The sequence below is a fragment of the Paenibacillus sp. CF095 genome (assembly GCF_900101225.1).
Taxonomy (GTDB): Bacteria; Bacillota; Bacilli; order Paenibacillales; family Paenibacillaceae; genus Paenibacillus.
This window is the reverse complement of the sequence record NZ_FMZN01000001.1, coordinates 115,343-576,715: the sequence shown is the minus strand read 5'-3', so window position 1 is coordinate 576,715 and position 461,373 is coordinate 115,343. Positions and strand designations below refer to the sequence as shown.

The 461,373-nt window shown below is 45.7% G+C and carries 392 protein-coding genes, 2 pseudogenes and 1 other annotated feature (2 of these 395 only partly in view); of the genes and pseudogenes, 107 read left to right on the top strand and 287 right to left on the bottom strand.

Features of this window, described 5'->3' with window-relative positions; all coding sequences use genetic code 11:
- From dnaG to BLS69_RS02400, 20 genes are all read right to left on the bottom strand, one after another.
- Positions 1-601: the start of a DNA primase gene (dnaG, locus tag BLS69_RS02495; RefSeq protein ID WP_091028421.1), read on the bottom strand. 1,220 nt of this gene lie to the left of the window's left edge; 601 of the gene's 1,821 nt are visible here — the first part of the coding sequence; it begins with the start codon at positions 599-601; its stop codon lies beyond the left edge, outside the window.
- Between the two features lie 47 nt (positions 602-648).
- A complete protein-coding gene (locus BLS69_RS02490; RefSeq protein ID WP_047843776.1) occupies positions 649-1,137 on the bottom strand; it encodes a YaiI/YqxD family protein in 489 nt (162 codons plus the stop codon).
- Between the two features lie 208 nt (positions 1,138-1,345).
- The gene (glyS, locus tag BLS69_RS02485) at positions 1,346-3,421 is read right to left on the bottom strand and encodes a glycine--tRNA ligase subunit beta (protein ID WP_091028419.1); all 2,076 of its coding nucleotides are present in this window, start codon (positions 3,419-3,421) and stop codon (positions 1,346-1,348) included.
- On the bottom strand, positions 3,414-4,301 hold the full coding sequence (glyQ, locus tag BLS69_RS02480; RefSeq protein WP_017687252.1) for a glycine--tRNA ligase subunit alpha: 888 nt from the start codon (positions 4,299-4,301) through the stop codon (positions 3,414-3,416). The genes glyS and glyQ overlap by 8 nt, the downstream gene beginning before the upstream one ends.
- Positions 4,302-4,710: 409 nt before the next feature.
- Positions 4,711-5,463, bottom strand: a complete 753-nt coding sequence (gene recO / locus BLS69_RS02475; protein ID WP_091028417.1) for a DNA repair protein RecO — start codon at positions 5,461-5,463, stop codon at positions 4,711-4,713.
- A 33-nt stretch (positions 5,464-5,496) separates the two neighbouring features.
- Entirely contained in the window at positions 5,497-5,637 is a 141-nt protein-coding gene (locus BLS69_RS02470; protein ID WP_074095877.1) for a YqzL family protein, read from the bottom strand.
- A gap of 104 nt (positions 5,638-5,741) precedes the next feature.
- Positions 5,742-6,641 (bottom strand): GTPase Era, encoded by a 900-nt coding sequence (gene era, locus BLS69_RS02465; RefSeq protein WP_062835494.1) that lies wholly within the window; start codon positions 6,639-6,641, stop codon positions 5,742-5,744.
- A 37-nt stretch (positions 6,642-6,678) separates the two neighbouring features.
- A complete protein-coding gene (locus BLS69_RS02460; protein ID WP_076211616.1) occupies positions 6,679-7,092 on the bottom strand; it encodes a cytidine deaminase in 414 nt (137 codons plus the stop codon).
- Between the two features lie 302 nt (positions 7,093-7,394).
- The gene (locus BLS69_RS02455) at positions 7,395-7,766 is read right to left on the bottom strand and encodes a diacylglycerol kinase family protein (protein WP_017687246.1); all 372 of its coding nucleotides are present in this window, start codon (positions 7,764-7,766) and stop codon (positions 7,395-7,397) included.
- Entirely contained in the window at positions 7,766-8,263 is a 498-nt protein-coding gene (ybeY, locus tag BLS69_RS02450) for an rRNA maturation RNase YbeY (protein WP_036674804.1), read from the bottom strand. Before ybeY ends, BLS69_RS02455 begins: the two co-directional genes overlap by 1 nt.
- A gap of 113 nt (positions 8,264-8,376) precedes the next feature.
- Positions 8,377-10,626 carry an HD family phosphohydrolase gene (locus BLS69_RS02445; RefSeq protein ID WP_036674803.1) on the bottom strand — a complete coding sequence of 750 codons (2,250 nt, stop codon included), beginning with the start codon at positions 10,624-10,626 and terminating at the stop codon, positions 8,377-8,379.
- Positions 10,627-10,642: 16 nt separating this feature from the next.
- Positions 10,643-11,614: a PhoH family protein gene (locus tag BLS69_RS02440; RefSeq protein ID WP_017687243.1), complete on the bottom strand. Its 972-nt coding sequence runs from the start codon at positions 11,612-11,614 to the stop codon at positions 10,643-10,645.
- Positions 11,615-11,620: 6 nt separating this feature from the next.
- Positions 11,621-12,814 carry a sporulation protein YqfD gene (yqfD, locus tag BLS69_RS02435; protein ID WP_091028416.1) on the bottom strand — a complete coding sequence of 398 codons (1,194 nt, stop codon included), beginning with the start codon at positions 12,812-12,814 and terminating at the stop codon, positions 11,621-11,623.
- Positions 12,811-13,104, bottom strand: a complete 294-nt coding sequence (gene yqfC / locus BLS69_RS02430) for a sporulation protein YqfC (protein WP_017687241.1) — start codon at positions 13,102-13,104, stop codon at positions 12,811-12,813. Before yqfC ends, yqfD begins: the two co-directional genes overlap by 4 nt.
- A 180-nt stretch (positions 13,105-13,284) precedes the next feature.
- On the bottom strand, positions 13,285-13,887 hold the full coding sequence (locus BLS69_RS02425; RefSeq protein WP_091028413.1) for a hypothetical protein: 603 nt from the start codon (positions 13,885-13,887) through the stop codon (positions 13,285-13,287).
- A 13-nt stretch (positions 13,888-13,900) separates the two neighbouring features.
- On the bottom strand, positions 13,901-14,911 hold the full coding sequence (floA, locus tag BLS69_RS02420; protein ID WP_076332307.1) for a flotillin-like protein FloA: 1,011 nt from the start codon (positions 14,909-14,911) through the stop codon (positions 13,901-13,903).
- A 158-nt stretch (positions 14,912-15,069) separates the two neighbouring features.
- Positions 15,070-16,392, bottom strand: a complete 1,323-nt coding sequence (locus tag BLS69_RS02415; protein ID WP_091034798.1) for an NfeD family protein — start codon at positions 16,390-16,392, stop codon at positions 15,070-15,072.
- Positions 16,393-16,674: 282 nt separating this feature from the next.
- Positions 16,675-17,118, bottom strand: a complete 444-nt coding sequence (locus BLS69_RS02410) for a GatB/YqeY domain-containing protein (RefSeq protein ID WP_017687237.1) — start codon at positions 17,116-17,118, stop codon at positions 16,675-16,677.
- Positions 17,119-17,133: 15 nt separating this feature from the next.
- A complete protein-coding gene (gene rpsU / locus BLS69_RS02405; protein WP_005547957.1) occupies positions 17,134-17,307 on the bottom strand; it encodes a 30S ribosomal protein S21 in 174 nt (57 codons plus the stop codon).
- Between the two features lie 232 nt (positions 17,308-17,539).
- On the bottom strand, positions 17,540-17,899 hold the full coding sequence (locus tag BLS69_RS02400) for a histidine triad nucleotide-binding protein (RefSeq protein ID WP_024628477.1): 360 nt from the start codon (positions 17,897-17,899) through the stop codon (positions 17,540-17,542).
- A gap of 248 nt (positions 17,900-18,147) precedes the next feature.
- Between BLS69_RS02400 and BLS69_RS02395 the strand changes: the two genes are divergently transcribed.
- Positions 18,148-19,071: a PLP-dependent cysteine synthase family protein gene (locus tag BLS69_RS02395; RefSeq protein ID WP_091028410.1), complete on the top strand. Its 924-nt coding sequence runs from the start codon at positions 18,148-18,150 to the stop codon at positions 19,069-19,071.
- 1 nt (position 19,072) lies between these two features.
- The gene (locus tag BLS69_RS02390) at positions 19,073-20,206 is read left to right on the top strand and encodes a bifunctional cystathionine gamma-lyase/homocysteine desulfhydrase (RefSeq protein ID WP_091028409.1); all 1,134 of its coding nucleotides are present in this window, start codon (positions 19,073-19,075) and stop codon (positions 20,204-20,206) included.
- Between the two features lie 762 nt (positions 20,207-20,968).
- Here the strand turns inward: BLS69_RS02390 and BLS69_RS02385 are convergent.
- The 6 genes from BLS69_RS02385 to BLS69_RS02360 form a co-directional block, all read right to left on the bottom strand.
- A complete protein-coding gene (locus BLS69_RS02385; RefSeq protein ID WP_211175679.1) occupies positions 20,969-21,274 on the bottom strand; it encodes a hypothetical protein in 306 nt (101 codons plus the stop codon).
- 627 nt (positions 21,275-21,901) lie between these two features.
- A complete protein-coding gene (locus tag BLS69_RS02380) occupies positions 21,902-25,321 on the bottom strand; it encodes an SbcC/MukB-like Walker B domain-containing protein (RefSeq protein ID WP_091028402.1) in 3,420 nt (1,139 codons plus the stop codon).
- Positions 25,318-26,502 carry an exonuclease SbcCD subunit D gene (locus BLS69_RS02375; RefSeq protein ID WP_036615059.1) on the bottom strand — a complete coding sequence of 395 codons (1,185 nt, stop codon included), beginning with the start codon at positions 26,500-26,502 and terminating at the stop codon, positions 25,318-25,320. Before BLS69_RS02375 ends, BLS69_RS02380 begins: the two co-directional genes overlap by 4 nt.
- Before the next feature lie 58 nt (positions 26,503-26,560).
- A complete protein-coding gene (gene addA, locus BLS69_RS02370; RefSeq protein ID WP_091028399.1) occupies positions 26,561-30,988 on the bottom strand; it encodes a helicase-exonuclease AddAB subunit AddA in 4,428 nt (1,475 codons plus the stop codon).
- Positions 30,985-34,488 (bottom strand): helicase-exonuclease AddAB subunit AddB, encoded by a 3,504-nt coding sequence (gene addB, locus BLS69_RS02365; RefSeq protein ID WP_091028396.1) that lies wholly within the window; start codon positions 34,486-34,488, stop codon positions 30,985-30,987. The genes addA and addB overlap by 4 nt, the downstream gene beginning before the upstream one ends.
- A gap of 199 nt (positions 34,489-34,687) precedes the next feature.
- The gene (locus BLS69_RS02360) at positions 34,688-36,064 is read right to left on the bottom strand and encodes a class I SAM-dependent rRNA methyltransferase (RefSeq protein ID WP_091028395.1); all 1,377 of its coding nucleotides are present in this window, start codon (positions 36,062-36,064) and stop codon (positions 34,688-34,690) included.
- A 552-nt stretch (positions 36,065-36,616) separates the two neighbouring features.
- On the opposite strand from BLS69_RS02360, the gene BLS69_RS02355 reads away from it, so the two are divergent.
- Positions 36,617-37,618, top strand: a complete 1,002-nt coding sequence (locus tag BLS69_RS02355; protein ID WP_091028393.1) for a Na/Pi cotransporter family protein — start codon at positions 36,617-36,619, stop codon at positions 37,616-37,618.
- A 57-nt stretch (positions 37,619-37,675) separates the two neighbouring features.
- Here the strand turns inward: BLS69_RS02355 and BLS69_RS02350 are convergent, their stop codons facing one another.
- The 18 genes from BLS69_RS02350 to gpr form a co-directional block, all read right to left on the bottom strand.
- The gene (locus BLS69_RS02350; protein WP_091028391.1) at positions 37,676-38,110 is read right to left on the bottom strand and encodes an NUDIX hydrolase; all 435 of its coding nucleotides are present in this window, start codon (positions 38,108-38,110) and stop codon (positions 37,676-37,678) included.
- 113 nt (positions 38,111-38,223) lie between these two features.
- Positions 38,224-39,570: a tRNA (N(6)-L-threonylcarbamoyladenosine(37)-C(2))-methylthiotransferase MtaB gene (gene mtaB, locus BLS69_RS02345; RefSeq protein WP_091028389.1), complete on the bottom strand. Its 1,347-nt coding sequence runs from the start codon at positions 39,568-39,570 to the stop codon at positions 38,224-38,226.
- A gap of 2 nt (positions 39,571-39,572) precedes the next feature.
- Positions 39,573-40,337 (bottom strand): 16S rRNA (uracil(1498)-N(3))-methyltransferase, encoded by a 765-nt coding sequence (locus BLS69_RS02340; RefSeq protein ID WP_091028386.1) that lies wholly within the window; start codon positions 40,335-40,337, stop codon positions 39,573-39,575.
- Positions 40,338-40,475: 138 nt separating this feature from the next.
- Positions 40,476-41,156, bottom strand: coding sequence for a site-2 protease family protein (locus BLS69_RS02335; RefSeq protein WP_074095894.1), 681 nt, complete (start codon positions 41,154-41,156; stop codon positions 40,476-40,478).
- A 3-nt stretch (positions 41,157-41,159) separates the two neighbouring features.
- Entirely contained in the window at positions 41,160-42,125 is a 966-nt protein-coding gene (gene prmA / locus BLS69_RS02330) for a 50S ribosomal protein L11 methyltransferase (protein WP_091028380.1), read from the bottom strand.
- Positions 42,126-42,312: 187 nt separating this feature from the next.
- Positions 42,313-42,705, bottom strand: a complete 393-nt coding sequence (locus tag BLS69_RS02325; protein ID WP_091028377.1) for a hypothetical protein — start codon at positions 42,703-42,705, stop codon at positions 42,313-42,315.
- The gene (locus BLS69_RS02320) at positions 42,698-42,877 is read right to left on the bottom strand and encodes a YfhD family protein (protein ID WP_017687220.1); all 180 of its coding nucleotides are present in this window, start codon (positions 42,875-42,877) and stop codon (positions 42,698-42,700) included. Before BLS69_RS02320 ends, BLS69_RS02325 begins: the two co-directional genes overlap by 8 nt.
- A gap of 255 nt (positions 42,878-43,132) precedes the next feature.
- Positions 43,133-43,501, bottom strand: a complete 369-nt coding sequence (locus tag BLS69_RS02315; protein WP_017687219.1) for a hypothetical protein — start codon at positions 43,499-43,501, stop codon at positions 43,133-43,135.
- Positions 43,502-43,741: 240 nt separating this feature from the next.
- Positions 43,742-44,851: a molecular chaperone DnaJ gene (dnaJ, locus tag BLS69_RS02310; protein WP_091028374.1), complete on the bottom strand. Its 1,110-nt coding sequence runs from the start codon at positions 44,849-44,851 to the stop codon at positions 43,742-43,744.
- A gap of 129 nt (positions 44,852-44,980) precedes the next feature.
- Complete coding sequence (gene dnaK, locus BLS69_RS02305; protein ID WP_091028373.1) at positions 44,981-46,825, bottom strand: molecular chaperone DnaK; 1,845 nt, start codon at positions 46,823-46,825, stop codon at positions 44,981-44,983.
- A 161-nt stretch (positions 46,826-46,986) separates the two neighbouring features.
- Positions 46,987-47,559 (bottom strand): nucleotide exchange factor GrpE, encoded by a 573-nt coding sequence (grpE, locus tag BLS69_RS02300; RefSeq protein WP_133385571.1) that lies wholly within the window; start codon positions 47,557-47,559, stop codon positions 46,987-46,989.
- 35 nt (positions 47,560-47,594) lie between these two features.
- Positions 47,595-48,626 carry a heat-inducible transcriptional repressor HrcA gene (gene hrcA, locus BLS69_RS02295; RefSeq protein ID WP_076211670.1) on the bottom strand — a complete coding sequence of 344 codons (1,032 nt, stop codon included), beginning with the start codon at positions 48,624-48,626 and terminating at the stop codon, positions 47,595-47,597.
- A gap of 255 nt (positions 48,627-48,881) precedes the next feature.
- Positions 48,882-49,352, bottom strand: coding sequence for an N-acetyltransferase (locus BLS69_RS02290; protein WP_091028370.1), 471 nt, complete (start codon positions 49,350-49,352; stop codon positions 48,882-48,884).
- Positions 49,353-49,470: 118 nt separating this feature from the next.
- Positions 49,471-50,655: a radical SAM family heme chaperone HemW gene (gene hemW, locus BLS69_RS02285; RefSeq protein ID WP_036668565.1), complete on the bottom strand. Its 1,185-nt coding sequence runs from the start codon at positions 50,653-50,655 to the stop codon at positions 49,471-49,473.
- 207 nt (positions 50,656-50,862) lie between these two features.
- Positions 50,863-52,677 carry a translation elongation factor 4 gene (lepA, locus tag BLS69_RS02280; RefSeq protein WP_091028369.1) on the bottom strand — a complete coding sequence of 605 codons (1,815 nt, stop codon included), beginning with the start codon at positions 52,675-52,677 and terminating at the stop codon, positions 50,863-50,865.
- Between the two features lie 145 nt (positions 52,678-52,822).
- Positions 52,823-53,182 carry a hypothetical protein gene (locus tag BLS69_RS02275; protein WP_091028368.1) on the bottom strand — a complete coding sequence of 120 codons (360 nt, stop codon included), beginning with the start codon at positions 53,180-53,182 and terminating at the stop codon, positions 52,823-52,825.
- A gap of 53 nt (positions 53,183-53,235) precedes the next feature.
- Positions 53,236-54,531: a stage II sporulation protein P gene (locus BLS69_RS02270; RefSeq protein WP_091028365.1), complete on the bottom strand. Its 1,296-nt coding sequence runs from the start codon at positions 54,529-54,531 to the stop codon at positions 53,236-53,238.
- Positions 54,532-54,677: 146 nt separating this feature from the next.
- Positions 54,678-55,679, bottom strand: coding sequence for a GPR endopeptidase (gene gpr, locus BLS69_RS02265; RefSeq protein WP_091013937.1), 1,002 nt, complete (start codon positions 55,677-55,679; stop codon positions 54,678-54,680).
- A gap of 175 nt (positions 55,680-55,854) precedes the next feature.
- On the opposite strand from gpr, the gene rpsT reads away from it, so the two are divergent.
- On the top strand, positions 55,855-56,127 hold the full coding sequence (rpsT, locus tag BLS69_RS02260; RefSeq protein ID WP_024628504.1) for a 30S ribosomal protein S20: 273 nt from the start codon (positions 55,855-55,857) through the stop codon (positions 56,125-56,127).
- 189 nt (positions 56,128-56,316) lie between these two features.
- On the opposite strand, the gene holA is transcribed toward rpsT, so the two are convergent.
- The 3 genes from holA to BLS69_RS02245 all read right to left on the bottom strand — a co-directional run bounded on the left by holA (position 56,317) and on the right by BLS69_RS02245 (position 59,418).
- Positions 56,317-57,333 carry a DNA polymerase III subunit delta gene (holA, locus tag BLS69_RS02255; protein WP_091028363.1) on the bottom strand — a complete coding sequence of 339 codons (1,017 nt, stop codon included), beginning with the start codon at positions 57,331-57,333 and terminating at the stop codon, positions 56,317-56,319.
- Between the two features lie 256 nt (positions 57,334-57,589).
- On the bottom strand, positions 57,590-58,873 hold the full coding sequence (locus BLS69_RS02250) for a zf-HC2 domain-containing protein (protein ID WP_091028361.1): 1,284 nt from the start codon (positions 58,871-58,873) through the stop codon (positions 57,590-57,592).
- Positions 58,870-59,418 (bottom strand): RNA polymerase sigma factor, encoded by a 549-nt coding sequence (locus BLS69_RS02245; RefSeq protein WP_017687205.1) that lies wholly within the window; start codon positions 59,416-59,418, stop codon positions 58,870-58,872. Before BLS69_RS02245 ends, BLS69_RS02250 begins: the two co-directional genes overlap by 4 nt.
- A gap of 351 nt (positions 59,419-59,769) precedes the next feature.
- On the opposite strand from BLS69_RS02245, the gene BLS69_RS02240 reads away from it, so the two are divergent.
- Positions 59,770-60,072: a hypothetical protein gene (locus BLS69_RS02240; RefSeq protein WP_062835531.1), complete on the top strand. Its 303-nt coding sequence runs from the start codon at positions 59,770-59,772 to the stop codon at positions 60,070-60,072.
- 259 nt (positions 60,073-60,331) lie between these two features.
- Entirely contained in the window at positions 60,332-60,787 is a 456-nt protein-coding gene (locus BLS69_RS02235; protein WP_091028359.1) for a hypothetical protein, read from the top strand.
- Positions 60,788-60,856: 69 nt separating this feature from the next.
- Here BLS69_RS02235 and BLS69_RS02230 read toward each other — a convergent pair whose 3' ends face one another.
- The 3 genes from BLS69_RS02230 to BLS69_RS02220 all read right to left on the bottom strand — a co-directional run bounded on the left by BLS69_RS02230 (position 60,857) and on the right by BLS69_RS02220 (position 65,029).
- Positions 60,857-63,730 (bottom strand): ComEC/Rec2 family competence protein, encoded by a 2,874-nt coding sequence (locus BLS69_RS02230; RefSeq protein ID WP_091028357.1) that lies wholly within the window; start codon positions 63,728-63,730, stop codon positions 60,857-60,859.
- Positions 63,731-63,832: 102 nt separating this feature from the next.
- Positions 63,833-64,354: a deoxycytidylate deaminase gene (locus BLS69_RS02225; protein ID WP_091028354.1), complete on the bottom strand. Its 522-nt coding sequence runs from the start codon at positions 64,352-64,354 to the stop codon at positions 63,833-63,835.
- Between the two features lie 39 nt (positions 64,355-64,393).
- The gene (locus BLS69_RS02220; protein ID WP_256332213.1) at positions 64,394-65,029 is read right to left on the bottom strand and encodes a ComEA family DNA-binding protein; all 636 of its coding nucleotides are present in this window, start codon (positions 65,027-65,029) and stop codon (positions 64,394-64,396) included.
- A 185-nt stretch (positions 65,030-65,214) separates the two neighbouring features.
- Between BLS69_RS02220 and comER the strand changes: the two genes are divergently transcribed.
- On the top strand, positions 65,215-66,060 hold the full coding sequence (comER, locus tag BLS69_RS02215) for a late competence protein ComER (protein WP_036615122.1): 846 nt from the start codon (positions 65,215-65,217) through the stop codon (positions 66,058-66,060).
- Here the strand turns inward: comER and leuS are convergent.
- The 17 genes from leuS to spoVAC all read right to left on the bottom strand — a co-directional run bounded on the left by leuS (position 66,041) and on the right by spoVAC (position 83,190).
- Positions 66,041-68,485 (bottom strand): leucine--tRNA ligase, encoded by a 2,445-nt coding sequence (gene leuS, locus BLS69_RS02210; protein WP_091028353.1) that lies wholly within the window; start codon positions 68,483-68,485, stop codon positions 66,041-66,043. The genes comER and leuS overlap by 20 nt on opposite strands.
- 78 nt (positions 68,486-68,563) lie before the next feature.
- Positions 68,564-68,833, bottom strand: a binding site (T-box leader).
- 111 nt (positions 68,834-68,944) lie between these two features.
- Positions 68,945-69,901, bottom strand: a complete 957-nt coding sequence (locus tag BLS69_RS02205; RefSeq protein ID WP_091028350.1) for a phosphotransferase family protein — start codon at positions 69,899-69,901, stop codon at positions 68,945-68,947.
- 226 nt (positions 69,902-70,127) lie between these two features.
- The gene (locus BLS69_RS02200; RefSeq protein ID WP_091028347.1) at positions 70,128-70,898 is read right to left on the bottom strand and encodes a class I SAM-dependent DNA methyltransferase; all 771 of its coding nucleotides are present in this window, start codon (positions 70,896-70,898) and stop codon (positions 70,128-70,130) included.
- Positions 70,899-71,216: 318 nt separating this feature from the next.
- Positions 71,217-72,122, bottom strand: a complete 906-nt coding sequence (locus BLS69_RS02195; protein WP_036668546.1) for a CvfB family protein — start codon at positions 72,120-72,122, stop codon at positions 71,217-71,219.
- A complete protein-coding gene (gene rsfS / locus BLS69_RS02190) occupies positions 72,119-72,466 on the bottom strand; it encodes a ribosome silencing factor (protein ID WP_036615136.1) in 348 nt (115 codons plus the stop codon). The genes BLS69_RS02195 and rsfS overlap by 4 nt, the downstream gene beginning before the upstream one ends.
- Before the next feature lie 17 nt (positions 72,467-72,483).
- On the bottom strand, positions 72,484-73,050 hold the full coding sequence (gene yqeK, locus BLS69_RS02185; RefSeq protein ID WP_091028345.1) for a bis(5'-nucleosyl)-tetraphosphatase (symmetrical) YqeK: 567 nt from the start codon (positions 73,048-73,050) through the stop codon (positions 72,484-72,486).
- Positions 73,034-73,624 carry a nicotinate-nucleotide adenylyltransferase gene (locus BLS69_RS02180; RefSeq protein WP_074095918.1) on the bottom strand — a complete coding sequence of 197 codons (591 nt, stop codon included), beginning with the start codon at positions 73,622-73,624 and terminating at the stop codon, positions 73,034-73,036. Before BLS69_RS02180 ends, yqeK begins: the two co-directional genes overlap by 17 nt.
- Positions 73,625-73,639: 15 nt before the next feature.
- Positions 73,640-73,933, bottom strand: a complete 294-nt coding sequence (yhbY, locus tag BLS69_RS02175; RefSeq protein ID WP_017687186.1) for a ribosome assembly RNA-binding protein YhbY — start codon at positions 73,931-73,933, stop codon at positions 73,640-73,642.
- Between the two features lie 82 nt (positions 73,934-74,015).
- Positions 74,016-74,885 carry a shikimate dehydrogenase gene (gene aroE, locus BLS69_RS02170; RefSeq protein ID WP_091028343.1) on the bottom strand — a complete coding sequence of 290 codons (870 nt, stop codon included), beginning with the start codon at positions 74,883-74,885 and terminating at the stop codon, positions 74,016-74,018.
- A gap of 44 nt (positions 74,886-74,929) precedes the next feature.
- Entirely contained in the window at positions 74,930-76,057 is a 1,128-nt protein-coding gene (yqeH, locus tag BLS69_RS02165; protein WP_091028341.1) for a ribosome biogenesis GTPase YqeH, read from the bottom strand.
- Positions 76,054-76,581, bottom strand: a complete 528-nt coding sequence (locus BLS69_RS02160) for a YqeG family HAD IIIA-type phosphatase (protein WP_036615148.1) — start codon at positions 76,579-76,581, stop codon at positions 76,054-76,056. Before BLS69_RS02160 ends, yqeH begins: the two co-directional genes overlap by 4 nt.
- A gap of 110 nt (positions 76,582-76,691) precedes the next feature.
- Complete coding sequence (locus BLS69_RS02155) at positions 76,692-78,905, bottom strand: DUF4129 domain-containing transglutaminase family protein (protein WP_091028338.1); 2,214 nt, start codon at positions 78,903-78,905, stop codon at positions 76,692-76,694.
- Entirely contained in the window at positions 78,902-80,149 is a 1,248-nt protein-coding gene (locus BLS69_RS02150) for a DUF58 domain-containing protein (RefSeq protein ID WP_176872547.1), read from the bottom strand. Before BLS69_RS02150 ends, BLS69_RS02155 begins: the two co-directional genes overlap by 4 nt.
- A 3-nt stretch (positions 80,150-80,152) precedes the next feature.
- A complete protein-coding gene (locus BLS69_RS02145; RefSeq protein ID WP_036615157.1) occupies positions 80,153-81,109 on the bottom strand; it encodes an AAA family ATPase in 957 nt (318 codons plus the stop codon).
- A gap of 208 nt (positions 81,110-81,317) precedes the next feature.
- On the bottom strand, positions 81,318-81,668 hold the full coding sequence (spoVAE, locus tag BLS69_RS02140; RefSeq protein ID WP_091028336.1) for a stage V sporulation protein AE: 351 nt from the start codon (positions 81,666-81,668) through the stop codon (positions 81,318-81,320).
- Between the two features lie 5 nt (positions 81,669-81,673).
- Entirely contained in the window at positions 81,674-82,690 is a 1,017-nt protein-coding gene (gene spoVAD / locus BLS69_RS02135) for a stage V sporulation protein AD (RefSeq protein WP_076214289.1), read from the bottom strand.
- Complete coding sequence (gene spoVAC / locus BLS69_RS02130) at positions 82,687-83,190, bottom strand: stage V sporulation protein AC (protein WP_036615164.1); 504 nt, start codon at positions 83,188-83,190, stop codon at positions 82,687-82,689. Before spoVAC ends, spoVAD begins: the two co-directional genes overlap by 4 nt.
- A gap of 650 nt (positions 83,191-83,840) precedes the next feature.
- Here spoVAC and BLS69_RS02125 point away from each other — a divergent pair.
- Together BLS69_RS02125 and BLS69_RS02120 are read left to right on the top strand one after the other, a co-directional pair.
- Positions 83,841-84,914 carry a M42 family metallopeptidase gene (locus BLS69_RS02125; RefSeq protein WP_074095923.1) on the top strand — a complete coding sequence of 358 codons (1,074 nt, stop codon included), beginning with the start codon at positions 83,841-83,843 and terminating at the stop codon, positions 84,912-84,914.
- A gap of 160 nt (positions 84,915-85,074) precedes the next feature.
- On the top strand, positions 85,075-85,398 hold the full coding sequence (locus tag BLS69_RS02120; RefSeq protein ID WP_074095924.1) for a hypothetical protein: 324 nt from the start codon (positions 85,075-85,077) through the stop codon (positions 85,396-85,398).
- 226 nt (positions 85,399-85,624) lie between these two features.
- Here the strand turns inward: BLS69_RS02120 and BLS69_RS02115 are convergent, their stop codons facing one another.
- On the bottom strand, positions 85,625-86,332 hold the full coding sequence (locus BLS69_RS02115) for a metal-dependent hydrolase (protein ID WP_036615169.1): 708 nt from the start codon (positions 86,330-86,332) through the stop codon (positions 85,625-85,627).
- A 275-nt stretch (positions 86,333-86,607) separates the two neighbouring features.
- Between BLS69_RS02115 and nirB the strand changes: the two genes are divergently transcribed.
- The 4 genes from nirB (at position 86,608) to BLS69_RS02095 (ending at position 91,168) form a co-directional block, all read left to right on the top strand.
- Positions 86,608-89,037 carry a nitrite reductase large subunit NirB gene (nirB, locus tag BLS69_RS02110; RefSeq protein WP_091028334.1) on the top strand — a complete coding sequence of 810 codons (2,430 nt, stop codon included), beginning with the start codon at positions 86,608-86,610 and terminating at the stop codon, positions 89,035-89,037.
- Positions 89,038-89,095: 58 nt separating this feature from the next.
- Positions 89,096-89,422 (top strand): nitrite reductase small subunit NirD, encoded by a 327-nt coding sequence (nirD, locus tag BLS69_RS02105; protein ID WP_091028331.1) that lies wholly within the window; start codon positions 89,096-89,098, stop codon positions 89,420-89,422.
- 49 nt (positions 89,423-89,471) lie between these two features.
- A complete protein-coding gene (locus BLS69_RS02100) occupies positions 89,472-90,254 on the top strand; it encodes a formate/nitrite transporter family protein (RefSeq protein WP_091028330.1) in 783 nt (260 codons plus the stop codon).
- A gap of 284 nt (positions 90,255-90,538) precedes the next feature.
- Positions 90,539-91,168: a YfbR-like 5'-deoxynucleotidase gene (locus BLS69_RS02095; RefSeq protein WP_091028327.1), complete on the top strand. Its 630-nt coding sequence runs from the start codon at positions 90,539-90,541 to the stop codon at positions 91,166-91,168.
- On the opposite strand, the gene BLS69_RS02090 is transcribed toward BLS69_RS02095, so the two are convergent.
- Both BLS69_RS02090 and BLS69_RS02085 read right to left on the bottom strand, forming a co-directional pair.
- Entirely contained in the window at positions 91,169-91,978 is an 810-nt protein-coding gene (locus BLS69_RS02090) for a response regulator transcription factor (protein ID WP_091028324.1), read from the bottom strand.
- A gap of 4 nt (positions 91,979-91,982) precedes the next feature.
- The gene (locus BLS69_RS02085) at positions 91,983-93,869 is read right to left on the bottom strand and encodes a sensor histidine kinase (protein ID WP_256332211.1); all 1,887 of its coding nucleotides are present in this window, start codon (positions 93,867-93,869) and stop codon (positions 91,983-91,985) included.
- A 168-nt stretch (positions 93,870-94,037) separates the two neighbouring features.
- Between BLS69_RS02085 and BLS69_RS02080 the strand changes: the two genes are divergently transcribed.
- The 3 genes from BLS69_RS02080 to BLS69_RS02070 all read left to right on the top strand — a co-directional run bounded on the left by BLS69_RS02080 (position 94,038) and on the right by BLS69_RS02070 (position 97,141).
- On the top strand, positions 94,038-95,342 hold the full coding sequence (locus BLS69_RS02080) for an ABC transporter substrate-binding protein (protein WP_256332210.1): 1,305 nt from the start codon (positions 94,038-94,040) through the stop codon (positions 95,340-95,342).
- 100 nt (positions 95,343-95,442) lie between these two features.
- Complete coding sequence (locus tag BLS69_RS02075; protein WP_091028318.1) at positions 95,443-96,315, top strand: carbohydrate ABC transporter permease; 873 nt, start codon at positions 95,443-95,445, stop codon at positions 96,313-96,315.
- Position 96,316: 1 nt separating this feature from the next.
- Complete coding sequence (locus BLS69_RS02070) at positions 96,317-97,141, top strand: carbohydrate ABC transporter permease (RefSeq protein ID WP_036668529.1); 825 nt, start codon at positions 96,317-96,319, stop codon at positions 97,139-97,141.
- A gap of 161 nt (positions 97,142-97,302) precedes the next feature.
- Here the strand turns inward: BLS69_RS02070 and BLS69_RS02065 are convergent, their stop codons facing one another.
- The 16 genes from BLS69_RS02065 to BLS69_RS01990 all read right to left on the bottom strand — a co-directional run bounded on the left by BLS69_RS02065 (position 97,303) and on the right by BLS69_RS01990 (position 131,574).
- Complete coding sequence (locus tag BLS69_RS02065; protein ID WP_091028315.1) at positions 97,303-98,631, bottom strand: MFS transporter; 1,329 nt, start codon at positions 98,629-98,631, stop codon at positions 97,303-97,305.
- A 20-nt stretch (positions 98,632-98,651) separates the two neighbouring features.
- Positions 98,652-99,287, bottom strand: coding sequence for a TetR/AcrR family transcriptional regulator (locus tag BLS69_RS02060; RefSeq protein ID WP_091028312.1), 636 nt, complete (start codon positions 99,285-99,287; stop codon positions 98,652-98,654).
- A gap of 60 nt (positions 99,288-99,347) precedes the next feature.
- The gene (locus tag BLS69_RS02055; RefSeq protein ID WP_091028310.1) at positions 99,348-100,115 is read right to left on the bottom strand and encodes an ABC transporter ATP-binding protein; all 768 of its coding nucleotides are present in this window, start codon (positions 100,113-100,115) and stop codon (positions 99,348-99,350) included.
- Between the two features lie 12 nt (positions 100,116-100,127).
- A complete protein-coding gene (locus tag BLS69_RS02050; RefSeq protein WP_091028307.1) occupies positions 100,128-102,461 on the bottom strand; it encodes an ABC transporter permease in 2,334 nt (777 codons plus the stop codon).
- A gap of 35 nt (positions 102,462-102,496) precedes the next feature.
- The gene (locus tag BLS69_RS02045; RefSeq protein ID WP_091028304.1) at positions 102,497-103,237 is read right to left on the bottom strand and encodes a thioesterase II family protein; all 741 of its coding nucleotides are present in this window, start codon (positions 103,235-103,237) and stop codon (positions 102,497-102,499) included.
- 25 nt (positions 103,238-103,262) lie between these two features.
- Positions 103,263-104,147, bottom strand: coding sequence for a hypothetical protein (locus BLS69_RS32040; RefSeq protein WP_176872545.1), 885 nt, complete (start codon positions 104,145-104,147; stop codon positions 103,263-103,265).
- Positions 104,144-104,407 carry an acyl carrier protein gene (locus BLS69_RS02035; protein ID WP_091028302.1) on the bottom strand — a complete coding sequence of 88 codons (264 nt, stop codon included), beginning with the start codon at positions 104,405-104,407 and terminating at the stop codon, positions 104,144-104,146. Before BLS69_RS02035 ends, BLS69_RS32040 begins: the two co-directional genes overlap by 4 nt.
- 15 nt (positions 104,408-104,422) lie before the next feature.
- Positions 104,423-105,472 (bottom strand): HAD-IIIC family phosphatase, encoded by a 1,050-nt coding sequence (locus BLS69_RS02030; RefSeq protein ID WP_091034793.1) that lies wholly within the window; start codon positions 105,470-105,472, stop codon positions 104,423-104,425.
- 19 nt (positions 105,473-105,491) lie between these two features.
- Entirely contained in the window at positions 105,492-106,343 is an 852-nt protein-coding gene (locus tag BLS69_RS02025; RefSeq protein ID WP_091013879.1) for a 3-hydroxyacyl-CoA dehydrogenase family protein, read from the bottom strand.
- Positions 106,344-106,371: 28 nt separating this feature from the next.
- The gene (locus BLS69_RS02020; protein ID WP_091028300.1) at positions 106,372-107,691 is read right to left on the bottom strand and encodes an aspartate aminotransferase family protein; all 1,320 of its coding nucleotides are present in this window, start codon (positions 107,689-107,691) and stop codon (positions 106,372-106,374) included.
- The gene (locus tag BLS69_RS02015) at positions 107,688-108,668 is read right to left on the bottom strand and encodes an ACP S-malonyltransferase (RefSeq protein ID WP_091028297.1); all 981 of its coding nucleotides are present in this window, start codon (positions 108,666-108,668) and stop codon (positions 107,688-107,690) included. The genes BLS69_RS02020 and BLS69_RS02015 overlap by 4 nt, the downstream gene beginning before the upstream one ends.
- The gene (locus BLS69_RS02010; protein ID WP_091028294.1) at positions 108,665-109,816 is read right to left on the bottom strand and encodes an acyl-CoA dehydrogenase family protein; all 1,152 of its coding nucleotides are present in this window, start codon (positions 109,814-109,816) and stop codon (positions 108,665-108,667) included. Before BLS69_RS02010 ends, BLS69_RS02015 begins: the two co-directional genes overlap by 4 nt.
- Complete coding sequence (locus BLS69_RS02005) at positions 109,813-110,070, bottom strand: acyl carrier protein (protein ID WP_036668520.1); 258 nt, start codon at positions 110,068-110,070, stop codon at positions 109,813-109,815. Before BLS69_RS02005 ends, BLS69_RS02010 begins: the two co-directional genes overlap by 4 nt.
- Positions 110,067-114,266, bottom strand: a complete 4,200-nt coding sequence (locus BLS69_RS02000; protein WP_176872543.1) for a beta-ketoacyl synthase N-terminal-like domain-containing protein — start codon at positions 114,264-114,266, stop codon at positions 110,067-110,069. The genes BLS69_RS02005 and BLS69_RS02000 overlap by 4 nt, the downstream gene beginning before the upstream one ends.
- Positions 114,256-131,034 (bottom strand): hybrid non-ribosomal peptide synthetase/type I polyketide synthase, encoded by a 16,779-nt coding sequence (locus BLS69_RS01995; protein WP_091028290.1) that lies wholly within the window; start codon positions 131,032-131,034, stop codon positions 114,256-114,258. Before BLS69_RS01995 ends, BLS69_RS02000 begins: the two co-directional genes overlap by 11 nt.
- A 63-nt stretch (positions 131,035-131,097) precedes the next feature.
- Positions 131,098-131,574 carry a DUF6790 family protein gene (locus BLS69_RS01990; RefSeq protein ID WP_026080959.1) on the bottom strand — a complete coding sequence of 159 codons (477 nt, stop codon included), beginning with the start codon at positions 131,572-131,574 and terminating at the stop codon, positions 131,098-131,100.
- Positions 131,575-131,997: 423 nt separating this feature from the next.
- On the opposite strand from BLS69_RS01990, the gene BLS69_RS01985 reads away from it, so the two are divergent.
- Both BLS69_RS01985 and BLS69_RS01980 read left to right on the top strand, forming a co-directional pair.
- Positions 131,998-132,423 (top strand): Rrf2 family transcriptional regulator, encoded by a 426-nt coding sequence (locus BLS69_RS01985; RefSeq protein ID WP_036668516.1) that lies wholly within the window; start codon positions 131,998-132,000, stop codon positions 132,421-132,423.
- A 111-nt stretch (positions 132,424-132,534) separates the two neighbouring features.
- Positions 132,535-133,392, top strand: a complete 858-nt coding sequence (locus BLS69_RS01980) for an SDR family oxidoreductase (RefSeq protein ID WP_091028288.1) — start codon at positions 132,535-132,537, stop codon at positions 133,390-133,392.
- A gap of 216 nt (positions 133,393-133,608) precedes the next feature.
- Here BLS69_RS01980 and BLS69_RS01975 read toward each other — a convergent pair whose 3' ends face one another.
- The 7 genes from BLS69_RS01975 to rnhA all read right to left on the bottom strand — a co-directional run bounded on the left by BLS69_RS01975 (position 133,609) and on the right by rnhA (position 145,584).
- A complete protein-coding gene (locus BLS69_RS01975) occupies positions 133,609-134,148 on the bottom strand; it encodes an RNA 2'-phosphotransferase (RefSeq protein ID WP_091028285.1) in 540 nt (179 codons plus the stop codon).
- Between the two features lie 31 nt (positions 134,149-134,179).
- The gene (gene imm48, locus BLS69_RS01970; RefSeq protein ID WP_091028283.1) at positions 134,180-134,620 is read right to left on the bottom strand and encodes an Imm48 family immunity protein; all 441 of its coding nucleotides are present in this window, start codon (positions 134,618-134,620) and stop codon (positions 134,180-134,182) included.
- Between the two features lie 132 nt (positions 134,621-134,752).
- The gene (locus BLS69_RS01965; protein WP_091028279.1) at positions 134,753-135,994 is read right to left on the bottom strand and encodes a helix-turn-helix domain-containing protein; all 1,242 of its coding nucleotides are present in this window, start codon (positions 135,992-135,994) and stop codon (positions 134,753-134,755) included.
- Between the two features lie 182 nt (positions 135,995-136,176).
- A complete protein-coding gene (locus tag BLS69_RS32835; protein ID WP_091028277.1) occupies positions 136,177-141,885 on the bottom strand; it encodes a S8 family serine peptidase in 5,709 nt (1,902 codons plus the stop codon).
- 553 nt (positions 141,886-142,438) lie between these two features.
- Complete coding sequence (locus tag BLS69_RS01955) at positions 142,439-143,428, bottom strand: serine/threonine protein kinase (RefSeq protein WP_091028275.1); 990 nt, start codon at positions 143,426-143,428, stop codon at positions 142,439-142,441.
- Positions 143,429-143,728: 300 nt separating this feature from the next.
- The gene (locus BLS69_RS01950; RefSeq protein ID WP_091028272.1) at positions 143,729-144,598 is read right to left on the bottom strand and encodes an alpha/beta fold hydrolase; all 870 of its coding nucleotides are present in this window, start codon (positions 144,596-144,598) and stop codon (positions 143,729-143,731) included.
- A 332-nt stretch (positions 144,599-144,930) separates the two neighbouring features.
- Positions 144,931-145,584: a ribonuclease H gene (gene rnhA / locus BLS69_RS01945; protein WP_091028269.1), complete on the bottom strand. Its 654-nt coding sequence runs from the start codon at positions 145,582-145,584 to the stop codon at positions 144,931-144,933.
- Between the two features lie 131 nt (positions 145,585-145,715).
- Between rnhA and BLS69_RS01940 the strand changes: the two genes are divergently transcribed.
- Entirely contained in the window at positions 145,716-146,282 is a 567-nt protein-coding gene (locus BLS69_RS01940; protein ID WP_091028266.1) for a DUF421 domain-containing protein, read from the top strand.
- A gap of 91 nt (positions 146,283-146,373) precedes the next feature.
- Here BLS69_RS01940 and BLS69_RS01935 read toward each other — a convergent pair whose 3' ends face one another.
- The 4 genes from BLS69_RS01935 to BLS69_RS01920 all read right to left on the bottom strand — a co-directional run bounded on the left by BLS69_RS01935 (position 146,374) and on the right by BLS69_RS01920 (position 151,560).
- The gene (locus BLS69_RS01935; protein WP_091028262.1) at positions 146,374-147,579 is read right to left on the bottom strand and encodes an acyl-CoA dehydrogenase family protein; all 1,206 of its coding nucleotides are present in this window, start codon (positions 147,577-147,579) and stop codon (positions 146,374-146,376) included.
- 98 nt (positions 147,580-147,677) lie between these two features.
- Positions 147,678-148,754, bottom strand: a complete 1,077-nt coding sequence (gene sfnG / locus BLS69_RS01930) for a dimethylsulfone monooxygenase SfnG (protein ID WP_091028260.1) — start codon at positions 148,752-148,754, stop codon at positions 147,678-147,680.
- A gap of 175 nt (positions 148,755-148,929) precedes the next feature.
- Positions 148,930-150,087: an FMNH2-dependent alkanesulfonate monooxygenase gene (gene ssuD, locus BLS69_RS01925; RefSeq protein WP_091028258.1), complete on the bottom strand. Its 1,158-nt coding sequence runs from the start codon at positions 150,085-150,087 to the stop codon at positions 148,930-148,932.
- An 18-nt stretch (positions 150,088-150,105) separates the two neighbouring features.
- Positions 150,106-151,560 carry a 4-hydroxyphenylacetate 3-hydroxylase family protein gene (locus tag BLS69_RS01920; RefSeq protein ID WP_091028256.1) on the bottom strand — a complete coding sequence of 485 codons (1,455 nt, stop codon included), beginning with the start codon at positions 151,558-151,560 and terminating at the stop codon, positions 150,106-150,108.
- Between the two features lie 285 nt (positions 151,561-151,845).
- Between BLS69_RS01920 and BLS69_RS01915 the strand changes: the two genes are divergently transcribed.
- Positions 151,846-152,475 (top strand): TetR/AcrR family transcriptional regulator, encoded by a 630-nt coding sequence (locus tag BLS69_RS01915; RefSeq protein WP_091028253.1) that lies wholly within the window; start codon positions 151,846-151,848, stop codon positions 152,473-152,475.
- A gap of 126 nt (positions 152,476-152,601) precedes the next feature.
- On the opposite strand, the gene BLS69_RS01910 is transcribed toward BLS69_RS01915, so the two are convergent.
- Positions 152,602-153,369 carry an ABC transporter ATP-binding protein gene (locus BLS69_RS01910; RefSeq protein WP_091028250.1) on the bottom strand — a complete coding sequence of 256 codons (768 nt, stop codon included), beginning with the start codon at positions 153,367-153,369 and terminating at the stop codon, positions 152,602-152,604.
- Between the two features lie 2 nt (positions 153,370-153,371).
- Positions 153,372-154,481: a FecCD family ABC transporter permease gene (locus BLS69_RS01905; RefSeq protein WP_091028247.1), complete on the bottom strand. Its 1,110-nt coding sequence runs from the start codon at positions 154,479-154,481 to the stop codon at positions 153,372-153,374.
- 133 nt (positions 154,482-154,614) lie between these two features.
- Here BLS69_RS01905 and BLS69_RS01900 point away from each other — a divergent pair, with 133 nt between their 5' ends.
- From BLS69_RS01900 to BLS69_RS01885, 4 genes are all read left to right on the top strand, one after another.
- On the top strand, positions 154,615-155,679 hold the full coding sequence (locus BLS69_RS01900; RefSeq protein WP_091028245.1) for an ABC transporter substrate-binding protein: 1,065 nt from the start codon (positions 154,615-154,617) through the stop codon (positions 155,677-155,679).
- 139 nt (positions 155,680-155,818) lie between these two features.
- Positions 155,819-156,265: a MarR family winged helix-turn-helix transcriptional regulator gene (locus tag BLS69_RS01895; protein WP_256332209.1), complete on the top strand. Its 447-nt coding sequence runs from the start codon at positions 155,819-155,821 to the stop codon at positions 156,263-156,265.
- Between the two features lie 56 nt (positions 156,266-156,321).
- Positions 156,322-157,161: an alpha/beta hydrolase gene (locus BLS69_RS01890; protein WP_091028243.1), complete on the top strand. Its 840-nt coding sequence runs from the start codon at positions 156,322-156,324 to the stop codon at positions 157,159-157,161.
- Positions 157,162-157,306: 145 nt separating this feature from the next.
- A complete protein-coding gene (locus tag BLS69_RS01885; RefSeq protein WP_091028240.1) occupies positions 157,307-158,512 on the top strand; it encodes an MFS transporter in 1,206 nt (401 codons plus the stop codon).
- Between the two features lie 102 nt (positions 158,513-158,614).
- Here BLS69_RS01885 and BLS69_RS01880 read toward each other — a convergent pair whose 3' ends face one another.
- Positions 158,615-159,067 (bottom strand): Lrp/AsnC family transcriptional regulator, encoded by a 453-nt coding sequence (locus tag BLS69_RS01880; protein ID WP_091028237.1) that lies wholly within the window; start codon positions 159,065-159,067, stop codon positions 158,615-158,617.
- 170 nt (positions 159,068-159,237) lie between these two features.
- Between BLS69_RS01880 and BLS69_RS01875 the strand changes: the two genes are divergently transcribed.
- The gene (locus tag BLS69_RS01875) at positions 159,238-160,422 is read left to right on the top strand and encodes a serine hydrolase domain-containing protein (RefSeq protein WP_091028235.1); all 1,185 of its coding nucleotides are present in this window, start codon (positions 159,238-159,240) and stop codon (positions 160,420-160,422) included.
- Positions 160,423-160,481: 59 nt separating this feature from the next.
- Here the strand turns inward: BLS69_RS01875 and BLS69_RS01870 are convergent, their stop codons facing one another.
- The 6 genes from BLS69_RS01870 to BLS69_RS01840 all read right to left on the bottom strand — a co-directional run bounded on the left by BLS69_RS01870 (position 160,482) and on the right by BLS69_RS01840 (position 167,485).
- Positions 160,482-161,843 (bottom strand): amino acid permease, encoded by a 1,362-nt coding sequence (locus BLS69_RS01870; protein ID WP_091034789.1) that lies wholly within the window; start codon positions 161,841-161,843, stop codon positions 160,482-160,484.
- Positions 161,844-162,704: 861 nt separating this feature from the next.
- The gene (sigK, locus tag BLS69_RS01860) at positions 162,705-163,403 is read right to left on the bottom strand and encodes an RNA polymerase sporulation sigma factor SigK (protein ID WP_090915017.1); all 699 of its coding nucleotides are present in this window, start codon (positions 163,401-163,403) and stop codon (positions 162,705-162,707) included.
- 130 nt (positions 163,404-163,533) lie between these two features.
- The gene (locus tag BLS69_RS01855; RefSeq protein WP_249912092.1) at positions 163,534-163,716 is read right to left on the bottom strand and encodes a hypothetical protein; all 183 of its coding nucleotides are present in this window, start codon (positions 163,714-163,716) and stop codon (positions 163,534-163,536) included.
- A gap of 216 nt (positions 163,717-163,932) precedes the next feature.
- Complete coding sequence (locus tag BLS69_RS01850; protein WP_091028229.1) at positions 163,933-164,880, bottom strand: alpha/beta hydrolase; 948 nt, start codon at positions 164,878-164,880, stop codon at positions 163,933-163,935.
- 404 nt (positions 164,881-165,284) lie between these two features.
- Entirely contained in the window at positions 165,285-166,532 is a 1,248-nt protein-coding gene (locus tag BLS69_RS01845; RefSeq protein ID WP_091028227.1) for an MFS transporter, read from the bottom strand.
- Between the two features lie 26 nt (positions 166,533-166,558).
- The gene (locus tag BLS69_RS01840) at positions 166,559-167,485 is read right to left on the bottom strand and encodes an ADP-ribosylglycohydrolase family protein (protein ID WP_091028225.1); all 927 of its coding nucleotides are present in this window, start codon (positions 167,483-167,485) and stop codon (positions 166,559-166,561) included.
- A gap of 502 nt (positions 167,486-167,987) precedes the next feature.
- On the opposite strand from BLS69_RS01840, the gene BLS69_RS01835 reads away from it, so the two are divergent.
- Positions 167,988-168,656 (top strand): HAD family hydrolase, encoded by a 669-nt coding sequence (locus BLS69_RS01835; RefSeq protein WP_091028223.1) that lies wholly within the window; start codon positions 167,988-167,990, stop codon positions 168,654-168,656.
- 47 nt (positions 168,657-168,703) lie between these two features.
- Positions 168,704-169,876 (top strand): mannitol-1-phosphate 5-dehydrogenase, encoded by a 1,173-nt coding sequence (locus BLS69_RS01830; protein WP_091028221.1) that lies wholly within the window; start codon positions 168,704-168,706, stop codon positions 169,874-169,876.
- Between the two features lie 266 nt (positions 169,877-170,142).
- Here the strand turns inward: BLS69_RS01830 and BLS69_RS01825 are convergent, their stop codons facing one another.
- The 3 genes from BLS69_RS01825 to BLS69_RS01815 all read right to left on the bottom strand — a co-directional run bounded on the left by BLS69_RS01825 (position 170,143) and on the right by BLS69_RS01815 (position 172,775).
- The gene (locus tag BLS69_RS01825; protein WP_091028219.1) at positions 170,143-171,033 is read right to left on the bottom strand and encodes a hypothetical protein; all 891 of its coding nucleotides are present in this window, start codon (positions 171,031-171,033) and stop codon (positions 170,143-170,145) included.
- Between the two features lie 142 nt (positions 171,034-171,175).
- Positions 171,176-171,829, bottom strand: a complete 654-nt coding sequence (locus BLS69_RS01820) for a YkyA family protein (RefSeq protein ID WP_091028217.1) — start codon at positions 171,827-171,829, stop codon at positions 171,176-171,178.
- A 37-nt stretch (positions 171,830-171,866) separates the two neighbouring features.
- Positions 171,867-172,775, bottom strand: coding sequence for a polysaccharide deacetylase family protein (locus BLS69_RS01815; RefSeq protein WP_256332208.1), 909 nt, complete (start codon positions 172,773-172,775; stop codon positions 171,867-171,869).
- A gap of 221 nt (positions 172,776-172,996) precedes the next feature.
- Here BLS69_RS01815 and BLS69_RS01810 point away from each other — a divergent pair, with 221 nt between their 5' ends.
- Both BLS69_RS01810 and BLS69_RS01805 read left to right on the top strand, forming a co-directional pair.
- The gene (locus BLS69_RS01810) at positions 172,997-173,941 is read left to right on the top strand and encodes a DMT family transporter (RefSeq protein WP_091028213.1); all 945 of its coding nucleotides are present in this window, start codon (positions 172,997-172,999) and stop codon (positions 173,939-173,941) included.
- Positions 173,942-174,004: 63 nt separating this feature from the next.
- Entirely contained in the window at positions 174,005-174,859 is an 855-nt protein-coding gene (locus BLS69_RS01805; RefSeq protein ID WP_091028211.1) for a sulfurtransferase, read from the top strand.
- Positions 174,860-175,641: 782 nt separating this feature from the next.
- Here the strand turns inward: BLS69_RS01805 and BLS69_RS01795 are convergent.
- On the bottom strand, positions 175,642-176,181 hold the full coding sequence (locus BLS69_RS01795) for a DJ-1/PfpI family protein (RefSeq protein ID WP_256332206.1): 540 nt from the start codon (positions 176,179-176,181) through the stop codon (positions 175,642-175,644).
- 466 nt (positions 176,182-176,647) lie between these two features.
- Complete coding sequence (locus BLS69_RS01785) at positions 176,648-176,968, bottom strand: hypothetical protein (RefSeq protein WP_091028206.1); 321 nt, start codon at positions 176,966-176,968, stop codon at positions 176,648-176,650.
- Positions 176,969-177,665: 697 nt separating this feature from the next.
- Here BLS69_RS01785 and BLS69_RS01780 point away from each other — a divergent pair.
- Complete coding sequence (locus BLS69_RS01780; RefSeq protein ID WP_091028204.1) at positions 177,666-182,639, top strand: discoidin domain-containing protein; 4,974 nt, start codon at positions 177,666-177,668, stop codon at positions 182,637-182,639.
- Positions 182,640-183,020: 381 nt separating this feature from the next.
- Complete coding sequence (locus tag BLS69_RS01775; protein ID WP_091028202.1) at positions 183,021-183,467, top strand: OsmC family protein; 447 nt, start codon at positions 183,021-183,023, stop codon at positions 183,465-183,467.
- Positions 183,468-183,890: 423 nt separating this feature from the next.
- Here the strand turns inward: BLS69_RS01775 and BLS69_RS01765 are convergent, their stop codons facing one another.
- Positions 183,891-185,450: an acetamidase/formamidase family protein gene (locus tag BLS69_RS01765; RefSeq protein WP_091028196.1), complete on the bottom strand. Its 1,560-nt coding sequence runs from the start codon at positions 185,448-185,450 to the stop codon at positions 183,891-183,893.
- 296 nt (positions 185,451-185,746) lie between these two features.
- On the opposite strand from BLS69_RS01765, the pseudogene BLS69_RS01760 reads away from it, so the two are divergent.
- Positions 185,747-185,887 (top strand): annotated as a pseudogene (locus BLS69_RS01760) (sulfurtransferase); the annotation flags it as partial.
- 159 nt (positions 185,888-186,046) lie between these two features.
- Here the strand turns inward: BLS69_RS01760 and BLS69_RS01755 are convergent.
- On the bottom strand, positions 186,047-186,949 hold the full coding sequence (locus BLS69_RS01755) for a CPBP family intramembrane glutamic endopeptidase (RefSeq protein WP_249912080.1): 903 nt from the start codon (positions 186,947-186,949) through the stop codon (positions 186,047-186,049).
- Between the two features lie 139 nt (positions 186,950-187,088).
- Between BLS69_RS01755 and BLS69_RS01750 the strand changes: the two genes are divergently transcribed.
- On the top strand, positions 187,089-187,667 hold the full coding sequence (locus BLS69_RS01750; protein ID WP_091028194.1) for a TetR/AcrR family transcriptional regulator: 579 nt from the start codon (positions 187,089-187,091) through the stop codon (positions 187,665-187,667).
- A gap of 155 nt (positions 187,668-187,822) precedes the next feature.
- Here BLS69_RS01750 and BLS69_RS01745 read toward each other — a convergent pair whose 3' ends face one another.
- The 3 genes from BLS69_RS01745 to BLS69_RS32450 form a co-directional block, all read right to left on the bottom strand.
- Complete coding sequence (locus BLS69_RS01745; protein WP_091028191.1) at positions 187,823-188,410, bottom strand: imm11 family protein; 588 nt, start codon at positions 188,408-188,410, stop codon at positions 187,823-187,825.
- A gap of 67 nt (positions 188,411-188,477) precedes the next feature.
- Positions 188,478-189,473, bottom strand: coding sequence for an ABC transporter substrate-binding protein (locus BLS69_RS32455; RefSeq protein WP_256332205.1), 996 nt, complete (start codon positions 189,471-189,473; stop codon positions 188,478-188,480).
- A gap of 117 nt (positions 189,474-189,590) precedes the next feature.
- Entirely contained in the window at positions 189,591-190,157 is a 567-nt protein-coding gene (locus BLS69_RS32450) for a helix-turn-helix domain-containing protein (protein ID WP_256332204.1), read from the bottom strand.
- Between the two features lie 506 nt (positions 190,158-190,663).
- Here BLS69_RS32450 and BLS69_RS01735 point away from each other — a divergent pair.
- Both BLS69_RS01735 and BLS69_RS01730 read left to right on the top strand, forming a co-directional pair.
- On the top strand, positions 190,664-191,635 hold the full coding sequence (locus tag BLS69_RS01735; protein ID WP_091028188.1) for a phosphotransferase: 972 nt from the start codon (positions 190,664-190,666) through the stop codon (positions 191,633-191,635).
- 83 nt (positions 191,636-191,718) lie between these two features.
- Positions 191,719-192,468 carry an ankyrin repeat domain-containing protein gene (locus tag BLS69_RS01730; RefSeq protein ID WP_256332203.1) on the top strand — a complete coding sequence of 250 codons (750 nt, stop codon included), beginning with the start codon at positions 191,719-191,721 and terminating at the stop codon, positions 192,466-192,468.
- 162 nt (positions 192,469-192,630) lie between these two features.
- Here the strand turns inward: BLS69_RS01730 and BLS69_RS01725 are convergent, their stop codons facing one another.
- A complete protein-coding gene (locus BLS69_RS01725; RefSeq protein ID WP_091028184.1) occupies positions 192,631-193,668 on the bottom strand; it encodes an NAD(P)/FAD-dependent oxidoreductase in 1,038 nt (345 codons plus the stop codon).
- Between the two features lie 51 nt (positions 193,669-193,719).
- A complete protein-coding gene (locus BLS69_RS01720) occupies positions 193,720-194,076 on the bottom strand; it encodes a winged helix-turn-helix transcriptional regulator (protein WP_091028181.1) in 357 nt (118 codons plus the stop codon).
- Between the two features lie 140 nt (positions 194,077-194,216).
- Here BLS69_RS01720 and BLS69_RS01715 point away from each other — a divergent pair, with 140 nt between their 5' ends.
- Entirely contained in the window at positions 194,217-194,570 is a 354-nt protein-coding gene (locus tag BLS69_RS01715; RefSeq protein WP_091028178.1) for a DoxX family protein, read from the top strand.
- 330 nt (positions 194,571-194,900) lie between these two features.
- On the top strand, positions 194,901-196,862 hold the full coding sequence (locus tag BLS69_RS01710; protein WP_091028175.1) for an AraC family transcriptional regulator: 1,962 nt from the start codon (positions 194,901-194,903) through the stop codon (positions 196,860-196,862).
- Between the two features lie 179 nt (positions 196,863-197,041).
- Here BLS69_RS01710 and BLS69_RS01705 read toward each other — a convergent pair whose 3' ends face one another.
- On the bottom strand, positions 197,042-198,673 hold the full coding sequence (locus BLS69_RS01705; protein ID WP_091028173.1) for an exosporium glycoprotein BclB-related protein: 1,632 nt from the start codon (positions 198,671-198,673) through the stop codon (positions 197,042-197,044).
- A 33-nt stretch (positions 198,674-198,706) separates the two neighbouring features.
- Entirely contained in the window at positions 198,707-199,066 is a 360-nt protein-coding gene (locus tag BLS69_RS01700) for a hypothetical protein (RefSeq protein WP_091028171.1), read from the bottom strand.
- A gap of 903 nt (positions 199,067-199,969) precedes the next feature.
- Between BLS69_RS01700 and BLS69_RS01695 the strand changes: the two genes are divergently transcribed.
- Together BLS69_RS01695 and BLS69_RS01690 are read left to right on the top strand one after the other, a co-directional pair.
- Positions 199,970-201,910, top strand: coding sequence for a carbohydrate-binding protein (locus BLS69_RS01695; RefSeq protein ID WP_091028169.1), 1,941 nt, complete (start codon positions 199,970-199,972; stop codon positions 201,908-201,910).
- Between the two features lie 33 nt (positions 201,911-201,943).
- The gene (locus tag BLS69_RS01690; protein WP_091028167.1) at positions 201,944-204,007 is read left to right on the top strand and encodes a beta-xylosidase family glycoside hydrolase; all 2,064 of its coding nucleotides are present in this window, start codon (positions 201,944-201,946) and stop codon (positions 204,005-204,007) included.
- Between the two features lie 117 nt (positions 204,008-204,124).
- Here the strand turns inward: BLS69_RS01690 and BLS69_RS01685 are convergent, their stop codons facing one another.
- A complete protein-coding gene (locus tag BLS69_RS01685) occupies positions 204,125-204,661 on the bottom strand; it encodes an NAD(P)H-dependent oxidoreductase (RefSeq protein ID WP_091034784.1) in 537 nt (178 codons plus the stop codon).
- Between the two features lie 204 nt (positions 204,662-204,865).
- On the opposite strand from BLS69_RS01685, the gene BLS69_RS01680 reads away from it, so the two are divergent.
- Positions 204,866-205,228, top strand: coding sequence for a winged helix-turn-helix transcriptional regulator (locus BLS69_RS01680; protein ID WP_091028164.1), 363 nt, complete (start codon positions 204,866-204,868; stop codon positions 205,226-205,228).
- 110 nt (positions 205,229-205,338) lie between these two features.
- A complete protein-coding gene (locus BLS69_RS01675) occupies positions 205,339-206,058 on the top strand; it encodes an SDR family oxidoreductase (RefSeq protein ID WP_091028163.1) in 720 nt (239 codons plus the stop codon).
- A 79-nt stretch (positions 206,059-206,137) separates the two neighbouring features.
- Here the strand turns inward: BLS69_RS01675 and BLS69_RS01670 are convergent, their stop codons facing one another.
- Entirely contained in the window at positions 206,138-207,166 is a 1,029-nt protein-coding gene (locus tag BLS69_RS01670) for a leucine-rich repeat domain-containing protein (RefSeq protein ID WP_091028160.1), read from the bottom strand.
- Between the two features lie 257 nt (positions 207,167-207,423).
- On the opposite strand from BLS69_RS01670, the gene BLS69_RS01665 reads away from it, so the two are divergent.
- Complete coding sequence (locus BLS69_RS01665) at positions 207,424-209,499, top strand: methyl-accepting chemotaxis protein (protein ID WP_176872539.1); 2,076 nt, start codon at positions 207,424-207,426, stop codon at positions 209,497-209,499.
- A gap of 94 nt (positions 209,500-209,593) precedes the next feature.
- Positions 209,594-210,766 (top strand): aminotransferase class I/II-fold pyridoxal phosphate-dependent enzyme, encoded by a 1,173-nt coding sequence (locus tag BLS69_RS01660; protein ID WP_091028159.1) that lies wholly within the window; start codon positions 209,594-209,596, stop codon positions 210,764-210,766.
- A 222-nt stretch (positions 210,767-210,988) separates the two neighbouring features.
- On the opposite strand, the gene BLS69_RS01655 is transcribed toward BLS69_RS01660, so the two are convergent.
- The 3 genes from BLS69_RS01655 to BLS69_RS01645 form a co-directional block, all read right to left on the bottom strand.
- The gene (locus BLS69_RS01655; RefSeq protein WP_091028157.1) at positions 210,989-213,037 is read right to left on the bottom strand and encodes an iron ABC transporter permease; all 2,049 of its coding nucleotides are present in this window, start codon (positions 213,035-213,037) and stop codon (positions 210,989-210,991) included.
- Positions 213,034-214,035: an ABC transporter substrate-binding protein gene (locus tag BLS69_RS01650; RefSeq protein WP_091028155.1), complete on the bottom strand. Its 1,002-nt coding sequence runs from the start codon at positions 214,033-214,035 to the stop codon at positions 213,034-213,036. The genes BLS69_RS01655 and BLS69_RS01650 overlap by 4 nt, the downstream gene beginning before the upstream one ends.
- A gap of 182 nt (positions 214,036-214,217) precedes the next feature.
- The gene (locus BLS69_RS01645; protein WP_091028152.1) at positions 214,218-214,760 is read right to left on the bottom strand and encodes a CueP family metal-binding protein; all 543 of its coding nucleotides are present in this window, start codon (positions 214,758-214,760) and stop codon (positions 214,218-214,220) included.
- 164 nt (positions 214,761-214,924) lie between these two features.
- Between BLS69_RS01645 and BLS69_RS01640 the strand changes: the two genes are divergently transcribed.
- Positions 214,925-215,557: a TetR/AcrR family transcriptional regulator gene (locus BLS69_RS01640; RefSeq protein ID WP_091028151.1), complete on the top strand. Its 633-nt coding sequence runs from the start codon at positions 214,925-214,927 to the stop codon at positions 215,555-215,557.
- A 106-nt stretch (positions 215,558-215,663) separates the two neighbouring features.
- Here BLS69_RS01640 and BLS69_RS01635 read toward each other — a convergent pair whose 3' ends face one another.
- From BLS69_RS01635 to hcp, 8 genes are all read right to left on the bottom strand, one after another.
- Positions 215,664-216,434: an SDR family NAD(P)-dependent oxidoreductase gene (locus BLS69_RS01635; RefSeq protein ID WP_091028148.1), complete on the bottom strand. Its 771-nt coding sequence runs from the start codon at positions 216,432-216,434 to the stop codon at positions 215,664-215,666.
- Positions 216,435-216,616: 182 nt separating this feature from the next.
- Entirely contained in the window at positions 216,617-216,823 is a 207-nt protein-coding gene (locus tag BLS69_RS01630) for a hypothetical protein (RefSeq protein WP_143023550.1), read from the bottom strand.
- A gap of 279 nt (positions 216,824-217,102) precedes the next feature.
- Positions 217,103-217,900 (bottom strand): collagen-like domain-containing protein, encoded by a 798-nt coding sequence (locus BLS69_RS01625; protein WP_371129029.1) that lies wholly within the window; start codon positions 217,898-217,900, stop codon positions 217,103-217,105.
- 252 nt (positions 217,901-218,152) lie between these two features.
- Positions 218,153-219,178: an NAD(P)/FAD-dependent oxidoreductase gene (locus BLS69_RS01620; protein WP_091028141.1), complete on the bottom strand. Its 1,026-nt coding sequence runs from the start codon at positions 219,176-219,178 to the stop codon at positions 218,153-218,155.
- Positions 219,179-220,195: an ABC transporter substrate-binding protein gene (locus BLS69_RS01615; RefSeq protein ID WP_091028140.1), complete on the bottom strand. Its 1,017-nt coding sequence runs from the start codon at positions 220,193-220,195 to the stop codon at positions 219,179-219,181.
- A 102-nt stretch (positions 220,196-220,297) separates the two neighbouring features.
- The gene (locus BLS69_RS01610) at positions 220,298-221,923 is read right to left on the bottom strand and encodes a helix-turn-helix domain-containing protein (RefSeq protein ID WP_091028139.1); all 1,626 of its coding nucleotides are present in this window, start codon (positions 221,921-221,923) and stop codon (positions 220,298-220,300) included.
- Positions 221,924-222,149: 226 nt separating this feature from the next.
- On the bottom strand, positions 222,150-223,559 hold the full coding sequence (locus BLS69_RS01605; protein WP_165980241.1) for a PTS transporter subunit EIIC: 1,410 nt from the start codon (positions 223,557-223,559) through the stop codon (positions 222,150-222,152).
- A 298-nt stretch (positions 223,560-223,857) separates the two neighbouring features.
- Positions 223,858-225,150 (bottom strand): hydroxylamine reductase, encoded by a 1,293-nt coding sequence (gene hcp / locus BLS69_RS01600; protein WP_091028135.1) that lies wholly within the window; start codon positions 225,148-225,150, stop codon positions 223,858-223,860.
- A gap of 307 nt (positions 225,151-225,457) precedes the next feature.
- On the opposite strand from hcp, the gene BLS69_RS01595 reads away from it, so the two are divergent.
- Complete coding sequence (locus BLS69_RS01595) at positions 225,458-228,109, top strand: cation-translocating P-type ATPase (RefSeq protein WP_091028133.1); 2,652 nt, start codon at positions 225,458-225,460, stop codon at positions 228,107-228,109.
- Between the two features lie 63 nt (positions 228,110-228,172).
- Here BLS69_RS01595 and BLS69_RS01590 read toward each other — a convergent pair whose 3' ends face one another.
- A complete protein-coding gene (locus BLS69_RS01590; protein ID WP_091028131.1) occupies positions 228,173-228,556 on the bottom strand; it encodes a VOC family protein in 384 nt (127 codons plus the stop codon).
- Between the two features lie 247 nt (positions 228,557-228,803).
- On the opposite strand from BLS69_RS01590, the gene BLS69_RS01585 reads away from it, so the two are divergent.
- Positions 228,804-230,144, top strand: a complete 1,341-nt coding sequence (locus BLS69_RS01585) for an MFS transporter (RefSeq protein WP_091028129.1) — start codon at positions 228,804-228,806, stop codon at positions 230,142-230,144.
- A 149-nt stretch (positions 230,145-230,293) separates the two neighbouring features.
- Here the strand turns inward: BLS69_RS01585 and BLS69_RS01580 are convergent, their stop codons facing one another.
- Positions 230,294-230,950, bottom strand: a complete 657-nt coding sequence (locus BLS69_RS01580; RefSeq protein ID WP_091028126.1) for a DUF2625 family protein — start codon at positions 230,948-230,950, stop codon at positions 230,294-230,296.
- Between the two features lie 104 nt (positions 230,951-231,054).
- On the opposite strand from BLS69_RS01580, the gene BLS69_RS01575 reads away from it, so the two are divergent.
- The gene (locus tag BLS69_RS01575; RefSeq protein ID WP_091028124.1) at positions 231,055-232,542 is read left to right on the top strand and encodes a right-handed parallel beta-helix repeat-containing protein; all 1,488 of its coding nucleotides are present in this window, start codon (positions 231,055-231,057) and stop codon (positions 232,540-232,542) included.
- Between the two features lie 134 nt (positions 232,543-232,676).
- Here the strand turns inward: BLS69_RS01575 and BLS69_RS01570 are convergent, their stop codons facing one another.
- The gene (locus tag BLS69_RS01570) at positions 232,677-233,660 is read right to left on the bottom strand and encodes a sensor domain-containing diguanylate cyclase (RefSeq protein WP_091028122.1); all 984 of its coding nucleotides are present in this window, start codon (positions 233,658-233,660) and stop codon (positions 232,677-232,679) included.
- Between the two features lie 25 nt (positions 233,661-233,685).
- The gene (locus BLS69_RS01565; RefSeq protein ID WP_091028120.1) at positions 233,686-234,492 is read right to left on the bottom strand and encodes an alpha/beta fold hydrolase; all 807 of its coding nucleotides are present in this window, start codon (positions 234,490-234,492) and stop codon (positions 233,686-233,688) included.
- A 219-nt stretch (positions 234,493-234,711) separates the two neighbouring features.
- On the opposite strand from BLS69_RS01565, the gene BLS69_RS01560 reads away from it, so the two are divergent.
- On the top strand, positions 234,712-235,926 hold the full coding sequence (locus BLS69_RS01560) for an MFS transporter (protein WP_091028119.1): 1,215 nt from the start codon (positions 234,712-234,714) through the stop codon (positions 235,924-235,926).
- Positions 235,919-236,482: a TetR/AcrR family transcriptional regulator gene (locus BLS69_RS01555; RefSeq protein WP_047843882.1), complete on the top strand. Its 564-nt coding sequence runs from the start codon at positions 235,919-235,921 to the stop codon at positions 236,480-236,482. Before BLS69_RS01560 ends, BLS69_RS01555 begins: the two co-directional genes overlap by 8 nt.
- An 85-nt stretch (positions 236,483-236,567) precedes the next feature.
- Here BLS69_RS01555 and BLS69_RS01550 read toward each other — a convergent pair whose 3' ends face one another.
- On the bottom strand, positions 236,568-238,202 hold the full coding sequence (locus BLS69_RS01550) for a DUF1593 domain-containing protein (protein WP_091028117.1): 1,635 nt from the start codon (positions 238,200-238,202) through the stop codon (positions 236,568-236,570).
- A 332-nt stretch (positions 238,203-238,534) separates the two neighbouring features.
- On the opposite strand from BLS69_RS01550, the gene BLS69_RS01545 reads away from it, so the two are divergent.
- A complete protein-coding gene (locus tag BLS69_RS01545; RefSeq protein WP_091028114.1) occupies positions 238,535-239,185 on the top strand; it encodes a hypothetical protein in 651 nt (216 codons plus the stop codon).
- A gap of 34 nt (positions 239,186-239,219) precedes the next feature.
- Positions 239,220-239,777, top strand: a complete 558-nt coding sequence (locus BLS69_RS01540; protein WP_091028112.1) for a DUF1697 domain-containing protein — start codon at positions 239,220-239,222, stop codon at positions 239,775-239,777.
- A gap of 139 nt (positions 239,778-239,916) precedes the next feature.
- On the opposite strand, the gene BLS69_RS01535 is transcribed toward BLS69_RS01540, so the two are convergent.
- The 4 genes from BLS69_RS01535 to BLS69_RS01520 form a co-directional block, all read right to left on the bottom strand.
- On the bottom strand, positions 239,917-240,360 hold the full coding sequence (locus BLS69_RS01535) for an Hsp20/alpha crystallin family protein (RefSeq protein ID WP_091028110.1): 444 nt from the start codon (positions 240,358-240,360) through the stop codon (positions 239,917-239,919).
- 191 nt (positions 240,361-240,551) lie between these two features.
- Entirely contained in the window at positions 240,552-241,754 is a 1,203-nt protein-coding gene (locus BLS69_RS01530; protein WP_091028108.1) for an MFS transporter, read from the bottom strand.
- A 315-nt stretch (positions 241,755-242,069) separates the two neighbouring features.
- Complete coding sequence (locus BLS69_RS01525; protein WP_091028105.1) at positions 242,070-243,029, bottom strand: helix-turn-helix transcriptional regulator; 960 nt, start codon at positions 243,027-243,029, stop codon at positions 242,070-242,072.
- 126 nt (positions 243,030-243,155) lie between these two features.
- Positions 243,156-244,049, bottom strand: a complete 894-nt coding sequence (locus BLS69_RS01520) for a LysR family transcriptional regulator (RefSeq protein ID WP_091028101.1) — start codon at positions 244,047-244,049, stop codon at positions 243,156-243,158.
- Between the two features lie 148 nt (positions 244,050-244,197).
- On the opposite strand from BLS69_RS01520, the gene BLS69_RS01515 reads away from it, so the two are divergent.
- Positions 244,198-244,980 carry an SDR family NAD(P)-dependent oxidoreductase gene (locus BLS69_RS01515; RefSeq protein ID WP_091028098.1) on the top strand — a complete coding sequence of 261 codons (783 nt, stop codon included), beginning with the start codon at positions 244,198-244,200 and terminating at the stop codon, positions 244,978-244,980.
- A 229-nt stretch (positions 244,981-245,209) separates the two neighbouring features.
- Entirely contained in the window at positions 245,210-246,796 is a 1,587-nt protein-coding gene (locus BLS69_RS01510; RefSeq protein ID WP_091028096.1) for a choice-of-anchor I domain-containing protein, read from the top strand.
- 134 nt (positions 246,797-246,930) lie between these two features.
- On the opposite strand, the gene BLS69_RS01505 is transcribed toward BLS69_RS01510, so the two are convergent.
- On the bottom strand, positions 246,931-247,143 hold the full coding sequence (locus BLS69_RS01505; protein WP_091028094.1) for a hypothetical protein: 213 nt from the start codon (positions 247,141-247,143) through the stop codon (positions 246,931-246,933).
- 145 nt (positions 247,144-247,288) lie between these two features.
- Entirely contained in the window at positions 247,289-249,532 is a 2,244-nt protein-coding gene (locus tag BLS69_RS01500) for a carboxylesterase/lipase family protein (RefSeq protein ID WP_091028091.1), read from the bottom strand.
- A gap of 725 nt (positions 249,533-250,257) precedes the next feature.
- Between BLS69_RS01500 and BLS69_RS01495 the strand changes: the two genes are divergently transcribed.
- A complete protein-coding gene (locus tag BLS69_RS01495) occupies positions 250,258-251,910 on the top strand; it encodes an alkaline phosphatase (RefSeq protein WP_256332202.1) in 1,653 nt (550 codons plus the stop codon).
- A gap of 164 nt (positions 251,911-252,074) precedes the next feature.
- Positions 252,075-252,440: a VOC family protein gene (locus tag BLS69_RS01490; protein ID WP_091028088.1), complete on the top strand. Its 366-nt coding sequence runs from the start codon at positions 252,075-252,077 to the stop codon at positions 252,438-252,440.
- 126 nt (positions 252,441-252,566) lie between these two features.
- Here BLS69_RS01490 and BLS69_RS01485 read toward each other — a convergent pair whose 3' ends face one another.
- The 4 genes from BLS69_RS01485 to BLS69_RS01470 form a co-directional block, all read right to left on the bottom strand.
- A complete protein-coding gene (locus BLS69_RS01485; RefSeq protein WP_091028086.1) occupies positions 252,567-253,790 on the bottom strand; it encodes a GNAT family N-acetyltransferase in 1,224 nt (407 codons plus the stop codon).
- A gap of 182 nt (positions 253,791-253,972) precedes the next feature.
- Positions 253,973-255,451, bottom strand: coding sequence for a methyl-accepting chemotaxis protein (locus BLS69_RS01480; RefSeq protein ID WP_176872537.1), 1,479 nt, complete (start codon positions 255,449-255,451; stop codon positions 253,973-253,975).
- Positions 255,452-255,757: 306 nt separating this feature from the next.
- On the bottom strand, positions 255,758-256,801 hold the full coding sequence (locus BLS69_RS01475) for a pectate lyase family protein (protein WP_036617386.1): 1,044 nt from the start codon (positions 256,799-256,801) through the stop codon (positions 255,758-255,760).
- A 289-nt stretch (positions 256,802-257,090) separates the two neighbouring features.
- Positions 257,091-257,933, bottom strand: coding sequence for an AraC family transcriptional regulator (locus tag BLS69_RS01470; RefSeq protein WP_091028081.1), 843 nt, complete (start codon positions 257,931-257,933; stop codon positions 257,091-257,093).
- 114 nt (positions 257,934-258,047) lie between these two features.
- On the opposite strand from BLS69_RS01470, the gene BLS69_RS01465 reads away from it, so the two are divergent.
- On the top strand, positions 258,048-260,033 hold the full coding sequence (locus BLS69_RS01465; RefSeq protein WP_091028079.1) for a beta-galactosidase: 1,986 nt from the start codon (positions 258,048-258,050) through the stop codon (positions 260,031-260,033).
- Positions 260,034-260,156: 123 nt separating this feature from the next.
- On the opposite strand, the gene BLS69_RS01460 is transcribed toward BLS69_RS01465, so the two are convergent.
- The 6 genes from BLS69_RS01460 to BLS69_RS01435 all read right to left on the bottom strand — a co-directional run bounded on the left by BLS69_RS01460 (position 260,157) and on the right by BLS69_RS01435 (position 264,498).
- Positions 260,157-261,299, bottom strand: a complete 1,143-nt coding sequence (locus BLS69_RS01460; RefSeq protein WP_091028076.1) for a DUF4179 domain-containing protein — start codon at positions 261,297-261,299, stop codon at positions 260,157-260,159.
- Positions 261,289-261,837 carry a sigma-70 family RNA polymerase sigma factor gene (locus tag BLS69_RS01455; protein ID WP_249912037.1) on the bottom strand — a complete coding sequence of 183 codons (549 nt, stop codon included), beginning with the start codon at positions 261,835-261,837 and terminating at the stop codon, positions 261,289-261,291. Before BLS69_RS01455 ends, BLS69_RS01460 begins: the two co-directional genes overlap by 11 nt.
- A gap of 173 nt (positions 261,838-262,010) precedes the next feature.
- Positions 262,011-262,196 carry a hypothetical protein gene (locus BLS69_RS01450; protein ID WP_091028075.1) on the bottom strand — a complete coding sequence of 62 codons (186 nt, stop codon included), beginning with the start codon at positions 262,194-262,196 and terminating at the stop codon, positions 262,011-262,013.
- A gap of 448 nt (positions 262,197-262,644) precedes the next feature.
- Positions 262,645-263,292, bottom strand: a complete 648-nt coding sequence (locus BLS69_RS01445) for an SMI1/KNR4 family protein (RefSeq protein WP_091028073.1) — start codon at positions 263,290-263,292, stop codon at positions 262,645-262,647.
- Positions 263,293-263,321: 29 nt separating this feature from the next.
- A complete protein-coding gene (locus BLS69_RS01440; protein ID WP_091028071.1) occupies positions 263,322-264,002 on the bottom strand; it encodes a hypothetical protein in 681 nt (226 codons plus the stop codon).
- A gap of 28 nt (positions 264,003-264,030) precedes the next feature.
- Positions 264,031-264,498, bottom strand: a complete 468-nt coding sequence (locus BLS69_RS01435) for a DUF6386 family protein (protein ID WP_176872535.1) — start codon at positions 264,496-264,498, stop codon at positions 264,031-264,033.
- Positions 264,499-264,686: 188 nt separating this feature from the next.
- Between BLS69_RS01435 and BLS69_RS01430 the strand changes: the two genes are divergently transcribed.
- Positions 264,687-265,064, top strand: coding sequence for a PilZ domain-containing protein (locus BLS69_RS01430; protein WP_091013573.1), 378 nt, complete (start codon positions 264,687-264,689; stop codon positions 265,062-265,064).
- 68 nt (positions 265,065-265,132) lie between these two features.
- Here BLS69_RS01430 and BLS69_RS01425 read toward each other — a convergent pair whose 3' ends face one another.
- Both BLS69_RS01425 and BLS69_RS01420 read right to left on the bottom strand, forming a co-directional pair.
- Positions 265,133-266,476: a uracil/xanthine transporter gene (locus BLS69_RS01425; RefSeq protein ID WP_240768073.1), complete on the bottom strand. Its 1,344-nt coding sequence runs from the start codon at positions 266,474-266,476 to the stop codon at positions 265,133-265,135.
- A gap of 50 nt (positions 266,477-266,526) precedes the next feature.
- Positions 266,527-267,114, bottom strand: a complete 588-nt coding sequence (locus BLS69_RS01420; RefSeq protein WP_091028065.1) for an ankyrin repeat domain-containing protein — start codon at positions 267,112-267,114, stop codon at positions 266,527-266,529.
- 184 nt (positions 267,115-267,298) lie between these two features.
- Here BLS69_RS01420 and BLS69_RS01415 point away from each other — a divergent pair, with 184 nt between their 5' ends.
- A complete protein-coding gene (locus BLS69_RS01415) occupies positions 267,299-268,204 on the top strand; it encodes a LysR family transcriptional regulator (protein ID WP_091028062.1) in 906 nt (301 codons plus the stop codon).
- A 70-nt stretch (positions 268,205-268,274) separates the two neighbouring features.
- Here BLS69_RS01415 and BLS69_RS01410 read toward each other — a convergent pair whose 3' ends face one another.
- The 5 genes from BLS69_RS01410 to BLS69_RS01390 form a co-directional block, all read right to left on the bottom strand.
- Entirely contained in the window at positions 268,275-270,182 is a 1,908-nt protein-coding gene (locus tag BLS69_RS01410; RefSeq protein ID WP_091028060.1) for a beta-glucoside-specific PTS transporter subunit IIABC, read from the bottom strand.
- 128 nt (positions 270,183-270,310) lie between these two features.
- Positions 270,311-271,162 (bottom strand): BglG family transcription antiterminator LicT, encoded by an 852-nt coding sequence (gene licT, locus BLS69_RS01405; RefSeq protein WP_036668684.1) that lies wholly within the window; start codon positions 271,160-271,162, stop codon positions 270,311-270,313.
- A 233-nt stretch (positions 271,163-271,395) separates the two neighbouring features.
- Entirely contained in the window at positions 271,396-272,820 is a 1,425-nt protein-coding gene (locus tag BLS69_RS01400) for a glycoside hydrolase family 1 protein (RefSeq protein ID WP_091028057.1), read from the bottom strand.
- Between the two features lie 192 nt (positions 272,821-273,012).
- Complete coding sequence (locus BLS69_RS01395; protein ID WP_074096040.1) at positions 273,013-274,470, bottom strand: glycoside hydrolase family 1 protein; 1,458 nt, start codon at positions 274,468-274,470, stop codon at positions 273,013-273,015.
- A gap of 291 nt (positions 274,471-274,761) precedes the next feature.
- Complete coding sequence (locus BLS69_RS01390) at positions 274,762-275,055, bottom strand: antitoxin Xre/MbcA/ParS toxin-binding domain-containing protein (RefSeq protein WP_091028056.1); 294 nt, start codon at positions 275,053-275,055, stop codon at positions 274,762-274,764.
- 147 nt (positions 275,056-275,202) lie between these two features.
- Here BLS69_RS01390 and BLS69_RS01385 point away from each other — a divergent pair, with 147 nt between their 5' ends.
- From BLS69_RS01385 to BLS69_RS01375, 3 genes are all read left to right on the top strand, one after another.
- Positions 275,203-276,267: a suppressor of fused domain protein gene (locus BLS69_RS01385; protein ID WP_091028053.1), complete on the top strand. Its 1,065-nt coding sequence runs from the start codon at positions 275,203-275,205 to the stop codon at positions 276,265-276,267.
- A 67-nt stretch (positions 276,268-276,334) separates the two neighbouring features.
- Positions 276,335-277,096 carry a LuxR C-terminal-related transcriptional regulator gene (locus BLS69_RS01380; RefSeq protein ID WP_091028050.1) on the top strand — a complete coding sequence of 254 codons (762 nt, stop codon included), beginning with the start codon at positions 276,335-276,337 and terminating at the stop codon, positions 277,094-277,096.
- 114 nt (positions 277,097-277,210) lie between these two features.
- Positions 277,211-277,990, top strand: coding sequence for a hypothetical protein (locus tag BLS69_RS01375; protein WP_091028047.1), 780 nt, complete (start codon positions 277,211-277,213; stop codon positions 277,988-277,990).
- A 111-nt stretch (positions 277,991-278,101) separates the two neighbouring features.
- Here the strand turns inward: BLS69_RS01375 and BLS69_RS01370 are convergent, their stop codons facing one another.
- The gene (locus BLS69_RS01370; RefSeq protein ID WP_091034776.1) at positions 278,102-279,853 is read right to left on the bottom strand and encodes an ABC transporter ATP-binding protein; all 1,752 of its coding nucleotides are present in this window, start codon (positions 279,851-279,853) and stop codon (positions 278,102-278,104) included.
- A gap of 150 nt (positions 279,854-280,003) precedes the next feature.
- On the opposite strand from BLS69_RS01370, the gene BLS69_RS01365 reads away from it, so the two are divergent.
- From BLS69_RS01365 to BLS69_RS01355, 3 genes are all read left to right on the top strand, one after another.
- Positions 280,004-281,446: an ABC transporter permease gene (locus BLS69_RS01365; protein ID WP_256332201.1), complete on the top strand. Its 1,443-nt coding sequence runs from the start codon at positions 280,004-280,006 to the stop codon at positions 281,444-281,446.
- Between the two features lie 36 nt (positions 281,447-281,482).
- A complete protein-coding gene (locus BLS69_RS01360; protein WP_091028042.1) occupies positions 281,483-282,994 on the top strand; it encodes an ABC transporter permease in 1,512 nt (503 codons plus the stop codon).
- 75 nt (positions 282,995-283,069) lie between these two features.
- Entirely contained in the window at positions 283,070-284,890 is a 1,821-nt protein-coding gene (locus BLS69_RS01355; protein ID WP_091028040.1) for an ABC transporter substrate-binding protein, read from the top strand.
- Between the two features lie 60 nt (positions 284,891-284,950).
- On the opposite strand, the gene BLS69_RS01350 is transcribed toward BLS69_RS01355, so the two are convergent.
- From BLS69_RS01350 to BLS69_RS01340, 3 genes are all read right to left on the bottom strand, one after another.
- Positions 284,951-285,595 carry a sugar O-acetyltransferase gene (locus tag BLS69_RS01350; RefSeq protein WP_256332200.1) on the bottom strand — a complete coding sequence of 215 codons (645 nt, stop codon included), beginning with the start codon at positions 285,593-285,595 and terminating at the stop codon, positions 284,951-284,953.
- Positions 285,596-285,654: 59 nt separating this feature from the next.
- Positions 285,655-286,662, bottom strand: coding sequence for an ROK family protein (locus BLS69_RS01345; RefSeq protein WP_091028035.1), 1,008 nt, complete (start codon positions 286,660-286,662; stop codon positions 285,655-285,657).
- 549 nt (positions 286,663-287,211) lie between these two features.
- Positions 287,212-287,667, bottom strand: coding sequence for a hypothetical protein (locus BLS69_RS01340; protein ID WP_091028032.1), 456 nt, complete (start codon positions 287,665-287,667; stop codon positions 287,212-287,214).
- Positions 287,668-287,883: 216 nt separating this feature from the next.
- Between BLS69_RS01340 and BLS69_RS01335 the strand changes: the two genes are divergently transcribed.
- On the top strand, positions 287,884-288,084 hold the full coding sequence (locus tag BLS69_RS01335) for a hypothetical protein (protein WP_091034774.1): 201 nt from the start codon (positions 287,884-287,886) through the stop codon (positions 288,082-288,084).
- 278 nt (positions 288,085-288,362) lie between these two features.
- Positions 288,363-288,815: an AAA family ATPase gene (locus BLS69_RS01330; RefSeq protein ID WP_218133561.1), complete on the top strand. Its 453-nt coding sequence runs from the start codon at positions 288,363-288,365 to the stop codon at positions 288,813-288,815.
- Positions 288,816-289,272: 457 nt separating this feature from the next.
- On the opposite strand, the gene BLS69_RS32890 is transcribed toward BLS69_RS01330, so the two are convergent.
- The 4 genes from BLS69_RS32890 to BLS69_RS01310 form a co-directional block, all read right to left on the bottom strand.
- Positions 289,273-289,398, bottom strand: coding sequence for an NUDIX hydrolase (locus BLS69_RS32890; RefSeq protein ID WP_339310297.1), 126 nt, complete (start codon positions 289,396-289,398; stop codon positions 289,273-289,275).
- Between the two features lie 317 nt (positions 289,399-289,715).
- Positions 289,716-290,147, bottom strand: a complete 432-nt coding sequence (locus BLS69_RS01320; protein WP_091028025.1) for a ComEC/Rec2 family competence protein — start codon at positions 290,145-290,147, stop codon at positions 289,716-289,718.
- A 105-nt stretch (positions 290,148-290,252) separates the two neighbouring features.
- Positions 290,253-290,927, bottom strand: coding sequence for a nitroreductase (locus BLS69_RS01315; RefSeq protein ID WP_091028023.1), 675 nt, complete (start codon positions 290,925-290,927; stop codon positions 290,253-290,255).
- Positions 290,928-291,183: 256 nt separating this feature from the next.
- Positions 291,184-292,617 carry a DHA2 family efflux MFS transporter permease subunit gene (locus BLS69_RS01310; protein ID WP_094030641.1) on the bottom strand — a complete coding sequence of 478 codons (1,434 nt, stop codon included), beginning with the start codon at positions 292,615-292,617 and terminating at the stop codon, positions 291,184-291,186.
- Between the two features lie 191 nt (positions 292,618-292,808).
- Between BLS69_RS01310 and BLS69_RS01305 the strand changes: the two genes are divergently transcribed.
- Positions 292,809-293,129, top strand: coding sequence for a winged helix-turn-helix transcriptional regulator (locus tag BLS69_RS01305; protein WP_091028020.1), 321 nt, complete (start codon positions 292,809-292,811; stop codon positions 293,127-293,129).
- 218 nt (positions 293,130-293,347) lie between these two features.
- Here the strand turns inward: BLS69_RS01305 and BLS69_RS01300 are convergent, their stop codons facing one another.
- Positions 293,348-294,085 carry a cyclase family protein gene (locus BLS69_RS01300; protein ID WP_091028019.1) on the bottom strand — a complete coding sequence of 246 codons (738 nt, stop codon included), beginning with the start codon at positions 294,083-294,085 and terminating at the stop codon, positions 293,348-293,350.
- A 187-nt stretch (positions 294,086-294,272) separates the two neighbouring features.
- On the opposite strand from BLS69_RS01300, the gene BLS69_RS01295 reads away from it, so the two are divergent.
- Entirely contained in the window at positions 294,273-294,908 is a 636-nt protein-coding gene (locus tag BLS69_RS01295; protein ID WP_091028018.1) for a type 1 glutamine amidotransferase family protein, read from the top strand.
- Here BLS69_RS01295 and BLS69_RS01290 read toward each other — a convergent pair.
- Positions 294,892-295,818, bottom strand: a complete 927-nt coding sequence (locus tag BLS69_RS01290; protein WP_091034773.1) for an NADP-dependent oxidoreductase — start codon at positions 295,816-295,818, stop codon at positions 294,892-294,894. The two genes, BLS69_RS01295 and BLS69_RS01290, sit on opposite strands and share 17 nt — an antisense overlap.
- A 194-nt stretch (positions 295,819-296,012) precedes the next feature.
- Here BLS69_RS01290 and BLS69_RS01285 point away from each other — a divergent pair, with 194 nt between their 5' ends.
- Positions 296,013-296,891 carry a PhzF family phenazine biosynthesis protein gene (locus BLS69_RS01285; protein WP_091028016.1) on the top strand — a complete coding sequence of 293 codons (879 nt, stop codon included), beginning with the start codon at positions 296,013-296,015 and terminating at the stop codon, positions 296,889-296,891.
- A gap of 72 nt (positions 296,892-296,963) precedes the next feature.
- Here the strand turns inward: BLS69_RS01285 and BLS69_RS01280 are convergent, their stop codons facing one another.
- The 5 genes from BLS69_RS01280 to BLS69_RS01260 form a co-directional block, all read right to left on the bottom strand.
- The gene (locus tag BLS69_RS01280; RefSeq protein ID WP_091028015.1) at positions 296,964-297,911 is read right to left on the bottom strand and encodes an alpha/beta hydrolase; all 948 of its coding nucleotides are present in this window, start codon (positions 297,909-297,911) and stop codon (positions 296,964-296,966) included.
- A gap of 110 nt (positions 297,912-298,021) precedes the next feature.
- Positions 298,022-298,738: an expansin ExlX gene (locus tag BLS69_RS01275; protein WP_091028013.1), complete on the bottom strand. Its 717-nt coding sequence runs from the start codon at positions 298,736-298,738 to the stop codon at positions 298,022-298,024.
- Positions 298,739-299,075: 337 nt separating this feature from the next.
- Complete coding sequence (locus BLS69_RS01270; protein WP_091028012.1) at positions 299,076-300,281, bottom strand: cation:proton antiporter; 1,206 nt, start codon at positions 300,279-300,281, stop codon at positions 299,076-299,078.
- Positions 300,282-300,284: 3 nt separating this feature from the next.
- Positions 300,285-300,791, bottom strand: a complete 507-nt coding sequence (locus tag BLS69_RS01265) for a cation:proton antiporter regulatory subunit (RefSeq protein ID WP_036617317.1) — start codon at positions 300,789-300,791, stop codon at positions 300,285-300,287.
- The gene (locus BLS69_RS01260; RefSeq protein ID WP_091028010.1) at positions 300,781-301,254 is read right to left on the bottom strand and encodes a GreA/GreB family elongation factor; all 474 of its coding nucleotides are present in this window, start codon (positions 301,252-301,254) and stop codon (positions 300,781-300,783) included. The genes BLS69_RS01265 and BLS69_RS01260 overlap by 11 nt, the downstream gene beginning before the upstream one ends.
- A gap of 388 nt (positions 301,255-301,642) precedes the next feature.
- Between BLS69_RS01260 and gdhA the strand changes: the two genes are divergently transcribed.
- Positions 301,643-303,028, top strand: a complete 1,386-nt coding sequence (gene gdhA / locus BLS69_RS01255) for an NADP-specific glutamate dehydrogenase (protein WP_176872533.1) — start codon at positions 301,643-301,645, stop codon at positions 303,026-303,028.
- Between the two features lie 124 nt (positions 303,029-303,152).
- Here the strand turns inward: gdhA and BLS69_RS01250 are convergent, their stop codons facing one another.
- From BLS69_RS01250 to BLS69_RS01235, 4 genes are all read right to left on the bottom strand, one after another.
- Positions 303,153-305,093 carry a beta-glucoside-specific PTS transporter subunit IIABC gene (locus BLS69_RS01250; RefSeq protein WP_091028008.1) on the bottom strand — a complete coding sequence of 647 codons (1,941 nt, stop codon included), beginning with the start codon at positions 305,091-305,093 and terminating at the stop codon, positions 303,153-303,155.
- A gap of 89 nt (positions 305,094-305,182) precedes the next feature.
- A complete protein-coding gene (gene eutH, locus BLS69_RS01245) occupies positions 305,183-306,271 on the bottom strand; it encodes an ethanolamine utilization protein EutH (RefSeq protein WP_091028006.1) in 1,089 nt (362 codons plus the stop codon).
- A 2-nt stretch (positions 306,272-306,273) separates the two neighbouring features.
- A complete protein-coding gene (locus BLS69_RS01240; RefSeq protein ID WP_091028004.1) occupies positions 306,274-307,317 on the bottom strand; it encodes a Gfo/Idh/MocA family protein in 1,044 nt (347 codons plus the stop codon).
- Between the two features lie 66 nt (positions 307,318-307,383).
- A complete protein-coding gene (locus BLS69_RS01235; protein ID WP_091034769.1) occupies positions 307,384-308,658 on the bottom strand; it encodes a glycoside hydrolase family 140 protein in 1,275 nt (424 codons plus the stop codon).
- Positions 308,659-308,903: 245 nt separating this feature from the next.
- On the opposite strand from BLS69_RS01235, the gene BLS69_RS01230 reads away from it, so the two are divergent.
- Positions 308,904-309,947, top strand: coding sequence for a LacI family DNA-binding transcriptional regulator (locus tag BLS69_RS01230; protein WP_091028002.1), 1,044 nt, complete (start codon positions 308,904-308,906; stop codon positions 309,945-309,947).
- 94 nt (positions 309,948-310,041) lie between these two features.
- Positions 310,042-310,896, top strand: coding sequence for a pentapeptide repeat-containing protein (locus BLS69_RS01225; protein ID WP_091028000.1), 855 nt, complete (start codon positions 310,042-310,044; stop codon positions 310,894-310,896).
- Positions 310,897-311,057: 161 nt separating this feature from the next.
- Here BLS69_RS01225 and BLS69_RS01220 read toward each other — a convergent pair whose 3' ends face one another.
- The 6 genes from BLS69_RS01220 to BLS69_RS01200 form a co-directional block, all read right to left on the bottom strand.
- Positions 311,058-312,035: a diaminopimelate dehydrogenase gene (locus BLS69_RS01220; protein WP_371129028.1), complete on the bottom strand. Its 978-nt coding sequence runs from the start codon at positions 312,033-312,035 to the stop codon at positions 311,058-311,060.
- Between the two features lie 205 nt (positions 312,036-312,240).
- Positions 312,241-312,825, bottom strand: a complete 585-nt coding sequence (locus BLS69_RS01215) for a hypothetical protein (protein WP_091027996.1) — start codon at positions 312,823-312,825, stop codon at positions 312,241-312,243.
- A gap of 32 nt (positions 312,826-312,857) precedes the next feature.
- Positions 312,858-313,004, bottom strand: coding sequence for a hypothetical protein (locus BLS69_RS32035; RefSeq protein WP_165980244.1), 147 nt, complete (start codon positions 313,002-313,004; stop codon positions 312,858-312,860).
- A gap of 50 nt (positions 313,005-313,054) precedes the next feature.
- Positions 313,055-314,038: an alpha/beta hydrolase gene (locus BLS69_RS01210; RefSeq protein WP_091027994.1), complete on the bottom strand. Its 984-nt coding sequence runs from the start codon at positions 314,036-314,038 to the stop codon at positions 313,055-313,057.
- Between the two features lie 232 nt (positions 314,039-314,270).
- Positions 314,271-315,026, bottom strand: coding sequence for an exodeoxyribonuclease III (locus tag BLS69_RS01205; RefSeq protein WP_036617303.1), 756 nt, complete (start codon positions 315,024-315,026; stop codon positions 314,271-314,273).
- A 110-nt stretch (positions 315,027-315,136) separates the two neighbouring features.
- Positions 315,137-315,694 (bottom strand): GNAT family N-acetyltransferase, encoded by a 558-nt coding sequence (locus tag BLS69_RS01200; RefSeq protein WP_091027992.1) that lies wholly within the window; start codon positions 315,692-315,694, stop codon positions 315,137-315,139.
- A gap of 173 nt (positions 315,695-315,867) precedes the next feature.
- Between BLS69_RS01200 and solA the strand changes: the two genes are divergently transcribed.
- Positions 315,868-316,959 (top strand): N-methyl-L-tryptophan oxidase, encoded by a 1,092-nt coding sequence (gene solA, locus BLS69_RS01195; RefSeq protein ID WP_371129027.1) that lies wholly within the window; start codon positions 315,868-315,870, stop codon positions 316,957-316,959.
- Between the two features lie 130 nt (positions 316,960-317,089).
- Here the strand turns inward: solA and BLS69_RS01190 are convergent, their stop codons facing one another.
- The 9 genes from BLS69_RS01190 to BLS69_RS01155 all read right to left on the bottom strand — a co-directional run bounded on the left by BLS69_RS01190 (position 317,090) and on the right by BLS69_RS01155 (position 330,254).
- Positions 317,090-318,934, bottom strand: coding sequence for an RICIN domain-containing protein (locus BLS69_RS01190; RefSeq protein ID WP_091027990.1), 1,845 nt, complete (start codon positions 318,932-318,934; stop codon positions 317,090-317,092).
- 245 nt (positions 318,935-319,179) lie between these two features.
- The gene (locus BLS69_RS01185; protein WP_256332199.1) at positions 319,180-320,055 is read right to left on the bottom strand and encodes an AbfB domain-containing protein; all 876 of its coding nucleotides are present in this window, start codon (positions 320,053-320,055) and stop codon (positions 319,180-319,182) included.
- Positions 320,056-320,299: 244 nt separating this feature from the next.
- Positions 320,300-320,524, bottom strand: a complete 225-nt coding sequence (locus BLS69_RS32445) for a hypothetical protein (protein ID WP_256332198.1) — start codon at positions 320,522-320,524, stop codon at positions 320,300-320,302.
- 443 nt (positions 320,525-320,967) lie between these two features.
- Positions 320,968-324,003, bottom strand: a complete 3,036-nt coding sequence (locus BLS69_RS01180) for a beta-galactosidase (protein ID WP_091027988.1) — start codon at positions 324,001-324,003, stop codon at positions 320,968-320,970.
- 356 nt (positions 324,004-324,359) lie between these two features.
- A complete protein-coding gene (locus tag BLS69_RS01175) occupies positions 324,360-325,856 on the bottom strand; it encodes a glycoside hydrolase family 30 protein (protein WP_091027986.1) in 1,497 nt (498 codons plus the stop codon).
- A 90-nt stretch (positions 325,857-325,946) separates the two neighbouring features.
- The gene (locus BLS69_RS01170) at positions 325,947-326,792 is read right to left on the bottom strand and encodes a carbohydrate ABC transporter permease (RefSeq protein WP_017687022.1); all 846 of its coding nucleotides are present in this window, start codon (positions 326,790-326,792) and stop codon (positions 325,947-325,949) included.
- The gene (locus BLS69_RS01165) at positions 326,785-327,672 is read right to left on the bottom strand and encodes a carbohydrate ABC transporter permease (RefSeq protein ID WP_036668619.1); all 888 of its coding nucleotides are present in this window, start codon (positions 327,670-327,672) and stop codon (positions 326,785-326,787) included. Before BLS69_RS01165 ends, BLS69_RS01170 begins: the two co-directional genes overlap by 8 nt.
- A 101-nt stretch (positions 327,673-327,773) precedes the next feature.
- Positions 327,774-329,045 carry an ABC transporter substrate-binding protein gene (locus BLS69_RS01160; RefSeq protein ID WP_091027983.1) on the bottom strand — a complete coding sequence of 424 codons (1,272 nt, stop codon included), beginning with the start codon at positions 329,043-329,045 and terminating at the stop codon, positions 327,774-327,776.
- Between the two features lie 180 nt (positions 329,046-329,225).
- Positions 329,226-330,254, bottom strand: coding sequence for a LacI family DNA-binding transcriptional regulator (locus BLS69_RS01155; protein WP_091027982.1), 1,029 nt, complete (start codon positions 330,252-330,254; stop codon positions 329,226-329,228).
- A 263-nt stretch (positions 330,255-330,517) separates the two neighbouring features.
- Between BLS69_RS01155 and BLS69_RS01150 the strand changes: the two genes are divergently transcribed.
- Positions 330,518-330,880 (top strand): iron-sulfur cluster biosynthesis family protein, encoded by a 363-nt coding sequence (locus tag BLS69_RS01150; RefSeq protein WP_017687018.1) that lies wholly within the window; start codon positions 330,518-330,520, stop codon positions 330,878-330,880.
- Positions 330,881-331,253: 373 nt separating this feature from the next.
- On the top strand, positions 331,254-331,679 hold the full coding sequence (locus BLS69_RS01145) for a hypothetical protein (protein ID WP_091027980.1): 426 nt from the start codon (positions 331,254-331,256) through the stop codon (positions 331,677-331,679).
- 77 nt (positions 331,680-331,756) lie between these two features.
- Here the strand turns inward: BLS69_RS01145 and BLS69_RS01140 are convergent, their stop codons facing one another.
- From BLS69_RS01140 to BLS69_RS01110, 7 genes are all read right to left on the bottom strand, one after another.
- Entirely contained in the window at positions 331,757-332,182 is a 426-nt protein-coding gene (locus BLS69_RS01140; protein WP_143023548.1) for a hypothetical protein, read from the bottom strand.
- A gap of 113 nt (positions 332,183-332,295) precedes the next feature.
- Positions 332,296-332,766 carry an NUDIX domain-containing protein gene (locus tag BLS69_RS01135; RefSeq protein WP_091027975.1) on the bottom strand — a complete coding sequence of 157 codons (471 nt, stop codon included), beginning with the start codon at positions 332,764-332,766 and terminating at the stop codon, positions 332,296-332,298.
- A gap of 430 nt (positions 332,767-333,196) precedes the next feature.
- On the bottom strand, positions 333,197-334,102 hold the full coding sequence (locus tag BLS69_RS01130; protein ID WP_091027972.1) for an AraC family transcriptional regulator: 906 nt from the start codon (positions 334,100-334,102) through the stop codon (positions 333,197-333,199).
- A gap of 199 nt (positions 334,103-334,301) precedes the next feature.
- Positions 334,302-334,814 carry a hypothetical protein gene (locus tag BLS69_RS01125; RefSeq protein WP_091027969.1) on the bottom strand — a complete coding sequence of 171 codons (513 nt, stop codon included), beginning with the start codon at positions 334,812-334,814 and terminating at the stop codon, positions 334,302-334,304.
- Positions 334,815-335,011: 197 nt separating this feature from the next.
- Positions 335,012-335,407: a hypothetical protein gene (locus tag BLS69_RS01120; protein WP_256332197.1), complete on the bottom strand. Its 396-nt coding sequence runs from the start codon at positions 335,405-335,407 to the stop codon at positions 335,012-335,014.
- Between the two features lie 118 nt (positions 335,408-335,525).
- Positions 335,526-335,864: a hypothetical protein gene (locus BLS69_RS01115; protein ID WP_091027967.1), complete on the bottom strand. Its 339-nt coding sequence runs from the start codon at positions 335,862-335,864 to the stop codon at positions 335,526-335,528.
- Between the two features lie 88 nt (positions 335,865-335,952).
- Entirely contained in the window at positions 335,953-336,429 is a 477-nt protein-coding gene (locus tag BLS69_RS01110) for a hypothetical protein (RefSeq protein ID WP_091027965.1), read from the bottom strand.
- Positions 336,430-336,647: 218 nt separating this feature from the next.
- On the opposite strand from BLS69_RS01110, the gene BLS69_RS01105 reads away from it, so the two are divergent.
- From BLS69_RS01105 to BLS69_RS01080, 6 genes are all read left to right on the top strand, one after another.
- The gene (locus tag BLS69_RS01105; protein ID WP_176872531.1) at positions 336,648-338,327 is read left to right on the top strand and encodes a PucR family transcriptional regulator; all 1,680 of its coding nucleotides are present in this window, start codon (positions 336,648-336,650) and stop codon (positions 338,325-338,327) included.
- 241 nt (positions 338,328-338,568) lie between these two features.
- Positions 338,569-339,345: an ABC transporter ATP-binding protein gene (locus BLS69_RS01100; RefSeq protein WP_091027961.1), complete on the top strand. Its 777-nt coding sequence runs from the start codon at positions 338,569-338,571 to the stop codon at positions 339,343-339,345.
- Positions 339,345-340,211, top strand: coding sequence for an ABC transporter permease (locus tag BLS69_RS01095; RefSeq protein WP_091027958.1), 867 nt, complete (start codon positions 339,345-339,347; stop codon positions 340,209-340,211). Before BLS69_RS01100 ends, BLS69_RS01095 begins: the two co-directional genes overlap by 1 nt.
- Positions 340,212-340,245: 34 nt before the next feature.
- Complete coding sequence (locus BLS69_RS01090; protein ID WP_091027955.1) at positions 340,246-341,274, top strand: ABC transporter substrate-binding protein; 1,029 nt, start codon at positions 340,246-340,248, stop codon at positions 341,272-341,274.
- 193 nt (positions 341,275-341,467) lie between these two features.
- Positions 341,468-342,844, top strand: a complete 1,377-nt coding sequence (locus BLS69_RS01085; protein ID WP_091027952.1) for an amidase — start codon at positions 341,468-341,470, stop codon at positions 342,842-342,844.
- A gap of 19 nt (positions 342,845-342,863) precedes the next feature.
- A complete protein-coding gene (locus BLS69_RS01080) occupies positions 342,864-343,250 on the top strand; it encodes a RidA family protein (RefSeq protein ID WP_091027950.1) in 387 nt (128 codons plus the stop codon).
- A 99-nt stretch (positions 343,251-343,349) separates the two neighbouring features.
- Here the strand turns inward: BLS69_RS01080 and BLS69_RS01075 are convergent, their stop codons facing one another.
- Positions 343,350-345,407: a methyl-accepting chemotaxis protein gene (locus BLS69_RS01075; RefSeq protein WP_165980248.1), complete on the bottom strand. Its 2,058-nt coding sequence runs from the start codon at positions 345,405-345,407 to the stop codon at positions 343,350-343,352.
- Between the two features lie 227 nt (positions 345,408-345,634).
- Here BLS69_RS01075 and BLS69_RS01070 point away from each other — a divergent pair, with 227 nt between their 5' ends.
- On the top strand, positions 345,635-346,051 hold the full coding sequence (locus BLS69_RS01070) for a hypothetical protein (protein ID WP_091027944.1): 417 nt from the start codon (positions 345,635-345,637) through the stop codon (positions 346,049-346,051).
- 25 nt (positions 346,052-346,076) lie between these two features.
- Positions 346,077-346,502 carry a hypothetical protein gene (locus tag BLS69_RS01065; RefSeq protein WP_091027942.1) on the top strand — a complete coding sequence of 142 codons (426 nt, stop codon included), beginning with the start codon at positions 346,077-346,079 and terminating at the stop codon, positions 346,500-346,502.
- Positions 346,503-346,656: 154 nt separating this feature from the next.
- Here BLS69_RS01065 and BLS69_RS01060 read toward each other — a convergent pair whose 3' ends face one another.
- Positions 346,657-347,820 carry an iron-containing alcohol dehydrogenase gene (locus BLS69_RS01060; RefSeq protein ID WP_091027941.1) on the bottom strand — a complete coding sequence of 388 codons (1,164 nt, stop codon included), beginning with the start codon at positions 347,818-347,820 and terminating at the stop codon, positions 346,657-346,659.
- A 97-nt stretch (positions 347,821-347,917) separates the two neighbouring features.
- Between BLS69_RS01060 and BLS69_RS01055 the strand changes: the two genes are divergently transcribed.
- Positions 347,918-348,874 carry a phosphotransferase family protein gene (locus tag BLS69_RS01055; protein ID WP_091027939.1) on the top strand — a complete coding sequence of 319 codons (957 nt, stop codon included), beginning with the start codon at positions 347,918-347,920 and terminating at the stop codon, positions 348,872-348,874.
- Positions 348,875-349,044: 170 nt separating this feature from the next.
- Here BLS69_RS01055 and BLS69_RS01050 read toward each other — a convergent pair whose 3' ends face one another.
- From BLS69_RS01050 to BLS69_RS01035, 4 genes are all read right to left on the bottom strand, one after another.
- Positions 349,045-349,923, bottom strand: a complete 879-nt coding sequence (locus tag BLS69_RS01050; protein WP_091027937.1) for an amidohydrolase family protein — start codon at positions 349,921-349,923, stop codon at positions 349,045-349,047.
- Complete coding sequence (locus tag BLS69_RS01045; RefSeq protein ID WP_091027934.1) at positions 349,910-353,074, bottom strand: GNAT family N-acetyltransferase; 3,165 nt, start codon at positions 353,072-353,074, stop codon at positions 349,910-349,912. Before BLS69_RS01045 ends, BLS69_RS01050 begins: the two co-directional genes overlap by 14 nt.
- 237 nt (positions 353,075-353,311) lie before the next feature.
- Positions 353,312-353,647, bottom strand: a complete 336-nt coding sequence (locus tag BLS69_RS01040) for a type II toxin-antitoxin system PemK/MazF family toxin (RefSeq protein ID WP_091027932.1) — start codon at positions 353,645-353,647, stop codon at positions 353,312-353,314.
- On the bottom strand, positions 353,644-353,946 hold the full coding sequence (locus BLS69_RS01035) for an AbrB/MazE/SpoVT family DNA-binding domain-containing protein (RefSeq protein ID WP_091027929.1): 303 nt from the start codon (positions 353,944-353,946) through the stop codon (positions 353,644-353,646). Before BLS69_RS01035 ends, BLS69_RS01040 begins: the two co-directional genes overlap by 4 nt.
- Before the next feature lie 403 nt (positions 353,947-354,349).
- Between BLS69_RS01035 and BLS69_RS01030 the strand changes: the two genes are divergently transcribed.
- Positions 354,350-354,955, top strand: a complete 606-nt coding sequence (locus BLS69_RS01030; RefSeq protein WP_091027926.1) for a DedA family protein — start codon at positions 354,350-354,352, stop codon at positions 354,953-354,955.
- A 338-nt stretch (positions 354,956-355,293) separates the two neighbouring features.
- Here BLS69_RS01030 and BLS69_RS01025 read toward each other — a convergent pair whose 3' ends face one another.
- The 5 genes from BLS69_RS01025 to BLS69_RS32885 form a co-directional block, all read right to left on the bottom strand.
- Positions 355,294-356,631, bottom strand: a complete 1,338-nt coding sequence (locus BLS69_RS01025) for an McrC family protein (RefSeq protein ID WP_091027924.1) — start codon at positions 356,629-356,631, stop codon at positions 355,294-355,296.
- Between the two features lie 9 nt (positions 356,632-356,640).
- Positions 356,641-358,575 carry an AAA family ATPase gene (locus BLS69_RS01020; protein ID WP_256332196.1) on the bottom strand — a complete coding sequence of 645 codons (1,935 nt, stop codon included), beginning with the start codon at positions 358,573-358,575 and terminating at the stop codon, positions 356,641-356,643.
- A 498-nt stretch (positions 358,576-359,073) separates the two neighbouring features.
- Positions 359,074-360,273 (bottom strand): MFS transporter, encoded by a 1,200-nt coding sequence (locus tag BLS69_RS01015; RefSeq protein ID WP_091034761.1) that lies wholly within the window; start codon positions 360,271-360,273, stop codon positions 359,074-359,076.
- Positions 360,274-360,580: 307 nt separating this feature from the next.
- Positions 360,581-361,618, bottom strand: a complete 1,038-nt coding sequence (locus BLS69_RS01010; protein WP_091027922.1) for an ROK family protein — start codon at positions 361,616-361,618, stop codon at positions 360,581-360,583.
- A gap of 199 nt (positions 361,619-361,817) precedes the next feature.
- Positions 361,818-362,039 (bottom strand): hypothetical protein, encoded by a 222-nt coding sequence (locus BLS69_RS32885; protein WP_371129056.1) that lies wholly within the window; start codon positions 362,037-362,039, stop codon positions 361,818-361,820.
- 156 nt (positions 362,040-362,195) lie between these two features.
- On the opposite strand from BLS69_RS32885, the gene BLS69_RS01000 reads away from it, so the two are divergent.
- From BLS69_RS01000 to BLS69_RS00980, 5 genes are all read left to right on the top strand, one after another.
- Positions 362,196-362,411 (top strand): helix-turn-helix domain-containing protein, encoded by a 216-nt coding sequence (locus BLS69_RS01000; protein ID WP_091027919.1) that lies wholly within the window; start codon positions 362,196-362,198, stop codon positions 362,409-362,411.
- A gap of 180 nt (positions 362,412-362,591) precedes the next feature.
- Positions 362,592-364,079 carry an AAA family ATPase gene (locus tag BLS69_RS00995; protein ID WP_176872529.1) on the top strand — a complete coding sequence of 496 codons (1,488 nt, stop codon included), beginning with the start codon at positions 362,592-362,594 and terminating at the stop codon, positions 364,077-364,079.
- Complete coding sequence (locus BLS69_RS00990; RefSeq protein WP_256332328.1) at positions 364,057-364,908, top strand: DUF4435 domain-containing protein; 852 nt, start codon at positions 364,057-364,059, stop codon at positions 364,906-364,908. The genes BLS69_RS00995 and BLS69_RS00990 overlap by 23 nt, the downstream gene beginning before the upstream one ends.
- 259 nt (positions 364,909-365,167) lie before the next feature.
- Positions 365,168-365,779 (top strand): TetR/AcrR family transcriptional regulator, encoded by a 612-nt coding sequence (locus BLS69_RS00985; RefSeq protein ID WP_091027912.1) that lies wholly within the window; start codon positions 365,168-365,170, stop codon positions 365,777-365,779.
- 384 nt (positions 365,780-366,163) lie between these two features.
- The gene (locus BLS69_RS00980; protein ID WP_091027909.1) at positions 366,164-367,486 is read left to right on the top strand and encodes an amidohydrolase family protein; all 1,323 of its coding nucleotides are present in this window, start codon (positions 366,164-366,166) and stop codon (positions 367,484-367,486) included.
- Positions 367,487-367,711: 225 nt separating this feature from the next.
- On the opposite strand, the gene BLS69_RS00975 is transcribed toward BLS69_RS00980, so the two are convergent.
- The 8 genes from BLS69_RS00975 to BLS69_RS00940 all read right to left on the bottom strand — a co-directional run bounded on the left by BLS69_RS00975 (position 367,712) and on the right by BLS69_RS00940 (position 376,257).
- Complete coding sequence (locus BLS69_RS00975; RefSeq protein ID WP_091027907.1) at positions 367,712-369,169, bottom strand: glycoside hydrolase family 1 protein; 1,458 nt, start codon at positions 369,167-369,169, stop codon at positions 367,712-367,714.
- Between the two features lie 13 nt (positions 369,170-369,182).
- Entirely contained in the window at positions 369,183-371,051 is a 1,869-nt protein-coding gene (locus BLS69_RS00970) for a beta-glucoside-specific PTS transporter subunit IIABC (RefSeq protein WP_091027905.1), read from the bottom strand.
- 146 nt (positions 371,052-371,197) lie between these two features.
- Positions 371,198-372,037, bottom strand: a complete 840-nt coding sequence (licT, locus tag BLS69_RS00965; protein ID WP_091027904.1) for a BglG family transcription antiterminator LicT — start codon at positions 372,035-372,037, stop codon at positions 371,198-371,200.
- A gap of 216 nt (positions 372,038-372,253) precedes the next feature.
- Positions 372,254-372,847, bottom strand: coding sequence for a YdeI/OmpD-associated family protein (locus tag BLS69_RS00960; protein WP_091027901.1), 594 nt, complete (start codon positions 372,845-372,847; stop codon positions 372,254-372,256).
- Between the two features lie 400 nt (positions 372,848-373,247).
- Positions 373,248-373,988 (bottom strand): hypothetical protein, encoded by a 741-nt coding sequence (locus tag BLS69_RS00955; protein WP_091027900.1) that lies wholly within the window; start codon positions 373,986-373,988, stop codon positions 373,248-373,250.
- A 44-nt stretch (positions 373,989-374,032) separates the two neighbouring features.
- On the bottom strand, positions 374,033-374,380 hold the full coding sequence (locus BLS69_RS00950; RefSeq protein WP_091027898.1) for a hypothetical protein: 348 nt from the start codon (positions 374,378-374,380) through the stop codon (positions 374,033-374,035).
- Between the two features lie 358 nt (positions 374,381-374,738).
- Positions 374,739-375,242 (bottom strand): EVE domain-containing protein, encoded by a 504-nt coding sequence (locus BLS69_RS00945; RefSeq protein ID WP_240768078.1) that lies wholly within the window; start codon positions 375,240-375,242, stop codon positions 374,739-374,741.
- A 67-nt stretch (positions 375,243-375,309) separates the two neighbouring features.
- Positions 375,310-376,257, bottom strand: coding sequence for a helix-turn-helix transcriptional regulator (locus BLS69_RS00940; protein ID WP_091027895.1), 948 nt, complete (start codon positions 376,255-376,257; stop codon positions 375,310-375,312).
- 262 nt (positions 376,258-376,519) lie between these two features.
- Here BLS69_RS00940 and BLS69_RS00935 point away from each other — a divergent pair, with 262 nt between their 5' ends.
- Positions 376,520-377,479, top strand: coding sequence for an MORN repeat-containing protein (locus BLS69_RS00935; protein ID WP_091027893.1), 960 nt, complete (start codon positions 376,520-376,522; stop codon positions 377,477-377,479).
- A 488-nt stretch (positions 377,480-377,967) separates the two neighbouring features.
- Here BLS69_RS00935 and BLS69_RS00925 read toward each other — a convergent pair whose 3' ends face one another.
- The gene (locus tag BLS69_RS00925; protein WP_091027889.1) at positions 377,968-378,429 is read right to left on the bottom strand and encodes a MarR family winged helix-turn-helix transcriptional regulator; all 462 of its coding nucleotides are present in this window, start codon (positions 378,427-378,429) and stop codon (positions 377,968-377,970) included.
- Between the two features lie 136 nt (positions 378,430-378,565).
- Between BLS69_RS00925 and BLS69_RS00920 the strand changes: the two genes are divergently transcribed.
- Positions 378,566-379,444 carry an SDR family NAD(P)-dependent oxidoreductase gene (locus BLS69_RS00920; RefSeq protein ID WP_091027886.1) on the top strand — a complete coding sequence of 293 codons (879 nt, stop codon included), beginning with the start codon at positions 378,566-378,568 and terminating at the stop codon, positions 379,442-379,444.
- A gap of 68 nt (positions 379,445-379,512) precedes the next feature.
- Here BLS69_RS00920 and BLS69_RS00915 read toward each other — a convergent pair whose 3' ends face one another.
- The 3 genes from BLS69_RS00915 to BLS69_RS00905 all read right to left on the bottom strand — a co-directional run bounded on the left by BLS69_RS00915 (position 379,513) and on the right by BLS69_RS00905 (position 383,114).
- Positions 379,513-380,340 (bottom strand): sugar phosphate isomerase/epimerase family protein, encoded by an 828-nt coding sequence (locus BLS69_RS00915; protein ID WP_091027885.1) that lies wholly within the window; start codon positions 380,338-380,340, stop codon positions 379,513-379,515.
- Between the two features lie 147 nt (positions 380,341-380,487).
- Entirely contained in the window at positions 380,488-381,810 is a 1,323-nt protein-coding gene (locus BLS69_RS00910; RefSeq protein WP_091027882.1) for an LLM class flavin-dependent oxidoreductase, read from the bottom strand.
- A 71-nt stretch (positions 381,811-381,881) separates the two neighbouring features.
- Entirely contained in the window at positions 381,882-383,114 is a 1,233-nt protein-coding gene (locus BLS69_RS00905; RefSeq protein ID WP_091034755.1) for an MFS transporter, read from the bottom strand.
- Positions 383,115-383,553: 439 nt separating this feature from the next.
- On the opposite strand from BLS69_RS00905, the gene BLS69_RS00900 reads away from it, so the two are divergent.
- Both BLS69_RS00900 and BLS69_RS00895 read left to right on the top strand, forming a co-directional pair.
- Positions 383,554-384,393: an ArsR/SmtB family transcription factor gene (locus tag BLS69_RS00900; protein ID WP_176872525.1), complete on the top strand. Its 840-nt coding sequence runs from the start codon at positions 383,554-383,556 to the stop codon at positions 384,391-384,393.
- A gap of 56 nt (positions 384,394-384,449) precedes the next feature.
- The gene (locus BLS69_RS00895; RefSeq protein ID WP_091027879.1) at positions 384,450-385,700 is read left to right on the top strand and encodes an MFS transporter; all 1,251 of its coding nucleotides are present in this window, start codon (positions 384,450-384,452) and stop codon (positions 385,698-385,700) included.
- 245 nt (positions 385,701-385,945) lie between these two features.
- On the opposite strand, the gene BLS69_RS00890 is transcribed toward BLS69_RS00895, so the two are convergent.
- The 6 genes from BLS69_RS00890 to BLS69_RS00865 form a co-directional block, all read right to left on the bottom strand.
- Entirely contained in the window at positions 385,946-386,389 is a 444-nt protein-coding gene (locus tag BLS69_RS00890) for a GNAT family N-acetyltransferase (RefSeq protein WP_091027877.1), read from the bottom strand.
- Between the two features lie 242 nt (positions 386,390-386,631).
- Positions 386,632-387,534 carry an ROK family protein gene (locus BLS69_RS00885; RefSeq protein ID WP_091027875.1) on the bottom strand — a complete coding sequence of 301 codons (903 nt, stop codon included), beginning with the start codon at positions 387,532-387,534 and terminating at the stop codon, positions 386,632-386,634.
- A 28-nt stretch (positions 387,535-387,562) separates the two neighbouring features.
- Positions 387,563-389,035, bottom strand: coding sequence for a glycoside hydrolase family 32 protein (locus tag BLS69_RS00880; protein WP_091027872.1), 1,473 nt, complete (start codon positions 389,033-389,035; stop codon positions 387,563-387,565).
- A gap of 25 nt (positions 389,036-389,060) precedes the next feature.
- Complete coding sequence (locus BLS69_RS00875) at positions 389,061-390,668, bottom strand: ABC transporter substrate-binding protein (protein WP_017686933.1); 1,608 nt, start codon at positions 390,666-390,668, stop codon at positions 389,061-389,063.
- A 55-nt stretch (positions 390,669-390,723) separates the two neighbouring features.
- Entirely contained in the window at positions 390,724-391,605 is an 882-nt protein-coding gene (locus BLS69_RS00870; protein ID WP_091027870.1) for a carbohydrate ABC transporter permease, read from the bottom strand.
- A 16-nt stretch (positions 391,606-391,621) separates the two neighbouring features.
- On the bottom strand, positions 391,622-392,482 hold the full coding sequence (locus BLS69_RS00865; protein WP_223200008.1) for an ABC transporter permease: 861 nt from the start codon (positions 392,480-392,482) through the stop codon (positions 391,622-391,624).
- Positions 392,483-393,022: 540 nt separating this feature from the next.
- Here BLS69_RS00865 and BLS69_RS00860 point away from each other — a divergent pair.
- A complete protein-coding gene (locus BLS69_RS00860) occupies positions 393,023-394,099 on the top strand; it encodes a LacI family DNA-binding transcriptional regulator (protein ID WP_091027865.1) in 1,077 nt (358 codons plus the stop codon).
- A gap of 117 nt (positions 394,100-394,216) precedes the next feature.
- Here the strand turns inward: BLS69_RS00860 and BLS69_RS00855 are convergent, their stop codons facing one another.
- The 14 genes from BLS69_RS00855 to BLS69_RS00795 all read right to left on the bottom strand — a co-directional run bounded on the left by BLS69_RS00855 (position 394,217) and on the right by BLS69_RS00795 (position 403,738).
- Positions 394,217-395,035, bottom strand: coding sequence for a purine-nucleoside phosphorylase (locus BLS69_RS00855; protein WP_036617166.1), 819 nt, complete (start codon positions 395,033-395,035; stop codon positions 394,217-394,219).
- Between the two features lie 165 nt (positions 395,036-395,200).
- On the bottom strand, positions 395,201-395,371 hold the full coding sequence (locus BLS69_RS32030; protein ID WP_165980249.1) for a hypothetical protein: 171 nt from the start codon (positions 395,369-395,371) through the stop codon (positions 395,201-395,203).
- Between the two features lie 198 nt (positions 395,372-395,569).
- On the bottom strand, positions 395,570-396,571 hold the full coding sequence (locus tag BLS69_RS00850; RefSeq protein WP_091027863.1) for an endo-1,4-beta-xylanase: 1,002 nt from the start codon (positions 396,569-396,571) through the stop codon (positions 395,570-395,572).
- 240 nt (positions 396,572-396,811) lie between these two features.
- Entirely contained in the window at positions 396,812-397,159 is a 348-nt protein-coding gene (locus BLS69_RS00845; protein ID WP_081746078.1) for a hypothetical protein, read from the bottom strand.
- A gap of 135 nt (positions 397,160-397,294) precedes the next feature.
- Complete coding sequence (locus BLS69_RS00840) at positions 397,295-398,167, bottom strand: aminoglycoside phosphotransferase family protein (protein WP_091027860.1); 873 nt, start codon at positions 398,165-398,167, stop codon at positions 397,295-397,297.
- 37 nt (positions 398,168-398,204) lie between these two features.
- Positions 398,205-398,684, bottom strand: a complete 480-nt coding sequence (locus BLS69_RS00835) for a DinB family protein (RefSeq protein ID WP_091027858.1) — start codon at positions 398,682-398,684, stop codon at positions 398,205-398,207.
- Between the two features lie 27 nt (positions 398,685-398,711).
- Positions 398,712-399,248: a GNAT family N-acetyltransferase gene (locus BLS69_RS00830; RefSeq protein ID WP_091027855.1), complete on the bottom strand. Its 537-nt coding sequence runs from the start codon at positions 399,246-399,248 to the stop codon at positions 398,712-398,714.
- A 16-nt stretch (positions 399,249-399,264) separates the two neighbouring features.
- A complete protein-coding gene (locus tag BLS69_RS00825) occupies positions 399,265-399,546 on the bottom strand; it encodes a hypothetical protein (RefSeq protein WP_091027853.1) in 282 nt (93 codons plus the stop codon).
- 12 nt (positions 399,547-399,558) lie between these two features.
- A complete protein-coding gene (locus BLS69_RS00820) occupies positions 399,559-399,993 on the bottom strand; it encodes a hypothetical protein (RefSeq protein ID WP_143023547.1) in 435 nt (144 codons plus the stop codon).
- A 47-nt stretch (positions 399,994-400,040) separates the two neighbouring features.
- Positions 400,041-400,562, bottom strand: coding sequence for a cysteine hydrolase family protein (locus tag BLS69_RS00815; RefSeq protein WP_091027850.1), 522 nt, complete (start codon positions 400,560-400,562; stop codon positions 400,041-400,043).
- Positions 400,563-400,592: 30 nt separating this feature from the next.
- The gene (locus tag BLS69_RS00810; RefSeq protein ID WP_091027847.1) at positions 400,593-401,015 is read right to left on the bottom strand and encodes a hypothetical protein; all 423 of its coding nucleotides are present in this window, start codon (positions 401,013-401,015) and stop codon (positions 400,593-400,595) included.
- A gap of 37 nt (positions 401,016-401,052) precedes the next feature.
- Complete coding sequence (locus BLS69_RS00805) at positions 401,053-401,598, bottom strand: GrpB family protein (protein WP_091027846.1); 546 nt, start codon at positions 401,596-401,598, stop codon at positions 401,053-401,055.
- A 99-nt stretch (positions 401,599-401,697) separates the two neighbouring features.
- Positions 401,698-402,291, bottom strand: coding sequence for a hypothetical protein (locus tag BLS69_RS00800; RefSeq protein WP_143023546.1), 594 nt, complete (start codon positions 402,289-402,291; stop codon positions 401,698-401,700).
- The gene (locus BLS69_RS00795; protein WP_091027841.1) at positions 402,248-403,738 is read right to left on the bottom strand and encodes a glycoside hydrolase family 43 protein; all 1,491 of its coding nucleotides are present in this window, start codon (positions 403,736-403,738) and stop codon (positions 402,248-402,250) included. The genes BLS69_RS00800 and BLS69_RS00795 overlap by 44 nt, the downstream gene beginning before the upstream one ends.
- A 177-nt stretch (positions 403,739-403,915) precedes the next feature.
- On the opposite strand from BLS69_RS00795, the gene BLS69_RS00790 reads away from it, so the two are divergent.
- On the top strand, positions 403,916-404,818 hold the full coding sequence (locus BLS69_RS00790; protein WP_091027839.1) for an ArsR/SmtB family transcription factor: 903 nt from the start codon (positions 403,916-403,918) through the stop codon (positions 404,816-404,818).
- 9 nt (positions 404,819-404,827) lie between these two features.
- Here BLS69_RS00790 and BLS69_RS00785 read toward each other — a convergent pair whose 3' ends face one another.
- The 14 genes and pseudogenes from BLS69_RS00785 to BLS69_RS00725 form a co-directional block, all read right to left on the bottom strand.
- The gene (locus BLS69_RS00785; RefSeq protein WP_256332194.1) at positions 404,828-405,247 is read right to left on the bottom strand and encodes an NUDIX hydrolase; all 420 of its coding nucleotides are present in this window, start codon (positions 405,245-405,247) and stop codon (positions 404,828-404,830) included.
- Between the two features lie 28 nt (positions 405,248-405,275).
- Positions 405,276-405,803 (bottom strand): DinB family protein, encoded by a 528-nt coding sequence (locus BLS69_RS00780; protein ID WP_091027836.1) that lies wholly within the window; start codon positions 405,801-405,803, stop codon positions 405,276-405,278.
- 28 nt (positions 405,804-405,831) lie between these two features.
- Positions 405,832-406,304, bottom strand: a pseudogene (locus tag BLS69_RS00775) (NUDIX pyrophosphatase).
- Between the two features lie 17 nt (positions 406,305-406,321).
- The gene (locus BLS69_RS32025; protein ID WP_165980251.1) at positions 406,322-406,471 is read right to left on the bottom strand and encodes a hypothetical protein; all 150 of its coding nucleotides are present in this window, start codon (positions 406,469-406,471) and stop codon (positions 406,322-406,324) included.
- A gap of 34 nt (positions 406,472-406,505) precedes the next feature.
- Complete coding sequence (locus tag BLS69_RS00770; RefSeq protein ID WP_091027834.1) at positions 406,506-407,255, bottom strand: metallophosphoesterase family protein; 750 nt, start codon at positions 407,253-407,255, stop codon at positions 406,506-406,508.
- Complete coding sequence (locus tag BLS69_RS00765; RefSeq protein WP_091027832.1) at positions 407,252-408,196, bottom strand: GNAT family N-acetyltransferase; 945 nt, start codon at positions 408,194-408,196, stop codon at positions 407,252-407,254. Before BLS69_RS00765 ends, BLS69_RS00770 begins: the two co-directional genes overlap by 4 nt.
- Positions 408,197-408,234: 38 nt before the next feature.
- The gene (locus BLS69_RS00760) at positions 408,235-408,699 is read right to left on the bottom strand and encodes a DUF6896 domain-containing protein (protein ID WP_256332193.1); all 465 of its coding nucleotides are present in this window, start codon (positions 408,697-408,699) and stop codon (positions 408,235-408,237) included.
- A 29-nt stretch (positions 408,700-408,728) separates the two neighbouring features.
- Positions 408,729-409,292 (bottom strand): DUF1361 domain-containing protein, encoded by a 564-nt coding sequence (locus tag BLS69_RS00755; RefSeq protein WP_256332327.1) that lies wholly within the window; start codon positions 409,290-409,292, stop codon positions 408,729-408,731.
- Positions 409,293-409,462: 170 nt separating this feature from the next.
- Entirely contained in the window at positions 409,463-409,891 is a 429-nt protein-coding gene (locus tag BLS69_RS00750; protein ID WP_176872523.1) for a GNAT family N-acetyltransferase, read from the bottom strand.
- 17 nt (positions 409,892-409,908) lie between these two features.
- A complete protein-coding gene (locus tag BLS69_RS00745; protein WP_256332326.1) occupies positions 409,909-410,358 on the bottom strand; it encodes a GNAT family N-acetyltransferase in 450 nt (149 codons plus the stop codon).
- A 33-nt stretch (positions 410,359-410,391) separates the two neighbouring features.
- Positions 410,392-410,802, bottom strand: coding sequence for a GNAT family N-acetyltransferase (locus BLS69_RS00740; protein WP_091027820.1), 411 nt, complete (start codon positions 410,800-410,802; stop codon positions 410,392-410,394).
- A gap of 127 nt (positions 410,803-410,929) precedes the next feature.
- Positions 410,930-412,156, bottom strand: coding sequence for an amidohydrolase (locus BLS69_RS00735; RefSeq protein WP_091027819.1), 1,227 nt, complete (start codon positions 412,154-412,156; stop codon positions 410,930-410,932).
- Positions 412,157-412,378: 222 nt separating this feature from the next.
- On the bottom strand, positions 412,379-412,933 hold the full coding sequence (locus BLS69_RS00730) for a methylated-DNA--[protein]-cysteine S-methyltransferase (protein WP_091027817.1): 555 nt from the start codon (positions 412,931-412,933) through the stop codon (positions 412,379-412,381).
- Between the two features lie 42 nt (positions 412,934-412,975).
- Entirely contained in the window at positions 412,976-413,680 is a 705-nt protein-coding gene (locus BLS69_RS00725; protein ID WP_091027815.1) for a DNA alkylation repair protein, read from the bottom strand.
- A gap of 190 nt (positions 413,681-413,870) precedes the next feature.
- Between BLS69_RS00725 and mgtE the strand changes: the two genes are divergently transcribed.
- Positions 413,871-415,241: a magnesium transporter gene (mgtE, locus tag BLS69_RS00720; RefSeq protein WP_091027814.1), complete on the top strand. Its 1,371-nt coding sequence runs from the start codon at positions 413,871-413,873 to the stop codon at positions 415,239-415,241.
- A 76-nt stretch (positions 415,242-415,317) separates the two neighbouring features.
- On the opposite strand, the gene mmsB is transcribed toward mgtE, so the two are convergent.
- The 6 genes from mmsB to BLS69_RS00690 form a co-directional block, all read right to left on the bottom strand.
- Positions 415,318-416,481, bottom strand: coding sequence for a multiple monosaccharide ABC transporter permease (gene mmsB / locus BLS69_RS00715; protein WP_091027812.1), 1,164 nt, complete (start codon positions 416,479-416,481; stop codon positions 415,318-415,320).
- Positions 416,450-418,015, bottom strand: a complete 1,566-nt coding sequence (gene mmsA, locus BLS69_RS00710) for a multiple monosaccharide ABC transporter ATP-binding protein (protein ID WP_091027810.1) — start codon at positions 418,013-418,015, stop codon at positions 416,450-416,452. Before mmsA ends, mmsB begins: the two co-directional genes overlap by 32 nt.
- A gap of 21 nt (positions 418,016-418,036) precedes the next feature.
- Positions 418,037-419,122, bottom strand: coding sequence for a multiple monosaccharide ABC transporter substrate-binding protein (chvE, locus tag BLS69_RS00705; protein ID WP_091027808.1), 1,086 nt, complete (start codon positions 419,120-419,122; stop codon positions 418,037-418,039).
- A 361-nt stretch (positions 419,123-419,483) separates the two neighbouring features.
- The gene (locus BLS69_RS00700; protein ID WP_371129055.1) at positions 419,484-420,788 is read right to left on the bottom strand and encodes a response regulator; all 1,305 of its coding nucleotides are present in this window, start codon (positions 420,786-420,788) and stop codon (positions 419,484-419,486) included.
- Positions 420,789-420,796: 8 nt separating this feature from the next.
- Positions 420,797-422,665, bottom strand: coding sequence for a cache domain-containing sensor histidine kinase (locus BLS69_RS00695; RefSeq protein ID WP_091027804.1), 1,869 nt, complete (start codon positions 422,663-422,665; stop codon positions 420,797-420,799).
- A 91-nt stretch (positions 422,666-422,756) separates the two neighbouring features.
- A complete protein-coding gene (locus BLS69_RS00690; protein ID WP_091027802.1) occupies positions 422,757-423,764 on the bottom strand; it encodes a substrate-binding domain-containing protein in 1,008 nt (335 codons plus the stop codon).
- Between the two features lie 206 nt (positions 423,765-423,970).
- On the opposite strand from BLS69_RS00690, the gene BLS69_RS00685 reads away from it, so the two are divergent.
- Together BLS69_RS00685 and BLS69_RS00680 are read left to right on the top strand one after the other, a co-directional pair.
- Complete coding sequence (locus BLS69_RS00685) at positions 423,971-424,552, top strand: LysE family translocator (protein ID WP_091027798.1); 582 nt, start codon at positions 423,971-423,973, stop codon at positions 424,550-424,552.
- 19 nt (positions 424,553-424,571) lie between these two features.
- Positions 424,572-425,348 carry an AraC family transcriptional regulator gene (locus BLS69_RS00680; RefSeq protein ID WP_091027796.1) on the top strand — a complete coding sequence of 259 codons (777 nt, stop codon included), beginning with the start codon at positions 424,572-424,574 and terminating at the stop codon, positions 425,346-425,348.
- Between the two features lie 349 nt (positions 425,349-425,697).
- Here the strand turns inward: BLS69_RS00680 and BLS69_RS00675 are convergent, their stop codons facing one another.
- Positions 425,698-425,997, bottom strand: a complete 300-nt coding sequence (locus BLS69_RS00675; RefSeq protein ID WP_091027794.1) for a hypothetical protein — start codon at positions 425,995-425,997, stop codon at positions 425,698-425,700.
- A 172-nt stretch (positions 425,998-426,169) separates the two neighbouring features.
- Here BLS69_RS00675 and BLS69_RS00670 point away from each other — a divergent pair, with 172 nt between their 5' ends.
- Positions 426,170-426,835: a phosphatase PAP2 family protein gene (locus tag BLS69_RS00670; protein WP_091027792.1), complete on the top strand. Its 666-nt coding sequence runs from the start codon at positions 426,170-426,172 to the stop codon at positions 426,833-426,835.
- A gap of 162 nt (positions 426,836-426,997) precedes the next feature.
- Here BLS69_RS00670 and BLS69_RS00665 read toward each other — a convergent pair whose 3' ends face one another.
- A complete protein-coding gene (locus BLS69_RS00665) occupies positions 426,998-428,431 on the bottom strand; it encodes a glycoside hydrolase family 1 protein (RefSeq protein ID WP_036617092.1) in 1,434 nt (477 codons plus the stop codon).
- A gap of 88 nt (positions 428,432-428,519) precedes the next feature.
- On the opposite strand from BLS69_RS00665, the gene BLS69_RS00660 reads away from it, so the two are divergent.
- Together BLS69_RS00660 and BLS69_RS00655 are read left to right on the top strand one after the other, a co-directional pair.
- Positions 428,520-429,461, top strand: coding sequence for a helix-turn-helix transcriptional regulator (locus BLS69_RS00660; protein WP_256332192.1), 942 nt, complete (start codon positions 428,520-428,522; stop codon positions 429,459-429,461).
- A gap of 73 nt (positions 429,462-429,534) precedes the next feature.
- Positions 429,535-430,350: a class I SAM-dependent methyltransferase gene (locus BLS69_RS00655; RefSeq protein WP_091027787.1), complete on the top strand. Its 816-nt coding sequence runs from the start codon at positions 429,535-429,537 to the stop codon at positions 430,348-430,350.
- A 99-nt stretch (positions 430,351-430,449) separates the two neighbouring features.
- On the opposite strand, the gene BLS69_RS00650 is transcribed toward BLS69_RS00655, so the two are convergent.
- From BLS69_RS00650 to BLS69_RS00640, 3 genes are all read right to left on the bottom strand, one after another.
- Entirely contained in the window at positions 430,450-431,244 is a 795-nt protein-coding gene (locus BLS69_RS00650; RefSeq protein WP_091027784.1) for a hypothetical protein, read from the bottom strand.
- Between the two features lie 122 nt (positions 431,245-431,366).
- Positions 431,367-431,783, bottom strand: coding sequence for a hypothetical protein (locus BLS69_RS00645; protein WP_074096159.1), 417 nt, complete (start codon positions 431,781-431,783; stop codon positions 431,367-431,369).
- A 287-nt stretch (positions 431,784-432,070) separates the two neighbouring features.
- Positions 432,071-433,351 (bottom strand): transcriptional regulator, encoded by a 1,281-nt coding sequence (locus BLS69_RS00640; RefSeq protein WP_091027782.1) that lies wholly within the window; start codon positions 433,349-433,351, stop codon positions 432,071-432,073.
- Positions 433,352-433,554: 203 nt separating this feature from the next.
- Between BLS69_RS00640 and fabV the strand changes: the two genes are divergently transcribed.
- A complete protein-coding gene (gene fabV, locus BLS69_RS00635) occupies positions 433,555-434,748 on the top strand; it encodes an enoyl-ACP reductase FabV (RefSeq protein ID WP_091027779.1) in 1,194 nt (397 codons plus the stop codon).
- A 183-nt stretch (positions 434,749-434,931) separates the two neighbouring features.
- Here the strand turns inward: fabV and BLS69_RS00630 are convergent, their stop codons facing one another.
- The 3 genes from BLS69_RS00630 to BLS69_RS00620 all read right to left on the bottom strand — a co-directional run bounded on the left by BLS69_RS00630 (position 434,932) and on the right by BLS69_RS00620 (position 437,807).
- Positions 434,932-436,176, bottom strand: a complete 1,245-nt coding sequence (locus BLS69_RS00630) for a DNA glycosylase AlkZ-like family protein (protein WP_256332191.1) — start codon at positions 436,174-436,176, stop codon at positions 434,932-434,934.
- A gap of 121 nt (positions 436,177-436,297) precedes the next feature.
- Entirely contained in the window at positions 436,298-436,525 is a 228-nt protein-coding gene (locus BLS69_RS00625; RefSeq protein WP_091027777.1) for a hypothetical protein, read from the bottom strand.
- 163 nt (positions 436,526-436,688) lie between these two features.
- Complete coding sequence (locus tag BLS69_RS00620; RefSeq protein ID WP_091027773.1) at positions 436,689-437,807, bottom strand: NADH-dependent flavin oxidoreductase; 1,119 nt, start codon at positions 437,805-437,807, stop codon at positions 436,689-436,691.
- Between the two features lie 224 nt (positions 437,808-438,031).
- Here BLS69_RS00620 and BLS69_RS00615 point away from each other — a divergent pair, with 224 nt between their 5' ends.
- Positions 438,032-438,466, top strand: coding sequence for a MerR family transcriptional regulator (locus BLS69_RS00615; protein ID WP_091027770.1), 435 nt, complete (start codon positions 438,032-438,034; stop codon positions 438,464-438,466).
- A 243-nt stretch (positions 438,467-438,709) separates the two neighbouring features.
- On the opposite strand, the gene BLS69_RS00610 is transcribed toward BLS69_RS00615, so the two are convergent.
- Positions 438,710-439,306, bottom strand: a complete 597-nt coding sequence (locus tag BLS69_RS00610) for a restriction endonuclease (protein WP_091027768.1) — start codon at positions 439,304-439,306, stop codon at positions 438,710-438,712.
- A 261-nt stretch (positions 439,307-439,567) separates the two neighbouring features.
- Here BLS69_RS00610 and BLS69_RS00605 point away from each other — a divergent pair, with 261 nt between their 5' ends.
- Together BLS69_RS00605 and BLS69_RS00600 are read left to right on the top strand one after the other, a co-directional pair.
- Positions 439,568-440,836 (top strand): PQQ-binding-like beta-propeller repeat protein, encoded by a 1,269-nt coding sequence (locus BLS69_RS00605; protein ID WP_091027766.1) that lies wholly within the window; start codon positions 439,568-439,570, stop codon positions 440,834-440,836.
- A gap of 284 nt (positions 440,837-441,120) precedes the next feature.
- Entirely contained in the window at positions 441,121-442,002 is an 882-nt protein-coding gene (locus tag BLS69_RS00600; RefSeq protein ID WP_091027763.1) for a putative RNA methyltransferase, read from the top strand.
- Positions 442,003-442,095: 93 nt separating this feature from the next.
- On the opposite strand, the gene msrA is transcribed toward BLS69_RS00600, so the two are convergent.
- The 6 genes from msrA to BLS69_RS00570 all read right to left on the bottom strand — a co-directional run bounded on the left by msrA (position 442,096) and on the right by BLS69_RS00570 (position 448,231).
- The gene (gene msrA, locus BLS69_RS00595) at positions 442,096-442,611 is read right to left on the bottom strand and encodes a peptide-methionine (S)-S-oxide reductase MsrA (protein ID WP_091027761.1); all 516 of its coding nucleotides are present in this window, start codon (positions 442,609-442,611) and stop codon (positions 442,096-442,098) included.
- Between the two features lie 376 nt (positions 442,612-442,987).
- Entirely contained in the window at positions 442,988-443,245 is a 258-nt protein-coding gene (locus tag BLS69_RS00590; protein WP_062835823.1) for a GlsB/YeaQ/YmgE family stress response membrane protein, read from the bottom strand.
- 308 nt (positions 443,246-443,553) lie between these two features.
- A complete protein-coding gene (locus BLS69_RS00585; RefSeq protein WP_091027759.1) occupies positions 443,554-444,858 on the bottom strand; it encodes an ATP-binding protein in 1,305 nt (434 codons plus the stop codon).
- The gene (locus BLS69_RS00580) at positions 444,858-446,321 is read right to left on the bottom strand and encodes an RtcB family protein (RefSeq protein WP_249911918.1); all 1,464 of its coding nucleotides are present in this window, start codon (positions 446,319-446,321) and stop codon (positions 444,858-444,860) included. The genes BLS69_RS00585 and BLS69_RS00580 overlap by 1 nt, the downstream gene beginning before the upstream one ends.
- Positions 446,322-446,823: 502 nt before the next feature.
- Positions 446,824-447,645: a TerC family protein gene (locus BLS69_RS00575; protein WP_083657153.1), complete on the bottom strand. Its 822-nt coding sequence runs from the start codon at positions 447,643-447,645 to the stop codon at positions 446,824-446,826.
- A gap of 274 nt (positions 447,646-447,919) precedes the next feature.
- Positions 447,920-448,231 carry a DUF3817 domain-containing protein gene (locus tag BLS69_RS00570; protein ID WP_176872519.1) on the bottom strand — a complete coding sequence of 104 codons (312 nt, stop codon included), beginning with the start codon at positions 448,229-448,231 and terminating at the stop codon, positions 447,920-447,922.
- A gap of 215 nt (positions 448,232-448,446) precedes the next feature.
- Between BLS69_RS00570 and BLS69_RS00565 the strand changes: the two genes are divergently transcribed.
- Positions 448,447-449,550 (top strand): glycosyltransferase family 4 protein, encoded by a 1,104-nt coding sequence (locus BLS69_RS00565; RefSeq protein WP_091027752.1) that lies wholly within the window; start codon positions 448,447-448,449, stop codon positions 449,548-449,550.
- Between the two features lie 21 nt (positions 449,551-449,571).
- Here BLS69_RS00565 and BLS69_RS00560 read toward each other — a convergent pair whose 3' ends face one another.
- The 7 genes from BLS69_RS00560 to BLS69_RS00530 form a co-directional block, all read right to left on the bottom strand.
- Positions 449,572-449,934: an HIRAN domain-containing protein gene (locus tag BLS69_RS00560; RefSeq protein ID WP_091027751.1), complete on the bottom strand. Its 363-nt coding sequence runs from the start codon at positions 449,932-449,934 to the stop codon at positions 449,572-449,574.
- Positions 449,935-449,967: 33 nt separating this feature from the next.
- Positions 449,968-450,945, bottom strand: a complete 978-nt coding sequence (locus tag BLS69_RS00555; RefSeq protein WP_091027748.1) for a helix-turn-helix transcriptional regulator — start codon at positions 450,943-450,945, stop codon at positions 449,968-449,970.
- 272 nt (positions 450,946-451,217) lie between these two features.
- The gene (locus BLS69_RS00550; RefSeq protein WP_091027747.1) at positions 451,218-451,739 is read right to left on the bottom strand and encodes a hypothetical protein; all 522 of its coding nucleotides are present in this window, start codon (positions 451,737-451,739) and stop codon (positions 451,218-451,220) included.
- 158 nt (positions 451,740-451,897) lie between these two features.
- Positions 451,898-452,527: a 50S ribosomal protein L25 gene (locus BLS69_RS00545; protein ID WP_076212356.1), complete on the bottom strand. Its 630-nt coding sequence runs from the start codon at positions 452,525-452,527 to the stop codon at positions 451,898-451,900.
- 280 nt (positions 452,528-452,807) lie between these two features.
- The gene (gene pulA / locus BLS69_RS00540; RefSeq protein ID WP_091027744.1) at positions 452,808-455,684 is read right to left on the bottom strand and encodes a type I pullulanase; all 2,877 of its coding nucleotides are present in this window, start codon (positions 455,682-455,684) and stop codon (positions 452,808-452,810) included.
- A 499-nt stretch (positions 455,685-456,183) separates the two neighbouring features.
- Positions 456,184-458,232 (bottom strand): type I pullulanase, encoded by a 2,049-nt coding sequence (pulA, locus tag BLS69_RS00535; RefSeq protein WP_091027742.1) that lies wholly within the window; start codon positions 458,230-458,232, stop codon positions 456,184-456,186.
- A 171-nt stretch (positions 458,233-458,403) separates the two neighbouring features.
- Positions 458,404-461,373, bottom strand: the 3' portion of a protein-coding gene (locus BLS69_RS00530) for a DUF5704 domain-containing protein (protein ID WP_256332190.1). The gene runs 324 nt beyond the window's last position; 2,970 of the gene's 3,294 nt are visible here — the last part of the coding sequence; its start codon lies beyond the right edge, outside the window — the gene reads right to left on this strand; its stop codon occupies positions 458,404-458,406.

The following is a 461,373-nucleotide window of genomic DNA, read 5'->3' as shown; positions in this document are numbered from 1 at the left end:
CATATCCCTGACCTTCATTTCGCGGTGACAGAAGTCCACCCTTTTCCATCTCTTCAAGCGGATAGTTACGTTTCTCGAGAAATTGTACCAGTGTGTCCCAACGATTTGGTGCGAAACCAATCTGAAACTGGTCGATCAACTTGTCGCCAAAACCTCTTGAGCGTAAATACTCCATGGCTGACTTGCCGTGCTCTGTATTTTTCAACAAAAAATGATACAGCTTCGCGGTAAGCTCATAAGCCTCCAATAGACGTTCCGTCTCCGGATTCACATGAGCAGATTCACGCCCTTGCCAGTCCCCCATAGAGATGTGACTTTCTTCCGCCATCGTCTTGACAGCCTCGGGAAAGGATAACCCTTCGATTTCCATCCTGAATTTGATGGCATTTCCACCCGTGCCGCAACCGTAGCAGTAGAAAATTTGTTTCTCAGGTGTAACGGTGAACGAAGGCGTCTTCTCGGAATGAAAAGGACAGAGGCCCTTCATATACTTCCCCTGTTTGGTCAGATGCACAAATCGGCTCACCGTATCGACAATATCATTCTGCTGTAACACCGATTCAATAATACTTTCGGGTATACCGCCTTGTCCGGTACTCATCTCTGGCCACCTTCATCTCTTCAACACGTAAATATAATTCGATAAACTTACACATTCTCCTGCAAATCTTTTAAAAGTTTTGTCAGTTTATGTTGAAACATTTCTCGATCCTGCTCTGTGAAAGGCTTTGGGCCTTTCCCGTAATGGCCTCTTTTTCGTGCTTTGGCCGCAGTATGACGAGAATCCAACATGAAATCAATGTCACGATCGTTGAACTCACGACCACGAAAGGATAAAACATAACAACGTTTGCCGAGCGCAAGTGCCGCAAGTCCATAGTCCTGAGTGATAACCACATCATATGGCTTAATATGATTAGCAATATACAGGTCTGCGCTCTGATCACTGCGATCCACTTGCACGGTTCGTACCCCTTCTCCTCCTTGAAGCAAATGATCAAATGAAGAGACTAACAATACGGGGATGTTGAAAAGGCGAGCGGTTTGCGCAATCTCGGTTTTGACCGGGCAAGCATCACCATCCACAACAATGTGACGTATATTTAACTCACTCAAACCCAGACCACCCGGTTTCATAAAATAGCTGCATATTGTTATATACGACCCCGGCCAGGCAAAATCCTTCTGCCACAACAAGGGAAATCAAAGGCTAAAATACGGAGCGGTTGTAAAAAATACATTTCACAACCCGTTCCGTATATTTATACCCTCATATATCCTTCTTTAATACTGAATTTTAGCTTTGCGCAAAGTCTGTGGAAAAGGACTCATGAAATACGTCCAATTACCAAACCAACTTGGAAAAATCAGCAAATCCTTTCAAGTCACGATCAATAGCCGCGAGCAAGGCAAGTCGATTCGCTCGAACAGCTTCATCTTCAGCCATAACCATAACCGAATCGAAGAATGAGGTAATACCATCCTTCCAGGCAGATGCAATAGCCAGTGCTTCAGCAGCATGATGCTGAGTCAACGCCTGACGATATTCTGCATTCGTTTTGCTCCATGCCTCATGTAGCTGACGTTCTCCATCTTCTGTGAACAGTTCTGGATGTACGGAAGCATTGGATGCTTTGGCAGCCAGATTACCCACACGGTTGAACGATTCAACCGTTGTTTTGAATGCGTCTCCTGTGAGAACAGCCGCCATCAACGCTTCACCTTTTGGAACCACAGCGCTGATATCATCGAATCCGGAAGAAATTACGGCATCCACTACGTCGTAGCGAACGGTTTCGGATAACAATTTTTTCACACGAAGACCAAAGAAGTCTTGCAGATCTTTACGAACCTCTTCATCTGCACGTTTCAACAGGTTCATCTGGGCATGTACTTGAAGTGCTACTCCGAACACGTCTGACAATGTCAGCGGAAGCTTGTGATCCAGCAAAATCTGTACAATACCTGCAGCCTGACGGCGCAGCGCGTAAGGATCCTGAGAACCTGTTGGAATAATGTTGATGGAGAAACAACCCACGATTGTATCCATTTTGTCCGCAGCACTCACAATGGCACCAACAAGAGAAGCCGGGGATTGATCTCCAGCGAAACGTGGCTGATAGTGTTCAAATACCGCTTTAGCTACCTCTTCTTTTTCGCCGGCTTTACGAGCGTAATCCTCACCCATCACACCTTGCAGTTCCGGGAATTCACCCACCATCAGTGTCACCAGGTCGAATTTGCAGATATCTGCTGAGCGGCTAACAGATTCAGCAACATCACCGGATACTTGCAGTTTGGCAGCAAGTCCATCGGCAATCTTGCGAATGCGGCGCACTTTATCTCCAACCGTTCCGAGCTCTTCCTGGAAGACGATACTTTCCAGCTTCGACAATGCATCCTTAATCTGTAGCTTCTGATCTTCCTCATAGAAGAACTTGGCATCAGACAGACGTGCACGCAGAACTTTTTCATTCCCTCTGGCAATAACGTCCAGTGAATCACTTCCACCGTTACGTACCGTCACGAAGAATGGCAACAATTGTCCTTCATTGTCCAGTACAGGGAAATAACGCTGATGCTCACGCATGGAAGTAATCAATACTTCTTGTGGAATATTCAAGAATGAGGAGTCAAATGTCCCGAACAATACGGTAGGTGTTTCCACCAGGAACAGGACTTCCTCCAGCAAGTCTTCCTTAATCGCGATATCCCATTTCTTCTCAGCAGCCAGTGCCTGAATCTGGGATACAATCATCTGTTCACGTTCCTGGATATCAGCAATGACATGTTCTGCACGCAACACTTCCACGTATGAAGACGGAGTGGAGATCACGGCCTCCTTACCCAGGAAACGATGTCCGCGAGTTACATTACCCGATTTAACACCTGTCACTTCCAGATCGATAACATCACTGCCGAGCATAGCCACAATCCAGCGGATTGGACGTACAAATTTGAAATCATAGGAAGCCCAACGCATGAATTTCGGGAACGTCATGGCATGTAATACAGAAAGTAATCCTTCCCCAACCACAGAAGCCGTTTCCACACCTTTGCTGCTCTTCGTTGCATAGATATATTCGACACCGTTCAGTTCCTTGAACGTAAACTGGTCCGGTTCAACACCTTGACTGCGGGCGAATCCGAGTGCAGCCTTGCTCCAATTGCCACTGTCATCCAGGGCAATTTTGCGTGAAGGACCTTTCACTTCTTCCTCGATATCTTCCTGTTTTTCAGCCACATTTTGAATCAAAACAGCCAGACGGCGCGGTGTAGCATATGCATTCACTTCACCATAAGCAATGCGGGATGCGTCAAGCCATTTCACGACACGCTCTTGCAGCTGTGCGATTGCTGCGCGCATAAAGCGTGCAGGTACTTCTTCCAGCCCGATTTCAAACAACAGATCCTTAGACATGCTCGGCTCCCCCTTTCTTGATCAGCGGGAAGCCTAGCTTCTCACGCTCTTCCATATATGTTGCAGCGACTTGGCGAGCCAGATTACGGACACGTGTGATGTAACCCGTACGTTCCGTTACACTGATAGCTCCACGTGCATCCAACAGGTTGAACGTGTGGGAACATTTCAGCACATAGTCATATGCCGGGAATACCAGATGCTGCGCCATGGCCTTGTTTGCTTCTTCTTCATGCATGTTGAAGAGTGTAAACAGCATTTTGACATCAGATACTTCAAACGTATATTTAGAGTGTTCGAATTCTGGCTGACGGAATACATCACCATAAGTGATACCTTCCACCCATTCCAGATCAAACACATTCTCTTTATCTTGAATGTAAGAAGCCAAACGCTCCATACCATACGTAATTTCAACAGCTACCGGATTTGTCTCGATTCCACCAACCTGTTGGAAATACGTAAATTGTGTAATTTCCATTCCATCCAACCATACTTCCCAACCAAGACCTGCACAACCGAGGGAAGGATTCTCCCAGTTATCTTCAACAAACCGAATATCATGTTTGAGCGGATCAATGCCCAGACGCTTTAGACTTTCCAGGTAAATTTCCTGAATATTGTCCGGTGAAGGCTTGATGATTACCTGGAACTGATGATGCTGGTACAGCCGGTTAGGGTTCTCACCATAACGTCCGTCCGAAGGACGACGGGAAGGCTCCACATAGGCCACTTTCCAAGGTTCGGGTCCAAGCGAGCGCAAAAAGGTCATCGGGTTCATCGTACCTGCCCCTTTTTCCGTATCGTATGGCTGGACAATAATACAGTTATGCTCGGCCCAGAATTGTTGCAGCGTTAGAATCATCTGCTGAAAATTCATAATCATGCTCCTTTTCAATGGTTTGTTAGCAAGCTTAGGACGGTGAAGACAACAATAAATAGCCCCCGTCCTACGCCTGTTGTACAGACGTAGGGACGAGAGCTATTCCCGCGGTTCCACCCTACTTGGCTTAGATCAAACAGGATGATCCTGTTCGTTCCAGCCCACTTTTCCGTGTCCATTCATGCTCCCGAGTGCCGTTTCAAAGACCGATTCAGCCAGGCTCCCACCATCCCCGGCTCGCTCATTCATGATTACCAAGTGTTATACACGACTTGTGTCCATGAAAGCAATAAATCCAGTCTTTTACTTTCTCGTTCAATGCATGTCTCATAAAGAGAAATTATATTTCATAATATATAAAATCTAGTATGAAGTCAAGATATAGTTTCGCTTCCACCAAAACGCCTCAAATCCCGTACTTCTCCATCTGATCGAGGAAAGAACGGGATTTAAGATTCAGACCGAGCTGATGATCCATAAAGGCACGCATCAACTTTTTGATCTCATCACGGGTAGACTCACTCACTGATATATTCCCCAAGCGCTGCAGATCCAACTGCGCGAACAAACGCAACAACTTCAGAGCCTTTGGACTTACTGACATGGCTGGAGGATCGAAATGTTTGCATGCTCGACACAAGACGCCACCAAGTCTGGGACTCATAAACAACTGCTCATCTGGTCGCTCCTGGTTGCAGGAGATGCACTCATCAAACTGTGGACCATATCCAGATGCCTGTAATATTTTCATTTCGTACAGACTTGTAATAACAACCGGATCTTTCTCTTCCTTCAACGCCTGCAAACACGCCTTTAACTGTTTGAACCAAAATGTCCCCGTCTCTTCATCCTGAAGCACACGATCCAATAGTTCACACGCATAAGAGGCATAAGAGGCCTTGACCAAATCTTCACGCAACTCATGATAAGATTCAACAATTTCTCCAGCGTTCAGTGTGCCTAGACCTGTATTTCGAAAATATACATATTGACCATACGTAAACGGCTGCACCAGTGCAGCATGTCGGCTCTTGGGCTTTTTGGCACCGCGGACGAGTACTCCTACTTTCCCGCCGCTTTCGGTGCAAAGCGTAATGATTTTGTTCCCTTCGCCGTAGTCCATGCTGCGGATGACAATCCCTTCCACCCTGTATAGCATGCCTCGTCACCTAACCATTCCCGAATCAGCCAATTATCCTTCGGCTTCTTCATCTTCAATCACTTCCCTTGCGTTATCCGACTCCTGTCCTAACGAGTTACATGCCTCGGTATATAACAAATAGGACTCTACATCCCCCGTCATCGCAAAAACCTTCCACGAAAAATCTCGCATCGGAATTTCATCCTCTCTTCGGAAATGACGTCTGCATCTACCAAATAGGATGGAGTCTTGCAAGGTAAACTATGTGTTGCAATTACTGGATACAATTCCGACGATCAGTCGCGGCCAAAGCCAAGGTCACGCAGAACTCTATCCTGATTTCTCCAGTCTTTTTTCACTTTAACCCACAGGTCCATGAAAATTTTGGAGCCGAGCAAGTTCTGAATGTCGTGTCGAGCTCGCTTACCCACTTCTTTCAGAAGGGCTCCCTGCTTCCCGATAATGATCCCTTTTTGCGAATCCCGTTCCACAAAAATGACAGCTGAGATATATACGACACCGTTATCTTGCACTTTCATATCCTCAATCGTTACGGCAATGGAGTGTGGCACTTCTTCACGAGTCATCTGCAAAATTTTCTCACGGATCAACTCTGCACATACAAACTGCTCCGGATGGTCAGTAACCTGGTCATCAGGATAGTACTGTGGACCTTCTGGCAAATACTTGCCGAGCTGTTCCAATAGTGTGCTTACATTACTGCCGAGCATGGCAGATACAGGCACGATTTCAGCGAAATCATGCAGTTTGCGATACTCCTCAATAAGGGGCAGCAGCGCTTCCGGCTCAATTTTGTCAATTTTATTCATGACAAGAATGACAGGCGTACGAATATTTTTCAACTGTTCTGCAATATAACGGTCACCGCCACCCATGCCTTCCGAAGCGTCAATCAGGAACAGCGCTGCTTCTACTTCTCCAAGTGTGTTCAGAGCAGTCTGGTTCATGTAATCGCCAAGTTTGGATTGACGTTTGTGAATACCCGGTGTGTCCAAGAATACGATTTGCTGATGTTCGGATGTATATACACCATGAATTTTATTACGTGTGGTTTGTGGTTTGTCCGACATGATCGCAATTTTCTGTCCGATCACCTGGTTCATCAGTGTGGATTTACCTACGTTTGGACGTCCAATAATAGCTACAAAACCGGATTTAAATGCTTGTTTTTTCATATGTTCCTCCTCAGGCGCCTAGGCCTGGAATATTGGTTTATTTTTTGGCAGAATTCAGATCAGAAGGCCCAAAAGCCCAAGGTAACAGTTCAGCAACGGTGGTCTCTTGCAGATCACCTTTCATGTTCCCCAAGATAACTTTCATATCCGGTTCACACAGTTCGTACATGACCTGACGACATACGCCACATGGAGCAATCGGACCATCCGTGTCTCCCACAATGGCAATCGCTTTGAAGCTGCGAGGCTTCTGCCCACCTGCAATGGCACTGAACATCGCTGTACGCTCAGCACAGTTACCTGGGGTATAAGCAGCATTCTCAATATTACAACCATGATGCACATGACCTTCACTGTCAAGCAAAGCCGCGCCTACACCAAAATGGGAGTAAGGCGTATACGCCTTCGTACGTGCCTTAATTGCTTCTTGCATTAACAAACCGTTATCCATCATTATTCTCTCCCTTAGGGTGCAATATAAAGTTAGTACCTACGAATTAAGTTCAACCAAAGCCAATTTTACACTAGCCACTCCGAGTCCAGAATAACCCTTCGATCGCTGTTATCCCCAGATTTTTTGATTCACTTTTTCAAAGTAAAAATCCGGGGATAAAGGCGAACGCTTCGCTTCTACAGGTTTATTTCTGTCCTCTTCGTTATCGTGTAACGTCTATAAGTTCAACTTAAAAAAGGTCTAACTTTACAAAGTTGTGTAGTATTAAAATCACAAAACGAATCAAAATCAAAACAAAATCAGTACAAACCCAGCCAGCTCATCACCGGCTTAATGAAAACGATACAACCGATGATGACGGCGAATACCGCTGCCAGCAGAACTGCCCCGGCCGCGGTATCCTTTGCCGCTTTTGCCAGCGGATGGATATGGGGGTGTGCCAAGTCAACCGCTGCCTCTACAGCCGTGTTCATCAATTCAGTCACCAGCACCAAAAAGACAGCGGTCAGCACAAACATCCAATCCGTTCTTGAGATTCTGAAAAAAAAGCCGGCTACACACATCAAAATAGCCACTCCCGTGTGAACTCTCACATTACGCTGAGTCCGCAACCCATATGCGATTCCTTCCGCAGCATTGCGGAATACCAGACCCCAGGAGCGCCTTTTCATTATCGTGTCAACCCGGCCTGGGCCAATACCGCTTCTTGTTTACCCATCATTTCAGCCTCACTTGCTTCATCCTGATGGTCATATCCGAGCAGGTGTAAAAAACCATGGACAAACAGAAAACCAAGTTCACGTTCAAATGAGTGTCCATACTCCTCACTTTGCAGGATGGTCCGTGGTACGGAAATGATGATGTCACCAAGAACATCCGGCATCTCTTCCATTTCTTCATCTTCGTCCAGCTCATAGATAATATCAAGCTCTTCATCAACCGTTTCGTTCATCGCAAAAGACAGTACATCCGTAGGACGGTCAATGCCGCGATAATCACGGTTCAACTCATGGATCTGCTCATCGTTTACAAAAGTCAGAGCCACTTCCCCGTCTGCAACACCTTCCGCTTCTCCTGCAAGGTTCAGCAACTGTTCCAGCATTGCAATCATCGGTTCTGTAATTTCTTTATCCTGTTGTTCATTATTCCATGCCAGATTAAGACTCATTCCTTCATAACTCCTATCTACTAATATTAGAGGTTGTTCAAAAAGACTTTCTAACTTCATCCCATCTTCTCGGTACTGAAAACCAACCTTTTTGAACACGAACTATTATTAAATTAGCCTGCTTCGGGTGAAGTCGGCTTTGGTTTCTTAATCTCCTCCGGATATTCGATCCTGGAGTGGAAGATACCCATCACCGTTTCCTTTAATGTTCTGGCGACGATATCCAGTTCACGCATCGTAAGGTCACAATCATTGAATTGATGATCGTCCAATCGTCCTTTAATAATCTTCTCAATCATGGACTCCACTTGCTCCACTGTCGGTTTGCGCAAAGATCTCACAGCAGCCTCCACACTATCGGCAATGCCAACAATAGCCGATTCCTTGGACTGAGCCTTTGGCCCAGGGTAACGGAAATCTTCTTCCGTGAAATCAGGCTCAACGCCTGCTTCTTCCGCCTGGCGCAGTGCTTTGTGATAGAAATAGTGGAGAAATGTCGTGCCGTGGTGCTGTTCCGCAATATCCCGAATAGGTCTGGGCAGCTTGTAATCCTTCTGCATTTCCACCCCATCGCGCGCATGGGCTACGATAATGGATTTGCTCAGTTTCGGATCAATTGAATCATGCGGATTCTCCATATTGTTCTGATTTTCAATAAAATAGATGGGGCGCTTCGTCTTGCCAATATCATGATAATACGAACCCACTCGGCAGAGCAATCCGTTAGCTCCTATGGCTTCTGCTGCTGCTTCAGACAGATTGCCTACCATAACGCTGTGATGATAGGTACCCGGTGTCTCCGTCAGCAACTTACGTAGAAGCGGATGGTTCGGATTAGACAGTTCTACCAGTTTGAGCGCTGACAAAATGCCAAATGAAGTTTCGAAAAATGGCATCAGCCCAATGACCAGTATGGCAGTTAATACGCCACCCGCAAATGCAAACCCAACGCCATACAGTGTCGTGGTTCGATTCCAATCGCCCGAGTCAATCAAAGCCAAGGTGAAGACGGCTATGGACCCGAACAGACAGACCATAATGGCTCCTTTCAGGATCGTTGATCGCTGGCTAGCCTTATGAGTTGCAAAGATCGCAACAAATGAAACCAATACAGCGAAGAAACCTAATTCGAAGTCAAAAAGCTGACCCTGATGGGTATTCAAAATGATGCTGGACAACATACCGATCAATATCGAACATACAAAGGCAAGCGAGGTATCCAGTAACAAGGCAATTAACATCGCTCCTACCGCAACAGGTGCAAGGAAGCCAACATAGGACCTCTCATTAGTCTGGATAATCGCCGTCACATGCATAACTACAATCGTAATAATAAAAATGAGAACAAGCATCAACAGCTGCGCATTATTATATTTGAAATGCGTTCCGCTGCCTTGCTGAATATACATCAGAATGGCTGCCGACAACAGGCAGGAAAACATAAGAAGTCCAAGCTGCGGCCAGTAGTTCACTTCATTTTTCAGCAAATCATTTTCATCCAGCAAAGTATACATCTCCGGGGTGATCATCTCACCCTTGGCAACTAATGTGTCCCCTTGCTTGATAAAGACAGTTTGCGTGTTCTCACGCGCCTGCACTTTCGCTTCCTTCGTTCCCTCTTCATCGTAGAAGCGGTTAGCGGTCACCACGAGGCGAGCAAGCTCTTGCACGACCTCACGTTGCGTACGCTTACCAAGAGAGCTGACACTCACCATCTCAGCTACTTTGGCACGGGCAGTAGTTGCATCGCTGATCTGATCCGTCATTAACCGAGCAACAATATCCCTCGCAACCGGTTTCATCTCCTGGATATCATCCGATGTCAGACGCGAGATTTTGATGTAAGTTTCTTCAGGAATACGGTAGCTTTGCTCCTGTACCACATTTCTGATCTCTTCCAAAAGAGTCTCGGAGTATGTACCGGCTTTCCGATTATTATTGATATAGTTGGTCACAAAATCTTTCTGACGCTGCGGAATTTCATCACGATAAATATCAATCTTGTCCTGACTTGAAATCTGATCATCCTGATTTAATCGATCTACACGATCAAGCAGGGTAGTCATCAAATTTTCGTTTCGTAACTGGACAATCTGAAATATCGGCTGTACCCGTTCCGCAGCTTCTTCCTGTGCTTTGAGTGTGGCCTTGTTATTCGGAATCTGCATGGGCGCAGCAATATCCACTTCACTCCGTGTACCTTCCTGAATATCATACCGCTCAGGGAGCAGCTTGGAAGCCAGACTGACGTAGAAAAGAATCACCAGAAACAAAAACAGAAGATAGCGTGCCCACACGCTATACTTCCATCCTGTAGCCTTATTCTGAAAAGATTTGCCTTTTGACGGTTCCTTCGAGGTCACTTTAGACAATCCCTTTCTATGCTTGATTTTCTGCGGCGTGGTTGTAAGCCACGATAATTTTCTGGACAAGGGAATGCCGTACAACATCTTGCTCGGCAAAATAGACAAATCCAATCTCGTTAACTTCATTCAAGATCGTATTCGCTTCCACAAGCCCGGATTTCTTACCACGCGGTAAATCAATCTGTGTCACGTCTCCGGTGATGACCATTTTGGAGCCAAAACCAAGACGAGTCAGAAACATCTTCATCTGTTCCGGCGTTGTGTTCTGTGCTTCATCGAGAATGATGAAGGAGTCATCCAGCGTACGCCCCCGCATGTAGGCGAGTGGCGCGATTTCGATTAACCCTCGCTCCAGTGCCTTAGCGGTCTGTTCTTGTCCCATAACGTCATACAGGGCATCGTACAGCGGTCTCAGATACGGGTCTACCTTTTCTTGAAGATCACCTGGCAAAAAACCAAGACTCTCTCCCGCTTCAACAGCAGGCCGTGTGAGCACAATGCGTTTGACGCTGCCTTCTTTAATTGCGGCAACAGCCAGTACAACAGCAAGGTAGGTTTTACCCGTACCGGCAGGACCAATGCCAAATACAATATCACGTTTTTTAATTGTAGTTACATAGTGCTTCTGCCCAATGGTTTTAACACGGATTGGTTTACCTCGGTATGTCGTTGTAATCTCACCCTTGAACAGATCCAATAGCTGGTCTGCCCGCATATCCTTGGCAAGTTCAATCGCATACTTCACATCTCTCTCGGTTAACACATATCCATTGCGTATCAATTGCAGTAACACGTCAAATAATTGTTCAAGCGATTCCACCTGCTGTGCGTTGCCAAATATCACAATCTCCGCTTCACGGGATGCAATCTGGGCGGGAATCTCGGATTCAATCAGTTTAAGAAAAGTATCTTGGGGTCCAAAAAGAGATTGGCCCTCTCCCGCACTCTGGAGGGAGATTTGTATGCTGCGTGTTTGCTCTGACAAATATCCTCATTCTCCTTGACTATGGACTAGCGGAAGTTCTTCCGCAATGCTTTCTTCTACTTCAAATAAGACTTTCATATAAACTTTACCATTCTCTTTCTTCTCATGCAAAATTTTTTCACTTATAATTTTTGTTCCTTTGCCGTTTTTGGCGATAATATCGTTCCTTGCTCCTTCCAATCCTTTCGTTCTGGCCCATTCTATCGTCTGTTGTTGCTCATGCTCTCGGGTCTCCAGATCTTTCTCTGTCAGCCAACCCATGGGAAGTGTAAAGGATCGCCACGTCAATGGTTTATGATTACTCTCGGTATCAAATGAACTGAACGGTGTACTTCCGTACCCCCACAGTTGGATCGCCCATTTTCCCAGCACCATATAAAAACGTTCTTTGCTCTCACCTGTCATTGTGTTATGTTTTTGCACCAGCGGAACCTCTACCTGATACTCACGCCATACCAGACCACGAACTTCGCCTTTGGCAACGATGGTTTTAGTGTTCTCCTCATCCCCGAGAATCCCCGAGATCAATACCTGACCCTTTTTGACACGCATGTCCTTTTGAACAACAGGGCGTCCCTGCTCCGCATAGATTTGAGTGACCACAGCATCTGACTTGCTGATCAAATGTCTGGGATTCAGCAATGGTTCGCGCTTGGGTTGCGCCGATTCTACGACCTGAATGGTAATGGTTGTCCCCTCTTTGCTCACGCCAATCCATGTTACATCCGGCAGAGCGAGTGCAAGCTGTCTGGAGAGCTTGTCTTGGCTTTGCAGACGGAACCCCCATTGCAAAGGATATATACCCTCTTTCTTCGCTGCTGCAAGCACCTCGTCGGTGGGAATGGTGACGTTACCCTTGACCTCCACACTCCATACCATGGACGACAACGCAAACAAAGCTGCTACAAAAAACAGCATACCCCCAAGAAAGAACTTCCTCCGCAATAAACGGGCAGCAAAAAAGGGGAAACCGCTGCGATGGGTTACTTTCACCCTGCAGCCTGTCCGTTTCAACACAGGACGCAACCTGAAAAAATGCGGCAGCAGAATGTTCATCTCTGCCACGCGTCCATCGTAAGCACGCAGGTTCCACACTTCCAGCCCCTGCTCTGCCACCGTGTTGATCAATGTTTCAATGTCTCCCCCAGTGACCGTGATTCGGACTGCTCCCCGCAGTTTGTACAGACTGGGCTGCTTCATCCGTTCCCCTCCACTCCATTCATATGAATATCCAGAATCGTTCCTTCAACAGCTACTTCATCCGGCAAAATGTTACGTATCACCAAGGCAGTTCCTTTGATCTCCAACTGGCCTTGGGAAAGAGCCAGCACGATGCGATCCGGGGTGAAATGGATGACACCGCGATGATTCTCTATATACAGTTGCTTACTGCCGATCAGGGTTAACCGTGGCATATCATAAAGCACATCCTGCGGCAGATCCAACACTTCACTGGTCCATCTGCGCAGCTTGCGGCTGATCCGGGTCATTCGAAGGTCTTCCCCCTTCCTCTACAGTTCAACTTATGCGCAGATTCATGAATTTATGAAAATTCCGGGGCGTGTTAGGGACGAATGTTGAGAAAAAAGGATAGAACACAGAAAAAGCCGTCTCCGGCGGCTTTATGCTCACCAGAGACGGCTTTATTTCCGTCCAGCAACTTAACTTATTTACAGTTTCCCTCTTGTACCAAACGGCTGTTTGGAACGAGGAGAACCCAGTACTTCTGCCCACAGGACACCTGTGCGAATATCAGCAGGACGAAGCGGAGACGCTCCCGATTCATCAATGCTGGTCTCATCCCAACTGGAATCAGACACAACTGGCCGATTCGCAGAAGAGATGCGATTCAAACGTTCTTCAATCAAGCGCTGCTGTTCTTCCATGCCTCTCATCTGTTCCTCAAGTGAATTTTCCATGGCACTCATCGTGCCCTCACTTCTGTAGTCAGTTGCGGGGCGAGAAGATGCAGCAGGCTCCGAGTACGGCTGATCATACTGATTCTCATATTGCACGTCATCATACCGATCGTCATACTGTTCATCATAACGTGGGTCTGCAGGTCCGGAAGACTGCTGCTGCGGAGATGAGTTGTCTCTTGAGCGTTCATCCCGGCCTGAATCACCGCTGCCTCCAAACGTAGGCATCCCGTTGGCAGGACGCTTTTTGTTCGGATCAGCCGATTTGGCAGCTTTCCCCAAGAAAGAGAAGAGCGCAAAACCGATGACGGCCACAATATACAGATTATCAAAAATCCATTCAAATAGGCCCATATGCACTCACCGCCTATCTTCCGTTTTTGGAATCACCCTGATCGTTGGAATTCGAACCTTCACCAGGTTTTCCCAAGGTATTACGCATTTGAGTATCCGCTTCAATATTCTTCAGGTTCATATAGTCCATAACACCAATCTTACCACTACGCAGAGCTTCAGACATTGCCAAAGGTACTTGGGATTCGGATTCTACAACGCGTGCTCTCATTTCCACTACGCGTGCTTTCATCTCTTGCTCTTGGGCTACGGCCATTGCGCGACGCTCTTCCGCTTTCGCTTGTGCGATACGTTTGTCAGCTTCTGCTTGCTCTGTTTGCAAGAAGGCACCAATGTTTTTACCTACATCAACGTCCGCAATATCAATGGACAGGATTTCAAAAGCAGTACCTGCATCCAGACCTTTGGACAATACGGTACGGGAGATCAGGTCCGGGTTTTCCAGGACGTCTTTGTGAGAATTGGAGGAACCGTTTGTACTTACGATACCTTCACCAACACGGGCGATGATCGTTTCTTCACCAGCACCACCGACGAGACGGTCAATATTGGCACGAACCGTAACCCGCGCTCTAACTTTAACTTCAATACCATCTTTGGCTACCGCAGAGACAATCGGTGTTTCGATAACACGTGGGTTAACGCTCATTTGTACGGCTTGTAATACGTCACGACCTGCGAGGTCAATAGCAGCAGCACGTTCAAATTCGAGTGGAATGTTGGCACGTTGTGCAGCAATCAGAGCGTTTACAACACGGTCAACATTACCACCGGCCAAGAAGTGACTTTCCAGTTGGTTCATTGAGAGTTTAAGACCGGCTTTAGTTGCTTTAATCATTGGATTAACGATACGGCTAGGCGTTACACGTCTCAGTCTCATCGCTACCAGAGTAATAATACTTACACGTACGCCGGATGCAATCGCTGAAACCCAGAGCATAACCGGGAAAAAGCTGAAGAATACGCTCAATACGATAATACCTACTACCGCAATGAGCAAAATCGTAATCATAGATGTGTCCATTGTTTAATTTCCTCCATTTGCAATTAGAATTTGATAAAAATATTTGAGAAGGCATTCATAAGTCCGCTGCTAAAATTAAAGAATGCACCACGCTGGCAGCTTCAGCTAATGGTTATGTACATTGCCGAAGCGTTAATCCGCTTCGACAACAGAGCGAGTTACACCGGCAAAGCTTGCTGAACCACAATCCGGGTACCTTCCGCTTTAATCACAATAATCGGAGTATCGATGGGAATAAAATCTCCGTCCGTCACAACGTCAATTCGTTCCCCTTCAAACATCGCTGTTCCAGAAGGACGAAGTGGTGTCAGACTGATTCCTTGCAGACCAACCAGCTCTTTGCGTTCTGTGGCTGATGAATAACCCCGATCCGCAGACATGCTGTCACTCAATATGAACCGATTCCATATCCCTCGATCCTTAAAGATAATTGAGATGATCGCAATGACTACCAGTGCTGCTCCAAAAGCGATACCCAGAGATACAAATGCATCACTCGTATCATAAGCAGCCCTTACAACACCGGCCACAAGCGCAATTGATCCCAAAATCCCCAGAATACCAAAGCTCGGAATAAACATCTCCAGAATCATCATGATGAGTCCGACGGTAAATAGCACCCATGTCTCTGCTCCGGCAAATCCCGCAATGTAATTACCCGAGAAATACAACACGAAACACACGATACCTACAATACCAGGAACTCCAAAACCAGGAACAATCAATTCAATGATTACACCCGCGATTCCGAGGAATAATAACACAGTCATCACAACCGGATTGGTAAGAAAAGAGGAGATATTCTCCGCTGTCGTTCGTTCTACCTTAAATAGGTCATCCTGACTGTAACCTGCCCAAGCTGCCGCTTCTTCCGGTGTGTTGCTGATGTGGTCGGCATAACCAACTTTCAGCGCTTCTTCAGCCGAGAGAGCAATAATTTCACCTTTTTGCTTGGTTTTATTGATCTCTGGCATTTCAACAACGATGTTAACATCCGTCATTCCAGCTGCAATCTTGCCATCACGACCACTGATTTCAGCCGCTCCCTGCATTTTGCTTTTCCAGAATGCAACAAGCTTTGGATCATCAACATGTTTACCTGTACTGTCGACCATTGCTGCCGCACCAATCATACTGCCTGGTGACATTACGATCTTATCTGCATTCAGAGCCAGAAAACTCCCGGCTGAAGCAGCATCTCCACGAACAAATGCAACAGTCTCAATCGGACTGTCCTTGATCAGGGTACCCAATGCTTCTGCAGTGTCGACACGGCCTCCCGGCGTATTGATATCAAGAACGATCAGGCCAGCATTCATCTCTTCTGCTTGCTTGAACCCGCGTTCCATGAACTTGCCAAGTCCCTGCTCGATTGGTTTATCAACCGGAATAATATATACGGCACCACTCTTCTCAGCTGCATGCGCTGACGGTGATCCAATCCAGACAGGAAGCAACAGCGTCAGCAGCATTAAGAGCATCAATGGCCCCGTAAGCTTCTTCCGGCGCTTTCCCTTCACAATAGTCCCCCCTTTTCCATTAATGTTATACTGTCCAGCTTATGGTATTTATTACGTGCAATGCAACATTTCGTTTCAAAATCTTAAAATTATATTTGAAAACTCGATCAATTGCAAGAATAAAAATCCATAATAATATATATTAACCATTAAAAAGAAATTTCGTCATCCCAAGGACATCATACTTTCTGATAAATGGAAAAAACACCTCCTGACAAGTCAGAAGGTGTTTATTGATTTGCTTTATTGCAGAAATTGTTGAACTGCTTGATTTACCAGTTTGCCGTCCGCTTTGCCTTTAACTTTCGGCATAAGGGCCGCCATGACTTTCCCCATCTCGGCTTTCGAAGAAGCACCGGTTTCCTGGATGGTCTGCTGTACAATAACTTTAATTTCTTCTTCGGTAAGCTGTGTGGGAAGGTACTGGATGAGTACTTCAATTTCCGCTTTTGCATTTGCCGCGAGATCTTCACGGCCCGCTTTGTCAAATTCTTGGAGGGCATCTTTGCGCTGTTTGATTTCACGACTCAGGATATCAAGCACTTCGTTGTCATCCAAATCTCTTTTCAAATCTATTTCAAGATTCTTGATCGTCGAACGAATCAACCGAATGTTGGAGAGTCTGAACTTGTCCTTACTCTTCATCGCTTGCTTCATATCTTCGTTCAATCGTTCGCTAAGATTCATGTAGTTAAAATCCTCCTAAAACTTTCTCTTACGAGCAGCCTCGGACTTTTTCTTGCGCTTTACGCTTGGCTTCTCATAATGCTTACGTTTCTTCACCTCAGCCAATACGCCATCTTTAGCGATGGAGCGTTTAAAACGACGAAGTGCAGCATCAATAGTCTCGTTTTTGCGAACTTTAGTTTCAGACACCAGTTTTCCCTCCCTCCGACCAGACCGTCCAAGAGCAATAACACGGTTCATCATCTTTCATTATAGGCGAAAGGTAATAAAGGTGTCAACCTCAATGTAATGATCACTTAATTGAATCCATTTTATAACTCAAAGGTATTATGAAATGAATTCATTATATAAGCATTTGGTCACACATTCGTGGATTTAATGCATATGACTAAATCCTCAATATTAGTACCCATCAGCTCGTTTATTTGTGAGAATCGGACAGACTTGTCAACACGCCAAGTCTGGTACCACCCAACAAATGGTAATGCAGATGATGAACGGTTTGTTCTCCATCTTTACCACAATTGTTGATTAAGCGATATCCTGTCTCCTCCACGCCAAGACGCTTCGCCGCTTCTTGAGCAGCCAGATGAATCTCGCCGATCAATGGCAGATCTTCTGCAGTAACTTCATTCATGGAAGCAATATGTTTCTTCGGAATGACAAGAACATGCGTCGGTGCAGCGGGCTGGATGTCATGAAAAACGATAACATGGTCATTCTCAAGCACTTTATTGGAGGGAATGCTGCCCTCTACAATTTTGCAAAATAAGCAATCCATAGTTCATACCCTCCTTTGTATTCCAGTGTATGTATTCCCTTCTATCATACTAGAAGTAAAAACCCACGTCCAATCTCTAGACACACAACCAGGTTAATCTAGGTTAACTCTCCATCTATCATCGAGCCGAACACTATACAACATTGGATGTATACCAAGCCATTTTATCGAAATATGGTTTTATCACGCACTTTTCCCAATTAAACAAATATGTATGGTTAATGACACACAAAAGGAGATTGGTTAATTTGACCGTTTATCAGCATGTACAGGAACTTATAGGTAATACGCCTCTGCTTGAATTAACTCGTTATCCATTACCGGAAGGAATCCGCCTGTTCGCCAAACTGGAATTCATGAATCCTGGAGGAAGTGTGAAAGACCGGATCGGCAAGTTTTTATTGGAGAAGGCCTTGGCACGAGGAGATGTTAAGCCAGGTGGAACGGTGATAGAAGCTACCGCAGGCAACACAGGAATTGGTCTTGCAATGGCGGCTGTAGGCCTGAATTTAAAGGTCATTTTCACCGTACCTCAGAAGTTCAGCGTTGAGAAGCAGCAGTTGATGAAAGCCCTTGGTGCTACGGTCGTCAACACACCCACATCCGAAGGAATCACTGGTGCCATACGCAAGGCGGAATCGCTGGCGAAAGAAATATCGGACTCGTATATTCCAGGTCAGTTCTCCAATGCGGATAACCCACTCGCACATTATGAACATCTGGGCCCTGAGATTTGGCGTGATCTGAACGGGCAGGTGGATGTATATATCGCCGGAGCCGGGTCTGGCGGAACTTTCATGGGAGTGTCTCGCTATTTGAAGGAGCAAAACCCGTTAATTAAAACATGTATCGTAGAACCCGAAGGTTCGATTCTCGGAGGAGGTCCATCGGGACCACATCGTACAGAAGGAATAGGGGTCGAAACGTTATCTTCTTTTATGGATGTGAGTTACTTTGATGCCATTCATACGATCTCAGATGAAGATGCCTTTGAGCGGGTCAAGGATCTGGCCTTGTTGGAAGGCATACTGGTAGGAAGTTCCTCAGGTGCAGCTATGCAAGCCGCATTAAACGAAGCCGTTCATGCACCTCCGGGAAGTAACATCGTCGTTATTTTTCCGGATAGCAGCGAACGGTATTTAAGCCAAAATATCTATAATGGAGGTCAATGAAATGAGACCAAAAACCAAGCTGATTCATGCAGGTATTGTTGGTGATCCACACACTGGAGCAGTGAGTGTACCGATCTATCAAGTAAGCACGTATGAGCAAGAATCGGTTGGCGTACACAAAGGATACGAGTATTCACGTACAGGCAACCCTACCCGTCATGCGTTGGAAGAAGTTATTAAAGAGCTGGAGGATGGCGTTCGAGGTTTTGCTTTTAGTTCGGGAATGGCTGCAATTCACGCTGTAATGTCTCTGTTGAAAACTGGAGATCACGTCATTCTAACGGATGACGTATACGGCGGGACCTATCGCATTTTCACCAAGGTGCTGAATCGTCTGGGGATCGAGTCTACCTTTGTAGATACCACCTCACTACAAGCACTAGAGCAAGCTTTGCAGTCCAATACGAAGGCCATCTATGTAGAAACACCTACCAATCCGTTACTCAAGGTCACCGATATTGCTTCTGTAGCGAAATGGTCGAAACAACATGAATTGTTGTTCATCGTGGATAACACGTTTAGTACGCCTTATTGGCAGACACCGCTGGCTCTGGGGGCAGATATTGTACTGCATTCTGCAACGAAATATATCGGTGGTCATAGTGATGTCGTGGCAGGACTTGCGGTTGTTAACAGCGAGCAACTTGGAGAAGATCTGCATTTTATCCAAAATGCAATCGGCGCAGTCCTGGGACCCATGGATTCCTGGTTGTTAATGCGAGGTCTTAAAACATTGGGATTGCGGATGGAAGCGCAAGAAAGCAATACAGAGCAGCTTGTGACATTTCTGAATCAGCATCCAACGGTGAGCAAAGTTTATTATCCCGGGTTGCCCGACCATCCACAGCATAAGCTCGCTTCCACGCAAGCGAGAGGATATGGCGGTATGGTTTCCTTTGATGTAGGCAGTGCTGAAAAAGTAGATGACGTGTTAAGCAAAGTCCATTACTTCACATTGGCTGAAAGCCTGGGCGCGGTGGAAAGTTTAATCTCTGTACCTGCCCGAATGACGCATGCCTCCATTCCTTATGAGCGTCGGCAAGAATTGGGGATCACGGATGGTTTGATTCGGATCTCCGTTGGGATCGAGGATGTTGAGGATTTACTTGAGGATTTGAAATCTGCATTAGGTTAAGGGCATTTTGAAGTCCGTGCTGGCTGATACTCGTGAATGGGTAGTCGAAGATTTTCTAAGGAACACAGGAAGTCTTATTTGATGTTCAGGCCCTCATTGGAAATTATAAGGAACATCAGGCACGTTATTTCCCAAAATAACCTCAAAAAATGCTGAAAACGGCTCTTTATACGGTTATAACGTGTCTCAGATTCCTTAAAATTTTGGCGGGCGCTTCAAAACCTTGAATAAGATGCCTCAGATTCGTCAGCGCTCGCACACCATGCTCCGCTCCTCCAACCGTGGGCAAGAGAACAGCAGCGATTCCACCCCGAAGCGAAGATTTTTATCGAATAGAGAATTAAAATTTTTGCGGTGTCTTGATCATTTGCTCACACATGGGAACGTTCTCGCATATTCAGGATGCGGTACGCCTCTGCTACGGACACGTGAAGGCCCGCTTCTGATTTAAGCAGGTTTAAATACACGCTATGTGCCATCAGTTCATCATCTACCTTACACTAATTAGGTTCAAAAAAAGGTCATGCCTTACAGAAGTTCGCTTCTGCACAGGCATGACCTTTTTTGGATATTCGATATGTTGCCAGTTGTATTGCAATGACTGTCGCGATACATCGGGCTGAGACTCTGTATGTGATAAGACCTCTCTATTCCATGCTGTACGGTACCATGAATGAAACATCCATCCTCAGCTTGTTATTTTCGAGGATTTTCATAAGAAGCATGAGAATGAATCACTGTAGTTATGCCTTTTTTTTAATTTCAATAGTACGGTAAAAGGGTTAACGCTGTAAGCGCAAATAACGGGAGCACCAGTCGGTTAAAACGTCTACGGCCATAACCATAATACGGATAAGGCGTAGGGTAGCCGTAACCTGGATAAAATCCGCGAGTATGACCTATCGGATAGTTCGCTCCCGGCATTGCATTTGGAGCCCAGTTCGCATGATTCACCATGGCTTCTGGTCCAACGGGAACAGCCAAGTAGATCATTTCGTCATCCACATTTTCCATAATGCCATCGTAGTGCATACCGTCATTCATCTGTACACATACATAACGGTGCATGTGTTCCTTGCATAATTTCTTCGCTTCCACCTTTTCCACTTGCCAACGCCTCCCTGATTCTGCTCTTGATCACCTTTTCATGGTATTCAGAACTGGGCGAATTGACACTACTGACGAAAAAACACAAAAAAGAAGCACCCCGTGAGCGGCTTCCTTGGAAGTCTGCTGCGCGGACATCTATTCAGGAAACGTCCTGATCAGATGTCCGCCGGGGTACTTAAATAAAGTTTGTCGGCTTAACTGTAGTATAACAGCGGGATGAACCTGTATCTGTGATGTAACTCACTCCGCTATGTTATAAAAGCAAGAAGAGAAATATTTTTACAAAAATAATATTCCGTAATAGTGCGTGTTTAAAAAGGGCGGTTTTCAGTACCAAAAAGACGGGATAAAGCTAGAAATGGAGTAGCGGAGCATAGATAGAGCTACGTGAGCAACCGCAATGTTTCCGAAGGAAACAACCTTCGTAAGCCCCTACTTATTTCGGCTGAATTCCATATTCGATGTTGATGATGCCGCTAGGCACCATTCGAAATCAAAAGCAGACTTTTTGAACAACCTCTATTATTCATTTTGCTTGGACTATTAGAGGCTCTTCTATGATCTATATTGCTTACACATTGCCCTCTACAGGGTCTCCAAGACCACCCGTGAGCCGTTTCCGGCCTCACCTGCCGGAATCACTACAAGTTTGCGCGGCAAGCGTGCACGCAGTTCAGGCACATGACTGATTACACCAACAGCCAATCGGTCGTCATGCAATTTTTCCAGAGACGTAATGACGGTATCCAACAGCTCAGGGTCAAGTGTACCGAAGCCTTCATCCAAGAAGAAGAATTGAAGTGGGTACTGACCTCGCAGTTGAATCTGGGCCGACAGTGCCAAAGCCAGTGACAGAGAGGTCAAAAATGTCTCGCCACCTGACAACGTTGATACCGGTCGTTTGACTCCCCCGTTGGCATCATCACAAATCACAAAACCACCACCGGAATCCACCTCCAGTGAATAACGCTGTTTGGTCAGGAAGCGCAGACGCTGAGATGCCGCATGACTAACCTGCATCAGTTGTTCTTCGGCAATATACTCGACAAAAGCATTGCCTCTGAACGCGGATTGCAGCTTGCTGAGCAGTTCGCCTTGACGGCTTACCTCCACCCGCTTGTTCTCCAGTTCGGTCCAGCGAACATGTCGCTGCTCCACATCCTCCAGATCACGTTCTGCACGTGCTTTAGCACGAAGGGCAGCCTCGTCCTCAATTCGGACCTGCTGCAAACGTTCGGTGCAGGCTAACCACTGTTCCTCTGATACGACAGCACCACCCAGCTTTTGTTCCAATTCACGCAACTGGGATGCCAGTTCACGCTCACGTTCACGGTGTTGCTGGATCTCTCCTGCCAGTCGCTCGGCTTCGTGGGAAGGAATCGCCGCGGATACAACAGCATCATCCGAGTCAAACGGGGATTGTTCCAGCAATTGCTTCCACCGTTCCTGTGCCTGCTGCAGATGTTCTGTGGCCGAGGCGGCTGCCTGCTGAGCCATAACGTCTTTCTTGGCTGATTCCTGCTTCAGCGTGTCCGCTTCTTTGAAGCGTTGTGCCAAGTCTGTAGCTGCTTTCCGCAGTCCATCCAGACGAGCCTGAGCCGCAGCAATCAGATCCTCTACCCGCTGCTCCCCTACCCACTGGCGTAAACGTTCTTCCTTCTCGGCCAGCTGTTTGCTATTGCCCTGCCACTCCGTTTGCCACTGAATCAGTTGTTTATCCAATTCAACCAGCTTCTGCTGGAGAGATTGAATGATTTGGTCTTTTTCCTCAAGGAACGTCACGCTTTTGTTCAGACGTTCCTTGATGTCTTCGGCGCGCGCATCGCGCTCCTGCATCGCCTGATAGAGGGCCTTGGCCTCCTCCTGAGCGATGCTGGGCAGTTCCGCGGCCCAGCGGCCCTGCAAGGCAGCCGCTGCAGCCTCGCTCTCGGCCAGCTTGCGCTCCGCCTGGGCGAGCCCGGCACGGCCGGCCTCCTGCGCAGCTGCCGCTTCCATGCGGCGCTGCTGCGCGCCTACAGCCGCCTGCTGCAACGCGGCGGCTTCGGCCTGGAGCGGCGCTGCTGCGGCAGCCAACGCCTGCGCGGCATCGCGCAGCGCAGCGGCACGCGATGCCCAGCCTGCCGGGGAGCGCCCGTGTTCGGGCGACCCGGCGGGCTCGGGCTCCGCTGCCGCAGGCGCGGCCTCGGCTGCGGCCGGAGCTTCGCCGGCCGCAGCGCCAAGCTGCGTCAGCAGGCTGCGACGTTCGTGCAGCTGCTGGCGCAGCCCAAAGCGCAGCTCCTGCAGCTCCGCGTGCAGGCTGCGCAGCAGTTCCAGGTCCGCATCGCCTGCGTGCGGACCTTCTCCCGGCGGCGCAGCCGGGAGTGGGTGATGCGGCGAGCCGCACACCGGGCATGGCTCGCCGTCACGCAGCTCGGCGCGCAAGGCGGAGGACAGCCGGTGCAGCTCCTGCTCGCGCATCGTGCCACGCAGCTGTTCCTCTGCAAGGGCCAGCAGGCTTTGTTCGCGGCTAATATCCTGCTCACAGGCAAGCAAGGCCTCAAGACCTGCTGACGCCTGTTCTACCAGATGCTGACGCTGATCACTCAGGCGTTTTTCTTCCTCAGCCGCCGCCTTCAGCTTGTCGGCTCCCTGTTCTGCCGACTTTTTATAGGCTTGCATGTCGGCCTTGTTTTGCTGCAACTGCTCCGCGGCAGTATCCACACGATGTTTCAGTTCAAGCGCAGCTTGAAGTTGCCTGCGTTCCTCTGACTTCACTTCATTTGGCTTGAGGCTCTCCTGTAGTTCCTCACGCCGTTTGCGTCCGCGCTGTTGCAGCTCCTTTTCTTTCTCAAGCTGCTGTCCCAGCGCAGTCTGTTCGCCCTGCCCCTGTTCCAGCTGCTGCGCGAGGCGCGAGCAATCGGCCTGAAGCCCGTCCCGTTCCCGTTGCAGCTCTTTCGCTTGTTCGAGTTGCTCCAAGCGCAGCAAAAGTTTCGGTTCTTCCTCAGTCATTTGCTTACGTGCCGTCTCAGCCTTATCCGCTTCCTGAACAGCCAGACGCTCATGTTCCAGTGCTTGCTGATGAGCTGTTTCGGCGGCATCCTCCCGCTGCTTCTGTGTAGTCGTGGCATCTCGAACCGTCTGCAACGCAGGCAGTATTGCATCTGCCGCAACGGATTGTTTCAGCCGTTGTTCGCCTGCCTCTATCTGTGGTTCCAGTGCTTTCAGCTTCTGCTGTTCATCCGTCCGGGCCTGCCGTTCGTTACTTAACTCACGGATTTTACCCAGTTGTTCAGCTTCCTTTGCAGCTTCATCCAGCGCTTTGCGGGACAATTCAGACTGCTGAACAGCGGTTTGAAGAAGACGTTTCGTTTCTTCCAGCGTCTCCTTGCTGGCATTGCCAAGTCCCTGTTGCTCTGCAGCGAGAGATTGGTGAACCATATCATTATCCTTGACCCGCCGACTTAATTTGATGGCCAACTGGTCCCCATACTTTTCCAGATGGAATAATCGTTGCAGCATCTGGCGACGTTCACTGCCTTTGAGTGACAAAAACTCGGCAAACTTCCCTTGCGGAAGCACCACTGCCCGTGTAAAATCATCCATCTTCAAACCGATCACATCTTCAACACAGCGATTAACATCTGCCAATTTGTCGGCAAGTACCTGTTCTTCGCCATTGACCGTCTCTATGAATTTGCTGATCGTGTTACTCACCGACACTTCATTATTTCGTTTGAAACGTCGCTCTACCCGGAACCTCCGAGCGCCTTCCGCCGACATCAGTTCAAATGTAAAAGCAACCGACAACGAATCCTCTGCATGATTCATAATGCCTTGCGTCCCGTTCACCGCGCGTTCCACTTTTCCGTACATGGCGAGTGTGATGGCATCGAGCAAGGAAGATTTACCACTACCCGTTGGACCGAAAATACCGAATAGCCCCGTCTCTGTCAGCACGGTAAAATCAATCTCTTGCATCTCCCGATAACTTTGCAGTCCGGCAACTTTTAATAAAATGGGCTTCATCTTTCCTCGACCTCCTCACGCACACCCGGCTCGTCTTCATCCACAAGTTCCAGGAAAAGCTGTACCAGGCTGTCTTCCGGCTGTGCACCACCCGTCTGACGCTGATAAAATTTACGGAACAGTTCGTGGACCGGCAGCTCGGATCGTTGTTCCAAAAGTCCTGCTGCTGCCATCTCGGGATACACCGGGCGAATATGAATGATACCTTCATGTGATTTTCGCAGCTGCTGAATCTCCTTCAGGGACATCGCCTCGTCCAGCCACACTTCCATGTCGATAAAAGCCTGTGGATCACGCCCCTCATCCAGCCAGCGATATACTTCTGCCAGACCACCACGGGCCTGCCAACGCACAAGCGGACGCCCGGACGTTAACAAAACTTCCTCCACCTGTGCAGCTCCGCCCGGTGCCAGATCAACCATCGTAACAGACTTGCTCTGCCCCGCTTCCGAGAAGCTGTAGGCGAGAGGAGAACCGCTATATCGAATCACACCGTCTCCTTTGACAGCCTGTGCACGATGAAGATGGCCAAGTGCCGTGTATTGCGCACCAGTCGATAAAGATGAAGGGTCCACCGTGTAGGCCCCACCGATCTGAATCGGACGTTCCGAATCACTCTCAAGTCCGCCGAGCACATAGATATGACTCATGGCCAAGTTCACGGTATCCGGGCGAAAAGAAGCTGCCAGACGCTGCATTAACATGCCCACACGGTGACTGTATGCCTGACGAAGCACATTTTCGTCCCCATCTGTTGTCAGCAGTTCATTCAATCTGGCTTCAGAAGGATAAGGTAATGCGGCAATCTGTGCAATTTCTCCGGTTCGCTTTGCATGGATGGTCACCGCTTCTGAAGTAGGCATCCCTACGAGTGTAATGCCCTGTCTGTTCACAAGTGGAGTTACAGAAGCTACACGTTCTGGCTGATCATGATTTCCTGCAATCACCACAAGAGGTCTTCCATGCTCCGTCAGACGCGCTGCCGCTTCATAAAAAAGCTGTTCCGCCGCTGCGGGAGGATTCACCGAATCATACACATCTCCGGCCATCAATATGGCATCCGCCTGCTGCTCATCAGCCACCCTGACGAGTTCATCAACAAAATCTTCCTGTTCACGCAGTCGGCTTCGTCCTTCCAACGTTTTTCCCAAATGCCAGTCCCCTGTATGCAAAATACGCATCGTCCGTTCCACCCCTCTCCCATATGAAATCCATAATTTTAAATTCCGATCCAGTTCTTTACAATTTCACTGCATGTCCACCATCAAAAAAGTACAGCCATTTCCGGTCAACTTTCCGTCCCAATATATCTTCAATGGCCCGTCCATACAGATCCAGCTGGAAGCGATATTTTTTGGTGAGTTCATCCAAACCACCACGATGCTCCAACACCCGATCCGTCTTGTAATCAAGCAAGACAAGCTCGCCGTCCACCTCATACAGACAATCGATAATCCCTTGTACAAGCACGGTTTCATTTTCAATCGTTGCCTGCATTTTGCTATCTTCATTTAGCATCTGCATATCTGAGTTCGCCGCCTGTTCATGTAGCCATTCCACTGGAGACTGATGTGCCGGAAGTCCATACACAAACGGAATTTCCCGTTTCACCCACGCTGCACGCAATAATTCTTTTCCTGGTTCTGTATTGAAAAATCCGGCCAGTTCTTCAGGTTCGATTGCCGCAGCATGATGGGGCAGCAAAATCTGAAGCTTAATCAACCGCTCAATCGTCTGTTCAATAAGCTGTGAATCAACGGATGAGCCATCTATAGGAAGATGCTGCATCAACGTATGATACACGTTCCCCCGTTCTGCCCCTGTCAGCTGCGTTGCCTCCATGAATTTGGGACGACGCAGGTGGAGTTTGAAAGACGTACCCGCAGATCCCGCATCCGGAACGTTCACCGTACCGTTTGAATCTAACCTTGATCCAGTCTCATGCTCGTTCAATTCACTGGATATGCCACGTAGTACATGGCCTGCTTCATCTTTAGTGTGATTGATTCCTGGCGTGCTGTAATCCAATAATGCCTCGGACTGCTCTCCCAATTCCTCCATGACCTCTACGGACTGGATATCCTGCATCGCAAGTAACGTTTTCAACTCCGTGACAGATGTACTGGCTGCCACTTGAGTTGCAGCTTCATAGGGATATGTCCACGAAAGCCGTTGATCAACTTCGCGAATCAGGCGTGTCTCTTCTTCATGAAGAGCTACTGTGTGTGTACCTGCATCTTCAATGTTTTGGTTAGCCGTATTTTGTGCACTCTTCGTCAGCTCTTCTACAGTTGAGGATGGAACCAACTTCACAGGCTGAACCGCTTGTAGTGCAGCAATTCGTTCTTTCCGCACCTCAGTCATCCCGTCTTCTTCTCCGAGTGTCTGATCTACCACATGATCACGGGATACCTGATCGGCGGAAATAATAGAAATCGACCAACGTGATTGATCATCTGCAAGACAGGCTGAGAACGAATCATTGCTTCCAGCAAGTTCACGCAGCACAGCCGCATCTGGATGTCTCATCAGGGATGGCCCAATCCAGTCCAGGTAGCTCCGCCCTGCAGCAAGCAGATAGTCTGGCAATGCCAGTTCAGGGCTGTCCTTGACCTGAGACCACGCGAGCGCTTTTTTCGCGGCATCTTTTACGGTACCCAGCAGAATCATTTTCTCTTTGGGACGGGTCAGCGCAACATACAACACACGCATCTCTTCAGCAAGCAGTTCAAATTGCGCACGACGACGAATCGCCAGATTGGCTAATGTAGGATAGGCAACCCGGTTCTCACGATCCACAAACCTCGGGCCAAATCCCAGTTCCTTATGCATTAGAAACGGTGCGTTCAAGTCCTGTTGATTAAACATCTTGGATATGCCACCGACAAAAACAATTGGAAACTCCAAACCTTTACTCCGGTGAATCGTCATGATACGTACGGCGTTGTCCTGCTCACCAGAACTACTTGCTACAGTCCCGAGGTCTCCCCCGTTTTCCCGCAGTCTGGAAACATAGGTCAGGAAACGGAACAAGCCGCGATTCGCAGTTGATTCCTCGTATTGTCGTGCGCGATCGTACAATGCCTTAAGATTACTTTGACGTTGCAGTCCTCCTGGAAGACCACCAACCCAGTCCAAATAGCCGGTTTCCCGATACATACGCCAGATCAGTTCACTTAAACTGCCTTGTCTTGCCTCAAGTCTCCACTGCTGCAATTGACGCATAAAGCGAATTAACTTTTGCTGTAACTCCGAGCCTGAGATCTCCGTTATGCCCAAATCCTCACTTGCATGTCCCGCAACACCAGCATCTTGCATTCCATCTGTATGCAATGTAGGCACATCGGATTCATAGACATCATCCAGGATCTCTGCCTCGACTGAAGCTGCTGTCTCCCGCTGTCCCAGTTCCATCTCTGACCAGGCTTCCGGCCACTGTAACTGGACGATATTGGTATCAGGATGATTATCCTGCCGGGATTGTTGTACAGCATTAGTGGAGGAATCGCTCCACTCTCCAGCAGCCGATATAACCGCATCATAGAATGACTGTCTTTTTTCACCAAGCCGAATCTGTGCCAGTTCCTCTTCATCCAGTCCGACAATCGGGGAACGAAGCACGGAAGCGAGCGGAATATCCTGCCTTGGATTATCAACAAGCTGAAGCAGAGACATCATGATTTCCACTTCTGTAGCCTGAAAATAGCCCTTGCTCTGTTCTCCTCCAGCAGGAATTCCCTGCTGTCTGAATTCCTCAATCATGAGCGGAGCCCACATCAAGGTCGAACGCAGCAAGATGACCATGTCACCGTAACGTGCCGGGCGCATCGTTTGCAGGGCTTTGTCATATACATGGAGGGCAGGTTTGTCCGTATCCCCAACCATCTCACGAATACGCCTTGCGATCGCCCTTGCTTCCAACTGGGCTGTTTCAAGTTCGGCACTCTCCAGTTCTGCGGAGACCGATACATCCCCATTCTCATCCGTGCTCTCTGTCAGATCAGGACCACCACCCTGACGATCGATCAGCATGAGTTCAGGTGTATACGCCTCATCACCAAGTGTTTCTGACGGGAACGTAGCCCCATATGCCAGCTGAGCTCGTTCATCGTAAGCAATCTCTGCTACACCTTCGTTCATGAGTTGCCGGAATATCATATTGACCGAATGCACGACTTCCGCACGACTGCGGAAATTCCGCGCAAGATCAATACGTTGACCTGTACGACTCAGATGATCTCCCACCATTCCGTCCTCACGTGTGCTCGCTCCATATTGGCGATACTTGTTCATAAACAGACCTGGCTCGGCCAACCGGAAACGATAGATACTCTGTTTGACATCCCCTACCATGAATCGGTTACCCGGGTTTTCTCTGGAGATCAGTTTCACGATATCTTCTTGAACCGTATTGGTGTCCTGATATTCATCAAGCAACACTTCATCGAATCGCGAACGGTACTCCATAGCCGCATCGGAAGGCATCGACAATTCAGGCGTTGAATCCTCATGTCGTAAAATGTGAAGACAGTAATGCTCCAGATCACTGAAGTCAACTTGCCCACGTTCCTGTTTGGCCTGTCGATAACGTTCTCCAAATGTACTAACCAACCTTGACAACTCCTGCATGAGTGGTGCCGCCTGCTCCAGCTCCTGCCAGAACGAAAACGCAGTTCTTCCGAACAGTGAACCTTTCAGGTCGGTAACTGCCTTTTTCGCAGCCTCACGGAGTTCCTTCACCTGATCCTGTAAAGCCGGGTCCGTTTGATCCTTTTTGCAGGGTTTCAGTTTGCCAAATGCAGCGGGTTGAAACACTTCAGGCAACCTCTCCCATGGCATAACCTGGACCGCAGACAATAGCTCTTCCACCATCACCAGGTCTTCTTTTAACGTATCTGCATAAGGTGCCGGACCTTCAAGCTGCATGGAAATATGGATACCTTGACGGAGCAGTCCTGCTGCACCACTTAAAGCAAGAGCCGCATCACGCAAAATACTCTGAACCCATGCTGAATGTCCAAGTGCCTCCACACTTTCCACCTGAAAAGCAGATGCCATCTCTGAGAGCCAATGATCCGGCCAGGAATGACTGCGGGAGAAATCATACAATCGTTGCACCAGTCGATGCATCGCATCATCATTTCGTTCTCCACTGAACCAGTCCACCAATTCGCGGAATGTACTCCCTTCATCTTCTTCGCCATACTTTTCCTCAAATAGCTCTTCAAGCAGTTCCTGCCGCATGATTTCCGCTTCATTTTCATTTAGGATACGGAAAGCTGGGTTCAACGGAATTTGCTGATAATAACGGCGAATGACTTCCATACAGAATGAATGCAGCGTTGTAATAGATGCCCGTCCAAGCAGCGACAGCTGCTTACGCAGATGCTCTTCTCCAGGCTGTTCTTCAAGCGCACGTTCCAGCGCTTCCCGAATCCGTTGTTTCATCTCGGCGGCGGCCGCTTTGGTAAACGTAGCTACAAGCAAGCGATCCACACTGAATCCTTGGGAGGGATCTGCGATCTTACGAATAATTCGTTCAACCAATACAGCTGTTTTGCCTGATCCCGCCGCTGCGGCAACAAGGATGTCTTCTCCGCTTTCCGAGATGGCACTCCACTGGTCATCACTCCAGAAGCTTCCTTCCGGTTTTGGCATATTCGTCATGATGTTTCCCCTCCCTTGGTGTGAGATAACATATCCCAGATTTGCTGTTTGCCCGGTTTGGACAACAGGTTGTATTCATTTCCTTCTATATTCTCATCAAACTGACAAACAGGCTTATACGGACAGAACGTACACGCCACTTCCTGCTGAATACGATAAGGCTCAATGGCCACATCCCCATCTGTAATCCGGGTACCAATCTCGCGGATATTACTGCGAACCGAAGCAAGCAGCGTATCCCATTGCTCTGGCGTAGCTACAGCGGCGCTGCTATAAAAGCTTCCGTCCGCCTTAAGGGCAACTGGAATAATAGCTGAATATCCCTTATCCAGGGTGTTGTCCATTTGAGCAATTGCGTCCCGATCCGCCAGCAGCAAACCTTTCATTTTGAACCGTTTCAGCAGTTCTTGTCCTGCCTGCTCTGATGTCATGCCGTTTGCGGATTGCAACAGCGGGTTATGCACATGGAAATACAACGTTCCTCCCGGCATCGCCGTTTCCCCAAGCCATTCTTCGGCAGCACTAAGTAGCACCTCCAGATAGGTGAGCATCTGCAATGACAGACCATAGTACACTTCATGTAACTTGAGGTCCGTCTGGCTTGATTTATAGTCAATGACACGCAAGAGCAGACCATTCTCGCCTTCTGCCACATCCACACGGTCAATCCGACCCACGATCTCCATCACACATCCGTTCTCCAGTTCAAAACGTAGTGGCGGCAGTGTTTTATCCGGTCCAAAATCAAGCTCCAGCCCAATCGGTTCAAAACTTCCACGTCTGGACTGTTCACCGAGAATAACGGATGCCCGACTAACAATGTCCTTTAATTTGCGGAAAATATAACCGTATCGCTTGGTGCTCAGCAAAATCTCCCCTTGCAGCTGTGGTGCAATCTGCTCCACAGTTTGCTCGGCTTCCTGACGGCATTGGTCTGGAGTCAAACTGCCCCAACTACGATTTTCTTCGCGCAACCGCATAGCCAGCTGGCTTAGCGCAGCATGAAACAGCTGTCCAATATCAGGAGCCTGAAGGCGGTACAATTGCCGTTCTTTGAGGCGTAGCCCATGCGAAGCAAAATGCGAGAACGGACAAGCTACGAAACGCTCCATTCGCGAGACACTCGTCCTCACCTCTGTGCCATACAGTCTGCGACTGGTAGCTGTACGTAGTGGTAATGCTCTATTACGATAAAAGATCGATCCCAACAACCGCTCCAGCTGAGGTCTGCTTGTCTCCCGAGATACATGCCAATTGTAGACCGCCCACCACATTTCAGGGATGTCTTCTCCGCGACGCCATTTGCGCAATTGTCCAATGAGCGTTGACAGACTCTGACCTGGATGGGTGACATAGGACCAATGCGCTTCTTCCGAGTTCACAACCGGTGGTTGAGCGAGCAATGGCTGTTCTTGTAGACCAAACATTTTCCGTACATGGCGGACAATCTCGGAAGGAAGCAGTGCTTTTCCCTCATCATCAGCAACCGGGTAACTCAGCCACAACTGGCTGCTTGCCGCTGTAAGTGCCGTATAGATTAGAAAACGTTCATCCAGCATCTGCCTGGTTGCACCTGGTCCAAGCGCCATGCCTCGTTCCGTCAGTAACGCTCTCTCCAGTTCCGTTAATACACCATCATCCTGAGGTACGGCGGGCAACTCACCATCAACTGCACCAAGGATAAATACATATTTGATGTCCTGAAGGCGTGTACGGTCCATAGAACCCATCAAAACCTGATCAAGTGCTGGTGGTACCAGACCCAGCTTCAGTTCCGTCAATCCGGTCTCAATCATCCCGGCAAACAGAGTGATATCCAGCCGTTCATTCCCCATCATATCGACCATCTGATCCAATAAATCCAGCACAGCTCCCCACATCTGCCGATGTTCTCTCGACCGTTCGGGGTCACCTTGAGCTTTAGCTTCAGCAGACATATGTTCCAACTTCCATGGAATTTCGGCATCTTCCAGCAGTCTGTATAGTGCCTCGCATTGGGCTTTGGCTGTCTTTGCCTTTTTCATTCGTTTCTCAAAAACACCCAAGGAATCTGTAATGACCGTTCGGCAGCTCTCCATTAAAGAAAGCATCTGGTCCCGTCCTCGACTACGGCCATCCTGACCGTTGTCTTCCAGCGACAGGCTTGGCACATACTTCCACGGTTTGCCGTCAGTCCAGCGATATCCATGAATACCACAGGCCAGTACATAATTCTCAAGCTGGTCCATATCTTCACGAGTGATGGAACCATCACGCGGAAGCAGCAGATCCGTTTTGACACAACGAAATACATCCTCGTAACGCCAGTGGCGCCGAACAATATCCAGTGCGGAACGGATAAACTCAGATAATGGATGATGAAGTTCATTTCTTCTGCGGTCCAGAAAGACGGGTACGTCATAATCCCTGAATAGAGGTTCAGCTATATCAGCGTAGGTATCCAACTGACGAACAAGTACCGCCATATCCCGATAACGCGCACCTTCGTTTTGCGCCAGACGCCGCATCTCACGCAGTGCTCCCTCCATCTCAGCTCGTCGGTTCTCCGCTGCAACCAGTCGGATTCCGGAATCAAGGCCATCACTTTTCCACCGAATTCGGCGGTCGAAACCAGCCTCCAGATGAGCAAGTCCCGGACGATCCTTGTATCTCGGTGGAATCTCCGAATCTAGCACGGTTATATCGCTCGGTACACCCAGTTCATCAGCCATCCCTTTGAGACGCGCGTAGGCACTCGCCGTGGGATAAAACAGTTCCAGTTCTCCAGGCAGTGCGCCGTGATCATAAGGACGATCCAATGTCAGTGCAATCGTCACGGAAGACGACTGCAACATTAGCCGACCGATCACACTCATCTCCTGTGGCGTGAATCCCTGAAAACCATCAATCCAGATCTGGGCATCCTGCAGCAATGCACTTTCCGACAAACGATCTGTCAGCTCGGTCAATGTGTCTTCATCATCAATATATAAATTGGTCAGTTCCTGTTCATAGTCACGATATATCAGATTCAAGTCATGCAACTTGTCCTCCAGAATTGGCGAAGTAGATGAGGTATTCCCTCCAGACAGCCCTTCTTCCAGCAATGATGGATCAACTTCATAACGTTTAAATTCACTATATAAGTCATTTAACTCGCCTATAAAACCCAGCTGGCTGCCGGATGCACCAAACAGCTTCAATTCTTCCTTACGGCGCTGGATGACTTTGTAAAGCAGCATTTTTTTTCCTTCGGCTCCGATCGGAATACGAGCAGAACCACCTGCTTCTTGCATTACACGATAGGCTAAACGGCGAAAGCCGAGCACTTCTGCACGCATGGTACCTTTAATTGCTCCAGAAGACACCAATGCCTGCTCTGTTCGAAAAGAACTCTGTTCGGGAACGAGTAAAATTAAAGGTTTACCTTGCGGCTCCTTTTGAAGCAGGGATGTAATTTCCCGGGTAATCAGCGAGCTTTTACCGCTGCCTGCCCGGCCAATAACAAAACGAACGGACATGTCTAATCCTCCAAACCACACGTACAAGATTTTAATTCCCAGTATAACATATCTGACTTGGTTCGGAACATACGTTTGCCACTATTCGGTAAAACCGGAGATCATCTCCGTTAACACAGCAAAACAGCAAAAAGCCCGCAGCTATCACACTGTGGACTTTTGACTTGATCTATACTTGATTGGAACGGAAATCATACAATTAATTCTTTTTACTGCGCACTTCGAAAATAGCAAATTTCAAGTAATGTCCTTCATCCACTCCCAAAATTTGCGGGTGATCCTTACCGGCTGCTTTCCAGTCGATCAGACGAAGCACTTTGCCTGCATCTTCTGCTGCATCCGCAATCGTGTCCAAGAAAAGGTCAGGACGCATGTGATACGAACAGCTCGCTGTTACCAAATATCCGCCCTCATTAACCAGTTTCATTCCTTGCAGATTGATATCCTTATATCCACGGCATGCACCTTTGACTGCTGATTTCGTTTTGGCAAATGCAGGAGGATCGAGGATGACCACATCAAATGTTTTACCGCCAGCTGCCAGCGCTTTGGATGTATCCACTTTCTGTTCGCCTGCACGTGCACGTGTGGTACGTTCATCCAGCCCCTTCACTTGTTCACGCAAGTACTGGAATGCATCAGCAACTACAAATTCGACCCGGTCGGTAAAACCGTTCAGCTCCACATTTGTTCGTGCACTCTCAATGGCATGCTCCGAAATATCAAGACAAGTCACTTTTTTGGCTCCATACTTGCAAGCATTCAACGTAAAGCTGCCCGTGTGTGAGAAACACTCCAGTACAGTAGCACCGTCCCAATAAGGGAATGTAACTACCTTACCGCTTTTATTCACAGGTAAGAGTTGCTCTGTGCCATCCTGCTCGGTCGTTTGAAGTGTAATTCCACTCTTGTAGCCCCAACCCTTCATGAGCGGTTCGATGGCTGCACGATTCTCGCGTTGGTCGAAGAAGTAACCTGTCTTCTGTCCTTCCACGATATCCACTTTAATGAGTAGTCCATTCTCTGTAACGGTGACCTGTCGTGGGCACTCTCCGTACAGCGGACCTTTGGTCTGCTCCAAACCTTCGAGTTCACGAATTGAGACATCACTGCGCTCATATATGCCTTCCGGCTGCATTACTTCAATGAGCGCCTGTACAATCGCTTCACGGCAACGATCCATGCCAAGTGTAAGCAACTGTACAACGAGGATGCTGCCGAATCGATCAACGATCAATCCTGGCAGAAAATCAGCTTCTCCGTAAACGAGACGGTATGCCTCTCCATCCTGGATAAAACGTTCCCGATGACGCAAGCAATCACGGAAACGTGCTGCAAAAAACGCGGTGTCCATCTGTTCGGACTCCAGCGGTTGATAAGCTACAACTCTTACTGTGATTTGAGATGCAGGATTGTAATAACCTGTCGCCAGATAGCGACCTTGATGATTCAATACATTGACCAGATCTCCCGGTTCCGGGTTTCCGTCAACAGAGGCAATTTCATTGTTAAATATCCATGGATGGGCATGTTCAAGTCGCTTTTTGCGACTGCGTTCGAGTGTAACTGATGGCAAGGTAGATCCACTTCTTTCATAGTTAGTTGAAAAGATAGGTTTGGTGCGGCGCGTAGGTGGCGTTTCGGTTACGAATCGATCTTCCGATCGCTGTTGTCTCCAGATTTTTTTGATTCCCTTTTTTAAAGGGAAAATCCGGAGACAAAGGCGCACGCTTCGCTTCTTCAGATTCGATTTCGTCCCCTCCACTACGTTTGCACGAATCACCGTATCTTTCGAATTGGGGTGCGACAGTTAAGATGCTTCAGTGACGAATTGTTACTACGGTCGCTTTATTTAAATGACGTTACGGTTACGGATTGGTTTTGAGCGTTTTTATTCTTTTTTTGGACTTCCCTACTAAAAAAGTCTGAAATAACCGCAACACATGTGCGGCTTGCTTCCGCAGATTAGATTCGTCCCTCCACTACGTTTGCACGAACCACTGTATCTTTCGAATTAGGGTGGGGTAATTTAGGTCGCTTCCCTCTGAATTCCTTTAGGCTTGTCATGGTTGTCTTTTCTTACTCATAGGATGAGTTAAGGAACCCGGACGGAAGGAATGATATTTTTATGTTTAGAGATGTGATATTGCCCCTACTCTATGGGCTTATTATCTTTTTTGGTGGCATGAAGCTGATGGAAACTGCCTTACAACGTATGGCAGGGCCCATGTTGGCAGGTTGGCTCAATCGCGCCACCTCTGCTCCATGGAAAGGCATGGCCTTCAGTGCGGGCGCAACGGCCCTGTTACAGAGCAGTACTGCGGTCACCGTACTCACCATTGGACTGGCTAATGCCAGATTAATTACCTATGGACGCACACTCGGCATCATCCTCGGTACCAACATCGGGACATGTCTGACGACGGAGCTGGTGGGATTACAGATCGGACGTGCTTCCCTGCCGCTGCTTGTCCTGTCGCTTACGGGCTGGGCCATGTTTGTTGTCCTTGGTGAACGCAACCTGGCCGCTCCTCAACGCACGCGCCGGACACTGTTTAACATCCAGTACAGCTTCCTCGCAGCTGCGGGATTTGCACTTGTTATGACAGGCATTCAGGTAATGCAATCCATTGCCTTACCCTTGCGGAGCATGGGCGTATTTCAATGGTTTCTCGACCGCTCGGCAGACAGCTTGTGGTGGGGCTTCCTGGCAGGTGCCTGTCTGACAGCGCTCATTCACAGCAGCGCAGCTGTCATTAGCATGGCGATTACGCTCGCAGCCACAGGGGTATTACCTGTGGAGATCGGCATCGCCATTGTGATTGGGTCCAACGTCGGGACCTGCATCACCGCTGTGATCGCTGCCGCGGGCGGAGCATCCGCAGGCAAATTTGTCGCAGCCTCCCATGTTGTATTAAACATTGCGGGAGCGCTGCTGTTTATGCCGCTGATCGGCCAGCTGCATGCAGCTTCGGCCTGGCTGTCAGCGGATAACGGGGCACAGATTGCGCATGCCCAGACCCTTTTTAACATCACCAGTTCACTGCTTGCTTTGCCATTCTGTTACTTGCCAATCTGGCACAAAAAACCACCGGTCCACGCCCCAGCGGCGAAGTCACCCGTGGCTTGATGATCTGCCTATCCTGACACACAGAACGCGCGGGTAACTGACTCGAACAATAATGCGTTATACGTTAATGCCTAACTTGTTCAGGGCTACACGCAAGATATCATCGTTATTATCATATCCGCTCTGCTGCTGTAAGGACCATGCTTCTTCCGGAGCATACCAATCCACACCTTTGATTTCTTCAATCTGAGGCTGTAGATCACCACTCTCGGCTTCAACGAGATAATAATGAACTTCCTTGTCCACCGGGCCAAAATCTGCATGTTGGTACGTATAAGCAATAATATCAACCGGCTCTACAATGCGACCCACCATACCTGTCTCTTCCAAAATCTCGCGCAGTGCCGTTTGTTCGATTGTTTCTCCCTCTTCCATTTTGCCCTTGGCGAGAGTTGTTTTACCATAACGATCTACGATAAGCTGAATTTGAAGACGTCCGTCTTCCCCTGTTCTATAAACAACTCCGCCTGCTGAAATTTCTTTTTTGTTCATCGTGCTCTCCCCCATCAACTTCGATATCTTTATCTTATTTATTGCAAAAGAAGGACCTCATTCCCCCGGGTAAGCTCCCCAAGGAAATGAAATCCTTGTTTCTGACGCCTCGATCACATCGCGGCGGACTTAAGATTCTCTTCCAACACACGTACCAGCGTAGCCTGACTCTCGTTGACGCCGGCTTCAACCACTTTGACCCGGCACACTTTACCGACCATATCCATGGTTCCGTCAAAGACCAGTTGAATGTAGTTGTCGCTATAACCGTGCAGCTTGCCACTTCCCTCGCGGCCTTTGGCTTCACCTTCGGGAATAACATCCAGTACCTGTCCGACAAACTGCTCAGCGTACTCCAGCTGCATCTGCTCGGACAACTCAATCAGTTCATGCACACGTGCATTTTTGACTTCTTCGTCCACCTGATCTTCCATTCGTGCTGCTGGCGTACCTGTACGCTTGGAATAAGGGAATACGTGCATTTCGGAAAAACCGATCTTCCGCATCAACTCATAGCCATTACGGTACATCTCATCCGTCTCACCTGGAAATCCAACAATGATGTCTGTTGTAATCGCTACATCCGGCATTGCTTCCCGAATGCGAAGCATTTTGTTGTAAAACTCTTCTGTCGTATACTTACGGCGCATACGTTTCAACACCGTATCATCACCCGCTTGCAGCGGAATATGGAAGTGACGAACAAGTTTGTCCGAACGTTTGATCACGTCGAGCATGCGGTCATCGATCTGACTGGCTTCAATCGAGCTGATTCGAATACGCTCCAAACCCTCTACCTTATCCAAATCCCACAGCAGGTCGGTCAGATCATAGTTCTCCATGTCATCGCCATACCCACCTGTATGAATACCGGTCAGAACAATCTCCTTGTATCCGGCGTGTACGAGTTGATGCGCCTGTTGAATAATGCTGTTCGCCTCACGGCTACGTGAGAGACCACGAGACCATGGAATAATGCAGAATGTACAGAAGTTATTGCATCCATCCTGGATTTTCAGAAATGCGCGGGTACGGTCAGCAAAATCCGGTACGTCCATTTCTTCAAACACACGGGTTTTCATAATATTACGCACCGCATTAACCGGTTGACGCGACTCCTGAATTTCATTAACATATGGCAAAATCTTGTCACGGTCTTGTGTACCGATAACCAGATCCACCCCTGGGATGTCCAAAATCTCTGCCGGAGAAGTCTGCGCGTAGCAGCCTGTAACGGCCACAATCGCCTCCGGGTTGCGCCGAATGGCACGACGAATAATTTGACGGCTCTTTTTGTCGCCGGTATTGGTTACTGTACAAGTATTAATCAAGTATACATCCGCTGTCTGTTCATCAAAGTCCACTTGATCGTAACCTTCGTTTTTGAACAATTGCCAAATCGCCTCTGTATCATAGAAATTAACTTTGCAGCCTAAGGTGTAAAACGCCACGGATGGCATAATTACATTCCTCCCATTTCTCCGGATTCATATAGCACGCAAGTTAGTGCTGCCATTCCAGCTGTCTCAGCACGCAAAATGCGTTTGCCCAGTCCAACAGATACAGCACCTGCCTGATCAGCCTCTGCCGTCTCCTTCTCAGAAAATCCACCTTCCGGTCCAACCACGATCAAAACTTCTGCACTTGCATCAGGTGCAAGCTGCTCTACAAACGGCTTCAGTACATCTCTCAGCTGTTTACCGTTTTCTTTCTCATAACAATAACATACCAGGCTATAGCCCTCAAAAGAAGATAACAGCCCTTTCCAGGAAAGCGGCTGCTCAACAGTTGGAATGCGATTCCGGTGACTCTGTTCGGCAGCTTCCTTGGCAATTTTCCGCCACCGCTCCAACCGTTTGCCTTCTTTCTTGGCATCATATTGCACAATCGTACGTTCTGACAGGAAGGGTACAAATGATACCGCCCCAATCTCAGTACATCTCTGGATGACTGTTTCCATCTTGTCGCCCTTGGGCAAACTCTGTGCCACGGTTACACGAATCCGTGCTTCATGGTCCATCTCGAGAGGTTCGACAATATTTGCAGTAACTTGGCCAACTTCAATAGTTTCAATTTCCACGAGTGCTTCTTTGGAGTTTCCGTCACTGACAATCAGTTTATCTCCAGGTTTACCACGCATGACCTTGCCGATATGGCGTGCATCATCACCTGTGATGATCACAGCGTGTTCATTAAACTGTTCTGCAGATACAAAATATCGCTGCATTAGTCAATCCACCCATTCTGTCCTGTTATGACTGGAATTCACCCCGCCTGATGACAGGCGTGAATCCAATCGCCACAGATGATCATACAACTTTTACGTGTTTCTGACCAGTATATCAGCCCAAAACACGATACGCTTTTAGCGATATAATTCAATAACCAGCTTTGCCAGATCCACATACATCGTTTGCGCAAACTCATACAAAGGTTGAATCGTCACATTTTGCAACGGAGGTATAACAAGAATCAATAAGAAGATAAAAATGGACCATTGCTCCACCCCTTGCAGCTTGCGGCTGATTGAAGGTGGCACTACATCTTCCAGAATCCGATAACCATCAAGCGGGGGCAACGGAATCAAGTTAAACAGGAACAGGAAAAAGTTGGTTAAGTTAAAGATAGCGAAAAACGTTGTGATTGCTGTCAGCAACCGCTCATTATCAATGCCGCCGAGTGCTCCCGAACCAACCAGTGAAGCATAGATGATTGTACCGATGATCGCGAGCAACAGATTGCTCAGAGGCCCTGCTGCGGATACGATGATGCCCATCAATCTAGGTTTGTCGAAGTTAGCACGATTAACCGGAACTGGACGTGCCCAACCAAAGCCGGCAATAATGAGCAACAGCACACCAAACAAGTCAAAGTGTACAACCGGATTCAGCGTGACCCGACCCAACAGCTTGGCTGTCGGATCACCGAATTTGTTGGCAAAATACGCATGCGAGAATTCATGCACCGTAAATGCGATCAGGATGGTCAGCAGGAAAAACGGAAGCTGATCGATCGGATAACGAAAGAACGAATTCCAAAAGTCCATGGGTTACCCCTTTCTGGCTACAAACGCCAGCCAATCCTCATCACGGTGGATCGCACTCACTTCAAACCCGGAGGCTACCAGTGCATCATGTACAACCTGCTCTTTGTTTTTCCAAATTCCGGATACAATATAGGTCCCACCGGACTCAAGCGCATTATAGACATCGTCTACGAACAACAAAATGATCTCAGCCAGAATGTTCGCCACGACAACCTTAACTGGCAGTTGCACACCAAGCGCAGGGTCCTGACTCCCGAGGACGGACAACAGATCGCTCTCTTTAACCGTAATTTGTTGCTCCAGCCCGTTCAGTTCCACATTCTCCCTGGCACTGATTACCGCAACTGGATCAAGATCAAGCGCCAGTACATGTTTTGCCCCAAGTTTTATCGCTCCAATAGCCAAAATACCAGAGCCTGTACCTACGTCAATAACTTCCTCGCCGCCCTGAATAACCGTTTCCAGTGTGCTCAAGCAGAGGGAGGTCGTTGGATGTGTTCCTGTACCAAAGGCCATGCCTGGATCAAGCTCAATAATTTTCTCATCTGGACTTTCAGGCGTATACTCTTCCCACGTTGGTTTAATCGTCAGACGTTCCGATACGCGTACCGGCTTGAAATATTGTTTCCAGGCTGTTGCCCAGTCATTTTCATCCACTGTACGCGTCTCATAACGAACCTCACCTGTATCAATTCCAAATTCAGAGAGTTCCTCAATTCTCGGATTAACTTCGGACTGTAGTGCAACCATATCCGTACCTTCGGAGAAGTACCCTTTGATGACCGCAAAGCCTTCAGGAATATCATTCAAAGGAACGTCGTATAACTCACCATACGTTGTGTCCCGTTTTTTATTTAAAGTACCGGACTCTTCAATCGAAACCCCTCCAGCACCCGCTTCATGTAAAAAATTAGAAATCATCTCCACGGCTTCTTCTGTGGTATGTATTGTTAGTTCATGCCATAACATACTTGGTTTTTCCTCCTCATTTTTAAAACATCCCAACTATTGTACTACACAAGCTAGCCAGAGCACAAAGCCGCACCAGTAAAAGAAAAACAAAACAGGATATCCGCAGCCTGACTGCTCGAATATCCTGTCATCTATTCATACATATCTGTTTCATTTACTACATTTTGCATATTTCGAATCTCACTTAGCAAAAACGTCCACCGTTCTGTGTGATCATCTCTGCGGCTTGCGGGAGCGAATCGTTGGATACGGACACGGTCAGCAAAATTTCTTGTTTTAGCCTGTTTGCCGAATCCTCTTTGGGTGCATCATACACCTGACCATTGGACAACATTTCCGTTTCATCACTGATCAAGGCAAGTACATTCAGTTCGCCACTAAATCCTCCAACGACGGCTGTAGGGGAATTATCGAAGCCCTTAACATCGTTTGAATCCAATGCAGACGCTTCATTGCCAAGGCTCTCTATACTCAATTGGTTTGGGTGCAACAATTCCAGGGCTCTGCGTGCAGACTCCGCCTCAGTCCAGCTTGTAAAAACAGCTTCGAGGGTCACCGCCGAGCGATCTTCAGTCATGAAGCTCCCGTCCCTGACGTCGATCAGCCGCTTCACTGCGGCGTAGTGCTTCGATATCTTCATGATCCGCAGCTTCAGCGCTGAATTCCACGTCCTCATTTTTCGCGGATTGCATACGTTTCATCTTTTCCGTTTTGGTTAGAATCTTGCCTGGACGTTCATGCTCTGCCATTGTAATGCTCCTCCTTCAAATTAAAATGAACTAACGGTTACACTGTAACACTCCGATTGTAGTCCCATCCTCCGATCGCTGTTATCCCCAGATTTCTTCAACTCCCTTCTTAAAGGGAGAAATCCGGGGATAGCGTATACTTCCGAAGTAGCTTTCTTGCGAAAGCTTTTAGGCGAACGCTTCGCTTCTTCAGATTGGTTCTACACTCTCCGTTAAAGTGTAATTCTCTGTTCATCTTATATAGATTTACTGAAACTAGATCATTCCACCGGCTTGTTCGATTATAGACATCGCGCGGTGATGTACCGATTCATCTACGATGACGGTTAGTAATACATCCCTTCCTGTAGGTCCACCCTGTCCACCATCACTCATGCCGCTTGCAGAAGGGTCCGCCGCAGCCATGATTCCAGCACTGGCATTCGTTTGCATCGAATCGGGCACCCATGATGAAAAACTACCGGAAACGCCCGGCTTGTAGGAAGCCCCGCTTGGTCCTACACCCGCATATCGGCTGAATCGATTAATTGACAGGTCCTCCACTCGCAATGCCTCCAGTTTTTTGGCTGCCCCTTGAGCCTGTTCCGGGCTGTGAAAGTACGCCAAAATATTTTTCTCGGTCATCCGCTTCACCTGCTTCCCTAATTTCTCGCATATCAGCTATGCATATCATTCTCGCCATGCTATCTTTCCGCAAGTTCGCTCAGAATATACCGAAATGCTCCCACAAATTGCTGTCGTTCTTCGTAGCATAAATCCATGGATTTCACAAAAACCACTGAACCACAAAAAAAGGCGCACAAAAAAGGACACCCCGCGGTAAAAACCGCTATGGTGTCCTGTTGGGCTTGCTTTATTTTATTCTTAGTCGCCGCGGAAGGCGCGTTTCACTCTATCAAAGAAAGATTGTTCATGCTCATGTGTTTGCTCTCCATCCAGCGCAGCAATTTGGCGAAGCAGATCCTTCTGCTCGTCATTCAGCTTACTAGGTGTAACCACAACCACTTTCACATGTTGATCCCCTTGCCCCATACCGCGCAAGCGTGGTACACCTTTGCCTTTGAGTCGGAAATACGTTCCCGTTTGTGTACCAGCTGGTACTTTCAACTTCACTTTCTCGGTCAGCGTTGGGATTTCAACTTCATCTCCCAGAGCTGCCTGAGCAAAGGTAAGTGGGATTTCGCAATAAATATCGTCACCTTCACGCTCGAAGAAATCATGTGATTTCACGCGAATGACAATATACAGATCTCCCGCTGGTCCGCCACGCAGGCCTCCCTCGCCCTCACCTGTCATACGCAGTTGCGCGCCATCATCTACACCCGCTGGAATGCGGACATGGATTTTGCGTTGCTTGCGAACTTTACCGCTACCACTGCACGTTGTACATTTTTCTTTGATAATTTGGCCCGAACCACTACAGTTCGAACATGCACGACGATTAACCATTCGACCAAACGGTGTATTTTGCACGACTTCCTGCTGACCGCTACCTTGGCAGACCGAGCAGGTTTCCGGTTTCGTTCCAGGTTTGGCACCTGAACCATGACAGGTATCACAGCCTTCGGTACGCGGAATCGTAATATCGGTTTCTTTACCGAACACAGCTTCCTTGAACTCAATCGTCATCGTGTACTGCAGATCATTCCCCCGTTGCGGAGCATTGGGATCACGTCGTCCACCGCCACCGCCGCCAAAGAACATGTCGAAGATGTCGCCAAATCCACCGCCACCACCGAATCCACCTTGATTCGGATCGACATGACCATATTGATCATATTGTGCACGCTTCTGACCGTCACTCACTACGTCGTAAGCTTCTTTAACTTCTTTAAATTTAGCTTCCGCATCAGCAGCCTTGTTTACGTCAGGGTGATACTGACGGGCAAGCTTACGGTAAGCCTTTTTAATCTCATCGTCGTTAGCCGTTTTACTAACGCCAAGCACCTCATAATAATCACGCTTTTCAGCCACTCTTCCACCCCCATATCATTCACCATATCGCACATCGTGACAAAAGGAAAGCCAAAGCGCGGGAGCCCCGGCTATGACTTTCCCTCTAATTCGAACGTCACCGATGTTTAATTCGCGTAGAACTACGAATTAGTTTTGTTTTTTATCTTCATCCACAACTTCGTAATCAGCGTCTACGACGTTATCACGTTTAGCGGAACCTTGTTGCTCTTCAGCACCTTGTGCTTCTTGCTCTTGCGCCTGAGCTTGCTCATACAGTTTCACGGACAGTTGTTGAACGATCTCTGTCAGTTCTTCTGTAGCAGCTTTGATATCTTCCAGGTTGTCGGAAGCCAGAACGCCTTGCAGTTTTTCTTTGGCAGCATTTGCTTTTTCAACTTCGCCAGCATCTGCTTTTTCGCCAAGATCTTTGATCGTTTTGTCAACAGAGTAGATCAATTGATCTGCACTGTTTTTCGCTTCAACGAGTTCTCTGCGTTTTTTATCTTCTTCAGCGTGCAACTCAGCATCTTTCATCATTTGCTCAACTTCAGCATCGCTCAAACCGCTGGAAGAAGTGATTGTGATTTTTTGAGTTTTATTAGTACCTTTATCTGTTGCAGATACGTTAACGATACCGTTGGCATCAATATCGAAGCTAACTTCGATCTGTGGAACGCCACGTGGAGCTGGTGGAATATCACCCAACATGAAACGTCCAAGCGATTTGTTACCTGCTGCCATCTCACGCTCACCTTGCAGAACATGAATCTCAACGCTTGGTTGATTGTCTGCATAAGTGGAGAATACTTGAGATTTGCTTGTAGGGATCGTTGTGTTACGCTCGATCATTTTGGTGAATACGCCACCTGCTGTTTCGATACCCAGGGACAGTGGAGTTACGTCAAGCAATACAACGTCTTTCACGTCACCTGTCAGCACGCCCGCTTGTACAGCAGCACCCAAAGCTACAACTTCATCCGGGTTAACGCCTTTATGAGGCTCTTTACCCGTCAGTTTTTTGATTGCTTCTTGTACTGCAGGGATACGTGTGGAACCACCAACCAATACGATCTTGTCGATATCGTTAGCTGTCATACCCGCATCACTCAATGCACGACGAGTTGGTTCTAGCGTACGCTCAACCAGACCTGCAGAGATTTCTTCAAATTTCGCACGGCTCAGGTTCAACTCCAAATGCTGTGGAACGCCATCAGCAACCGTAATGAACGGCAAGGAGATCGTTGTAGTCAATACACCGGAAAGTTCTTTTTTCGCTTTTTCCGCTGCATCTTTCAAACGTTGAACCGCTGCTTTATCTTTGCTCAAGTCAATGCCTTGATCTTTTTTGAATTCACTTACGAGATAATCAATGATTACTTGGTCGAAGTCATCCCCGCCCAGTTGGTTGTCCCCGCTCGTTGCTTTAACTTCGAAGAAGCCGTCACCCAGTTCAAGAATGGATACGTCGAACGTACCGCCACCCAGGTCATATACGAGAATCGTTTGGTCTTCGGATTTCTCCATACCGTATGCCAAAGCTGCTGCTGTAGGCTCGTTGACGATACGCAGAACTTCCAAACCTGCAATTTTACCCGCATCTTTAGTCGCTTGACGCTGACTGTCATTGAAGTAAGCAGGTACAGTGATAACTGCTTGAGTTACCGTTTGACCCAGATAAGCTTCAGCATCAGTTTTCAATTTTTGCAGGATGATTGCAGAGATCTCTTGTGCAGAGTAGTCTTTGCCATCAATTGTTTCCTTGTGGGAAGTACCCATGTGACGTTTGATCGACATGATGGTACGATCCGGATTGGTGATCGCTTGACGTTTTGCAGTTTCACCAACAACGCGCTCTCCATCTTTTTTGAAACCAACTACGGATGGAGTTGTACGTGCGCCCTCCGGATTTGGAATTACGACAGCCTCGCCGCCTTCCATTACTGCTACGCATGAGTTTGTTGTTCCTAAGTCAATACCAATTACTTTGCTCATCCGAAAATTTCCTCCCTCAACAATTTAAAATGAATGGGTCTGATCTGACCCTTATTTAGATGTTCATGTTGCTAATCGTGCTCTATGTGTACAAACCTTTATATTAAACTTCGCCCACATTGTTCAACTATGGAGCCGACCCATTCCTTCCTATAAGGAAATTATGAGCTGACTTTAACCATAGCTGGACGAAGCACTTTATCTTTCAGCATGTAGCCTTTTTGGACTTCCTCAACAACGATACCTTCTTCGTACTCGTCGCTCTCCACTTGCATAATAGCTTGGTGGAATTCAGGATTGAACGGTTGTCCTACCGATTCCATTGCCGTCAGACCTTCGTTATTCATCACGGTTTCCAATTGACGGAAAATCATTTGGATGCCCTTGGAGAAAGATTCGACCTCTGCTCCTTCCGGTACAGTAGCCATGGCACGCTCGAAGTTATCAATAACCGGTACCAGTTCGGTGACCAGCTTCATCGAAGCGTATTTAGCCAATTCTTCTTTTTCCTTCTGAGTACGACGACGGAAGTTATCAAAATCAGCCTGTGCACGGACATAACGTTGCTGTTGCTCCTCAGCTTCTGCCTTCAGACGTGCAAGCTCATCCTGCTCCTGACCAGCCATCTCTTCAGCTTGTGCTTCTGCAGCGCCAGCTTCATTAATAGGCTCCTGCTCAGCTGCTGTTACCTCTTGTTCTTCTGTAAATGATTGCTCCTCTTTCAAGATGTTCACCTCCTTATACGAATGAAATGGTTCATTCCCGAATCTTATTTGAAACGATGTGTCAGCATCGCCGTCAAGTCACGGGATAGTGTATTTAGAATATGAATGACACGTGCATAATCCATCCGCGTGGGTCCTAGAATACCGATCGAACCCAATGCCTCACCGTCCAATGAATAGGAGGCTGTAATCAGACTGCAGTTGGCAAAGGCTTCATGATCATTCTCAGTGCCGATTCGCACTTGAATACCAGATCCACCCGGCACGGGCATCATCAATTTCATGAGTGTTGGTGTCTCTTCCAGCAGGTCAAGAATATCTTTTACCTTTTCGATATCTTTAAACTCCGGTTGAGTCAACATATTGGTGGCACCACTGAGGAACAGACGATTATCATGTTCGTTGTCAAAGGCACTGTTCAGCACCTGCATAACTTCCTCGTAACGTGTAATATGCCGTTCCATCTCTTGCCCGAGTTCAGTATAGAGACGGGATTTCAATTTGTAAATTGGCACACCAACCAGCTTGGTGTTCAACAGTCGAACCACTTTCTCCATCTCGGCTACCGAGATTTCTGGAGGAATCTGGACCGTCTTGTTCTCCACCTGACCGGTATTGGTCACAATGATTGCCACAGCTTCACTTTCGTTCAGCGGAAGCAATTGGAAGTGACGTAGGGACGTATGGAATACTTCCGGTCCAAGCAGGATCGAAGTATAATTCGTCATATGTGACAAAATATTGGATGCATGCTGAATAACTTGCTCCATGACGTTCAACTTTTCAGCGAAGAACGACTTCAGATCATCCAACTCCTGAGGCTCCACCTGATTCCAGGGAACCAAATGATCGACATAATATCGATAGCCTTTATGGGATGGAATGCGTCCAGCCGATGTATGCGGCTGTTCCAGAAAGCCCATATCTTCGAGGTCCGCCATTTCATTACGGATCGTCGCCGGACTGTATCCAACATCTCCCCTTTTGGAAATGCTCCGGGACCCTACGGGCTCAGCTGAACGGATATAGTCATCCACTATAGCGTTCAGAATCATTCGTTGACGCTCTGTTAACATGGTGAGTATTCCCTCCTTCTGACTGTACTGTCCCATGTCGTTAGCACTCCAGTTAGATGAGTGCTAAGCGGTAATACAAAAATACCAAACTGACGTGAACATTGTCAAGTGAGTTTGATGAGTGGGCTCATCTATTTATAGTATAGACCAATGTCGACGAGTCCTAACAACTTTATTGAACATACCTTGAAGTAAAAAAGGACTGCATGTAGGGCAGAGGCTGACTCGGCTCAATCCATGCAGTCCATTCAGTTGTTAGGCTGAAACGTTAAGCTCTTTTAATACCGCGATCTCATCACAACAATCCTGCTTGCTGCAATGAACACAGTCGGTCCATACTTTCTCGGGGAAAATCTCTTTTTCCACCACGGCAAAGCCGTTTTTGAGGAAGAAGGATACTTCATATGTCAACGCCATAATCTTAGGAATCTGTTGTTTCTCCGCTTCTTCTACCAGTCGGTCCAGCAATCGGGAGCCAATTCCGAGCCCTTTGTGTCCTTCCGAGATACCGAGTGATCTGACTTCCACCAGATCATTTCCCAGACGACAAAGCGATCCGCAACCCACCACTTCACCATCAACTTCGGCTACAACAAAGTGCTCCAGCTGTCGGTGCAGTATTTCCCGTGATCGCGGAAGCATGATCCCACGCTCTGCATAGCCCTTAATCATTTCATACAGTGGTTCAACATCTTCCGGCACGGCTTTTCTGCATATTACCGACATCCTGCTCTCCTCCTATTACCAAGCTTTCCAGAGGAAAGCTGACTTCGTAGTTGTTAAATTAACACGCTCTGTAAAATCAATATGAATAAATATACAACAGAGCGTATAGAATTTCAAGCTATGAATTCAGCGATATGGACCCGATAAACTCCGCAAAAACGTCATTTCCGAACAGGATACCCTGCTCGCTCAGTCGGAAGCCGTCTGCCGTCCGCTCAAGCAGCCCTGCGTTCAACATTTTGCCCAAAGGCTTTGCAAACACTTCTTCCATGGACTCTCCGAACTGTTCGCTAAAACGTGAGGCCGAAGCCCCCTCCAACATTCTTAGTCCAACCATCAGATAATCTTCCATGGCCTCAGGGCGAGCAATCTCAAAATGATCCAGACGAGGCAGTCCTGCACGCGAAGCTTCAACATAAGGATTTATACCTTTAATATTCATATGCCGTTCGCGGCCTACATATCCATGTGCACCTGCACCCAGACCGTAGTAGTCCTCATTACGCCAGTAGGTAATATTGTGACGACTCTCAAAGCCCGGCTTGGCAAAGTTACTGATCTCGTATTGTCCATAGCCTGCTTCTTTCATACGTCTCATTAATAGAAGATACATCTCCAGCTCGTCATCTTCATGAGGAAGAGGTAACTGGTTCTTCTGATACAGTGTATGGAAAAGTGTATTCTCTTCGACTTTCAGGCTGTAAATGGAGTAATGCGGCAGATCCAGTTCCAGCGCTTTGTCGATGCTCTCATTCAACATCTCTACGGTCTGGTTTGGCAACCCAAACATCAAGTCAATGGACAGGTTATTCAAGCCTGCTTTACGAGCATTCTCCAAACTGCGATATACATCATCCGTATTATGAATACGGCCAATGCCTGTCAGCAGATCATTCTGAAACGCCTGCACGCCAAAGCTGACACGGTTGACGCCGCCCTCTTTCATTGCAGCGAGCTTCTCCGCATCCGTGGTTCCCGGGTTAGCTTCCATCGAAAATTCAATATCGTCCGCCCAATTTGGGAAATACGTTTTCACGGAACGAAGAAATACTGCCATCTCATCCGGTTTCAGAGCTGTTGGCGTACCACCACCTACAAATATGGTCTTGATCTCACCCGGTGGATTGGCCTTAACTGTATGTTCCATCTCCCGTTCCAGCGCTTCGAGATATTGCATCACGGGCTGATCTTTCAGAACGTAGGAGTTAAAGTCGCAATAAAAACATTTATTCGTGCAAAAGGGAATGTGAAGATACACCGCTTGGGGCGCACCTGTCTTCCGGCTGTGTGCTGCCAATGTCATGGCAAGTCCCCCTCTATTTGAAAAAAGGAAAGCCATCCGGCTTCCCTTTCAGCTTAGTTATTTAATATTCTGTGTTGTAACCATGTTTGCAAGCAAACGTCCTACAATTCAATTTCGATACACACAATCTGTGTTGTACCCGAAAATGAATTATCTTTAATCTAATTTGAATACACATATTCTGTGCTGTACCTCAAATTAGATTGTTTAATCATCAATTTTCAGTACCGCCATGAATGCCTCTTGTGGCACCTCAACGTTACCAACTTGCTTCATCCGCTTCTTACCTTCCTTCTGCTTCTCAAGCAGTTTCCGTTTCCGCGAGATGTCACCACCATAACACTTGGCAAGTACGTTTTTACGCATTGCTTTTACCGTCTCACGAGCAACAACCTTGGTACCTACAGATGCCTGAATTGGCACCTCGAACATTTGCCGTGGAATCAGCTCGCGCAGTTTCTCACAGACAATGCGTCCGCGGTTATAGGCACGGTCACGGTGAACGATGAAGGACAGAGCATCCACCTGTTCGCCATTGAGTACAATATCCATTTTCGCCAGATTGGACTGACGGTAACCGGACAGCTCATAATCCAGGGATGCATATCCTTTGGTACCGGATTTCAACTGGTCGAAAAAGTCATATACAATCTCGGACAACGGTATCTCATAGGTAATGGTAACCCGAGTTGTGTCCAGATATTCCATATTCACATATTCACCGCGTTTATTCTGACACAGCTCCATAATGGTACCTACATAATCATTTGGTACGATAATATCTGCCTTGACGTATGGTTCCTCGACGTAATCAATCCGTCCCACCTCAGGATAGTTGGATGGGTTGTCAATTTTCATCACTTCACCATTGGTTAAGGTGACGTGATAGATTACACTTGGTGCCGTTGTGATCAACGGAATGTTAAACTCCCGCTCGATCCGCTCCTGGATAACGTCCATGTGTAGCAGTCCAAGGAATCCGCAACGGAATCCAAAACCGAGTGCACTGGATGTTTCCGGTTCAAAGCTCAGAGACGCATCGTTCAACTGCAATTTCTCCAACGCTTCACGCAGATCAACATAGTCCGATGTTTCGATCGAATAGAGACCACAATACACCATCGGGTTAATTTTGCGATAACCCGGCAGAGGTTCCGGTGTTGGATTTTTGGCATCTGTTACCGTATCCCCGACTTGTGTATCGCCTACATGCCGAATACCGGCAACAATAAATCCAACATCACCCACGTTCAGCTCGTCCACGATGGTCATGCGAGGTTTGAACGCTCCAACTTCAATGACTTCAAATGATTTACCTGTTGCCATCATTTTGATTTTGGAACCGGATTTGATTTTGCCATCAACAACACGTACATATACGATTACACCTTTGTACGGGTCATAGTGCGAGTCAAAAATCAGCGCTTTCAAAGGCTGGTCAGGATCACCAGTCGGTGCCGGAACACTTTGCACCACTTGCTCCAAAATTTCTTTGATTCCGATTCCTGATTTGGCCGAAGCCAAAACCGCATTACTTGTGTCCAAACCAATAACATCTTCCACTTCCTGCTTGACCCGTTCAGGATCAGCACTTGGAAGGTCAATTTTGTTGATAACTGGTAAAATTTCAAGGTTGTTATCCAATGCAAGATACACGTTGGCAAGTGTTTGGGCTTCAATTCCCTGAGCCGCATCCACAACCAGCAGAGCACCTTCACATGCAGCAAGACTTCGTGATACTTCATACGTGAAGTCTACGTGTCCTGGTGTATCAATCAGATTCAATAAATACTCTTCACCGTCGTCCGCTTTGTAAGTCAAGGCTACTGCTTGTAGCTTGATCGTTATTCCACGTTCGCGTTCAAGGTCCATTTTATCCAGAACTTGTTCCTGCATTTCACGTGAAGTGAGCGCACCTGTGTGCTCCAAGATCCGGTCCGCAAGTGTTGATTTGCCGTGATCTATATGTGCAATAATAGAAAAGTTACGAATTTTACGTTGTCTTGCCCGAATGTCAGTCATTCCTTACCCCCAGAAACAGCCTAGTGTCAATCACTTCATTATAACAGTTGAAGCACAGTGCATCAATCCCGTGATGTCTCAACTTTAGAATAAAGTGTTATAATACACTCCCAGAGGTTATATTGTACCTTAAAATCAGGGTATTTTATTCAGCAACGCCGCTAAAAAGAGAGACCACCCACTTGATCCCACTGTGTGAGAGATTTTGCAATAATCCAGCCGTTTTGTCTGCCAACACATCAACCGGAGCCTTATTTTGATCTGCCCCAAGCACTTGGCTTGGTGACTGAACAGGTACAAATTGTGGTTCTTTGATTTCCTTTTGGACAGGTGCAGTCGGAACAGATTCGGTAACCGATGAAGTTGGCTCAGTTGTCACAACGGTTGACGTGCCTCCCGATGGATTGCCCATATGAAAGTTGCTGCCAGCCAGCTGCATTCCAAACAGAACACCCAGCAACATTAATACAACGATGGATAACAGTCTTTTACCGAATCTGGACATGTGCATTGCCTCCTGTCACTCTCTACTATTTTTCCTTCTTACATATATGGTTCCTATCCACCCTGCGACGAGGTTTTGGCACTGGCTTTGTCCACCTTCTGATCTTCCCAATACACTTGGGCAATCATGTCTGCTAGAATCTTCGATGTCCGTTGGAGCTCAGCACCTGTGTTGTCGATACCACCAATCTCAATCAAAATGCTGTTGGGTGAGAGGGTTTGGTTATACTCTCCATTGTTGGCCCCTCCGCCGTCCTTGCCCCAGACACCACGGGATACCCCAGGATACTTGGCTTCCAGTTTCTTGTGAATTTTCGCTGCAAAGGCTTCATTCTGTCGCCAATTTGGATTTTCATGTCCAATAATGAAATACACTTTGGCGTAGCCCAAGTCATTAATAGTGGTTGTTGTTTTGCCATGACGCTGTGAATCGCGATGAATGTCTATGAGATACGTCAGATCATCATTTTGAGCAAGTGCCGCTTTTACCGTTTGACGCGAGTATTTATAGGAATAGTTCCAGTTATAATCCTTTACTTTAGTGGGGTAATCATCCTTGGCATGCTCTACGCCGATTCCCAGCTTCTCCAGACTGTCTGAGAGGTAGGTCCCCACTTGAAATACATTGCCTGTTGATTTGCCTGATGATGGATTATCACTTTTCGTACCTAGCAGTGGATTGTAACCTTCCCGTGGATGGGAATGATAGATAAGAATTGATTTTTTGCCTGTTGTCGGTGAGCCTGAATTGTCTTTCTCACCATTCTTCGCTGGGGGATCCTCTTTACCTTCTCCATCTCCAGGCTCACTCGACTCAGGCGGATCCGTATTGTCCTGGCCTGGTGGAACATGCAGTTCACTACCGGGTTTCCCTCCACCTGCGGAAGCCGTATCCGTAAGACCGGGACCGGGTTGATAATCTTCAGGAGCCTCGGCTTTTTCGTTACCAGATCCAGGACGGAGCAGAACAGGTTGGTTGGAACCCATGCCCGGCATTTCTCTCGCAATCAGGCTCTTGGGGTCTTGAGGATTTACATTCGTTAGTAATTGGAAAACAAATGAGGTGAGATTCTCACCGGATATGGCAGAGGTCTGTTCCTTCTGGGTGAGATGAGGCATCTCCATACCGAGCATATCAACAAAAAAGCGGCTTGATACGGCACTCGCAAATCCTTTCATGGAAGAAACGGGTGAATTATTCAAGCGTTTCTCTGCCATGCCCCCCAGACCCAGTACGACAAAAAACAAGGCAGATATGATCATAAGCAACAACAACGTACGGCCCATGGCCAGCACGTGCAGACATCTTTTTTTCCACTTCCCAATATTCCAGGCCAATATCTTGTTCATTCTGATGTCTCCTTCCCTGCTGGACAACTCTTATACTTCAACTCTATGAGCCGGCCCAATTTGATAGAACAGGAAAATGAAAGATTCCAGAAACAAAAAAAAGAAAGTCCGATAGATTCGGACCTTCTTCTCAGCAGTTTTAAGTTTTAATGTGTATAGGCGGCTACGTTATCTGGATTCACTGCATCGTGGAGTGCAGCGTTAAGTCCTGTAGCGATAACATTGGCAATTCCCTCAATAAACTCATCGATTTCCTTTGGGGTAACTATGAGGTCATGACCCAGTGGCTCAAGTACCTCTTTCACCAGACTCAAGCGATCTTGCTCACCGATGTCGTCCAGCATACCCATGATCTGTTTGGTCTGATCCGTTTCCTGGCGAAAGTGTGAACGCATCATCTCAATCACATTGTTCACAATAGTGGACGCATAACATACGGTTGGTACTCCGATGGCGATGCAAGGCACACCTAATATTTCACGAGTCAGGCCACGCCGTTTGTTTCCAATACCGGATCCCGGATGAATACCAATGTCCGCTACCTGAATCGTTGTATTTACACGTTCCAAGGAACGGGAGGCCAGCGCATCAATCGCAATAATGGCATCCGGCTTGGTCCGATCTACAATCCCCTGTACGATGTCACTGGATTCAATGCCCGTTGTACCTAACACGCCGGGAGCAATCGCGCTGACTTCCCGATACCCTGGCGCTACCTGATCTGGCACCAATTCGAAATACTGACGGGTTACCATCAGATTTTCCACAACAAGTGGACCGAGTGAATCCGGGGTGACATTCAAGTTGCCCAGGCCAACAATCAAGACCTTGGATGTTTTGTTGATTCCAGCTTTAACCATAAAATCTTCCATTTCACGTGTGAACTCGGCAGCAACTCGCTCTTGTAACTCGGTATCACCATTCCGTAGTGAAGGTACTTCCAAGGTGACATAGTGACCTTTCACCCGACCAATAGCCGTTGCTGCTTCTTCAGTCAGGACATCAATGCGTGTAATCGTAATGCCCTCTTTTTTCTCCACATCTTCCCGCAGTCCGGGGATCGTCTGTTTCTGTCCACCTTGCGCCATTTCCTTGGAGTCGATCGCCAAATCGGTACGAACTGTATAGTTTTGCAAATCCAGTGTCATTCTGTCCCTGCCTCCCTTACCGCATTTGAGCATATTGTGTGGGAAAAAGGGTTTCTTTATACAGCATGTCGAACATCGTAGGAATATCTGTTGCATTTTACATGCTAGCGTGATAGAATATTTTAAGTTGTGAAACGTTTGTATTCATGCAAATGCCTTACAGGAGGTGAATGTAATGCCAAACATCAAATCCGCTGTTAAACGCGTAAAAACGAGCGACAAGCGCCGCGCACTCAACGCTTCCCAGAAGTCTGCACTCCGTACAGCTGTTAAAGCTGCTGATGCTGCTCTGGTAAGTAACGAAGTTGATACTGCAAAAGCTGCGATTCAAGCTGCTTCCAAAAAGCTGGACAAGGCTGTAACTAAAGGTCTGGTTCATAAAAATGCTGCAGCACGCAAAAAGTCTCGCTTGGCGAAAAAACTGAACGCTCTTTCCGCACAAGCGTAAGAAGCGTTACTTATACGATCCAATGGAAAAATCCTGAACAGCATAGGCTTTCAGGATTTTTTAGTATCTGATTCGATAAGTATAAGACACAAACAAAAGCGACCTTTATTCCGATGATTAAACGATCATGGAGCAAAGGTCGCTTTGTTTGTTATTCACACTAGTAATCTATTACGTTTACGTGTCCATTCAGGCACCAAGTCTCAATAAGAACAGCTCCAGACCAAGCACTTTATCCACCGCTCCTGTTTTCATCTGGTAATCCAGTTCGCTGAGGTGACTCAAAATCATTCTCAGACGTTCCGGCTGAAATTTACGAGCTTGTTCACCCGCAATCTTAACAGCATACGGATGCAGACCAAGCTGACTGGCAATCTGCTGCTGGGAGTAACTTTGTTGGCCCAACTCTTTCACCTGGATCATGATCCGAAACTGACGTGCGATTAAAGCCGCAATTTTAATCGGTTCTTCCCGCTGCTTCAGCAACTCATAGAAAAGAGCCAACGCTTTCTCCAGTCGCAAATTAGCGAGTTCTTCTACCAGCGAGAATACATTCTGCTCTGTACTACGGGCAACCAGTGACTCGATATCAGCACGCTTGATTGTCCCCCCATTACCCGCAAACAAACATAACTTGTCTACTTCAGCAGACAGGGTCTGAAGACCTGTTCCTGCATAGCTGATCAACGTTTCCGCCGCTCCCGTCTCCAAGGAAACATCCCGCTGCTTCGCCAGTTTCACTATCCAATTCAATAACTCATCTCCACTGAGTGGAGCAAAAGCAAGAACTACTGCCTGTTTCTTGACAGCCTTCACCAGTTTCTTACGCTCATCCAGCTTATCCCCTTGGGCCAAGAAAACAATCGTACTGTAATCTGCCGGATTTTCCATATATGTAAGCAGACGATCAACCTGATGTTCAATCTTGGATTCTTTACCTGCGGTGAACAGGCTCGCGTCCCTTACAATAATTAATTTGCGAGGAACGAGAAAAGGTACAGTCTCTGCTTCTTCAATAACGACCTCCACAGCCGTTTCAGACAAATCATATGGAATAATCGCAAAATCACGATGTTCTTCTTCAATAACCTGTTCTTTTAACATATCCGTAAATTGCTGTATCTGGTACTTCTCCGTTCCGTACAGCACATAGATCGGTGCCGTTTCTCCATTACGTATTGCCTTTGTTGCACTTTTTACATCCATTCACGGCGCCTCCTTATCCCTCTTATCCTACCAGAAAAAACGCAAGACAACAAAGGGACCTTACATCCAGTTATGGATGAAGGTCCCCTGTCCTACATCTATATAAACGCAGACACCAGCAGTTCTAGAAAAAGCCGGTGCGCGGTCATACGACGTCAGTTGTTTGAACTGAGATAGGACGTTTTGTTACTTCCACTATATGCTTGTCATACTGAAAATGTTCTTTCGTTTAGAGGAGCGCACTCCCCATTTTTAATTATTTCGCAGGAGCTCCACCTGAAACAGCAGGTACATTAAACGAGTTCTTCGCCGTTGTTCCGTCCTTGTCCGTTTCGTAATTAAATAGAGTACCATCCTTGGACCAACTCGCTGACTTCAGTGTCCCCTCTATACTGCGTTGTTCAACCAAATTTAGAACATCCGGTTCATTGGCAGGTTTGGAGTATATGCTGAGTTGATCACCAATAAGCATAACTACATAGGAGCCGTCAGGTGATTTCCATTCTTTTGGTGCTGCCGTTGTAGTCATTCCCTGATCCGGTCCTGCCGCGAATCCTTTGTTTCCTCCAGAAGCGTCTGCACCTGCACTGGAATCAGGTACAGTATTACCTTCAACCGGAACATCTTCAGTCATATTAGGTGTTGTATCCTGAGAAGTGAAGGATTTCGCATCTCCATTTTCCGTTTCTGTTACTCCATTCTCTTCCCCATCTGCAGAAGATTTAGGAGAATCTCCTGATCCCTGAATTCTCTGCTCAGAATCTTGGTTCTGAACCTGATTATTCTGATTATCGGTCGAAGGAGTTTTAGACGAATTATCCTGAGTTCCTTTATTCCGAGCAGGTGTTGATTCGGTAGCCGGTTGTTGAGGTGCCGGATCTGATTGAACTTCAGGCTCCTGTACCTTATCTCCACCATTCTCTTCAGGCAAGGTTTCTACGCCTTGGTTGTCTGGTTCAGTCGGTGAAACATTCGATTGATCCACAAACACATCGTTGCTGCTTGGTTGGGCTGAAGTGGCAGGATCAGAATTTTCAATACTCTTGCTCAATGGATTCTCATCCACATTGCCACTCTCTTGAGAAGCCCCAGAGCTCATCAGCATGGAATCGGCATTCTCAATCTGTTCAGGCTGGTATCCCCAGATGGCAAATCCCAAAACAACTGCTGCTGCCGCTGCACCCATGGACATACGTCCTGCCATTGAGTTAAGCCATTTTTGCTTCGTTTTCCGCTCACTTGAACGTTGTAAATTCTCAAATGCAGCGGGGACAGGATTCATTTCCTGTATGGTGCTACTTTGTTCCTTCCGCGCTTCGTCAATGGCATCAAGCTGTGGCATAATCGCATCAACCAGACTAAATTTCGGGCTTACTTGCGGTAATTCTTCCAGTTCTCTGGAAAGAGCTCTGAGTAAACTAAAATTCTCGGCGCACTCCGGACACTTCGCCACATGCTGTAGCATCTGCGCGGTTTCCGCCTCGCCCAGATCATGATCCAGATAGCGGTGCATCCATTCCACCACCTCTTCGCATTTCATCCTGTCACACCACCTTTCTGATATTCCTGTAGTAGATTCTGTAATTGCTGTCTGGCTCTAAATAAATAAGATTTCACCGTATTCAACGGAAGATCGAGACAATCCGCAATTTCATTGTAGGATAAGTCCTGCAAATATCTTAGAACAATAACGGTACGATGATGCTCGGGAAGCTTGTTGATCGCATCCTGAATGTCTTGGGCCACATATGTAGACATGACCTCGTATTCCACATCCTGATTATCCTGAAAAACCATGTCATGTTCGTCAATGGAGACAGACGGCTTGGTTCTTCTGAATTTATCAATACAGATGTTCGTAACGATGCGTTGTACCCATGTTTTGAATTGGGCCTTTTCTTCGTATGAGTTGATTTTGGTGTAAATTCGGATCAACGCTTCCTGCGCAGCATCCAAAGCGTCCTGTTCATTATTTAGAATGTAATATGCGGTCCGATAGACATGTTGTTCAATCTCCCGCAATAGGGTAATTAGAGCGTCGCGATCGCCCGATTGAGCGGCTCTGATGAGTTCCGGCTCTACCACAAAGGATCCCCCTCTCCCTGCAACCTTACAGACGTAATCATCAATAAAATTGTTGCAAAGTTAAGTATTTTTTTAATTTGCCATAACAAAATAACGGCGTATGTATTAGGGCCGCTGAAATCTTCTCTTAGAATAACAGAAATTGCATAACGAGTCACCAAACGTATCCAAAAGGGATTCCATTACTTACACGACTCAATTCAAATGCAATGGCATACATTATAGATAAGCACTTTTTTGGCTCCTAAAATAAAAAAAGTCGAAATTTGTCCAAATTTAAGCTGATTTTAATGCAATTTTCATGAAAATAGTGTATTGTAAATTTACATTCATAAACACGAGGTGATGAGCATGCCAGCTCTTGCGAAAATTCAAGCTTTAAAAGAACAAATGCCCAAAGAATACCAAAGTATTTCCCACTTTGTGGAACATGCATTGGAGTCCATTGATACTCTGGTCGAGGAACATCGGAAGTACGTAGCTGCACAGGCATTATACGGCGATAAAATCGTTGGATCGGAAGAACGCTTGTACAGAGAAACCGTACTTGATGTCAGAGCACAGCTGTTGATGACTCTTGAGAAAACGGTAGAAGATCTGTTGCACAAAGGCGATAAACACTGGAACAAACACTTTAAGGATGGCGTGGAGTAGTTCTTATATTTCTTCTACCATTTGAAAAAATGGCCCGTTTTCCGATATTCTCCCTCGTGGAGTGTAACGGAAAGCGGGCTTTTTTTGTGCTGTGCTGTAACCTGCAATCAATTGAAGTGATTAAGTGATGAATTGGTATCATCTCAATCAGCATAAAATCGTTTAACTGTTTCTTCAACCTCTGTATGTTAAAATATAGTAACTCCCTTAGTTTATCTCTTGTTGAATATAGTTATTTAAGATGGAGGTCAATATTCGAATGACAAAATCCCATAGAATCAATAGGCCGCGCGGAAAAATAGTTGCAGCTGTATTAACTGCAGTTCTCATTTCACTTGCAATGGGGATATATCACTATGTCCCTATAGATGAAAGATTAGAGAATACTTACTATTATTCATTCGGGTATAAATTTGCGGTTGGATTATTGATTAACCTCGCTATTTTACTTTTCTTAATTACGCCACTTTCTATATTGGCGGATGGATTACTTTTATACAGAAAAAAAGATAATACGTATATGAGATTAATCGTTGCTATTGCAGCATATGTTCTATTAGGCTTCACAGGTGGGATCATCTACTCGATATTTACACGTAACTTCAATACTTTTTCTGCTCAAACTATCCACATTGTTTTATGTTCTCTTGTCTTTTTAACCTTCCAGTTGGTATTAAATCGGCGTTTTTACATTTATCATCACACCGATAAATAGGTTGCGTGCCGTCACATCCGTTTTTATGCACTCTTCAACCTGCTTATTATGCGGGGCTTGTAAAATCCGTTACTCAACTCCAACCAGCTTGTACCGGATATCGATCTTCCCATCTTTCACTCTCATCTGGACCTCACCCATCTGATCCGTCCGATAAATATCTGACCCAATAGCCTCCAAACGTTCCATCACTCCCGGATTGGGATGCCCATATGTATTGTTAACTCCTGCAGATATCACAGCGGTTTTGGCATTCCAGTATTGGAGCCAGGCTTCGGTGGACGACGTTTTACTACCATGATGAGCCACCTTTAATACGTCAATGGAGATAGATGATGATGCTGAAAGATCATTTGAATTGTCCTGCAACTGGCGTGTAAGTACCCTTTGTACAACTCCCTCTGTAACTCCAATATCTGCACCTTTCTGTTCAAACTGAGCAGCCAACGAGCCATCCTGAATCATATAGAGCAGGTCCTGCTCGGCTGCTGCATCCATGTCTCCGGTGAACAACATGGAAGTCCCAGCCATGTCCAGCAAAAAGACAACGGAATCATGATTCTGGTGTTCAGATACAGGCAAACTGCCCGATACATTTACATCCATATGTGCCAGATCTGGAGCTATAAAATGTAAACTTGTCTCTTTATCAACCTTATAGGACATGCCTTGCTGAATGGCGTACAGAGGAATTTTACGTTCCATGGCTGTGTCCAGTAATTTATCAAAGTTATCCTTACCGCTGGTCGTTCCATTAAACATGAAACGTTTAACCGGAATCTGTTCCAGCACAGCCTGTAGTCCTCCGGCATGATCCTGGTCAGCATGCGTTACAATGACAGCGTCCAGTTGATGGATACCTCTTTTTTTCAATAGAGGAACAACCACCTTGGCACCTACCTCATACGGATCACGTCTTGTTTTCCACGATTGTTCGGTGTTCCCAAAACTAACTGTTCCCCCGCCATCCACCAGAATGTGTTTGCCTTCCGGGGTTGTAATCAATGTGCTGTCTCCCTGACCAATATCCAAAAACTGCACAATGCCGGTTCCAGCAGGCTTGGGAGTCTGATATGCCCACCACAATCCAGCAACAAAGCTGATTGCGAGCAAGCCGCACAACCCGCGCTGAACTTTACTCATTCGTTGATGCGCATAATAACCTGCACCTCGTGCAGTAAATACACTTGTATACTCCGGCCAGGCAATACTGGCTCCTAATGTCGTTAATGAAGTTTCTTTTCCATCTACACGGTTCTTACCTTGATCCTGTGCTACGTTAGACATCGAAGAGCGAATGCCCACATTCCCCATGGTAACTGGAGGTTGTCGCCTCACAAGAGGTGCCGTATCCTCCTCAATAAACGCTGTTTCTCGCTGCTCACCATTGCCATGATGCAACAGGTAGAGTAAGGCAAACAACACGGCATAATATGCAGCAATCCATAACAGGGAAGGTGTTGCCCAGATCAATACAAAACCTTGCAGGCTGTTCATCCACTCCACGCTTACAAATGTCAGTTGATTCAGTTGAATCGCAACCCACGCGAGAGGTTTCGCCAAGGGAACCCATAGGAATGACAACAGCATGGCAACCGTCCCTAGAGGTAATACAATGGCACTGATTAAAGAAACCAGCAGAAAGTTGGCCACAAATGAAAGTAATGAGAACTGATTGAAATAGAGAATGGTTACTGGGAATGAAATCAACTGAGCGGTCACCGTAACGGATGCTGTTGCAGCCAGAGATTTCGGCCAGCTGCTGAACAGTCGGTTAATCAATGGCATGTAGATCATCAAACCTGCGGTCACAAGAAAGGATAACTGGAAGCTCACACTTAGCAAAAAGTACGGGTCCCACCACATCATCAGTAATGCTGCTGCACTGATCATCTGAAGACCGTCTCTGGCGAGACCGCGACGTGCCATATACAACCCAATCATGGACATAATCCCTGCTCGAATAACTGAAGGTGATCCACCGGATAACAGTACATAAGCTGGCACCAGGATCAGAACAATCGTAAGTGCCGTCTCTCTGGTAAGCCTTAGCCAGGATAGAATAAGGAGAAGAGAAGCTACATATACAGCTACATGGGTCCCGGAGATTGCCAGGATATGCGTTAGACCCAGTTGTGAAAACTGACCATAGGTGCCTGGATCGATATCAGTAGCCATCCCGATAATAAGACCCTTCATATATCCTGAATGAGGCTCTGGAAATAACTGCTCAACCGCCGAGCCCAACTTATGCCTAGTCCAATCCGTCCACCGTAGTACGTTATATTGTCCAAGTCCCTCAGGAGCAACTGCTGTGACGGAACTGACTCCCTTCACTTTGAACAACCAGTGGATATGCAGGGTTCGCAAATAACTGCGATAATCAAACCCGCCAAAGTTCCTTGCTTCGCCAGGAAGGGCAAAAGAACCATTAAGCGTAATTACATCTCCCCTCTTCCAACCCGCTGCTACCTGTTGTTCTTCTTCCTCCAACAGTCTGACTTGTACCATTAATTGTTCATCTATTTGGAATGCAGATGATGCTGCCAGATCTGTATCTGCTGATGAATCCGATATGGGCAATATTGAAGACATCTGCATCTTAAAATCAGCCCGATCTCCATCAATACGTACATCTGACACAAGCTCACCCTGAATTTCGGCTACCAGACCATCTAATTCTCTAGTAGCGATATGGGTAGTCTCAGGCAGACGGCTATGATTGCGTGCGTCATTCCACTCCCAATGTGTAGCGCCTCCAATAAAGGCAGCGAGTAAAAATAAAACAGACCATCCACGCACATCCATAAAACGAAGTAAAAGTGGCAAACATGCCAGAGCTCCAATTAACCCCCAGATTAACGTCCAGCCTGTTAACGCGCAAGCTATCCCGCTCCCGCACAACCAACAAATCGTAAAACTTAATAATGGTCTGCCTTTCATTTCTACCCCTCCTTCATTTCACCCGTTGAACGCAGAAAAACCCCCGGAAAGCCAATTCAGGCTTGCCGGAGGTTCTCCCTCACGTATTCGATCATATTTACATTAATTGCTCACGGTCATCATCGTTTCCCGCGGGGGCTGGTAATTCTCCAGCCTGCGGAACGTTATGCCCTTCTGTTCCATCATATTTGTAACCTTGCCGGTATCTTTAGGATAAGAACGATGAAACACGATTTCTGTAATCCCGCTATTCGCCAGCATATTGGCACATGTCCAGCACGGTTCGTCGGTCACATACACGGACGAGCCTTCGCGGTCGATTCGATCTGTGAATAAAAGCAAATTTTGCTCCGCATGGATTGTGCGAATGCATCGTTGCTTTTTCACCATTTCTTCTTGCCCATCGGTCACGACCAACTCATACTCTTCCGATATCATGCAACCTGCTTCAGAACAATCCGGGACGCCGGTGGGTGCACCATTATAGGCTGTTCCCAGCAGTTTCTTTCCCTGAACAAGAACGGCACCCACATGACGACGCGAACAGCGGGAACGGGTGGAAACCATATACGCGATGTCCATAAAATACGTATCCCAGTCCTTGCGTACCTCTACTGTACTCATGCTGCTTTCCTCCCGCTCAACACATTTTTTATTCTAATATTACCGGATCTGCACATACGGTGCCATCTTCTCCAGCATCTTCATGCCGATCCCTTTGACCTTTGTCAGATCACTGACTTTTGCAAAAGGACCATGTGCATTCCGATAGTCCACAATAGCCTGAGCTTTCTTCTCCCCAATTCCGGGAAGCTCTATAAGCTTGGAGACAGGAGCGGTATTCACATCAATCTTGCCATTGTCGCCAGCTTCCTCACGAACTACAGGTGGATTACTGTTCGAGCCCGTCTCGGAGGTAACCGAAGGATTCGAATTCGTACCCTGCACAACTGGTTCAGTCGAATTCGAGGTGTCCGGTGGATTATCATTCGTCTTACTTATAGTTTGAGCAACTGAATCACCTTCAACCCCAACGCTCGCAAGCTCTTTAGACTCTCCTGCCTTTGCATCATTTTCAGTCTGCAGCCCACTTACATCCGTTCCCAAAGATGTTCCTGTATTGCCCTGAACCGAAGTAGCCGACTGTACAGCAGGGAGTTCCTGCTCTATCGTCGGCTTCTCGGTGCCGAGCTGCAAGGGTTCCCAGCCACTAGGTGGTTGTTCACTTTTGCCCGACCATAATATGAGTATACTTCCAACCACCGCAGCAGCAATGGTCATCCCTTTATTCCATCTCATTCTTCCACACCTCTCCCTGAATTCAAAATCATTCATTTCGAACACGGGCGGTGCTTCCGAACCGTTGAACTTTCCTGATGAAACAAGTTGTGCATTTTTCATGTCATGTGAAACAGGTCCTCACGCATAGAATAGAGGGAATGAACTGCGCCAGTACCGTAAAGCATGAAAGGAGGCCTGAAACAATGAAGGTTGGATTTATCGGAACCGGCAGCATGGGCAGCCTGCTAATCTATGCCCTGATCCAATCGGGTGCACTGGAGCCCCGGCAGATCGCCGCCAGCAATCGAACCCCGTCCAAAGTACGTCAGTTATCCCTCCGTTACCCCGGTCTGCATGAATCCCAGAGCAATCGGGAAACGGTGATCCGAAGTAATATCATCTTCCTGTGCGTGAAGCCGCTTGAATTCAAACATGTTATTGACGACATCCTGCCTGTCGTGAATCCCAATCATATAATTGTCTCGATCACCAGTCCCGTGCAGCTGCGACATCTGGAATCTTCACTTCCTTGCAAAGTCTCCAAGGTAATTCCCAGCGTCACACACCAAGTCGGCAGTGGAGCATCCCTCTGCATACATGGCGAACGGATGACCAGTGAAGACCGCGCTGTGTTGGAAAGTCTGCTCAGTCATATAGGCAGGCCGTACCAAGTGGATGAAGCCTGTACACGAATTACATCCGACTTCTCCAGTTGCGGACCTGCATTCATTTCGTTCTTTTTGGAACAGTGGATTGAAAGTGCCGTGAAACTGACAGGCATCAAAAGGGCAGATGCCTGCGCTCTGGCTGGCGAAATGCTCCTGGGCACAGGCAAGCTGCTCACCGAAGGAGGATACACCCCTCAAGAGCTTCAGGCTCGTGTCGCTGTACCTGGCGGTATTACCGCTCAGGCACTTGCACTGCTGAAGGTAAGTCTCGACGGTGTTTTCGACAGCCTGATCCACACGACACATGACAAATATGATGAAGATTTGTTAAAGCTGGATGAACTATTCCGAGCCGGTGAGATTAACCGGCAACAATATTAACGAGTTTGCCTGGAACGGCAATGACCTTGCGAATGGTCTTGCCTTCCAGCGCCTGCTTAACAGGTACCAGCTCCATCGTAAAGTCCTGCATACCCTGTGCATCCAGATCCTTCGCGATCGTAGCACGAGTTACGATTTTACCGTTTACCTGAACAACGATTTCTACTTCCGCATCCACTGTCATGGACTCATCATATTCAGGCCAAGCCACGTAAGAGATTCCACCTTCATGACCCAGACGGCTCCACAGTTCCTCTGCCATATGCGGTGCCAGTGGTGACAACAGTTGCACAAAGTTTTCCATCGCTTCGCGAGGCAGTGTATCTGCTTTGTATGCATCGTTGATGAAAATCATCAGCTGGCTGATGGATGTGTTGAAGCGCAGGTGTTCCAGATCTTCCGTAACTTTTTTGATCGTTTTGTGAGCAGTCCGTTTGAACTCATCCGTTCCACCGTCCACCGTAATCTTGTCATTGATAGCTCCTGTGTCTTCGTTAATGAAGAGACGCCATACACGTGACAGGAAGCGGTGCATGCCTTCAACCCCGTTTGCATTCCACGGTTTTGTCGCTTCCAATGGTCCCATGAACATCTCGTACAGACGCAATGTATCTGCGCCGAATTCATTGACGATTTCATCCGGGTTAATGACATTACCACGGGATTTACTCATTTTCTCATTATTGGTACCCAGTATCATACCTTGGTTCACCAACTTGTGGAAAGGTTCTTTGGTCTCCACAACACCCAGATCATACAGCACTTTGTGCCAGAAACGAGCGTACAGCAAGTGAAGCACCGCGTGCTCTGCTCCGCCAATGTACAGATCAACTGGCAGCCACTGCTGCTGTTTCTCCTTGGAGATCAGTTCCTTGTCATTGTGCGGATCGATAAAGCGCAGGTAATACCAGCAGCTACCCGCCCATTGTGGCATGGTGTTGGTCTCACGACGTGCCTTCATTCCCGTTTCCGGATCTACCGTATTCACCCACTCCGTAACATTCGCCAGTGGTGATTCTCCTGTACCCGAAGGTTTGATCTGGTCGATATCAGGCAGCAGCAGTGGAAGTTGATCCTCCGGTACGGTCTTCATCGTTCCGTCTTCCAGATGCAGAATCGGGATTGGCTCACCCCAGTAACGCTGACGGCTGAACAGCCAATCACGCAGACGATAGGTTACTTTCCCTTGTCCTTTACCGTTCTCTTCCAGCCAAGCAATCATCTTGGCAACCGCTTCTTCATTGTTCAGTCCGTTCAGGAAATCGGAATTTACATGCGCGCCATCACCCGAATATGCCTCTTGTGTAACGTCTCCACCTTGAATAACCTCAATGATATCCAGACCGAACTGCTTCGCAAATTCCCAGTCACGTGCATCATGACCCGGAACAGCCATAACCGCGCCTGTACCGTAACCTGCAAGAACGTAATCAGCAATCCAGATCGGCAGTTTTGCACCATTAACGGGATTGATTGCATAAGCGCCAGTGAATACACCTGTTTTGTCTTTGGCCAAATCCGTACGTTCCAGATCACTCTTACGAGAAGCCTGCTCCTGATAAGCCTGAATCGCTTCACGTTGGTCATCGGTTGTAATTGCTTCTACCAATTCATGTTCCGGAGCAAGTACTGCAAAGCTCGCACCAAACAATGTGTCCGCACGGGTAGTGAACACCTTAATGACTTCCTCGCGACCTTCAATGGCAAATACAACTTCTGCACCTGTCGATTTACCGATCCAGTTGCGCTGCATATCTTTGATGCTTTCAGACCAATCCAGCTCTTCCAGGTCCTCCAACAGACGCTCTGCATACTCGGTAATTCTCAGAACCCATTGACGCATCGGTTTGCGTACAACCGGATGTCCACCACGTTCACTCTTGCCATCAATAACCTCTTCATTAGCAAGTACCGTTCCAAGGGCTTCACACCAGTTAACTGCAACTTCATCCACATAAGCCAGGCCCTTATTGTACAGCTGGATAAAGATCCATTGTGTCCATTTATAGTATTCAGGGTCCGTTGTGCTGATCTCACGATCCCAGTCATAAGAGAAACCGAGCGATTTGATCTGGCGACGGAAATTGTCAATATTACGGAATGTAATATCTCGTGGATGTTCACCTGTATCCAGTGCATGCTGCTCAGCAGGCAGACCGAAAGCATCCCAACCCATTGGGTGCAATACGTTGTAACCGCGCATACGTTTGTAACGGGAAACGATATCCGTTGCCGTATATCCTTCCGGGTGACCTACGTGCAGACCTGAACCGGATGGATAAGGGAACATATCCAGTGCATAAAATTTCGGTTTAGCAGGGTCCTCACCCGTTTTAAACGTTTTATTTGCATCCCAGTATTGCTGCCAACTTTTTTCCATGACTTGTGGCTGATAGCCGTGTTTTGGCTGGTTATTCTCACTCATCTATTGTTCCTCCTTCAGGTTATTCGCTTTAGCTTTAATTGCAACAAAAAAACCTCAGCATCCCGTAGCGTTTGCAGCGCTAGGGACGAGAGGTTGAATTCCCGTGGTACCACCCTAGTTAGCGGACGAACGTGCTTCGTCATCCACTCCCTTTGGACCTGTAACGGCGGTTAACCGATGCGGATTTCCATTCCTAAACCCAAGCTTTATACAAGCAGGTTAAACAGAATGGTGTAATCACCGCATTTCTCCAAGGCGAGTTCGCAAATCACTGTCAACCGGCTTGCACCAACCGCCGGCTCTCTGTTATGTACAGGAATTACTACTGATCCTTATCATCGAAATATGTATACAATATCGGGACCATTATATAAAAAAGCAAGACCAAAGTCAATATTACACGTTATAATCGCCATCTTGAAGTCTACGGTTTGTACCCTTCATAACGCTGGTTGCTGTTCAGGATAACCGAAAACGCTCAATGCCTTCCTCCAGATTATGAATGGTCCAATTCACATGTTCCTGATTATCATATTGACGATAAGCGCACTCAATGCGCAGCACCAGATCAAAGTACAAGTCATACAGACTTCTTCTTTTCAGCTCACTTTCAGTTGTAATCGCATGCCCATACCCTTTCACAAAACCGGGAGTATAGTTAAAATGACTGAAATAATGCTCCATCAGAGGATCTGCCCACAGTGAACGTTCAAAATCAATCATCGCTGTGATGCGACCTTTGTCTACTAGAACATTGCCATCCCACAGATCCCAACTGACAAGCACAGGTTCTTTGACATCGTCCAGCACATTGGATTTTTCTTCAATCAAACGTCTCAATTCAGGGTAATCGATCGAAAATGTAATTCCGGCTTCTTCACCATCGGTAAGAATGTCATCCATCAGATTCATAAATGCTTCTTTCCATGTGGAATAACGCTGTTTTTGCTCCGAGAAATATCCAAACTTCTCACCCTTGATTTCATTAATTCGACGATTGTACCGACCTAGCTGGTGTTCAATGGCTTCCTGCTCTTCCGCAGAACATTGATCCTTAACCTGATTATAGGGTGTTCCAGACATATACTCCATGATAAAATAACGCGCTGAAGCCATAGTTAACGAATCATCATAAGCCAGCACTTGGGGTACGGGAACATCCTGTAGCTCCGTGATGAGGCGTAGTGCCTCAACTTCGGCAATCATGAGATCCTGTTCACAGCGCATCAGATTTGTCGAAGCCGACGGTGCAATTTTGAGTACCACCCGCTGTGCGTCACTTAGGGTAATGAGATATGCATGATTGGCCCAGCCATCCACCATTTCCTTATAGTCCAGTATACTTGCAGAGAAATGCTGCTCTATTATGACATTCAGTTGTTCTGACGTAAGTCTTGTTTTATATGTACTTTCCATTTCTACACCTCACATTGACAATTGATTTATTTTCTTAGAAAACGCTTTCTATCCGACTATTATCGCCTCCTTTACTTTAACTGGCAATACTTTTTGTCACGTCGATAAATCTTTTCTTGCATCCCTTTACCCTATTTAAGAATATTGCTATTCATTCTCCATGGAAAATCAAACAAAAAAACTGTCCTTATGCACCATACATAAGGACAGTTCTCATTATACGCTCTTACTTCACAGCAACGTAAAACAAGCGCTGTGCGCTGTCTTCGGCCTCTTTCCATTCAAAATCCGCATATACCTTCACGTCTCTAAAGCCTGCTTTGGACAACTCCAGCTTCATCCAGTCCGGATTATATGCACGCTGTACATGAACTTCTTCAAAGCGCTGGTACATATCCTTGCTACCATCATCCACACGCGAAAAAATACTGAGATGATGCTCAATCTCACAGCGATCCTGATCCAGATCACAAGTCCAAATATACGACACGGAGCGCTCATCCAGTACAAAAGGCTGCTCTTCATCATAACGAATAAGGGTATTGGGATGATGCACATCAAACAGGAACGTTCCACCAGGCTTCAGCATCTCGTATGTCCGCTGGAATGTTCGAATGACATCTTCTTGTTCAAGCAGATAATTGACGCAATCACAGAAAGATATCACCGAATCCACAGGTTCCGGAACTCGCCATTCCCGCATATCCTGCTGCACCCAACGGACACTGCCCTCGCGGTACAAGCGATGACCCTGAGGCGTAGCCTCCATCTTGCTGCGCGCAACCGACAGCATATCTGATGAGAGGTCAATGCCTGTCACTTCGAAACCGGAGTTCACGAGCGGGATTGTAATGGAGCCCGTTCCACAGCCAAGTTCAGCGACACTTTTGGGCATTCCATGCTTTTCCCATGCTGTTCTTGCAAACCTTATCCAGTCTGGATAAGGCATATCTTCCATTAATTCATCATAGACGTAGGCAAATTTCCGGTAAGACATGTCAGGCACCGCACTTTCAATTTCATTTTCGAATTGATCTATATAAATTGAACCAAAGAATATTTACACTGGACACTCCAATGACAGAACAACCTTCCGATCGCTGTTATCCCCAGATTTTTTTGATTCCTTTTATAAAGGATTAAATCCGGGGATAAAGGCGAACGCTAGCTTCTTCAGGTTTTTTCTGTCCTCTCCGTTTCGTGTAAATGTTTAGTTCAATTTATATAACAAAAGAAAAAGCAGGGGCATCCGGTGTTTACCCAGCCTATCCCTGCCTTATCCGAGTTCCATATTACAACTATTTAATCAAAAGAATTACTTGTTTTCACTTTGATCCGCAGGAGCAGATTCGGACAGATACGTCCAGCTTTCCTTTTGGACCACCAATCCGTCCTTCATCAATTTACCCAAGGCACGCTTGAAAGCTGACTTACTGATGCCAAAGCGCTGCTTGATGATATCCGGCGGAGTTGCATCAGAGTAAGGCATGCCGCCCATAGGACGCTCTTTCATAAAGGCGAGCAGCTTGTCTGCATCTTCGTTACGTCCAACTTGTTTGAGTTGAGTCATGGCCAGATTCACACGTCCGTCTTCACGTACCAGTGTCACCCGACATTTAACTTTCTCACCAAGACGCAGCATATGACTACGTTCAGATGAATGAATCATACCAATCGCGCCAAAGCCCAGTACACCGCCTTCTACAAGTACAAAAGTACCCATCTGCAGCGGCTTGTATACAGTCGCTTCAACCCACTCGTTTAACCATGAAGTTGGCGCATGGAAAGACAATGGTGAAAGCTCACGTTCCCCGGCCAATTTGGCACGCAGACGTCCCTGCTTGTCATGTTCCATGATTACAAAGACTTCATCCCCCACTTGAGGACGCAGTTCTTCCAGCTCAGGCAATTCACGAATAGGAAGCAGCAATTGCCGTCCAAGGCCCATTTCCAGGAAACAGCCCAGTCGTGGGTGAACATCAGCCACAACCAGTCGTGCCATTTCGCCAAGCATGAGATAAGGCTTTTTCATCGTTACGGCCAGACGATCTTCCGTATCAAAGAATACAAATACCTCAAGCGTCTCACCAATTTTAATATCCCGTGTTAACTCGGTGTAGTGAAGCAGTACATCTTCCGATCCTGTCGTCAAAAAGAAGCCAAACGGAGACACTTCACGTGACACCGGCAAAGAGACGACTGTTCCAGCAATCAAACTCATACAGTTTCCACCACTTTGGCATCAGACCATAGTCGTTCAATGTTGTAGTATTCACGCTCGTCACGGTGGAAGATATGAACAACAACATCGCCCATGTCCATCAATACCCAACGTGCGGAATCCATACCTTCGATACCTTTGATCGTCGCTCCGGCTGCATGAGCCTGTTTGCGAATTTCAGTAGCAATGGCTTGTACCTGTGTATCGGAATTCCCGTGACAAATAACAAAATAATCTGCCACCAGAGAAACATTAATCAGATCCAACGCTACAATATTGGATGCCTTTTTGTCGTCAGCGGCAGCAACCGCCATATTCATAAGTTCTTTCGATGATACTGTCATGAACCAACCTCCATAATCTATAATTGAGCAATCAAGTCATTGCGCGACAACACGGTTAAAGGATAAATCACACGGCGCTGCGAGATCAGCAAGCTGATCGTCGAGTCGAATCCGGCAATTAATCCTTCCTCCAGACTATGTTCAGCCTGTTCCCGAATGTGATCCACTCCCGGGAAATCTCGCCCCGGTTCAATATAATCGGCAAGACATACCACCTTGTCCAGCAGGCTCATGCCCACCCGACCCGAGGTATGCCACCGGATGGCATTAATCACTTCGGAATCCTCTACACCGTAATCACGCTTGGCTACAAGAGCACCGACTTCCGAATGCCAGAGCTGCTTGTCATGCTGCAGAAGTTCCTGGTTTAATCCGTTATCGCGGATGACCGCTTCCATCTCCGCTACGGGCCAGTACTTCGCCACATCATGCAATATCGCTGCCAGATCTGCTTTCACAGGATCAGCACCGTATTTTTCAGCCAACATCACTGCCGACTCCATCACGCCAAGTGTATGCTTCCAGCGTTTTTCCGGCATTTGCCCGGATACGGCTTGTATTAGTTTCTCACGGCTTAGTCCCATATAAACCGCTCCTTACAATGTATTGGTGCACCTCATCAGGAATCATGAAGCGTACCGAATGACCTTTGGCAAGACGTCTGCGTACGGCTGTTGATGAAATATCCACCAAGGGCATCTCGGCCAGCAAGACCCGATCCTGTAACTCGTCTGGTAGATCATCCAGATGTAACTGGAAACCCGGCCTACCAACCCCGATAAAGGTTAGGCGTTCGGCAAGTTCTTCAATCTGCTCCCATTTGGGAAGATAGTTCACCATATCCGCCCCGATAATGAAATAAAATTCATGTTCAGGATGGCGCCGCCACAGTTCCTTCATCGTATCAATTGTATAAGACACTCCGCCCAATTCCATCTCAATACCCAGCACCTCATATTGCTGCACACCCTTCACAGCCGCTTCCGTCATATCGAGACGTTGTTGTCCCGAAGCTCCGGCTCCGCGTTTGTGAGGTGGAACATGGGAAGGCATGAACCAGATCTCATCCAGTGCATGCGAGTCCCTTGCCGCTTCAGCTGCCAGGAGGTGTCCCATGTGGATCGGATCAAACGTACCACCCATGATGCCGATCTTCACCTGCGTCACGCTCCCTTATCTAGGTAGTTCGATTTGTTTGTTATCGCGAGATTCTTTGTACAGGATGATTGTGTTACCGATGAGTTGTACAAGCTCACTTCCCGTTTCACGGGCAACTTCTTCTGCCATCTCTTTTCTGTCCTCGTCATTGTTGTTCAATACTTGCACTTTCATCAATTCGCGCTTCTCAATCGCATCTTCGATGTGACGGAACAGGTGCTCATTGGTTCCACCTTTACCAATCTGAAATACAGGGGTCAGGTGATGTGCCTGTGACCGCAAAAAGCGCTTTTGTTTACCGTTTAACATGAATACTCCATACTCCTTATGTTGAGCAGGCCCTGATCGACAACGCAAAAACTGTCCGGACCTGACCATTCAATTATTATTTTCACACTTCAAAACTGTTTAGTACTGCTCGTCTCATCGTCTCCACAGGAGCCGGAATGCCAAGCCAATGTTCAAAGGCCACTGCGCCCTGGTATACAAACATCCCCAGACCACCGTGAACCGTACATCCGCGCATCCGTGACTCCCGAAGCAGACGGGTCTCCAGCGGATTGTAGATCAGATCACTCACCGCTGCTCCTTCACGGATCAGTGCAGGATCAACCGGTACGTCATCAACATGTGGGTGCATTCCGGCAGCCGTTGTGTTAATCACGATATCAGCCGTAGCCAGTACCGTTGCAGCGTCTTCCATACCACTGCCCGAGATTTCTCCCAAGCCATGGCCTCGTAAATCAGAAGCAAGTGCAATAGCCCTGTCCGCTGTACGGTTCAGAATGTGGATGCGTTCAGGCTTCTCCAATGCAAGTGCGTATATAACGCCTCTCGCCGCTCCTCCTGCTCCCAGGACAGCAATACGTTTGCCCGCAAGCTCCGGCACAGCCTCTTCCTTCAGCGATCGGACATAACCAATACCATCCGTATTGTACCCTGTCAGTGTTCCACCTTCATTAACGATGGTATTCACCGCACCAATCAGGCGAGCACTTTCATCGATCACATCCAGATACTGCATCACCTGCTCTTTGTGCGGGATGGTGACATTAACACCACGATAGCCCAGTGCCACAATTCCCCGAACTGCCGCCTCCAGTTGATCCGGATGAACATGCAGTGGCATATACATTCCATTCACTTCTGCAGCCTGCAGAGCCGCATTGTGCATTGCCGGAGACTTGGAGTGAGCAATCGGATCACCCATAACACCAAGCAACACGGGAAGTGAAGAGTTGAATTTGTTCTGCTCAGACATAGGTCCGCCTCCGATCCATCTGATGTACAGATTCTGAGAATTTACTAGATCAAGGATGAGCGGATCTGTACACGAATGCCTTTTGGAGCATGAACAGCAACCAGCGCTCCAATATCGCCATTAACCTTAATCCAGCCCAGACCCGAGATGAATACATCCGATTGACTGCCGCGTTTGATGCGGAATTCATGTCTAGTCCATTCAGCCATCTCTGCTGCATCCTCACGGGTTGGCGGAGACAACAATTCTCCCAGATGGTCGCGGTACAGATCATCTGCACGCTCCAGCTTTGTCCGGTGAATATCAAGCGCAGTGCTAATAAAACAAGTGAACGACTGGCGATCACCTTCCACAAAGTCAAATCGAGCCATGCCGCCGAAGAACAGCGTCTGACCGGAATTCAGCTGATACACAGCCGGTTTAAGCGGTTTTTCCGGCATGATGGCAGCGAGATCCTTACGTGAAACAATCTCGCTGAAACGCCATGGATACACGATTCCAGGCGTATCAATAATATATTTTCCATCATCCAGCGGAATGTTCACCATATCCAGCGTTGTTCCCGGATAACGGGATGTGGTCAGTTCCTGCTCCAGATCGCTGTAATCACGGATCAGACGGTTAATCAGTGTGGATTTGCCCACATTGGTACCGCCAACCACGTACACGTCACGATCTTCGCGATACGTTCCTACAAGCTCAAGCAGTCGGTCGAAGCCCTGATTTTGCTTTGCACTGCACAAGACGACATCCACGGTACGCAAACCCTGTTCTTTGGCTTGCTTCTGTACCCAGTTGCGAACCTTGTTCCAGTTGGTTACTTTTGGAAGCAAGTCCGTTTTGTTCACAGCAAGCAATACCGGATTGTTGCCTACAAAACGTTGCAGACCGGAGATAATGCTGCCATCAAAGTCAAACAAATCAACGATATGGATGACAAGTGCATCCTTATCCCCGATTTTGCTAAGCAGCGCCAGGAATTCGTCCTGATCCACCGTAACGGATGATGACTCATTGTAGTTTTTGATGCGGAAACAGCGCTGGCATATAACCGGTTCACGATCCAGTGCCTTCTCGGGGATAAACCCTGGTAATTCCGAATTTTCTGTTTGCAGATGCACGCCGCATCCGCTGCACCTTACGGCAAGATTGCCGTTATGCGGTTCTGTCATTTCTTCTTTTCCTCCTCAAGCCATAAGCCTTTCCTGCGTAAACTCGTTAGAGCAATCCGTTCCACGCGTCGATTGAAGCGGGTCATAAAACCTTCGTCCCCAATGGAGATTGGCAGTACCAGAACGGTATATAACCCCATTCGGTTCCCTCCATAAACGTCCGTAAGCATCTGATCGCCTACTACAATCGTGTTTTCAGGAGATAACTCCATCATTTTCATTGCTCTACGAAACGGTACATTCGATGGTTTGCGTGCACTATGCACAAACTGGATATCCAGCGGGGTCGCAAACAGGGATACACGATTCAAATTGTTATTGGACACAATCATCAGCTTGAAACCTGCCTCTTTCACACGTGCAAACCATTCAATCAGTTCGGGCGTAGCGTCAGGGGCTTTGGCTCCAACGAGTGTGTTATCCAGATCAGTTATAATTCCACGGTAGCCTTGAGCGTACAGCTCTTCCAGATTAATGTCAAAAACCGTGTCTACACGCAGCTTGGGCATTAACATTTTAAACAAAGAAGTCACCTCAGTTTCATACGACACACTATATCACAAATCCGTCTTTCCTGAAAATGCATACAGCGCCTGATGGCATAGGAAAAAAGGAAAAACGGGACGGGCAACAACTATGCCCGTTCCGCTTTCAGTTCCTTCCGCAGCTTCAAGGCGGTCTGATAGACGCCCTTCCAGTCGTCGGCAGTTACGGACGCCGGACTGTAACGAGTCTGTTCAAACTTCGTGAGAAGCTCATGCAACGTCGCTTCTGCAGCAGGTTTTGCCTGGCTCCAGCGGGCTACCGATTCACGAAGTGTCTCGTCTCCGCTCCGGGTCAATCCTTTGCGTTTCACATACTGAATCCAACGCTCGGTCTCTGCCACTACCTTCTGTTCAGGGGTGAGCGGTCCACCTGTCCGTAGACGAAGCAGGAAGAATCGCATGGAGAAACGATTACGCCAGAACATATAGGCTACCCACAATACAATAATGGCTCCTGCAGCCCAGATAACAAAAGTCGGGATGGCAGACGATGTCTGCTCAGGTGCAGGGGTCTGCTCTTCCTCTTGTACCGGCTCCTCTTCTGGCTCTTCTTCTGGCTCATCTACAGGCTGTACATCAGGCTGTTCCGTCAGCAGCGGCATATCAAAGCCCGGCGTTGCTTCAACAGGAATCCATCCATACTCACCAAAGTAAACCTCTGCCCAGGAGTGTGCATCTGCGTTGGTAACGGTGTAGGTCGTCTCAATCTCCGCGCCAGGTTGACGTGGAGCCTGCATGTCCGAATTCAGGGACAATTGTCCAGGCGCATAACCTTTAACCCATCTTGCAGGAATGCCCTCCGAGCGCGCCATCATCACCAGCGCAGTGGAGAAGTAATCACAGTAGCCTTCCATAATATCGAACAGGAAACCTTCCACAAAGTCGCTGCTTACTTTTCGAGATAAATCCGGATTGTTCGTGTATTCAAAATTAGTTTGTAAATAGTTTTGCAGTAATGCCACTTTTTCATACGGAGTATTCGCAGATGCTGTTATCTCGGCTGCCAGATCCGATACCCGGTCAGGGAAACGGGAAGGTAACTGCAAGTACATATCGTCTGCCGGATTACTGTTATACAGATCTTCAAATGACTTCGTACGAAGCTCATCTTCCACAATCACAGGGGCTTCCGATACGATAGTATATGTCTTGGGATACTGTGGTTGCTGACGGTCTGTCACCACATGCAGTTCAGCCTGTTCGGCATTCCACAACATCCGTTCCGTTCGGTCTTCACCATTAATCGAGCTAACTTCCGAGATCGAATAAGCACCAAAGAGAATCGGATAGACATTGTCATTCAGCATCGTTACGTTCTGAGTCACTTGTTTGGTATTCACATTACCGGATTCTTGGTTCTCCAGAGGCTGCCCAGCTTCAACATTCTCTGTTGCACCCCGTCCACGGTCATCCCAGCCTGTGCCTGTATACTCTGCACGTGTCTCACCACGCCAGTAACTGCGCTCATTGGTCGTGACAGACATGACAGGGGTATAGTCGAAGTTAAAACCTCCACCAAGCTGATTGTCTTCCCTGCTGTATCCCGATTCGGTAGCCGCGGGAATATCAAGGTTTCCGTTACCTGCCTGACTTGTGGAAGTTCCGGTATAGTTACGCCATGCCGTATAGGGGTCCGTCAAGGTGGGTGGAATCTCCGGCATATTGACGCTGGCTACAATAATCAAAGAAAAGATAATGGCAATATTGGCCAGGACTTTATAAGGATACCGGATGATTCGTTTCCAACCTTGTGGATACTGTAGCTGATAGTTACGGAAATGCTGACATACGAGCCATCCCATCCCCGCAAACATCACCCACGCGATTTCAATCCAGAGTGGAATCTGGGTGAAAGAATCGAGAATCCCCATCGAAATGATGTTAACACCCAGAAAAACAAGAATACGACGTGTTGTGGTCACGAGTCGAAGCGCAGCTTCAAGCATCACCCATGCACACAGGGAGAACCAGATGTACGGCGTCATGTGTAATATGAATTGCTCCGCTCGGTCCGTTAAAGAGCCATAAGGGATGTACACGGTGTAATCAATCAGCGTTTTATGCAAAATGTAACCAACAACGACCGCCTTGATGATCGCCCGATACATTGTTTTAAAGGGCAGAATGACCTCCAGCACACTGACTGCTGCAAGTGTCCATAACACCAGAGAAGTGGTCTCCGTGTACCACGATTCCTGCGTAAATGAAATCCACTGCATTCCAATCAGGAAAATCCAGAGCAATGACGCTGCATGATACCAGGATCGTTTGCCCGCAATACTTTCATTTCCTTTTGAACTCATACAGAACCTCCCCCCATCACCGTTGGAAGCTCCTGCAAGTGAGAAACAGTGAATGACCTCGTGCCTCTTCCACGCAACATGGCATTCCACTCGGCACTTCGGCGGGATTCACTGGTATCGATCAGAATATGACATGGAGTCATGCCCCGCGTATCGGCCCAGCGCAACAGTTCCATTATTTTTTCATCCTTCTGGGGAGAAATCACGACAAAGTAAGCTCCCTGAGGCAGTTGACGTGCGATCCTTTCCACGCCGGGCAACAGATGGGTATCCTGACCGTTATATTGAATATCCACCAGATGATGCATCATCTTCTGTCGTTCCATCAGACTTTCACTGGGGGCCATGAAGGATGTCTGGTCTGACAATGTCAATAACCCCATCCCCATTCGTTCCCTGACACCATACTCCAGCAGAGAGGCAGCCGTGGAAACGGCAATTTCAAATGCATCCCCATGTTCATAACTTGATGCCAGCGCATCCAATACCAGAATGGTTTTGGGCACAGACTCATGTTCAAACTCCTTGGACTTCCAGTTCCCTGTTTTTGCCGTTGCATTCCAGTGAATGCGGGAAAGTCGATCTCCGTATACGTAGTCACGTACACCATTGATCTGAGTGGTCTCTCTCCGTGAGCGGGTTAACGCCGTCTGAGGACCGGATAACCGTGATTTGCGGTCGTAGAGCTGCCAATATGGAATAAATACCGTTCTTGGCAGTACGCGAAACTCACCTTTGGCCTTAAACTTTCCCCGATGTTCAATCAGTCCAAATATGTCCTCGCTGGCACATTCCGTTTCTGAAAAAACATACTTCCCACGCTCAAGTGGCGGTGTCTGAAAAGACAACTCGCCATTACCTCTCATATTGGGAATCAAACTTTCCTTGAACGACCACGATTCTCCGTTATGCCGATGCAGCATTTCACGCACAACAACATAGGGAAGCGGGAGGAATCCCGGAATAGTCAAACTCAGCTGTACTTGAACCTGGTCACCCGCATGCAGCAATTCTTCGTGGTCTGGACCAGAAGATAACCTACGAACTCCTTGAGCACGTCTTACCCCGCTAAATCCAGCAATGGCAAGGTACACACAGAGCAGGGTCACCATCGACAGCAGCATAAGGGATGTCTTCCCGCCCTGAAACAAAACATAAGCCAGACAGCACATCCACACCATTGCGATGCTCCATACGCGTGGGTGGCGTAACCCTCTATTGACTGTTCTCAAAAGCGGCTTCATGAACTATTGCCCCATGGAGACGGGCACGCGTACTTGCTGGAGTACGGCATTCAAAACGGCCTCGGAACTCATACTGTCCAGTCTCGATTCGGGACGAAGCACAATACGATGAGAGATCACATAAGGGGCCATCGTTTTCACATCATCCGGAAGCACATAATCACGTTCCTGTAAGAAAGCAAAGGCTTTTACGGCCATCATGAACGATATGGCTGCCCGTGGGCTGGCACCCAGCAATACAGATGGGTGGGAGCGGGTTTGGCGAACAACATCAAGCAGATAGTCCATAACCGGATCACCGATAAAGACCTCTTTAATCTCCTGCTGGATTGCCGAGATCTGGTCCATATGAGTCACGGATTCAAGGCGATCTACAGGCTGACCGAGCTGATGCTGTTTCAATAAAATTTTCTCAATTTCCTTATCGGGATAACCTAGACTTATTTTCAACATAAACCGGTCCAGTTGTGCTTCCGGCAACGTATACGTACCTTCAAAATCAATCGGATTCTGAGTTGCACAGAGCATGAATGGATGTGGCAGATCATACGTATCGCCATCAACGGTTACGCTGCGCTCCTCCATCACTTCGAGCAGAGCCGATTGGGTTTTTGTTGTGGCCCGGTTAATCTCATCAGCCAGCAAAATGTTGGTCATCACAGGACCTGGCCGGAAATAAAAACGCTCATCCTTCGGATGGAACACAGATACGCCCGTAATATCACTAGGTAAAATATCAGGATTACATTGAATACGCCGGTACTCACCACGCATGGATTTCGATAATGCCTTGATTAATTGCGTTTTGCCAGTTCCCGGTACGTCTTCAATCAGAACGTGCCCGCCTGCAAGCAAAGCTGTAAGTAAAAGTTGAATTTCAAAGGATTTCCCCATAATACAGGATTCCAGATTTGAACGAACTGCGGATATGATTTGGATCGACTCTTTGCGCACAGGCATGTGGTCTAACCTCCTAAAAAAGCATACAGATTTCCTTTTATTGTACATGATCCAGAGTCACGAGTACACTCGAAGGAACTCACAATTTGTTTCCAGCCCGTCAGATTCACCGCAGTTCACGCATGAATACGACAAAAAGGCCCCGGATAAAAGTTATCCGGAGCCTCTGCTGAATCGCAATATGTTCAAGGAGATTTCTCATTCTATGTTAGCCTTTTGGTCTAACCACCAATGCCGCGAGAAAAGAAAAGATGATCGCTGACGATATTCCCGCTGCTGTCAGATCAAAGATCCCGGTAATAACTCCAATCCATCCCTCTTTCTCAAGTTCAGTCAATGCCCCATGTACCAAGGAGTTGCCAAAACTTGTGATGGGTACAGAAGCACCTGCTCCTGCAAACTTGACCAAAGGATCATAGAGACCGAGTGCATCAGCAACTGCCCCTGCCACAACTAGTGTACTCATGGTATGAGCTGGCGTCAGTTTAACCCCATCCATTAGAAGCTGTCCGACAACACAGATCAAACCGCCAACAATAAATGCCCACAAGAACTGCATTACCTTTATCCCTCCTTTTCAATAGCTACGGCATGTGCAATACAAGGAATACTTTCACCCTGCTGGTACGAAATCGGAGATAACAGCGCCCCCGTAGCAACGACGAGCACCCGTTTAAGATCACCCTTCTGCATCCGGTTCAAAATGTGACCATAGGTGACGGTGGCAGAACATCCGCAGCCACTTCCCCCGGCAACAACATAAGGCTGTTTCTCCCGATCATAGATCATCAGGCCGCAATCATTAAAAACCGTCTGTTCCATGGGAATGCCTTCTTTTTGCAAAAGCTCTTTCGTAATTGGCAGACCGACGGAAGCCAGATCCCCAGTCACAATGAGATCATAATAGCCGGGTTCCAATCCCGTATCCCTGAAATGAGAGATTATAGTGTCGGCTGCTGCTGGCGCCATGGCTGAACCCATATTAAAAGGATCTTTGATGCCCAAATCCATAATGCGTCCAATAGTGGCTTTGGTAACAACGGGACCATCACCAGTGCGGGAGACCACACCACACCCTGATCCTGTGACGGTATATTGCGCATAAGGCGGCTTCTGGGAGCCATACTCCGTCGGATACCGAAATTGTTTTTCAACCGTACAGTTGTGGCTCACCGTTCCTGCAAGGACATAATCTCCAGCTCCAGAGTCAACAATCATGGACGCTAACGCTAACGTTTCCATGGAAGTAGAACAGGCTCCAAAGACACCCAGGTAAGGCACACCCAGTTTTCGCGCTGAAAAGGAACTGCTGATAATCTGGTTCATCAGATCTCCACCAACAAAAAATTGAAGCTCTTCCTTGGTGATATTTGCATTTACCAAAGCCAGCTGAGAGGCCTGTTCGAGCAGTTTGCGTTCTCCCTTTTCCCACGTTTTCTCGCCGATCTCGAGGTTGTCGTAGACATAATCGAAATCAGATGACAGTGGACCCTCGCCTTCTTCTGGTCCTACAACTGCGGCTTTACCGATGATCCGCGGACGATTCTCAAACTGCCATGTCTGGCGACCCAATCGTTTCACAGGTGCCCACCTCCAAATCCCAAAAAGGCGTAAACAATCCCTACGACAAATGCTGCCACGACACCAAACACGATAACGGAACCAGCAAGTTTAAACATGTTGGCCCCTACACCGAGCACCAGTCCTTCAGCACGATGTTCCAGTGCAGCAGAACACATGGAATTGGCAAAGCCGGTAACCGGCACAGCAGTTCCTGCTCCTGCCCATTGAGCCATTTTATCGTAAACGCCGAGACACGTTAGAATAACCGATATGAGAATCATGACCGCCACCGTAGGACTGGAAGCTTCCTTCGATGTCATGTCGAAACCGGCCATAAAAGCCTCTTGAATGGCCTGTCCAATCAAACAGACGGTACCCCCAACCAGAAATGCTTTGAGGCAATTTTTCAGGATTGGACGAGGCGGCTCATGTTTTTTCGCGACTTTTTTGTACTCCTTTTCATCCATGGACAGGGACGATGATTTTTTTTCGCTTCCGGATGCAGATTGAGCTGGCAAGATACAAGACCTCCTCTATGTGAAAATGGTTCAAAGCTACGGCTGAATGCCAATGTGTGTAATCCTATATTCATTGTTTGTTAATAATCGGAAGGTTATGTATCCGGCGACAGACAGTATATGTTTCCAACAAGATCATGTTGTGGAAGCAAGATGGGAATACGCCGGTTCTGAGGACTTTTAGATACGTTCTATAAATAAAGAAGAACAATCACGAGCAAGATAAAAAGAACGATAAACAGTACTTTTTCCGTGCCCTCTTCTGGAGGCTTCATTGGATATATAGCTCCTTCCTATAAACAGACCAACAAATATTGAACAAAAAGAACATCACAAAATGATGACATCTCCTCCATATATTCATATTCATTGAAGTGGCATCAGGACTGCGACTACAGCGGATAGAGTCATGAAACTTGGACACGGTAAGCGCCCAAAACATGCCTTAAATACGTGACATAAACATGGACAATCACTTGCGCAAGGTTCATACTGTAATGTGACCAGTGGTTAAATAACAAGTCCTCAGCATATTAAAGTGCATGTTCAAAAAGATAAAAGACTTTTTGAACTACATCTTAAAAGGACAACAGGCGGGTAGCCGTTCTACTGTGACCTGAAATACATACCAACAGAGGAGTTGTTGACACATGAATGAAAAAACGATGGATATGTTCCGTACGTTGACGGAATTCCCTTCCGCATCCGGTTTTGAACGTGAGCTTCGCGGCTGGATGAAAGATAAGCTTTCCGCTTATACCGATGAGTTCGTCCAGGATCGCCTGGGGAGTCTATTTGGTGTATTACGCGGGGAGGAATCCGGTCCTAAAGTTATGGTAGCCGGACACTTTGACGAAGTTGGTTTCATGACTACAGGCATTACGGAAACGGGTATGGTCAAATTCCGTCCACTGGGTGGATGGTGGAGTCAGGCTGTACTGTCTCAGCGATTGGAAATCATCACACCGGATCGTCGCATTACCGGAGTTGTAGGTTCTACACCTACACACTTGCTGGACGAGTCCCAGCGGAACAAACCTGTTGATCTGAATTCCATGTATCTCGATATTGGGGCAGACAACCGTGCGGAAGCAGAATCCTGGGGCATTCATCCAGGGATGCAGATCGTGCCAATCTGTGAATTCACGCCGATGGCGAACCCGAAAAAAATCATGGCCAAAGCATGGGATAATCGTTACGGCGTAGGACTTGCACTTGAACTGGTTGAAGCGTTGCACAAGGAAAAACTGCCTAACACGCTTTACGCTGGTGCAACGGTTCAGGAAGAACTGGGGCTTCGCGGTGCACGTACGGCGGCCAATCTGATTCAGCCTGATATCTTCTTTGCACTTGACTGTAGCGCGGCGAATGATATGACAGGTGACAAACAGTCATTTGGACATATCGGAGAAGGCGCATTGCTTCGTATTTTTGACCCGGGTATGTTCACCCATCGTGGAATGGTGGAATATGTTCAAGATACGGCTTCATCCAATCAGATCAAAATGCAGTATTTCATCTCACCAGGTGGTACCGATGCAGGTCAAGTACACCTGAGTGGAATTGGTGTACCATCAACAGTTATTGGTATCTGCGCTCGTTATATCCACACCTCGTCTTCCATTATTCATACGGATGACTACGATGCGGCCAAAGAACTGATCGTGAAACTGGTCAAAGGTCTGGATCGGACAACAATGAATACCATTATTAATAACGCGTAACAGTTGACAAGAGACCTCCTAACTATTCGGGAGGTCTCTTTTTTATATCCACAACTATATGAATTGGACACATAGATTAATAGGCCGAACATTATAGGGAATTACACATAAGATACAATAACGGAAGATGAATTAAACACCAACCAGTGGGGGACCTGTTATGGCAGTGGGAAGGAACGGAAAATCAAATAAAGGTTCTAACAAAAAACCAAATGCTGCTAATACCCTCCTTAATGGAAGCCTTAAAGGGAAAAATCTCGAACTGATTGTAGCAGCGCTATTGGTGAGCGGAAAGTTGAGAGTGGATGCTGTCACGTTGTTTCGTGAGGCTACATTGGTTGTAGAATTGGTTGGTCAATATAAAACACTTCAAAAGGTCACACCCTCCAATTCAGACAAACTGGTACAATTCCTGGATGAAACTGGCGGCGATATGACGCTTAATGATGTTATACAGGCATTTCAACAGAGAATTAATTCTTAGTGGCCAAGAAATGAGGTGGATGTCATGTCCGAGTTTGACGGAATCGGATTTGCCGAGCTATTAATTGTGCTTATTCTTGTTGTTTTATTTGCATTTGGCTCTTCTGATCTTGACGGTTTATCAAGCACGCCAACAACGAGTTGACCCCCATAATCCTCTCATGGCTTACAGGTAAAAGAACAAAAAAATGAAATACCAGTCCTTAGACAGGACTGGTATTTGGTCATTACAGAAATAGCGGCGAGAATGCAATCCAGGCCAAAATAAGGGTAAGCACAATGCAGACATTCTCTACAACGGCCCCACGCTTGGTCCCTGTACTCATCAGATTCACCCGTATGCGCCACTTGAGCGGTGGTAACGGACGAATCCCCCGATTGGTTAGTGAATCGGCCAACAGATGCATCGCATATGCCGTGCCTCCCGCTACCCAGATCTCCGGTCCCTGCTGCTGGGTCGTGCTGTAAAGTAAGCCGGCCCATATTGCAGTTCCATATAAGGTATGCGTCAATCCCCTATGAGTTAGCGTGGTGCACAGCATAAGCAGGCTACCTGCAATCAGATTCCACGGGGCAAATGCGTGACCGTAGAACACCAGCCCGAGTCCAATCGCAAACATCAACACTTTGCGAAGCGACCGCGAAGGCAGGAATGACACGAGCGCAATGAGGATCGCAAGCAACAGGTTCCATGGTTTAGCATGAACATAGAAGTACACAAATACAGCTGTGGGCAACAGAATCGTCTGTAACAACCTGATCAGACTGTTAGGCAAGGCTCTGGATACCAGCAGCGAATTTGGCTCATCAATGTCAGGCAATAACGAACCAATCAGTGCAACCGTAACTGCCGGCGCTGTCACTGGCATACCGGCCAACTGCAGAACAGAAAGTGACACGCCTGTCCCGATAATAAGGTGGGATCTTCCCATCATGATGCAAAAACGTCCTTTCGAAGAAATCGGGAACAATACGGCCCAGTTCCGATTTTACAACGAAAACAAAATAAGAACAATAGTTCGCATTTCTTATTTGTATGAAAATAAATATAAATTTCTGTGATGGGGCTCACACTATTATATTTATGACTCTTCTATCTTTATTAGTGAATTAAATCACATAAACTGTCGTCAACTACTTGTATAATTTCAAATATAAACCACTAAAATTGTTGGTAATGTACAGCGTCTATCCAAGGAGGCATACACACATGAACGGAAAAAAAGAGAAACTCGTTATCATAGGTAACGGAATGGCAGGAATCAGTACCGTTGAGCAAATTTTAAAATTAACTACGCGATTTGATATTACTGTTTTTGGCACAGAGCCCTACCCTAACTACAACCGCATTATGTTGTCCTATGTATTGGAAGGAAGCAAAACACTGGATGACATCGTACTGAATGATCTCCACTGGTATCAGGATTATGGTATTACCCTCCATACAGGAACAACCGTAACCCGAATTGATTCGGATACCCATGAAGTTGTGACTGAAGATGGAACTCGCGTTCCTTATGACAAAATCATCATTGCGACTGGCTCCAATTCCTTTATTCTCCCAGTACCTGGACATGACAAAGAAGGTGTTGTCGGTTTCCGTGATATCGCCGATTGCAATGTCATGCTCGATGCCGCTAAACAGTACAAAAGAGCGGCCGTTATCGGGGGCGGACTGCTAGGCCTTGAAGCTGCCAAAGGTTTGGTACAACTTGGCATGGAAGTTACCGTAGTGCACTTGATGCAGGATCTGATGGAGCGTCAGCTTGATCCACAAGCTTCAGCCATGTTGAAAGCAGAACTCGAACGTCAGGGTATCCGGTTCAAGATGGGTGCGCAGACTTCCGAACTGCTGGGCGGCGAACGCGTTGAAGGGATACGTTTTGCAGATGATACGGTTCTGAATGTTGATTTTGTGGTCATGGCTGTAGGCATCAAACCCAATACGGCTGTAGCCCGCGAAAGCGGTATGGAAGTGAACCGGGGTATTGTCGTGAATGACTATATGCAGACTTCACTTGAGAATGTGTACTCGGTCGGGGAATGTACAGAGCACCGCGGGGTATGTTACGGCCTCGTTGCCCCATTGTTCGAGCAAGGTATGATTCTGGCGAAACATATCTGCGGGGTTGAAACGGCTCCGTATGAAGGTTCCGTAGTATCCACGAAATTGAAAATTTCGGGTGTGGACGTGTTTTCAACTGGTGAATTCATCGACAGCCCAGAGCACACCGTCATTTCGCACAAAGATGACTGGAAACGGACTTACAAAAAAATTCTGCTTCGTGATAATAAAATGGTCGGCGCTGTTCTCTTCGGTGACATTACGGATTCTGCCGAATTGCAGAAACTGATTAAAAATCAAACCGAAATGACCGAAGAATTGTATGGCTCACTCATGGGTACAGGCTGCGGCGGTCATAAGAAAGCAACCTCTGTTGAAACGATGCCCGAGGACGAGATCGTCTGTGGATGTAACGGGGTAACCAAAGGAACCATTGTTGATGTCATTACAAACCAGGGCCTTACCACTGTAGATGAAATCAAAGCTTGTACCGGTGCAACCCGCTCTTGTGGTGGGTGTAAACCAGTTGTGGAACAGATTCTGCAATATGTACTTGGTGACAGTTTCAGTACTGGAGCCAAACAGGGCATCTGCGGATGTACTTCCATGGGACGGGATGAGATTGTAGCCGAGATTCGTGCAAAAGGATTACAAACGACCAAAGAGGTCATGAATGTACTGGGTTGGAGTCAACCTGAAGGTTGTTCCAAATGTCGTCCGGCGATCAACTACTACCTTGGCATGATTGCACCAGACACACACGAAGATGAGAAAGAATCCCGTTTTGTTAACGAACGGATGAACGCAAATATTCAAAAGGATGGAACGTATACGGTTGTACCTCGGATGTATGGCGGGGTGACTACACCAGCGGACCTCAAACGTATCGCTGACGTTTCAGTCAAATATGATGTGAAAGCAGTCAAAGTGACTGGCGGTCAGCGTCTCGACTTGATTGGTGTCAAAAAAGAAGATCTGACCAAAGTCTGGGCTGAACTGGATATGCCTTCAGGTTATGCATACGCCAAATCGCTGCGTACGGTCAAAACATGTGTCGGCTCCCAATTCTGCCGATTCGGTACACAGGATTCCATGGCTATGGGCGCTCGCATTGAACGAAAATTCGAACGTCTGGATCTGCCAGCCAAGTTTAAATATGCTGTCAACGGTTGTCCGCGAAACTGTGCAGAGGCATGTACCAAAGATATCGGTATCGTTGGTAACGACGGAGGCTGGGAAATCTTCATCGGTGGTAACGGCGGTATTAAAGCTAGACTGGCTGATTCCTTATGCAAAGTGAAAACGGATGACGAGTTGATTGAACTGTGCGGAGCCATCATGCAATATTATCGCGAGACAGGTAACTATCTGGAACGGACGTCCGAGTGGGTGGAACGCATGGGTCTGGAGCATATTCGTTCGGTTGTCGTGGATAACCTGGAGGAACGCAAATCGTTGATGCAACGAATTGAATTTGCACTTGAGCATGTTGAAGAACCTTGGCAAAAAGCGATTCGCAATAAAGAAGGCCAAAGCAAAATGTTCCATGGTATCGAAGTATCGGCTCGTCCATAAGTAAGCTCGCAAGATTAATGCTGCCGGAATGTTAAATATAGATAAGGAGTGGTTTAAGATGACGACAAAACAATCAGGCACCTACTTCCCTGCCGGAGTAGTTGAAGAATTCCTGCCACGAATCGGAAGAGTAGTTGAAATTAAGGATCATCAGCTTGCTGTCTTTCGTGCATCGGATGGTACCATCTTCGCTGCAGATAATCACAACCCCCACCCTAAAGGTGGACCGCTGGCTGAAGGCATCGTGTCCGGGCATTATCTGTACGATCCGCTGTATGATTGGAAAATCGACCTGACTACCGGTCTTGTGCAAGCACCGGACAACGGTCAAGTACAGATGTATCCGGTGAAGGTAGAGAACGGCCAGGTCTGGATTGAAATATAGCTCCATTGAAACGTTCAAAGATTGATGCAAAATAATGGGGGAAACCGTGATGTATACACCAAGTGTTGAGGGAATTATTGAAGCTGCGGTTAAAAAACGGGATCAAATGAACGCAAGCCTGCCACGTTATATGGTTGCTGCCTTAATGGCTGGTGCCTATGTAGGGCTTGGCATCGTTCTGATCTTCAGTATTGGTGCTCCGCTCCTTGCGGCACAGTCACCACTGCAAACCATGTTGATGGGCATGTCCTTCGGACTTGCCCTCACGCTGGTCATCTTTGCCGGATCGGAATTGTTTACAGGTAACAATATGTTCTTCACCATGAGTACGCTGGCTGGCCGAACCACAGTGAACGAAACGCTGAAGAACTGGGGGCTCGTCTTTGTTGGTAACCTGCTCGGCGCAATTCTATTAAGTCTACTCATTGTCGGTAGCGGTCTGTTCAAAACGGCCACACCGGAACATCTGCTGTTTGTCGTCTCTGCCAAAAAGATGGCGGCGCCCGTGTCTGAGTTGTTCTTCCGAGGCATTCTGTGTAACTGGCTCGTCTGTCTGGCGATCTGGATGGCAGCTCGCTCCAAAGAAGATATCGCCAAACTTGTTCTTATCTGGTGGTGTCTGTACGCATTTATCGCAAGTGGTTATGAGCACAGTGTTGCCAATATGACTTTGCTCTCTTTATCCTGGTTGCTGCCAAACCACCCGGATACAATCACGATGGCAGGTTGGTTCCATAACATGATTCCGGTAACGCTTGGTAATATCATCGGCGGTGCCCTCTTTGTTGGAATGGCGTACTGGTATACTTCTCCGGTACGTAAAAAATCATAATTTTTGATTTAACTGCACTTATGTAGCGCTAGAGCACAACATCTCCACACTGAAGCCACGATGGATGCCGAACTCACGTTCAATCACACATCGTGGCTTTTTATTGTTTGTCGTTAAGCTACTACCCTCTCGTACGTTTCCCTTTCACCCTCTCGTCCTTCTATAGAGAATTAAAACTTCATTTTACTTTTGTCGCTATACGCGTTAATCCACAGTTGACATAACTGGCGTATAGTCGATGGATACTCACACTTATATTCAACCAGCAAAGGATGAACGCTTATATGGGAATCCATACGTACTTCAGGTCACTGAATGATCTTGAACGTATTATTCGCACACCTGGCAAATTCAAATTCGAAGAACACAGCGTATCCGCCCATTCCTGGAAAGTCGTACAGTACGCCAAAACGCTCGCAGATATTGAGGAGCAACATGGAACCACAATCGATTGGAAGAAGTTATACGAAATTACCAGCAGTCATGATTATGGCGAAATCTTCATCGGTGATATCAAAACACCAGTCAAACATTATTCACTGGAGCTGCGTTCGATGCTGCAGAAGGTGGAAGAAGGTATGGTTGAACATTTTATTAATGAAAATATTCCTGAAGAGTTCCAGCCTATTTTCCGCAGACAGCTGCGTGAAGGCAAAGACCAATCGGTCGAAGGACTGATTCTCGAAGTCGCAGACAAGATGGATCAAGTATATGAAGCCTTTGCTGAGCTCCAACGTGGCAATACGGAGAAAGAATTTATCGTTATGTACCGTTATGCGTTGGTCAAAATCAAAAATATCGACCTCCACTGTGTGCAGTATTTCCTGGAACAGATTCTCCCCGACATGATCGATGAAGGTATCCGCTCCCCGTTTGATATTCGCAAAATAACCGAAGAAGCTCTGGCCCAGTAATCAGCTCAAGTCAACATGGTTCTCATCATCCATGGACAGGGCTTTTTTTCGTTCCTGCAATTGCAGTCGGTACTCGCTAGGGTACATGCCCGTTTTGTTTTTGAAAATCCGGCCGAAATAGTGGGAATCACTATACCCTACCGCTCCACCAATGGTCTTGATATCCATATTCTCGTGCGTGACGAGCATACGCTTCGCTTCATTAATCCGCAGACCTGTCATATATTTCAGCGGAGTCTCGCCCGTTACTTTCTTAAAACACTTTCCCAGATAGTCCACACTAAAATGCATCTGTCCTGCCATGTCCTGGAGTGTAATCTCATGCATGTAATTCTGCTTCAAATACAACTTAACGGCCTCTGCGATATCCTCCGGCTTCACCTGTTCATCCAGCACGGCACTGACATGGGCAAGCGAATCCACAGCGCTCCCAAGCTTCAATTCCATCGCATCCAGCAGTGTCCGAAGCTGTTCTTCCGATAATGGTTTGAGCAGATAATCCTCCACCTTGTAACTGATCGCCTGCCGCGCATATTCGAATTCATGATAACCACTCAGAATGACAATTTTCACATGCGGATAGGCAAAATACAGATGTTTGGCGAGTTCCAATCCATTCATTACCGGCATCTGTATATCCGTTACAACCAGATCAGGTACGGAATGTTCAATGAGCTGTAACGCTTCCTGACCGTTCCGCGCTTCACCAATCACCTCAAACCGGGTGTCCAACTCTCTGAATTTGCGTGAGACATTCCGGCGAATCAGGGCTTCATCTTCCACAATAATCGTTCTGTATTTGATTGTCATGGGTTCAGTCATGCTCCTTTCCAATGGAACCACCTATGGTAATCTGGACACCGCCGGAAGGCTTGTTCCTAATCTGCATGCGGGCTGCCGTGCCATACCATAATTTCAATCGGACCCATATATTCTTGAGTCCCATTCCGTTAATTTCAAGGTCAGGCATACGCTCCCACTCCTGTGATTGTTCGATGTAATGCATGATCTTGGCAAGTGCTTCGGGTTCCATGCCAGGCCCGTTGTCTTCCACGTGGATCTGCCAGGTCTGCTGTTCCGCATCCATATCTCCAGTAATATTCAGTTTCCATGGCGGGGTATCACCCAGTCCATATTTCATGGCATTTTCGAGTAGTGGTTGTACCATCAGCATCGGAACCTGGATAAGCTGCATCTCTTCCGGAATATGAAACTCGTAGTGTAGATCATCCTCAAACCTAATCTTCGTACACTCCAGATATCGCTCACAATAATCCAATTCTTGAGACAGTGGAACCCCACTCTTTCCCGGAGTAGAAATATAACGCAGCATAGACGCAATATTGGCGCAGAACGCGACAATCTGCTCATTCATGCTTTCTTCCGCCATGATGCTAATATTTGTGATGTTGTTATAGAGAAAATGCGGGTTCATCTGGGATTGCAGCGCCAGTAATCTCGCTTCTGTCTCCTGAGATTTCATCGCCAGCCTGTCCTGAAACGATTGCACAAGCTGTTGATTCAGCCGGATAAACGTATCATTTAGCTCATCCATCTCCCGGATAGAACCGGGATGCTCCAGCTTGAACAACTGACCGGAATCCTGACCCGATACCAGATCATTCTCACCCGTTTTCTGAATAATGCGCTGCAAGCGATGTAGCGGCAATGTAACCCGTTTGGAGATTAGATACGAGAGAACCAGAATCAGCATGAGAGTAGCTAACGTCGCACCGATAAACATCACAGCCATCCGGTTGAGACTCGCGAAAAGGGACTGTTTGGACTGCATGACAACAACGGTCCATCCTGTCTCCTGTGACGTCATGTACGTCATCATCTGTTTGGAATGATTCAACGGATCGGTGATCTCCTGCATCGTATCCGGTGGAAATGAAAGATTCTGAATCAAGTCCACATCATCGAAGTGGCTAGCTTGAGAAGCATCATCAACCGAAGAAAGTGGATACAACCGTGTATTTTGTTCATCCACTACATAGATCCGAAGATCATCGTTACTCGCCTGCAAATCATTCAAATGCTGGAACAGGGTTCCGGCATCCTGCAAAATCTCAACAACACCCTGGCTGACATAGTTGCCATCTTTGTACACCCGAGTAAGGGAAATGTAGGATTGATCTGATCTCCCCTCACCTGTTGGCATGGGCAAAGCTCCCCCCTCTAACAGTTGAATCACCCGCCAGCCGCTCCGCTCCCAGGTTTCCTTGTACCACGGTCGCTTAGTCAGATCCACAGACAGTTGACCGTTGAATGCACCCGCTCCCAGCATCTTGCCATTTACATCATAGATATTGGCCTGTTTGGCTGTATTGGAGCTGCTAATGATCGCGAGAATGACATCAATTAGTGTGGTTGTATCCTTATACAATGCCGGATCACTCGTCATTGTCTGCTCGCTATCCTCCGCTGGTGCCAAGTAGTGACTGAAGTGTTCTTTGACCAGATTGGAGTACACGATATTCATGGAGAAGTTGTTCATTTTCACCACTTCCTGATCCAGGTTACTGACGATTGACACCCCCAGTTGTCTCTGTTGTTCTTCACTTCGATGACGAATGTCACTTGCGAGAAAAACATACAGAAGCCCCGCCACAATCAGCGAAAAGATAATAAATACCGCAGAGTAATAGGCAAACAGACTTTGCTGAAGCGTTCCAAATCGATATCGCAATTCCCACACACCTCGTCCTATGATGATATCTGTCACACCATTCGAAAATGTCCACCCAACTGAACGCTTTTGTCTATTGAGCACATCCGCTGTTCACAGTAAAGTTATCCACATAAGAATACGCTTACATTAAGCGTTTCGGCAAGTGACAATTTTCTTTATATTCCGGGAGGTTTAATGATGAGAAAACGATTTCTATTTTCGCTTGCAAGTGTGCTCCTGCTCTCCACTCTGCTGCTTGCCGGGTGCAACTCAGGTAAAAGTACGGAAGGTTCGGGTAAGGTGACTCTCACGTTTGGAACAAGCCAATCCGGTATACCGCGTACAGGCATCATGCAAACGATGGCCAAGGAATATGAGCAGGAGACCGGTGTCAAAATTGATTTTCAGGTCGTACCTGACGCACAGTGGCGTGACCTGATCAAGGTAAAGCTGGCCTCTGGCGAAGCACCTGACATTTTCAATGTTGATGTGGACCCACTGAGCATGCCGGCTAACGTAAGACCAGAGGAAAATGCCATTGACCTAACCAATGAGGAATTCACAGGTCGGATGTCTGAAGAGATTTTGCCAACCGTCAGTCACAATGAAAAGGTGTATGGGGTTTCTTTTGCGCCAACGAAAATCTGGTATGTGTACTATAACAAACGTATCTTCCAAGAGCTCGGCATAGAGCCTCCTACATCCTATGCCGAATTCAAGGCGATCAGCCAGAAAATTAAGGATAAAGACATTATTCCGTTCTATCAGGCACCTGCCAGCGGGTGGTATCAGGTTCTGCCTTTGTTCGAAACGGGACCTAACTATGAGCAAACAACAGCGGGAACCTACGAGAAATTAAATAACAATGAGATGAAAGTCGCAGATATGACGCAACTCAAGACGGTCATTGAACAGTTAAAAGAATTTGCGGATCTCGGTTATTTCGGCAAAGACTTCTTGTCCAATACGGTAGAAGCGGGAATTGAAGCGTTTGGTCAGGAAAAAGCTGCTATGTTGCTTCGGGTTCCAGGGACGGAAAAGGAAGTTTCCGAAGCGTATCCGGCAATGAAAGACAATATGGGGTTCTTTGTCATGCCGTGGGGAGATAATCAGACGATTGGTGTGAATCCCGGCGGTTCAGCTGCCATGTTTGGTAACAAAAACAGTAAACATCCTGAAGAAGTGCTGAAATTCTTCCGCTGGATTACAGAGCATGATCATCTGCAACGTGTGTTCGATGAAGGTGAAGGCAATCTGACGATCTGCTGGCCGGAAATCGAACCTAAGCTGACACAGGACTATATTGATTATGAGAAAAATCATGAAAAAGGTACGGTCATGCAGGCCGCTGTGAAATATATTGATCCACAATGGATGGATATTGGCAAGGACTTGTCAGGCATGTTCGCTGGCGCAATGACACCGGATCAGATTTTGCAAAATATTGATAAACGTCGTGCTGAACAAGCCAAAGTGCTGAAAGATGAGAAGTGGCAGTAACAGCGCATATTTCAGATAAATATAAACGCTGAACAGTGTTACATGCAGCGGGCGTTTGCCCGCTCATGTATTTTGGCAGGAAGGAAAGGTGTTACCGGTTATGAATGCAAACAAAATCTATCCCTGGTATTTCTCATCTGGAGCGATTGTATTATATCTGCTGTTCATCGTTGCTCCCGCCCTGCTGGGCATCTATTATTCCTTCACTGACTGGAATAGTTATAGTTCGGAGAAGAACTTTATCGGTCTGGAGCATTTCCGCACTATTCTGGCGGGTGATCCGACCTATCTGCTTTTTATCAAAAACACAGTCCTCTTCACCCTGGTTACATCCATCGCCAAGACGGTTCTCGGCTTGTTTCTGGCCCTGCTGCTGGTCAGCGGTGTAAAGGCCGCGAATCTGCACCGGATGATCATCTTCTCCCCACAGGTGCTGTCGTTCCTGATTGTTGGGCTTGTGTTCAAAAGTCTGCTCGACCCAAACAACGGGTTCGTTAACGTAACCCTGCGTTCATTAGGGCTGGATGTTCTCGCCCAGAACTGGCTGGGCTCCCTAACCTGGGCCATGCCATCCATCATGGCAGTGGACACGTGGAAAGGCATGGGGTACATCATGGTGCTGTTCATCGCCGGACTGCTCGCCATCCCCCGGGATTATTACGAGGCAGCGTCCATTGACGGCGCCGGATTTGGGCAAAAGCTGTTCCGGATCACCATTCCGATGCTGATGCCTACCATTACCATCGCCACGGTACTCAATATTACGTATGGGCTGAGAGTATTCGATGCCGTATACGTGCTAACCAACGGTGGCCCCGGTAACGCAACAGATGTCATTAACACGGCTGTCTATTCCTCTTTTGCCAAAGGGTATTGGGGACTGGGGAGTGCGCTATCTACCATTCTGTTTGTCATCATGGCGATCATCTCCTTTTTCATCATTCGTTTGATGAACCGAAAGGTGGAATACTGACATGCGATTGAGAAAAAGATTGGCTTCGATCGGGTTAAATGCACTCGCTTGGCTGCTTAGCCTGGTGGTCTTGATTCCTTTTGTGGTCATTGTACTGAATTCATTCAAGTCGGACGCCGAGGCCAAAGTGCTGAAGCTGACGCTGCCCGAGAAGTTTATCTTCGAAAATTACAAAATTGTGTATGAACAGGGACATTTGGGCGGTTCTTTTTTCAACAGTCTGCTGCATTCCGGGGCCTCTTCCCTGTTATTAGTGTTTGTTGTGGCCTTCTCGGCCTTCACTTTATCCCGCAACCATTCGAGGCTCAGCAAGTTTCTATACTTCTTCCTGATTCTTGGTATCACCCTACCGCTTAACTACATACCGCTGATGGAAGTCATGAAGTCCATGGGTATGATCAATTCACATGTCGGCATGATTCTGCTCTACACCGCCATGGGGATTCCGATCTCACTGTTCATTACGTATGCGTTTGTGTCTAACATCCCGAAGGAGCTGGATGAAGCCGCGATCATGGACGGATGTAATGGAATCAAGCTGTTCCTGAGAATCATTGTACCTTTGTTAACCTCGGTGCTGGTAACGGTATTTGTTCTTAATTTCCTGAGTGTCTGGAATGAGTTTACTGCCCCACTCTATATGCTGAATACAGTGGAGATGTGGCCGATGACGCTGGCTGTATATAACTTCTTTGGACAATTCAGTGCCCAGTGGAATCTGGTCAGTGCCGATATCGTGCTCACGTCATTGCCTGTGTTGATTGTGTTCCTCATTGGGCAAAAGTATATTGTAGGAGGACTAACTTCAGGGGCGGTTAAAGGGTAAGCTCCACCGACAATCCAAATACACAAACACATCTTGTCTAAGTACATCTGCTGACTCCTCAGCACAAAAAAGCCCTTGTCTGCTCTCGTGTGAATAACTTCTTCGACCAGAAGAAGTATCACACGCTGCTGCGGACAAGGGCTTACGCTGTTGGATTCGAATTAATCGTGCGCCAATCCGCCAACATCGGATGGAGCCGCTATATCTGGGCTCTGCTCCAGAGATTTGATCATTTTCAAACGGGATGTGATTATTGCGATCAGAATAACAAACAGACCCGCGATGATAAACAGAAAGGCAATACCTCTGCCTGGCCCAGTTCCAATAATTTGACCAACAGACGAAGCCAGTGCTCCCCCCTCCATCAGCAACGGATTAAACACATGGTCGGCCAGAAATCCAGCCAAACTGTACGCGATAATAAACCCGAGTTGTGACAGAATACCAATGATTCCCCATACCCTGCCCTGCTTTTCGTTGGCGATATTGTTTCGCACCAGCACATCTGCGCTCATATTGACAAACGGCAGCGATGACAGGAACAGAAAACCTGCGAAGATAATAAAATAAATGTTGGTGGATATCCCCAGAAGCGAGAAGGACAAACCGCACAAAATCAGACCCATCACAAGCACACTTGCGTATCTCTTTGTTATTGTAAATATGCCGATGCATAAGCTGCTAATCAGCATGCCGATGGCGCTAACAGACTGAAACGTTCCAAGTGTCTTTGCATCCGTGAATGACAGAAGCATCGGACCAATGAGTGTCTCCAGGAATCCTAGATAAAAGGTGACAAGTGAAATAATCACCACCAGCAACAGTACTCCCTTGTTGGTTACAACTTCCCTCCAGCCCTCTTGCATATCGGTGATCCAGTTTTTGTCTTCTTGATCCTCTCGCTCCACCTTCATGCTCTTCCGAATAACCAGCACAGCTAGAATGGCAACCAGGAATGTCAGAATATTAATGACCAGAATGACTTCAATGGTTGTTATACTAAGCAGAATGCCCGCAATGATGGGTGAAAACAGAAACTTCGAGGATTCAGCCAGTTGTACAAGACCGCTTCCTTTCGAGAACTGATCCTTATCCAGTAGGTCCGTAGCAGAGGCCTTATATGCCGGGCTCTGCAGCGCGGAAAACACGGAACTAAAGGCCACTCCCACGTAGATATGCCATAATTGGATATCACCTGTGAGCATAATGGACAGAATGAAAATCAAACCGGCTGCCGACCCCAGGTCGCCGATAATCATCATCGTCCGACGGTCGAATCGGTCTGCCAATACACCTCCAATAGGTCGAAGCAGGATATTCGGCAGAAACGTGAATAAGGTAATCAATGCAACACTTGTTGCCGTATTCGTTTTTTCGAAGGCATACACCCCCAGGGAGAAGGCTGTCAGTCCAATCCCAATCATGGAGATGAGCTGACCGAACCATACTACCAGAAACTTTTTAAATGATTTTTGAACGGTATGTTCCATGGATGATACTCCTTTCTCGGCTAACCTTGATTCGGAAAATAAAGACGAGTGACGTAGGCGAAGCTTCCTTTTTCTGCTCCCAGCACACGTTCCATAATATGTGTGAATGCTTCAACCTTTTTTTGGAGTTCTTCCTCCTCCCATTGAAAGATGCCTCGATCCAGCAAAAATTGTGACGATACAAGCAGGAATTCGATGGATTCCTTTGGGTTAGGTGTATGAAATACCCCCTCCTGAATGCCCTGCTCTACCACCTCGGCCAAGATGGGACTTAATCGAATTACCGTCTCTACAAGACTCTTTTGGTGCATCTCCACATTATGAACACTGTGCAATTGCTCGATGAGATCATGTTTTCTGCCGTCTGGCTGATTCTGCGCCATCATGATGCGAAAAATTTTGTCATGGGCATTCAGTTTGGGATCGGACACCAAGTGCCTAGCCGATGCCTCCCCGCTCAGAATAAAACGCATAACGATGGCGTTCATAACCTCTTCCTTGGACTGAAAATAATAATAAAATGTACCCTTGGCAATGTTGCACGCCTGTAGGATATCCATGACCGTAGCTTTGGTATATCCCTTTGTTACAAACAGAATCTCGGCGGCATCCAAAATTTCATTCCTGCGTTCTTCCGGGTTTTTTATCAGTCTCATATCCTGGCCTCCGATACGTTCGACCGACTGTCGGTCTATTGTAGTCATGGAGTTCTTTTTTTAGAACCCCATTTCAGTCAACCATTGCGCCAAATGGCTTTCCCTTGTTTTCAGATCCTGACGCTCTCTTGCATATTTTCCAATATTTTTGTCTGCAACCAGCTTACCGTCCATCATAAACAGCACACGTTCAGATCTGGCAGCGACTTTCACATCATGGGTCACCAGCAGAATGGTTGTACCCGTTGCATTAATATCGCCCAGAATATCCATGATCTCATACGTTGATTTGGAATTCAGCGCCCCCGTTGGTTCATCGCCGAATAAAATATCTGGATTATTAATCAGCGCACGGCAGATGGCAATCCGTTGAAGCTGTCCGCCTGAGGCTTGGGTGATGTTATGCCCGGCCAGCTCATCAATCCCCATTTTTTTCATTAATGACATCGCCCGTGTATTAATCGTTTCTCTGCTGCTATTCTTGGCCAGATACGCGGAAAGTACGATATTGTCTAATAGATTCAGATTTTTGAGCAGATGAATATTTTGAAAGATGAACCCCATCTTGGTCAAACGTAGACTTGCCAGATCCCTCTCCTGAAATGCCGATATTTTTTTGCCATTAAAATAGACACTTCCAGCGCTAATCTGATCCATACCACTTATGTTGTACAGTAAGGTAGACTTACCTGAGCCAGATGGCCCCATGATGGAAACAAATTCTCCCTTTTTTAATTGAAGGTTGATATCTTTTAAGATGTTATGTTCTTCATTCTCGCCGATCGCTACGGATTTATTCACGTCTTTAGCCTCAAGTATAGTTGTCATCGTTGATCCTCCCTATTCGACAATCATTTTGGATATGCTCGTTTCCTTGATCGATTGGATGCTAATCCATGCTGTTAGTACAATCGTGCCTGCAAGTAACAATGGACATAAGATATATGCCTGTAACGGGTTAACAACAAAAACAATATTGGAAGCACCGAACGTCGACATAATGGCACTAACCAGCAACGGACCCAACGTATTCGACAATATCGTTCCAGTAACAACCCCTAAGATTAATATGACAAGTGACATCACGACATACTTGAACTTGATTTTAGACAAGGCAAACCCAAGGCTTCTTAGTACAGCAATGTCGTTGTTGTCCTTGGCTACTAACATCTGAAGGAACAGTGCTGTAATTAAAATAGATATGAAAACACCGATGACCAAGGCCAGCATCGTCACCAATTTCAATTGTTGGATGGTTCCGCCTAACGTCTGATCCAGATAACCTTGAAGATCGGTTACTTTGGCTGGCGAGAAAGCCGCCTCATATTCAGCAATTTTGGTAGCCATGTCCCCGCGATTATTCAGATCCAAACTGACCACGTACCACAACACACTATCCTTGTTGTAAGGTAATAAGGCCTTCGCCGTTTTGCCACCATTTGTAACGTCCTGGTATATTCCGCTGACCGTCATCATCTGGTCCTTGCCATTAACCAGCAAGGTAAGTTGCTCACCAGTCTTCAGGTGCAGCTCGCTACTGTTTGCATCAGATAACGCAATTTCATTCTCGGTTGTTGGCGCATTACCGCTAACATAAGACAATGGGAAAATACTGAAATCCCCAGTTTCTACACTCAGATTATCGTAACTTCCTTCCGCATTTTTAATCTTGAACTGGCTTGTCACCAATGGGGAATACGTTTTGATGTCTTTATCATTTTGGATCTGGGCAACCAGATTGTCATAACGCTGCTCCACATCATCTGTGTGCCTCAAGTCAATGCGAATATCACTTTGTCCAACACCCATATAAGAGATAAAACTTGGCGCCTGCAAAGTGTTCAGGAAATTGACCGGCACAATCATGATAAATGAACTGACTACAAAGACGAACAACAATAATCGGAACATCTTGATTCGCTGTATGACTTCCTTCAGACCAAGAAAGACAGGTACGGAAGACCAGCGATTGCGAGACAAACTGAGCCGGTTTCGAATGATCTGTGTATCTCCAAGGCTCCCGGTACGGAGAGCATCCACCGCGGAGATGGAACGAAAACGCCGCAGTACCGTTCGACAGAACAGAACAACCATGGCAAATATTATTCCAGCAGCTAATAACGGAATCGCGAAATGCAACAGGGTTGCAGGTGCTTTTCCCATATACAACATGATGTTGGAAACAAATAGTCTGTTAACGCCAAGTGATGCAATGTAACCAAGCACGGATGCAAATCCCGCCATAAATACATACTTCATCAGATATAGTCTCTTAATATCCTTCTCTGCGATCCCTATCGCTTTCATGACACTAATCTCACGATAATCCTCTTCGATGGTCGCAAGCATTGTGAATCGGATGCAAAGCATCGCGATCAGAATCAGTACAAGACTGACCAAAATAATAACGGCTGCAATAACTCCGTCGGTCATCGCATTCAGTACCTGGAACAGCCCATAGGTTACGACTGGACCCGCATTGGGAAGTCCGGCATTTTGGTAAGCCTGGGTAAATTCACTCGTCAGTCCGGGATCGGTCAACCGGAATTCAATGAGATACTCCATCTCTCCGATGCTCTGCTTCAATTCCTGCAAATTCCCATCACTCACAATAAAACGTTTGGAGTGCACAACCGATGGATTCATCTGAGCATCACGGACAAAATCAACGATGGTGTAAGAACGCTCAAATTGACCATTATCGATCCGAACCTGGTCGCCCACGCTCAATTTATTTTGCTGCATGTAATATACCGGAATCGCGATCTCGCCATCGTTAACCTGAATAATCTCACTGTCCAGATTCAACAAATAGTCGAAACCCTGATTCTGTGTAACAAAGTCAATGTCCATAACACTGTTCTTTTCGGACTCTGCTCCGAGAAACAGATTAGAGCCGTCAATGTTGACCATTTCCACAATCTGATGCTGCTGGACCATGGCATTTTCTTCAGCCCATGTGTTCACTTTGGCCTGATCGAGTTCTCCGGCATGCATTTGCACAAAGTGTGGTGTTTTGGATTCAGAAAATAGATATTGGATGGAACTCGTCAGTTCCATAATCATTCGTGACCCCGAAGATACCAGCAAGGCGGCCAGCAGCACAAAAATAAATAACGCAGCCGTAATCCCTTTTTTTCTCGTTATATCGTTTCTCAGCATTCGTAGCAGCATAAACGAACATGGCTCCTCTCATCTACAAGTTGTTCCTATTTATCTGGAGTCATAAAGCTTGTCAGACAATGCGCCACCGTTGAAGGTTGATGCATCATGAACATGTGAGCACCCTCTTTGATGGTTTGAAGCTTCATGGGTGTGTTAAAATATCGGCCCCATCTCAACGCTGATTGAAGGGTAACGGTACGATCTCGTTCTCCCCACAGATACAACACCGGCAATGAGAGCGGCTCATACTCAAGCGTTGCTGCAGATTCCAGCATCCTGAAATCCGCCCGGATGACGGGCAGAAAATAATTCAATAATTCTTTTTCGTGTATCAGTTCTTGCGGAAGAGCTTCATAGGAAAACAGATGATCAATCAGATTTCCGTCTGACATCCGATCATAATTCTGCATCCCGCATTCGTCAGGCGTGTTGCAGGCAGATAACACAAGCCGTAGCGTTTTAGCTACATCTGGACGTTCCTGACATAAGCGCTGCGCAACGAAGTAGGCTGTAATTCCTCCCAGACTATGTCCAAATAACAGACTGCCGGGCTGTATAACATCCAGCAGCTTGCTGGTATACAGTTCTACGAGTTGCTGCATATGCTCCAGGGGTCTTTCGGTGTTCAGACCATGACCCGGGGGCGTAAACGCCCAAATTTCCGTGTCAGGAAGGTAAGGCACTAGGGGCTGAAAACTGTTGGAGTTCCCACCGAGATAAGGAAAACAGACTATTTGTCTGTTTCCCTCCCCCTTTTGTAGCTGCTCCAAGTAGATCGGTTCCATCACTTATTCACCACCATAACCAGGCTTACTTTCTTTCCAGAACATATGCAGGGAATGTCTGAAGTGAAGTATCCACATTTTTACGCTTGAAGATGACATGTATGACAATAGCCGATATTACAAAAAAGAAGAATTGCATAATTTGAACTTGCGGATTAAAGTAGTACAAATCAATTTGACTTCCTGTGGCTACAAGCCAGAATGCAAGCAGATAAAACAGAAGTGTACCTTTGGTTGCATTGAAGATATAACTTTGGAACACGATAAATGCCATAAGCTGAACAACGTAGTATATGTAAGTGGTTGAGGTGCCAAAAGAGGAAATCAAGTATCCCGGAAGCACCCATAATCCGAACAACAGGCCGGTAATCAGACCACTTGTTATATTATTTTTTAACTTCCCTTGCAAGAATGGAAGCAAAAATCCGATCCAGCCAAACAGCCCACCAATCAGCCCCGTCTCCTTGATCAGATTCACAATCCCCAACCAGATCATTTCAGGTACACTATATGTCAACTCAGGGACCGGTATGCCGAATAACAAGGAACCAAAGTGCATTGTTGATGCAAAGATGATGGAAATTCCAATAATGAGCGGTATCCAGAACAGGTCCTGTCTGCGCGGAACCAGCTTCATAAACATTCCTTTTAATGCTTCCGTTCCGCCCATCACATAACATGTAATTAATCCGGCAATGGAAGGTGAATACAGAGCAACGATCGCAAGTGGATGCATCAGGGTTAACTCACCTGTTATGGGTACAATAAAATCCGCAAAGAACATGAACAAACTTGCGATTCCATAACATGTGCCAAAGGAAATTCCCAAAAACAAATACATATATTTGTTGGACGGGCTGGTTGCCGGACTTGTGACTGGACGAATGGATGCCTGATTAGCTGTAATCATAGTGCCGCCTCCTTCTCAGTCAACTTTCTCTCAATAAGATCATGCAAACGGTTAATTGTGCAGAAATTCGCCAAATCCAGATCTTCATTTGCTATCTCAATCTGGAATCTACGCTCTACAAAGTCCACCAAACGCATCGCAAAGAGCGAATTGACGAACCGCTGCTCAAAATAATTGTCATTATCATTAATCTGAGCGTCCTCATGATCCATGGTGAGGTTGTTCCCGATAAACTCCCGAATTTCCTGACGATAATCCACTGCCCTTCCCCCTTGTTATTGATGTTGCCCCTCGGGCACTAAAACCTCAATGTAGTCTGGAAACTCTACAGCCTGCTGCAAATCATGATGAAACAGTACTCTTCCTTCCTGATCTGCAGATTGCTGCTTGAAACCGGCAAAGCGATAGCTGATATTCATCATCCGGTTCCTTCCGGTATCCCTGAAGTCCGCAAGCATCTGTTTGCCCTGCTTCTGAGCTTCACGCATGATATACGTTAGCAGTACACTCCCTGCTCCCCTGGACATCACTCTGCAAGACATCAGAAGCATGTTTAGCCGCCATACTTTCTGCTGCATGTGAATAAGTGCAAGCCCAATTTTGCCATACGTCCCGTATTTGTCTTCGAGTTCACACACCAATAACATATGGTCCTGCGAGGTCATCAGTTGATGCAGCTCCTCGTAACTGTAGGTAATTCCGGTTGCATTTAGCTGATTGGTGCGAACGGTAAGTTCCTCTGCACGTTGAAGATCATCCTCAGTAGCCTCGTAGATGGAAAATTTCATGCCCAGCGTAGCCAGAAATTGTTCTGAAGGTCCTTCATACTGTTCCTCAGCCTGTTTACGGAGCGTATCCGCCTGATACATCTGCCTTCTGCACGCAGAGTCGGCTGTAATGAATCGGGGCATCAGCCTTGGGTCATCAAGCATGGTTTCATATTGATCCGCATGAAGTACCTGAATGTCAGCATGTACACTTTGCACTTCTTCCAGTTCAAAAGGTTGATCATCCACAAACAGAATGGCATCCATACCGATATTAATGTTCTGCTGAATCCGCTGAACAGAGACAGACTTCGCATCCCAATGGATTTCGGGATATAGAAAATATTCGGCGATGCCCAGTTCGTTTAGTTTCGTCCAAGCCAGCTCTGCATCATTTTTACTGGCAACAGAATGCAAAATACCTCGCTGGTCCAGTTTTTCAATCACCTCCTTTAAGCCCGGCTTCAGTTGCACATCTGCAGATTCAAGCAAAACTCCATCCCATATGGTGTGGTCCAGATCCCAAACGATGCATTTGATATCCTTGAGCTTTTCCATGGTCATGCCACCCTTCATCTTAGTAGGCATAGAATCCTTGACCCGTCTTCCGCCCCCACTGTCCTGCATCAACCATTTTCTGCAACATCGGACAGCATCGGAATTTGGGGTCCTGATAGCTGTCGTACAATACTTTCAATGAATGCACGACCGTATCCAGACCAATCAGATCCGCCGTCTCCAGCGGCCCCATCTGATAATTGAAGCCCTTCTTCATAATGGCGTCCACCTGCTCGGGTGTAGCGATTCCATCCTGTACAATGTACGCCGCTTCATTCATTAACAAGTGCGAGAGGCGATTAGAGACAAACCCAGGCAGATCCTCTATGACAACTGGACTTTTATCAAGAGTTTCCAAAAACGCTACCATCTCATGTTCCGTACCCTGCGTTGTATGATGTCCTTTGATCACCTCCACCATGGATTTAACGGGAACCGGATTCATCAGATGCACCCCAATGACTCGACCTGGGTCAGGCAAAAATGAAGCGAGCTTTGTCACGGAAATACAGCTTGTATTTAGCGCAAATAAAGCATCCGGACGAGCCGTGTGGTATAGTCGTGCGTAAACTTCCTTTTTCAACTCCAGGTTCTCGGTTACATTTTCAATAATGATACTTGCCTCTTCCACACCTTCATCTTGTGTCTGGAACGAGATTCGTTCCATGATCTGATCCAAGGGCACCTGACCGTACCCTTGCTTCAGGAAACAAGCTGAACGATATTCACGACGTATAACATCAGGGGCGTGTTCGATGACCGACGCCGAAATATCCTGCAAAATTACACGATAACCAGCCCTCGCGACATCCAGTGCCGTGGCGCATCCCATCACCCCTGCGCCAATGATTGCAATGAGTCGATTATGCATACCTAATCACCTCCGTATTGAGCTACCATCAGACCAGCTCGTCGTAGAGCTCTTTCATTTCTGCAAGTGCTGCAGGGACACGCTCACTGAACCAGGCAACATCTTGCATATCAAGCAGGATATTCGGATACATCCGCGAGAGCGTAGATACCAGAATACCGTGCTCAGCAAGCTTGCTATTTAGCAAAATATCAAAAGACATCAATTCAAACGTATAATCAGCCGTATCCGTAAGCGGCTCCGTGCAGCAGTGATAAGAAGCACAGCCGGACGGCCCCTGAACAATTAAAGGCAGACCCACCTTCACTGCTTCCTGGCAGAGTATGTCATGCATCATCTCAGCGTGGCGGTTCATGCTGTGCATCGCCTGTCCTCCATTGCGGCCCAACATTTCCAGCGTAGCTTTTACAGCAGCTGTACCTAATGGATAGCCATTAAACGTACCCGCATGAATTACTTTTTTGTCTACAAGCAACTTCATGATATCCGCTCGGCCAACCAGGGCTGACACCGGAACTCCGCCACCGGCGATTGCCTTCCCGAGTGTAGTCAGATCGGGTGTTACACCGAATAACTGTTGGGCACCACCGAGTCCCATACGGAATCCTGTTATAATCTCATCAAAAATGAGCACGACCTGGTACTGGTCACATAACTGTCTGACTTTTTGCAGATAACCTGGAGCAGGCATGACTCCGCCTCCATTTACACAAACCGGCTCCATGATTACTGCTGCAATGTCGTCTCCATGCTGGCGAAATAGTTCCTCCAGACGGGTTGCGTCATTCCATGGCAGGAGGTAGGATTGAGATTCCATGGCATCCCTTGCCCTCCCCTTTGTACCTTTCATGTCACCAGGATAGTCTGAAGGTACAGGCAAACCTGTACGTGCAGTCTTGCCACCCATAATATTGTCCGCATTGCCATGATAATGGCCTTCAAAACGTACAAAGCGATTTTTACCTGTCCACGCCCGGGCAAGACGAAGTGCATTCTGGACAATCTCCGTTCCTGATAACCCAAAACGAATCATCTCTGCTGAAGGTACATATTGATGGATCAGTTCCAGAGCCTCTGCATCCAGATCGCAATGACTTACGGAAAGAACACGGTCAATGGTATCCTTCAGACACTCGTTATACTCCTCGTTGCCGTGGCCAACAATGAGGGCACCAAAGCGGGCATATAGATCCAAATACTCGTTGCCGTTCATATCCGTCACTCTGCTTCGGGAAGCATGCTTGAAATGGAGCGGCGTCTCTTCCCAAGGAAGGTGAAAATTATAGTGCACACCTCCAGGCAGCCATTGTTTCACCCGCTGATTGTACTGCATCATCTCCGTGATCATCCCTTATCGCCTCCCCCACTTGTCTGGTTTACTGCTTCATATCGCTCCAGTAACCTGGACCGATCTTGCGGATCATCCAGCGAATAGGCTGCAGGCAAGGTCTTATTCTCAGCCAGCATATTTCTTACGCTCTGGCCTGGACCGATATCGATCCATACCGTTGCTCCCAGATTTTGAACGCGTGCCAATGCCTGATTCCAGCGAATGGGTTGCAAAAGCTGGCTGCTCAGCAGCTTAGGAATGTCCTCGGTTCCGCGAATGAACTCACCATGTACTGTAGAGCATATGGGAAACACCGGTGCAGAGAAGGAAATCCCTGCAAGCATCTCTTCAAGCTCAGGCTGAATGAACTGCATCAACTCGCTATGATAAGGTGCATCTGCCTTCATTGGCATCATGCGAAAAGGAATGAATTCCCCACCGTAGCCATCCACCTGATCATCCAGCAATTGAAGCCCCTTCGCAGTACCTGCGACGACAAACTGTCCCGGTGAATTATAACCGGAGATCGTCACATACTCGTTCTGACGAATTTTCTCGACTAATTCTTCAAGCGCTTCTTGGGTTACATCAACAACAATACCCGCTCTTCCTTTTTGCTCCTGAATGGAGCGATGCATCAATGCACCACGTTGAGCTGTAAAACGGATTCCATCAGCAAATTGCAATGCTCCCGCCGCTACTAAAGCCGAAATTTCCCCCAAACTGTGACCTACTGCATAATCTGGAGTCATTCCTGTCCGCCGAACAAATGAGTCAAATAAAACGTAGCTTGCTGTCAGTACAGCAGGCTGAGCATATTCAGAGACCGTCAATTGATCCAGGGTCCCTTCCATAACCAGTGCTTTCAAATCAAATCCGATCACCTCGCTCGCTTCCGCAAAGATCTGATTCGCCTCCGGCTCACTGTCCAACAACTCGCTGCACATTCCGATATACTGGCTTCCCTGGCCGGGAAATAGCGCACAGAACGTCATACGCTACCGCCACGCTTGTAATAGGCTTTTAATCCGTAATGCGAGATCATCTCCTGCTGCATCTGAGAAGAACCTTCAATAATCTCCAGAATTTTGGCTTCCTTATACAACCTGGCAACAGGATATTGGTTACTAATTCCGTTCGCACCATGAACCTGTAGCGCATCGCTTGCAACTTCAACAGCAACTTTGGACGTAAAATATTTGGCGATCGTTGTCTCCATGGCGGCCTGCGGGTCCTTGGCTTCTCTCAGCTCGGCTGCCCGTAAACATAATGCTCGTGCTGCATGGACTTTTGTCACCGCATCTCCAATCATGCCGCGAATCAGCTGAAAATGACTCAGCTTCTGGTCAAATTGCTTCCGCTTCCTTGAGTAAGTCACCATGGCATCCAGCGCTTCCTGCGCGATCGCCAGCCCTGCCCAGGCTATGCTATATCTGCCCTGGTCCAGCGCCCCGGTTACGATGTACTCAAAACCTTCATTCAGACGTCCAATCATGTGATTCTTTGGTACACGCACCTCATGGAGATCAATCTCAGCTATACCTGTCTCTCCCGCAACCATGACACCTTCAATAGGTTTGGTCTGTACCCCCTCAAACTGGCGTTCGACCCAAAAAGCAGTGCTTCGTCCCTGATTCGAGGCAATAATGATAAATACATCTGCCAAATGTCCAAACGTGATCCACTTCTTTTTTCCATTCAAAACATAACAGTCCGATTCTTCTCTCCACTCGGTCTTTACACTTTTGGCATCCGAACCAACTTCCGGTTCAGTCAGGCCAAAGGCAGCAATCCATTCTCCCTTCACCAACTTGGGCAGCCAGGACGATTTTTGCTCAGGCGTTCCGAAACGTACCAAAGTTTCACTTACAAGTGAAGTATGTACCGTTAACAAGCTGCGAACGGCTGGAAGAGCCTTGCCAAATACTTCAGTCAACAGCCCGTACGCCTTGGGACCGAGACCCATTCCGCCATATTCAGCCGGGATCGAGGCAGCCAAGTAACCTTTTTCAGCCATGGCACGGATCAATGTTCTGGGAATGGCTTGCTGCTCTTGAATCTGTTGAGCATAAGGACGAATTTCACGGGCAGCAAACAATTCAGCTTCATGAATGATCTCTTGCTCTACATCCACTTCAATCATTCGGCAACCCCCTCTTGAAGAAGAGATTCATTGAGATAGGCGGCGAACTCGGCAATTGTTTTGTATTCAAACAACGCAACCGGACTGATGTCAACTTGAAGATGCTTACGCGCACGATTAATGATCTTGAGCGCCTGCACAGATGAGACACCAATTTTCAGAAAATTCATCTCTTCATCGATGTCCTCTGGCTCCTGATTCAACGCTGCAGCAATCTCGCTTTTTAGAAAAAGCTCAATTTCTTCTTTTGTCATATCATGACCTCCGTTCCCTGATTCACATCTATCCAATGTACATACGGCTCGAATGGGTGTGCTGGCAGATGTACAATCTGGCCAGAGCCATTCGGATGTAACTGTTCCCAATCCAGCGCAGCACCACGTACATAAAGCTGTCCCAGCAATAAAGCAAGCTGATCCTCCATGGTAAGTGTCGGCTCGGCAGACAGGCGGATGAAGCTCTCCTTGCCACTGTATTCAAGCTGCTGCACTGTCTGATCTGCAGCAATCATAATTACAATGTCGGCGTTTGCCATCTTGCCAGGTGTGTCTTGCAGACTCTCTAACGTCACTCTGTTGTTCACTGGAATGGATTGGCTTGCATGAGCGTTGTGATGTTCCTCGCCATCCAGATGTAAACTGGATACAAGCTCCTCTCCTGAAGCTATTCCTCGAATCTCTTGAATGGAAGGGACTAGACGTACAAGTGTCTCAAGCAAGGTCACCCAGTAGTTCAAGGTAGATACCGTATCTTCATTAGAAACGTCTGGCCTGATTACTTGGCGTGCTTCCGCTTCATCTTCTCCGCGAATTTCATGCCCCCCAACCACAATATTGACACGAGCAGCTCGGTTTCTAGGCTTGAAGCCAAATTCCATCTCTTCGATGTTCCACTCTCCGGTTGAGCTGACAGCTACTGCTGCACGATACCGATAATGTTTTCTATATCTGTTCCGGGTAAAACAAAGATCCTCTAGTGCCAGGTCCGCATGTTTCTTCACATATTGCTCCGTGTTATCAATCAGCTTTTTTAAAGCCTGCTCTGATTTCGCAGAGAACGTTAACAATTGGCCTCGTGCCGGGGCATCTGCACGGACAGGGGCTTTCCATTCTTCCAGCACAATGTGGGCATTCGTACCTCCCAGGCCAAACGAACTGATGCCTGCCTTCCGTGTTTTTCCTTCAGGTACATCCCATGATCTACGCTCGCTAACGATATGGAACGGCGATTGGTCCAGTCGGAGGGCCGGATTCGGATTATCCATATGCAGACTTGGTGCCAGTTCCCCATGCTGCATACTGAGCAGAACCTTGGCAAGACTGGCTCCACTGGAGGCTGCAAATAAATGACCAATATTGGTTTTGACTGAACCTAATCCAATTGAATTGTCGCTTGTATATCCCTTTTCCCGGAACAGTCGGAGCAAGGCATTCACCTCAATTGGATCTCCAATCCTTGTCCCCGATCCATGTGCTTCAATATAAGAAATCTCGCTCGGGTTTAGGTTGGCATCGCGATAAGCGGCACGGAGTACCTCATATTGCCCCTGAGGGTTGGGTGCCATAATGCCCAGGGAATATCCGTCGTTATTCACCGCTGTCCCGCGAATCACACCATAAATATGCTTATTGTTGCGAACTGCCTCTGTTAGCGGCTCCAGATATACAACAACAGCACCTTCCCCCAGGACTGAACCATCTGCTTCCCGGTCAAATACCTTCGTATGTTGAGTGGAAGAACAGATTCCAGCATTGCGTGATAGTTGATGAACATGCGGTGTAGCCAAAATGTTCGCTCCACCTACAACTGCCCCAGAGATACGCTTGTCCTGAATGGCCGCCACAGCTTGTGTCAGTGCTACCAGAAAGGAAGAACATGCCGTATCTATGGACAGTGCCGGTCCTGTGAAATTGTACATGTGTGAAATGGAGGCTGCTGCAATATTGGACATATTGCCTACCATAGCGTGAGAATGAACAGCCTTTCCAAAACTCCGGTTCATATAATCAACAACCAGATCGAAGTATGTGCTAGGGTTAATCCCTACATACACACCCACATCACGCTTATCCTCATGGTCCACGAGCATACCCGCATCCTCCAGCGCCTCATGAGCAACTTCCAGCAGCTTGCGATGCTGCGGATCCATAAATGCAGCTTGTTCAGACGGGATTTCAAAGAACTCATGATCAAACGTATCCGGTTGCTTCAGTTCCCCAATCCAGTCATCCCAATCGGGTTGCTTGGAACGTGTTGCACGCTCTAGGCTAACCCGGTCAACACTATCTAACCCGTTAACCAGATTGCTCCAGAACTGCTCTTGGGTGTCGGCATCAGGCAGACGCAGAGACAGTCCGGTAATAGCAATAGCACGATGTACATTCAGGTGATTATCTGTGGTTTCAGCTTGTTCAAAGTCCTTCGTTTCTGCTGGAAGTTCCTGCAGATATTCCACCATCTCACGTACTGTACTGCAAAAAACAAGTAGTTCTTGTCCTAATTCACGTCCCATATGTGCAGACAGCTTGTCAAGTAATTGATAGGAGAGAATGGAATTGCCTCCAAGTGCGAGAAAAGAAGTATCCATCTCAATCTTTCCTGCGGGCAATTGAAGAATTTCGGCCCAGGCTTTACGTACGGTATACTCCAAAGACGATGCGGAAACCGTCTCGTGTCCTTGCTGTTGTGTGTTTTCGCGAATCAGTTCTTCAATGGCCTCGATGTCCTTGGTAAATGCTCCACGCTCATATTCGTTTCTCAGCATGAACCGCTGAACCTTGCCACTCGTCGTTTTGGGAATAACCTTGATTGGGAGAACATGGGTAATCTCAATACCCAATCCAGCCCTCATACGTTGGATCAGATCCTGTCGTACATCCAGAAACTGTGGAGTGCCCGATTTGTATTTAACAAATACAAGCAGCTCCTCTACTTGTTTGAGGCTGTTAAAGTGCCCGACTACCGTCAGATTCCCTCTCGGAATGCTGCTATTCTGGTACAAAATTTCTTCAAGATCATGCGCATAATGGTTCTGTCCCCGAATAAACACAATGTCCTTGATTCGTCCGCTTACAACCAGGGAGCCGTCAGCCATATAACCCAAGTCTCCAGTGCGAAGCCACCCATCCACATACATTTCACGATTGATCTCCGGAAGACTGTAATATCCGGAGGTTACCGATTCCCCACGGATCTGGATTTCGCCAACAACCCGCTCATCCAGCACTTCACCCTGTTCATCCGCAATCCGGATCTGAATCCCTGTCATGGGATATCCTTCATGGACAAATTCAATCACATCCGAAGTATGGCTATCACTGCTAGGCAGCTGGACTGGCACAGCCAGTCCTTCCTGCACCAGCCGCGAACGCGAAATACGTTCAATTCGTGGCTCTTCCCCCAGTCTGGAGGTACATACACCTACTGTCGCTTCAGCCATGCCATACGCAGGAAACATCATATTGGGACGATAGCCACAAGAGCTGAATTTTTTGACAAATCGCTCGATAACAGACGTTGATATAGGCTCTGCACCATTCAAGGTCATACGCAGTGAAGACAGATCAAGCGTTGAGAGCTTGGAATCCGGGATCTTCTGAACCATCCATTCGAAACCGAAATTGGTACAGCAAAACCATTTTCCCTGATGCTCCGTAATCTTGCGCAAGAACAGATAAGGGGACCGTACGAAAGTATAAGGTGACATCACCATGATGTTGGCTCCACTCAGGACGGGTGTCAGATGCTGTCCAAATATCCCCATATCATGCGTATGCGGCAACCAGGTAAACACATTATCTCCTTCTTCAGCTCCAAGAAAAGTCTTGCATGCAATACTGTTGGCGATAATATTGTGATTTGTTAACTGCACGCCTTTGGGAATTCCCGTGCTTCCTGATGAGAATTGCAGAAACACAATGTCATCAGGAGAGGTTGGGCATAGATCAGCCATCTGTTGGCCTGCCTGAAGCTGGTTCACGCTAATCAACATAAGACCTTTGAATACCGGACTTTCCGCAAGCTGCTTATACTTGGGCATGTAGGCTTCCTCGACGATCACTACCGGACGCCCGAGTACCTCCCACACTTTCGTGAATTTCTCCAGACCGGCTGAGCCTGGTTCCCAGGCAGCCGGAGGACTAACCGGGGCGACAATAATGCCCCCCAGCATACAAGCCCAAAAGGTACGGTAAAATTCCTGTGACTGGTCAATTTCCAAAATAACGACCTGTCCTTGTTGAATGCCTTGCTCCTGAAGAGACTGCAGGTACTTGCGCGCCTGCATCAGTAATTCAGGATAGGATTCAAACTGTTCGTCACCTGAAGAGCTGATATAGGTCATTCCCTTTTCTGGATGAGTATCTGCAATGTAGATTAGCATCTCAGCCACTGTTGAATAATGTTCTGGCACAATCAGCTCGGGTCCTCGCTGTATGGATTTACTGGACATGTTGCACCTCCATTGCCTCATTGTGAACTACCACTTTCACATCGCTACCAAGCTTGTCATCAATCAGCTGTTTCATACGTTTGATGTCCAGACCAGTCTGACAGGCCAGATGTACGTACAGACACTCTTCGTCGTAGCGAATGACCCATTCGAATTGGGCAAGTGCCGAATTCGAATCTTGGTCATCCGACGACTGAGACGACATTGGGATCGCTTCGCTGCTGGAGATGAAGCCTTGATAATTAAACAGAATCATCTGACGCGGCTCCTGTTCTACTTGCCTGTAGGCAGTTCCCAATTGTTCCTGTATGCCATCATATTGTGCCGAGAGGGAAGAATCATGTGTAAGTGCCATAAAGTTAATGCTGTGTTGCTTCGTAAATTCCAGACGTTTCAACAGATCTTCCTGTGTGAATTCACTGTCTACCAGCACTGGAATGAGATCTAGGAATTCTCCCACATAATCATAGTAGGATTTTTCGCCATACTCCCTTCCGTAATGCACCAGGGCTATTGGCAATTGGCTTATGTTCAGATAAGCCGCAATGATGTTGGCAAAAGTTTCAAAGCATGTCCACCAAACATCTGCAGGCTCCTTCCCTGCAAGGGACAACTCGACAGTCATCGCTGAAGGCAGCAATGTTTCTGTTTCCTTCAACTTGTTCATGACGATGGTGTTACATCTATTCCATGCCTGAAGTGAAAATTGTTTCTTCATTTCATCTTCAGATACCCCTATGGGGCCTTGTGACAGAAAACTTACATAATCCTCATAATTTCGTACTTGGTACAGAAGATCACTCTCTGTCCCTACACCTTGCGGTCTATATAATGCCTTCGACTCAAGTTGCTGCTTGATGATCTGGGCACTCATACCATCAAACGCAAGGTGATCAAAACTCCAAATCAGCTTATGCTCTGTGGCTCCTGTACGCAAAATACACAGACGCCATGGTAGTTCCTTCAACGTATACGTTTTGTGTAACAGAGACTGAACCAGTTTGTACTCCAACTGCTCAATCGTATCCGAAGCATAATGACGAATATCAAGATATGGGATAAGCTGTTGCAGCATGTCCGCCGCTAATGACATATCACATGGATGCCAATACAATTGTTCTTCCTCATATATCATGCTGTGCAGCAACTGATGCCGGGATATAACCCCAAGAATCAGGCTTTTTACAGCTTGTTCATTCAATTCGCCTTCCAGCGTTGTTGTAAATCCGCTTGCTCGTGAAGTCGTAGAAGCATGTGCTTGTTGAATTGGAGATAGTGGGAATCGACCCATAGGGGTCATGCCCGCCATAAAAGATGAAACCTGATTGCAGCTGTTTAAAACGTGCAGGACCAGGCTGTCCAGTTGTTTCTCATGAAGTGTTATGTCCTGTGGTATGACTATCGGGGACTGAATATGCAGGCTATCTTCGGACCAAACTGACGCCGGAGGATTAATGTCTACCAATTTGGCAAGTCCTCTAACTGTCGGATATTGGAATAATTCGTTCACATTGATGGCAATTCCTTCTTTTGACAAAATTTGAGTGAATGCAATTGCTTTGAGCGAATGCCCCCCATTTTGAAAGAAGTGATCTTCCACACCAATGCCCGGATTACCCAGAATCTGTCGCATGGCGGCAAGAATGACACGCTCCGTTTTTGTCCGAGGTGAATTCACTTCCAGAGACCTCTGCTGCTCTTCAACCAAATTCTCGAACAATGCTCTTCGGTCCACTTTGCCATTGGCATTAATCGGAAGATGATCCAGTCGAATAATTCGTGCAGGCACCATGTACTCTGGCAGTTGCTGGTGAAGTTCTCTTCGAATATACTCAGCATCTGCTCCAGTATCGGTTGTATAAAAAGCGGCAATGTATAGGCTTCCTGATGATTCTGTAGCTGTCATGACAAAGGCATCACGAACTCCCGAAAGACGCTCCATGCAATTGCCTATCTCTGATAACTCAATGCGAAAACCTCTAATTTTGACCTGGAAATCCGAACGTTCAATAAAAATCAGACTGCCGTCAATCAGACGTTTGACGATGTCACCTGTCCGATACATTCGTTCTCCCGTGCGGAAGGGATCATCAAGAAAGTGTTTTCGGGTAAGATCCTCACGGTTAAGATATCCAATACCTACCGCATCCCCACTGATATACAGTTCACCTGGAACGTTGGGTGGTACAGGCTTCAGCTCATCATCCAGAACATACAAGGCTGTGTTAGACAGGGGGTAACCTATGGGCAGTGAGCCAGTATAAGGCTCTGTTTGCATTAATAAGTGGTAGGAGGCAAAAAAGGTTGCTTCCGTTGGCCCATATCCATTTAACAGCCTGCCCGGCCCTACACATGCAAGCGCTTTGTTGGCATGACTCACCGATGCAGCTTCACCACCAAACATCACTCTACGCACACTCTTCAAGCAATCAGCATCCCAATCCACCAGCAAATTAAACAAGGATGTCGGAATATAAAATACTGAAATCCGTTGCTGTCGGATGACATCCGCCAAACGAGCCATATCCAAAATGGTCTCTTTTGAGATTAATACAAGAGTAGCGCCATTTATTAATGAAGCAAAAATATCAAAAATGGAACCGTCAAACGCATAGTTAGAAATTTGCAGGATACGATCCTCTGGCACAACGGTGACAAAATTGCTATTTTTCATGACTTTGGTCACATTGCGATGACTCATCACAGTCCCTTTTGGGGTTCCTGTTGACCCTGATGTATAAATGATATAAGCCGGGTCAAGAGCAGTCTTGTTCATATGTTCAACGGGCTCCTGCATGTCTCCTGAATCAAATGCTGCCAGTTCATCTGCCGGCACGATACAAGGTACTACAGATTGCCATGTGGAGACATATGCCGTTTCAGTCAATAACACAGCCGCATCGCAATCTTGCAAAACAAATTCAATTCTCGATGGCGGCGAAGCCGGGTCGATCGGAACATAACTGCAACCCACTTGGAGTGTAGCAAGAATACTGATCATCTGGATCGGTCCACGGTCCAGAATGAGAGCAATACTGGAGCCTGATTTTATCCCTTGTCCAAGCAACCTGCACGCCAGCCACTGAACACGTTCATACAGATCCGCATAGCTCCATTCACCGTCTTCCCAGACCAATGCTGTCTTCTGTGCATGCACATGAACTTGTTCCTCGAATAATTGGGAAATGGTCGCATCTCGCGGATACTGGGCTGCATTATCGTTGACTCCGTACAGCAGCCATTCCTCTTCCTCCGGTGTAGTGAGCTTAATCTGACCAATTCGTTCATTATCCCCTGTTGTGATCTGAGACAGGATATACCGGAATTTATCCAGCATCAGTTCCATGGACTCCGCTTTAAACAAATCCGAGCGATAGTCAAGTTCAACCGTGTAACATTGCTTATGCTCGACCAGTGTCCAAGTCAGATCAAATTTGGCATCCACCTTACCTTCGACCCATGGTTCAAGCATCAGTTCCCCGGCTTCAGGGTCATCGGTTCCCATATTAATGTAATTTAACACCACATCAAATAGGGGGTTGCGGCTTAAATCACCGAACAGACCAAGTTGTTGCACCAGTGCTTCATAAGGATAATGCTGATGCTCATAACAAGATAACAGCTTGCCACGCATCTCATTCAAATACGCCTCTGTGGACCATTCTCTGTCCATGCTGGTGCGAATGGCGAGCATGTTCACGAACATACCCATAACGTTATTAAGTTCTGGCTTCTCACGCCCCGCAACCGCTGTACCAACGACCAAGTCTCCCTGACCCGTATACTTCCAGATTAATAGATTCAAAGTTGCCATGAACAACATGTAGGGTGTAAGCCCTTGTTGCGTACAGAAGTCATTGACCTGTGTGCTTAACGACTCACCAAGTTCAATGGAACGTCTGTCTCCGCTGTAGGATGACGCGCCATGTCTTGGGAAGTCTGTAAGCAATTCAACCGGTGCAGGCATGTCCTCGAATTCCCGTATCCAAAACTCGGCGTCTTCAACAGATTGTCCATGTGACGCAGCTTCATCACGCCATTCCGCATAATCCTTATACTGAATGTCAAGAGATTGCAATGTTTCTCCTCTGTACATGCGTGCAAAATCCTGCATCAGGATCGCAATGGAACTCTGATCCGAAATGATATGATGCATGTCGATGAATAAGATGTGTTCCTCTTGAGAAAGGCGAATGAGCTTAACACGAACCAATGGTGCGCTGGTCAGATCAAAAGGCTTGATCCATTCCATGACCTGCTCTAACCCTGCCGTTTCTAATTCCAGCAACTCCACCACGCTTGGAACCTGATCCTCGACAACCTGGAAAAGCTCACCGTCAATCATTTCAAACCTGGTACGGAATGCTTCATGTCTCTCTACCAGTGCATCCATTATTAATGTGAATTGGGTAGGGTCAAGTTTTCCTCTTACCCTATAGGAACTGGCGAGATTGTACGCCGTGCTCTCACCTTTCATCCACTCATGCACCACATACATTCTTCGCTGTGCAGAAGTGGTCTTGTATTTCTCTTTCTTAGGTACAGGCAAGATTGGGTTCACTGAATCAGAGTCACTTGTAGCCTGATGTTCAGCAATCCATTGAACCATGTGTTCAAACACAGAATGATCAAAAACCTCTTCCAACCCCAAATTTAATCCAAACATTTCTTTAATCCTCGACGCCAAGGAAATCGCTTTTAAAGAATGACCTCCAAGCTCAAAGAAATCATCTTCAAGGCCGACTTCTCCATTACCAAGCAACTCCTGCCACAATTGCGATAATACATGCCTTATCTCATCATCAGTCCGTTGAACCCTGACTTTCCCAAATGGAGATTGGTCTAATGCTGCGATAGAACCCGCTGCAACCTGCGACATACCTGCAAGCTGATACAATGCAACATCATGTTGATGAACAATCGGATCAAAGGAATACGTCGGCAGGGAGATTTTTTGCCTACGCCCCGTTCCGTTTAACTGTTCCCAATCCAGCTCCATGCCAGAGCACCAGCAAAAAGCAAGTACTTTCATTAAATTCACGTCTGCCTCAAGCAAGCTCTGACGATCTCCAGTAAGAGCAATGATGTTTGGCACTGAAAATGAATCCGGGGCCATTTGTTCTGTATCCTGCAGCTGATTCGAAACGATCCACAGCGTATGCCCAGCAGATTCAGAAAGCGTCTTGCGATTTAGCAGCGTAAACAGGAAATTTTGAGATAACAGTGGTGCAATACTCGACGCAAGGTCTGTTACAGTTGCATCTGTCATCCTTCCTGTCAAAGCATCTGACAATGCTCCTTCTTCTAGTGACCAATGCTCCATATTGTATAAAAGCCCTACGGCATGTACTGGATCAAGTGCATCACTAATAACCAACCCCACCAGTTCGCCAACGCCTTGTCCACAGACAGCATCTGGCTTGACACCAAGCTGCATCACGGTTTTATAAAGAGCATATTGCACAACAAAGCACTGCATGCGCTCAAGCCTTGAATCGGTTAACGATCGCCCTATGCCTTGGCGAATGGCATACTGTTCCTTGGACTCAAAGAGGTTCAGTATCTCTTCAAAGTGCTGTTTGAATATCTCTGAGACCTGGCTGCGGTACACAGAAGCATATAGTTCCCGAATCTTGCGCGCTTCCCAACTTGCATTTCCGCTGAGATAAAACATGACCTTAGGCTTCCCATTCATCACACTTGCCTGTGTCTCAAACTCTACAGACTGCTCGCTTGGCGGAATATAACCGTCTACAACGATTAGTGCTTTACGATGAACGAATCTGCTTCTTCCCTTCTGTAGCGTCCACGCAGCATTGGGCAACTGCTCCGGCAATGCATGGATTGCCTGTAGAACCGAATCATACGTGCGTTCCAGCGCAGATTCACTCTTGGCCGAGAAGGGCAGCAGAAGCAATGATTCATAATTGGCTTGGCTCTCTTGGACGGGCGGCTGCTCCAGAATGACGTGAGCATTGGTACCCCCGATCCCAAACGAACTGACACCTGCTCGCAGGATACGCTTCGCGTCTTCTAATGGCTGTGGCTCCTTGTTGATATAGAAGGGACTATGCTCCAGCTCCAACATCGGATTCGTCCGATTCATGTGAATCTGTGGCGGAACCACCCTGTGATAAAGCGTCAGTACGGTTTTAATAAAACCGGCGACACCTGCTGCCGCATCAAGATGCCCAATATTGGCTTTCACAGAACCTAGAGCACAATAATTTCTACGATCTGTTCCCCATGACTGCCTGAGAGCTTCAATTTCAATCGGGTCCCCCAGTTTGGTTCCTGTTCCATGCGCCTCCAGATAGGAGATCTCTTTAGGAGACACTCCCGAACGATGCAGGGCTGATTGAATAACCTTGACCTGCCCGGCCACACTCGGTGCCGTATATCCAATTTTGTCCATGCCATCATTATTAATCGCTGAACCTTTAATGACTGCATAGATATGATCTCCATCTCTCTGCGCGTCGCGGAGTGACTTGAGCACAACCATTCCGCATCCATTACCAGACACAGTACCAGATGCCTGCTCATCAAATGGTCTGCAATGACCATCTTTTGAATAAATCATGCCTTCATGCCAGTGATAACCTTCTTTGAGCGGATAGGAGATAGAGACACCTCCCGCAAGTGCCACATCACACTCTCCCCGGATCAGCGATTCAGCAGCTTGGTGGATGGCGACCAAAGAAGTCGAACATGCGGTCTGTACGGCCATACTTGGCCCTCTCAGATTTAATTTGTGAGATACTCGGGTTGTAATATAGTCCTTTTCATTCAAAGTCATGGCTTCAAAAGCCTGTAGCAAATTACCGGAACGACCTAGAAATTGCACCATCCATGGTAAGCTCAGTCCACTTCCGGCAAACAATCCTATAGCTCCCTCATAACTGTAAGGATCACACCCGGCATGCTCAAGCGCCTCCCATGAGCACTGATGCAGCAGCCGTATTTGCGGATCCATCATGTTGGATTCCTGATGCGGATATTCGAAAAATCCGGAGTCAAAATACTCAGTGTCTTGCAGTACACCTTTGGCCCGTACATAATCGGGATGTTTGAAGTCTTCCGGTCGTACACCCGCAGCGGTTAGATCCTCCTCATTCAGACGGGTGATACCATCCTTACCTGCCATTAGGTTATCCCAGAACTCCTCAATATTTCTTGAACCGGGAAAATGCCCTGCCATGCCAATGACTGCGATATCCGTCGAAGAAGAAATTCTGCTACTGTGTTCTGAAGCAAACGGGATACTCTGTTCCGGTCTGCTCTGTTCCACTTTGCTGTGTTCAACTGTGCTCATCACATACTCTTTGGGAGCTGCTGTCGGGCCCGGGTTCGTAACAGGATATCCAACCGAAGCGATATACCCGCTTTCCTCTTGCACCTGTTGTGTAACTGTCGGCAGCATCTGCTCCGCCACCAGATGATTGACCAGTGATGCAATGGAGGAATGCTCAAACAATTGCACCAGCGGAACGCTTTTATCCAGATATGCATTCAGCCGATTGTTGATCAGAATAAGCCCCAGCGAGTTGCCTCCGATGTCAAAAAAGTGATCATGGATATTAACCGTATCCAGATTCAATATTTCCTTCCACGCTGCAATAAGCATCTGCTCCAGATCAACTTTTGCCTGCTCCATTCCTTGAATCGATGAGCCATAAACCAGAGCCGGATTAGCCTTCTCTCCCGTTTCAAAATCAGCCAGACGAAGGGCATTGCGATTCAGTTTGCCATTAGGCAGCACAGGCAGATTTTCCAGACGAATCAAGCGAGAAGGCATCATGTACTGTGGAAGCCGCTGCTTTAACCAGGTCCGAAGCTGTACGTCTTCATCTTCCATAACGGAAGGCCCAAACCCAGGCTTCAGACTGTAGAAAAGGATTAATTGCAATGAATGTGGCTCGGCCCCTTCTACCTTAACGACAGCTTCTCTTACACGTTCATAATTCATCGCTGCCTGCTCAATCTCGTTCAGTTCAATCCGGTAGCCACGAATCTTCACCTGCTGATCCAACCGTCCCATTAACTCAACATCCCCATCCGGCAGTATACGGGCCAGATCGCCAGTTCGGTACAAACGGCCTCCCAAAACATTGGGGTTTGCAATGAATCGGGCATCGGTCTCGGCTGCATTGTGCAGATAACCGCGGGATAATCCTTTTCCTGCAATGCACAGCTCTCCATAACTTCCAGGTGGCAGTATTTCACCTTCATCATTCAGAATATAAATCTCTGTATTGGTAATGGGCTTGCCAATGGTAATCGCGGCTGTGTCATTCAATTCTTTGGTCGTTGACCAGATCGTAGTTTCCGTTGGTCCATACATATTAAAGACTCGAGCAGGCGTAAGCCGCTTCAGATCGGTGAGGAGTCCCACAGGGACATTTTCCCCTCCGGTAAGAACACACCGCAGATTGCCCAGCGCCTGAACAAATTCCGGATTTTCGACAAATGCCTTAATGCGTGAGACAGTGCTAAGAATGTGTGTAACACCATGTTCACGTATTCGACGTGAAGCAAGAGCCGGGTCAAGCTGATCCTCCTCATCGGCCAGATACAGCGAATATCCGGTGCATAATGGTGTCCACACTTCAAATCCAAAAATATCAAAAGATATGGTCGTTACACTGATGATGCGATCTGTCTCATGTGCAAAAATATGTCGGTGCCTGATGTCCTCAACAAAATTGACCATCGCCTCATGAGTAATCATGACCCCTTTGGGACGCCCCGTTGATCCTGAGGTAAAAATCACACAGGACAGGTCCGAAGACAGGAAGCTTATGTCCGGGTTAACGGATGAGCGCACATCCTGGGCAGTTGGATCATACACAAATCTCTCTCCGCTAAAAGTCACTGTATCTTCTTCATCAGGCGTACACAGCAATACGTTCATTCGGCTATCTTCGATCATATTCACGATGCGCTGCGGCGGAAAAGCAGGGTCCAGAGGCACATAAGCCGCCCCAGCTTTCAGCACCGCCAATAGCATAATGATCAACGATTCATCTCGTCTGGATAATATGCCTACAGGTTCATCCCGGCGCACACCTTGATCAATCAGCTTCCAAGCCAGCGTATTAGCTTTTTCATTAAGCTCCCTGTAGGTAAAAGAGGCTCCGGATGATACAAGGAGAGCTTTCTTGTCTGGTGTGTGTTCTGCCTGCAGCTCAAACAGCCGATGCAGACCCCCCGCAGAATTGTAATCCAGACGTGGACCAGCAAGACGATGGACTGGGTGCTCATGAGAACGTTCGTTTCTCTCAAACAGTTCGCTCAGAGACAGATTAGGCTGTTGTACAACCTCTTGGCAGAGTCCGATAAACTCCTGCATCATACCTTCCACTGTGTCCCGGTGGAACAGATCCAGCGAGTATTCGATATATCCTTCAATCACCTGCTTCTCCCTGTTTTCTTGACAAGTCATTAACAGATCATAAGTAGACGTACCCGTCTCCACCGGAAAAGAACTGAATTGCAAACCATGAAGTTCAAGTCCATGCAAATCCATGTTCTGATAATCAAAACAAACATCAAATACCGGATTTCGGTTCAACTCACGTGTCACGCCCAGTTGTGCCACAAGCTCATTAAACGGATACTCCTGATACGCAAAAGCATCCAGAGTATGTTGTTTAAGTTCGCGTAAAAAATCAGTGTACGTACGATCAAACGTTGGAAAATTCCGCATCGCAATCATATTGACAAACATGCCTACCGTCTCTTTCCACTCCTCTTGCATCCTTCCTGCAACAGGCGTTCCTACCACAATGTCCTGCTGACCTGAGCGGTGTGCGAGAACAAGATTCCACACACTTAGCATTACCATATACATGGATGCTTCCGATGAGGAAGCCAGCTCGTGCAAGTGTTGTGTTACCGAACGATTCAACGTGAAATGGAGACGTCCCCCTTGCATGGATCGCTGTGATGGACGCTCCTGGTCAAGTGGAAGCTCCAGCACAGGTAAAGAAGGTCCAAGATGGTCCAGCCAGTATGTTTGATGTGAATTGTATTCCTGTGAAGCGAGACGCTGCTGCTGCCATACCGCGTAATCTTTGTACTGCAATCGGACTGCTTGCTCTTTGCCAAAATATAAATCATTGAAGTCACGAGTGATGATTTCGACAGATGTACCATCTGCGATAATATGGTGAATATCAAAGAATAGCAGATGCTTTCGCTCGCCTATCTTAATCAGTTCAACCCGCATAAGCGGAGCACTCCCCAGATCAAAAGGACGAATCAATGTCTCGATCATCGCAGGCAACTCTTGGTCATCTGCCACATGCTGCTCTGCATAGCCCATACTTAAGCGAACCGAAGGTTGGATGATCTGAACGATCTGACCACCTCGTATCTCAAACGATGTTCTGAGCGCCTCATGATGCTGTATCAACTTCTGCAAAGCAGCCTCTACTCTTATACGGTCCAATTCACCTTCAATAATGGTTGCAGATGGTAGGTTGTATGCCGTATTGCCTGGATCAAGCATCGCTTGTGTGAACATACGCATCTGTGCAGAAGAGATTGGATACGCATCCATAGTGGGTGCTGATTGGATTGTCTGTTGGTCCACTTTTGGTTTCGCCATGACATAGAGATGCTCCGCCAGTTGAATAGGCGTTGAATGATTGAAAATATCCGCTACCTCAGGCTGAATTCCTAAATGAGACCGGATCCATGCAGACAAGCTGACTGCTTTGAGAGAATCTCCTCCAACCGCAAAGAAATTAACCTCTTCATCTAGATCATCGATGCCAAAAATCGTTCGATATGCGTCCAGGACAATCTGTTTCAGTTGGTCGGAATCACCTGTATAAACTGTCCCTTTTACTAGAGTAGAGCTATTTCCCTTACCCTGCTCTGCATGCCCCGTATCATCCCCGGTACCCATTCCTTCCGCTGCTGATGACCCAGAAAGAGAAACACTGACAGGATAGGATTGTTTGTTGAAAACATAAGTAGGCAGAGAGCATTTGCGTCGTACCGTCTGCCCTTTGAGCACCTTCCAGTCCGGTTCAATGCCTTCGCACCATAACTCCGCAAGTCTGCGGTTCACATAGATACTATCCTGCTCCGTTTCCCTTACGTGACGCAGCATATTCAGTACCGCCTGGGAATCTCTTGATTGACTGTGCTGTCTGGCAAAGGAACTTAGCGTTCGTCCTGCACCTACTTCAATTAATACAGCCCGCTCATCCTTCAACACTTCAGCCAGGTTTGATTCAAACAACACCGGCTGTAAAATATGACGGGACCAATAGTCAGGTTGTGTGATTTCATCTCCAAGCGCCCATGTTCCACTGGTGTTGGACAGTAATGGGATCTGTGGCGTATGAAGTGAATGCTCTGCTAGATAACGTCTAAATTCCTCGGCAGCCTGATTCATCATTGGCGTATGGAATGCATGGGAAGTCTTCACACGAATGCATTTCCAGCCCAGTCCTTCAGCCTTGGCTTCCATCCGTGAAATGGCTTCAGCTGTCCCACCAATTACACTGGAACCTGTAGTATTTACCAGGGCAAGCCACATGTCTTCCTCCAGTTGTGACTTCACCTGCTGTGCATCCGCCATAACGGCAAGCATGACCCCGGGTTGTTGTTGCTGCATCAGACGTCCGCGAAGTCGAACTAACTTGACAGCATCTCCGAGTTCGAACACACCCGCTACCGCTGCGGCAGCCAATTCACCAATGCTATGCCCGATCATGCCATCTGGCTTGATGCCCAGATCCAGCAGCGACTTGGCCAGCGCATAACTGGTCATGAACAGTGCGAATTGGCTGTACTCTGTCTGGTTTATTCGCTCAGGCTGCTGATCTCCGTATACAACGGACAGCATTTCTTCTCGTTCTTCTGTGGGCAGAAGGTCCAATATTTCCTGGATATAACTTCTGAAGATTGGAGCCAGGCCTGATTGCTCTGTAGATCTGTATAGTTCTGCACCCATTCCCTGATACTGACTGCCCTGTCCGGGGAACATAAAGTATACGGGACGGGTGCCTTGAGCTGAATGGTATACGCGTGCTTTCCCCAGCTGCTGTATCAGCTTGTCCGGATTATCCTTCCATGTCTTATCCAGAATGAGTGCCTTACGATACGCAAAAACAGATCTACCTGACTGCAAGGTCCACGCTGCGTTCGACACAGATTGATCCGGATGTTGAGTCAGATGTTCCATAATCCGTTCAGCGGTGCGGTTCAGCGAGTACTCTGTTTTGGCGGAAAAAAGCAATATATTTACGTCATCATCCGGACTGCACTTCTCCATCTCGGGAGCCTCCTCCAATACCATGTGAGCATTCGTGCCCCCCACACCAAATGAATTGATTCCTGCGCGCATGACTCCAACATGGCCCTGTTTCCAGTCCACACCTTGTGCATTAACTTTAAAAGGTGTATTCAAAAAATCAATTTTGGGATTAGGCTGCTCATAATTCGCTGTTCCAGGGATATAACCTTGTCCAAGACTGAGCGCTACCTTGATTAAACCAACCACACCTGCGGCTGTATCCATATGTCCCACATTGCCCTTTACCGAACCCAGATAGCAAAATTGCTTTTGGTCGGAAGCAAAGGCCCGAGTTAACGAGTTTACTTCAATTGGATCACCAAGCAACGTTCCCGTACCATGTGCTTCGATATAACTCACCGTTTCCGGGTCTACTCCGGCTACCTTATAAGCATCCTGAATGACTTCAGCCTGTCCGCTTACGCTTGGAGCAAGAAAACTGAGTTTCTCTTGTCCGTCATTGTTAATTGCTGAGCCTTTGATGACCCCGTAGATATGATCTCCGTCCCGCAGAGCATCGGTTACCCGCTTCAGCACCACAATTCCCATACCATTGGAGAAGACGGTTCCACTGGCTGCCGCATCAAATGGACGACAGTGTCCATCTGTGGAGAACATCATGCCATCCTCAAATATGTAACCCCCTTCATTGGGCAACTCCACGGTGATCCCACCAGCCACGGCCACATCACATTCTCCAACGATCAAAGATTGACATGCCAGATGAGGTGTAACCAGTGAAGTAGAACATCCCGTCAGAGCAGTATAGGCCGGCCCTTTTAAGTTAAGCTTATAAGCCATTCGGGTAGCGAGAAAATGATTGGTACTGAGGGTAAATGCTTCGTATTTACTGCTATAGTTAGCATCGTTAAAAAGTACTTGACGGTACCATTCGAAGTCATCGGACCCGCCAAGGAACACACCCACCTTACCCGCTTCATCCGGTCTGCAGCCTGCATCCTCCAGCGCTTCCCATATTCCCTGATACAGAAGTCTGAATTGGGGAGACATCATTTTGGCTTCACCGGGAGTATAGTCAAAGAACCCTGCGTCAAACTCATCGATGCCGTTGGCACGTCCTTTTGCCTTGACATAACGAGGTGAACGCAGCAGTGCTTCCTCCACGCCAAGCTCCCTCAATTCATCATCACTATAAAAGTGAATGCTTTCCCGACGTTCAACAAGGTTACTCCAGAACTCCCTTATATCCTCAGCGCCCGGCACATTCACCGCCATGCCCACAATTGCAATGTCCTCACGCATAATGCCGTCTTTTCGTTGAAACAATTGTTCCCTTTCAGTCGGTATCCGAACTCCCTCATCTTTTGGTCCCAGCGCGGCAAATTGACGCAATGTCGGGCATTCGAAAAAACGAGGAACAGGGAACTCCACATCGGTATAATGTTTTAGTTTATTGTGAGCCTGAATGACAGAAAATGAATTTCCGCCCAATTCAAAGAAATGGTCATCGCGCCCTACTCTCTCAACACCGATCACTTCGGCCCACACTTCGGCTATAACCTTCTCAAGCTCAGAAGACGGGGCGGTATAGAACGTACTGGAAGCGTGAGCATGCGTGATATCTGCCATGAGTGCCTTCCGGTCAATCTTCCCACTGCTATTCAATGGAAATTCGGATTTATGTACAAAAACGGATGGTATCATATATGCCGGTAACAAACGAGACAGGTGCTCTCTCAATTCGACAGAAGGCAGCTCCTGCTCTGACAGATAGTAGGCATATAGCAAGCCGGACCTACCTTCAAATGATTTCATGACTACCACGGTCTGGATGACACCCGGATAGGATGACAGGGTATTCTCAATTTCGCCTGTCTCCAGTCTGGCTCCCTGAATTTTAACCTGGAAATCAATGCGTCCCAGATATTCGATCGTACCGCTTGGGAGTGAACGTACCAGATCCCCTGTGCGGTACATGTACCTGAAATGTTCTGCGTCCTGTCCTTCTTGAAAGAAAGGATTAGGGATAAACTTCTCTCGGGTCATCTGTTCCAGATTCAGATATCCACGTGCAAGCCCAACACCGCTAAGACAAAGCTCCCCTGGAATACCTAACGGCTGAAGCTCATCATGATGTCCGACGACATACCATCTGGACTCATTGAGCGGGTAGCCAATCGGTACATTGCCCAAGCCTTCATAATGGCTTAACGGATAATGAGAAACCCATATGGTGAATTCGGTTGGACCATATACATTTTCCAGACTTGCTCTAATGCCTAACCTGTTAAATTTCTCAATGATGTCTGGCGTGACTGCCTCTCCGCCAACAAACATCCATTTTAGCGTTTCCAATGCTGACAAATCGGAGCGAAGCTCCATCGTTTCCAGAAAAAGACGGAATAACGTTGGAACAAAGTTAATGTGCGTCACCTTATGTGATGCCACCGTAGACACAATACGAGCAGGGTCTTTTTCTGCTCCAGGCTCAAGAATACTTAGTGCGCCTTCACCCATGAACCAGCCGAAAAGTTCCGTGGCGGACACATCAAAGGTATATGCTGTTTTCAGCAAGTAAACATCCTGCGCCTGCATTGGAAAACGACGCTCCAGATCAAGCAGTGTATTGACTACGCTATGATTTTCAACCATGACTCCTTTTGGCTTGCCTGTTGATCCGGATGTGTACATGATATAGGCAAGGCTATGCGGATTCAGCGCCTCTTCAAGATTTGAGGCATCCCCCGTATAGGCCTGATCTCCCTCAACGTAGATGTACTGGACATCCAGAGTCTTGTCATCTTTTTCGGGCTGCATAGCCAGCACTATGGATATGTCTGCATCCGATATAATATAGTCCTTTCTGGACAAAGGATAGGAAGGGTCTACAGGCACAAAAGCACATCCGGCTTTTAATACAGCCAATAGGGCAATGACCATATCCGAGGAACGTGGCATCTGCACGCCAACTGCCGCGTTATCACTCTTCTTACTCGCAACGATCTGCCTAGCCAATTGATTCGCTTTTGCGTTGACCTGCGCATAGGTCTGATGATGCCTCCCTTCCATTAGAGCTACCCGCTCCGGGAAACGTGCTACTTTATCGTGAAATATATCCATAATATGTTGTGGAGTGTAGGGAAAATAAGAAGTTTGATTGAATCGGTACAGTAAGTTTTCTTTCTCATCCTGCATCAGGAGGCTGAACTCACTAATTTTTTGATCAGAATTGGTTACTAGTTGATTCAGCAAGTATAAAAATCGTTGGCCCATTCGCTCCATTGAACCTTCACGGAACAAGCTCGGTTTATATTGCAGCTTCAACTGAGCTCCTTGCGGTAAACGACTCAACACCACCATTAGATCTCCTGGAAACGTAACCTTATCCTGATCCAGAATACGAGTTCCGAGGATATCTTCCTCATAGGAATCATAAACAAAGGAGATATCAAACAACGATGGTGATCCGGGTTGAGCCTGTAACATGCTGTCTCTGACAATGAGGTTATTGGGATATCCGATGTTTCTATACGTATCCATCCAGGTTGTGGCTACTTGTTGCAGCAGAGGTTTTAGAGTTGATTCGAGGTCAATATGGAATCGCATAGGCAACATATGGACAAAACATCCAATCGTTTCTTCCAAGTCCATACCGGGACGATGAGAATATGGGGAGGCAATGGTGATATCGTCTGTACCGACATATTTGCTCATAAGAATGCCAAAGGCACCCATAAAAAACATAAAAACGGTTACTTCATTATCTTTGGACATCTGTGTAATATCAGCCATTAACGATTCCGAAATATCAAATCGCAGTTCATGACCAATTCCTTCTTGTAAAGAACCTGCTGGAAAGTCGTGCTTTAGAGAAAGAGGTTCCGCTCCCTTCATTTTGTTTAACCAGTATTCCCGCTCTTTGGAGTACTTGTTTTCGTGCAGTTTCTTGTTCTCTGCCTCAACATAAGAGATGAATCCTTCATCCAGCTTGACATCCACAGGCTGATCTTCAAGAAGACACGTATATGACTGAATAAGTTTGTTTTTCATCAGTTCAAGCGACATGCCATCACATATTAAATGATGAATACATAAGGTCAGAATATATCGGCTTTTATCCATCTGAACAATCATTATACGGAACAGAGGACCTTTCTCTAGATCAAAAGGTGTCCCGATGCATTCATCCACCAATGCTTCTAACTGTTGTTCCTTGGGATTCTCCTGATTCTCGCTACTTAGGTCCCACAAGACAAGTGAATAATCCATATCTTCATGAACGGATAACACGGGTACATCATTTTGAATCTCAATCCGAGTACGCAGCACCACTTGCTCATACATAAGCAATTCGATGGCCCGGCGAAATATCTCCATTTGAAGATGATCAAATTGCATTGAAGCTGAGATGTTATACGAAGTGGGATCATTCACCTGACAATCAAAATAGATTCCCTTTTGTGTTTCGGAAAGTTCAACGGTTTTTTGTACCATCACGACCACACCTCATCGTTTAATTGAGATTCAAGCTGTGTAAGGCAAAAAATCAATTACAGCTTAGTGCATTACCCAGATTCCACCAGCCAATACGGAGAGAACCGTGATAAACGTTTGATACACCACATCCATAATGAGATTCCCGATACTGTCTCCATCTGCCTTGCGATTTTTAATCATGACATAAGTATGTGACCAAAGACCACTTAATCCGTATATGTACATCGTTACCAATACACCAACCCAAAAGTTCCCCTGGAACCAGATGGCCATAATCCCCATAACTCCAAGCCCTACCTGGGAAAAACCGTATTTAACCTGAAATGGTCCACCAGGCCATCCTAACATTTTGGCTGTCTGATCCGCTCTGGCAATGTTGACAACATAACCAATCACTCCAACCAATCCAAACGTAACCACAAACTGATGAAGCAGCAATACTCTGCTAATCTCGCTCATTTCTCCGGGAAAACCTAACACATATAGGTGTACTCCCCCTGAAATTAGACCTAACAACCATAGAACCAAAAACCACATGCCTGTCCCACTCCCGCCGTTTGTTATTTGGAATCATTTGTAACTAAATGTACAATCTTGTAGTTAAACACATTATATAATCGCTTTTACATTTGTCAATTAATACATAATTTTCTAGTTTGTCGAAGCTTTTGTCATTTTTCTTCTTCTGTACGCAAACAAGAAAACCATATAGTTCCATTTAACTTGAAAATAATAGGAATTTAGCCCTATTATTACATTAAAAGGTTTGAAACCTGCTTCTTTTCTAACGCTTCAAAAGAACCACAACTCATTTATTTGACATCGGTGATAGTTCAATTATCATCTGTTGGATCATCTACGATTCCAGAACAAAAGCAACTATCCATTAAAATATAATATAAAAGAATTGACATCCGATCTCTTTGTAACTATTATAGTTACAACGGTGGTGATTATCCCATGAGACAAATCAGCAGTCGCTTTTCCATTGCGGTTCATACCCTGTCCCTGATCGCTGTTATGCCCAATGAATGCACCGGAGATGTGATCGCGCAGAGTGTGAATACAAATCCCGTGATTATTCGGCGGATTATGTCCAAGCTGAAACAGGCGGGTCTGATTGACGTCAGACCCGGTGTGGGCGGTGCTTCCTTGTTGAAAGATCCAGCCGACATTACCCTTCTTGATGTATATCGAGCGCTTGAGGTCGTGGAGGATGGGGAATTGTTTAACTTTCACAAACATCCGAATCCGAAATGTCCGGTCGGCAACATGATTGAACACACCTTGCGTGCCGAACTCATTGAGGCTCAGACAGCCATGGAACAGCGCTTGAATCGTGTAACCATACAGCAGATGATGGATCAGATTCATGTCTCTGAATAAAAAAGCTCATTATGAGCTTTTTTTAACCCTTTCGTTGTAATCACACCTGTTATAACATTTTTGATTACATCCATATGCAAACAACAACACATATCCTAGGAGGAAAAGAAAATGAAAATTTTGGTTACTGGCGCAACAGGTCATTTGGGTTCACTGGTTGTAGAGGCATTGTTAAAAACGGATTCTGCCAAAGATGTGGCAGTAAGTGTACGTAATCCGGAAAAAGCTGAAGCACTCCGCACTCAAGGCGTTGACGTGCGTCACGGTGATTTCGATCAACCGGGGACGTTGGAGAAAGCTTTTGCCGGTGTAGACCGTCTGTTGCTCATCTCGACTGATGGTGACAATGAAACGCGTATTCGCCAACATCAGGCTGCCATTGACGCTGCCAAGAGCGCAGACGTGGGTTTCATCGCTTATACAAGCGTTGTGAATGCAGAGAAAAATACCCTTTCCCTGGCGGAAGTTCACCGCGCTACAGAAAAAGCTATTCGCGAATCCGGCATTCCGTATTCCTTCCTGCGCAACAACTGGTACCTGGAAAATGAAGCAGGTAGTGTGCAAGCAGCTACACAAGGCGCACCTTGGGTTCATGCCACCAATGACAGCCAAGTAGGCTGGGCTACCCGCAGTGACTATGCCCATGCTGCAGCAGCTGTACTCGCAAGCGAAGGACACGAGAATACCGTATATGAATTGTCCGGCAAACTACGCACGCAAGCTGAACTGGCTGCCATTGTTGGTGAAGTGCTTGGGCAGGACATCAACGTGCAAAACGTGGACGATGCCGCTTACGCTGACATCATGAAAGGTGCAGGTCTACCGGACTTTGTCGTATCGATGCTTGTTGATATGCAAGGTGCCATCCGTGAAGGCGCATTGGCTGTAGAGAGCGATACTTTAGAGAAATTGCTTGGCCGTCCAGCTCAGCCACTTAGCGAAGGTATTAAAGCAATTGTAGGCAAGTAAGTTTTGGATATGAGAAAGGGACACACCAACAAATGTTGGATGTGTCCCTTTTTTGGTGTAGCTAACAATCAATACAACGATATACCTATTGAACGGATGACCGTACACTCACCCGTTGATTGCGACTGCTGCAATTTGAGATAGGCATTTATGTTGTCCACAACAGTTCCTAACTCTTTGCTCACCAGTCACTGCTCACTGCTCACTGCTCACTGCTCACTGCTCAAGAATATAACGTGCGGGAATGTGATCGGCCAGCCAGATATTTCCGTTTCCATGATAAAACAGGATTCCGTCTGTGGCCGCTTGAGCAGCATTGATTTTCAAAATAACAGGCTGATCATCCCGTCTTCGTCCCACTTGATTGGCCGTATCGATATCTGCGGACAGATGTACATATTGCCTTTGCCGCGGCTGTAAGCCATGTTCCATAATAGAATTCACTGCGCGTGCCGGAGTCCCATGGTACAGGGTTTCCGGTGGCTCAGCAGATAACTTCGATATCTTATGGGGTGTCGAATGTCCATACAATGCCCGGATGCGGCCAGAACGGATTTCATGTCTCTTTTTCTCCGAGGCTTGAATCATCTGCTCCAGATCGGCTTGCGTGACTTCCTTCCACTGCGGACTTTCATGTAAAGCCACCAGCAATTGCGAGATTTCCACCCAACCCTCTTCGTCCAGTTCCAGTTCATACTCCCATGGTGCATGTCGCAGAGCATATGAGAGTTCCTTGCTTAATTTCATCAGATCCATTGCAATCATCCCCCACATCTAACAAAACCGTCTATTTTTGCGATTGAACCGCTGTTAAAATCTCCTGAATGTTACGTTCCAATCCTTCATCGTCTTCCTGATTGAATTGGCGGTGTCCATCAATCCCACGTTGGATAATGGTATTCATCACCGGATGAACCTCACGATCGGAAGCCACCCGAATCAGATCATCGGCAAAATCAACCGCCTGCTGTTCACTGTAATTAAAAGGTTTAATCAGCATCCGAATGCTCAAGGCATGGGCCTGCGGCTCCGCTAGCTGATCCCGATGAGTGATGCCATACACCGCGCCAAAACCAAAAGCAGCCATGACCTGACGCTCCAGTTCTGTCATCTGTTCCAAAGGCGTGCCAATCAGCTCACACATTTTGTCCACCATCTGCTCCAGCTCGTTTGCTGCCGCAGCCAGAATTACGTCATTAATATCGTCAGCGTTGATAAATTCAGTCATATTGGTTTTCTCCATTTCTGCACCGTATTTGATCCATTCTCTCAGACTCTATGAGAACATTGTATCGGAGTTGGGGTGTTCGTTTCAAACCACTCATATGTCGTCGACACTTCTCTTAGTCTTATATTACCCTTATATAAGGGAAGTCGCTTGTGATTCAAAGCGATTTTTGGCGAGCCTGAGCGCCTTGTCCTTTTCACCATGATCCATATAGTACTGAAACAATATCTCTTCATAACGTTCAGCGAGATACTGGGAACCAAGTTCACGATAATAAGGAAGAATTCGCTCTTCTATCATTTCGTAATACGCTTGCTCCTGCCCTTGTAAAATGACAGACTGGAGTTCCAATTCCATATAACTTGCGTCTGAAACAAGTTTAGAATTGCGCAAGGCTTCCAGAGACATATCCAACAGTTTGTTTGCAGGAATGAGGTTCCCTAACCTATTCGATTCTATGTAATTATTGAGTACCATCAGGTATAACGGTTGTTTCTCCGGAATGATATCAAGCGCTCGTCTGTACCAGTAAGCAGCATCCTCATATTGCCTCCGCCGGTTATATTCATAACCCAGGTTGTTCAACAGCTTTGCTTTTCGGTCAGGGAGCCCACAATCATCACTAATCCGAATCAGATTCTCATATCTGCGTTTCGTCTCAGGAAAATCATGATACTCGCGGGAATTGAGCTGTACCAGCATAATGGTTTCAGTGTCAATGATTCGCACCATATTGAGCGTTTTCCGAAAATGCTGGATAGCTTTCTCGGCGTAATAGTACGACGTAATATTCGAATATATCGAGTGATATGCCAGAGACAAATGATAGAAGTACTCATGATTCGTATATTTAGACTGATTAATTGAAGTTAACGTCTGGATGGACTTGCGATAATGTCCTGTAAGGAAATAATAAATCCCCATCACATGGTGATAAAAATAATGTTCATATGAATGCTCCGATTCATCAGGAATCTCAACTTCGGCTATAAGTCTCTCGGCTTCAACGATATTATTCATAAACAAGTAAAATCGGATCTGCAGCAAGTCATAGGATAAACGCAGGTCAGGTATGCCTTTTAACGGTTCCACTTCCAACTTGTCTTTGAGACGAATAGCTTCAGCTGTTCTCTGCATAATAATGGCCTCTTGCCATGAATCCAGAAGATCGTTCATTTGATGATATCTCGCTACTTCTCTTGCCATATCAATACATAGTCGATCACAGAGCATGTCCATAATTTCTTGTGAATACTCTGTCATTCCCCGTTCAATTTTGCTCAGATGTGTGACTGAACAGATCCCTTTCACCAGTTCGCCTTGAGTTCGTCTACTTTTCTCCCGGTAAAATTTAATAATCTTCCCTTCAATCATCACTACACCTCGTTTTAATCCATCATTTTATTCCTAATTATAGGGTTCGAATATGGACTCTGCCAGTTATATATTGGAGTCTGACATACTTGGGAAGAGAATTTCAGGAGCTTAACTAAGTAAAATAACAATAAAATAAGAGGCCCCTCTAATGTTAGAGGAACCTCTTATCCTTGTACTTCTTATTTCAGCAGCGTAAGTAAATTGTGAACCGTTTGGGCCGTTTCGGCACGAGTAGCACTATTTTGGGGTTTGAATTTCCCGCCAGTAGAACCTTTCATTACACCAAGCTCGGAAGCTTTCGCCACAGCTTCTTTTGCCCAAGATGCAATGTCTGCTTCATCCGTATAACCGGCAACAGCCGACTGGGTATCGTTTGATTGGGATTGATATTCGTATGCTCTCATCATGAGCACTGCCATTTCTTCACGTGAAATGGATTGGGTCGGAGCAAACTTATCATTCGCTATTCCCTGAACCAAACCTGCTTGATATGCAGCAGCAACGCTGTCTGCATACCAGGCATCCTTACTCACATCACCAAATGGCAATTCGTTACCTTTCACCTCTAAACCAAGAGTTCTCACGATTAAAGCAGCGAATTCGGCACGAGTCGTTTGACCTTGTGGATCAAACGCAGTCTCTGTTTTGCCTGTCAGCACATGTTTCGCCGAAAGAGACTTGATTGCTTTACTTGCCCAATGCGTTGGTACCACGTCTTCGAAGGATTTATCGTAAACGAACGGTGCATACATGCCCATATCAGACAATTGGGAAGTAACGGTACCCTTCTCTTCATCTACGATCCCACCTGCGTAATCCCATTGATCCGCAGATGAATGTTCATGATACATTCCAATCAGATCGCTGTTTAACGTTCTGTCGTAATGGAGTGTCAGTGAAAAATCTTCAGGAAGCGAGGACAGAGATAATTTCTCACTGGAAACCTGGAGATACAGTTCAACTTCATAAGCAGCACCTGCGGTTGTCCACGTAAGACCTTGTTTCGTTTCTGGTGCTTTCACATCTTGTTTCAATATATCCAAAATGATCTTGCCCCCAGCAGCACCAGAACCTCCTTTGGTCTGCAGTTCTTTCAATACGCTAGATGGAATGGTGAGCGATAATACACCTTGCTGAGAAATTGTGAGTGAATTCGCACCCAACAAATCCCCCGCATTAACAGGCAACTCAATTTTCTTACCAACTGTAATATCCACATTTGCGGTACCGTTTGTCACAGCTTTCAATTCTTTTTCTGTAATGACCTGATTTTGGCTTGGATCTGGGTCTGTGGTTGGTGCAGGTGTTGGGACAGGTGCAGGGGTCGTAGAAGATCCGCCGCCACCGCTATTTCCAGAACCACCCCCATTGTTACCAGAACCACCATTATTCATTTCCTGAATTTTATTGAGGAAGTACCCTAAGTCTTTGTCCCCAATTTGCAAAACAGGCTTCTTGGTAGAATAGTTAGCAGTCATTCCAAAGTTATTTGTAATATAATTCACTTCGGCGTCTCCTACAGAGCCATCCTGGTCAATATCGGCGATCTCATCCGAAGTATGATAATGTTTCGTTACAAGCTCCATGTCATAGATATCGATGACTCCATCCCCATTAATATCTCCTGCATACGTAAAGTCGGACGAATTCATTTGATTGATGCCATAATATTCGCCATCAATCGTCTTGCTCAGAACCACTGCCAGCCTGGAAGGTAAATGACCCGGAACTCGTGTGTAGATGGTCGTCATTTCTCCTGTTGCCGGAATCCCATCGATCAGGAACTCACCATAATTTTGCACAGTCCCCTCATATTTCTCACCGGAAGCCGTCTCGGCATAAACTTCAATGCCCATTGCCGAATAGTCATTTTCAAAATCCAGATACTCTCCATCGACCATAAAAGCTTCCGGACGTACAAAACCATATGTTCTTGAGGATTTGGAGATCACTTCATAACTGTCTGTGTTAAACGCGGTTAATGCCAATTTCTCTTCGTTCTCTTTCATGCCAACTGTCGTGTATTTCACTTCAAGAAATGGTACGTCGCTTTTCTTAAAATAGAATTCATCCTTCGGTACATCAAAGACAACATGGAACAAATCAAGATCCCCTGTGATTCCTTCAAAGGACCCACCTGAGATGGATGCCTCAAAGCTGAGTTCTCTTTGGTCCACTACAGGTTCACTGATTTTCACTTCAGCACCTGTGTCATCCAGTAATGCCTGTAGCTCAGGCGTTGGTTCAATCCGGTTAAATTGTTTGTAGTCATACATTGATTCCAGGATAAACGAAATACCGTTTAACTTCTCCACATTGTTCAATTGAATGGTCTGGGTAATGGTATCTCCTTTACGCACTTCGTCTTTGTCATATTTGCTGGTCACATAAGGTTTGCCTTCGGAGATAAACCCATAGCGATGGTCCTTAACGGCATTTGCCGCTGTACCCACATCCAATCCAAAGAGTCGAAGTTCGTAACCATTATCATATTCTTCTTTGGTAATACCAAAAGATATATTTCCTTCTTTGGAAACAGGCAAATCACCGGAATAGAAGGGACTGCCATTCTCGTAGAAAATGACACGATTGGAAGATTGATCATAAGCCGTGATCCCATTATCAACAAAGGTTTGGATGGTTGAATCGATAGCTGTGCCATCATACCAGACGCCCTGTCCACCTTCCCTTTCCGTCAGCATACTATCATTGAGTTCGTGTACACCAGGCTCAATACCCAAATCAATCTCGGGGGCTGTATTATCCACAACTACCAATCTTTCGGATGAATACTGCTTGGCGTCCGAATCTGTCCCGATGAATTCAAGTGTGTAGTTGCCCTCAGGGACAAATCGTGCAACGTTGGAGATTTCCCCGTTTTCAATTGGAAATGCATAACCTCTAAACACATTCAGGATCAGATATTCCACTCCCGGAAGCATGGACTGCGAATTCAAGGTACCTACAAACCCGATTTCCTCGCCAGTTTCGTGATCCTTCAGCAATACATCCACAGAATCGATGGGACTGCCCAATTGAATAGCACTCAGTGTAATACGATTCAGGAACTGGTGGAATGGGGTATCGTTTGTGATGGATGGTGGAATCAATTCCACGGAATTAATACCCTTTTCGCTAATACGGATGGAGAATGGGATCTGAATATGATCCACCGGATTTTCCGTATCCAGATATACATATCCTTCATATCGACCACTTGGCGTGTCCTGTGGTATATCCACTGAAACAGTCATCTCTTCCGTACTTCCGCCACTTACAGTAATGGATTCTGGAAGATGAACATTTAAGTTCATATCGTTTAACAGCTTCATGGAAGTGTTATACGTTTTGGCACCGTCCCCTTTATTCTCGATCTTAACTGTTCGGCTGTCAGATACGATTCCCTGGTCGTTTTCTTCCAAATATGCACTATCAAATACGATGGAACCTGTAATTTCATCAATAAGGATGGATTCGTCATTCGAGAAGTGAATCGTTTTATCCTGAACTTTGGCAAATACAGATGTGTGGACTGCCCGGTACGGATCTACTCGGCCTGCACCTACTTCATATACGGAATAATTCCCGTTCAGATCAACAGCTGTATTCATAAGAGCAGTCTTCACATCAAAAGGTGTATATTCTTCATGTGCCTGAAGCATAAGTGCAGCAATACCTGCCATATGCGGGGTTGCCATGGAAGTACCCGAAATTCGTGCATAGGCAATATTATAATTCTCACCCGTATGATCATTCACAAATACAGGATAGGTTGAAAAAACAGCTACGCCCGGTGCAACGATATCGGGTTTAATATCATCATTCACGGCGGCTGGGCCTCGGGAACTGAAATCGGCCAGTTTATTCCCTTCCGTAACGGTTTGGCCTGCTGCGCCAAAGGTGACCGTCACACCGTTCAACTCTTTTAGTTTTTCTCCAAGCTCTCTCATCATTTGGAATGTAGGAATATACCCGTTCATTTCACCCAGATAATTAGGGATTGTTCCTTCAACATTGTTATAAATGATTGCTGCTGCCGCCCCTGCTTTTCTTGCGTTGACAATCTTGGCATCGAGTGCAATATCTCCCCGAGCGATTAGGGCCACTTTGCCTTGTACATCAATACCTTCAAAATCAAAAGCATTACCAAGCCCTGCATAAACAAGTTCGTAGGTTTTGCCTTCAAGCGTGGTCAGATCGTCAGCAAAATCTTTACCAAACAGTGGTAACACCTCAGTAAACGTTGAAGCAGGTGCTTCTTTTGTTGGCACTTCTTCTCCTGCTACAGGTGTTTCTTCTGTTGCTGGTGGTGCTTCTACTTCTGCATCAGGTTCATCTTCTGCTACTAGTGGAGTTTCTACATCTGCTGCTGGTGTCTCTTCTTCTGTTGCCGATGCTTCTACATCTGCTGCAGATGGTTCTTCTGCTGTTGGTGGAGTTTCTTCATCCACTATAGGTGTTTCTTTTTCCTCTGCCGATGCCTCTTCTTCTACTGCAGATGTTTCCTCACCCCGAATAGGTTCTTCTTCAATTACAGGTGTTTCCTCTGTCTCTCCCGCACCTGGATTGTTATACACATCCAGAGTCACAGTAGCCGTAGGAAGAGTTAACGGAACATCGGAAGCACCAATCGTAATGGCCAGCGCGCTCGCTCCCGGTGTACCTAACGTACCTTCATTTGGTCCATCATTACCTGCCGCAACCATACTCACCACGCCTTGTAGCATCGCATTATTCAGTGCAATTGAAGAAGGATCCAGCGGATCATTCGTGGCGGCCCCTAAGGATAGATTGATAACATCAAGTTCATCTTCAATAGCCTTGTCAATTCCGGCAATAATGCCACTCATCTCACCACTTCCACCAGGGCCAAGTACACGGTACACATATAAGTCTACGTCTGGAGCGACACCTTTTACAGCATGCCCCACATCATTTTTGGCCTGCCCAGCGATGGTTCCCGATACGTGTGTTCCATGGGAAGTATAATAATCTTCTGCTAATACACCTTGCTCCTTATAGCCCGAATTCTCCCAATCTTTATAGGTCGTCTCCATCGGGTCTGCATCGTTATCAACAAAGTCCCATCCTTTAACTGTCGTTGGATCTACTTGCTTTGGATCCTCACCCGCATGAGCGCGATACCCTTTATACGCCCCTGTTAAATCCGGATGATTATAATCAATTCCGGTGTCCAGTACACCCACTTTGATTCCCTTACCAGTGATACCCTCTTCATGAAGTTTGTCGATTCCGAGATATGGCACACTATCAGCCATTCGAGGTTGTATTCCGGATGCAGATGCAAATTCACTTGATGTGTCTGTTTCTGGCAGATCAAGTACCACTTCCTGGTCAGCCCATACTTTTTTCACAACTCCGGATTTCATCAGATCTTCTACGGCTACGCCAGGGACTGTTAACGCAACACCATTTAGTGCGGTTTCATACTCCTGAGTGATTTGGATCGAGGCAGCATCATAAGATAGCCCTCTCTTCTGCTGCAAAGACTTAATGTGCTGCTTGAATTGCTGATGATTTTGTTTTACTCTGCTTGCGGCCGTAAGCTCTGACAACTTCTCATTTTTTAGTCCAGCCCGTTTCAAGGCAACGGCAGCGGGTTCGCTATTGAATTGGATGATCACTTTGACCAAATCTTTACTTTTGGTATTCACCTTGGAGTCGATCACTTCACCATCCATGACTTGAAGCTGATTCAAAGCTTGTCTTTCTTCTGGCGTGAGTGATTGTAGAATGGACTTAGCGCTTTCACTCTGCTGTAGAGGACCATAGGAAGGTGCTGCGTAAGCAGGCAAGGAGAACATGGAAGACAACATGACTCCTGCTGCTACTAAACCGGATAACCATCGGGTTGATTTTCGTTTCATTTCATACCTCCTGCGATTTACGATCAGATTAGGCTTATCGTATTCCGCAGCGTAGGGGATGTAAATTGGGGTAATTGAGTATGTTAATAGATGAATCAGTCTGTTACCCTTCGGAAAAATTTACATATAAATAGACCGAATTATCTAATTTAGTGACTTTATTTAACGAATTCAGGATTCTATTCTTTTATTCACAACTGAATTTGATAAACAAGTTTCTTTAGACCTAAAATCACTTTCGAAAATGAAGAGTTTTTTCAAAAATAAATTACTTTTTTTGTTATTTTTCTATTGGATTCAATTAAATATCTGTTAAAAAACGCGAAAAAAACTTACACTATTGTTCTAAACAGAACGAGACATGTGAGCTTTTTTAACGTATATCTCGAATGGATGGCATTGGTAAACGATGATGTATTCTATAAGCTATAAAAGAAAACAAGCCAGTCCACCCCATATGTGAGGGTAAGAACTGGCTTGTTTATGTTTACACCTATTTAACGGCTATGTTTCATTGAAACGTCTCTACTTTATGAACATAGGTTATGACTGCTTACGCCGTCTCATGTTGCTTTTTCGACTCCACTTCATAGACCTGCGTATGTTCATTCTCGGCCAAAGACCATTCCACTGTACCTGGTTTGCGCACTTTCCATACCCAGGCTTGAACTCGCAGCGAGCTTCTGACCCATGCTAAAGAGGCACAGCGTTTCTCAGACCGAACCGTCAACCCCCAATGAATAACACGAGCAAGCCAAGGATTCACATACTCATTATGTGAGCGAACAGATGGCAATTCATCCTGGAACAACCGCTGTTTCACGTCCATAGGGGGTTGCCCGCATGTCCAATAATGGAGCAGAGCTGCCAAACTATAGATGTCCGACATCGGTCCCTGACTGGATTTCTCCGAATAAAACTCCAGCGGAGAATAACCTGCCGATGTAAATATCACCTGTTTCTCTCCGGATTGCATTGGCCAACGGGTAGCTGAGCCAAAGTCCAGAAGTTTGGGTGTACCATCCTCCATAACCATAATGTTGGAAGGTTTCACATCCCGGTGAAGAATGCCTTGCTTATGTATGTAATCCAATGTATCCACCAGTGGAAGCAGCGTCTCCGTTATGAAGGCAGCATCAAGAGCATGATTATGTTCATTCAAATACTCGGTCAATGTGATTCCCGTGCAGTATTCCATCACCAGATACCCCGTATCATTCGCTTCAAAATGATCCAAATACGAAACAATATGAGGATGATCCAGTTTTGATAACAATTCACCTTCGAGCAGAAATGCAGCCAGTAACTCCTGATATTGCCCACCGTATCCTCGCGAAGAGCAGAACACCCCTCGCTTGTCTGCCTGACGTTCAGCCAGTCTCTGTGGGAAAAATTCCTTAATGGCTACCTTGGCACCTGTGTTACGATCTCGCCCTGCATATACAATAGCCAACTCACTGCTGGCTAATACCTGTCTTATTTGATATGTATCATTTATAATTACATTGCGTTGCAATGCCATTTTGCAATTGTCTTTTCTCATAACCAGACCTCTTTTCAACCTTGTCAATCGGAAGACTTTCCGCGTAAATGCATCATTTGGTTCAACCAGTAAGCAATTCATCGCCAACTATACATATAAACCAAATGATGCAATTTGAAACACCTTCACGCGAAATATTTAAATATAAATGATATCAAGCCTTCTACGATCCACTGCTAATCCCTATCCACACTATTCTATAGAAGAAAAGCATTCTCTTATATAGAGTATCGACAGATGGATGTAATTACTTTATTAAACTGGAGAAAAACATTTTTCATCCTTCATTTGCAGCTTTTATTAATAATTATTCTGTAAAAAACGCCCGATTTCCTCGTTCATCTGAACCAATACGTCCTGTGAAGGGAAATGTCCTGTATCATACTTGATGGCTTTTACATTCGTAATAATCTTTTGAGCTCGCTCAATACACTTATCCGCAGGGAAAAAGACATCCTTCTCCCCTACCAATAACAAGGTCGGTGACGTATAATTCATCAGTTCTTCCCGCTCCGTGAGCTTGGGCAGATCCTGATCTATGCTGACGTATTTAAAAAGTTTGCCGATAATGTTTTTATCCATTTCTTTCATGCAGTTGCACGACATGTTGTCCGTAATTTTTTGCAAAGAAGATGGTGAAGACGTCATACGATACTTGACGAGCGGCAGCGTGATATCCTGAGCTGTTTTAATTTTGGAGTTGACCGCAAGACCAGCAGGAGCAACCAATACGGCACACGAGATGCGTTCCGGAATATAGGTAGCCAATCTGAGAATAATGCCTCCTCCAAACGATGGACCGATAAATGCACTCTTTTCAATATCATAGTGATCCAGCAGATCCGACACCCATAAAGCCAAGCTATCAAACCGTGTGGAGATACTCGCTTCCTCACTATAACCAGGATGACCAATCGTATCAGGAGCAATAATCCGGTATTCTTTAAATAAAGAAGAGAACCATGACAACGTCATCGGATTCACACAATTACCGCCTTGGAGAATAAATAACGGCTTGCCATCTAGAGGACCCGTCAGTAAAACATGCGTCTTTCCAAAACGCGTCTCTACATACTCCCGCGTAAATTCCTCACCCAACTCGTTCAAATAAATCTCATACTCTTCAAGGATGCTGCTCTTGCCTTCTTCACTTCTATAAATGGAACTCATGTCTGCCTCCTGCAATATATACTCAAATAACTCATTCTAGTGAATGGACTTGCTAATCAATGGACCAAAAAGATAAAGAGGGCCTGCAGATGACAGGCTCCTCCATATGTTTAACTAATCATATTCAGATGATTATAGAGCGGAAACTGGAAATTGTAAATAACGATTCTAATAGACCAAAAATAAAGGAGGCATCCTTTGGTTAAATCAATTTTATAACTCACTAAAAATGGATTTTTGTGACTAGATATAGACAAATTAAACCGCTTTGATCTATATCTAGCCTTGAGTGAAGTAGCTACAGGTATTATGAAATTGATACGGATAAATACTTACTTCCGGCCGTAATCCGCCTTAATTTCGCCCCACTGTTTGGTCTGCCATTTTAGCACTTTATTGCTGTACGTATTTGTCTGGAGCCACTGCTCCGCACGATCGATCATCAGCCAGATTTCTTCCGTGGAGTTGTCTCTTGGTAACGTTGTGGCTACTTTTTTCTGCTTTAGCCATTTCATGGCATTGACCGAGTCGGTATACACCGTTTTCGTACTTCCTTCTTTTTTCAGATGTGCAAGGGCATGTACAATGGCCAAAAATTCACCCAGATTGTTCGTTCCTTTGGAGATCGGTCCAACAGAGAAAATAATCTCACCGGTGCGGGTGTCTACCCCTTTGTATTCTACAGGTCCGGGGTTACCGCGTGTCCCCACATCAACAGAGATACTGTCATAATCCACTTCTTCCGACGTTTCCATGCCTGCGCTTCTTCCGCTACCAGCCGACTTGGTCTTCGACGTTCCGCCGGCACTTGAACCCCAGTTCCCTTTCCATCCGGCACGATACGCTTCTTCTGCGGCCGCTTTAGACTCATAAGATTTATATTTAGCTCCGGTATACTGATCCGTCTGCGCTTTGCATTCTGCCCATGTGCTATATACGCCTGGCTTCTTACCTTCCCAGACAACATAGTATTTCTGTTTTACCACTTTGACCCGCTCCTTTGTTTAACTTCATCAATACCCTATTGTAAACGATTGGGAGGGGTGAATGAAAGTTAAGTTGTTCGTCCAAGCTAAGGAATACGACACATGATTTGGTATAGAAAGGAATACAACCAATGGACTGGATATGGAAATCCATCTTGCTTGTACTGATTGGCATGATTCTGCTACGGATTGCTGGACGTAAATCCATCTCGCAAATGAGTGTAGCCACGACAGTCATTATTATCTCGATCGGAACAACGATCGTGCAGCCAATTGCGAATCATGAGTTAGGCAAAGCGATCGGGTCAGCGGCGGTATTTATCCTCATGCTTCTGATCGTTGAACAATTACAGTTGAAGTTTAATTGGTTTGAAACAATGATGAGCGGAAAATCCAAGGTTATCGTGGAAGATGGGAAGTTGAATCTACCGAATTTGAAACATATTCGCTTTTCCGTGGACCAATTGGAGATGCAGTTGCGGGAAAAAGGGATTACAAGTATTACCGATCTGGAAACGGCCACGATGGAACCAAACGGGCAACTCGGTTATGTGCTCAAACGGCACGCGCGCCCAGTAACCATAGGCGATTTGGAAGCACTCCTGAAGCAAGGTACGTGGCCCACAGAATCCAAAAGACTGTTCCAGGAGGTCATCCAGGATGGACACTCTCGTCCGCTGGACTCCACGCTTGAATAGCTACTGCCTGTCCCTCGCCGCAAAAGAAAAAGGAAGCCTGTATATCTTCGGGTGAAGATATACAGGCTTCCTTTTTCAGTTTCTGCGTGAATTAATCCCCTCCCTCGTACCACAGCTCCAGCGGCAGACCGACCAGAGACTTGCCAATCCACTCTCTGGCGATGTTGTTGGAGGGCCCCATGGCAATGCCTGCACGCGCGTCACGGAAGAGACGTTCAAACACGCCTTTTTTATAACCATAACCTCCGGTAACATCCAGTGCTGCTTTGGTCGCTTTATTCGCGACTTCGGCAGCATGAATTTTGAATTCAACCAGCGGCAGGAACAGCTCAACTTGCGGTTTCCCCTGTGCCTGAAGTTCGTCCAGCTGCCGCGCAAGTGATAACTGCCAAGGCTTCAAGCTGGAGATTAGCACCTTCACTTCAGCCAACTGCTGGCGGATGATCTGGTAATCGGCTAAGCGCTTGTTAAAATCCCGATGAACCATGCCCTTCACATATTCGGATGCAGCCTCAAGCGCAGCCTCGGCAACTCCAAGCCAAGTTGAGCCAAGGCCGATTAAATATACGGGGGATACACCACTCTCCAGGATTTCGCGACCCTGCCCCTCGCTTCCAAGCTTATCCTGAGCTGCAATTCGAACGCCTTCATATTTAATGGGTCCGCTATGGTTACCACGAACACCGAGCGCATCCCACACGCCGGACGTAATGCCTTCCAATTGTCCATCGACAAGGAAGAAGCTCACATCTGTCGGGGTTTGTGCTCCTGGCGTGCGAGTCTGGGTCACATAAAAATCAGCCTGTCCCGAGCTTGTCGTGAACGACTTTTCGGCATTCAGAATATAATCCTCGCCGTCTCGGGAAGCCTCGCTGAAATTAAACCACCAGTGACCTCCCGAAGCACGCTCACTTGTGGAATACGTACCAATAGCGCCATTACGTACCGGCTTCAGCCAGCGCTCCTTCTGATCCTCATCTCCGTAGAGAGCTATCGTCTGAACGGCTCCAACATGCATGACATACACCAGTGAAGTCGAAGGGCATCCCTTGGCAATTTCTTCTGCCGCAATCGCAAAGGCAACATGATCCAATCCCCGTCCACCGAAGCGCTCGGGAATCAGCACCCCATTCCATCCAGCCTCAGCAAGGGCGGACAGATTCTCACGCGGGAAACGGCCCTCACGGTCGATCAGCTCAGCACGTGGTTTAATGATTTCGTCGACAATCCCCCGAATTTCAACTCTCAATTGCTCATAGTCTGGCTGGGTGTGAATGGTGTTTGCTTGAATACTCATTGCATCAACTCTCCTCTGATTAGAATAGGGATACATCCCTCAATAACAGTGATACAGATATGCCAATCCATTCCTTCTATTGAAGATCGATCGTTTGATCAGGAAGTTGCTACCCGGTTTAGTGCAGCCTCCTTCTCTCTAACCAGCGGGATTACCTTCTCACCGAAAGCCCGAATATCCTCATCGTAATGAAGAAAGCCAGTAAGAATGAGATTTACTCCAACCTTTTTCAACGCAATGATGCGGTCTGCCACCTGCTCCGGGGTACCAATCAAACCGGTTTTGAACCCGTCATTATATTGCACCAGGTCGTCGAAATTGGAATTCGCCCACATTCCCTCCTGTTCAGGTGAAGCTTTGCCTGCAAATTGAACCTGACTGCGGAAGCCCTCCACGGCCTCGGGGTCAGCATGCAGAATAATCTGGCGCAGTACTTCCAATGCTTCTTCTTCCGTATCCCTCACGATGACAAAAGCATTTACTCCGAATTGCAGCTTGCGGTTGTAGGACGCAGCCCGCCCAGTCACATCCTCAATCTGGGTACGGAAGCCTTCGATGTTATTCCCGTTCATGAAATACCAATCCGAGACTCGTGCAGCCATGTCGCGTGCAGCCGCCGAATTCCCTCCCTGGAACACAGGTGGAAGTGCAACCGGTTTGGGTTTGTGTGGCGCTTCATGAATACGGTAAAAGTCTCCCTGGTGATTGGCTTCTTCTTGCGTCCACAGCTCCTTTATGACACGGATGAACTCTTCCGAGCGACGATAACGCTCGTTATGGTCCAGCCACGGTTCTCCAAATCCATGAAACTCTCCCTTGAACCAGCCGCTGACAATATTTACGGCAGCTCGTCCCTTGCTGATATGATCAATCGTCGTGATCGCTTTCGCTACTGGACCGGGATGCCATAATCCAGGCAATATGGCTGCTATCAGTTTCAAGCGATCTGTAACCACAGCCAGTGCGGAGGCAAGAGCAATGGCTTCCAGTTGATTTTCAGCCCCGTAGCTGGCCATAAATCTGGTTTGTAATAACGCATAATCAAAGCCCACATCTTCTGCGATCTTGGCATACCTCGCGTTATCCTCAAATGACCAGCCTGTTTTTTGCGGGATGCTGGAGATAACCAGACCACCACTTACATTAGGAACCCAATACGCAAATTGCATGGACATGTTGAATCACCTCTTCAATGGAATGATTTATAGGCAAGGGCTAAGGCCCTCTCTACCGGAGTGGAATGCAACAAAAAAGACACCTACAACCTATAAGTTTGAGGTGCCTTTAGTTCGTCTAATCGGCCAGAATGTATGATGTTTTTAATGGAGAGATCGTAAAAAGCAGACCCTATCATTTGGAAGCCGCAGGCGCTTTTACCACATGATCAGGAATGTTATTATTGGCGATGATCTCGCCAAAAGGGCTAATAAACGAGCGCTCGCCATTATCGCCATATTGTGCATAATTGAGCTTAGGAAACAACAGCTCAGCTGTACGGTAGGCTTCTTCCAGATGCGGGTACCCCGACATAATGAAGGTCTCAATTCCTAGTGCCTCGTACTCCCTAATTCTCGCTGCAACCTGGTCAGGATCACCTACAAGCGCTGTACCGGCACCCCCTCTGACCAGTCCAATGCCTGCCCACAGATTTGGGCTGATCTCCAGATTGGAACGATCCCCATTATGCAGTCTGGCCATTCGCTGTTGACCGACGGAATCCATGCGAGCGTAGATCTTCTGGGCAGAAGCAATCGTCTCTTCATCCAGATGAGCGATCAGGTCATTCGCGGCCTGCCAGGCCTCCTCTTCGGTTGGACGAACGATTACATGAAGTCGGATGCCGAAGCGCAGACTTCTTCCCTTTCTGGCAGCAAGCTCTCGCATTCGGTTGATCTTGGCCTCTACCTGGTCAGGTGGCTCACCCCACGTCAGGTATACGTCTACATGCTCGGCAGCCACCTCCATGGCAGCTTCAGAGGAGCCTCCAAAATAAAGTGGAGGATAAGGCTTCTGAATGGTCGGATACAGAACCGATCCACCGTTGACCTTTAAATATTTGCCCTCAAAATCGACTTCTTCGCCCGCCAGCTCCTTGCGCCATATGGTTAGAAATTCATCCGTCAATGCATAACGTTCATCATGATCCAGGAACACCCCGTCTCCCTCAAGCTCGATCGGATCCCCTCCGGCTACAACATTGATCAAAAGTCTTCCTTTGGAGAAGCGATCCAGTGTACTCGCCATTCGTGCCGCCGTGGTCGGAAGCATCAGACCCGGACGTGCAGCGACCAGAAACTTCAGCTTGTCCGTTACCGACACCAGCGAGGAAGCAACGACCCAGGCGTCTTCACATGATTTTCCCGTAGGTAGCAGCGCACCGGCAAACCCAAGCTCATCTGCAGCTTGCGCAACCTGCTTGCAATAATGATAGGTCACTGCCCTGGCACCTTCTCGGGTGCCCAGAAATCTTCCATCCCCATGTGTCGGGATAAACCAAAACAATTCCATTTTTCTCTCTCCTCCTGCTCAAATGGTGGCTACTCTGCCCTTGCTGTTCTCTTGAATCAGCTTCCAGACAGGACCTGTTAACGACAATTTGTCATGTCGAATGTAGTGGGATGCGAGCCCCCGGATCGGATCACCTGCATAAAATTTTTCATATAACAGATGTCTTGCGCCAAGCGGACTGCCGATGAGATCCCAAGCCAGCTTGAATAGCTCCACTTTTTTCTCTGCACTTACCGCAGCGCCTTCAAAATACAAATGCATAAATTCAGAAATCGGACCGTAGAAGTCCTCAATTCCGGAAGGGGTCTGAACAAAGCCACCTGCGCCGACTTGTTGAAGTATCTCAACAGCCCGTGGATAATATTTGGTTCCCAAACTTCGCGCCGTCTCTACATACGTCAGATCAGGAACGAGTACACCTGCCGCATCAGGCACGGCTTTGGCCTCCGCTGCAATAATCAGCGCCTTGATTACATCAATTTGTGTCAGCAGCTCCCCCAGCTTCTCCTGTATATGCAGAAATCCGGTTACGCCAATCGACTCAGCCACCGCAAAGGCCACACCCGTGACAAATTCCAGCTTGGCGACAAAGCGTACGACATTTTGGTGGAAGGCCAATCCATTGGCTGTACGGTTCCCGCGAAGCTTCAGGACCTTGTCAGAATCGCCGTAGAGAAGCACCCTTTCCCAAGGAATCAGGACATCATCGAAAAAAAGGACCGCATCCATCTCATCGTATCGTGCACTGAGCGGATGATTGCGTTCTCTGGCATCAGCAAACGACTCCCTGCACACAATATGCAGTCCTGGTGAATTGGCGGGTACAATCAAGACATGCGCATGTTTCTGATGTCGGGTCTGAAATTGCAGGAACGAAAAGATCAGAAAGTCATGCGTATACGGTGCACCAGTCGCAATCATTTTGGCTCCTCTAACCACAATCCCTTCCGAAGTTTCCTTCACCACATGCAGGAATCGCTCTGCAATCCGCTGGTCATCCAGTCCGCTGGAACGATCAATCTGGGGATCAATAATGGCTGTTGTCAGAAAGAGGTCGCGGTCTCTGGCCTCATGGTAATAGGTGCTGATTTTATCCGCAAATTGCGGGTCCAGGTCGGATAATTCGTGCCGGGCAGCATACCAACCGGTGACCATGGAACGAGCGTAGTCGGATAACCGGCTCATCATGCCATTGGTGCTGGAAGACCAGACTGCAAAGGACTGACTGCGTTTGTTCAATTCTGCTGCTGTGTGCGGTATGAGAAATGAGCTGTGTGCATATCGCTCCTGTCCCTCGGGAACATAGCCCACTTGCTCCCGTTGAAGAGGATCATCCAGCATATTAAACAGCTGCCTGATGGTGGATAGTGTGCCTTTAAAAGCCGCATGTTCGGAAATATTCTTCACCTGCTGCCCTTCCAGCCAGACACGTCGTCCATCCTCTAGACTGGATATGAAAGTATCTCCCCTCAAAATGTCACCCCTAACTTAAATTTTATTTTTCCGATTGATTTGCTATGTTTTATTGTTTATCATAGCTAATATCCATTAAATCGCAACAATCAATAAGTCCAAATTTGACGGTTAACAAACACAAATGCTGGATCTGTCGGGCAACGTCAAAATAAACTACAATCCGGCTTGATTTGAAGGTGCCTGCATCTTAAGCGCATTCCCATGGATGCATGAAATAGGGATCTAGACGATGTTGCTTAACCAACAAAAAATCCTAATCTGTTGTTTTTGAGGTGATATGGAATGAATGAAACTCGAGGTGTTGACCGAAGAATTTACAGAACCCGTGTCATGATCTCTGAAGCTTTTTTGAAAATGATGAAGAAGCAGGATTACGTGGAAATCAGCATCGTGGACATTGCTGAACAAGCGAACATCAACCGTTCAACCTTCTACGCCCACTTTATAGACAAAGAGGATTTACTGGACAAGATGGTCAACGAGAAATTGGAGTTGCTGGAACATGTACTCAGTGAACGTTCTGCTGCCATGGATGTGGCCCTTTCTTTTACCGAGCCTGATCCGATCTTTGCGGTCCTGTTTGAGCACATCTTTGAACATGATGAGTTCTACCGGGTCATGCTACTGATCAATCCTGTCGGCAATTTCAGTACCCGGCTGAACGAGGTGATTAAAGCTTATTTTTTTCAACGGATTACCCAACTCGGGATGGATCAGAAGGTTCAGGTACCGCTGGACATTTTACTCGATCATCTCAGCTTCTCCACCAGCGGAATTATTCATAAATGGCTTGAAAACAACAAAGTATACTCTCCCCATCATATGGCTTTGCAGCTTACCCGTCTTGCCCGACTAGGTGTCTACACGGCCATGGGCGCGCAGGCCCAGGATACACGCTCCCCCCATTCCTGACCTGCCTGTTCTGGAGCCAGAGGCTAACTTGACCAACCTCCTCTGAGAAGAAAGCTAAACACAAAAAAAACTGCCTTCCAAGCTGAAAATCAGCTAGAAAGACAGTTCACTGGAACACTAGACATATCAACGTGTACTCAGATAAGCAATTCCCAAGCCACCCGTAACCGGATTTTCATAGATTTCACAGTCTACATCAAATACCTCACCAATCATTTCACGGGTCAGGATATCAGCCGGTTTGCCGTGGACCACAATCTGTCCCTTTTTCACCACATAGAGATAATCGCAATATTCTGCGGCGAGTTCGAGATCATGCAGCGCTGCCAATATGCCAATGCCGAGTCCACGGACAATATTTAGAATCTGAAGTTGGTATTTGATGTCCAAATGGTTCGTCGGCTCGTCCAGGATCAGGAATTGGGGTTGCTGTGCCAGGACACGCGCCAATACCACACGCTGTTTCTCCCCACCAGACAGAGACACGTAATTGCGGTCTGCATGTCCAGTCAGATGTACTTTTTCCAAAGCCTGCTCCACGATTTCGTGGTCACGTTCATTATCCGTCTCCAGCATTTTTTTGTGTGGAGTACGGCCCATCATGACCATCTCACGTACCGTAAAATCAAAACTCAATTCATTAAACTGGCCGACAACGCCCATATGTCTGGAAACAAGCTTTGGACTGGATTTGAGAATATCGGTATTGTCCAGAAAAACCTTGCCTTGCTGCGGTTTGATCACTTTATAGATGCTCTTGAGCAGCGTTGACTTACCACAACCATTCGGTCCGATCAGTCCGACAAACTGTTTGCCGTTCACCTGTAATGAAATATCCTTGATGATGTCCGTGTTCAGCACAGAGATGGATACATTTTCTACGTTCAGCTTCATGTTTAATTTCCTCCAAAACCGTAGCCTTTTTTGACCAGCATATACATAAACATCGGCGCACCAATCATGGCTGTAATAATACCGATCGGTAACTCCACGCTGGATATGAGGGATCGTGCAATAACATCCGTCCAGATAAGGAAAATGGCACCAAACAGCACGGATACAGGCATCACTTTACGATGGTCGGAACCCACCAGACCTCTGACGATATGCGGAATAATGAGTCCGACAAAACCAATCATGCCACAGCTCGCCACCATGACTCCTGTCACCAAAGCGGTTAACAGCATGTACACCCTGCGGTACACACTCAGATTAATGCCCAGTGTAACGGCTGCTTCATCCCCCAATAACATCGTATTAAGAACTCTGGACTGTAAAAGGAAGAATAGAATCGCAACCAGTACGACGATACCCACGAGTGGAAGCTTGTTCCAGCCGGAAGCCGCCAGGCTGCCCATGGTCCAGAATGTCACCGTTTTGATGCCTTCAGCATTGTTGGCAAAATAAATAATGAAGTTTGAAAAAGCGCTGCATAACGCGTTAATCACCATTCCGGCAAGCACCAGCTTGACCGACGTCATTTTCCCCCGAATCCCTGCCAAAGTCAGGACCAGTAAGGACGCACCCATCGCTCCGGCAAAGGCCCAGAAAGCAACCCCCGTCTGACCAAGCCACCCAATCGCACCAAATCCAATGAGTATTGCAAAGGTTGCTCCAAGTGAAGCGCCTGAGGATATACCCAGTATGTAAGGGTCAGCGAGCGGATTCTGCACAGCAGCCTGCATAACAGCACCGCACAAGGCCAAGCCTGCACCGATAAACATCGCCATCAGCACACGAGGAAAGCGAATCTGCCAGATAATATCGGTAAAGGAGCCTGCTTCAATGGGTGTTGTCCCCCACTGAAATCCCGTTAATTTGTATAAAAGAATACGATATGACTCCGCCAGCGGAATTCGTACCTGTCCAATGGAGACTGCAACACCTACAGAAATAATCGTGATAATGATTAAAGCTGCGATCAGTAAAGCAAACCCGGATTTACTATGAATTAGAGACTCTCTTTTCCCCCTACGTTGTGTCTGAACCTGAACCGTCTGTGCCATCTCTTCCCCCATCAATTCGCGTAAAATGTAGAACAAATTAAATATAGCTATTTACAAAGCTTTTTCTCGGATTATAATTGAGAATGATTATCTTTGTCAATTTAAAACACATAGAAAAGGGGTTCATCATTTAATGAAATTCACATCCAGAACTATTGGCATCGCTGCTCTAAGTCTCCTGTTACTGCTGCTTGCAGCCTGTTCGAATGCTTCAACTTCTTCCCCTGCCGAAGAAACAACTTCAACAACTAATACGACAGAAACTTCAGCTCCTGCTGAGAGTACAAATAAAACGACGTACCCGCTCACCATTGAGAACTTCACAATCTCGGGTGAGGGCGGCGAGTGGAAACCAAAAGTGCAAGTATTTGATAAAGCACCTGAACGTGTGGTTGCGAATACTCAATCTGCGGCTGAGATGCTCATCAAATTAGGTCTGACCGATAAAATGGTCGGTGTTGCTGCTCTATACGGTTCCGTTACACCCGATGTGGCTGATGATTTCGCCAAAATCCCGGTACTGTCCAAGGATTATGTAGGTAAAGAGCTGGTTGTAGGTGCAAGCCCGGATCTGGTACTCGGACGGGGCGACCTGTTCGCTGATGCAGACTGGGGCGTGGGTACCGTCGATGGTTTGAATGAAATGAATATCCGCACGTTCCTGCAAACGACGAATCACAAAGGCACACTCGATAGCCTGTATAGCGATATTGCACAACTTGGGCAGATCTTCGACGTTCAAGAAAATGCCGCAACATTCACAGAAAGTCTGAAGACTCGTGTTGAAGCCATTAAGGCAAGTGTAGCCGATCAGCCTGAGCATACTTTTGCCTACATCGTACCCGCTACAGAAGACACCATTACGGTAAGCAGCATGCAGAACGATACGTATCAGCTTGATGCACTTGGTCTGTTGAAGCTGAAAAATACGTTTGATGGTGTGCAAGGTGAGGTAAGTGTTGAGCAACTGATCACAGCGAATCCAGACTATCTTCTTTTGTCCGCGTATGCCGGTTCACCGGATATCGACAAGCTGATTCAAAATCTGTATGCCAATCCTGCCCTGCAAAGTATGAACGCAATCAAGAACAAACAGATCTATGTCACAGATTTCAGCCAGTTCTGGGGTTATGGATATCAAATTCTGGATGGTATTGAGAAAATGGGACAGGAAATGAAAGCTAATCCGATTAAGTAATCCCAGGCGTTGGTTGGTAATATAATATTGCAGTGAAGTATTACAATGAAATAAAAACAAAGGAGCAGGAGAAGAAGTTCTCACTGCTCTTTTTTATGCCGTGAATGCAAGAAATCACGGATCAAAGCTTGACATTGGTTTGATAACAAACTATATTACACATATGAAAACAAGAGACGCTATTTCACTCATATCCAAAATTAAAGAGAAGGTCAACCGCTTTATCCTAGCCGAGATGGCTGAGCAGGGAATCCAGGATCTCGCTACGTCTCATGGGGATATTATTTATGCCCTGTACAATAATCACAGGATGACTATGGCTGAAATCGCCAAAAAAATTGGCAAGGATAAATCCACGGTGACTGCACTTGTGGACAAATTGGTGCGGACAGGATACGTCCTCAAGGAGCGTGATGCAACAGATTCACGAGTTGTTCATGTGGCTTTGACTGCAAAAGGCAAAGAATTAAAGCCTGTCTTTGAAGAGATATCTCAGCGCATGTTGGACGCGTTCTATGCGGACGTTACGGAAGCGGAGAAAAAAGAACTGCTTCGAATTTTAATGAAAATTCATGGCAACTTCTAATTTTTTTTGGAGAAATAGTTTGATACCAAACTAATAGTTTAGAGGAGGTTTTTGGTATGACGGACTACACTCAATTATTACCGGAACATGAAGTAAAGAAGATCGGAGAACATGATTTACACTTGGAAATATTCCAAGGAACCCCGCCTCATGACGAAGAAACAACGACCAAGAAGCCCCCACTGCTGTTCGTTCACGGTGCATACACAGGCAGCTGGATGTGGAGCAAATATATCCCCCACTTTGTCCAGCACGGTTGGACCTGTTATGTCATGAACCTGAGAAGTCACTACAAGAGTCGGGTCATGGACATGACAAAGATTACGTTTGACGATTATTTGGAGGATATTCGTGAAGTGTTAGCCGAGTTCAACGAACCTCCCGTTCTCATTGGCTTTAGCATGGGTGGGATTCTCAGTCAAAAGATTGCAGAAACCGTTACCCTGGCAGGCCTGGTTGTGATTGACGCCAGTCTGAGCAAGGAAGTCCATGAGCTAATCCCCTACCCGGAAAGCAATCGTATCACACCCGGGATCATCATGCCTGCACCTGTCCGTGATGAACTGACCAGTATAGATGAGACGGCAGAAGACATTGCTTTTCAGCGTAAATATCTGCAAACGGAGTCTGCGAAGGCATTTGCTACCTTTTCAGTTCTGTGTGGAGCCGATGGAGTATCCATTAATGGTGATCTGATCTGTTGCCCCAGCTTGGTGATCAAGGCTGTTTCCTGTGAAGACGAAGATCAGAGAGGCAAATTAACTGCCAAGCAGCTACATGCCGAATACGCCGGACTCTGGGATACAACACATACGGGTTTACTGGTAGGCCAACGGTACATGGAACCTGTCCAACTCATCCTTGGATGGTTGAACAGACAGTATCTTTTGAATTAACGGAGAAACTCACAAAATAAAATAAATACCATGTTAAAACCTCCTTCTTACCTTTAATCCTGTATGCAAAAGTTTGATTTATTTAGATAAGCTTATATGCATAGTTCTGGATAGAATTAAACGATAAGAAAAGAGGTTTTTATTCATGGCCATTAACACATCCCTCCCCAAGCAAAGGGAGCTGCCTTCCATATCTTCAGAACGCCTTCCGTGGGCTGGGCTACTTGCTTTAGCCATGGCTGGATTCATATGCATCCTCACTGAAAGCCTGCCCGCGGGACTGCTGCCGCAAATTGCAAAAGACTTGGGGGTCACTGAAGCCCTCACTGGACAGTTGGTGACTCTTTATGCCATTGGATCACTTATTGCTGCGATTCCCTTGACTGCTGCTACACGTGGATGGAGACGCAGACCTTTACTGCTGGCATGCATTAGCGGCTTTCTTGTCTTTAACACCGTTACCGCCATATCCTCAGATTATATCCTGACACTTGCTGCTCGTTTCATGGCCGGGGTCTCTGCAGGTGTGTTATGGGGGATGACAGCAGGTTATGCTCGTCGGATGGTCCCGGATTCGTTAAAAGGCAAGGCCATGGCTGTGGCTATGGTTGGCACTCCGGTGGCGTTAGCCCTGGGTGTCCCAATCGGTAGTTTTCTTAGTTCTTATATCGGCTGGCGCTTCATCTTCGGGATTGTATCTCTTCTGACCGCAGCTTTAATCGTATGGGTTCTCTGGAAAATGCCGGATTTTGCAGGAGAGCCAGCCGGAGAACGTCTTCCCCTGCATAAAGTGTTTTTAATTCCCGGCGTTAGGCCCATTCTGTTTGTTGTTCTGGCCTGGATGCTTGCCCATAATATCCTTTACACCTATATTTCTCCCTACCTTGCCCAGACGGTATTTGCTAACAGAGTAGACTTGATTTTGCTCATTTTCGGTATCACTTCCATTGTGGGAATTTGGTTAACCGGAATGCTCATTGACCGATTTTTGAGGAGATTAGTAATCATCAGCCTGGCAGCATTCGCCCTGGCGTCTGTCGTGATGGGAATCGGTATTCATCAACCTGTGATTATTATCCTTGGCATTATGATCTGGGGACTTACGTTTGGCGGGGCTGCCACACTACTGCAAACTGCCATTGCTCAAGCCGGAGGCAAAAGTGCAGATGTCGCCCAATCGATGCTGGTTACAGCATGGAATCTGGCGATTGGTGGAGGAGGCATCATCGGGGGCATCCTTCTTGAAGTATTTGGAGCAGGATACCTTGCCGGATCGCTGTTTATCTTGCTGATCCCTGCATTGCTCGTAGCTATGCGGGCTTATGAATATGGATTTCCCAAAGTAAAATAACAGGCAGGCATTTTGCATGAGTTACACGTAGGACAAAAGAGGAGTTCACTTGATGTGAACTCCTCTTTTGCATTTCATTTTATAGTTTTATAGACTGCGGTCTTATTCTGCCTGTGCCAGTAGATTCGGTCCTTCCATGAGATTTTTATGTGCAATCGGAGAAGACATCGTAATTAAGGTCATGTAAGTGCCGTACGGATCACACTTATTCTCGAACTCTTCGAGTCCCTGGATCGTGTCTGTAAGGATTTTCAGTAAGTAATTATACTCCCCGCTTATCCGATAACATTCCACAACTTCAGGTGACGCACGACAGAAATCCAGGAAAGGATAACAATCCCGCGTACGAAAAAGAACATAGGCCGTGCTCTGCTTGCCCAATTTGGATGGGGAGATCACCGTACGATATTCCTCGATAACGCCCTTTTCTTCCATTCGTTTGACTCGTTCAGTAACAGCTGGTTGAGATAGTCCTACTAATTTGCCTAATTCGGTCATGGATAATCTCGCCTGATTCTCCAAGTGATACAGAATATGCTGATCTATTTCGTCCATGTGATTCACTCCTTTAAATACATAAGATATATTCACAAATTACCTTAAGTATATTCGATAATTCACTATAATACCTTTAGTAATCCATGTAATACAAGATTAATCATTTATATAATAAACACAGCCACAATAATGAATTAATCACATCAGTTGATGAGAGGAAGATAAGAATGGAAAAAGAACACATCACCACATTACATACTTATGTGGATCAGGCAATAGACCGCGCTATAAGCGAAAATAGAATCGTGGGAACGGTTGTACAAGTTGCATTAAGAGGAGAAGTGATATACAGCCGGGCTGCTGGTTTTGCAGACAGGGAGCAAAAACGTACCATGGCAGAAAACGCTCTGTTTCGACTTGCTTCCGTTACCAAACCCATTGTGTCAACTGCAGCTCTGGCATTAATCTCACAAGGAAAGTTGAGTCTGAATGATCCGGTGACTCACTGGCTACCTGCATTCCGGCCCAAACTTGCTAATGGTCAGGATGCTTTAATAACAGTACATCAATTGATGACGCACACCGCAGGCTTGACATACCGTTTCTTCCAAGAAGATCAGGGAACCTATGAGCTTGCAGGAGTATCGGACGGAATGGATTGGTCTGAAATTAGTCTGGAGGAGAATCTGCAAAGGCTGGCTTCTGCTCCACTTCTGTATGAGCCAGGCAACATGTGGAGATATTCCATTGCGACAGATGTACTTGGTGCCGTTATCGAAAAGGTAACCGGGATGTCACTACGAGAAGCTGTTCAAACGCTGGTTACTCATCCACTCCACATGACGGACACTGACTTTGTTGCGGTGGATTCGGAACGATTGACAGCCGCATATGCTAATGGTTCTGAAGAACCGCGTCTTCTTCATAAGGAGTTGGAGCAGATTCCTTTTATTGAGGGTACTGCTGGCTTCCGACTGTCACCCAATCGTGCGAATCGTACTTCTGCTTACTTGTCGGGCGGAGCAGGTATGGTTGGAAGTACCGGAGATTTTCTTACTTTACTTGAAGCATTGCGACAAGGAGGACAGCCTCTCCTTACACAAGCCGTTGCGGCTGAGATGTCTACCAATCAAATCGGTGAACTCGTCATGCCGTATTGGCCAGGAAGAGGGTTTGGCCTTGGTTTTACAGTACTTAAAGATCCTGTTGCAGCTGGTACACCGGAATCCCCGGGTACATGGCGGATGGGTGGAACCTACGGCCATTCCTGGTTTGTTGATCCAAAAGAAGAACTTAGTGTTGCAGCATTCACCAATACGGCACTTGAAGGGATGTCTGGCCTGTACACTACCGATATCTGTGATGCCATCTACGCAGGCATTCGTGAGTGCAAAAAGGCTGCAAGAATATAAACAATATAAATACCCGCCCAATCTGATTGGGCGGGTATATTTATGATCAAAGCTAAGTTCTACTGTCTGCTATTGCTCAAGTTTCTCTTTTTGAGAAGGTAGATCCCAGCAACCAGAATAAACCACACCGGCGTGACAAACAGTGCAACACGCGTATCCTCAGCCAAAGCCAATACTACCAGCACAAATGCCAGAAAAGCTAAAATCAAAACGTTCGAGAACGGATATAGTGGCAGTTTGAAGCGGCTGCGACTCGCCAGTTCGGGCTGAGTACGACGATATCTGAGATGACAGATCACCATGATGCCCCAGACAAAGATAAAACACACGGTAGACACGCTCGTGATCAGCGTAAATACGCCTTCTGGCATGATATAATTTAGAACAATTGCGATCAAAATAACAATCGTAGAGAAAAACAGCGCGTTGGAAGGAACCTTCCTGTTATTCAGTCGTGCAAATGACTCGGGTGCGTTGCGATCCTTTGCCATGGAGAACACCATACGGCTTGTACTGAAAATGGCACTGTTACAAGCCGAAGCTGCGGAAGTCAGTACCACGAAGTTCACAATGCCTGCGGCAGCCGCAATACCCACAGCGGCAAACACTTGTACAAACGGACTTTCAGTAGGCACAATGGCGTTCCACGGGTAGATACTCATAATAATCAGCAATGCCCCAACATAGAACAGCAGTACCCGGATCGGAATCTGGTTAATTGCTCTCGGAATAACCTTCTCTGGGTTCTCCGTTTCCCCTGCTGTGAGTCCTACCAGTTCCATGCCTACAAAGGCAAACACCACCATCTGGAACGATATGATAAAGCCATGCAGTCCATTCGGAAACCATCCCCCATGACTCCACAGATTGGTGAAGCTGGCTGGACCCTGATCCGTTGTAAAACCTTTGAAAATCATATATAAACCAACAACAATGAGTGCCAGAATAGCCACGACTTTAATCAGGGCAAACCAGAATTCCATCTCACCAAACAACTTGACCGTTGCCAAGTTCATAATTAGCAAAATGACCAGCGCAATTAACCCTGGCATCCACTGAGGTACATTCGGAAACCAAAACTGCGTATATAAACCAACGGCCGTAATATCAGCCATGGCAATGGAGATCCAGCAGAACCAATAGGTCCAGCCTGTAATAAATGCCGCCATATTTCCCAGGTAATCACGCACAAAATCGACAAAGGAATGATACTGCAAGTTGCTTAACAGCAGCTCCCCCAATGCACGCATGATCAGGAACAACACTACACCCGTAATGATGTAGGCCAGCAAGATGGATGGCCCTGTCAGCTGGATCGTTTTGCCTGCCCCGAGAAACAGACCTGTACCGATCGCACCTCCGATCGCCATCAACTGCACGTGCCTGTTCTTTAATCCCCTTGTTAACGTTTCTTGCTGCATGATCAACCACCACTCTCTTTCTGCAAATGCTCTCTACGATGCAAAATATTATTACTCATCATATAATAATCTGCTCAGAATACATATCCCTCATTTATATATTTTTTTTGCACAGCAAATAGGCCACCTTTGTAAGAGGAGTCCTATTGATACGCTCGTATTTCATGCCCTTTGCTTTTATAATCTTGAGTTGCATTCGATCCATACTATCATCAGCCTATGTACATTCCTTTATTATCCTCATGCCATGTCATGCTGATTATACATATCTATAGAAGTATTTAAAAATATAAGCCAAGCATAGAGCGGCAACGACTAAAAAGGTAATTGCTAATGAACGTTCGTTTTTCCAAATTCGAATAGCATTAGCAACATTAATCATGATTAATGCAAGCAAGTTAGTGGTACCCGAGTTTGATTGAAACGAGTTGAACACGATCATCATAAATCCTACGATCCAGATTAACAAAAACCACAGTGGAGTTTTCTGAAAAAGCTGCTTCATTATGAGTTACTCCTTATATATTAAATTGGTCTGTTTACAAGATATTCTTCAACAGGGAGATAAATTCCTTTATTTAGGTTATAATCCCAAATAATCAATACTATATAGACCAATTTTAATTATCTTCACAGTAAAAAGGGCTCCCGCTAAAGGCGCCCTCTAATCTGTTCAGCTATTCCTTTTGCTTATTCAATCTGTTCTGAGGATATTAATCAGTGTAATTTCATTGCCCTCTTTGTCCGTACCAATTTCAGAGAGCGCGGTGTATCAAATTTTCAATCTTAATGCATCTCGCTACAGATACGATAGGTTCAGAAAACACCATCTTTTTAACGAAAAGCGCTTTTAACTAGCCACTACTTTTGCTTATAAAACTCATGATACAGCTTCATTAACGCTCGTTTCTCAATCCGGGATACATAAGAACGTGAGATGCCCAGTTCCTTCGCAATTTCGCGTTGAGTTCGTTCTTCCCCGCCTGCTTCCAGGCCAAATCGACCGATCACAACTTCCTTCTCCCGGTCATCCAGGATGTCTAGATTGCGATAAATTTTGCTTTTTTCAATCTTGAGCTGTACCCGGTCTACGACATCATCAGCTTCTGTCCCAAGGATATCGATCAATGTAATTTCATTGCCTTCTTTGTCCGTACCGATGGGGTCATGCAAGGATACGTCTTTGCGTGTTTTCTTCAGGGAACGCAGATGCATAAGTATCTCGTTTTCAATACATCTAGCGGCAAATGTGGCAAGCTTTGTACCTTTGCCTTGTTGAAAACTTTCTATGGCTTTAATCAAACCAATGGTTCCGATGGAAATCAAGTCCTCTTGATCTTCACCCGTATTGTCGAACTTTTTGACGATATGCGCGACGAGGCGCAGATTGTGTTCAATGAGCAGATTGCGAGAGTGAGCATTGCCTTCAGCCATAAGGCGCAAATGTTTGGCTTCATCATCCTCAGCCAGTGGCTGGGGGAACGCATTATTTTTGACATACGAGACGAGTAACGTTAACTCTTTAATGAATAGAGCAATTGCGGTAAACAATCCGGGCACAGATGACACCTCCTGCAGTTTTACAACGATCTGGCCTGAGCACATGTGGGAACAGGGTCGATCTATTGTATGTAGGCAGAGGCCCAGAAGTGCACGTACACTTGAAAAAGGGGATGATCTTGCGAAGATTTCACAGACTCACAGAAACAATGGAGCCCACCCGCTGAAGCAGGAGAAATTCTTTTTCCACACTTTCGATAAAATACTTCTTTTCACCAAATAGTACAACATCATTCTGAGCTAATGAAACATCGCTTTTAAAATAGATCACATTGTCCGTTTCACGGAACGCACCTTTGTAATAAAACATCATATCCCTCTCCTTCTTAACACTACCTATGTAATCAATTAAACCATTACTTACACTCTCATTAACCCCATCCCCAAAAATAAAAATACCTCATATGTTCCATTCCGATGACTTGATTCATAACAAAAACCCCAGCTCTGTACAAAACAGAACTGAGGCTGCGGCTCATCCAATATGAATCCCAGTAAATATCTGAGAATCCCTAGGAATACCGGTTAATTACTTGAAGATTCGTTGTGAGAACTGATACAAGCCGCTGTTCCAGACAGATGGTTCATGTCCACCTACATCCAGATACCAGGTATGCGGAATGTTCATGCTGCTCAAGCCGTTTTTGAAATTCTGGCTGACCCATAACAGACCATCACTTGATCCACAGGAGATCCAGAGCAATTTGAGTTGGCTGGCAACTTGTCCCGGGTTGGAAACCAGCTGCGATACAGATTGCGTATTCGGTGCAGCCGAGAAGGCCCCTACCCAGGCGAAGGTATTCAGATTTTTCAATCCAAAGTTAAGCGACTGCCCACCACCCATGGACAGACCGGCCAACGCACGACTATTCTTGTCTTTGTACACCGGATAATTGGCCTCGATATGAGGAATCAAATCCTTCAACAGGTCTTGCTCGAATCGTTCAAACGCAGCCACTTTGTCCGGAGCAAAAATGTCACCAACTGGACGGTCGTCCTTCATGGCACGGCCATTCGGCATGACAACAATCATATCTGACAGCTTACCTTCAGAATACAGGTTGTCCAGAATGTTCTTCGGTTTCATGGCGTTTACCCACTCATGCTCATCTCCGCCGATACCGTGCAAGAGATACAGGACGTTATACTTTTTATTTTGTGAATATCCTGGCGGTGTATACACCGTCGCTTTCCGTGTATTGCCTACCGTTGTGGAATAATAGGAGATCAGATTGGTATTGCCGTGTGGAATATTGTTACGATACGCATCATAACCCGGCGGTGCAGGCACAACCGGAGTGTTAGCCAGCGCATTTTGTCCCGTATTATCCATGGTGCCGGTCGCTCCCTGATCGATCACCGCCTGAATGGGGGTTGTAGCTGGAGTTTCCTGCATATCGGCTGCAGACGCCATCGTTGGTACAAGGAGTGCTGCTGTGATGGAGATACTCAGAATCTTGGACATACGTTTTCTCATCAATATCAATCTCCTTTGGAATATGATTTTCAACCGTGTACAAACCTCATAACAGGTCTTTCAGATACACACAAAACCTCAATTGAAAGCCCTTACATTTTAAAGTAAAGTTCCTCCTTTCCACGCATGAATACGGACCTGCATCCTTTGCCTTTCCCAATATGGAAGTAAAGATCCACGATCCATAATTTACAATTAATTCCAATTACAATTTTATTATATCACCTCCCAAGACTTGTACATCATCAAAAAACTTAAATAACTATATCTTATACTTTAAAAAGTATACTTCTGCACACCACCATACCCTCTATTCGCTTCCCCAACTCCGGATCTCATCATGATATAAAAAAACCTCAACTCTCCGTTTTCAACGGAAGAATTGAGGCGAACCGTTTTCATTTTCAACTTGCCGACGCTGCCTCTGCAACCTCAACAATCTCTGGCCCATGATGTTTACGCTCCATGAACAGACTGAAGAGCAGTCCTAGCAAACCCAATCCGGCAATAACTGCTGCATACAAAGGTACGGATATAAGACCCGTGTGGGTAATTGCATACCCGCCCAGATAGGCACCGCCTGCATTCCCCAGGTTAAATGCGGAGTGACTTGATGTTGTCGCGAGCAGTGGCGCTTCGCGGGTCATATTCATGATTCGAATCTGCAATCCCGGCATAATGCCAAAAGCTGCAACGCCCCACAAGAATATAGTGATTACAGCAAGATAAGGGTTCTCCAGGGTAAGCGTAAGTGCAGCCAGAAGCACCGCCAGTATCCCAAAATTGACGATTAGGGAAGGCATCAGCTTCCAGTCCGCCAGACGGCCGCCAACCATGTTCCCTAAGGTAACGCCGAAGCCAAAGAGCACCAGAATCCAGGTCACATTCTGTTCGGCAAAACCACTAATGTCCACAAGCATCGGCGTGATGTAAGTGAACACGGCGAATAAACTTCCACATCCCATCGCTCCAACAAGCAGAACCAATAATACTTGGGGACGAACCAAATTTCGAAATTGCTGTCCGAGATTTGCTGGTGCTCCTTGCGGGAGCACGGGAATAAAACGAATGATGCCAATCAACGAAATGATGCCCAAGATCGTAATCGCCCCGAAAGATGAACGCCATCCAAGCTGTTGCCCGATAAACGTACCAAACGGAACACCAATAATATTCGCAATTGTAAGCCCTGCAAGAACAACGGATACTGCTCCTGCCCTTCTCTCGGGTGCAACAAGCCGCGTTGCCATGATTGAACCTACACCGAGGAACGTACCATGGGCAAATGCCGTTAATATCCGTGCCGAGATTAACAACCCGTATGTGGGAGCAATGACAGACAATGCGTTACCGATAATGAAAATGCACATAAGCAGCACCAGCAGTTTCTTATGTGGAATCTTGTGTGTAAATACGGTTAATATCGGGGCACCTACCGCTACACCCAGCGCATATCCCGTAATGAGTTGTCCTGCCTGTGGAATGCTTACATTTAAATCTGTTGCTACATTGGGCAGCAGGCCCATAATAATAAATTCAGTCATACCAATCGCAAAAGCTCCAATAGTCAAGCATAACAGGGACAATGGAAACGCCCCTCGTTTACCTGACTGTGAAACCTGTGGTTGTATTGTGTGTCCAGTCGTGCTCATAGATGTTCTCTTCTCCTATCTCTTAATCAACGATGTTCTGTCGCCTTCAACCACAAGGCATCTGTTAGTTGTTCGAACGTTTCACGCATAGCCAGCTTGTCCCGCCAGTGTGCCGGAATACCACTCAGTCCATAATAAGCACCTGCAATCTGCCCATACACCGCACCTGTAGTATCCGCATCATCACCCAGATTCACAGCTAACAATGCGCCTTCTTCAAAACTTGCCGACTTATGGAACGCCCATAGTGCTGCCTCAAGTGAACGAACCACATAGCCACTGCCCTTAATTTCGGGCGGTTCTTTCCTCTGATAGGAGCCCCTAACAACCTCTTCAATAGCGGGTAAAAAAGAAACCTCTTCCCTCCACTGTCTGCATGTCTCCGGCATCAGCATGACGTTTTTGTCCGCTCCGCGCAGACCGGCAACAATTATGGCGGCCAGCACTTCACATGCTTCCACGCTTTCCGTTGCAGCATGTGTTGTCCGAGAGCTCAGCCCAGCATAGTGGACCGCCTCGTTTGGTTGATTAGCGTAAGCCATCGCGATAGGCGCAAGCCTCATAATAGAGCCATTGCCAGCCGTCATCGGGTCAGTTGATCCGCTGTAGGCTTCCCCAGTTACCTCAAACCTCTCCAAGGCACTTCGGGTGGCCCCGCCGATATCAAAGCAATCGCCTGTGCTGCTCATATACCCGACCTTGTACCAATTGACGTATCTGCGCATCTGATCCGCAGGATCAAAGTCTGCCTTGCGTACCAAACTTTCTGCCAGACATAGAGCCATGGATGTATCATCTGTCCACTGCCCTGCCTCCAGCCCAAATACGCCACCTCCCACCATATCCGTTACAGGTTCAAACGTGCCAGGGCTGCTGAATTCCACGGTAGTTCCGAGCGCATCACCCACTGCAAGCCCGATGAAGCAGCCATTGAAACGGTCTTTTTGCAGCATCCTTATCTTCCTCCCTTACTCCATGTACTTTCAGAATCTTTCTTCCATTCTCCCACACGGCTTGATCCGGCGTAAAGCTAATAAAATCCAATCAATTAAGCTCCATTTCTTCTATTATAAAAGTGTCGAAAGCTGTTGAACGGCCTGATTATCAAATTTTCATAAAAAAAGTTTTGTTTTTTTGAGCTGAAAATACAGTTTATTCGGTACACCGCTTACATGCAAAGGGGTTAACGGTTTGCAACGTTCATCATTTTCTGAAAACAAATCATATATGTGAAAATTTTCAATGTAAACAATCATAACGCGCTTGACCCCTCAGTTTGTCCTATGTTACGGTTTTATTAGCTTAAAACGCATATTTTTCCCAAATTAATATTCATTTTCGATTTACTGCGTCAACTAACTTCCCGCAGGTTAATGAATATACGGAAATGAATTTGCAGAAAATTTTCATTCGTTTTTATACCCAAACTAATTCTGAAACAGGAGGAACAAATTTATGATTAAGGCACTGGTGTTTGATTTCGACGGAACAATTATTGATACAGAGACAGCATGGTATATTGCTTTTCGTGATGCTTACAAGGAACACGGCGTGGATCTAACCCTGGAGATGTATTCACAATGCATCGGTACCAGTCTGAAAACATTTAATCCGTATGAGTACCTCATCACAGATTTGAATCTTCCGATCGATCGGGAAGCGTTCAGGGAATCCGTTCAGTTGCAGCACGCTGCATTGATGAACAAAGAGAAGGTTCGTCCTGGTATTCAGGAATATCTCGAACAAGCACGTGAAGCCGGACTGAAACTCGCTGTAGCATCCAGCTCCAAACGGGATTGGGTTGAACAGCATCTGGAACAACTGAAACTGAAAGATTATTTTGAAGTCATTCGTACGGCAGATGATGTTGCAAATGTGAAGCCTGACCCGGAACTCTACACTCAAGCGCTTGAAGCCCTTGGAGTAACTGCAGACGAAGCCGTAGCGATTGAGGATTCACCTAACGGCGCGCGTGCAGCTGCTGCGGCTGGTATGCACTGCGTAGTCATCTCGAATACCATCACAGGAACACTGGAATTCGATATGCCTCACCAACGGCTGTCTTGCTTGACTGACCTCTCATTTAACGATTTGATTTCGAAGCCACTCGTCACTACCGTCTAAGGTCTGCACGAATTTCGCGATTTAATCCTTAAAGGGGGAGTTCACACATGAAAGCTGTACATTTTGGTGCGGGCAATATAGGCCGCGGTTTTATCGGTCATATGTTGTCCGCTTCCGACTACGAAGTCTGCTTTGTCGCACGTAACCCGAAGAAAATCTCCATGCTTCAAGAGAGACAGGAATATCCGATTACACTTGCCAACAGCGAACAGGATACAACGATTGTCAACAACGTGACGGCTATCAACGTAAGTGAGCAGAATCTGGTTGCTGAAGAGATCGCTTCAGCCGATCTGATCACAACCGCCGTCGGTGTATCTGCACTCGGAGATATCGCAGAGCCTATTGCCAAAGGCATTCAACTTCGCATGAAAAACAATAACCAGGCGCCACTGCATATTATCGCTTGCGAGAATGCTATAGGTGGCAGCACCCGGCTGAAGAAACGCATCTATCCATTCCTGGATGAAAAAACCCGTAATAAAGCGGAACGTTATGTTTCTTTCCCCAATGCAGCTGTGGATCGGATTGTTCCGGCCCAAAACCACAAGGACCCGCTGCAGGTCACTGTTGAACCTTTTTACGAATGGGTCGTTCATCGTCCAGCACTTCTGGATGGTTTTAAGAAAATTGATGGTGTCCACTATGTGGACTCCCTTGAACCTTATATTGAGCGTAAAATGTTTACGGTGAATACAGGCCACTGTGTTGCCGCATACTTCGGATATCTCGAAGGATTCAAGACAATCCGGCAAGTTATGAGCAACTCCACCCTGCGGGCCAAGGTACGCCATGTTATGGAAGAGACCGGTGAGATGCTCATGCAGAAGCACGGATTCAACGCACAGAAGCATAATAAATATATCGACACCATACTGGAACGCTTCGCCAATCCCAACCTGACGGATCAGGTCACCCGGGTTGGACGCTCCCCCCTTCGCAAGCTCTCGCCTCATGATCGGCTTGTTCGCCCAGCGATGCAGGCCAGTGAATTCGGAATCGACATACCTCATTTAACTTCTGCTATGGCAGCCGCAATGCTGTTCAATGACAAACGCGACGAGGAAGCCATGAAGCTACAACACATGATTCGCGAAGATGGCGTCTCCGCCTTTATCCGTGAAAGCATGGGAATTCCCAACGAACATCCCGTTCATCAGAATGTAATCGCCAGCTATCAGGAACTCAGAGGGCGTAAGGAATCGACGATACTAACCTGAATATGCCTATCAGTCCTATCAAGTCCTATCAAGGTTATTGGTTCGATCCCGCAAACTGAATAAAACACGGTGAAGAAGCCGGGAGGAACCTATGCATGGCACTGTTCCTTCCGGCTCTTTGTCTTTACATGGCACGGTACACTCTATATGGTAGTGTAGCTAATAAAAAAGCGTATCTCCTCTCTCGAGGAAACACGCTTTTAGGTAATCTTTATAATTTACTTATCCGTTCGGCGTTCGGCGTAACCACGTGACTCATCCCTTTTCTACTCATTCATAATGGAATTGAGGGATGCATAGGCCATTGGCAGGAAACCTTCCGAAGGTTCACCAATCGGTGCTTGGATGTGGAAAACGAAACCATTGCCGTCCAGTTCTTTCACAATAAAGTACTCTGTTTTCTTATCATTCTGGGACATCATGTACAGTTTTGCATCCTTCATTGGCCCATTACTGAGTTGTTCCGCCGTTAATTGTTTCACTTCTCCGGTCTCGGACAACTCTTCCTTGGCATCCATCTTCAGCGCATCCAGATTGTAATTCGCCGGCAGCTTCTCAATCTCTATCTCATAATCCGGATCAATCTTCATTGTTAATTCATGGTCTTCCGCGTCAAAAGCCATCGGTTCAAACACATAAAGTGAATAACCTTTCGCTTGTGCCAATGTCACTGGGCGTTTTTCGGTCATTCCTTCTACCGTCACTTCCAGCTCTGAAGTCTTCGGACGATCGGACGTTACTGTACCGCCTGCATTGGAACCGTTATTCTCATCACTCGATTCCATCTTTGCAATCTCTGTAAGTACCAACTGTTTCGTTGTTGCATCAATCGTTTTCTCTACATATTTGAAGCGAACGGAATCTTCGTCATCAATATCATCCAGAGACTTCTGCAGATCTTCACTCACCTGGAATGACATCGGCTTCTCATTCACTCGAATCTCAACGGTATGCGGATCAGCCCATCCAGTCAGAATACCTTCTGCTTCTATTGCAGCACTTTCATTTGGTTGTTGCTCCGGTGCTGGTGACCGTTCTTCCGTATTATTCACTGGTGGCTGTGCAGCAGGATTACTGTTCCCACAGGCCACAAGCGAGAATCCCATAAGTAAAACCAGGAATGATGCACTGACTTTCATTGTATTTCTTTTTCGCATATGAACACCTCCGTTAGCTTATACGCAATGATGCTTGTCCATGTTGCTTCTCATCCATTGGCTTGGCTGTATACTAGTACTTACACGGGAGACAGGCAGCTCAATCATGCAAAATGTCTGAACGATTATTGTAGTCCTCTACCTAACTGGCTTGATCCATCTGTACCAGTTTGGCATTGGCTCCGTTAAATGCTTTGGTCTGGAGGTTAAATTGCTTTCGGAATTCAGCAAGCTTCGCATATTCGCTATTTCGTACCCGAATGGCTCGCTTAATCTTAACCAGATTAGGTTCTGCACTTTCTCTCATCAGATCATACAACTGTTCATCTGCACTCAGACTCAGCTGATACGAGGCAACAAAATTTTCCAATGCACGTGCTCTTGCTTCATATTGATCCAGCACCTTTTCAGCCTGTGCCAACGTTTCTTCTTTTTCAAATGATAGTTCTTCCAATGAACTGCGCAGGGCCACCGTCTTCTCGTTGGTCTGTTTCATGGCCTCTTCCGCCTGTTTCAACAACGTTCTTCGTTCATGAATATGATCTGCTGCCTGATCCAGCAGTGCTTCGAGATCACTGTTTTTATTCTTGCCTTTGTCTAAAATAGACTTGTATAAGTTCATATCTTCCTGCTCGTGACTACTCAGTTTGTTCAAACTCTGGTCGATCTCCTGACCGCTGAGCACCAATTGGTTTATCTGATTTGCCGCAGGCTCCTGCGGATCTCCACAACCACTTACCAGCAGAATTAGCAATACACTAACTGCCGCAAGCGCCACTTTTTTACTCGTTAGCACCCAAGCCCTTCCTCTCTTGCATCATTTTGTTGTTATATTACAAGCGGGTATCTCCGCTAAAATTCGCTATCCAATGTGCATCCGGATCGTATACTTCGAACTCGTAACCTCGATCTTCGAGCAGCTTCAGAATACGTGGCAAAGCCTGAACCGTCTGCTCTCGCTCATGCATCAGAATCACTTCCTTATCCCGATGTACACTTTTGCTCACGCGGGCCACAATCTTATCCGGCTGACCGGGAAGATTCCAATCCAGTGAATCTGTCGTCCAGTCCCACATTTTGAACCCGGCCGCCGCAATGTCACCTCTGAACTTTTCACCGATCTGTGGACTGCTGCCATAAGGCGCACGAATAAGATGAGGTGTAAAACCAATTAGGTCTTGCACCATCTTCTGCTCTTTCTTGAACTCTTTCACAAAGTTCGCAGAGCTCCCACTCTTATACAGCTTTTTATAGTTATGCGTTATGCTGTGGAGTCCAGGGTAACTGCCTTCTTTCAACAGCCGTTTTACTGCTTCTGGATGCTGGTTTAACTGACGTCCGATCATGAAAAAGGTAGCCTTCGCCTCATGCTGCTTCAAAATATCCAGCAGTTGTTCCGTATATTCAGTTGGGCCATCATCAAACGTTATGTATGCCAATTTGCGAACCTGACCCTGGAACCGTACCGGCTCCTCCTTTGCATCCGGAGTAACTTGTATCATGCCGAGCTTGGCGGGCTGTTCGATTACAGTCATTGGAGGCGGCGCCACAACGCTTTTGATCCAATGCGTCATGCCAAGGAATATATATGTTACACCGGTAACGAACAGTACCAGGAGCATTAGAGCTATGCTAATCCTTCCATACCGGATTTTTCTTCGTTTATGTGTTTTAGCGCGACTTGTGCTGGGCGGAATACTTCCACGTTCTCCCGCTCTCTCTTGTTGGACTCTCACTTTCATGCCACTTCCTTACTTTCATTTTTTCCCGATTATTGGTATATTATCTCGTTTCATGTCTCTATATAGAAGATTAATAGAAAAATGGATCGGGAGAATGACAGAATAGTTACAAGCCCGGTTACAATCTACTTATCTCTTTGTTCTCTTTATCTTTCCTGCGGTTACCTTCTCCTGTATAATGAAGTGATTTACGCCATCAGAATCATGAAGGAGCTACACCCATGACAAGCTTGAACCGTGCCGGCAGATCCATCTATCTGTTATTCTTTGTCGGCATTATTGCCATTTCTTTTTCTTCGATCTTTGTACGCTGGTCTACCGCAGATGTTGCGGTCATTGCCATGTACCGTCTATTTCTGACCAACCTGCTAATGCTGCCTTTTGTCTGGAAATACAGACATGAGATGATGCGGCTGAGCTTCCGGCAGTGGGGCTTGCTGCTTGCATCCGGTGTGATGCTGGCCCTTCATTTCCTGCTCTGGATGGGTTCGCTGCGGCTCACCAGTGTTGCCAGTTCCACAGTTATTCTTGCGCTGGAGCCTATACTGATTCTGGCAGGTTCGGTATGGCTGTTCAAAGCCAAAATTAACCGCATGATGATCATCGGCATGGGCATCGCCCTGTTTGGATCAATCGTTATTGGCGCAGGAGATTTCCAGTTGGCAGGTACTGCCCTGCAAGGTGATATCCTGTCTTTACTTGGCACAATTGCAGTCGCTGTCCATATGCTGCTGGGTCAATTTTTGCGAGCGGGACTTAGTGCATTTTCGTATAACTTCTGGGTATTCTTCGTGGCTGCTTGCACGCTGGCGGTATATAATCTGATCATGGGCCACCCGTTTGGGGGTTACGCTGCGTCAGAGTGGGGAATCTTCCTGCTGCTCGCCATTGTGCCAACGATCTTTGGACATTATCTCTTCAACTGGCTGCTTCAATATATGAATGCCACAACGGTATCCATGGGCGTACTGGGGGAACCCGTATTTTCTTCATTGCTGGCCTGGATGCTGCTCGGCGAATCCCTCAGTGCATTACAGATGTCTGCCGGGGTTGTCATTATATTCGGGGTATGGATCTTCATTCGATATGGTAAAACCAAACCTCAACCCATTCCTGCTGATGCTCCTATCGCTGGCAAAGGGCCTGTTGAACCTACCACGGTATAACGAATTCATTCGTAATGCATAGTTATAAACGACTCTACCACTCTCATAAGGCGGTGTATTTTGATGAAAAATATTGTATCCATGCGTTGGCTGCTCGCCAGAATGTACGAACCGGATGTGGTCATTGCCGATTGCCGATTCTTGCTCGGTCAGCCAGAGGCTGGAAGACAAGCCTATGAAGCTGGACATATTCCAGGCGCTGTCTATCTCGATTTGGAACAAGATCTATCCTCTCCTGTCTCTGCGCACGGAGGACGTCACCCGCTTCCTGATCCGGCTGTGCTCGCAAGTCGTCTATCCAAAGCTGGCATCGGCTCCAATAGTCGGATTGTTGCTTATGACGATCAAGGCGGGATGAATGCATCTCGTCTTTGGTGGCTGCTGCGCTACATGGGACATGAGCAGGTATATATCATGGACGAAGGTTTCTCCGCTTGGAAAAATGCCAAGTTTCCAGTTACAACGGATGTGCCGGTTCAGATCCCGTCTTCCTTTGATGTGAATGTGCAGCCAGCCATGCTGGCAAGTGCCCAGGATGTTCAGCAGGCTTCGGCAAGTGGCAGCTCCGTGCTCATCGATTCTCGCGATGCTCGCCGCTATGCGGGTCTGGAGGAACCCATTGATGCCAAGGCCGGACATATTCCGGGTGCGGTGAATTATTTTTGGAAAGATGTGTTGGATTGGGATGGACGTTGGACAGATACTGGGGTGTTAGAAGAGCGTTTCAGTAAGCTGGACAAGGATGGTGCGATTATCGTGTATTGCGGCTCCGGCGTGTCGGCTTGCCCGAACGTGATTGCACTGGAAGAAGCGGGATATACAAATGTGAAATTGTATTCCGGGAGCTGGAGCGACTGGATTAGTTATGAGGAGAATCCAGTGGCTATAGATAATGCGGAAGCGGACAAAGACGTATAGCAGTATATCGATTTGAATACATCGCCAGGTGGCTTATCTGCCCCGGCGATGTATTTTTCTATGTTCGGAGTCAACGAGGAAACAACGCTGACGCTCTTAAAATAATTACATGAAGCTCTTCATCGAGAGCTTGTTTATATGATCTCAGATACATCCACAACCCCGTCGAACATGAGCTTGAACGAGAACTTAGCAAGTGGTAAAACTGGAAGATCGTTCACGTTTCTCTTTTAACAAACGTGTAACACCACCAGCTAAAAATGTACCAGTATGTAAAAAAGTGTACGATGCTATGAACAATTTAGTGAATAGCAATAGTATATATAAAGACTATAAAGTCCGATACTCAACAACCACTGTTAGTGTGATGAAAATAGAGAGAGGTAGACACACCTCCTTCAATATAGCAGAAAGTTCACAGAAAAATAACAGAGTTAACATGCTACAGCATACAACACTGCACAAATTATGTTTAAGTAATACTTTTGGTGGCTCTCACTATTGTGCGTGTCCTATTTTTTAAACGAGGATCACAACCTCCTAGCACATCTAAATAATTAATGTTAAACAACGGTCTGAATCCAAATTTGTGCGACTTTAAAGGAATCAGCCTACTATACCTTTGTTCACAACTTGATAAGAGTGCTGAAGTAGATTTAATTCTTGATCTTGGTATAGACCCACAGCAATTAAATGTACATGGTGAAACTCCATTAATAACTGAGTTTATAGTTCAGGGTGGTCATTACATAGATAACAACGATTGAACTCATTTCATATAACTAGTTATTCTCAAAATATTTAAAAAATCTGATTGTTTCATTATAATCATCTTCGTCGGAATAAATATTTAACATTTTGCCTAGCTCAATCGCAAAATCTACATATCCGTTGGCTTTTGCAGTTATTATGTTCTGACTAACTGTGTATGTTTCGTCATTGTTTATTCTATTTTCAGTAAATTCCTTTCCTTCTAAAACCCCTGCTTGTTTAACAAGTTCAACTCCTGAGCAAATGGCACCAATATATTTCCCGTTAGTATCCAGTCTCTTGATAAGTGATGTTAGCTGATGATTTCCTTCTATTGCGCCAATATCTCCTCCTGGAATAAGCAGTATTTCTACTTCGTCAAAATCAATTTCTTTTATATCTTTATGGGGTTTAACAATTAAGCCCTCATAAGAATTGACCATTTCGGAATTTAAACCCACTGTTATAATTTCCCCCTGAGTTTTCATTAAATAAGTTGCCAGCATTATTTCAAAATTTACAAACCCGTCGTAGATTAAGACATGAGTATTAATGTTTACACCTGCTTTCATGTATTTTTAGTTCAAGTTGCTTTTTTTAACTCTTTAGAACGGTTGTAAGCAACCACAATCCATAGAGCCAGATTGAAGAAGGCCAAAACTATCACAATTGTCCTTCGAAGAATTTGTAATAGTGATTAAAACATAATAAAGATCAGTTCTGAAGAAAATGAGAAGATGCCATAAAAACTTATATATTTGTATGAGGACTATCAGTCTCATGTATCCTACAATTATTAAATCCTGTTGATAGATGTACTGGAACACGAGCGCAAGCAAAAGAATCACTGAGTCCCATGCCATACCCGCTAGAAATGGCAAATATCTTTTTTCCTTTCAATCGACCACAAAGAGTTCATGTTGGCTTCAATAACCATCCAAAACCATCTTATACTTATTTTAAAATTGACTGGCACCCAGAGTGATACTGCTGCAAAATAATGGGCAGATTCATGCAAAATCGTTAAACTCCATGATATTAAAAATAGAATAAGCAACTTAAACCAACTGACTCATTAAAAATAAAATAATCTTGATAAGACGGAAGAAATTCAGGGTTGTACGTAAAAATAATTAAAGATGCAATAAAAAAAGTTAAATAAATGAGAACTGCCAATTTGTTAAAGAAGAATCTACCAACCTTCTCTCTAATTCTGCCTTCATTGTTACTTGCCTTAAGAGCAACCAAGACTTCATCATTAAATTTATGAATCAGGTTTAACTCTAATAAAGGTTCCACAAAATCAATAATATCTACCTCAACATCGTGATTCTTTTTTTTATAAATTCGATATTTCATCCAGTGTATTTATTCCATCCATTAGTTCTATAGCTAGAACACCCTCGATGGGAATTCGAATATAAATAGTTTTATTCATAAGTTGGCTATTTGGAGACGTCTCTGAAAAAATTAATGAGCTTTCAATGAGATTTTTATTTTTTTTTCGCTGTTCTTCAATATTTAGTTTTGTATCAGACCTTCAAGCATAGTTTCTTCAATCGGAACTCCCATTTGCATTTTACGTTCAAGCTTTTCTTCCGTAGCTTTTTGAATATCCATTTTTTCACACTCCCTCACATCGACATTACATTATTACACATAATTTATAAAGTCATTAGGTCGCGTTTCTCCCCCAAAAATCGAGTGAAGTTCTTCGCAAGTTGATTCCTGTGATGTTTGTTCCTATAACACGAAAAGAAAACATTTTATTGCTATCAGACCGTAATCCCAATTCAGCATTTCATAGTTGCACACCACACTTACCTCATGTAGGACATATGTCTCCTTTTCTACGAAAACGATTAAAAAATCTTTATAATCCACACAAAATGTTCGATATACAACAAATGAACATCCGCATATCCCATGTATGCATCCTGAAATCTACCTCAGAAATGTGGCACGGGAGAACAGAACAATACATATAACAGGTGGTTAAGAAACAGAGAAAGTTCTGTCTGGTTGAAAGGCAGGAACTAACAAAGGAGAAGAAGATATGAAGGGACGAACGAGTCACAAACGAAACACACGCAGCATCTGCGTGAACTTGCTGTTATCCATGCTATTGTTGGTCAGCAGCTTGCCGCTATGGCCTAGCAAGGCAGCAAACGCTGCTGCAGAAGGGTCATATCTCTTATCCCTGAACAGACCGGTGTATAGCTCCTCATCCCTTGGTGGGAATACAGCCGATCATGCCGTGGATGGCAACAAAAATACCCGATGGGAAAGTGTGTGGCAACAGGACCCTCAGTGGATCTATGTTGATCTGGGTGCAGTTGCTTCCATCTCCAACATCTCGATTGAGTGGGAAAATGCCTATGCTTCCGCCTTCGATCTTGAAGTGTCGGATGACGAAGTCAACTGGAAGCAAGTGTACTCCACAACGAAGGGTCAAGGCGGTCTGACAGAAGTGGAGGTTTCCGTCAATGCACGATATGTACGTTTGTTCAGTCATGAACGGGCGCAGCAAGCCTATGGTATTTCTCTGTACGCGTTCGATGTGTATGGAACGGGTGGAGCAAATCCACCTCCAAAACCGACTGCCGCCAACCTTGCTCTTGGTAAATCGGTTATAGCGTCGTCGGAAGAGATTGACGAACCTAGCCGCTCCGCCGAAGACAAGGCCAAGATGGAGAAGCGCGATTATGAAGCGCGCAATGTGACAGATGGTGATCCAGGTACACGCTGGTCTTCCATATACAAGGATCAGGAATGGATCGTTGTGGACCTTGGTCAACGTCAGGCTATCGGAGAAATTTCTCTGCAATGGGAAAATGCGTTTGGACGTGCTTACGACATTCAGGTATCTGACGACGCAAAGCAATGGACTACGCTGTATCGGGAGTTACACAGCAATGGAGGACGGGATGACATTCCTGTATATTCAGAAGCCAGATATGTCAAACTCGCAGGTCTTGGCCGAGGTACAACCAACGGTTATTCACTCTATGCCTTTGATGTATATGAGTATATTCAAGGAGATGAAAAACCGGTCTACACCATTCCGTCTATCCCGGAGATGAGCTCGGTACAAGTCGGCGCTGGCAGTTATGCCATTAATGACATCACGATGCTGCAGCCGAAAAACCCTAAAAATCGCACAGCTGACATCACCGCCCCGATTCCATCCAATGACTGGTGGCAATCGATTCTCGTCTCGGATTTAGGAGATGGAAACAGTCTGGTCACGCTCCCATTCAAAAATCGATACACCAAACAGGGGCTTCATATTTTGAATCCTGGTGCTGGATACGTTTCTGCTGATGGCAACTCGATGGATGCAGACGGTGAAGCAGACCTCATCCTGACAACAAGCGATATGAACCCAGCCAAGGTCAATACCAAGATCGCAGGATACGGGGATTACTCCGCTAACATCATCATGAGTGATGATGACACGGCAAAGGTCAATACAACCTTTGTAAAAGGCTCCCCTTTCCTGTACAACACGTTTGAGAACCCGGACACCATCCTGATTCGTTCACCGAACATTACACGTCTCTTTGATGATCAAAACCGTGAGATTGTGTTGCAGGATGGGGAATCATGGACAGGAGATCATATCGGTGTAGAAGTCACCAATCGGGACAGAGCGCCTTCGCCGCAAACTTTTACAAGAAACTATGGTCTTTATGCACCTGAAGGAACCACATTTATAAAGCTGGGCAATACACTTAAGATTAAGCTGGGATCAAGCGAAAATTATTTGTCGCTCGCTACCCTGCCATCTGCATCAGAATTAGCATACTATTACCAACACGCCTATGCTTTTGTAACGGATACGAAGGTCGATTACGACTATAACGAGAGCACTTCACAAGTTACAACGACCTTTAACTCCGTTACACAAACGAAGCGTGCCAACTTTTCCGCCGACACATTAATGACTTTGTTCCCGCACCAGTGGAAACTTGCAACAACTCCACTCACGGAGCTCGCTTATCCTTCTATTCGTGGAATGATGAAAGTGAGCGAAGGCAACAGCTTTACGACACAGGATCGTTTCTACGGCATTATTCCGCAATTTGTGGAGCCGGATGATCCGACATACTCACGCGCGCAATTAATCAGTTATCTGGATCAGCTTGATGCAGATACGTCAGGCAATTTAATGAGCGAAGATCCCTACTGGCAGGGGAAAAAGCTTCATCCGCTTGCACTAGGTGTGCTCATTAGCGATCAGCTTGGAGATCAGGAACGTCGGGACCACTACCTGTCCCTGTTAAGAAGCATTTTGACCGACTGGTACACCTATTCACCGGATGAACGTCTGCACTCCTATTATTTCTATTACTCGGAGCAATGGGGAACGATCTTCCCTTATGGAAGCGGGTTCGGGGTCAATACCGGACTGACGGATCATCATTTTACGTATGGCTATTACGTCTTTGCATCTGCGGTGCTGGCTATGTATGATCCAGCTTTTGTACAGGATTATGGCGATATGGTTGAACTGCTGATCCGGGATTATGCCAATCCTTCACACACAGACGATCAATTCCCATGGATGCGTAATTTTGATCCTTATTCTGGTCATTCCTGGGCGGGCGGTTATGCCGACAATCGCAGCGGAAACAATCAGGAAGCTGCAGGCGAAGCTCTGTTCAGTTGGGTCGGACAATATATGTGGGGCGAAGTAACGGGGAACAAAGCCTATCGCGATGCAGGCATCTGGGGCTTCGTCACCGAGGAAAAAGCGGCCGAGCAATATTGGTTCAACTACGATGGGGACAACTGGCTGGAAGGATACAAACACGCTACCGTAGGGCATGTATATGGCAGTGCTTACCTGTATGGCACGTACTTCTCCAACGAGGCCGAGCATATTTACGGCATTCACTGGCTGCCGCCCGCAGAGTGGATGACCTATTATGGTCGTGATCCGAAGAATACCGCGGCACTATACAACGGTCTGATCAAGGATCTTGGTGGTCAGCAGGAGCACACATGGCAGCACATCATCTGGCCCTTCCAATCCATCGGGGACCCGGAGACTGCTCTTGCAAAGTGGGATACAAAAGAGATGCAGCAAAACGAAGTCTTTAACGCCTACTGGTTCATGCATAGCATGGCATCCACAGGAACACGTACCATGGATATTTGGGCAGATTCTCCCGCAGCAACCGTATACGAAAAGGACGGTGTCTACACGGCGCAAATCTGGAATCCGTCAGACACTGCCAAAACGGTTCGTTTTTATAATGCCAGCGGAGCTTTGGGTTCAGCTACCGTCTATGCGAAAGCTCAAGTGAAAGTCAATCCATTGGAGCATACAGTAGTCAAGCAGCCAGATGCTTCACAAGGCGTCACCTATCTGGATCGCAGCGAATGGACGATTACCGCCTCTTCCAGTTCGGAAGCAGTCGAACGCATGATTGACGGAGATTTGACTACCCGCTGGTCATCTGGACAAACGCAACAGCCTGGAGACTGGCTCCATATTGATCTGGGCAACGAGCAGATGATGGACACACTTTTCATGAACTCCGGCAACAGCGGAGGTGATTATGCCCACGGGTATGAAGTTTACGTTTCGAAGGACGATGAAAACTGGAGCAAGCCAATTGCACAGGGAATAGGCTCTTCTCCAAGCCTGTCCGTCGATTTGGGAATGCAGACCGCACGTTATATCAAAATTGTATTGACTGCTCCCACAGACAGTTGGTGGTCCATCTCGGAACTCAAGCTCGCCCGATTTGGAAAATTGCCTCAGACCCCTGAGTATCCAAATCCAGCTCCGTTGTCCGATCGGTCAAACTGGATCGTGACCGCTTCCTCCACGCAAGGAACGGATGTCACAGCTCACATGCTGGATGGAAATAAAGACACATTATGGACGAACGGGCGAAAGCAAACGAGCGGACAGTGGATTACGATTGATCTTGGGGAAACGAGTGCTTTTGACGCAGTAGAGCTGGACCCGGGGAACGCGAAGGATGACTATCCGCGGCAATATCGCATTTTCGTTTCCGATGACGGGCAAAACTGGGGAACCTCTATTGCTGGAGGCGAAGGCGTGTCAGGACGTCTCTCCATCACCTTCCCTGAGCAGCAGGCTCGTTATGTGAAGATCATGCAGATGGGTGAATCCGATCAATGGTGGTCGGTCTCCGAGCTATTTGTTAATCACTATGGAACAGGAAAACAAAAACGTCTGCTTTCAGATGCATGGTCCGTCACAGCGTCTTCCGATGAGGAAGCTGCAACGGTGATACTGGATGGCTCGAACCAAACACGCTGGACTTCCGGTCAGGCACAAACAGGCGGTGAGTGGCTTCAGCTGGATCTGGGCAATTCAGAGACAGTGAACCGGATTGTATTGGATAGTGCACACAACAGTGAGGATTATGCTCGCGGTTATGAAGTATACACCTCTCTGGATGGCATGGATTGGGGTAAAGCTGTGGCTACGGGTGAAGGGAAAAATGCCTTGCTCTTCATAGCATTCCCTGCTCATGAGGCCCGCTATATCAAAATAGTTCAGACCGGAACGGATTCTCACTGGTGGTCTGTAGCTGAAATCGCAGTTTATACTGCCGATCAGACACCATGGACACCCGGGGAACAGGATGATCTGCTGCCTACCGAACTGGATCGGACATCTTGGACAGCTACAGCTTCCACGTCTGAAGACGTTGGTGCACTGCTGGATGATGATCTGAACTCACGCTGGACCTCTGCATCCGGACAACAAGCAGACCAGTGGATTCAGATCGATCTGGGAAGCATTCAGAATTTCAGCCGATTAACTATGGACTCAGGCAGCAGTACCAATGACTATGCCCGCAGTTTTACAATCGTCACTTCAACGGATGGCGAGCATTGGAATTCGGTTTCAGAAGCTGTGGGAACAGATTCTTTAATCTCAGTGACATTCACGAACCAGAAGGCACGATATGTCAAAATTGCTTTGACTACGGACAATGCTGAGTGGTGGTGGTCTATTGCTGAATTGAAGCTGTACCATTGATACGCTGAATTCAAAACCATCAATTTTACGCAGTATTAAAAAATCATTAATCTAAGGAATTAAATATCGTTCATCCAGCCACCTCTCTCCCTCAATTTTGCGGGACAGGGGTGGTTTTTTGGTAATCACCCGCTTCTAAATGTAATAAGCAGTTATCTCGAATTAAATACGTATTTTCCAATCACGAATACGAACGGCGGCAAAACACACATATCCGCCTAAGCAACGTTAGAGACCAGCATATGCTTCTTTGCGCTGTTCCCGAGATCAAAATATTGGGAAATTGAGGATTGACAGCGCAAGTTATCCATTCTAATATAATCATAGCGGAAAACTATGAATAAAATCAGTATCAATAAACCCACTAAAGGAGACTACAAAATGGCTGCCCTCCAAACGTTTAAAGCATCTGCTCATCTGCAAAACGGAGTTCAAGTGAAAGTAGCATCTCGAAACTTCGAGTTTATTATCGACGAGCCCAAAAACTTGGGTGGAACCGATACCGGCATGAATCCGGTGGAAGCTTTACTCGCCTCGCTGGGAGCATGTCAGTCGATCGTAGCTAGGGTATATGCACCTAAATTTGGGGTGAATCTCAAGGATTTCTTTGTGGATGTAGAAGGCGATATTGACCTGGATGGCTTTTTCGACAAATCAGAGGTGCGTCCGGGCTATTCCGATATTCGGTATACATTCCGTATCAAAACAGATTCTCCCCAAGAGCAGGTTGAAGCATTTGTACAATTCCTGGAGAGCAAGTGCCCGGTTGGAGATACGTTGGCACATCCGGTTAATCTCAAGTTGGACAGAATTATCATCGAAAACTAAGCAGCCTATTAATACCGTGAAACCGGACTGATATTGAATCGCTAACCGTACAACATATTTAGATATAACAAAAGCCCGCGTTTTTCGCGGGTTTCTGGTCATAACCTAATAAACTCGGCTATAAACTTCGTTTGGCCCTTTGAGAAAATATCCTGTTCGAATTAAAGACACTCTCCATTGAAAGCAACCATAGATACACAAGAACAGCTGTTAGTCTGGCATCGGACAGCGTTAAGCATTATGGATATACGACACATTATTATAGAAGCTGGCGGTCAACACTCTCCTTATTCGTTTCCAGCAAGCGCCTTTCTGTACGATGCAGACATAAAGTGGCAGCTTTTTTTGATTCATGATAACAAAAAAACAAAAAAAAACCGTGATGGACATCTGTCCACCACGGTTGAATAATGAAATCTATTATTATTGCTTTTTACTTAACGTTACACTTGCTGTTAACGTCTTGTCGATCGTCGTCCAGTTTACATAAGCACCTAGTATTTCATTAATAACAGAAACCGGAACTACGGTTTCGCCTTTTAAAAGCTTTGGTACGTTACTATTGAACACTAGTTTATCGTTAATTGAATATACATCTGAACCAATTTGAGCACTTATATTTTTTGTGCCTAATTTGATTTGCGTTGTACGCGTCTTATGATCCCATACTACTGTACCGCCCAATAGCTCGGAAATGGTTCGAATCGGTACGTAGAACTCATCGTTATGAACAACCGGTTTGATTGTCGTACCCCCTACATTCATTGCAACGTCAACATATTCAAGAAAATCGGTCTTTCGAATGAGTCCATGAACCCCTTTCGTTCGATCTACGACCTGAGATACTTCATAATCCGTTGCGGCTGATAGGTACGCATAAGCTACACTTCTATCCATATCAAGCTTATCGGATAAGAATTGAATCGATTCACGTACGGATTCTTTCATGGCTTCATCCAAATCAGGGTCCAGTCCAATTGGAATCCAATAATCCTCTGTTTCAGCAAAGGGTTGCGTGAATTCTCCACTGTGTGGTAGTGATGGATCACCTTTCTTTAACACCGTTAACCGAACTGTCCCCCTTAAGGAAGCTTCCAATGCAGTTAACGCTACTTCTCCATCTCCTTGAGCAAAGTGTGGATCTCCAGTATAGAATAGCCCGCCTTTAACTTGAATCGGATAATAAATAGTTGCACCAACCCCCAACTCATTAATATCCATATTCCCTCCTGTTTCAATAGGTGGGATAGAACTCACAACTTCGCTGGTATTTGGTGCAACCCCCATAACACCTAGAAACGGGTTAATTGGGAAACGTACATTCTTGCCAGCTTTTGTTGGTAATACCCCATACCAATTGCCGTTGATTTCTTCAATAGGCGTAAATATAGATACATTATTATATAATTCCGGTTTTGTTGCGCTAGCTCCCTCTTGTGGACCTGTGTTTTCTGGAAATTCGTTAGGAAGAGCACCTTTACCATGGCGGTTAGAAATGACACCATACGGAACTCGAGTCTGCAACGAAAGGACTTCTACTTTAAGAACATCTCCTGGCTCCGCTCCTTCAATAGCTACCGGCCCAGTGATAATATGAGGTCCGTCTTTTACATAATCATGCTTAATCCCAGAAGCCGCAATTGCCTTCGCATCATCCAACACTCCATCGGGTGAGATACCGAATTTACCGAAGTACTCCACTGGATTTCTCCCTTGATCCTCTATCAATCCCTCATGCGATACCGTATCAAATGTTACAGCACTTCCTGATGGCACAGTTAGAATCGGAGAGCTGTCTCGATTAGGCAGTGATCCCCAGCGAATGTTCTCAATCGCAGACGTTACATAATAATCACCTTCTACCTTATCAAGGGTTGTTGGTTGCAGTGGCATACTAAAGCCCACTGAAGGTAGAGCAAATGTAAACATACTTATAATCCCTACTGAAACCCCAAATTTCCTAATCGTTCGGTTAATAAACATTACGCTCCCCCTCTATACTATGTAATATTTTCTAACACAAACACACAATAACATATAAATACATTTACAACAATATTTTTTTGTCAATAAAAATAACATTATAGAGCTAAATATCAAGAATAAACTTATAAAAATAAACAACATGTCAATATACTTATCATATGAAAGGCGTGTAAAACTAAAATACTTCTAGTAAACTGAGGACCCTCCTTCAGAGATTGGAACAAACGAAATTAAGTTACAGGAAAATTATGTATGTATTTCATGTATCCGATACCGCCACAGGAATACTACTACACTCCGGTTCAGGCATAATCACCTGTCCGCACGTGATTGCACTGGAAGAAGCGGAATTCTCGAATCTGAAGTTGTATCCCGGAGGATGGAGTGACTGGATTAGTTATGAGGAAAATCCGGTGGCTACCGGGGAAGAGTAGGTACGTAGCACCGATCTACAGTGTCTCAAGACAAAAACACCGCCATGCAAGCTGATGCCTGGGGCGGTGCATTTTCAGTGACTGAGCGTCACCCGGGAATACGGGAGAGATAGAGGCATCGTTGCATGGGAAGACTGATCCAACCCAATCCTTTCTCGCTTAATGAAACAGGATCTGCAAAAGAAAATGAGGAGAAGCATTCATGAGTCCATGAATCAAGATGATCACCCATATTTTACGATAGCGGGCCCATAAATAACCAAGAAACAGACCTGTAACCCCATGATTTGCAATTACTGTTGCCACATCAATATCCCACTGACCATTTCCTTGAATGGCGACATGCCAAATGGACCATAGTATTGAAACTAGTAGTATGGCGGGCCATCTTCCAAGCAATGCCTCCAATCGGGTCTGCAGCCATACCCGATAAAAAACTTCCTCCAATACGCTATTGATCATAAAACCAATCAACATCAAGAGAAGTAATTCTGTCATATCGGTTGCTACGATTGCTCCTTCTGGTTGTGCAATTGGGGAATAGAACCTTAGATAACACCAGACCACAATAACGATTAGTGGTACGATGACGTGTCTGCGAGTGCGAGGTTTTACCGAGATAATGTCTTGTTGCCCGCCAGTCATTTTGCGATAAATCAGCAATAAAATCAACGGGATGAACAATAGTGTCGTCAACTTGAACGCCAAATAATATAGCTGGAAATGTAATCCTTGCTGGTTTATCGTTATCAGAGAAACCGTAAATAAAACGCCTGATAGCAATAATACAATCGATTGAACGACCAAGTGCTGTTTCTCCATTTGTTGGAAATACGGATGATATTGACTTTTATAAGGAATCATACGGATTAGAAAAATGCCAAGGAATGCCGGCAACATACTATGCCATATTGGAATCACTTCCTCACGATCAGCCGTGTACCTTATATTCAAGTTTCCGGTCCACACTAACCACAATACAGCAGCAAATATAATGATCATACATAATAAGCCGGTTGCCTTTCCCCATGCTGGAAGCATTACTTTGAATTGCTGATTCATTCCAATTGCACTCCTTTGAGTGGCATATCGCGTTTGCCCCTTCTTTTTTTATTTCAGTTGAGTTAAATAAACTCTAGCACATTCCATCTTAATCGTCTATTTATTTCAGTTGAGTTAAATAATATGATATTCTGTGTGTATGCCAAAAATCGTGGATCATGTGAAAATGAAGAATATTATCGCTGAAGCTACTTGGAAAATCATTAGTGAGAAAGGCATTCATCATGCAACGTCAAGAACGATTGCAAAGGAGGCTGGATTATCACAAGGCGCTTTAAGACATTACTTTTCAAAACAAGAGAGCCTATTAGCGTTTGCAATGGAGTTAGTTAAGGAAAAGGTACTTACTCGACTAAAAAATCTAAATGCAAGAGAACTGGCGCCTCAAGAAAGAATTGTTGAATACTTGCTCGAACTAGTCCCGACTGATGAACAAACATTATTGGAAATGGAGGTTTGGTTTGCATTTGTAAGCTATGGAAAAACGCAAAAAGGGTTCGACGCCAATTATGAGGACCTGCAAAACGCAATCAAGAACTGCATCATGTACTTGAAAAATGAAGGACTTCTGCGCACAACCGATGAAGAGAAGGAACAAGAAAAACTGTATGCCTTTATGAATGGGATGGCTCTCAATTTGTATCTAGAGCCGGATAAGATAAATCGAACACGAAGCAAAGAAATGATACAAGACTATATCCATTGGATTATACGTTAGAGTAGAACCTGACTCATAATCGGGGAGTTAAGTCAGCTGGCACGGTCCAAGCAGAATACACAGGAGAATCTGGTGGCTAACGAGGAAAAATAAAGACTAAAGAGCCCACGTTTTGCGCGGGCTTCTCTGTGTTTTCATTATATTCATGTAGCATTTTAGATGCTTACATTTCCGACCTCTGTAACGTTCAGATTCAGCCTATGTGTTCGGCATACTTCGTAAAAATCTTTTGAAACAATGGGTTTGAAGATATTTATATAATCCAGCATAAAAAATTCATGCTCGTCAATTTGCTCTTCATGAAGGCAGATTTGAGATACAACTTTGACGATCTTACGTGGAGGCTGTTGTACAGATGCAGCAATGACCGCTTTGCGCCCATATTCCGAACGTTCATAATCGAAAACATCCAAACGATCAAGCTGATGTGCTGTCCAATAGGTTTTTTCAACCGCACGACCGTCGTGGTAACACACCGTTGTCGGAATAAACTGTGTGTTTGTATTCGTTTCCTCCAACAGCGTTTTAAAATGATCTGATACATGTCTCGTTCCTGTGATCGTCTCAAAATAATCTACGTTCAGGTTGCGTACCGTAGACAGTAGCTCAACTTCTGCTGTTGTCCCCTCTGGCAACGGATTCTCTATCGCCAAATAATTCATATCTAATTGGGGAGTGAAGGTTGTTCCGCCACTAATAAACCCTCTACGTGGATATTGAGATTCCAGAAAATAATAGTTCAAAGAATGATGTCTCCTTTTCGAATGAAGAGCTTTTCAATCAATTACACGGGTCAAATAGCCCCTCCAATTATTCCGCGGTTTTAAGCAAGTTGTCCACAATAAAATCAAGCTGTTTGTCTAACGAATAAATATCATTGTAGAAGAATAAACCAAAGCTCATATCAATCAGACGTCCTTCTTTGACTGCAGGGATGTTATTCCAAATTGAATTGTCTGACAGATCAACCATTCCTTCAAAGGAAGAACGGAATATATAATCACCCACATATTCAGGTAATACTTCATAAGAAACGTCCTTGCTTGTCGCATCGTTTCTTGCATTTTCAATTTCACGTTGCAAGACTTCAGGTGCTTTCATCCCTAAATACTGATAAATAATCTGCGACCCCCGGCCATAACCCAAGCCTGTCATTACAGCCATGGAACCTTTGTTGCTTTCCATAATTGTGACGGTTTTATCCAAAATACCTGCTTGTTCAAGTTTTTCCTTGCTTTGCTCAACCTTTTTGTGAAGGTTATCTAACATTTCCTGAGCTTGTCCCTCTTTACCCAGAATTTCTCCAAGCATATTCATACGTTCTTCTACTGGCAGGTCATAAGGAATATATACTGTAGGAGCAATCATTTTAAGTCCTTCATATATTTCTTCATTGGTAACAATAATGAGATCGGGATTAAGTGCAGTTACTGCTTCCGGGTCCGGTTTAAATGCTCCTAATGAGGTGGCACCTTCCAGTTCGCTCGCAAAAGCCGCTCCTTCTTCTATAGAAGAAATCCCCACAGGATTTACGCCTAAAGCAAGCAAATCACCCATTAGATACAGGACAACCACTCGTTGTGGATTAACCGGTACTTCAATATCACCTTTTATGGTGGTTACGGTCTTCATTTGAGATTGTGTATCTGTATTGTTAGCGTTGTTAGCCGCTATCTGATTCGTTGGCTTCTGAGAACCTTCATTGGCTGAAGGACTTCCTGTCCCACCAGTTGAACAAGCGCTGAGCAATAGGGTTAAACAAAGTAATAATGTGATAGCCAAGGGTGTCTTTCTACTTCTGTACATCAATAATTCCTCCTCAAATATATGCTGATTATGATAATCATTATCAATATATAAGGAAGTTAGGTCCTGTACAATGCCTAATCGTGCCACATTCGATGGTACATTAGGACTTTCATGCTACTTTCGATAACGAATAGGTGCAATACCCATATATTTTTTAAATATTTTAGCAAGATAATAACCATCTGGATAACCAACAGCCTTGGCAATTTCCTGTAAAGTAGCATCTGTAGCAAGCAGTAGTTCCTTCGCTTTGTTCATCCGGATTTGAATGACAAAATCAATCGGACTATGACCAGTCTGGCGTTTGAATAGCCTTGATAAGTGACGTGGACTACTGTCCATAAGCTCTGCTAACAAGTCCATTGTAATGGGTTCAGCGTAATGTTCCTGCATATAATATTTCATTTGTGCAACCAGGTCTGGCTTTATTGTTGGCACGCGCCCATTGTGGATTTGCCATAATAACTCGTATACAAATTGATAAAATAATGACTTCACATGGAACTGTTCCAGTGCCTCTTGCTCTTCCCAAGCTGTCATCATGTATTGTACTTTGCTTAACAAGGAAACAGGCTGATCAGGTGTAAAGCCATATTGAAGCTTGAAGGGATTACGGTGCTCCATCAAGACCAGGATATCCTGACGCTCAGGTAGCGGGATGATGGCTTTGTAATAAATCATATAATATTCAAGGACCTCTTCAACAGGCAAAATGTTCAGGCAACAGCCCTTCCCACCATGCAAAACATGGAATCGCGAGACCTGATGATCTTCTCCATCCAACTGTATAACAGCATTGCCACGCACCGTGTATAAGAAACAGCTCGCAGGGAATCGATAGGAGTAAAGTCCCTCCTGCCTTTGCATAGTTATATGGCGAATATCCATTATTTTAATAGATGCCTTGTTCCATAGTAAAAGATGTTCATTGAAATGTAAGATGGCTTCCCAGCTCCTTAAAATCATTAGTCATATATAGTCAACAGAGAGTCAACTTGCATGCAAAATAGGGGCCGGATCACCCACTAACGTGAGTACCCGACCCCTTTCTTTAATATACATATGAATATACAGACCTTAATCAACACTTTAACAGATTGAAAAGAAACAGTCTATATTTTTGGGAAAATATTCTATATATTTAGGTTGCTGGCCGGAAAAATACAGTTGAAACGGAGCATAAATCGATGATGTCCAACAACCATCTTACTCGTGAGGAATTACAGGATTATGTGCACAAAGTATTTGGTGCCAGTTACTTCATAACGCAGTGCGCAAGAATTCATGGCGGTGCACAAAAAGTCATTTACAAAATTGACTGCACGAATGGTTTCACTTGTATGCTGTACGTTTGGGATATTTCCAGCAACTATTTTCAGGAAGAGATCTTGAATGAACCCACTTTCCACAGTTCCTATGGCAGCGAACTTTTCTCTTTGAATACTCGCTTTCTCGCTCAACATGGAATCCGAACGCCGACCTTATATGATCTGAATAACGATAAAGACCGGTACTCTTATGATTTTGCTCTTGTTGAGTATGTGGATGCACAGAAAGCCGAAGTCTATTTCCAGCATAAAAATCACAAAGATCGGGATGAGTTGTTTCAACGGATCAGGGATATGTTGTCTAATATGCATGGAATCCAAAGAAACGTTTATGGAAACGCCAACGATAACAGCCAAAAGGCTGGGCCTTGCTACCAAGTTCAGCGGTTGGATGCCGAAACAGCCTTATCCTATGCATCCAAACATATGACAGATATCAGGAAAAATAACGAAAGGCTGCTTGAGAAACTTTACGAATTGGAAGCAGCAATTCAACCCAGAGATCTCTATAGTTTCATTCATGGAGAGCTAGGTCCGGATCATATATGGATAGATCATGCTATGCAACCATGCCTTATTGATATTGAGGGCGCAGGATTCTTCGATCTCGAATATGAGCATAGCTTTCTCCAGTTTCGATTTGGAGACTTTTATCACTACTTAAAAAATAACAATCTCGACCCGGAGCGGATGACATTTTATCGATTTTGCCATCATTTGTCCTTGATATCAGGAGGATTGAAGCTGCTTCACAGACAATTCCCCGATCAGCAATTTGCTAAAGGTCTCGCGGAGTATCATGCCAGATGCGCAGTTCAGATGCTTATGTGATAAGAACCATATACATGAATATGGATATAAGCCTGAAAGGAGGTTTGAGCATGGAATTTATTTACGAAGATGAAAAACTTGCAGTGAGCGTTATTCAAGCCATTCACACAGGAGATATTCCATCGTTACAGCAACTGCTGGAAGAGAATCCGGGATTGGCAAAGATAAGAATATTGGAAAGAAAGCCTGACAACGTAGATTCAGACTCTAGCATCGCTCGAACGCTGCTGCACGTGGTGACGGATTGGCCGGGGCACTTCCCTCATGGAGCGGATACCGTGAGAGTATTAACCAAGTTTGGTGCGGAAGTGAACGCTCCTTTGGTTGGTCCAAACATCGAGACACCTTTGCATTGGGCTGCAAGCTCCAATGATGTACAAGTGCTCGATGCCCTTCTTGATGCTGGCGCAGACATGGAAGCGCCTGGCGCGGTGATTGCCGGTGGCACACCGCTGGACGATGCTATTGCTTTTGCACAATGGGATACAGCACGACGCTTGGTTGAGCGCGGTGCGATCTTTGCCCTTTGGCATGCGGCCGCCCTTGGAAATATTGACGCCATACAAGAACATTTCCAAGGAGCCCAACTCCCGGAACGTTATCCTTGGGGAACAAGCACCTCCCCTTCTCCTCCCGATGCAGTAACCGTTGCCTTCTGGTGCGCTTGCCATGGAGGTCAAAGAGAAACAGCCGAATACCTGCTTGACCACGGCGCCGAACTGAACTGGATAGCCACCTGGGATGGAACAACTCCACTGGACACAGCAAAACGTAATTTTTCAGCCGAGCTGATCCCGTGGCTTGAAAGTCAAGGTGCCAAATCCGCTAGCTAGTTTCACAGGTAGATAAATGGCTAGCATGGAATTGCCAATCGCCAGCGATTAGTTATGAGGAGAATCCGGTGGCTACTGGGGAAGTGTAGAAGACTCCAACAAATATATACAACGAAAAGTACATCGCGACTTGAGCGATGTACTTTTCGTTGTGGAGTGATCCTAAAACCGTGAGAAGCGACAAGGGTCTAATTCATTTCTTGATTTGCCATCAATAATTTCACTTGCAGCCAGATCAGCAATCAGCGGCGCCAGCGTAATTGCAGAATGCATTAGCGTCAGATAAAGTCCATCAATGTGATCATGGAAGCCCACAATCGGATAACCGTCCTCAGGCATGGGTCTCCATCCAACCTTTATGCTCTCCAGTTCCAGTTGATTTCCGTGCTTGAGACTGCGACGCAATGTGTCGTAAGCTCGCTTACCGACCGCCTGTGGTCCGTTTTCCTCCGACTCGTCGATATAATCTTCCGCAGCCAGCAGCGTATAATCTGTCAGTTGACGCGCTTCAAATTGCGCATTGGAGATTAATGTGTGTATCAGTTTATTAGCAGTTTTCATCCGAATCAGAATCGAAGGTGACGAAGTTACCGGCACGTGACAACCTAACGGGTTACAAAGTTCGGGTGTACCTGTTCCTGCCGCCAATACCACAACATCCGACTCCACAAAACCCTTGGACGTATGAACACCAACCAGACGGGAACCCTTTTGCTTCAGCTGTGTAACGTTGGTGTCGAACTGAATCTTTGCTCCGTACTCTTGCGCTTTGCTCAACAACAGCTCCGTTACCGCAATAGGGTCGACCGCACCTTCTTCGCTGACAAACATGGCTTCATCCGGATATTCCTTCAGATTGGGCTCCAATGCCTCAAGCTGCTCCCGGTTTAATTTTTGAAAGTGTTGCTCCCTTAGAGGCGGAGTGTCCCAAGTTAGCGCGCCATGCCAATGAATGTTCAGTTCGGACAACTCTTGCTGAAGTGTGTGATATTCTCCCACAGCTGCATCGTACAAATGCCAGTATTCAGGAGCCACTCTATGCGTCGTATGTATCCAGGCAAATGATTTTTCCGTGACTTCACGCGCCGCGGCTGAATGCCGTTCAATAACGGTTACATTTTGATTTCGTTTGGCTAGATGATAGGCCATACACGCCCCAACAATCCCTGCACCAATGATCACAATTTTTTGTTTATTCAAAACTAACTCTCCCTTGTCACCCTATCCCCCCAAGGAATCGATTTTCCGAGGTTAGGATGGGTGTGCTCCTTTTTCATCTTCTTCGCCGTACAGCTTCTCCATATGCTGCATATGGCCGGCTCCCCAGTTGCTCATTGTCTGGAGCACAGGTTTCATGAGCTGTCCGTACTCCGTAATCGAGTATTCGACCTTTGGCGGAATTTGCGGATACACTTCCCGATGCACAATATCGTGATACTCCAGTTCTTTTAACTGCTGGGTCAGCATCTTTTTCGAAATATCTGGAATGGCTTTTTGTAATTCGCTGAACCGCATTGTACCGTTGCTCAGCAGGCGTAGAAGAATCAAAGATTTCCATTTACCCGTGAGGATATCCAAGGCCGTTCCGAATCTGCAATACACCATCATTCTTTTTCCTCACTTTCTGACCATACCCAGGTTTACTTTTGGTTACCTGGTTAGGTTTAAGTGCCTACTTCCTGATTCGGCTTTCTCACTTTAGTATAGAGGCAGATATTAAAATCGAGCAAGTAAGGGGAAAAGAAAAGATGAATGTAACGTTATGGATCGTACAAATCATATTGGCGGCAGGCTTTGTATATTCGGGATGGATGAAAACCATTCGTATCGAGTCGTCAAAAAAGACCTGGGCCTGGGTTAATGATGTGCCAAAAAGTCTAGTTGTTCTGATCGGTATCGCGGAGCTACTCGGAGCGCTTGGCCTTGTTTTTCCGTGGGCGCTGAACATCACTCCGGTGCTTACGCCGATCGCCGCAATCGCTTTGGCTGTTGTCACAATGCTTGGAATGCTGTTTCATATTCGGCGTAAAGAGTACCGGGAGCTTGGCGTAAATATCTTTTTTATAGTTTTGGCATTGATCATAGCCTTTGGAAGACTATAGAGGAAACGGGACACCGATCCGATGCGCTGTGCAATACGAACCCCATGTTTCGGGTGCCTGGTTTCCGGTGAACGAACCGCTATCGACCTGTGTGCCACATCCCGCCATAATAAAGATCATGCACATGGAGAAATCGGCGATTTTCTTTAGATTATGGAGAGGTCATGACATCAAAAATTTTTCGCCTTTATACTCAAAAGTTATGAGAAGAATCCGGTACTGCCAGGGAACGTTCTGGAAAGTGACAAAAAGCCACTAATATTATTATATAATAACCTCACCACATAAAAGGCTGGCTTCAACAGCTCATGGAAGGAAGACAACTCTCTATTGAAAGCAACCTTGAATGTACAAGAGCACATACTCATCTGGAATTGTTCATCGCTCAAAATCATGGATGTACGACATATTGTCATACAGGCCGACGAGTGCGTACGTCCTTACCTGTTCCCTGCCAGCGCCTTTCTGTACGTAACGAATGGCAATGCGACTGTGATCTTAGACGGAAATGAGCATGCTACCAAACCATTTTATATGCTTCATGGGGGCAAAAACACCCGTCTGGACATCATCCCAACGAACGCATCCTTTCATTATTACCTGATTTTCTACAAAGCCTCCTTACCGCTACCTGGCAAGCAGCATACACTTCAACAACCGGATCAACCATTGCCATTCCACCTCCAGTACGGTTTTATTCCATATCATCCTGCCATCCTCTACGAAATCACTGAGCGAATGCTGGGCGAGTGGAATAAACCGGGACGCTTGGAGCGACTCCATACCAAAACACTATTCTATCAATTTGTATATGAGTTGCTCAGACAAATGGATCAACAGCAGGTAAGCATTGTTAGGCCTAACCTTGCTTCTCAGCTTATTCGCTATATGCAGGAGCACTACGCCAAGCCGCTGACGCGGGAAACCCTCGCTCATACATTCCATTACAGCGTCCCTTATCTGTCCAAGTACTTCCGACGTGAAACTGGCGCAAGTCTAATCGATTACTTAATCGGTATTAGGATGAACAAAGCAGTAATGCTGTTGCAAAGAACCGAGTTATCTCTGCAAGAAGTCGCTGCAAGCGTTGGATATGCTGATGTATCCTATTTTATAAGAATGTTCAAAAAACATACGGGAGTCACACCAAAGCAATTCAAGGATGAGTCTGGACAAGTGACAAAAGGTTCTTATCGTCCTATCCTTAGGCTTCGATCATCCATTGCTCCGCGTAAACTCCGTCGTTATATTGATATCAGAGATGATAATCATTATCAACATAGCGAAAAAGGAGATTTACGGATGTATAGAAGCAAACTACCTGTAGGAATTACCCTACTGTTGTGCCTAACTCTATTAGTTAGCGCATGTTCCAGGCCAGCAAACACGAATGGAAGCACTGGCAGTACGCAAAGTCCAACTGTAGGTGCAGAGAGTAATATAAGTAACACCACAAACGGAAGCTCGGAGATGCAAACCTATTCTGCGGTTAACGGTGAAATACAAATCCCCAAAAAACCTCAAAGGGTCGTAATGGTTGCAGGAGCCTTTACCGGTCATTTGCTAGCTCTTGGCCTTAAGCCTGTTGGAACTGGTGATGAGTCCTTTAACAGTTATACAGAAGGAAAGCTCGATGACGTTGTCAACATCGGTAACGATGTACCCTACGAGAAAATCATGGAGTTGCAGCCGGATTTAATTGTCGTTTGGAATGACCCTGAAACGATCGAAAAGCTGTCCAAAATTGCGCCGACCGTCGCTGTTGAATATGGAATACCTCTACGGGAGCAATTGATGGATTTTGGCAAGATGACTGGTAGAGAAGAGCAAGCGAAGGCCTGGATTGCAGAGTGGGATGCTAAAATCGCTGAATATAAACCACTCGTGGAGCAAGCGGTAGGTGATCGCACGGTTTCGATTTTTGATACGGGAAGTGCCAAAGAATTTTATGCCTACGGGAGCTTTGGTAGAGGTGGAGATATTATTTATGGCGAGTTTGGCCTGAAGGCACCGCCGATCATTCAGAAGGAAGCCATCGATAGCGGCAAAGGTTGGGCCAAGTTATCACTTGAATTGTTACCACAATATGCAGGAGATTATATCTTTATTAGTGGATGGACAGGTGATGAGAGTGGGGATTCCGTTTTTGAAGGTCCTATCTGGGATAACCTCCCTGCTGTCCAGAATAATCACGTTTATCGCGAGGAAAGCCGTGGCTTCGTGTTTAGTGACCCAATTTCGTTGGAAGCCCAACTTAAATTTGTAGTAGACAACCTAACCAAAACGGAGTGAAATTGAGTAGACCACGGTATGTACGAGGTGAGGAGCAATCCTCGCCCTTTTATGTTTTTGTTAGTCCTTATCTTTCATTTGAAGAGAGTTTGAAAACAAAAGCACACACATAAACAGGGACCTCTCACCATGTTGGCAAGGGTCCCTGTCTTTAAACTTGTTATATAGCCCATTTTCCGTTAAGTGATGGTAACGCCGCCGCTTGCATATCCAGCTACGGTTGTAGCCACATCAATTCCGGCTGTTACTGATGCTGAGAACACCATAAGCAGGCGGTCACCGGCAGATACCGGAATACTCAGTCCTGTTGTCACTCCGCTGGATATTGTGCCTAGTGCCAAAATGCCGGTCAGTGGAGGAGCTAAGGTTACCAATGCACCCGGTACAGCTGTAAAGGAGTTATTAGGTGTAGTGGATCTGAATAATTGTGCAGTTAAGGTTACTGTAGATCCAACCAAACTAAGTCCGGCTGTCGTGCTGAAATAAGCGGCCAGTGAAGTAATCGTTCCTGCACGAGATGCCGAGAAAGCAAAGTTAAGCAATGTGCCTGCAGCGCCTGTGAGATCAATAATTCCTCCGTTAACACTTACTCCGGTAGCACTGTTGCCAAAACCAACTAAACTGGAGGTATTCAAAAGTCCACCCAAAACTGTAGTCAAGACAACTGGAAGTCCTGATGCATAAGGAATAATTGTTCCAGAACCAGTCGCACCCGTAGCCCCGGTTGCTCCGGTTGTACCTGCTGTACCTGTTGCTCCGGTTACTCCCGTTGTACCTGCTGTGCCTGTTGCTCCCGTTACTCCGGTTGTACCTGCTGCGCCTGTTGCTCCCGTTACTCCGGTTGTACCTGCTGTGCCTGTTGCTCCGGTTACTCCGGTTGCACCTGCTGTGCCTGTTGCTCCGGTTACTCCCGTTGTACCTGCTGTACCTGTTGCTCCGGTTACTCCCGTTGTACCTGCTGTGCCTGTTGCTCCCGTTACTCCCGTTGTACCTGCTGTGCCTGTTGCTCCGGTTACTCCCGTTGTACCTGCTGTGCCTGTTGCTCCGGTTACTCCCGTTGTACCTGCTGTGCCTGTCGCTCCCGTTACTCCGGTTGTACCTGCCGTGCCTGTTGCTCCGGTTACACCCGTTGTACCTGCCGTGCCTGTCGCTCCCGTTACCCCCGTTGTACCTGCTGTGCCTGTCGCTCCCGTTACTCCGGTTGTACCTGCCGTGCCTGTTGCTCCCGTTACACCCGTTGTACCTGCCGTGCCTGTCGCTCCTGTTGCTCCTGTTGTACCTGGCGTGCCTGTTGCTCCTGTTGCTCCTGTTGTACCTGGCGTGCCTGTTGCTCCTGTTGCTCCTGTTGTTCCCGCTGTACCTTGTGCGCCTGTTGCACCTGTCACTCCAGTTGTCCCTGCTGTACCTGTCGCTCCCGTTACTCCGGTTGCACCTGTGACTCCCGTGACGCTTGGAATTTCACCCAGCAATTCGGAAGAAACCAAACGATGGGCAGTTACCAATGCGCCTGTGCTGCTCTTACCCCATACTGATACTTGAACAGGATCATTAACCGTCGCTGGTGTTGAAAAAGTGAACTCGAAGGCATCAAAATTAGCATAATAGTTGTTGGTTATTACTTGATTGGGTACGATGTCAAAAGACTCACTGACGTACAGTACTCTTATTCCACTTTCCATGTAATACCCTTGTATCTGTACGGTTGAGGCTGTGGCATTACTACGGTTATCAATTCTGACAGTAACGGTCTGAGTCGGTCTTACACCGCTAACAGCATTATTTTCAATCGGCCCTGTTGATAAAAAGCTCATCGCTACATCTCCTCTTTTGGGGATTTTGATCTGCTAGATGTTATTAACTGTTTTTTCGTGCTGTACCACTCGGTGTGCATCAACCAATTGTCCAGAGGCTTGTTTGCCCCACACTGAAATCTCTACTTCCTCCACGCCTTCCACATCTGTTCCAAAAACAAACTCAAAAGCATCTAAATCTGCAAAATAATTTCTGGTCACTGCTTCATTAGGGGCAATAATGATTACTTCACTCACATACAGCGTTCTTGTTGTGCTTAGCACATACCCCTGAATGGATACTGTTACAGAATCCACCTCAGCCCGACTTACCAATCTAATCGTTACCTGTTGGGTCGGTCTAACCCCGGAAACCAGATTGTTTTCAATCGGCCCAGTTGACAAAATAGCCATTTTCCCATCCCACCTTTATGAACCTCTGAGTCTAGCAGTATTTGGCATAAGCTCACTCGATAGTAATATTCAAACACTCAATCAACGGTGTGGACAAAACACAGGGGGCAATCCACCATTATCACTTAACAACCTTTTACGCACAGGGCTTTAGCTATACAAAAACTGGGATATGTACAACAAAGAGAAGAAATTATGCAATGTCAAAGTTGGTCAGCAAGTAAGAGTAGATTTTGTTATGTAACCAGGATCGATTTCAGAAAATAACGAAATGACCGTTCTCCCGGTAGATTCCAGGGAAACGGTCGCAGCTTAAGACGTCTTTTTCTCGTATCTAATTGTTGGCCGGGCAAAGCTATGCTTGAAAGTGTAGTTTTATAGAATACGAGATAGTATTTTTACCATCAAGCCCAATGTTAAACACATAGAATAATAATGTTCTTCTTCATTCTCTACTGAAAATAGAAAAAGATTGTATTATCTTAAAATTGTGATATGATATCGTCAAGTTAATAAACATTTAAAAGAAAATATGAAAAATAATTACATTTAGACGTGACCAAATCTCTTTCTTCGTCAAATTTCAGAGTTCTAACCCATTCTATTGAAAGCGATTACAAAAAGAAACCTGACAGATTATAGCTTTTCTAATCGCACCCACAGATGCAGGCTTACTTCGGGTTATAGCCTCTCCCCTTGCTGCCGTGACCACGTACCCGGTGCACAGGTCGTCTGGCTTAAACCATATATGACAACATGAAGATTTAACCTAACAGCCAACCTAACCATTATTTCAGGAAGGGGGTGACATGAGGAACATCTCTTCATTTTTTGGCATTTCACCATTTCAGCTATTCTGAATTTCAGCTCACCAACTAATCCAATCTTATGGAGGCGAAACGTATGATTCGTAAACCGCTAGTTTTGTTGTTGTCGTGTCTGCTAATCTTTGTCACCCTGCCCGTTGAATCCAGCCATGCAGCCAATGCAGCCGTTGCCAAACTTCCTGGAAATTCCAATCCCCTCATCGATCATAAACTGGGAGCCGATCCTTATGTGCTCGTCCATAATAATCGGGTCTATGTCTATATGACAGGTGATGCATATCTGTACAACAGCGACGGCTCTGTCCGAGAGAACCAGTACAGCACAATCGGGAAAATTAACGTCATCTCTTCAGCTGACATGGTGAACTGGACAGACCATGGTTCCATCCCGGTAGCGGGCGCGAATAATGCGAATAATGGACAAGGGATTGCCAAATGGGCTACCCAGTCCTGGGCTCCTGCCATGGCGAAGAAAACCATTGCTGGCAAAGAAAAGTTTTTCCTGTATTTTGCCAACTCGGGTGGAGGTATTGGCGTGCTCACGGCCGATTCCCCCATTGGACCGTGGTCCGATCCACTTGGTCGTGCCCTCCTGACTCACAGTACACCGGGTATGTCCGGCGTAACCTGGCTCTTTGATCCGGCTGTCCTTGTCGATGATGATGGCTCTGCTTACTTGTATGCTGGAGGCGGCATTCCGAATGATACCAACGCTGCTTCCATTGCTAATCCCAAAACAGCTCGAGTCATTCGTCTCGGTGCCGACATGACCAGTGTGGTGGGCAGTGCTGTGACTATTGATTCTCCTTATATGTTCGAGGATTCCGGCATCCACAAGTATAACGGCAAATATTATTACTCCTACTGCATCAACTTCGCGGGAACACATCCTACTGCATATCCAAAAGGTGAGATCGGATACATGGTCAGCGACAGCCCCATGGGACCTTTCACGTATAAAGGACACTTTCTGAAAAATCCTGGTACGTTCTTCGGTGTAGGCGGCAATAACCACCATGCCGTGTTTCAATTCAACAACGAATGGTATGTCGCGTACCATGCGCAAACGGTGAGTCGAGCATTTCTCGGTGAAGGCAAAGGATACCGTTCCACACATATCAACAAACTGACACATAATGCGGATGGAACAATCCAGGAAGTTCAAGGAAATATGACAGGTGTACCTCAGACCACTAACCTCAACCCGTATGTCCGGGTGGAAGCCGAAACCATTGGCTGGCAAGCAGGAATTAACACTGAACCGAGTCAAGCGAGCGGTGGACCTGTAGCCAATCAGAATGTCACTAACATTCATAATGGGGATTGGATCGCGGTGGGTAATGTTGATTTTGGCTCAGCTGGAGCCTCCAAATTCAAGGCCAATGTCGCTTCTACCGGAAATGGCAACATCGAGGTTCGACTGGACAGTCCGACAGGCCCACTAGTTGGAACACTTAACGTAAGTTCAACTGGCGGTTCGCAAACTTGGCGCGAGATGGAGACCAATGTTACCAACGCTACAGGGGTACATCGTTTGTATCTGGTGTTTACAGGCTCGGGCAATGGAAATCTGTTCAAACTGGACTACTGGCAATTCACATCAGGTTCGGGCGGCAACCCTAACCCAAACCCAAATCCTAATCCCAATCCAAACGTTACCCGTTACGAAGCCGAGAATATGACGCTTGGCGGCCAATACGCTGGCGTAATCAGTTCCCCTTTTAATGGAGTCGCTCTTTACGGGAACAATGATTATGCAGCATACAATCAATATTTTGCATTCCCAACCCATCAATTCTCTGTCCGCGGCGCTTCCAACAACAATAATACAGCCCGTGTTGATCTGGTCATCGGGGGTGTAACCGCTGGTTCTTTCTACTTCACGGGAACGGAGCCGACCGTTCAAACCCTCACCGGCATCACTCACGCTACAGGCAATCAGGAAATCAAGCTGGTCGTAACAACGGATAATGGCACTTGGGATGCTTACATTGATTATCTGGAGTACTCGCTTTAATTCATAGGACATGATCGATTGGGAGGATAGAATATGTGGAAAAAAATCAGTGCTCTTCTACTCGCTCTTCCTTTGCTTATAACATCATTCCCTTTGACAAGTCCCGCTGCTTCAGCCGCAACGTTCAGCAATCCGGTTATTTACGCGGATGTTCCTGACAGTGACGTCATTCGGGTGGGCAGTGCATTTTATATGACAAGCACAACGATGCATATGAATCCGGGAGTCCCGGTCATGAAGTCTTATGATCTGGTCAACTGGAGCATCGTAAACTATGTATACGATACGCTTGGAAACGGGGATATACAGAATCTGAACAATGGACAAAACGAGTATGGGCGTGGTTCCTGGGCGAGCAGTTTGCGGTACAACAACGGTATATATTATGTGGCCTTTGGCTCGCTTTCCACGGGCAAGACGTATATTTACCAAACCAGCAATATTGAAACAGGGCCATGGACACCTTACACATTGAACAGTTATTACCATGACCCCTCCCTTTTGTTTGACGGGAATCGAACCTTTCTTGTTCATGGCAGTGATAACATCAGTATCGTTGAGCTGACACCTGATGCCAAGGCCGTTAAATCCGGCGGGCTCAATCAGGTCCTGATTCCAAACGCAAGCAGTGTTGCCGGCTCCAACATGATTGTAAAGGCAGAAGGAGCACACATTCAGAAGATCAATGGTATGTACTATGTATTCCTGATTGCCTGGCCTTCGGGTGATGGTCGCATTCAGCTTGCCTATCGTGCAAACACATTGACAGGTCCATACACAGGTAAAGTTGTACTCAGAGACTCGGGAATCGCCCAAGGAGGCATCGTGGATACCGCATCCGGCGCTTGGTACGGCTTGCTGTTTCGTGATAGCGGGGCTATTGGACGCATCCCCTATCTCGTTCCAGTGACGTGGTCGGATAACTGGCCTGTGTTTGGGGTGAACGGCAAGGTTCCCCTTAACATGAATATGCCCGTTGAAGGTCAGCCTGCTGCCAAAATCTACGGGTCCGATGAGTTCAATGCAACCACATCAGGCACACCCTCAGTAACGCAACTGTTAGTGAACGGCGGTTTTGAGGAAAGTAGCATTCAGCCGTGGACCAGCAACAATACGGCGAACATCATCGTAACAAATGCCGAAGCATTCATGGGTACAAAAAGCCTGCTCGTCAGCGGCAGACAGCAGACAGCAGGCGGAGCCAAACAGATGGTTACAGGGAAGCTGGTACCGGGAGGAACATACTCTTTTTCGGCAAAGATCAAATACACTACTGGTCCTGCAACCAAAACGTTCAATCTTAGCATCCAGAACGGTGCAAGTTATACCGGAATTACCATTATGGGCAGTGCGACGTTAACCCGCGGACAGTGGGGTACCATTCAAGGTACGTATACCGTTCCGTCGAATGCAGAATTGTCTCAAAGCTTTATTTTTGTGGAAACACCGTATAACTCGAATCCGGACCCGACCAATGATCTGATGGCGTTTTATCTGGATGACGTCTCCCTGACGAGCAATTCATCTTTCGGTACATCCAGTCTCGCTACTTTCTGGCAGTGGAATCATAACCCGGATGCTGCCAACTGGTCCCTGCTCCAGCGGCCGGGTTTCATGCGATTAACTACAGGCAAAATCAGCAAGAACCTGTTAGAAGCCCGCAACACTCTGACACAACGAACCTTTGGTCCAAAAAGCACAGGGGTTACCGCTTTGGATACAGCAGGCATGAAGGATGGTGATTATGCTGGACTCGCTGCTTTTCAGGCCAGATATGGTTTTGTCGGCGTAAAAATGACGGGCAGCACCAAATCCATCGTTATGGCTAATGCCAGTTCCGGCACCATGACCGAAGTAGCAACTATGCCATTAAACCAGAACAGAATCTATCTCCGCGTCATCTGTGATTTTACGAATCAGACAGACAAAGCCTATTTTGCTTATAGTCTGGATGGCAGCAACTGGACCACCATTGGCAATACACTTCAAATGTCTTACACCCTGCCACACTTTATGGGATACCGGTTTGCACTATTCAATTATGCAACGAAGTCTACCGGAGGATATGCAGATTTCGATTATTTCCGCGTAGAATAAATGTGGTTTTACTCGGTTATTAATTTTTCGCTTATTGATCAGGACCTGGAACTCCACCATGTGGGAAGCCAGGTCCTTTTCAGAACATTTCTTATGAAGAGCTTCACCTTTTAACTTTTAAAAATCCCGGAACTGTTTTATATAACGCATGTATTCTTCAGCACTTCGGTTAATCTCTTCATCCGTAGCCTGGAACGAGGCACCATAGACTGCATAATGCGGCAGCGCCTTAACCCCTACATGATTCATGCTTGCTACGAAAGGTGCAACAAGTTCCTCTACGCTGTAACCGATGGAACCTTCTTTCGCATAATTCTCCTGCTTATCCCCTATGGACATTGCAAGTCCCATCCGCTTTCCCTTCAATCGATTTCCTTTCGATCCGTACGCCCATCCATGAGTGAACACGTCATCAAACCATTTTTTCAGTAGCGGTGGGTAACTGTACCAATATAACGGGAACTGCAACATCATATGATCATGCGTCTCCAGCAACTCTTGTTCTCGGCAAACATCAATCTTCCAATCGGGGTAGGCCGAATATAATTCGTGAAGAACAATATCATCTGTATGCTGCAACAACTCCTCCTTCCAGCGACGATTGACTCTTGAACTTTGCATATCGGGATGTGCCAGAATAACAAGTGTTTTCATCATAAGTTCCTTTCTTCCCATCCAGGGTGTTGGTTTCTTTAATTGAATATGGACCATTATCAGTCACATCCAGTCAAAAGAAAATACACACAATGAAGTAAGCTGGTTACCTCAAAGTGTGTATGGACTTCAATGTTAGAACCGTGAGAAAATAAATAGTTACACTCTATAAAACACGTAAAACTTAAACTGAGGTGAATCAGGATGAAACAATACAATCTGGGCATTGAAGCGACGCTTGAAATTATAGGTGGCAAATGGAAAGCCTTAATCATCTGTTTATTGATGTCCGGAGTAAAGAGAACGAGCGTATTAGAGCGCAGCATCCCTGGCATTTCGCAAAAAGTGTTAATTCAACAATTGCGCGAGTTGGAGCGAGACGGCCTTGTCACCAGACATGTCTACCAACAGATGCCTCCCAAAGTGGAATACGGACTTACAGAATATGGCGTTACCGCCAACACCATCGTGGATGTCATGTGTGCTTGGGGGAGGGACAATATTGCTCTCAGGCAACAACGGGGCGAAGATATCGTATTGTTGGAGAACAACCATCCCGAATCTTGACAAGGATGAAGCATACCTCATTCAAACTTCATGTTCCATGTATCACCTCTATAGTAAGATATAGATTAATGTAAAAATTATTAATTTCTAATCGATAAGGAGGGCTTTATTTGAAAAATATAATTATCTTTGGTGCAAGCAAAGGATTAGGCGATGCATTTGTCAGAGGTGTGCCGCAATCCGGTGATAAGGTCTGGGTGGTCTCTCGCAGCAAGCCGGAAAGTCTGTCCGTGGAGGATGGCGTCCAGCGAATATGGATTCAGGCTGATCTTTCCGAGCTTCAGGCCGCGGAGCAAGTTGCCAGCCAACTTCAAGGCGAGACGTTGGATGTGCTTATTTATAACGTGGGAATCTGGGAAAAGGAAGGATTTGAAGAGCACTACACGTTTGATAAGGATGAACCCGCAGATATCAGTCAGCTGATCCATGTGAATGTGACTTCTACGATTGTATGTATACAGGCTTTACTGCCTCAGCTCCGCCAATCTGAAGCAGGGAAGATCATCCTGATCGGTTCAACAGCCGGTTTGAGCAATGCAGGCAGCAGCCAGGTTTCTTTTGTCGCCTCCAAATTTGCCATAAGGGGTATTACGGAAGCTCTAAGAGAGCATACGAGGAATGACCGCATCGCGGTGACATGCATCAACCCGGGAGAACTGGCGGCAGAAATTCCGTATGAAGACGGGATGGAACGTGCACTGGCCGAGTATGATGGGACCCGCATTCCCCTGCAGGATATGGTCGCCATCGTTCGATGTATCATCAGCTTGTCCAAAGCGGCCTGCGTGAAAGAGATCAACATACCCGCCTTAACGGATACGAACACCTAGATAGAAATGACATCTGCCCGCCTCAATCGGTCCGTTCACTGGAGTTCGCTCTGTATACACATGCTGGACAAAAGCCTGTTTACATTAATACATGCGACAAGTGCGCAATACCTATGGAATTCAGGCGTTCATGCTCAGGGATATTCTCATATAACAAATGGGATTTTCCGGCGTTGTCCAGGTGATCACGCATAGCTGCAATCCGTCCTTTGTTAACATCAATAAAACGAAAATCGATTTGGCGCAAATGCTCCAGCCCGGTTAGTCCAGCAAAAGAATCGGCCTTGAGCGCTGTATTAATCTCTTTCAGTTCAATAGACTCCAGAGCACGGGCTGTCCATAGATGTTTGATATCCCGTAACGATTTCATATAGTCCAGTTCGAGCTGTCTGAGAGAGGTCATATGGGAAAAGTCGCATAAATGCTCCAGCTTGGGCAAGGACAGATGCAGATATTCCACCCCACGCATCTGTTCGAGTCCCTGAATACTCGTCAGTTTGCGAACAGAGCTTAGCTTCAACATTGAGATGGTCGACTGTATCAATACATCCAGTCCCCCTTTTAACTCACAGTGATCCAGGGACAGATACTGAAGCACGGGCAGTTCCGCCAACACATCAATACTTTCGACCGCGCAGTTCAGAATGAGCGTATGCAGTTGGAGGCATGCCGCAATGGAAGCAAATCCGTTGAATTTGCCACGCAGTTCAAGAAAGGTCAATCGTGTGTAGTGTTTAATAAAATCGAGCCCAGTCGCCTTTGCAGGTGAATTCAATCTTAGAAACTGCAGTTGATCCATCGCACCCAGAATCGTCAAATCCTGTGCCTGCGAAAGATCAAGCTGCAAGGCAGACACATGTTTCAACTGTGCCAGTCGCCCCAAAAATCCGGATGAATATACCCCTTTAGGGTCCATATGTGATATGTGTAGGATCAGATCCGGCCGGGCAAAGAATACTTTGGCATCGAGCTCGGCAAGGTCCTCGTATGTATCCGCGCCAACGCGAAAATGAACCGTTGCTCTGCGGCGTAACAGATGCACCGCCTGGTGCATCTTTTCGGCATTCCATGGAACCCCCTGTATTGATGCATGCCATAACTCACTCACAGATAATCCCCCTTTTCCACCCATAGTTCCAATTCATTCCATTATAAACAAGATCGCCTGGATGAACCACCACCGATCCCCGTTTTTTCATTCCTTTCCTCTTTTTTCATCCCTCCCATTTACTGTTCTTATACTCATGCCTTTCCTTCCCGTTGCTTTCAGGATTATTCGACAGAAATCTACATAAAACTATAGATCATGCCGACATATAACTAAGGCGTTTTGAGCTTTTTATTAATCATCTGGGGAGATGGAATATGTCGAACATGTTGAACAAGTGGGGGAAAATGGGAGCAAGGACATCCAGTATGGCAAATACGTTGTCCATTGTGCTGCTGGTCATTATCGTAGTTGTCTTTGCCGTGCTGGGAACATTTATGTTTGCAAGCACACGAAACATTCTGGTGAAACAGCAGGAATCCATGCTCCAGACCAAGACACAAGCCATTGTTAGTGAATTTGATGCACTATTCAAGGAGAAGGGCGCACTCGTCAAGCAAATGTCCACCAACACATTATTTCAGCAATACATAGAAACAACAGCATCTGCTGCGGATGCGGCAAGTTCAACCTACGCTGCGGAAACACAGGCGACACTCGCCGCTATCGTTAAGGCAGAGCCTTCGTTTGCCGATGCCTGGGTCGCGGGTCTGGATGGAAAAGGCTTTTGGATTCAAAATGATGGTGTCGTATCTGCACCGGACTTTGATATCCAGTCGCGTCCATACTACAAGCCGGTTACCGCCGCAGACGGACTTTATTTCTCCGATCCGTACATTGATATTGCAGCAGGCGATGTACTCATGGGTATCTTTTATCCGATCAAAGATGACAACAACAACACGATCGGCTTTGCCGCAGCGGATATTGCATTCAAGGATATTCCGGCAATTATGGAGAGTTATTCCCTTGGAAGCACGGGCTATTCCATGTTGCTGTCCAAGAGCGGGGAAATTCTGTACCATCCAGATCAAGAGAAGGTATTGAAGGAGAACATCCTGGACAGTACGGGGGACATGGGGAACATCGGCAAGAAAATGCTTGCCGGTGAAAACGGCGTACAGCTTATGAACGACAATGGGGAACGTCGTTATATCGGCTACGCTACCAGCAAGGATACGGGATGGTCCGTTGGTCTGACCATATCCGAAGAAGAAGTTCTCGCGGAATTAAAAACGTTCACGTGGATCACGCTTGGCGGTTTTGCTGCAGCCACCCTTCTACTTGTGATTATCTGTTACATTACCCTTCGCCGTCTGTTACGCTCCATACCACAGCTGCTGGCTAAGATTAAACAGATTGAACAAGGTGACCTGACTGTCCAACTGGATATCAAATCTAATAATGAAATTGGACAGATCGCTACAGGCTTGAATTCCATGGTGCAGAAAATTCAGGTCATGCTGCAAATGGTCGGCAGCTCGGCCCAAATCCTGAACCAGTCGTCGAATGATCTGCAAGCCATCTCCTCTCGAACAGCTGTGACTATGAATGATACATCAACAGCCATTAACGAAATTGCCAATGCAACGAATTATCAGTCCATCGAAACGGAAAATATTTTACGCAAAACAGGCTCTTTATCCAGCCAAATCGATGAAATTGCTACCGATGCGCAGGCTATGGGAACGGTCGTGCAGACATCTGCTGATCAGAGCAGCCAAGGACTGGCGGTCGTGGAACAATTATCGAAATGGTCCGAGGAAAACCATCAGTCCACCCAAGCAATGTCATCTATTATCCAGGAGATTGACCTGAGTCGGAATGAAATATCCAGTTTTGTGGATACAGTCAAACAGATTGCCTCTCAGACGAACCTGCTCGCACTGAATGCCTCCATTGAAGCTGCACGTGCTGGCGAACATGGAAGAGGATTTGCCGTCGTTGCCGAAGAGGTCCGCAAACTTGCAGAACAGACGGCTCAGGCAACAGAGGAAATCAACAAAAAGGTAAATGTTATTGAAGAGAAAACAACCCTGTCGGTTGAACATACCATGCGCGGTATGAAGATTGCGGAGGAGAATGCCAAATCCGTCGAAGATACCAAACATGTATTCTTTAGTATTAACAAAGACCTGAAAGATCTACAGCAGCGTATGATGCAGATTACCAACAATACCTCCAATGTACACAAGCACAAAGATGAGATATTCCAGGCACTGGAGATTATCTCTTCCACCACAGAGGAGAACTCGGCATCGACGGAAGAAGTAAGCGCCAGCACGCAGGAGCAGCTGGATAGTATCGAACAGGTAGCAGATCTGTCAAAACAGTTGAACCAGCTATCTGGCAAACTGCAAGACGAATTAAGTCAGTTTAAAGTAAAGTCATGATCCGCAAGCTTTCCCCTGCTCTTCTCTTTTAGTCGCTGTCCATTTATTATTAATGAATATGCGTACGAAGAGGATTGGAGGCTGAATCATCATCATGAACTTTGCCAAACGAATGGATCATTTCAACGAAGGAATTTTCACCCGGTTGCTGGAGATCAAGCGCCGCAGACTGGAGAACGGACTGCCGGTTATTGATCTCAGTGTGGGAACGCCGAATATCCCACCTGCGCAGCATATTATAACTGCACTATGCGAGGCCGCAGCTGATCCGGCTAATTATATATATGCTGTGAATGATCAGAGTGAGTTGCTGCAAGCTGCAAGCGATTGGTACAAGCAGCGCTATCAGGTCGAGTTAGACCCGGCTACACAAATCTGTTCCTTGCTCGGTTCACAGGAAGGGCTGGCACATATATCCCTCTCCATTGTCGATGAAGGTGATCTCGTGCTGGTCCCTGACCCCTGTTATCCCGTCTTCGCGGATGGGCCGTTACTGGCAGGTGCAGAACTGTATTATATGCCGCAAAAAGAAGAAAACGGGTATGTTATTCAGCTTCAGGATATACCGGAAGATATCGCTCATCGAGCGAAATTCATGCTGGTCTCCTATCCCAACAATCCAACAACCGCGATGGCACCGGATCAGTTCTATCTTGACCTGATTGCCTTTGCCAAGAAGTATGATATTATCGTGCTCCACGATAATGCGTACAGTGAACTCGTATTTGACGGAAAGTCATGTGGAAGCTTCCTTGCATTCCCTGGCGCCATGGACGTCGGTGTGGAGTTCAATTCCCTGTCAAAAACGTACGGACTGGCCGGAGCGCGAATCGGCTTCTGTGTGGGCAATACAACCATGGTCTCCATGCTGAAAAAGCTGAAATCCAATATGGATTACGGGATGTTTCTACCGATCCAAAAAGCAGCAATTGCAGCCATTACCGGTGATCAATCCGAGGTTGAACGGGTCAGAGCTATTTATGAACAGCGTAGAGACATCCTCTGTGAGGGCTTCAGCAATCTCGGTTGGCCGATTGCCAAACCTGAAGCAACGATGTTCGTCTGGAGCCGGATTCCGGCGCACTACGACAGCTCAGAGCAATTTGCCATGGATCTGGTCACACATGCGGGTGTCATTGCAACCCCAGGCAGTGCCTTTGGTCCTTCAGGTGAAGGGTATGTGCGCTTCGCGCTTGTTCAGGATAATGAAATATTGCAGCAAGCCGTACAATCCGTCGATGACAGCGGGATTCTGAAATCCAGCTAACGGGAGTACGATTCGAATGTGCTCAAGCAAAAATCCCCTCAAGGTCCACAGGGAGTAAGAGTTTCACGTTTAATAACGTGGTCTCTACTTCTTGTAGACGTGAGGGGATTTTTTTCATTTTCAGAGGACTAAACATTCATTGGGTGATTTAAGATCGCAGCTGAATGGTACCACGTGATAGCAAGAAGCCTGCTCGGGGAGCAGGCTTCTTGTTTCAACGATTTATACAGACTTGCGCCAATTAGAACGATACATCAGATACAGGAAGTACGGTGTTCCGATGATCGCAATGAGTATGCCTGATGGAATCTCTGTCGGTGCCATGACGGTTCTACCGATAGTATCGGCGAGCACCAGCATGACTGCACCCGCTAATGCGGATAGGAACATGGATCGTCTTAACTTATTCCCCGTCAGTAGCCGTACCATATGTGGTGCAATCAGCCCGATAAAACCAACGGTTCCTACACAAGCAACCGCACCTGCTGCAAGTAATACACCAACTGTCATGGCCAATAATCGTGTGCGACGTACTCCGAGACCAAGCCCGGATGCACTGTTGTCGTCAAATACCAGCAGTTCGAATCTGCGTGCCAGCCACCAAGCCACCGGTACCAGAATAACTAAAAATAATCCGATAACCCTCACCTGTTCCCAGGTACGAGCATAGGTGCTTCCTGTCAGCCAGATATATCCGCTGCTACCGTATACCGCACCACGGACAATCAGAATCTGAATACCTGCTCCAGCAATGGCAGACATCGCGATCCCCAGCAACACAACCGCCGAAGGGTTCAGTCCTTTCTTCCAGGCGAGGGAGAACACAACCACAGCAGCAATGGCTGCACCGATGATTGCCGCAATTGGCAGCAAGTATATCGGAAGACCCGGCCATAAGATGATGACCATCATTGCTCCAAGCCCTGCACCTGAGGACACACCAACAATTGAAGCATCTGCCAGCGGGTTACGTACCGCCATCTGAATGAGCACACCGCTGATTGCCAGTGCAGCTCCTGCACCTGCGGCAACAAGAGTACGCGGAATCCGAAGCTGAATCAGCGCGGAGAACAGTCCATCCGATTGGAACAGACTTGGTAACCAATCGGCCAGCGGAATTCGCATACCACCAAACATCGTACTGAGCAAGATAAGCACGACCGTTATGACTGAGAATAATACAGCCATCGGGCCAAATGCAAAGCGACGCGCAGCTCCTCCTGTGCTCATTGAAGTTGACATGCCTGATCCGTTTGCAGCCTTCATGCGTGTAAGAACAAGCCAGATGAGCCACGGTGCACCAATGATCGCCATAACGGCACCCGTTGGCAGTTCCATGCTGGAGTTATGCACCATCTTGGCGAGGACATCTGCTCCAACCAGTAGCGCTGCGCCCCATATGAACACACCGGGTAAAAGTAATCGATTGGAACGTACACCACTCAATCGAACCAGATGAGGTGCAACCAGTCCCACGAAGCCAATCGGTCCGATTACACTGACAATCACGGCGGCCAGCAATACAGCGAGAATTAACCCTCCTGCACGAGCCAATGCAACCTTTTGTCCCAAGGAAGAAGCCGTTGATTCATCCAACTCCAGCATATCCCACTGTCTGGACAGGATTAACGCGAGAAGGGTAATACCAACCACCCAAGGCAAAGCATAAAACACACCACTCCAGTCATTCTGGACAAGTGTTCCTGAACCCCAAAGGAACAACCCTTGTGTCTCCATGGAGAAAAAAATATGTAATGCACTCGTAAATGAACCAAGGACCATCGATACAATCATACCGGACAACGCAAGTCGAACCGGGCTTGATGTTCGTCCGCCCCCCATGAAATAAGCCGCAAATGCTGCCAGCAAACCACCTAGGGCTGCGAAAAGAAAAGGCGACTGACTTAATAGACTTGGAAAAGCGATAGCTCCCAACACCACCACAAAGTATGCTCCCGCATTAATGCCCAGCGTATCTGAAGCAGCCAGTGGATTACGAGTAATCGTTTGCAGCAAAGCGCCCGCAACAGCCAGTGCGCCACCCGCAAGAATACCGATCACTGTACGCGGCATGCGCAAGTCCCAGACCATATTGTGCTCTAATGAATCCTGTCTGCCTGTAAGAGCGTCCCAAACGACATGCAAAGGAATGGATGCTTCTCCATAACACAGACTTACAAAAAAAAGCACGATGAGAGCGGTTAGACCGCCCCCATATATGCTTATTGTGCGCCAATTCATAGCTGGCTTAGATCCTTGAACCGAACTCATTTGGTAATCGCCTCGACTACCCCATCAACCAATACTTTGGAGGAGATGGGTCCACCAAATGTCCATGTTGTGCTATCGAGTTGATATGTGCGTTTTTCCTTCACAAAGTTCAGTCCGTTCCAAACCGAGTTATCTTTCATGGCTGTGCCAAAGACGTCATCGTCTGGTTGTGTAATATAAATGAAGTTACTGTCCTTCACATCGGTTAAGGATTCAATGCCTACTGTAGAGAAGCCATAGTTTTCAACTTTGTCCGGCTGCCAATCGTTAACCAGTCCGATTTTGTCCAAAGTACCAATCACAACCGAGTTATCGGTAAACATACGCAGGCTGACTGCATTTTGATATGTGAACGCTTGTGTCAGCGCAAAATTGAAGTTTTCTTTACCCGCAGCAGCCAGTTTTTCTTTGGCTTCAACATAGTGCTGATCGAGATCACTAAGAACTTCTTTTGCTTTGTCTTCTTTGCCCAGAGCCGTTGCAATGTTAGTAAAGATCTCTGTCATTTTGTCATAATCATAACCGTTACCATCGTACGGATCATATTCAATCGTTGGCGCAATCGCGTTAAGCTGATCGTAGACCGCCGTGTTATTATCTGCATTAGCAATGATGAGATCTGGCTTCAATGCAGCAATAGCTTCCAGATTTGGTTCACTGCGTGTTCCGATATCCGTTACACTGTCATCCAGTGCTGCTTCGGATGTTACCCACACTTTATAGTTAGCGTTATCTGCGTTACCTACTGGTTGAACACCCAAGGCAACAACATCTTCAGTATATGTCCATTCAAGCGTAACGACACGTTCTGCTGGCTTGTCCAGCTTAAGCTCTCCACGTTTATGCTTCACGGTAACAGGACCTGCTGTCTCTTCAGCCGGAGCACTACCCGAGCCACTACCTTGACTTGTATCTGTTGTAGTCGTGGTTTTACCACAACCCGCCAAAACCAGCACAAAGGCCAGCATAATCAACAGTCCATTCAACCCTTTTTTCATATCTCTTTTCTCCCCTGTTAATATGTATTTATATGATAACAATTATCATTATCACTATTGGATTATGCCGTAGGAATTGATTTTTGTCAATGCAAAGTACCTTATTCCAATTCTTTTATGAAATAAAAAAGGAAAGGGATAGCTCAAAGGCCATCCTTCCCTTCTACTGTTTGCTGTTTGCATTAACTCAACTGCATCGTAGTGATGCATGTATTATCATTTTCGTATGTAGACAATTGCGTTTCCGCAACCTTTCCATCTCGAACAATACGAATCAGATAGGTTCTGTCTCTAGGCACCCAAAAATCCATAAATCCGTTCGCACCAGACTTCATCACTTCATCTTTCATAAAAGTGTTGCCTTGAGAATCGTGAATGGTAACACTGAATTCCTTATTGCTCATTTCCCCCTGACAACCGGTCAAGCTATGAATTGCACAGGGATGGGTCTGATCCACATAGGGTGCAATGGAAAGGAAAAATTCATTTTCAGGCAAATCGTATGTAGTGGTCTTTTTATCTTGATCGGTTACGATTAACTGTTTGGCATTGATGGAGGCAGATTCGGGTGTCTCTTTTCCTGTGCTGATATCTTCCACCAATTTTCGGATGTTGGGCGTATTGGCTGCACCCGCCTCTTCCTTGCCCGTATTACTTGCAAACAGATAGGTTCCGATTACAATCACAGCTACAATACCTGCAATGATCCATATTTGTTTTTTCATCTGGAGTCCATCTCCTCGTCCGTTTTGGTTTATTATAAGGTAGAACACAGTGATACGGACAGTTTACGACACCAAAGTCACCATATATTCACATTTTTGTATTGTAGTAAGCGTAATCTGCTGCCTGTGCACTGTATCATTGATAAGTAAGGGAGGTTGTGTATATGTTTAAGTCTCCATCTGTATCTGACACCGATCGAAGAGTACACAAATCCAAACATGCTCTGAAGTCAGCCCTTCTGGAATGGATGTCCCGTAAGCCATTGGCCAGTATAACCATCACCGATATTGTCAAATCCGCCGATTTGAACCGCAGCACATTTTACAAGCATTATGTATACAAAGAAGACCTGTTTGATGAATTGTTAAATGACGTGATTGACGATTTAAAATTAGCCTATCGAGCACCCTATCAGCATTTCCGAGATTTCGATATTAAGGACCTTAACGCCTCAGCAATTCAAATTTTCGACCATGTGCTGGCTCATGCCTCCTTCTATACATTGCTGGTTAATTCTAACGTGCTACTGGATTTCAGGGATACACTCTATATAACACTTAAGAACTTGTATCTGGAGGATGTGACCGATCTGTCACCTGATCCACGGTTGGATAAGGAACTTCTCGCCTGTTATCAGGCTAATGCCGTTCTTGGTTTAGTTACGAGTTGGGTGAAAAGCAACTTCAAATACAGCGCCTCCTATATGGCTGAACAACTGTTGGAATTCACACGCATGAACCGTTCCCAAGAGATTTATCGGTCTAATCTCCATTCTGCAACGAGTCCATCAAGATAAAGTTATGCCATGACTCTGTAGTGGGATCTGCTCTTAAAAAGAGGTACTGTCTCCCCTGAAGCTTGAGATACAGTACCTCTTTATCATGTCGAAACATTTATTTTAATTAGTTGCTGATCCAGCCACCATCTACAGGCAACTCAACACCTGTAATGAATTTGGATTCATCAGATGCCAAAAACAGGTAGGCGTAAGCAATATCCATAGATTCACCAGCATGTGGAGGCAGTGGAGCAAGATTTTTGTAATTCTCCCCCATCTCCACCTGGGATTTGATGCCTGCTTTCTCCACCATCCCTGTAAACACAGCACCCGGATGTACGGAGTTCACACGAATATTGTCTTTGGCAAACCACTGTGCCCCGTGTTTGGTCAATGAACGTACAGATCCCTTGGAAGCACTATAAGCTGCGCCCTGGGCATCTGCTATTCCACCAATGATTGCTGCTATGGAAGAGGTATTAACGATGGAACCTTGTCCATTCTTCTGCATATAAGGAATGACTGCCTTCATGCCGAGCCATACACCTGTACCATTAATGGACATAACCTTGTCCCAATCCTCTAGCTCAGCTTCCAAAATGCCTTTGGCCATATGAATTCCGGCATTGTTGACCAGAATATCTATTTTTCCGAATTTCGATACGGTTTCTTCCACAACAGCGTTCCAGGACTCTGGACTGGATACATCCAGCTTCAACGCAATGGCTTCCCCGCCACCAGCTACGATCTGTTTAACCTGTTCCTCCAAAGCTTCGATCGCCACATCGGTAGCCACTACCTTGGCTCCTTCTCTTGCAAATAATTGAATACCTGCCAATCCCATTCCACTGGCGGCACCGGTTATAATTGCAACTTTTCCAGTTAATCTGCCCATTTCATATCATCCTTTCCTATTACGATGAATGCCTCATTATGACACCCAACCTGCTAACACCTTTAGTATACGGATGAAATGAAAGCTCTTTCAATCAGCAAATGGACAGGCTTTTGTGGGATAACCGATAGCTAAGTATGGATCTGTTTATTCCCCAGATGTTAATCAACAACATGGACAACTTATGTTGGTTTTATTTTCAATCTACGAGTACTGCCAAAATCCGGCGATGGGATCTGTCCATCTACATTCACTGAATTGGCAAGCAAGTACAGTGCCCCATAACCAAAGACATACTCTTCAAACATTCCATCCGAATAGCCATCCTCATCAATTTGGATGAAAAAATCGTATCCGTCCTTATGCAGAGCTAAAAAGTAACTATCCACTTGCTTAAGTATCTTGTCCAGCTTGAACATAAAGACGGTCGTAATCTTAGTGCCCCCATACCTTCGGTAGCTACTAGCACCGTGATTCTTTTACCCAGACTTGGGGAGCTTAGCTTCGAAAACGGAGAGAGTAGCGGCGATGCCCTTTAATGTCATCGTCCCGCCACTCTCAAGCCCCCGATAAATCAGACTATCTTTTTGAATAAATAGACTTATTGACTGGATAAAAGACATAAACTTTTATTTTTATGCTGACATAGACTATATTGAGAATCCGAATTAAGGAGTCAGTTTTAGAATGGTCACAGTGGTATTTAGATTGTTATGCAACTGTGCAGGAGTTGCATTCGCATTTACCAGCTGGATCGTCGTCGGAACCGTTGTAACCGTAACAATAACTTCAGCAGATATAGGTCCTCCTCCATTACCTGTGAAAGGCACAGGTGTTATGGGCGTTCCATTTACCGTGAGGTTGAAATCCGCATCGCCCTGATTATGAATGCTAAAAGAGATCAAGTAACTTCCTGTTTCATTGATTGTTATCGTGGAGGACGGCGGCACAAAAGTGAATGCACCTCCAACATTAGCCAAAACCCCGGTTAAAGTTATTGGTGAGTTGCCAGGTACTGTGTCTGTGCCTGTGCCAGGGTCTGCTCGGAAAACACTTAGGAAATCGGATATTCCGGCCCCAACTGGACCGGCCGGACCTGTTGCTCCAACTGCTCCTACTGGACCTACGGGACCTACGGGACCTACCGGACCCACTGCTCCGAGCGCGCCTGCTGGCCCGACTGGCCCTTGTATACCCGGAATCCCTTGCAGTCCTTGTGGTCCCGGTATCCCTTGAGCACCGGTCGCTCCTCTGAGACCTATCGGTCCTTGTGGTCCCGGTATCCCTTGAGCGCCAGTTGCCCCTTTTGGACCTATCGGTCCTATTGGTCCAGAATTTCCTTGAGCGCCTTGCGGTGCATTAACAACAACCTTAGGTCTAACCTTTACCACCTTAACCTTAACACGACAATGCATGCTTTGTTTAAATTTACGTCTACAAATGCGTTTTCCATGACGATTTAACAATGAACTCACCTCCGTGATATTTCTCCCCATACTATGTGTATCCATCACAAGGGGCATAGACTATTAACTATAAATTAGAAAATTTTAGTGCCCATAATGAGAAAATTGGTCTATGAATCCAGTCTATAACATGAATGTATAGACCCATTTTCAATATAAAATGCAGATAAAAAAGCCAGTCGAACACGAGATATTCTCGATGTTTGACTGGCTTTTGCTATGCTTATCCCTTTCGCACAGGTTCTTCTTATTTTACAATAGTGCTTTGTTTTTCTCATAGAACCGGGCATTGTGAGAAGATACACCCGCCATATCGGAAGCAGCAGGTTCCAGATACGTCTTGGCACTGTTGACGGCGAGCACCGCATCGTTAAAAGCACCAGCGATCAGCCTGACTTTGCTTCCATAAGTGATGAAATCACCTGCTCCGAATATACCTGGAATGTTGGTACGCATGCGCTGATCAACGGATACGCCGTAGTCTTCACGCGCTAGCCCCCATTGCACGAGGTTACCAAAATCACGATCATACCCATGGCTTACAACAACTTCATCCACTTCGACATGTGTGATCTCATCGGTTTCTAAATGGGCCAACTCGACACGATCGATTTTATCACCTTTGCCGTATAAGCGAGAGATAGTATATGGCGTCATGACGTTTGCTTGAGCCTTCATCTGAGCAACAGGCGACTCATGTCCGGTAAATTCATGACGTCTGTGTGCTACTGTAACTTCACTTGCGATCTTGCCCATTTCATTCGCCCAGTCGACTGCGGAATCACCACCACCCGAGATCAGAACACGCTTCCCGGCAAATCGGGACAGGTCGGTTATCGTGTAGTGCAGATTTGTCAGTTCATATCGATTGGCACCTTCAATAGCCAGCTTTTGCACCTGCGTCATACCTCTCCCAGCACATAACAAGATTGTGCGTGTGTAGTGACGTTTGCCTGTTTTGGAAATGAGTACAAATACACCATCCTCACGTCGTTCAAGCTCGGCTATTTCCTGCCCAAATACAATTGTTGGATCGAACGTTCTCGCCTGTCTCTCCAGCGATTCAATCAGCTTCTCACAGCGAATCGGGTCAATCCCGCCCACATCCCAGATCAGCTTCTCCGGGTACGTACGCATGAATCCACCCAGTTCCTGCTTGGCTTCGATGATCTTGGTACGCATGGCTCTCATACCACTATAAAATGAGGCATACATGCCAGCAGGCCCACCACCAATGATCGTAATATCGTAGATGTCTAATTGTGTCTCCGTTGTCATTTAAGGCACCAACTTTTCAACAACATAGTCCATCAATTTTACAGATCCAATCGGACCCACACCGGATACGAATTGGCTTGTCTTCAACGGGAAGACATGATCATTCTTCACAGCCTCCAGATTCGACCACACCTGGCTTGCTTTCAGATCTTCCATGGATTTCTTCGTGTCATAACCTACGAGGGTTCTATCTTCCAGAAAAATATAATCCGGATTCATCTCAGGCAAAAACTCCAGTGAGAACTGGCTAAACCAATCTGTAGAGTCTTTGATCGCTTCAGGGCTATTCAGACCCAGGATATCATAGAAGAAAACACTGCTGCTTCCTCCTTTGGGACCCATGAAACGGTAACGATTGTGCTCTACCCGGAGAACCAATACGGTCTTGTCTCCCAGGGCTGCCGCAATTTTCTCTTTCGCTTGTGAGGCTTTCTCATCAAATTCAGCCAATACTTTGGCAGATTCTTCGGTCTTGTCAAATATGGCAGCCAGCTTTGGCATAGCACGTTTCATTTCACTGTTGGCATCCAGTGCCACCGTAGGAGCAATTTTGGACAATTCATCATATACGCCCTGTTCCATACCTTCGCCAGCTGCAAGGATCATATCCGGTGACAACGCAAGCAACTGCTCATAATTATATTGATATTGCTCAACTTCAATGATCTGGACTCCATGTTCTTTCAAATAATCAGGGCGGTATTCCGCTTCAACTTCTGGAGTTAACAAAACGATTTGAGGTGTAACACCCATTTCAATCAGATACTCGGCATAGATCGAATCAAACACAACCAGATTTTGAGGATGAGTTGGAATCGTTACTTCTCCAAACTGATCCTTCACCACCTTAGTCCCACTTTCAGTCGCTGTTTCTTCTGTTGTATTCGCTGCTCCTTCAGTTGGAGTACCTGCTGTTCCAGCTGTAGCGTTCTCTTCAGTAGTTCCACCGGAACATGCCGCCAGCATCATACTGATCACCAACAGCATGATGGCTAACCCTTTAAATCTTCGTGACATGATATACTTCGCCCCTTATGTACATTGATAATGATAATTATTATCAAATAGTATCAAATAAGAAGTGTTGCTTCCATAGCATATCGTGCGTATTCGGTTGGATTATTGTGCTCTCTCATGAAAAGGTTCCGTAAGATGGCGAACGATCTGATTTAGAATCAGAGTGTGACCCGTAATTCCGTGACCGTCTACCCACAGGTGAGTATCTACGTAAAATACCCGATTATTTTTCACAGCCTTCAGCTCGTTCCATTGCGGACTCTCCCATAGTTTCCTCATATTCTCTTCAGCGCTGAAGTGCTGCATGATCCGCTTCTCCACAAACACATAATCGGGATTGGCTTGTGTCAGTAGTTCAAGCGAACAAGGATTAAACCAGGCTGTACCTGAATCCAGTGCTTGCGGCAGTGTTAATCCAAGCTGTTCATATAACAAGTGTGATACCCCGTGTGAATGCCCACCCAGATATCGATAACCAAACGCTTCTACCCTCAGCAACATGACTGTGGCCGCGGATTGGATGATGGGTTGCAACTGTTGCTTAGCTACGCTGACTTCGTGTTTCATCTGCTGATGCAGTCTATAAGCTTCTTCTTCTTTAAGAAACCAGACTGCCAATTGATCGAGCATTGGTTCTACATCTTGATGAAGTCCAGTTAGAATCGGTGCAATTGTGCGCAGCTCCCTTTTGACCTCTTCCGTCAATACGTTTCCTATCAACATCTCCGGTTGAATTTGTCGAACAAGTTCTATCTCCACCTCATACTGTGTTACCTCCAGCATCTCTACTCCATACGCTGTAAATTGTTCATGATGATGTGGGGACAACAGGATCGGGGTGACCACTACGGCATGGGGGATGACACCCAGATGAATCATAATTTCTGCACAGATTGGAGAAAGTGATACGATCTTGCGCTGCGTCATCGTCTGCCTATATATCTTAGGTGATACGCCAGTCAGTTGTTTGAAGCGTCGGCTAAAATAATGAGCATCTTCAAATCCAGTCTTTTTGGCAATATCCTGTGAGGTTGCAGCTGTTAATATCAATTCTTCCTGCGCACGGTAGATCCGGTAGTGTGCCAGATAATCCAGAGGTGGCTTACCATATCGCTCGCTAAATTTGCGGGAGTAATGCCATGGACTGATTCCGGCAATCTGAGCTAACTGTGTACGTGTAATGACCTGATCATAATGCTGCTGCATGTAGTCAATGGAGCGAAGTATACCGTGTTCTGGCTTCAACTCGTTATCCGGCTGTTTCCGATATAGATTACTTAACAACTCATATAACAAATGCTGATGGCCAACCCTTTCTGCACTCTGATCCTGTGTATGTACTTCACTCCAATGCTGAATGATACTTGCCAGACCTCCACCGGACAGTTGCACTTTCTGATACGCCTCTCCTGACGGTAACCGCCATTCAAACTTCTCAGCTTCCCGTCGATCATGCAGCACCGAATATGTATCGAACTGAACATGCCAGCCTGCCAGATCCAGGTTGCCACCTTCAATGACCTCCATTACAGAGTTCTCTTCAAGCGCAATTAATTCTCCATAGGAGACGTGAACTCGGTGTCCATTTATATTCCAGATCGCTTTTCCATCAATGATAAATATCAAGGTGTGACTGGGAAAGTGATGCAGCTCGCCTTTTGTTATCCATGCGTTGCTTAGTGCATTCGTTGACTTCCATTGCGCAATCCATTCCATGTTGTCAGACATAGGTTATCCTTTCAAAGGGATTAGTAATCCAGATTTATAGGTTTCACTATATCAAAATACATGACAACTCCATAACCAACAAGCTATGGCTTGAATAAAATGGTGGACAGCTACTGAGCATTTCATACTTGTATTATTCAGATAAAACTCAAAAGAGCCCGTACCATCAGGTATAGGCTCTTTCTTACAACTTTAACACTACTTTTTCAAAAGTACGTTTTACGTATTACTCAATGCTGGCCTTCGGTGACCCCTGTCCCCGTTTCTGTCCTTTTCTTGCCATCCAATACGTCAGTCCACCTGAGACACCGAAAGCAATAACCACACCAATGCATGTGTGTAACAGATTCAGGCTACCCTCTTCGATGAAGAGAGGGAGGCTGACCAAGCTCGGATTCCCCACCATAGAAAATGCCTTGACAGATAACAGTCCTAAATACAGTCCACCCGCAGCTCCACCCAGCAATGCAGCGTAGAAAGAGGATCTTTTTCTCATGTTGACCGCATACAATGCAGGCTCTACAACTCCAAGGAGGGCTGTTCCCGTTGCCCAGAAAGCAAGTCTTCTGGATGCTGGCTCTTTCGAATGCAAAGCGTTTGCAAGCGCAGCCCCTGCTTGTCCTACAATCGCCACTAACATGGCAGCAATCACCATAGAACCACCATTCATAACCATTTCATTAATGATGATGGCAATTATCCAGTAGTGTAATCCCGTAATTAACATCAGTGAGAAGACCGCTCCCAGTAACATCACCGACACCACTGGAGCATTAGTTACTAGTGTATCCAATGCCTCCGGCAGATGTTCATCAATCCAGGTGCCGACTGGACCAAGAATCATCAATACTAGCGGAACAAGAATCAGTAACGTCAGGAATGGAGCAACCATCCCTTTGGAAAATTTTGGACTACATCGTTCAACAACTCTTTCCAAGAAGGCGGCTACACAGATCGTTAGAATGACCCAGATGGGCGTAGAGTAAAAAGCAGGCTGGGACACCAGTGGCAAACCCAGGAAATGCACCTCTTTTTCCCCTGACATCAGCATCGTCATCTCCGGATAAAACATGAGTCCGCCAATCGATGCAGCAACATAGATGTTGCTCTTCAACCGATACGCTGTGCTGATTGCTACCAATATAGGCAGTACATAAAATACACCGTCTCCAATGATCCTGAAGATCGTAAAGGTCTGGCTGTCCATCAATGCTGAAGAGTCCGCAGAACTGTACGTATCCATTAACGCAATAATGGCGACTATAATTTTAATAACAGCGGCTCCGAGAATTGCAGGCATCAAGGGCCTGAACACATCGGATACAAAATGTAAGATCGAGAATCTGTTCTTCTTCGTGTGTCCCGCTTCCTGCAACGCTGTCCTTGTCGATTCCCAAGCGTCCATACCCAGTAACGTATTGTAGATAAGTGAAGATTCATCTCTTATTGCCAGATGGCACTGCTCACCCGTTATCCGAATATCTGCCACAACATCTGAGGAAGCAAGAATAGACATGTTCAATTGAGTACTGTCCTTTATTACCAGCGTTGTTGTGCCCTTATCATGTTCTACAAGCTTGATGTTCTCCTTGCCACCTGCGAGTTTCAACCAATCTTCAATCTGTGTGTCATGCATTATGTACGATCTCCTCATATTACGGTAAACCCGTGTTTTGTGATGTGTTATGATCTAATATGCCTCTATCTATATACACATTTCCATGAAAAAACTTCAATAGGATAAAAAAACTAATTTCCCTGACATTGCATGTTCATTTATACAAGGTATATTGACCTATGAAGGTCGAAAAAGCAAAAAAAGCCTACTCTTATGTAGGCTCTTATCCATCTTTACTTATGAGTCATACTCTTCATACTCACAACCGGCATTCGCAGTCATCAGATGGTGTTGCACGTAAATATACATCCTCATCCTAAGACAGTGCCAACATCGCGTTCATATCTTCTTCTGCCGTTGTAATTAACTTGAGACCAAACATATCCACGAGTACATCCAAGACACCTTCCGATATGAACTCAGGCGGTTTCGGTCCTATCCGAATGTCCTGAATGCCGAGGCTGAACAGACCGAGCAGGATCGCAACTGCTTTTTGCTCAAACCAGGACAGGACGATGCTGACAGGCAAATCGTTCACGGTACAGCCAAAAGCATCCGCCAAAGCCATAGCAATTTTCACCGTAGAACCGGAATTATTGCATTGACCTAAGTCGATATAACGCGGTATACCCGTGTCTCCAACCGTACCATAATCCACATCGTTGAAGCGGAACTTACCACAGGAAGTCGTCAGAATTACAGTATCATTTGGCAAGGATGTCGCGAGTTCACGATAGTAGTTGCCACCTTTCCCTGGCGCATCACAACCTGCAATAACGAAAAATCGACGAATATGACCGTCTTTTACCGCCTGAATAATCTCGGGCGCAAGTCCAATCACGGTCTCATGATGGTATCCTGTCGTTAAGACTTGCTCGGACTGTACATTAGCCGCAGGCAGTGACAATGCGCGTTCAATTAGAGGTGAGAAGTCATCCTCTGTAATTTTGGCAACACCCTCCAGACCCGCCACTTCGTATGAGAAAAAGCGGTCTGCATATGTGCCTTTGATCGGCATAACACAGTTCGTTGTTGCGAGAATAGCACCCGGGAATTGTTCGAAGAGTCTTCTTTGATCGTACCAGGCTTTGCCGATATTACCCTTGAGATGGGCGTATTTCTTCAGCGCAGGATAACCGTGCGCAGGCAACATTTCCGAGTGGGTATAGATGTTGATTCCTTTCCCTTCAGTTTGACGCAGCAACTCCTCCAATGCATACAGATTATGTCCCGTCACCACAATGCACTGTCCTTCAATCTGGTTCTGGCTAACCGTAATCGGTTGCGGTACACCAAAGCGGTCCGTGTGCGCACGATCCAACACATCCATAATGCGGATTGCTGCATTACCTACCTTCATCGCCATCTCCAGATGTTCCTGTACATTAAAATTCGAGTTCGTTAATGTCATATATAATGCCTCATGTGTAATCCGATCCACCTCAGGATCAGAATATCCCAACTGGCGTGCATGTGTCGCATAAGCAGCAATGCCTTTTAACGCAAAAATCATCGTATCCTGCAAACTTGCGATTGTTTCGTTTTTGCCGCATACCCCTACCACAGTACACCCGCCACTCGGCGTCTGTTCGCATTGATAACAAAACATATGGATTCCCCTCCAAACTTAGATTAAACGCAGTTCGTTATGGAATAGCGTAACAGACCCTGATATGAGCTAGTGTGATGGTGCACACACTTTCTGACCAACATCTAAATATAGTTCTCTAGACCATCATCCAAACTGGAAATAATAACATTCAAAAAAAGGCATATCTCGGATCATTATGAAAAATACTGTGTACAGCTAAAAACGTATAAATCCATAATTTTAAAAAATACGGAAATGAAACGATTCTAGATTTTGCCCGTAAGGGTAATACACAGAGAAATCTAATATTCAAGGAGCTGGTCAATTGCAACATTACAGACACAGTGCGGAGGAAACCCTTCAGGATGTGCAGAGTTCCTCCAAGGGACTCACAACATCCGAAGCTGCCAAGAGACTTGAAACGGAAGGATATAACGAGTTAAAAGGTAAAGATGCAACACCAGTCTGGAAATTGTTCCTCGAAAATTTCAAAGATCCGATGGTCATCGTGCTGCTGATTGCAGCCGCTGTACAGGTTGTACTTGGACACCTGATTGAATCGTTGATCATATTCCTGGTTATTTTGCTCAATGCGGTAATCAGCGTAGTTCAGACCAAAAAAGCCGAGAGCTCGCTCGACGCGCTGAAACAAATGTCTGCTCCTGAAGCCAAGGTCATTCGTGACGGGCAGAAAAAGACCATTCCTGCGAGGGAACTCGTTCCCGGTGATATTGTTATGCTGGATGCAGGTGATTATGTCCCGGCAGACGGGCGTATCCTGGAATCAGGAAGTTTGAAAATCAACGAAGGCATGCTGACCGGAGAATCGGAAGCTGCGGAGAAACACGCCGATACCATCCCGGATGAAGCTCCTATTGGAGATCGTCGCAATATGGCCTTCAGTGGCTCACTCGTCGTATATGGACGGGGCATGCTTGTCATTACAGGCACGGCTCTCAAAACCGAAATTGGTAAAATTGCCGAACTGATTGAAAATGCCGAAGCCAAGAACACGCCACTACAACGCAAGTTGGAATCCTTCAGCAAAAAACTGGGCTTTTTCATCCTCGGCTTGTCGATTCTCATCTTTGGCATTGAAGCCGGTCGTGTATGGTTGACCGAAGGTACGGAGAATATCGGGCCATCCATCGTAAATGCACTGATGTTTGCCGTAGCTGTTGCGGTTGCTGCCATTCCTGAGGCGCTATCCTCCATTGTGACTATCGTATTGTCACTTGGAACAAATAAGATGGCCAAACAACATGCGATCATTCGCAGACTGCCTGCCGTGGAGGCGCTCGGTTCTGCCAGTATCATCTGTACAGATAAAACAGGAACACTAACTCAGAATAAGATGACTGTTGTTGATTATTACATTCCCCATGGCACCAAAGACGAATTCCCCGATGATCCCGATCAGTGGTCGGAAGAGGAACGACGTTTGTTACATATTGCGGTGCTCTGCAATGATTCGAATATTAACCAGGAAGGCAAGGAACTGGGTGATCCAACCGAAGTGGCCCTCATTGCCTTCAGCAACCGGGTGAACAAGGATTACAATGAAATCCGTGACCAGTTCCCGCGTGAAGCTGAGCTTCCTTTTGACTCGGATCGAAAGCTCATGAGTACGGTGCATACCTTCGAGGGACAGACGGCTTTGCTGACCAAAGGTGGACCGGATGTGCTGTTCAGTCGCTGTAGCCATGTGTTTATCAACGGAGAAGTTCAGCCACTCACACCCGAGATTCGCACACAGTTTGAAGAGAAAAATGAGGCATTCTCCAAACGCGCCTTCCGTGTGCTGGCCTATGCGTACAAAAAATTCGATGATAAAAACCAGGTCACCATTGATGACGAGCATGATCTGACACTGGTTGGTCTGACAGCGATGATTGACCCACCGCGTGAAGCGGTATACGGCTCTATTGAAGAGTCCAAAAAAGCGGGCATTCGCACCATCATGATCACCGGAGATCACAAAACGACGGCTCAGGCCATCGGTGTGGATATTGGTCTTGCCGAACCGGATGATCTCGCCATTACCGGAGCCGAACTGGACAAAATGTCCGATGAAGAACTGGATCAACAACTTGAACATATCTCGGTATACGCCAGAGTATCACCTGAGAACAAAATCCGAATCGTGCGTGCATGGCAGCGTAAAGGCAAAGTTGCAGCCATGACCGGAGATGGGGTTAACGACGCGCCTGCGCTGAAACAAGCCGACATCGGTGTAGCGATGGGTAGCGGAACAGATGTCGCCAAGGATGCGGCTGCCATGATTCTGACGGATGATAACTTTGTCTCCATCGTGAATGCAGTTAGTGTTGGGCGGATGGTGTTTGATAACATCAAAAAAGCCATCGCCTACCTGTTCGCCGGTAACCTCGGCGCGATTATCGCCATTTTGTTTGCCTTGATCGTCGGCTGGGTTAATCCATTTACGGCCCTACAGCTGCTGTTCATCAATCTGGTGAACGACTCCCTGCCTGCCATTGCTTTGGGTACAGAGAAACCCGAGCCGGATGTCATGCGACGCAAACCGCGTGATATTAACGAGGGGATCTTCGCAGGCGGAACCCTGCAGGCTGTGATTACGCGTGGTGTCCTGATTGGTGCAGCTGTTATCGTGTCCCAATATATTGGACTTGGCATCTCGGAGGAAATCAGTGTGGCTATGGCCTTCACAACCTTGATTCTGGCACGTAGTCTGCAAACTTTTGCAGCACGTTCCAATACACAAACCATCTTCCAGGTGGGCTTCATGACCAATAAATTCGTGCTTGGCTCCATTCTGGTATGTCTCTGTCTCTATGCAATCACACTGATTCCAGGTGTTCGTGGCATCTTCGCCATCCCGGATACATTCGGCTGGAATGAGTTCTTCATTGCAGGCGGACTCGCTCTTGCAGCCGTCATTCTGATGGATGTCATCAAGTGGGTTCGCAATCGCGGCAAGCAAGTCACTGCAGCATAAGTTCTGCAGATATCGTATGCACAAACAGGCGCCCATTATCGGAGCGCCTGTTTCTGTATCTAATTATCCCTGTTTAATGCCAAAAGCGATCCATCGTCCATCAATATCCTCGATCACAAACTCCTTGTTATTATAGTCTGTGTGATTAAGGACACGTACGATTTTCACATCGGCGTTGATCAATTCCTGTTGAAGCTCTTCCTGGTTCTTGGTAATAAAATAGGCATCATATCCATACCCATATAATTCTCTGTTGGGAATGACCTTCTGTCCATTGCTTTGGGTTAAAATAATCTCGGTAAGATCACGATACAGGCAGATATGGGATTCCGCGGCATCAAGATATTCGACCACCCGGAAGCCCATCTTTTCTTCATAAAACTGCGCGGTTCGCTTCATATCCAGAGTTGGAAATACGCTGTGGGACATTAATAATAAGTGATTCATACTGTAAACTCCTTAAAATATAATCAAATCTAGTTATGTATTCCAACCATCATCTTACCCAATTTCAGGGAAATAGTCTATAAATCCCGACCCTATGTCTCTTAAATTTCGCTTATACTGCGCAATATACAGTATGACATTATTGCCATATAATAAAATGAAGTGTAAAATGATATATTGCTTTTCGTCACATTTTCATCAAAGCTCAATCCGAATTCACATTCATAGATAAGACAGGAATGGTACCGTGAAAGATAAAATTGTCATGCCACTCTGGACGTGCTGTTTGTTCATCGTTGTGATGAATACCACCATGTTCAATGTTTCTTTGCCAGTCATTATTCATGATCTGCAGATTACCTCGGACCTGGGGTCTTGGGTCATCTCAAGTTATTCGATTGGTTACGCCCTGTCGACGGTGATTTACAGTCGATTGTCAGACCGTATCCCGGTACGCAAACTGTTAACGGTCGGGCTTCTGATCCTGGGGTTATCTTCGTTGCTCGGATTGTTCGCGCATAACTTCGCGATCCTGTTACTGACACGTATTCTGCAATCTGCGGGTGCAGGGGTGATGGCCGGTCTGGGCCTCGTCATTGCGAGTCGTTACATTCCGGTGGAACGACGCGGAGCTGCCATCGCACTGATCTCATCAGGTAGCGCCATGGCTTTTGGACTTGGCCCCATTGTAGGCGGACTCATTAGCGAGTACTGGGGCTGGAACGGACTTTTTGCCATAACCGTGCTTGTCCTGCTCGCCCTGCCTGTATTGCTCTATTTTCTCCCACGTGAATCCGTCAAAACGGATCAGCCGTTCGATGTTATTGGTGCCATCCTAACCGTCATTAATGCAACTACACTTCTCGTCGCGATCACCCAGCAGTCCTGGTTATGGTTTGCCATTGGTGTTATTTCACTTGTTGCACACCTCCTGTATATTCGGAAAGCGAGTCTTCCGTTTGTGAATCCACAAGTGTTCCAAACACCAGGGTATACCCGCTTAATCCTTATCGGATTCTGCGTGCTGGTCGTGAATCTGGGCAATCTGTTTTTGATGCCGCTTGTGCTTGCTGATCTATATGGACGCTCTTCGCTCGCCATTGGTTTGCTGATTGCTCCAGGAGCCATTGTTGCAGCATTCTGTACCCGTTTCGTCGGACGCTGGATCGACCGTTATGGCAATATGCGATTTATGATCATCGGACACATCCTGCTCGCAGCGGTACTTGCTTTATTCATGTTCGGACTTGATCAATCCGCCCTGATCATTACCAGTGGTTATCTCTTTTTCTCACCGGCACTCTCAGCCTCCATGGCTTCACTGAATAATGAAGCGTCACGAGTGCTGCCCAAAGCGCAAATAGGTTCCGGTATGGGCATGTTACAACTGATTCAGTTCTTCGGTGGTTCGGTGTCTGTAGCCGTGTGTGGGCTGCTGCTACACAGCATTCCGGGAGTCTCGGTCGAGGAAGCTTATCATGTGGTGTATGCTTGTCTGTTGCTCGTCTGCGTTGTTTCACTCGGGTTGACCGTCTGGCATAGCAGAGCTTCACGCTCAAGCATTGAACCTGTTACATTGGACAATTGATGTTTAAAGTTCAGAACCAAAAAGGCCCGCACCAAGCGCGAGCCTTTTTTTTAGTTTGGAACAGAAATGCCGTTTTTTCAAAGTGGATCACTCAATGAACTTGAACTTACAGGTTACTTTTCTTATTTCCTCCTACAGCAGCATGCCAACTATTTTCCGTCCAGTGCTGACTTCCAGGCCTCCATGATGCTAATTGGGGCTTTGCTGCTGCTCTCGCCGCCACCTTCCTGCGTCCAAAGTGGTGGAAAATACGCGAATACTTGCCCCGTCTGAAGCTGTGCCATATCCTGCTGCCAACCTTTCCAGCGAAACGTCTGATAGAACTGCTCCAAGTCGCCATTTGCCAGCCAGTTGATAAAACCTGAATATGTCAGTTCTGTCGATTCCCATTCCAATGTATCCGGTGCAAAATAATAGACCTGTCCTGTGCGGCCATACTTGCCTGTATCCAGTCCGAAGAAACCACCTGCCGCATCATATGCAACGACCATCATACCTTCCAGTACATCTACCCAAGGTTGCTCACTCACACCATTCCAACTGGTGAGACTCCCATATGTACTGTCACCACCCGCACCAAGCAGCGTGATCCAGCCATGGTCCAGTACAATACCTTCTGTCTCATAAGCAACAGCCCCCAAATAGGATTTGGTGCTTATTTGCAGACGATAGAGGGTATCCTCTCCAGTCTCCTGCTTTGCTGGAACATAAACATATGTATTTTGTCCGCTATTCAGGAGTTCCTTGAGTTCTTCCCATGCGTGATTCTCCCGATCTACTAATTCAGCTATAGTTAATGTATTCATGAGCAGTCTCCTCACTGATTTTATATGAGCATATCATGGCTTATTAACCCGTTCAAATCTGCTATAATCTATCTTCAAAGCTAAATTCAAGGGGGGGAAACGATTTGATTCGCGTAGTTATACTTATGATTCCGATTCTGATGGTGCTTGTATCCGGTTGTCAGAATCATACATCTGCCATGAAGGAACCCGTTTCTGTTCAAAAGTCTGATCCCCAGGTCATCCATTACATATCACCCCAAGGAAACGACTCGAATAAAGGAACGATTCAATCTCCGTGGAAAACGTTGCAGCACGCAGCCGACCATGCTTCGCCAGGAAGCACGATCTATTTGCGTGAAGGTGTGTATCATCAGAAAGTCAAAATCACCAAGAGCGGTAATTCTTCCGCTAATCCAACCCTATTTTCAAGTTATCCTCAGGAGCAGGTTATCATTGATGGTAAAGGTTTATCTGTTCGGGGTATTGAAGGGTTGATTGAAATTGAAAATGCCAGTTATATCACGATCCAGAATCTCGAAATTCGTAACTTCACGACCACACTTGGGGGCCAAGTTCCAACCGGGATCTATGTCCACGGAGCAGGTGAGCATATTCAGCTGTTAGGCAACACCATACACGCGATTGCTAGTTATGCACCTCCTGAAGGTCCCGATTTGCGGGGCAGGGATGCCCACGGTATTGCCATTTATGGCACAGAGCACCCTCAAGCATTACGCAATATCATCATCAAGGATAATGAATTGTATGATCTTACACTTGGTTCAAGCGAATCACTCGCAGTCAACGGTAATGTCGATACGTTTGCCATCCAGGACAATATCATCCATGATACCGACAACATTGGTATTGATCTGATCGGGTACGAAGGTACATCCGAGGACGACACGTACGATCAGGCTCGGAACGGCATTGTACGAGGCAACGAAGTATACGATATTACGTCCAATAACAATCCCTCCTATGGAACAGACCTGCCCAATGATACCAACTCGGCCGGTGGCATCTATGTAGATGGCGGGAAAGATCATATCATCGACCAGAACCGGGTATATCGGAGCGACATCGGAATTGAGATTGCCTCAGAGCATGCCGGACGTTCAACCAGCAACATTACTGTACGTGATAACCTGATTTATTCCAACAGATTGACGGGCATTGCCATGGGAGGGTATGACGAGGAACGAGGAGCTACCGAGGATAGCAAGATTATGTACAATACGCTTGTGGGGAATGATACCCTGAATGCAGGCAATGGACAGTTATTCATGCAGTCACGGACAAAGAACAATACGTTCATGCATAACATTCTCGTATCGGGCAGCTCGGAAGTACTGATATACAACGAATACACTAGCAATACCGGCAATGTGTTTGACCATAATGTCTATTACTCACCAGGTGAGCAGCAAGATGCCCTGTGGGTTTGGAAAAATAAAGCCTACTCCGGCATCGCCGCCTACATCAAGGGATCTGGCAATGATGCACACTCCATATATGTGAACCCGGCATTTATGGATGAACTGAGCGAAGATTTTCGTCCTCAGGCCAACTCTCCGGCTAAGGCGTATGGTTACCTTGCTCCGCGATAAAGTTAATCTGATGTTACTCAAGTGGAATTAGCCCTGCCTATTTTCACACAAATAAAAGGAGCCTGTGCTATGTGGGATCATCTCCCTCACATAGCACAGGCTCCTTTTCGCTTTTTTTTGATGCAATCCAATCTTTAACTTTTTACCATCTGAGCTGCATGTGTCACCCGGTTTCGTCCTCCGGTTTTGGAGGCATACAGGGCGTTGTCCGCTCTTTGGAACAAAGACTTTTCCGTATCTTCCTCTATTACAGTGGCCGCACCGATACTCACAGTAATGTTATATTCACCCCAGTCGGCTAAAGCAACCTGTGAACGATATCGTTCTGCAATACCGATCGCTTGCTCCTCTTCACAATTTGGAAGAATGATCACAAATTCTTCCCCGCCATAACGTGCAACCACATCCGTACTTCGCGACAACGATTGCAGCAGCCCTGCCAGATTGCCGAGTACCAGATCTCCGATCGGATGTCCGTACGTATCATTAATGCTTTTGAAATGATCAATGTCCACAACCAGAAGGGAGAAATTACGTTGTTTCTGCTGGAACAATATCAAGCTTTCAAGCATTTTTTCCTGGAAAAACCTGCGGTTCTTCAATCCTGTCAACAAGTCGGTGGAGGCCAGTGTCTCCAACTGATCATTCACTTTAATGAGTGCCTGCTCTTTGATCTTATATTCCTCGTGTAATCGTTCAAGCTCTTTGTTCGCTTCTTGCGTCGCTTGATATAGCTCCTGTAGTTTCGTTTTGGTATGCAGAATATCCTTCTCATGTTCGATTCGCTTACGCATGACTACAACGACACAATCGACAACGCTTTCCCCGTTACGGGTCTGACGAACACCGTTAAGCAGAACAGGAACAGCCTGCTGATCACGGGTACGGAACGTGAAGTACATCTCGTCCACATGTCCATATAACTGGATGTAGGGATAGAAATACGTATGGAAAAACACCTTGTTGCTCACCGACATGGTGGATTCAATATGTTGCCCTATGAGCTCATCACGTTCATAGCCAAGCATCGTAAGAAAAGTTTGATTAATCGATTGTACGACGCCCAAATCAGAGATAGAGAAGTATCCACAGGGAGCCAGATCTAATTGTATATCCATGGAATAACTGCCTTTCTTCCGCGTTTTATGCGCTCGTTAAATAATCCTTAATCATTCGGATGGTTTCTTCCGGTTGACTTAGATGCGGATAATGTCCTTTAGCCGTCATCTGCTGCAACCTGCTATTCTTCAGATGAGCGTGTAAATAATCCCCTACTTCTACCGGGGCAATGCTGTCATCCGAGCACTGAAGAATTAATGTTGGTACAGTTGCCTGCTCCAGATCAATACGACAGTCCGATAAAAACGTCACTTCGGCAAATTGTCTCGCAATATGCGGATCTCTGGAGCAGAAGCTTTTCTCCAACTCTTCCGTCAACTCTTTCCGTTCCGGATTGTTCATCACAATGGGTGCCAGATAACTCGCCCACCCAATAAAATTCATCTGCATCATCTCAAGCAATTCATCGATATCATTCCGATCAAAACCCCCATAATAATTCGGCAGATCATTCACGTAACGTGGGGAGGGTCCCAACATAATGATTTGTTTGAAATATTTGGGGTTCTGAATTGATGCCAGCATACCAATCATACTGCTGACGGAATGCCCGACAAATATGGTGTCCTTTAGCTCAAGCGCTTCCATAATTTCCAGCACATCCTGGGCGTATCCTTGAAGGTTGCTATATTTGACAGCATCATAATAGTTAATTTGAGATTCGCCAGATCCAACATAATCAAACAACACCACACGGTAGTTCTCCATAAAACCTGGAATAATGTAACGCCACATATCCTGATCGCATCCAAAACCATGAGCAAATACAATCGTTTGGCTACCCGAGCCAAGTACCTTAACATTATTTCTTACAAGTATATCAACCGTCATTGCATATCACCTCTCCGAGGTAGTATTCACTTGAATCATTTTATCTGATTATTATACCGGAAAATGTTGGGATATGGATTAAAAATGTTTAATAACTTCTCTCATCCACCAAAAAGTCATGAACCCCTGCTCTGAAAACACGGTTTACAATCTGACCATCGTCAGGTAAAATCAGTTCAACATGTCGCGCGACAAAGATCAACATTACGGAGGAAAACCATGAGTACTTCAACACATAGCTCTATACCTCAGCAACTCTGGGGAAGATCATTCCTATTTATCATGTTAGCCAACGCATTATTGTTTATGGCATTTGAAATGTTGCTTCCCACCTTGCCTTTGTTTGTCTCAATCCTTGGTGGCGAAGCCTCCCAAATTGGGCTTGTTACCGGCGTATTTATGTTTTCTGCCATCTTGATTCGACCCTTCACTTCTGTTTTGGCAGCTCGAATAGATAAAAAATATCTATTGATTATCGGTATCACCATCTGTGCATTAATGACAGGCGCATACTACCTTTCGTCAGGTATTTGGATGATTCTTGTATTCCGAGTAATCCACGGATTCGGATTTGGTTTGGCAACAACATATTTTGCAACGATTGCCACTGAAAACATACCAAGAGATCGCCGGGGAGAAGGCATGGGATATTTCGGCGTAGGGGAAACGGTCGCCATATCCATCGGTCCATTGATTGGAACAAGCCTGTTGTTTAGGTACGACTACCAGAGCCTGTTTATGGGAGGCATGTGCATTTTGCTGTTAGCTCTCCTGATGACAGTGTTTGTATCCAGAAAGCCGAAAACAGGAGGTAGTAGCGAGTCTATGCAAACTCATGTCCCTCCGGTGAAACTGATTGAAAAGAAGGTACTCTTCCCTTCCCTTCTCATTATGCTCGTTGGTATTGCAGCGGGTTCAATCATGTCCTTTGTGGCTTTATTCGCCGCCGAAAGAGGGTTCGAGAATATAGCCTGGTTTTTCTTCATCGTCGCCATCGCCAGCTTCGCCGTTCGACTGTTCTCGGGGAAAATGTTTGATCGATGGGGACCAGGTTCCGTGTTGTTACCTTCTGCCGTGTTTGCAATCGCGGGGCTACTGGTTCTGATTATCGCCCAGAGTGATGTGCAATTCCTGATCGCCGGCGCGTTATACGGCTTTGGCTTTGGTGCCATATTCCCGGCCATTCAGACCTGGTGTGTGAATCTTGTAGAAGAACATGAGCATGAAAATGCGATGGCTTCCTTCTTTAATTTTTTTGACCTCGGGATTGGCGGTGGCTCGTTGATCCTGGGCGTAGTGGCTTCTGCATTTTCCTATACGGTGGTGTATGCTATCTCTGTAGGCATTTTTGTGGTATATATCTTGTTATATTTGGTATACTCCCAAAAACAGCAGAGGTTTACAGCTCGCCAACTGGAGGTAGACATTGAGTAAAAAACGAATCAAGGAAATTGCCATTCAACATTTTAATCGTCTGGGTTACGAGGGGACCAAGATGGCGCAGATTGCCGAAGAGGCAGGCATTCGCAAGCAATCCCTGGCTTATCACTATTCATCCAAAAAAGCGTTATTGCTGGAGTTATATGAGGAAGTTGTGCAGGAGGAACAACAGTTTGTACGCCAATTTTTCAGCGAGTCTGTTACCCAAACTCTGGATCAGCAGCTATATGCCTTTTTGCATGAACACAAAAATCGCTTTCTGACTCATCCAAACGTTGCTTTTATGTATATCCTGTCCTTTATCACACCGCTGGAGGTGCATGATTTTGTGCTGGCCCAGTATCGAACGTACCTCGGGACACTGAAGGAAGAGCTGGCAGCCGTATTTACCAGACATTCCGATATACGCCTGAGTCCGGAAGAAGCCACCGTAGCTTTTGTCACCGTGATGGATGGATTGGATGTACAGCTCGTTTATGAGACACGGCAATCCTATGAACAAGCTTTGGCGATCACCTGGAATGTCTTCTGGTCAGGCATCCAGCGTTAAAGGATCAATTACGATCAGACTACACAAATAAGAGGGGCGTCCCACCAGCCATGTTGATGACTTTTGGGACTTCCCCTCTATTTCTTTATTTCACGGTTAGGATCACACGTTGATAATGCTTCAACTGATGCTCTCCATCATCCTGTACTTCGGCAACGATATGAAGGGTATCACCCGATTTGGCATCGTCAGGAACGGTAAATGTCACCGCTTCGGTGTCACTGCCCTGCAATTTTATCGTATCCACCTGCTCATCCTTGGCAAGTTCACGATGCAATCCAAGCTGCAGATCACCCGCCATTTCGGGCTGAATTTTGTTCGGTGTTACTTTGGAATCCTCATACGTGTCCGCTTCGAAATATCTCCACCACGTATACGTCAGTTGATCTCCATCCGGGTCTGTGCCTTCCGCATGAAGAGTAACTTCCTCCCCGGGACTAACACTCAGATCCAGCCCTTCCTTAATTGTTAATGACGGATTATGGTTGGCACCTTCGTAAGTGTCTGCAACTGCCCAGTCTGCACGTGCTGCAAAATCATCCTGCACATCGTCAAACCATCTCATCAGAGAGTATTCGGCTTCATATCGTTTGGTGTAGGGATCGTAATCAAGCACATTGTTTCTAAACAGCTTGTCGTTCACAACGCCAAAGCGACCACCCCAACCGCCATAGGAAGGGTCTTCCATACTGCGCAGCCCATTATCGATCAGATAAAAGAAGGAAGGAGAGTCACCCTCAGATATAAAATCGTACTTGTCATATTGCGGATTGTTCTTCAGATATTCAGCACTTCCCCGTTGTTCTTCGGCCAGTTCGCCCTCGATCATTTTGCCATCACCCATCGATGCATACATATCCATCAGCTTGCCATGTCCGTTCAGGATATTCTTGACCATCCAGTCTCCATGAAGTTTACTGTTCACTTCTTCGGCATGCATCTTCCATGCATAGGCAAAATGCCAGAAGTTTGATTGGTCGTTGAGAATGCGGATATCCGGCCAATTCTTCGCAATGTATTCGTTGTAGCTGTCATCCTGATCGAGGATGATGTAGAGGACCAGTTTGTCGCTGACTTTTTTGCGAATCGTATCCCACTCAGCTGTGTCCTTGTACTGTTCCTCAATCGATTTCAGCGCTCTGGCTGTGGTATTGGTGCCACCCCATGTCTGAACAATCAGATCCCGGGAATCATCGTCGAGGAAAAGAGTTTCGAGGAATTCGGAACCTTCGGTTTCCTTCTCCATCTCCCCTTTATCGGAAATATTACCGATCTTGGTCATCGCTCGAAGCTGTTCCGGCTCCGGGTACCCATCAGCATGTTTGGACAAGTTCGGATAAATCTCACCATAGGCATCGATCATGTCGTAGACCCACTGTGTGCCTGTCCAGCGGAACGGTTGGATTCCCGCTTCCTCGTCTCCGGCATAATGATACACGGAACTGGTCAGTACAATTCCGGCAAGGTCCATCTCATTCGAATACAAGAGGAAACGAATAACCGAGTTCATATCATCCACTTCACCGTCGGTTGTAATCACTGTTCTGCCTTTGGCAGCTTGGTTGTTTGCAGGTTCCTGGGTTTCATTCTCTGTCTGTTCTGTCGCCTGATTTGGTGTGTCACTCGCGGTTTGTGGCGCTTTGGATGCGCATCCACTAATCACCAGGATGATACTGAGACAACCTGCGGCAAAACCGTTTAACCATTTTCTCTTGTTCATAATGCTCCCCTTTCTTCTGTACAGCATGATGTTAGTTGGGTTGGAATAAGTACGTCCTCTGTTTTTCTATCCTTAATATGGACCGTAGAATGCAAAAAAACCCGAACAACATTATGAATGGAACAAAGTCCACGCATAGTGATGTTCAGGTTTTGCCTGCCCGAAGCAGTAACAATCCTTATTTGAGTGAAAGTATATCATGTCCTCTCATGAATGTAAACGTATTCAAATGTTTTTTTGAATTTATCTTTGATATAGTATAATGCTTATAGCCAAGAATCAAACGAATCGGCCTGTTATTATATCAATGTTATTAGGAGGACTCAGACATCATGCAACAACTGGATGCGGCCTTGAGCCGTTTTGTGGAACAGCAGGATTTATATAATGAAGCTTATGGACTTTTCAAAAATCATGATCTGCGTCCACGCGAACAACATCACCAGCCGGAAGTGGATACACGAATACCTCTTTCTCCAGAACTTCAGTATCTGTACAGTCATTATGAAATGATGGATGCGGATGCGGAAGGTACACTCAAAATGAAAAATGCCGCCGTCGAAATCGGTGATGCCGCACTTATTTCCTTTGTCGCACCTGAACATCTGCTTCGTCAGCAACTGGGGTTCCGCTGGGTTGGCATGAATGAACCTTATGAGGAGTCCTCCACTTGGCCAAAAAATCACGTCGTCATCGCAAACTTTAACGATGATCCGTTAATTGTAGATGTGGAAGCACCAAACTCTCCCGTATATGCCGCTTTTACAGGTGGAGAACCAAACCGTGTTGCTGATTCGCTGTCAGACTTTTTCAGTGCACTAGCCATCCTGATTGAGGCGGCGCGCACCTATGCCGGAGAAGTAAAAGATGAAGAAACCTATGAAACCAAGCCCGAGTATCTGGAGCATGTGGAACCTTTATTGCAAGATCTGTTGGGAGATGAGTATACTGCACATCTTTTCGAATATCTGTCATTATGTTAAAACGGTAAATTGAAGGAATTGGAGGGGCGCCCATATGATCTATGTGGCTTTGCTACGAGGCATTAATGTAGGCGGGAACAATAAAATCAATATGAAGCAGCTGAAAGAAACGTTTGAACAAGCAGGCATGCTGGATGTTGTTACCTACATCAACTCTGGCAATATTATTTTTGCCGATCATCAGGAACGTGCCAATGCAAATGTGGAGATATCCCATGTGTTAGAGCAGGCCATCGCCGCCGATTTTGGCTTACAGATCAGGGTAATGGTGCGGAATATGGATGAAATCCATAGCGTTATTCAGGCGCTGCCAGAAGAATGGGTTAATGATGACACAGCCAAAAGTGATGTGATGTTCCTCTGGGATGAGGTCAATGAGCCCTCCGCGCTGGACCAACTGCCTATCAAACCGGAAATCGGCACACTAATCTATGTTCCTGGAGCCATTTTGTATTCAGTCAGCAGAGAAGATGCATCCAAAAGTGGCATGAACAAGCTTGTGGGTTCCAAAATCTATGCTTATATGACGGTTAGAAATGTGAATACCACACGTAAGATCTATGCATTAATGCAGGCAGCAGCAGACAAATAAATTGGACCAACAAAATGGATATTCAGTTATGTCTCATCTCGTCCAATTCATATGAAAAATAAAGCATGCAGAAAACATCCTTATGGATATCTCCTGCATGCTTTTTGCCAGCTTAGGGAACAAATCTTTTCTCTGTATATTAGTTAATCTGAATTCGTCTGCGAGATTGATCATCCCCAGGACGTCTCGGAATTTCAAGCTTCAGCACACCATCTTCCAATCTGGCCTTAATGTTCTCCTCATCAATATGATCCACATAGAAACGCCGGATAAATTCACCTGAACGACGCTCCTGCCGAATGATCCGATTGGAGTCATCCTTCTGTTCAACCATGTCATGGCGTTTGGCACGAATGATCAATTCTTTACCTTCAACCTGAATGTCTATATTCTCTTTGGCAATGCCCGGAAGCTCGGCTTCTACCCAGTATTTGTCTTCTTCCTCACGAATGTCAGTGCGAAATGGCTGGGAGCCAGTTCCAAAAGGGGAGAGGAATGAGTTCTCAACCATGTCATTGAAGGATTTCAACATGTGTCCGAACGGGTCTTCATTTCGTTTACGAAACGGAATCAGATCAAACATGAAAATCAGCTCCTTTTGTGTGGTTGGTTTATTGGTGTTGCTTACATTGATTATTATAATACCCTTGCAAATAAGGCTCAAAGTCCGTAAAAGACGAAAAAAACCGATTTTCTTTCATCATGGTTCACTATTTTAAAATAGATCCTTTTTTCTTTTATTTTGACCTTTTTTGACCTTCTGACTTTGTCTGACTATAACGAATGAATAGCGTCCGCTACAGTATTGGATTGATTCTTCCGCATTCCCAGCATCATGATTGCCAACAAGACAACCAGAACAGCTACGAGCATAAATGGGACATGTTTGTCCACTTGATAGAGTGTCGTTGTAAGTAAAGGCGTAATGACGGCGGATATCCCCTGAATCGCTGCTACCAATCCCGCTGCACCCCCCTGCTGTTCTTTGCTAACTGCCAGCGAAGCACCTGCCATGAACCCCGGCATCATCAGACCCGAACCCATACCAAACAGGAAGAATGAGAAATAATACATGGATAACACATGGAAGACCAAAAACAGAATCATGCTTGCGATCAGGAAAAGGGACCCGAGCAAAATCATTGGGCGTGGCTGCCATTTCAACCACTTCATCTGAATGACCTGCATGATCAACATCGCTGCTCCAGAGAACATGAGTCCAAACGAAACCATTCGGGCCGTCGCCGCTGGGGATAGAGCCAGTTGATCCTGAAAATAAAATCCTCCGACAACCTGCAATGTCATGATGCCCATCATCGTAACCAAGCCGGCAGCAAGGTACATTCGTAACCCACGTTTGAACGGGTTGACTTTAGGCGGTTTTGCCTGAATGACCGGTTTGGCTGCCGGGATTAACGACAGGGCGATAATAAAAGCAGCGATCGCTATAAAAATGCCAAAATAAAGCGGCCAGAGCAGACCGATAAGGGTAAAAGCTCCTGCAATCGCAGGTCCAAATACAAGGCCAAGTCCATTCGCAGCGCTGATAATCGCCATCCCGCTTCCCCGCTCTTCCCCTTCTGTCACATCACCCATATAGGCCTGGGCAGAAGAAAGTACAGCCGGAATAAACATACCGATCAGACTGCGCGTCACAATCAGAAGGGTTAACAGGAGCCCCCCTCCGATCCATGCATTTAATCCCCCGTACAATGCCAGTGCAAATAATGCACAGCTCACAGACATGCCTATGAATCCAATCAATATGATTGGTTTTCTTCCTCTTATATCACTCCATCTGCCCCATACCGGAGCCATAACAGCCATCATAATGGACCCAAGCGAGATAATAAGACCGGAATGGCTTTCTTTCATGCCCAACTCGCGAATAAGCGGTGGCATGATGGGTGCAATCAGCATCAGACCCAGCATGGCTGCAAATACGCTAAAAAAAATACTTCCTCTGATTCGGTTCATGCTCATACACTCCTCTATATTTCAGTACAGTATCCACTGTACCTGGAGTATACAAGGCTGAGAGAATCCCCACTGCCTCTATACGGAACAATTCACGGCAAGCCGGATTTATTAATCTTATTTTTAAAAAGATGAACCCTTAAAACTTTACACCAGACCACTACGATTACAGTACCATCTTCCGATCGCTGTTATCACCGACTTTCTGTGATCCCCTTCTATGATGAGAAAAATCCGTTGATAAAGGCGAACGCTCCGCTTCTCCAGACTGGTTCTGCACTCTTCGTTCTCGTGTAATGTTTCTGTTCATCTTATTTAATAAATCTTTTTCATCTCGGAAGGCTTCACGCCGAATTTGCGATAAAATTGCTGCGAAAAGGCACTGACATTGCTGTAACCGACCGCAATGGCGGCCTCGGTGACGTTATTATTCTGATTGCGCAGCAACTTCATGGCGTTGTCGAGACGAACCTGACGCAAATATTCAAAGACCGTGCTTCCGAATAGCGCCTTGAATCCTTTTTTTAATTTAAAATCGTTAAGACCCACTTGTCTGGACAATGCTAGCAAGGATGGAGGATCTACCATACAGGCCTCCATAATCTCCCGTGCCCTATGTAACTTCCGGATGTCCTCTCTGGAGAATCCCGCGGGGATTGGCGCCAGATCAAACAGTTGGAACATAAATTGATTCAAGATTTCCAAGGCTGTCGCTTCCATCATTAAGGAGGATCGATAACTGTTGTTTAATTCTACAATCAGACTGTCAATCATCGTTCGTATCCGGTTATCCAATTGAAATACAATCGGCTTGAACACTTTTCGCCCTAACACCTGATTAAACGCAATCGACTTGAAACCGCCCAGTTGCGCCGCCGCATAATTGAACAGAGAAACAGGAATCCCCAGCGAAAAGGACATATACAACTCCCTTGCCGGAGGATGAAACCACGCTTCGAAATCATGCATAAAAATAAGGGCCCCTTGCCCTATCGATAATGAATAATCCTGACCGGATATATCCACATGTCGCTCTCCTGACAAGGCAAATTGCAATTCCACAATGGGCGTTTCGGATGCAAAATACGTTGGATAAGGCTGATGATATTCAACCTGGGAATATAAAATCTCAATGCCACTGTATGTTGTCACTCTTTTGACCTTACCGCTACCCGCCTTGGGAGAGAGCAGATACGTGTGTTCATCTTGCTGACTGTAAGGTTCCTGGGTCAGGTAATGCTGATATACTACGCCTAATGCATCATCCGTGCGCATGGGTAATCACCTCGCCTATAACTTGATCAGACTCGTCAGTAAAGATAGCCTGAATTAATTGATAATGATTCTCAATTATAATTCTAGCGTATTTTCTCCCGTTCGAACAGACCCATGACAAGATCGTTACCCTTTATACTGAAACCGATCCAGAAAACGTCGAATAATATGGTTGGAGGATTTGCTCTCCCTCATGACCCAGCCAATTGAAATAACACGTTGTATGCCCTCAATCTCAAGGGTAGTAAAGTCATAATGCAGTACACTTCTGTCATGTGTGAAGGAGTATTCATGCCCAATCGTCACAGCATTTAATTGAGCAAGCGCAGCATTGACCACTTCAGAATTGTTGGTTCGAAAAAGTACATCCACTTCTCCCACCCTTTGTGAAAGTTCACCTATGAAATCATCCACCAGCTCATCATTAAATAACACAAGCGTCTCATTCTTCAGCTCGTGCAAGGAGATTGATTTTTGACCCGCCAACCGGTTCGTAAGATTCACGCACGCACGCATGACGCCCTCATCAATCGGTACAAAGTGTAGTCCTGCCAAGTGCTGCTCCATATCGTCTTGGTAGAGGGCAATCAGGCCGAGATCCACCTGTTTGTTACGGACATCTCTGATAATATTGCGTGCAGCACTCTCGGAAAGTTCAAATTTCAAATCAGGATATCGCTTCTTCATACTCGCGATCGTAGGTATAATACCGGGTACACCGCCGGGTATGGCTGACAATCGCAGTTCTCCACGGATGGACTCCCCAATATATTGGGCATCCTCTCTGATCGTTTGTACCATGTCCACGACGGATTTCATTTTATCCAAAATTGGCTTGGCCTGCTCCAGCATAAACGCACCATTACGGGAACGACTGAATAATGGCATGCCAAGCTCATTCTCCAGACGTGTTATAGCCTGACTGATGGTGGATTGTGTTACCGACAGGGCCGAAGCAGCCAGCGTAATCGATTTTGTTTTTTCCACTTCAAGTACATATTGCATTTGCTCCAAATTCATAGACAACCTCTATCCTTCTATCATTAATTTTATTTAAGTTAACTACATTTTTGTTAAATATACATGAATCATAAAATTAAGTATACTTTGAACGGAAGATAAATGTAAGCGAAATCATGTTATCTCATTAGACAAAGGAGTGTTACATATGAATACGTTTGAGAACCGTTTTGCAGGTAAAGTAGCGATTGTTACAGGCGGTGCATCCGGTATCGGTTACGCCATTGCCAGACGACTTGTCCAAGAAGGGGCTTCTGTACTTGCCGCAGACCTGAATACGGAACGTTTGGAAGCCATTCAGGGCGAACTTGGGGAACGTTTTGTCGGAGTTAAAGCCAATGTGACCGTTGAAGCAGATGTGGAGGACATGGTTCAAGCCTCGGTTAAACAGTTCGGAAAGCTGGATCTGGCCTTTAATGTGGCTGGTGCATCCCGGGCAGGCGTAATCACTGAACTCTCCGAGAAGGACTGGGACTTTACCGTGGACCTATGTATGAAGGGGGTCTTCCTGAGCATGAAACACGAAGCGATTGAGATGTCCAAACATGGTGGCGGAGCCATTGTGAACGTAGCTTCTCTCAACTCCCAGGTACCTATGTATGCCGGATCGGCCTATGCTTCTGCCAAAGCTGGCGTCGAAATGCTTACCAAGAACGGAGCGCTTGAAATGGCTCGCAACGGTATTCGCGTGAATGCCATTCTTCCGGGCCTGATCGATACACCTTTAACTGCGGAACTGCTCTCCAATGCAGATATTAAAGAAGCTTATATGGAGCGCATTCCTATGAAACGGGCTGCACAGCCGGAGGAAATGACAGGACCTGCCTTGTTCCTCGCGAGTGAGGATGCGGGTTATGTATCGGGTTCCAGTCTGATCGTGGATGGCGCTTGGGCGACTACCGGTTATCCTGACTTGAGTCGCTGGTTCTAACCCAGCAAAAGGTATAGATCTCCTGGGCTCTGCCCCACACTAACGTAAAGTAAAAGCCTATTGGACAGATATCATTCTGCCAATAGGCTTTTTGTTTGCATTCATATCTGGAAAACATCATATTTTACACAAATTGCAGACTTCTCTTACCTTTCCTTAACATAAGCTCCCTATACTAAAACAATTGCACAACTCATTACACACGAAACGATAAAGGGGATCTGGAACATTGAAAAAGAGAAATCAATGGCTTGCTGTTCTGTCGATGACTGCCATTCTTACCGCAGGAGCAACCAGCTACACATCCATGATTCATGCCGCTGACGTAACTAAACCTGCCAACGATCATATCGTACTGCGTACAGCCATCCAAAATATGCAGGGTACAGTCACATGGAACGGAAGCAGTCGCAGTGTTGATATCCAGATCGCAGATACTAAAGTACAACTTCCAATAGGAACGTCTTCAGCCACCATCAACGGTGTGAAAGCTCCTTTGGACAGTAAAAGCTACATCACCAAAGGTACAACGTATGTATCTTCACAAACACTAAAATTAATTACGGATCAATTGATCCTGAAACAAAATAAAACCGGTTTTGAACAGACCTCATCGTTTCAGTTGCCTGGTGGCAAAGCAGAAATATCAGCTTCTACGCCAGATGGACAGCGCCTGCTCGTAACCGAAGCGGACAATGGCAGCATTTCCGTGCTGGACATTGCTGACTTGAAAAACATCAACGTATTAACGACAGTCAGCTTCCAGGACCTCTCCGCCAAAGCTGAAGTCACAAGCGTAACCGTGTCCAAAGATGGCAAATACGGTCTTGCTGTTATTCGTACAGGGGATACAGACAGTGAAGCAAACAAAGGATTGCTTGCCATTGTGGATCTGACAACCTACAAAACCGTCAAAACGTATGAACTGGGCATTGGTCCTGACTCGATTGCACTGTCACCTGATGGTCTGCATGCGGTGATCGCGATAGAGGATGAGGAGCTGAATAAAGCTGCCGATGAAATTGACTATGCTAACACCAAACGTCCGGGTAGCATTATGGTTGTATCTTTTGCTGGCGGGAACGTACTTGAGGGTGAAATCACCAACTTGCCAGTATCTCTGGACAATGTAGAAGGCGCCATCTATCCGCATGATCCACAACCAGAGTATGTTGCGATTAGTCCAGATAGTAAAACAGCAGCCATCACGCTACAGGAAAACAATGTCGTTGCCATTGTAGATCTGGAGACAAAAAAAATCAGCTCAATCTTCGCTTTGGGTACCACTTCACATCAAGCGGATCTGAAAGATGATGGTATCGTTCAGTTTAAAGAGACATTGACAGCTCGTTATGAACCGGATGGGATTGCTTTCTCGGCAGATGGTAAATACCTGCTGACAGCTAACGAAGGGGATTTGGGCAAGAATGAATTTGAGGATGGTGTAAAAGCAGGCGGACGTAATATTGCTGTCTGGGATCTGCAAGGCCAGCGGATGTACGATAGCCAGAATCTCATTGACGAGGCAACCGCTATGGTCGGCTTGTATCCCGATGATCGCAGTCCCAACAAAGGCAGCGAAGTCGAGAACCTGACCGTTGCTAATGTAGACGGCACTACGTATGCAGCCGTAGCTTCCGAAAGGGCAGATGCCATTTTGTTCTTTGATCTTGCTGATCCGGTCAATCCGGACTACGTGGGTCTGATTCCTACAGCCGGAGAATCACCGGAAGGAATTCACCGGGTAAATGGACGCAGCCTGTTTGTGAGTGCAGATGAAAGCACCGGAACACTTAGTTTTTTTGCCAAGAAATAGATTGAGTGCCCTTGGTATGCACAGGCTGAACTGAACGGTGTCACGTTATATTGAGCAGGAAGGGGCGTAGAGCCCCTGTCCTCTCATACTGTTGTACGCGCTATTCCACGTACCCACATATAATGCTGCAAAGGTTATCGACGCTTCATATTTTCCAATTCCCGCCTGTTCCGCTCTACTTCCTCTTGTAACACTTGTACTTCCATCCTTAATGCGGATACTTCCTCTTTGACGCCAGACCTCTTCATCACAAGATAGAAAACCAGATATAATACAAGACCAATCATAATAAAGAAAATTAATAGCGTTATAATCCCAGCAATACCAAAATTACTAGCTCCATCCATAATGTACGCTTCCCCTTCCCTACATTCTATTAATTTATATTTACAACAATACCATATTTAAGCATAACGAACAGTATAAAAAGCCAAGAGAGCATGCTCCCTTGACTTTCAATTTATCTATATATACCTTCCTATCCGGTGATCCTTATTCCCAGAAAAAACGACCTGCGAACACTTTTTCCGTCAGCAGTTTATACGTTTCTTCAGGCAATTCTTTTTTCATCTTTGTCATAACGGCGTCTTTGCCTTGATTATATTGTGTGGACATGCCAATCTCTGCCGTTGTATTACTTGCATCCAGACGCATGATTGGGGCTTGGGCATCTTTCGTCCAAGGTGTCCATGCCGAGAGATCAGGTGATCCACCCGTACCTGGATTGCCTGTGTACAGGAACTGCTTCAGGTATGCTGCCATCGCGGCGGATAACTGATCACGTCCTGGTTTGTTTGTATCGCTAAAGTACCCCTCAGGGAAGTAGGCAGCAATTCCGTCTGCGTGTCCTGTATAAAAGTCCATATCCGCACCATGTGGTGCGCCCAGTAATGTGAGCAAACGCTCAGAGATGACCCCAGGTTGTGTGCCCCATGCAAAACGATACGCATATACCGGCGGCTGACCTGCTTCACTTGTCAATTGTTCCGCTACCCGCTCTGCATTAAAGCCTGCATAAGCTTCGCTACCGTATTTCAACGCAGCAGCATATTGTTCCGCCTTGGTTTTATCGGTAAACAGAGTCTCATCTGCGATGGATGGAGCGAAGTTCGGATCACCGAAGGCAAAGCCAGAGAACTCCGTTTCCAAGCTGCCGAGCAATACAGGAACTTTCGTATAATTGCCGCTATTGATCGCGTCAAACCCTTCTTTTGGAATCACTGTGCCGTCACGGAACAGATGAGGGAATGGGTCCATACGGATTGCGGTTGCACCAAAAGCTGTGACCAACTTGTCCGCAGGCAGTGCACGCAGGTAGCTCTCCAGCTGTGCCTGAGATTGCTTGCCAATCCATACTTTTGCTTCTTCTGCATTAGCCGCTTTCCCCTCTTGCACGAGTAGCTTCACAAGTACATCCTCGGATTTTTGCTCGCCTTCTTCCGGTGATGCTGTCGTCAAACCTCCGCTGAAAGCAACTGCTTTTTGATACAGTCCTTTGCTAAGTGGAGAGATCAGAGTTGCCAGCACATCACGTGCACCAGCAGATTGTCCGGCTAATGTAACATTGCCTGTATCTCCGCCAAAACCTTCGATATTATCCTGTACCCACTCCAGTGCACGGAATGCGTCAAGCAGACCGTAGTTACCTGAGTCATCCAGGGCATTGCCTGTTTTCAGCGCTGCATTCTCGAAGAATCCGAGAGCTCCCAAACGGTAGTTCACCGAGATAATGATGCTGTTGGTGCTCCGTGCAAGCTGTTCACCCTGAAAATCTTTGCCTGATCCGGTCATATTCCCACCGCCGTGCAGGAACACCATAACCGGAAGTTTCGAGCTGGTTGTGTCGGGACGCCAGATATTGAGATACAAAGAATCCTCGCTACCTACTGTATTTTTACCGGAGATCTGCAAGCTGTTCGCTGCAAATTCCTTAGCCGATCTCGTTCCTGTCCATGATTCCGGTTCTTGCGGGGCTTTCCAGCGCAGTTCCCCTACTGGAGGTGCCGCGTATGGAACACCGAGCCAACCCAGCGTGCCATATTGCTCATAGGTTTTGCCATCAATTGTGCCATACTTGGTCTGTTGCACCGTTTGAGGTTTGAACGCCCCAGCTTCTTTATGTTTTAACCAGTTCTGCTCCAAAGTTCCACTGCCATTCTTGAGTTGTATCTGCAAAGCCTGTGCGGTTGCCTCTGCCATCAGGCGATTGGTAAGTTGACTCGCGCCCTTCCCTTGAAGTGCCTTGATTCCTTTCCCAGCCGCATAGGTGGAAGCCGCTCCCTGCTCATAATCCGAACCCGCTTCATATCCAAGCACCTTCAGCAGCATTTCGGCATAACCTTCCGCTGTAAGTGGTGCATTAGGTTCAAACTTCTCCGTTCCTGTTACGATCTCAGACACATACGGATGCTGCTTCAAGTAACCAACGACCGGTTGTAATACTTTGCCTGCCTGAGCCGCATCGTCATACGTTTCCGATCCCTGATAAGCGAGTGCTTCTTTCTCCAATCCGGACAAACGCAAGTAAAGTACTGCGGCCTGAATACGTGTAGCCTTTTTGTTCAGATAAGCTGCATTAACCCCTTGACCGCTGCCGCGAATAAGCTCGGATTGGATCAGCTTGTCCATCGCTGCTGAAGAAGTAGGTCCTGTATTGCCTGCTGCATATGCCGGTAAACCGGATATACATAACCCCAGAATTGTTGCTACAGCAATCGAACGTTTAATGGTTTTCATGTCATAAATCTCCTCGCTGTCGAATAGTGTGTGATGGGATAAGTTCATTGGAATGTCCATTAGAGATGCGTATCTAAGAATCAGTATTCCAATGTCTGGATGAGTCTATATCTCTATTTAGGAAAAATGGTCTCTTACGCTCGCTCCTTTCTGTTCGAAATATCTGCTACGGCGCTTGCGGTCATGCCATCAGGCATTTTTTTATATAAAAAAACCTGAACCGAAGGCAAACAGACATCGCTTTAGCGTGGTCTACTGCCCTCAATTCAGGTTTTGCCTGCAATCAGTAACAACCCTGAGGAATGAGGTTCATTCCATATGAAAATGTAAACGCAATCAATCGTTTGATGAACAAAGAACCAACGAATGAACTGACACAGGTATTGCCCTAAACACGGTTACAATCCTGTTGTTATGGTGATGTTAGCACATAATGTAAGCGTTCGCAATATCTTTTTCTAATCGTCTTCATAGGACTTCTGACAGGGCAACATAAAAAACTGCATTCTCATGCGGGTTTAAACTCAACATACAACATGATGATCTATAATACTGTCTCTTAATTCGTCGACTCTTCATTTTGTTCAGTTCACCTGAATTCCAGCATCCTTCACTAATCGTAAATTTTACATATAGTTAACCCATTTCATACGGTAGTTTAGCAATTGTTGTATACAATTGGTTTGAGATACCAAACTATACATATATTCTAGGAGGATGCATTCATGTTAAACCGGTTTAATGTCCGTGCAGCCAAAATGATGCTCGCGGTGACAACAATTGTTACGGCTACACTCGGAGGTAGCAGTGCAGCGTGGGCTGTGGAAGACACCACCTCAACGACATCTGCATCACCGATTAAAAATGTGATTATTCTGATTCCTGACGGTATGGCTAACGATGCTACCGCTCTGGCTCGTTGGTATAAGGGCTCGTCCCTGACACTGGACTCCATGGCAAGCGGCATGGTTCGGACTCACTCCGCCGATGCGCCGATTGCCGACTCGGCCCCTGCCGGAACCGCTTTTGCTACAGGTTATAAATCTCATACCGGATTTGTTGGTGTACTGCCGGACAAGGCTACCATGCCTGGACAAAAGGCTATTGCGCCTGGAGACGAAAGAAAACCGATCGCTTCCGTACTGGAAGCTTCCAAACTGGCGGGTAAAGCAACTGGCATTATCGCTACATCCGAGATTATGCACGCCACACCAGCGGACTTCTCCTCTCACTATCCGGACCGCAAAAACTATGATGCACTCAGCAAGCAACAAGTCTACAATGGCATGGATGTTGTGTTGGGTGGAGGTAGCAAATATCTTGAGCCAGCCGGACGTAAAGACGGCGAGAATCTGATTTCGTCCATCAAAGCCCTGGGTTACGATTACGTCACTACACCAGCTGCAATGAAAGCATCCGATTCGAACAAACTGTGGGGTATGTTTGCACCCGCAGGCATGGCTTATAATATGGACCGTGATCCTGCGAAGCAGCCAAGCCTTGCCGAGATGACATCCAAAGCCATTGAAGTTCTGTCCAAAGACAAAGATGGCTTCTTCCTGATGGTTGAAGGCAGTAAAGTGGATTGGGCAGCTCACGCCAATGATCCGATTGGTATTATCAGTGACGTGCTGGCTTTTGATGATGCGGTAAAAGTAGCCATGGATTTTGCCAAAGCAGATGGAGAGACTGCCGTTGTGGCTGTTACGGACCACGGTAATGGTGGACTCACCATTGGTAACAACGCAACTTCCGGCACTTATGACAAAGAGCCGTTGTCCACATTTATCGGACCTTTGAAAAAGGCCAAACTGACAGGCGAGGGCGTTGAAGCGAAGCTGAATGCGAAGCGCACAAACATCAAAGCAGTGATGAAACAATATTATGGTATTACCGATCTGACTTCCGAAGAGATTGCGACCATTAAATCGGCCGAGCCAGGCAGTCTTAACTATGCAATCGGTCCAATGATCAGCAAACGCGCAGGGATTGGCTGGACAACCGGTGGTCATACAGGTGGAGATGTCGTGCTGTACACGTATGCTCCGAACAATGACCGTCCATTCGGTGTAATCGACAACACGGATGTCGCCAAATATATGGCACGAGTACTGGATCTGGATCTCGACAGCGTGAGCAAACAATTGTTTGTACCTGCCAAACAGGCATTTACAGCCAAAGGCGCGACGTACAAACTGGACCTGACTGACGCTAAAAATCCGAAGATCCTCGTAACAAAAGGCACTACCAAGCTGGAACTGCAAATCTACAAAAATATTGCACTAGTGAACGGCAAAAAGACAACTTTGGAGGGTGTCATTGTTTATAACGGTGTCGAAGCATTTGTACCACAAACGGCCATTGATCTGATTCAATAATTCGTTAGAACTACTGGAACTACAGGAGATTACACCATCTGGCTGCCGAATATTTCGGCAGCTATTTTATTGTTTACTGATAAAGAGTAGGCTCCTTCTGACACCTATCGTATAATGAACGTAACAAAAACACATATCATGCAAGAAAAAGGAGAGATTCACCCATGTTGATCAAATTAAACTGGATCACGCTGAGGGTCAGTAATTTGGAAGCTTCACTCGGGTTCTACCACGACATGCTTGGACTTCCAATTCAGCGCAGATTCGAAAGCCGTGGACGGCAGATTGCCATGCTGGGCATGGAGAATGAAACCAAACTGGAACTGATTGAGGGCAGTGAATCCATTCTTAAACCAGAGGCCGGCGTGTCGATCGGTTATGAGGTGAACTCGCTGGATGAAGCCATGGAACGACTGACAGAACTGAATATTCCGATTGTACGTGGCCCCATCCAGCCCAATCCGCATCTGCGCTTTATTTACATTACAGATCCCGATGGCTTCGAGGTACAACTCGCAGAGCATGTCTAATTAGGCGAGTGTAACTAAGCACTAAGTGTACATATCAGGATGACCGGTGGGGTGTGTATGTGTGCAGTCAAACCAGTTGCAAGCTCACACCTGCATCGGGCAGCGCAAAAACGTTATTATGTTTGTTTACAGCTTCATGCGGCGCATCAGCGGCACACCTATCCGATTCAACAATCGATCAAGCAGCAGCCAGCACCAGCGTCTGCCCCATGGAAGGTGGCGCTCATACACAGCCGAATACTCAAAATCCGCCACAGCACCGCGATTGCGCTTAAACTGCGCCGCCCCGGCGCTCTCATGTAACAGATGGCCGTTCTCGCGAGCCTGTGCGATCAGACAAGCGGATAACATGCGGTATAGTCCGACGGATTGGGGCACCGCTGTGTCGTAACCAAACAGCGGCGTTGTCATGATTCCATTTCGGCAGAAATAACCCATCACCGCGTTCAGGCGCCCCTCCTTTTGCAATCCATAGAGTCTGAGTGTTCCTGATGCCATCGCAGCAGCAATGAACCGCTCGGTAAATTGCGGATTGTGATAGGAGTATTTTTCAAGGTATAACAGCTTGTACAGCTCAACGATTCGCGGAATATCTGCATCCGTCATATCTGACTCGGAAACGAATTCGTAGTCGTGCTTGGCCAATAACTCGAAATCCCGCTTCAACAGCCAGCGTGACTTCGAGTTGCCAAAATTCGGATCATGCGCTTGGTACAGGTAGATTTGTCGGCTCGGAATTAGTCTACACCCCACTTCCGTTAGCCTCGTTGTCAGATCGGGATGAAGTCCCGGACACAAGGAGCGAAACACAATGACATGCTCAGGGTATCGCTCTTGTACCGCTGCAAGCAAACATTCTGCCTGTTCACCGGACATGGCTGGATACAGATTGGTGGACAACAACCAGTTGTTCACATGCACAACTTTGTTGATCTGCGATTGCTTCATTCCCCAACCTATTAGACTGAGCAGCACAGAAAGACCTTTTTCCAACACAGGCTTCTGCAACATGCTCAATTCCTGCTTGGCGTAACTCACATAATGCGTATATGGCGAACAAACGTAAGCATTATCATACTCTGTATCATTCACCGTCAGCGGAATAACGAGATCATCAATCCGGGCGAGCAACAATGTCGTTTCCACGTTGGACATAAAGCTTTGGGTCCCGTCCAGCATCATAGGTTCCAGATAAGCTCTGGCATATCTGCCGTCCTCTGTATCGGGCCAGTCCATGTCTTTGAACGAATGCTGATCATAAAAACCTACGCGTGCAGCGCAATTATCATTCCTAACCTCATATGTACGGTCATCACAGTCCAAATTATCTTTCATTCCTTTATTCTTCAACCTTTTACTCCCCCATGAGGTAACATCTTCTTTTAACTACCATGTACAGTTTCAGTTCTACTCTCTTCATACTCTACACACACTGTATAGGAAAAAAATGTCGGCTTCAAGCTGTACTGCAGATGAAAAAAAGCCCGTCCAGCACGATAAATACGTACAGACGAACTTTCAACGATATAGTATTAAAGTTTATTCTCAACGGAAGAAGCCTGGTGATCCGAGACTAAGTCATTTAGGTTCACAATCAGTTGTTCCAGTTCTCCGAAACTTTCCACCATCTTCTGTGTCAGGTTACGTTGTTCTTCCATGCTCGCCAGAATCTCTTCTGTCGCTGCACTGGATTGCTCCGTTACACTCGAAATCTCGGAAACCTCATTCACTACTCTGGTGGAAGATTCCTTCATTGTAGCCGAACTCATCTCAATATCTGTCGCTTGATTCAACACATGCTGAGAGTTGCTGTTAATTGTACGGAACACTTCATCTGCCGTTTGCACACTGTCTCTTCCGTGTTGTAACGATAGACGAATACGTTCGAATCGATCTGTCAGTGCCTGCGTCTGTCCTTTTAATCGAGACAGAATGGTTGAAATATCATTCGCAGATTGACCTGAGCTCTCGGCCAGCTTGCGTACTTCCTCTGATACAACGGCAAACCCGCGTCCATGCTCGCCTGCACGAGCCGCTTCAATGGCTGCATTAAGCGCGAGCAGGTTGGTCTGAGTTGCGATATCCGCTATGCTGTTCAGCATAAGTGTCATGGATTCACTTTCCTCATTGAACTTTCGCATGTCATTTGCAGTTGTATTGATCGTTTCATATAACTCTTGCATCTGAATATTCAGTTGGTCCATATGTTCGCTTCCTGTTTGCGTACTCGTTGCCATACTTGCAGACAACTCTTTCATCTGCTGGGAGTACAACGCAACGTCCTTAATATGCCGATCCGATACAGCTAAGGATTCCGAAATGTCGGCCACACTGGTCGCCTGGAACTCCACACCTTTGGCAACTTCACTGAATCCCAGGGTCACTTCATGGGTAATGGAACCTGTTGAATCCACCTTTTGCTTCAATTGATCCGTATAACGAGATAGTCCGCCAACAGACTCCTTAACCCGTTCAAGCATCGTTTCCACCCGGGTCCGCGACGCTTCGACCTCGCTCCATCTTTTTTCACTTTCATGAAAGAGCTTTTGGTTCAGATAGGACACCATGAACATGATTCCGCCCGTAACGGCGAACAGCCCTACGTTGATTGCATTAGTCACAAACTGATCCTGAGTCGTTGTAGGAATAATCACAAGTTGAAGAATGTTGTTCGCAAGCATAACCGAAAATCCGATGACAAATAATTTTTTATTTGGATAAATAAGCAGGATCGAAGAGATGAGAATGGCAAGCAGCGGTTCAACACTTCCCCATCCGGCGAATACCCCACACAACGAGATCAGCACAGTGTTCACCCAAGGAATTAGATGGATGTGCTTCTTTTTGGCGTTTGCATAAGCGAGCCATATTCCATACAAGATCACAACACCGTTGGAAATAAATAATTTGGGCTCAATTAAAGCTACAGAAAATCCTACAATTAATACAACCCATAGAATGATGCTGATGATCTTGTTCCGTTTCCATATAATTTCGTCAATACGATTCATGCATACCCCGTCCTTTAGATAAAATAACTTGCGATTGTAGGGCATACTCGCACTCACACCGGCCTCTTTATGGTTTTCTACCGTGCATATTTCGACGCAACGCTCAGGCCACCGCCATAGTACAATGTTACTTCACAAACATGAAAGCAGCGCTACATTATGTATATCGGTATTCCGGATATAAATTTAAATATTTACTTTTAATTAATGTGCTTCCATATAAAAAAAACATAAAAAGCCCTTCTTATACGCTGTTACGTACAAGAAAGGCTTCTTGGTTACGCTAATAAACATGAATACATGGTCTTATTTTCCGAATACAAGTGTTGTATTGGAGGAACCTGCATACTTGGTGACGAACTCACGCGCATAGCTGGCACTCTCTACCTGATAACTGTAATTGGAGCTTGGTCTCCAGTTCGTTTTAGGAGAAGTCGGACTATTAAGCGCTGGTGTACTTCCCGTATCCGTAAACTCACCTTTTCCTTTGTCATCTAAGATGCCACCCTTTTCAGCGCCAGCACCAAAGTAGTTGTTTTCAGAATAAATCCGTGCTTTTTCACCAATTGTGATGGCCTGATTAAAGTTGTTTGCATAGTTGTTTTTGAGATGGAAGTAACCATATCTTAAAAGTCCAGGACCACGTACATATAAATTTTCGAAGTAATTATTGGACATCGTCACATGAGGTACTCCATTGTAACTGCTGTTACCATCATTCGGATGACCCAAGATGACGCCATACTTATGGTTCGCAAATTTGGAATTGCTAATCGTAATATAGTCGGCGCGATCGCCAATATACAGAAGTTTGTCCAGATCACTACCGCCAGAGCTGTAGCTGTGACCAGCAAACGTCACATGATCAATCCAGTAATTGGAGCCTGAAGTGATATACATCTGGATATCATCATTGGCATTAATATTGGAAGCGTGTTCAAAAGTCAGATTCTGAAAAATCACATTGCTTGAACTGCTTGTGGATCTGAAATGAATATTCGTTAATGTATGTTTGCCAAAGGAACCTACAAGTGTCTTGTTCGCTCCGAATTCAACCTTTTGTAGCGTGGAGGAAGAAATATTCTGTTCAACGACGACAATCTTGGCTGTAGAGCCTGCCATATGTGTTCTCAAGTCATTAAGATTACTAACGTAAACCACCTGGCCGTTCTTGCCACCTGTCGTAGCTGACTTGGACACACCATTTTCATTCTTGGCACTGCCTGCAAAACCAGTCAACCCATTCGTACCTGTGTTTGGATAACTGGCCGCACCATATGTAGACGGGGCTGTGGAGACAGTTAACAACAATAGAGTTACAGCGAGTAAAAGCATCGAAAATTTCTTCAAAATTTCACCATCCTTTATAATATTATCCTCAAAGACAACTCGATTATATCGTGTAACTTTGGCTGTGACAATACAAAAATTGCAAAAAGACAATTATTATCATTTTTATGCAACAGCAGATCAGATATAGTGAAAAAACGTAAAACCAGGCCATTTTTTCACACAAAATAGAGCCGCTAATTAGCGGCTCTATTAACGAGTACTATGTGATACAACTAGGAACTGATCTGCCCTCGGATCAGTTCCTGAAGCCTCTGACGAAAATCCATCGCTTGCGGATAATAATATGTCACGACTTCTGATAGCTGCGTCGGAAGGCGCCAGGTGTAAGTCGTTCCAGCTTTTTGAAGATGGCTCCATAATAGCTGGTCGATTCGAAACCGACTTGACGAGCAATATCCTCCATCCCGCGCTGCACATTGTCGAGCAGCAGTTCCTTGCTCTTGTTGACTCTTACCTGATTAACATAGCTGATGGGACGAATACCTGTCGTCTTCTTAAACAAATGACAGAAATATTCTGGTGTGACACAGATCAATCCAGCCAGCGTTGGCAAAGTAATCTCTTCAGCATAATGCTGTTCAATATAGTCCAGAACCGGCTTTATTCGCTCATACTGCTGCCCGACGGTATCGCTGCCCTCGACAGATACGCGTTGAATAATCTCTGTCAATAAGGTATAGAGGACAGCGGAGCAGGCGTAATTGCTTAATGTCTGCTCTTGTGGTGTTAAGGCAGCTTGCAGCAGCTCCCGCATTCGGGATAGAAGGTATTCAGGCTGTGCAAGCGTGTATACGCATGTGTCGACAATGCCCACGGTTTCAAACAAGTTTGCTGACCCGTTGCCATCGAAAATGATCCAGTCGACTTCCCAACTGTCGGATAGCGCATAGTATTCGTGCTTCTGTCCAGGGAATAACAGCATGCCCATACCTGGCTTGACGATATGTTCCGTTTCACTTAGCTTGAGCTTACCCACACCGCTGCGGCATTGTATCCACTGATAATCCTCAATGCCTTGGTCTCGGCGGATATGCTCCTGTTCATGATGCAGGCCGATGCCAAGTAAATAAAAAGGGAGCAGCTTGTCTCGGGCAGATAACACCGGGAAATTACGATTGGGATGAGGCATACGACTAACTCTCCTGATCTTAATATTGTTATATCATATTAATTATTTAAGATATTCACTCGAATTAATATAACATATAATCGCAATATATTGATAAATAAAGGAGATCACAGGATGACAATTAAGATAGGAATTGATTATTATCCAGAGCAATGGACCCCGGAGTTATGGGAGAAAGATGCCATACTTATGCAACAGACAGGGGTTGCTGTTGTGCGAATGGCAGAGTTCGCCTGGAGCCGAATGGAACCGACTGAGGGTAATTATCAGTTTGAATGGCTGGATGCGGCTATAGAAGTATTCGCTTCGCGCGGCATGGAAATTGTGTTATGCACCCCCACCAATACCCCGCCAAACTGGATGACAACCCGTTATCCGGATGTGCTGCCCATGGATGAACAACGCCACATCATTCGGCCAGGTGTGCGTGGACATCGTTGCAACAACAGCCCTTCCTTGAGAATGCTGGGCTCCAAATTTGTGGAAGCGATATCACAGCGCTATAGTAAGCATCCCGCCGTCATAGGCTGGCAAATCGATAACGAGATGCACTACCAGGAATGCCATTGTGATACATGTAATCGTTCATTTGTCGCTTGGCTTCAAAAGCGTTATTCCAATCTGGAGGAGTTGAACCGGGAGTGGGGAACGGTCGTCTGGAGTGGTGAGTACAGCAGCTGGGCTGAGGTAACAACACCACTCGGTGCCAGCAAACCGATGAATCCTTCCTATCTTCTGGAGTACAAACGATTTTGTTCTGACAGCGTAGGCTATCTGCTGGGATGGCAGCTTGAGATTTTACGCCGTAACTGTCCAGGCCAATTTGTGACGCATAACATGTGGCAGTATCCGAATAGCCTGGACTATTATGATATGCACAACGAATTGGACTTCGTCTCTGTTGATTATTATCCGAATGAGCTGTATCGCGATTATGGCGATCGGTTTCCGAGGAACGGAGCGCTTACGTTGGACTTGGTTCGCGGTATCAAACGCCGGAATTTCTGGGTAATGGAACAGCTCAGCGGAGCACAGGGCGCCTGGATGCCGATTCAGCGCACCCCGTATCCTGGACTGATCCGAGCTCGCTCCTGGCAGACAATCGCTCGCGGTGCAGATATGGTCGTCCATTTCCGCTGGCGGAGTGCAACCGTCGGAGCCGAACAATTCTGGCATGGGCTGATCGACCACAGCAATGTTCCTGGACGCAGGTTCAGGGAGTTCGCGGAGCTTACTCGCGAGGTGAACCAGTTAGGAGAAATGCTAGCCGACTCGACCATTGTTACCCAAGTTGCGATTCTGCATTCGCATGATCAGCATACGGCGCTTTCCCTTCAGCCGCAGGCGGAAGGGGGAATGCACTATATAGACAACCTGTCCTCAATGCATAATGCATTTCTTAAAATGGGCGTAGGTACAGACGTTATCAATTGGACCGAGGAGCTCGATGGGTACAAGCTGGTCGTTGTCCCTTCCCTCTTCCTGTTAAGTGAAGAAGTAGCACAACGACTGGAGCGATTCGCAGCTAAAGGGGGGACGGTTGTCCTCACCAATCGGACTGGTGTGAAGAACATGAGGAATGTATGTGAGATGCTGCCTCTGCCGGGGCTACTGGCAGAAGCGGCGGGTGTTGTCGTAAGTGAATATGATGCCATCGGCAGCAGTGAGCATCGGATACGGAACGCGGAGGGCAAGACATTCGCTGCGAAGCAATGGTGTGATCTACTGGAACTGCGAGGGGCAGAGCCGATCGCCTGGTATGACAACGACTTTTACGAGGGTGTACCGGCGGTTACTGTCAATAAGTTTGGTGAAGGTGAAGTGTATTATGTCGGCACTTGGCCGGAGCCATCGTATTTCTATCAGCTGTTTGAAGGCATATTGAAGGAAAAGGATTTGGCGCCCAAAATCCAGTTGCCGGAAGGTGTCGAGCTGTCGATTCGAACGAAGGGGGAGCAAAATTTCCTCTTCCTGATCAATTTGATGAATGAGCAACGAGAGATTACGCTGGACGTTCCTTATCGCAGCTTGTTGAACAGCGCGAGGTTGGATCAGAAGTTGACCCTTCCAGCTCTGGGAGTAGATATTTTAACTGTATAAGATCAGCCGTTTTCATATTTAAAAAGGGATGTCTCACAAGGCTTACGACCTTCAGGGACATCCCTTCTCTGCTTTCACTAACATCCACCTAATCTGAATAAGAGTATTTCCAGTTAGTTCATCTTATTTGATTTTGATTTCCAGTTCATCATTCTTGGCTTCCTGCAAATCATCATAGACCTTATCTGGTTTACCACGAAGTTTTAATACCATGGACTCCGGATGGTCCAACAGATTGCTACTGAAAGAATACATCATTTCATCTTCCGATCCGCTCCCGCCTACCATGGATAACTTGGTCTGCTTCCCATTCCTGGAGGTCGAAATGATCTCGATAGGCCGAACGACCTCGCTGATCGACAACTTCGTTTTGTAATCAATCTCTTGATCAGGTGCATGGACAAATTTGACCCGAGTTACTAGCGGAGACATCTCCACCTCCGACAATAAGACCTCATAGCCTCCAAGAGTAAAAGTCCGATTAACGTTAATGACTTCCGTTTTGGGGATAGAAAACTTAGGATCAAGAGGAAAAGAAAGATTCATTTTTTTGGAAAATTTATATTTTCGTTCTTTCTCCCCGTTGTCTGCATAATTCACCACATCTGGTACAACTGAGGACAGCTGGAATTGTAGATTCACTTGCTCAGGCAGCGGTTTATTTCGACTTCGCTCAATTGTATTCCGGCCATAAATGGTATGTTTATCATTCGAGAAATGCACCCCTCCTATATTTCCGTTATCAAGGACATAACCTGTTCTTGCATCCGTCATCTTGGTATTGACTATCGAATACATCTCTTGCGAAGCATCCGTTCTAGCGGTATACAATACCGTTATCCTGTTCTCATCTGCCAGAACCGCATTCACGGTAAACTGATATATGCCCGATGTAACCGTCCGATCCACGAGTTGCACATAACCATTATTGAGCGTTGAAGTAATCGTAGCACGGTCCATATCCGAAGTTAGCAGGCCACGGAAGGGCTCTAGAACTCCCCAATGGGTTACAGGCTCAGTATATGTTGCCGGTTGTTGCCCATAGTTTCCAAGCGGGCCTATAAGAAACCAACCTGCAGCCAGAACCGTGACCAGCACTGCCGTGATCCATTTGACACGAAAGGTCCTACCTGATCGTTTTGTTCTGCCCTTTGCGAGACCACGTTGAATTGCAGCAGTCGTGTCCGCCGGATTCCAGTGCTGCTTCTCTCTTTTCACCTGATATGCATCTGCAAGAAGTGCTTTCTCCTCCGGGTTAGTGGTCATGCCAATCCCTCCTATTCTTCATCAACTTGCGCAACTGCTGGAGTCCCTTGTGCTGCCAGGTCTTGATCGTCCCTTCTGGTTTGCCGAGGATCGAGGCAATATCCGTCAGTGTCATGTCGTTATAATATTTCAGCAATAATACATGGCGATATTTCGGTTTCACCTTTTGCAAAAGAGATTCCATAGCAATTCGGTTATCATCTACACTGATCATCCAAGACGCCGGAATGCTGTCCTCCAGATTCTCCTTCGCCAGAGGTGTCGCCCGCTTGCGGCGCCTCTGTTCATCGATGCAGACATAGATGAGAATCCGAATGATCCACGACTTGAACGCCTTCTCATTATTCAGCGTACGACGTTTGATCCAAGCTCGGCATGTCATCTCCTGCACAGCTTCCAGCGCATCTTGCCGGTTACGCAGGTAGCTGTAGGCAATAGAAATGAGCGTATCTTGATGTTCCATAATGGATTGCACAAATTCCGTCTCATCTTCGGTCTGTACATAGATCCTCTGGTTCATCTCTGCTTTTGTTTCCACCCCGCATCCCTCCTTCTCTCTCTTTCTGTGGTATAAGACGGGTGAGTGAAGCAAACGGTTTTTATTCATCAAAAAAAGCTCCGCCATCATCATGAGGGAGCTTGATTACATAGCACTTCTGCCGCAGGTATACTGAATTACGCACAAGCATGAACAATTCAAGATCAACTAACTTACAAATTGCCGGTGACTTCGATCCCGTCGGCCAATTGCAGATGGTTTCTCACCCAAGCTGTGAACTGATTCAAAAAATTCCGTAATTCAGGCTCTGCAACCACCTGTTGATCCAGCTCTGATAAAATCTCTACCCATACATCCTTCGTAATGGGATTGTCCCAGCAGGGATCAAGTGCCTTCATCTCTTCTCCAGTTCGCGGGTCAGTTAATGGAAATGCGCGATCCAATGCGGAACGAATATAGTCAAAGTCTTCATTATATATGTTTCAGGCAAATCTCTTACCGATCAGAGTTCAAACCAGATTAAACCACCATCAACCTGCCTGGTTTCTCGCTCCATCTGATGCATCCAGCTCCGACCTTTTTCACCCCAGATATGGAACAAACAGTAGATATACAACTCCCCATCCACAATTTCTTCTAACCCAGAGGCCTCTTCTATGCACACTTCAAGAGCTATAGGCCAGGAAGGATCTTCACGTTTCAATACAAAGCCGTTGGCTTAGTGTTCCAAACTATACACTTCGGTAAATTTTAATGAACTTGCCAAACGCTTCACGACGACTTCAGGTAAAATCGCAGGCTCCGTTGTTCTAATCCCATATTCCCAGCCCATATGTAGAACCTCCTTCAGACTTCGTTCGCTCCAGATTGTTGCTTTTGTTCATGCATTTGATGGATTGAACGATCTAACCACAACTCATACCAGTCCAGAAAATGCAATCGATTCGTATTGCCCCAATACTGATCATGATATATTCCATTTCGGTTAGCCCGGTCATCAACCCATATCTCTCCGTAGGAGGCTCCCTTAACAATCAGATTCATGGAGATGCCACAACCAAAATCACTGATGCGCAGCATACCTGCCGACCACTTTGGATCAAAATATTCGTGTTCCAGCGCATCCCATTCCTCTTCTTCCTTGCTGTCTTCGAACCAGTCATAGTTCCAGTTCCATGATTCCGTGAATTGAAAAGGGTCCGAGATTGCATTCAGCTCATCATCATAACCAAGCACAGCGTATACACCGTCATCCGGGTTTTCCAGACCATAATAAGGTCCTGCACCACCCGTTCCCATATGAAGAAGCCATGCCTTATACTCCTCCGGCAACTCAATTCGCCATTTCTGTTCAAATAGCGCGATATCCTTCTGCGTCCACACAGGCTCCATTTCATATTCATGGTTTTCTGCGCCAAACAGGTCCAGATCCGGGTCCAGGCTTCGAAGAGTGATCAACTTTTCACGCATCCGCTCCAGTTGTACAGTGTACATAATCTACCTTTCCTCCCTTCGCTACTCTATTACGTTTGTTCCACGGCGTACCCGCGTTGCTGTAACTCATCCAGTGCTGCTACCACATCTCGCTCAGGACACAACTGCTTAATCAGGCTGGCGGTCACCGGTTTTTCTTCATATATTTCAGCTACGGCTTCCAACGGAAGATCCTGCAAGTCGTAGTACCCTTTTGCCCAATCAACGTAATCTTCCGAGTTCTTCTCTATATATCCAAGTAAAAATTCCGCACCACCTCTGGCGTCCGCTTTGTCTTCCTCGGTCATCGCCAGCTGAATCCAGTTACCAACCTTCCATGACAAGTCGTTCCCTTCCTGCCATAGGCAAAAGGTCACATCTTCCATATCCAATGTTTCCTCCTGATCTCGCAGAACAGCCATCAACGTCTCCGGCACTTCATCATACATGCCCGGGTAGATCTCACCATCCTCACGAGCATGCGGACTTAAAGGTGACTCATGATCAAATCCCTTGATCAACGTGCCCGAATCCGTAAACAATACATGCAGATGATCACCTGCGCCGTTATTGATGCTTCCCCATGCCACACCTGGCTGAAGTTTATCTTCATAATGATGAACGCGTAGCCATTCTTCCTCCGAAAAGATGATATCCAAAGCAGCAAGTATTCTCATCCGTTTACGCAGGGCATCTGCATTCATCATCGTTATCTCGTTCCAATCCTGCATATGAATCCCTCCTGTTTGTATATGTACACTATATCCGGATTAATTCATCCAGCGTGTTATTTCCCTGAATACTTGGTGTCATGACAATGGTGATCCGACTGGCTTCTCTGGAGACGATACACGCATAATTTCCGGGCTTTAACTGAAACAGAACCCCTTCACACGTCTCATCCGGCTCCAATTCACCCCCAGTGACATCATCCGCCGCTCCCAGATAGATGTGCCCAGACGGAACTTGCAGATGATACACCTTTTCCCGTTCCGCTGCGTGATCTGGACCTGAATCCTCCCCTACATCCTCCAGGCTCCATTCCACCTCATACACTCCATCCGCACCCAGATTCAGGAACAGACAATGACCTGCATTCACCTCAGCCAGCTCATCCACTGGAATGGACCACCAGTCCGAAGTATCCTCGGCACGATGTTTTAACGCTGCCAGATCATACAGGCACAATGTTGCCGTATCTGTAACCATTTGAAATGTTCCTCTCATATTCACACGTCCCTTCTATCTGATCCAGGTCTGACCTCAGAAATATATTCAATCATTATATCAAGCCTGATACACGTGTAAAAGGAACCCATGGACCATCTCTGCTTTCGCAACTCTTCATTTCTCGCTCCAAATGGTCGATATAAGCATAACTGACTTTTTTTGAACCTGATGGAGGAAGCCAAGCCATGTCAATGAACAATAGAAAAGAACCCTTTCGCTACACATTGAAGGAACCGATTCACTTTGAGATCTATATTCTCAGCATCAACGGTGTTAACGCACCAGCCAAACCCATTCAGGCCGAACTCTGCGATATCAGTCGATCCGGCTGTCAGCTGTCATTTCCGCTGTCCCTTCCTGTAGAGAATAACGATATTCGGATTGGAATGAATATGCTGCTCTTTGAAGACCCTCTATATATGGAAGGCACTCTCCGCTGGGGTCAAGAAAAAAATACCTCATGGCACTATGGAGTTCAACTGGAAATGCAGGATGGAAACCAGGACCGCCTCTCCAGAGAGATGCGAATGCTTGCAGGACAAGGCAAAATTATCGTGAAATAGCCATATAGCCTGATAACAAAAACAAAAAAACAGCCCAATCAAATTGGACTGTCGCAAGATGAAACTCTTTATGCCGCTTTACTAACTGTCGCTGGTTGTTCCATTTTGGACCAGTTCACGGTTTTTTCAAGAACGAGTGAGACCAATACCCCAATGACGAGACCATTGCTTATGATCGGAATAAGATACATGGGCAAGGTTTGAAAGGCTTCAGCAGGAATATTCATGACAGCAACTCCCGTGAGGACCGGCAACGCTACACGATAGATCGTTTTAGAATTAAACGTTGTACCTTCAAGCGTTCTTAGTGCCGTGCCGAACATCTGAAGATAAGCCACAAACAGAACAGCACTGCCAACGCTTGGTGGTATTTGTGCAAAAAATGCTGTCACAGAAGGTGTAAGACCCATCATACATAACAACCCCGCTCCAATAATAAAGGCAGCACGACGCAGAATGCGAGTACTCTCCAGGAACCCGATTGAAGATGCAAATAAACCAAAGGGCAGCACACCCACACAGGATGACAACATCGTAAACAGACCCGTTAGTGCATAGGATCGCTGATATTGACGGCTTGTTGTCTCTGCCTGATATAGCTTCTCGACTGTGCTTAAGGTGGTGATCGAATTCGTCATATTCACCAGCCCTACGAAAAATGCAGTAATGACAATACCCGGTTCCCATCTGGGTGCTCCCCACGGAAACAGTTCGAGGCCTGCCGGGGCCTGATTAGGCTGTCCGCTATGTTGTCCAGGAAACAATAAACTATAAGCGATCCAGCCTGCCACAATCCCAATCAGGATCGCGTAGTTCCCCAGTTTCCCCCTACCCTTTAATTGAATCCATGCCACCAAAAATGCAATGACAACGGACAATGCGGCAACAGGCAGATCGAAACGACCAAACTCCGTATATCCAATCATACCTTTGAAAAAATTCATGGTTAATTGAATCGTCATTAGAAACAACATGGCACTCTTCACCATAGGTGTGAACAGCTTCTGCAGCACTTGCGCTGCCCCCAGCCAACCCAGAATCATCATGGTTAGTCCCGCTAACAGAAAACCTGCAGCCAGCCCACCGCCGATACGCTCCAGACTCATACCGGCCGATGAAGCAGATACCGTCAAACTTAGCGTTAATCCCCACCATAATCCTGATGGACCATCCATGACCGCATATCGATGGCCGAATACGGCTTGAAGGATACACACTGCTCCGGTAAGTATGAATGCGTGCTGCATCGAGGCAGCGATCGCATCCGGGGACAGATGAAAATTATGTCCAATGGATAGCGGAACAACAACGGTATTGGTAAACAGGAAGAAAAACCATTGTATACCTGCCAAAATCAGGGAAGATACGTCCTTCATATTCTTTTGTAAAAAATGCTCTTGATGTCTGTTCATTCGTTCGGAATATCCTTTCACTGTTCTGTATCATAAATGTATAAGTCTCTTCAGACTTGGGTTAATAGTCGTTCCATCTCGGCATACCGATGCCGGCTCGCATGTGCAAGCGGTATAATCCCGTCCCGATCCGCAATCTTTGGATCTGCACCATATTGCAAAAGCAAGGCAACAATCTGCTGATGACGCGGTCCACCATCTCCCAAAATGACTGCTTCCAGCAAGGCTGTCCAACCCAGGTTGTTGATATGATTCACATCCACATCGCTGCGTGTCAGCAGAAGCTCCACAATGTCCACATGGCCCCGATCCGCTGCTGGAATAAGGGCTGTACCGCCAAAACGATTCGTTAACCTTGTATCTGCACCTGCTTCAACGGCCAGTTCGACCATGTCATACATACCCTCAGCACTCGCGTATAACAGCAGGTTGTCCAATCGTGCATCCCGAAGATTAATGTCGGCTCCGGCGTCCACTAGCATCCTTGCCGTGTCTATCTTGTTACCGTGCACCGCTGCCATCAGAGGTGTTCGCCCCAATGCATCCCGTTCATTCAACCGGCTGCCCTGTTGTGTGATAAATCGAATGACCTCATCAGTATGGCCCGCTAGAGCGGCATCATGTATTGTTCTAACCACGTTGCTTCATCCTCCAATTCAAGGTCTTTCTCGTGCAGCAATATTTATATGGAAACCAAGTCCCGTTAGTCAGGTATGCAAATCTAATGTATGGTAACATAAGATCGTAGTATATTAAAAATACATGTTTTGTTGGCTTTCCATACGAATTACATATACATCGCAGGCGAAGGAGAACAACCACTTGGATATCAAACAATGTCGCTATTTCATTGCCATTGCTGAGGAGAAACAGATTACAGCAGCAGCCCGGAGACTTCACATGGCTCAGCCGCCCTTAAGCCAGCAGCTTAAGTTAATGGAAGAAGAGCTTGGTGTGATTCTATTTGAACGCAAAGGGCGCATGATGGAGCTAACGCAGGCGGGTCGCAGCTTCTATGATTATGCGGTTACCTTGACCAAATATATGGAGGAAGCTGTAATGGAGATGCAAAGTTTCCGTCACGGCATACGGGGCAAACTCTCCATTGGCATCAATACCATATCGGATCGCCTGATCCCACAAGCACTGCAACAGTTTCGCACCACCCATCCACAGGTTACCTATAAAATTCAGCAAAATGAGTCTGCACAATTATGCCGCCTGCTGGAAGATGGCAAAGTTGAACTCGCCTGTGTACGCATGCCCGTCCAGACAGAACGCTATGAGGTGCTGCACCTGCCACAGGAGCCCCTCTTCTATATTTCTTCAACACCGCTGGATAGCCCAACGGAGATGACCCCTGGAGCGGAGATGCGGACTTATTTCAATCAGCTTACAGGTATCCCTCTACTGCTTCCAAGCACAGAAGGACTCGGTATGTTCGAGCTAATTTTGGACAAGTTCCGGGAGCATCAGGTTACCCCCTCCATCATGGGTGAGTGCTCAGACATTAATATGTTGCTAGAACTGGTCCGACTCGGCTTCGCCAGTTCCATCGTGCCTCACACGGTACTACAGCTATATCACGAGCACCCATTCCACGTATATCGCATCCAGGATCAGCATTCCACGGTTGGCTCGGCGCTGGTCTGGCTGCAGAACCGTTATCTGTCCAAGCCTGCACAACACTTTGTGCAACTGGTCCAGGGTATGCTTCCCGTGGTGTAAAAGGCTATAAGCAAAAAACAGCAGCTTTACCGGATTACATTCCGGTGAAGCTGCTGTTTCATTTTTATGGTTAAGCTTTAGCTGTGAACAACAAGTCTTTTTCTTTGATCGTCGTGCGACCAGCAGACTCAATAGACTCATACTGGTGCATGTTTGTAATAATAACTGGTGTAATCGTTGTATAACCGGCTTTTTCGATCTGTTCCCGGTCGAACTCCATCAGTACATCACCTACGGCAACCTTCGCACCTGCTTGAACTTTAGGAGAGAAGAATTGACCTTTCAGCTTCACGGTATCAATCCCGATATGAATCAACATCTCTGCGCCTGTATCACTTACCAGACCAATGGCATGTCCACTCTTCGATAACGAGAACACGGTTCCGTTGATCGGAGATACGACGCGACCTTCAGAGGGTTGAATCGCGAATCCTTTACCCATAATCTCTTCAGAGAATGCAGGGTCCGGCACTTCGCTCAGCGGTTTAACTTCACCTGTGATCGGGCTAAATACTTGCTCATCTTGTGCTTTTGCCTCTTCAGTTACAGCAGCAGAAGTTGTTGCTGGTGTTGCTGGCTCAGCTGCTGGTGCAGCTACTGGCTCTGATGCATTTTCTTCTTGGAAGCCCAAGATATACGTAATGATTGCTGCTGCTACGATGGCAATCAAACCACCAACCAGAGCATAAATCAATGTGCTAATTGCTGGACTGACAAATGCGGCAATACTCGGCAGACCCGCAAGTCCTGTAATAACATACGATTTAACATTGAAGATCCCCATAAATGCACCTGCGATAGCTCCACCGATAAGCGCTGCAATAAATGGTTTTTTGAACTTCATGTTGATACCATACATCGCTGGTTCCGTAATCCCCATAATAGCCGTAAGACCTGTGGAATAGGCAAGGGATTTGGTTTTGCTATTTCTCGATCTGAGACCTACACCAAATGCTGCACCACCTTGTGCCAAGTTAGCTGCAAACATCAGTGGAATAATAAAGTCGTAACCCAGTGTTGTCATTGAACCTACAACGATTGGCAGCAACGCATAGTGCATACCTGTAATGATCAGCAGTGACATCGTACCACCAATCAGAATACTTGCGAAGATGGACATATTGTCGAACAACCATGAAATACCACCAGACAAACCATTACCAAGAACCGTACCCAGTGGTCCAACAGTCATCAACGTCAGTGGAACCATAATTAACAGGGTAACTGTTGGAACAATGAGTAACTTAAGTGAAGCATGTACAACACGATCAACGGCTTTTTCTACATATGAAGCAATCCAAACTGCTAGAACAATTGGAATAACTGTAGAAGAATACGTTGCCGCTATGACTGTAATCCCCATAAAGGATGAGTTGTGACCATCGGCCAGCAATGCTGTAATGGTCGGGTGCATAATACCCGCAGCAAGCGCCGCAGCAATATACATATTACTACCCAGCTTACGTGCAGCACTAATCGCCAGAATGATTGGCAGGAAGTAGAATGCACCGTCACCGATTGCAGACAAAATGATGTAGGTCGAACTGGTATCGGACAACCATCCAACTGCGACAAGGATGGCCACGATCCCTTTGATCATACCTGCACCCGTAATCGCAGGCAGAATTGGTGTAAACATACCTGAGATGAAGTCGAACAGCGCACTTATTGGATTTCTCTTTTTCTTTTCTCCAGTTGAAGCACCGGATGAGGCATTATCTGCGGTTGGTGATTTGGACATGTTGCCAACGAGTGCGTTATACACGATAGGCACATCGTTACCAATGATAACCTGGAACTGTCCACCGTTTTCCATCACGCCCATAACGCCTGGTGTATTTTTCAGCGTCGCTTTGTCCGCTTTTTGGTTGTCATTCAGGTTAAATCTGAGTCTTGTCATACAGTGAGTGACTTGATCGATATTCTCTTCGCCACCAACAAGCTTCAAAATATCCTTGGACAATTGTTGTTTATCCATTGTGTTTTGCTCCTTTTATGTGTAATGAAGGTTAAAAAAAAACCTAAACACTGAATAATGACAAAGCAGAAAAGCTTATCATTATTCAACGTTTAGGTTTTGCCTTTTTAGCAGTAACAATCCCAACTTTATTCAATTGTTTGTTCATTTCTGACAACTCGTTCAATATGAATGGTCAGATACAGTATTTCTTCCTTGGACAACACCCGATTATAGATCTTACGCGTATAATCACTGATCCTTACTGCACATGCATGTGCTTCCGGATACTGCTTGCTCACCAAGTCATGAAGCGGATTATCTTCTTCTTTATCTTCAATCGCCGTTCCTTGCAACACACGTTGGGCAAAGAACTTCAGATGAGTTAAAAATCGATAATAACTCAATGAATCTTCATCAAGTTCAATCACAAAGCTACGTCTTACGATGTTAAGTATGTCCTTAACAATGTTTGTAATACTGATCGTTTCCCTCATCTCACCGTTCATCTGGGCATTAACCAGATGCATTGCAATGAATGCGCATTCGTCTTCGGGTAGCAGGACCCCTAATGTTTCCTCAATAATCTGTAGCGCCTTGAGTCCAATGGCATATTCCTTCCGGTACATGCGCTTGATCTCCCAGAACAATGCGTTACGGATCTGCAATCCTTGACGATGTCGATCAATGGCAAAATGAATATGATCCGTCAGTGAAATGTAGATGCTTTCATGCAGCTTCTCACCTAACACCGTCTCGGCATAACGGATAATCTCATCCGAGCACTCGACATATTCAACCGGGATATCAGACAGAAGTGTTTTAAGTTTCTGTGATACTTCCTTACTTTCAAGCGAGAATATTTTTTCGACGAGACTCTCGTCAATCGATTCACCAGTATGCTTTTTGAAGGCAATTCCACGTCCCATAACGACCAGTTCGTTTCCTCCCGGATCAATTACGGTAACTACGTTGTTGTTCAGCACCTTCTCAATTTTCATTTCTTCACATCACCTTGCACCGTCAAAGTAGTAAAAGGCAAAACCAAAGCAGGTCACGAAATATGCCCCGCCTCTGGTTTTGCCTGATTGAACAGTAACAATCCAGTATTCATTAGCCTTAGGCCCATCTTACCATATAATTATCCATATGACAATGTTTTTGTGAAAGCGGTTAATGTGCGTTAATGTGACATAAGAAGGTGCTTGTACAACTCTGCTTATAGCACTAGTATTTACTCGTTGTTGTTCTTAAGACTTGCGCCATTTGTACTAATAACTTCCTTGTACCAATGGAATGATTTTTTCTTGTAACGATCCAATGTTCCTGAACCGTCATTGTTGCGGTCTACATAGATGAAACCATAACGTTTCTTCATTTCTGCTGTCGAAGCACTTACCAGGTCAATACAGCCCCATGACGTATACCCCATCACTTCTACGCCATCCTCAAGAGCTTCGCCCACCTGTACCAGATGGTCATTCAAGTATTGAATACGGTAATCATCGTTCACCGTTTTATTGCCATTTTCGTCCGTGATTAGCTCATCTACTGCACCCAGACCATTTTCGACAATAAACAATGGTTTTTGATAACGGTCCCAGTATTTGTTCAGGGTTACGCGCAGTCCTTGCGGATCGATCTGCCAGCCCCACTCACTCGCTTTGAGGTACGGGTTTTGTACACCCGCGAACAAGTTTCCTTTTCCTTCGATACGTTTCTCGGGATCACCTGTCTCACAGATACTTACATAATAACTGAACGAGATAAAGTCTACGGTATGCTTCAAAATTTCAGCATCGCCGTCTTCAAACTTGATATTGATATTATTCGCTTTGAAATAACGATTAATGTATTTTGGATAGTAACCACGTGCATGGATATCAGCAAAGATATCATTGCGCTGTTCCGCATGCATCGCTGCAACCACATCATCCGGATTCGGAGTCAACGGGTACGTAGGCATGCTCAGTACCATACAACCGATTTTGGCTTCAGGCATAATTTCATGACCCAGTTTTACAGCCAGGGCACTAGCTACCAATTCATGATGGATCGCTTGGTACAGATCCTGTTTGGACAGTTCTGCTTTTGGCGTATAGATCCCGCCGCTCATGAATGGCTCCTCCAGGATGGAGTTAATCTCATTGAATGTCAGCCAGTATTTAACTTTGCCTTTGAAACGGTTGAAAAGCACTGTTACATAACGCTCGTAGAACTCGATCATTTTACGGTTAACCCAGCCATCATACGTTTTGGACAGATGCAGCGGTGTCTCATAGTGAGAGATCGTTACGAGTGGTTCAATGCCATATTTGTGGCACTCATCGAACAGGTCATCGTAGAATTGCAGACCTTTCTCGTTTGGTTCCAATTCATCACCTTTAGGGAAGATACGGGACCAAGCGATGGATGTACGGAACACTTTGAAGCCCATTTCAGCAAACAGTTTAACATCCTCTTTGTAACGGTTGTAGAAATCGATACCGATCAGTTTCAGGTTATCTTCTGTAGGTGCTTCCGTTCTAGGCGTTGTAATCCCGTGTGGCATTACATCTTGAACAGACAGACCTTTGCCATCTGTATTATAAGCTCCTTCAAGTTGGTTGGCTGCTACAGCGCCGCCCCATAGGAAGTCTTTCGGAAATGGTGTAGTCATATCAATCATTCCTCTCTAAATTAACGATATTTTCATTCTTTGTCTAAATGCAATACTCTATCCTTTGCCGACAGGAAAAAGCGGACAATCTCCAACTGAAAGGGCCATCAGGAAAATTAGATTCCTTCCATGCCAACTTTCGCGTTAGGTTTTGCCCGCTTTTTATGCGGTAACAATCCTGGAAACGAGATTTTACAGCTGCTCACCATTGCTGGAGATTACGTTTTTGTACCAGTCAAATGAATCCTTTTTGGAACGTTTGAGTGTTCCGTTACCTTCGTCATCCAGATCCACGTAGATGAAACCATAACGTTTGGACATTTCGGAAGTGGACATACTCACAAGGTCAATCGGGCCCCATGCTGTAAATCCAATCAGATCCACGCCATCTTTGATGGCTTCTTTCATTTGTTCGATGTGTTTTTTCAGGTAATCCACTCGATAGGAGTCATGGATCGAACCGTCTTCTTCAACACGGTCATATGCGCCCAGACCATTTTCTACGATGAACAATGGTTTCTGGTAACGATCCCAGAAGTTGTTCAGGGTTACACGCAGACCGATCGGATCGATCTCCCAGCCCCAGTCGGATGCTTCCAGATAAGGGTTTTTCACGCCGCCAGTCAGGTTACCCGATGTTTCTTCCTTGTCTGCGGATGCAGATTTGGTTACGGACATGTAGTAACTGAAGGAGATGAAATCAACGGTATTGTTCAGCAAGATCTCATCATCGCCTGCTTCTTTTTGGATCACGATGTCGTTTTCTTCAAAATAACGAGCCATGTAGTTCGGGTACTTACCACGAGCATGCATGTCCGTGAAGAAGAGGTTGATCTGATTCTCGTGTTGAGCCAGACGAACATCTACCGGATTACATGTTGCTGCATAGGTTTCCATACGAGCAAGCATACAACCCACTTGGGAACCAGGGATAATCTCGTGAGCAAGCTTCGTAACCAATGCACTTGCTACAAATTGATGATGCAGCGCTTGATAAGTTGTTTGCAGTTTGTTGTCCACTTTATCGATCAGAATGCCGCCGCCAGTGTACGGGCTGAACAGCATGACGTTAATTTCATTAAACGTCAGCCAGTATTTCACTTTATTTTTATAACGGTTGAATACCGTTTCTGCATATCGAACATAGTGCTGGATTACTTCACGGCCAGCCCAGCCATTATATTTTTGCGTCAAGCCAAGCGGTGTCTCATAGTGAGACAGTGTAACGAGCGGCTCGATGCCATATTTCAACAATTCGTCGAATACTTCATCATAGAATTTCAAGCCAGCTTCATTTGGCTCTTGATCATAACCGTTCGGGAAAATACGTGCCCAGTGAATGGACAAACGGAATACTTTGAAGCCCATTTCAGCGAACAATGCAATATCTTCTCTAAAGTGATGATAGAAATCGATACCAAAACGTTTCGGGAACCGTTCTTCGATTTTGCCGGAGAGGATCTCTTCGATTCGGGAAGAGGAAATTTCCATGGCATGTCCGCCTGTACGCTTCTCTTTCGGAACATGAGCGATCATGTCCGCTGTGGAGAGGCCTTTGCCGTCCTTATCGAATGCACCCTCCAATTGATTGGCAGCTGTAGCGCCGCCCCATAGGAAGTTTTCGGGGAATCCTTTTTTTGCCGTGGTCATGAACAACAACCTCTTTTCGAAATTTATTTTGGTTTTTCCAGGTAAAACATTGTGTAATTTAGAGCAGAAAACAAGAAAAACCTAAACTCAAGGTAAAATAGCACCAAAAAAAGGAGCCTTCATTTCACCATCAGTTTAGGTTTTGCCTGTCTTCACAGTTACAATCCATCAAAAGATGTTATTGCATATTCTGTTGTGTTTGCTCTTGTAATGTAAGCGTAACATATCTATTTTGCAAAATCAACTTCACTGGATCATATGATCGTTCGCACACTCTCAACATCGAAAAAATCAACGCGGCATACGCATAATCGCTGCCCTTAATGCCTGCGCTCCTTCCTCCGTTTCCAGGTAAACAGCGGGACTTTGGTCCCCTAAAGCCGGGATATCTTTCGCCATCCATTCAAAAGCGTACTCCCCCATTTCACACAAAAGCACCCGACTTATATCCGCCGGAATTCCTTGTAATCGCGCACGTTCTACCCACGCGGGGTCCAACTTTTGTCCAAGTTCTTCAAACAGTTCGGAAAATGAGTCCCAGCTTGCCTGATCAAACTCGCTTGAATAAATACCTTTCATACTCATGTAATTTCACTCCCCATATCGCCATTTGTAACCCTGTGGTCCTATTTAACACAATTCATCCTTAAGCCGCTTGAAACCACTTCTGTAACAGGTAGACTTAATTTTAAATGTTTTTCGGGGGAAAGAACAGTCTAGGAGGATTCAATAATGACTCATGAAGATAACACAGCTGGTTGGGATGCGATTGATCAATCCATGCGTGAATTGTATGGGGAACAAGAGCCAAAACACTACGGCACTGCCCTTCCGTATATGCTCGGTGGTCCTGATCCACTCGATGGCATTAGCGTTTATGAAGTGAACACACCTATGCCTCACTGGCATTTTGTCACCTATGGTTTCTCTGAATTATATGAAAAAGAGATGCAGGATGCATCCAAAAGCGGGTATGGATTCGAACTCACATTTCGTCTTACACGCACTGAAGAAGAAACTGAACCGCCAGCCTGGGCGCTGAATCTGTTACAGAATGTAGGACGATACGTCTTCAACAGTGGAAATATCTTTCAGCCAGGAGATTACATGGACGCTAATGGCCCCATCTGCCTGGAGTCCGATACTTTGCTGACTGCGCTCTCCTTTATAGAAGACCCGGATCTACCCGCAATCTCTACGCCTAATGGTTCAGTGCAATTTATTCAGATGGTAGGTATTACAGGTCGGGAACTGGAAATGATTCAAAGCTGGAATGCTCGTGGATTCCTGTCTGCCTCCTCCATGTTCATGCCCAAATATGTGACGGATCTGATGAGAAATTCGTACGCAGATATTCCTTCGGTTATACAAGCGGTTGAGGATGGAATGGAACAGGACGGGTCCAGCACAGCGTTTTTATTCATACAACAACTGGCTTGGGAGTCTCCTCGCAAAAAATTGCTGCAAAAATCGGTTCAGGCCAAACTTCAGCTTGGAGCCAAACAAGCCGTATTAGTTGGCACCATCCTTCGTAGCCGAATTTCGAAAGGTGCCTCTCTATCCTTGATCGGACCTGATACTAATATTCTGTTTGAAGCAGGAGAACAACCAGCCGTATTGGAATCGGACAGACAAGTTACCCTGACGGTGAACAAACAAATTGTTGAGGAGCTGACAAAGAACCTTCGCCCGGTTGAAGGAACATTCGAGATAACTTCATTGGATCATATTATCATTCAGATTGTTAGAACAGAAATCAAGGACCAGGAAGGACACGTCATTCAAACGATTGGATGAGAACATTCTCAAGTTCGATATAAGAACTACCTTTCTATCTAACGACTGTGCAGCAAGGAGGAACAACATGCCTGCCATTAGATTTTCTACAAGACACGAAGAGTCCCCGACTTGTTCGCATGCAGCAGGAACGGCTCCGTTCGACTATTTACCAAAATCCAGTCTGGACAGGCTTCGTAAAAACAATCATTTCCTGATTCATGCATTCCAGAACAGTATCTCGGTTATCCAAGAGAATTTAACGGGCACTTATCTTTTTCTACTCACAGATACGGACGGTGTGTTACTCACCATGGATTACAGTTCAGATCTTGAAGCTGTAGTAGAACATTCCCCCATTCGTCCGGGCATGTTCTTCACTGCAAAGAGCTGTGGAGTTAACGCCATATCAGAAACGATGGATAACAATAAACCTGTACTGCTGCTGCCCGAGCAGCACGAAAGTCCTTATTTTCAAAGCTGGCATTGTTACGCCGCACCTCTGTCCATGGGATCACAACATTTTGGTTATCTGGATGTGTCCACCATTAACGCGGATATGCAGGGTGAACTGATTGCTATTGCCAAGTTGATTCCTGCATATATGCAGAACTGTTATCAGAGTCAACAGACTGCTGAACTGTGCGACAAACCGGCAGTGGAGTTCACCGAGCGTCAGTTAACCATCCTGGAGATGATAGCCGGAGGCCTCACGGTAAAAGCCATTGCTTTGAAATTAAAGATCAAGGAATGCACCGTGAATCATCACAAAAAAGTGATTTTTAACAAATTAGGTGTGCAATCCAGCACAGAAGCTGTTTCAATTGCCAGCCGAATGTCTTATGTATAGAAGACCCCTATAGATTCCTATAGGTAGTATATGAGAACGTTTGTGCTACAATTTAGGAAACAGGTAACATGTAGAGAGAGAAAAACAAACACACACACATTTCAGGAGGGTAATATGACAATTCCAAAAAAAGTTTCTTTATTCGCCATGCTCATTATGATTATGCTGGTTGCCGCCGCTTGCGGTGACAAAGCAGATAACACAGCCGCAACAGAAGAGCCTACCCCGACAGAAACAACGACGGGTACTGATTCTGAACCAGCGAATACAGAAGAAACAGAGAACACAGAACCAGCAAGCGAAGAGTCCAAGGAAACTGATAATTCCCAAGACGTTGAGCTGGGGACTACGGAAAAAGGTTCTTACACCAATGACTATTTCGGCGTATCTCTGAAATTCCCGGAAGCATGGGAGTTCCAGGATGCTGCAGGCATGAATGAGCTGACAAGTGCTTCATCCGAAGCGATTGCTGGTGATGATGAAACGAAGAAAAAACAAATTGAGCTGTCCCAGACCAAAACATTGAATCTGCTTATGGCTTCAAAGTACCCATTGGACGGAGGTCAAGTTGGCCCATCCGCTATGGCCATTGCTGAGAAAGTAAGCTTGTTGCAAGGCATTCGTACAGGTAAAGACTACCTGGAAGCAACCAAAAAATTCATGGTGGATAGCCAGTTCCCTTACGATTATAAAGAAATGACAACGGAAACCATCGGTGGTAAAGAGATGGATCTGATGCAAATCACGATGGATCCAGGTGACGGTTCAACCGTTACTCAAGATTACTATAGTACAATTATTGAAGGATATGCTTTCAACTTCATCTTCACTTACATGGATGATAAGACCAAAGCCGAGATTGATACCATCAAAAAATCGGTTCAATTCAAATAATCGCTTTTGATTACTGCCATTATACGAAGATATAACTCAACCCCGATAACGATCTGTGGAGATCATCGTCGGGGTTCTTTTGTATTTGAAAAAGACTATATCTTGCACTAACTAACTAGATATTGCGACCCAATGTCCATCCGTGACTTCTACCCACTTGGAATGTTCCAGATTATAACGGTCCTCTACTTCAACATTTTCTCTTGTTGTTTCTTTGACAACATGTCTCTTTTTCTTCGCTTCTACCGCTGGGTCAGGCACAGGAATAGCAGACAGCAATGCCTTGGTGTAAGCATGTTGCGGGTTGGAGTAGAGTTCTTCACTCTCAGCCAGCTCCACAATTTTCCCATTATACATGACAGCCACTCGATCACTGATATGTTTAACCATGGACAAGTCATGCGCGATGAAGAGATACGTCAATCCGAGTCGCTGCTGTAACTCTTCAAGCAATTGTACGATCTGAGCCTGTATCGACACATCCAGTGCAGACAACGGCTCATCACATACGATGAATTCAGGTTCCACAGCCAGAGCTCGTGCAATACCGATCCGCTGTCTCTGTCCACCCGAGAATTCATGTGGATAACGCTGCGCATGGGTAGGATCAAGACCCACCATCTCCAGTAGTTCCTCCACCCGCTTCTCCCGCTGAGATGCTGTACCTGCAAGTTGATGAATATCAAGCGCTTCTCCAATGATATCCATAATCCTCATTTTGGGATTCAGAGATGCATAGGGGTCTTGGAAAATAATCTGCATATGTCTGCGCATCGTTTTCATCTCTGAAGCTGACAGACGATTGAGCGGGACTCCTTTAAACAGTACATCTCCACCTGTTGGCTCATGCAACCGCAGAATCGCACGCCCCGTGGTTGATTTTCCGCTGCCGGATTCCCCTACAACGCCGAGTGTCTCTCCTTGACGAATATGGAAACTGATATCATTCACAGCCTTTAAGGTATTGCCTTTCCCCAGATTAAAATGTTGTCTGAGTGATTTCACCTCAAGCAACGGCTGATCATCCTCCAGATCTCTCGGAACCAATGATGCCGGTTTCGGCTTTTTCTTCTGATCCAGACGTGGTAATGCATTCAGAAGTCTAATCGTATACGGATGTTTGGGATTAGCAAAAATCTCTGTCGTAGTCCCGGTTTCCACAATCTGTCCTTCTTTCATAACAACAACCCGATCACACATGCCTGCCACTACGGCCAGATCATGCGTGATCAGAATAATCGATGTACCCAGTTGGTCCTGCATATCTTTCATCAAATTCAGAATCTGAGCTTGAATTGTAACATCCAGTGCGGTTGTCGGCTCATCGGCAATGAGCAATTCAGGACGACAAGCAAGTGCAATACCAATCATGACCCGCTGGCGCATGCCTCCGGAGAATTCGTGCGGATACTGGTTGTAGCGTATTTCGCTGCGAGTTATCCCCACCCGCTCCATCATGGCAATCGCCTGTTTCTTGGCTTCCTTTTTGGACACCTTCTGGTGTTTGATGAGACTCTCGGAGATCTGTTTCCCCACTTTAATGGTCGGATTAAGAGAACTCATCGGGTCTTGAAAGATCATGCCAATATCACGCCCACGGATGCTTTCCATCTCTTTCTGCGTTTTATTGGCCAAGTCGACCCCTTTAAAAAGAATCTCTCCATTTTTCATCTGCGAAGGCGGCGATGCAAGCAGCCTCATAATGGAACGTGCGGTTACACTTTTTCCGCTGCCCGATTCTCCTACAATGCCCAATGTCTCGCCTTTTCGTACTTCAAAACTCACTTCTCGCACTGCCTGAAACTCACTCTCTCCAGAGTGAAACGAGACAGATAGATCATTAACTTTCAGTAAAGGTTCCATGCCATCACCAGCTCTCATCCATTTTTCACATTCACTCATCTCATATGTATACCATTTAATTCCTTGACAATTGTTTAGACCATAAATAATATATACTATATCAATCGGAATAATGCAATTTAAACCTGAATGAAAGGAGGCACGCTTGGTTTGAATCTTGCAGAAGGCAGCAGACTCTCGCGGTTGGTGCACAATTTAAGTTTTATTTATGGCAAAATGCTGCTTCATCCTTCCTACCGATATGTTCTGTTCATTCTTGGATTACCGATCAATCTGGTCGTGTTTCTAATATGGCGTTCGAATCGAAAAAATGACGGCTGGGTAGCTGCCAGGCAGGCAGCTGAGCAAGAACTGCTCGCTTCTTCCTACCGGAACAAGCTGAAGTTGGAAGTGGAAGAACAACTGCGTCGCAAACATCGTTTTTTCCAGCAGCAGGTCAGTGAGGGAGAATTCAAGCGTCAGACCGAGGAATGGTTGGAAGAAAGTGTTCAGGCAGAGTTGAAGGAGCGGACATCCCGCATACTTCAGGAACAAGGAAATCAACGTCTTACAATGGCTGATACGTTCCACTCACTGATTAACAAACCATGGTTTTTCGCGATATCGATTATTCCCGGCTGTCTGATGTATGGCATCCTGTTTTTGTATGGAAATCCTTATCTAAAGTACATATTTGAAAGAATACTGATGACGGTATTTGTCATTCTGGGCGTAGCAACACTCGTATTTACGATTTTGTATCTGTCTCCGTTCAACCCGGCAGCCAACATTCTCGGAGAGACAGCAACGCAGGAACAGATTGCAGCATTCAATCAGGTGTATGGCTTGGATCAGCCTTATCTTACACAGCTCTGGAACAATATTAAGGGAGTTGCTCTCTTCGACCTTGGCAAGTCTTTTGCAGGAAATGAAGACGTAACAGCAACGATTGCAAGGAAGTTTCCGATTACATTGACCCTCGCGGTCATCTCCCTGCTGTTAGCACTTGTCATTGCATTACCCATCGGTATTATCTCAGCGATTAAGCCTAATTCATGGTTCGATTATACATTTATGTTTATCGCTCTGATTGGATTATCGATCCCGAATTTCTGGCAAGGACTTATTTTCATTCTGAACTTTTCGATCAAACTGCAGTGGCTTCCCGCCACCTTCAACCCGCAGAACTGGCTGTCGATCATTATGCCAACCATTGTGCTGGGCACGGGACTTACGGCTGCGGTGGCACGGATGACCCGGTCTTCTACACTGGAAGTCATTCATGAGGATTATGTCATGACTGCCCGCGCCAAGGGGTTAAGCGAACGTCAGGTCATGCTGAAACACGCTGTACGTAATGCATTGATTCCAATTGTAACGGTGGTTGGACTTCAATTCGGAGCCATGCTGGGCGGGGCAGCAGTGACGGAGAAAGTGTTTAATATCAGCGGTCTCGGCAGCTACATTGTGGATAAACAATTTATCCCCGATATTCCGAGTATCATGGGCGGAGTAATCTACACAGCCATTACAATCTCCATTATCAATGTAGCGGTTGATCTGCTGTACGCTTTTATTGATCCAAGAGTGCGCTCCAAGATGAAACAATATTAAAGTGTGTGTTGAACTACCTCTTAAAGCAGGTGTATTATGACAAACTCTTCCTTAACACAAGAAATGCGTTTCCGACTTAAGTCTTCTCGAGAATACAGTCAGGCAAGCTTCGCCTGGATCACGTCCCTTCTCTTGACTGCCTTGTTGCTGTTCAACAGTTATGACTGGAGCGGACAGACGTTCAAACCATTTCTGCTAACGATACTTGGGATCTATGTATTCTTCACACTGGTCCAAAGTGTCATCACCCTTCGGATTCGAAAAGACTTGATCCGTACCGGTACGGTCTCTGTTCTAACTCGCAGGTTAGCTTGGGTTCAGCTACTTGCCATCATTTCAGGCAATATATTTATCGTAACGGCAGCCTTTCACCTGATTCGAAAAGCGAGGAATGTGGAGTATACCTTTGCGGTGTATATGCTGTTAACTCAGCTGTTCGTCATCGGTGTATCTGCGTTAAATGTTTTCAAACCCTATGTGGCTGATAACTTTCTGCCAGCCATGGCGGTGCTCATATTTATTCTGATCATCGACCTGGTCGTACTGATTATCGTATCCCGATATAACGCGACCTCTATCCTCCCTCGCTGGATGATCGGTGTCAGTGTAATACTGATTCTGACCTCGATCACTGGTAATGTATTTGCACTATTGCTCGGCATTTCCATCATTGGACGCATTCGCAGACAGGGGAAACAAAAATCAAACTTCTGGAACGATCTGTGGGAGCGCCTTGCTCCGAATATGACTGCCATGTCCGGTTTGTTTTTTATCATTTTTCTGTTCTCGATATCGATCTGCAGCTTTTTTACCTTTGACTACAGCATGGCTGTGGAAAATAACTACTCGGCTCTGCTTCAACCGCCTTCCCTTGCGTATCCCTTGGGAACGGACGACTTCGGACGATGTTTATTTTCCCGGATTGTATTTGGTGCCCGGATCTCCTTAATCGTAGGTTGCATGTCGACCATCATTCCTGTATTGATCGGCGGAGTCCTCGGAGCATTCTCCGGCTTCTACGGAAGGCATACGGATAACATCATCATGCGGCTGCTGGATATTCTCTATGCCATTCCGGGAATTCTGCTCGCCATTGCCATTATTGCGGCGTTTGGAGCCAATACGGTCAATCTCATTCTGGCGCTGAGTCTGGGTTCAATTCCAACTTACGCCCGTACGATGAGAGCCAGTGTGCTCTATGTATCCACTTTTGAATTTGTGGAAGCTGCACGTGCACTGGGGTACAACAATCGTACGATTATTTTCAAACACATTATTCCCAACTCCCTTGCGCCCATGATTATCAAGTCCACACTCACGATTGGTGGAGCTGTTATCGCTACCAGCAGCTTGAGTTATCTGGGACTCGGCGTGGAGCCGCATATTCCGGAATGGGGTAACATTCTGAAGCTCGGCAGTACATACCTGGAGACCCACTCTTATCTGGCGATTTATCCAGGCTTGGCTATTATTCTGCTGGTCCTTTCGTTTAACTTCCTCGGTGATGGTCTGCGTGATGCGCTTGATCCCAAGCTGGAAAAGGCCTAAATGATTTGTTGAAATGAATGATATAGAAAAAAAAGAATTCACACATCACACATTCAAGATATGGAGGGTAATCCCATGAAAAAACGTACACTGATCTCATTGCTATTAATTCTCGTCATTGTGATTTCCGGCTGCAGTGTAAAAACAAAAACCGAATCCCAGGCGGAGACCGCACCAGCGGATACAACAGAAACTGCACAAAAACCGGCTGACATTGAACTGCTCGCCATGAGTTCTTCTGAAAATGATGTAAACATTGTCCGCGACCAACTGACCAAAAACGGCTTCAATGTGAAGCTGAACCTGCAGCCGGATTACGGCAGCTTCAAATCCCAGCAAGATGCAGGGAATTATGACATTGCCTTGTCCAGCTGGACAACGGTAACGGGAAATCCCGATTATGCGGTACGTTCCCTTTTCAAAACAGGTGGAGATTACAGTATCCTTGCAGATGCGGAACTCGATAAACTCATCGATCAGGCAGCTACTCAAACTCCAGATGAGTACAAAGACACGTACAAACAATTGGAAGATCGCTTGGTAACGGATCAGGCGTATATCGCACCTTTGTACATTTCCCTGAAAAGTCAGGCTGTGAACAAAGACATTCTGAATGTCGACACCGTTCGTCTCTCCAAATCCCGAGCCATGGCTTGGGAACCGATTGAGTTCAAGGACAGCTCCAAAAATGCCACAGACCCGTTGATTCTGACGCAAAGTGCATCCGTACTGACTTCCCTTGATCCCATCAAAGGAAACGACGGCTCCATCAACCAGTTGAACACCAATATGTATGTACGTCTCGTTAACTTGACAGATGACGATCAGCTGACAGCAGAAGGATCACTGTCCCATAATTTCAGTATTGCTGAAGGTAATTCGGACTACTACTTCATTCTCAGAGACGATATCAACTTTGCGAAGATTGATAACAAAAAAGCTGTAGATACAGGAGAACGTGTCGGTGCAGATGATGTGATCTTCTCCCTGGATCGTGCTAAAAATAAAGATTCCGTTCCGGATCACCGGACGTACAGTCTGCATGAACACATCAAAGAAGCTGAGGTTGTAACGGATCTGAGTGCATTACAATCCATTAAACAATCCAGCGGTAACGGCACAATCCTCGAAGCATTGGAACAAGGATTGGGCAGCAAAATTACCGAACTTGTGACTGACAAAACCAAAGCAGATAATAGTGCAGGTAAATATCAGGTCGTTAAACTGACAACAACTGAACCTTTCCCGCAAGTACTGAACTACCTGGCTCACCAATCTGCGGGTATCGTGTCCAAAAAACAGGTGGAGAGCATCAACACATATGATGTAGCTTCCTTTGACGTCAACAAAGATATTCCTTACGGTGATCAGAACACGGTGACTGAAGGCGCAGCATACAATAACACCCTTTATACTAGTGGACCTTATATTTTGTCTTATAAAAATGACTATGAAGGTGTATTCTTAAAAAATCCGGGATACCGCAAAGGCACTGAATATGCACCAAAAATTGCTCAGGTCAATGTCCGGTTCATCGCGGATGCAGACAGCGCCCTCTCTGCTCTTCGCAGCAGTGAAATTCACTTATACTACGGTGTACCTGAAACCAAGTATGATATCATCGAAAATGACAGCAAGCTGAAATTGCAAAGTCTTCCAAGTAACGCTGTCTCCTATCTGTTGTTCAACACGGCCAATCGTGAAGTTGCCAAGAGCAGTGACCTGAGAAAAGCTGTGCTGTACTCCATTAATCAAGATGAGATTTTGAGTTTCTACAAGAACAACAAACTCAAAGCATACTCTACAGTAAGCCCGCTCGTTCAGACTGGGAATGAATTGAAAGCTGATCCTGCAAAAGTAAAAGAATTCTTGAGCAACTATAACGCTTCAAAGTAAACGTATTACAAAAAAAGGTTGTCACCAGGATCATCTATTTGATCCTGATGGCAGCCTTTTTTATTCTTCCAGCACACGGCAATCTGCCAGAACATCGGGGTAATTCCGCATGCTGTCCGCTTCCGTAATTTTGCGAATAACTTTGCACGGTACGCCTGCTGCAAAAGAATGCGGTGGAATATCACGAGTCACCACGCTACCTGCTCCGATCACACAGCCGTCTCCAATCGTTACGCCCCCGCACACTGTGACGTTTGCCGAGATCCATACATCGTTACCAATCGTGACCGGTTTGGCATAACATAGCGACTTCACATCACCGTTCTGGTCCACCATATGTCTCCGCTCGCTGGCAATCATGGGGTGAATGGGGGTAACAATCGTAACATTGGGTCCAAAACTGGTATAGTCCCCGATTGTCACTTGCGCATCGTCTTGTATCGTCAGATTGTAATTACCGAAGAAGTGATCGCCTATCCGGGTATGCACACCATAATGAAAGAAGATGGGGCCTTGCATAAATCCACCTTCACCGATCTGCCCCAGTAGCTGTTGCAATATCTGATTCCTTTCCTCAGTCTGTTCTTCAAAGGTCTGACTGTAACGCTGACTGAGATTATGGGCCCGCCTTTTGATGGTCTTTAATTCCGGATCACTTGGACTAAACAACATGCCCTGCATGATTCTCTCTTCTTCACGCATCATGAATCCTCCTCTACAAGAGTTAGCTTATAAAATAAAAGCCACAGACATGGCCTGTGGGGTTATAACGCTTCTGATAGAATGCCTGACTTCAACGCCTGAAGCACCATTCCTCGTAACCCAGCATCAAAATCATGTTGGAACGAGTCCTGATGTACAATCTCCGGCAACGACGGCATGGGATGATCCTCCCCGTACTTTTGCCACGCCAAATCCAGCTCTTCTCTCTCCACACGTTCCTGATAAATGACAATCTGGTGCGGGGCAACGACGGCATTAATCGTTTGCAGAATATGACATACCTGCACTACAAAATCATCTTTGCTCATGTCGCGTTTCCAATCAGGTGAATATGGAAGATACTTGATCTCACCAAACATCCCGTTTTTCCCGCGGATCATCTGTCCATTCAACATCATGCCCATACCCGGTGGGTATCGGTTCGGAAAATAAATTCCTGCTACACTCTGTTCCTTCATATCCGCATGCAATGTACAGTATCCGCTAATCGCTGCATTAACATCATTCTCCACGAGAACGTTCAGTTGGAACTCGCTCTCGATCTCCCGTATCAGATGTGAATGGATAAGCTCTTCATGACTGCTCACCGTGATATCCCCATCCACGGCTTGCCCCGGAATACCGATGCCGATCATATCAATGGAAGGGTACTCCGCAACGAAACGCGCGATAAGTTGCAGCACATGTTGTTTATCAAAAGCAGGCAAGATGCTCTCTTCCTTCAGCACAACCTTATTCTCCAGATTCATGACCGTTGCCGAAATCAACTCCTGGCCTTTCATCTCTTTGATGTAAAGAACCAAAGCAAGCTTGAAGTTATAATTATATCGATAAGCCTGAGCAGGACGACCACCGTTAGAGGGAACCACTTTATCCTGGAACAACTCTCCGCCATCACATAATTCCTGAATCAGCGCATTAATGGTAACAACACTAAGATTGGTTAGTGAAGCTAATTGCGGTTTGGTCGCCGTCTCAATCTGCTGCATGACTTCACGCACATTATTCATATTGATGTATTTCATCATTGTAGCGTTGGCTTTTTTCATAACCCTCTCGTTTCTACTCTGGTTCAATTGAGCCAAAGCAATGGTATGGATGTCATTTCACCCCATATCATAACATAATGCCTTAATCGAACACATGAGTTCCATCGTGCTGGCACTGGATCGAAATCGGCAGAGCTACTTTGTTCACTCAAACAAATCATCCATTGACTTCACAGGCTTCACTTCAATCGGTTGTTTTGACAAGGCCATACTGGCATAGGTACCTGCCCATATTATAACTGCCATAATAACGTATACCATCCATACTTACCTCCCTGTTTCATGCGGATTTATGATTTTGCGATATTCTTCATATGTGCTTATTTCTCCTGTTAATAAATACACTTTATAAAGTATATTACGTAAGTATGCGAGGATAATAGTTCTTTGTCAATATGATTTAGATTTATCCGAGCCCTTTTCAGTCCAAGGAACATGTGGACAACATGACTACAACAACACGTATCATCTCGATGCCCATAAAAAATAGCTGCCAAAAGAATCATTTAACGAATCTTTCGGCAGCCGTTTGTTCAATATACAAGCAATTTATTTAGAATAGATTCGCTGTACAGCAGGCAATAAGGTCACAACTTGAATACTAACTCCCCATGCAAAATAGACCAAGTGAATAATAGAGACATCCTGAATCCAGTACACCTGCACCATAATCCAGATGATGAGAGCAAAACCCGTGTACAAGGAAAAAGTCCAGGCCCAGTAGCGGTCAGAATAGAGATTCAGTCTCTCACCCAGCCCACAATGAACGTAGCGGAAAAGCGAGATAGCAATCATTATAGGCATCACGCCAAGGACCAGCAATAGGATGATCCCCGGGAACAAAAAACTGGCAAATGGAGAATTCTTCAACAAAGATTCGGGCAAATTCACCATACTTCCGGATGGGTCCATGATTAAAATGACGCCTCCAACAATCGCCCCAAGCCCCAGAATTCCATGCATCAAAATGAGTAACCACGATCTGCCTTCACTCTGCTTCATCATGAATTGCTCCTTCCATCCTCTCGTTTCTCAACCTCATACAGTCATTCATAGGCGGATTATTATCAAACCCTCTAGTACCATTCTCACACATGCCGTGCATTGTTCCTGTGCTTCTTTTCACTATATTGGTCTCGAAAATCATTCGTAATGGAAAAACTTGATAAAAGAACGTACGTTCGGTATAATGGAATTATCCTGAATAAGCGAGAGGCAGATATGGACGACAAATTTATTAAGGAATTACGCGAGATTAGTCGGGATGACAGACGAAGATCGGAATTTATGATTCAAGGTTTGAAGGAAACACTGCAAGAACGCAAAGAAGAAGGTTTACTCAAGCGCTGGATACGGCGTAAGAAAACAGAGAAAAAAATCTCTCAAAGATTTAATCAAGATCCTCACTCGGATCAAAAGTAACAACATAAAAAGGAGGCGGAATACGCCTCCCTTGCTATTTACAAAAGTGAATTATTTAGATTAGTTAGTTGTGAGTTAATCCATAAGTTTGCCAAAGCACACATTTATGCTTCTAATAAATCAAATCCTAGCTAGACTTGGTTCCTGATAAGTTTACTTACCTGTTGCCAGTTTATTGCCTTTATGTGTTAATCTAGTCCAAGGGAATTTCTTATAAAGGGAGTGAAAATATGACAAATACTTCAGGCTCAATATCAAAAAAGAAGGCGATAATTCTGGTGACAGGAATGTCGGGTACAGGTAAATCAACGGTTCTGGGCGAACTTGCTCATAGGGGGCATAGAGTTATCGACACCGATTATGATGGTTGGAGTGAGAATGTGGATGATTCTGGGTGGTTATGGCACGAGAATCGAATTGATGAGCTGCTCACTGAACATAGCGAAGGTGCTTTATTCATTTCGGGTTGTGTATCAAATCAGGGGAAGTTTTACCCGAGGTTTGATGCGGTAGTGTTGTTAAGCGCCCCCCTCGAAGTAATCCTTGAACGTATAACTTCCCGTAAGACGAACGAATATGGAAAAACGGTTGAACAACGTGAAGAAATTATACAATACGTCGCTAGTGTTGAGCCTCTCTTACGTGCTGGAGCTACTGTTGAGATCGATACCAGGAAGCCGCTTGATGAAGTTGTAACCGAGCTTGAGCTCATTGCCAACTCAATTAGCTGATCACTTCTTCACACTGTACAAAAGCGCCCAGTTCAATCTAAGTACCTGGTTAAACTAAACTGCCCGTTAGTTCAATACACGATCCCTCGTACAACTAAACACTTCTTTGAAGCTTGACATTAAATTCTGTCGTTGACGCAGTGACATACTCCATATAATTCACAGAGCCGTTAAAGTTCAAATAAGCTTCATATCGCATGCGGATTCCAGGTGAAGTAATCAAATTCAGAACAATTTCCTTTGGAACCCGCCTGCATTCGCTCGTTTCATTAGAAGTAGCTAACTCTCGACTCACAGCTTTACACACGAAATCAAACATGACCTTCGTAGGGACATCAGTCACACCGTCATACCACTTATGGATTGCTGTATTCGAAATAACACTAATCAATTAACTAACCGTGGCATCTATTCCACTTTCCTCTTTGATTTCACGGATGACACCATCAATCAGGTTTTATCCTACTTCAGTTATCCCACCAGGATACACCCAACCATCGTCATGGGCTTTTACAAAAAGGATATTTCCAGTTCCATCTTCTACAATTCCACCTGCAGATACAATATGTGTCGGGAACACCATTTTACAACCTCCAAATAAGATAAAGTTGTATATTTATTCCACATACTTCTCATACTTTACTGCCTTTGTGAATTTCTAAAAGATACTGTCGACATGATTGAACTAACTTGCCTGTTAGCTTAACGCAAAAGAACCCCTATAGATTAGCTCGCTATATACTCGAATATCAATCTATTTGGGGGCCCACGGCAACTTTATGTTTCCAATTTCGACTCCTGACAAACTTATGCTTCTGTTTGTGTTCCGAAAAGCAAAAAACAACGGAAATTAAAGCAATTTCCGGCACACATATAGGTGAAAATTTATCTTCTTATGGTTTAAGTCACAGCTGATGCATCATTTGAATTAATCTGCAACGGATGTATAAGTACCCTTTGTGCACCCCCCTCATTAACTCCAAGATCTGCACCTTTCTGTTCAAACTGGGCCGCCAATGAGCCATCTTGAATCATATAGAGCAGGTCCTGTTCGGCCGCAGCATCCATATCCCTGGTGAACAACAAGGAAGCCCCGGCCATTTCCAGCAAAAAGACAACGGAATCATGATTCTGGTGTTCAGACACAGGCAAACTGCCTGAAGCTTCTACTTCCATGTGTGCCAGATCTGGAGCTATAAAATGTAAACTCGTCTCCTTATCAGCCTTATAGGACATGCCCTGCTGAATGGCGTATAGAGGAATGTTCCGTTCCATGGCTGTGTCCAGTAATTTATCAAAGTTTTCTTTACCACTGGTTGTGCCATTAAACATTAAACATGAAACGTTTAACCGAAATCTGTTCCAGCACAGCCTGTAGTCCTCCAATTAAGTTTGAAGAAGGGATTGTTGATTATATAACCAATTTATAGATTTTGTTTATCGATGGAATGTCACACTGTCCTCGATTGAGTCACGACCCATCCGCAAACCATTTACTGGTGCTTCTTTGTCTGGGTAACCAAATGATATTCCAAATAATAATTTTAGTTCGCCCGATACTCCAAGAACTTCACGGACAGTATCAGCAGAAAAGCCTAATGCTGTCTGGGGAATACCGCCTATCCCACGTGCCTCAAGCGCTAGTAGAAATGACTGACCATACATTCCAATATCAGATGCGACACGCACATTATCTCCAAATGAAGGCATAAATAAGAAAGCAACATGGGGTGCATTAAAAAAATTATAATTTTGTGCAGCTGCCTGCTTGCGACCTTTGTAATCTTCTCGTGCTATTCCTTGTGATTCATAATAAGCTTTTCCATGCGTATTTTTGCGTTCGCCATATCGGCCGTAAAAGGCGTTCATATCAAATGTAAAATCTGGTGTATGATTCCCTTCCTCATTCGCGCGTAACAAAGCTTCACTCAATTCATCCTTCTTATCACCTGAAACAATATGAACATTCCAAGGCTGCGTATTGCAATTAGACGGTGTATATTGAGCATCTTCGAGAACCTCACGAATCACTTCTTCCTTAACGGGTGTAGAGAGAAATTGACGCACAGATTGTCGAGAGCGTACAACTTCTTGAAAAGATTTAGTAGTCATTAGTGTAACCTCCTCTTGTTTTTCGATGTTTCTTCACATAATGCTTTTGATAAATCCATGCTTATTTGGATATGATTGAATTGTATTGATTGTTTTTGTTACATTCATCTTTTAGAATAAAATCATTGCTCATCTTTTGGAAGAGGGCAATTTAAATTGCCTTAGTACACTTTTTTGTACTTATGGATAAATAAAGTTCCCTACCATTTTGTGTGAACGTTCTTCATAGGCACCGATAAGATTCGCTGACAAAACATTAATGGTGCGAATGCACCTCTTTACGGTTGACTACGCCGCGGCGAATGAAGAACGCTGTGACCAAGCCAATTAGGGCCAGGATAATCATGTACACGAATACGTTGTATGCTCCTGCCGACATCGCGTTTGCCATCTCGACCTGTTTGGCAAGAGCCGAGAAGCCGTGCAGGTATTTATCCATACCGTCCATAAGGATACTGACAGCTACAGCAATTCCAATCGCTCCCGTAACCTGTGGCAATGTGTTTATGACTGCCGTACCGTGCGGGTACAAGTCTGGCGGCAATTGATTTAGCGCGTGCGTTTGAGCAGGCATTAAGATCAAGGCTGTCCCAATAGAGAGCCCTATATGCACAGCCACCATAAAGGCGATTGAAGAAGCAGGAGATAGCGTAGTGAAGAACCATAACATGACTGAAACGATCACGAATCCGGGGATAACGAGCCATTTTGGCCCATGTTTATCGAATAAGTGCCCTATGCGCGGGGAGAGGAGACCGAAAAGCGCACTACCCGGCAAAAGCATGAGTCCCGCAGTGAACGGAGACAATCCGGCGCCCGTCTGCAAAAACATCGGCAGGATAATCAGGGTCGTCATAAAAATCATCGGGCATAACGCTACCAGAATCAGCCCAACAACGTACATGGGATACTTGAACACGCTCAGATTCATCATCGGACTACTCATAACGTTCTGACGCAACACGAACAGCACCAGTGCAATGAGGCCGACAATGATTGAAGTGATCACAACCGGATTCCCCCAGCCTTCAGATCCTTCGCCTACCTGACTAAAGCCAAAAACAACTCCGCCGAATCCAATCGTTGACAACAACACAGACAGTAAATCAATCCGCTGCTTTTTGACATCAGTAACGTTCTCCAAATACTTCAACCCCATCAACAATCCTACGACTAAAAATGGAAGTGAGAACCAGAAAATATACTGCCATGTTAAATATCCAACTACCAGCCCCCCAAAGGTCGGTCCGAACGCTGGGGCGAACATGGTAACAAGCCCGACTAACCCCATCGCCGCTCCCCGTTTATTCTGCGGATAGATGACGAGAATTGTATTGAACAATAGTGGGATCAAGGTGCTCATGCCTACTGCCTGTAAAATTCGACTGAACATCAACATTTCAAAATTTAACGCCAACGCCGCGATTAATGTACCCACGATTAAACTGATGAGCGAAACTGTGAAGAGCTTTCTCGTAGAAAACATCTGCAACAACATTGCGCTTATTGGCGTTAAAATGCCTATCGTCAACATGTAGCCCGTTGTTAACCACTGTACCGTCGCAGCCGAGATTTGGAATACTTCCATCAAATTAGTCATTGCAATATTGATGGCAGTTTCGCTTAGATAGCCGAAAAAACCACATATAAGCAAAGCTGCCATAATCGCACTCGTATTGTATTTTTTCATCTCCAAAGATTTCAACCTTTATTCCTCCATCATATATAAAGTATAATTACCATATTGTTTCGCTCCGTAATCTTATTAAAGTATCTTACTTTAAACAAGTACGATCATTTTTAGAACATACTATAAAAAACAATACTAATGAGTTATTACACGCTTCTAAGAGCCTGTATATTTATTTTGGAGGGGAAAATATGTATCACAACAACAAGTATTCGTCTGATTGTGGACTAAATAAAGTACAAAAAATAGTTGCAGGGAAGTGGAAATTATCGATCTTATGGTATATTGCTGAGGAAACTAGAAGGTTTGGGGAGATAAATCGTGTTTTTCCGGATATTACGCAATCGATGCTAACGAAGCAGCTCAGAGAGTTAGAAAGTGACGGACTCCTACATCGTGAAATTTATAAAGAGGTTCCACCAAGAGTCGAATATTGTTTAACCCCTCTTGGTAAGGGATTTTTACCAATCCTTCAAACTATGTGCAAGTGGGGAGATTACAATTTAGAATAAGAATCGATAACTTTATATAAAAAAAGATTAAAGATTTTTTAACAAATAACCTAATCCCACTCATTTATCAATTTTAGCAGATTTTTTATTCACTCTTGTTCAACTAACCTGCCCGTTAGCTTAACTGAAAAACAGCCGACTATTTAGCCGGCTGTCTACTTAAGTATCATTCTGAGTTCTGTGCCTGATTTATCTTATAGCTTTTGATCTAGCTAGTTTTACGGCAAAATGGCAAAAGACCGGACTGGAAAACCAGAAGCTTTCTCCGCTTTGGGTACAATGTTGAAAATAACAGCGCCTTTAGCCGGCACCTGATCCAGGTTTGTTAACAGCTCGACCTGGTATGTATCCTGAGCAAGTACATAATATTCTGCCAGAAGTGCTCCATTCTTCTGATAATCCACCGCTGAATCCGTGTCAAAGGTTTCATGCCCAATGGCTTGTACTTTTCTCTCCTCAAATAAAAACATGAGCGCACTAACCGACCATCCGGGTGCATGACTGTTGCCCTCCGCATCCTTGTTATCAAATGCTTCATGGTTAGGCCAGCGTTTGCTCCAATCGGTACGTAAGGCTACAAAACTTCCCGCTTCAATCACGCCATGCTCTCTTTCGAATTCAAGAATATGCTCCACATCCAGTGTAAAATCCGGATTATTCTGCACTTCAGCGGACTGGTCAATGACCACAAGCGGTAGCACAAGCTCCTTCAAACCCAACTCATCGAGATACCGGGTATCACGTACGAAATGGATCGGCGCATCGAGATGCGTCCCGTACTGACCCGGGAACTTGAAGCTCTGGGCAAAGAAACCTTGATTGTGATCAAACAACGTATCGAAATGTGCTGCTTCAAAAGCTGAAAAATGTGGGGAGTCCGGTCCAAATGTATGGGTCAGATCCACCCACTTCTTTTCTTTTAACAACTGAATGGCTTGAATGAGTTCGTTGGACATCCTAATCACCTCATGCACAGAATGGAATAAATTTCTCCTATTATATCTTATTCCACCACAATTGGGGAGCAGTCCCTATCTGTTAAATATCAAATTTATAAACTTCACTGACCATAGTTGTCAGTGAAGTTTTTTTATAATACGAGAGTAATCCAATCAATCATAAATAACAAAAGGAGAGTGTATGATGCAAACGAGGAACGTATATCTATATGTATTTGATACGATGTCAGACTGGGAGGTAGGTTATTTAACTGCTGAACTTAACTCGGGAAGGTATTTCAGGAAAGAGATCACGCCTTTGCAGGTCGTAACAGTAGGTGTAGATAAACATCCGGTAACTACCATGGGCGGATTGAACATCCTTCCCCATATTTCTATTGATGAATGTACATTGAAAGGTGATGACGTCATTATTCTTCCAGGAGGAAACACCTGGATGGACACCATCCATGATCCTCTATTAAAAAAAGTTGCTGCCTCTATAGAAGAGGGTACGGTTATTGCGGCGATTTGTGGTGCCACAGTTGCACTTGCAAAAATAGGGATACTGGATTCCAGACACCATACAAGCAATGATTTAGAATACCTGAAGATCATATGCCCAGATTATACTGGAGAAACATATTATGAAACGGAGCCAGCAGTAACCGATGGAAATGTAGTTACTGCATCTGGAATAGCTCCGTTAGAATTTACGATGCATGTGTTAAAGCTGTTGAATGTCTATACACCAGAAACATTACAGGCCTGGTTCAATCTGTATCAGACTCATGAGTCCACATACTTCTACCAGTTAATGAATTCTATTGCACCTGAATAACCAGTTTCCCGCGGGAATGATGGGTTTCACTCTTCTCATGTGCTTCCCGTACTCCCTGTTGAGTTAGCGGGTACGTTCCATCAATAATCGATTTGAGCTTGCCTTCCGCAGCCAGTTCAGCCAGCTGATCCAGTTGATCCCCTTTGGGCTCCATCATGAAGACGTTGGCCGTTACTCCGGCTTCCTTGGCAAGCTTCTCATCCGGTTGTTCCACCAAGGATACCAGATGCCCGCCAGACTTTAACACCTTGAAGCTGTTACGCTGAATATCACCGCCCATGGTGTCTAGCACAACATCATAACCGGAGAGAATCTCCGAGAAATCTTCTTTTTTATAGTTGATAAAATGATCCACACCCAACGAGCGAAGCAATGCTTCGTTTGATTCACTTGCCGTGGAAGCCACTTCAGCACCTAGGGACTTGGCAATCTGAATGGCATACGTTCCCACACCACCTGCACCAGCATGAATGAGTACCTTCTGCCCTTTGCCTAAACGTCCGTGATCCACAAGTGCTTGCCAGGCGGTCATCGCAGCCAAGGGGATCGCTGCCGCTTCCTCAAAGCTCAAGTTCTCCGGTATACGGGCAATAATGTCTGCATCAACAGCAACATATTCTGCATAAGTTCCGAATTGACGCGGACGCGCAAATACCCGATCACCTTCTCTGAACCGCGTGACATTTGAGCCTGCTTCAGCCACAATACCGGCAACATCGCCGCCCAGAATCAACGGAAAATTCTCCGCTGCTTCTTTCATATCACCTTGTCTGATTTTGAAGTCTACCGGATTCACCGACGTGGCATGCGTTCGGATTAACACCTGATTCACTCCACATGTTGGCTTGGCTACTTCCTTTTCTTTCAATTGTTCCGCTCCACCAAATTCCTCAATCACAATTGCTTTCATTAGAGATCCCAGCCTTTCCATTGGATTATCGTTATGCTCTCCTCCATCATTACCCTTTCCCAGCAATCACTTGACCTATTCATTCAAATTCACAACAATTTGGGATTCACAAGCCAGTTCAATAATCATGATATAATATCGATTATCGATTACGTTAAATCTTAATCCAATAACTGAACAAGCGAGGTAACACGATGGAAGTAGAAGTAAGTACATTACATGCATTTTCGGACAAGGCTCATGGCGGAAACCCTGCAGGTGTTGTTTTAAAAGCTGTGCATTTGTCTGAGACCCAGATGCAGGAGATTGCCAGACAAGTCGGTTTTTCAGAGACTGCATTTGTTATGCCCTCGGATCAGGCTGATTTCAAAGTGCGTTATTTCACCCCAAGTGATGAAGTCGATCTATGTGGACATGCCACAATTGCTTTATTTTATCTAATGAAGACACAGCAGCTCGTTAATGTTGGTACATATACACTGGAGACACTGGCCGGAATTCTTAAAGTTGATATCGCAGTCAATGGAGAAGTCTATCTGTCTCAGACGTTGCCGGAGTTTGGGGAGATCGTGGATCGACAGCAGATTGCCGACTCGTTACGTATTTCTATGGAGGATTTGCATTCCGAGCTACCTGTACAGATTGTGTCTACCGGGCTACCCGATATCATGATAGGCGTTAAAGATGTTGATGTTCTGACCAAAATCGATCCTTACTTCCAGCGTATCACTGAAATAAGCAAGGCTCATCATGCCATAGGTTATCACGTGTTTACACTCGAATCAGATGTTATGGACGTTCTGGCAGAATGCCGTAATTTTGCACCGCTTTATGATATACCGGAAGAGAGCGCAACAGGCACATCCAATGGTGCAATGCTCTGTTATTTATACAAGTACAACCAACTCACAGATCCTCATCATCACACGTACACGATCAGACAAGGGTATACCATGAACCGCCCCTCTGAGATCCGAGCCAGATTAACTTTGGACAATTCCAATGAAATCACACAGATTCAGGTTGGAGGTAGCGCAGTTCATATCAAAAACATTAAAATACACCTCCCTTAATGGGAGGTGTTTTCCGTACTTAGGATATGTAAACTATCTTATGCGAAGCAGTAGTAGCCTGGCCTGTGGTCATCATTGAATTTGTTGTAAAAATCGTAGTACCGCTACCTCCATCTGGTTCAGTCCTGGCTGCTCTATAGGAAAATGGCCTGCCCCTTCCAAGATCACACATTCCTTGTCCACCACCAGACGATCAAAAAAAGATTGGCTGAACCTGATCGGTGTCATGGGGTCCAGTTCAGGGTGAACCAACAGGACCGGACACTGGTTGAACTGTTCCGGGCTTACCTCCGGTTTTTTATTAAGGAATGTTCTTAATAATTCCAACGGAATACGTGTAGCTGCCGCTTGTGGATCATCCATAATAAGCCGGGTTAAGTCCTTGTTATTAGTAATCAGTTGCATTCGGGATACCTGTTTGACCGAAATACGTACATGATCCAGCAGACCAGGGAACAGATCCATCATCCGTTTTCCCGCCCGACTCACCAGACGATTCGGCGCAAGCTGATCACGCATTTCCGGGTTACTCGTATCTACAAATGTAGTTGCGATCAGACCCTTAACGCGCTTGCTGCGTGCACTGGTGTGATAGGCAAGCATCCCTCCGATGCTACTTCCCAATACAACGATTGGCTTGCCATCTTTTTTGTGTTCCCGTTCGATGAGTGACACAAGTAGCTCTATCCAAAGTTCGTAGTTAATACGTGTACCAGACATTGCGTAACTTAACCCATACGGCGGAAGATCTGGCGATACCACCTCGTATCCATGTCGCTGCAACATGCGGGCATACGGAGCGAGCAACCTGCCATTGCCCCCCGCACCATGAATGAACAAAATTTTGATTGAAGACTCCGGCGCAGGCAAGCGATCGATATGCAGATGAACCCCATTTGACTCCCACCATTCTTCCTCAGGAGCTGTATGCTTTCCTAACCTCACTTCTTCCGGGAAAAAGGCCTGATACTGTTTCCAATAGGGATGTGTTGTCTGATATGAAGGCAAACTTTTTTTCATACGGTACATTCTCCTCTTTTCGTATACAAAAAAAGCCGTACAGTGTACGACTTTTCGTTAAGAATACGTCTATGACCATACTTCTTTTTATAACACCTTCCGTATATCTGTCAATCGGGAAACTGTACATTGCCCGGTACGATATATGCACCGCCTGACCCATCATTAGGCAGAGCCGGGATCGTGTCATTTAATACCTGACCGCGAATATCGGTAATACGAACGTTTAGTTTTTCTTTGCCCAGTCCGGTTCCGAGGAAATGATTATAGTCTTGCTTTTCAAGATTGAGCCACGTACCATCCTTCTGTTTCACTTCGAACTTCAGCACCGGATATTTGTGATTACGAACCTGAATGGCTGCCCACCACTGACTGCTGCCTTCCTTGATCCGATAGGAGACGTTGCCTTGAATTGGAGCTTTGACCACTTTCCAGCTGATATTGATTTTGCCTGCTTTTGGGTCACCGATCAGATTAAAGGCATTCGGTGAGAGATCCAGCGCTCCGCTGGCGCCCTCTGGATAGAGGTCTGTTACATAGACGGTTGTTTTGCCTTTAGGACCCTGCACCTCGAGATAGGCTCCCGCTAAAGCGGCTTTGACACCGTTATAATTGAGTTGGAACGGATTAAGTGCAGTAATCTTCATGTCCGCCGGGATGGGATCAAGCAACACCGCACCTCCCGAGTAACCTGAGCCCGTATACGTCGCGTAACCCTGATATGTATCATTCCATGCAGCAGATGCAGGTAGAGCAAATAATACGAGACTGAGCAACATCCCTGTACCGACCCATTTTAATCGTTGAAATCTACTTTTCTTGTTCATGAGCTATCCCTCCTCTACGTTCTCGTGTAAAATATCTATTCAACTGCTAGATTTGAATATAACATTATTTTACATAATAACTGTTTATTTTCAATCCCTATCTACCAAATCACATCTATAGTCCTGCCCGTGGACTTGAACATTCATGACCACGCACAAGATATGGATACATACCATAATTTGGTGAAATTGATATAATAACAAGCCTGTATTGGATGGGTTCCCAGTAATAAAAAAACGCCACACCCCGGAGTAATTTCGCTCTCCGAATGGTGTGACGCCTATTAAACACTACGGTCAGAATACCCGGTCTGTCCAAGGACAGTCAGCATTTGACTCAACCCGTTTCCCTTCGTTTCACCCGCTTCCTTAGTCGCTCATACTGTGCGTAGATCCGCGGAGATTCTTTCGTCAGGATAGGCCCCAGCACAGCCAGAATTAACACATACAATACGGCAAACGATTGGATGGATGCCATTAGCCCTCCGGCCTTGCCGATGTTCGCCATGATAATGGAGAATTCGCCCCGTGAGACCAGGGTAAAGCCCACATTCAACGAGGCCTTAGGACTCATTCCAGCCAATCTGCCAGCAATCATGCCTGCACCATAGTTACTGGCGATTGTCAGAATAACGGCAATAATTGTCATGCCAATAGCTCCGCCAAGTGAAGACGGCTCGATGGTCAGACCAAAACTGAAGAAGAAAATTGCACCAAAAAAATCTTTGAAAGGCATGATCTGGTGCTCAATCCGACTCACATGTCTTGATTCGCCCAGCACAAGCCCCATCATCAACGCTCCAATAGCTTCCGCTACATGCAGTGTCTCCGAGAAACCAGCCACCAGGAAGAGCAGTGTCATGACGGTAAGCAGAAACAACTCTGATGACTTGATATTCAGTGCCTTATCAATATATTTGATGCTTTTCCTGCCAATAATCAGGAACAGCACAATAAACAGCAGGGCAGACAGTGATACCAGCAGAACACTTAAGAATGAAGTTGCCCCGCTGAGCACAAGCCCAGTCAGGATGGAGATATGAATCGCGATGAACAAGTCATCGAACATGATCATGCCCATGATAATCTCTGTTTCAGGGTTTGCCGTTCGTTTCAGATCAACCAGCACTTTAGCCACAATGGCTGTAGAAGAGCTGGTCATGATCCCGCAGACAACAAGTGTCTCCTGAAGGGGCAGATCCATGAACCACCCCAACAGCAATCCAGAGACAAAATTCAGGCCTACATAGAACATGCCTCCGGTCAGAATGGCTTTACCAGACTTTAATAAACGGGAGACCGAGAACTCCAGACCCAGATAAAATAGCAAAAACAAAATACCAAGCCTGCCCATAAATTCAATAAAGGTCGAACTTTCGATAAAACGTAAATCCACTATGCCGATCTGTGGTGCATGTGGTCCAACAGCCATACCAATCAGGATATAGAAAGGAATGACCGAAAATCGTAATCGTGAAGATATCAGCCCAGTAAGTGTAATCAGCGCAACGGCAATTCCCACTTCGAATATGAGCATATCCATAGGCTAAGTCCGTCCATCAGTCAACAATTGTTTGAGATGTTTGATCTGATTTCGTTCGCCAGCAACTACAATTGTAGCTCCAGCGGTAAAAGCATAATCCGGACCTGGATTAAAATGCTTCTCCTTATCCTTGGTCACAACAGCGAGAATAACGGCGCCCGTAGCCTGACGGATATCTAGTTCACCAATCGTCATGCCTACACTTGCTGCGTGAGGCTCAATTCGTAGCCATTCGATTAACAGCCCTTCAAGCATCACTTCACGCTCATCCTGAAACTTCGGTTTATAGGTCATACCACCAACGATAGCGGCTACCGCCCGGGCTTCATCATCGTCCAGGGTGACAAGGGATACCATATCACCCACCTCTTCAGGCGTATCCCCTGACTCCATATGGAACAGGTCACGTCGCTCGTCGTTATGAATCACAATGACCAAGTGCTCACCACTACGGGTATGCAGCCAGTATTTACGTCCAATCCCTGGTAAGTCTGTCTCTTTAAAGTGCATGATCTGCACCCCCTAGGGCCGGCTCGTTCAAGGTTTCGCTCCTCAGCTCAATCCCCGTAATGCGGATTCTCATGGAACCTGATGGTGTATGAACAGACCTAACTTCCCCTTTACTGCCAAGCAGTAATTGACTCCCTACTGGAGAGAGGAAGGAAATACGACCCTCATCAGGATTGGTATCTTCTGGCATAACAATCATGAACGAATCTGACGTATGAAAATCGATATATTCAAAATCAATATGACTACCGATCAATACAGCCGAATCGAGATCTTCATCAGGGCCCAGGAGCAGTTTTTCCACATACTCCGTATATGCCGACAATTGTTTTTCTAATTGTATCCGCTCTGGATCGCGCACGTCGAAATAGGCGTCGAGAAATGTTCTTTTCTCTTCACCGAATGTAAATAGCTGGCTCACCAGCTTCTCTCTGCAATTATGGCGGGAAGTCCTATGGTTCATAATAGATTTCACCCCCTATACAAGCCTTGTTCTCCATGTTGATTGGCATGTTTCTCTTCATCATCTTGTTTTCCTCCTTTTTATTATAAAAAGACCCCGGGATACGAGACCTTCTTACCATCTTACCAAAACTAATATTTTAATCCAGTATATTCGTCTAACTTGCTTGTTTATTATCATTTGTGGTCATATCTTCCATTTAATAACTTAATTCTTCACATCATATGGTAGATCCATAGAACATTTTAATTACGGCATAAAAAACATTTTATGGATTTTCATCTCGTATTTTTATTTGCTTTACTGTATATTTAACTACAAACTTTTATGCAATTTATACAAATAAGCATCTACAGACTTTAACACAATAAAGGAGTGCATCGAAAAAGTGTCCACGATAACAAAAGAAACTACAGAGTCCGTTCAAGTTACTGCCGCAGATTATGTTCATTCCGTTTACGAGTCGGTTGTCGCCAGAAATCCGCATGAAGATGAGTTCCATCAGGCTGTCAAAGAAATTCTGGATTCCCTTATTCCTGTTATTGAAGCACACCCCAAGTATAGGAACCATAGTCTGCTGGAACAGCTTGTTGAACCTGAACGTGTAATCACATTCCGTGTCCCATGGGTAGATGATCAGGGCAAAGTTCAGGTTAACCGTGGATTCCGGGTGCAATTTAACAGTGCCATTGGCCCTTACAAAGGCGGACTTCGCTTCCATCCTTCTGTATACTCGGGCATCATCAAGTTCCTTGGCTTCGAACAGATCTTCAAAAATGCTTTGACCGGTCTGCCCATTGGCGGTGGTAAAGGCGGTTCTGACTTCGATCCCAAAGGAAAATCGGATCTGGAAGTCATGCGTTTCACGCAAAGCTTCATGACTGAGCTGTACAAATATATCGGTTCCGATACGGATGTACCGGCAGGTGACATTGGTGTAGGCGCAAGGGAAATCGGTTACATGTTCGGCCAATACAAACGTATTCATGGCGGGCATGAAGCAGGCGTTTTGACAGGTAAAGGACTGCTGTACGGAGGAAGCTTGGCACGTAAGGAAGCGACTGGCTTCGGCTGTGTGTACTTTGTGAAGGAGATGCTGCAATCCAAGGGTCTCAGCTTCCAAGACAGCACAGTCGTTGTTTCTGGCTCTGGTAATGTGTCCATCTATGCCATTCAGAAGGCACAGGAGCTTGGAGCTACAGTCGTGGCGTGTAGTGACTCAGGCGGCTACATACACGATCCACAAGGCATCAACCTGGATACCGTGAAACGTCTGAAAGAGGTTGATCGTCTTCGCATCAGCGAATACATCAAAGAACATCCGCATGCTACATATACCGAAGGCTGTGAAGGCATCTGGTCTATCCCTTGTGATATTGCTCTTCCATGTGCAACGCAAAACGAGATCGATGAAGAAGCTGCGGCCCTGCTGGTTAAAGGTGGCGTGAAGGCCATTGGCGAAGGCGCGAATATGCCTTCCACCCTGGCTGCCATTGACGTCTTCCACGGCGCAGGCGTGCTGTTTGGTCCAGCCAAAGCGGCTAATGCCGGAGGTGTAGCCGTGTCTGCTCTTGAAATGTCACAGAACAGCATGCGGTTGTCCTGGTCATTTGAAGAAGTAGACGCCAAGCTGCATGACATCATGAAGAACATCTACACCAGTTGTGTAGAAGCTGCTGAAGAGTATGGCTGTGAAGGTAACCTCGTAGCCGGAGCGAATATCGCCGGTTTCCTCAAAGTAGCCGATTCCATGATTGCTCAAGGTGTGGTTTAATTCATCTCTCACTAATCTATACGGAATGAATAAGGGCAGTTCCCCGTAAATTCGGAGAACTGCCCTTATTGGTATTGTTACATAATTATATTGAAATGCTATTGCTCTGACATATCATACGTTTTTATTTTACAGTGATCAAAGCTTCACCATGTTCGATGTTACCTTGTTGTTTAGCCTGAATGTCTGTGTAAATAGCTGTATTCGATACGATCACAGAGGTCATTATATCCAGCCCTGCGGCTGTAATGCCCTCCAGATCGAACTCCACCAGCTTGTCTCCTTTGCGAACAGTATCGCCATCAGAGACATATGAAGTGAAATGCTTGCCTTTGAGAGTCACGGTATTGATACCCACATGAATCAAAATCTCCACGCCATCCTCAGACAACAGTCCAATGGCATGTTTCGTCTTGAAAATCGTAACCACTACACCATCGAACGGTGCATACGCCACACCCTTTGTCGGAATGATCGCCGCCCCTTGACCCATGGCTCCACTAGAGAACGCCTCATCCCCGACCTCTGTCAACGGAATCAGTTGGCCCGTCAGCGGGCTGGACACGATCTTCTCCCCATACACTTCCGTAGTTGCCTGAACTGGAGTCGTGGCAGAAACATCACCAGCAGTTTCTTTGTAATCCGATGATATACGTTTTGGTTGCACCTGTTCTGCTTTTTCCTGCTTCATTGAAGCAGAAGACGTGGCTGCATTTTTGTAACCGAACATGTACGTCAGAATAAAGCCCAATACAAAGGCGATCAGGACTGAAAGAATGAAACCAATGAATCCGGTATCAATTCCATTAGGATTAATGAACAACGGAATACCGAACAACCCTGCACCAAAGCCATACGCAGTAGAACCCATGAAACCAGCGACAGATCCTGCGATACCACCTGCAATGGAAGCCATAATAAACGCTTTTTTCGCCGGTAATGTTACACCGTAAATGGCGGGTTCCGTTACACCCATGAGGCCTGAAATTGTCGCAGACATCGCAATCGGCTTCAACTTCTTATCCCGGGTTTTGATCGCAATTGCAAATGCTGCCCCGGTTTGGGCAAACGTAGTAGCATACAACATACCATTGATTGGATCGAATCCGTTTGTTACCAAATTATTTAGCAGTATGGGAATAAATGCCCAGTGTAACCCAAAAATAATAATGGTTTGCCAGAGGCCAGCCAGAAGCAATCCGGCAACAATAGGGCTTAGCCCGTAAGTCCACATTGCTCCTTTGGCCAAATAGTCACTGATTAGCGTTGCTACCGGCCCCACTGCCATAAAAACAACCGGGGTAATTACTGTCAGTGTAACCAGCGGTACGGCAAACATTCTAATGGGAGAAGGAGATATTTTTGTAACCCATCTCTCGAAATTTGCTGCCAGATAAGAAGCAATAATAATTGGAATAACCGATTGTGTATAGTTGATTAAAATGACCGGAATGCCCAGAAAGGACATACCTGTCCCTGCCGTAGCGGCAGCGGTCATCGTTGGATATACGAGTGCAGCACCAATGGTTGCAGAGATAAATGGATTACCTCCAAACTTTTTCCCTGCAGAGAACCCAAGCAGAATCGGGAAGAAGTAGAACAGTGCATCTGCGGTTGCAAACAATATCTTGTATGTGCTCATGTCTTCCGTAAGCCATTTCAACGTACTGAACAGGGCTAGCAACCCTTTGAGAATACCCGCTGCCGCGAGCACACCGATTACCGGCATAAATACGCCAGATATCACGTCAACAAAGCGATTGAACAGACCTTGCTTATCTCCTTGCCCCTTTTGTTCTGAAGTGGCTGACATCGGTTCTTTTCCCATTATTCCTATCAGGGACTCATAGACTTTGGGAACTTCATTGCCGATGACCACCTGGAACTGGCCACCACTCTCCACAACAGTGAGTACTCCGTCGATCTTCTTGATCTCTTCCTTGTCGGGTGCCTTCATATCTTTCAGGTTGAATCGGAGACGAGTCACACAATGAATGACGTTATTGATATTTTCATTGCCACCGACGGCGCTGAGAATTTCCTTTGCTGTTTGGTCGTGATTCATGTCATATACTCCTTTACATGGATGCCGTAATATCTTGCAATAATTTCTTAATCAGACAAATTAGTATTTAAATACCGTTGTTAAATGATTCATATTTGAATATCGTTCTTGATTGGTGTAGCCCATGCTGCTACCATCGCCGCACTGATGCCCCCTGTCAATTTGCCCACAATCATGGCAGTTACCATAGATTTGTCCATCCCTGCTACGAAACCCAGATGACCCCCAAGCACAAAGGAGCCGCTGACTGCAAAAGCGATACTAATAACTTTTCCCCTTGGATTCATATTTTTGACCATTCGAAAGGTCGGAATATTGTGAGCCAGTGAAGCAACAAGTCCGGCGGTTGTTGGCGCATCCAAATTGAGCAAACGGCCCGCTCGCTCAAGCGGGGTTTGGCAGACTTTATTGATTACCGCTACCATGGGAAAAGCACCCGCCAGCACAATCGCAATTGTACCTACCGTTGTAATGCCTTCCGAGAGCGGTGCCATATTGGGAATTAGTGCCCAACCTGTAAGGGTTTTTACAGCTATAGCCACCAGTCCAATCAGGGACAACAAGGTGATACCGCTTCCAAATATTTTAAACAACCTCACGGTCTGATTCGTAAAATAGCGCAAGCCGATCATAATAATTACAGATAACAGAATCGGTATCATCAGATTTCGGTATATCACTGTAAAATTGATGCCCGCTACCAGACCGCCGACTAAACAACCAACTGGAATGGTACTGATGCCGATCAGAACCCCTTTGGCAAAGTACGGATGATCCTTCCGATCCAGAATGCCCAGTGCAACAGGGATGGTAAACACGATAGTTGGCCCAAACATGGTACCCAGGAACACCCAGGAGAACAGGCCAGCCTGTTCACTCTGGGCCATCTGTCCAGCCATAGCGTACCCTCCCATATCTACCGCGAGGATGGTATTGGCGAATGATGCCGGATCGGCACCGATCGCTTCATATAATGGAGATATCAGCGGCATAAGCATATTCGCTAGGAATGGTGCAAGTGATACAATTCCCACCATCACCAGGGCGAGTGTGCCCATCGCCATAATGCCCTCCGTGAATGCTGCTCCAAGGCCCAACCTGTTCCCGAAAGCCTTGTCCAGAGCGCCAAGCACCAGGAAAAATGCAATAAGGATCATGACAACATCATTAATGGGCATGATTACTCCTCTACATACCGCTTCACGTTGTGATGGGTTGCGCTTTCATACGTATCGAATACCAAGCGAAGCGTTTTAACATTATCCGAACCGCTGGTCTGGAATTCCGCACCTGTATTCAAACATTCAATAAAGTGGGATTGCAGTTTTCGATGACTGTCCTCGTAGTTTAACTCTGTACGTTCAGCATATACCGTCTCCACACCAGCATTATCAATGATGGACAACCTTCCGTCTTTATATAGCTTAATGGAAGCCTTATCCCCTTCAATGATGAGTTGCTCCTTATGATCCGGAAGCACCTGGCTCGGCAAAGGTTCACTCAGTTCACGACGGGTCGCCCAGCTCATATCCATGAGACCGACATAATCCCTGTATCCCAGCATGACCATACCGCTGTCTTCCCCCAACGTATATTTACTAATCTTTCTGGTCTCGGCATATAGACGTTCAGGCTCACCAAACAAGAACCGCCAGGTGTCAAACCAATGCACACCCATCTCATAGAACAGCAATTGTGGCATGTCTCTAAAAAAAGGCTGTGGCACCTTCTCTTCCGGTGCGAATCTCGGAGAATAATAATCCGTATGAATATACCGAATCGTATTCAATTGTCCCACAGTACTTTCCTCAAGCAGTTGCTTGATCAACTGAAAAGGTTCTAACCAGCGCCAATTCTCCGTCACCATCAGACGCACACCTGCCTCTTCCGCAATACGCACCATCTCTTCAGCTTCCTCAATAGAACGGGCAAACGGCTTCTGGCACATAATATGCTTCCCCGCTGCTGCAGCCATTTTCACCAGCTCCAGATGAGTTTCCGGTGGCGTGATGATATCGATTACATCGAGATTCGCATTATCTAGCATCACTGTCACATCCGAATAACGAAATGTTGCCGGGATGTTAAATTGTTCTGCTTTTTCATTCAATGTATCTTCGTGCCTGTCGCAAATTCCTGTTATCTCGGCATCAGCAACGAATTGCCAAGCCTTAATGTGTTTTTCTGACCAGTACCCTGTTCCGACAATACCAATTTTCCACATACCTTCACCCCATCTATAATGTAAATCTCTATTTGTGCCAGCTTTGGCACCTCTCTCTGGTAACTCTTATTTACGTGTACCAATCATCACCACGTCATGTTCAAAAGCATGCATGGGAATCACACCATATTCGTTCTCGCGATAAGCTGCTGTCTTGGCAAATCGGCGCTGTACGAGATCAATGGTCGTAAAATCGTATTCTTCAACCGGGAAGTCCAGACGTACCATGGTATTTACCGGAACATACAGCACGAGCGTGTCCTCCGTGCCTGCCGCACGAATCTCCTTCGTTTTGTTTAATACGATATCCATCGGCTTCACACCCACCAACTTGTACTGCTCAAAGAGATACTTGATAAAGGAATAATCCCACGCACCTTCGAACCTTAGAGCTGATCTCCAATCATAAGGGCTATCAAAACCTTCACCCTCCACAATGCCAAAAGACTTGCCTTTCTTGTGCCAGCTCCAGATGCCATGTGCCCCATAAGTGACACCGGCCCCACCTCCGGCAAGCAAACTCTGCCATGCAGCCTTGCGAGCATCGAATGCAGAGTAGCGCCCATAGACGTTGCGGCTATAACTAATCTGTTCATAACAAGGCTCACCGTTGATCACTGGACGTACAGGCGACTGATGATAGAAGTGATCTGCAATCTCATGCGCATAGGCTTGGAATTCCGAGTTATGCCCAGACTGATACATGTAAAAGTCCAGCCCTTCATGGTTTGCAAACACTTCAGGAATCTCTCGTAGTCTGCCTTGGATGTGTAGCGTCGTCAGACTGGATGGGCTGATGCGTTTTACAGTCTCCAGCGCTATCTGATAGTAGGCATTCGCCTCTTCGGAAGGAAAATCGGTATCCCCACTGACCAGATACATCGGATTAAACTCCGAGAATCGATTTACCGCATAGGTCACATAAGGCTCAACAGCTTCAAGTGGCATCTTGCCATCCTTCTGAAACATGGTGGCCCAGGTATCGGGTACATAGTTGCACCAAAGGAGCACAAGTGCGGGTGTGAATCCACGTTCTGTTGCCATACGAACCATGTCTTGTGCACGGTCAAAATAAGCTTCATTAAGTGAAAAATAGTCCGTCGAGCCATCTCCTTGCTGGTTAAAAGGTTCGATATTCAGATCAGAACCACTTGCATCCCATTGGCGCAAAATATTGATCTGTACAACGTTGAATCCCTGCATACTGCGATAATCGAGGTATTCTTCCCATTCTTCCAATGAAGCATTGGTAAATGCACTCCAAACCGTATCCGCCAAATAAAAGAACGGATTGCCTTCTTTCTCAAACGTCCTGCGGTGAGTCGTAACCTCAACAGACATCATTTCACCTATCCTTCCAACTAAATTAATTAATATTATTTTAGTTAAATTAATATAAAAAGTCATTCAAAAGGGATTATAAATGCGTTTTCAATTTGAATGTTAGCACCGTAAACATAAACAGTCAATTACAATTTTAGTTTACACCCCAAATATTTTAGTTAAGTTTAGTTTAGTAATCAGCTAAACTAAACGCTTAATTCATGGTATACTGAACCAATGTACACTATTTAGGAGGTTCCCTATTGAAGATTGATGATATTGCAAGGCTTGCTGGAGTTTCCAAAGCAGCGGTCTCTCTGGCATTCAACAACAAACCTGGTGTCAGCGAACAGACACGTGAACATATACTTAACATCGCACAAGCACATGGCTACAAACCAAGAACAGTCAAAGTTGGAAGAGAAGCACCGAAAAGCAATGCTATTATTCGTTTTGTTGCCTGCAAAAATTCCGACATCGTCACAGAGCATTATGATTCTCTCCCGTTCTTCAATGAATTGATCCACCACATCACGGAACAGGTCAAGCAACATGGCAGTACACTCGTCATCTCTTCCATTGACGTACAGGATTTGCAGCAAGAACTGCAAACGTTAGAAAAGGAACAACCGTCCGCCGGCCTTTTATTGCTCGGGATCAACCTGACTGCGCCCATGATTGAAACCATTCAATCCATTCATGACAATGTCGTCATTCTGGACACGTCATTTGAACATGTGGATGCAAATTTCGTATCCATTAATAATACATTGGGCGGATATCAGGCAGGTCAACATCTGGTTAAGCTGGGGCACAGTCGCATCGGATATGTGAAATCCGGTACACGAATCCCAAACTTCATCAAACGGGAAGATGGATTTCGCACAGCGCTGGCCGAACATCATCTGACCGTTGCTGAGACATTAACCTTCCATCTGCAGCCCATGCTGGTGATGGCGCAGGAACATTTGCAGCAATCGATCCTCCACCTAGAGGAACGGCCTACTGCTATTTTCTGCGAGAACGATTATATGGCAATCAGCACGATCAAATCATTGCAAAATATCGGCATTCGGGTGCCCGAAGATATTTCGGTAATGGGTTTTGACAACATTTTCGAAGCCAATGTAATCAGCCCTGAATTAACCACCGTACATGTCAAAAAAGATATGATGGCCAAAACGGCCGTCAATCTGATTATGACTAACCTGGGGAACAATGAGAAAAACGGTACTCACATCTATGTGAATACAGAAATTGTGGAACGCAGATCCTGTGTACCTGTCGCCACGCCCGCTGTTGAATAATTGTTAACAATACAATTGATCGCATTCCGGTGGGATGGTAAAGTGGTACTGACGTAATTCCATCTATTTGTACTATTATAAGGAAGTGTTTACATTGTCTAACCAACCATATGCCAGCACTGCGAGTCCGCATCTGAGCGCAGACTGTGAGCAATGTTTTGGGCTGTGCTGTGTTGCCTTGCCCTACGGCAAGTCATCTGACTTTGCTTTTGATAAAGCCAGCGGCACACCCTGTCCCAATCTGCGCACGGACAATCGCTGCGGTATCCATACCCAGCTTCGGCAGAAAGGGTTCAAAGGTTGCACGGTATACGACTGTTTCGGAGCTGGACAGAAGCTGTCCCAAGTGACCTACGCGGGCAAAGATTGGCGTGATCATCCAGAGTCTGCAAAGGAGATGTTTGATTGTCTGCCTGCCTTGCGACAACTTCACGAGTTGCTCAGTTATATGAAGGAAATGATGATGAGACCAGAGACGTCATCCCTTCACTCGGCATTTGGTGAGTTATATGAGGAGATTGAGCGCTTGAGCAATCTGGAGCCTGCGGCCCTCCTCAATCTGGACATCGCCGATTATCGGTCCAGTGTGAATCAACTCTTGGTCCAGGCAAGTGAAATGGTACGCGCGCATGTGCCATCTACCTCTCAAGGACAAGGGAAGTCGAAGAAGAGCAAAAAACGTACCGGAAGTGACTTTTTTGGTGCCAACTTAAAAGGGGCTGACCTGCGGGGCGCAAGCTTCCGAGGGGCTTTAATGATCGCAGCCAACCTCCAACATGCAGATATACGAAATGCCGATTGGATTGGCGCGGACTTGCGGGATACGGATCTGGGCGGTGCAGACCTGCGAGGTGGCATCTTCCTCACGCAATCGCAGATTAATGCAGCGAAAGGTAATGTGAATACCAAGTTGCCGAATCATCTCAACATTCCCTCACACTGGGTGTAGGGTGCCATTTCCGCAAGAGCACGAGCAAAAATACAGGCAGGAATGTACCTGCTAATTCATATGAATGTATGAATCGTATACCGCAATAGTAAAAAAACAGCTCGTCCTATGGTATCCAAGGACGAGCTGTTTGTTATCGAAACTACAGGAACGAATCAGAATTATAACAAGTCGCGGCGAAGATCTTCAGCCGATTTCGGAGACAAGTGACCGAGTGGAATATCAAATACCGTTTTCGCTCCCTTATGTCCTTCCACGCTCAAGCGTTGTGCGGCTCTTGCATAAGCCACAAGTACGCTTGCTGTAAATTCAGGATTGCTGTCGAGTTTCAGACCAAATTCAATAATTTGCTTTTGACCGGCACCTGTAACTCCACTCCGAATTACAAATCCACCATGCGGCATGCCTTCATGCTCGGATTTCAATTCTTCTTCGGTAATGAACGTTACCGTTGTATCGTAATCTGCAAAGTAGTTAGGCATCGACACAATCGTCTCACGGATCTCATCCTGATTAGCACCATCTTCTGCTACCACATAACATTGACGCAGATGTTTCTCGCGTGTAGACAGCTCTGGTGTTTCCCCTGCACGAATGCGGTTGATAACCTCTTCAACTGGTACAGTATATTGTACACCCGCCTTAACGCCTGGAACACGACGAATGGCATCCGAGTGGCCTTGGCTCACACCTTTGCCCCAGAACGTGTACTCTTTCCCTTCTGGCAGGATGGACTGTGCAAGCAGACGGTTCATGGAGAACAAGCCTGGGTCCCAACCTGTGGAAATGACACTTACGTGACCGCCTTGCTCTGCCGCAGCATTCACTTCTTTGTAGAATTCAGGAATCTTCGCATGTGTATCGAAGCTATCTACCGTATTGAACAACTTGGCAATGGCTGGTGTCTGCTCTGGAAGATCCGTTGCAGAACCACCACAGAGGATCATAACATCGATCTTGCCTATGTATTGCTCCGCTGCAGAGATATGCTCAAAACGTACTTCTGTACCTTCAGCGACCATCTGCTCCGGGTTACGACGTGTAAACACAGCAATCAGTTCCAGATCCTCGTTCTGGGAAATGGCTTTCTCTACACCTTTACCCAAGTTACCGTAACCAACAATACCCACTCTAATCATGTTCAATCCTCTCCTGTCTTCTTCTATAGTTGTCTATTAATCTATTATAATGATATAACATACCATGTAACCTGTCAGGTTTCCAGTTCGAAATAAAAATACCTTGCAGCGGTGCAGCAATAATGCGGCTCCGTATGCAAGGTATTATGGCGTTCATTCGTTATTTCAGGAAGAAAGAAAGCAGAAAAGAACAATAGCCAATATCTTATGCTTCTACTTCTGTCCAGGTCAACGTCAGTTCAATGACGCCTTCCTGTCCCGCCAATGTTCCTCCAATCAAGGACCAGACATCCTGCGTATCCGGGTCAGTTCCCTGAATAATAATATTTTTGTCATCGATCGTCTGACCCGCATCCGTCAACTTTTTGGCGTTGAAGTAATCTTTATACAGCTGGGATACGGTTTTCATATCTTGTTCAGTGGAGAAAATCACCATGGCCGATTGCTTGCCTTCGTTCTCACCCGAATTGGCTAAACGAATCGTTGCATCTTCCGGCAATGGGAAATCACTTGGCAAGTTCTCCGGCAACTCATTGGTTCCAGCAGCGGCTTCCTCACTACTAACCGAGTCCGAGTCGGTTGGTGCAGTCGTACCCTCCGTTTCGGTCACTGCACTTGTTGTTGCTTCGCTTGCACCTTCATCAGTCGCTTGTTCACCAGTTCCGGAGGAAACCTCAGTGTCCACCTTCTCAGTATCACTCGGTTCGTCTGCCGCGCTGCTGCAAGCACTCAAGGCCACCATCATCGCCAGTGCCGCACAGGCCAATACATATTTCCTTCTCTTCACCATCCGTTACCACTCCTTCTTCTTCATTTCATGTGCTAATCACGTTCAAACGACTGGATTACAGGCACCGCATGAACATTATTCTTAACCCATATCACAGATACAGATAATACACTTAAAGACAATAGACAACTGGCTACGAGAATGGATAGGAAGCGGGTGATCACTCTAAACTTTTTCATCCATCCCTCCTCCTCATCCTGTTCATCATGTGTTTGTGGAATCATGTTACTCATAGATCACTGGACGTTGTGACTAATTTCATGATCTCGGCAGCGACAATATCCGGTTGACTGTTGTGGATACTGTGTGTCGCTTGTGGAACCGTCAGCTGTGTTCCGTGTCTTGACCATGAAGCAAAATTCGCTTGGTCGGCCTGCCATGCATGACTGTCCTCATCCGACTCCTCCGAACCGGCTGTGAGAATCGTCAGGGGGAAGCCAAACTTCGTTTTGTTCTCAAGCACACACGCTGCATTTGTTCTGGAATTCCGAACCTCTTCCATGACATTGTCATTGTACGCATGTCTCAGCGTGGATATCGTGACGGCTTTTTTCATCGGTTCCGTTACCAGATTTGGGTCAATGACCAGAGATGCCATCATGCGATCCGATTGCAGCAATGTTCGTGCGATGCCTGTTTTCACCAGAAAACGGGACCAATCCATCATCCATTCTGGTGTATTCAGGTCCGTACGACTGTAATACTCCGGGCTTCCGCCATCGATCATGACCATGCCAGCCACCTCATCAGGATACCTTTGCGCAAACCGCAGTGTCTCCAGCGCACCCAGGGAGTGACCGACCATGATGTAAGGTGGACGTTGACCGGATGTTCGCAGCAATTGGTGGATCTCTTCCGAGATGGTATCGACATCACGAGGTTCATCCGTATAGTCGCTGTATCCGTACCCGAACCGATCATATACCGCAATTTTTACCTGTGATTTCAACTTGTCATATAGCGGACTGAAATCCACATACGGATTAGGTGTACCCCAGCCTGAGGCAAACACCACGGTTACCTCTCCTTTGCCAGCGGTGTAGAGGTGCATGTTGCGACCACTCACTTCATAATACTTTCCTGGCGGGGGATAGGACTTCATATCCTGCGTGGATTGATACGTTTCATACGCTGTACCTGCCAGCAGCAAAAGTCCTGTGGCAAGCATGATGCCTCCCAGCACTTTTAACCCTCTCCGTAACCCCTTCTTCATCTTCTCTACCCCTTACCCCAAAGGTTCATCTATATATGTATGCTTCAATCGTACCCAAGAAATAGCGGGATTGAAACAATCCCGAGTCCAGTTCTTTCCCCAACCAAAGTCCAGTGTCCCTCCCCTACCTGTGACGCAAAAAAACTGCAAATCTCCCATTCAGGAAACTTGCAGTTCATCTATACTTGTATTCTAAAACTCTTACCTCAATCTATCTCACGATGATCCTTACCTATAGTTGCAAAGTAAGACCCACCGGGCAATGATCACTGCCCATCACGTGGCAGTCGATATGCGCATCTGCCACCTTAGGTGCCAATTGATTGGATACTAGAAAATAATCAATGCGCCAGCCCACATTCCGTTCTCTGACTTTCGGCATATAAGACCACCAGCTGTACACATCCGTACGATCCGGGTAAAGATGGCGGAAGCTGTCCACATAACCAGAAGCAAGCAAATCGGTCATCTTGCCACGCTCTTCAAGGGTAAATCCCGAGTTGCCCAGATTGGGCTTCGGATTCTTCAGATCAATCTCCTGATGAGCCACATTCAGATCACCACAGACGATAACCGGCTTAGTCTGCTCCAATTGCAGAATGTACCCCCGGAATCGATCCTCCCATTCCAGACGGTAAGGCAGCCGGGTCAGATCCCGCTTTGCGTTAGGGGTATAGACGTTCACCAGATAAAACTCATCATACTCAAGTGTAATCATCCGTCCTTCCGGCTCGCTGTCCTCCTCCATCCCGTAACGAACGGATAAAGGCTTGATTCGGCTAAATACAGCCGTACCGGAATAACCTTTTTTGATCGCATAATTCCAATATTGATAAACATCTTCCCCCAGGTCCATCTCAATCTGTCCGGCTTGTAATTTGGTCTCCTGAAGGCAGAAAATATCCGCCTGACTCTCCTGATAATAATCCATGAATCCTTTGGTCACACATGCCCTTAAGCCATTCACATTCCAGGACACCAGCTTCATATCCTCATCTCCTCACATCTCTCCAATATAGCATGGGCCCATTCCGGGGGACAAGCCTTGCGGCTCTGGAATGAGATGGAGTCATTGGAATCCTTAGGGGGCTAGCTTGCCTATATTTCGCTTCGTAACTTGGAGAACACCGCAAGGTCAATATATCTGCCTTTCTCAAACTCATGCTGCCGCAGTACACCTTCCTGTTGAAAACCAAGCTTGTGTAACAGGCGAATTGACGCCTCGTTCTCCGGTTCAACCTTTGCTTCAATCTTGTTGAGCTGCATGCTTGTGAATCCAAAATGTAACACAGCACGGGCCACTTCAGTCATCACACCGCGGCCCCAGAAAGAGGAACGCAAGTCGTATCCAATCTCTGCACGGTTATGTACATCTTCATAGTTCAGGAACCCACAGGTTCCGATCACTTTACGAGTTTCACGGTCTTCAATCATCCAGCGTAAACCCGTGTGTTCCTTGAAAATCTTCGTATACCAGTTCATCTCACCCTGTGCATCCTCCACGGATTCAAAGGGAGTGAATGGCATATATTGCACCACAGCTTCGTCCGAATATAACTCCAACAGATCATGGCTGTCTCCAGCCTCGGCTGACCGGAGGATGAATCGTTCTGTCTGAATTAATGGAAATAGATCAAACCTAAATTGCTCACTCATGCTTGGTCTCCTTTACAACATTTATTGTAGAAGTCCATTTTACTACACTTGCCTTCATCAAGCTTTTACTATTAATATGTTCTATTAAGGCATTACTGTATAAAAGGGTACATAGGAAAGGACGTGCTATTATCACACAATCATATGACGTTATTATCGTTGGAGCCGGCTCCATGGGTATGAGTGCTGGGTATTATCTATCGCGCAGTGGATGCAAAACTTTATTAATTGATGCCTTTGATCCTCCGCATACGGAAGGAAGTCATCATGGGGATACCAGACTGATGCGCCATGTGTACAGTGGAGGGCCTGACTATATTGCCATGGCATTACTTGCACAGAAGTTATGGCATGAGCTGAAGGAAACGACCGGAGACCAACTGTTTGTTCCTTCCGGTGTACTAAATGTGGTTGATCCGGAGATTCATTCCTTCCGCAACCGATTGAGCCATGCAGATGATGCAGGTATTCGGTATGAAACATTGCACGCAGCCGAGGTAATGAAACGCTGGCCAGGTATTACAGTACCTGAACATTACGAGGGCATGTATGAACCTGATGCGGGTTATTTGTATAGTGAACCCTGTATTCGTGCCTACCGCAAGGCAGCCGAGACTCATGGTGCCACCTTGTTAACTCACACTCGGGTAGAGCATATCGAATACGGACCACATTCCGTCGCAGTTCAGACTTCAGGTGGCGAGACATACCACGCGAATCAAATCATCCTGAGCGCTGGCGCCTGGTTTCAGACATTAAAACCTTTCGTGGATCTCCCGATCCAGGCAGTGCGTAAAACGGTTGGATGGTTTGATGCACCAGAAGCCTTGTATGGCGAGGCACACTTCCCCGGTTTTACACTGGCAGGAAAAGAAGGTACATATTATGGATTTCCAAGCATTGGCGGATCAGGTCTGAAGATGGGTCGTCATGATACGGGCCAAATGTGGACACCAGGAAGTACAATGGCTCCTTTTGGTACGGAAGAAACGGACGAGGGGGATCTGCGCAGGCTGCTCGAACTTCATATGCCTCAGGCAGCTGGGGAATTGAAACGTGGTAGTGTGTGCAAGTATGAATTCACTTCGGATGAAGATTTTATTATCGACCGACACCCTGCCCATGAACGTGTGTGGCTCGCAGGCGGTTTCTCCGGTCACGGCTTCAAGTTTGCAAGTGCCATTGGGCAGATTCTATCCGACTTGGTGCAAACGGGGCACACGGATCAGGATATTAGCAGGTTCACCCTATCCCGTTTTCGTTAAGTACCAGCTGGGTGGATGAATATATGTATGTCTAAAATAGCTACTTTCCTTGAGGGTGCAGTGTCGCTTAGAGCACTGCACCTCCAAGAAAGAAGGACACGTAACAACGTTTATTTCATGCGTACTCACACTAATTAACTTTGACTAGGCTCCATTGCTGATTGGCCCCGCCATTGTCGGCCCACTGAATCGTGGAGGCACCTGCGGTTAGAGACCCTTGATTGATGTCAACCGTCAGGCCACTGTTTCGATTCGCAAGTACCACATATCCTCCCACATCAATTGGCAGCCATTGCTGATTGTTGCCCCCGTTATCCTGCCACTGAATCAGAGCGGCTCCGCCTTGTGTAGAACTCGAATTCACGTCTAATAAAAGGCCACTGCCTACATTGCGGATGTTGTAATATCCGTTACCTGCCGACTCCAGCTTCCACTGCTGGTTGGCTGCTCCATTATCATTCCACTGAATGATTGTTGCCCCACCCGTAGAAGAAGCACCGTTAACATCGAGTGCAAGTCCACTATTGCGGTTGATTAATTTGTAGATTGCCCCGGATTCATATCCTGTACCACCATTGTAAGTTGCACCGGAAATGACGTAAGTTGTGACCGAGTTGGCCTTGGCTGTAGCGGTGAAGGTTTTGTTTTGCACCGAAATATTGGTCAGTTGCTGCAACTTCTCTGTTGAAGAGGTTCGATATACTTGAGCAGACGTGCCTGTGTTAGTAAAACGACTGAGATCATAGGTTACCGTTGTATCCGTCGATTCCGAATTGGTTGTAACCAGCACAACTTTGCCGGAAACTGTATCATAGGCTGCAAGGGTATTGGCATCACTCATGCCGATAATCTTGTATCCAGGACGAATAAATTTGCTGTAGTTGCCCATGACATAATATTTTTGGTTCACGGTGTAACTGGTCGTTTGTGTATTGTTCAACACGTTCTTGAAGAATCCCCATCCTTCTGCACTATCCACGGCTTGCCAATACACCCATCCACTTGCGCCCATATTACGAATATCCTTGAGGATGGTCCGTGACATCGTAAGTCCACTTGCATCCCCATCTCCATATTCCGAGGTCCACAGATGTTTGCCCGCAGACGTCGCTGTGTTGCGCAAAGCAGTACGATTGCTTCCGCCATACGTATGGGTGTTGATCTGAGTGATCGCTGATTTAACCGCATTGCTATAGCTGTTGAACGACACATTCGTATCATCGATACTGTATTCTTCCGGTGCGCTCAGCTTTGTGGACAGGCCCTTCGCATTCAATGAAGCTTGTACCTGACTCAGAATGGTGTTCTGATCCGCCCGGTCAAAGTGCATGCCCTCCTGGTCATTGCCCTGCTTCCACCACGTCGAGATCGGTTCATTCAGCGGAGTTACACTATCAAATGTGATCCCCCAGTTATCCCGAAAATGCTTCACAACCTCAGTTAAGTAATCGGCAAAATCATCGTAGTAATCAGGCTTGAGGTTGTTACCTCCATTCGCCGAACCGGACACATTACCACTGATCGTCATCCAGTAAGGTGCGGAATTCGCAAAAGCTTCGATAACATTCACACCTTGCGCTTTGGCAGCTTGCAGCATATATCGTTGGTTTGCATCTGCATTCCAGTCATACACGCCGGGAGAAGGCTGGTAACCAGGAACGGCTTTGCGATATTCGAGGATATTGGACGATGGATTATCCCCGCCTCCAATGTTGTACCGCAGGATGTTCAGACCCAGTCCGGTATTCGCGTTGAACATTTTCCCTACGTACTCATCGCGATTGGAATACTCTCCAACCACTTTGCCCCACCATGCGAGAGATGTTCCCCAGCCTTCCATCGTCTGATATTGCTTTGATGGATCGGCAACAGCCGTGTAAGCTCCTGCAGCAGATACCTCTGTGCCCAGACCCAAACTGCCTGTTAGCAGACTTCCTACCAGCAGCAGCGAACTCATTCGTTTTAACCACTTCATCCGCTTCACTCCTTATGAATTTACACTTGCACTCCGATGTCAGAACAACTTTCTGATCGCTGTTATCCCCAGATTTTTAATTATTCTTAAAAGGGGAAAATCCGGGGATAGCGTATGCTTCCGATGTAGCTTTCTTTCAGAAAGCTTGTAGGCGCACGCTTCGCTTCTTCAAGTTATTTCTGACCTCTCCGTTATCGTGTAAATGTATTGTTTAAATTGTTTGTATTTTAGAAAACAAACACTAATTATTGCGCAACCTCTCGGAAGGTCGCGTCTGACTTATCGAGTGCGGTAACGACAGCTTCCAATTTCAGCACATTATTATAATGTCTCAGATACAGGTTCGGGTTACTAAATGACGCGTACGATGTCCAACTAGCATTAGCAAGTCCATTTACACGTTTGAACGTGGCGTCATTTCGGAACGTAGCGCTGCCGTCATTTTTCACAAGTGTAATGCTGCCATTATTATTGCGCAGGAAATAACCCGGATAATTCATGGACTCAAACGAAATGCCTGTTGCATTTGACAGACCTGAAACGATACGGAATTGTGCATCCTCCGCTGGACTGACATTCGCATCAATCCGTGCCTGATAGTTGTAATGACGAATGAAGCTGCCAGGTACATTGAAGGACTCCAGCTTGCGGATATCACCCGGTTGTCCGGACTCTTTCAATACGGTCATATGCCGGACCAGTCCGGTAAGACCTGCAATCTCTTGCTTGGCACCCCAAGTCTGGAAGTTGTCAGCAGAGTCGCTGTAATAATATTTTTGTGTCGCATAGCCGTCAAAGTAGATTCGCCATGAACCATTATCCAGCTGAACAAGCGCCGGGCCCTCCACCCAAGATCCCCAACCTGCCCAATCCCCTGTGCCTTTAAAGGTATAAGGGCCTGTTAGCGAAGTGGATGTCGCATATTCAATGTATTTGGTGGTCTCGTTTTTGGTAAAAGCATGATAGGTTGAGCCTGACTTCACGATAAAAGTGTCGATATAATTGGGAGCAATGCCTGCCAGTTCAGTAGGTGCAGACCATGAGGTAGAAGTTAGATTGCTACCTGAAGCTGTGAGGACATATGGTTTGAAATTCTGATAGTTGCCTGGTGAGAGGGACACGATAATGTTCAGACTGCCGTTGCTGTCTTTGAACCATTCTGGTGCCCAGGTGTGTGCGATTGTGGTCGGTGTGGATAATGTAATGTTACGGACAAATGTCAGTTTACCTTATCCGGGCTGGAGGCGATGCCGATGGTGTTACCCGACCAGTTCGTGGTATAGACGACGTAATATAGACCATCTGTGTGCTTCATGATGCTGGGATCGCGAATCAAATTGGCCGGAGGTGTATAGGCTGGCCCTTTTAGCAAACCATAGTGGGTCGCATTATACGATTCATAGATATACTATTGGACTCACTTGTGTTCGTAAAGGCTGATATCGTATAAACACTTGTCGCTGCTCTGGCTGTATTGGGGAATAACATCGTTAATAGAAGCAATGTTCCAAGCAGCAGAATCATTCCGGCCTTTAAACCATTGGATTTTCCTGCTCCTATTCCTATCCCCTCTTCCTTCTTCGTCAACATTGGGTCATCTCCTTATCCATATGTGATGAACAGAGGAATACCTTACTGTAGTACCAATGACAAAGCGTACCTGAGACTGCCACTGATGAGCAACACCTCACGACTACCTGTTCGAATTCCAATTACATGAAGCATCACTCCCTTCACAGATCATGGATAAACACTTTAATATATATGTAAACGGTTACAATTAATTAGGTTACAAGTGTTACCTTAGTTCATTGTACAGACCTAGTCACCACAGTTCCCCCATTCCCTTAGCCTAATTCACTCCGTAAGACTGAATCCGAAAGATTCACAAGCTCGGGTTATTTGACTAAGAAAATGAGGTAGTGTGACTGTGGTAAAAGGTGAAATGTTGCGTCCAACTCGAACTATCTCGATCCAGTTATTGTTCCCAACCATAGTTGGATCGGTAAGACAGCTAACGATCAATACATGAACTACTCTACCACAACCCATGGATAACGGGATGGCGCATCTAAAAGAAAACGTACACGTTCTGGTGTTCTGCCTTCTTCATCGAACAAAAGTAATTCATTCTCTTCCTGTAGCCATGCTACTGGAATCTTGTAATCCTCTTGCGGACCAATCTGCCAGTAACGGCCCAGATGATGTCCGTTCAGGTGAATGGTTCCTTTGCTCATCCCGGTCAGGCGAAGCATCAGATTCACTTTATGATGCTCAGAAAGAGTAGGCTTGGTGAAACGCCAGCGGTACCAAACGGGCTGACCATACGATCCTCTGACTGGAGTATGATTGGATACAGGATGAGACTTCTCGCTCAATGTAGCACGATTAACCGATCCATTCGTGGTGTGGGGATCCAAATTGGCAGTACAATTGCCACCTGTGGCGATACCAGACTGTCCTGCACGCTGGATTGATCCCTGTCCAGGATGTAGCGCTTCCTGTTCTACCTCGTATCTCTCCCATTGTTGCGGAAGTAATACATCCGTCCCTGCCATACGCCAATCCTTCAGTTCTCCCTGACTTGGATACGTGATCAGTTCCAGTCGATTCAGCGATGAACGGCTATACGGCATTTCCAGTGTATTCGTCTCTCCGGGCTTGATATACAGAGATATGTCTAACGTCTGGAAGGCAAACCAATCCTGATATCCCTCCATCGGAACTTCGATGCCATTGATACGAAGACCTTTGCTCAAGGCACCAACAAGAATCGCCCGATCCATGCCATCCAGCGTAAAGCTTCTGCTCAGAAGTGGCGCCCCATGTATAGAGTTCACCTCATCGAGATGCACAAGTCCACTCTCCATATGCCAATCCCGACGAATATCCCGAACTTTGCCGCCCAGATACACAGCACCAGCCAGACCTTTGCTCTCACCTAAATACGGGGAGAAGTTCAATCTGCCCATATGCTGCACCAGAATCTGAAGTGTATTCTTCCCTTTGGCCACCTGCAACTGCACTCCAGCGGCACCTACCTGACGCACTAATGCCTGCTGAACACCATTAACAATGATTCTGGCAGTATCCTGGATATCCGGCAAAATGAGGTTAGTGATCCCTTCGGTTGGACTCTCGAAATCACATTCGTACAATAAATAACCAAAATCTTGTCCATACCGGGAAAAGTCTTCCGGTTGTCTACTCGCCGAGCGTTGCTTCGCAGTTAATGCAATACGTGACAGCTCAGGAGAATTAGACAACGTCGGCGCACTCGGTGATGTCCATGGAAGCTGCTGCTGCATACCTGCAATAGGCTTCTCGCTGGCATAGAACTCGTCACCTGTTAACGTCCGTTCTCCATCGGTCCAGTCACCAAGCAGCGTAATTGTGCGATCCGGATCCGTGATCATGCCCTTGACCTGACCAGATGGCAATACATCTGCGTCATCGAAGCCGATCACATACCGTAGTCCCTTCTGATCTGTTGCTTCCAATCGCCATGTTCGATTCATCGTCTCTTGATCCAGAATGACGAAACGGATCGGTGTGCCGTTTGCTTCCAATTGGATCATTCCCGGCTCTTGGAAATGGAACAGATCGAAGCGGTATACGTTCCTTGCTGAATCATGTTCAACCAGCACTTGCACCGTACTGCCCGTAACGTTTAGTGCCCCAGCTTCCAGTTCAACAACTGACCGCTGCCCGGCAGCGGCCACGATGAACAGGGTTAATTCTCCGTTTATCATTTCATTGCCCGTAATCATCGTACCCGCAGTCAGATATACGTGTTCAGCAATCTGTACTCGATCCAGCAACGGAACAATCTGACCCGGATTCACCGATACGGGAAGAGTCCGGCCTTCCTCCAGCGTAATGTGCATGGTCTCGCGTTCATCCTTGTGACTCTCCAGAAACCAAATCTTCTGGTTGCCAGCCTGTCTGCCTCGTACAGATATGCCTTCAGGATGACGTACAACGATCTGTTCTTCTGGAATTTCCTCTGTTTCCATCAGAAGGGCCCCGAAAGCATGGACGAAATAGGACAAATTCTTGGTTATTGCATACTTCGGTGTCCCCCGTCCATATTCGTTCAGGGGTGCATCATAGTCATAGGACGTAATCATGAAAATATCACTGCTACCCATCGTTCTGCCGCCATATCCACCAAAGTTCGTGCCACCATAGAACATGTAGTGACTGATTCCGGTATACCCGGCACGCAGGATTTCCATGATGCGTCTCTCCAGCAAAGGCGCTGTCTTCTGAATGGCTGAAGGTCCTCCCCAATTCTCAAACCATCCGGTCCAGAATTCCGTGACCATCTTCGGGGTGTCCGGCTGTTTGGCTCGGAGTTTCTCATAATGCCCGTCAGCACCTGACCAGAAATTAGCCCCTTCAATTGTGCCTTCCGCCCCGCCAACGCAAGTGATCAGCGTAGCGTCAATGCCACGTTGCAACAATCCATCTCTCAGCGTATTCATATGGTCACTTGCAGCAGCGTCATCCATCAGATACCCGTATTCATTCTCCACCTGAACCAGAATGACCGTGCCTCCAGCGGACAGCTGGCGTTCCCGAATAATCGGCACAAGCCGGTCAAAATACAAATTCACATAGTGCAAATACGTCTCATTATTTTCCCGGAATTTCACGCCATCCTTCGTACCAAGCCAGTATGGAAAACCGCCAAAATCCCATTCTGCACAGATAAACGGACCCGGACGCGCGATGACCCACATGCCCAGTTCTGCGCACAAATCCAGAAATGCTCCGCAATCGTTGTCCCCTTCAAAGGACCACTGTCCTTCTTCCGGTTCATGCACATTCCACGCAAAGTAGGTGTCGATGCAGTTCATGCCTGCCAGCTTCGCCTTCAACAGAACCTCATGCCATTCTTCCTTCGGCATACGGAAATAATGGATCGTCGCACTGTTCAGAAATACACGCTCTCCGTTTAGGAAAAAGCTGCGTGCATCGTATGTTAATTCAGATTGAACACCGTTCTCAGCCCTGGCGATGTACTTCTCCTTTTCCTGCAGTAAAAGGGATGCTTTCTCTGTCAAAGTGATCCCCTCCTTCTCTTTATTTATATAAATTGAACTAAAGATTATTTACACTGCACACTTCGATGACAGAACAATCTTCCGATCGCTGTTATCCCCAGATTTTTTGATTCCCTTTTCTCAAGGGGAAAATCTGGGGATAGCGTATGCTTCCGATGTAGCTTTCTTGCAGAAAGCTTGTAGGCGCACGCTCCGCTTCTTCAGGTCCTTTCTGTCTCTCCGTTTGGTGTAAATGTTTAGTTCAATTTATATAGGTTCATATGTCCTGTAATTAATTTAAGGTGAACCATATCCGTTAAACTAAAAGTGATTTACACGGGTACTACGATTACAGAACAACTTTCCGAGTGCTATCATCAGTTCCCCTGCAACGTCACGCTTTCCAGTACAACCGTTGTGATGGAATTATCTGCGGTAGGTACTTCCAGTCCGTTGGCATACACCGGAATGTCTTCAAGCTGTTCCATGTTCCGGTCCGGTGAAGTCTGATACACCTGCGCAGTGGCTGATTTTCCATACGTGTACCCTTCCAGTTCAAACGCCGTTGTTCCAGCTGACAATTCATTACGAATCACCAGCACCAGTCTCTGACGTTCCGCGTCATAAGCAGCCAGTGTGCGTCCGCCATCCGTTGGAATAATCGTCGCACCGGGACGAATGAACTTTGTAAACTGGGCCATACCATAATACTGTTTGGTCATCTCATACTGCTCTTCTCCGTTAAAGTTGGCGTGAATGAACCCCCAATTGTTATTGGCGCCTTCATCTTCAACAGCCTGCCAGTATACCCAGGCGGATGGCTGCATGATTTTCAGATCAAACATGATTCGCTCCGCCAACTCTTGTACTGAGGTCATATCCTCATGACTGTGCGGCTCGCTGCCACCCGTTCCGTACTCGGACATCCACAGCTTCTTGCCATGGCGTTCTGCCAATGTGCGCAGCTCTTCCATTTTGCTACCGTTATAGGAGTGGGTATTGATCTGCTGGATTACGTCCAGCGTATCCTGATCGTAAAGGTTGAAATTAAACACCGTCTCATCAATGCTGTTATCGTCTGCGGCACTAATGACGGTTCCATCCAGTCCTTTGCTCTTCAACGATGCAGCAACTTTCTTGATAATCTCGGCCTGTTTCTCATTCGTAAAATGACTGCCTTCCTGCATATTGCCCTTCTTCCACCAGTCGGAGGAAGGTTCATTGAGCGGATTCAGTGTGCGGAAGGTGATGCCCCACTCGTCCCGATAATGCTTCACGACTTCAGTCAGATAATCTGCAAACGCATCATACTGATCGTCACGAAGATTATTGCTGCCATCCACGGCTCCGGTCACCGATCCACTGATCGTCATCCAGTAAGGTGGTGAATTGGAGAATGCTTCAGCAATATTCACGCCGCGCTCCATCGAGCCTTGTAGTACAGCCCGCTGACCTGCATCAGCCTCCCAATCCCACTCTCCAGGTTCAGGCTGGAAGCCAGGTACATCCCCGCCGGGACGAAGAGCTTTCATCTCCGGATTTTCCTCACCGCCGATATTGTAACGAACGATGTTCAGACCTAATCCTTTCTCCGGATCAAAGACCAGATCCATCACTTCACTAACCTTCGCCTGATCCTTCCATCCGCCCAGATCGTTGGCCCACCAGGCAAGTGACGTGCCCCAGCCTTCAAAATGGTCATAGGACTGATCCAGCTTCAGACGTACCGGTTCCTCTTGAAATACAAGTGTTTTGGATGATTCATTGGCAAAATGATTGATAACAATTCCTCCTCCTGCCAGAAGGGCAATCAGGGCTACACCCATGAGGATATAGTTCCGTTTGCTCCTGCTGCGTTGTTCTTTATGCGCCATGGGCTATACAATCCCTTCTCCATGTACGGTGATTACTTCGTTGACCTTGAACGTCAGGTTCAGTACATACACACATTACAGACACTTCGGTTACTTGATTCCGCTGCTTCCGCCGCTAATGTTGGCTTCGTACACATAACGTTGTCCGAACAGATATACCAGTACCATCGGAATAGTGAGGAACAGGGAAGCAATCATCACAAGGTTCCATGGTGGCATCTGCCCACCACCTACCGTAGTCAACAGCTGCACTCCGAGTGCCAGCGGCATTTTCTCCGGATCATTGATATAGATGAGCGGCCCCATGAAGTTGCCCCAGTTATAGGAGAATGAAAAGATCGCAATGGCCGCAAGTATGGGATAAGTCAGTGGCATGATGATCTTCCAGTAGATTCCCGGGTGCCCCATACCATCGATCATGGCGGCTTCATCCAGTGATTTGGGAATACTCATGACAAACTGCCGAATCAGGAATACGTTGAATGCTCCGGCGAAGAAGCTTGGTACGATCAGCGGGTAAAATGTATTAATCCAGTCCAGATGACGGAAGATGATGAACTGCGGTACCATCGTCACCTCACCCGGAATCATCATCGTACTGAGCAACACAATAAACAGGAAACGGCTGCCTTTTGCCTTGATTCGGGCAAAGCCGTAGGATACGATCGAAGCTGATAATACCGATCCGACAATCGTAAAGACGGTAATGATGACCGAGTTTTTGAGATATGTTCCAAGATTGTTATTCGTAAAAATCGTATAAAAGTTCGACCATTGGAACTCCATTGGAACGAAGGTAAAAGCTGATTTGACGGTTGTTGCGTCACTTGCCAGTGCAATGGAGATCATGTACAGGAAAGGCGAAGCAAGCAGCACCCCGACCAGAATCAGAAAAATATAGGATATCGTCTTCTCCACAGTCGATGGATTACTCATTGGCTTTTCCCTCCTCGTAGTGCACCCATAGCGCCGATGAACGGAATACAACGAGTGTCAACGCCATGATGATGATGAATAGTACCCAGGCAATCGCCGATGCATATCCCATTTTGTAGAATTGGAACGCATTCTGGAATAAGTAGGGAACAACCATCTGACTTGAATTGTCAGGTCCGCCGGCAGTAACGATGAATACCTGCGCGAAGGTCTGGAGCGCTCCAATCATACCAGTCACGAGATTGAAGAAAATGACGGGAGTCAGCATCGGGAATGTAATATGGAAGAACGATTGTGTACTCTTCGCTCCATCAATGGCAGCGGCCTCGTACAGCTCCTGTGGAATACCTTTCATACCTGCAAGCAGCAATACCACGCCACCACCTACACCCCATAAGGACATGAGAATCAATGCAGGCTTAACCCAGTTCGGATCAAGAAGCCAGGCGGGACCCTGAATACCGAAGATCGCAAGTGCCTGGTTGATCAACCCTTCCGTCGGTGCAAGCAAGTGGATGAAGAGCAATGAACTCGCAACCACCGGAACAACGGAAGGCAGATAGAACAGAATACGGAAGAAGGTGATCCCTTTGATTTTCTTGTTGAGGTAATATGCAATCCAGAGCGAGATCGACATGCCCAGCGGAATGGATATTAGCGCATAGAAGAATGTATTGCCTACGGATTTCCAGAAAATCGGATCATCGGTCAGTAACGTTTTGTAATTGTCGATACCAATGAATTCAGGGGACTGGAACAGATCCCAATTCGTGAAGCTCATATAGATGGAAAACAGGATCGGACCCAGGGTCAGCCCCAGAAACCCGATCAGCCAAGGCGAGATGAAGATGTAGAACCATTTCCCGTCCTTTTTTCTCACGTTAAGCCCTCCCATGACGCAGAGAGCAGATGGAACCCGCATTCACGCCGATTCCACCTGTCCTGCTGTCGCTGCTATTTGTGCATGTTCAGAAAAATCCTCTATTTGTAGAGTCTTTCCAGTCCACTCTGAATTTCGGTTACGGTATCATCAAGCGAGGCTTTGTTGTTGAAGTACACACCCAGCTTATCGTTAATGAGCTTCATCATTTCGTTCCATTGCGGGTTGAACGGTTCTGCATAGATCGTCGATTCACTGAACGCAGCCATGTTGATTTTTTTGCCGCCGTATTCAGCATTGAGGAATTCATCACTGGACAAACCTGCTTTGGTTGCAGGAGCATCCTGACCGGCTTTGACCATCGGCATCTGTGCTTCCGGTGTGGTCAGTGCTTCGATGACTTTGAAAGCTTCTTCCTTGTGTTTGGAAGCGTTGGTAATCGTTAACCCGTTAAAGAATGCGTTCGTTTCGCCCCATACCGGAGAGATATCCCAATTAATGCCTTCCACCTTGGCAAGTGAACCGATGTTCCAGAACCCTGTCGTTTCCATGGCGATCTTGCCTTGAGCGAACAACGGATCGGCTCCGATATTCCCCATGTCGGCAATCTCGGTTGGCGTTGGTCCCGCACCGTGTGTGAAGGTCAGGTCATTCATGAATTGTAATGCTTTACGCACAGGCTCTGTATTGAAGGTTGGTTTGCCACTCTCATCGAACAGTGATCCACCGTTCTGGTAGATGAGCTGCATCCATTGCGGCCACCAGCTACCCGGGTAGTAACCCCATTGAACCGTTTTTCCGTTCTCCTTCACCGTCAACTTCTGAGCTGCCGCCATCAGATCATCCTGAGTCCAATCTTTGGTTGGATATTCCACCCCAGCCTTGTCGAAAAGATCTTTGTTATAAAAGAGGACCATCGCACCTGCCCGATCCGGCAAACCAAATTGTTTGCCATCATACTTCATCAGGTTGGCAATATCATCGGAATAACGCTCGGACATGTTCACATTGTTCGCCTGAATCATGTCATCCAGCGGTATAATCTGATTCTTGGAGGCGTAAGCCTGATAGTTCTCGGCAATCATCATGATGTCCGGTGCCGTTCCTCCGGCGATCATGGTCTGTACCTTCTGGTCATAATCTCCTGCAACCACGTTCAGCTTCACGTTAATATCGGGATACGTCTGCTTCACAATGTCGAGTCGTTCCTGATAAATTTTCTTCTCATCCTCCGAGCCCCAGATCGTCATGCTCAAATCAACCTTGCCACCGGACTCGCCGGAAGAACCGTTTTTACTCCCGCTGCTACAGGCTGTCAGACCCATTACCATGACCAGCATCAATAACGAAATGACCTTTAAACTTCTTCTCATACGTTACGCCCCCTTGATATAATGAATGGATGACTACACTGAAACCCGTTTCATGAAATGGGTTTCATTAAGCTGAAACATAAAACCCGTTCCACTTTATGAAAGGGGTTTCATTCACGCACTCATTATATTTCACCCTTCGAGGAAATGTCAACGCTTTCTTTTCCAATTACAGGCCCTTTATCTTGCAGCAGGTCCTGTACTTTGACGCACAATCAACTCCGGTTGCAGAATGATCTGCTTCTTCGGTTTGCCTTGGTTAATCAGCTCATGCAGCACATCCACAGCCTGTTTGCCAAGCTGATACGTGTTCTGGGATACGGTTGTCAGTTCCGGTATAACGGCACTGGCGAGCGGTGTATCATCATAACCCACAATGGATATATCCTTCGGAATCGAGAGCCCATGCTCAATCGTTGACTTAATGGCACCAATCGCTGTGTTGTCGTTGACACAGATGACTGCGGTTGGCGGATTGTCACGATCCAGTAGTTTGGACATCTCCCGTTTGCCGTCGTCGATGGAGAAGCTGCCGAGCAGTTGCCGTTCTTTTGGTATTTCGAGCCCATGCTCCCGAAGTTTCTTCTGCACAGCTCTGACCTTGACCATGGTGGTGGACAACTCTTTCAGGCCGCCAACAAAGGCGATATCGCGATGCCCCAGTTCAAGCAAATGCTCAGCTGCAAGGGCTGCCCCTGCACCTTCATCCGTGTATACCCGGTGAAACCCGCCTTTGGCAATATTGCCATTGACCAGCACGATTGGCATACGTTTGCCCATATCAATCAATTCCTGAGCCATGTCATCCGGACAGACCTGCATGTTGATTCGCCCGCCGAGAAAGATAATCCCGTCTACCCGCTTCTCTCGCAGGATGGACAAATATTCAGATTCCCTGTTGTAGTCACCTGCGGTATTACACAGAAAGAAGGTATACCCCAATCCTCGAGCCTCATTCTCCGCACCCCAGAACACTTCCGGGAAGAAGGGATTTGTAATGTCCGGCAGGATGATGGCAATGGTGCCCGTCTCTTTCTTGATCAGACTGCGCGCCTGCGCATTGGGCTGAAACTGGTGTTTTTCAATGATGGACATAATCTTCTCTCGGGTGCTTGCACGCACAGGTGCCGTATCATTCAGTACCCGGGAGACCGTCGCTACAGATACATTTGCTTCTTTGGCGATGTCGTATATGGTGATCGGTGTCATAGCGGAACCTTCCTTTTTCTCTAATTTTCCCTATTTTCCCTGCTTATCATACCAGATAAGGAATGGCGATGAAATGGGTTTCAGTGACGGGCTTCTCCCACGATGACATTTTACGTGATTTGTTCAACGCGCTTATCGCCTAACGTTACAATTCTCATGGGACATCCTCCTTTTCCTTTATTTCACCTTCTAATCTGCGTTTATGGTCCATATATTAAATTGTAAGCGAATTCATTGGAGATTAGAGGAGTGTGAACAACGTCATGATCATTCAAGTCAGTCCGCTGGCAGAAGCAAGACTTACTGAAAAGCTGGGAGATCGACCAGGCTATTTCAAATTGTTTTATGATACCGATGGATGCGGTTGTGACGGAATTGCGGTACTTCTGATCTTGAACGAGCCGGATAGCGATGATGTTACCGTAGAAGCGGGGTCGCTTCCCTTTGTAATCAACAAACAGCAGCAGATTTACTTCGAACCCTCTCTGCGTCTGCAATCCGAGCACAGTTTCCCTTCGTTCCGACTGAGTAGCGATTCCATGATCTATGGCAGTAATGTCAAAGTCCATGATTTACGAGATACCGCAGACGTAGCCCCACAGCCCACTGGATGGTTTGTACGATAAACGTTGAATATGCACTATAATCAAAACCTCCCAAGTCCAGATGTTATGTGGGACGGGAGGTTTTTTATCAATTTTAATGAGTTCATTAGGCATTATGTTCGTAAACATTTCATATTCGTGCAGTGCCTCTGTACCTCTGCTGCTCTATTTCCGAATATTTTTCGGGACAAAAGAGGTGAAAATTTGATTAATTAATATAGACTTTAGTTTAATACAAATAATTACAAGTAAACCGTATACTTAGATAACCACATATGAATTTAGGAGATCCACAAAACGGAATACCTAATTAAAGATATAAGTCTAGTTATACCAAAAACACGGTTAGAACATTGTATCCGTTTAGAAGTGTCGAGGAGGAAAATTAAAACTTATGAAGTTACCCATGATCCTGAACGTAGTCCGCATCTTGTTGAGTATTAAAGTTATATACCTTATTATTTCTTTCAGTGTATTTCTCTATATTTTCAGTCAAAATCCTGAAGCCTTTGCCGGTTATCAAGTGAACGGCAATGATTTGATTAATTTCTCTAATGAAATTACTGGGAGAATCATATTTTTGATCATTCCTAGTTTGCTTGCTATCATTTGCATCACCAAACGACAATTCAGATCGACTGTTACGTTCCTGAGTATCGCTTTATTTATCGGACTACTGAATGAAGGACTATTAACTGGACTTATTCAACTATTCGCCTTGTTAGTTGTGCTCTTACATCGACCAAGTAAGATATTTTTAAAGCGCCAGGATTCAAATGACACAGAGACACAATATATCGCCAATAAGAGCCTAACTTAAACGTTTGGCTCTCTTTGTTTTGGTTTCTTTGCATCATTAAGCCTACTTCTAAACCCGCCAATTCATTATCACTCAGATTACTTCACAAGAATTTCAATTGGATTCATGGTTAATGAGATATCCGCGGTCATATCCACAATGAGATTTTGTTTCCCTTTCTTGGTTACCATAAATTCATCTTCAACCTCAACCACTTGACCTGATTTAAATTCAGTTACATATCCCACATCCGTATAATTACGCTCCTCGTCACTACCGGAAAAGAAAAAACGAATGATAGGTTTTCCATGGGTTACTTCAACAGGTTTAATACCTGTATATTTTAATGTTCCTTTTACTTTAATTGTCTCACCCATACTTAAAACTGTTGGTGTTGTTACTTCGAGAATAAAATCAGATGTTACTACACGTTCAGTAACATTATCCTCATTTTTTTCGGTTGATGAACACCCAGCTATTGTCATGGATACCGCTAATACCAACATTAAGATGTTATTACTCATTTTAATAATTTCATCTCACCTCTCTCATACTCTAACGAATGATACATAGAAAGGGTTGCTCAATTTGTTCCTTAATTTCCCTGGATATCATTTACTGTTAGTTCAATCATGTATCACACGAATTCAATTAACTTTCTATCTATTTCTGCGATATCACCAATCTCCGATGTACCATCCCAAAGGATAATTGAAGAAGCTTCATCGTTTTCAACAAAATCATCAAGTTGGCACAATTCACCCATGAACAGAGCTCCATACTCTGTCCGTTCAGGTCCATGAAAACTTGGCTGGAGTCTAAACTTCATTAGCCCTTTGAATTCAGCCGAATCCATATTTTGATTGGTTTCCTCAAACAATTCTCTAATTACACATTGCTCCGCATTCTCTCCAGCTTCAATAATACCACCTGGAAGTTCCCAGTTGTTTCTCCACTTATTATGCATGAATAGATACTTTCCTTGGTACTTCACCACAATTAGAGCATGTGTTAGTGGAGCATCCAGTGTGCTTGTAATGACCTTATCGTACTCGATACGAATAAATTCCAAAAAAATGTTACCTATTGAATCTGTCATGATTGCCATTTTTACTCCTCCATTTCTTTTGTAACCAAAATAAAAAAACGCGCTAGACCTAAGTCCTGCGCGTCATATATCACAGGATGAGAAGCGCGAATAGCGTTAACCCATCCCAATTTTTTTAGGAATGGATTAACGCTTTTCATGATGATGAGATTGTTTTAATCTTAAAATTAACATCGGCTATTCTCCTAATCATCAATATATGGAAATGATACCCACCTTAGTACTTTAGAGTCAAGTATATAATTTTGCTGATTTACCAATAACGTAACCTTGCCGTTAGCTGAACAAAAGCAGCCGGTCACATTGATCAGCTACTTTCTTTGTATTATTGAGCTATCGTTTCTACGTTAGTTTCTGAAATGGACCTTGTGACATATTCGAGTTAAGAAAAAAGCTGTGACCGGGCATGTTACAGCCGCGTAGTTCCATTCTATCCCTCGACCCGATACCATAGTTCACAATATTCGTAGCCATCTACACTTGTACCATACATCTCGAAGTTGCCGCCATCTAAAATCGTAAATGTTGATGTTTGCAGCCATTCCGAAAATATTCGATTCTTCAAAGACCGTAAATCATACTTGCCGTTGCCATTACCATCATTTAATGTCGAAAATACTGCCCACGTAGATGCTGGAACATCAACAACTGTATATCCTTTCACCTTGCTATCAAGCGCTTTGTAACACCCGATCAGATAAGGGAACGTCGTATTGTTTGTGAATGTATAGGATTCGAATGCAAAGACAGCTCCAAGTTCCTTGCTGAAACTACTTTCGTCTCTCCAATCCCCGCTCACCGACTGGGATAATCGGTCCAACTCACCATTATTGCTGATGGTTTGCCAAACCTCAGGGATCGATATCCCCTCCTCATTGGCAATAGTGTCGTAACGGTAGATATCTTCCAGCCCATAAACTTGAAAAGCATCCCTTTTTTCAATCCGATAATTCATTCCAACAACTCCCTTTAATATGATTTGAAAGGAGATGCGAGGGAAGGCTTTTAACTCACTTCCGGCATTTCGCGCTAATGTAGGCGTCATTCCATGCAGATTTTGAAATGCTCGTGAGAATGATTCAGGTGTTTCATATCTGTACTTCAAGGCAATATCCGTCACAGTGTTCTTCCTGTTCTTTAAATCAAATGCAGCAAGCGTCAGTCTTCTGCGCCTGATATATTCGGATAAGGGGACATCAAGTACAAATGAAAACATGCGCTGAAATTGGTAAACTGAACATAAGGCGATTTTTGCAATTTGGTCATAATCAATATCTTGTTCTAAGTTGTCTTCAATATAGCTGACAGCTCGATTCATTCTCTCTAGCCAATCCACGACAATCCCTCCTTTCGTAAGAAGCATATCATCCGGTAGTTTATGTCGCCTGACTTTCCGTGCAGGATAATGTCAGGTGGTAATCATCTGTATACAGAAGCCTTGTTTCCTAAATTAATCCAAGTCTTTATTAGCTTGAAGCATCTATATTAGTAGTATTTTTATACTCAATTGGTATAAAACTAACCTATCCGTTAGTTCAATAAGTTAGATCAACAGTATCGTCCGGGTCTGAACCAGCTGATCCCCATACTTCCCCCTCAACCCGATAACCGCCACCACTCCATTGAAGCAAGTAGTCTCCAGTACTCATCCCCTGTATGAAACCTTCTTTACTATTTATCCAATCTAAAGATTCCCCGGGAGCAATCGTTCTAGCGAAATACACTTTACTAGTATCTAAGTACGTCAAACTAACATTGACTTCATGGCTACTATTGTTTTTCATAAGCAGTTTTATATGTACAAATTCCGGATTTACGGAAAAGGGTTGCTGTACCGTTGCGCCTCCAGAAGCAATAAAGTGGGAGGGTTTGCTCTCTTGTTCGCTTAAAGACTTAGAAAGGGTTGTACTTTCGGGCTTGCTTGATAATACACCAGTTTTTGGATTAAACATATTCTCTTGAGTTTGACTTGTTGAATCACAGGCAGTTACAGTCGCTGTTGTTAAAGCTATTGATATAACAGTAGCAAATAGTCTCTTTTTCTTCATGACTTCATTCCTCGTATTCTTTTATTAGTTATTCTTAAAACCTATAAGAAGCTCCTCATTATTAACAACACTATCAATCTATAAAATTTACATCTGTAATACGCAAGGGCATTGAATTAACCTTGCTATTAGCGAACAAAAGCAGCCGATCAGGTTGATCGGCTACTTTCTGGGTTTTATTGAGCCACCGTATAATTCTACTGTAACAAATGACGACTGATATAATTCGCTACTCCAGTATCATCAAAAACCGAACGCTTTTCAACTTCCAATAACATCTGATCTTTATTGGACTGAGATGTTCTCATGAACCATTTTAATTGATACTGCTCTGCTTGTTGCAGATAATGATTCGATGCTCTAACCACCGTGTTTAATGTTTCGTCCCGTGCACGTTGTGGATCTGATAAACTAGGGAACAAACCCTTCATGCCTCTCAGATGATCCCGATCCAGATACTCCGCTCGAATTAGGTCATCTTCTGCAAACATATAAACAACGCGGTTGGGGTTAACAATCTCCCTTAGATAAGCAGGTTCCATAAAAGTATCTACTACGATTGGCTTTTCTTTCCCCATCTGTAACAAATCCAAAATAATAAACTCCACACTTTCATCAAACACGGAATTTAACCAGTGACTTCTATCGTTCCCACGCCCTAAAAAGAACCATTCCCAATCAATGAAATGTCGATCTTAATTTCTGATAAATTTATTCCTCGGAATCGCTTTTCACAAAGTAATTACCGTGAGAAAAAATCTGTTTGGTATCAGCAGTTAAATGATCTAAGTTATTCACCGTTTCATTTTCGGAAATGAAGGCGTCTTTCTCGGGTACCCTATTAAATGTTCCAAAAGAAGTCGTTATACTACTGACATTTTCTAGAGCTCTATTAATTTCCTCTTCTGATAATTGTACTGCAGGACCAAAATCCGGATAGTTTGGGTTATCCGCTTTAGCATCATCATAATAATTACTCGCATAAATACTTAAAGCAGTCACTGCCGAAACAGTCATTATTAATGCCGTACTGATAAAGAATTTTTTCATTGGAGGTCACTCCTCAGTCGTTTCTATAGTTGCATTCATAAATCCATTGCCCTCTAGTTCAACTGAACCTATGTTTCAGTTAAAACAACTAATGATCTGTATACTGCCAAGCGTGAATCGGTGTACCTTTAGTGACTTCACCTGTCAATGTATTGATTTCTAGTGGCTCTACTAAAACCTTCCATCCATCTTCGCTTTTGAAAATTTTATACGGGAGTGGTGGTGACTGTTCGTAGCCTTGTCCTGCATACTTTTGAACTACATAAAATTGAACTTCATCCGTGTTGATTTGTTTGGTTTCCACAATTTCATACCCTGTAGTTGGATTAGTTTTAAGATCCTTTACATATCCTTCTTCACGACTTTTCTCATCCAAATAATTGGTATCTTTAGAATAAAACATCATTCCCTCTACATCTTTAGCAATGTAAGCCTGAAAATACTCCGTTGCTGCTTCCATCGGAGTTTGGGCTACAACTCTTTCCGCAGTTGTAGTCGATGCTACTAAAATAGAACCAGCAACAACACCAGCAAGTAAAAGCGATACTATTCCTTTTCCTTTCATGGATCGAGAACTCCTTTTTAGTGTTCGAGTTAGTAATAATGATCAAATTTTATATAGACCTACTTAGTATAACGCATTGAATTATTGGAAAGTTTTTATATTTATGAGAAATTTGTTTACATCTATCTTTCAGCCTCTTTATCCAAACTCTTCTTTACGCCCACCTCACTTAATGTTAGATTTTATAACATATCACTATGAAAGCGAGTGGGTTGAAGATGGATCTGCAACAGTTATTAACTATCCCCATTCTCTCCAAAGCAAAGGTTATTGCCGGGCATCGCGGCCTTGATCGCTTGGTGCAATCTATTAATATTATGGATGCCCCAGATATTGTACAATTCCTGAAGACGGGAGATATGCTGCTGACAAACGGTTATATCCTGAAAGATCGCCCCGATGCTCATCTTACATTCATTACAGATATGCACGCGATTGGTTGTGCGGCGCTTGCTGTCAAGACACAGCGTTTCTCTCTTGAATTATCTCCGCAACTGCTTGAGACAGCCGACAGGCTGGGCTTCCCAATCATCGAACTGTCCGAGATAGACAATACTCTCGGTGAAATATTTCAACATTCAATCAGTGCTATCCTTCAGAACAAAACCCATGAGCTACACTACGCCTTGTCTATTCATAAGCAATTTTCCACGATGGTGATGCAGGGAAAAGGCATACCATCTATCGTAGATACGTTGTCTCAGTTGCTATCCTCACCTGTACTTCTGCTTGGTTCAAAGAAGCAGATTACGGCAAGCTCCCATTATGCACAACAGATGGATCATCAGTCTCTCGCCGCGCCCATACTGACAATTATAGATGAGCATCCTTCCTTCCATACCGCAATCTCGATCTGCCTGCTTACTGTTGATAAATATCGACACGCCGAGCTTCATCCCATCTTCACGGATCGGCACGAGGGCTATTTGATCGCACTATACGACAGTTCCGCAAGCTCTAAGCTCTCCACTCTGGCACTGGAACAAGCCGTCAATGTGATCGGTCTGGAGTTAACCAAGAAACAAGCCGTCAAGGAACGCTCCCGCCGTTACAAAAATGAATATTTCTCCGATCTCATTCAAGGCTTCATTCGTTCGGAACAAGAAGCGCTGCACCGCGGCAAGAAATATGGGCTGCAAGCCAAAGGAAGTTCTGTTCTCATCGTTGCCAAAAAGGATGAATCCTTAGCGGGCATACCTAAGCAGAACTCTACTTCCTCCGGGGAAGAGCGGTTCATCTCGGAACGAGACGCTAATTATGAGCTGATTAAGCAGGAGTTCGCCAGATTGGATCTCTCCTTTGTCATGTTCACTAAGAACGACCAGTTCGGCATACTCGTCTTTTTGGCCGAATCGTCTTGGGACGAACATACCGTTGTTCAGCAGCTTGAGCGGATCGCGAGCAATCTGTATACGGAGTCGCAGCTCAGCCTATCCTTCGGAATAGGTAATCCCTACACGAACGTATTGGATATTGGACTCTCCTATAAAGAAGCAGTCAAGGCGCTCCAATCCGGCTATCAGATGCGCAAGACACGCTTCGCTCATTCCTATCAAACCATGGATATAAGCCGTCTGCTGCGCATGATTCCTTACGATGAGATGCTGCAATTTCATCAAGAAACCTTTAAACCCTTCGAAGACCGAGATCCGAACGAGCGCAGTGAACTTATGAAAACCCTGTCCTCTTTCTATGAGAATCATTGCCAGATCGTCGATACAGCGAAAGAGTTGTTCGTACATCGCAATACAGTGATCTACAGATTGGAGAAATGCGAGAAACTAACCGGCAGGAACATTAAGGACCCGATGGAGAGCCTGCGCTTCCGACTTGCCTTCGCACTTGAGTCCCTTCTGAATGTTCATCCAGCCCCTAGCGAAGCTAATCATACGTCTTAAATCGAGAACGTGTCATGTATGATGACACGTTCTTTTGTTTTCTTTTCATATTCAATTCATGTTCAATCTTCATTTGTGCATTTTAACTGATTTAATTCTATTTTTATGTTCAGAGTAACTAATGACAATTATGCAAACAGTCTATATGATTAGGAATATATTCACGAATGTCATGTTAATTAACATCAATTCACATCAAGAAACGAACAACCATCAGGCTGTAGGAAAGGGGCTACCTATCATGGCTATACAGATACAAGGCGTATCCAAATCATTTGTCAGTGCAACCGGAGAAGATATTCAGGTCCTGGCTGAGGTTTCGATGCAAATCAAGAAACAGGAGTTCTTCAGTATCGTGGGACCGAGCGGCTGCGGCAAAAGTACGATTTTTAATATTATCGCAGGTCTGCTTAAGCCAACAAATGGCAAGGTAATCGTCTGTGGCGAAGAGATCGATCAGACCACCGGGCATGTCGGTTATATGATGCAGAAGGACCTGTTACTTCCTTGGAGAAGCATCCTGGACAATGTCACGTTAGGCTTGGAAGTGAAGGGCTTGTCCAAAAAGGATCGCGGCGATATTGCCATGGATTATCTGGATCGTTATGGCCTGGCTTCATTCGCAGGAGCCTACCCCTCCACACTATCAGGCGGTATGCGCCAACGTGTAGCCCTCATACGTACCCTCGTTACCCAGCCCGATATTATATTACTGGATGAACCCTTCTCCGCACTTGATTATCAGACCAGACTCATTCTGGAAGATGAAATCTTGTCCATCCTGAAATCCGAGGGCAAGACAGGCGTCCTTATAACACATGACATCGAGGAAGCGATCGCCATCTCCGACCGTATTGCCGTCATGAGTAAACGACCAACGACCGTGAAGCAGGTGTATGACATTGGGCTCGCTTCGCAATACGGTTCAGCACTGAAAGCCCGCTCCGACCACAAGTTCAAGCAGTATTTTGAATCGATCTGGTCAGAGCTTGATATCCAAATGGGGAGGATCAGCTAATGAAGAGCACATCACCTGAAATTACCCTTGCCGGGAAGCCTGCTGGAGTTGCGAAGAACAAGCGGAGACAATCCACATTCTCCAAAGAATGGCTGATAACGATGCTGTGGCGGTTCATTATTGTAGCGGTCATCCTGGTGATATGGGAATCCGCCGTTCGTTTGAAGCTCGTTAATGGATTCCTCATGGGATCACCAAGCGCCATTCTCGATGCTGCCATCACGATGGCCAGCTCAGGGCAGCTGCTTACAGACGCATTTGCAACGGTGAATGCCACCGTTATCGGCTTCGTAGCCGGTAGCTTAATCGGCTCATTGGCAGGACTGCTCATGTGGTATTCCAAGTCCGTCGCCCGTGTGCTTGATCCATTCATCGTAGCTATGAACGGTATTCCGAAGATCGCACTCGCTCCCATGATTATCATCTGGTTTGGCTCAGGCATCTTCTCCAAGATTGCTCTGGCCTCCGTAGCAACATTTATCGTAGCGCTATTATCCGCCTATCAAGCGACTCATCAAATCGACGAATCCCAGATCAACCTGATGAAATCCTTCGGTGCAAAGAAATCACAAATTTTCCGTAAAATTATCGTTCCTTCCTCTCTGCCATGGATCATCTCAGCCTTCCGGATCAATATCGGTTTGGCACTGGTGTCTGTTGTTGGTGGAGAATTCATCTCTTCAGATAAAGGACTCGGACATATGGTGTTCGTCGAAGGTAACCTGTTCAACCTTCCGGCCGTATGGGTCGGCGTGTTCATGCTTATGCTGGTCGCGATGCTCCTCTACACCTGTGTCGGTTATCTCGAATCCCGTCTCCTTCCATGGAATGACAACAAGACCAGCAGCAAATCCACATTCGTATAGCCGACCTACAACCATTAAAGGAGCCTGATGACTAATGCGTACATTCAAAAAGATAGCTTTTCTAGCAGCGATGACGGTTATTTTGACTACACTGCTTAGTGCGTGCGGTAGCAATGCCACAACACCTGCGAGTGGCACAGGTGCATCTAATAGCGAGGGGCAAGCAAATACACAGGTGGACAGAATTATGGTGTCCGAGGTGTATCACAACCTGCTCTACCTTCCCTTGTATGTAGCGAATAACCAAGGATTCCTAAAGGAGAATCGTATTGAGCTATCTTCCATCCGTGCTGCCGGAAGCGGTCCAACAGCATTGTCTTCGGTGATCTCAGGCGAGTCCGCGTTCTCCTTCCACGGTCCTGAGCATGTCGCATTTGCTAATGCAAAGGGCGGAGATGCTCGCTCACTGGTCCTTCTATCCGGCAGTGCTCCAGTATGGGCAGTTGCGCGAGAAGGAGTAACCGTGAATTCGACAGCGGATTTCAAAGGTAAAACCATCGTTGTGGGCTTGGCACCTACAAGCTCGAACAGCTTACTGAGGAAACTATTTGCTGACAACAACATTGATATCGACAAGGATGTGACGATCACTGAGGTCCAAAATGGCTCCGAGCTTGGTGCTGTATTAGCCGGCAAAGCCGACATTGCTATCGTTTACGAGCCTCAGCTGGATCAAGGCATTGCAGAAGGGCTGCGTATTGTCCATGATTTCACGAAGGACTATCCTGATTTCGCTTTTGCAACGATGAATACAACTGCAAGCTTCATTGAGAAAAATCCTGATCTCACCCAGCGCTTTGTCACCTCTATTGAGCAAGCACTGGACTACATTCAATCGAACCCTGAAGGCGCCAAAGCTGTTGCAGTGAAGGAATTCCCGAATCTGGACCAGAAAGTCGTGGAGCAAGCAGTACAACGCATGATCGACAGCAAGGTATACCCTGCTGATGGGCTCATCAATGAATCAGCATTCGAGACCGCAATTGATATGCAGCGCTTCATCGGCAATCTGAAGGAAGAACTTCCTTACGAGGATATTATCGATCCAAGCTTCACCAAATAGAGAGAGAAAGGTTGATTACTCTGAACCAAGACGACTATCTCACACACCGCTGTACGGAAAGTGCGAAATATGCGAATGGAGTTATTACCAGCGAGGAGCTTGCCCTATTTACAGCCGACTTAAAACTGATTCGTGGCTTCAAGTTGCCAGAAGAAATAGGGCCCAATCCCCCGTATAGGAGCGTGCCTCTGCGATGATTACGAAACCACTGAATGAGCTGACCATTGCTGAAGCCGCAAAATTGATTAAAAACAAGTTGATATCTCCTGTAGAGCTTACAAAATCCTATCTGAATCGCATTGAGAAAGTAGAGCCTGCGGTGCAAGCCTTCGTTACAGTCACCGCCGAACAGGCTTTGCAGGCCGCAAGAGAGTCTGAACAACAACTGATGAATGGCGAATATCTCGGTCCTCTGCATGGCATTCCCTATGGAGCCAAAGACATTATCCATACCGCTGGCATACGCACCTCGGCCGGATCAAATACCTTTCCTGACTTCGTACCCGGAACGAATGCAACTGTGATTAATAAGTTGCAAGCTGCAGGCGCTATCCTGCTCGGCAAGACAACAACGACGGAATACGCCTTTCAGGGAGGAGAACCGCCAACACGCAACCCGTGGAATCTAGAACATACCCCGGGCGGCTCCAGCTCCGGCTCCGCCGCTGCAGTAGCAGCTGGCATGGCCTCCTTCACACTCGGAACACAGACCTTTGGATCTCTGCTTAGACCCGCAGCTTACAATGGATTAACCTGTATGAAACCCACTTACGGCAGGGTTAGCCGTAATGGTGTCATCACAGCCAGTTGGAGCCTGGATCATATTGGCGCCTTCACTCGATCCGCACAAGATAACGCAATCGTTCTGGAAGCGATGGCCGGACAAGATGAGCTGGACTCCTTCACGCTCCCTCACGGCAAGCCAGATTTAACAAATGCTCTTGAGCATCCTATTTCAGGAATGGTGATCGGTCTGCCGAGCAACTTCTTCCAGACTGATGAACCCGCGATCTTGTTAGCGGTGGAGTCGGCAATCGCTGTGCTTGAGAAGCTGGGCATGCAATGGAAGAAAGTTGACCTGCCTTCTTATATGGAAGAAACCATTGCTGCTCATCGTACGGTAATGCGGGCAGAAGCTGCCGCCTTCCATCAGGAACGCTTCGCGGAAGCCTCTGATCGTTACGGCCACACAATGCGGGAACAGCTTGAGCTCGGCTACCAGACGAGTGCCGTTGATTATTTGCAGGCACAACGCATCCGAACGATATTCCGGAGCGAGATGATGATGATGTTCGATGAAGTGGATGTGTTATTGACTCCATCAACACCATATGTAGCTCCACATGGATACAAGACAGGCAGCCCGATTTTCAACGGACCGTTTACCAATACAGGTCTACCGTCCATCACCGTACCCATCGGGTTTGATACCACCTCAGGGAAGCCATTGCCTATCGGCATGCAGCTTGCCGGTCCACACATGAGAGAAGACCGCTTGTTGTCCATCGCTCATCATTATCAGCAGGCTACAGACTGGAATCAGATAACACCGAATATACACACTCATTAGGAAAGGAATGACAGCTACGATGTCTACCATCATACATGCAAGTGCAGCACCCAAATTCCCGCTTCCTTTCTCCCATGCTGTCCGCGCAGGAGATTTGGTCTACGTTGCAGGTCAGGTAGGCGTTGATCCACAGACGCTTGAGCCTATCGGCGGCATTAAGGAGCAGACTGAGCAGTGCATTCGTAATATTGAGGTGATCCTGCAAGAAGCCGGACTTACACTCGATCATATTGTGAAGGTAACCACTCATCTGGCCCGAGTCGAGGATCAGCCCGAATACAACGAAGTGTATGCGCGAATGATTAAGCAGCCCTATCCCGCCCGTATTACCGTATTTAGCGGGTTAGGCCCTTATTTAATTGAAATGGAAGTGCTGGCGTATGCGCCTTCCGTCCGAGGAGAGTAACACATCACCAAAGAGCACCTGTAGCCATAGATGGGTACAGGTGCTCTCTTTGTCTAGAAACCCGGTTCTCTTTTGAGAAATCGGTTTCTTTTCGTATTCCTATTTTGTTTTGAAGCGAGATGATTCCTCGGCAAGTTGTTTGGTCAGTCCATCGATTCTCTGCACCATATCTGTCAAATGTTCCGTCATGCCGGACTGTTCCTGCATTGTTGCTGTGACTTCCTCAACAGAAGCCGACACCTCTTCACCGGAAGCGGACAAGTTCTGTGCAGCTCCAATGACGTCATCCTTATCACGTTCAATGGACTCGATCTCAGTGGCAATAGCCTGAACCTGACTCATCATCTCATTCATATTCTCGGTGACAAAATTGAATGTCTCCTTGGTCTGGCTAACGCTGCTCTTATGCTGTTCCGCAATCGCTTCAATAGCCTGAACACTTCGGTTATTCTGCTCCACGTGATCAATGGTCTGCATCACAATTCGGTTGATATCCTCCGATTGAGCTGTTGTCTGCTCCGCCAGCTTGCGAATCTCGGAAGCAACCACGGCAAAGCCGCGCCCTTGCTCACCTGCTCTTGCGGCCTCAATCGAAGCATTCAACGCAAGTAATTTCGTCTGATTTGCAATTTCGGCAATCGTACCGGTAATCTGGTGAATGCCCGAGGAGCTTTCAGCGAGTTGGACTGTAATTTTGGAGATGTTGCCAACTTCAATCTCGTTTTGCCCGTTCACCGCAATGAGTGCATCAATAACTTCATGATTATTTTTGAATGCATCCGTAATTTCATCTGCCTTGAACTTCACTGCCTGCGACATCCCATTCACGTTGGCAATCTTGTTACCAACATTCATGAATTTATCCACAATGGCTCCCGTATCGTTCGCCTGGGACTCCATGGCTCGTGAAATCTCAAATGCTGTTGTCGTTGTTTCGGCAATCGTGGTCGAAGTTTGCTGAGTGGACTGTTCCAGCTCGGATGTACTTGTTTTCAGGATGCCGATGGAATGGTTCATGCTGGAGATCAACTGTTTATTGCCTGCTGCCATGGTATTGAAGCTGTCCACCAATTGTTTGAATTCTCCGCTATATTTACCTTGAGCCTGCACCGTCAGATCGCCGCCCGCAAGCTGTCTGAACAACACAGTTAGTCTTGTAATTGGTCTGGTTACCAGCAAAGAGATCAGGATACCCGCTACGACGGAAACCGCAATAGCACTAAACAAAACAATATACATCTGTTTTGCCATCGCACGTAAAGGCTTCTGCACATCGCTCATTTTATCTTCTACAACGACAGTCCAGTCGGATCTTGGGATTTTGGAGTAATACGCCACTTTCTCATCTGTGCTAATATCCCCTTGCTGTAGTTCAGCGCCAGGAGCAAGATCTATCAATGATTGGTATTCGCCGGACTCCATCTTCTGGCCTGCCAACTTCTCATCCGCTGAATCGTAGATGACCGTACCTACACGGTCCAGAATGATCACTTTTCCCTCATCATTAATATTGATATTTTGTAGCTGATTAACGAAGAACGAGGTGGATGCCGCAGATACGAGCACTCCCTGTACTTCTTGATTCTCATTGTAGATTGGCATGGCAAAAGCCGTACCAAGTTGTCCTGAGGACTTGGCTACAATCCCTTCACTAATCACGTTTTTACCCTGAATCGCTTCTTGGAAATATGCCCGATCTCCGCGTTCTGCCTTGATAACTGCCGGATCATTCGCTGCAACAATAATGCCATTCCGATCCAACAAAATCAGACTGTTGTTACCTTCCATACCTGCAAGACTGTCCGCGAGAATACCACTTGCCTTATCCAGCAGTTCATTGTTTTCCGAGAAAAAGTTCTCACCTTCCTGCCCATCCGTATTCCGAATCTCTAGCAGATCCCGGAAGGTACGATGTGTTGTAATCAGAAAGGTAGATTGTTCTTCCAAACTTAGTGAAGCATACAAACCTGCCCCCACCCGGTCCGAGGTTGCCTTAATTTCATCTTTGCTTTTGTCGAGTGTAATAACTGCCGCTACGCTGTAACACACTACCGCAGTTACCGCCAGTACGATACACACCAGCAGACTGATCATAAGTGGCAGTTTGACTCTGAACGACATGTTGCGCATGCGTTCTCTTGCCTTGCTAAATACCATGATTACATTCACCATCCATTTTCATTTTCATCATTATGAAGTCCAAATTCTATGTATCTACTTTATATCGGTCGATATCAAATAATCTGTAAGCTGTTTCCCCAGTTATACTAGGTCAAAGGCCACTGCACACGATTGGAAAATGAAGACTTTGGGTTAATACAAAATATGACATCAACATCGTATAATATATGAAATACTTATCGTGCAGGAAGAGGGACAACGCATTGAATCCGAAAATTCCTACTTTATTAAATGTTATCCGTGCCCTGTTAGGCGTACAATCCATCTTCATTGGGATTTCCATGACATTCCTTATTGCAGATCTATTCCGTAATAGTGCGGATTACTCCGCGTTTCCGCTATCTGATCAGATCGCCTATTTTACAAGCATCGGGCTCCGTGTGCTCTTGGTTCTGGTTCCCCCAATTCTGACTATCGTATTTATCTCCAAACGAAGTTATAAGCTAACAATTACATTTATGAGCCTGGCCTTATTTTTTGGCGTTGTTTTCTTTCAGAATTTTCTCGTCTTGCTGCACATCTTTATGTTGCTTACGCTGCTGCTCCACAAGCCCAGCAAGGTGTATCTGAAGCAGGAAAGCTCTCGGGAAGAATACAACCAGAAGAATCTGCGGTTATAGGTTCGAAGAGAATAGGAGAAGTGATATGGTAAAAACAGCATTACCTACGCTATTAAATGTCGTGCGCATTTTATTAAGTGTAAAACTGATCTACGTGATTGTGTCCTTTATCGTGTTCCTCATTGACTTCAACCAGAATATGGAGGCCTATCTGGGTTTCTTACGCAAAGGAGATGATCTGGCTTACGCCTCTGGCGTAATCTCAGCCAGAATGTTGTTTATCATCGGTCCCAGCCTGCTCGCTGTTATATTCATCACCAAAAGAAAGTTCAAGCTCACCGTGACGTTTCTGAGTCTGGCGCTATTCGTTGCCATTCCGAATGAGAGTAACCTGTTTACCCTGATTCATCTCTTCGCCCTGCTTATCGTGCTCTTGCATCGTCCAAGCAAGTTGTATCTGAAACGAAAGGATACCCCTGTCAATGAAGCCGTAGTTGAACCGAAGGATTAATTCGAAAAGGAGATCACATGACATTGAAGTCCAGATAAACGGTGGAGAGTACACGATATGATGTCATAATAAAAAAACAAGGACGTTCCTAAGTAATACAGGAAGGTCCTTGTTTAATATGACTCACTATACAAAGTGATTGTGAGATTTACAATTACAGTGCAGCTTGATAAATTTGTACTACATCTTCACGCTGCAAGTTCTTGAAGAATCCGAACGGACCAAATCGCATCGCTTTATCAGCCATCACATCAATCTGGCTGTCGTCGATGTCATAGTCCGCCAGACGGCTAGGGGCACCAATTGAAGTCCAGAATGTACGCAGCGCTTGAATGCCTTCCTCAGCAACTTGTTTGTCCGACTTTCCAGCAGGGTTGATATCAAATACATTAACGGCCATACGTTTGAATCGATCTACATCCACATCCAGATTATGTTTCATCCAGTGTGGGAAAAGGATCGCAAGGCCTCCCCCATGGGGAATGTCATACACAGCCGACACGGCATGTTCAATATTATGAGAAGCCCAATCTCCGGCAAGACCCATATTCAGGACATCGTTAAGCGCCATTGTTCCACAGTAGAGAATGGTTTCGCGCAGTTCATAGTTTTCTGGATCTTTGATCAGACGAGGGGCCGTATCAATAACGGTACGAAGAATCGTCTCACAGAATCCAAGCTGAACCGGTGTATTGGTATCCAGATGGAAATAATGTTCAAACACATGAGACATCATGTCCACCATGCCGTATACCGTCTGATCCAGTGGTACGGTGTATGTGTACTCCGGATCAAGGATGGAGAACGCCGGGAAAGAATACTCGCTGAACCATGCCCATTTCTCCTGTGTGTCCTGATTCGTAATTACTGAACCGTTGTTCATCTCGGAGCCTGTCGCTGCCATTGTCAGAATTGTACCCAGCGGAAGTCCACCTTCCGGGGTTGCTTCGCGCACAACAACATCCCACATGTCTCCATCGTATTTGGCTCCTACTGCGATGGCTTTCCCGCAGTCAAGTACACTGCCGCCGCCAACCGCAAGAACCAGATCAATGTTATGTGTTCTGCATAGCTCTACGCCCTTATGAACCTTAGACAGACGGGGGTTCGGTTCTACTCCAGCGAGTTCCGTAACCTCTGCTCCGATTTCGTTCAACTGGCTGATTACCTGATCGTACAGCCCGCTGCGTTTGATGCTTCCACCACCATATACAAGCAAAATACGTTTTCCGTATTTTGGAACTTCGGTCTGTAGTGCTTGAAGTTGCCCTTTGCCAAAAATCAGCCGGGTCGGATTATAAAACTGAAAAGATCTCATTACGTATGTTCCTCCAAAAAAGTCTGAAATTTTGTGCATCCACCATTATAGTTCTCTTTATTCGTAAAAACAAATACAGGCAAGAAGGAGATAACCGATGAGTATGGAGTCTGTCACATTACAACATTTAATAAAACAAACCATTAATCAATATGTATCCTCGGATATTCACATTCAAAGTATTAAAAGTAACCCTATCGGTGCGGGATCTCAAGCTGTTGCATTGCTTCGACATCATATTGAATTCCTTATAAATGGTGTGAAAAAGGATATTTCTTTCGTAACAAAGAAGGCCACGTTCATTGAACGCTCTGCCTTGTCCAGATTATTTTTACAGGGTGCCAATGTACCCTTTAGTTTATCAACTGAACCTCATACTCAAGATCGAAGCTTGATCTGCATTCAGGATGTGGACTACCAAACCGATTATAGTCATCTGGATATGGATCTGCTTCAGCATAAAGAATTACGAGCACTGGCTTACATACACGGAACGAACATGGGATTGAAAAAAGAACTGCCCTGGATATCTAATGTGGATCGATCTCATATCATCGAAATGATGGAAAACCGTTGGAGACCTTCGTGGAAAAACGCCATAGAAAGTCCATCATTCATTGAAGAATTTGGATCACCGCTCATTTCGGAAATTGAAGCTGTAGCAAGTAACATCGTAGATGATCTTGAAATACTTATCCAGGACAAACACACACATACGTTAATTCATAATGATCTGAATCCTGGCAATGTATTGGTATACAACAATGAAGATGTATATTTTATCGATTGGGAGGAAGCAAGGTATGGCTCCCTGTTCTTTGATATCCCTCTACGCTGTACACATCTGAAACAAGTTGAGATCTATCGGGAGGCCCTAAGTTCTCACGGATACGATATTCCACAACATCAATTTGAAAAGTACTTCTCCCTGGCATCCCGATATCTCGGCATCCGTTATATGAGTTGGAACCTTGGGGTTTGGGAACAGTACCCACATGCAAAAGACGACTTAAAAAAGTATATGAAAATGGTGACTCAACCTTTGTTCGCCTGATCCCTCATTCCACATTAGTAAGACGAATTCACTGTTTTCCTGGACAAAAAAAGCTCCTGCCAGCAAAGTGGCAGGAGCTTACATCACAGGGATCCAATATAACCATCGCATGCTTCCATAACATACATGGTCTACATCCCCTCAGATATTAAGAATTCGGTACTTAGGTTCTAACCCAGGTCGGCAATCCGCTGTCCAATACGTGGAAACAGCCCAAAGGCATTCTCGTAGAATACCTTATCATGATGCTGCTCCGGTACAAGTCGGCGGACAAATTCGGCATACAGATCGATGGGCGCAAGCGGCCAGTCGGTGCCAAACAGCATTTTCTCGTAATGATCCGAATAGACCAACGCCCGGCGGAAATGATCCATGAATAAAGGCTCGTTCATGAACCGTTCAAAATGAGGCCGATCCCCCACCACAAGACCAGACAAATCCGCATACACGTTAGGATTCTTCGCCACCACTTCGGCTGCATCCATCACCCAAGGATCACCCAGATGACAGATCATAAAGTTCACACCGCGCTGCTGCAAGGCTAATTCATCCACCGTCAACGGATGCGAATACTTGAGCAACCCGTTCATAGAGTATGTGTCTCCTGTATGAATCACCACAGGCAAGTTGTACTTGGCTGCGAGTTCATAGACCGGAGTATAGATTTTGTCATACACATAGTGATGATAGTATCCGGCATAAAGTTTGATTCCGGCTACCTCCGGGGATTGCAGTCTTGCTTCAATCCGGTCAAGCTCGTCCTGAGCATTTTTACCGTCCAGCGCATTGGGATTGATCCCGACACATTCCATGAGGAATGACGGAACCTTCTCTTCCAGGTCCAGTCCCATCGGGTTAGGGGAACTGGAATCCGGGAACGATCCCTTTGTCTGCTCCGTAACCCCCATTCCGATGCCCAGAATGACGTCGTTCTTATCAAACTCCGCTTTAAGACCAGCGGCAGAGTAATCCACTTTGGACAGATCAATCGCTGTTCGGTGAAAGCTGTCTATGTCCGACAGGTGGATATGAATATCAATGATCGGCATGTGGAGCCTCCTTTTCATCGGTAGAAGTTGCAAAATTCAGTTTGAGAAGGTCATGCACATCCGCTGAACTCAGCGGGATTGGTCCCAGAACAAGATATGTCGGCTCCGTCCAGACCGTTTCTCCCTGATGGAGTGTCAGATGATGATTCACGTGCAGACCCGTCACCTGATTATTAGCAAAAGCCCATGCACTCTGATTCGGGTAACGATGGACCGCATGCAGCATGTTCTCACGCGAAACCGATCCGACTCGCAAAAGGTCTTCAAGTGGCAGGCCCACATCCACCTTTCCTAGCGGGAATCGATCTTTACCCGGTTGCTCAATCCAACCTTCCGCAAAGACAGATGAAGGCTGGAGGAAACGTTCCTCCGCAAGCGAGTAATTCGTCAGCGTCAGGCCGCTTTCGTTTGTCACTTCAAGCAGGGTGCAGAGCACAGGAACACCGGGCAGCATCAGATAATGTTGGTGGATCGTGATCCCACGATTCGCTTCGTGCTTCTCAATTCGGGTGGTCAGCTTTATGCCTTTCCAGACGTTACCGTATTGATCCTTCTGCTCTGTCCAGGAAGCGGCTCTCTGTTCCAACTGACGGCTGAAGCCATTCATGCCTGGAACCCCAACACCCAGCCCGCCGTACCACGGATTCCACCACGAGCGTGGAGCCGGTTCAGGGTACGAGCTGTCCAGCCATTCTTCTCCTGCAACTTTCAGAGAGTGTACTACACTCCCGAAGTCAGGGGCAACGGAGATCGACAATACTCCATTGTCTACGGTGTACACTGGTCCAGATGAACCTTCTTCAATTATCTGCTTAACCTCTGTTCCGCTCTGCGGGAACCAAAGGGCCGTTCGCTCTTGAATCCGATCTTCGCCCCGATATAGCCCACGAACTTTCCAACCACTCACGTGCTGGTCTCGGTCCGCTTCGTCTGGTGAAAATGTCAGCTTGGCAGAGTTTAGATTCTGCTCCGGATTGAATTCCTTCACATTGGCCATAACCTCCGGTTTGCCACCCTGCTGTACATACAGCTCTAGCTTGCCCGCAAGCGAAACCAGTTTATGTTCAGTCAACGTTGCTTGCAGCACATCCGGGGCAAACGGATTCCCCTCACTCAGTGTCAGATCCAGATGACTGTCCAGCAACGGAATGATCGGGTTACGCTGCTTCCGTGCAAACGCACGGAAATCCGTCCATTTGGCAAACGTATTCAAAGCATATACAGTTGCCTTGGTCCGCACAACGGCCCCAGCTTCCAAACGTCCAAGCTCATGCTGCAACCCCAGCGTGTATTCCGGACGAAGCAGCTTCAGAGAAGGGTCCCAATAGATGCCGCACGCGCCGTACTCTTCCTTGCAAAACAGCCAGTTTTCCGTAATCTGCGAACTGTCCCAATGACTCGGATCGCCAGCGTAAGAATCTCCCATATCCACAAAACGGCCTTGGTACGGTAGAATTAGCTGGTTTCCGTAGAAACCGAAGTTATTCATTAGGTACAGGTCCCCCCAGGCGGTGTCTCGTGTATTTTCAACCTCGTGGTGGAATTCGGCGATTCCATTCGCAGACAGCTTGACCACGGACTTAATCTGCAAGCCAGGGAAATCCTCCGAGTCATACAGTGCTTCAAGAACCTGACGTTCCCCTTCGGCATAAATATTCACTTCTTTTGCTTGTTTCTTGGATAACTCTTCGGCAAACGGCTTACCCAGCTTCGGATAAGTCCACCAGAACGAATGACGGGAGCCCGGATATTCAATCCACATGTTATTATCTTGTTTGCTCATGTGAATAGAGAATGCACCATTAACAGCCACCCATTGATCCTCAATCTGCCCGCCATATTTCCCTTCGATTCCCTTCATCAGTACAGAAAGTTTACTTGTAAAAGAGATCTCATGGTGCCCCACTGGGACAGCCGTCACTTCTACCTCTTGGGAATAGAGACCATATGAACGCAAGGTGAAGGGCACAGGTACAGACACTTTGCCTTTGGCAGGCACCGTAAAGCGAACTGAACGCTCCGCCCATTCCAGGAATTCATCCTCAGGCAGGTTCAAGCTGAACTCCGTTTCTGCATCCACATTATTTTCCACGTTCAGAACCAATTCCGCCGGGATGCCTGGATAGAGCTCCTTCACGGGCAAGATGGTCTTGATCTTGGCCGGGAATTTCGGGGCAATACCTAACCTGAACTCCGCTTTCTTACCGTTGATTAACCATGTGGTGGCAACAACGGGATGGGTCTTATTGTTATTCTGTTCCTCTGTAATTGGATCAAGGTGAAACTCACCTTCCACGATGATGGTTTCTCCCGGAGCCACTGCTCGTGCAACGTCCAGCGCAAATCGAATGTTTTTGTTATCCTCACCCTTGATCTCAACCGCCAGTTCGGACGCAGAAGTGTTCTTAATGCGATAGCGAACCTTATAGCTGGAACCGAAAACCAGATCATGATCATCAACCTCTGTGAAGATTTCGTAATCCGGTGTTTCGAGGGCAGTCAGCCCGCGACCCGACTTTTCAAATTCAGCCCGCAGGGAGACATCTCCCTTTTTCCACGTGTAGTCAAAGAAATCAAAACCACGCTCCCGTCGGCCATCCGGCTCGATGACGAGTTCACGCGTGCTGTCTGCATACCAATCTAACTCCTCGAAATAAGGAGCAAGTGCTTCGGTCTGCAAGATGGTAGGGATGAAATTCATCAGATGCACATTGTCATCTTTTTTCTCCCAGAAGAATCCACATTTCTTGTACATCGGTACAGCCTTCGTATTCCCTGCCCACGTGAACAGATCCAGGCGAGGCCATCCGGCCTCCACGGTCTTGCGCACAGCATTCAGGATCAGGTTGCGTCCAACCTTGTAACCGTGATAGTCGGGGCGTACGTTAAGCAGCGGTACATATAGTGCTCTCTCGTCATAGCGGTAATGAGCAAAACTGCAGAAGCCAACAACCTCTTTCTCATGAACAGCTAGAAATGCATAAAGATTGGACGAACTCTCCATCTCCCGGCGAACTGTTTCCTCTGTTCTAAGGTTGGTGCCACCTCCCCAGCTTTCATTACTACGGTTCCACATATCCGCGAGTGCGGCAGCATAAGAGGGATCGTATTCAATAATATGGATCTGGTCGATAATCGAAGTTACGGTCATGTTCTGATCTCCTTCTCTTTATGTACAGGATGGTGAAGAAGCTAGTGATAGTCTTATCATACTATAATTGGAAGCATTTTCAGAGAATTAAAAATCTTTCTTTCCAACTTATATGTGCCTTTCGGAAGCTCTTGTTAGAAGCGTCAAGGATGGACGAATCTATTTAGGCATGAAAGAAAAAATCCACGTCTTTAGTTAGACGTGGATTTAGGAATATGATCAGCTACTAATTTTCAATTATGCCAATATAGAACGGACATTGCGTAGAACTGATTTCATAAATTCAGAGGTTGGTTCGGCATGCCCCGCAATTTGGATACGTCGTTGCCGCACATCAAGACTCTTCAACTGATCCGTCAAAACAACACCTGAAAATGGCAGCTCTTCTGGTAGTGTAACTTCAAAAGGATAATCCTTGGCTTGGCTCGTTATGGGACATACAACGGCAAAACCCGTTATTTCATTGAATACAAGTTCCGATAGAACAATAGCCGGTCGTCTCCCGGCTTGCTCGTGACCCGCTTGAGAATCAAAGTCAAGCCATATCAGATCGCCTCGTTTGGGAATAATCAAAGTAACTCTTTCCCTTCGGTACCAAAGTCTATTTCTTCATGTCTTGTATCCTGTTTCACTTTAGAGAGCAAAGTCTTTAGATGGTTACGTAGTTCCTCATTGGACTCTACAGGCTTGGTTTTTGGACGCAACAACAATTCATTATCTTCTGTCACCAAAATCTCGATTTCCGAGCCTTCTTCCAGATTAAGACGCTTAAGCAATTGGTTAGGAATGCGAATTGCACTGCTATTTCCCCATTTGCTAAGTGTGGCTGTAGTCATGGCAATCCCACGCCTCTCGTTTGATTGATGCTCCAATTATACCTCACCTCCCTACAGTTGTATATCTATATGATATACATGAAACAATAAAAGGATACATTGTATTCAACCATAATATGGATCTGGTCGATAATCGAAGTTTCGGTCATGTCGTGATCTCCTTCTCTTTATGTACAGGATGGTGAAGAAGCTAGTGATAGTTTTATCACACTATAATTGGAAGCATTTTCAGAGAATAATATATCATCGCTTCGGTATCCACTTCCGTATGAAGTGTCAATGAATCCATTCAACCCTTATGTATGGGTAAACATATTGCCGCAGTGTGTCCTGAAATGGCCTTTCCTGCGAACTTTGACAAGCTCTATTCGCTATTGTTACTCTTTGTACAGGAGTGTTTCTTTTATATATAAAAAAGATAGATTCATGGAGGGAAAGCATGACAGAATGGATCACGCAATTTATACTCTTTTTTAAAGATTTGTCATACGCAGGTCTGGTCATTGCCTTGTCGTTTGAATTCGTACCCGCTGAACTTGTACTGCCCATGGCGGGGTATTGGGTGTATCTTGGGGATATGAAGCTTTGGCTGGCAATACTCGCTGGTACCGTAGGTGGAACGTTCGGACCTCTGACGTTGTATGCCCTGGGACGATACGGCGGCAGGCCGATGGTCGAAAAATTCGGCAAATATTTCTTGATTCGCCCCCACCATCTGGACGCTTCCGATACGTTCTTTGAGAAATATGGCAGCGGGGTAGCTTTCTATGGACGTTTTGTACCCGGCATTCGGACCGTGATCTCCATCCCTTGTGGTATGGCGAAGATGAATGTGTTTAAATTCAGTCTCTTTACATTCTTGGCCATGCTTCCGATCACCTCATTGTACATTTACTTAGGCTTCAAATTAGGCTCTCAATGGGAGCACGTGGACGAGATTGTTAAGCCTTATATCGTTCCGGCAGCGGTGGTTTTCTTAGGCGCTTTTGGATTGTATGTGCTTTTGAAACGTTGGAAAAGAAGAACGGCTTTGAATAAGTCATAGGTTTTGCTAAGGTAAGGATATAAAATAAGATGGATAGTTTGAGACTACGTTTGTTGATCATATACTTGTGAGCATAGATGTAATGCCCCGCTGATCGTAAAGGATCAGCGGGGCTTTTGTTTAGACTGCAAAAAACCATAGTGGGCCTTTATAAATACAAATACTTCATTTGAACCAAAATCATACAATTAATAGAAATCAAAAAATATAAACAACTGACTCCAACGCAAATGTTGCTTATCAATTGCACCCTTATAAATTGAAATCAATTCAGCAAAGATTCATTATCCTTAAATTTGATTTGGTTAATTATAAATAAACCTATACTATACATAATTTCAATCATTACCAAGAACAATATTTTGTATTTCAATAGCGAGCACATCTACACATGATTTGCCAAGGCTCAAATCCAAAAAGGAAACACTTACTTCTACCCCGTCCCCACTATCATAAATGATAGGTTGTTTTATCATTGAAAGCTGAGGAGTCCAGGGATAAAGCAAATAAACCTTGGTAGCATTATATTTTTTGCTGTAAACATATGCTTGATACATATCTGATTGTGAAATGTCGTAATCCGGGGTTGTAGAAAGCAGCTTCCACTTTGTATCCAATACTACAACTCCAGATGGACCTCGAACAACAATGTCAGGTTTTAGTTGGAATCTCTGCGGACTATCGAACAAACGGTGGGTTCGATCCTGTGTCTTAATCTGCACATAAGGGTGCACAATCATCTTCTTTATAATTTCAGCCACATATCGTTCAAAAACCTTCTCCATTGGAAACAGAAGGGCACAAGCTAAATCTTCCCCTTTAAATGGTGTGAAACTTTGACCTGACAGGAATAAGCGACACCACTCAAGAATCGTCTGATAATCCTTCATGGATCGATCCGTTGAAATACGAGCCCAATCCTGTTCTAGTTGACCTGATATCTCGATGTTATCGAACACTGCCAGTAACGAGTATAAGTCCTTCTGATTTGCTGTACTCCTACTAAACCGCAGCAATAACTCTATCGTCATCTTAATCAGTCGATTCTCAGGTCTATTGATACTATACTCGTCATATGCGATGTAAAAGCGTTCTTTGTGAGAAGCGTTATACTTAATATGCTCGGAAACTTGCAACTTCCCCTTATAGAACGACTCGTTACCCTTACGCTCCTGGTAGTCCAATTTCAATCCGCGTTTAACTAGTGTTCTTGTTTCTTCTATAAACATGCGGATGAAAATATCCAATAAATTGTTTTTCTCCGCTTGAAGGCTTGTAGTGCTGAATTGTTTATAAGGAATACCCTTGATGGACCGAAGCATTTGGATGAACACACTTTTCGTTTGTGCTTCGGAGCTCTCGTCATTCCGAGAATATAACTTCGGTAGTATTTCAATTTGGGTACCATCCTTCATAGCGACTACTCCCACATAATTCTTGGCACTAATAACTTTTCCGATCCCCCTCTTGCTGGATAACGTCATAAACTCTAGGGGTTCCGCCACCCCTTTATCCCCTCTATTTTCCAGAATGAATTGCTCCAATCGATCAAAAGTCGACTCTTCTAGACATTGGTAACCAAGAGAAATCCCCTTGGTATTCTTGCACAAGAAACCATATTCTTTCATCGAAACTTTGGTAATTTTGGCGTTGTTGTTAAGTAGTCTTTTTTTCATCTTCACACCCTATTTAGAGCTATTGTAATCATAGATTTTCCGATAGGTTTCAAATTGACTGAACGCAGCTCGATTGATTGTATAAGTATAAGTATCATCCAAATCAAAATCGCCCATACTACCGAACAACTCATTTAAATTAACCTCACTCATCATAATAAACTGTTCAGATTTTAGCTTATTATTGTCACTCAATACAAGGCGGATTTTTTCATAGTTATCATAAAAATACTCCTGAAGCAGTGGAATGATCGTATGCTCAAATATACGCCCTAACTTCTCTAAGGTTGGTTCTTTGTACAAGTCAAAAAAGTATGCGTGCCCTACAGCATGCTCCCTATCGTATAATACCTCGATTCGCCTATTCATTGAATCCAACATCTTTGGTAGGTCCAACACTTCACCATTAATCTCTATTGGATCAAGACAATCAGGGTTCGGCATCATTTCGGCAAATGAAAACCTTCGGCGCAGCGCTGTGTCCAGTCGAGCTATTGAACGATCTGCCGTATTCATAGTCGCTAGGAGGTATACATTGCTCGGAACACCAAAGTATTCTTGTGAATAAGGTAATTTCACCATAATTTCCTCCGGCATTCCCTTTCGTTTACTAGGCTCTATTAATGTGATAAGTTCGCCAAATATTTTGGAAATGTTTCCGCGATTGATCTCGTCCATGATAAACACATAGTTTTTGTTATTCTTCTGAATCACGGAATCTACATGACTAGACTGTTGACGCTGTAAAATATCAAGAACATCTGAGAGCGTAATTCGGTTCAACCTATAAACTGACCCTAGAGTCATAACTGTGTTATCGTTCAATTCCATGATGTTCTCTCGAATGTCCTTAACTAACCAGTTTACCTCCCTGGAACGCTTATAATCGTGCATTTCTTCAAGCCATTCGTAATCTCCCGTTACCACACCAATAGCATCTATGGTTTCTTCATCGTACAAGACTAAAACAATGTCGCCGTGACGCATCTCATTCATAAAACGGGAAAGAATCATCTTTCCTCCATGCTGGCTAAAGTCCGTATCTTCGGTAAGGATTTCGCCATAAGTATCCCATCCAATACGAATCCTGTTGTTATTGAAACAGTCTCTTTTAACTTGATTCTCTTTGGACCCTCCCAAGGATACTTTCCAGATTGTTGGTTCTTTACGGATTCCATAGTCGTTGCTAGGTTGCACAATTGGTTTTTCAGCTGCCTCACAGAAGCTTTTAAACACTCCTGGTACAATCTCGTAAGCTACTTCTCCAATCTCAGAATCCATTAATTCTTCAGATACTATCCTTGGCTTGATCCCTTCGATGAATTCCTCATAACCATATGATTGATGAAAAGTGGTAAATACCACCTGACCATTCGCCTTGTACGCTTCAAACCGCTCATTGATTCGACTATAACCGTTAGCCTTTTCTTCTTGTAGAATGGCATTTAACGGCTTACCTTCAATAATGGAAATAGCATATAGAACAGTATGATAGGTTTTCCCTGTCCCTGGTGGTCCATATAGGATGGTATTCTTGTCTAGCATCTGATTTTTGGATGAATGCATAATTAAGTCTCCCTTCGCAGTATTCAAATGTTCGTTCTGTTGGCTCGAAGCAGTTTCAAAACCTAGTTGCTCTCTTAGAAAATCCTCATAATAAATAAGACTGTATTGAAAAGCTTTATTACTACTCCTTTCGTTCACTAGGTCAAAATTCTCTGCTTGTTCCATGGCCTTTCTCATGTTCCCATACTGAATTACATCTACAATTTCGAACACATTAGTCGTTTCAAGTTCAATATTCGAGAGCTTTGCAGGTGAAGTAGATAAAGCAGACACATATTGCATGACAGTACCTTTGGAATAAGGTTGTCCGTTTGCTTTCTTCTTTCGTCTTAGCCAGTTGGTATATTCTTTTTTTTGCACTTTGGTCTGATCTGCCATTAACATTCACCTTTCAACAATTAATTTATCCTCTAATATCAATTAATAAATTTTTATAATAATTATGTATTTTTTGATATGAGTAACTCACATTGAGATAACGAATTAGTCAACCTGAAGTTTTCCTGCATTTTAAAAACGTTAGAATGTAAAATAAGAGCAGAATGGCGTTTGTTCATCAATTTCCCATCCCCCTTAACCCTAAATTTCTTTTACAATATTCTCTATGACTTCTTTAAAAGGAACGACATCCCTCCTTATCCTCAACTGATTTCTTCTTTATGTCCAAGATATGACAATTCGACAAGGAGCTCTAATCCCCTTCCATTCTGCGAAACTTAAATTCCATGACAATATTTTGTTACTTTTTTGCTACCGATTTGCACAATAATTTATAATAAAAAGAACTCAACCGAAAAAAACCTCTCATAAGAGAGGCTTTCAAATTCATTTATTTAACTGCTAGTACAATACTAATGGGTGAAATTAACTTCCCAACTAAATCAATTCCTGCCTTCTTCTCAAATACACATACAACACTACACCAGATGCCGCACAGATCACCGCACATAATCCAATGAATCCATATCCCGCCTGAAGTCCGCGCAGCAGTCCCAACTGAGTCGTTGAACCGTACAAATTCTTCACGCCCTCAATCACCCAGCCAATTACATAGTTACCGATGACACTACCAACCCCCATCAAGGTAACCGTGAACGTAATCGCGGTGTCACTGCCGTTTGGATATCTTCGTGCGATAAACGCCATAACGGTTGGATAGATCATCGCTATGCCCGCGCCAGATATCGCAAAGAAAATCGCAAGACGCTCTCCCCCTGCAAGCGCTACGAACGTACATACTCCCGAGAACGCCGAGAACAGAATCAGTGACAATACAAATCCGATCCGGTCCGTTAATGGCCCAAGCAGCAGGCGTCCCAGCGAGAATGTGAGGAAAAACGCAGATAATAACCCGGAAGCTTTGACCGTGTCCCACGAGTAGGCTTTTTCCAGGAAATTAACCAGCCAACCCCCAACCGCCAGTTCCGATACCACGCCAAAAGAAAGAATGAGCACCATCAGCCAAAGGGCAGGATCACGTGTTAACGTCTTCAGTGAAGTCCGATCCTCATGAGGAAGATCATCCCCCGGGAATTTGCTGCGCAGCGCCGCAATGATCGGCAGCAGACAGAGTGACAACATCACCAGATACATACCGCGCCAGTCCAGCTCGTGTCCAAACACCTTCAAGGACATGACACCCGTCGCCAGCAAAGGCGCTACCGTTGAACTCAGTCCATAGAAGAAATGGGACAGGTTCATCATCGTACCTGTGTTTTTCACAAAGATACGCGCACCCAGAATCGCCAAAGCAATCTCCAGCATGCCGTTACCGATGTACATGAAGAAGTACGATGAAGCAAAGAGTGGATAGGTATGAGACACATAAATGAACACACCCGAGAGGATCATCGATGCAAACGATATGATGCTAACCGCCTTGATGCCCCATTTGCGAACCAGAATAGCCGTGAAGGAGCAGGCGATCAGGTACCCCAGTGCATTCAGGGACAATAACGTCCCGAGCTGTTTCTCATCCAGATTGAAGTCGAATTGAATGCGCGGAATGGCCGGCCCCTTAATATTTTCTGATATACCAAATACGATAAATCCGAGAAAGATCGTTGCCAGCTGCATGGCATACAGCTTGTTGAACTTTCGTTTGTTGCCTTGTGTACCTGCTTGCTGATTCAAAATAAGTTCCTCCAGTGTGTTCAGGAAAATGATTGCACGTTATAACTACGATTGCAGTACCATCTTCCGACCGCTGTTATCCCTGTATTTTTTTGAATTGTTCCTAAAGGTGAAAATACAGTGATAAATGCGTTCTTCAGATTGGTTCTGCCCTCTACGTTATCGTGTCAATGATTTGTACATTTGAAATAGGAAACATGGTTAAGCTTTATTCCTAAAAATAGTATACTCGTAAAAGCTCCTTTTTCCTTTACCACTGCTTCTCAACCACCTGAATGCGGTAGGTCAGGCTCTCCAGCGTCACCGCGACTAGCCCAGTCACATATTCGCGCCGAGTGTCTCTTTGTATTATCAACTCAGGCATATGCTCCTGTGGGATCAGGTGATCCAGACAGCCTTGTAACAGGTCATCCCGCATAGCCGGGTCCATTGTATCGCCCGTAACGACAATCGCTGCTGGGTTGATAATCGCAATGATGGAGATCAGCGTCTTTGTGACGAGTTCCCGCAACCCTTCCGTCGTTTTCAACATGCGCAGTTGCTCTTCCCGTGACACGCCAAAAGGTAAAAAGGAAACCTCGCCCCCAAATTGCGTATTCCCGGTTAGCGGACGACCATCAATGATAAATCCTGCACCCGGAAAATGGTTCTCCGGAAAAGTCACCACCGCGAAGTTCTTCTCTCCCTCAAATTGCTGCTGGTTATACAGCCCGTAGACGGTCAGGTTCATGTCGTTGCCAATGACCACTTCCACATCTTCATATTGCTCCTTAAGCCTTGGCCCGAGTGGCTGATACATCAGCTCCGGTACATCGCAAATCCCAATCACGCCGTTGTGTGCCACCCCAGGTATGCCGATACCAATCGCCTGCACATTGTGGTGTTGTTCGATCAGATTTGCAATCAGATCCTCTACCACCGTTACATTGATCTCATCCAAAAAGAGTGTCTTTTCGTCTGCCATTTCCCCGTTCAGATTGGCATATGTATGTGTGATCGAGTGAATGCCACCCTCTGTCCGAATAATCAGGCACAATACACTGGCGTAGTCCGCATTGAATTGATACCGGCTCGCCGGTCTCCCCCCGCTCGATTCATCCGGGCCCAGATCGATAATCTCACCCGTTTGGAGTAATTCGTTAAGGATTGTGCCGCATGTCGCAACGCTGAGTTTCGTCAGGTTAGCAATGGAAGCTTTCGTGCCTACGCCCATGGATCGGAGTGTATTCTTCACCAATTCAACGTTGAATCGTTTTACCTGCTGGGTGTTGTGTGATGTAGGTAACATGGTTAGTTATATGCCTCCTTTCGTTCGTTTCGAACCATTCAATAAAAGTTTTTAAAAGTATTTTAATAATTGAAGTGTAGGGGGATTTCGGAGGAAAGTCAATGCTTAATTGGGAGTGATAAAAGTTTGGACGGGAAGGCAAAAAGACAGTTCAAGATCATCGGTTACGATCCTGCACTGTCCTTTAGTTAAGGTGGTTTTATGTAGACTGGCTCATTTGATTTGCCAAGATGCTCTTCTCCAGTCGAACTTTAAATAACTTTCGGTTTAGATCCTGTTCCATCGAATGAAGGTGATATGCTGCTTGTTTCACGGTATCCATGTGCAACACACCTGCCCGCCTCGCGATAATGTCCATGGCGTCTAGGATAAGTTTGTTGCAGGTAACCAGTTGGTCGACGTAATCATTTTCTTGATCGATGAGCTATGTGTACTTCAAAGCGAGGTCTTCGCTGTTGGTACTTGTCATGTCACCACCCCTAAAATTGGTACGCATAAGAGTACCAGATATACAAAAAGTATATGGTACGCTCATGCGTAACGTCAAGACCATATGGAAATTTTAGGAGTGATACTTGTGGCTAAAAAAGTTGTCGTCAATATTCATAAACTCACGGAAAAACATAATATTTCACTGCGCGAACTTGCACGATTGTCCGATATCCGACACGCTGCTTTGAGTGAGTTACAATCCGGGAAGCGAGAGAATATCAACTTTGCTCATATTGAGCGAATTGCTGAGGCGTTGGATATTGATGATATTAGGGAAATTATTGATATCAAGAATTTGTAGAAACTTTATGGGGAGGCCCCCCTCCAAGAATAATATTTCCATCACTTTTAAATCAAAATTTTAAAAATGATCTCAGAGCTATTACCTAGATCGAGCAATGAGGATTCATAATTTTATTTTTATGGATAAGAAACATCTATTATGGTAAATTCAAGATATATCACTGATGGAGGGAATTGTATGTTAAAAAAAATACGCATCACCGAACTATTTGGTATTAAAGATAACGTAGTTAACCTTAATTTTAATGAGAAGCTCAGTATAATTGTTGGAAAGAACGGATCAGGGAAAACAACTGTATTAGATATTGTTAATTACATACTTACAAAAGAGTTTGATAAACTGTTAGAATATTCTTTTAAAAAAATTGAGCTTGAGAGTACGTCAGGTATTATTTGGATTACAAAAATTGAAACATCAATTCATATAAAAAGAATTGATGTAAGTAAAGCCGCGGATGAATATTCGAAAAAAAACAAATTAGCTATTAATGAAGAGGCTTTAAATAAAATAAGTCAAGTCATACTCCAAGATGAACCTTCAATTTATACTCTTTTTGATGACCTTGAACTCCAATTAGAATTTGACGATTTCGTTTCTAGTATTTATATAGTTTTAAACTCAAAAGACCCTGAACTTAATGAGTCGAAAAAGATAATGAAAAGCTTTATTTTCACTCCATCTTCACTTTATTTCCCCACATATAGAAGAATTGAGACTGAACTGGTTGATATTATCATAGAGCCACTTCTCTCTCTCTCTCGCCAGTTTCCGAAACATTTTATTGATGAGAGAGTAAGACTGTATAATAACACCCATAGCAGAACAATAATTGGACTCTCAAATAAAGATATTAGTAACATAGTCAATAAAAAATGGAATGAGACAGTTGAGTTTGAGAAAAAACAACTAAATAGCTTACTTGAAAGGTTTTTTATTTCACTACTTGAACCTCCATCTACAGAGGTGTATTCTGCAAGTCTTTCTTCGTTTAATGATAATTCAGTTCGGTATGCCTTAGATGAAGTTTATAGGAAAACTGGTCTACTTGGTAAACAAGGAGAGCATGCAACGGCGGAAATTGATCGCTATGTAGGATCTGTTATGGAAGCTAAAAAACTTATGGAATCCACAAAAGATCTTCAAGAAGATACTTTTCAAAAATATCAAATGGCACTGAAAATTAGTATAATTCATGAGAAAGTTAACAGATTACTCGATTTTTATAAAGAAACTAACTTAATAATTGAGAAGAAAAAGGAACCCTTTATAAATTTATCAAAAATATTAAATACCTTTCTCGATAAAAAAGTAATAATTAAGGAAGGCAACATCGTATTCAAAAAAGATGCTAAAGAACTTTTGTTTGAAGACTTGTCTGCTGGAGAAAAACAGTTAATCGCAATGTTTGTCTATACTAGATTATCTGTGAATGAAAATTCAGTTGTTATAATTGATGAACCTGAATTATCCCTACATATTGGTTGGCAGCGAAAATTAATAAATGCTCTAACATCAGGTAAACAGAATGTTCAATATATCATATCTACTCACTCCCCTTTTGTTATGTCTAATTATGATGAGGAGATAGAAGTACTCGGACCATTAGGTGACGAAGAAAACGATGAGGAGAACGAAATTGAAGATGATGAATTCGAGGGAATCTGATTATTATTTGTCAATTCAAGAAAAGAATCAGGCCACTAGACTAGAAGGAAACAAAGTCCCTTCACTTATAATAGAAGGAAAGACTGATTTAAAAATGTATAGATTTCTTCTTAAACAGAGTCTTTTGGACTGGAATGATATTGATATAGTAGTAGGTACAAGTAAAAGCAATATTTTAGCGCATCATGACAGCGGTACTCTCAGATTCAATTATGTTATATTACTGGATTCTGATTACGAACGTTATCAGAAAAAATTAAGGGAAGATAAAGCTATTATTTATACTCATTTTTATAATATTGAAAATTACCTTACAACGGATAGAGTGTTAGAAGCAACGATTCAAGACTTTACCACTACTCAATGTAGTACTATAACTTCTGATGATATTCTCAATGACTTATTAGAAAATCTAACAATTTACATGACAGCTTGTCTTGCTAAGCTTAAAGAAGGATGGACAATTAAATTAGAAGATTGTAGTTTAGAAAGATGGTGGGATCAATCATCTCATAAATTTGATTCCGAACAATTTATCACATACTTAGTTAACGAGCTTGCGGAAAAGGGTAATGATGTAACAATCGAAAATTTAAAAATATTAATAGACACTTTTTCTCCAGAAATAAAAAAAAGTAGCTTAGACTTAATTTTAAATGGTAAAAGAAAAGTTGAGTTTATTTATTTTTATTTTAGTCGATATAGAACCTTAATGGAAGGAAGAAATAAGAGATTATTTATGATAGATTTACTGAAAAACGTAGATAAATCCCCTCAAGCTGTTCATTTAGTAAAAATGCTTGACCAAGCTTTTTTACGTTTAATTTAAAATTTTTAAAGAAAATTCAAAATTCATTAAACAAAATTTTGCATAATGAAATGCCATTCCCCTCTTATAGATAGTAAGAAAGGATTCATGTAAAATGATGAATCACGCCGAAATCTAGAGGGGATTTTTCATATCTGAAAAAGTAGCTGTCTTACAATATTTCAAAAAAATCCTCATAATCAAGTTCTTATTGACACCCCCTCCAAAAAGGTCTATCTTAATAACGAACCATCCATTCACTATTAAGGAGTCGTTCCCTATGGTGCAAGCCAAGAAAGACGAAGTCAGGAAAGAGATTGAATACGCGGCGCTCAAGGTCTTTTTTGAAAAGGGCTATGTGGATGCCAAGATGAGCGATATCGCGGATGAGATTAATATTTCCGTGGGCAATATCTATACTTATTTTAAGAACAAGAAAGAACTCTTCTACGCCGTTGTCCCGCCGGATCTGGTGGATTATCTGAAAAATGTGCTGGTGGAGACGATTCACTTTGATAACCAGACCTTATTCGAGGAAACCGATAGCGAGCGAAAATCGGCACTGTTGCAGGAACAAGTGGATGTATTACGTAAATACCGGAATCAGATTGTGATCATCTTCGAAAAGAATAAAGGAACGATCTACACCAACGCTAAGAATGAGCTTGTTGAGCTGATGATCGAAACCAAGAAGGCGTATCTTAAGAATCAATATAAACGATATGAGATTGGCACCGAGGAGAACTTGATCTTACTGAACATCCTCGCACACAACGTGATCGACATGAACCTGGATCTATTGAAGCGGGATATGAGTGAGGACAGCCGGAAGCAAATTTTCGAAGCGTTGTATGTATACAGACTATACGGCATGAAGATCCTCAACGAATAACGCTCCATCTCATTATTTATACCGGATAGCCAAAGCGTGCAGATCAGATCATCTTCACTTGGTTTGCACGCAAAAAATATCAAACATTAAGTCACTTTATTTTTTTGACCCAAAAATGAATTATTTATTCATTTTTAAGTTGAATGTTACCATTTACCAAACTATTTAAGTTGAACCTACATTTACACGATAACGGAGAGGACAGAAATAACCAGAGGAAGCGAAGCGTTCGTATTTATCACCGGATTTCCCCTAATAAGAGAGTATCAAAAAAATCTGGGGATAACAGCGATCCGAAGGTTGTTCTGTCATCGGAGTGATAAGTGTACATACCCATTATTCAACTTATATAGCCTCACCCACCATTCTAAGGAGGAACACAACATGAACACCGCTTACGCATTGAAAAACGTCCATCTGATCCACGGCGACTCAAGCCGCAATCTGCAAAATAACATGACCATTCTCATCAATGAGCAAGGTCTCATTCAGGATATCGGCCGAGATCATGATTTGCATATCCCTAGTCACTACACAACAATCGACCTCTCAGGGAAATACGTAATGCCAGGACTGATCAACGCCCACGTACACCTCTTTGCAGATGGTAAACCGTTCAGTCTCTCGGTCAGTGAAGGTTTGTTGCAGTTTGCCTATGATCGAATCCTGAACGCGAAATTCGGCAGACACATATTGAAAAAACGCATGAAACGCAACGCGCTGACCGCACTCCATGCGGGTGTGACAACGATGCGCAGTGTGGGCGAATTCTTTTATACGGACGTCCAGCTGCGGGATGAGATTAACAACGGTGACTTTGTCGGTCCCAATTTGCTAGTATCCGGATTTTTCCTGAGTGTCACGGGCGGACATGGTGCTCCATTCCTGGCTCTGGTGGGCGACTCTCCGTGGCAAGCCAGAAAGAATGTGCGCATCAATGTGAAACACGGCGTGGATCTGATCAAAATCTGTGTGACGGGTGGCGTGACGGATGCGAAAATGGTGGGCGAAGCTGGACGTTTACAGATGACTGTGGAGGAAGTTGCGGCGATCTGCGATGAAGCGCATAAGATTGGCCTGCGGGTGGCAGCTCATGTGGAAAGCACGGAAGGCGTAAGAATAGCTTTACAAGGTGGCGTCGATACCATCGAGCACGGTTCGGAGATGGACGACGAAATCATTCGTTTGTACAAAAATAATCCCAATACCCTAAATGGCTACACTGCACTCATCCCCACCCTGCAAGCCGCCTATCCATCCGCTTCACTGGATACCAGCGTAACAAAGGTAAGTGCAACGGTAAAAGAGAATTCCAAACTGGTCTACGATTCCATGCTCAAAGGTGTAAAACAAGCGATCGAAAACGACATCACCATCGGGATCGGTACCGATGCCGCCATGCCTTACGTGACTCACTATAATATGTGGAGAGAAATGGATCACTACATGAGACAGGCCAACCTGAACAACAAACAGGTCATCGACATGGTGACTCGAACTAATGCGAAGATCCTCGGTGTTGACGATGTTACAGGGACGGTGGATATCGGAAAACATGCCGATCTGATTATCATGGAGCAAAATCCGCTGGAACATATCGAGGCCTTGTCAGACATCGCAATGGTCATGGTCAAAGGAAATCTAATTCAAACACCATCTGTCACAAGAATCAGAGAAGTCGACGATGTTCTAAACTCAGTTTGGTGAGTCCGAGATCGAGATCCAAATTAGTTGTGAATTCATGCTAGGCATAATACTTAACCTTTTTGGTTGAACTACTTTGAACTCCTTCGCCCTATCCAATAAATAAAGGCAGTCGATGATACCTCGACTGCCTCCTAAGTTTATGAAATTATCTTTTTATCTTTTTATCTTAACCGTTGGCTTATCCATTCAATGGTAAGCTTCTGATAAATTCTACTTTTTCTTAACTTACAACTCCAAACTTGCCCCGTTGGATGCGATCACCTTTTTATACCAGTGGAAACTTTTCTTTTTGCTTCTTTTCAGGGTACCTTTACCCTCGTTATCCTTATCTACATAGATAAATCCGTAGCGTTTTCCCATCTCACCAGTGGATGCACTAACGATGTCGATGCAACCCCAAGCTGTATAACCGATCAGGTTAACGCCATCACGGACAGCTTCTCTCATTTGTTCAATGTGAGCGCGCAAAAACTCAATTCGGTACGTATCGTTAATGGTGCCATCCTCTTCAACGACATCCACTGCACCCAGACCATTCTCTACAACCATCATCGGGATGCGATAACGATCGTATACGTGGTTCAGCACGTACCGAAGTCCAACCGGATCAATCTGCCATCCCCAGTCCGTAGCTTTCAGATATGGATTTTTGTATCCACCAAAGACGTTCCCTTGGGTCTCATCACCCTCTGGACGGGTACCCACCACGTGAGATTTATAGTAGCTAAAGCTATAGAAATCAACACAGCCCTGCTTTAACACCGCTTCGTCTTCTGCTGCCATCTCAATCTGAATATTGTTCTCTTCAAAATATCTCTTCGCAAAGTCAGGGTATTCCCCTCTAACTTGTACGTCACTGCTCATCATATTGTTGATCTGATCCATTCTCAGAGCCTTTAACATATCTTCCGGTTTACATGTGCTTCCATAACCATGACTATAATTAATCATACAACCAAGTTTGAAGTCTGGATTAATCTCATGTGCAAGCTTGACAGCTTTGGCACTCGCGACGAATTGATGGTGCAACGCTTGAAATCTCATCTGCGTGCTATCCACTGCTGTATTGTTAAATACGCCGCCTTTTTTATCAACCAGAAGTCCTCCTGCCAGGTAAGCACCTGCCGGAACAATCAGGCTATTAATCTCGTTAAAGGTGATCCAGTACTTCACCACGTCTTTGTAACGATTAAAGATTGTGTCGCAATATTTCACATAACAATCGATCATTTCTCTGGAAGCCCAAGCATTGAATTTCTTAGTTAAAGCAAACGGTGCTTCATAATGGGAAATTGTAACGATGGGTTCGATATTATACTTTTTCAATTCATTGAACACATTGTCGTAAAATTGAAGTCCTGCTTCATTCGGCGCTGCATCGTCTCCGTTAGGGAAAATTCTGGACCATGCAATGGACATTCTGTAACAACGGAAACCCATCTCTGCAAACAAACGAATGTCTTCCTTGTAATGATGATAAAAATCTACTGCTTCATGAGAAGGGTAATGAACCCCCTCTTCAGTCGTTATCGTAATCCGACGGGGAACCGTATGGGTTCCGCCCGTCATCATATCGGCTGTACTCGCTTTTTTACCATCAAGGTTCCAGGCACCTTCGTATTGATTCGCCGCTGTTGCACCGCCCCACATGAAAGATTCGGGGAAACCATTTTTGTTAGACATAAACAAGTCCTCCTTAAATAATCTTGATGAGATTTTCACCGATTGTAATGGATGCTTTGTCCGTTGTGATGACATCTACAAAATCATCCGAATTCGTAACAATGATCGGTGTAGTCAGATCATAACCTTTAGCCGCTATGGCATCTGTATCAAACTCAATGAGCAGATCTCCAGCTTTTACAGTATCGCCTTCTTTGACGTGAACCTTAAAATGCTCGCCTTTCAACTTCACCGTATTCATCCCGATGTGAATGAGAATCTCCGCACCATCATTTGAACTAATACCGATGGCATGGGACGTAGGGAAAACCGCGGATACCACACCATCTGCTGGTGCTACAAGTTTTCCAACCGTAGGTTCAATAGCGATCCCTTTTCCCATAGCGCCCGTTGCAAAAGCTTCGTCCTTAATCGTGGATAACTCCAGAACTTTACCAGTCAACGGAGCAGTGAGGACATGTTCAGAAACACCGGCAACTGGCGTACGACCGTTCGTAGCAGATGATTTTTCTTGTGTTGCTTGATTCTTTCCATCCTCAGGTACATCTTCAAATCCCAAGATCAGAGTCATGATGAATGTAACTACAAATGCAATCACACAACCAATTGCCGCATGAACCAGGTTCCATGGATGATCCGTGATAAATGCCGGCAGGGTAGCTATACCTGCAATACCTAGAGCCGATCGAGCTACACCGAACAATCCAACATATATACCCGCTACAGCGCCACCAACGATTACAGCGATCAGCGGTCTTTTCAAGCGTAGATTTACACCAAACAAAGCGGGTTCGGTAATTCCGAGCAGGGCAGTTACACTTGTAGAATATGCAACTTGTTTAAATGCTTTATTTTTAGTTCGGAGAGCGACCGCAAGCGCAGCTGCACCTTGAGAAATATTGTGTACAAGCATACCTGGACCAACAATACTATCGGTTTTCGTCTGAGCATAAGCAGTGAGCACAACAGGTCCCAAACTATAATGCATACCTGTCATAATCAAGAACGGGAATGCCCCGCCGATAATACCAGATACTAACCAACCTGCATGTGTATTAACAAAAGAAACGCCTGACGCCAGGTAGTTACCCGCGATGGCACCGATTGGACCCAGTACAATCAGCGTTAGTGGAGCCATAATAAGAATCACGATCAATGGTTTAAGAATGGATTTGATAACCGATGGAGAATACTTCTCGGCAAAGCGTTCAACATACGACAAGACCCATACCGCTAAAATAATTGGAATAACTGACGAAGTGTACGTCGCCGGAGTGACAGGCAGTCCTAAAAACGCAACAGGCTCACCTACAGACATCAACGCCCCTAATGAAGGATGCAACAGAACACCAGCAATGGTTAATGCAAAACCCACATTAGCTTTAAGCTTAACAGCCGCACTCCAGGCAAGCAGCATCGGCAAGAAGTAATACGCTGCATCACCGATAAAGGTCATAATTGTATTGAATTGCCCATCCAGATCAACGAGATCAAATGTTTTCAATATAAGAAGAACAGCTTTGATCATCGCACAACCAATCATGGCTGGCAGAATCGGTGTGAATATTCCGGAGATCGTGTCCAGAAGCGTAGTCAGTTTTCCCTTTTTCACAGTAGGAGCATCGTCATTGGTTGTAAAGTTCCCCAGCTTCGTCAAAGCTTTATACACATTGTTTACCTCATTACCGATAATGACCTGATATTGCCCACCACTGCTGGCAACACCCACCACACCTTGTACATTTTTTAATGCTTCATTGTTCGCAACCTTCTCATCTTTCAGATTAAATCTCAATCTTGTAGCACAGTGTGTTACACTATCTACATTTTTCTCTCCACCGACCAGTTTTAAAATCTCGGCGGCTGTGCTTTCATGTTTCATGTACTGCTCCCCCTCAAACGTTTTTAGGTATAAAAAAAGACCTAGAATTCTATCGAATATAGATAAGCTCTATACACGATGGAACTCTAGGTCTTGCCTGCCTCACCAGTAACAATCCTAGTTTACTCATTATAGTGGCTGATGAATCAGTCCTTCTCTTCATCAATGACCCTTTTGATATGAACCGTTAAATACACCAATTCATCTTCCGTTAATTCTTTTCCATAATCGACTCGAATCAGCTGTGCAATCCGGAGACTGCATTGATATTCATTCGCATACTTTTCTTTAATGATATGGAGAAAGTCGCTGTCACCGCTTTTCACAACCGTATGATTAAACAAGCGATAGGCGAAAAACTTCAAATGTGTGACTAGTCTGGAATAATGGAGTGAGCTTTCATTAAAATGTATATTAAACTGATATCGAATAATATTCAAGACTTTATGAATCAACTGTGTAATCTTCATGGTTTCTTCCATTTCAGATCCAAGTTCTGCATTGACAATATGAAGGGCAATAAAGCCTGCCTCATCTTCAGGCAGTGTAATATTAAATTCCTCATTAATCATATCCCGGGCTTTCATAGCCACGCGAAATTCATTGGAATAAAACGCTTTAATTTCAGACAACAAAGCATTATTGAAATTCATACCCTGCTTGTAACGTGCCACAGCAAAATTTATATGGTCCGTTAACGTTAGATATATATTTTCATTGAGTTCCTTGTTTAAGGACTGCTTGGCATGTTGAATAATGCTGTCGGACACCCGAATATACTCCATGGGAATCTGGGCGAGCAAGGCATATAATTTACCTGTTACATTTTTGGATTTCAGGAAAAATTCCTTCTCAATCTTACTTGTCTCCACGAGGTCTCCCTTTTTCTTCTGAAAGCCAATGCCACTTCCCAGAAGCATCATCTCCTGTTGTCGTTCATTGACCGCAGAGACGACATTATTATTAATAATTCGCGTGATTTTCATACGAATCTCCTTTTATAATGAAACGTTAACAAGATTTAGCAACAAAAAAAAGACCATTAATAATGCCCACATCGTATATAGCCTATACATGTTTGCATATCAATCGGTCTTGCCTGCTGATCAGTAACAATCCTGATTATATTCATTATTTACTTGTACGATTATCTTAGTGGAAGACGTTATATTTGTCAATTGGAGAAACCTTTATAACTAGAATTAATCATTCAACCCTTTCCCCTCCAGGATCGGCTGCATGTACTTCTCGATTCGTGACACTTTTGTCTTGGATTGCTTCGGTTGTGAGAAATAATAGAGATATGCTCGCTGCCGTCCGGGTGTCAGTGCTTCAAATGCAACTCGGAAAGCAAGATTCTCATCGAATTGCTGTTGAAGTTCCTCAGGAACGCTATATTCGGCAGTTTTTTTCATTTCCACCTGCAATCCCGCCTGTTCCACTTCAATCGCTTGCTGGATATAGGCTTTGATCATAGCCTCCTGCTCTACAATCTGCTTCAGACTGGTGAAGCGAAGCTGGCGTTCTGCCTGTACATTCTCCGTTTGCTGGACCAAAATGCCGTGTGTATCCTTCAGCAGAGCACCTTTGAAGAACAGGATCGCCACGTACTCTTTGAATCCATGGATTAGCACAATGTTCTTCCCATCGAGCATATAACAAGGGTGCATCCATTTCATATCCTCTGGCAGGTCAAAATCCCGAATAATCTCTCTCAGCTTCGTGGACTCTTCCTGCCACGTTTTGAGTTTCTTAAGATAGCCGTCAACTTTGCGATTCCCACTTGTATCGGTCATGGAGAAATACCTCTCTTTATCTCATGTTCTTATAGGTTCAATTGTACTGGTTTTCGGTGGATTGTACAGCGTTGCTTACAGAGCCTTTATTGACTTTTCCACTTGAATTTAAACCTTAATGGTATCAAAACACTTCAGAAAGTTAGACGCAATCTTCCTTAATATTGAAAGTTGTAAGGCAACTTTGTTTTTCTGGGGAGAAGGCTTATCAGAAGACTGATCCAATGCCCAAACGTCATTAGAGATACAGCGGCTGAGATGAGCTGAACAGCCCCTCATTGAAATCGATGCATAGGAGATGGAGAAGGAAAAAAGTGATTTAAGAAGACGTACCCGCAACTTTCTGATGAAAACCAGTCCAATTAATTTCGGCTATGTACAATTAAATAGACTGAAAGTCTTATGAACCTTCAAGCACCTTATCTTCAATTACAGGCGCCGGTATTTCTTTAATCTCAACGGATTCTTCCGGAGCAAAGCTCTGGATCTTCATCGGCATGGAATCCAGGTACTTGTACTCTTCTGTCTTGGTTGAGCTAGTTACAATTTCACCGTTTTTGTCTTTCTGATAAATCACACGTTTCGTCGGTAAACCCGTATTTACATCAATGGTTACAACTTCCTTGTGGAGGTTATCCTCCGAGACAGCTTTTTGCTCGTTACTCTCAGTAGCAGAACGGGATTTTGTGCCCGCAGTTTCCAGTACTGTCCAATCCTGACTCTGTAATTCTTCTTTAGCATTCTCCAACAACGAGATCTGGAGCAACTTCTCATTTTCAGCAGCTATGTTGTCCGGCATGGTCCAGGTATTCCCAACCAATTTCCCTTTCTCGAAATCTCGACCATACGAAGTGATTTTCTTACCGCCATCTTCAATAATCAATTTATTATGAAGCTGGTTATCACGGTATTCCTCAGTGATTTCTGTCAAATTTACACGGTCCCGGTAGCGAACGATATATGATCCGTCTTCAAACGATTCTTTAATGTAATCAATCTTACCCTGGGTCGCCTTAAGTGCTGCGCTTTCAACATCGCTTTGAGCACTAACTATAGACGGTTCATTCAAGTACATGTAGCCACTCACAGATGCAGCTACCAGTGGTATGGTGAGTAGTGAAACCAATGTTTTTTTCTTCACAGGTTGGCCCTCCTCTAATTTAGTCAGTATATATTCTTAACGCTTTATTCTGCTTTTAAGTTCCAGCCATTTACATATCCACTATCAAAATATCCTGTTGAGTTAGATCCTGCTTGGTGATCCTGCAACCTCCACGCATTTGGATTATATGTAGAAGCCATCAATTCAGCATCAAAAAATTGCATATAATAGTCAGACTGAAGCCCTTTCATTACACCAGACAAATTATTACAAGAGCTAGAATACATTGGAGTCGCTCTACTTGTTTTGGCAACCGAAGTGTGATAATAATTGAAAGTCGTAAGCCCACCCGTAGTATTGTACCAGGCAGCCCAACCTAACGCTGCATTAGCATAATATCCAATACTGGAACTAGGATAATAATTCCGCATCCATTCAAATCCCCCAGCGGTTGCAGTGCCGCATTGTTACATTTTGTAATAATATATAAATAATATGTTTTTATGCAGATAATTACCACAAAAATCTGACTATGGTTTTAGGATCACCTTCAGAGTTATGGTTCTTCAATTGAAAATCAAAAAAATGCCGCATAATTAGCGGCTCGTCATGCATTCTTAAGTTATCCTACGCTCACTATTGGTCTGTTGATGTCAAACCGACTATCCATAACATGTACACAACGGTTACTCATGGATGTCTCACACATCCGTAATGATCGTCAGAGCTTTTTATGATTATCCATAAAGCAAAAAGGCCCATAGACAATCTATGGGCCTTTTGGTTTGGTTAACATTTATGGCTTAAGCTAATATCCAGTAGTGACTGTGCCTCATTTTCCAACATGGAGGAAGCTATCATCCTGAAGTCTTCAGCCCCAATTTCAAAGTGACCATTACGAAACGGAAACCCCCAATTGCGATTTCCCCGTGTAAAACTGAGCTGATCTAACAACGTTGCGATCTTTACTTCTCGACACAGAAGATAACGGAGATCTCGGCGAAAGGGTACAAATGATTCCGACATCTGATATTGGTAGACCCTGTCGTCGATAATCTGACCAATAGCGGTAAAAGCCTGAAGTGGCTTGCCAGTTGATATGTCTGTACGTGGAGAGTAGTATATCATCCAATCACCCGCGGACATCTGTCGCAACATTGCCGACTTGCCATGGCATAGCTGCGCAAACCCTCCCTCTACGGCTACATTTACATGAGAAGCAGACACAACGCCAATCCAATATCTTCTGTCTGTCATTTCCAATGATTTCAATACTTCCGTTGTACTTCTCATCCTTCAACCCACTCCTCTTAATCTGTGATATATCAAAATATAAAAAAACACTACTGACAGGTGTATGTCAGTAGTGTTTTAAGATGTTTTTGGCTACTTCCTGCATTCGAAAGCGTAAAGACTCCGGCTCCAAGACCTCGATATCTCCACCCCAACCAAGTAAATAATGCAAGATTTCCTCCGGGTAGCGGACACGAAAATGAAAAATCACACCTTCCTCTTGATCCTCAAATGCATCCATATAAAAATGAAGGGCCTCCATAATTTTGTCAGCGATTTCAGGTTTAGCCCTGATTAATATGTGTTCGTTACGGTCGTCAGGAGGTCGATAACTGTTTAGATCAAAATCCGGCGGCAAAAGGAATTGATCCTCCAGCACGGAAAGTTCAGTCATGCGTGACAAACGAAAATGACGGATGTCTTGTCGCATATCACAACGTGCAATTAACATCCAATTCTCCTGAACCAGTGAGAGGCCATAGGGTGAAACCTCACGCATGTTATACCGATTCCCATCCGTTCCTGGCATTTTTTTCAGATACATAAAGCTGATTTTACGTTGATCCAGAATGGCATTACGTATCTGGTTAAGGTATGTTTTCACCCGTGCTCGGGTTAAAGGTTCAACCGTATGAAGCAGTCGCATCGTTTCCCGAACACGTGTTGATTCATTACGAACGGATTCTGGTAAGATCGCTTCAATTTTTCGTTGAGCCGACTTAGCCTCCATCGCGTATTCTGTATCCATTCTCTGTTCGATAAAATCAGCTCCCATTAGCAGGGATACGGCTTCTTCTGCGGTGAAGCTTACCGGGGGCAGAAAATATCCTTCCATGAGGGAATACCCCTGACCCGGAGCACCCATAATCGGAACACCAGCCTCACTTAATGCCTGAATATCTCGATATATCGTACGTACACTCGTCTCCAATTGAGCAGCTAAATCTTCTGCTCTTAACATCTTTCTTCGCTGCAATTCAAGCGTAATCGCAAGCTGTCGCTCAGTTTTGTTCATTTTCTAAGCCCCCACCGTTTCATCATCCCAACCTAAATCATTCTATCACAGTAACGTGTCTTTTCGTTTCGTGAATTAAAGCTATGGAACGTCTTACATGCCACCCGAAGAAAATCTTTTGTGGACTGGGTAGTGTGTTGTTTGTAAGATCCGACCTATCTCCACTTTATATTTAAACTGGAAAAATACGATACATATACCGATAATGTTGAAGATGTCTAACAACGCAAAGATCCATATACATTGAAGGAGTTGCACACTTTTGAAAAGATTCTATCTAGGCTTTGGATTAACGATCACCATTATCATTGGACTGTTATCAAGCGCTACTCCAACAGAAGCAGCATCGAAGAAAGTAAACTTAAAATTGTCAGAGGGAGCGACGTACTATGGTGAAGTTTTAAACGGGAAACCTCATGGTAAAGGAACCGCAAGATGGGGAGAAACCGAAGTTTACTCTGGAGATTGGATGAGTGGTAAGCGGCAAGGAAAAGGCAAGTATACATATACATTAGTTAAAGGTGGAGGTGTCCCCTTTGAGGATTACGATGAATCTAATATGGGCCATGGAACAGGTGAATTCACTACAAAAACCTACACCGGATCATGGATTAATGATACATATCATGGTAAAGGAAAAGAAATTACGCAATGGTTAGAAGTACAGTATCTTACTTCTGATGGTAAGGTTTACCCTATACTTGACAGATACATCAACACCATTAACAATGGAACATTCAATCAGGGCAAGATGACTCAAGGATATTACGCAATTCACTCTTCAGATACTGTCTCACTAGGATATACTGATCACACAACTACGATTGCTCTCAAAAATGATTATTTCAACGAAAAGTTAACCGGGGACAAGGACTTTTTTGACACGATTATCGATTATAAAAAGAAACACGGTTCTTCTGAAAAATATATTGGGATTAAACCATCCGAATTCTCCAAAGGTACATTAACTAATGGCAAATTCACGGGGGTTACGCATCTAATCGATTATAGCAATACTGTTAGTTATTCTAAACAAGTCATAATGAACGATAACGTATTAAAGGAGAATCACATAACATCTGGCGTATTTCATAAAGATCGTAAGAAGACCATTAATGAATTCCTGCAAGCTATTAAGCCCTACTCAGTCAAAATCAATACCATCTCTGACGAGATTATGTCATTAAAAGACATTAACTATGAGGGAATGATCCCTAGGTAGTGGAGGTCACAAAATGAGCAAAAAGCGATGGATTGTGAGCATAGTCATTTTGATTATCATACTTTTCATGAGCGAATTGATAATGTTGTCCTCAGGAAAGGTTGGAGTTCTCAACATAACGCAGAGAATCATTTCAGGTGCACCTCATGTTATCGTTCAAGGGCAGACACTGTCTTACCAAGGTAAGGTTCATTGGGAGGATATCCAAAGTAGTATCGAAGAATATTCCGCAAGCGATGAAGGAACGGTCTTGTATAAAGCACTAGGCACCCCTGTCCCACCACCTTGGATATATGTGAGAAAAGGAAACCATCAGGGTTTCCGATATAAAATCCCGCAGCTTCCCTGGAAACTATAAAATGATCTGGGAACTTCACGAGCGGACATCACCAGATGTTCGCTTTTGCAATGAATTTGTAGTCTACCTCGCTCAATGGTGACATGTCCTATGGTTCAGGTATCAAATACAATCCACACTATTGTTCATCTCACTTTTCTTCCAATCCATTAAACTGCCTGAGCATGGCGGTGAAAAGTTCTAGTTCCTTATCATCCCATCTGGATATACCGTCATAAAAAGCTGACTCCTTCTCCTTGAGCGCACCAACCGTCGATTGTTGACCAAGTTCCGTAAGAGACAGTAACACCCCGCGCCGATCCTTGGGGTCTTGCTCTTTGCTAACATATCCCGACTTTTCGAGTTGTTTGATTAATCGGCTGACCGAGCTGCGGTCCATTGCATTCGCTTCTGCCAAAGCCGCGGCGCTTGTTGGGCCATGGGAGTAGAGCCACCGTACCAGTTGAAAAGCGGCAGGTTGCAGATTCGCATCAAAACGCTCGGCAGATCGAACGTTAAGCGCATGCGAAGCACTGATCAGTGCATGAATCTGCTCACCCAGCGCTAGCTCCAGGGTTGCTCTATCTTTGGTTTTGACTGGATTTTCACTCATTATTGTTAACTCCCTCTCCCAGATACATGAAAGTAGACTTCTCGAAATATAGTTGACAAATATCAATTAATATTTATAGTTGATTTATGTCCATTATATAATTCCGAATCTATTCGTGTCAAAAGGAGATCTTCTCATGAAAACTAAACATCCCATTATTGTAATTACCGGAGCAACAAGCGGTTTAGGGCAGCTTGCAGCCATGGAACTCGCCAAACGCGGGGCACATCTTATACTCACAGCCCGAAGCAAGGAACGTGCCGAGGCTACCAGGTACAAAATCAAGGAAATCATGCCTTCTGCCAAAATTGAATTTTTCTATGGAGACTTGTCCTTACTGAGTGATGTAAAACGTGTTGGGCTTGAGATTGCAGCCGCTTATCCACGTATAGACGTACTTCTGAACAATGCCGGACTTCATGCTTTTGAACAGAGAGTCACGTCCGAAGGATTTGCCGAGATGATTGCCGTGAATTATTTGGCACCTTGGCTGTTAACGCACACATTGCAATCTTCCCTGTTTCAGGCGGGCCATGCCCGAGTCGTCAATGTTGCATCTGAAGCTTCGCGGAATCATGGCACACTGGTATTGTCAGATGACTTAACGGATATCACTCCTTTTACTGCACGCGGTTCCTCTCCAATCTATGGCAAAACCAAACTGCTCAATATTATGTTTACTGGTGAACTAGCCAGACAATGGCGTGGAACCGGAATTCGCGTAAATGCCTTGAATCCTGGCTTTAATGTTACGGGTCTTGGACGAGAGCTATGGTTTGCAAGTGTGCTTGAACGCATTTTAACCTTTTTGCACATTGGCGACCCGCGCCGGGGTGCGGATATCATAACTCGGTTGGCTGTGGATTCGAAGTATGGCGAGGTATCAGGAGGATATTTCAATGTGGGAACTGGAGCATCTATTGTTCCTATACATCCTGGCGGAGATGAGGCCATGCAAAACAGACTGTGGGTGGTTACGACACAATTACTGAAAGAACGTGGTTTGTTGGATTAATAGAAAGCAGAAAAGGGCTGTTCCATAGCCCTTAACATGGCTGGAACAGTCCTCCTTTTTTCAGTAGCTTATATTGTCGCAAACACCTTATCGAATCCAGCTTTTGACTTGGCGAACAACTCACTTGAACCAAGATTCGATGCCGGGGCCAGTACTTCCTGAGCCACCACACCATTGTAGCCAATCGCCTGCAGATTTCTCAGAAATCCGCCCAGATCAATGACCCCTTCGCCGGGGTACAAACGCTCATAATCCAGTAATTCCTCGATCGGCAAATCATAAGCATCGTTGATATGCACATGAACAATCTGCTCTTTCTTCAACTTCAACAGATCTTCCATCGGTAAACCATTCGTATGCCAGTGATAGGAATCTACGAGCAAACCTACGTTAGACGCATGGATCGTCTCGATCCAGTCCAGCGTATCTTCCACACGCCAGATAAACGGATTCTTCCATTGCGTCCGCAAATGATTGCAGCCAACAAACTCCAGCCCTAACTTAATCCCGTAAGCGTCCAAGATATCTGCGCAGAGTCTCAAGCGTTTCGTAGCCGCTGCCATAAATTGTGCTGCGGGTTGATCCGTTGAAGGTAAAATATACGTGCAGCAGCTGTAACAGTCCAACGAAGCAGAAGCTTCTGCCATAGCAACCAACGATTGCAACCCCTCACGAAACTGCTCATCTGTCGTCCGCCACTCTACCGTCAGGCCCGATGAACCGATGATCACCTGATTGCTTTCCAGCAGATGTTGTGCCTGTTCTTTGCCATACGTTTCAATCAATGAGAGCGGATTCAAATCTACAGATCCGAATCCGTGCTTGGCCGCATCTGTGATACATTGTTCATCAGACTCGATGTTGCCCAGTCCCGCATTCGTTAACCCTCTAATCATCCCAATCTCCTCCTGTGACTCGTCTGGAATTGCAGCTTGTATATCATTTTCTTTTATCATTTTATAATAGCAGTACTCTCCGAAAAAGAAACCATTAAAAAAGAGCCGCAACAACGTTATATTAACGTCATTACCGCTCTATCTTTTCTATCTTACACTCTCTAACGTATACCGGTTACGCGGAATTTCAAGACCCAGATTCTCCCTTAGCGTCTCATGTTCATACTCCGTACGGAACAGCCCTCGTTCTTGCAGAACCGGAACAACCAGCTCCACGAAATCTTCCAATCCATTGGGCACCACGGTACGAACATTGAATCCGTCTGCCGCTTCGCCTTCAAACCATTCCTGAATCTGATCTGCGATCTGATCCGGTGTACCAATGAACGATGTACGTGGAGTGGATGCCAGCAACGCGACTTGGCGCAGGGTCAGCCCCTGTTCCCGTGCCTGCTGCTTAATCTTGTCTGTTGTACTGCGGAAGCTGTTGCTGCCGATCTCCCCAATCTCAGGGAAAGGTTCGTCCAGCGGGAACTGGGAGAAGTCGTAATGATCGAAGTAACGTCCCAGATAATTCAACGCCTGATCAATACTCACCAGTTCGGCAATTTCCTGATATTTCTGCTCAGCCTCTTCCGCTGTTCTACCCACAATGGGGCCGATGCCCGGGAAGATCAGGATATCCTCTGCCTTGCGTCCATAAGCCACCGCTCTTGCTTTCACATCGCGGTAGAACTCCTTTGCTTCCTCCAACGTCTCATGTCCCGTGTAGACGGCATCTGCCGATCGGGCGGCCAGATCTTTACCAGATTCAGATGAGCCCGCCTGAAAAATCACCGGATGCCCCTGCTTCGAACGCCCCACATTAAGCGGACCCTGTACCGAGAAGTGCGCTCCCTTGTGATTTAGCGTATGTAGCTTAGCAGGATCGAAAAATACGCCCTGTTCCTTGTCTCCGATAAAGGCATCGTCCTCCCAGGAATCCCAAAGTCCTTTGACCACATTCAGATGTTCTTCCGCAATCTCGTAGCGCAGCGCATGGTTCGGATGTTCGCCTTTGCCAAAATTAAGTGCCGATCCTTCCAGAGGTGAAGTAACCACATTCCATCCGGCTCTCCCACCGCTTAATTGATCTAACGAGGCAAATTGCCGCGCAACCGTGAAGGGCTCACTATAGGAAGTAGACAATGTAGCAACCAGCCCGATATGGGAAGTTGCCCCAGCGAGTGCGGACAGAAGCGTGAGAGGTTCGAAGCGATTGAGAAAATGTGGATTGGACTTCTCGTTAATGAAGAGGCCATCTGCAATAAAGAGCAGATCAAACTTCCCTTTTTCCGCGATACGCACCTGCTTCTTGTAGAATTCCAGACTAACGCTCGCGTTAATTGGAATATCCGGGTGACGCCAAAAGGAAATGCTGTTACCCACTCCGTTCAGATTGGCTCCCAACTTCAATTGTCGTTGCGACATATATATTCCTCCCTATGTTGTGGTGATGACCATTCAGTTCGAGTATCCTTTTATCTCTGAGAGTCGTTTCATCATTTCTTTATGCTGTTTCCGCTAACTTCTGCTGTTGCCATGCCTAATCCCGGTTTATCCGCCTGTTTCACATCACTTACCCGGACTGCCCAAGCCGCTCCAAGCAATACAATCCCTGTAAATAGAAAAATAAACGGAATGCCGATCCATCCACCGAGAAAACCACCAATTAACGGTCCAAGCACAATACCGAACTGACTCGCCGTCTGACTCAGACTGACAGCCCTCCCACGAAAATCGTGATCAGCATATTTGATGATCAGGGCATTAAGCGCCGGATAGACTGCCGCAAAGAACAAACCATAAACAAATCGCAGGCTGCCAAAATAAATCAGATTCGTTGCTGTCATTTGCAGCAGACTGCCAATCCCACCGCCGATCAGACCGATAAACAGGGTTTTCTCGTATCCGATCCTTCCACCAATCTTCCCCCATCGCGGCCCCATAATGACGGTTGCCACACCAATCGCCGAGAAGACAATTCCTGCACTGAGTGTTGCACTGCCAATATCTCCGCCAATCTGGACCACATAGAGCGTCAGCACCGGTTCGATGATGAGCACGGAGGTCGAGACTAAGAGAATCAAACCGTAGATTCGCATCAAACCCGGCGTGGAAGCCGCTCTTTTCAAATCCCCTATGATCTTCGTTGGAACGATCGTACGAGTTTGTCGTGACTCCTTAACACCGAGGACCATCAGAGCCGCGAGCAATGTAATTACAGCGGATGCAATGAAACATCCCCGCAGTCCGATCCAGTGACTCAATACACCACCGGCAAGAGGACCAAGAATTCCGCCCGCAGCGCTGGCCGTAGAGATCACGCCAAGTGCATAACCCACCTGTTTCTCCGGAGTATTGGTGCCGATCAGTGTAATCGAGGCGGGATGAAAACCAGCCATGAGTCCCTGAAAGACCCTCACCGCGATAAACGTATACGGATCATACACAAAGAAGTTAGCCAGATGTGCAATGCCTAGCCCCACTCCGGAACGGACCAGCATCAGTTTGCTGCCATATTTATCAGCCAGTGATCCCCAGAAGGGTGCGCATAATCCGCTGATCAGAAAGCTGATGGAAATGGAGATACCCGACCAAGCTTCCAAGCCACTCTGGATACCGAGATCATTTTGCAGGAATATAGGAAAGAACGGAACGGATAGCGAGTACGCCATATGATTGAAAAACAGGCCGAACCACAGAATATACAGATTTCTCTTCCATTGTGGCATCTTGGCATTCTCCATACTATATAATTCCTATATAAAAAGTAGGTTATTATCCATATTAGGGTAACGTCATCGGAAAGTATAATAGAAAAGTTCAATAGACCCATTCAAGAATTAAATGAATGGGTCTATACCTTTATTTCGTATGGGTTTTCGTTTACACTCACGCATTTTCACATCATCGGTGTAGACAAAAATCCTCTTGTATAAGTGGTACGTTTTTCGCTTTCCTTCTGGTGAAACATTTTTTGTGGAATCAGGATGTTTGGTACGAACATGGAAAATTTATGTTGAAACAACAAATAAGTTCGTATAATATAAAATTAATTACTTGTTCTATAAATATAGAACTAATCCAGAAAGGAACTAAACTCTTATGAACTACACAGTAGAAGTTGATTTTGCGCCAATTTATGAATGTGTAAGCACCCTGAGCGCTTTTATGAGTAAACAAAATCATACTAACCTGGATGCCGGGAAACGATGGGTTCGTGATGTACAGGATCGATTCTCACCAGCCAAACTTCAACAAATGCGAGATACGATGAAAGCCACAGACAATTTCAGCCTTGCGCCATATATATGGAGCTGTTCAGGGGAACGTTCGGTGAATGGCTTTTTGAATTGGCTTGAAGAGTTGTCCTCAGGACAATTGTATGACATCGCCGCTCGCTTTAAGTTATCTGTCCCCTCCAATCTGCCCGAATTGCGCAATCGGACATCCGAAGTGCTACGAGAATGGGATACTCAGTATTTTGGGCACATCGATCCGGCAATTATTGAGGGACTCTTTTTGGAAGCTGAATCGAGACGTTCCAGTCTGAACGGGACGAATGACCAAGAAGTCTATGAACAAGCTACACAGGGCATGAGGATATATCCCAACCATACGCTAAAAAAAATAATCCTCATCCCTCAATATCATGCACGTCCATTTGTCACCTCAGTGATCTTTGACGAGATGATCTTCACTAATTATTCTTGCGATATTCTTCCAACAGAACCGGGACGACCAGACCCTGGGTTACTGCGTCTAACCCGGGCACTGTCCGATGAAACCAGACTGTTCATCTTAAGACTACTGGCTGGTAAACAGATGACCTTCACTGAAATTGTCCGTGAGGTTGGACTGTCCAAGAGCACGGTGCATTACCATCTAATAGCCTTGCGAGCAGCCGGGCTGATTATCGTGCATTATGATTACAAAAACACCGAATATAGCCTGCGCTTGGAAGCTCTAAACAACCTTCCACGGCAGATTGGAGCTTACATTGAAGGTTGAGTTCAAGCATCTCCATCTCCACAAATTGCACTATTCTATCATACGGAGGAACCTTAATGCTGAAGCGAAGTTATTACGGTTTATTGGCTACTGTTACTCTTAGCTCTCTCGGTGATGTGTTTGGTCTTTTGGCCATGGAATGGCTTGTTTATGAATTAACTGCCTCTAAGTTAGCCATGGGTGCTATGGCACTAAGTTTCAGCATTCCCGAGGTAGCCTTCCGGCTACTTGGATCACCGCTGTCCGACCGACTGCATCGTGGACGGTTCATGGCCGGACTGGCTACAGTACGACTGTTGGCTCTTTTGTTGCCGCTAAGTATGGGTATCGCGGGCCAATTACAACTTTGGCACCTATTTCTCGCCGCAGCACTCAGCGGGGCCTGCTCCGCCCTCTTCATGCCAACGGCCATGGCTGTTGTACCGGGCGTAGCTGGCAAACACAAACTGCTGCGGGCATTCGCAGTGATTGATGGTTGTCGAAATGCCGCTGCTTTGCTGGGACCAGCCTTTGCCGGAGCTCTAACGGCTGCAGCTGGAGCGTTACCAACATTAGGCATCAACGCTATTTGCTACATTGCAGCCATCACGGCACTGCTCTATCTGCCCACAATGCAGAAACCAGTAGCACAAACATCTTTTTCTCTTAAAGCTTATATCCAAGATATTGGAGAGGGCTTCACTTTTTATCGGCGATTCCCAGCCATGCTATCGATTATGGTAATGGTTTCGATCAGCAATATGTCCTCTGTAGCCATCTGGACCATGATGATTCCTTTTGTCCGCGAAGTGCTGCACCGGGATGCCGCCGCCATGGGCACTCTGACCACGGCTTCGGCATTTGGCACACTAGCAGGACTAACTATTATCTCGTGGATGGGTGAAATCAAGAGAAGACGCACGGTCATGCTGTGCAGCTTAGCTGTGATTGGGCTTTTCAACGCTTTATTGGGACTATTTCCGAGTTACCCATTTGCACTTATTGCCTTATGTGCTGCAGGAGCAGCCGGACCTTTCTTCGGTTCTCTAAGCTCTTCGTTACATGGTACGCTTGTGCCCAGTTGTCTACAAGGCCGGGTTAATTCGATCCGATTCCTGATTGGTGGAGGATTACAGCCCGTAGGTGCTTTTGCAGGTGCAGCGGTTGCAGAAGTCTATGGCCTTCCCTTCCTATTTCTGTCTTTAGGTCTTCTTCCTTTCATCTGTTCGATAGCTGCTTTATTTCTCCCGAACCTGAAAAATTTGAATGGCGATCTCGATACTCTACTACATAAGCCATCCAATAAAGTTCGTATTACAAGCAGTTAACAACACTAAAAGCGCCGTCCCTTTTTATTGGAACGACGCTTTTGACGTGTGACAACGATAGCAGTTTACCTCAAACATGCCATGATACCACATCTGTCCCCCACTTCCCAAACATGCGGGACTGGTATCCCGACATAGGTGGTAATTGTGAGATAAAAGCCAACTCTTCGCTTCTTAAGATTTTTTTCTATACTCTCCATTATCGTGTAAATATGAAGTGAACTTGATTACATATCGCGATCATACTATTCCTTCAATTGGACCGACATAAATACATCGACCTCATCTTCACTGTCCAATATAAATCCAAATCGTTCATACAATCGCCGAGCAGGACTTCCCTGCAAAACATTTAAAATAACCCTTTTCCCCTGAACTTCATCCTGTTCCAGCAGCATGTTCAATATCTGAGTTCCTATTCTCTGGCCCTGATAATCGGGATGTATGTAGAAATGTTCCAATAGATATGCCTCAGACTTGGGCTTCAACGCTACACAACCTACCATTGAACCCTCCACTTCAATAATCTGTGTCTGGACAGGGTCGAATGTATTGCGGAAACGTTCACGTACCTTCACATCATCGTACCTTCCCAGCCTGGTTAGATCATCGTATAGTACCAAGGCTCGCAAATCGGCCAGTTGCTCTTGGTCTGCCTGTACAGCTTGACGTATTGTTATTGGGTTCATTGGTTGAATTCCTTTCCAGTGGAGACACGTTAATTTTTGAATATCTTATCGCACTATAGAACACTAAAAATCATACCTTTGGCAGCTCACTTGAGCAACATCGGATTTTAGAACGCACTTTTTTTTCAAACCTATTGAACTCCTCAAAAAATAAAAAAGCCCAAAAAGGACGGTGCAGTCTTGCTTATACAAATAAGCGAACCCGCAGCCATCCCTTCTGGGATGTAGATTATTTTAGAAAACTATGAAACACGTGAAGCTTGTGCTGCATGCTGCTGCAATGCTTCCAGACCCAATGCGAGCGCACCACACAAGCCTGCATGCTGGCCCAATCCGGGCTGCACAATATATTGGTCGATATGTTGCGTGATTGGGGCTGCATTCACATAACCATTAAGATTCCGCACTACCTGTTCCCGGATCATAGGAAACAGATGATCTTGCTGCATCACACCACCGCCCAAGATGATTTTCTGCGGCGAATGAAGCAAGATGGCCGTTGTAATCGACTCCGCAATGTAAAAGGATTCGATCTCCCACGCCGGATGATCTGCCGGCAGTTCACTGCCAGGGATCTGCCAACGGGCTTCAATGGCTGGTCCTGCAGCCATACCCTCCAGACAATCGCCATGATACGGGCATAATCCGGCAAAGTGATCGTCTGGATGGCGTCTTGTGCGAATATGTCCACCCTCGGGATGTAACAATCCATGGACTCGTTGGCCCCCTGCCACAAGTCCAACACCGACGCCTGTACCAATCGTGTAATATACACAGTTGTCCAGCCCTTGCGCCGCTCCCCACGTCACTTCACCGAGCGCGGCAGCATTCACATCCGTATCCCATCCAAAAGGAACCGGAAATTCATGCTTCAAGGTTCCAATCACATTACAGTTTCCCCACCCAGGCTTAGGTGTGGTCGTAATATAACCATAGGTGGGACTATCCGGTTGCAGATCAATCGGACCAAAGGAGCCGACCCCCATTGCTTCCACATCTTTATCCCTGAAATAGTCGATCACCTTGGCAAGAGTGGTCTCCGGATGTTCTGTTGGAAAGCTGATCCGATCTTCTATCTGTCCATGCTCATTACCTACACCACATACAAACTTTGTTCCGCCCGCTTCTATGGCTCCAATACGCATCGTTCTGGACTCCTTTCCTTCATTACAATTAACCTTTAGCCTTGGTTGGTGATATCTCATAGATATGAAGTGAAGAGAAGACCAGATCAGTATTTTCGGCATGAGCAGAGATGCCCTTGGAATCCACATCCGGATAGATCAGATCCGTAATAACCGCCTGACCATCATTTGCAAATACCTCCACAGATGAATGATCTACAAAGATACGCAAACTTTGATTCGCACTCGGTGCCTTTAACTCAGCTGTATGACGGCTCAGGAAATGTTCATGAAAATCGCCGATACCCGATCCACTACGATCGATATACACTTCCCCTCGGTTGGCGTCTACGCCAACGAGAGTTTCGTTGTCAGCTCCGCTTCTTAAGGCAAAATGGAACGACTGATTTGGAGTCCACTCTGCATGGATCTCATAGTTCACTAGTTGCAAAGCGTTCAACTGCTCACTCACTTGCTGAATCGAAGCATCCTGTAGGGACAATAATGGCGTACGGGCTTGCTTAAGTTCACGTGCAGGACGTTGAATCAGTATTACTTCTCCGGCTCTTGTCTCCAGAGACAGCTCCCGTGCAATGGTCATTGCTCCACGATAATCATTGGTTGGCGTCTGATTGGCATACATCCAGTTGCTCATCCACCCCATAAACAGGCGTCTGCCATCTTCAGCCGGAATGTCAGACCAACTAACTCCCGCATAGTTATCCCGGCCATGATCAATCCAGCGAATCGTATGGGATGCCTCATCTGGGACAAATGTTCTTCCATCAAAATCTCCGGTAAAATATTGTGTTCTGGATCCTTCTTTAAAAGCAGGATCTGCACCGATGCTAACGAGCATCACCCATTTCACCTGCCCTGAATCTCCATCCACTGCAAGCGGGAACAAGTCCGGGCATTCCCACACGCCATCGTGTGAACCGATCCCTTCGCCAAATTCACTTCCTAGCGTCCAATCCTTCAGATTGGGAGATCGGTACAGACATACCGTTTGACCACAAGCGATAATCATAACCCATTCCTTGGTCTGCTCATGCCAGAACACCTTGGGATCACGGAAATCTACAAAGGACTCATGCTTTAATACCGGATTACCCTCGTATTTAGCCCAGGTTCTGCCGTTGTCTTTGCTATACGCCAGACTCTGACGCTGAACAGGATGCTCATTTGGTACTTCCAGATGATGTGTAAAAATGGCTACCAACCCCGGCTCATCTTCGAAAAATCCGGAAGTATTGTTCCAGTCCACCACCGCACTGCCGGAGAAAATCATGCCATGTTCATCCGGTGCCAGAGCTACAGGAAGTTCATCCCAAGTGACGAGATCTCGGGTTACCGCGTGACCCCAATGCATCGGTCCCCATGTAGTACCAAACGGATGATACTGGTAGAACAAGTGATACTCCCCATTGAAAAACACCATGCCGTTTGGGTCGTTCATCCACTTCTCTTTCGGTGAAAAATGGTATTCATTTCTGTAATCTTGTTTAAGAATTGTCGACATTATGGTTTCTCCTCCGTACTTTTCTTTATTTGTTATTACGGTCATATCCCGCTTGTTTAATCTGTAGCCATTCTTGCAATCCAAGGCGATCCAACTCTTTCAAGTAAGCATCCCATTCCTGATCTATTTTCCCGTTCTGATACCATTCTGTACGCAGACGTAACACGTAGGCGAAGAGATCGGTCTCAATCGTGGACAATCGATCCAGTTCATCAATGGAGAAGAACACACTTGGATATACGTTCTCCGCTTTCATATGCGGAACCATAACCTTGTCGAGAAGTTCCATCCGCCAAGCCGCATCTTCCGGTTTGGTTGTGTATTTGTCATAATAACTGTCGAGAATGGCCAATGGTCCTGCGATACTGGTTTTTTGTCTAAGTTCCACAGGTGCAGATCCTTCCAGCGGAAGATGCTTCAGCATCCCTTTGGCTTCATCAAATTCAAAAATATTTTGCTGACTCTCATCTCCATAGGTACCCCAGTTGTTCTGTACGGATTGGAGCGGATCGTACAATTGGTCTACCCACTTCGCTGTGGATTCCAGGTTTTTATTGCTGCTGGTGATGACCATGCGACCACGATCAAGCCCAATCCCGTTTGTTCTTGTGACATTAACTTCGCCGTTAGGTCCAGCAACCGGAGGCAGAACATCATACGTATCATTCATGCCTGTAATGTTAGCCTTATCCCAAGTGAAGTACATGCCGTACTTGTTGTCCTTGCCTTTCGCAAGATACGTGTTCCAATCCTGCTGATACGACTCAACATCGACGAGACCTTCCTGAACCAGCTCATGAATGTATTTAACCGCTTCCTTGTAGCCTTCATCAGCTGCCGTGAAGACCACTTTCCCATCATTGGTTACCACGGTATGATCCCAGTTCTCTCCGAGTCCAAATGCCGCAAAGAGGAATGTTAGATCTTCTCCGCCCGGTTTGTTAATGAAAGATAACGGAATTTCGTCTGCCTTACCGTTGCCGTTAGGATCTTGGGTTTTGAACGCGATCAATACTTCTTTCAGTTCTTCGGTTGTCGTTGGCATCTTCAGTCCAAGCTTGTTCAGCCATTCCACATTAATCCAGGGCAAGTTATCCACTGCCTGAATCCGTTGTTTGCCACTTCCGAGTTCTTCAATCCATGGGAATGAATAGATATGTCCGTCTGGAGCCGTGATCATGCTCTTGTATTCGGGAGCTTCCTCCAGCACCTTTTTCAGATTGGGCATGTGTTGTTCAATCATGTCCTCAAGTGGAATGATCGCCCCGTCCTTCGCCAGTTTCAGGAGATCATAATCCCCGTAACCTGCATCAAAAATGGCATCCGGCAAATCACCGCTGGCGACCGCCAGATTTCTTTTTTCTGCAAACACATCACTCGTATAGTTCTTCCAGTTGATATGCACATTGGTTTTCTCTTCGAGTCGCTTGTTAATCAGCTTGTCGTTCGGATCAGCGGGAGCCAGCGGAGAGCTCTGTGTTATAAAATTCAATGTCACCTTGCCATCAGGTGATTGCGCCTCACTTGCCGCGCCGCCTCCACCCCCGCCACAGGCGGTTAGAAAGAGCATTGCAGATAACATGGAAATGGATGCCGTTGTAACGGCTTTTCTGGATTTGTTCACTTTTTTCATAATAATGACCTCCATGAGTTGGATTGGATCAACTTACTGTATCGCAGGCTGTTCACTATTTGAGGGAACCGACCATGACACCTTTTTCGAAATACTTCTGGAAGAACGGGTACATGATGATGAGTGGTAGACTCGAAATGACAATCGCTGAGTATTTAATCATCTCGGAGAGCCGTTTCAGTTCTGCCATCGCAAGCTGATCACTGATCATGCCAGGTGCAGCCTGATTCTGAATCAGAATGGAACGCAGAACGAGCTGTAACGGATGCAGTTTCGGATTATCCAGATAGATCATTGCATCAAAATAGGAATTCCATTGCCCAACGAACGCATAAAGTGCGAGTACAAAAATGATCGGTTTCGACAACGGAATGACGATCTGGAAGAAAATCTTCATCTCAGAGGCGCCATCCACATTTGCAGCTTCTTTCAGTTCTCGAGGGACTCCTTTGAAAAAGGTTCTGGAGAGAATGATGTTCCAGACGTTAACGGCTCCAGGGATGATGATCGCCCACACCGTATCCAGCATGCCGAGATTACGTATGAGTAGATAAGTAGGGATTAATCCCCCGCCGAAGAACATGGTAATGATAAAGATAATCATGAAAAACCCACGTCCCGCGAGCCTATCATCCGACAATGCATAACCTGCAAATATGGATACAGTCACGGTGATCAGTGCAAAGGAAACCGAGTACAATACCGCATTTGCAAACCCCCGGATCATGGCTGGATTGGACAAAATCATCTGATATCCGTCCAGACTCCAGTCCGATACATTAAAGGACAGTCCACGATTCAGTAGCACAGTGGGGTCCATGAATGAGGCGATAACAATATAAATCAGGGGAACAACCACAACCAGTACAGCACAGGTGAGAAAAATGGCATTGAGTGTGAGGATCAATCGATCCATTCCCGTGTGTTTAACAACCATGGATAATACTCCTTTCCTAATAGAGGCCTTCGCCTTCATTCAATTTCTTCACAATCAGATTCACCGTCACCAGCAAAATCACATTGATAACCGAGTTGAACAATCCAACTGCCGCAGAATAAGCGTAATCTCCAGACTGTAACCCCACCTTGTAGACATATGTGGCAATAATCTCGGAGGACGGCAGGTTCATGGACGTCTGCATCAGATAGGCCTTTTCAAATCCAATGGACATAATCCCGCCAGCTGCAAGGATAAAGACGATGGCCATAATCGGACGAATCGTTGGAAGGTCAATGTGGCGAATACGCTGAAGGAGATTGGCTCCATCCAGATTAGCCGCATTGTGAAGCTCCGGATCAACATTGGCCAAAGCCGCAACGTATATGATGGAAGCCCAGCCGGCTCCGGTCCAGATATCGGACAAAATGTAGATCCAGCGGAAATATTCCGGTTCAGACATGAACATGATTGGCTGACCTGTAATCCATGTGGCTAATTGATTAATTGGCCCTGTCGGTGAGAGGAAGATGAACAGCATACCCACAACCACAACAACCGAGATGAAATTGGGTGCGTACAGAAACAATTGAATATTTTTCTTGATGCCAGCTTTGCGTACCTGATTCAGCATGAGTGCCAGTAAAATGGGCACCGGGAAACTGAATATCAATCCCAAAAAGCTGAGTTTAAGCGTATTCATTAAAATGATATCGAAATTGGGTGAAGCTATAAATTTCTCGAAATGCTTCAGTCCTACCCAATCACTGCCCATGATGCCTTTGATCGGACTGAAATCCTTAAACGCAATGATGGCTCCGTACATCGGAATGTACTTGAAGATAAGAGTCAAAATTAAGGCTGGTGCAAGCAACATATATAAAAAGTAATTTTTTTTGAGCTGCTGCAACCTATGACCGCTTGTCGTCCTCACTTTCAGTACCCTTCCCTCGCCCTTTTTGCTGTCGGCTATGTTATCCAACACAATACCCCCGTTCCATTCTAGAAGTTGACAATTGTTTTCAGTAAGGGCTTTCAATATTTACAATTGCCTATTTAATAATTTACAATTTATCAGGTTTAAACGGATTTAGTCAATACGTTTTGTAAAAAAATATTTGTGCATTTGATCATTTTATCTTTGCATCAATGTAACTAAAGAGGATTAAATTTGCATATATATAGCACTGAATCGTCAATACTAGCAAAGATATTTCTATAGCATTACTGTAATAGATCATCATTGTTACATAGTTAAAGAAACTTCTGGAACAATTATGAAAATAGAATTCGCCTATCTAAATGTAAATACAATTGTGCATTTGTAAAACAGAGATTGCTATTTGTCCCGTTCTATTATACATTTGACTTAGAGAAGAATATGGATGACTATTGATGATTAGAGGTGAAGCATTAGATGGCAAAGGAAAAAGTCACGATACAAGACATTGCTGATGCTTTGGGGATTTCCAGGAATACGGCTTCCAAAGCATTAAATGATAGCGGAAACATCCCGGATGAGACCCGAAATCGTGTAATTAAAAAAGCAATTGAACTCAAATATAAACAGTTTGCCTATATGGACAATGAACATGTTCTAACCAAGGCTCCAGGCAATATCGCCCTGTTAACTGAAAACCTGCCTAATACATCTCACTTTGGTTCGTTGTTAATCAGTGGTTTGGAGAAAAGAATCAGTGCGGAGGGATACAATCTCTCGATTCATATCGTGCGTGAAGACGATCAAGATACACTTACACTTCCTAACAATTTTGATATAGCCAAAGTAGACGGCATCATTTGCATCGAATTATTTGATCTGGAATATACACAGCTCATTACCGATCTGGGCATCCCCACCATCTTTATCGATTGCGCTTCCAACATATGTTATCCCGAATTCCATGCAGATTTGCTACTCATGGAGAATGAACATAGCATCTACCAGTTAACCAAAAAATTAATTGAGAGCGGCTACACAAGTATCGGATTCGTCGGGGATTACAATCACTGCAAGAGCTTTAATGAACGATGGGTTGGATATCAGCGTGCTATGCTGGAGGCGGGGTTGCAGGTCGACCTCTCCCATTGCATCGTAGATAATGATCGCCTGTGTTTCTCCAAGCCAGGATGGTTGAACCAGCGAGTGGCAGAGCTGACCTCCCTACCTTCCGCTTACGTATGCGCTAATGACTTTATAGCAGTTGATCTGATCAGGGCGTTAAAAGACAGAAATGTCGCTGTGCCACAGGATATTGTGATATGCGGATTCGATAATGCACCCCAATCTCGAATTATTGAGCCAGCATTAACAACGGTTCATATTTACAGCAATGAGATGGGCATTAAGGCTGCGGAGATGCTGTTATCCCGGATTAATAGCCCCACACAACCTTATCAGGTCTCCCACATTGTGACCAAACCCATCATCAGGGAGTCCACGCCAGCAATCATGGCCGATCATTCTCAGATGGTTCATAGTTCTGCAAAATAAAAAAACGTATGTCTCACGAGTAACAGCTCGTGAAGCATACGTTTTTTTGTGTTTTCGATTTGGTTGGATGAAAACTCTATCCTATCCATCGTGGCCTAGATAGAAATCATCTCGCGATTAGATCTCTTTCAAGATGCCTTTTACCAAACCAATAAAGGTTGTTTTCACTTGCGCAGCCACTTCAATAACTTCATCATGACTTAACGGCTGATCCAGAATACCACAGGCCATGTTGGTCAAGCAGGAAATGCCTAGTACCTTCATACCGCCATGGATGGCAACAATGGCTTCAGGTACTGTAGACATGCCCACTGCATCCGCACCCATCGTACGAATCATGCGGATCTCCGCTGGTGTCTCATATGCCGGGCCACTCCACCATGCATAGACACCTTGCTGCAGGCCAACATTTTGTTCTTCTGCAACCTTAAGGGCAATACTGCGCAGTTCGCGATTGTATACCTGTGATACGTCTGGGAAGCGCACACCCAGTTCAGCATTATTTGGTCCCATCAATGGGTTATTGCCTACCAGGTTAATATGATCTGTAATGAGCATCAGTTGACCTGGCTCAAAGCTTGTATTGATTGCTCCGCAGGCATTGGTGATAAGCAATTGCTCGACACCTAGCGCCTTCATAATGCGAACCGGGAATGTCACTTCGTCCAATGTAAAACCTTCATAATAATGTAGACGGCCTTTCATCGCTACAACCGTTTTGCCCATCAGTTCACCAATAACCAATTCATTGGCATGACCGATAGCCTCCGATTGCGCGAAATACGGAATATCTGTATACGGGATAACGGTCGCATTTTCAATCTCGTCCGCGAGCGCTCCCAGTCCCGAACCCAGAATCATGCCTACGGCTGGTTTGGTATGGATTCGGTTTAATATGTAATCTCTTGCTTCCTGAATATGTGCGGATTGATGCATAATGATATCCTCCTGATGATCTGAATTGAGTTAACAAAAACTGAGGTAATGAGGTGCTACTCATCAAGTGTAATGAACAATGGTCTTGATGTAAATGGAAGCTGTTCTATATACAATAAAAAAACGACCCTGTACTCCAGAATCGTTTAAAAACATGGACATACCCTAATCCAATGTATATTTGTTTCTACTTTTCATGTAATCGATTGTCATGATCAGCAACAGCATGAATGTAGCAAACATCAGCGGTTTGGCAAAAGTACCTTCTTCAAAGATATAATAACTAAATGCAAAATTTCCGGCAAAAGTAATTAAATAGTTTCGGATGTAATCCATCTTCTCATCTCATTTCAGGAAAGAATTTGGTTCGCCATTTCTTCAAGCCTATCACAAATTTCCATTTAATACCATATTTTTATCATCCACACAAATCAACGCCTCAATCATGCACTAGATTGCCCTACTGTACATTCTATATTAAGTACAGCAAAAAATCGGCCACATCGTGACCGATTCTCTCCACTTCCCTGATGTTCAGGACATAGGGTTAATGATACGCCAGAATGATTCCTTAGGCTGCAACTGCTGATCAAATACAAAGGGCCAGTTTTTGCGGCCACGTACTGGAAAATGGTCCAGCCATGTATAATTGTCCGCTACTCCCCAGAATGTCACAGAGGTAATGGATGATTTATACTCACGGAACAGATTGAAGATCTCTTCATATCGACGCTCCTGTAGCTCAGCCATCTCCGAAGTTGGTGCGGTGAGGTCCGTTCGACGATCCTCATGACGAAACACGGACATATCCAGCTCGGTAACATGCAACTGTACATCCAGTGAAGCATAACGCTCAATAGCCATTCGGATTTCTTCAATGGAAGGACCATGGATATTCCAGTGTCCCTGCATGCCGATTCCATGTACAGGTGCTCCCTTATCCAACAAAGAGCGCACCAGATTGTATATTTTCTCCCGTTTGACCGGATCCGTCTCATTGTAGTCATTATAGAAAAGAAGGGCATTGGGATCAGCTTCATGAGCCATGCTGAATGCTTGCTGCAAGTAGTCTTCTCCCACTAGCTCTAACCACTTCGTGTCCCGCATGAACAGGTCTGTCTTGTCTTCAACAGCTTCATTAACAACATCCCACGCGTATATTTGCCCCTTATACCGACCTACTACCGTATCGATATGTTGCTTCAAACGGGATAATAACAGTTCTCTGGAAGCAGGAGCACCTGATGTATCCTCGAAAACCCATTTCGATGTTTGATTATGCCAGACCAAAGTATGTCCGCGAACCGCAATTCCTTGGGCAACGGCAAAATCAACAATTTGATCCGCCGCCTCAAATGTATAACGATCCTCTTCCGGGTGAATTTCTTCGAATTTCATCTGATTTTCAGCCGTGATGCTATTGAAGTGTTTGGCAATAAATTCCCCTTCGGACTGCAACATTCTGGTATGTACAGCAGCACCTATTTTAAACGTATTAGCGTACGCAGCATGTAGTGATGGAATTTCTATTGGCATTTACAATTCCTCCCTGCCCATTTTTATTCATCATATCGTTTGTTGAATACGCTTACAATGAACAAATTATACTTCTTCCCCCTCATATTTAACTAATTATGATCCTGGGCCCTGTGCGCAAAACAAAAACACCTCCACGTTTGTTCCACTGCTCATCGCAACAGAACGATTTCTTGGAAGGTGTTATGTGATCGCGATGTTCCGTTTAATTCAACTCATATACGAAGAGGATATGACACGTTACAGCTTGTCCACCTGTAACAACGTCACCTGTTTCACGGTGCATGCCGGGTTAATTTGCTCCTCGGACAGAATGTTCAGCTTGATGAGGCTTTTCAGCTTATGGCTGTCTACCTTGGACAACAATCGCCAGATGTCCGGGTCTGGAAGAGAAGCATACAGCTTCTGATCATCGTATTCCTTCCGGTTCTGCAGCACTGTTTTCACGGTGTAACCACCAACCTGCGTCTCATAGACCCCTTGTTCTGCACAATACGCGACAATCTCATCTCGTAGTACAGACAACTGCTGCTCAATATCTTTTTGCTGCTGCTTCAGTTCAAAGTACGTTTGCACTTTCTGCTCCATATCGATCACGCTCCTCTACTATCATAGGTATGCGAGGATCGCTAGTTTAGGACTGGCTGTTTATTTTATTTGAAAAAAGTGGTCTTTTTATTACTTAATCGTATACTGTCGTCATTGTGTATCCCCGTATTACGATTACAGCAGATGTTCATTCAAATATGGATTATGGACAGCCATGCTGTGAACCCTTTCCATTACATCTGGCCCCATGGGTACATCCCCAACGCGTCTTAACAGAATCCAGCGCAGACAAGCTATCGCTTCAAAAACCTGCTCCTCTTCCAGCGTGTATGCATTACTTGCAGAATGTGCAAATTGAGAGCGATACATCTCACCGTAACTCTCACCATTATAGATCGTGATGAGAAACACCGACCATGCAATATCATACCTTGGATCACCGTATTGGCCGTTAGTCCAATCGATAATGGTGTAATCGCCTTCCATTTCAAGAATGTTTCCCAGATTATAATCACCATGAATCAAACAGTCCTGTCTGATCTGGACCTGCTGGATCAAGTTTGCCAGAAGATCATATATATCGTCATGTAACTCAATTTGAGGAAAAAAGTATTGAACAAAATCGTACCTGAATATGTATTCTTCATCTGCTCCAGTACCCACTTCATTCACCGGATAACGATGGACTTCCATTAATCGCCCAGCCAAATGTGTCAGTTTGGTTTGTGTTAATTGGGTAACCGGCTTTCCATCATAGCTCGTTAACAGCACTTGATTCCCTTGCTCGTTTAACCCCCAACCGTAGGATTTAGAAACACGAATCCCACTTTGATAAAGCTTGGACATTAATCGATATTGTTTGGCGATATCCGGTTTGGAATCCTTGTCCCAGACTTTCAATGCGTACCGCTGATCACCCATTTCGATTCTCATCACACTCGCTTCCAGTCCAGGTGGCAAAGGAATGATCTGATACTCCTGTTCCATCACCTCCTGGATACGCGCATCCAGTTCTATCCAATTAATCTGGCTAAGTTGAATCGTCATCGTTCTCCTCCTCCCATGTTATGACCGCCTCTCCCTGTTAGTCAGGTATAATCAGGCCTTTGCCAATGACATTAGCGGATACTGGCTGTTTGCCCAATTCTCTGGCCCATACCGACATCTGTCCCATATGGTGAATTTCATGGGCGATCACATGTCGCATAACTTCTCCCCATGAATCTGTAGCGACCTTGCCAGCTGAGCGATGATCAATGTAAGCTCTTTTTTCCATACGCAAATCCCATGCTGTAACAAATGCCTCTACATCAGGACGTAATTTGCGATCCAATCGTCTTACCGCCTCAAGATTCTGGTAGTTTGCAAAATCTTCCGCATCATCCGGTTTGCCCTGAAGCAATTGAAGCCAGCTCCACTCTACATCAATGATATGAAACAATGTTTGTAATATGTTGCCTACTCCGCCTGTACGAGGCCGAAGCAACTCTTCAAGCGGCACATCTTCACACCACACATACCATTGCTCACGCACCATCCAGTTATAACGAAAGAATGTTTCCATTAGTATATTCCCCTTTATCGATGTTTTTCAGAGAGATTTGATCAATTCTGTATTGGCAAAGGTATCCTCCGAATGTTCAAAATCACCATAAATTCTACTAATCTGATTAAATCCGGATTTAATCCAGAAGCGTAATGCAGGCCAATTTTTGAGTGCCACGTTGATTCGAATTTCCTTGTAACCAAGTTCGGAAAAGTGTAGAGTTAGCGCCTGAATTAATTCTTGTCCATATCCCTGCTTCTGGATCTCGCTCTGGATATATAGAAATTCGAGATAGATCGAATCCTCGGAGGGATACCCATGGTACACACTTAACAAACCAATATAGCGGTCATCCTCATTCGTGCGAATGGATTGAATTCGATAATTCTCCAGCCTGCCTCCCGGCGGAAGGTGGCCTTCTTCAAAACATTCTTTCACATAATTCCGATCATGCTCTTGTCCATCCCATTGATGCAAGTACCGACTGGTCTCATATATGGACTCAAGTTCAGGAATATCGGATTCTTTCACATTCGAGACAATAAGCCGGTCTGACTTCCATTCTACTGGAAGTTGTTTCATCGTAATCACTCCATCTTTACGTTCTAGTTAATTTCTTTTTTATATACAAGATTACATGAATCCCTGCATAAATAAACAGGGCATTGAACAAATATAGAAGTACATTTAAATAGATGCCAGATATAAACCAGATTGTTCCCTCTGAATTAGCATAATGATAATCCGTAAAGAATCGGATCGGGAAACCATACTCTGTTCGGAGCGGTCCATCTTCAGTATGTAAAGTTCCAGGAATACATAGGATGGCTAATACAGCAAGCCAGGCTGATAGATTCATTATTCTTTTGTTAATCGTCAATACCTCTCCTCCTCATTCATCCTTAACGGGATCTTTACCAAAATACGTCTCTTTCAACTTTTGATCCATAAAGTCTCTTAAGTCCTTTTGATCAAGTATATATTTCGAATCTCTATTAAATCTGCTTTTTGTGGATACAATAATTTGTTTCCGATTGTATTGAATTGTAATTTCAGCGTTATGCTTTAATCTCAAAGCAATTCCTGCACTAATGCTTCCTGTGACATCATCTACTGGTATTTTGGCCGATTCCGGGGCTGCATTCAGCCAGCCGACTATACGGCTAATGTCTTCTTTACTTAACGTAACATTGTCAATACTAGTGTGTGCTCCACCGTCGCCTGTCCTGGTGTACACGACTATGCTCATCTCTGTGCTTATCACTTGATTTCTCGAAATCGGCTTATTTGGATCAGGGTTACTCGTGAATAGAAAATACAGAAACATGATTGCCGCACCTATGAAAAACCAGAATCGCCTACGTTTTCCTAGCATTACAGCGCATTCTCCGTATCCACCACGTTGGCAAACAGTCTCAGTACCGTATTGTGATGTTCAATAATCTGCTCCGCTTGAAGTGTCTTTGAATTCCATGTGCTGTGCGCATCTTGAACCAGATTGACCGTGTATCCCAGACTGTACGCTCTTCGGCAAGTCGTGTCCACACATACCTCGGTCTGCATACCCGCGAGAATCAACTCCGTCACGCCATCTTCTTGCAATTTCAGATGCAGATTGGTTTCGTGAAACGAATCCGGTGTCTCTTTTTCGATAACAAGGTCACCAGATATAGGTGCAATAGACGGATGAATGGCCCACCCTGAAGTTCCTCGTTCCAGTGGACTGCCTGCTCCTTCACTGTGCTGGATATATATGATGAAATGCCCTGCTTCACGGGCCTTGGCCATTAACATCTGGATCTTCTGAAGTAACTGTTCTCCCTGATACACGGGATCTGCTTCATCAAACATCGCTACCTGTACGTCAATGATTAGAAGTGCACAATGCGTTGTCATCTTGCTTTCCTCCTGACGAATCAATATAATTTAACTCTTTCTTCTTCGCATCTTTAACAAAACTTCCAATCCCATATCAATAAGAACAAATAGAATAGCAGCAAGAACACCAAATAAGGTCAGAACTAACGTCTCTTTGAAATCCAAGATTGCTTCTCCTGCGCCCATGACCAGATAATAAATATACATGCCCAAAACTCCAGCACAGGCATAACTCAATATCCTCGTACTTAGATACAAAACATGATTAACGAATTGTATTTGGCTGAGCAGATAGTCTAGCAATATCGATAAAGGTAGCCCGATCAACAGGATCAAGGGAGTCGCGTATATCGGATAAATAAGAATGTAAAAATCAAAACTGTAGGATTCATTCATCGATATGAGACTTGCAGCCAAAGTAAAACAAATGATGGTTAGAACGGTTGTCATCAGCTTTCTTCCCATGTTCATCTCATCACTCCAATACATCTCTATTCATTGGATGTGCTCATGCGTCAGATTTTGCCGGTTGCCATCCGATTTCTTGAGACCAACGATGTGCTCTCTGTAAAATGCTCCACACCATTGGTCCTTTTCCTTCAACATATTTGGGACGCTCATCTTTATACAATGACATGAGTCTGTGCTTTTCTTCTGCATATTTCAAACAATCTTCTGGATGCTCCCTTAAATAGTCTCTAAACAGCAAGGTCATCTGCTCGGAGAAACTGCCTACCTGTCTAACGTGTATATGTATCCTTCTGCTTCCGGGTTCTTCACGAAAGTAACGTTTAGTCTTATCCGGATTTTCTGCTCTGAATACAAATCCGACTGTTTCGATCTCATGTTTGTAGTCCAACAAATTTTCATAATTAGAAACAGATATTTGTATATCTATTATGGGTTTGGCATCTATTCCAACAATTGAAGTGGACCCAACATGATCGATCCGCAGAGCCTTTTCTCCTAACGCTTCTCTTAATTTCGAACCCGTTTCGAGAAACAAATCACGCCATGCCGGATCATACTTTGCAATTCTCCATTGATCCTCCATACAACTCCTCCTTGGTTATTCAATCAAGCTATATAATTAAATAACACGTTATTTTAACCTTTTGTTACATGTAGATTATTTAGTGACGCCATATAGAGATCATGCAAAATCTTCATTGTTTATTCCAAGATCTATTTGTTTTCTGGATTCGATCATGTATTCGTATACATCATCAATTTCTGCTATGCCTGTAATATTCTCTTTTAGCAGATCGATAATTAAATTATAATCACTCTCTCTCATCCTTATATCTTCCATATAGTTATTGTTATAGTCGTTTATAAAATCTAATTTGTTGTTATAAAATCGAAATCTCTCCAAAACATATACTTCCTTAAGATTAACAAATAATGCTACAAAATCCTTAAGGTTTCTGGCCACTAAAGTTACTTGATTACCAAACGCCGTAGGTTGGATAAAGATAACCGGAGCTTCTTCCAAATCACTAATGGATCTGTTAAACGTGAAAAAAGCAAAATGGTCACCATCTGCCCCTGTTCTTCCAAATATGATGGCATCATCTGGCGTACAATAGTATCTATCATCATCATTGTTAAAACTAATATAAACCCCCATATAGTCATGAAGGGTCGCATCATGTTGTTTACATAAAAAAAGAGAAGGCCCCTTAGGCCCTCCCCTTAACTTCTTAATGATAATCACACTTGAAATTTGTAAACTCAGCCGAAGCATCTTGCCCGCTCGCGTATAAACCAATGAGTACGCCTGTAAAACCTCCTGCCACCTCCGAAGAAAGGTATCTCGTCTGTGCCGTGCCTAGCAGAATCTCTTCACCATCTGCTTGAAACAGGAAGCTGTAGCGTTCCTGGCTTGAGCGGATGACCAGGGTTGCATGCTGTTGATTTCCCAGATTCACTTCATGTTCTATCGATTTGACATCACCAATATTTAGACGCTCGATCACCTTATAACCGTCCTGCTGCCCACGAATAGCCACTTCATAATGATGATTCTCATCCATGTAGATCGTGATCCCAGCTTCTCCACTCGTCACACTGACATCGACTGAAATTGTGGCATTAAAGTCTTTTTGACGTAACCCAATGAACGTTGGGGATGCTGGAACGTCCAGCGTTACATCAGTTCCTGTTAGCGTAAGCTTGTCTGATTCAAGCTGATAGTGTTCTGTATTTGGATGACGAAGGTAACACCAGTCGAGGTTCCAGTCTGTATTTTCAAACGTATATTGCTTCTTGTCCTGCTGGATCACCGTGTCCGGGATACGATTAGTCTCAAAACTCGTCAGCGTTGTGCCTTCATGTCCGGCTGTAAACCAACCGTCTTCATCAAACGTAATCGGAGTCAGAAATACTTCTCGGCCCAGATGATGGTACGTAGCCCATCTGCCAATCTGACGGAATCCCAGGTGAAAGAGCCACCAGTTTCCCCGATCATCCTGAACCAGATCACCATGCCCCACACCCTGGAGCTCATAACCGCCCAGATTGCGATTGGTTAGAACCGGATTGTGCTCATAGGCTTCGAACGGACCTGAAGAAGAAGTGCCCCGAGCATACGTAACCATGTGACCATACTCCGTACCACCCTCAGCTGCAAGCAGGTAATAAAAACCGTTCATTTTATAGAGATGCGGGCTTTCCAGATATCTTCCACCTGTCCCATTCCATATCGACCGACTTGGGCTAAGTTTGCGGCCCGTTTCAATCTCAATCTCACACTGGACAATTCCGCCAACGCCTTCATCATCCACGCCATTACTCATAAACAAGGTCTTCCCATCTTCAAAATACAAATCGGGATCAATCCCGCCTTGATCCACATAAATAGGCTCAGACCATTCTCCGTAAATAGCGTCCGTCCAGACATAGAAATTCTGATGTGTCGTATCATTCGTTGTAACCATATAAAAACGCCCGTTATTATGCCTGATGGTTGGGGCAAATACACCCCCGGAGCTGTTCACCGTCTCGAGCTGAATCTGGCTTTTACGAGTCAGGCAGTGACCAATCTGCTTCCAATTCAGCAAATCCTTGCTCTCAAAGAGCGGTACGCCCGGAAAGTACTGAAAAGAACTACACACCATATAGTACGTATCGTTGACTTTGATTACACTAGGATCTGGATAGAAACCTTTAACAACAGGATTATTGTATTTCACTATACTCCACCTCTTATGCTAAAATTCATAAATATAAGAATTCAACTTTGTAACAACTAAAAAAATTAAACACCATTGGCTATAAACTTGCAATGAATCTGGATTGTATCTTGGAACTAATTTTACTGAATTAATATATATGTGATTTTAGAAGATTGAGGGTAGGGAGTTGTACAGATGATCAAAGCAAATGGGGAGCCCCAGTTCCTTCCTTTATATGAGGCGCTGGCAAGCGAAGTCAGATGGAGAATCATGGATATGATTGCAGATCGCGAAATGAATGTGAAGGATCTTGCGGCAGTATTAGAGCTTAGCCCCTCCATTGTCACGATGCATATTCGCAAACTGGAGGATGCGGGTCTAATTGGGAGTAGAAGAGTTCGGATCAACGGAGGGACGCACAAATTATGTTACCTCAAGCAAGATCAGATTGAGATCGAGCTGCCATCCGCAAGCCAAAGTTCACGAACCAGAGAACAGACGATAGCCGTGGGACACTACACTGCTTTTGATATCCACCCTACCTGTGGGCTAGGAACACTTGAGAAAGAAATCGGCGTATGGGATGATCCGCGTTACTTCCTTGATCCTGAGCGGGTACACGCCGCTATCCTGTGGTTTGGGAAGGGCTATGTTGAATATAAAACACCGAACTTTGTCCTTCCTGACCAGACAACCGATGCTATTGAAATTTCGATGGAACTGGCGTCTGAAGCTCCGGGATTGCGAGATCATTGGCCTTCGGATATTCGCTTCACCTTCAATGGCATTTCACTTGGAACGTGGACAAGCCCTGCCGACTTTGGCAGAGCAGCACGCGGCAAATATACGCCAGAATGGTGGCATCGCAATGTGAATCAGTATGGATTATTAAAGACCATTCGCATTGATGCCTCCGGTACCTATATGGATGGTGAGCGGATGTCAGACATTACTCTCGCGGATATTAAGCTTATCGAACCGTTCTGGACGCTACGCTTCACAGTTGACGAGGAAAGCCCCAACGTTGGGGGATTAACGATCTATGGTGCCGGTTTTGGTAATCATGATCAAGATATTGTTATTCGTGTATTAGGTTAACTTTCTCATCTAATCGGTTAACTCAATTTTGTCAAAAACATTATATTTCTCCAGATCTGAAGTGATCGCAAAGGGTAGGTAATGATATAATTCAGATCTGGTTGCCCACATGTACTCGCTATGTTCTTCTGAAAGATTCACTTGATGATCTTTGGTTCTGCACAGATACATTAGAAGAATGACCTGTCTATGCGGATCGGTAAAGAACGTATTGGCAAACAGTAATTCATCTATTTGAACTTTAATGCCAACTTCCTCTCTAATTTCACGGACCAAGGCCACTTCCAACTCTTCTCCAAAGTGAACTTTTCCCCCTACGGTTTCCCAACTTCCTGCGCCCACCTCATCCACTAATGAGCGCTTGACAAGCAACACTCTACCTTCATTCTCGATTAGTCCTTTAACGACATTCACCATTTTGTTTTCCAAGCGCTTAGTCTCAACCCCTTTTTTTGTATTAGGAATTATTTTGTTTCTGAAACCACTCTCTTAGCTGATTCATATGAGCTTGATGATAACGGTTATGGTCAGCCATATGCCATAATCCCCAACGTACCGTAGCTTGCTTTTCGTTCTGATGTCCAAAAGTAACTACTCGATCTAGGTCAGCATCTGCTACTTGTGTGCAGGTTTCTTTCAGAAGGGTTAATACACCCTCATATTGAGAGATAAGTGTGTCACGTGAGACACCTTGAATCAGCGGAAGTCTATCATTTTCATCAATCATGGGACCATATTGCTCTATTAATGGCTGCGGAAGGACAACTCCCTTTATTCTATAAACCCAATTCATATCAACAAACGTAATATGTCGTATTAATTGAGCTGTACTATTAAACTGGTTCTGTTCCCCTTTGTAATCTACCTCTTCTTGCGACATCCCCTCAGTAATCGATTTAAGTCGCTCACTATTCTCTCTTACTGCGGAAAATAACATTCCAACAATAGGCTCCATATTGGCTTCACCTTGTAAATCGTAAATCAAAGTCATCCCTCCTCGCTTGAGTACATGTCTATTTCGATGACTCTCTGATCAGTCTTTGATTCAATTCCCAGATTGCTACTCTATTACTATCCCATTTAAGTATTTTACGAGCTTCTTCATAAGCCACCCATTTATATTCTGAGTGCTCATTGGATATAGACAGATCCATTTCATCCAGTTCTACTCCAAAGCAATACTCAGGAATAACAAATGTATCAGGTCCCCACATAAAATAACCAACCACATCTACCACGGAGTGAGTCGAGCTTGAATTAAGGCTCCTGTATTGACTATTTAAGGGGATTCCCGCCTCTTCAAATGCTTCTCTCATGGCTGCTTCTAATGGTTTTTCTTCATCTTCACCTCCCCCAGCTATGCCCTGCCAGCTATGCCCTGCCAGTAACCTTCTCTTGATCTTCGAAAGATAGCATATGCATAGTCATTTGAATCTTTCAACCTGGTATAAGGAAAAACTAATATTTGAAATGGTGCTCGAGACACAGGTACATCCCTCCTCTTTACCTTCGCTCTTTCAACAGTTCCTTAATCTCCCTTAACTCTGATAATATTTCTTTGGTGTGCTGGCTATTTTTTGAGTTATCTATTCCAACTTTCACAACATAAATACCGAGGAAGAGATACACCACCAACATAATGATCATTCCCATGTACATCTCTCCTTTCCAAAGTAGCAGCACATTGCTACGAACGTTTACTGCCGTCTATATGCTCTCTTTCCAACTGATTCCCATGGAATGCCTTCAAAATAAAAGCCCGATCCGGAATGTTCAACCGTTCATACGATTTCAGATACTCCCTATTGTCATATGGAACACCAATGAATTTCACGTCCAGTTTGCCCTCTTGGAGATCCACGATGCCATATCTGGCAATGGCAAGATCGTTACAGCCTAAAGCTCCCGGATTCAGATATACTCTTTGATCTGTCCTATAATAATGAAGAATATGATGATGACCAAAACAAACCAAATCATGGGCCGTCCCCTGATACTTCGCGTCTAATTTGGTTCCAGATGGTTCTTTATCGATGACATCCAACTTGTCGTTACTCATATGATAGTGAGTTAGAAGGAACCGATGTCCTTCCACCTCTTTTTCAACGAATTTCGGTAGAGCTTGTATTCTCTTGATCGATTCTGCACTTAGATGTTGACCAATCCATTCATGGTGCTCAGCTATGCCTTTATGCCCTTCTAATGGCCCCTTATTTTGGAGCAAACTCAATACGGCCTCTTCGTGATTCCCTGAAATCGCTATCATATTTTTACGACTGCACAACATCTCGATCACTTCATTGGAGTAAGGGCCAATGCCGATCATATCCCCCAAGCAAAATGTATGCTCAATGTCTCCTCTGGAATCGATATCAGCTAATACTGCTTGAAGCGCAGGAAAATTCCCATGAATATCGGTTAAGATGGCAACCTTCATTGTGATTCCTCCTCAGGAATATACATCGTTTGAATCTCCTGTACACCCGGAATAAAGCCCAGATTCAGATATACGGACTCCGCATCATTTCCTTGCATCACATACAATCGTAGCACGGGATACTTACCCTTAAGTGCATTTAATGCTCTCTGTAACATCAGTGTAGCAAGCCCTCTTCCTCTATATGCCGGCCGAACCCCTATGCTATATACGGCAGCCTGATTATCCTGCAGACAAAGACGACAGTTGGCAATAAGCTGTCCCGTTTCCTTATCGTACACAAGCGTGGAGGCTTGAGTCAGAATTTCATTGGTATAATTAGGATCATCACTTGGAATAAAATCTGCAAGCGTGGTATGTTTTCTTCGTGTAGCTTCAAGACTTCCTGCAAAACTTTCCAGGTCACACTGAGCAATTTCATCTTCATTTACATATTTTCTGGTGCCGGTTTCACTTTCAATAATCTCTGGACTCTTCACGGTTACCCTGCTGTCCCATTCGACTTCAAAATGATCTGTAGGCCGCTGCATCCAGCGACATCTGAACTCCACTGGCCAGAATCCAGCTCTTGCGTATAGATCAACTTGGTCTGGAAGAATCTCAAAGGTCAGAATGCGTTTGGTGCGATCGGACCACTGCATTAATTTATCCTTCAGAAGTTTCAATACCTCAAAGCACTGCTGGAATGGCGGGATAAAAAACAAATGATACATCCGGTTAGGCTCCATTCTCACGCCACCTATTTTGCTTTCCCCCTTGTAAATCCAGTACGCACTGATCTTGGAAGAACTGAACTCTTCTTCCCTGAAAAATCCGACATAACGCATATCATAATAAACCGTGCAATATAATCCCCATTCGGCAAAATCAGCTTTGCGAATCGAATATTCATCCGACAGATCATATTGAAGAATATCTGTAGACCATTCCGTTAAACTCATACGTCATTCCTCCTCAATTCTAATTACATGTACAGCAATTAATGAACCTTTCTATACGCCACCCCGTGAACATGAATTAACACATGCTCTGCTTCCAAACGTTCAAAGAAATCCAACATGTCCTTAAACGGATTCTCGAAATACGAAGTCAGGTATGCAAGCTCTGGCGTTGTTTTTATAAAATTGTAAAAAAAGTAGGGGTCCATGTTGCCCACATCCTCTGGACTACCAAGGAAAACCTCTAATGTCTGCCCTGTTTCTGTATTCTTGAACATACAGTGCTCACCGTGAACATCAAAATACCAGTTTCCCGTTAATTCTTCTTCTCCATGGATTACATCCGCATTGGAAAGCAAATGGTACGCCCCTTCGAGAATTGCCGTCCGATCAGGCTGATCCGTTTCCAATATCAATTGCTCGATCAATTGCCGCGCGATTCTTTGGTACATATCCATCACAGCCAATAATTCTTCCATAATTTCCTGTGTTATTGATTTCATCATTTCAGATCCTTTGCCCTTTCAAACGAAGATTAACTGCCAGACCTTGCGGTTAGCAAAGATAAAATAACGTATCCAAAAAGTTGAACCGTAAATACAATGGCGACAAACTCAACCATGATGCTGTTCGCTGCATTAAAATCATTCACAAGATCCACGAAGATCTTCCCAGGTCGGGATAATACATCCCACGAATTCCACCGATTAAATCTACCAATGTAGACCCCTATACTGCTCAATAGCAAAATAACACCGACAACCATCATACTAATGTACTTATTTATTAATTTGTTTAACATGCCCTGGATTTGAATGATCGAACAAGTCGAGAGCAGCAATCCGATAATCGCTACGGCAAACGTCAGAGTGAGTCCATACCAAAAATCAATATTAACCCAAAATTTAACCTCCCCTTGAGCATCAAAATATCTGAATGAATGCAGAATCTCCGTAAAAAGGTAGGCCGCATTAGGCAGGAAAAAGAGCCATACTCCACACATCAGCCCCATACATATCATGCTCGTTGTGGTTAATTTCTTATTGAATATGTACCTAATGCAGGATGAGATGATGAAAGGTACCCATGCCAGGAACATATCCCAGCTTAAAAAGCGATACATATTCGTATCTGTTTGGGCACGTAAATACATCACAACACCTAAACAACAACAAGTAGCCACAAGCAAGGTAACGATGAATCTTAGATCTTGAACCGGATGTTTGTTATCTTTCATTTTGCGCTGTCTACTTCCCTCTCCCTGATGAATTATAAATACTTTTTAAATGCCTTGCTGGATTCTCCGTTGTACCCCAATTTCGTATAAAAGTGATGTGCTTCCTGTCTGGATGATCCACTGGTAAGAAACACCTTCACACAATTTTTCTGCACACACACTTGCTCTATATAATTCATCAATTCAGATCCGTATCCCTTGCTCTGTACATGTTCCGTAATGATAACCCGCTCAACTACACCAAATGGTCTATTTTCCACCAAAGCATCCAGACAAATATGTAAATGAGCCGTTCCGATCACCTGATCACCCAGTTCATACACGAACAAGAAACTGTTTGGGTTATTCCGAACCTCTTCAATCCGTTCTGCAAGTACCTTCGTGTTTAAGTTGTTCGGCAATAATTCTTTATATAGTCTTTCGATAACCGCTGCATCCCTAGCTTCTGCCTCTCTTATCATCAAGCTTCCCCTCCCTGTTACCTCACTTGATAACTTAAAATGATATCACCGTTGTCTTCCAACTCACCCGTTTCTTGAAACCCGCAACGCTTATACAGCGCATTTGCCGTACTGTTATGCGGAACATGGGATACCCTGATTTGCTGGCAGTCACTTCTATCTTGCAACATACGAATCACTTCTTGAATAGCAAGTTTACCGTAGCCCTTCCCCTGGTACTTCTCATCCATCATAAAGCGCAGAATCCAGTAATACCCGTCATTGTAGATCTCATTATCAAACAAAATAAAACCGACCATCTGATCCTCTGCAAAAATGCCATATGGTTTGGACGTAATTTCCTTCGTCGCATGCATCAATGAATCCGCATTACTTGCGACCAAATCCAGCTGATCCTCCCGCGGTTTAAGGTTGATGCATTCGAATTCATTTTCTTTGGTTATAGGTTGTAGCGTCACTTGCTCCATATCCACAATCCTCTCTCCTTGCAGGCTTATTCACTAGATTTTCTTGATCAATATAATCTCCAAGGGTTGTGTATCCAGCAACAGAGCCCCTGCGTCAACATACCCCAGCTTTCGATAGAAATGTTGGGCATGTTCATCTGATTGCGTTGAAGTCATCACGGTATCGAAGCCTTGTTGCTTCATTAAACTTTCCCAGTGATGCACCACTTTTTTGCCAAATCCACCGTTTCGATAGGGTTCATCAATCCAGATCATATTCATGAAGGGAAGGTTGTCCCAAAAGTAACCGTACCTCATCCATCCAACTCTTGATCCCTCGTCCTCATCCCATAGGATGAATATTTCTTTCTCACGAATCTTCGTTTTCACAAGTGCATGATGGATATGTCGATCTCTATCAATGATATAGTCGTAATCGGCTTCCGTTGCATATTCAATCTTCATTCGTAATACTCCCTTCATTAACTACGTCCATCATAACCCAAAATGTGGTAGTTGCGAACAGTTCTTTCCTCTTTTTTTCCATGCCAAAAAACCACGGTTTCCCGTGGCTGCACTCGCTCTATTTTCCTCAATCCGCTGTGGATCCGCTCACCAATTGCCCCTTGTACCATACGGCCTGCCGCGCAGATCGCCGCGCAACGGCTTCCGCCGAACAACTTGCATGGACCAACACAAAACTCGCTGGGTCTCCCACCCTCGGCCAGACTTGTTCCCCTTGTGAATCCAGCGGTGTGATCCCCCCTGTTACGAATGCCAAAGATTGAGACAAGGACAATTCGTCACTATATCCGTACAGTTCTGCGAAGCGTCCCGCTTTCTCAAGCAGGTCCCCATTGCCAAAAGGAGACCAATGATCTGTCAGGCTGTCTGTGGCCAACTTCACGTTCACACCCATACGGTGGAGCATGGGAAGAGGCATCATCGTTCTGCCAATGGGCACCGTGGAAGCAATGCTCATCCCGAGCGAGGCCATTCGCTGCGCCAGTTCTTCCGCTTCCTGCTGCTCTGCGCGGGCAAACCAGAACGCATGACTTACCGTAACTTTACCCTGAAGCCCTGCTGCTTCGGTCAGATTTGCGAGTTCCAGCAGCGTTTGTTTGCCTGCCTGCCCTCCATCATGCAGATGTATATCAATGCCCGCCTGATGCTGAACAGCCAGTTCAACCATGGCGTTCAGTGATCGCTCAATCTGTTCGTCCACTGTATGAGGATCAAGTCCGCCCACATGTGTTGCACCTTCCTTCATCGCTTGACCCATAAGCTCCACTGAATGGGAGCGAAGCAGTCCATGCTGCGGGAAAGCCACGATTTCCGAAGAGATTTTGCCAGAAAATGATTCCAAAGCCTGCCGCGTTGCTTCCAGTCTTTTCAACCCACTGACAGGTTCAATATTACAATGACTACGTACATGAGTGGAGCCGCATCCCTGGATCAAGGTCAGAATACTCTCCGCTTGACGCTTCGCATCTGGCAGAAGCTTGGGCAACAGAACCTTCTCTTCTTCAATGCGATCGAAAATACTGGTGATACGTTTAACCGCTGTCCACGGCCCATCGTAGTACGTTTTATCCAGATGAATATGTGCCTCCTCGAACGAAGGCAGCAGCAAAAGTCCCTTGCCATCTATTTGTGGTAGATCACTAGACAACATGTCGTTTCCTTCCACAATCGCCGCAATCACTCCATCTTCAATCCGCAGATGAGCGGGGCTTGTCCGTGTCCCCGTCACCTGTTCTCCTTCTCGAACATAACTCCTCTCCAAAGTTACGTTAGTTAACCAGTATGCCTGCTTCATCATGTCATCCCTCTTTTCTCACCCGGCATTACGTCTTCCGGATACCGATTGATAATCTATGATCCATGGTACCATACGGGTTCACAGGGCAAAAATACGTAAAACGTTGGTGTTCCATATGCGGAACGTTTATATTACGCTACCTTAATACATACAAAAAAACAGGCACAATACGTGCCTGCCCTGTCCATATCACCTTAATCTTCTATGTTCCCTCTTCCATTAAAAATGAAACCGCGCATGCCCTCCATCGGTCACGCCTTCAATCTGTTCGATATCTAGCAATCTGCGCTTCATCTCTAGGCCTCCACGGAACCCGGTCAGCTTGCGATTAGCCCCGATAATGCGGTGGCAGGGTAGCAGAACCGGAATTGGATTGGCTCCATTTGCAGCCCCAACTGCGCGCACAGCCGAAGGTCTTCCAATGGCAGCAGCGATGTCACCATAGGTCCTAATTTCACCGTAAGGCACACGCCCTAACTCTCTCCATACCTCCTGCTGGAAGTTCGTTCCGATCAAGTCCAGTGGAATAGCATCTGTATAAGTCATCGGTTTCCCTGCAAAATAGGACTGTAACCAGTCCATCATGCCTGTTTGTTTCAGCGCATGTTCGTTCTCTTCCAGTTCCACCCCAGGTGCAATTTTCTGTATCCAGCCGTTCCAATCCTCCAGTGTTTCGTTGGGCATGACCACTCGGCACAATCCTTGTTCCGTAGCGAGCAGCACCCATGGACGACCGTCCAACTGCATCGTAGTGTACATCAACTTTTTTCTCATTCGTTTATCGCCCTCTCCCCGGTGGAATGCTTCATGTTAGGACTAGGAGGTAACCTGCTTCTTCACCTTACGTTTCATACTGCGGATCATCTGCTTGCTCTCCGGATCAACGCGATAAGATTCCGTGATTTTCTGAAGTGCCTTATTATACGTAAAATCGTCCAGGGTATTATGGTTCAGATAACGCAGAGTCACCTCAGGTTGTTTCACATAAGCCATTGAGATGGCCCAAGCCACTGCCATTTTCACATAATACGCCTCGTGACGAATCTGATCCAATACGGTCAGAACCTGATCAATATATCTCTCATTCAGATAAAAATTCAACAGCATTACCACGCCAAACCGAATTTCATATTCCTGATCTGATCTCAGATACGGCTGCAAGAACGCCCACATCGGCTCCGAATGGAGCTTCGTATATTTCAGTCCGGCACAGAAGCTGTCACACACCGACCAGTTGTCAATCTTCGGTACAAATGTTTCAATAGCCTTTAACAGTTCGTCCAGATCAGCCTGGACATGTCCAATGACCATGGCTTGCAGCATCACTTCTTCAAAATATTCATCCTCTGCCGTTTCCAGATACGTGCGCCAGTCCCCGGCGGCAAGCTGCTTGGCAATTTTTCGTAAAGCCGGCAACCTTACACCTAGTACATTCGTGATGTTGGGAATAAGCGCAGCCGAGAATTTCTGATACTCCGGCTCAACCATGCTGAGCAATTGTGTTCTGATATCTGCTTCCACTAGCGCATGTCCTCCTCGTCTGTTGCTGTACAACAAGTATATCCTTGCAGCGGCTGTTTGTAAGCCCATATCGAATGTTTGAGCAAGATTACAATATCATTTTGGGTGCGCTCTTTTCCCTTCATTTGTTTAACCGCCAACCCATTTCGTTTAAAAATATGAAGCTAACCGTTTAGAAAGGAGTGTCGATATGAACGGACCTCATACCAAGAAAGATTTCTCCGTGGAGGAGATCACCGAACAACTCGTGCAATATGTGCAATCCCGGAACCTTCCCGATTTCTATAAATTGGTGAAAGAACTGCATCCCTACGACCTCTCACTCGTGTATAAAAAGTTCCCTGAAGAAGAAACCAATCGATTTCTTCTCCTGTTCAAACCCGATGCGCTGGCGGATCTCGCCGAGACCCTGAAGCTGCACGAACAGATTCAACTGTTTGAACGACTTGGGCCGGAACGAACGCTTGAAGTCATGCAGCAGATGGACAAAAGTGATCTGATCCGGTTCATGCACGATTTGCCTGCCAAACGCAGAGAAGAATTGCTGTCCAGCATGAATCTGGACCACTCTGCCATTATCCGGTCCGTGCTTAATTATCCGCCGGAGACGGCAGGACGCATCATGACAGATCGGTACCGGACCCTGCTCGCCCATGAGACAGCCAAGGAAGCCTTGCGACAATCGCAAGGTACCATGCATATCTCCGCCTCCAGTTACCTTTATGTGACCGATAATGAAGGCAAACTGGTCGGTGTCGTGAGTTATCGCTCACTCGCCTTGGCTGACGACAAGACCAAGGTTGAAGAACTGATGAACCAGCGGGTGATCCATGCAACGGTGGATATGGACCAGGAAGAAGCCGCACAGCTTCTGCAGCGTTATGAGTTTATGGCGCTTCCGGTAGTGGATGAGAATCACAGGTTATGCGGTATCATCCAGATGGATGATGTCATCGATATTATTATGGATGAAGCGAGTGAAGATTTAGCCAAGATGGGGGGCGGCAGCAAGGATATCGACTTTGATACCAAACCACTTGTTGCCGTTAGACGCAGACTTCCCTGGCTCATTCTATTGCTGCTAATTGGCTTAATCTCGGGAAGCATCGTGGATTTCTTCGAGGATACACTGAATCAAGTAGTCGCATTGGCATTCTTCATGCCGATGATCGCAGGTATGACGGGGAACACAGGAACACAGTCTCTGGCTGTTGTGGTACGCGGATTGATCGGACGCAAACTCGACAAATCCACCGTACTCGCACTGATTGGTCGGGAGATCAAGGTAGGCACCATGATTGGCTTGGTCTGTGGATTGCTGATTACTGTCATCGCTTATTTCTGGCAAGGGGACTGGCTGCTAGGCGCCATAATTGGGGTGTCTCTGTTCCTCACTCTTGTCATTGGCACACTGACTGGCACCTGCATCCCGCTTCTGCTTAGTCGTTTCAAAGTCGACCCGGCTGTTGCCTCTGGCCCATTAATCACCACATTAAATGATATCTTGTCCCTGTTTATCTATTTTGGAATCGCCACACGTTTTCTCGATGCCTTGATGTAAATAGGTTGTGCATACAGCAAAACAGACCTGATCCTGAGATCTAGGTCTGTTTTTTCGTTTTATTTTTATCCCAGTGTTACGCTGATCTTTTATTTTTATTATAGATATCAAACGCTACCGCCAGCAGCAGTACCAATCCCTTAATTCCCTGTTGCCAGTCAATACCGAGACCAATCAGGGACATCCCGTTATTCAGCACACCCATAACCAAACCACCGATGATCGCACCAAATACCGTACCTATGCCCCCTGAAGCGGAAGCACCACCGATGAAGCAAGCCGCAATGGCATCCAACTCAAAGTTGGTACCCGCTCTTGGCGTAGCCGCATTCAGACGTGCGGCGAAGATTAACCCTGATACCGCGGCAAGCGTACCCATGTTCACGAAAACCCAGAAGGTTACCTTTTTTGTTTTGACCCCAGACAGACCTGCGGCCTTCTCATTACCTCCAAGCGCATACACATGTCGTCCCATGACAGTACGATTCATCACGAAGGAGTACACAACGATCAGGACAAACAGCAGGACCAGGATATTCGGAATACCCGCATAACTTGCGAGTACAAACGTAAACAGATTTGTCACGACAGCCACCACAATCAACTTGAGCAAAAACAGTCCCTGTGACACAACCTCGAATCCGTATTTTCGCTGGGAACGGCGTTCCCGCAGTTCATTGACAATGTACCAGACGGTGAGCACAAGACCCACAATGATGGATACCAGACCAAAGCCTGAGAATTGAATGTCCGGCAGGAAGCCCGAACTTATTTTCTGGAAACCACCCGGGAAAGGAGAGATCGATTGCCCCTCCAGCACGATCATCGTCAAGCCGCGGAACAGCAACATCCCTGCCAGCGTCACGATAAATGCCGGAATCCGTACATAGGCGATCCAGAAGCCTTGCCATGCACCGATCAAAGCCCCAACCAGCAAGGAAGCGATAACTGCAAGCCAAGCCGGAAGCTGCCAATCAACCATCATAATCGCGGCAACGGCACCCACAAAGGCTGCAATGGAACCAACAGACAGGTCAATATGCCCGGTAATGATGACCAGCACCATTCCGATCGCCAGCACCAAAATGTAGCTGTTCTGCAAAATCAAATTTGTAATATTAATCGGCTTGAGCAACAGCCCGCCTGTAAGTACCTCGAACAAAAGCATAATCACTACCAAGGCAATAATCATGCCGTATTGACGGATATTATTTTTGAACAGCTTTGTTATCATTTCCATGCTTGCCGCCTCCAGACTTGGTCATATATCTCATCAATGTTTCCTGCGATGCTTGTTCCCGGCTGACTTCACCGGTAATTCGCCCGGCATTCATCACATAGATCCGGTCACACAGGCCAAGAACCTCCGGAAGCTCAGATGAGATTACCAGCACGCCCTTGCCTTCAGCAGCAAGCCGATGAATGATCGTATAGATTTCGAATTTCGCTCCCACATCAATGCCGCGGGTAGGTTCATCCAGGATCAGAATATCCGGTCCGGCAAAAATCCATTTGCTGAGCACCACTTTTTGCTGGTTGCCACCACTCAGATTACCGGTCTTCTGCAAAATACTTGGTGCTTTGATGTTCATGCTTTTCTTCATCTCTTCCGCCACCAGCACTTCTTCACGCTCGTTCACTACGGCGTTTCGCGTCAGCTTGCTGAGACCCGTTAAGGAAATATTGCGCTTGATGTCATCCATCAGAATGAGTCCATATTCCTTGCGGTCTTCTGTCACATAAGCAAACCCGTTCTGAATGGCCTCGGTGACGGTATTGTTGTGGATCGGTTTACCATTCTTGATGAGTTGCCCCGAAATATTTCGGCCATAGGATTTGCCAAAGATACTCATCGCAAGCTCGGTACGCCCAGCGCCCATCAGCCCTGCAATGCCCACAATCTCCCCACGTCTGATATTCATATGGATCTGATCCAGTACTTTCCGCTCGGCATGATGTTCGTGATATACCGTCCAGTCCTTTACCTCAAGGATAACTTCACCAATGGTGGCATGACGCTCCGGATAACGGCTGGTGAGATCACGTCCTACCATGCCGCTAATAATCCGGTCCTCCGACACTTTTTCCTTCTTCATATCCAACGTCTCAATTGTCTTGCCATCCCGTAAAATGGTCACGGAATCGGATACCTTGGATACCTCATTCAGCTTGTGTGAGATCAGAATACAGGCGATGCCCTGTTTCTTGAATTCCAGCATCAATTGCAACAGATTTTCACTGTCGTCCTCGTTCAGCGCAGCGGTTGGCTCATCCAGAATAAGCAGCCGCACCTTTTTGGAGAGCGCTTTCGCAATTTCGACCAGTTGCTGCTTGCCTACCCCGATGCTGGATACCAGCGTGTTTGGATTTTCGCTCAGTCCCACCTTCGAGAGCAGTTCTCGTGTACCCACAAAAGTTTCCTTCCAGTTGACTATTCCTTTGCTGGCACGCTCATTGCCCAGATATATATTTTCCGCGATTGAAAGGTAGGGAATCAGGGCCAACTCCTGATGGATAATAACGATTCCCAGATCCTCGCTCTGCTTGATATCCTTGAACTCACATTTTTTGCCCTGAAATAAAATGTCACCTTCATACGTGCCATGTGGATATACACCACTCAACACCTTCATCAACGTAGATTTACCTGCGCCATTTTCACCACATATGGAATGAATTTCGCCTTCACGGACTTTCAGATTGACATTTTCCAGTGCTTTGACGCCAGGAAAGGTTTTGGTGATGTTCTTCATTTCCAGAATGATTCCGGCCATGGGATGTGCTCCTTTCACTTATTATTTCAGTCCGATTTCTTCCTTCGTGTAATACTGGGTACCCACGATATCCTGCTCCACATTTGTACGATCCACGGAGATGGGATCCAAGAGATACGCCGGAACAACCTCTATTCCGTTGTTATATGATGTTGTATCATTAACTTCCGCCTGTTTTCCTTGCAAAATGCTATTGGCCATCTCTACCGTCTTCTCAGCTAACTTCCGCGTATCCTTGAACACGGTCTGTGTCTGTTCCCCGGCCACAATCGACTTGATCGAAGCAAGTTCGGCATCCTGTCCTGTAATAACGGGCAGCGGTTTGTTCGAAGTACCGTAACCGATTCCTTTCAAGGATGAGATGATACCAATACTGATTCCATCATAAGGAGATAACACTGCATCCAGATGATCACCTGAGTAATAGGCACTCAGCAGGTTATCCATCCGTGACTGGGCCAATGCACCGTCCCAGCGCAAGGTCGCTATCTGGGCCATCGTCATCTGCTTGCTGCGCACAACCAACTTGCCGGAATCGATGTACGGCTTTAGGACAGACATCGCGCCGTCGAAGAAGAAATAGGCGTTATTATCGTCTGGGGAGCCGCCAAACAGCTCAATGTTATACGGTCCTTTTCCATCCTTGAGTCCAAGTTTTTGTTCGATGTAGGAGGCTTGAAGCACACCCACCTTAAAATTGTCGAACGTGGCGTAATAGGTTAAGTAAGGCGTATTGCGAATGAGCCGATCGTACGAGATCACTTGTATCCCTTCGTCATGTGCCTTCTTGATCACATCCGTTAATGTGTTGCCATCCACGGACGCGATGACCATCACATCCACACCTTTGGTAATCATGTTTTCAATCTGTGAAATCTGATTCTCAACCACGTCCTCAGCATACTGAAGATCGGTTTTGTACCCCTGCTCCTGAAACAGACGGACCATGTTCTCCCCGTCTCCCACCCATCGCTCTGATGATTTGGTTGGCATCGATATACCAACATATCCCTTTTCTTTGCTGCCTGGCCCACTCTCTGCCAGATTGCAAGCCGAGAGCATCAAGGTCATCACCAGAAGCCAGATGAGCATTGCTCCTTTTTTCATATGAAGTTCCCCTTTCCTCACATCATACGGTTCTGAATGAGTTATAAGATAACGCTTACAATGCATGTGGTACATTCTGTTGCTTGGTGTTCCTATCTGAGACCAATGGTAGCATTGGAGATACTGCAAGGTCTTTGCACGTTTTGAACCTTTTTTATAAAAATTTAACTTTTGATGGAAACGCTTAAAGTACAAGTGTGATCCATGAGATGCCATTCCAGAGTCAAAAAAAAAGGACATGCTCCACTTCGCTTTACACGAAGTAGAACACATCCATCTCATTCATCATACGTCTTAATGATCAAGTATTACGGTTATATCGGTTGAGGTAAGTCTTTTAATTGTCCTCATATGCTACATATTATATTCGATTCGTTGAAGGACGATAAGCCGTCCCTCCGTCTTTTCGATACTGCACAGGCGAAATGCCCATTGTTTTCTTAAACGCGGTACTGAAATAATGCTGGGTGTCATAACCTACACGCTCAGCGATGGTGTGGATCGGCAGTGTTGTTGAGTCTAGTAACTGTATAGCCTTGCGAATGCGAGCATGGGTGACAAGCGTGACAAAGGAATCATTCAGCTCTTTCTTCAACACACGACTAAGATATACGGCAGATACTTGTAGACGGGAAGCGAGCGATTCCAGGGTCAGTTCCCGCTCGGCATACTCTTCGTGAATAAGTTGTCTCGCCCGGCGAACCAGAGGGGACAACTGCACTTCTTCGTGTACCCGTTCACGGCAATGACGGTACGTATCAGGCGTCTCCTCCAGTGTCCCTGCATGTGTCTCCACATGAGCATGAATAGCAATATTCAGGCAAGAACTGATCTGCTGTTCCAGAAGGGACTCTATTTCTTCGGGGGCTTCCTGCCACAGACACATGCCGATCAATCCGCTTACGTCCCGAAACAGAACATGCGGCAGGTCTGCCAGCAGTTCACTCATTATATTTTCCACTGCAAACAGAAACAGCTGGCGATCATTCTCTCTCAGTATCGTCTGACGCGCTTCAGCGGCAGGCCAGCGCACAATCCCGACCTGCACAGGTGGAACAGGGGGCAGACGCAAAAACACAAGCTGCTCCGTCAGATCTCTCCCTTCAGCCTGCCCCTCCAACCACTCCAGCATAAATCGCTGGCGAAGCAGCGGGATATTACGTTCAATCTGATGAGCTGCCTGTTGTACATATGCCGTCCTCTGGTGTTCTTCAGTAAGTCGCTGATGCAATCGCTCAAGTGCCGCATATAATTGTTCTGCTTGCACAGGTTTTAAGATGTAATCCTCTACCCCAAGACGAACCGCCTCCTGCGCATATGCAAATTCATCATGTCCCGAAATGATCAGGTAACGACAGCCCGGGCACTTCTGCTGAAGGGCACGGATTAGTTCGATTCCGTTCAGGAATGGCATATTCATATCAACGAGAACAATATCCACACCCAAGTCAGCCGCCCGTTCCAGCGCTTCCTCGCCATCTTCCGCTTCACCAACAACCTCCATCCCGAGAGTTGTCCAGTCAATAGCATCCCGAATCCCCTCACGAATGATCGGTTCATCATCAGCGATGAGCACGCGGTATTTCTTCGCCACATGGCTATCCGGCGTAATCTCCATTACTGTGGTCGATGCGGATGTCTCATCTGTTTCAGTGGAAGTTGTCACGGTCGACTTCATGAATTTTCCCATTCACTCTCCTGCCTCTCTTCGTTATTGATTTGCTTGGTTGCCGGGAGCTCTCGCATCAACGGATGAATAATGGTCACACTAGTTCCTTCCCCTTCCTGGCTCTCCAGCATAATACCGTATTCATCACCAAAGGACAGCCGAAGACGGGCCTGCACATTCAACATTCCATAACTTTTGCCTGTCATCCCAGGCGAAGACGCTTCCAAACTGGCCAAAGGAGCTTCGAGCAGCTGCTGCATCTCGGCCAGTCGTTCGTTGGACATGCCTGCTCCATTATCCTGAACGGTCAGCAGCAGTCTGTTATGTTCCAATCTGGCCTCCACCCGAATGTGTCCCGGCCCACGCCTGCCCTTGATTCCATGATAGATTGCATTCTCTATCAGGGGCTGAAGCAGTAGCTTTAACACAAAAAGGTCCCGCAGATCCTCTGGAATATTCAATGTATACTGAAGACGATCGCGGTATCGTGTCTGCTGAATTTGCAGATAGCTGGTCATATGCTCAATCTCGGAGTGCAGCGGAATGTAATCCTGTCCTTTACTAAGCCCTATGCGAAATAATCGAGATAACGCACCAACCATGCCGGATACATCTTCTGCACCCTCTTTGCGTGCCATCCAATGAATCGTATCCAAGGTATTGTACAAAAAGTGTGGTTTGATATGCTCCTGCAAACTTCGCATTTCAGCGTCGCGCTTCTGCCGCTCCCGCAATTCATTTAGTGATATCAGTTGTCTAATCTGTGCCAGCATTCGGTTATAACTGTTGCCAAGCATGCCAATCTCGTCAGCGCGATCGCTCCAGCGGCCTGGTCTGAGATTGCCGGTCTCCGCCCTGCGCATATAGGACATGAGCCGGAAAATGGGCTGAGCAATAGAACGGGAGAACCATAAAGAGGCGCTCAGGCCAAACAAACACACCACAAATACAAAGCTAACCACATAAAACTGGATCTGGCGCACTTCCGAGATCGAGTCTCTTGTGGGAAATACCCCTACCGTTCTCCAACCCGTAAAGGTAGACGACTGGTACATGAATAATAACGTTCCACCTTCTGTATCGGCGGTAAACGTTCCACTCTCACCGGAGGGGAACCAGTCTGTGGGAATGTGTTCTATTAGCGGATGCTCAGGCTTGTATACACTTTGACCCTCTGCATCCGTCACCATCACATAACCGGATTTCCCCAAGGTTACATTACGGGCAGCCTGAGAGACGGACCTTAGTTTAAGATCAATCATAATAACGCCCCGCACACGTCCTGACGCCTCATCCGTTATGGAACGTGCAACCGATACAATCTCATCGTCCTTGTACCGTACATGTGTCGTGAGATTACGCTCTTTTGGCTGACCCAATACCATGAAAATGCCCGGATTGGCCGAAGCTTTTTGATACCATTTTTCATGGATCAGGCTCTGTTCCGCCCGGGGATACATCTCGTTGCTAATATAGTCACCACTTCCATTGACAAGAACAATCCCGGCGATTTCAGGATACAACGTTGTGAACCCCTGCAAGGTTTGTTTGATGCCATATAACCGATTTTGCTCCGTTTCGGCATTGGTGTCCATGGTCATCGGTTCGATGCCTGCATCATCATTCAGTGGCACTTTGTCGTTCATAAAAGCATCAATATCCGGGTCAAATGCAATCAGATAGGTCATGTTCTGCAAATTCTCCATTTTGCTGTTCAGAGCTTCATTCACTTTGCCAATCAGTTGCATGGTATGCCCTTCAACCTGTCGCTCAACTACGCGCTCCACCGTCCAGTTCACAAGCAACCCAAGTCCTACGGAAGGTACAATGGCGAATAATAGAAAAAGCAGCATCAGCTGGTAGCGAAGGGGCATATTACGCAAGCGTAAACGCCGAATCCCGTTCCTGAAAGTGGAGAGAATTGCTCTCCTGCTCCAAAGCCTTGGACTCTTGAAATCTCCCTTGTTATTTGGCATAGTAATCATCCACATCCGAGCGTGTCACCACAGAGATCCCTGTGTCCACCATCACGGGAAGCGGTGCATTTTCACCGGATGAGGATGGGGCAGGAACCGTTAACTGGTGATGCAGATGGAACAAATATTGGAGTGACCAATATCCCATATTCCAGGTTCCCTGTGCAATGGTAGCTGAGATCGTACCGTTCTTGATCATGTCCAATGTATCCTTATTCGTATCAAACGAAATAATCTGCAATGGATGTCTGTCCCCGGCAGTCTGAACGGCTTCACCCGCTCCTGCTCCTCCGGTAGCTTCAGTCACAAAAATACCCGCCAGCTCCGGGTGTTCCTTCATCATTCTCAGTGTTTCGTCTCTGGATACCATCGCATCACCGTGTCCGTCTGCAACTTCAACGATCTGCATGGAAGGGTATCTCTCCTTGATCGTATCGCGGAAACCCTTTGTCCTCTCTTCATGATTTTGTTGTCCAGGCATGGTTAATACCGCAACCTCTCCCTCACGACCCAGCAGTTCAGCCATTTTATCAGCGGCCATTACACCCGACTTGTAATTATCTGTCCCAAGAAAAGAATAGGCCTGGCTATCAGGTGCATCCGCATCAAATAATACAACAGGAATATCTGCGTCGATTGCCTTGTTAATCGCTGGAACTAACGATTGAGGATCGATTGCAGATATGGCAATGCCCGCGGGTTTGCGAGCGATAGCCTGCTCGATCACCATGGTCTGCTCCTTCGCATCATACCGGGTAGCACCGCGATATTCTACGGTCACGCCAAGCGCATCCGCGGCATCCTCGAAACCTTTGAGCGGGCTTTTCCAATACTCCAGCCCGGACTGGAATGTAATCATGATATACGTTTCTCCGATATCGCCGCGCAGCCCCCGGTCCTCCCATGAACTGTTTACCTGACTGGTGTATTCGAATCTCAACACATACAATGCAAAGGCTGAGATTAGTAAAATGTATACCAGCAGCATTTTTTTCATTCCGTTCACTTCCTCAAGTGGTCTGATCACCTTGTACATCGTCTAAATTGTAAACGCAATCATTCTAAAAGAAAACCACCCCTTATCTTTTATAAGCAAGCTCCTGTTGCTAACGGTGTATCTGCTGCAATAATGTACTATATGGTTTCTCCCTCTGGACGTATGATCATGGAACTAGACTACAACCAGAGGAGAGCATCATCATTATGAATCTTGCATCTTTTTTAATCTACTGCATCGTTGTTACATTCACCCCTGGCCCCAGCAATATCGTAATTCTTTCTTCTACACAGATCGTTGGCGCACGAAAAACAATGCGTTATGTCTGGGGAGCTACGTTGGCATTTGGTCTGCTGCTTACCGCTTCAGCTTTTCTTAATCAGCTTCTTGCGGGAGTGTTACCCGGAATTCTGAAGGTGATGCAGATCGTCGGCGGTCTGTACATGGTGTATCTGGCGTACCAGATCTACAAGATGGGTACCACCGAGGATGCACCGAAACAAGTTACCGGATTCTGGAACGGTTTCATCATGCAATTTGTGAATCCAAAGGTGGTCTTGTTTACTTTCACGGTCATTCCAAGTTATGTATTGCCCTTTTATCAAAGTTCCTTCTCATCGTTTCTGTTTGTGTTGCTCATTACGTTCATTGGTTTTCTGGCTTATTCCAGTTGGGTTGTTTTTGGTACGGTTTTCAAAACGATGCTGAATCGGCACCAAAAATTACTGAGTATTCTCATGGCTCTTTTTTTGTTATACTCAGCCATTATAGTATCCGGATTGATCTAAAGCTTGGGAGGTGTGCTGCATGGAACGGTTTAACTATAAAAAGTCGCAAGACGTGCTGGCACTATCCGCCAGCTTTACTGATTTTGCATATAAAAAACATTGCCACGAAGAGTATGCAGTTGGCGTAACGCTGCGCGGCATTCAACAATACAACCTCGACGGACAATATCAGGCTTCTCACCAAAATGGTGTGATGTTGTTTAACCGCGAACAGTCTCATGATGGAAGCTCCTATGATAAGGCTGGCATTGACTATGTGATGCTGTATTTGAAGCCTGAATTGGTAGAGGAGATTATAGGCAAAAAGGAATTGCGTTTTGGAAGTCCCATCGTCTATGATCCCGAGCTTGCACGTAAGATCCTGATGCTGAACGACGCCGTTCAACTCAGACAGAACGAAGCCGAGTGCAGCGAACGGGTCTTCGATCTGGTTCACCTTCTGGCTCAGAAGGAAATGGACACCAAGCTCTGGTTGCCTCAGGACAACCTGGTCCGCAAAGCCAAGGAAATCATGTTTTGCAGCACCGAAGATGTACTCAAGCTGGACAACCTGAGCTCCGAATTTGGCATGTCCAAGTTTCAATTTATCCGTGAATTCAAGGCACAAGCCGGCATATCCCCTTACCAGTTTTTCTTAAACTGCAAGGTAGAGCGTGCCCGTCAATCCATCGAAACACACAAGGACGTATATACTGCTGTTGCCGATTGCGGATTCGTGGATCTGACCCATCTGAATAGGCATTTCAAACGGGTATTTGGCGTCACAGCTTATGAATACATGTTGCAGCTAAACTAGTTTCATAAGATCGATAGTCCCTGCTCCAATTGGATACAATTTTGACGCCAATCCTGAAAATCCCCGTATAGAACGTTAATGTACCTTAACACTCTGTACGGGGATTAGTTTCTTTTTTTGTCATACAAACCTTATGTTATACAATCCAACTTTCAAATTTCATTAGACCTGCAATCAGATTCTTTTCTTTCGTTTCCATATCCACACGATTGCCAACGCTGCCAATAAAATGACTCCACCGTATAAAATAAGCAGGTAATATTCACTTCGCCCATCATTTGTTTCTCCAAAATCTTCTTTACTTACAACCTTGCCCGCGCCAAGCAATTTCAGATCGTCCCCGGCTTGTTCAACAGGAACATTGCCACTGCACAGATTCGTATGCAGCCTGTTTCATCTTTTTGGCACTGACTCCCTTCCATGCAGAATCTACATCAAAGGTATACTCTCTTACGCCATTATACCGGTATAGCTGCGATCCGCCTTTCTTCACTACTTTTCCTGTAAATACCGTGGTATACGTTTCCAATCTCTTTTGAACATCACTCTCGACACAACTGCAAGCATACACTTTCTCTCCGGGAAATAGAGCTAACCCAGACGTAACCAACAGTAAGATCAACATGCACATCACCAACCATCGTTTCATTCCGACTGCTCCCCTCCTACATTCTCTGCTTAAATAAGCGTTGTTAAGGTTACATATTTTTATTGCTGCTATATTTATTGTAAAATTATAGCATAATATAAATACCGTTATGTCCGACATACGCAAGGACACAACATACGAAATCAACTATCACGGAGGAACTCAACATTTGATGCACAACTGGAAAAAGAATATCTCATTCTCGCTGCTCGTTGCAGCGTTATGCATGATCGCCTTTATAAGCATCGCCCTGTCCATCAGCGACAACCAGATTCATCGATTTGATGATACCTTAATCGGCTGGATTCAGGGGTTGGAATCCCCTGGTATGACACAATTCATGCACCTTTTTACCTGGATCGGCAGCGAAATGCCAGTGGTCTTCATTACCATCATCGCCATGATTGTGTTATACGTTTACCTGCGACACAAACGCGAACTGCTCTTCCTGGCTTGTGTGCTCGCAGGTTCAACCCTGTTAAATGCATTGCTCAAGCTGGTATTCCAGCGTGCCAGACCTACCATTAACCGGATCATTGAAGTGAGTGGTTACAGCTTCCCCAGTGGGCATTCCATGGCAGCATTTAGCCTGTACGGTGGACTGGCATTTCTAATCTGGAAACATGTACCCACCGTCACCGGACGTGTGCTGATGATTGTGGCCAGCGCCGTATTTATACTGACCATTGGTATAAGTCGTATCTACTTGGGGGTGCATTATCCAAGTGATATCGTAGGCGGATACTTCTTGAGTGGTTGCTGGCTGTCTACATGCATATGGTTTTATCGGCGGCATTTGGAGCGCATGTCCCAACTGCAAAGCAGAAGGCTAGCCTAGGCGGCCCGCTATTGTACTACACAAAGAAATACCCGGCCTTCCTTAACTGAAGGATAGCCGGGTATTTTTATATTCATATATAGTAGTCCTGAACTCGTTCAGGATACATGAATCCGCTTGTCCCATTTAAGCGAACAGACGGATCAGTTTTTTCACACCAAATTATAACTCTTCACCATTGGATTCAATGACTTTTTTGTACCAGTGGAAACTCTTCTTCGGTGTTCTGCTCAAGTCTCCGTTACCGTCGTTGTCCTTGTTAACATGAATGAAGCCATAACGCTTCTTCATCTCTCCAGTGGATGCACTAACCAGGTCGATACATCCCCACATGGTGTAGGCAATCAGATCTACGCCGTCAGCTACCGCTTCTTTCATCTGTTCAATGTGACCTTTCAGATAATCAATGCGATAGTCATCCTGAATGGAGCCGTCTTCCTCTACCACATCGACAGCACCCAGACCGTTCTCAACCACCATCAATGGAATCTGATAACGATCATACAGATGATTCAGTGTGTAACGCAGTCCTTTTGGATCAATCTGCCAACCCCAGTCGGAAGCTTCGAGATATGGATTTTTGATACCGCCCAGCAGATTACCTTCTGCTCTCTCGAGGGACTCGTCCGCACTCTCAACCAAAGACATGTAATAACTGAAGGAATAGAAGTCTACGCAGCCTTCACGCAAAGTCTGCTCGTCTCCCGGTTGCATCTCGATCTGGATACCTTCTTCGGCGAAGAAACGTTTGGCGAATCCAGGATATGCTCCACGAACCTGTACATCACCGCAGATCATATTGGAGATTTGGTCTTTCTTCTGTGCAAGTAACATGTCGTCCGGGTTACATGTGTTTGGATAGGTGGTCATGAACGCAACCATACAGCCGATCTGGAAATCAGGGTTAATCTCATGTCCCAGCTTCACTGCTTTGGCACTCGCAACGAATTGATGATGTAATGCCTGGAAACGAGTCTGTGGATCATCCACTCCGTCGACCAGCGTCTCTTTGCCTTCAAACAGAATACCTGCAGCCATATAAGCACCCATCGGCATCGTCAGACAGTTGATTTCGTTGAAAGTCAGCCAGTATTTCACTTGATCCTTGTAGCGGTTGAAGAGAGTTGTACAATAACGGATATAACAGTCGATAACTTCACGGGAAGCCCAGCCGTTATACTTCTGTGTCAGACCGAATGGCGTTTCGTAATGGGAGATCGTTACGAGCGGCTCAATATTGTACTTTTTCAACTCGGCAAAAACATTATCGTAGAACTGTAATCCCTCTTCGTTTGGCTCCAGATCGTAACCGTTCGGATAGATTCGGGACCAGTTGATGGACATGCGGAACATTTTGAAGCCCATCTCTGCCATCATGGCAATATCTTCTTTGTAATGTCCGTAAAAATCAACCGCTTCATGGCTCGGATAATACGTGCCCTCTTCCAATACAGGTGTAATCCGGCGTGGAATCGTGTGGGTTCCTCCTGTCATCATGTCAGACGTGCTTGGCCCCTTGCCACCCTGGTTCCATCCACCTTCGAATTGATTGGCAGCCGTAGCGCCACCCCAGTAAAATCCTTCTTTCATTGTCATGACCAGTTCCTCCTTCATATCTCAACAAGACTATATAACCAGTGTACCATCCATACCCTGACACCTATTGTCATGGTATAATCAGAGCATGGAAAATAACCGACTATTTCGAATGTTGCTTTTGTTATTGGAGAAAAAGAAAGCCACCGCACCAGAACTCGCCCGTATGTTCGAGATTTCTGTACGTACGGTGTATCGCGATATCGACCGGCTGAGCGCCGCGGGCATCCCCGTCTATACCACGACCGGCAAGCATGGAGGTATCCATCTGATGGACAACTATGTCATGGACAAGTCCCTGTTGTCGGAAGAAGACCAGAACGAAATTTTGATGGGACTATACAGCATCAGTGCGATCCCACACCTTAATAGTGCTCATATGCTGCAACGGCTGACCGCTCTGTTTGATCACAAGCTGGATTGGATCGAATTCAATTTCTCACCATGGGGCAGCATCCCCCTGCAAGAGAGAGAACTGTTCAATCAGGTGAAACAAGCCATATTAACGAATCAACTGATTACGTTTCATTATGTTAATTCGGATGGTGAGAAGAGCATTCCAACCGTGGAGCCACAGAAACTAATATTCAAAAACAGTACATGGTACTTCAAAGGATATATCCATGATGACCCTGATCGGAGAGAATTCGAGACATTTAAGATGAAACGGATCACCCAATTGACTTTTCTAACGAGAAAACACGATCACCCTGTTGATGCGGGGTCAACCCACCCTGAATCAGAGATAGCTCCTGCCCTGACTCCTTTGACACTCTCGTTTTCCAGCACCATTGCATACCGAGTACATGATTTTTTCGAACCGTCCCTCATAAAAAAAGAGCCTGATGGCAGGCTCCGTGTGTCTCTCGAACTGAATGTAGGGGAATGGCTCTACTCCTTCCTGCTGTCATTTGGTTCCGAGCTGACCGTAATCGATCCTGTTCATGTAGGACAGGAATTGCTCAGACGTCATATCAAAGCCGTTGAACATTTGCAGAACGTCATGAACAAAATTCCCAACAATGAATGATATAATATAGGCCTATACAACTTTTGATCACAGCTGACTCTCCGTCATCCATCTGACCGAAGGAGGTTTATTCATGCAAGACATTAGACGCAACAATGTGGAACGTTTCAAAGGTTTTGGTACGTTATACGATCAGAACCGACCAGCCGCTCCCACTGAAGTCGTGGATATTCTAACGACATATCTTGGCAGCACACCGCGTATGGTCGCAGATGTTGGCTGTGGCACCGGCTTATCCTCGTGGATCTGGCTTAATGAGGCAGAACGCATTATCGGCTTTGAACCCAGCGATGACATGAGGTCTGTAGCAGAATCCAAGTGGGAATCTGCCGGGAAGCCGGATAACCTGCGGTTTGTGTCCGGCTTGTCTCACGACCTCGGACTACCAGATGGCAGTGTTGATGTGCTTACCTGCTCCCAATCATTTCACTGGATGGAGCCGCAACCCACACTACGCGAGTTTGCACGTGTACTTCGCACAGGGGGCATATTTGCTGCCTACGATTGCGACTGGCCGCCAATGGTAGACTGGCAGTTAGAACAAGCCTATCTGCAGCTGAATCAAGAAGCAGATCAACGAGCAGCCAGTCTGGCTCCCCAGGATAGCCAGGCACACAAATGGAGCAAAGATGGGCATTTGCAGCAGATTCAGGAGTCCGGTCTGTTCCGATATGTGCGGGAAATCGTGTTTCATCACCACGAGACATTCACTGCCGATCGATACGTCAATCTCGCCCTAAGCCAAGGCGGGCTGCAAACGGCGTTGAAGCTTGGGGCGGATGATCTATTAACAGCTGCTGACGAGTTCAGAACGCTGGCTAATCGTGTATTTAACGGAGAATCAAGAAAAGTACTCTTTTCTTATCGCATGCGCCTTGGTATTGTCTGAAAGTAGTCCGTTGCTTGCATCTCTCGTACATACCAAATGCAATAGGGAGGACCTACACGTCATAAACATGATCTGTAGGTCCTCCTTTTGTCTACATCATCAGGAGGAGAACAAGTCACTTAATTGTCGCTCCTGTACATTCAATGCCAACACCAATTTTGTTGGGTCTTGTCTTGAATAAATGACGTTAATGATATGACCTTGCTGCACCTGAGGCAGCGCGGACGACAAAATCTCTTTTTGCGTTGTCACATTGAAGGTTTCACCGTTCGTCTTCGTTATGCTGAGTTTGAGCTGAAGCTTAATCTTATTACTGCCTCCACTCCCAAGTGGAGTGACATCGAGAATCTTGGCCATCGCTTTTTCACCTGTTCTCGCAATATCCATCATTTCAGGTGATACCCCCTGCTGTACCATCTTCTCATCCAGTAATTGCTGCATATCTTCTTGCGACAACCGCCCTTTCAGATCAAGTCCTACCTTGCGCTCATCCTTTACAGAAACGACTAACGGAATGAAACTGCCCGGTTGGAACTGTGCCAGGGAGGTCAATGGAATGACTGTTTTCATCTCCGTATCGTATTTCTCACGCCCCTTACGCGACACCGTCAGACCCAATCGAACCTCAGGCTGTTCATTAATATACGTACCTGTCTGTTGTATAGTTTTAATGACCCCAACTGCTGGTAAACCTGTCTTCACTCGACCTACGCCAAAAATATTGCTCAAAATCGCAGGAACAAAGATCAGTGCAAACCCGGCAAAGATTGCCGGAGTATACCACCATGCCTGCATAATCATAAACGGATCGTTCCACAGCTGCTGTGCCAGAAATGGGGAGAACCCCACTCCAAACACCGTTAATACGCCAATCAATCTCAGGAAACCTACCATATGACCCACCCTCTCTTAATCCTTCTCTTAATATCTCTATCAAAAGCTTTAATAATATATCTATTAATCGTTGTTATACGCATTATTTAAATAGAGTATCGCTGTCTATAACCAAATACCTTCTAGATGGACACTAGACCCATGTAGATCAGTTCGGACGGATTCGCTGGATTCTGACCTAATCCCACCCGATCGCCTACTCGTGGAATCTGCATTTTGGACACCAATGTCTCCAATGTTCGCTGATACTGGTTGCCGTTTGTCTCTGTCACATCCAATACAAGCACAACAATCGGATCAAAGTTAATCAGTTTGCCTGTATCGGTGATCGTCACCACCGTAGCCGTAGCAGTTAAAGGCAGAGAACCACTTGCCGCCAACTGTGCCTGCTTTGCCGAATCCAGACTTTGGTTGATCGCCTCCCGATGTTCCTTTGATACAAAACCTTTCATCATCATGCCAGTGAGTCCTTTATTCATCATTTTATCCGCTTTAGCAATTGCATCTTCCTGTTTGTTCTTTTTACCGAACCATCCCATATCAAGCACCTCATTTGTTTTATTTGTTTTTATTTATGATTATAGTTAAATTATAAACACCGTGACTTGTCCTTGAATACCCTTCTGGCGGCATACAAAAAAAACGAAAAATCCGGCAATTGAATTACGGGATAATCGTTTCTTTGGTAAGGAATAATGCTAATTTCGCAAAAAAAGATCTGCTAATCCGATCTTCATTTCACGATTGGCAGCTATATTTTGTGCCAAGTGCTTTGGCAATGCACCAAATCATTCCATAATCAGGCTCTTCCAAGCCGATTTCCACTCTATTTTTTGCGTAACAGATAGACCAGTTTCCGATAATACATGGCTGCTTCCTTGTATTTCCGCTGATCCTCGGATACTACGGCCATCCCCTCATATAACGGTTCAAGCCGCATGACATGCTGCGCGGATTCAAAATAAGGCAGACAGGCCAGCGCCCGCTCCATGAAAACTTCGCGATCTCCATGCGCAAGAGCCAGATGGCTCTGGTAGAAGGTTGCGCTCATCTGCTGGTCCTGTGTTGTTGCACATTTCAAGAGTTGATCTACACTCTGCGCAAGCACGCCCCAGTTCTTACGTGCCAGAGCCACTTCGCATCGATACACACTGACAAGCGGCTTCATCGCGAGCTGAGTTTCTTCCGTTTCCTGCTGCAATAGCGATTCAAATCGTTCAATCTCACCCTGAGCCTGATCCAGTTCACCTGTCATTGTCAGCATGACAATCCGATTGTTGGCAATCGCCGTCACCAGATCTCCCTGATTGCCCGCATACACGAGGTTCGCCTCCGCCATGGTTAATGCCGAGAGTGCCTCCTGAACCAGCCCCATCGCAAAACAATAGCCACTATATGCCACATATAACCCGGACAACCGATGGAACATCCGCTGATCATAGACATGACGCATCGTAAGCTCGAATACCTGTTTTGCCTCTTCATACTGTTTGACCTGAATGTAGGCTTCCATCTTGATATTTTGCACAGACAACCAGAATTCACTGCCAGGAAGCGCCAGCTCACTGAGCCTGGTTGCATGAGTTAATACATCCACAAAGGCCATTTTGGAGCGATAATATTGTATTTTATAGAATAAAAGTGCCTTGACTAACGGACGCGGCAAATCGATATCGTCTGGACGACCGTATTTCTCCAGGTAAAAATTGAGGTAGGACGTATGTATATACTCATGAGCTGTTGCATCGTTTAATTGTTGATAATAGACCGCCTTCATCAAGGCCGTTGTCAACTCTACGGTCAGCGTGTCATCCCGATCTGCCAGTGCATGCACCGTATCTTCGAATATCGCCGAAGCTGGAACAGACATTTGTTCGAAAATAACCTCTGCACGTTCGAGTGTTTCCTCGTCCTGAGCCGCAGCTTTTAGAATATAGGAAGGGGATACCCCAAGACGCCCGGCGATGGCTTCTGCCAAGTCCTCAGGTAGCGGATAACGATCAGCCAGGATATTGGCAAAGTGGGCCTGCGTGACCAGACCTTCCACAAGGTCTTTACGGGAGATTTGTTTTCTTTTGCTTAGCAGTTCAATCCGTTCCTTCAGCATGGTATCCCTGTCCTTTCTATCCTAACAAGCGAGTACATTCTATTCACATCATCGCAAAATTAGAGATATAACGCCACACTTCCGGCGAAATCAAACGAAACGGTTTCCGTTTCCGAGGTAATTGTTTTACAATAAGAAAGTATGTGTAAGAGCATTTTATCGAAATGCTGAAACATGAGCTGAATATGAAAGGATGCAAATAAATGATTATTAAACCAAGAACACGTGGTTTTATTTGTACCACTTCCCATCCTGTAGGTTGCGCTGCCCAAGTGCAGGAACAGATCGATTATGTGAAATCCCAGCCTGAGCTGAAAGGACCGCGTAATGTACTCGTGATCGGTGCTTCCACCGGATACGGTCTGGCGTCACGCGTCGTTTCTGCTTTTGGAGCGGGAGCGAATACAGTCGGCATTTACCGTCCGAGCAGTTCTACAGAAAAACGTACGGCGTCAGCAGGTTGGTACAACTCCGCTGCATTCGAAAAAGCCGCTGAGGAAGCAGGCCTGAAATCGTACAGCATCACAGGTGATGCATTCGCAAACGAAACACGAGACAAAACCGTTGAACTGATTCGCAGTGAACTCGGTCAAGTAGATCTGGTCGTATACAGCGTAGCCTCGGCACGCCGTACCGATCCGAACACGGGTGAAGTGTTCAACTCTGTGCTGAAGCCTATCGGACAATCCTACACAAACAAAACGGTAAACTTCCACACAGGCGAAATCAGCTCCGTTACCCTTGAGCCGGCAAACGAAGAAGAAATTCGTCAGACGGTAACCGTAATGGGTGGAGACGATTGGGAACTATGGATGGATGCCCTGCAACAAGGCGGCGTTCTTGCTGACGATGCAACAACCATCGCTTTCTCTTACATCGGTCCTGAACTTACTCATGCCATTTATCGTGATGGTTCCATCGGTCAGGCCAAGAATCATCTGGAAGCGACAGCACACAAGCTGAATGATCGTCTGAGTGCCAAAGGTGGACGTGCGTACGTAACTGTAGCCAAAGCGTTGGTGACTCAATCCAGCTCCGCGATTCCAGTAGTGCCGCTGTACATCTCAGCATTGTACAAAGTCATGAAAGAAAAAGGCTTGCACGAAGGCTGCATCGAGCAATTGCAACGTTTGTTCGCTGATCGCCTGTATGCGGGGGGAGAAGTTCCAACCGACGCTGAAGGTCGCATTCGTATTGACGATTGGGAGATGAGAGCTGACGTTCAGGAAGAAGTGGCGAAGCTCTGGAATGAGTTGACCACAGAAAACATCTACGATCTGTCCGATCTGGAAGGTTACCGTCGCGAATTCTTCCAGCTGTTTGGTTTTGAAACCGATGGTGTGGATTATGAAGCAGATGTTGATCCCAACGTTGAAATGCCTCATCTGGTGAACTAAAGAAGTTTTTGCGTGGACGTGAGCTTAGGTTTTTGTTAGAGCTAACTGCGGATATCATGTTAAACATATGATTTTAAAATCAATGAAGGAGGAGCCAATTGGCTCCCCCTTTTTTGTCCTTTTTAAAATCCCCTCAACAATTCCAATTTTCCGTATCCATACATTCTTTCGTATATCTCCTAATCAAATCGATTTAAGCAGCTTTTTCAGCTCTTTTGGTACCGTCTTCTCGATAGTAATGGAACGTGCTCCATGCATGGACGCAAAGAATTGAAGTCCCTCCCGAAAATCCGTGATCCATTCCTCCACAGGTGGAGCAGTCTCTTCCATCGATAACAAACGAACGGTAAGTACTCCGGTTTTGCGATCAAGTCGTGGGTCCATACGTCCAATCAACCGATCACCGTGCAGAATAGGCATGGCATAATAACCGTAGGTTCTTTTCACCTCTGGGGTATAAATCTCCCATTTATAATGAAAATCGAATAAATCAACAATACGTTCTCTTCTCCATAATAGGTTGTCCAGCGGTGGCAAGAAACGGACCGGGCCTGATGGATCATAGTGTGGCTCTTCCCTTTCCATGTGCAGCAGCAAATCCTCATCTTCAGCACGTATATAATAAGGCGTCACCACGTCCTCCACCTTAAGCGGGATCATTCGCCCATCTGACACGCGGGCAGCAATATCGGCGCGTCTTTCAGCCGCTGTAACTTTCAGCCAACCCAGATGGGGATCACGGGCATCTACGACACGATACGCATGAATGTATTTATCCAGCAGAGCCTGTCTCTGGGCCAACACATCCATATCTTCTTTCGGAAGTCCCTGTTGCTGCAATCCGGATTCGGTAATATGAAAATAACGTTCATTCCCCTGCCTCGCCACCACACGAATCACAGCGGAGTCTAACAGTAAATTCAAAGCAAGTGTAGTATCCTTTGTCTTTGGCACATCTGCACTGTCCCAATAACCACTTACCCGCTCAACAGCACGAAAGGCTCTTGAAGGTAAAGGTCCTTCTTCCTTCAAACGCTGTAACACATGCTGCACTGTTTTCTCCAGACCTTGCAGGGACGGAGCCAGACGCTCCCTTAATCGGGCACGCACAGGTTCCAAGAGAGCATAGTCCTCGATTGGAATGACACAGGCAGCATTTGCAAAATACTCAAACACCTTGTGATCACTCAGCAGTGTATTTAAGCTGTCCGCGGTATAACCCGGATCACGAGCCCCCAGCACCAAATGCTGGTTTCCAGTTACAGCAGCCACAGGATCGATCTGCACGCAACCAAGGGAGCGAATCAAACTCAAAACTTGGTCCGGTCCTGAAGGTAAGGAAACTGCGGGCCAACGTCCAAGTAAAGCTTGCGTTTGCAGTAAAAAACGCCGAACGATTTTTTTATTCATGTGCAGCGCTGTTGTCATATGTATAGGTTCTTCCCTTCATTAAATATACAAGGATTTATAGTCCAATTTATTAAGATACATTGATTTTAACAGTCCACATGATTACTTTCCAACCAAAGAAAGAATTCTATCATCTTACTTATCCAGCAATCGGCGCCTCATAGACAAAATAAAAAGAAGCACCACCATCCTGGATGATCTGCTTCTTGTGTTTGACCTTTTGCAATTTTTCCTGCTTTGTAGGCATGAGCCGTACATGCTGGGATAACGCACCATAATCTCCGTTAACTCTTCGGCTCTGTTCCGAGCACCATTGACCTGACCGCTCTGCTTTACGTAATGCTTTTTGTGTTTGTGTACGTGCCATAATGGATCACACACTCCTTTGGTTGATATACACTCAATATATCATGTGCAGCTACGCAAGTGAAGGTGAAGCTTTTTTGTTGAAGCGGATAAATTAGTACAAAAGTTCTTGAAATCAAAAAAGGACGCTATTATTTGCGGCCTTTTTTGATCTTTCATCTTCTTTATTGTTCAACTTTAAACCATGGACCTGCATTTTGTATGACACCCCATAGTTTCGCTGGCAACACAAGATCTCTAACGTTAGATGATTTAATCACGTTTTGGATTTCCGCCTCCCTTCCTTGTTGAACTTTTTCAACCCACTCTGGATCCGAGATTAATACACGTCCAATTACCGCTAAAGAGAGTCCTTTCTCCATGCTTTCAGAGACATCCTCTGGGCTTTCCAAGGAACCCGCTGCAATTACAAAAATCCGATTGTTGGCATGTTCAACAATCAGCTCAAGATACGTTTTTTTGTTATCTTGGTTATATTTTGGTTTTGACGTAAGGGCTTGTACCAAGGAACCATGAACATAATCAACATTTTCTTCAATCAGTTTATCAATCAGTGCGTAAGTATCTTTCATTCTAAGGGCATCTTGTTGATGTTCTTCTGGGGAAATTCGGTAACCTAAAATAAAGGGTTTTGTCGAATATCTCTCAATAGCTTTTTTCACCTCTCGAATAACAGCTAGTGGAAAACTCAGACGTTTTTCCAGTGATCCCCCCCATTCGTCTTGACGTTTGTTGAAGAATGGAGATAAAAAGCTTTGAAGTAAAAAACCGTGGGCTCCATGGAGTTCAACACCGTCAAAACCAGCTTCAATTGCACGTCTTGTAGCTTCACCGAACGCATGTATAATTTCCAGAATTTCTTCATGTGTGAGTTCTCTAGGGGGTACTGCTTCAGTCAGAGCAACACCGCTCGGACTAACCACGTCACCATTAGGAACTAATTCAGCAATCGCTTTATCTCCAGCATGGAACAATTGAAGAATTGCTGGAGCTCCTCCACTCTTAGCAGCATCTGCCAATTTTTTTAGACTAGGGATAAATGAATCATTATATGCAGCGAATTCATGTGTAAATCCAATACCATTGGGTAGGACATGAGTACAGCCCGTGATAACTAAACCTACACCATTCACTCTTTTTTTATAATATGCAACTTCCTCATCGGAAATCGTGTAATCATCATTGCTTGACCATGTCGTCATCGGAGACATAACCACTCTATTCTTTAATGTAATCCCTTTATTGAATGTAAAAGGTTCAAACAAGTTATTAAATTTACTCATTGTACGTTCTCCTTTATATTTTGATTTCTAAGTGCTTATGTATGGAACAGATGAAGGTAACCCTATCTCATTCATCCCAATCACAAGTTCTACTCAAGAATATCAGGTTAACCTAAGGGGAAGTAAAGTAGGAATTTGACACGTAATTTAAAACGATTTACTTTTAATAATTTTCTATTGTGATAAAATAACAGTTACAGTAACTGTACTATGGAGGTGATCAGATGTTTTTTTCAATGAAGTATGTAGTGGAGAATTATAATATAACTGCAAAGACACTTCGATTTTATGAAGAGCAAGGGATATTACCGAATATTTCACGCGACGAAAAAGGGAATAGAGTTTATACCGAACAACAAATCGATTGGATTTCTTTTATTCTTTGTCTCAAAGAAACAGGAATGCCGCTTTCTAAAATTAAAGACTACAAGGAATCCTATGAGATGGGGAACTCCACCTATTTAGAAAGAGAGGAGATGTTAAAGAAACATAAAATTGAATTACAAAAGAAAATTGAAGAAAGTTTGAAATATATGGAAGAAATAAATTATAAATTAGCTATGTATGAACTTCAAAAAGATGAGGTTAGGAAAAATCCTAACCACAATTTTAAATGTCACGGCCTTGAGGTGAACATTGTCGATACCAGAGAGGGGTGAATCAAATATTCGAAATGCTAAAACTAACAGATGAACAAACGGAGCTCGAAATATCCATCCAGAAAAATAACCAGTCGCCTGTATCTAACTAGCGATTGGTTATAATTGTTTTAAAATCTGCATCTGTCGTAGTCATCCATTTTTTTGAGGGAGCCTCAACGGTTTAAACGTTAATCCTGACTACATTATTACTTTTTGATTATATTTAAAAAATCTACGTTGTGCCACATTAATACAATGAAACTAGCGAGATTGCCGCTTTCGCCGGGACTGCCACGTCTCGATTGGTTCATGATCATCTTCTTCGATCAGTTCCAATGCTTCTTCCACTCTTCTCGCTTTGAATAACAGGATTAATTCCATCAGGTCTTCCCGGTCCAGCAACTTCACTCCATTAACTGCTGCAAGAGTCCGACAGGCTTCGGTGTAACGAGCGGACGTTAATACAATTGACCGGTCGGCTTCATAATAACGCATGGATGTATATATCTCCTGCACTGCACCCAATCCTACAGGATGATTCGCACCATATCGCTTCGCTTGTATCACACTTCGTCTGCCGAGTCTATCAACAAACACCAGATCTGCCCCAAAATCCCGGCTGCTCGTTGTCTTATGCACCTCCTCGTACCCGAGCTCTTCGAATAAATGATAGAGATATAATTCAAATTCCGAACCATCCTCCATCTTGTCGATGTCCTTTATTGTGATCTTACGAGGATTGGCTTCACTTCGGATCCGCTGCCCGCGCCCGATAACCCGCCGAATAATCCAGGCCAGCAACAACAATATGATGATACATCCAATGACCCATAGGGTCACATTTTCACTCCAGTTCATAGCTGTTCTCCTTGTTCATTTCCTATGTTCTATCCAACGTCTTACGCAGAAATGGCTTGTCACCGCACTAAATATATCAGACTTCCACCTTCATCGAAAGAAGATGAATTCCCTGTAACTGTTACACTTCACCAAACATGGTTATTTCGACAAGCCAATGATAAAAGGTTACAGTGTGTTCGGTTGAATTCAGCTTGACTTTAATGGTAAAATTCAACAATCGGTTCTATTTTGAACCGAAGAAGAAAGGTGGTTTATCACTTGCATACATTGACCAAACACAAGTCCAAAACATGGGCTGCCCTAATTCTTAGCGGCATGCTCCTCTTCACCATGAATACAACGAGTTACGCCGCTGCCTCTACCGAATCCATGCCCAAACCGGCGTGGACGTCATCTTCCCTGATGTTATCTGAGGCCAATACGGAAAAAGATGTCCTGATCAAGGGAATCCATGCCGTGCCATCCAAAAATCTTGTATATGTACATGCCTCCCAGCCCGTAACGAAAACAAGCAGCAAAACAACACTGGACTGGCAACTGGACTCTCTCCAAGCATTCGATGCTACAACTGGACAATTGAAGTGGAATACGATATTCCATGAGAAAAGTGGTCCTTATACCACCTACTCCGATTCGGTATATGCCAGCAACGGTACAGCTTATGTGTATATGGAATATTCGGACAAAACCAAAAAATTGTACTCATTCAATACATCTGGTAAAACCAACTGGGTCAAAACGGTGAATTCACCTGCAAGCATATCCCTATTGGATAACGATACGCTGATGGTTGCTTCAAGTCAGGGCGTGCAATCGAATGGTTCGGTTCGCTCCGCCATCTCGTTATATGACAAAAAGGGCAAGCTGATTACTGAAAAAACCATCATCGGTAACGTGCTTAAGGCTGATCATGGTCGAATTGTAGTGGATGCCAGTAAACAAACCAAGGTAGGCAACTTCTGGCAGCAAGCTGCGAATCCCAAAGTGGAGATCTATGATCGTACGTTGAATCGTCTGTCCTTCTACCAATTCCCTGCCAATGCAAATACATTAGGAGATGGTGGCGGTGAATCCCTGGCCATTCTGGACGATGGTTCCATCATTATGCGCGCCAATTTTGAGAACACAGGTAACCGACTGATGGGCTTTGGCATCGATGGCAAGCTTGCTTGGGGACGTGCCATTGCTGGTGATGCCTACATTCAGACGGCTGGAAACGGTTATACAGTCTTTACAGGGCAGAAGCTGGAATTGTACACGATGAAAGGTAAAGTGACCGAGCGTACATTCAAAGACGCACAGCCTGCATTGATGCATGTCGACCAGACACAGGATGGTCAGTATCAGCTTGATTTTGCCAAAACAGGATACATTCTTGATTCACAGACGCTGGAAGACGTGCATATCTACACGACCAGTGCCTCGGTTCCTTCATTAGAAGGTGTCTCTACTTATGTGGATGATGTCATCTATTCCATGAACAATGAGACATTATCCAAATATGCATTAAAGGTTGCTGCAAAATAATGAACAGAGCGCTTCTGTATGACCGCCTAAACGGTTGACAGGGCGCTCTTTTATTTCAAATCCGCCTGGCTCCCTTTACTTGTCATTTCTTCTCATCCTGTTATACTGGTAACGTTCTCTTGCTTCACCCTAATCTTGATAGGCCAAAGGAGCTTAACCTTCCTATGATTATTCAGTTCATTCGATACAGATAACTTGGGGCATAGCCATAAACCTCTTTTTTTGAATTTTGTGCAGAGGTTTATTTGTTATGCCCTTTTCTTCAGTTATCCAAATCTGAATGAATGGGGTGTTATTCCATGTCAGTCCATCGCAGAGAACGTAGCGCTGCGCTTATTAATCCATACATCCATATGTTGAACTGTCCAATCTGCCATAGCCCTATGGTAACCATTAACTCAGGGAGCATTCAATGTGTGTCCAGGCATAGCTTTGATCTTGCAAGACAAGGCTATATCAATTTCATGACACGTTTTTTCAAGGGCAACTATGACAAACGTTTATTTACAGCCAAAAGGAATATCTTATCGGAAACCGGTATTTATGCTCCTTTGACCGAAGTAATACGCAGGTGGATCGCACGTTATTTCGTTGACATCAACTATCCCGTGCACATTCTGGATGCAGGCACAGGAGAGGGAACATTTCTGCAGCAGATTACGCAGAATACTCCAGCCGTTGGCTGGGGCATCGACATTGCCAAAGAAGGCATTGCCATGGCTTCCTCTGCCTACAACCAGCAAATTTGGTTTGTCGGCGATCTGGCATGCAGTCCGTTTGCAGAAGGTCAGCTGGACATCGTCCTGAATATACTTTCTCCTTCCAACTATGAAGAGTTTGGACGAATTCTGAAAGATGGGGGATGGATCATCAAAGTCATCCCCCGTGAACGATATTTAGTTGAACTGAGAGAAATGCTGTTCCTGAATCGACCTGATCGAGCAGACGGCCGGGAACTTACGCTGGACCGATTCCTCAAACATCATCATCTCATCGCCAGCATTCCGCTGACCTACACGCTGCCCGTCACCGCAAACATGCTAGATTCACTCGTTCATATGACACCACTTTCCTGGCATCGGTCGGGATTATCCCTGATGAGCATTCAAGCTTCCTTGTCGAAGATTACCATTGACGTAGAAATACTGGTGGGAACGAACAATTAGATAACCGTTATGGCTGATTTCAGCCGCCATACAGCCAAAAAGCCGGGCGAGTTCCAACTGGAACTTTCCCGGCTTTTCATGTGATCTGATGCATTATTTCCAATTCTCGTCTATAAATTCGTCCCGTCCGGATAACGCACGGTCTTCCTTATAATGTTTCTCGTTTTTCTTGTGGTAATCCTGATGATAGTCTTCAGCCGGATAAAATATAGCTGCATCGCGAATTTCCGTAACAATCGGTTGACTGAATCGTCCGCTGGCTGCAAGTTCCTGTTTGGACTGTTCAGCAAGCTCACGTTGACGTTCATTATGCACAAAGATTGCCGTACGATACTGTGTCCCCCGATCCTGGAACTGGCCTCCGTCATCCGTCGGATCAATCTGTGGCCAGTACAGCTCCAGCAGTCGTTCATAAGGGAATACATCTGGATCAAATGTAATCTCAACCACTTCGACATGACCGGTCACCCCGGTTTTGACCTGCTCATATGTTGGATTGTCGACGTGACCGCCGGCATAACCCGATATAATGCCATGAATGCCTGGTTGTTCTTCAAACGGTGTAACCATACACCAGAAACATCCGCCGGCGAATGTAGCTTTTTCCATTCCGTTCATCCCCTCTTATCTAAACTACCTTTTACACTTACCACTCCGATGACAGAACAACCTTCTGATCTCTGTTATCCCCAGATTTTTTATATTTGGCTTTACAAGGAGAAAATCTGGTGATAAAGGCGAGTGTATGCTTTCGAAGCAGCTTTCTTGCAGAAAGCTTTTAGCTCCACTTCTTCAGGTTATTTCTGTCATCTACGTTCTCGTGTAAATGTTTAGTCCAATTTATATAGATAGCTTAATACGCATATCTTTATATATTTTAAAACAACAAGAGGTTGATTGAAAGCCATCGTTATGGCTCTCAATCAACCTCTTCATTGATAATGCATTTGGCTGACAACTTATTCAAGAAATTATCTTGAAATGGTTACCCGCGACTACGTCCCATCGAACGGAAGATCAAGCTTACGATGGCTACAAGAACGATCGCACCAATCAGTGCTGGTACAATATGGAATCCGCCCATCTCAGGACCCATATCGCCCAAGATCACTCCACCTAACCATCCACCGATGAAACCAGCAATGATGTTACCAATAACACCACCTGGAATGTCACGACCAACGATCAAACCTGCCAACCATCCAATGATACCACCGATAATTAATGACCATAACCAACCCATATCATTCACCTCTAATTAAAGTTTTTGTTGTTGTCTGTCTACTATTAACCGCTACAGAAGCATTTAAACAATTGGCATAAAAATTTTTGCATATTACCTTTTGTCCCCATGCATCTTCCTCTGCAAAACAAGCCTTAGTCAGGTATGGAACAGATCGCGTTACTTTCCGGCATCTCACCAGCTCAGGGCTGCGTTATGTACCTCCCGAAAGTCATTGTATGTTAGAGCAGACAAGGTTAGTATCACCAATTGAGGTAGGATTATTTATAAAATTGCGTCATATTATAGGATGGATGGGTTAGGTCTGATCAATAAAAGCCTGCACGGCCCTTACCTGGCTGCGCCAGCCAAGTATGTTTATGGCTCTTATCCAGCTCGCCACGCATCGACTGAATGACTTTTACAATGTCTGTCTGTCCATTCTGATGCCATTCGAGCGCAACGCTCACATACAACTCACCCAGCTGCGCAAGAGAAAACGTGTCGGTCAGACGAGCAGCTTCAATTGTTCCTTCTTCACCCGCAAATACGGTGAAGCCTCGTTGGCGCAAGTATTGCAGGCGCAGCGCTTCATCTGGCAGCGGAATTTCGTAAGCTCGGTCAAACCGTCCAGCACGGTTCATGAGGCCCGGATCTATTTTCTCCGGATAATTCGTTGTCCCGATCAGGAAGATGCCTTCTTTGGACGTAGCTCCATCCAGTGTATTCAGGAAAAAGGAACGGACTTCATCCGGCATCGAATCGATGTCCTCAATGATCAGTACCATGGGTGCCAACCGCTTGGCAGCCTCGAACACTTCACGCACCGATTCACTGTTGGTATACTCTGTAATCTGCCAATACGCAGCCGGGCCCGGGATACTTCCCGCAATGGATTTTACCAACGTGGTCTTACCATTCCCTGGATGCCCATACAATAAAATGCCCCGTTTGTACGGGATATCATAATCTCGGTAAAAAGAACGATCCGCTTCGAAAAACTGATCCAGCGAGCGGAAAATATCCTGCTTGATCTGTGCCGAGAGAACAACATCCTCTCTTCCCACGGAACGAGTGATGGATTCCACATGGCGATCGCTACCATTCCGGGCATCGGTGTAGACCGTTACTTTTTTCATATTTTGCTGACGTTCCCGTTCCCGGACACTTCCCAGAAATTGCTTCATCTCCTCATCACCGACGGCAAAGACAAAGTCTTCACTGTAGATCCCGTTCTCTCGGAAAAACGGAACCCGCACAAGTGCTACGCCCCATTTCGGATAAGCAAATACGTTATTGCGAATGGAGTAATGCACACCATAAGTGGGTACATCTCCATCATCGTCGTAATGCAACGTCTGAAGCTCCAGATCCTCGAATATGCGGGCTACCAATTCCACTTCGTCACTGCCATTTTGCAAGTCTTCCCGGAGTAACTCCCAGTATTCATTGTTCGGGTCAGAACTGGCATAAAGCTTGTACTCAACTCCATAGCGCTGGAGGAGCGCCTCACTGATTCCACGAATCAGCCTTGAATAGATGGCGTACCCTTCCACTCGAATTCGGGTATCATGTTGTTCGTCATAGGTATAGATCGCCTGGGTTGGATCTATTTGTTTTTCGTTTATTGTCATTATTTCGCTCCCTTTACCGCTACAAGCGGTTTGCATTTGGCTACAACTTGAGCCAGGCCTGCGCCGGTAACACTGTCTATAATTTCATCTACATTTTTATAAGCCTGAGGTGATTCATCAATAATGGATTCAAGTGAGCGTTGGTTTACCACGATCTCATCTTCTGTACCCACACCCAGTGCCGTTGCAAAATCTTCCACGCTAATCAATCGTTTCGTTGCCGTCCGTGAACGGATGCGACCCGCACCGTGACATATTGAATAATAATTATCAGCCCCCTGCGGCTGACCTACCATGATATATGAAGCAGTTCCCATGGAACCGGGAATAAGCGCCGGATGTCCTGTTGCCAGATAAGGCTTTGGATTGTCCGGGTGACCTGCCGGCAACGCACGTGTTGCCCCTTTGCGATGCACAAAAACGGAGCCTTGGTCTACATGAGATTCCTCCCAGGCATAGTTGTGCATCAGATCGTATAACGTGCGAAATTCACATTTGGAGCCAAACACATCCCGGAATGCTTCGCGAATAGCATACGCAATCAGATGACGATTGACAACAGCGTAATTTAATGCAGAATACATCATGTTCACATAATGACGACCTTCCGCATGCTCCAGTGGAGCAAATACCAGTCTGGGATCGGATGTACCCAGGTTAAGCCGCTGCATGACTTTGGCAATCGCTGACGAACTCGTCTGACTTACATAACCACCCCATGCACGAGAGCCGGAATGAATCATGACCACGACCTGTCCATCATACAATCCCCAAGCTTCGGCGATTTCACGATTCTCTTCAGCAATCTCAATCGCCTGGATCTCGGCAAAATGATTTCCCCCACCCAGTGTTCCAAGCTGACGATGCGAACGATGCCACGTCATATCAGGAACGTGGTTTAACACATCCTCATCGTAACTGAACTTGCTGCTTTCCACATGTGTCATCGCGGTTGATTTTTTCGGTGTATAGCTGTCCGGAATATACTTTTTGGGTAAACCATGCAGCCCTTTACGAACAATATGCTCCAGTCTTATATCCGAGTAATGACCTCGCTGGTTTGCCTCCATCGGCAATACTTTCTCAATGGCCTTGACGAGTTTACGGCGGAGCTTGATGTCTTTCAATTCGTCCTTGTGCAAGTTTGTCATATGCACTCGCATGCCACAGCCAATGTCACTGCCAACAATGGAAGGAGAAACGTATCCGCTCTGCGCATCCCACACGGCTGTCGTTCCAATGCACGTACCTACACCGACGTGTACGTCTGGCGTGTAACTCATATAAGAGATTCCCGGAATCTGCAGATTATTGTTTGCCATCTCGAATACCTTGTAATCGAGCGAGGAGAAGAGCTGTTGCGCCGCATATACGGTTAGGTCGCCTGCAGGCAATTTTACTTCATGCCGGTAGCCACCTGCGATTTCATTTGGATTAGTAAATAAATTAAATTCTGTATTCATAAAAGTGTATTATTCCTTCCTGTACGTTCAGCAAATTCGGTTTGCTTATTCATCTGTAAAATAAAACTAAAAAAAGCCATAGGCTAATCGCCCATGACTTCTACTGAATGACAATAACGGAGAACAGAGCAGCATAAACATGCTGTGTGTCTGTCATCCATCGCTATAATATAAGCGAAGAACGCATATCGATTATAAAAACCGCTAAACGATATGCCTATCCCCTATGTCGACCGTATGAGGCCAATGAAACGATGAGCCGGATATGCTATTGTGTCTACGTTGCGCCCTGTTTGAATCAAATCATAACCAAGCATCATGTCTCTCGGCCTCCCTTCGTTAATGTTAGTCTTATATTAAAGGGACTAGAATTCATGTGTCAACCCTTTTCTTGGAAATTGGACCATGTTGCATTTTTCATATGTAAACAAAAACAGGAGACTGTCCAAGGACAATCTCCTGTTTTCCAAATAATAATGATGTTGTTAGCGTAACATGATTATTACAGTCCTGCTTGTTTTTCCAACTCTTCAACCGGATTTTCGTCTTCTTTTTCAGGAACTTTGGAAGACAGGAACCAACCACATACCGCAATGGTGATCAGTACAATATAGAATCCGAATTTCCAAATTTTATTTTCCGGGAAATGCTCATCCAGAACACCCAATGAAGGGTGTGCGAGTGTAATAACTGCCAGCTTAACCCCTACCCAACCTACGATTACAAATGCCGCAACTTCAAGTCCTGGACGGGAATGAAGCAATTTCACAAAGTATGAGGCTGCAAAACGCATAATCACAAGCCCGATGAATCCACCGAGGAAGATAACGATAAACTGTCCTCCGTCGAGTCCGCCAATTGCAGGCAATCCACTTGGTGGCAACGCCACGGCCAAAGCAACAGCAGCCAGAATGGAATCAACTGCAAATGCGATATCCGCTACTTCGACCTTGAAAACGGTCATCCAGAAACCAGATTGTTTTTTCGGTTTCTTAGGCGTTGAATCAGCTGCTTCATCTGTCTTATTGCGACTACCCAGTATCTTTTTAACGATGTGGTTAATCGAAATATACAGGAGATACAGGGCACCGATCGCTTGTACTTGCCATACATCGACGAGGAAAGAGATCAGGAACAACGAACCTAAACGGAAAACAAATGCACCCATCAAACCATAGAACAACGCTTTTTTGCGCTTATCTTCAGGCAAGTGTTTAACCATGATTGCGAGTACCAATGCATTATCTGCTGCGAGTAATCCTTCAAGGACCACTAAGACAGCAAGCACCCACCCATATTCTAATAATAATGAAACATCCAACATTGACTCCTCCTTAATATTCTTATGATGTACAAAAAAAAGGACCTTTACCATCACTGGTAAGGTCCTTTTATATCCACAAAAAGAGACCTTTACCGAGCATGAAAACTTGGTAAAGGTCTCGCTAACAACAAAATTGCTGCCAATAAAGCCGGGGATATAATCCCGAATTGACGACTTTACTGTAAAAGCTACTCCCCTTTAACAGGAATATGTAGTTTTAGTTGGAACGGGTTGTTTAACCTGTACTCATCATATTTCATAACGTTAAATAAAGTCAAGCTTTATTTCGTTGACGATACAGCTTACGGAATACGACAACATCGTAGATCATATTCCCCAGTGGAATGAAAGAAACAAAGAACAGAGCAATCGGACGGCGCAGACGCCACTTCTGTGAGGTGTACATACTCACCATAAATAACAAATACATTAAAAACAAAAAACCGTACAAATTTCCAAACCACGTGACAGCCTGCGGCATAACCCCGGCATCTCTCAACGGAAAAGCAACAAACAGTAGCAACACGTACGAAATGCCCTGCAACCACAACATCAGCCGGAAGCGCCCCAGCGTAGAATGTAACATTATTTTCCTCCTGCTTTTATACATGTAACGAATTCAATTGTTCTCGTACAGTATATCACAAAAGCTGAATATCTCGCTTAATGCCATGCAGCAGATTATTCCTGCACACTTATATGGGTGGTTCATCTACCATTTCGCAGGAGCCAAATGCTTTAACTTCTCATAAGATATATGACGAAGATTGTTACAGATGTCGGACAAGGAGGAGCCGGATCATGAAAATAGCTATGGTTGCACCCGAGAAATTGCCTTTGCCCGGTAATGGTTCCGTGGAAATCTGTATCCTGGGCATCGCTCGTGAACTAGCCCAACGCCATCAGGTGACCATTATAAGTCGTCAAATGCAAGGTCTCGCCGCCACAGAACAGATCGATGGGATCACCATTCAACGTGTCCCTGCAACGAGTCCTGTCATGTATACCAAAGCAGTCATACGTTTGTTATCCCAACAACCCTATGATGTAATTCAAGTGGATAACAGGCCACGAAGTATGGCGACCATCAAACGAGCTTTTCCACGCACACCTGTTGTACTCTATCTTCACTCATTAACGTTTGCTCAGCCCGGGCCTTCCAAACTCACATTAATGAAAAAAGCTGATTGGATTGCCGTCAATAGTCAATCCCTGAGACAAAGGTTAGGCCGCAGATTTCCGTTGGTAAAACACCGGATGAGTGTTGTTCCACTGGGTGCAGATCTAAGCCGCTTCAGGCCTGTTGAATCCAGCGAAGAACAGATTCATCTGCGTACACAATTTGGAGTAACTAAACCTTTCTCTATTCTGTATGTCGGCAGGCTGATTCCTGGAAAAGGTGTAGACGTATTAATTCGTGCAACTGCTCTCCTTCAGCAACAGATGCCTGTTCAACTGGTTGTTGCAGGCAAAGGACCTCCGTATTACATGCGTAAACTTCGCGAACTTGCCCAAAAACAAAAAGTCCATGTTTCCTTCCGTGGTCAGATAAACCATGAGCATATCGATCAATTGTATCGGGCAGTCGATTGTCTGGTCTGTCCGTCTCAAGAACATGAAGCTTTTGGCCTGGTTAATGTTGAGGCGATGGCTTCAGGATTACCCGTCATTGCTTCGGATAACGGAGGTATTCGTGAGATTATTGAATCAGGTATCAATGGATACCTTGTCACCGCTTATAAGCGTCCCCAACGTTTCACCTCTTACCTATACAAACTTGCAAGCAATCCCACTTTTGCCGAGATGTTAGGGAAGGCTGGCCGAGACAGCGCAAGGGCACACTTCAGTTGGGCAAGAACAGCCATGCATCTGGAAGCGACCTATACCAGGCTCATCCGTAAATGAGCCTTTCTTCTGTTAGGATGATCAAGCTTTTTCACGAAATTGCCATCCCTTAATCAAAGAATCCATCTGCGGAACAGGAATGTGACTCATCTCAATTAACTCCATAATAACCATATCTCTCATCATGAATCGTACTTTGGCACACGTGAGTTGATGAAATACATCGTAGAATGCCGTCCCGATCCAACATCCATGAGGTACGACAAGTGGATCATTAACGATATAACCTACGGCTCCGATCGGGGGAATAACAACCTTAATCGCTTGATGATCCAAAAGATTATCTGGATCTTTGACGAGATACACGGTATCCCCCACTTGTAAAACCTGTACTCCATGGTAGTGGTCCATCCCATACATAGCTGCGAATAATTTGGTGCTCATATTACCTGCTCCTTTTCCTGTATTTCTCCATGATTAAAATTTTAAAGATATATCGGTTTCATAACGTTCCAACCACTCGACAAGTTGCCTGCGTATCTCTCTACGAAACTCACGAGGTTCAAGTACCTCCGCCTCGGGCCCAAATTGATACAACCATTTCAAAAATTCTCTGCTGCTATTCAGTGTCACTTCAAATAACAATCCCCCATCCGACATATTCGTCATTCGCGGGCGAACAAACATTTCTTCTTCTTTTATGTAGGGGGCCACTTTCTCAGAGAATCTTACCTTGAAATGGATATTTTCGTCGCCAGGGTCAATAGACCATGTGTTCTTCATGTACTGTGTTATGTTGAAATCACCCTTGTCGAAACCGGCATTTGTTCGTGTCACATCCAAAAAACGGCTAATTCGAAACAATCGAACTTTTTGCAGCAAATGGCAGTATCCGATCAAATAAAAACGTTGATCACGTGGAATGAGATAATAGGGATCGATATCCCGGACTGTGATCTCATTTCTTGTCAGCGTATGATATTGAGTACGAATGGTTTGCTGGCTTAGAATAGATTCAATAATGGGAATCAGCAAATTAGGGTCTTTTCCTTCCTCGCGATAAGCTGGCGTGCCCATCCGAATAATTCCCGCAATATTCTCTACAATGTCACTGTTTCTTGATTTTAATTTGGTATGAGCCGACATGACCTTGTCAAACGCTGAATCAAACTCAGCAGGTAACTTGGAGGTATCAACTACGGACGGAAGCATGGAGAAGACCATCGCTTCCTGTTCAGTAAAATCTAATGGATACATCGCAAACTCACCAATAAATCGGTAACCCTTGCCGTATCCTTCATTCATAATCGGGGCGACCCTATCCAAAATCCGGAGATCACGATAAATCGTGCGTACAGTCGTACCGCATTTCAGCGCCAACTCCTTGGCCGAAATTCCAGGATTTGCTTGTATAGCCTGAAGTATACGCAGCAGACGAATTAATTTCTCTGTCATGTAGTTTCTCCCCTTCGATATTTTATCGGCAAGGAAAACTAGTTCCTTTAGTACAGAACTAAATCTTTAGTCCCAATATCATTTTCGCAATTTCACCATTTTTGTATAGTCCAATTGCACTCTTACCCCCTTTTAATATACATTCTCTTACTTGCTTGCGTAAAACATTAACCCAAAAGCCCTTAAACCTAAGCCTGAAAGCCTATACAATTTTCTAAAAATAATACAAAAAAAGCCCTGATCTCTACAAAGAGACAAGGCTTTTCTCGGAATTACTGGTTATGCAACTGTAATAATTGATCCATCACATTTGCCATATGCTCACAGAGTTCAGGAATGTCCCCCATCTGGTCTTCATTCACACTGCGGTCAAAATAAACGTGAGCCGTGACGTTATACATGATTGGCTGTTCATCAAATATATATCGGATGTTCTGGCACATCCTCTGCTCAGGCCAGCTCTTCTGTAATATCGGACGAATAACCGGGCACTGCTTCTCAGGTTCCTTCACAACCATACTAAACCGTAGTTCCAAACGGCAACCCGGATTCGCACCAGGCGTCTCCAGGATCTCCGCTGCAAGCTCCTCAAGGGAACTGCTTAATACAACTTCCCCTGTTACTTCCGGGTGATCCCTGAGACAGAATTGTAATGTGAACTCTCTGGACATCACTGCCATCTCCAGGCGATCGTTACGCCCCGTAATCTGAATACGTTCGTCCAGGTTATCCATATCATAGAGATAATTCTCAAACCCGACTTTCAGATTGTCATACACCGTTGGATCAAACATTGAATTAAACCTACTTTCTAACCCTTTAACATGTATTGTAGTACATTCTCATTTTTCATGCGACTAGCACAATCTTTTGTCCTGGAAATTTAAAAAGCCCAGTCACTAGGACTGGGCTTAGGCTAAGCATGGGATCTGATGAGATCCCTGAGCTTCGCTTATTCTTCTGTAGCTTTTTCTTCAGCTGCCGGTTCAGCTTCCTCAGCAGAAGCTGTTGGCTCTTCCTCAGCCGCTTGTGGCGGCATGACGGACGCGATGATGGACTCAGGTGATGTTATGAGTGTCAAACCTTTATCCAGTTTAATATCCGCAGCAGTCAAGCGATCACCAATATCCAATCCGCTCACATCCACCTCAATGGACGTTGGCAGATCCGCAGGCAATCCTTCTACTTCCAATTGTGTTTCTTGTGTCTGGAATACACCGCCAGCTTTCGAACCGGCTGCTGTACCCTGGAAGTCGATCGATACACTTACGCTGATCGGCTTGTTCTTGGAAATTTGCAGGAAGTCTACATGCAGCAAACGTCCGTTACGCTCTTGCTGATCCTTGATCAGCACCGGAACCGTTTTACCGCCCTCCACATTCAGGTTGAACATTTCGGAGCGGCCTGTGCGTGCCACTTTCAGCATTTCTTTTTCATCTACATGTATTGAAGCACCTTCAAGTCCCGGGCCGTAAACGACTGCGGGAACTCGTCCGCCTTGTCTTAACAGGCGCAGTGCTGCACCTTTCTTTTCCGTTCTTGGCGTTGCTGTAAGTTGAGCCATTTTTCCGTTGGATTTCATGATTGAACATCCTCCTTCAAGGGATCACTACATTATATTTGTTGGAAAGCGCTAAAGCGTCGCTTATAGACCATAATGGTCTTTTTTCCTTTGGCCGAATCGTGGGCCATATCTATATTTACCCCAATGATAGAGGATCTCAAACACGAAACAGGACAATTAATTATTTTTTGGCAAGTTATGCGGCTTATAATCAGACCAAAAAAGCAGTCGGAATCTCTTCCAACTGCTGGTTTAACAAGGTTTTTCCGAACTACATTCGACGTTATAAATAAAGAAACTATGCGCTATTACGATCCTCCGTTTTTTCGCTTTCACGAATGATCTGCATCTCGTCTGATCCGCTACGGACAATAATGTGCACATCCCCGTCTTCAGGTACAATGTCCACGTAACGGTCTCCGCACGTATCTTTAGCTTCCCATTCGTTCAATCGAATGATCAGTCCCAGGTGATGCAGACCCGGAGCAACGCGGAAGCGGGCTTCGGCGGCATTTCCGACTTGTTCCAGCCGTACTGCTCCGTCCTCCATACCTGTGCCCCATACCCAGACATCCCAACCTTCATAATGCTGGTCTTCCCGTTCGTATCGAAGCGTGACGGTTCGCGAAATCTGTTTATGAATCGTCACGGCAAGAGTTGCCCGGATTCCTCCAGCTTCAGCAATAATATGGGTTACTCCAGGTGTCATCGCACGTACGATCCCTGCTGCACTCACCGCTGCAAGTTCTGGATGAGAAGAGCTCCAGCGTATATTTGAATCCTGAAGCGGCTGACCAAATTGATCCAGAACCAAAGCACGGAAGCGACTGATTCGAGTCATGTACATGACAGGTTCGCCCACAATTTCGATTCGTTCAGCATGACGATAATCCACTTGTAACATACAGCTTGCCGTTATGTCCCCACAGTGGACTGTAATCGAAGCTTCCCCCCGTTCCAGTGCATGGATTGTTCCATCAGGCTGGATCTGAATAACATCCGGATCAGAAGAAGTCCAGGTAACTGGAGCTTTTTCCACCACATTGCCAATGCTGTCCCTTACAATCGCTCGCAGTTGAGTGGTCTCCTTCGGACTATATACCTGGCGAGGAAAACTAATCTCCACTGTTGATGGTTCAGCGCCTCCAGCATGCTCTGTGTCATACAGTACCATTAAAGACCATCGTTCTACCTGAACAGTACCACGAACAGTCTCGATCAAGTCTGTGCCTGCCTGATGATCATTGACTACAACATGCCAGTCCCCTTCCCCCAGGTCGACATGCTGCTCATGTTCCGTTCCGTTATAGATGACCATAATCTGATTCCAGGTGTCCTGATTCGCACCATCCTGAAGTATAAAGGCAACTACATTGCCATCCGCACGAATAACACGAAGGTGATTTCGTACCTGTTCAGCATCAATCATACGAAAAGCGGGATGTGTACGCCGCAAATGAATAAGACCACGATAGTAGTCGAACACCGGTCTGAACCGTGATTTGTTGGCCCATGTGATGGCGTTCACCGCATCCCCGCTCCGATAACTGTTATGATCACCGGCTTTGGATCTGAGCATCTCATCCCCTGAATGCAGAAACGGAATTCCCTGAGAAGTAAGCAGAATGCCGGAAGACAGTAAAGAGCGACGAACCATCTCATGATTCAAAACATCATCTGCATCCACATACCGATAAGGATCTACTGCTTTTACAGCGGACTCAGCACTCCCACCACCTACGGGCTGTCCGTCCTTCCATACGGGAAATCCTAATTCATGCCTAAGGTTCATCGTTGTTGCAATTTTATCCCACAGATTGAGATTGTCATGGGCAGTCACATAATTGACAACTTCCACAGGTGAAGATGTGAAATCATCCAGTCCTCCCGCTAATCCCCTAATAAGCTCATATTCCTGCCCTCCGGCACCCGTGACAAACCCTCTGCCACTGCCATCACTATCGCCCTTGATTGCACTGCGAAAATGATCATTAAATACAGCAAATCCCTGACCTCGCTGGGTTCCTTTTAATGTTTTGCGGTCCAAAGGTGAGTCTCCACCCATCCAGGGTTCCCCATAGATCAGAAACGCCGGATCGATCTGCTCCCTCAATTCGCGTGTCAATTCATTCATCGTTTCCGTATCAATCAGGGCCATAAGGTCAAATCGAAATCCGTCCACATGATATTCTTCTGCCCAATATCGGAGAGAATCCAGAATATATTTTCGCACCATTGGACGTTCTGTCGCCAATTCATTGCCTACACCCGAACCATTACTGAGGGTGCCATCCTCCCGATAACGGTAATAATAGCCTGGTACAACTCGTTCAAAAGGCCCCTCTTCCACGCTATACGTGTGATTATAGACAACATCAAGTACAACGCGAATGCCTTGTCTGTGCAGCGATTGGACGAGTGATTTGAGCTCCCGAATTCGAACTGCAGGATCACGAGGATCTGTCGCATAGGAACCTTCGGGAACGTTATAATGCTGGGGATCATACCCCCAGTTGTATGGTGCTCTGACATTTGAACCCACATCTGCTGTAGCGAGTTCATTCACCGTCTGATAATCCGCCACAGGCAGAAGATGTACATGAGTGACTCCCAGTTCTGCAAGATGGTCTACGCCAATACTATTGCCTGCTCTATCCGTCAGACCGGATGCCGTGAATGCCAGATATTTCCCCTTATACGGAATATCTGCATGTGGGTCTGAGGAGAAATCACGGACATGTAACTCATATAACACGGCATCGACAGGACGCAGAAAAGCAGGTTTGACATCCAGGTCCCAATCGACTGGATTGGTGGTCTCCGGATCGATAATAGCCGTTCGTTGCCCATTAGCCGTTACCGCTCTGGCGTAAGGATCAACAACCACTTCAATCCGCTGATCATCATGAATAATTCGGTACATATAATAATGTCCTGCCCAATCGTCTGTAAGCTCCAAAGTCCATATTCCATCCGCATCACGTGTCAAGGGATGTTCCCGTCCACCTGTATGCTCTTGCACCTTACCATCCTCGTTGTAATGCCCTTCATCGTCAAAAACCAATATATAAACCCGTTGTGCCGTAGGTGCCCACAATTTAAAAGTACTTGCAGCACGAGTATATGTTAAGCCAAGATCGTTGCCTTCGTAACGAAAAGAAGTCCATTCCGGCATCGTTCCCACCGCCTTTATATCCATTGTTTTCGTGTTGTCCCGATGTTACGGAGCGGGACGTGATTTGTCAACCCGGGGTTGTCTGTACTCATCATATCGGTCCAATTTGCGTATTCAATTAGCAATCGCTTTCAAAATATAGGATATGAAAACAAGCGCCATAGATTGACAGCATTTGTACCTGTCCCGACAAAAAAAATTTGGAATATATAAGAATATAATGCAGGATGTCATTTGGTTGAGATTAAAAATGTACTAACCGGAGCACAGCATAAAGAAGGTAGAGACATCACAATGTACAGCCCTGCGACCCAGGCAATGGTTTCTGAAGCATCAACAAATCCCCCTTTCATACGGGAAAGGGGGATTTGTTTTATCTCAATTTATTTGATTAGATTTGATTGGATATCTAGAACGTGGCCTTGTTAGCGATTTTACTAATGTTTACTAATTGTTTGTTGGCAGCCTTCAATTCAATTCTTGGCAAGCATGGTTTTCATCAGGCATTGGAATACATCACTGTTATAGATATTGCATTCACATTTACCTCTCCGTCCTGTACGCTACGTATCGTATCAACGCCTGCTTGCCCTTTCTCTACAATCACATTCCATGTCCCTATGGGAATAGCGATGTCACGGTTTTCTTTTGCCGCGTTATAGATGACAACAATGCGTTCCCATGAATCGCTGGCTGCTGTACCGTTCAGTTCATAGGCTAGCAGCCCATTGCCCTTTTCTATTAGACAAACATGCTTCTCGATCTCTTCCCGTGTACGAAGTCGAAATATTGGATGCTCTCGCCGAAGACGGATCAGCCCACGATAATAATCAAATACCGGCTTGAACAGCTGCTTTTGCTCCCAATGTATGGCATTGACTACGTCTCCACTCTGGTGGCTATTGGCGTCCCCATATTTGCTGCGAAGCAGCTCATCTCCAGCCGCGATCAGGGGAACACCCTGGGAGGTTAGAACGATACCATTGGCAAGCAGACAACGCCTAACGGTCTCATTCTCCAGAATGTGTTCCGAATCGATTTGCAGGTAAGGCTTAGCCTTCTCTACTGCCTCTTCGACACTTTGGCATCCACGAATACTTCCATCCTCGTCATAGGTGAGGAAATTCAAGGTATCATGGAGTCCTTGTGTACGAGCGACTTTGTCCCACAGGTTGAGATTATCATGCACTGTTACATAGTTAATCGTCTCGGATGGACCATCCGTAAAATCCTGGATGGCTCCCCGGACCCCAGTCCACAATTCGTCTTCTTTCCCGTCCGCACCTGTCGCAAATCCCCTACCCATGCCATCGCTGTCTCCCTTGATCACTCCGCGGAAATTATCGTTAAACACAGCAAACCCCGCTCCGCGCTGCGCTCCTTTTAGAGTCATATCATCACCAAGCGGCGAATCCAGTGCGCCCCATGGTTCACCATATAACAATATGGAAGGTGACACTTCGGTGTGCAATTCCGCTGCAAGCTGTTTCATCGTAGTTGTGTCGATCAGGCCCATCAGATCAAATCGAAAACCGTCCACATGGTACTCCTCTGCCCAGTAACGGACAGAGTCGATGATAAACTTACGAACCATGGTGCGTTCAGTAGCCACTTCATTACCCGTACCTGAACCATTGCTATAGGTCCCATCGGCGTTTTGTCGATAGTAGTACCCGGGTACCAATTTTTCAAAAGAGCTGCCTGCCGTATCAAACGTATGATTATATACCACATCCATAATGACACCTATTCCCTTATTATGAAGGGCAAGCACCATTGATTTAAACTCACGAATTCGTGTCTCCGGATCATTTGCACGTGATGCATAGGAACCTTCCGGGACATTGTAATGAAGTGGATCATATCCCCAGTTATAGTTGGACGCATCAGACGTATCACCATCCACCCTGGATTCATCCACCGTCGCAAAATCAAATACAGGCAGCAGATGCACATGGGTAATCCCGAGTTCAACCAAATGATCGATCCCCAGTGTGTTGCCCTCCGAATCACGCAGACCCGTCTCGGTAAAAGCCATGTATTTGCCTTTATTCGTTATACCAGATGATGGATGAATGGAAAAATCACGTACATGCAGTTCGTACAGGACTGCGTCTACAGGACTGGTCAATTTCGGGCGAATATCCTCACTCCATCCCTTCGGATGTGTCTGCTCCAGTCTGACAATTACACCCATTTCTCCATTCATGGTCACTGCTCGGGCGTATGGATCTACAGCAGTAGTTGAATGTCCATCTTCGAAAGTAGGCTTGTACATGTAACGGTAGCTACTTAAATCGCCCTCCAGTTCCAGAACCCAGACGCCTTGTTCTTTCTTTTGCATAGGTAACGCCTGCTGTTTCCGTTGATTCGGCTCTTCCTCCGGGGTCCCCCCTGTCAAAGGTGGATACAGAAGTAGTTCCATCTGAACTGCTAACGGTGACCAGACTTTGAAGCGACAGGCTTGTGCTTCTAATGTGACACCCAGATCTCTTCCTTCGTATGTATCTTCTGAAATCAACATATCCTGCTTATTCTCTTCAATCATATGTGTGGTTCCCCTCTCGTTGAGAAAATTAATGAATATGGATGGAACGAATGCTCCTTACCCTTTATACCCGTTCTGCTGCCCAGCCATAATCCAAATTACACAAAAGAAGACAAACGTCATGTAGATTCACATTACGCCTGCCTTCTTTATAAGTAAAACGATATCTCTCTAATGTGGTACCTGGGATTGGAAATCATTACGGCTGGATTGATCGGCATGGTACAAAACCACGTCCCCATCTTGCATCGACCAGCTTCTCCCCTGACCATCTACCGGGCTGTTATCAAAACCTTCCATTTGCCATTGATTCATCAACGGTGCATGAATATATTGCAGATGTGGTGCATTCGTATTACCGCTGCGCAAAGTTTCGATATTGAAGTTAACCACAATGTAACCGTCCCTCAGAAATACCGTTGCCTTCTCATCCAATTGATTTTGTCTGGCAAGTGACTCGAGATCGGTTCCTTTGGGCACTGCATATACATCTGCTGGCAAGCTATATTCCCCATACCAGCGCTGAATCGCTGCATTCGCCCGATCTACATTAACACTGGAGGGAATATCTGTTTTTGGGCCAATGAGTGTGCGGATCTGTGAAGGAAGAATCATCCAGTCATAATGACCTACCCACGTTTTATGATGAGAGGTCTGATCCACATAACGAACCATATGTTCCGCCATTGTACCCTGATTGCGTTCCTCCTCCGACAGTTCATAAGTATACTGGTAGCGCGCAGTATCACCTAACTCCATACCGGGTACATTCCGCAACCGTGAGTTCAGGACAACAAAACGTTTTTCTAAATCTTGTGCCGATCCGATACGAATGAGTCGATCCTGTCCTCGATGGTAGTATAAATCCACTTCTTGCCGGGTGGTGCCATCTTTACTCACAAAAGAGAACGTCGGCGTGATTCGGATACCATCCTGTTTCCCAAACATATTGCCCTTGGTCTTCAGATCAAACTTGAAATGGTAACCTGTCTTCACTGCAGCATTTCGGAAACCCTGTACCGGATGACTGCCGGGACGAATAGGCAGTACATAGGGAGCCAAGTTACCTCGGGGATCTCCGTCAATACCGTTTCCTCCGGTCCAATAGCTCACACCCGTTGGTTCCGGGCTGCCCATCCGCTTGCGGAACACATTCTCCCAGTTGTAGTCTGAAATATCGGTAATGTGAAAATCATACAACCTTCCGATAACCTCTACAGCAACGGTATCTGCTGCGACATGATGGTTCAGATTCGTATTGGCATCCTGTTGTTCTGTGAAGTTTGCCGGTGCATTTTCGGCGATATTACGAAACTCGATCTGGTAATTTCCTTCATCTACCCATACAGGAAGATAAAAAGGGGTGTCCAACTGATTTACCGGAATATCCACCCATGTCATGGCCGTAATAAACTGACTTCTGGCACCGTTATAAACATCGAATGGGAAACGAACCTGTTTGATCCGGAAATATTTCGCATAATCATGGTTTCCATAACCTGGGTAACTCGCTACATCCAGATGCTGCCCTGAAGTTGGGATCCGTACAATAAACGGACGCTCTAAAATAAGTGCAGCTCTGGTCGGATCAGGCGTAGTCTTCTGATTATGCGGCTGATCATCTGACACCCAGGCGTAGTTCACAACTGGAGTATGTACTGTCACCGAGTTGATGCCCAGAATAGGGAATTTCTGATCCTGCCCTCCGTTAACATTGCCAGGGAGAAGTCCATACGTAATCTCACCCGTGGTCGGCTGGTTAGCTTTGTTCAACAATGTGTTTTTGATTGTCAGCCGGTTCTGGTACAGAACATCGTCTCCGATCATGCCAGGCTGCGGGATCGTCCCAGGTCTTGAAGCTGTTTTCTCCACAGGAGCAGGATCAACAATCGTTGCTCCATTAAAGGTTACCTTGTCGTTATTAACGGTGTTCTCTCTAACCTCCGCTTCAGCTTCAGATTGAAACAATGACGTTTCATCTGGCGTAGAGGGTTCAGTAGAACCACCTGGGACCCCTTTGATGCCAAGATCAATTTCTCGACATGGTGCAGGTTTCACATGACTGGTAACCGCAGTATCCATAGCCGATTGCAAAATCGGTGGTGTATATGCATTGGGCATAAGGGTCACGGTATCACCATAACCGCCTAGCGCATAGTTAGATACCTTTGCCTCATTTAGCTTGTATACCTCCAGGTTGTCGATCTGCCAATAGCTATATGTCCGTGTTACTTGCATAGTTTTATCCCCGGGCACATCAAGTTCTTTGGGCTCAGGAGGTGTTCCTGGATCACCTTCACCACTAGACGCTCTTCCCGGGATCGTCCAGGTTTTATGATAAACCCTTTTCACTTTAACGGTGTAAGTCACCGTTCCTGTCATGTTAACCCAGCGGTGCTCAAACAGATATTCCTTGGCAAAGACATTGGCATAGAGATCTTCCGAAGTTGGAATACCACGAGTAACATCGAACTTCTCAGATCCACGATCGTCTGCCTTCAACACACCTCGGACAGACGGGTCCATAACCGATGCTTCAATAACCGTGCCTCTACTCGGTGGGCTGATGGTCACAGGGCAAGCGTTCGCAGGGTCGCCCCCCGGATCGCCATCATTACCACCTTCTCCATTATCCGTGCAGTCCTTCACCTCAAGCACCTGAGTCCCTTGTTCATTCAGTTGCTGAGCAGAATCAAGAAAATGAGCTTTTATGGTGGTGCTACCCACGATCCCTTTTGTCGTGATTTTGCCATCAGCACCAATCGTGGCTATAGTCGGATTCGAGCTCTGCCACGTCAATTTGGGATGAGCCGTCAGTTTATGAACAGAGCGATCCGGTTTGGTTAGAACGGCTTCTGCCTGTAGAGGTGTCGTATTGGCTTTACAAGCATTCGGCAGATTCACAACAAGTCCTGGCTCAGACGTGACTGTTATGGTGGCAGTATCCGAGATCAGATATGTACCATTGTTCCAGATCGCACGCACAGTGACCGTGCCCGGACTTTCGGCCGTTAACATCCCTGTTTTGAGCTCTATACTTGCAATCGTCTCGTCAGAAGAAAACCATTTGATCTCTGCCTCTCTTCGCGATACGTCGATGCCCCCATTAAAATCTGTTTCGCCATAATGTCTTGTGCTAAC

Excerpts from the sequence above, each read along its gene's own strand:
- msrA (WP_091027761.1), bottom strand. The coding sequence starts at position 442,611 with ATGGAAAAAGCTACATTCGCCGGCGGATGTTTCTGGTGTATGGTTACA.
- BLS69_RS02230 (WP_091028357.1), bottom strand. The coding sequence starts at position 63,730 with ATGAAAGGCAGACCATTATTAAGTTTTACGATTTGTTGGTTGTGCGGG.
- BLS69_RS00870 (WP_091027870.1), bottom strand. The coding sequence starts at position 391,605 with ATGGTTGTTAAACACACGGGAATGGATCGATTGATCCTCACACTCAAT.
- BLS69_RS02390 (WP_091028409.1), top strand. The coding sequence starts at position 19,073 with ATGAGACCAAAAACCAAGCTGATTCATGCAGGTATTGTTGGTGATCCA.
- BLS69_RS01220 (WP_371129028.1), bottom strand. The coding sequence starts at position 312,035 with ATGATTAGAGTGGGTATTGTTGGTTACGGTAACTTGGGTAAAGGTGTA.
- BLS69_RS00630 (WP_256332191.1), bottom strand. The coding sequence starts at position 436,176 with ATGACAACAGCGCTGCACATGAATAAAAAAATCGTTCGGCGTTTTTTA.
- BLS69_RS00690 (WP_091027802.1), bottom strand. The coding sequence starts at position 423,764 with ATGAAAAAAATGCTGCTGGTATACATTTTACTAATCTCAGCCTTTGCA.
- holA (WP_091028363.1), bottom strand. The coding sequence starts at position 57,333 with ATGGATGTAAAAAGTGCAACAAAGGCAATACGTAATGGAGAAACGGCA.
- BLS69_RS01340 (WP_091028032.1), bottom strand. The coding sequence starts at position 287,667 with ATGATGAAGCAGAGTGAAGGCAGATCGTGGTTACTCATTTTGATGCAT.
- BLS69_RS02235 (WP_091028359.1), top strand. The coding sequence starts at position 60,332 with ATGACAAAATCCCATAGAATCAATAGGCCGCGCGGAAAAATAGTTGCA.
- BLS69_RS00650 (WP_091027784.1), bottom strand. The coding sequence starts at position 431,244 with ATGGTAGGTTTCCTGAGATTGATTGGCGTATTAACGGTGTTTGGAGTG.
- BLS69_RS00730 (WP_091027817.1), bottom strand. The coding sequence starts at position 412,933 with ATGAGAAAAAAGTTGATGTACACTACGATGCAGTTGGACGGTCGTCCA.
- BLS69_RS02490 (WP_047843776.1), bottom strand. The coding sequence starts at position 1,137 with ATGAAACCGGGTGGTCTGGGTTTGAGTGAGTTAAATATACGTCACATT.
- BLS69_RS00925 (WP_091027889.1), bottom strand. The coding sequence starts at position 378,429 with ATGAGTGAAAATCCAGTCAAAACCAAAGATAGAGCAACCCTGGAGCTA.
- BLS69_RS01550 (WP_091028117.1), bottom strand. The coding sequence starts at position 238,202 with ATGAACAAGAGAAAATGGTTAAACGGTTTTGCCGCAGGTTGTCTCAGT.
- BLS69_RS02005 (WP_036668520.1), bottom strand. The coding sequence starts at position 110,070 with ATGACAAAAGAAGAAATTGAGCTTTTTCTAAAAAGCGAGATTGCTGCA.
- BLS69_RS01030 (WP_091027926.1), top strand. The coding sequence starts at position 354,350 with ATGACAGAATGGATCACGCAATTTATACTCTTTTTTAAAGATTTGTCA.
- BLS69_RS01955 (WP_091028275.1), bottom strand. The coding sequence starts at position 143,428 with ATGAGAAAAGACAATTGCAAAATGGCATTGCAACGCAATGTAATTATA.
- BLS69_RS01805 (WP_091028211.1), top strand. The coding sequence starts at position 174,005 with ATGAAAAATATTGTATCCATGCGTTGGCTGCTCGCCAGAATGTACGAA.
- rpsT (WP_024628504.1), top strand. The coding sequence starts at position 55,855 with ATGCCAAACATCAAATCCGCTGTTAAACGCGTAAAAACGAGCGACAAG.
- BLS69_RS02015 (WP_091028297.1), bottom strand. The coding sequence starts at position 108,668 with ATGACGTTCTGTGCGCTATTTCCCGGCCAGGGAAGCCAGTATATCGGA.
- BLS69_RS01775 (WP_091028202.1), top strand. The coding sequence starts at position 183,021 with ATGGCTGCCCTCCAAACGTTTAAAGCATCTGCTCATCTGCAAAACGGA.
- BLS69_RS01170 (WP_017687022.1), bottom strand. The coding sequence starts at position 326,792 with ATGAGTAATCCATCGACTGTGGAGAAGACGATATCCTATATTTTTCTG.
- BLS69_RS00735 (WP_091027819.1), bottom strand. The coding sequence starts at position 412,156 with ATGAAGCAGGCATACTGGTTAACTAACGTAACTTTGGAGAGGAGTTAT.
- BLS69_RS01045 (WP_091027934.1), bottom strand. The coding sequence starts at position 353,074 with ATGACCGTAACTTCGATTATCGACCAGATCCATATTATTGAATACGAT.
- BLS69_RS01125 (WP_091027969.1), bottom strand. The coding sequence starts at position 334,814 with ATGAAGAAAAAGAGACTATTTGCTACTGTTATATCAATAGCTTTAACA.
- BLS69_RS00685 (WP_091027798.1), top strand. The coding sequence starts at position 423,971 with ATGAATCTTGCATCTTTTTTAATCTACTGCATCGTTGTTACATTCACC.
- rsfS (WP_036615136.1), bottom strand. The coding sequence starts at position 72,466 with ATGACAGTATCATCGAAAGAACTTATGAATATGGCGGTTGCTGCCGCT.
- BLS69_RS00580 (WP_249911918.1), bottom strand. The coding sequence starts at position 446,321 with ATGAATACAGAATTTAATTTATTTACTAATCCAAATGAAATCGCAGGT.
- BLS69_RS01085 (WP_091027952.1), top strand. The coding sequence starts at position 341,468 with ATGATTACGAAACCACTGAATGAGCTGACCATTGCTGAAGCCGCAAAA.
- BLS69_RS01235 (WP_091034769.1), bottom strand. The coding sequence starts at position 308,658 with ATGTCTGTTGAGGTTACGACTCACCGCAGGACGTTTGAGAAAGAAGGC.
- BLS69_RS00845 (WP_081746078.1), bottom strand. The coding sequence starts at position 397,159 with ATGGAGCAGAAAGTGCAAACGTACTTTGAACTGAAGCAGCAGCAAAAA.
- BLS69_RS01495 (WP_256332202.1), top strand. The coding sequence starts at position 250,258 with ATGTTAAACCGGTTTAATGTCCGTGCAGCCAAAATGATGCTCGCGGTG.
- BLS69_RS01480 (WP_176872537.1), bottom strand. The coding sequence starts at position 255,451 with ATGAATCGTATTGACGAAATTATATGGAAACGGAACAAGATCATCAGC.
- BLS69_RS01660 (WP_091028159.1), top strand. The coding sequence starts at position 209,594 with ATGAACTTTGCCAAACGAATGGATCATTTCAACGAAGGAATTTTCACC.
- aroE (WP_091028343.1), bottom strand. The coding sequence starts at position 74,885 with ATGTCTGAGCAGAACAAATTCAACTCTTCACTTCCCGTGTTGCTTGGT.
- BLS69_RS00585 (WP_091027759.1), bottom strand. The coding sequence starts at position 444,858 with ATGACAATAAACGAAAAACAAATAGATCCAACCCAGGCGATCTATACC.
- BLS69_RS01460 (WP_091028076.1), bottom strand. The coding sequence starts at position 261,299 with ATGACCACTAACCCGGAGGAGAAAGCACTTCTTGCAGATGCATATCAG.
- BLS69_RS32835 (WP_091028277.1), bottom strand. The coding sequence starts at position 141,885 with ATGAAACGAAAATCAACCCGATGGTTATCCGGTTTAGTAGCAGCAGGA.
- nirB (WP_091028334.1), top strand. The coding sequence starts at position 86,608 with ATGAACGGAAAAAAAGAGAAACTCGTTATCATAGGTAACGGAATGGCA.
- BLS69_RS02205 (WP_091028350.1), bottom strand. The coding sequence starts at position 69,901 with ATGGAAAGTACATATAAAACAAGACTTACGTCAGAACAACTGAATGTC.
- BLS69_RS01885 (WP_091028240.1), top strand. The coding sequence starts at position 157,307 with ATGGCCATTAACACATCCCTCCCCAAGCAAAGGGAGCTGCCTTCCATA.
- BLS69_RS00860 (WP_091027865.1), top strand. The coding sequence starts at position 393,023 with ATGGCAAAGGAAAAAGTCACGATACAAGACATTGCTGATGCTTTGGGG.
- BLS69_RS01750 (WP_091028194.1), top strand. The coding sequence starts at position 187,089 with ATGCCAAAAATCGTGGATCATGTGAAAATGAAGAATATTATCGCTGAA.
- BLS69_RS02425 (WP_091028413.1), bottom strand. The coding sequence starts at position 13,887 with ATGGGCCTATTTGAATGGATTTTTGATAATCTGTATATTGTGGCCGTC.
- BLS69_RS00915 (WP_091027885.1), bottom strand. The coding sequence starts at position 380,340 with ATGATTAGAGGGTTAACGAATGCGGGACTGGGCAACATCGAGTCTGAT.
- BLS69_RS00550 (WP_091027747.1), bottom strand. The coding sequence starts at position 451,739 with ATGTTTGATCCAACGGTGTATGACAATCTGAAAGTCGGGTTTGAGAAT.
- BLS69_RS01280 (WP_091028015.1), bottom strand. The coding sequence starts at position 297,911 with ATGAAAAAAAGTTTGCCTTCATATCAGACAACACATCCCTATTGGAAA.
- BLS69_RS02095 (WP_091028327.1), top strand. The coding sequence starts at position 90,539 with ATGGGAATCCATACGTACTTCAGGTCACTGAATGATCTTGAACGTATT.
- BLS69_RS01580 (WP_091028126.1), bottom strand. The coding sequence starts at position 230,950 with ATGAATACATTAACTATAGCTGAATTAGTAGATCGGGAGAATCACGCA.
- BLS69_RS01690 (WP_091028167.1), top strand. The coding sequence starts at position 201,944 with ATGTGGAAAAAAATCAGTGCTCTTCTACTCGCTCTTCCTTTGCTTATA.
- BLS69_RS01850 (WP_091028229.1), bottom strand. The coding sequence starts at position 164,880 with ATGAGAAAACGTATGTCCAAGATTCTGAGTATCTCCATCACAGCAGCA.
- BLS69_RS01640 (WP_091028151.1), top strand. The coding sequence starts at position 214,925 with ATGTTTAAGTCTCCATCTGTATCTGACACCGATCGAAGAGTACACAAA.
- BLS69_RS32030 (WP_165980249.1), bottom strand. The coding sequence starts at position 395,371 with ATGGATTACATCCGAAACTATTTAATTACTTTTGCCGGAAATTTTGCA.
- BLS69_RS01915 (WP_091028253.1), top strand. The coding sequence starts at position 151,846 with ATGAATGAAACTCGAGGTGTTGACCGAAGAATTTACAGAACCCGTGTC.
- BLS69_RS00600 (WP_091027763.1), top strand. The coding sequence starts at position 441,121 with ATGGGGTGTTATTCCATGTCAGTCCATCGCAGAGAACGTAGCGCTGCG.
- BLS69_RS01370 (WP_091034776.1), bottom strand. The coding sequence starts at position 279,853 with ATGGAACCTTTACTGAAAGTTAATGATCTATCTGTCTCGTTTCACTCT.
- BLS69_RS01265 (WP_036617317.1), bottom strand. The coding sequence starts at position 300,791 with ATGCACTTTAAAGAGACAGACTTACCAGGGATTGGACGTAAATACTGG.
- addA (WP_091028399.1), bottom strand. The coding sequence starts at position 30,988 with ATGACGAATATGCCAAAACCGGAAGGAAGCTTCTGGAGTGATGACCAG.
- BLS69_RS02080 (WP_256332210.1), top strand. The coding sequence starts at position 94,038 with ATGATGAGAAAACGATTTCTATTTTCGCTTGCAAGTGTGCTCCTGCTC.
- BLS69_RS01635 (WP_091028148.1), bottom strand. The coding sequence starts at position 216,434 with ATGGGCAGATTAACTGGAAAAGTTGCAATTATAACCGGTGCCGCCAGT.
- BLS69_RS01015 (WP_091034761.1), bottom strand. The coding sequence starts at position 360,273 with ATGCAGCTGGCAACGATCTTTCTCGGATTTATCGTATTTGGTATATCA.
- BLS69_RS00890 (WP_091027877.1), bottom strand. The coding sequence starts at position 386,389 with ATGAACCCAATAACAATACGTCAAGCTGTACAGGCAGACCAAGAGCAA.
- BLS69_RS01095 (WP_091027958.1), top strand. The coding sequence starts at position 339,345 with ATGAAGAGCACATCACCTGAAATTACCCTTGCCGGGAAGCCTGCTGGA.
- BLS69_RS00575 (WP_083657153.1), bottom strand. The coding sequence starts at position 447,645 with ATGTTGGATGTTTCATTATTATTAGAATATGGGTGGGTGCTTGCTGTC.
- BLS69_RS00875 (WP_017686933.1), bottom strand. The coding sequence starts at position 390,668 with ATGAAAAAAGTGAACAAATCCAGAAAAGCCGTTACAACGGCATCCATT.
- BLS69_RS02045 (WP_091028304.1), bottom strand. The coding sequence starts at position 103,237 with ATGGAACCGATCTACTTGGAGCAGCTACAAAAGGGGGAGGGAAACAGA.
- mmsB (WP_091027812.1), bottom strand. The coding sequence starts at position 416,481 with ATGGAAATGATAACAAAGCTGTTCAAAAATAATATCCGTCAATACGGC.
- BLS69_RS01715 (WP_091028178.1), top strand. The coding sequence starts at position 194,217 with ATGAATGTAACGTTATGGATCGTACAAATCATATTGGCGGCAGGCTTT.
- BLS69_RS00610 (WP_091027768.1), bottom strand. The coding sequence starts at position 439,306 with ATGAACTGGAGTGAAAATGTGACCCTATGGGTCATTGGATGTATCATC.
- licT (WP_091027904.1), bottom strand. The coding sequence starts at position 372,037 with ATGAAAATCACGCGAATTATTAATAATAATGTCGTCTCTGCGGTCAAT.
- BLS69_RS02155 (WP_091028338.1), bottom strand. The coding sequence starts at position 78,905 with ATGAGTTCAAAAGGAAATGAAAGTATTGCGGGCAAACGATCCTGGTAT.
- BLS69_RS01780 (WP_091028204.1), top strand. The coding sequence starts at position 177,666 with ATGAAGGGACGAACGAGTCACAAACGAAACACACGCAGCATCTGCGTG.
- BLS69_RS02075 (WP_091028318.1), top strand. The coding sequence starts at position 95,443 with ATGAATGCAAACAAAATCTATCCCTGGTATTTCTCATCTGGAGCGATT.
- BLS69_RS01105 (WP_176872531.1), top strand. The coding sequence starts at position 336,648 with ATGGATCTGCAACAGTTATTAACTATCCCCATTCTCTCCAAAGCAAAG.
- BLS69_RS01080 (WP_091027950.1), top strand. The coding sequence starts at position 342,864 with ATGTCTACCATCATACATGCAAGTGCAGCACCCAAATTCCCGCTTCCT.
- BLS69_RS02270 (WP_091028365.1), bottom strand. The coding sequence starts at position 54,531 with ATGAACAAGATATTGGCCTGGAATATTGGGAAGTGGAAAAAAAGATGT.
- BLS69_RS01300 (WP_091028019.1), bottom strand. The coding sequence starts at position 294,085 with ATGTCCAACGAACTCATTCAAGCCATTCAGTTGTTAAAAGAAAAGAAG.
- BLS69_RS02225 (WP_091028354.1), bottom strand. The coding sequence starts at position 64,354 with ATGAGTACAGTAGAGGTACGCAAGGACTGGGATACGTATTTTATGGAC.
- addB (WP_091028396.1), bottom strand. The coding sequence starts at position 34,488 with ATGTCCGTTCGTTTTGTTATTGGCCGGGCAGGCAGCGGTAAAAGCTCG.
- BLS69_RS00810 (WP_091027847.1), bottom strand. The coding sequence starts at position 401,015 with ATGAACATGGGAAGAAAGCTGATGACAACCGTTCTAACCATCATTTGT.
- BLS69_RS02100 (WP_091028330.1), top strand. The coding sequence starts at position 89,472 with ATGTATACACCAAGTGTTGAGGGAATTATTGAAGCTGCGGTTAAAAAA.
- BLS69_RS01155 (WP_091027982.1), bottom strand. The coding sequence starts at position 330,254 with ATGACACCGATCACCATATACGACATCGCCAAAGAAGCAAATGTATCT.
- BLS69_RS01375 (WP_091028047.1), top strand. The coding sequence starts at position 277,211 with ATGACAATTCCAAAAAAAGTTTCTTTATTCGCCATGCTCATTATGATT.
- BLS69_RS01500 (WP_091028091.1), bottom strand. The coding sequence starts at position 249,532 with ATGAAAACCATTAAACGTTCGATTGCTGTAGCAACAATTCTGGGGTTA.
- BLS69_RS01615 (WP_091028140.1), bottom strand. The coding sequence starts at position 220,195 with ATGTCACGAAGATTTAAAGGGTTAGCCATCATGCTGTTGGTGATCAGT.
- BLS69_RS02250 (WP_091028361.1), bottom strand. The coding sequence starts at position 58,873 with ATGAAATGCGAAGAGGTGGTGGAATGGATGCACCGCTATCTGGATCAT.
- BLS69_RS01385 (WP_091028053.1), top strand. The coding sequence starts at position 275,203 with ATGACTCATGAAGATAACACAGCTGGTTGGGATGCGATTGATCAATCC.
- BLS69_RS32040 (WP_176872545.1), bottom strand. The coding sequence starts at position 104,147 with ATGATTACAGCTAATCAGGCATCCATTCGTCCAGTCACAAGTCCGGCA.
- BLS69_RS01020 (WP_256332196.1), bottom strand. The coding sequence starts at position 358,575 with ATGGCAGATCAGACCAAAGTGCAAAAAAAAGAATATACCAACTGGCTA.
- BLS69_RS01765 (WP_091028196.1), bottom strand. The coding sequence starts at position 185,450 with ATGTTTATTAACCGAACGATTAGGAAATTTGGGGTTTCAGTAGGGATT.
- BLS69_RS01075 (WP_165980248.1), bottom strand. The coding sequence starts at position 345,407 with ATGGTATTTAGCAAGGCAAGAGAACGCATGCGCAACATGTCGTTCAGA.
- BLS69_RS01515 (WP_091028098.1), top strand. The coding sequence starts at position 244,198 with ATGAATACGTTTGAGAACCGTTTTGCAGGTAAAGTAGCGATTGTTACA.
- BLS69_RS00620 (WP_091027773.1), bottom strand. The coding sequence starts at position 437,807 with ATGAGTAAATTTAATAACTTGTTTGAACCTTTTACATTCAATAAAGGG.
- hcp (WP_091028135.1), bottom strand. The coding sequence starts at position 225,150 with ATGTTTTGTTATCAATGCGAACAGACGCCGAGTGGCGGGTGTACTGTG.
- licT (WP_036668684.1), bottom strand. The coding sequence starts at position 271,162 with ATGAAAATTGAGAAGGTGCTGAACAACAACGTAGTTACCGTAATTGAT.
- BLS69_RS32455 (WP_256332205.1), bottom strand. The coding sequence starts at position 189,473 with ATGTACAGAAGTAGAAAGACACCCTTGGCTATCACATTATTACTTTGT.
- BLS69_RS00655 (WP_091027787.1), top strand. The coding sequence starts at position 429,535 with ATGCAAGACATTAGACGCAACAATGTGGAACGTTTCAAAGGTTTTGGT.
- BLS69_RS01430 (WP_091013573.1), top strand. The coding sequence starts at position 264,687 with ATGTCAATGAACAATAGAAAAGAACCCTTTCGCTACACATTGAAGGAA.
- BLS69_RS02125 (WP_074095923.1), top strand. The coding sequence starts at position 83,841 with ATGAATGAAAAAACGATGGATATGTTCCGTACGTTGACGGAATTCCCT.
- BLS69_RS32025 (WP_165980251.1), bottom strand. The coding sequence starts at position 406,471 with ATGGGAATGATCATTATGTTGGTGGTGTATCTCTTCCTCGGTATTTAT.
- yqfD (WP_091028416.1), bottom strand. The coding sequence starts at position 12,814 with ATGAAGCAGCCCAGTCTGTACAAACTGCGGGGAGCAGTCCGAATCACG.
- BLS69_RS00615 (WP_091027770.1), top strand. The coding sequence starts at position 438,032 with ATGTTTTTTTCAATGAAGTATGTAGTGGAGAATTATAATATAACTGCA.
- BLS69_RS01880 (WP_091028237.1), bottom strand. The coding sequence starts at position 159,067 with ATGGACGAAATAGATCAGCATATTCTGTATCACTTGGAGAATCAGGCG.
- BLS69_RS01345 (WP_091028035.1), bottom strand. The coding sequence starts at position 286,662 with ATGAAAAAAGCCAACGCTACAATGATGAAATACATCAATATGAATAAT.
- gpr (WP_091013937.1), bottom strand. The coding sequence starts at position 55,679 with ATGACACTGGATTTGCAAAACTATACAGTTCGTACCGATTTGGCGATC.
- BLS69_RS01025 (WP_091027924.1), bottom strand. The coding sequence starts at position 356,631 with ATGAAAAAAAGACTACTTAACAACAACGCCAAAATTACCAAAGTTTCG.
- BLS69_RS02030 (WP_091034793.1), bottom strand. The coding sequence starts at position 105,472 with ATGGAAAAGCTCAAGGATATCAAATGCATCGTTTGGGATCTGGACCAC.
- BLS69_RS00590 (WP_062835823.1), bottom strand. The coding sequence starts at position 443,245 with ATGGGTTGGTTATGGTCATTAATTATCGGTGGTATCATTGGATGGTTG.
- ybeY (WP_036674804.1), bottom strand. The coding sequence starts at position 8,263 with ATGAGTCTTAATCTGGCATGGAATAATGAACAACAGGATAAAGAAATT.
- BLS69_RS00960 (WP_091027901.1), bottom strand. The coding sequence starts at position 372,847 with ATGACCGATACAAGTGGGAATCGCAAAGTTGACGGCTATCTTAAGAAA.
- BLS69_RS00895 (WP_091027879.1), top strand. The coding sequence starts at position 384,450 with ATGCTGAAGCGAAGTTATTACGGTTTATTGGCTACTGTTACTCTTAGC.
- BLS69_RS02470 (WP_074095877.1), bottom strand. The coding sequence starts at position 5,637 with ATGCGAGATTTTTCGTGGAAGGTTTTTGCGATGACGGGGGATGTAGAG.
- BLS69_RS01720 (WP_091028181.1), bottom strand. The coding sequence starts at position 194,076 with ATGATGGTGTATTGCAGATTCGGAACGGCCTTGGATATCCTCACGGGT.
- BLS69_RS32450 (WP_256332204.1), bottom strand. The coding sequence starts at position 190,157 with ATGATTTATTACAAAGCCATCATCCCGCTACCTGAGCGTCAGGATATC.
- BLS69_RS01100 (WP_091027961.1), top strand. The coding sequence starts at position 338,569 with ATGGCTATACAGATACAAGGCGTATCCAAATCATTTGTCAGTGCAACC.
- BLS69_RS02020 (WP_091028300.1), bottom strand. The coding sequence starts at position 107,691 with ATGATCACGGAGATGATGCAGTACAATCAGCGGGTGAAACAATGGCTG.
- BLS69_RS01965 (WP_091028279.1), bottom strand. The coding sequence starts at position 135,994 with ATGATTGAAGGGAAGATTATTAAATTTTACCGGGAGAAAAGTAGACGA.
- comER (WP_036615122.1), top strand. The coding sequence starts at position 65,215 with ATGAAGGTTGGATTTATCGGAACCGGCAGCATGGGCAGCCTGCTAATC.
- BLS69_RS01985 (WP_036668516.1), top strand. The coding sequence starts at position 131,998 with ATGAGACAAATCAGCAGTCGCTTTTCCATTGCGGTTCATACCCTGTCC.
- BLS69_RS02290 (WP_091028370.1), bottom strand. The coding sequence starts at position 49,352 with ATGTCGGTAATATGCAGAAAAGCCGTGCCGGAAGATGTTGAACCACTG.
- BLS69_RS00835 (WP_091027858.1), bottom strand. The coding sequence starts at position 398,684 with ATGGAAACATTCTTTCGTTATAACTGGATGGTGCGTGAGCAATGGTAT.
- BLS69_RS01845 (WP_091028227.1), bottom strand. The coding sequence starts at position 166,532 with ATGAGCACGACTGGACACACAATACAACCACAGGTTTCACAGTCAGGT.
- ssuD (WP_091028258.1), bottom strand. The coding sequence starts at position 150,087 with ATGGAATTGTTTTGGTTTATCCCGACACATGGGGATGGAAGATTTCTG.
- BLS69_RS00995 (WP_176872529.1), top strand. The coding sequence starts at position 362,592 with ATGTTAAAAAAAATACGCATCACCGAACTATTTGGTATTAAAGATAAC.
- BLS69_RS02150 (WP_176872547.1), bottom strand. The coding sequence starts at position 80,149 with ATGAAGCCGCTTTTGAGAACAGTCAATAGAGGGTTACGCCACCCACGC.
- eutH (WP_091028006.1), bottom strand. The coding sequence starts at position 306,271 with ATGCCCATTAATGATGTTGTCATGATCCTTATTGCATTTTTCCTGGTG.
- imm48 (WP_091028283.1), bottom strand. The coding sequence starts at position 134,620 with ATGACTGAATTTATCAACGCTGACGATATTAATGACGTAATTCTGGCT.
- BLS69_RS01400 (WP_091028057.1), bottom strand. The coding sequence starts at position 272,820 with ATGACTACACCATTTCCGAAAGACTTCCTATGGGGCGGCGCTGTAGCA.
- BLS69_RS00660 (WP_256332192.1), top strand. The coding sequence starts at position 428,520 with ATGGAAAATAACCGACTATTTCGAATGTTGCTTTTGTTATTGGAGAAA.
- BLS69_RS01825 (WP_091028219.1), bottom strand. The coding sequence starts at position 171,033 with ATGCGAAAAAGAAATACAATGAAAGTCAGTGCATCATTCCTGGTTTTA.
- BLS69_RS01795 (WP_256332206.1), bottom strand. The coding sequence starts at position 176,181 with ATGAAAGCAGGTGTAAACATTAATACTCATGTCTTAATCTACGACGGG.
- BLS69_RS01705 (WP_091028173.1), bottom strand. The coding sequence starts at position 198,673 with ATGAGCTTTTTATCAACAGGGCCGATTGAAAATAATGCTGTTAGCGGT.
- BLS69_RS00805 (WP_091027846.1), bottom strand. The coding sequence starts at position 401,598 with ATGGAGGATCAATGGAGAATTGCAAAGTATGATCCGGCATGGCGTGAT.
- BLS69_RS01505 (WP_091028094.1), bottom strand. The coding sequence starts at position 247,143 with ATGGATGGAGCTAGTAATTTTGGTATTGCTGGGATTATAACGCTATTA.
- BLS69_RS01275 (WP_091028013.1), bottom strand. The coding sequence starts at position 298,738 with ATGAACAAGAAAAGTAGATTTCAACGATTAAAATGGGTCGGTACAGGG.
- BLS69_RS01395 (WP_074096040.1), bottom strand. The coding sequence starts at position 274,470 with ATGACCACGGCAAAAAAAGGATTCCCCGAAAACTTCCTATGGGGCGGC.
- BLS69_RS01605 (WP_165980241.1), bottom strand. The coding sequence starts at position 223,559 with ATGCATGACACACAGATTGAAGATTGGTTGAAACTCGCAGGTGGCAAG.
- glyQ (WP_017687252.1), bottom strand. The coding sequence starts at position 4,301 with ATGAATTTTCAGCAGATGATTCTAACGCTGCAACAATTCTGGGCCGAG.
- BLS69_RS32890 (WP_339310297.1), bottom strand. The coding sequence starts at position 289,398 with ATGGTGTTCCCGACACATATTGTATCTGCAGGTGGAATTGTAGAAGAT.
- yqeK (WP_091028345.1), bottom strand. The coding sequence starts at position 73,050 with ATGGGACTAAGCCGTGAGAAACTAATACAAGCCGTATCCGGGCAAATG.
- BLS69_RS00665 (WP_036617092.1), bottom strand. The coding sequence starts at position 428,431 with ATGACAATGAAAGAAGGATTTTACTGGGGTGGCGCTACGGCTGCCAAT.
- BLS69_RS02120 (WP_074095924.1), top strand. The coding sequence starts at position 85,075 with ATGGCAGTGGGAAGGAACGGAAAATCAAATAAAGGTTCTAACAAAAAA.
- BLS69_RS02010 (WP_091028294.1), bottom strand. The coding sequence starts at position 109,816 with ATGATTGAAGTGGATGTAGAGCAAGAGATCATTCATGAAGCTGAATTG.
- BLS69_RS01305 (WP_091028020.1), top strand. The coding sequence starts at position 292,809 with ATGTATCACAACAACAAGTATTCGTCTGATTGTGGACTAAATAAAGTA.
- BLS69_RS00905 (WP_091034755.1), bottom strand. The coding sequence starts at position 383,114 with ATGCCACAATGGAAGAGAAATCTGTATATTCTGTGGTTCGGCCTGTTT.
- BLS69_RS01450 (WP_091028075.1), bottom strand. The coding sequence starts at position 262,196 with ATGAAGGCACTTGATCCCTGCTGGGACAATCCCATTACGAAGGATGTA.
- BLS69_RS02070 (WP_036668529.1), top strand. The coding sequence starts at position 96,317 with ATGCGATTGAGAAAAAGATTGGCTTCGATCGGGTTAAATGCACTCGCT.
- BLS69_RS01520 (WP_091028101.1), bottom strand. The coding sequence starts at position 244,049 with ATGAATTTGGAGCAAATGCAATATGTACTTGAAGTGGAAAAAACAAAA.
- pulA (WP_091027744.1), bottom strand. The coding sequence starts at position 455,684 with ATGCCGGAATGGACTTCTTTTCGTTACGAAGGCAACGATCTTGGCTTA.
- BLS69_RS01990 (WP_026080959.1), bottom strand. The coding sequence starts at position 131,574 with ATGTGGTTTTTGGTTCTATGGTTGTTAGGTCTAATTTCAGGGGGAGTA.
- BLS69_RS02060 (WP_091028312.1), bottom strand. The coding sequence starts at position 99,287 with ATGAGACTGATAAAAAACCCGGAAGAACGCAGGAATGAAATTTTGGAT.
- BLS69_RS32035 (WP_165980244.1), bottom strand. The coding sequence starts at position 313,004 with ATGAAAAAGTTTAGAGTGATCACCCGCTTCCTATCCATTCTCGTAGCC.
- nirD (WP_091028331.1), top strand. The coding sequence starts at position 89,096 with ATGACGACAAAACAATCAGGCACCTACTTCCCTGCCGGAGTAGTTGAA.
- BLS69_RS00945 (WP_240768078.1), bottom strand. The coding sequence starts at position 375,242 with ATGAGAAGTACAACGGAAGTATTGAAATCATTGGAAATGACAGACAGA.
- BLS69_RS01535 (WP_091028110.1), bottom strand. The coding sequence starts at position 240,360 with ATGTTTGATCTGATTCCGTTTCGTAAACGAAATGAAGACCCGTTCGGA.
- BLS69_RS00920 (WP_091027886.1), top strand. The coding sequence starts at position 378,566 with ATGAAAACTAAACATCCCATTATTGTAATTACCGGAGCAACAAGCGGT.
- BLS69_RS00840 (WP_091027860.1), bottom strand. The coding sequence starts at position 398,167 with ATGACGATTCAACTTAGCCAGATTAATTGGATAGAACTGGATGCGCGT.
- BLS69_RS00980 (WP_091027909.1), top strand. The coding sequence starts at position 366,164 with ATGAACACCGCTTACGCATTGAAAAACGTCCATCTGATCCACGGCGAC.
- BLS69_RS01975 (WP_091028285.1), bottom strand. The coding sequence starts at position 134,148 with ATGGATCTGATGAAATTAAGCAAGGAACTCTCATATGCTCTGCGACAT.
- BLS69_RS01145 (WP_091027980.1), top strand. The coding sequence starts at position 331,254 with ATGAAGTTACCCATGATCCTGAACGTAGTCCGCATCTTGTTGAGTATT.
- BLS69_RS01995 (WP_091028290.1), bottom strand. The coding sequence starts at position 131,034 with ATGGTACAAAAAACCGTTGAACTTTCCGAAACACAAAAGGGAATCTAT.
- BLS69_RS01055 (WP_091027939.1), top strand. The coding sequence starts at position 347,918 with ATGAGTATGGAGTCTGTCACATTACAACATTTAATAAAACAAACCATT.
- BLS69_RS00640 (WP_091027782.1), bottom strand. The coding sequence starts at position 433,351 with ATGCTGAAGGAACGGATTGAACTGCTAAGCAAAAGAAAACAAATCTCC.
- dnaK (WP_091028373.1), bottom strand. The coding sequence starts at position 46,825 with ATGAGCAAAGTAATTGGTATTGACTTAGGAACAACAAACTCATGCGTA.
- BLS69_RS01645 (WP_091028152.1), bottom strand. The coding sequence starts at position 214,760 with ATGAAAAAACAAATATGGATCATTGCAGGTATTGTAGCTGTGATTGTA.
- BLS69_RS01335 (WP_091034774.1), top strand. The coding sequence starts at position 287,884 with ATGGACGACAAATTTATTAAGGAATTACGCGAGATTAGTCGGGATGAC.
- BLS69_RS02335 (WP_074095894.1), bottom strand. The coding sequence starts at position 41,156 with ATGGACTTTTGGAATTCGTTCTTTCGTTATCCGATCGATCAGCTTCCG.
- BLS69_RS01260 (WP_091028010.1), bottom strand. The coding sequence starts at position 301,254 with ATGAACCATAGGACTTCCCGCCATAATTGCAGAGAGAAGCTGGTGAGC.
- spoVAE (WP_091028336.1), bottom strand. The coding sequence starts at position 81,668 with ATGCAGTTCTTGTGGGCATTTATTGTTGGCGGTTTGATCTGTGTTGTC.
- BLS69_RS00820 (WP_143023547.1), bottom strand. The coding sequence starts at position 399,993 with ATGTTTCTGTATTTTCTATTCACGAGTAACCCTGATCCAAATAAGCCG.
- BLS69_RS01210 (WP_091027994.1), bottom strand. The coding sequence starts at position 314,038 with ATGAAGAAGGGGTTACGGAGAGGGTTAAAAGTGCTGGGAGGCATCATG.
- BLS69_RS01010 (WP_091027922.1), bottom strand. The coding sequence starts at position 361,618 with ATGTTACCTACATCACACAACACCCAGCAGGTAAAACGATTCAACGTT.
- BLS69_RS01445 (WP_091028073.1), bottom strand. The coding sequence starts at position 263,292 with ATGTACACTGTACAACTGGAGCGGATGCGTGAAAAGTTGATCACTCTT.
- glyS (WP_091028419.1), bottom strand. The coding sequence starts at position 3,421 with ATGTCTAAGGATCTGTTGTTTGAAATCGGGCTGGAAGAAGTACCTGCA.
- BLS69_RS00545 (WP_076212356.1), bottom strand. The coding sequence starts at position 452,527 with ATGAAATCCAACGGAAAAATGGCTCAACTTACAGCAACGCCAAGAACG.
- BLS69_RS01310 (WP_094030641.1), bottom strand. The coding sequence starts at position 292,617 with ATGAAAAAATACAATACGAGTGCGATTATGGCAGCTTTGCTTATATGT.
- BLS69_RS00940 (WP_091027895.1), bottom strand. The coding sequence starts at position 376,257 with ATGAACAAAACTGAGCGACAGCTTGCGATTACGCTTGAATTGCAGCGA.
- BLS69_RS01980 (WP_091028288.1), top strand. The coding sequence starts at position 132,535 with ATGAAAATTTTGGTTACTGGCGCAACAGGTCATTTGGGTTCACTGGTT.
- BLS69_RS02025 (WP_091013879.1), bottom strand. The coding sequence starts at position 106,343 with ATGCATAATCGACTCATTGCAATCATTGGCGCAGGGGTGATGGGATGC.
- floA (WP_076332307.1), bottom strand. The coding sequence starts at position 14,911 with ATGGACACATCTATGATTACGATTTTGCTCATTGCGGTAGTAGGTATT.
- BLS69_RS00750 (WP_176872523.1), bottom strand. The coding sequence starts at position 409,891 with ATGATAAGAGAGGCAGAAGCTAGGGATGCAGCGGTTATCGAAAGACTA.
- BLS69_RS00740 (WP_091027820.1), bottom strand. The coding sequence starts at position 410,802 with ATGAAGATTGAATATGCAACGGAAGCCGATTACGACTATATCATTGAT.
- BLS69_RS01835 (WP_091028223.1), top strand. The coding sequence starts at position 167,988 with ATGATTAAGGCACTGGTGTTTGATTTCGACGGAACAATTATTGATACA.
- era (WP_062835494.1), bottom strand. The coding sequence starts at position 6,641 with ATGAAAAAACAAGCATTTAAATCCGGTTTTGTAGCTATTATTGGACGT.
- BLS69_RS32445 (WP_256332198.1), bottom strand. The coding sequence starts at position 320,524 with ATGTTGACGAAGAAGGAAGAGGGGATAGGAATAGGAGCAGGAAAATCC.
- BLS69_RS02195 (WP_036668546.1), bottom strand. The coding sequence starts at position 72,122 with ATGAGTTTGATTGCTGGAACAGTCGTCTCTTTGCCGGTGTCACGTGAA.
- BLS69_RS00985 (WP_091027912.1), top strand. The coding sequence starts at position 365,168 with ATGGTGCAAGCCAAGAAAGACGAAGTCAGGAAAGAGATTGAATACGCG.
- BLS69_RS01620 (WP_091028141.1), bottom strand. The coding sequence starts at position 219,178 with ATGACAACGGAGACACAATTAGACATCTACGATATTACGATCATTGGT.
- chvE (WP_091027808.1), bottom strand. The coding sequence starts at position 419,122 with ATGAAAAAAGGAGCAATGCTCATCTGGCTTCTGGTGATGACCTTGATG.
- BLS69_RS02340 (WP_091028386.1), bottom strand. The coding sequence starts at position 40,337 with ATGCAGCGATATTTTGTATCTGCAGAACAGTTTAATGAACACGCTGTG.
- BLS69_RS02315 (WP_017687219.1), bottom strand. The coding sequence starts at position 43,501 with ATGACCGAGAAAAATATTTTGGCGTACTTTCACAGCCCGGAACAGGCT.
- BLS69_RS00770 (WP_091027834.1), bottom strand. The coding sequence starts at position 407,255 with ATGAAGGTTGCCATCTTAACCGATATTCATGGGAATTTTCCTGCGCTT.
- BLS69_RS01440 (WP_091028071.1), bottom strand. The coding sequence starts at position 264,002 with ATGCAGGATTGGAACGAGATAACGATGATGAATGCAGATGCCCTGCGT.
- BLS69_RS01650 (WP_091028155.1), bottom strand. The coding sequence starts at position 214,035 with ATGAAAAAAGGGTTGAATGGACTGTTGATTATGCTGGCCTTTGTGCTG.
- BLS69_RS01270 (WP_091028012.1), bottom strand. The coding sequence starts at position 300,281 with ATGGATATGCTCATATTCGAAGTGGGAATTGCCGTTGCGCTGATTACA.
- BLS69_RS00675 (WP_091027794.1), bottom strand. The coding sequence starts at position 425,997 with ATGAAACGATGGTTGGTGATGTGCATGTTGATCTTACTGTTGGTTACG.
- BLS69_RS01815 (WP_256332208.1), bottom strand. The coding sequence starts at position 172,775 with ATGAAAGTGAGAGTCCAACAAGAGAGAGCGGGAGAACGTGGAAGTATT.
- BLS69_RS01540 (WP_091028112.1), top strand. The coding sequence starts at position 239,220 with ATGATCTATGTGGCTTTGCTACGAGGCATTAATGTAGGCGGGAACAAT.
- BLS69_RS01360 (WP_091028042.1), top strand. The coding sequence starts at position 281,483 with ATGACAAACTCTTCCTTAACACAAGAAATGCGTTTCCGACTTAAGTCT.
- yqfC (WP_017687241.1), bottom strand. The coding sequence starts at position 13,104 with ATGACCCGGATCAGCCGCAAGCTGCGCAGATGGACCAGTGAAGTGTTG.
- BLS69_RS00815 (WP_091027850.1), bottom strand. The coding sequence starts at position 400,562 with ATGACAACGCATTGTGCACTTCTAATCATTGACGTACAGGTAGCGATG.
- BLS69_RS00970 (WP_091027905.1), bottom strand. The coding sequence starts at position 371,051 with ATGAAACATGAAAGCACAGCCGCCGAGATTTTAAAACTGGTCGGTGGA.
- lepA (WP_091028369.1), bottom strand. The coding sequence starts at position 52,677 with ATGACTGACATTCGGGCAAGACAACGTAAAATTCGTAACTTTTCTATT.
- BLS69_RS01315 (WP_091028023.1), bottom strand. The coding sequence starts at position 290,927 with ATGACTACTAAATCTTTTCAAGAAGTTGTACGCTCTCGACAATCTGTG.
- BLS69_RS02000 (WP_176872543.1), bottom strand. The coding sequence starts at position 114,266 with ATGTCCAGTAAATCCATACAGCGAGGACCCGAGCTGATTGTGCCAGAA.
- BLS69_RS00765 (WP_091027832.1), bottom strand. The coding sequence starts at position 408,196 with ATGAGTTTAACGGAATGGTCTACAGATATTCTTCAATATGATCTGTCG.
- BLS69_RS01355 (WP_091028040.1), top strand. The coding sequence starts at position 283,070 with ATGAAAAAACGTACACTGATCTCATTGCTATTAATTCTCGTCATTGTG.
- BLS69_RS01610 (WP_091028139.1), bottom strand. The coding sequence starts at position 221,923 with ATGTCTGACAACATGGAATGGATTGCGCAATGGAAGTCAACGAATGCA.
- BLS69_RS01490 (WP_091028088.1), top strand. The coding sequence starts at position 252,075 with ATGTTGATCAAATTAAACTGGATCACGCTGAGGGTCAGTAATTTGGAA.
- BLS69_RS02220 (WP_256332213.1), bottom strand. The coding sequence starts at position 65,029 with ATGAGATGGAATAAAGGGATGACCATTGCTGCTGCGGTGGTTGGAAGT.
- BLS69_RS01110 (WP_091027965.1), bottom strand. The coding sequence starts at position 336,429 with ATGAAAGGAAAAGGAATAGTATCGCTTTTACTTGCTGGTGTTGTTGCT.
- BLS69_RS01560 (WP_091028119.1), top strand. The coding sequence starts at position 234,712 with ATGAGTACTTCAACACATAGCTCTATACCTCAGCAACTCTGGGGAAGA.
- BLS69_RS01665 (WP_176872539.1), top strand. The coding sequence starts at position 207,424 with ATGTCGAACATGTTGAACAAGTGGGGGAAAATGGGAGCAAGGACATCC.
- BLS69_RS02410 (WP_017687237.1), bottom strand. The coding sequence starts at position 17,118 with ATGAATCTTAGCGAACGATTGAACGAAGATATGAAGCAAGCGATGAAG.
- BLS69_RS00855 (WP_036617166.1), bottom strand. The coding sequence starts at position 395,035 with ATGCATCAATCCGCACATATTCAGGAAGCAAGAGATTACATATTAAAC.
- BLS69_RS01295 (WP_091028018.1), top strand. The coding sequence starts at position 294,273 with ATGCAAACGAGGAACGTATATCTATATGTATTTGATACGATGTCAGAC.
- BLS69_RS00680 (WP_091027796.1), top strand. The coding sequence starts at position 424,572 with ATGGAACGGTTTAACTATAAAAAGTCGCAAGACGTGCTGGCACTATCC.
- BLS69_RS00645 (WP_074096159.1), bottom strand. The coding sequence starts at position 431,783 with ATGGGATGGTTCGGTAAAAAGAACAAACAGGAAGATGCAATTGCTAAA.
- BLS69_RS01390 (WP_091028056.1), bottom strand. The coding sequence starts at position 275,055 with ATGAGTATGAAAGGTATTTATTCAAGCGAGTTTGATCAGGCAAGCTGG.
- BLS69_RS02455 (WP_017687246.1), bottom strand. The coding sequence starts at position 7,766 with ATGAAAAGGCGCTCCTGGGGTCTGGTATTCCGCAATGCTGCGGAAGGA.
- BLS69_RS00745 (WP_256332326.1), bottom strand. The coding sequence starts at position 410,358 with ATGGAGCAAGTGACGCTACAACCTATAACCAAAGAAAATGAATTCGAA.
- prmA (WP_091028380.1), bottom strand. The coding sequence starts at position 42,125 with ATGTTATGGCATGAACTAACAATACATACCACAGAAGAAGCCGTGGAG.
- BLS69_RS00570 (WP_176872519.1), bottom strand. The coding sequence starts at position 448,231 with ATGTTACATTCTACGCTGGGGCGCTTCCGGCTGATGTTGTGGTTGCAG.
- BLS69_RS01435 (WP_176872535.1), bottom strand. The coding sequence starts at position 264,498 with ATGAGAGGAACATTTCAAATGGTTACAGATACGGCAACATTGTGCCTG.
- BLS69_RS01150 (WP_017687018.1), top strand. The coding sequence starts at position 330,518 with ATGATCATTCAAGTCAGTCCGCTGGCAGAAGCAAGACTTACTGAAAAG.
- mgtE (WP_091027814.1), top strand. The coding sequence starts at position 413,871 with ATGAACGGACCTCATACCAAGAAAGATTTCTCCGTGGAGGAGATCACC.
- BLS69_RS01900 (WP_091028245.1), top strand. The coding sequence starts at position 154,615 with ATGAAATTCACATCCAGAACTATTGGCATCGCTGCTCTAAGTCTCCTG.
- BLS69_RS02355 (WP_091028393.1), top strand. The coding sequence starts at position 36,617 with ATGTTTAGAGATGTGATATTGCCCCTACTCTATGGGCTTATTATCTTT.
- BLS69_RS02400 (WP_024628477.1), bottom strand. The coding sequence starts at position 17,899 with ATGGATTGCTTATTTTGCAAAATTGTAGAGGGCAGCATTCCCTCCAAT.
- BLS69_RS00670 (WP_091027792.1), top strand. The coding sequence starts at position 426,170 with ATGCACAACTGGAAAAAGAATATCTCATTCTCGCTGCTCGTTGCAGCG.
- BLS69_RS00910 (WP_091027882.1), bottom strand. The coding sequence starts at position 381,810 with ATGTCGCAACGACAATTGAAGTTGGGAGCCAATCTGAACGGAGTGGGT.
- BLS69_RS02415 (WP_091034798.1), bottom strand. The coding sequence starts at position 16,392 with ATGCTCTTAATGCTGCTGACGCTGTTGCTTCCTGTCTGGATTGGATCA.
- BLS69_RS01785 (WP_091028206.1), bottom strand. The coding sequence starts at position 176,968 with ATGAAATATCGAATTTATAAAAAAAAGAATCACGATGTTGAGGTAGAT.
- BLS69_RS02380 (WP_091028402.1), bottom strand. The coding sequence starts at position 25,321 with ATGAAGCCCATTTTATTAAAAGTTGCCGGACTGCAAAGTTATCGGGAG.
- yhbY (WP_017687186.1), bottom strand. The coding sequence starts at position 73,933 with ATGTTAAACGGTAAACAAAAGCGCTTTTTGCGGTCACAGGCACATCAC.
- BLS69_RS01250 (WP_091028008.1), bottom strand. The coding sequence starts at position 305,093 with ATGAATCACGACCAAACAGCAAAGGAAATTCTCAGCGCCGTCGGTGGC.
- BLS69_RS01160 (WP_091027983.1), bottom strand. The coding sequence starts at position 329,045 with ATGAGAAGAAGTTTAAAGGTCATTTCGTTATTGATGCTGGTCATGGTA.
- BLS69_RS01890 (WP_091028243.1), top strand. The coding sequence starts at position 156,322 with ATGACGGACTACACTCAATTATTACCGGAACATGAAGTAAAGAAGATC.
- BLS69_RS01695 (WP_091028169.1), top strand. The coding sequence starts at position 199,970 with ATGATTCGTAAACCGCTAGTTTTGTTGTTGTCGTGTCTGCTAATCTTT.
- BLS69_RS02240 (WP_062835531.1), top strand. The coding sequence starts at position 59,770 with ATGCCAGCTCTTGCGAAAATTCAAGCTTTAAAAGAACAAATGCCCAAA.
- BLS69_RS01240 (WP_091028004.1), bottom strand. The coding sequence starts at position 307,317 with ATGTGGAAAATTGGTATTGTCGGAACAGGGTACTGGTCAGAAAAACAC.
- BLS69_RS01935 (WP_091028262.1), bottom strand. The coding sequence starts at position 147,579 with ATGAGTATTCAAGCAAACACCATTCACACCCAGCCAGACTATGAGCAA.
- leuS (WP_091028353.1), bottom strand. The coding sequence starts at position 68,485 with ATGAGTGAGAATAACCAGCCAAAACACGGCTATCAGCCACAAGTCATG.
- BLS69_RS01465 (WP_091028079.1), top strand. The coding sequence starts at position 258,048 with ATGACAATTAAGATAGGAATTGATTATTATCCAGAGCAATGGACCCCG.
- BLS69_RS01840 (WP_091028225.1), bottom strand. The coding sequence starts at position 167,485 with ATGCTGCAAAAAGACCGTTTCAATGGCTGCTTCATCGGGCTTGCAGTG.
- BLS69_RS01525 (WP_091028105.1), bottom strand. The coding sequence starts at position 243,029 with ATGCGCACGGATGATGCATTAGGCGTAGTATATCAGCATTACCTGACC.
- BLS69_RS00695 (WP_091027804.1), bottom strand. The coding sequence starts at position 422,665 with ATGCCCCTTCGCTACCAGCTGATGCTGCTTTTTCTATTATTCGCCATT.
- BLS69_RS01410 (WP_091028060.1), bottom strand. The coding sequence starts at position 270,182 with ATGGATAAACAACAATTGTCCAAGGATATTTTGAAGCTTGTTGGTGGC.
- BLS69_RS02055 (WP_091028310.1), bottom strand. The coding sequence starts at position 100,115 with ATGACAACTATACTTGAGGCTAAAGACGTGAATAAATCCGTAGCGATC.
- hemW (WP_036668565.1), bottom strand. The coding sequence starts at position 50,655 with ATGACATTGGCAGCACACAGCCGGAAGACAGGTGCGCCCCAAGCGGTG.
- BLS69_RS00555 (WP_091027748.1), bottom strand. The coding sequence starts at position 450,945 with ATGACAGAGAAATTAATTCGTCTGCTGCGTATACTTCAGGCTATACAA.
- BLS69_RS01190 (WP_091027990.1), bottom strand. The coding sequence starts at position 318,934 with ATGAAGTGGTTAAAACGAATGAGTTCGCTGCTGCTGGTAGGAAGTCTG.
- BLS69_RS00900 (WP_176872525.1), top strand. The coding sequence starts at position 383,554 with ATGAGTAAACAAAATCATACTAACCTGGATGCCGGGAAACGATGGGTT.
- pulA (WP_091027742.1), bottom strand. The coding sequence starts at position 458,232 with ATGATTGAAGAGAATAAGCAGGATATGTTGATTTCAGAAGATACATAC.
- BLS69_RS02325 (WP_091028377.1), bottom strand. The coding sequence starts at position 42,705 with ATGACTGAAGATCGCTCGGCGGTGACCCTCGAAGCTGTTTTTACAAGC.
- mtaB (WP_091028389.1), bottom strand. The coding sequence starts at position 39,570 with ATGCCATCCGTGGCGTTTTACACCTTAGGCTGCAAAGTTAATTTCTAT.
- BLS69_RS01680 (WP_091028164.1), top strand. The coding sequence starts at position 204,866 with ATGAAACAATACAATCTGGGCATTGAAGCGACGCTTGAAATTATAGGT.
- BLS69_RS01425 (WP_240768073.1), bottom strand. The coding sequence starts at position 266,476 with ATGAACAGACATCAAGAGCATTTTTTACAAAAGAATATGAAGGACGTA.
- sfnG (WP_091028260.1), bottom strand. The coding sequence starts at position 148,754 with ATGTCCATGCAATTTGCGTATTGGGTTCCTAATGTAAGTGGTGGTCTG.
- BLS69_RS00800 (WP_143023546.1), bottom strand. The coding sequence starts at position 402,291 with ATGCTTCGGCTGAGTTTACAAATTTCAAGTGTGATTATCATTAAGAAG.
- BLS69_RS01115 (WP_091027967.1), bottom strand. The coding sequence starts at position 335,864 with ATGAAAAAATTCTTTATCAGTACGGCATTAATAATGACTGTTTCGGCA.
- BLS69_RS01285 (WP_091028016.1), top strand. The coding sequence starts at position 296,013 with ATGGAAGTAGAAGTAAGTACATTACATGCATTTTCGGACAAGGCTCAT.
- BLS69_RS02385 (WP_211175679.1), bottom strand. The coding sequence starts at position 21,274 with ATGCACCGTTATGTATGTGTACAGATGAATGACGGTATGCACTACGAT.
- BLS69_RS01200 (WP_091027992.1), bottom strand. The coding sequence starts at position 315,694 with ATGAGTGAGCAATTTAGGTTTGATCTATTTCCATTAATTCAGACAGAA.
- BLS69_RS02065 (WP_091028315.1), bottom strand. The coding sequence starts at position 98,631 with ATGGAACATACCGTTCAAAAATCATTTAAAAAGTTTCTGGTAGTATGG.
- BLS69_RS00790 (WP_091027839.1), top strand. The coding sequence starts at position 403,916 with ATGATCAAAGCAAATGGGGAGCCCCAGTTCCTTCCTTTATATGAGGCG.
- BLS69_RS00560 (WP_091027751.1), bottom strand. The coding sequence starts at position 449,934 with ATGAGCACCAAATTATTCGCAGCTATGTATGGGATGGACCACTACCAT.
- BLS69_RS01700 (WP_091028171.1), bottom strand. The coding sequence starts at position 199,066 with ATGGCTATTTTGTCAACTGGGCCGATTGAAAACAATCTGGTTTCCGGG.
- BLS69_RS01065 (WP_091027942.1), top strand. The coding sequence starts at position 346,077 with ATGGTAAAAACAGCATTACCTACGCTATTAAATGTCGTGCGCATTTTA.
- BLS69_RS01570 (WP_091028122.1), bottom strand. The coding sequence starts at position 233,660 with ATGGATATACAATTAGATCTGGCTCCCTGTGGATACTTCTCTATCTCT.
- BLS69_RS01350 (WP_256332200.1), bottom strand. The coding sequence starts at position 285,595 with ATGATGCGTGAAGAAGAGAGAATCATGCAGGGCATGTTGTTTAGTCCA.
- BLS69_RS01090 (WP_091027955.1), top strand. The coding sequence starts at position 340,246 with ATGCGTACATTCAAAAAGATAGCTTTTCTAGCAGCGATGACGGTTATT.
- BLS69_RS01755 (WP_249912080.1), bottom strand. The coding sequence starts at position 186,949 with ATGAATCAGCAATTCAAAGTAATGCTTCCAGCATGGGGAAAGGCAACC.
- BLS69_RS00975 (WP_091027907.1), bottom strand. The coding sequence starts at position 369,169 with ATGTCTAACAAAAATGGTTTCCCCGAATCTTTCATGTGGGGCGGTGCA.
- BLS69_RS00950 (WP_091027898.1), bottom strand. The coding sequence starts at position 374,380 with ATGCGGAATTATTATCCTAGTTCCAGTATTGGATATTATGCTAATGCA.
- BLS69_RS00885 (WP_091027875.1), bottom strand. The coding sequence starts at position 387,534 with ATGCGTATTGGAGCCATAGAAGCGGGCGGAACAAAGTTTGTATGTGGT.
- BLS69_RS01380 (WP_091028050.1), top strand. The coding sequence starts at position 276,335 with ATGCCTGCCATTAGATTTTCTACAAGACACGAAGAGTCCCCGACTTGT.
- BLS69_RS02350 (WP_091028391.1), bottom strand. The coding sequence starts at position 38,110 with ATGAACAAAAAAGAAATTTCAGCAGGCGGAGTTGTTTATAGAACAGGG.
- BLS69_RS00880 (WP_091027872.1), bottom strand. The coding sequence starts at position 389,035 with ATGTCGACAATTCTTAAACAAGATTACAGAAATGAATACCATTTTTCA.
- BLS69_RS02145 (WP_036615157.1), bottom strand. The coding sequence starts at position 81,109 with ATGCCTGTGCGCAAAGAGTCGATCCAAATCATATCCGCAGTTCGTTCA.
- yqeH (WP_091028341.1), bottom strand. The coding sequence starts at position 76,057 with ATGACAGAACCGCATAACGGCAATCTTGCCGTAAGGTGCAGCGGATGC.
- BLS69_RS00830 (WP_091027855.1), bottom strand. The coding sequence starts at position 399,248 with ATGAAACAACTTCCAGTAGAATGGAAGTCAGACCGGCTTATTGTCTCG.
- BLS69_RS01215 (WP_091027996.1), bottom strand. The coding sequence starts at position 312,825 with ATGGTGAAGAGAAGGAAATATGTATTGGCCTGTGCGGCACTGGCGATG.
- BLS69_RS01320 (WP_091028025.1), bottom strand. The coding sequence starts at position 290,147 with ATGTTTAATGGCACAACCAGTGGTAAAGAAAACTTTGATAAATTACTG.
- BLS69_RS01940 (WP_091028266.1), top strand. The coding sequence starts at position 145,716 with ATGGACTGGATATGGAAATCCATCTTGCTTGTACTGATTGGCATGATT.
- BLS69_RS01810 (WP_091028213.1), top strand. The coding sequence starts at position 172,997 with ATGACAAGCTTGAACCGTGCCGGCAGATCCATCTATCTGTTATTCTTT.
- BLS69_RS01655 (WP_091028157.1), bottom strand. The coding sequence starts at position 213,037 with ATGAGTTCGGTTCAAGGATCTAAGCCAGCTATGAATTGGCGCACAATA.
- BLS69_RS01590 (WP_091028131.1), bottom strand. The coding sequence starts at position 228,556 with ATGAATCACTTATTATTAATGTCCCACAGCGTATTTCCAACTCTGGAT.
- BLS69_RS00990 (WP_256332328.1), top strand. The coding sequence starts at position 364,057 with ATGATGAATTCGAGGGAATCTGATTATTATTTGTCAATTCAAGAAAAG.
- BLS69_RS01950 (WP_091028272.1), bottom strand. The coding sequence starts at position 144,598 with ATGAGTTCCATTTATAGAAGTGAAGAAGGCAAGAGCAGCATCCTTGAA.
- BLS69_RS01910 (WP_091028250.1), bottom strand. The coding sequence starts at position 153,369 with ATGAAGCTGAACGTAGAAAATGTATCCATCTCTGTGCTGAACACGGAC.
- BLS69_RS02200 (WP_091028347.1), bottom strand. The coding sequence starts at position 70,898 with ATGTCTTACCGGAAATTTGCCTACGTCTATGATGAATTAATGGAAGAT.
- BLS69_RS01685 (WP_091034784.1), bottom strand. The coding sequence starts at position 204,661 with ATGAAAACACTTGTTATTCTGGCACATCCCGATATGCAAAGTTCAAGA.
- BLS69_RS02320 (WP_017687220.1), bottom strand. The coding sequence starts at position 42,877 with ATGGCAGAGCATGAACGTCCAGGCAAGATTCTAACCAAAACGGAAAAG.
- BLS69_RS00755 (WP_256332327.1), bottom strand. The coding sequence starts at position 409,292 with ATGTTCCTGGCATGGGTACCTTTCATCATCTCATCCTGCATTAGGTAC.
- BLS69_RS01545 (WP_091028114.1), top strand. The coding sequence starts at position 238,535 with ATGCAACAACTGGATGCGGCCTTGAGCCGTTTTGTGGAACAGCAGGAT.
- BLS69_RS02460 (WP_076211616.1), bottom strand. The coding sequence starts at position 7,092 with ATGGATAACGGTTTGTTAATGCAAGAAGCAATTAAGGCACGTACGAAG.
- mmsA (WP_091027810.1), bottom strand. The coding sequence starts at position 418,015 with ATGGCCGGAATCATTCTGGAAATGAAGAACATCACCAAAACCTTTCCT.
- BLS69_RS00850 (WP_091027863.1), bottom strand. The coding sequence starts at position 396,571 with ATGCCAATAGAAATTCCATCACTACATGCTGCGTACGCTAATACGTTT.
- BLS69_RS01290 (WP_091034773.1), bottom strand. The coding sequence starts at position 295,818 with ATGAAAGCAATTGTGATTGAGGAATTTGGTGGAGCGGAACAATTGAAA.
- BLS69_RS02275 (WP_091028368.1), bottom strand. The coding sequence starts at position 53,182 with ATGTCCAGATTCGGTAAAAGACTGTTATCCATCGTTGTATTAATGTTG.
- BLS69_RS01870 (WP_091034789.1), bottom strand. The coding sequence starts at position 161,843 with ATGCAGCAAGAAACGTTAACAAGGGGATTAAAGAACAGGCACGTGCAG.
- BLS69_RS01830 (WP_091028221.1), top strand. The coding sequence starts at position 168,704 with ATGAAAGCTGTACATTTTGGTGCGGGCAATATAGGCCGCGGTTTTATC.
- BLS69_RS02050 (WP_091028307.1), bottom strand. The coding sequence starts at position 102,461 with ATGCTGCTACGAATGCTGAGAAACGATATAACGAGAAAAAAAGGGATT.
- BLS69_RS01050 (WP_091027937.1), bottom strand. The coding sequence starts at position 349,923 with ATGCCGATCATTGATATTCATATCCACCTGTCGGACATAGACAGCTTT.
- BLS69_RS01205 (WP_036617303.1), bottom strand. The coding sequence starts at position 315,026 with ATGAAGCTGGTGTCCTGGAATGTGAATGGCTTAAGGGCATGTGTGACC.
- fabV (WP_091027779.1), top strand. The coding sequence starts at position 433,555 with ATGATTATTAAACCAAGAACACGTGGTTTTATTTGTACCACTTCCCAT.
- BLS69_RS01905 (WP_091028247.1), bottom strand. The coding sequence starts at position 154,481 with ATGGCACAGACGGTTCAGGTTCAGACACAACGTAGGGGGAAAAGAGAG.
- hrcA (WP_076211670.1), bottom strand. The coding sequence starts at position 48,626 with ATGTTAACAGAGCGTCAACGAATGATTCTGAACGCTATAGTGGATGAC.
- BLS69_RS00760 (WP_256332193.1), bottom strand. The coding sequence starts at position 408,699 with ATGATGAAATCAATAACACAGGAAATTATGGAAGAATTATTGGCTGTG.
- BLS69_RS01530 (WP_091028108.1), bottom strand. The coding sequence starts at position 241,754 with ATGAACCGAATCAGAGGAAGTATTTTTTTTAGCGTATTTGCAGCCATG.
- BLS69_RS00625 (WP_091027777.1), bottom strand. The coding sequence starts at position 436,525 with ATGGCACGTACACAAACACAAAAAGCATTACGTAAAGCAGAGCGGTCA.
- BLS69_RS02090 (WP_091028324.1), bottom strand. The coding sequence starts at position 91,978 with ATGACAATCAAATACAGAACGATTATTGTGGAAGATGAAGCCCTGATT.
- BLS69_RS00565 (WP_091027752.1), top strand. The coding sequence starts at position 448,447 with ATGAAAATAGCTATGGTTGCACCCGAGAAATTGCCTTTGCCCGGTAAT.
- BLS69_RS02375 (WP_036615059.1), bottom strand. The coding sequence starts at position 26,502 with ATGCGTATTTTGCATACAGGGGACTGGCATTTGGGAAAAACGTTGGAA.
- BLS69_RS00865 (WP_223200008.1), bottom strand. The coding sequence starts at position 392,482 with ATGTTGCTTGCACCAGCCTTAATTTTGACTCTTATCTTCAAGTACATT.
- recO (WP_091028417.1), bottom strand. The coding sequence starts at position 5,463 with ATGCTATACAGGGTGGAAGGGATTGTCATCCGCAGCATGGACTACGGC.
- BLS69_RS01140 (WP_143023548.1), bottom strand. The coding sequence starts at position 332,182 with ATGAGTAATAACATCTTAATGTTGGTATTAGCGGTATCCATGACAATA.
- BLS69_RS02115 (WP_036615169.1), bottom strand. The coding sequence starts at position 86,332 with ATGATGGGAAGATCCCACCTTATTATCGGGACAGGCGTGTCACTTTCT.
- solA (WP_371129027.1), top strand. The coding sequence starts at position 315,868 with ATGGGTATGAGTGCTGGGTATTATCTATCGCGCAGTGGATGCAAAACT.
- BLS69_RS01565 (WP_091028120.1), bottom strand. The coding sequence starts at position 234,492 with ATGACGGTTGATATACTTGTAAGAAATAATGTTAAGGTACTTGGCTCG.
- BLS69_RS01855 (WP_249912092.1), bottom strand. The coding sequence starts at position 163,716 with ATGATGTTTTATTACAAAGGTGCGTTCCGTGAAACGGACAATGTGATC.
- BLS69_RS01470 (WP_091028081.1), bottom strand. The coding sequence starts at position 257,933 with ATGCCTCATCCCAATCGTAATTTCCCGGTGTTATCTGCCCGAGACAAG.
- BLS69_RS01175 (WP_091027986.1), bottom strand. The coding sequence starts at position 325,856 with ATGGCGCATAAAGAACAACGCAGCAGGAGCAAACGGAACTATATCCTC.
- BLS69_RS01875 (WP_091028235.1), top strand. The coding sequence starts at position 159,238 with ATGGAAAAAGAACACATCACCACATTACATACTTATGTGGATCAGGCA.
- BLS69_RS01060 (WP_091027941.1), bottom strand. The coding sequence starts at position 347,820 with ATGAGATCTTTTCAGTTTTATAATCCGACCCGGCTGATTTTTGGCAAA.
- BLS69_RS01735 (WP_091028188.1), top strand. The coding sequence starts at position 190,664 with ATGATGTCCAACAACCATCTTACTCGTGAGGAATTACAGGATTATGTG.
- BLS69_RS01135 (WP_091027975.1), bottom strand. The coding sequence starts at position 332,766 with ATGGCAATCATGACAGATTCAATAGGTAACATTTTTTTGGAATTTATT.